The following is a 461,373-nucleotide window of genomic DNA, read 5'->3' on the forward strand; positions in this document are numbered from 1 at the left end:
CGCGCCTGCGGCGCATGCGCTTCGAGCGCTGTTCGCGCGGCCGGGCCGCTGCGCCGCTTCGCGGCGGACCCTCCTCGAGGTCGGGTCGTGCGGGGCTGGGAGTGCGGTCATGGCGGACTGTTGGGAATCCCACCAGGGGCGCGCCTCACTCATGGCCTCCACTTGGCGGGTTTCCGGTGTTCGCGTCAGCTCAATACGCAGGCTCCTGTGTCGACCGAAGCGTTGCTGACGCGGGCGGCTGCCAGCTCCGAGGCGACCTCGTCGAGGGTCAGCACGTAGCCTGTGTCGTCGTCGGTCACGGCGGCGCCGAAGACGACGCCCAGGACCTGGCCATCGGTGTCGACCAGGGGGCCGCCCGAGTTGCCGGCGCGGACCTGGCCGCGAACTGTGTAGACCTCGCGTTCGACAGTTCCGTCGCGATGGATCGTCGGGCCGGTCAGGTCCAAGGTCTCGCGGACGCGGGCCGCGCTGGCGGTGTACGGCCCACCGCCGGGGTAACCGAGCACAATCGCACTCTCGCCGGACGTCGCGGGTGTGGGAGCCAGCGGAATCACCGGCGAAGTCAGGCCGGGAACGGCGAGGACCGCGATGTCCTTGGACGGGTCGAACAGCACAACGTCGGCATCGAGGGGTCCACGTGCGGTGTCGACCGACACGCTCGTGGTGCCGGCGACGACGTGGGCATTCGTCATCACGCGCTCCGGCGCTACGACGAAGCCGGAACCTTCCAGTGCCCGCTGGCAGCTCGGGGCGACACCACGAATGCGCAGCACGCTCGGCTGCAACGACGCGGCGACGGGGCTGGCCAGAACGCTCGGGTCGGGCGGTTCCACAGCGGCGATGGGCGCGCGGCCGAACGGTCCGATGACGTCCGGAAGTCCGGAGGTGTTGAGCAGTTTGGAGAACTCGTTGGGCAGTTTGCGCAGCCAGGCGGGGGCAACCGCATTCACATCGGCGAGCACCCGCGAACCGTTGATGGCGGCAGCCACACCCGGTTGGGAGGCGGTGGCCAAGGGCAATGCCATCAACCAGGCGGCGACGAGCACCGTGAGCGCCTGCAGCACCGCCCCGACACCGCTGTCGACGCTGCGCGCGAACGGATGCCGGATACCGGAGCGGGCGGCCCGGCCGAGGACCATGCCCGCGACCTCACCGACGATCACCAGCAGCACGATCAGCAGGATGCCGCCGAGTACCCGGCTGCGGCCCTCACTGAGGTGCTTGAGGATGTGCGGTGCGATCAGAATGCCCGCGACGGCACCGAGTGCGACGCCGAAGAACGCCAGCGCCGAGGCCACCGCCCCTTGCCGCCACCCCGTGGACGCCGCGACCAGCGCGATCAACACCACCGCGATATCGAGCCAAACCGAGGCGCTCATGCTTGCGCCTCGCAGCCGCTCGGCTCCGACCCGACCGCGATGGCAGCTGTGCCGATGTGCCGCGCGCTCACAGGGTCATTCCGACCGCAGCCAGCGAGCTCTCCAGATCACGCACGTCGCCCCGATCCCAGTCTCGTTCCCACCCAGCAGTTTTGATGACGCCGGCGAGGATACCGCCGGTGAGCCCCCACACCAGCATGCCGTCGACCTGGAAGGCGGGACTCTGGTAGCCGAGACTGCCACGCACCATGAATCTGTGTGCGGGATCGAGCAATTCGCTCAGCGGCACCCGGACCACCCGTTCGGTTTCGCCCTGGTCGACGACCCGCACGTCGCTCGGCTCCCGCCACCAGGCCAGCACGGGGGTGACGTCGAACTTCGACGGTGGAACGAACAGGGTGGGCAGGGTCGCGAAGGGCTGCACACCCGCCGGGTCGAGACCGGTCTCCTCCACGGCTTCGCGCAGCGCGGTGCCGACCGGGCCGTCGTCGCCGGGATCCTCGGCGCCGCCGGGGAAGGCGACCTGGCCGCGGTGCTGACGCATGGTCGAGGCGCGCTGGGTGAGCAGCACCTCGGCATCGGCGGGTGGCGCGCCGGGGCCGCCGTCGGCGGAGCCGCCGAACAGCACGAGTACCGCAGCTCGCCTCGGTTTGCCGGTGATCGACATGGCCCGGCGCAGGGCGCGGGAGGTGGCGAGGGTGTCGTCGGCGTCGGGGCCGCCGTGCCTCGTCGCCGGGTGGAGCCAGGCCGGAATCCCGGAGTCGTCCAGTCTCGCCACACCGTTCACGCTGTCATCCTCTTCGCCTGCCACCACACAACGCTGTCTGTCATACCGTGATACCGAGCTTCGCGGCGACCGTATCGGCGATGTCGGTCACGTCGGCGAAGGTTCGCACCTCCACACTCGCCACGCTGCCGTCGGCCCGCAGCAACACCGAAACCGGGAGTACCGGCGGCGCGCCGACCGCACCACGCACCGCGGCCGCCGGGTCGGAGACGCCGGGCAAGGTGATGCCGAGACCGGCGAGCCGGGCCAGCGCCTTCGCCTCGTCGGGATCACTGTGCACGGTGAGGACGGTGAGCGCCGAACCCGCCCGCTGCGCGAATTCCTGCAGGTGAGGAAGCTCGGTGGCACAGGGACCACACCAGTAGGCCCAGAGATTGAGGAGTGCGGGCTTGCCCGCGAGGGCGGCGGCCAGGTCGGCTCGGGTCCCGTCGGCGAGGCAGCCGACGGTGAGTCCGGCCAGCGGTCCCGAACCCGAAGTACCGGGGGCGGCGGCCGGACAGGCTGTCAAACCGGCGGCGGCACGTTCGGCGGCCGACACGCCCGACTCCTGTTGCGAAGTTTTGCGAGTTTCGGTGGAGCCGGAATCCTCGCGCGGCCACAGCGCGACCGTCGCCGCGACGACGAGAATCAGCGCGGCGAGCACCCAGCGAACTCCGGGACGGGCGAGCGGGGACGCCTCGCTCACAGCCCGGCCATTTCCAGCAGGTGATCGCGCTCGGGCCCCTTCACCAACTCGGCGGCCACGGCGGGATCGGTCGGCCCGGCACCGAAGGACGGGCAGTCGTTGGACAGCACGCACGCGCCACAGGCCGGTTTGCGCGCATGGCACACGCGGCGGCCGTGGAAGATCACCCGGTGCGAGAGCATCGTCCAGTCCTTGCGCTCGAACAGCTCGCCGACCGCGTGTTCGACCTTCACCGGGTCTTCCTCCGCGGTCCACCCCCAGCGGCGCACCAACCTGCCGAAATGGGTGTCGACCGTGATACCCGGCACATCGAAGGCATTGCCGAGGATGACGTTGGCCGTCTTGCGCCCGATGCCGGGCAACTTCACAAGTTGGTCGAGGGTGTGAGGCAATTCACCGTCGTATTGCTCGACCAGCGCCTGGCCCAGACCCATCAGCGCACTGGTCTTGTTGCGGTAGAAGCCGGTGGGCCGGATGAATTCCTCCAGCTCCACGCGGTTGGCCTCGGCATAGTCGCGGGCCGTGCGGTACTTGGCGAACAGCGCGGGAGTGGTGAGGTTCACCCGGACGTCGGTGCACTGGGCCGACAGGATCGTCGCGACCGCCAATTCCAGTGGAGTCGTGAAGTCGAGCTCGCAGTGCGCGTCCGGGAAAGCCTCGGCGAGCGTGCGGTTCATCCGGCGGGCACGACGGACCGTTCCGATCCGCGTTTCCGCAGCTATAGCGCGATTCTTGCGTTTGCGGGCCGCCGTGATCCCGGAGGTCACCGGCACCGGAACGGCGTCGCCTGCGGCGGCGGTTGCGGGGGAAACGGGCACCGCACCACCATACGGAACCGGTCCGACAACATTGCGCGACCGAGTTGGGCACCTGTGTTCCATCTGAGACCTGGACCGTGTTTACTGCCTGTCATGCAAGGACTCGCTGTGGTGCTCTTCCCAGTGCTGTTGATGCTGTTCGCGCTGGGGATGGAGCGGGTCGAGAATCGGCTCCGCAAACTTCTCGAACCCGATGAAGAGGTTCAGCAGTACCTGGACAACGCCAGCAACGCCGAAGTGAAAGAACTGACCAAGCTCGGGCTTCCCGCCGCGGTCGCGCGGGTGCGCAAGCGCCGCGCACGGACCCCGGACATGGATGTCGCCCGGGCCAGCTGAACCATCTCCCGATCCCCTCAGCCACAGTGTCGCGGCTCGCGCAATCCACTCTTTACGTGGTGTCTGTCACTGTGCTGCCGTAATGCCGCGTAGACTGCGCTGTTGGTCGATTCGCTCGACCAGGTTCGCAAGCCATATCCCATAAGGAGCACATTCGTGGACGAGGCCCTCGCCAGAGCAGGCATCTTCCAAGGCGTCGAGCCCACCGCGGTGGCCGCGCTCGCCAAGCAGCTGCAGCCCGTAGATTTTCCGCGCGGCCACGTCATCTTCAACGAGGGCGAACCCGGCGATCGGCTGTACATCATCACGACGGGCAAGGTGAAGATCGGTCGTCGCTCCCCCGACGGCCGGGAAAACCTGCTGACCATCATGGGTCCGTCCGACATGTTCGGTGAACTGTCGATCTTCGACCCGGGTCCGCGTACCTCGACCGCAACCACGGTCACCGAGGTCCGCGCCGTCACGATGGACCGCGACGCACTCAAGTCGTGGATCGATCAGCGCCCCGAGATCGCTGAGCAGCTGCTGCGCGTGCTTGCCCGACGCCTTCGCCGCACCAACAACAACCTCGCCGACCTCATCTTCACCGACGTGCCCGGCCGTGTGGCCAAGGCGCTGCTGCAGCTCGCACAGCGTTTCGGCACGCAGGAGGCCGGTGCGCTGCGCGTGACGCACGACCTGACCCAGGAAGAGATCGCCCAGCTGGTCGGTGCTTCTCGTGAAACCGTGAACAAGGCGCTCGCCGACTTCGCGCATCGCGGGTGGCTGCGGCTCGAGGGCAAGAGCGTGCTGATCTCGGATTCGGAGCGCCTCGCGCGTCGCGCGCGCTGACGTCCGGAGATTCGTCTGCCGTCCCGGTACGGCGGTCCGCTGCGTGTGGCTCATGAGGATGAGGGCCTCGTCCACACCACGGCGGTTCCGTCATGCCGGGACGTCGGCGTTTCCGGGCACGCCTGATCGCCGACACGTGCTGTGCCGGCGATCAGGAAGCGGTCAGCCCTTCTCGGCCCGCAGGTATTCCAGCTGGGCCCGCACCGAGCTACGCGCCGCGGGCCACAGGCGTTTGTCCACGTCGGCGTACACCTTGCGAACTACCGCGAGAGCGCCCGCGTCGGAGCCCAGCTCGACCAGCGCCGCCCGGACCTGATCGAGCCGTTCGCGGCGGTGGTTCAGGTAGTACCGCACCACCGGCTCGGCATCGGGGTGATCGGGACCGTGGGCGGGCAGCAGCGCCTTGCCCGCGCCGCGCTCGAGCAGCAACTCCAGCGACGACAGGAACGCGGCGAGCGCACCGCCCGAGGATTCGAGCACCGTCGTGCCCTGACCGAGCACCGTGTCGCCGGTGACGACCGCGTCGTCGAGCAGGAAACTCACCGAGTCGCCGGTGTGGCCCGGCGTTGCGAGCACGGTGATCCGCAACCCCGCCGCCTCGATGACCTCACCGTCGGCGAGCGGAGTCACGACGCCGCGCAGGTACTTCGGATCCACCGCCCGCACCGGCGTCCCGGTGGCTTTCACCAGGTGATCGATGCCGCCGGTGTGGTCGGGATGGTGATGGGTGATGAGGGTGAGCGCGATGCGCCCACCGGTGGCCGCGACGATGTCGGCGGTGTGCTTCTTGTCCTTCGGGCCAGGATCGACGACCACATAGTCGTCGCTGCCGGGTCCGCGCAGCAGCCAGGTGTTCGTCCCGTCGAGCGTCATCTGGGACGGATTGTCGGCCAGCAGCACCGACGCGGTCGGCGTGACCGGCCTGACCTGGCCGTACGCGGGATGTTCCAGTGCCATGACGGCTACCTATCCGACCTCGACGATCAGTTCCACCTCGACGGGTGTGTTCTTGGGCAACTCCGAGACGCCGACGGCCGAACGCGCGTGCACGCCCGCCTCGCCGAACACCTCACCGAGGAACTCCGAGGCACCGTTGATGACGATCGGCTGATCGGTGAATCCGGGCGCCGAGGCGACGAATCCGACGACCTTCACGATGCGCACCACCTGGTCGAGCCCGACCAGATCGTGCACCGCGGCGAGCGCGTTGAGCGCGCACAACCGCGCGGCCTCCTTGGCCTGCTCCACATCGACCTCGGCGCCGACCTTGCCGACCGCCGACAGTTCACCGTCGACGAAGGGCAGCTGACCGGAGGTGTACACCAGCGAACCGGTGCGGATCGCCGGAATGTAGGCCGCGACGGGAGCGGCGACCGGCGGCAGGGTGACCCCGAGCCGGTCGAGCGCGTCCTTCCACGCGGTGGCCACGACTACTTCCGCCGCTTCAGGTAGGCGACGTGCTGTTCGCCGGTCGGTCCGGGCAGCACCGTGACCAGCTCCCAGCCGTCGGCGCCCCACTGATCGAGGATCTGCTTGGTCGCGTGCGTCAACAGCGGCACGGTCGCGTACTCCCACAGGGTGACTTCACTCATGGTGTGAGTTTAGGGCTCACCCCGACCATCCCCGCGAAACGGGTTATAGGCTCGGCGACGTGGGAGCACCAACAGCAGAGCCGGTTTCCTCGGTTCCGGAGCCGACGACCGGGTGGCCAGAGCGCGCGGTCAAGGCCCGATTGCATTACGTGACAGGCAAGGGCGGCACCGGTAAGTCGACGGTTTCGGCCGCGCTCGCCCTCGCCCTGGCCGCGGGGGGACGCAAGGTGCTGCTGGTGGAGGTCGAGAACCGCCAGTCCATCGCGCAGCTGTTCGACCGGCCGCCGCTGCCGCCCACCGAAACCCAGATCGCCACCGCCGACGGTGGCGGCGAGGTGGTGGCGCTGGCGCTGGACACCGAGTACGCGTTCCTCGAATACCTCGACATGTTCTACAACCTCGGCTTCGCGGGCCGGGCGATGCGCCGGATGGGTGCCATCGAGTTCGTCACCACCATCGCGCCCGGTCTGCGCGATGTGATCCTCACCGGCAAGATCAAGGAATGCGCGGTGCGCGTCGGCAAGGACGGCAAGCCCGCCTACGACGACATCGTCGTCGATTCGCCGCCGACCGGTCGGATCGCGTCGTTCCTCGACGTCACCCAGGCCATGGCCGAGATCGCCAAGGGCGGCCCGATCGCCTCGCAGGCCGAGGGCGTCTCCAAGCTGCTGCATTCGGATCAGACGATGATCCACCTGGTGACGTTGCTCGAGGCGCTGCCGGTGCAGGAGACCGCCGACGCGGTCGCCGAACTCACCGCGAACGATCTGCGCATCGGCACGGTGATCGTCAACCGGGCGGCCGCCGGTCAGCTCGCGCCCGCCGATCGGGTCGCCGCCGTGCGCGGCGAACTCGACACCGCCGCGATCGCCGCCGGTCTCACCAAGGCCGGAATCACCTTGTCCGACAACGATTTCGCCGGGCTGATCACCGAAACGGCCGACCACGCGACGATGCTCACCGCCCAGGACGCGAGTGCCGCCGAACTGGCCGAGGTCGATGTCCCCCAGCTGCACCTGCCCGCGCTGAGCGACGGCATGGATCTCGGCGGGCTCTACGAACTGGCCGAACAGCTATCCGCGCAGGGAGTGCGATGAACGACCGTGTGACCACCCCGCCTCCCCTCGATGTCGCCGAGATCATCGCCGACCCGCAGGCCAAGGTCATCGTGTGCTGCGGTTCCGGCGGAGTCGGCAAGACGACGACGGCCGCGTCGATCGCGTTGCGCGCGGCGGAGTCTGGCCGCAAGGTCGTGGTGCTCACCATCGACCCGGCGCGCAGGCTCGCCCAGTCGCTGGGCGTCGCCGAACTCGACAACTCACCGCAGCGCGTGGAGCTCGGCCCCGAGGTGCCCGGCGAACTGCACGCGATGATGCTGAACATGCGCCGCACCTTCGACGACATGGTGCTCGAGCACACCAGTCCCGAGAAGGCCGAGCAGATCTTCGCCAATCCGATCTATCAGACGGTGGCGTCGTCGTTCGGTGGCACGCAGGAATACATGGCGATGGAGAAGCTGGGGCAGCTGGCCGCGCGCAAGGAGTGGGACCTGATCGTGGTCGACACCCCACCCTCGCGCAACGCGCTCGACTTCCTCGACGCGCCCAAACGGCTCGGCACGTTCCTCAACGGGAAGATGATCCGGCTCATCATGGCGCCGGGTCGCGGTGTCGGCCGGTTCGTCACCGGGGCGATGAGCCTGGCCATGCGCGGGGTGTCGACGATCGTCGGCGGGCAGATGCTCAAGGACGCCTCGACGTTCCTGCAGTCGCTGGAGTCGCTGTTCGGCGGTTTCCAGGACCGCGCCGAACGCACCTTCGCGATGCTGGCCAAGCCGGGCACCCACTTCCTCGTCGTCGCCGCGGCCGAACCGGACGCGCTGCGGGAGGCGTCGTTCTTCGTCGACCGGTTGTCGACCGAGCAGATGCCGCTGGCCGGTCTGGTGCTCAACCGCACGCACCCCGTGCTGACGAGCCTGTCCGGCGATCACGCGCTCACCGCCGCCGATCAGCTCGCCGACACCGACCCGCTCACCGCGTCGGTGTTGCGCATCCATGCCGAGCGGGTGGCTACCGACAAACGGGAGCAACGGCTGCTGCACCGGTTCACCGGGGCGCATCCCAAGGTCCGGATCGTGTCCGTGACCGCGCTGCCGTTCGAGGTCTCCGACCTCACCGCTTTGCGTGCGGTCGGCGATCAGCTGACCGGCAAGTCCGCTTCCTAATCAGACATATCGGCTATCGCTTGCTTCGGCGGTAGTACCCGCCAACGGCGCCGATCCCGCAAACCCAGCGGTCTCGGCGCCGTTGTGGTAACGGGCGGTTTCGCTCTGTCAGATGGCCACTTGGTGCTGGCGCTGAGCCTGGAAGAAGTCGGCCCAGGAGGTCACATCGGGGTGCTGCTTGAGCAACGCTCGCCGCTGGCGTTCGGTCATGCCGCCCCACACGCCGAACTCCACCCGATTGTCGAGAGCATCGGCGCCACACTGCATCAATACCGGGCAATGACGGCAGATCGTGGCCGCCTTACGCTGCGCCGCACCGCGCACGAAGAGCTGATCCGGGTCCACTTCCTTGCATCGCGCCTGGGCAACCCAAGCGATCCTTGCCTCGGCCTGCTCTACATCCAGTCGAGCGATGGGGGTTGTGATGTGCATTTGATGTGCCCCTTTGCAGTCCGAACACCGTTGTGCGGCGCTCCAGAATCGCGAGCGCGGATCACAGCAACCCAACTACCGCTGCGTTCCGCACCACATTCCACTTTGAGTGTTAGCTCTATCACACTGGGTTCTCAATCTAGGTAAAGGTATGGCCGTTACGCAAGACCGGCCGCCGATTTTTTGGTACGGGCGTCCATTCAAATCGCGTGTCGACGCGGCAGCGGCGCTGTTCACCGGCGTGCCCGGCCGCGACACGCCGATGTGATCATTTTGTTGACACGCCCGAGCAACCCCCCTGGCACCGGGCGGACAACTGACGTCGGCCAGCAGACCGTGTCCCTCGACACGCCACCCTTTAGTCTGGACCGGTGCCGATCACTCAAACGCTTGCGAGGCTGGCCGGCAGCTGCGCGCTGGCCGCCGTGCTAGTCGCCGGGCTGTTGTTCCCCTTGGCCGGTGGGTTCGGGTTCATCTCCAACCGAGCCGCCGATGCCGTCGACAACGTGTCAGCCGAGCTGGTGGAGGGCACCGTCCCGGCTGTGTCGACGATGGTCGACGCCAACGGGACACCCATCGCCTGGCTCTACGAGCAGAGACGGTTCGAGGTGCCGAGCGATCGGATCTCGAACAACATGAAGCTGGCGATCGTGTCCATCGAGGACAAGCGCTTCGCCGACCACAAGGGTGTCGACTGGCAGGGCACGCTGCGCGCGTTCCTGACCAACACGTCCTCCGGCGAGGTGCAGCAAGGCGCCTCGACGCTGGATCAGCAGTACGTGAAGAACTTCAACCTGCTCGTCGTCGCCAAGACCGACGCCGAACGGCGCGCCGCCATCGAGACCACCCCCGCGCGCAAGCTGCGCGAGATCCGGATGGCGCTCACCCTCGACCGCGAGCTGTCCAAGGACGAGATCCTCACCCGCTACCTGAACCTGGTGCCCTTCGGCAACGGTTCCTACGGCATCCAGGACGCCGCCCAGACCTACTTCGGTGTCGACGCGGCCGACCTGAACATCACCCAGTCGGCGATGCTGGCGGGCATGGTGCAGTCCAGCTCCAAGCTGAACCCCTACACCAACGTCCAGGGCGTCACCGACCGCCGCAACACCGTGCTCGACACGCTCATCCAGAACATCCCGAGCCGGGCCGAGGAGTTCCGCAAGGCCAAGACCGAACCACTCGGCGTGCTGCCCGAGCCGAAGGGTCTGCCGCGCGGCTGTATCGCCGCCCAGGACAAGGGCTTCTTCTGCGATTACGCCCTGCAGTACCTGGCCGAGTCGGGCATCAGCCGCGAACAGATCGACAAGGGCGGCTACCTGATCAGAACCACTCTCGACCCGGTACTGCAGGAATCGGTGAAGCGGTCGGTCAGCGAGCACGCACCGCCGGATCTCGAGAACATCGCCGAGGTCATGTCGGTGGTCTCCCCCGGTCAGGACGCCCACCATGTGATGGCGATGGCGTCGAGCCGCACCTACGGCCTCAACCGCGACGCCAACGAGACGCTGCTCGGCCAGCCGTACTCGCTGGCCGGTGACGGCGCGGGCTCGATCTTCAAGTTGTTCACCACCGCCGCCGCCATGGAGAAGGGCCTCGGCATCAACGCCCAGGTCGACGTGCCGAGCGTGTACGCGGCCAAGGGCATGGGTTACAGCAACTCGCCCGGCTGCCCCGCCGACTCCTGGTGTGTGAAGAACGCGGGCAACTACCCGGGTTCGATGTCGGTCACCGACGCGCTGGCCACCTCGCCGAACACCACGTTCGTCAAGATGATCCAGGACGTCGGCGTCTCCGCCGCGGTCGACATGGCCGTGCGCCTCGGCATGCGCGCCTACACCCAGCCCGGCACTTCCGGGCACGGCAACACGAGCCTGGCCGACCACATCAAGAACAACAACATGGGTTCGTTCACCCTCGGCCCGTTCGCGATCAACCCGCTCGAGCTGTCGAACGTGGCCGCCACGCTCGCCTCGGGCGGCAAGTGGTGCCCGCCGTCGCCGATCCGCGAGGTGATCGACCGGCAGGGCAAGACCGTGCCGCTCACCCAGCAGGCCTGCGAGCAGGTGGTCGACCCCGGTCTGGCCAACACCCTCGCCAACGCCATGAGCAAGGACGACACCTCCGGTACCGCCGCCGCGGCGGCCCGGGCCAACGGCTGGAACGCGCCGATGTCGGGCAAGACCGGAACCACCGAAAGCCACCGCTCCTCGGCCTTCCTCGGTTTCACCAACTCGCTCGCCTCGTCGGTCTACGTGTACGGCGACAGCCCGACCCCCGGCGAGATCTGCTCGTTCCCGCTGCGCAACTGCGGCGCGAGCGACGCCAACGGCCTGTTCGGTGGTAACGAACCCGCCCGCACCTGGTTCGGCGCGATCAAGCCGGTGATGGACCGGTTCCCGCCGCCCGCCCTGCCGCCGCTGGACGACAAATACGTGCGTGGCGCGAACAACTCCCAGGTGCCGGACGTGGCGGGCAAGTCGCAGGGCGAGGCCACCTCGATCCTGGTCGGCGCCGGTTTCCAGGTGTCGGCGGTGACCAGCCCCGGCTCGCAGCCCAAGGGCACGGTGATGGGTAGCTCGCCGAACGGTTCGGCCATTCCGGGTTCGGTCGTCACGATCTACATCAGTGACGGGTCGGTCCGGGTGCCGGTGCCGACCACGCCGCCGCCCGCCGCACCGCCGCCGGCTATTCCGGGTCTGCCGCAGATTCCGCGTCTGCCACCGATCCCGATCCCGGTGCCGCGTTAGAACACGACAAGGGCCGCCGTCCAATCCGGACGGCGGCCCTTGTCGTCGAGTTCTACAGGCGCGACTTGACCGCCGCCGACAGGCGCGAGCCGTCGGCCCGGCCGTTCGCCAGTACCGTCGCGGCCTTCATGACCTGACCCATCTGCCGCATTCCGGGCCGCTCACCGAGTTCCTCGGCGACCTGGGCGATGGCGGTATCGGCCACTTCGGCCAGCTCCGCCTCCGTCAGCTGCGTCGGCAGGTACTCCTCGATGATCGCTTCCTCGGCGCGCTCGTTCGCGGCCAGCTCACCGCGCCCGTTCTGCTCGTAGACCGTCGCCGACTCGTTGCGCTTCTTGGCTTCCTTCTGCAGGACGGCAACCACATCGGTATCGGACAGTTCGCGCGCCTGCGTTCCGGAGACCTCGGCGTTCTGGATCGCGGCGAGCAGCATCCGCAGGGTCGACAGACGCAGTTTGTCCTTGGCTTTCATCGCGGAAGTCATATCCGCGCGCAGCTGTGCTTTCAGTTCCGACATGGGCTCACGGTAGCCCGATCGCCCGAAAACTCCCATCACATTTCGACGCACACAGAAACATCCGGGTGAAATTCCCGACTCTTGTGCGGAAACACACGCGCGGTTCCGGCAGGGGGTCGCCTATGCTGGGCAAATGCCCGTTATCTCGACGACCGCTGTCCGCCGAACCGCGTTGGGAGCCGCCGGGGCCGCCGTCGCAGGCATCGGTTACGCCACTCTGATCGAACGGAACGCGTTCGTCCTGCGTGAGGCCACGATGCCGGTGCTCGCACCCGGGTCGCCCACGCTGCGCATTCTGCACCTCAGCGACCTGCACATGATGCCGGGTCAGCAACTCAAACAGCAGTGGCTGCGCGAACTCGACCGCCTCGAACCCGACCTGGTCGTGAATACCGGTGACAATCTTTCCCACCCCAAGGCCGTGCCCGCCGTTGTGCAATCCCTCGGTGCGCTGCTGGCCCGTCCCGGCTTGTTCGTGTTCGGTTCCAACGACTATTTCGCGCCGGTTCCGAAGAATCCGCTGAAGTATTTCGACAAGGATCATCGCCGCGTCTACGGCGACCCGCTGCCCTGGCAGGATCTGCGCGCCGCGTTCACCGAGCGCGGCTGGCTCGACCTCACCCACACCCGCCGCGACCTCGAGGTGGCCGGCATCCGCATCGCCACCGCGGGCGTCGACGACCCGCACCTGCAGCGCGACCGCTACGACACCGTGGCCGGAGCGCCGAACCAGCTGGCGCAGTTGAGCATCGGCCTCACCCACTCCCCCGAGCCGCGTGTGCTCGACCGTTTCGCCGAGGACGGCTACGACCTCGTGCTCGCCGGTCACACCCACGGCGGTCAGCTGGTCGTGCCCGGTTACGGCGCGCTGGTCACCAACTGCGGTATCGACAAGTCCCGGGTGAAGGGTCCGTCGCAGTGGGGTGCGCACACCCAGCTGCACGTCTCCGCCGGCATCGGCACCTCCCCCTGGGCGCCCTACCGCTTCTGCTGCCGCCCCGAAGCCACCCTGCTCACGCTGGTCGGCGCGCCCCCGAAGCGGCCGGCCGCCGATGCGGGACACGGCATCTCCACCTCGCAGGCCGTCGCCCGCTAAGGTCGTCCCCCGAAAGATTCTTGTCTCGAGGGGGCGGCCGTGAGTGCATCCGACGATCCGAACCTGTCCGGTGATCCCGGCGCGCAACCGGCCGATCCCACGGCGGTGTGGGCGCCGGGAGGCACGGGTCTTCCGCCGACCCTGCGGTGGGACGGGTCCGGGCCACCGCCCGGGCTGCCGGATCCGACGCCGTGGAATCCTGCTGGGCCGCAGGTTTGGCAGGATCCTGGTGCACATGACGCGACTCAGGTGCGTTCCGCGGATGTGAATCCGGTGGGTCATCCAAGGGTGGCGTCCTCCGTGCCAGGTGGTCAACCTGTTGCCGGACAGTTTCCGAACCCATGGGGGCCACCGATCGGGAACCCCGGACAGACGAACGTTCCCGGACAACCGGCTGCGAACCAGGTAGGGCCTGGTGGGGAACCTCATCAAGGGCAATGGGGTGTGCCCGGCGGCGGCGCAGGACAACCGCTTCCGAACCAGGTGGGGCCGGGCGGGCAACCGAATCCATGGGCAGCGCCCGGCGGGCAGCATTGGGGCGCCGGGCAGCCACCCGCGCAGTCGCAATGGGGCGCACCGGGTTTCGGGGCGCAGCCGAATGTGCAGTGGAATCACGGTGCGGGACAGGCTGGCTCATGGGGTCAGCCCGTGCAGAAGTACGGTGAGGTTCCGCCGCTCGAGCATTACGGAGTGCAGCCCTATGGGCAGCCCCTTCCAGGCGGGCCGAAATCCGGTGGTAAGGCGTGGGTTTGGGCTGCGGTGGGCGTGGCGGCGCTGCTGCTGGGCGGAGTCGCGATCACGGCCGTCGCCTTGTCCGGTGACGAGGCGTCCTCGACGGCAGGCACGAGCACCCCATCGATGGTCAGCGCCCTCACCACCTCGCCGGCTTCGTCGTCGGCCAAGGCGAAAACCACCACCCCCTCGCCGACGGGTGCGGCAGCCGGGAAGACCCCGCTCATCGAGGGCTACCAGGTTGTCGCCGCCCCCGACCGCGGCGCCGCCTACGACGTCCCACCCGGCTGGAAGGTCGCGACCGAAACGACCATCGGCGGCGTCGGCGAACCACCCGGCGACACAGTGATCGGCAAGGGCTACGCCACCGACGGCCGCGACTACTGCCCCGGCTCCACCCGAACCATGTCCCTGCTTACCGGCTCCAAACAGACCGACCACGCCGCCGCAGGCGCCGAACTCGGCACCAAAGCAGCCCGCCTCGCCTACGGCGGAGCCACCGGCACACCCCGCCCCGCCGAACCCTTCACCTCCATCGACGGCACCACCACCGGCATGTTCACCGAAACCACCGGCACCGTCCCCGCCCCAAAACCCGGCTGCGCCCCCACGTTCTCCATCTACACCTACGCCTTCGAAGGCACCAAAGACGGCAGCTTCGTCATGGTGATAATCGCCGACACCGGCGTCCCCGACGCCGTAGACCCCGCGACCGCCAAACGCATCTTCAGCTCCATCCGCGCCCTCTAACCCCACCTGACCAGCCAATTTAACGTTTCCCACCCCCACGTTGTAAGCTACTTCAGGTTCGCCTCACGGGGTGTGGCGCAGCTTGGTAGCGCGCTTCGTTCGGGACGAAGAGGTCGCAGGTTCAAATCCTGTCACCCCGACGTGTTGGTTGAGACACCAAAAAGCCTCTGACCAGGTTTTCCCGGTCAGAGGCTTTTTGCATGTCTGCACCTGGGGCCGATCAGCTCGGGGCATTCACCCGATCGTCTCCCCGACGACCAATCCTGGACCCAAGACGCGTACGACGGCAGCTGCAATCGCCGGGCAAGGGTGGCGACCGCCGCCCAGTTTGTAACCGACCGACACGAATGCCTGCACCGGATGCACGGGCCCACCGCCCGGATCAGCAAGACTGTTGGCGAACAACGGGCGGTGTTGCGGGCGAGCAAGCGCGAAACAAGTCAGCTGGATTCGGTTGTCCTCCACACGGAAGTGGTTCAGCACTTCATCATTGCCGAAGTCGAGCTGGTCGAAGACGATGGCGATGTCCTCCCGCCCATACGGCGCGTCGCTGAGCGCGATCGCGATTTCCGCAGGTTCGGTCCCGGTAGCCAGCACCCGGCCCGATTCCGAAGCCTGCCCCCACGGCGGTATCTGGCTGCCGTCCGATTCATCGGGTTCCGTAGCACACACGCCACCCACAGATAGCGAACCGTCGCGGACTCTCCGTCGGATTTCACCGAGAATCCCGATATAGGGCAGTTCGGCATTGGCAGACAAATCTCCGGCGACCAGCGCCCACGGGGCACGCGCCACCTGATACCGAATCATGCTCGCCGCCAACTCCGCGAAGTCCGCCGCCTCCGGCAGGTATGCCTCGTACGGCGCGAGGAATTGGTCCGTCCAGATACCCATTCCAGTAGCTTGTCAGCATGTCCGTGTCGTGTGACGGGGCCACCTACGTTCAGGGCGTCATGCGAATCCGACCGACCCGGTCATCGGCTCTGGGGCGATAGGGTGTCGGTGTGTCACATAGCATTACCGCGCTGGTGCTGCGGGGTTCGTACAGCGTTGAGGCGGCGGGCAGGTGGGATCTGGTGCCGGTTGGTTTGGCGGGTGAGCTGACGTTGTTTCATGTGACGCACTACTACACGGCCTACTGGCAGGAGTTGCTCGGTGTCACTGGGCATTTCGAGTTCGAGTCGAGGAACGGGCAGCTGTTTCCCACGGAGAACGTTGTCCGGTTGGTGGCGGCCGACCTTGCTGCGCGACCGGATCCGACCTTCGCAGTAGTGGCCACCGACTACTTCGCAGGGATGGGAGAGCAGGGGGCGGTCGTCTGCGTTGGGGGCGGTTCGATCCAGCAGATGGCGAGCATCAACGATGCGCTGCGCGTGCTGGGTGTTAGGGCGGCGGCGGGTCTGGACGAGTTCGACACGGTCCGTCTGGCAGCCCACCGATCGAGGCCGGACTACCTGGATCGTTACGAAGATCTCTGTGATGAGCTCGGCGTTTGAGATGATCGCCGTCCGGCACCCCTGCTGAATACCCGGCTATTTGTCGGTGCCTTCGCGTCGACGGCAGTGCGGCCTTGGCGGTCGGCGGGGGTGGGCCACCAGATGGTGATGGCGGTGATTGCTATCAGGGTCAGGATGAGTGCCAGGATCGCGGTCGAGTTGTTCATGGGCCCTCCTCTGTCGAGAAGGTTGCGCTCGGTGTGTGTCGGTGGGGGTCTGTGGGTGTTGAGGGGTGGTTGAGAAGTGCTCTCGGTGGGGTGGGGCGGGTGGTGAGGTGTGAGGAAGGGATAACGTGGTGCTTACTTTCTGTCACTTGATAGAAATTCGGGGTGCCTAGCGTATACAGGCATGTCGACAAGGGTGGGTACTGCGGGGGAATCGCTGCGTGACGTGGTGTATTCCACCTTGCGTGGGGAGTTGATGAACGGGGATATCCGGTTCGGGGAGCGGCTGACCGAGCCGAAGCTTTCCGCGCGGTTCGGGATGTCGCGGACGCCTGTGCGGGAAGCGTTGACGATGCTCTGCTCGGACGGGTTGCTCCAGCGCGAGGAGTTCGGGTTCAGTCCGGTGCGGCCGAGTGTCGCGCGGATTCGGGATCTGTACGAGCTGCGGCTCACCCTCGAACTCGGCGGGATGACCCGGATCATCGACAACCCGGACCTCACCCACGACGAGGAGGGCTTGCGGGCCGAACAGCAGCGCTGGCTGGCCCTGCGGGCCGACCCGCCCGCCAAGGAGCCGGGGTTCGTGGTGGTCGACGAGGAGTTCCACGTCGCCCTACTGACGGCGGCGGGCAATGCGGAACTCGTGCGCGCGCTGGTGGCGGTGAACTCCCGGATCCGGCATGTGCGGATGTACGACTTCATGATCAACAACCGGATCGAGACGACGATCAGCGAGCATCTGGGCATTCTCGACGCCGTGTTCGCGCGGGACCTCCCCCGCGCACATCGGCTGCTGCACACCCACATCGGTGATTCGCTCGATGTCGTGCTCGAGCGGATCTCGCGGGCGATCGCCGCCATGTCCATGAGCGAATAGAGGAACCGATGCCCGAATCCCCCACCACCCGGGTCGCCGCCGCTTATCAGCGGATCGCCGAGGTCGACAGGCCGGAAGTCTGGATCACATTGCGCCCGCATAGCGAACTCGACGCCGAGGCACGGGAATTGGAGCGAAGGCTCGCCGACGGCGCCGAGCTCCCGTTGGCGGGCCTGCTCCTCGCGGTGAAGGACAACGTCGATGTCGCGGGCCTGCCGACCACCGCCGCGTGCCCCGAGTTCGTCTACATGCCGACCGAAACCGCCTCGGCCGTGCGGCGACTGGCGGACGCGGGCGCACTGATCCTCGGCAAGACCAACCTCGATCAGTTCGCCACCGGCCTGGTCGGCACCCGCAGCCCGTACGGCGCGGTCCGCCATGCCCGGCATCCCGAATTGGTCTCCGGCGGTTCGAGTTCCGGTTCCGCCGTCGCGGTGGCCCTCGGCATCGCCGATATCGCGATCGGCACCGATACGGCCGGTTCGGGCCGTGTCCCGGCCGCCTTCCACGGCATCGTCGGGATCAAAGCGAGTCTCGGCATCATCCCGGCCCACGGCGTGGTCCCGGCCTGCGCCGACTACGACGCCGTCACCGTCTTCGCAAGCACGCTCGACCTCGCCGTCACGGCCGCCGCGATCATGGCAGGCCCGGACGCGCGCGACCCACGCAGCCGCACCTGGCCCGCGGATGTCCCCCTGGCGGGCACCCGAAAACTTGCCATTCCCCACGACCTCAGCCCGCTGAGCACCGAATACCGTGCCGCATTCGCTGAAACAGTTGCGGCCCTGCGCAATCAGGGCGTCCAGGCAACCGAGGTTGACATCACCCCACTACTCGACGCCGCCCGCCTTCTCTACGACGGCGCCATCGTCGCCGAACGCTATGCGGCGGTGGGCGAGTTCATCGACAAGGGCGCTAAGGGCCTCGACAAGACTGTCGCCGGAATCATCAGCGCGGCAAAGCATCTGGATGCCCATGCTTTCGCCACAGACCTCGACACCCTCGCGAACGCCCGCGCACAGGCCAAAGCCCTACTCGCCGACTACGACGGCCTACTCCTGCCGACAACCACCGAACACCCCACCATCGCGGCAGTACAAGCCGATCCGCTGACGATCAACCGCCGCCTCGGCACCTACACCAACTTCTGCAACCTCCTCGACCTCGCCGCCGTCGCCGTCCCCGGCGCCACGACGACCGCCGGCCTCCCGTTCGGCGTGATGGTGGTGGTCCCCACCTTCGCCGATCAGATCGCCGTCGACCTCGCCGCCCTCGTCACCGGCACCACAGCACCCCTCCTGGCGAAAACCGGTGTCCCCCTAGCGGTTTTCGGCGCACACCTGCGCGGCCAACCCCTGCACTGGCAACTCGAGGAACTCGGCGCCCGCTTCGCAGGCGAGATCACCACCAGCGACGCCTACCGCCTCACCGCCCTGGACACCACCCCGCCGAAACCGGGCCTGGTCCGCCACGGCGACGGCCTCGGTGCCCCCATCGCAGGCGAACTGTTCCTGCTCTCCCCGGGCGCACTCGGCCGCTTCCTCGCCGACCTACCCGCACCCATGGCCTTGACGAGCATCGAGTTGTCCGACGGCACAACAGTTGTGGGCTTCGCCTGCACCTACGACGCGGCCGTGGCCGCCACCGACATCACGCGCTATGGATCTTGGCCACGGTATCTGCGGGAACACTGATCCCGAGTTCGGCGAGCAGACCCGTCACGCGACGGCCGATATCGTCACGGATGGGTCGCACCTGCTCCACCTCGAGACCGGCGGGGTCCTCGATGATCCATTCCTCGTAGCGCACGCCGGGAACCAGCGGGCAGGTGTCACCGCAGCCCATGGTGACGATCACGTCGGCGGCGCGGATGATCTCGTCGGTCCACGGCTTGGGGTATTCGCGGGAGATGTCGATCCCCACCTCGGCCATCGCGGCGACCGCCGCCGGATTGAGCTGCCCGCCGGGCACCGAACCGCCCGACCAGGCCACGGCGCGGTTCAGGGCGAGCGCCTCGAAGTAGCCGAGCGCCATCTGGGAACGGCCCGCATTGTGGGTGCACAGGAACAGCACGGTCGGCCGCGGCTTGGCCACCTTGCCTTCGATCTTGGCGACGGCGTTCAGGCGCTGGGCGGCGAACCGCTCGGCCAGCAACGGCAGATACAAGGTCACCGTCGCTCGCGCCGCGAAGTCCTCGTAGGAACTGTGGAGGAACTGGTGGATCGTCGCCGGATCGAACATTGTCGCGAACTCTTCTCGCAACCGTTCTTCGGCACGATCAAGGGCATCGGAGTGCTCGGTTATGTCGACCACTCCTCAACCCTTACCGCACTGTCCACGTAACGCAAACGACCGGGCCGCTCACCCCTCGTCGACCGGCCCGGCCGATATCCTCCTGTGACACCCCATCGGAAGCGGCTTCGGTCGTAGTCTCTCGGTGTGGTTACCGTCGGCAGTTCGTCTTCAGCGTCTGGAAGAGCCACCCTCCGGCTACACCGCCGGGTCCGGCTGATCACCCCTCGAGACCTGCCGGACCCGGTTGCTCCCGGTGCCCGAGAAAAGAATGCGACCTGGGTCTCTAGAGGTTCTTAAGAACAACTTGTCGGTTCTCGGCGAGAATGGAAGGACCGAAGAGATGGAGTACGACGATGGAGACGATGATCGTCTGGTTGCTGGCGAGCCTGCTGTACTGGTTCAGCAACTTCTGACACCGCACAACGGCGCGGAGCCGAACAGCTCCGCGCCCCGACCTGCTCGGGCAGTGAGCAGCGTCACCACCCGGATACCGGAATAGTTCGCGGGGCTCACCGGTTGAACACCACTGTCGGCGTCCGAACAGCCCCGGGCCTCACCCCTTTGTCGCTACGAGCGACCACTCGCCGAGAGGCGCTTGTGGGGCGTCGACACCCTGACCGGATCGCCCCACGCGATCCGTTCGACTCGCGAACGCCGCCAGGTCACCCTCATCGACCTGGCGGCGTTCGTCGTTTCCCGGGTCGCGCCGGTGACCGCGATGCCCGACGATGGTGTCCATGGAGCTGACGCGGGGTCTCGGTCTGCGCGACTGTGTGGTGATCGGGCTCGGCGCCATGATCGGTGCCGGGGTGTTCGCCGCGCTCGGCCCCGCCGCCGGTGCGGCCGGGTCGTGGATGCTGCTCGCCTTGGGCATCGCCGCCGTCGTCGCCTATTGCAATGCCCAGTCCTCGGCCCGGCTGGCCGCGCTCTATCCCGTGTCGGGCGGGACGTATGTGTACGGACGGGAGCGGCTCGGGCCGTTCTGGGGGTATCTGGCCGGCTGGGGGTTCGTGGTCGGGAAGACGGCATCGTGTGCGGCGATGGCATTGACGGTCGGCAGCTACGCGTGGCCCGACCACGCGCACGTGGTCGCGGTGGCGGCGGTGGTCGTCATCACGGGCATCAACTATGTGGGGGTGCAGAAGTCGGCACTGGCCACGCGGGTGATCGTGGGGTCGGTACTCGTCGTGCTCGCGGCTGTCGTGGTGGCCGGGGTCAGTGGAAATCATTCGGCGGCAATTGTTCTCGATGACGAGATCGGCCCGTACGGCGTGCTGCAGGCGGCCGGGCTGCTGTTCTTCGCCTTCGCCGGGTACGCGCGCATCGCGACGCTCGGCGAGGAGGTGCGCGACCCGCAACGCACCATTCCGCGCGCGATCATGCTGGCGCTGGCCGGCGCCCTCGCGGTGTACACGCTGGTGGCGGTGGCCGCCCTGCTGACGCTCGGCTCCGGCGGACTGGCCGCCGCGCACGACCCGCTCGCCCGCGTCGTCGAGGCCGCGGGTGCCGGGTGGCTGGCCCCGGTGGTTCGGGTCGGGGCGGTGCTCGCGGCGGCCGGATCGCTGATGGCGCTGATCCTCGGCGTCTCGCGAACGACACTGGCGATGGCGCGTGACGGGCACCTGCCCGCCACCTTGGCCGCCGTCCATCCGCGCTATTCGGTGCCGCACCACGCCGAACTCGCCGTCGGTGTGGTGGTCGCCGTGCTCGCGGCGACCGTCGATCTGCGCGCCGCCATCGGATTCTCCTCGTTCGCGGTCCTGGCCTACTACCTCGTCGCCAACCTCTCGGCCGCGACGCTGAGCACCGCCGAAATCCGTCCGGCACGGTGGGTTCCGGTGGTCGGTGCGCTCGGCTGTGTGATCGTCGGGTTCTCGCTGCCGCTCGGATCGGTGCTCGCGGGCCTCGCGGTGCTCGCGCTCGGTGCGGCCGTGTACGCGGTGCGGCGGAACATACCCGCGGGTTAGGGGCCTCGCTATACGGGTTACGGTGCCGCAGGCCATCTACCCTCGAACTATGCGAATCAGGGGTGTTCTCGCAGGGGTATTCGTTTCGACACTGGTATCGGCGACGCTGTTCGCCGCCCCGGCCCAGAGCGCACCGCAGGCGAGTTGCGAGGTGACCTCTGCCCGCGACCTGGAACGCGCCGAACCCGAAGCGGTCGGCCTCGATTCGGCGAAACTTACGGAGGCACTACAGTTCGCGGCCACCCGCAACCGGCTCAATGTGCAGGTGTTCCGGCACAACTGCCTCGTCGGCGAGGGCCTGCGCAATCACGAGACGGGCAAGGTGGCGTGGAACATCTGGAGCGTCACCAAATCGGTGACATCCATGCTCGCCGGAATCGCCTCGGACGAAGGCAAACTCGCCATCGACGCACCCATCGACCGCTACCTGCCGCCCGGCCTCGGCGATGCGACGCATCGATCCATCACCGTCGAGCACCTGCTCACCGAGACCTCGGGCATGAAGGTCGGCGTGCTCAGCGAGGGCATCACCGCCGTGGTGCCGGTCGACCCGAACAGCGCCGTGCAGGCGCTGGCCGTCCCGCTGGCCAACCCGCCCGGCGCGGCGTTCAGCTACAGCCAGCGCAATGTCGACTTGCTGTCCTACGTCATCGAATTGGCGGTCGGCGAACCGCTGCAGCAGTTCGCACAGCGCGAGCTGTTCGACCCGCTCGGCATCCCCGCCACCGACTACTACTGGGCGCGTGATCGATCCGGCCACACCTACGGATACGCCCACCTGATGCTGCCGCCCGACGACCTCGCCAAGATCGGCCTGCTCGTCGCCAACGACGGCCGCTGGGGCGCCGAGCAGGTGGTCTCGGCCGACTATCTGCGCAAAGCGCGCACACCGTCGAAGCAGAACCCCTGCTACGGCTACCTGTTCTGGGTGGGCGCCGGCTGCAACGAGTCACCCGAATTCCTGCCGGACAACACCTTTTTCATGTCCGGTCTGGCCCTGCAGAACGTCTTCTTCCTGCCCGAACTGGACATGATGGTGATGTGGACCGGTGCCTTCGGCAACATCACCGCCTACGGCCCGAGCGGCATCCTGGCCCACGCCGAAGAACTCCCCCACGAATTCTTCCGCCGCCTCTTCGCCGCCATCACCGACGCCCCCGTGCCCACCCCCGCGCCGTACGTCGAACCGCCCCTGAACTTCGACCCGAAATCCCTGGTAGACGCCGAAATTCTGTTGGCCGTATTCGGCATCGGCCCCGGTGCCTACCCCGGCTGCACCGTCTTCAACTGCCTCAACCAGCCCCTGGCCGCGCCCTTCGCCAGCATCCCACCGGGCTGCGCCATTCTCGCCTGCGTGGGCAACGATCCCCGAACCCCCGGCATCCGCTGACAAAGCCGGGCCACCTTCGAGGTGACCCGGCTTCGGAAAGTACCCGTCAGCGGTTGTTCAGCAGAACTTCCGCGATCTGAATCGTGTTGAGGGCAGCGCCCTTTCGCAGGTTGTCGCCCGAGATGAACAGGGCGAGACCCCGGCCGTTCGGCACACCCGGATCCTGACGGATACGCCCGACGAGCGAATCGTCCTGGCCCGCGGCAGCCAGCGGAGTCGGCACATCGACCAACCGCACGCCCGGCGCCTTGGCCAGCAACTCCTGCGCCTGCTGCACCGAAATCGGTTCGGCGAATTCGGCATTGATCGACAGCGAGTGACCGGTGAACACCGGTACGCGCACACAGGTGCCGCTCACCAGCAAGTCGGGTAGGCCGAGGATCTTGCGGCTCTCGTTGCGCAGCTTCTGATCTTCGTCGGTCTCGCCCGAGCCGTCGTCCACGAGCGCGCCCGCGAGCGGGATCACGTCGAAGGCGATGGGCGCCACGTACTTGTTCGGGGCGGGGAAGTCGACGGCCGAACCGTCGTGCACCAGCTTCTCGGCGTCGGCGGCCACCGCGCGCACCTGCGAGGCGAGCTCCTCGACACCGGCCAGCCCGGAACCCGACACCGCCTGGTACGACGACACGATCAGACGCTGCAGGCCTGCCACGTCGTGCAGCGGCTTGAGCACCGGCATCGCGGCCATGGTGGTGCAGTTCGGGTTGGCGATGATGCCCTTGGGCAGCGAGCGGGTGGCTTCGGGGTTGACCTCCGAGACCACCAGCGGCACATCGGGATCCTTGCGCCAGGCCGACGAGTTGTCGATGACGGTGACACCGGCGGCCGCGAACCGCGGTGCCTGCACCCGCGACATGGTCGCGCCCGCGGAGAACAGCGCGATGTCGAGACCCGACGGATCGGCGGTCTCGGTGTCTTCGACGACGATCTCGCCGCCGCGCCACGGCAGCGTCTTACCGGCCGAGCGGGCGGAGGCGAAGAAGCGCACTTCGTCGGCCGGGAAGTTGCGCTCCTCGAGTAGCTTGCGCATGACGGCGCCGACCTGACCGGTCGCGCCGACAACACCTACACGTACACCCATGATCAGCGCCCCGTTCCGCCGTGGACGACAGCGTCTTCGTCGCCGCCGAGATCGAAGGCCTTGTGCAGCACCTGCACGGCCTCGTCGAGTTCGGTGTCGCGCACGAGCACCGAGATCCGGATCTCCGAGGTGGAGATCAGATCGATGTTGACGCCCGCGTTGGCCAGCGCCTCACAGAAGGTGGCGGTGACGCCGGGATGCGACTTCATGCCCGCACCGACCAGGGACACCTTGCCGATGTGGTCGTCGTAGAGGACCTGTGCGAAACCGATCTCGTCCTGGCGCTTGGTGAGCATCTCCACCGCGCGGGCGCCGTCGGTCTTGGGCAGGGTGAAGGTGATGTCGGTCTTGCCCGTGTCGACCTTGGAGATGTTCTGCAGCACCATGTCGATGTTGATCTCGGCGTCGGCGACCGCGCGGAACACCTTGGCCGCGTAGCCCGGCTCGTCGGGCAGTGCCACGACGGTCACCTTGGCTTCGCTGCGGTCGTGCGCGACGCCGGTCAGGATTGCCTGCTCCACGGGAATGTCCTCCATCGATCCGAAAACAGTTGTGCCGATCTTGTCGGTGTAGGACGACCGGACATGAACGGGCACGTTGTAGCGGCGCGCGTACTCGACGCAGCGCAACATGAGCACCTTCGAGCCGCAGGCCGCCATCTCGAGCATTTCCTCGTAGGAGATGTTGTCGAGCTTCTGCGCGTCTTTCACGATGCGCGGGTCGGCGCTGAAGATGCCGTCGACGTCGGTGTAGATCTCGCAGACATCGGCCTTCAGCGCCGCGGCCAGGGCGACGGCGGTGGTGTCGGAACCGCCCCGGCCCAGCGTGGTGACGTCTTTGCTGTCCTGGCTCACGCCCTGGAAGCCGGCGACCAGCACGATCTGGCCTTCGTCGAGGGCTTCCTGCAGGCGGCCGGGGGTGACGTCGATGATCTTGGCGTTGCCGTGCGCGCCCGTGGTGATGACACCGGCCTGCGAGCCGGTGAACGAGCGCGCCTCGGCGCCGAGGGTGTGGATGGCCATGGCCACCAACGCGTTCGAGATGCGCTCGCCGGAGGTGAGCAGCATGTCCATCTCGCGAGCAGGTGGCGCGGGGGCCACCTGCTCGGCGAGATCGAGGAGTTCGTCGGTGGTGTCACCCATCGCCGAGCAGACCACGACCACGTCGTGGCCCTGCTTCTTGGTCTCCACGATCCGTTCAGCGACGCGCCGGATCCGCTCGGCGGTAGCCACCGAGGATCCTCCGTACTTCTGAACAACGAGAGCCACAGCAAGGTCCTTCGCGATCGGGTATCAGTTCGGTATCAGGGACCTAGAGTACCGGCCGCCGGTCCCGTGATCTGCCGCTACCTCCCTGACCTGTGCAAAACGACACAGGCTCGTCACCTGTGCACAATCTCGGCGATCAGGCCCGCTCGAACCAGGTGACCTGGGCGCCGTTCCCGTAGACCTCGCGCCGCACGGCGGTGAAACTTGTCGGTTGGAAGACGCCGCCGAAGGCCGGAATGCCGTCGCCCGCGACCACCGGATAGCTCTTGACGATCATCTCGTCGATCTCTTCGAGGAGTTGACTCGCCAGTTTCCCGCCGCCGCACAACCAGATGTCCAGGCCTTCCTGTTGCTTGAGTCCGCGCACGAATTCCGCCGCGTCGCCGGAGACGACCTCGACGTTCGGGTGGTCGACCTCGAGCGTCGAGGAGAAGACGTACTGCTTCAGGTGCGCGAAGGGGTCGACCGCACCGAGGAGCAGCCCCGGTTCATAGGTGCCGCGGCCCATCAGCACCGTGTCCCAGCGCTTGTTCGGCGCATCGACGTCCATGCCGACGTGGGCGCGCAGATGGGTGGGAATGGAATCGGGGAATTCCGCTCCGAGGGCGGCCTCGTACTCCGGGGTGACCGGGTAGAAGTCGACTTCACCGCCGGGACCTGCGATGTAGCCGTCGAGGGTGACGCCGATGTAGTAGACGAGCTTTCGCATGGGTACCGCCTCAGTCGTTGTACTATGAGTGAAGTGGTTAAAACGTAGTACTACAGACGGAGTGGTGTCAAGTGCGAAGTAATCCCGAACGTCGACAAGCCCTGCTCGACGCCGCCATCGAGGTCCTCGCCGCCGAAGGCGCCCGCGGCCTCACCTTCCGCGCCGTCGACAAACAGGCGAGCGTGCCCGCCGGAACCGCCTCCAACTACTTCGCCAACCGCGACGAACTGCTCACCCAGGCGGGCAGCCGCTTCTACGAGGTGGTCCAGCCGACCGAGGAGACACTCGCCCTGGTCAGCGAGGGCCCCAAAACGGTCGAGAACATCACCGCGCTGATGAAAGAGGTCGTCGGCAGGCTCGAATCGCACCGCACCGCCTACCTCGCGCTGCTCGAATTACGCCTCGAAGCGACCCGTCGTCCGGAGCTGCGCAAGGTGCTCACCGAACGGGTCGGCGCGGATCTGGAATTCAATGTCCGCAATCACCTGGCGTCGGGTCAGCCGGGCGACGAAGCCTCCGTACTACTGCTGTACCTGGCGCTGAACTGGCTGATCCTCGAACACCTAACCCTCCCAGGGGTGTTCACCGAGCAACAGAGTTCGCAGCTGATCGAAATCGCCGTCGAGCGGGCAATTCGCGGCTGACCCGGTCGTTTGTCCAGACCATAGACGTGTTGACGATCACTGGTACAACTGTGCACAATCGGGCGCGAGAGACAGCGGGGGTTCGGAGGACAGGCAAGATGCGCTCGAAGATCGACATCCGTTTCACCGTTGAGGCTCATATCGACCAAGTCATGGATGCACTACTTGCCGTCGACCGCATGGCGGAATGGTCGCCGTCCTACAGCGATGTCCGGATGGGGCCGCCCGACGCCGACGGCAGGCCACGACGGGTCTTCGTCGCCGCCCGCATCATGGGAGACATCGACACCCAGGTCCTGGAATATCACTGGGAACCGAACCGGGTGTCCTGGGAGGTCGTCGACAGCAGTCGCGGGTCCAAGGGCGGCGGCTCGTTCGAGCTGTTCGAGGCGGGCGAAGTCACCGAGGTCGATCTGCACGTGGAACTGCGCTACCCGCTGCCCATCCCCGGCATCCTGTTCAACCGCACCTTGCGCAAGGAGAACGAGGAAGCGGTCGCGAATTTCATCGACTTCGCCGAGCGTTTTCCCGAGAACGAGGGCTACGCCGTCGGCTGAGTAGCGCGCCGCCTCGGCTCCGAGGTGACACGATAGGCCAATGATCGGAAAACCACGGGCCAGATTCCAGCCCGTGACCGAGGGCAGCTCGGTCACCCAGCTCGAACTGTTCTTCGACCTGGTGATCGTCTTCGCGTTCACGATGGTCACCGACCTGGCCGCCGACAACACCTCGGCCGTGAACATGCTGCGCGCCCTGCTGGTGCTCGCGCTCATGTGGTGGTTGTGGATCGCCTATTCGTGGCTGGGCAATGTGGTGCGCGCCGACGAGGGCATCGCCCGAGTGGGCATGTTCGTCGCCATGGGCGGTGCGTTCCTGGCGGCACTCACCATCCCCGAGGCGTTCGTCGACCTGCCCGGCGGCTGGTACGGGCCGCTCGTCTTCGCCATCGCATACCTGGTCGTGCGGTTGGTGCATGTCGTCATCTTCTGGACGGTTAGCCGCGACGATCCCAAGCTGCGCGGGCAGTTGCTGCGCTGGGCGCTCGGGTCGATCACGGTCGGCACCGCACTGCTGGTGATCGCCGCGACCACCTCCGGTCTCGCGCAGATTCTGCTCTGGCTCGCCGCGATCGTCGGCGACATGGTCTGGACGGCGGTGGCGGGCACGGATTGGCGGATCAACTCGGCCAAGCATTTCGCCGAACGGTACGGGCTGATCGTCATCGTCGCGCTGGGTGAGTCGATCGTGTCCATCGGCATCGGCGTGGCCGGGTTGCCGATCTCGTGGCCGATCACGGTGGCCTCCATGCTCGGGCTGACGGTGTCGGGTCTGCTGTGGTGGCTGTACTTCGACGTGGCCGCCATCTCGATGGAAGAGGGGCTGGCGAACGCGAAGGGCTCGGCGCAGATCAAGATCGCCCAGTTCAGCTACACCTACGGGCACTTCCCGATGATCGCCGGTGTCATCGCGCTCTCGCTGGGGCTGAAGAAGGTGCTGTACTACGTGGGCGACTCCTCGCACCATCAACTCACCGATCCGCTCTACGGCATTCCGCTCGGCGCGCTCTACGCCGGGCCAGCGGTGTTCCTGCTGGCGGTCGTCGGCGCGAAATACGCTGCGGTGCGGCAGTTCTCGACCGCCCGAGTGCTGGTGGCAGCCCTACTGTTCGCGCTGATCCCGGTCGCCGCGCAACTGCCCGCGCTCGTCTCCCTCGGCCTGCTGTGCGCGATCCTCGCCGCGCCGGTGATCTGGGAGACGGTGCACTATGCGCGCAGGCGCGACGAGATCAGGCACGCTTGATCTGCGAGAGATGATGGCGCACACCGTGTTCGGTGGGTGTGGCGCCGCGCTGTGAGGGCGGCACCCGCACGCCGGCGCGCACGGCCTCGTTGATCTGGTCGAGGTTCTCGCGCAGCATGTCGGCGACCAGTTCGTCGGTGCGCGGATCGTCGAGCAACTGGTTGAGCATGCGGTACACCGTGTCGGCGACGAGCCGGATGATGTCGTCGTGGAACGGCACGTAGCGCAGCTTGCCGGTCTGCGGGTCGTTCTTGATGAGATCGACGATGAGCTGGTCGATCTCGGCGTGGTTCTCCTCGAGCGCGGCGGCGATGTTCTTGGTGTAGTGGCCCGCGCGCAGCACATTGGAGACCTCGTCGAGGATCGCGACGGTCATCGGGCGGCGGATCACGTCGACGATGGTGCCGACGAACCGGTTGACGATCTTGGCCGTCACCCGCTCACCGAACGCCCGGTCGGCCACCCGGCCGAGCCGGATCAGGATCACCACGATCCGCAGCAACCGGAAGCCACGGAAGATCGGGCTGGTCACCGGGATCATGCCGAGCACTTCGTACCAGTAGACGAACGGGAACGTCCACGGCCAGCCCGCTCGCCGCCAGCGCCACAGGAACTCGATCGCGAAGATGCCGCAGATGGTCCAGTCGGCCACCACGATCGCGTGATAGGTCTTGCCCGACACCGGGAAGAAGGTGATCCAGGCGACCAGCACCACCGACACGATCGCCAGGACGAGCATGAAGATGTCCAGGCGCAGCGACGGCGTTGTGGTTCGCACGTCCTGTACCTCGACCGGTTCGATCCCCGGTGACGCCAACTCGACCGCTCCTGTGGTTCCGGCGGCTGACGCCGCTACTCGGCCCGCCCGATCGGCGGCAAGTACTTTGCCCACGCTAATTGGTTGCGGCGCCGTCCGAGTGGGCTTCGGCGCGTGTCAGCCGCGCAGGATCGCCTCGATATTGCGTTCGGCCAGCGCCGTGATGGTCAGTGACGGGTTGACGGTGGCGGTGCTGCCGGGAATCGCGGCACCGTCCATCACGTACAGCCCAGGGTGTCCGTGTACCCGGCCGTAGGCGTCGGTGGCCTTGCCGAGCACGGCGCCGCCCAGCGGGTGCGCGGTGAACTCGGCGTTGGCGTCGTAGCCGAGGGCACCGTATTCGGCCAGCGCGCCGGCCCGGTCGGCGATCCGGCGGTCGACGGTGCGTGCCGCGTGGACCACGGCATCCTGGGTGGCGGTGGGCCAGGTGAGGCCGACACCGCCGGTAGCCGGGTGGTAGCCGAAACGGGCGCGGGTCGGGTCGAGCACCATGCCGAGCGAGGCGAGCGCGCCGGTCTCGAAGGGGATGCCGGGGATGTACCAGTTCTCGAGTGTCAACGGCATCGTCGACTCGTCGTAGATGCGGCTCGCGCTCGGCACACCCTGACCGAAACCGGCCAGACCGCTGGCACCGCGGGCCAGGACCACGTCACCGTTGGTGCCCCAGCCGTCGCCGATGTGCTCGTTGAGATTGGGCAGCGCGCCGGTGGCCTGGGCGCGCACCAGCAGTTCGGAGGTGCCGACGGAACCGGCGCCGAGGAACAACTTGTCACAGGTCAAGGTGCGGGTGCCGAGCTGCGCGCCGGACGGGGCCAGTTTCGTCACGGTGACCACGAACTTGCCGCCGGCTTCCTGGGCGATGCTGTCGACCCGGTGACCGGGGTACACCCGTGAACGGCCGGTCTGCTCGGCGTAGCGCAGGTAGTTCTGGTTCAGGTCGAATTTGGCGCCGTTGGAATTGCCCAGGTTGGACCGGGCGACGGTGGCCGACGGACGCGAGCCGCCTGCCAGCTCGGCGCGCAGCACGTCCCAGGTGAAGATCGAGTCGTTGGGCACCGGCTGGTACCCCGCCGCGCGTACCTGATCGTCCCAGGCGCGGGAGTGCGTGAACGGCTGGGACTGGTAGATGTCACCGGGCATGGGGTCCAGGCGCAGCATCTGGCGGACCCTCGGGAAGTACACCCGCTCCAGTTCCCCGTAGTCGACGACACCGCCGAAGACCTGGTCGAAGAGCCTGCGCTCGGGAGCGACCATCGCGCCGGTGAAGATCACCGAACCGCCGCCGACGGCCGCCGCCCGCCACACGTCGATACCCGCGTACTCGGTGACATCGAGGACACCGCCGAAGGCGCCGAAACTCATCGGCACCTTGGTGACGCCGGTGAAGCTGGTGCGATGCCAGAACCCGCGCCCGTCGGGCAGGTCGTCGCCGGTGAAGATCTCGCGCCACGGGTCGTTGGGCCAGCGCGAACCACGCTCGAGCACGGTGTTGTCGATGCCGGCCTCGGCCAGGCGCAACGCGGTGACGGCCGCGCCGAAACCGGAGCCGATGACGATGGCGCTCGTGTGCGCGGGCGCGTCCGGAACCGGGGCGAAGATCTCGGGAACCCATGATTCGAACATCGCCGAACGCGGGTCGGCGTGCGCGGACGTGCCCGTCAGGGTCGATCCGACAGTCCCGGCGAGCGTCGCCAGTCCCGCCGCCTTGAAGAAGGCACGTCTGTGCACCAGGCCACCTCCCTCATCACGCATGGCCGAGCGCAGAATACCGCGCAACTTCCGAATCGACCCCGCTAGTGGCCGGATTTGTCACCGATCACCAGGAGGCGCCCATGTCAGGTCGTCAACAGGCGGATCACGGCGATGGAACCGACGACGACGATCACCGCGCGCAGCACATTCGGCGGCAACTTGCGGCCGACCTTCGCGCCGAGCTGACCGCCGATGATCGAGCCGACCGCGATCAGCGCCACCGCCTGCCAATTCACATCGGCGATCACGATGAAGATCACCGCCGACACCGCGTTCACGATCAGCGCGAGCACGTTCTTCACCGCGTTGAGCCGCTGGATGTCCTCGTGCACGAACACACCGAGCAGGCCGAGCAGCAGCACGCCCTGCGCCGCGCCGAAGTAGCCGCCGTAGATGCCCGTGCCGAACACCGCGACCAACAGGATCGGGCCGCCGTGCGCGGGTGCGGGCGCGCCCTCCCCACGACGGCGTTTCACCCAGGCCGCCAGCCGCGGCTGCACGATCACCAGGACCAACGCGGCGATGATGAGCACCGGAACGACGGCCTTGAACGCCGATTCGGGCATGGTCAGCAGCAGCACCGCGCCGGTGATACCGCCGAACAGCGATGCGGTGCCGAGCTGCAGCAGTCGCGACCGCTGCCCGACCAGTTCCCGCCGGTACCCGATCACCCCGCTCACCGAGCCGGGGACGAGGCCGATGGTGTTCGAGACGTTGGCGGTGACCGGTGGCAAACCGAACGCCAACAGTGCGGGGAAGGTGATGAGCGTGCCGGACCCGACGATGGTGTTGATGCCACCCGCCGCGATTCCGGCCGCGAAAACGGCCAATTGCTGTAACCAAGTCATACGAATTCCTTTGTGACGTCTCGTCGTGCGCGAAGGCACGTACAAGCGCTGGGATCCCTCGAACCGTACCGGTCGGCCGGTGCGGTGCGGATCCGCACACCTATTTCCGCAGGCCGCTTACCAGCGGGGGCGGGCGCACGGTAAGCTCGGGGCATCATGCAGCGGGCACTTCTTCTCGGCCGCCGCGACGGGTTCTGATACGGACCGGCTCCCGTCGCGGGGTTCCAACGCGCCGGTCGACCCGCTCCCATCAGGGAATCCACCACACCCACGGAGAAACTTGCATGTCCTCGGCTGACGCATTCGTATCCGCTTCGCGCACCATCACGGCCCCCAGCAAACCTGCCCCGGCCGACCAGCCCGGTTGGAACAACCAGAAGAACTCCTCGATGCCGGCCTTCCGGTACCGCCCGTACGCCGAGGAGGTCGAGCCGATCACGCTGCCCGACCGCACCTGGCCGGACAAGATCATCGACCGCGCGCCCGCGTGGTGCGCCGTCGACCTGCGCGACGGCAACCAGGCCCTCATCGACCCGATGAGCCCCGCCCGCAAGCGTCGCATGTTCGACCTGCTGGTCCGGATGGGTTACAAGGAGATCGAGGTCGGCTTCCCGGCCGCCAGCCAGACCGATTTCGATTTCGTCCGCGAGATCATCGAAGACGGCGCCATCCCCGCCGACGTCACCATCCAGGTGCTCACCCAGTGCCGCCCCGAGCTGATCGAGCGCACCTTCGAGGCGTGCAACGGCGCACCGAACGTGATCGTGCACTTCTACAACTCCACTTCGATCCTGCAGCGCCGGGTCGTGTTCCGCGCCGACCGCGACGCGGTGAAGAAGATCGCCACCGACGCCGCCGCGCTGTGCCTGGAGATCGAGAAGCGCTACCCCGACACCGAATGGCGCTACGAGTACAGCCCGGAGTCCTACACCGGCACCGAGCTGGACTACGCGCGCGAGGTGTGCGACGCGGTCTCCGAGATCATCGCGCCCACCCCCACCAAGCCGCTGATCATCAACCTGCCCGCGACCGTCGAGATGGCCACACCGAATGTGTACGCCGACTCGATCGAGTGGATGCACCGCAACCTGGCCCGCCGCGACTCCATCGTGCTGTCGCTGCACCCGCACAACGACCGCGGCACCGCCGTCGCGGCCGCCGAGCTGGGCTACCAGGCCGGTGCCGACCGCATCGAGGGCTGCCTGTTCGGCAACGGTGAGCGCACCGGCAACGTCTGCCTGGTGACCCTGGGCATGAACATGTTCTCCCGTGGCATCGACCCGCAGATCAACTTCTCCGACATCGACGAGATCCGTCGCACGGTGGAGTACTGCAACCAGCTGGCCGTCGCCGAGCGCCACCCCTACGGCGGCGACCTGGTCTACACCGCGTTCTCCGGCAGCCACCAGGACGCCATCAACAAGGGCCTGGACGCGATGAAGGCCACCGCCGACGCGCAGAACGCCGACGTGGCCGACATCGTCTGGGAGGTCCCGTACCTGCCGATCGACCCGAAGGACGTCGGCCGCACCTACGAGGCCGTGATCCGGGTGAACTCGCAGTCCGGCAAGGGCGGCGTTGCCTACATCATGAAGACCGATCACGGGCTGGTGCTGCCGCGCCGCCTGCAGATCGAGTTCTCGCAGGCCATCCAGGCGATCACCGACGGTGAGGGCGGCGAGGTGACGCCCAAGGAGATGTGGGACGTCTTCGCCACGGAGTACCTGAATCCGATTCTGCCGCTGGAACGCATCAAACAGACGGTTACTGCGGCCGAGACCGATGGTGGGGTGGACTCCATCGTCGCGACGGTGAAGGTCGATGGGGTCGAGCAGGAGATCAGCGGGTCGGGTAACGGGCCGTTGGCTGCCTTCGTCGATGCTCTGGCGACTGTTGGTTACGACGTGCGGGTGCTGGATTACAGCGAGCATGCGATGTCGGCTGGTGACGATGCTCAGGCTGCTGCGTATGTCGAGGTGGCTGTGGGTGACAAGGTTGTGTGGGGTGTGGGTATTGCTACCTCTATTACGACTGCGTCGCTGCGCGCGGTCGTCTCGGCTGTGAACCGGGCTGCCAACCGCTGAGAACACCATCGGGGCCGGGCAGCGTACGCGTTGCCCGGCCTTTGGTGTTTTGGCGCTGGAGCTGCCTAGCGCACTGCAGGCCGTGCGGAACCTTCGCTGAGCTGGGCTCATGCACCCTCACTACTGCCCGTCGGCCTGCTGCCACTAGCGCGCGAAGATTAGCCGCGTGCTAGCGTTTTGGTGCACATTCAGCACCGAGCTTCCTGCTCGAACAGATCGAGCAAGTGGGGGAACTGTGACCGACAACGACCATAATCCGACTTCTCCGCCCTGGCTGCAGAGTCCGTCGGCTGATACGGCCGACGCTGCGTCCGGTCCCTCCGGGGTGCAGACGGTGCGCGACGACGACAACGATGCCGTCGAGGCCGCTGCCGAGCCGGCGGCCGAGAGCACCGACAAGCCCGATGAGCAGCCGCCTGCCGAGGCGGAGGTCGGGATCTCCGAGCAGACTGTTTTCCAACCGGGCGGGTTCGTGCCCGGACCTTTTGCGCAGAACACGTTTTCGGTGCCCGACCCGTATCAGAGCGGTGGCGCGCATCCGGTGGCGAACGGGCCGGAGCAGCAGCCGTGGCCAGGTCAGCCGGGTCAGTACCCGACGGGTGAGCAGCCGTATCCCGGTGCGCCGCCGCAGCATCCGGGCCAGGAACCGCAGGCCGGGTTCGAGCAGCCGCAGTTCCCGGGGCAGCAGTTCCCGGGCCAGGAGCAGCCGCAGTTCCCGGGACAGGAACCGGTCGCGCCGCAGGGCCCGCAGTCGGAGCCGATCTACAGCTGGGCCCCGCCGCCCCCGCCGATGTACCAGCCGCCCATGCAGGGTGGGATGCCGCCGGGTCCGCCGCCGGGTGAGTTCGGCCAGCCGGGCCAGATGCCGTCCGGTGAATTCGGGCAGCCGGGCCAGATGCCGGGTCAACCGCAACCTGGCGAGTTCGGTCAGCCGGGCCAACCGCCGCCGGGTGAATTCGGTGGGCAGCCGATGCAGCCGCAGGGGCAGTTCCCCGGTGGCGCGCCGATGGGAGCGCCGGGGCAGCAGTGGGGTGCACCGCAGCAGCAGCCGTTCCAGCCGCAGCACATGACGCAGCCCGGGCAGCCGGGGCATTCGGTCAACGATCTGAATCTGCTTAAGCGGGCGCGTAAGTCGCCGCGCAGCGGGTGGCGCAAGGCCGTGCACAAGGTGTCCGGCGGTGTCATCAATCCGGGTGAGTCGGCGGCCGACGTGGTGCATCGCGATCTCGTCGAGCGCGTGAATCAGCCGGTACGCGGCGACTACCGGATCGCGATCCTCTCGCTCAAGGGTGGTGTCGGCAAGACGACGACCACCGTCGGCCTCGGTTCCACCTTCGCGTCCCAGCGTGGTGACCGCGTGATCGCCATCGACGCCAACCCCGACCTCGGCACCCTCGCCCACCGGGTGCCGCGCCAGACCCGTTCGACGGTGCGCAACCTGCTCGAGGACCAGAGCATCACCCGCTACTCGGATGTGCGTGCGCACACCTCGCAGGCGCCGAGCCGGCTGGAAGTGCTTGCGTCCGAGCAGGACCCGGCCGTGTCGGAGGCGTTCAGCGAGGCCGATTACCGCAAGGCGATCGGCATCCTGCAGTCGTTCTACAACATCATCCTCACCGACTGCGGCACCGGTCTGATGCACTCGGCGATGGCCGGTGTGCTGGACATGGCGAGCTCGCTGGTGCTGGTCACCTCGCCCGCGATCGACGGTGCGCGCAGCGCGTCGGCGACGCTGGACTGGCTCGACCACCACGGTTACTCCAAGCTGGTCGAACGCACGGTCGTGGTGGTGAACGCGTCGCGGCGCGGCGCCTCGACGGTCGACCTGGACCAGCTGCGCAAGCTGTTCCTCGACCGCACCCGCGCGGTGCAGGTCGTCCCGTTCGACGACCACCTGGCCGAGGGCGCCGAGATCGACCTCGAACTGGTGAGCAAGCCGACCCGGCGCGCCCTGCTGGAGCTGGCCGCGATGGTCGCCGACGATTTCGGCTACCACGGTCAGCAGCAGTTCCAGCCGGGTATGCAGGCCCAGTTCCAGACCGGGCAGTTCCAGCCGGGCCAGTACCAGCACGGTCAGTTCTGACGTAGTCGGCCGGCGTGGCCTCGCCACGTCGGCCGTCGCACCGCACAGGCCGGTTCGATGCGCGCCTGTCGAGTCGACCGGCCTCAGCGAGTCAGCACGTCCGCTGCGGCTGCCTCGAAAGCCGCGAGCACCGTGGCGATCGCCGGACGGCGATGCGCCTGCGGCCGGGTGACGATCTCGTACACCCGCGCCGCCCGCACCCCGTCGAGCCGCAGCACCGTCAGGTCCGGGTGGGCGACGGCGAATCGTGGCATCAGCGCGACGCCGTAGCCCGAGGCGACCACGGTCTCGATCACCCGGAACTCGTTGAGCCGCTGGGCGATCCGTGGCCGCACCCCGGTGACGGTGGCGATGGAGTTGAGCACGTCGTCGACCGGGAACCCACCACGCACGCTCACCCAGGTCTCGTCGGCCAGTTCCTCGGGCCGCACCGAATCACGGTTCGCCAGAGGGTGATCCGCCGCGACGACCACATCGATCGGTTCGCGCATGAGTACCCGCGCGGCGAGTCGTGGCCCGGCCAGCGAGGGTGCGCGTTCGTCGCGGTGGGTGAGCACGATGTCGTAGTCGGCGAGCAGCTTCCACGCTTCGCTCGGCGGCAGATCCTCGTCGCCCGCGACGAGTTCCACACCGCTGCCGGCGAGTGCGGTGAGCACCGGCGGCAGCAGCAGGGCGGCACCGGACGGGAACGACGCCACCCGCACCTGACCACGCGGCGACCCGCGATAGTGGGCCATCTCCGCCACGGCCCGGTCCATGGCGGCGAGCACGTCGTCCGCGCGGAGCACGAGAGCCTGCCCGGCGTCGGTGAGCCGCACCCGCCTGCCGTCCGGCTCGAGCAGGGCGACGCCCGCTTCCCGGGCGAGCACCTTCAATTGCTGCGACACCGCCGAGGGTGTCATCGACAACGCCTCGGCCACCGCGGCGACGGTGCCGCGCTCGGCGAGTTCCCGCAGAATCCGCAACCGGTCGACCGAAAACATGAAGTAAATCTACTTCATTCATGCACTTTAATTCGATTGTCCTGATGATTAGCCGACCGCACGATAGACCACGTGACCACCCGTGACCGCCTGCTCGGCCTGACCGTCGTCGTCCTGTGGGGCCTGAACTTCCTGGCCATCCGCATCGGCCTCGACCACTTCCCGCCGTTCTTCTTCGCCGCCCTGCGCTTCGCTGTCATCGCGCTGCCGGTGCTCGTGTTCATCCCCCGCCCGACCGTGCCGACACGCTGGCTGCTGCTCTACGGCGCCGGTTTCGGTATCGCGCAGTTCGCGTTCCTGTTCACCGCCATGCACCTCGGCATGCCGACCGGCCTGGCCTCACTGGTCCTGCAGTCCTCGGCGCCGTTCACCGTCGTGCTCGGCGCGGTACTGCTGCGCGAACGGTTGCGGCCGGTGCAGATCGCGGGCCTGGTGGTGGCCGTGCTCGGGATGACGGTCATCGGCGCCGACCGCATGGCCCATGCCACCCTGCTCCCGGTCCTGCTCACCCTCGCGGGCGGTCTCGGCTGGGCGTTCGGCAATATCGGCGCCCGTAAGGCAGGTGCCGACTCCCCCGGCTTCGACCCGCTGCATCTGACCCTGTGGATGTCGGTGGTGCCGGTGCTGCCGCTGCTCGCCCTGTCGATGGCCGTCGAGGGCCCGACGACCGGTTTCGCGGCGCTCGGCTCGGCCTTCGCCACCGAAACCGGCCCGCCCGCGCTGGTCGCGGTGGCCTACATCGCGATCCTGGCCACCGTCTGCGGTTCCGGACTGTGGACGTACCTGATGAGCCGCTATCCGGCCGGTACCGTGGCCCCGCTGTCGCTGCTCGTCCCGGTCGTCGGCATCGCCGCGGCGTGGCACGTGCTGGACGAACAACCTACGGCCGCAGCACTTTTCGGTGGTGTGATCGTCATCGCGGGAGCCTTCGCGGCGACCACCGCCAAGGCCCTTCCGGCGCCGATCAGCAGTCCGCAACCGCTCCCGGTGGATGCCGCGGTGGGTCAGTCCCTGCGCCCGCCGAGCGCACGCACGATCGGGAACGAGGCGAGATAGCCGAGCACACACAGCACCACCACGACGCCCAGCCCGATCAACGCCACATTCCGCGCGGTGTTGTCGGGGGCGGCCGGGGTCGGTGGCACGGCCAGCTGCACCTGGCGTCCCTCCGCGCTCGACGGCTTCTTCACCAGCGGCGTCGTGGTGTCGACATCGTGGGTGAGCGCGGCGACGGGGTCGATGGTGCCGAACCCGCCGTAGGGGTTCCAGCCCTCCGGGGTGGAGTGGGTGGTCGCTTGGATGCGATGAATCACCTGGGCGGCGGTCAGGTGCGGGAACCGGGCCCGCACCAGCGCGGCCACCCCGGCGACATACGGTGCGGCGAACGAGGTACCCGCGATATTGCTGTCGCCCTGGTTGGTGACGGTCGCGTACGCGAGCCCACCGCTGTTGGGATCCAGCGACACGATCTGCTCACCGGGCGCCGACACCCCGACCCACGGGCCGGGCACGGTGAACGACGAGGGCTGCCCGTTGAGGTCGACCGAACCGACCGACAGCACGTATTCGTCGTACCAGGCGGGGGTCACGGCGGTGGCCAGCGAATCCCACGGGTCCGCGCCGGGTTTGAGCGGGTTGATCCCCGGATTGCCGGTGCAGGCCTTGTTGTCGCTGTTGCCTGCCGAGGCGATGATGACCGCGTCTTTCACCGTCGCCGCGTAAGCGACGGCCGCACCGAGCTTGCGGTCGTTCATCGTCGGTGAGCCGCACGCGACTTCGGAGATGTTGATGACGGTGGCGCCCATATTGGCCGCGTGCACCACGGCCTCCGACAGGCTCGACACATTGCCGACGCCGCCGCCGTTCTTGGGGTCGTTCGGGTCGACCTCGCGGCCCTTGGGCCGGTACGCGCTCGACGACTGCCTGATCCCGATGATCTGCGCCTCCGGTGCGACACCGGAGAAGCCGTCCGTCGAGGACGGTTGACCGGCGATGATGCCCGCCACGAAGGTGCCGTGAGCATCGCAGTCGACGGTGCCGTCGCTGTCGGCGACATAGTCACCGCCGCCGATGATGTTCGGCAACCGCGGATGGCGGGCGACGCCGGTGTCGATCACCGCGACGGTCTGTCCCGCGCCACGGCTGAACTGCCAGGCCGGTTCGAGACCGAGGAATTTCTGGGCCGGTGGGGTGGAGGTCGACGGGCTGGTCCGCGTGCTCGTGCAAGGGTTCGCCGCTTCCACCTCGGTATACGGCTTGGGCGCCCCGTCGCCCGGCAGGGCCGAGGCGTCGATGGCAGGCGGCCGGGCCGCGGCGGCGGTCGGCGTGCCGATACTCACCGAACAGCCGACGATCCCCGCGACGAGAACAACCCGTGTTACTACGTTGTGCGCCCGCCGGCGCCCCCACCAATTCCCACGCACTGCGGCATTGTCGCACATCCGCCACCCACCCGGTTCGCCGGTGAACGGCCGGACCCGATTGCCGAATCGCCGCCGCGACCGGCCGGTGGTCGCTAGCATGTGACCGGTCGGTTTCGAGCTCGGCGAACTGCGCACAGGTCGATATAGCCAGGTCTTCGCCGCGCTCTAGAGTGGTGGCAAATAGCAGGCAATACTCGAGCAAGGCAGCTGAACAGCGTATGGCGGAACAGCGGTGGCCCGTATCGCGCAGGAATTTCCTGCACGGCACGGTCGCAGCGGGGGTGGTAGCGGCGGGGGCCGTGACAGGAGTGCCCGCGAAGGCCGCTCCACCCGGACGCCGTGTCGCGGTGCTCGGCGGCGGTGTAGCCGGGTTGACGGCGGCGCACGAACTCGCCGAGCGCGGTTTCGAGGTGACGGTCTACGAGGCACGGGCACTCGGCGGCAAGGCGCGCAGCATCGCTGTTCCCGGCACCGGGCGCGACGGCCGCCCCGACCTGCCCGGTGAGCACGGCTTCCGTTTCTTCCCCGGCTTCTACCGGAACCTGCCCGACACGATGCGCCGAATCCCGGTGCGCGGCAATGCCGATGGAGTGTGGAACAACCTGATCGCCGTGCCCGAGGCGCGGTTCTCCCGGCGCGGCGGCGACGACATCTCGCTCGCCCTACCCGGCACTGGCCTGCCCGTGACCACCGCCGACGCGGTCCGCGAAACGCTCACCGCGACGATCACCACCACCTCGAAAATGCCCGCCGACGAGGCCGCCTATTTCGCCAACCGGCTGCTGGTGTTCAACAGCAGCTGCCAGGCCCGCCGATTCGGGCAGTGGGAGCACACCTCGTGGCGTGATTTCGTGCAGGGGCACACGCGCTCGCGCGAGTTCCGCGCCATCGTGGCCCGCACGCTCACCAGCATCATGGTGGCCGCCAAGGAAGACCTGGCCAGCACGAGAACCATCGGCAGCATGGGTGAGCAGTTCCTCGGCAACCCGTTGGGCATCGGCAACGACGGCGGGCTCGACCGGGTGCTCAACAATGCGACCAATACCGCCTGGATCGACCCGTGGGTGGCGCATCTGCGCGAGCTGGGTGTGCGTTTCGAGCTGAACGCGCGAGTGGAAGAGCTCGTCGTGCGCGATCGGCGCATCGCCGCGGCGCGGGTGGCGGGGGTCGGCGAGGTCGATGCCGACTACTTCGTTGTCGCGCTGCCCGTCGAACACGCACGGACCCTGTGGTCGGCCGAGGTGCTGGAGCTGGCGCCGCAGTACGCGGCGATGGACCGGCTGCACGTCGACTGGATGAACGGCATACAGATCTATTTCCGCGCGCCGCTGCGCATTTCGCGTGGTCACGCGGCGTACGTGGATTCGCCGTGGTCGCTCACCTCGATCAGCCAGAACCAGTTGTGGACACGCAAGCTGCCCACCTTCGGCGACGGTTCGGTGGCCGACTGCCTGTCGGTCGACATCTCCGATTGGCACACCCCCGGCACCCTCTACGGCAAACCGGCCACCGAGTGCACGCACGAGGAGATCTTCCGCGAGGTGTGCGCGCAGCTGAGCGAACACCTCAACGATCGCGAACAGCTGTTGCGCCCCGCCGAGGTGCATTCGTGGTTCCTCGACCCGGGAATCTCCTGGCAGGGCGGCCGCAATGCCAATGCCGACCCGCTGCTCATCAACACCGCCGGCTCCTGGGACCACCGCCCCGAACCGCACGGTCCCATCGAAAATCTGTTCCTCGCAGGCGATTACGTCCGCACCGATGTGGACCTGGCGACGATGGAGGGCGCCAACGAGTCCGCCCGCGCGGCGGTGAACGCCCTGCTCGACGTGGCCGGTTCGGCGGCGCCGCGCTGCGAGGTGTTCCACCTGCGCCGCACCCCCGGCCTCGAACCGCTGCGCGTGATCGACGCCGACCGCTACGCCAAGGGCCTGCCCAACCTGTTCGACGTGCCCCTGTGAACGCGACTGGACGCAGCTCACACCGCTCCCGAAAGTCAGCCGTAACACCGCGCACATAGACTCGCGTCGTGGCAGACATCTCGGTGCGTGGGCGCCTGGCCTTGCGAGCGGCGGCGGCAGCGTCGTGGGCTTCGCAGAAGGCGGGCCGCGGCAAGGGTTCGATGATCGGCGGCCTGATCGCGCTGAAAATCGATCCGACGATCATGACTCAGCTGGGTCGCGACCGCCGGACGGTGCTCATCACCGGCACCAACGGCAAATCGACGACAACCAGGATGACGACCGCCGCGCTCGGCAGCCTCGGTCAGGTCGCCACCCAGGCCGACGGCGCCAATATGGACGCCGGCATCGTCGCGGCGCTCAGCCAGCACCCCGGGGTGGCGCTCGCCGCGATCGAGGTCGACGAGTTGCATCTGCCGCACGTGTGCGACGCGCTCGACCCCGCCGCCGTCGTGCTGCTGAACCTCAGCCGCGACCAGCTGGACCGGGTCGGCGAGATCAACATGATCGAACGCAAACTGCGCGCCGGGCTGCAACGTCATCCCGATGCCGTGGTGATCGCCAACTGCGACGACGTGCTCGTCGCGTCGATCGCCTACGACCATCCCAATGTGGTGTGGGTCGCCGCGGGCAGCGGCTGGGCCGTCGACGCGACCAGTTGCCCGCGCAGCGGTGAACCCATCGTCTGGGAGGGTGAGAACTGGCGTTCCACCGGCACCGATTTCCATCGCCCGCAACCGGATTGGTGGCTCGACGGCGAACAGCTGTGCGGTCCCGACGGTTTCCGTGCGCCCCTGCACCTGGCCCTGCCCGGCCGGGCCAACCGCGGCAACGCGGCCCAGGCCGTTGCCGCTGCCGTCGCGCTCGGCGCCGACGCGACCAAGGCCACCGATGCCACCGGCACCGTGCGTGAGATCGCCGGCCGCTACCGCACCGTCACCGTCGGCGAACACGACGCGCGGCTGCTGCTCGCCAAGAACCCGGCGGGCTGGCAGGAGGCGCTGTCGATGATCGAGCCGTCCTCGGCCGGGCTGGTGATCGCCGTGAACGGGCAGGTGCCCGACGGCGAGGATCTGTCGTGGCTGTGGGATGTGCGGTTCGAGCACTTCGAAGGGGTGCAGGTGGTCGCCGCCGGTGAGCGGGCCACCGACCTGGCCGTCCGCCTGACCTATGCCGGTGTGGAGCACACGCTGGTGCCCGATCCGGTGCGCGCCATCGCGTCGTGCCCCGCCGGGCATGTCGAGGTGCTGGCCAACTACACCGCGTTCCGCGATCTGAATCGTGATCTGGAGGCCAGGGCATGATCGGTCAGCGCCCGGAGGAGGCAGCTTGCGTAACCACGCAGGGCGCCCGAGCATGCCGAGAGGAAACAGCATGAGCGAGTCCACTGTGCGTATCGGGCTGGTGCTGCCCGATGTGATGGGTACCTACGGCGACGGCGGCAACGCGCTCGTACTGCGTCAGCGGTTGCGGATGCGCGGGTACGACGCCGAGATCGTGGAGATCACCCTCGCCGACCCGGTCCCCGATTCGTTCGACATCTACACCCTCGGTGGTGCGGAGGATTCCGCCCAGCGCCTGGCGACCCGTCACCTCCAGCGCTACCCCGGCCTGCAGCAGGCAGCCGCCAAAGGTGCTCCCGTACTCGCCATTTGCGCCGCCATTCAGGTGCTCGGCAACTGGTACGAGACGTCGGCGGGCGAAAAGGTCGACGGCGTGAGCCTTTTCGACGTCACCACCTCACCTCAGGACACCCGCGCCATCGGCGAGGTGACAACCACGCCTCTGCTCGACGGCCTCTCCGCTCCGCTCACCGGATTCGAAAACCATCGCGGCGGAACAACTCTCGGCCCCGACGCGAAACCCCTCGCCCGCGTCACCCGCGGTGTCGGCAACGGCGTCGGCGACAGCACCGAAGGCGTCGTCCAGGGCTCGGTCCTCGGCACCTACCTGCACGGCCCCGCCCTGGCCCGCAACCCCGAACTCGCCGACTACCTCATCGCCCGAGCCCTCGGCATCTCCCCCACCGACCTCACCCCCCTCGACCTCCCGGTAGTTGACCGCCTCCGCCGCGAACGCCTCCGCGCCTGAATCAACACCGCAGCGCGGACACCTCGTACTGCACTACCGTCAGCCGACCGGGGCGACGTCTACGGAGACGTCGATGGTCGAGGTGGCGGCTTCGGTGTAGATGATTCCGCGGAGGGGGGCCACGTCTTGGTAGTCGCGGCCCCAGGCGAGGGTGGTGTAGCGGTCGTCGGGGAGTTGGTTGTTGGTGGGGTCGAAGGGCAGCCAGGTGGTGGGGGTGGGGAGCCAGACGGCGGTCCAGGCGTGGGTGGCGTCGGCGCCGATCATGCGTTCGCGGCCGGGGGGTGGCTCGGTGGCCAGGTAGCCCGAGACGTAGCGGGCGGCCAGGCCGTGAGAGCGTAGGCAGGCGGCGGCGAGGCGGGCGAAGTCCTGGCAGACGCCTTCGCGGGCGGAGAAGACGTCGGCGACGCTGGTACTCACCGTTGTCGAGCCGGTGCGGTAGTGGAAGTCGTGGTGGATGCGGGCGTTGAGTTCGGTAATCGCGTCCAGGAGTGGGCGGCCCGGGGTGAAGCTCTGCGCGGCATAGGCTTTGACGTCGGGCGTGATTTCGGGTGGGGTCAGGTCGAGGGTGAATTCGACGGCGAGGGGGCCGGTGTTCGCGGTCGGACGGGCCTGTTCCCAGGGGAGATCGGCGTCCGGCGGCGGGGGTTGATCGACTTCGACGAGCGATTCGGCGGTCACCACGAGCTGGCGGTGTTCCTGTGTCACATGGAAATACGTGGTCGCGTTGCCGTAGACGTCAGGGCCTGCCGATCGGTCCGATGGGCCGGGATCGATGTGGATGTCGTGGGCGAGCAACCGCTGGCCGGGAAACTCGCGCGGCGTGAGGTAGGCGCGTCCGTAGGAGCTGCTCACCTCACCGGAGTAGGCGTAGGTGGTGCGGTGCAGCACGCGGTAGGTGCTCATCCGACAGTCCTCGTGATGCCCCACAACGGTTGGAAACCCTGCGGGACAGTGAGTTTGGTTGTCTCGAAGGATTCGGACAGCTTGCGCAACCGCAGGTGCACCCCTTCCAGGAGTTCCACCAGCTCGGTGCGCACACCGTCGTCGGCCTGCTCGAGATCGGCTGGATCCACCCGGCGCACCATGCGTTGCGCGTCGGCGAGCAGTCGTTGTGACCGAGACGTCCCGGAACTGCCCGGCAGCGCCTGGAACCCGGCTTCGAGCCGGTCGAGTTGGTACACCAGCGAGCGGGGGTTGGCCGCGTCGAACAGCAGCAGTCCCGCCAGCGCGGCGATCTGCGGTGCCCCGCGATGCCTGCGCCGGTACATCACCGCCGACTCCGTGGCGGCGAGCACCGCGTCGAATAGCACCTGCTCCGCTTCCGATGAATGTTCCCGCGCGAGAGTCGATTCGAGCAGCGACACCAGCCCGAGACCACGCTCGATCCGCTTGCCGATCTCCATCACCTGCCAACCCGTGTCGCGCACAAGGGATTCCGCCCCGATCCCCGACAGCGCGAGCAGACCCGCGAGCGTCGACGAATGCACCGCCGACATCGCCGTCTCGCCCTCCGCGCCGCGGAACTCGGCCAGCGCCCGATCCACGGCACCGAGAATCATCCAGGTATCCCCCGAAACCTGGTCGCGCACAGCCCTGGCCGCCGCCCCGTAGTGCTCGATCGCATACGCCAACGATCCCGCCCACTGCCGGTCCCCGGTCAATGCCGCCAGATACCCGAACCCCTCCGCCGACGCGCCGACCACGCGCCCACCCGCATCCGGCAAGCGCACACCGACTCCATCGGCAGCTGCCCCGGCCTCCGAGTTCTCACCGGCCGCCGCCTCCCGCGAGTCCGCACCATCGGCGGACGCCTCAGCCGATGGCTCGGCGGACCCGTCTACCTCCGCGAGCACGGGGTGGTCGGTGCCCGTTGTCGTTGCCAATGCCCGGAGCAGAACCGGCAGGGCCGCACCGCCTTCCATCCACGGGCGGTAGCGATAGTCCTGGTAGACATCGTGGGTCGCGGCGAGCAGCCGGACCACCGATTCGGCTCGTTCGCCGTAGCGACCCATCCAGAACAGGTCGTTGAGGACGCGCGGGGAACTCACCGCCTCCACCACCGGCGCAGAGCGGCGCGTGCGGTCCTCGTGCGGGAGATCGGCGGCGGCGGGTGCGGCAGCCGGGGCCGCCCGCACCCAGACATCCTTGGCCGCCACCTTGATCGCGACGTGCCCCGGTTCGCGCCGCAACCACTGCTGACCGAGACCACCGGCCATCGCCGTGTACCCACCGCGCCGCGCCAGCGAGAACAACCGCATCCCCACCGGGGCGGGCGCCAGCCCCGACCGCTCCTGCACCGACGGCGCGACGGAGAATTCGGCGGGTTCCTGACCCACCCACCGCCACGTCTCGGCCTCGATCCGTGCCGCGAGTTCCGCGCGTTCGGCGGCGGCGAGATTCGGCCCGAAGATGGTCGTCCCGTCGACGGCCGAACGAATCACCAGTTCACCGACATGTGAAACCAGATGGGCGCGTTCAGTTTCCACCTCGCCCCAGTACGACTGCACACCGTCGAGCAGCAGCTCCTCACCGAGTACCGTGCGCGCGATCCGTGGCAGGCAGACGCTCAACGCGGGTGATTCGAGCAACCCGCTACCGAGGGTGTTGACCACCGTCACCGCTCCGCGCCGCAACACCTCGACCAACCCCACCACCCCGAGCCGCGAATCGGGACGCAGGTCGAGCGGATCGGCGAACTCCGCGTCGACGCGTCGCAACACCACATCGACCCGTTCGAGACTGCCGAGCGACCGCATCCACAGCGCACCGTCGCGCACGACCAGATCCGCGCTCTCCACCAGGGGGAAACCGAGGGTCTGCGCCAGATAGGCCTGATCGAAGGCGGTTTCGGACTGCGCGCCCGGACTCAGCACGACCACAACGGGTTCCGCGCCGTCGGCCGATTCGGGGGCCGCCTCGGCGAGCATCAACCGCATCGCCCGTGCGAACGGACTCAGCGGACGCGGCCCGGCGTGTTCGAACGACTCCGGAATCGCCGAGGCGACAACGCGGCGGTCGGCCAGCGCGTACCCCGCCCCCGACGGCGCCTGCGCCCAGTCGGCGAGCACCCGGAAGTCACCGTCACCGAACCGGCTGATGTCGCAGCCGTGCAGGAACAGCTGATGCGTGCCGGGCACGGTGATGCCGTGCGCGGCGCGCACATACCCGGCGCTGCCGAAAACCACCTGCGGCGGCAGTACACCGGAGGTGAGCAGCCTGCGCGGCCCGTACACATCGGTGAGCACCTCGTCGAGCACGCGGGAACGCTGCACGAGACCCGCTTCCAGGCGAGTCCAGTCGTCGGCGGAGACCAGCAGCGGGATGGGATCGAGCCGCCACGGTCGAGCACTACCGTCGGGGCCGGTGTAGGTGACGCCGTCATCCTCGATCCGCCTGCGCACCCGGTGATCGATATCGGCCAATCCGGCCACACCGTGCTCGGCGAAGGCCGCCGACAGTTCGGCCCACATCGGGCGAACCCGGTCCTGGCCGTCGACCAGTTCGTCGTAGTAGCCGTGGGTCGGTCCGCCGCATTCGTCGAACGGCGCGTCGGCCCGGCTCGCGGACCGGTACCGGGCGAACTGCTCGGCCACCTGCGCCCGCACGCCCGGCGCGAGTCGCGCCTCATCGAGCTCGGTCACGGGCCCTCCGTATCGTCGCCGGTCGACACCACGCACATCGGCCCCGATTCTCCCCCGCCGCCGCCCCGCGCGGAGTGTTCCCGCCCTCGGTGAGTTCTGTCCGAGCACCTACGTAGGGTTGACCAGGTGAGCTACGACCACATCCTTCTGCCGTCGGGCGCGGCCTCCTCCCTCGACGAGGTCGACGCCTATCTGACCGCGCAGGAAGGTCTGCCCGAGACCGACGCCATCGCCGAGATCGCGGCCGAACTCAACGCCCGCGACAGCGCGCTGCCCGAGGAGGACGGCTTCCTCAGCAGTCCCGTCAGCGGCCCGACCGGCGACACCCTGTTCGTCCCGTCGCCGTACGACGCGATCGGCTTCGTCCGCAATCTGCTGTTCGAGCTGGCCACCCCGCGCGGCTACGCCGTCTACGACCCGCAGCTGTCGTGGCTGATCGACCCCGACGGGCACATCCCGATCGCGGTCACCCACGGCGGCGCGGGCGAATTCCCTTACCTCACCGAGGAATTGGCCCACCGCTGGGTAGCGGACCTGGCCGCGCCGAACCCGTACCTGATCGTCGAACGCGGCGAACAGAGCTACATCCAGACCTACCGCGACCCCGACGGCACCTACACCCTCGAATACCGGGACGGCTCGGCCGACCGGCACTTCGGGACGAAACTCGGCGACGATGCCGAGGTCGCCCGCATCATCTGGGACTGGACCAACGGCAAACCCGTTGCCGACGAAGCGGACTGGGCCCGGGTCGAGCTCTAGAGCGCCCGTCGACCCGACAGCGCGCGACCGAGCGTCAGCTCGTCGGCGAACTCCAGGTCGCCACCCATCGGCAGACCCGACGCCAGCCGGGTCACCGTTAGTCCGGGGAAATCGCGCAGCATGCGCACCAGGTAGGTGGCGGTCGCCTCGCCCTCGGTGTTCGGGTCGGTCGCGATGATGACCTCGCTCACGTCGACACCGTCGTCCTGATTGCCGATGCGGGTCAACAGCTCCCGGATCCGCAACTGGTCGGGCCCGACGCCGCTGAGCGGATCGAGCGCACCACCGAGCACGTGGTAGCGACCACGGAACTCGCGGGTGCGCTCGATCGCCTGCACATCCTTGGGTTCCTCGACCACACAGATCATGGTGCGGTCGCGGCGGGGGTCGGCGCAGATCCGGCACAGCTCACCATCGGCGACGGTGCCGCACGACACGCAGAACTGCACGCCGTCGCGCACCTTCTGCAGCACGGCCTGCAACCGGTCGATCTCCGGCGGCTCCACCTGCAGCAGATGAAAAGCGATGCGCTGCGCGCTTTTCGGACCGACACCGGGCAGCTTGCCCAGCTCGTCGATCAGATCCTGTACCGGCCCCTCATACATCAGAAATCAGGCAGTCCGGGCATCGAACCGCCGAGGCCCTGCGACAGCGGGCCGAGCCGTTCGGCGGCCAACTGCTGCGCGTTGGCCATCGCGTCGTTGATCGCGCCGATCACCAGATCCTGCAGACCGTCGACATCGGACGGGTCCACGACCTTGGGGTCGATGGTGAGCGCGGTGATCTCGCCGCTCACTTTGATAGTCGCCTGCACGAGACCGCCACCGGCCTGACCCTGCACCTCCGATTCGGCGAGCTCGGCCTGGGCCTGCATCACGGCCTGCTGCATCTGCTGGGCCTGGGCAAGCAGCGCTTGCATGTCGAACTGACCATCACCGGGTTGCACGAAGGCTCCTGTGTTGTTGGCGGCTGGCGCCGCGGGTTTTCGGCCCCGTGAGCCGCGGCCGACGACCGGATGGTGCATCGGGTGGGGGCTCGGGCCTTGTCCACGTACCAGCCTAGTCGGGGTGCTCGGAGGGTGGTGCCTGGCCTTCGGCGTTGCGCCCGGCCTAGGATCGAGACAGGTCGGGCTACGGGTCAGCAACCCTAGGAGATCGGATGAATGCCATGCGTGCTCGTCTGGTGACCACATCGGCTCTGTGTGCGAGTCTGCTCGTTCTCACCCCGGTCGGCGCCGCCGCCGATCCACCCACACCCGTCGCCGATTACGGCGCCGGATGCGTGCTCGACCCCGGCAATCGTGCCGCGACCATCGACGCGCTGCGGTTCCGCTGCAGCGTCGGCCAACAGGACCAGATCTACCGCGACGCGAGCGCGGGCGCGGTGCCGATGGGCGTCACGAACGGCTGGGTGGTTCGTCCGGAACGGCTGGACGGCATCGCGCAGTCGGTGTGGATCGGCAAGGTGTTCCGCACCGGACCCGACGGCGGCACGCTCACGAACCGGGTCACCGGTGCCGGACTCGAGGCCTTCCCGGCCGACGTCTACCGGGCACCCTCGATCCTCGACGCCGCCCCGGCCTGGGCCCTGAACTACCCCTCGCCGGTCTACGACGAGATCCGAGAGGTGACGCCCGGCGTCTGGCTCGGCTATTCCTGGTGGCGCGGCGGCGGCCTGATCGCGGCATTCGTGCTGGCCCCGGCCTGATCGTTGACCTTCCCGCTACTGGAGGGTGTTGGCTTGTCTGCATGACAGCCACCGTGACGATCGGCGAGTTCGCCCGCCTCACGCTTCTGAGCGTCAAGACGCTGCGCTACTACCACGAGATCGAGTTGCTCGAGCCGGTCGCGGTGGCGCCCGGTTCCGGGTATCGCCGCTACTCCGTCGACCAGGTCGAGCAGGCGCACCTCATCCGCAGGCTGCGCGATCTGGCCATGCCGTTGCCACGGATCCGTGAGGTGCTCGCCGCCCCCGACCCGACCACGCGTGACGAGACTCTGCGCGCACACCTGAGTGCGATGGAAGCCGAACTGCAGCGCACCAGGGACGTGGTCACCTCGTTGCGCGCGCTGCTCACCGTGCCCGCGCCGATGCTGCGGGTGGAATACCGGATCGAGCCGGCGTGCACCGCGCTCACCCGCACCGATCGGGTCGCCCGCGACGCCATCGGCGAATGGTGCGGGCTCGCCTTCGAGCAGCTTTTCCAGACGGTCCTCACCGCGGGCGTGACACCGGGCGGAATCGCGGGCGCCACCTACTCGACCGAATTCTTCACCGACGAGTCGGGCGAGGTGAGCGCCTACCTGCCACTTCCCACGGGCACGAAACTCACCCCGCCACCCGGCCTCGAACTCACCGACATGCCCGCCAGCCGCTACGCCGTGGCCGTGCACACCGGCGCGTTCGACGACTTCGACCGCACCTACGGCGCCCTCGGCAGCTATGTCGCCGAACACGACGAAGCCCTGCCAGACGAACCGATCCGCGAGCGCTACCTCGTGGGACCGCAGCACACCGACAACCCGGCCGAATACCGCACCGAAGTGTGCTGGCCCATCACCGAAGGAGAAACCCGATGACCCTCGCCATCGCCAATGTCGTCGTCGACTGCCACAACGCGGCCGCCCTCGCCGAGTTCTACGCCCAGCTGCTCGACCTGCCCGTCGAACCGGCGGCCTCGCCGTTCTTCGCCGAGGTCGGCCGGTCGGCAGGCATGTCGCCGGTGCTGATGTTCATCCAGGTGCCCGACCGGACTCCGGGCAAGAACGCCGTGCACCTGGACTTCCACTCGACGCAGTGGGCCGATGCCCTCGAACGCGCGATCAGCCTGGGCGGCAAGCACATCGGCGACTTCGACCAGTACGGCGTGCAGTGGGTGACCGTTGCCGATCCCGAGGGCAACCTCTTCGACATCGGCAAATACTGACTCAGGCCAGTTCGCGCTTCAGGTTCTCCAGCAGCTCGGCCTGGATCTTCTTCAGGCCGAGCGGCGCGAAGATGCCCTCGAAGATGCCCGCGATGCCGCCCGCACCCTTCCAGGTGGTGCGCACGGTGACGCGTGAACCGGTGCCCTCGGGCGTGACGGTCCAGGTGTTGACCATGGTGGAGTTGGCGTCGCGCTCGGTGAGGATCGAGTCGGCGACCGTCACGCTCGCGCGCACATTGCGCACCCGCTTCTCGGTGGCCTGCAGGGTCCACTCCACCACGGTGCCCGCGCCCTTACCGCCCTCGATCACCTTGTAGTCGCGGTAGTGCGAGGAGAGGATGCGCGGACGAACCGTCTCGTAGTCGCCGATCGCCTCGAGGGTGCGCTGCGGATCCGCCGCTACGACGATCGAACTGCTGGCACTGACCTGACCCACCGTTGACTCCTGTGTTTTTTGGAGCGCTGGCGCGCTCGAGTTCGCGGCCCCACCGGTCCCGACGATGGGCGGGGCTGGGTTACATCTTGCCTTGCGCCCCACTGCGTTGCCCGGTCAGGTGGGCCGGGAAGAAACAGCTGAGTGACATTTCACCGTGGCGTGCATCTATCTGGTAGCCGCGCGGGCGGGCGCGTACTAGCGTCGACACAGTGGCAGTGAGTCTTTTGGGTAGGGCCGGCCACGAACCGGCCGCACGCGAGTCTGGATACGCCGCGCACCGCGCGGGTGTGGAGCGACTGCTGGCAAGCTATCGCGCCATCCCACCGGGTGCCGTCGTCCGGTTGGCGAAGAAGACATCGAACCTTTTCCGTGCGAGGGCGGCGACGACCGCGCCCGGGCTCGACGTGTCGGGGCTGGGGCAGGTGATCGCCGTCGACCCGCAGGCCCGAACCGCCGACGTGGCAGGCATGACCACCTACGAGGACCTGGTGGCGGCCACCCTCCCCTACGGGCTCGCCCCGCTGGTGGTTCCGCAGCTCAAGACCATCACCCTCGGTGGCGCCGTCACCGGGCTCGGCATCGAGTCGACCTCGTTCCGCAACGGTCTTCCGCACGAATCCGTGCTGGAAATGGACATCCTGACCGGGTCGGGCGAGATCCTCACCGCGACGCCGACCGGCGAGCACGCCGACCTCTTCCACGGTTTCCCCAACTCCTACGGCACCCTCGGCTACTCCGTTCGCCTGAAAATCGAGCTCGAAGCTGTCAAGCCCTATGTCGCGCTGCGGCACGTGCGGTTCCACGACCTGCGCACCCTGGAAACCGAGCTGGAACGCATCGTCACCGAGCGCTCCTACCAGGGCGAACAGGTCGACTACCTGGACGGCGTCGTGTTCAGTGCCGCCGAGAGCTATCTGACCCTGGGCAGGCAGACCGACGAACCCGGCCCGGTCAGCGACTACACCGGCATGGACATCTACTACCGCTCCCTGCAGCACGACGACGGCGTGAAGACCGACCGGCTCACCATCGCCGACTACCTGTGGCGCTGGGACACCGACTGGTTCTGGTGCTCGCGCGCCTTCGGCACCCAGAACCCGAAGATCCGCCGGTTCTGGCCGAAGTCGTTGCGCCGCAGCAGCTTCTACTGGAAACTCGTCGCGCTCGACCGCAAGTACCACTTCGACGACCGGCGCCGGGCCCGCAAGGGACTCGCGCCGCAGGAGCGGGTGGTGCAGGACATCGAGGTGCCGGTCCACCGCACCGCCGACTTCGCCGAGTGGTTCCTGCGCGAGATCCCGATCGAACCGATCTGGCTGTGCCCCTTGCGTTTGCGCGAGACCGGCGCCGCCGACGGTGCGCGCCCGTGGCCGCTGTACCCCCTCGAACCGCGCCACACCTACGTCAACTTCGGTTTCTGGTCGGCGGTGCCCACCGTGCCCGGCCAGCCGGAGGGGGCGGCCAACCGCGCCATCGAGAAGATCGTCTCCGAATTCGACGGCCACAAGTCCCTGTACTCGGACTCCTACTACGACGAGGCAGAATTCGCGCAGCTCTACGGCGGCGAGACCTATACCGCACTGAAGAACCGTTACGACCCGGACCAACGACTGCTGAATCTGTATTCGAAGGCGGTGCAACGCAAGTGACGACATTCAAGGACAGATCCGAGATCCTCGCCGAGCTGGGGACCCGGCTCAGCATCGCGGAGGTGTTCGAAAGCCTCATCGACGGTGACATCCCTGTCCGGCTGACGGCCTACGACGGCAGCGCGACCGGGCCCGCCGATTCGCCCTACACCCTCGACATCAAGAACCCGCGCGGCATCAACTACCTGGCCACCGCCCCCGGTGACCTGGGCATGGCCCGCGCCTACATCGCAGGTGACATGGTGGCCGAGGGGGTGCACCCCGGTGACCCGTACGACATCTTGAAGGCCATGCAGGACATGAAGTTCCATCGTCCGTCGGCCTTGTCGCTGGTGACCATCGCCCGCTCGCTGGGCTGGGAGCGGCTCAAGCCGATCGCCCCGCCGCCGCAGGAGACCCTGCCGCGCTGGCGCCGTATCGCCCTGGAGGGCTTACGCCACTCCAAGACCCGCGACGCCGAGGCGATCCACCACCACTACGACGTCTCCAACAAGTTCTACGAATACGTGCTGGGCCCGTCGATGACCTACACCTGCGCGGTGTACGGCGACCGCGACTGGACGCTCGAGCAGGCACAGGAGAACAAGTACCGGCTGATCTTCGACAAGCTGCGCCTGAAGGAAGGCGACCGGCTGCTCGACATCGGGTGCGGCTGGGGCGGCATGGTCCGCTACGCCGCCAAGCGTGGCGTGCGCGTCATCGGTGCCACGCTCTCGGCCGAGCAGGCGGCGTGGGCGCAGCAGAAGATCGTCGAGGAAGGCCTCGCCGACCTGGCCGAAGTCCGTCACAGCGACTACCGCGACATCGTCGAGGGCGAGTTCGACGCCGTCTCCTCGATCGGTCTCACCGAACACATCGGGGTGCACAACTACCCCTTCTACTTCGGTTTCATCAAGGACAAACTCCGCGACGGCGGCCTGTTCCTCAACCACTGCATCACCCGCCCCGACAACACCCGAACCACCAAGGCGGGCGATTTCATCGACCGCTACGTCTTCCCCGACGGCGAACTCATCGGCTCGGGCCGCATCATCTCCGAGATCCAGAACCTCGGCCTCGAAGTCCTGCACGAGGAGAACCTGCGCGAGCACTACGCCCTCACCCTGCACGAATGGTGCAAGAACCTGGTCGACAACTGGGACGCCTGCGTCGACGAGGTAGGCGAGGGCACCGCAAAGGTCTGGGGCCTCTACATGGCAGGCTGCCGCCTCGGCTTCCAACGCAACGTCGTCCAACTCCACCACGTCCTCGGCGTGAAACTGGACAAGAACGGAAAGTGGGACGTCCCCCTTCGTCCCTGGTGGCAGCCGTAGTGCGCACCGGTACCGACTCGGACCAGTCCGAGTCGGTACCGGTCAGGATCGGGGTACGGCATCGCCGAAGCACTACGCACTGCCTCACATCTGCCAACACCGAAGTCGACTCCCTCCTGTCCAGCGGGTGGAAGGGCGATCTCGCCACCCAGTTCGGTACCGGCTGGACCGAAACTCATGACGGCGGCGCCACGATCATCGCCGCACTCACAACGATGGCCGAGAAGCTCGGCATCACCGCCGAGAACTACCAACAGCAAGACACCGACCACGCCTATACGTTGAACATGTCCAGCCTCGACCTGCCGGCGGTGTGACATGGGGTCGGAGTTTTCGGTAAACATGGACCAGCTCGATCAAATCGTCGCACGAATAGCCGGACTCGCAGGCTATGTTTCCGACCATCTCGATGACATCGATGACAAGGTGGCCACCCTCAGAGGTAGTACCTGGGAAGGCATAGCCGCTGACGCCTACCAGGTAGCTCATACCCAATGGGTAACCGGGGCAAGAGAGTTCGTGGACGGGTTACGCGACATGAGCACCGCAGCCGCCTAGCCCTCGGCCCACTACTTGCAGCCCTGCAAAACGAATGCGGCGGCATGGCGGGCAACCACGACTCGTGCAATAGCTGGATCACCACCTACGATACCCACGCCGCCGATATCGTCACTCTCGCTGCAATATTGGCCAACGCGCTGCAACGCTACGGCGACGTCCTCAAAGCCAATGGCTACAACTGGTGGTTTTACAACCGGACAACCGCTACCGGCGAGGCACCCGTTCGCCCGACCGAATCGGAGCCGCTGTACGACTCCGGCATGGCCTTGCCCGTCAGTTCCCGTGGAGACAACGGGCCGGGGTTGGACGAAGGCGTTGTGGTCGGCCTACTGGAACGTGTTGGTCGGATCCCCAACGGGGACACCACCAAACTCGTCCTCGCACGTGACGCGTGGAAGACCTTCGCCGAACACGCCACGGTCACCGGCGCAGCGACCCGGATCAACGGGGTCAGCGCGAAATTCGAAGGCAACAGCGATCCGAACATCATCGCTATCGATGAAAAGCTCGCCACCCTCGAACAAGCAGCGAAGCTCCTCGCCGAAGCAGCCAAAGGCATCACCACGCCGCTGACCGAACACAACGACGCGCTGAGCACCATGCGCGAGGATATCGGCAAACAAGTCGCGGCCGCCGCGGTAGAGCTCGACGCCGCCATCGCCTTGACCGCCGTGGTCGTCGGTGTCGCCGCCTTTCTCACCGCCGGAGTCGGTGCTGCTGCAGCCGGTGCTGGTGGAACCGCGATCACCGTAGAAATCGTCCAATCGACGGCGGTGATCATCAAGAAATGGCATATCTGATGAAATATCTCGACAGTCGGTTTGTGAATTTTCGCGACTACAAGTTCGACAGCGACACCGGCCACAAATTTCAATGGATCGATATCAAGAATTTTGCGATCACAGATCATCTGCCGACTGACAGGCTGATTCTTCGTGCACTGGTCGAATCGGTCGAGTACAAGGACGACTACGTCGGCGGCGGGGTGGATCCCGCTGGGACCCGCCATGGTCCTTACTGGCTCTCAGCCATCGGGCCGCAATCCTTCGACCCGATCAACGCTGACGATGCCATCGCCGTTGTCAACGCCTGGCTGGCAAATTGCCGGGGCATACCCGAAGAGCTGCACGCCACCGTCGCAACCGAGGTTATCGAGCCGATTCGAGCAGGCGAGGCGGTTTTCGAATTACGCGACCTGGGCCCCGTTACTAAGAATGACTATGGCGATCTGCACATCGAATTTCACGAACTGGTCGTGATTTCGAGGGAACGAGCGCGGGTAGCGTTGATCGCGCTCACCGACGATTGATCAGTCCGACAGGAGTTCGTCGAGGAAGTGGCCGGGCATTCCGTCGAGGATGGGGTGTTGGGCGGTTTCGTGGGACTGGGTGCGTAGGACGTGTAGGAGGCCGACTATGCCGGGGCCCGCGTCGAGGAGGGGGCGGGTCCAGCCGAGGTCGGCGCAGGTGCGCAGGACCGGCAGGACCAGGTTGGTCGCCTCGCCGATCCAGCCTGCCGCCGCGAGGCATTCGGCGAGCAGCAGGGTGGCGTCCAATTCCGCACGGGGGCGGGACTGTTCGAGGACGCGGGAATAGAGCACACGGGCGTGGCGGGCGGCGCGGTCGTCGGCGCGCAGGCGCTGTTCGGTGAGCAGGGTGCGGATTTCGGCCACCTGCCTCGCCTCGGCGATGAGAGCGGCGGCGCCCGTCTTGCGCCGTCCGCCATTGCCCGACGGGTCGATGACGATCCCGTTGGCGCCGTTGCCCGGCGGCAGGCCGAGGCGGGAACGTTCCGCCCGCACGTTGGCGTCGAGCCTGGCCAGGCTGTTGGCCGCGGCCACGCGCGCGCCCTCCTCGAGCCGGGCCGCGGCGGTGTACTGGTCGCCGAGGGCGGCTTTCACGCGTGCTCCGATGACGAAGGTCGCGACGAGAAAGTCGACGGGACCCACGCGGGTGAGCAATTGGTGGCTCTCGTCGAGCAGCCGGTCGGCCGTGGCCAGGTCACCGCGCCGGTAGGCCACCTCACCCAGCATGGTCGCCGCGACGCGCGCGGCATCCGAACGCGGACCCGCCTTGGTACGCGCCGTCTCGTAGGCCTGCTCGAGACAGGCGGTTGCCGTGGCGATATCGAGTTGTTCGTAGGCCGCGGCGGCGCGGGCGCAGAGCCCGAAGACCGGGCCGAGGGGGTCTTTGGAACGAGCGTGATACTCGGCCGCCCAGTCCTGGGTGGCGGTGGCCTCGGCGAAATCGAACTCGCACAGACGCACGAACGACATCAGGTTGGCCGCCGTCGAGACGATCCAGTCCGGCAGCCCGTCCGGCGCTTCCAGGCAGGTGGCGAGCTGATCGGCCACGCCGTCGGTGTCGTCGTGCGCCACCCGATCCGCAGCTTCGAGAACCGTTGCCGCGCATCGCTGTTCCGCCAGCTCGGGACCGCCGGTGGCGCCTCGGGCCAGCAGGTTGGACAACCTGCCGAGGGCGGTGCGAGCAGTGCCCGACTGCTGCAGGTTCATATTGGCCCGCGCCACCGCCATCAACAGCTTCGACCGCGAACTCACCTGCTGCATCGGCAGTTTCGACACACTGCCGAGCAACGTCGCGAGCCGTGAACCGTCGATGAGGTCCATGCCGCCGCTTTCCAGCAGGTCGGCGGCAAGTTTGAGATCGGTCGCGGCCAGCGCGTGATCCACCGACTTGCGCAGCAACTGATGCTCCGCGTACCAGCGAGCGGCCTTGCGGTGCAGCACTTTCGAGCGCCCGGGATGAGCGCGTTCGAGACGCGCGCGCAGATGCTCGGCGAACAGCGGCTGCATGCGATACCACTCCGGATCGTGCGGGAGCCGATGCAGGAACAGCTCGCGCTGCTCGGCCTGCTCCAGCAGGGCGGCACCGTCGGGCACGTCGGCGAGCAGCGTGGCCAGAGAGCCGTTCACCCGCTCCACCACCGAGATCGCCATCAGGAATTCCAGCAGGTCCGGTTCCAGCGTGCCGAGCACGTTCTCGGCCAGGTACTCCCGCATCCCGTGCCCGCCTTCGGCGAGCTGCACCAGCAGCTGACCGGGATCGGCGGTGCCGCGCAGCGTCAGGCTCACCAGCTGGATGGCGGCGGGCCAACCGTCGGTCGCGGCGTGGATCTGCTCGACCTGTTCGTCGGTGAGCGCGAAACCGTTGCGCTCCACCAGGATCTGGCGGGTTTCCGACTCGGTGAGCCGCAACGCCGCCGCGTCGAGCTCGACCAACTCGTCGCGCACCCGCAGCCTGCTGATCGGCAATCCGGCCTGGTCTCGGCTGGTCACGACGAAACGCACATGGTGGCAACCATTGTCGAGCAGCGTCGCCATCGCCCGGTGCACACCGGGGTCGTGCACGCGGTGCCAGTCGTCGACGATGACGACCACCGGCCGGTCACTGGCATGGATCTCGTCGATCAGCGTGGCGATCACGAACGCCACCGCATCGGACGGGCGTTCCTCCAACACCTGCTCGAGGCCGGCGCCGGCATCGGGACGCACCCGCCGGATCGCCTGGATCAGGTGCGCGAGGAACCAGATCTCGCTGTCGTCGTCGGAGTCGATACCGAGCCAGGCCACCGGAATATCGCGGGCGGCGAGGTCGGCGCGCCACTGGGTGGCGACGGTGCTCTTGCCGAATCCGGCGGGCGCGTGGATCAGCGCGAGCCTGCGCAGACCACCCGAACGCAAGGTGTCGAGCAGTCGTGGGCGGGGGAACGGATCGCGCGCCGGGGTCGGCGGACGGAACTTGGTCGCGGCGGTGGGCGGCAGGGTGCCGGTGGTCGGCTTGTGTACCGGCACCGACGCTCCCGCCGGTTGCAGGGTGAGCGGCCAGCTGCGGCGCGCGGTGACCACTTTGAGGGCTTCCGGAGGCGGCTCGGCGAGCTCGTCGCCGGTGACCAGCAGCGCCATCTCGTCGGGCATCTGACCGTGGGCACGCTGCACGTCGCGCAGGAGTTCGCCGAATTCGTAGGCCGAGGCCGGGCGATCGGCCGGATCCTGGGACATGGCCTTTTCGATGGCGGCGGCCACGTCGGCGGGGAAGTCCTTGGCGCGCAGGTCCGGGACGGCCTGCGTGGTGATGCGCAGGAACTGGGCGACGACCTTCTCCCCCGCCTGCCGCTCGAATGCGGCATGGCCGGTGAGCAGCGCGAACAAAGTGGCACCGAGCCCATAGATATCGGACTGAACGGTCGGTTCATGGCCTCGGAGTACCTCGGGGGCGGTGAACGCGGGCGAACCCGTGATGAGGCTGCTCGAGGTCTGGAACCCGCCGGGAATGCGGGCGATACCGAAGTCGGTGAGCTGCGGTTCGCCGTAGCCACTGATGAGCACGTTGGCGGGCTTCACGTCGCGATGCAGGATGCCCGCCCGGTGCGCCGACTCGATCGCCGCCGCCAGCTTCACGCCGGCACGCAGGGTGTCTTCCCAGGTGAGCGGGCCGCGGTCGTGGATGAGACGCTCCAGCGAGCCGCGCGGGCAGTACGGCATCACGATCAGCGGCAGACCGGTGCCCGTGACGTCGACCTGCAGGATATCGACGATATTCGGGTGTCCCGACAGCCTGCCCATGGCCTGTTCCTCGCGCAGGAACCGCTCGCGGCTCTCCTGATCGATCTCCGAAGACAGCACCTTCACCGCGACGACGCGATCCAGCGCGGGCTGCACCGCCCGGTACACCACGCCGAACCCGCCGCGCCCGATCTCGGTGGCGTCGGTCAATCCCATCGCGTCGAGTTCGGCGACCACGGCCTCGTCGGTCTCGCCCGGCGCGGCGGTCCGTTGCGTATCGGTCCCGACCGGCGACGATCCGGGTCGCCCATCCTGGATGCGCGTCGGCTCCGGTTCCATGTGACCACCTCTCGATTCGAAATGGCGTCACCGGTCTTACATATCCAAGCTAGCGCGATCCGGCATCCAACGGGTGGAGATTCGATGCTGTGGCGGCAACGGATGGCCCGACGGTCAGCGAACGGCGAGAACGATCACCTGGCTGCGCTGGCGCGCGCTGAAGTTGTTGTCCGCGACCAGCACCAAGGTCCGTTCGCCGGAGGACAGCCGAGGTCCCCACGTCATCGCCTCGATGTTGTCGACGGCCGCGACGCCGAGGTCGGTGAGGTCGGCGACGAGACGTTTGGTCACCGGACGCGCACCCGCGACGGGTGCGTCGAGGATATTCGTCGCGTCTGCCGTGCCGATCTCGAAAACGCGGACCCGGTTGCCCGCACCCTCGGCGAACGCGCGCTCGAGCACCAGGAATCGGGTCGGGTCGACGGGATCGACGGCCAGGATCGCGGTGACGCCGTTGCTCGCCCGGCCGGGCTCCGGACGCGAATCGGTGAAGACCGGTTCGAGTGGATACGGGTACTGGGCGAGAAGCGGACCGAACCTGGCCTGCACGGTGATCCGGGTGATCGCGCCGCTCGTCGGCGTCGCCTCGGGACCGTCGCCGAGCAGCGGTCCTTCCAGCGCGGTGACGAACAACGCGCCGCCCGCCGCGAAGGTCGCCGCTTCGAGTGCCTGGTTCTGGCGAGGGCCCGAATCCGACAGCATGCGTTCGTTTTCCGGGATCGGCAATTCGGAGATGAAACTTCCGTCGGATCGGGCGACGCGCACCGAGGGATCGGCAAGCACTCCGGCCCGCTCGCCCTCCTGCGTCCAGAAATAGTCACCGGTCAGCGGGTCGACCCGAATGTCCTCCGGGTCGACCGACTTCGGCGGATACATCGAACCATCGCCGCGACGCAACGGCACGGTTCCGGTGAATTCCACCGCCCCGACACCGGTGTCTCCGAGCGGGACCCGCGCCGTGTACACCCGGGCCGGGCTCTTCTCGGAGCGATCGTCGCTGATCAGCACGAAATCGCCGCTGCCGGGCCGGTAGTCGATGCCCGACAACCCACCGACCACCGTGCCCTGAAAGTCCAGGTCGTGCTCGATCACCTGCTCCCCGAGCACCCGCACCATCGGTTCGGCCGCACCGACCGGCGCCCACACCCCGGTCAGTACCGCACCGAACACCACCGCACCCAGCCGACGTCCCATGACCGGCACGCTAGCCACCCCGGAGTGCCGTCGGGTGAACGCCGTTCGAATACTTCCGCCGATCCGGCCGGGCGGAGCCGATCGGTAAACTCGGGGCAGGCACGGGCGCGATTGCCGTCCGTGGAAGGGGGAGCTGAGATGACTTATCCACCACAGGATCCCGCCCCGTGGGGGCAACCGTCGAAGGAGACGGCGTATCCACCGTTCGCGCAGGAAGTTCCGCCGCTCGCACCGCCACCGCGCAACTCCGGCGGTGCATGGATCGTCATCGCGCTGGTGGTGGTCGCGGGGCTCGTCGGCGGCACGAGTTTGCTGGTGTGGGCGGGCAACAGCGGGGTGGCCGGTTCGGCGGTCGCGGCGTCGGCGACGGATGTGCCGTCGACCCGCAAGCCCACCACGACCAGCACCACGGGGAAACCACCGTCGAAATCCGGTGAGCGCCTGAGTTATACCGACTACGAAGGCCAGTGGGATTTCAAGTTCGACAATGTCGAATTGCACGCGGATTGGGTGGACGGCCGCGATCACACCAGTTGCGCCCCCATCGAGCACGCCGGGAAACTCACCGAACTCGGTTGTCAGTACGCCGCCGAGCTGGTGTTGTCGGCCGAGGGTGGCGGCTTGAAGTTCACCCAGTTCATCCTGGCGATGCCGGACAAAGCCACCGCCGCGGCCGCCGCCGACAAGATCGAGGACAAAGACTTCGAACTTCGCCCCGGCAGCTACATCAAGGATTTCGCGACCGGCAAATGGCGCGCGGGTTCACAAGCCGAGTTCGTGGTGATCACGCTGGCCACCGCCACCTCCGCCGTCGACGCGGCCACCGTCGAGAAATACCTCCGCTACCGCCACACCGACATCATCACCGCGATCCTGTTCCGATAGCGGCCCTACCCTTGCGCACCTCGGCGCAGAGGCGAAGGATGAGATTTCTCGGTGGGCTCGGCCGTGGGCCGTGCCAGGCTCCTACACGGTGGACCACGACATGACCGCTCATCACCCGAGCAGAAGTGAGATGTCATGTCCACGCTCATCCGCATGAACTTCGACGCGCCCGAGGAAACCCGGCCGTTCGAACAGAATAAGGGTCGACTCGACCTGGTCAACACCGAAGCAGGCCCGGTCGGGCGGGCCGTCTTCGAACCCGGCTGGCGCTGGAGCGACCACGTGAAGCCGATCGCGGGCACCGACAGCTGCCAAGCACCCCACATCGGCTACTGCCTCTCGGGCCGCATCGTCGTCGCCATGGACGACGGCGAACAGCAGGAATTCGGCCCCGGCGACGTCATGGTCATCCCCCCGGGCCACGACGCCTGGGTCGTCGGCGACGAACCCTGCGTCATGCTCGACTGGCAGGGCTACGCCGACTACGCCAAGCCCCACTGATACGCCGACAGCCCCGGCTCGCGGTGGCGAGGCGGGGCTGTCGGGTCAGCAGCGCCGGGGTGGGGCGCTGGTGGTTACTACTTGCGCAGCGAGGCCGGGACCTCGAAGCGGGGGCCGAACTTCTTGGCCAGTTCGTCGGCGCGTGCCACGAAGGCCTCCTGGCCACCGGGGTAGCCGACGATGAACTGGTGCGAGCCACCCGACCAGGCCGGGAAGCCGATGCCGAAGATCGAGCCGATGTTCGCGTCGGCGGTGCTGGTGAGCACGCCTTCGTCGAAGCACTTCTGGGTCTCGATGGCCTCGGCGAACATCATCCGGTCCTTGAGGTCCTGGAAGGTGACACCCTCCGGGAGCTCACGCTGGGAGTTGTACAGCGAACGCAGCTCGCTCCACAGGCCGACAGCCTTGCCGTCGACGTAGTCGTAGAAACCGGCGCCGCCCGCCTTGCCCTTGCGGTCGAACTCGCCGACCAGCTTGTCGAGCACCGCGGCGGTGGTCTCCGCGGCAGCGTTCAGCTCGCCACCGGCGGCCTTGATGGCGTCGGCGGTCTCCTTGTAGATCTTCTGCATGGTGGTGAAGTTCAGCTCGTCGCTGAGCTTCAGCGGCGCGGCCGGGTAGCCCGCCTGCAGACCGGCCTGCTCGACCGTCGAGGGGTCGACGCCCTCGGCGACCATGGAGATGGCCTCGTTGATGAAGGTGCCGATCACGCGCGAGGTGAAGAAGCCACGGCTGTCGTTGACGACGATCGGGGTCTTCTTGATGGCGAGGGTGTAGTCGTACACCCGGGCCAGCGCCTCGTCGGAGGTGTTCTCGCCCTTGATGATCTCCACCAGCGGCATCTTGTCCACGGGGGAGAAGAAGTGGATACCGATGAAGTCCTCGGACCGCTTCACACCCTCCGAGAGCAGGGTGATCGGCAGGGTGGAGGTGTTGGAGCCGAGCAGCGCGTCGGGATCGACGATGTCCTCGATCTCCTGGAACACCTTGTTCTTGAGATCGGGGTTCTCGAACACGGCCTCGATCACGAAGTCGACGCCCTTGAAGTCGGCGGCGTCCGCGGTCGGGGTGATGCGGGCCAGCAGCGCGTCGGACTTCTCCTGGGTGGTCTTGCCGCGGGAGAGGGCCTTCTTCTCGATGGCCTCCGAGTACGCCTTGCCCTTCTCGGCGTTGGCGAGCTCGACATCCTTGAGGACGACCTCGTAGCCGGCCTTGGCCGAGACGTAGGCGATGCCCGCGCCCATCATGCCCGCGCCGATGACGCCGATCTTCTTGATCTCGCGCTTGGGCACATCCTTGGGCCGCGAACCGCCACCGTTGATGTGGTTCAGGTCGAAGAAGAACGCCTGGATCATGTTCTTCGCGACCGGGCCGGTCAGCAGGCTGATGAAGTAACGGCCCTCGATGGCGAGCGCGTTGTCGATGTCGACCTGCGCACCCTCGACCGCCGCGGCCATGATGGCGCGCGGGGCGGGCATGTTGGTGCCCTTGATCTGCTTGCGCAGGTTGGCCGGGAACGCGGGCAGGTTCGCCGCGAGCGCCGGGGTCGACGGGGTGCCGCCGGGGATCTTGTAGCCCTTCTTGTCCCACGGCTGGGCAGCCTCGGGGTTGGCCGCGATCCACGCCTTGGCGGCGGGCAGCAGCTCCTCGACAGAGGAGACGACCTCGTCGATCAGGCCGATTTCCTTGGCCTTGGTAACGCGGTGACGCTGGCCCTGCAGCAGCACCTGCATCAGCGCGTTCTGCAGACCGAGCATGCGCACGGTGCGAGTCACACCGCCGCCGCCGGGCAGCAGGCCGAGGGAGACCTCGGGCAGGCCGATGGCCGAACCCTTGACGTCGGCCGCGATGCGGTGGTGGGTGGCCAGCGCGATCTCGAGGCCGCCACCGAGGGCGGCACCGTTGATGGCGGCGACGACCGGCTTGCCGAGCTGCTCGAGGCGACGCAGCGGGGCCTTGACACCGTCGAGCATCTTCGCGACGTCGGCGGCGTTGTCCGGGCCGACCTGCATCATGTTCTTCAGGTCGCCACCGGCGAAGAAGGTCTTCTTGCCGGAGGTGATGACGACACCGGTGATGTCGTCCTTCTCGGCCTCGAGGCGGTCAACGGTCGCGGCCATCGAGGTGATGTACGCGTCGTTCATGGTGTTGGCGCCCTGGCTCGGGTCGTCGATGGTCAGGACGACCACGCCGTCGGCGTCCTTCTCCCAACCGATGATGTTGTCAGTCATAGTTTTTCGTTCTCTCCTATGAGAAGTTCCGGTTGGAAGGTCAGACCCGCTCGATGATGGTGGCAACGCCCATGCCGCCACCGATGCACAGCGTGATCAGGCCGTAGCGAGCGTTGCGGCGCTCCAGCTCGTCGAGCACGGTGCCGGTGATCATCGCGCCGGTGGCACCCAGCGGGTGACCCATCGCGATCGCGCCACCGTTGACGTTCAGCTTCTCGTCCGGGACGTTCAGGTCCTTCTGGAACTTCAGCACCACGGAGGCGAAGGCCTCGTTGATCTCGACGAGGTCCATGTCCTCGATCGTCAGACCGGCCAGGGCCAGCGCCTTCTTGGCGGCCGGAGTGGGGCCGGTGAGCATGATGGTGGAGTCGGCACCGGAGGTGGCGGTGGCCACGACGCGGGCGCGCGGGGTCATACCCGAGTTCTTGCCAGCGTCCTCGGAACCGATCAGCAGCAGGGCGGCGCCGTCGACGATGCCCGAGCTGTTGCCACCGTGGTGGACGTGGTTGATCTTCTCCACGTAGGTGAACTTCTGCAGCGCGACCGCGTCGAAGCCACCCATCTCGCCGATGCCGGCGAAGGCCGGGTTCAGCTTGGCCAGGTCCTCGGCGGTGGTGCCGGGGCGCATGTGCTCGTCGTTGTCGAGCACGACCAGGCCGTTGATGTCCTTGACCGGGACGATCGACTTGGCGAAGTAGCCGCCGGTGGTGGCCTTGGCCGCCAGGTCCTGCGAGCGCACGGCGTAGGCGTCGACGTCATCGCGGGTGAAGCCCTCGATGGTGGCGATCAGGTCGGCCGAGATGCCCTGGGGCACGAAGTAGCCGTCGTAGTTGGTGGCCGGGTCCAGGGCCCAGGCGCCGCCGTCGGAGCCCATCGGCACGCGCGACATCGACTCGACACCACCGGCGATCACGAGCTCGTCGAAGCCCGAGCGCACCTTCTGCGCGGCCAGGTTCACGGCCTCGAGACCGGAGGCACAGAAACGGTTCAGCTGGAAGCCACCGACGGTGTCGGGCAGGCCGGCGATGGTGACCGCGGTGCGGGCGATGTCCATGCCCTGGTCACCGACGGGGGTGACCACGCCGAGGATGATGTCGGAGATCCGATCCTCGTCGAGGTTCGGGAAGCGGCCACGCAGCTCCTGGATCAGACCAACAGTCAGATCGATCGGCTTGACCGAGTGCAGCGAGCCGTTCTTCTTGCCGCGGCCGCGCGGAGTGCGGATGGCCTCGTAGATGTAGGCCTCTGTGGTCATATCGGAGTGTTTCCTTCCTTGGGGTGCGGTGGCCGCACGAACGCCACGACCAATCGTCTTCGACGCCGTACAAATCCGGCAAGCACCAGCGGAGCATAGGACCATGCCCATCCGGAGTTCCCGGCCACCCGTTCATACTACCGTGGTGTGCGAACTCCGGTTAACTTAACGCGGTATGGACGGTGGCTGTCAACCGTCCAGAGACTTTGCGCCGAGCTCGCTGCGCAGCAACGCCAGGGCGACCTCGTCCGGGTCCTGCCGGTCGCCCGGAGCCACCGGAACCGCGGCGGCGGCCAGCATCTCCTGCTCCTCCTCCGGGGTCGGCGGCGCGGGAATGCCGGGCGCGGGACGCGGGGCGCCTGCCGACTCGCCGCCGGAACGCGCCGGATCGACGGCATAACTGTCCTGCGGACCCGGGTCGTCGGGTAAGTCGGGGAAGTCGGGCGGCGGAATGTCGTCGTCAGGCTTGCTGGTGCGCGCCCGCCCACCCTTGGCCTGGCTCGGCCGCGAGAACTGCGGCCGCGCGGCGGGCTTGCTCTCCGCCGGACCCGCCGTGTTCTTGGCCTGCGGCGCCGGGCGTGCCGCGGGCGCACCGGTCTCCCAGCGCACATCCAGTTCCCGCCCGAGCACCGCCCGCACGGCCGCCCGCACCGACTCGATATTGCGCGGATCGGACAACCGCTGTGCCAACGGAGCACTCTGATGCGCGAAAACGATCGTCTGCCCCTCCACCCGCGACACCGCAGCCCCCGACATCAACGCATGCAACGTGAGCCCGAACTCGCGCACCTTCGTCTTGATGTCGGCCCACGCCGCATCGACGAGGCCGAGCAGATCCTCCGCAGGTGCCTGCCCCTGCGGTGCCTCGGGGTTACCGGTCGCAGCCGAGGACGCGCCGGCCTGCGCGGGCGTCGAGGTCGCGTCGTCTCGCCGAGACCCGGCCACAGGGTCCTCTGCCGTACCAGCGCGCGAATCACGCTGCGGCGACGCAACTTCCGGGCCCTCACCGCGGGCGTCCGACACGGCCGGTGCCGATACGGAGGCGGCGGAAGCCGAGTCGACCGAGGACGGCGGAGCCGGATCGACGCCCTGCGTGTCGACGACCGGTTGGGAGGCACCGGACGACCGAGCAGCACGATCTTGTTCGTCGCGCGCCGACGATGCGGCCGTTTCGGTGGCACTCGGCGGCGGCACGGCGGGCGTCGGGTGCGCGACGGACGGATGCTGCGGCGCAGACGAGGCCTGCTCAGCCCGATCAGCGCCGACAGGCTCTTGCGCCGCCGAAGCCTGCGGTCGTGAAACCGCATCGCGCTCGGTACCTCGCATACCGATGGCGCTCTCACTCGCCCGCTGCGAACGTTCCGAAGCCGGATCCTGTCCCGCGAGCGCGTTCGGCGCCGTCGCGGCCGAGTCGGCGGCCGGTGGCGATGCAGCCGAGTCGGCCCCCGGTGCCGATGCAGCCGGGTCGGCGGCCGGTGCAGCCGAGCCCGCGGCCGGTGCCGATGCAGCCGAGCCCGGTGCCGATGCAGCCGAGCCCGCGACCGGTGCCGATGCGGCCGAGCCCGCGGCCGGTGGCGATGTGGCCGAACGGTCGACCGGCGATTGCGTGGTGGCCGAGTTGTCGGTCGTGGCCTCGTGAGCGGCGGGGACGTGCGGCTGTGGTGCGCGATCATCGGCGGCGGGAGCATCGGACTGGCGCGCACCGGCTTCCTCAGCGCCGGAAGCTCCCGACTTGCGCGCGGCGGCTTCCTTTTCCGCCAGGGCGGCGGCGAGGATTTCCGCGCCTCGGCGGCGGCCCTCGGCGCTCGAACCTTGCGCACTCGACGAGGCGGGCGCTTCGGCGGCGGGGCGGGCGGGGATTTCGCCGGTCGGGCGAGCGGAAGGGATTGCCCCACCGGCGAATCCGCGTTCCAGGCGTTCGAGGCGTTGGAGAGTGGCGGATTCGGTGTCGGAGACCGACGGGAGGAGCATGCGGGCGCAGATGACCTCGAGCAGGAGGCGGGGGGCGGTGGCGCCGCGCATCTCGCCGAGGCCCTCGTGGAGGAGTTCGGCGTAGCGGGTGAGGGTGGCGGGGCCGATGCGGGTGGCCTGGTCGCGCATGCGCTCGAGCACGTCGCCGGGGCCCGCGACGAGGCCTCGCTCGGCGGCATCGGGGACCGCGCGCAGCAAGATCAGGTCGCGCAGACGCTCGAGCAGGTCGACGGCGAAGCGGCGCGGATCGTGCCCCGCCTCCATCACCTGGTCGATCGTGCCGAACAGGGCGGCGCCGTCGTCTGTGGCCAGGGCGTCGACAGCGTGGTCGATCAGCGCCACATCGGTGACGCCGAGCAGCGAAACCGCCCGCGGGTAGGTGACACCCTCGGGCCCGGCACCGGCGAGCAATTGGTCGAGCACGCTCAGGCTGTCGCGCGGGGAACCCCCACCGGCCCGGATGACCAGCGGATACACCGCCTCCTCCACCGGCACGTGCTCCTGCTCGCAGATCTTGCCGAGCAGTCCGCGCATGGTCGCGGGCGGCAGCAACCGGAACGGGTAGTGGTGGGTGCGCGACCGGATGGTCGGCAGCACCTTGTCGGGTTCGGTGGTGGCGAAGATGAAGATCAGATGGGCGGGCGGTTCCTCGACGATCTTGAGCAGCGCGTTGAAACCGGCCGTGGTGACCATGTGCGCCTCGTCGACGATGAACACGCGATAGCGCGACTCGGCGGGCGCGTAGAAGGCACGGTCGCGCAGCTCACGGGTGTCGTCGACACCACCGTGACTTGCCGCGTCGAGCTCGATGACGTCGAGGTTCCCCGATCCACCCGGCCCGAGCGCCACACACGACCCGCAGGCGCCACACGGCCGCGAGGTCGGTCCTTCCACGCAGTTGAGCGAGCGGGCGAGGATGCGCGCCGAGGACGTCTTGCCGCAGCCACGCGGCCCGGAGAACAGGTACGCATGGCTGATGCGGCCGGTGTCCAGCGCTGTACTCAGCGGGTCGGTGACGTGCTCCTGACCCACTACCTCAGCGAATGTCGCCGGTCGATATTTCCGGTACAGAGCCACGGCCCAAAGGCTACCGGTGTGGTGTGACATCCCGACTGGCGCCGCAGAGGTGGAGCCGAAAGGCATAGCGGTACAGCGGGTTACATGTGTTGTAGATCACATGGTGGTTAAAGGTTCAACTCATGGCCACATAGCGGGCACGGTGGGTGCAACTGACCGGTTATCGAGTGTTATCGATTCGGCGACTCGAGACAGGACGAGTTCGTCGATCCTGGTTGTCGCCTAATTCCATACCAGCTCCCCGAATATCGACCCGTTTCCAGATGTAACGAAACCGTGAACCGTCGTGACAGCGGCGCAAGCGGCTGGCTACCGTGGTTATCGGCAACTTCGGTGGCCAAACCTTCATCAGGTTGGTGACCCCGGCCGGTCCCTCATCCCGACCGGGGCACAACCTTCGCGCACCGATCGCTCCCCCACCGCATCGACCGGAGGAACGTTTCATCGTGCTGTCGTGTGATGACATCGCAGCCGCCTGGCTGGCCCACACCGAGTTCGCGGGCGACCACGCCGCGGTCGGACTGCTGAGCCGGGCGATCAGCCCGCAGGACTTCGACATCAAGCGCGACTCCTTACCCGTCGCGGCGGCCGCCGACCCGGCCACCGCCGCCGCCATCCTGCAGCTGCTCGAGCGCGGGCAGGTGCCGACGATGGCCGCGATCCGCACCCTCACCGCGCAGAACGAGATGCGCCGCGAGGCCGAACGGATCGAACGGCTCGGCAGGCGGGCACAACGCAGCATCGACGAGTTCGGCCGGATTCTGGCCAGGCTCGCGGCCGCGCACTGGACCGAGCACGGCATCGGCCCCACCCGCCGCGACATCCTCGCCGACCCCCAGATCACCGAACTCATCGCCGATCGGGTCGGTGAGATCGCGCCGACCGCAGTGAAACACCTGTGGCTCATCGAACGCGCTCAGCGCGCCGGCTGGATCGCCTCCAACGCGAACCCGGGTTCGCTGTGCCCCGCCCGCCGTTGGCACACAACGAAATACGGCAACCGGGTGTCGCAGAAACCGGTGAACATGATCGGGAAGATGGTCGCGGGTTTCGTCGCCGAGCACACCGTAGACAAGGGCCGGGCCCCGAGCTGGGCGGCACTGTCGCGCGATCTGCGTGACGACCGCGGCCGCCGCGTGTTCTTCGATGTGGCCGACGCGCACGCCCAGCGCCGCTGGCTGGTCACCGCCGAATGGCTCGCCGACACGGGCGACGACCTGCCAGCCCCGGGCAAACGCGGCCTGCGCGCGCTGGCCAAGGACGCTCGCGGCTGACTCAGCTCACGTCGCCGGCCGCCGCGATGAAGGTATTGCATTGGGGCGTCAGGTTTTCCAGGCCGGCTTCGAACCACTTGCCGCCGTTGTCGGCGGTGCCGTGGTCGCGCATGTCGCCCGGCCGGTCGCCGCGCCCGTAGGAATCGCGGGTGGCGAGGGTGACCTGGTCCGACGACAGCGAACCGCCGCCCTTGGACGCGGCGATGAACATGGCGTCGAAACAGTTGGCCTGCAACTCGACTCGGCGTGACAGCTCGAGTCCCTTGGTCGAGCGCGCTCCCGCGTCGACCCGTTCGCTGTTGGCCTTGCGCAGAATTCCGGACTGCGCCTGGATGTGGTGCCCGTATTCGTGCGCGAACACCGACAGGTACACCACCCAGTTGTCGCGGAACTGATCGGTCTGCAACTGGCTGATCGGCATGTAGATGGTCTTGTTCGCCGCGCAGTAGAAGGCGGCGAAGTTGCTGGTGGAGCCGGTGCACGGGGTGGTGATGCCGTCGGTGGTCGCGGTGATGCTCAGCGTCGGCGACTCGAAGGGCAGCCCGTTGGCGGCCATCAGCGGCTTCCACGCCGCTTCCAGGCAGCCCGCGGCGGACTCGAAGAACTTGCGCGCCTTGTCCACCTGGGTGCCCCACGGCGCGTAGTCGCAGGAGGCGGGCACCAGCGAGCCGTCCGCATCGGTGACCAGCGGGTTGTCACCGGTCTTGGCGGGCGCGCTCCCGGGTTGCGGCGTGTAGGTGGTGGTCGGCCTCGGGCCGAACGCGTCGATGCCGAGATCGACGCCCTTGTTCACGGCGAACTTCACCAGACCACCGACGACGAGGAAAATCACCACCAACATCAGCGAGGTGAAACCGCCGCGTCGCTTGCGTGGCGGCGGAGTCGGCCTGCCCGGCGGACCGTAGGGCATCGGCGGCGGACGGTAGCCCGGCGGCGGTCCGTAGGCCGGACGCTGCTGTGGATACCCTTGCGGCGGTGGGTATCCGGGCGGACCGTAGCCCTGCTGCGGGCGATAACCCGGGGCACGACCATAGCCGGGGGGTGGCGGAACCGGTCGTCCACCAGGCCCGTATGGGCCGTAGCCGTACGGTGGTTGGTTCACGTCCCCCGTACCCCCTCGTCTAGTTCGTCGCCGACAGCCGCTGACGCAGGATAGCAAGCTGTCTAGAGTAGGCAGCCATGCTGACTTTTCGGGGGGGCGCCGCAGGCGCGCTGCTGCTCGCTTCGGCGGGCCTGCTCGCGGCCGCTCCGGTAGCCCACACGCAGCCCGCGGGGGTGTCGATCACCGCCGATCTCACCTTGACCGAGACAGGCGTGCTGCGGGTCGTCGAAACCGTCGCGGTGCCCGCCGACGGGAACTTCACGATGTCGCTGCCGTTGCGCCTGGGCCTGGGCGACGGTGTGGAGCGGGTGTTCAAGGTCACCGATGTGTCCGCGACCGGGGCGGGCACCGCGACCACCGTCGACGACCAGTTCGTCGTCGAGGCCAAGCCCGGTGAATCCAAGTTCACGTATACGGTGCACAACACCGTCGCCGACGCGCCGGGCACGCAGATGTTCCACTGGCTCGGCGTGCTCAATGCCGACATCGCCTCCCTCGATGTGTCGGTGATCAGCCCCAGCTTCCAAATGGGCATCGTCGACTGCAAATTGGGCCCCGCGGGCAGCGCGCGCCCGTGCGCCGAGGTGCACGTCGAACCCGACGGTGTGCTGTATCTGAGCCAGACCGACCTGCGCAAGGGCGACGCGATCGACCTCACCCTGCAGATGCCGCCCGGCACGGTGCCCGCCAATGCCGATGTGCGCGACGGCGATTCGAACAACTTCTTCGCCTTCACCACCCCGGTCCTCGCCGCCTTCGGCGCCCTGCTGCTGGCCCTGGCCGGGATGATCGCCTACGTGCTCACCGCCCGCAAGCGCGGTGCGACGGCCCGCGCCACCAGCGACACGTTCGACCCGCTCGTCACCACCGGTGACCGGATGGAATTCACCTCCCCCGACGGTGTCCTGCCCGGCGAGGCCGGTCTGCTGCTCGACGAGCACGTCGACCCGGTCGACATCGCCGCCACCGTCGTCGACCTGGCGGTGCGCCGTTACCTGTGGATCGCCCCGGTGAACGCGCGCGGCGAGGACGACTGGCGGATCAGCCGCGTGAACGCGCCCGACGACCAACTGCGCGAGTACGAGAGGGTCGTCTACGACATGTTGCTGCCCGAGGGCACCGACACCGTCGCCGTGCGCGAGCTGCGCGCACCCGGGCGCCTGCAACTGGACCCGATCCGCGAGGCCATGCGCCGCGACGCGGTGTCGACCGGCGCGCTGGCCGATCCGAAGCAGCGGATGCTGCCGCGCTGGATCGGCGCCGCGCTGATCGCCGTCGGCGCCGCGACCACCGTCGCCCTGGCGTTGACCGCCGGGCACGCCCTGGTCGGCGTGGCGATCCTGCTGGCCGGGGTGGCCACGGTCGTGCTGCCGAACTACCTGCCGACCCGAACCACGCTGGGTGACACCGTGGTCGGCCGGATCAAGGCGATGGGGCGCGGACTCGATTCGGTGTCACGCGACCGCATCCCGCCGATCGATCAGGAGACGATCTTCTCCCGCGCCCTGCCCTACACGGTGATCAGCGGTCGCGCCGACAACTGGATCCGCACCTTCCGCGATATGGATCCGTCCGCCGATTCCCAGCCCGGCCTGTACTGGTTCGCCGGCTACGACCGCGACCGCAACCTACACCGCTTCGCCTCCCAGTTCCCGTTCTTCATCACCGCTTTGGAAGGCGCGTGCAAGTAGCTACACCCGGCGCAGGGCGGCCAGCGGGTCGGCGTACAACGCGCTGAGCGAGGTGACGACGGCGGCGAATTCCTGGACCTTGCCGCCGAATCCGCTGACCCGGATGTCGGTCGGGGGCAACTGGGTGCTCTGGGTGAACGCGCGGGCCACGTGCCCGAGGGCCGGGCGGTAGCCGGTGAAGGCCTGCCCGCCGAGGACCACCCGGTCCGGGTTGAGCATGTCGCGGACCAGGGCGACGGTCTGGCCGAGCATGGTCGCGCGTTCGGCGAGCAGCTCGCGGGCGCCCTCGGAACCGGACTCGGCGGCCCGGTACAGGTCGGCGATGGTGGTGCCCGCGGTTCCGTTGTGCGCCGGGATGATTCCGCGCCCGACCGCACGCGCTTGCAGCGCCCGATCGCCGACGGTCACTTCCAAGCAGCCACGCCTGCCGCAGGTGCACTGCACGTCCGAACCGGTGGGCAGGTGCGCGATGGAACCCGGGCCGTTGCTCGGGGTGTGCACCCGCCCGTCGAGGGTGACGGCGATGCCCGCCGTCTCGCGGACGTAGAAGTACAGGCTGCTGCCGGGCTGGTCGGCGGGCTGTTCCGGGCCGCGCGCGTCGAAGGTCGGCAGCAGCAGTTCCGAGGCGGCCATCGCTTCCACGTGGGGTGCGACGGAAACCGGGAGCTCGAGCACATCGCCGAGGACCTGGCCGAGCGGTGCGCCCTGCCACGCCAGTTTCGGATGGTCGACCACACCGGTGTGCGTGTCGACCCGTCCGCCGATGGCGACGCCTGCCCACAGCGGGGTGCGCCGGTGCCAGCGCTGCAGGAACGCCTTGGCGCTGCGGGCGACCGTGGTGACGGCGAAGTCCTGCCCGGTCTGCGGTGTCGCGATGGCCAGCCCACCGAGGATGCGGCCACGCAGGTCGGCGGCCACGATCTTCGTCGCCGCGGCGCCGATGTGGATGCCGATGGTGAGGTAGGCGTCGTGGTCGATCTCGAAGGGCACCCGTGGCCGTCCGACCGCACCGGCGGCGGTGAGATCTGCGCGCTCACGCAGCAGACCGGCCGAAAGCAGCGCGGCCACTTGGCGGTTCACCGTCGCGATGCTCAAACCCGTTGCGCGGGCGGCATTGTCGCGGGAGATGGGGCCGCCGACTGCGGTACGCAGCACGGCGGCGGCGGGGTTGTCGCTGCGCCGCAGCTCGGGGGCGACGACGGGACGCGAAACTCGGGGACGACCGGTGACCACCCGCGAAATGGGGCGGTCGAGAATGGGGGCAGACATATGCAGTTCCTTGCCGAAAATCCCGTTTCAACAACGGGTTTGCCTACACGAGGGGTGTGGCAGCTCGCGAACCCGAGGGGCTCAGCTGCAGCGGCAGGAACGACACAGTTCGCGCGTCAACGGCAACCGCAGACCCAGCGCGGCGGTCACGTAGGTGACCCGCAGGGCGGAGTGATGGTTGCCGGACATAACAATCAAATTAACACCGAATCGGCCCCCATCCAAGACCGACCGGCGAATTGTGTGGTGACACACAGCAAATCACCAGGTCAGCGCGGTGCAGTGCAAGGCGTAATGATGCTGTGACACAGCACGAACCCCTCCCGAGGACGCCGGGAGGGGTTCGCGCGCGGACGGCCTACTTGGCCGGTGGCGTGAAGGGCTGGTTGATGGTGGTGAAGTACTGGATCGCGGCGGCGACGGCTACCGGGCCGGTGACGAACAGCTGCCCGGCGATCACGCCGAGGAAGCCGACGGCGGCCGCACCCGCGACGCACCCGCCGAGCGGACCGAGGCCGAACAGGGTGAGCAGCGCACCGGTGGCGACGAGGCCGAGTGCCGCGCCCGCGATGCAACCGGCGGCGGCCCCGCCGAGCCCGCCGACCAGGGTGCCGATGGTCGCACCCATCGAGATCGTCGAGGTCAGGCGCTGCCAGGCGGCCTGCTCACGCTCGTACTCCGTCTTCCAGGGCGCCTTGTCCTCGTACGGCAGGGCGACCGGCTTGTACACGGCCTTGGCCGGGTCGAGCTGCGGGGTGAGGGTGGCGGTGTTACCCGAGATCTCGGCGGCGATCGGCAACTCGAACTCGTCGAGCCGGAACGTCAGCGGGGTGGCCGCGACGGTGGTTCCATCGGCCGCTTTGATCTTGAACGCGCCGTCCTCGGTGACCAGCGATCCGGCATCGGTGGTGACGACGGCCCTCGACTCGTCGACGACCTCGGCGGTGTAGTTGATCGGTGCTGCTTGCTCGGGCGCCGCGTTGACGGTGCCCGCGGTGACCCCGGTCGCCACGGTCAACAGTGCCGCAACCACGGCGAACTTCCTCATCTTCATGCCGGAAAGCTTCCGGTAAACGCGTTTGCCTGACGAGGAATAAACGCACCGAGATCGCAATCGCCGAATTCACTCGGCCGCTTTGGCCGCGGCTTTCGCTTGTTTCTTGAATTCCCTTACTTCGGCGAGGGTTTCGGCATCCACGACGTCGGCGACCGAACGGCGCGAACCCTCGTCGCCGTAGGCACCCGCCGCTTTTCGCCAGCCCGCCGGTTGCACACCGCGTTGTTTGCCGAGCAGGGCGAGGAAGATCTTCGCCTTCTGCGCGCCGAAGCCCGGCAAGTCCTGCAACCGGCGCAGCACTTCCTTGCCGTCGGGGTCGCCCTCGGTCCAGATCTTCGCTGGTACGCCGTCGTAGTGCTCGATGATGTAGTTGGCGAGCGCCTGCGCGCGCCGGGCCATCGAGCGGCCGTACCGGTGGATGGCGGGTGGGGTGGCGGCGAGTTCCTCGAATTCGGCCGGGTCGGCCTCGGCGATACGGCGCAGATCGAATCCGCCCATTCGCCCGGCCAGTTTCTGCGGCCCCCGAAAGGCGTGTTCCATCGGGTACTGCTGATCCAGGAGCATGCCGAGCAGCAAGGCGAAATCGTCGGTGCTGAGTAGTTGATCGGCCTCGGCGTCCTGGGCAAGGCACAGCGTTCGGGTCATATATTCATCGTGACACATTTCACTGCACCCACATCGGCGGTACGAATGACGGATTACACCCCACGCCCGGACCGTTTCGATCAGGCGGGACAACCCCAGCTGATCGATGCCCATGACCTGGAGGTGACTCAGCCCGGCGTGCGCGCCCTCGGCGCCTGGACCCATGAACGACTCTCTTTGCAGCCCGGCGACAGCGCGCTCGACATCGGTTCGGGCACCGGCTCGGAAGTGTTCACCTTCGCCGACGCGGTCGGTCCCCGTGGCACCGCCGTCGGCGTGGAACCCGACCCGGATCTACTCGCCGCCGCCACCCGGCGCGCGACCGAACGCGGCTCCACTGCCACCTTCGTCTCCGGCGACGCCTACGGATTGCCTTTCGGCGACAACACTTTCGACGCCGTTCTGTGCGAACGCGTCTTCCAGCACCTGACCGCCCCCGCCCGCGCCGCGACCGAAATCGCGCGCGTCCTTCGCCCCGGCGGCCGCGCGGTAGTCGTCGACGTCGACTGGGCGACCGCCATCATCCATCCCGGCGTCCCCGAGGTGGCACGCGCGGTGATCGACACCCTGATCTCCTCCACCACCAACCCCCTCTCCGGCCGCAGACTGGCCGGCCTCCTCACCGACGCAGGCCTGACCGTCGACGAGATCGGCTCCCACGCGCTGGTCCAGGACCGAACCATCGGCGCGGGCGCCCTGGTCAACCGCATAGCCGACCTCGCGGTGCTGCGGGGAACCGTCACCCCCGAAGCCCGGGACCAACTCCTCACCGACCTCAAAGAGGCCGCACCCAAGGGCCACACCCACATCTCGGTGACCGTCTTCGCCACCCTGGCCCACAAGAAATAAGCGAAACCCCGCGTATCCCGGCAGGCGGGGTACGCGGGGCCTCGTTCGTGATCAGGCTTCGAGCAGCTTCTCCGTCGCGGCGAGCAACACACACGTCGCCAGCCCGTCCATCGCCTTCTCCAGCTCCGGCAGCTGCGGGAAACTCGGCGCGATCCGGATGTTCTTGTCCTCGGGATCGTTGCGGTACGGGAACGCCGACCCGGCGGCCGTCAGCGCGATCCCCGCGTCCTTGGCCAACGCGATCACCCGTGCCGCAGTCCCCTCGAGCACATCGAGACTGATGAAATACCCGCCCTTGGGTTCGGTCCACGAAGCGACCTTCGACGCCCCGAGCCGATCCTCGAGAATCCGGCGCACCAGCGCGAACTTCGGCTCGAGCAACCGCCGATGCTTCTGCATGTGCTCACGCACGCCTTCGGCGTCGGTGAAGAACCGCAGGTGCCGCAGCTGGTTGAGCTTGTCGGGGCCGATGCTCTTCTTGCCCGCGTGGTCGAGGTACCAGTCGATATTGGCCTTGGACGCACCGAAGAAGCTCACGCCAGCACCGGCGAAGGTGATCTTGGAGGTCGAGGCGAAGACCAGCGGCCGGTTCGGGTGACCGGCGGCCGCCGCCATGCCGAGCACATCGAGCACCGGTGCGGCGGTGTCGGTGAGCGGGTGTACGGCGTAGGCGTTGTCCCAGAAAAGGCGGAAGTCCGGTGCGGCGGCCGGCATCGAAACCAGTTCGCGCACAATCTCTTCGGAGAAGACCACACCGGTGGGGTTGGAGTAGTTCGGCACCGCCCACAGACCCTTGATCTGCGGGTCGTTTGCCAGCAACCGCGCGATGGCATGGGTGTCGGGGCCGTCGTGACGCATCGGGATGGTGATCATCTCGATGCCGAGCGCCTCGGTGATGGCGAAGTGCCGGTCGTAGCCGGGGGCGGGACACAGCCACTTGATCGGCTCGTCGGAGGCCCAGCGGCGCGGGGAGTCGGGGGTGCCGTAGAGCATCGAGAAGACGATGATGTCGTGCATCATCTCGAGGCTGGCGTTGTTGCCCGCCACCAATTGGTCGACGGGGATGCCGAGCAGTTCACCGAAGATCGCGCGCAGTTCGGGCAGGCCGGTGAGGCCACCGTAGTTGCGGCAGTCGGTGCCGGTGCCGTCGCGGAAGTCGCCGTCGCCGGGTAGGGCCAGCAGCGGCGAGGAGAGGTCTAGTTGTTCCGGTGACGGCTTACCTCGGGTGAGATCCAGCGTGAGCTTCTCGGTCTTGAGCGTCGCGTAGTTCGCGGTCTGGGACTCGTGCTCGGACACGAGTTCCGCGTGGCTCATCAAACCGATCTGCGTTTGCCGGGGCATCCTGGGCAGCCTTTCGAAGCAGCAAGGTGGGTGTACCCGCAACGTTACCCGGCGGTTGCCGGGAATCGGCAGGGTATCCAGGGAGGATGGGCTCGCACGCTGCGAAGGTGTGCAGCGGAGTCCGGAAATTTAAGGGGACCCCGCGCACCCGGCAGAGCCCGTTGACCCTTGCTGCCTTCCGGCCCTGGGGGAGTTCACAGGATGCGCGCCGCGCGGGATCCGTCGGCCAGTGTAGCCGCAATCGCGCGTACTAGCGATTTCGGGGTTCGAACAGCAGGTCGGCGGCCCGGATGAGCACCTCGACGCGGGTGCGGCCCTCGTGATCGGCGGCGAGGAAGTGCCCGCCGATCACGGCGCAGAAGGCGAGCAGGGCGCGGGCTTCCACTTCGTCGGGATCATCGCAGAATTCGCCGATCGTCTCGCGCAGCAATGCCATTCGCGCGTTGTCGACGCGACGCAGGCGAGCGGCGACGTCGTCGTCGCGGCGGGCCCAGTCGCGGACGGCCAGATCGATGGGCAGCAGCCGGTGATCGGAGAGGGTGAGGACACCGGCCATGCGCGCCCGGTTCTTGGGGTCGAGGCCGGCGTGGTCGACCTTGGCGAGCACCTCGTCGACCGCCTCGCGCTCCCACGCTTCCAGCATCGCGGTCAGCAGGGCCTCGCGGTCGGCGAAGTAACCGTAGAAACCGCCCTTGGTGACGCCGATGCGTTTGGCGAGCGCTTCCACCCGCACCGCGTCGACACCCGAGCCGGCGAGCACGTGCAGCCCCTCTTCGATCCACCGTTCGCGTGGTGTTCGCGCGACGCCCACGTGTGCTCCGTTTCTGCTCGCCCGACGACGGAACAACCAGTGTACGTAGGCGTATAGATACGTCATCCCCTGCCGAAGCTGGCTACGATCAGTGCGACATCGGCAAGGGGGGTCCCGGTTCCCCATGACTACGAGGGGGTTCCGCGCGTGACCGGCCCGAACCAGCAACCGCCCGGCGGCGACGTACCGCCGTCCGACCCGACTGTGCAGTGGTGGGAACGCCCAGGCCCCGAGTCGGGTCAGCCACCACAGCAGGCCGATCCGACCATCCTGCGCGGCGACATCGGCACGCCCGGCCCCTACACCGCGCCGCCCGCACCGCAGCACAGCGGCGCCAACCCCTACACCGCTCCCCCGGCGGCGACGCCGTATCAGAGCGGTGCCAACCCGCAGCCCTACACCGGCATGCCGTACCAGGCAGGCGCCACCGCACAGCCGTTCGCGGCGCCGCCGCAGTACCCGGCCCAGCAGTGGGGCACGCCGCCGCGCCCGCCGTCGTCGGGCAACAAGGCCGTGTGGTGGATCGTCGGCGGCGCGGTGCTGCTGGTCGGCGTGCTCGTGATCGGCCTCATCGCCTTCGCCGCGAACAAGGCCGACGAGACCAACCCGTTCGGTCCCAACCCGTCCGAATGGGAAGGCGACTACGCCTTCCAGAAGGGCAAGAACGCCTGCGACCTGATCGACCTCACGGTGCTCAACCAGTGGTCCTCGACCAGGGAGACGACCACGCACACCGAGCGTGAGCCCTCGGAGTACGGCGGTGGCGGCTCCTACAACTGCGATGCCAAGAACCAGGACTCCGGCCGCAGCGGCACCGGCGCGAAGATCTCGCTCGAGGTGGCGTTCAAGTCCAGCTACGAGACCGAATCGGACTACTCGCGCTGGAAGGGCTACGACACCAAGACCACCGGCAAGGACTACGACCACGGCCCGCTCAGCGGCCTGGGCACGGAGGCGTACTACGCCTACGAGCAGCGCATCTACGGTTCCATCCCGAACGACTACATCTACGTGGTCGCCGCGCACGACAGCAATATCTCGGTGAAGGTGGAGATCGAGGTGGACAAGATGGGCAGTGTCGACAAGTCGACCCTGCGCTCGGCCGCCGAAACCCAGGTCCGCAAGGTCCTGACCGCACTGAAGAAATAGCAGGTCAACGCGGTGAGATGGGGGCCGGTTTGGCATCGGCCCCCGTCGACCCGCTATGCTGCTCCACGGAGGATTCGCCTAGTGGCCTATGGCGCTCGCCTGGAACGCGGGTTGGGTTAACGCCCTCAGGGGTTCAAATCCCCTATCCTCCGCCACAGCAGGGCCCTGATCGGTTCGCCGGTCAGGGCCCTGTTCGTTTTGATCCGGTGGATCTGTCGGTGGGTATCCGTAGAGTGACCCCCGATGGTGCGGGAGACCCCCACCGCACCCGACCGCCGTCGTCGCCGCGATAAATCGCGCGTGCAGACACAGCGGAACTGGGTATTAAAGGCTTCGTGCCCGTCGAAACCGACGGCGCACACCGGCCGGCGCCGAGAGCGCCGACCGAACACACCAAGAGGAAACTTTCGTGAGTACACCTGACACGACTATCGGTCGCGACACGGCGGGCCCGATCCGGCTGATGCTGCGCGACCGCAAGACGGCACCCGGCCCGATCGACGGCGCCTGGTGGCCGCGCACCGACACGCCGATGACCGAGATGCACCAGCTGGTCACCGCGGTCGGACCGCAGATCGGCAAGCTGGCCCAGCTCGGATTCGACTGGACCGCCGACGAACCCGGCGCCGACGAGGCCGCGCGCATCATGCACCTGGTCGGCAGCAACGGCGCGAGCCTCGCGCTGCTCGTCATCCCCGCCTCCACCGAGGCGGCCGCCGCGCGCAGCCAGATGCGCTGGGCCGCGGGCAAGCCACGGATCCAGGACCCGGCCCCGGCTGACACCGCCGCCGACGGACCGCGCACGCTGATGGGCGCGATCTGAGTCAGCGGTCGCTGGTGTAGGTCGGGTCGAAGTCGCGCGGTGTGCCGCGGCGGCTGAGCAACCGGTCGAACCATTCACCGAGAATGACGCCCGCCGCGAGCGCGCAACCGACACCGAAGGCACCGAGGATCTGCCCGAATCCGAGCAGCGTTTCGTCCTCGAGCAGGGCGTACAGCCCTCGGTACACCTTCAGACCCGGCAGCAGCGGCGTGATGCCCGCGGCCGCGACGACCAGCGGCGGAGTGAGCGCGCGCCGCGCCATCAGACCACCGGCCATGCCGATCAGCGTGGCCGCGGCACCCGAGGCGACGACCGGTCCGAACCCGATGTCCTGGACCACGAGGTAGGCCACGGTGCCGCCCGCGCCGCTGAGAGCTGCCGCGAACAAGGCCCGCCGCTCGGCATAACAGGCCATCGCGAACGCGACAGCCGCAACCGCACCGGCGCTGAGTTTGAGCGCGAGGAACTCGGTATCGCGACCGGCGTTCGCCGCGATCTCGGGCACCTCGATCCCGAGAATGGTCGAAATCCGCAGTGCCAGACCGATGCCCGCGACGATGCCGCCGGTCATCATCACCACTTCGAGCATGCGGGCCGCGGCGGTGACCGGCGCACCGGTGATGGCGTCCTGCACCGAACCGACCAGTTGCAATCCGGAGAGCAGCACGGTGATACCCGCCGCCACGATGAGCGCCGCATCGGCTCGCCATTGGTCACTGAACGCGGCAAGCGCTATCGCCGGCGTCGAGGCGATGACGCCACCGATCATGTTCTGGAAGAACAACGGCAAACCGAGCTGATGCAGCGCCCGGTTCACCAGGTCGATGACGGCGGTCGTCGCGAAACTGATCACCGCGAGTATCACGCCACCGCCGAGCAGCACCGCGATGGCCGCGGCGAGCAGCGACCAGCCCGCCGTCGACACCCAGCGCGGATACGGGTGCCGAGCGGAGACGATCTCGTCGAGCGCGGCGTGCGCGTTCTCCACCGGAACCACCTGGGTGCGGATGCGCCGGGTCAACCGGTCGACGGCGGCGAGGCGGGTGAAGTCGAGCGAGCGGTACTTCACCACCCGCATATCGCTGGCCGGCGGCAGGTACGGGCCGCGGTCGGCCCAGATGCGGATGGCGTCGAAGGTGACGTCGATATCGCATTTGTCCAGACCGTAGGTGGAGGCGATGAAGCGCACCTGCGCGGAGGTGTCGCCGACACCGGTACCGGCGGCGAGCACCACCTCACCCACCCGTACCGCCAGATCGAGCACCTGCGACACCTCGGCGTCGTCGGTGAGGTCGATCGGCCGCAGCGGAGTGGGCGCGGCGACGATGTTGTCCGCGGTCGCGCGTTCGAGCGGACGCCAGAACGGGCGGCGCAGGCGCAGACGCGGGCGCGAACCGAGGCGTCCGAGGGACGAATCGTCGCCGTCCGCCGTGTGCTCCGCTGTCATACTTCGACCGTAACGGCGTTTCGTGCCGGTTCGCCGCCTCGTCACGAGTTCGTCAACGTGTCGTTCGTAACTCCCCGCGACCTGCTCAGATGTCGTCGATCAGACCCGTGCTGTACGCGGTGGCCGCCAGGTGCTGCAAGCAGCGTGGTCCGCACCCGTCGTGCTCGGTCAGCACGAAACGGGCCTGCTGGAGCGAAGAGATGGGAGAATCGGCCACGCAGTCGGCATGTGCGGTGCGCCAGTGATGTTCGATATCGCCGGTGACGACCCGTGGCGGCGGGTCCGGCGCGGATGTGTCGGGCAGGGTGTGACGGTAGGGGCCGGCAATGGAGGCGATGACTGTATGAACACCGGGACGGGGAAGGTGATTCAGGAGCGGCGGCGGTTGCTCGGGCTGTCGCAGCCCGCGCTCGCCACCGCCATCGGGGTGAGTTCGCGGCAGATCACCCGGTACGAATCCGAGGAGCAGTCGCCGACCCTTCCGGTCGCGATCCGGTTGGCCGACGCGTTGCGCATCTCGCTGGCGGAACTGGCCGGGATCGTCGACAACCGGGTCGACCTGGCGGGCCGCTGGTGGGCAGCCTGGCAGAAGGCGGCGAAACACGGCGACGAGGTCGAGGTAGCGGAGGTGACGATCCGGCACGAAGGCGACCACCTGCTGCTCGACACCGCCGAAACCGCTGCGGCCGAGGACGATCCGGGGCCCGGCGTGCGTGGTGAGATGCGGGTATGGGACGGCGACGCGATCACCGGCTGGGTGCGTGGCATGGATGTCGCCTTCCCGGTCGGCACCATCTACTACTCGCTGCACCCCCAGGGCGCTCATGCGGTGGGCTCGTGGACGACGAAGTCCGGCCCCGACGGTGTGGTGCGCGGCTGGAGCGCGCTGGCCAGGGAGAAGTCCGACGCCGAGAAGCTCCTGCTGGAGATGTTGCGCGGCGACGGTGTCGTCGAATCGTGGCCGGGTGCCCGCTCGGACTGAATCCTGCGGCGGATGTCGGCGACGGTCGGACGGCCGGTGACGGTCTCGGCGGGCGGTAGTAACAGCAGGTACCGGGTGAGTGCCCCGAATCCCAAGAGGCCGACGGCAATCCACAGGTAGACGTCCATGCTTTCCCCTCCGAACGTGTCAGTGCTGCACGGGTGGCGCGGTATGGTTCTGGTGAAGCCGCCAGGGGAAAGTATGGTCACTGTCAAGACCTTTTGGACAGCAAAAATCGTCTACAAACGTCTACAGTTCTCTACGACGGCTGCATGTCCAGTCGGGGCGAGCAGGGGAGACTCGTAGGCGCGCGGTTGCGGCGGCTGCGGGAAGAAGCCGGATTGTCCTTGGCGGGGTTGGCCACCCGCGTTCCGTACAGCCGGGCCGCGCTCGGCCACTACGAAACCGGCACGCGCGCCGCGCCTTCCGAGGTGATCGACTGGTACGAGCGGGTGCACGCCCAGGCGGTGCCCGCCCTCCCCCGCGTGCGGCGCGATCCGCGTGCGGCCGACGCGGCACTCGCCACCGCCATCGCGCAGCGGACCGGCCGCCCCCTCATCGAGATCGGCCGCCCGCACCAGGGTGATTCGGGGTACTTCTGCCCGTTCCGGATCGACGGGTTGATCGAGGGCGAGGCTGCGGGCACCGATGCGACCACCGCGCTGCGTTCGGCGCTGCGGGCGATCGGCGACGAACTGGGGCGGGCCGGCAAGCGTTAGCCACGCACGGCGTCCACCGCTTCCGCGAGCAGGGCCAGGTACCGATCGGGATCCGGCACGGCCGCTTTGTCGGAATGCACGGAGAGCGTGATGGTTTCGCCGAGTCCGTGGATGCCGTGGGTCAGGTGCATGACGGTGCCGAGCGCCGGAAATCCGCCGGTGAACAGGACCGGTGCGCCCGCGAAGGTGAGGTCGGCGGCGCCACGGTTCACGCTGGAGACGACGGTGTTGCCGTCGATCGTCCGCGGGGGCGTGTCGAGGTCGGCGCGGGCGACGTCACGCACCGCGAACAGCGCGGGAACGGTTTCACCGACTTGATCCTGCACGGCGAGAAGCGGATTCAGCGCGCGTTCACGACGGGTTCGCAGTTCGTCGGCGATCAGTTCGGCACGGACGCGCAGGTCTGGTTCCTCGATGTGCAGGTCGATGGAAAGACCTCGGTAGTTGTTGTGCGCGTTGCTCGATGCGGGCACGGCCATCGGCAGCGCGGCACCGAGGCGTTCCGGTGCTCGACCGTGCTCGGTGAGGTAGGTGGTGAGTGCGCGCGAAATCGCTGTCAGCGCAAGCACTGTCACTGTGACGTGCGCGCGGCGCAGCGCGTCCGCGGGGACGACGAGCATGCGGACCTGATGATCGAGCGCCGCGACGGGCCGCATCGTGTTGAGCGCACCGGGCGTGAAGCCGGTTGTGGGCGCGGGCACTTCGCCGACGGCGGTGCGCTCGGCGAGTTCCCGTTGGGCACGGCCCGCCGCCAGACCACGGCGGAACGTCGCGATCAGCTGCTGGGGAAAACGTAGTACCCCAGGCACACTCGGATCCATCCATCCACAGAGTTGTCCCCAGTAATCCACAGGCCTCACCGGCGTTTTCACAGGATCTACTCGGTGTTTCACCGAGTTATCCACAGGCGCATCAGGAAGCCTGTGGACAAACAGGGATCTGGTGAGTGCGGCCGCACGGGTGCCGTCGGCGAGAGCATGGGAGATCTGAACCACCGCCACCAGCGACGGCCCGGTCGACATCGGCGCATCACGGACACCACGAAAAACATGCAGCCGCCAGGGCCGTTCGGTGGCGTCGACACCGGTACCCAGAAGTTCGCCGAGCCGGTCGAGCAGAGTGGGCCACGGCAGGCCGTCGGGCCGGTGGGCAATGAATTGCTGGGGAATGAATTCGGCCGGAATCCAGTGCGGATAGTCGAGGTCGCGCGCGGTCTCGCGCAACCGGCGGCACAGATCGGGAATGAGCGCTACGCGTTCGGCAACCGCGGCGCGCAGTTCCTCAGTAGGAGTGGGGGTTTCGGCGAAACAGTAGAGCAAGAACACATCATTGGCGGTGCGGCGCGACAGCCAGAACATCGTCGCGTCGCGCGGGGCCATTCTGGTCACCCGGCCACGATAGGCCACGCCGAGAGAAGGCCCCGAGTCCTATCGACCCGGGGCCCGAACTGCCCGGTTCAGGCGCATCGGCGGTTCAGCCGCGCGCGAACTGTCCTGCGGTGACGTCGGCGAGAAACGCTCGCCACGCTCCTGGTCCGAAGGCCAGCACGGGGCCACGCCCGTGATCCTTGGTGTCGCGGACCGCGATCTCGCCGCCGGTGAGAAAGGCGACTTCCACGCAGTTTCCATCGGGACCGCTGTAGGTGCTCTTGCGCCACACAGCGCCCGTCACATCAACCTCCACAGCACTTGCTCCTTTGCATCAGTGAGAACGGGATAACACCGCCGAATCGGTTCAGCATTTCCGATTTCCGGCGCGACCGACGAGTTACTTCGTGGCACCCACAGCACTGCCACCCGGAACGCGCAACCGATCGGCACGAACCAGCGCATGAGGCGTTTCCGCCTCCGGGGGCTGCCCCCGCGGAAGAAACAGTAGCAGGTCTTCCGCAAGTTTGCGGATGAGAATTTGCTTTCTCATATCCGTTTGCCAAGCTTGCGAAGGTTTGCGTTTGCGGCGGCATTGCCAGGCCCTCCTACCCATTCACCACGGGCTTGACACATGCGGATTTACTTCCATGTGATTGGTTCGTGATACGTCACATTCCTGCTCGCCTCACAGGCCACATCAGCACCATCCGAAGTGGACGTGGATCATGGGGGAATGATCTCCCGTGACCGCGACGCCGCAGGTCGTGCCCGTAACGACCGCCCACGCGACCGACTGGGCCGACCACTGCCGCCCGGCAGTGCCGGAGTCGCCCGAATTCCCGACGATCTCGAGTTGACCCCCCAGCAAACTCTGACCTTCGCCCAGCAACTGCTGGACGACGGATTGGCATTCAACGCACACGAGGTTTTGGAGGCGGCCTGGAAGAACGGGCCGGTTGCCGAGCGGATGCTCTGGCAAGGTCTTGCCCAATATGCCGTCGGCCTGACCCACATCCAGCGTGGCAACGCCAAGGGTGCGACCACGCTGCTGCGGCGCGCCTGCGAGCGGCTCGGCGCCTACCCGGCGAATGCCCAGCAGCACGATGTCGACCGTGCGGGCCTGATCTCCTACGCCGAACAGCTGCTCGACGCCGTCGAAGGCGGCGCCCAGCTCACCGACGAACAGCTGCGGCCGAGGCTGCGCCGCACGACCGACTAGGATCGGACAGGTGTCCAGTTCACCAGGTGCAGGCCGCTACGCCCCGAGCCCCTCGGGCGAGCTCCACCTGGGCAATCTGCGCACCGCCATCCTGGCCTGGCTCTACGCCCGCACCACCGGGCGCGCGTTCCGGATGCGCATCGACGACCTCGACCGCGTCCGCCCGGGCGCGGCACAACGCCAGCTCGACGACCTCGCCGCCATCGGACTCGACTGGGACGGCCCTGTCCTGCGGCAATCCGACCGGCTCGCGGTCTACGAGTCGACGATCGAGGAACTCACCGCGGCCGGGCGCACCTACGAATGTTTCTGCACCAGACGTGAAATCCAGCAGGCCGCCGCCGCACCGCACGGGCCGATGGGGGCCTACCCCGGCACCTGCCGCACCCTCACCGACGCACAGCGTGCCGCTCGCCGGGCCGAAGGCCGTTCGCCCGCAGTGCGATTGCGTGCCGACGTGACCGACTACGAGATCACCGACCTGCGCCACGGCCGCTACCGAGGCGCCGTCGACGATCTGGTGCTGCGCCGGGGTGACGGCATCCCCGCCTACAACCTCACCGTCGTGGTCGACGACGCCGCCCAGTGGGTGGATCAAGTGGTGCGCGGCGACGACCTGCTGCCGTCAACCCCCCGCCAGGCCTATCTCGCCGACCTGCTCGGCCTGCCACTGCCCACCTACGCCCATGTTCCGTTGGTACTCAATACCGAAGGCAGAAGACTCGCCAAACGCGATGGGGCGGTGAGCCTTTCCGACCAGATCGCGCTCGGCAACACGCCCGGCGACGTGCTGGCGGCGATCGCCGATTCACTCGGATATGCCGCTCGCACAACGGCAGAGCTCCGCGCGGTTTTCGACCCGGCGCGCATCCCGGAGAAACCATGGATACTCGAGCCTATCGGGTTGTTCCAACCAGACCGATGTCCGTAACGTACGCAACGACCGATCTACTGATCACGACGAGGACGAATTTATGACCAGCGGTGGTTACGACCCCAATCAGTACCCGCAGGGCGGTCAGCCCGGCGGCTACGGCCAGGACCCCTACGGCCAGCAGCAGCCGGGATACGGACAGCAGCAGCAGCCTTACGGTCAGCCGACTCCCGGATACGGCCAGCCGGTGCCCGGTTACGGGCAGGCCGACCCCTACGGTCAGCAGCAGCCCGCCTACGGCCAGCAGCCGTACGGGCAGCCGCAGCCCGGTTACGGTGCCGACCCGTACAACCAGCAGGGTTTCGGTGGCGCACAGGCAGGTGACCTCGGTACCCGCCTCGGCGCGAGGGTCATCGACGGTTTCATCATCGGTATTCCGCTGGGAATCCTGAACTTCGTCCTCGGTATGGCACTGATGGACAGCCCGTTCCTCGCAGGCATCATCCTGTGGGTGATCATGGGCATCGCTTACGTGGGCTACAACGTGGGCTTCGAAGTGACGCAGGGCACCACCCTCGGCAAGAAGCTGCTCGGCCTGCGGGTCGTCGCCCCCGGTGGCGCGCCGAAGCTCACCCCGGAGGCCTCGCTCAAGCGCAATATCTTCCTTGCGCCCCTGGCCATCTACTGCCTCGGTGGCCTGGTCACCACCGGCCTTTCCATCTACATCGCGGTCACCATCAACAACGACCCGAACAAGCAAGGCTGGCACGACAAGCTCGCGGGCGGAACCCAGGTCGTCAAGGGCTGATTCAGCTCCGACCTGCGAAAACACCAAGGGGCGCTTCCGGATTCCGGAAGCGCCCCTTGTGTTTGTCCGCGAAAGTCAATAGGTGGACGAAGAATCCATCCCGCCGACCACACCGAGGACCACCACGAAAACGATGTAGAGCAGCCAGAGCACCAGGGAGATGGCACCGATCCAGATGCCGGCCTGCGCCATCCCCTTGCCTTCACCCCCGCGTTCCTTGATCTGGTTGATCGCCATCACACCGAGAATGATGCCGACCACCGAACCGACACCGCAGCTGCACAGGCCGATCAGCGACGACACCAGGGCACCGATGGCAAGACCGTTCGTGCCCTGCGGCTGCGGGTACGCACCGTACGGGTTGTAGGCCCCGGCCGCCGGGTACCCGCCGTACTGCGGCTGCTGCGGATACTGCGGAGCGGCAGGCTGCTGATAGTTCGGGTACTGCGGCTGCGACGGCGGCTGCTGCTGCGGGTATTGCGGCGCGGACTGCTGCGGATTGGACGGGTAGCTCGAAGGCTGCGACGGCGGGGCGGTCGGGTACTGCGGCACCGAACCCGGCGCGCCGGACTCCGGTGACACGCCGGAACCGCCGTACTGCTTCCACCACTCGTCGGAATCGCCGGGATTCGTCATTGCTACAGACTATGGCATGCGTGGTTGGAGCGCTGGCGCGCTCGAGCGGGGCCCTTCGGGCGCCTGAGGGAGGATGTAACCCGTGACTGATGCAAACTCGCTCGACAAACCCGCCGAATCTGGGCACCCCGCGCCGGAGCATGCGGCATTCGCCCAGGTAGCGCGGGGGTTCTATCCGGTAATCGTCGCCGTGTTCACCGCGACGCTGATCATTTCCAACATCTGCGCCACCAAGGGCGTGGAGTTCTTCTCCGGCAGTTCGGTCGTGCTCGGCCCGCTGCAGATCCTGCCGATCGCCACCGACGGCGCCTTCTTCCTGTTCCCCCTGGCCTACATCCTGGGTGACGTGCTCAGCGAGGTCTACGGCTTCCGCGCCACTCGCCACGCCATCTACACCGGTTTCGCGGCGCTGCTGCTCACCGTCGGCTGCTTCTTCGTCGCCGTCCGGCTGCCTGCCGCCGGTTTCTACGAGAACCAGGAAGCGTTCCGCACCGTCCTCGGCACCACCCCGCAGCTGGTGCTCGCCGGGCTCGCCGGGTACTTCGTAGGCCAGTTGCTGAACTCGGCGACGCTGGTGTTCATCAAGGAACGCACCAAGGAGAAGCACCTGTGGGCCCGGCTGATCGGGTCGACCGTGGTCGGCGAGTTCGCCGACACCCTGATCTTCTGCTCGATCGCCGCCCCGGCGATCGGCATCGACACCTGGCAGTCGTTCGTCAACTTCGTGATCGTCGGCTTCATCTGGAAGACGGTGTGCGAGGTGCTCGTCCTCCCCATCACGTACCGCGTCATCGCGATCCTCAAGAAGAAGGAGCCGACCTACGCCCCGGCGCAGGTCGACGCCCTCCACGACTAGGCCGCACGCTGACAGCTGGGCACTTGATCACCACGCTCTGGTGGCGTTCGTCTCTCGGCCGATGCCGCCATCAGCGCGTGGTCCAGGTCTACTCCCCCGGCGCTTTGATGCGGCCTTGCCACTGGCCGAGGAATTCCTTTTTGAACTCGTCGAAGTAGCCGCCTTCGATGCTCGCCCGGATCCGGTCGACCAGGCGGACGGTGAACCGCTCGTTGTGGATGGTGCACAGCGTCGCCGAGAGCATCTCCTTGGCCTTGAACAGGTGATGCAGGTAGGCGCGGGTGTAGTTCGCGCAGGTGTAGCAGTCGCAGTTCTCGTCGATGGGGGTGAAATCGCGGCGGAAGCGGCTGGTGTTGATGTTGAACCGGCCTTCGTCGACGTAGATCGCCGCATTGCGCGCCACTCGCGAGGGGTTCACGCAGTCGAAGGTGTCGGCGCCGTTCTCGATGGCGACGAACATGTCCTCGGGCTCGCTGATGCCGAGCATGTGCCTCGGCTTGGCCTCGGGCAGCTCGTCGCAGCACCAGCCGACGATGGTGCCGAGATTGTGTTTCTCCAGCGCACCGCCGATGCCGTACCCGTCGAATTCTGTTCCGCCACTGCCCCGGATCGATTCGAGTTCACGACAGGCCTTGCGGCGCAGGTCTTCGTACTGCGCGCCCTGGATCACCGCGAACAGCGCCTGGTACGGCCGGTGCGTGCGGGCGGCGGTGAGCCGTTCGTGCTCATCGATGCAGCGTTGCGCCCACTCGTGCGTGCGCTGCAGCGACTTCTCCTGGTAGCCACGGGTATTCATCAGGGTGGTGAGTTCGTCGAAGGCGAACATGATGTCGGCGCCGAGCTGGTGCTGGATACCCATCGACACCTCGGGGGTGAACCGGTGCTTCGAGCCGTCGAGGTGGGACCGGAAGGTGACGCCGTCGTCGTCGACAGTGGCGAGGCGCTCCTTGCCCGCCGCGATCACCTGATCGGAGCGCACCCCGACGGCCTCCATCGCGAGCACCTTCTTGAAGCCGACACCCAGCGACATCACCTGGAAGCCACCGCTGTCGGTGAAGGTCGGCCCGGCCCAGTTCATGAACTTACCGAGCCCACCCGCCTCGTCGACGATGTCGGACCCCGGCTGCAGATACAGGTGGTAGGCGTTGGCGAGCAACGCCTGCGCCCCCAGCTCCTTCATCGTCTCCGGCAGCACCGCCTTCACCGACGCCTTGGTCCCCACCGGAATGAAGGCAGGCGTCGCGATCTCCCCGTGCGGGGTACCGATCACTCCGGTACGCCCATGCCGGCCCCCGTCGAGACGGGTGCCTACCGTGAAGGAGAATTCGCTGCTGTCGGCCACCCGCCCATGGTGCCAGCCACGCACATCCCGACCTCGAGGAGGGATCGCCGACTCGAGCGCGCCAGCGCTCAATCCAACACAGCCGCGAACTGGGCGTTGTAGAGGCGGTAGTAGGCGCCGCGTTCCTCGAGCAGGCGTTCGTGGTTGCCGTGTTCGACGATGCGGCCCTTCTCCATCACCACGATCAGGTCGGCGTCGCGAATCGTCGAAAGCCGGTGGGCGATGACGAAACTCGTGCGGTCGCGGCGCAGCGCGGCGGTGGCGTGCTGCACGAGCAGTTCGGTGCGGGTGTCGACCGAGCTGGTCGCCTCGTCGAGGATCAGGATCGACGGCTTGGCCAGGAACGCGCGGGCGATGGTGATGAGCTGCTTCTCACCGGCGCTCACCCCGCCGCCTTCCTCGTCGATCACCGTGTCGTAGCCGTCGGGCAGCGAGTGCACGAACCGGTCGACATAGGCGGCGCGGGCGGCGGCGATGATGTCGTGCTCCGAGGCGTTCGGATTGCCGTAGGCGATGTTCTCGCGGATGGTGCCCTGGAACAGCCAGGTGTCCTGCAACACCATGCCGATGCGCGAACGCAGGTGGTCGCGGGTGATGGTGGTGATGTCGACGTCGTCGATGGAGATGGTGCCCGCGTCGATCTCGTAGAAACGCATCAGCAGGTTCACCAGCGTGGTCTTGCCCGCACCGGTCGGGCCGACGATGGCGATCACATGACCCGGGTCGGCCACCAGCGAAAGCCGTTCGATCACCGGGGTTTCCGGGTCGTAGCCGAAGGACACCGCGTCGAACTCCACCCGGCCGCGGTCGACCGGGCGCGAGTTCTCCACCAGCGGGTCGGGGCTCTGTTCCTCGGCGTCGAGGATCTCGAAGATCCGCTCGGCCGAGGCCACCCCGGACTGCAGCAGGTTGGCCATGGCGCCGATCTGGGTGAGCGGCTGGCTGAACTGGCGCGAGTACTGGATGAAGGCCTGCACCTCACCGAGCGAGAGGTTGCCGGTGGCCACCCGCAGGCCGCCGACCAGCGCGATGAACACGAAGTTCACGTTTCCGAGGAACATGATCGCGGGCATGATCAGGCCGGAGATGAACTGCGCCTTGAAGCTGGCGTTGTAGAGCTTGTCGTTGCGCTCGTCGAACTCCCGGCCCACTTCGCGGCTGCGGCCGAACGCGGTGATGATCTCGTGGCCGGTGTAGGCCTCTTCCACCGAGGAGTTCACCTCACCGGTGTATTTCCACTGGTTCACGAAGTGCGGCTTGGACCGTTTGGCGATCTGCGCGGTGACGACGATGGCCGCGGGCACCGTGAGCAATGCGATCAGCGCCAGCAGCGGCGAGATCCAGAACATCATGATCAGGATGCCGACCACGGTGAACAGCGAGACGAGCAGCTGGCTCATGGTCTGCTGCAGGCTCTGGGAGACATTGTCGACGTCGTTGGTGACGCGGCTGAGCACGTCGCCGCGCGGTGCGGTGTCGAAGTAGCGCAGCGGTAGGCGGTGCAGCTTGTTCTCCACGTCGTCGCGCAGGCGTTTGACCGTGCGGTTGATGACGACGTTGAGAAGATAGCCCTGCAGCCAGCCGAACACCGCCGCGACCACGTACAGCACGAGGACCAGCGTGAGCACCCGGCCGACAGCACCGAAATCGATACCGGTGCCGGGGATCACGTTCATGGCCGAGAGCATGTCGGCGCGGGTGTTCTCCCCGCGCTGACGCAGCATCTCGACGGTTTCGTCCTTGCTCAGCCCCGCCGGTAGTTGCTTGCCGACGAACCCGTCGAACACCAGGTTGGTCGCCTTGCCGAGCAACCACGGGCCGAGCGTGTTGAGCACCACCGAGGTGACGACGAGCGCGATGATGACCGCGACGGAGAACTTCTCCGGCGCGAGTCTGCGCAGCAGCCGCTTCAGCGACGGAACGAACGATTTCGGTTTCGTACCCGGGGCGCCGGGGACGGGTCCACCCGGCCTCATCGAGCCTCCTCCACACTGAGCTGGGACTCGACGATCCCGCGGTACTCCGGGCACCGCTGCATCAGCTCGTCATGGGTGCCGAGGCCTGCCATCGCGCCGTCCTCGAGGACGACGATCTGGTCGGCGTCGCGAATGGTCTGGATCCGCTGGGCCACGATGATCACCGACGCGTCGGCGGTCTCGGGTTTCAGCGCCGCGCGCAACCGGGCGTCGGTCGCCACGTCGAGCGCGGAGAACGAATCGTCGAACAGGTAGATGCGCGGCTTACGCACCAGCGCGCGGGCGATGCACAGGCGCTGACGCTGACCGCCCGACACCGTCGTGCCGCCCTGGGCGACCGGGGTGTCGAGGCCCTGCGGCATCTCGCGCACGAAGTCGGCCGCCTGGGCGACCTCGAGCGCGTGCCAGAGCTCGTCGTCGGTGGCGTCGGGTTTGCCGTAGCGCAGGTTGCTGGCGACGGTTCCGGAGAACAGGTACGCCTTCTGCGGCACCAATCCGATTCCGCCGCGCAGTGTTTCGAGGTCGAGGTGCCGTACGTCGGTGCCGCCCACGTACACCGCGCCGTCGGTGACATCGATCAGGCGCGGGATCAGATTGACGAGCGTGGTCTTGCCCGCACCGGTGGAGCCGACCACGGCCGTTGTCGTTCCGGGCGCCACCTGGAAGCGGATGGCGCGCAGCACCGGCTTCTCCGCACCGGGGAAGGCGAATTCGGCGAACTGCAGGTCGACGGTCGCCGGATCGCCTGCGAAGGGCTGCGGCAGGCGCGGCGGGCGCACCGAGGACTCGGTCTCGAGCACCGCGCCGATCCGGTCGGCCGAGACCGCCGCGCGCGGGGCCATCATCGCCAGGAACGAGGCCATCATCACGGCCATCAGGATCTGCATGATGTAGGACAGCATCGCGGTGAGCGAGCCGATCTGCATGGTGCCGTCGTCGACGTGATGCCCGCCGAACCAGATCACCCCGACGGCGGTGACATTGGAGATGAGCATGACGATCGGGAACATCAGCGCCATCAGCTTGCCCACGCGCAGCGAGGCATCGGTGAGCGAGGTGTTGGCCATCCCGAAGCGCCAGATCTCCTGACGTTCCCGCACGAACGCGCGGATCACCCGGATGCCGGTGATCTGCTCGCGCAGCACCCGGTTGACCCCGTCGATGCGTTCCTGCATCTGCCGGAAGCCGGGCACCATCTTCGCCACGACCAGGCCCATGCTCAGCGCCAGCGCGGGCACCGCGATGAGCAGCAGCCACGAGAGCCCGACGTCTTCGCGCACCGCCATGATGATGCCGCCGACGCACATGATCGGTGCCATCACCAGAATCGTCACCGACATCACGATGAGCAGCTGTACCTGCTGGATGTCGTTGGTGGAGCGGGTGATGAGCGAGGGCGCGCCGAACAGGCCGACCTCGCGCGCGGAGAACGTCTCGACCCGGTGCAGCACCGCGCCGCGCATGTCCCGGCCCGCGCCCATCGCCGCCTGCGCACCGAAGTACACCGACGCCGACGAGGCGATGATCTGCACGCAGCTCACCGCGAGCATCCACAGTCCGGTGGTCCAGATGTAGCCGATATCACCCCTGGTGATGCCGTTGTCGATGAGGTCGGCATTAAGGCTCGGCAGGTAGAGCATCGCGATGACCGAGACCAGCTGGAGCACGAGGACCCCGGCCAGCTGGGCGCGGTACGGGGCCGTGTAGGTCCGCAGCAGGGTGATCAACATGATGGACGCAGGCTACCGCGTGCGGCGAGGCCGCGTCCCCCGGTTATCCAGGCGTTTCACCAGGCCTGTGGATAAACCCGAACCTGTGGACAGATCACGCGTCGGCGGGAGTACGTGGCTCGCGCCGGGCCCAGGCGCCAGGATCCGCGATCAACTCATCGATGAAACCGGGCAGTCGGTCGGCGGCGATATCGGCGATCGACACGTTCTCGAGCACGGCCCGGATGTTCACCCGCAGCGCGATCCACACCCGCTGCAACGGCTCGGCCGCACCGGGGTAGCGCACGTCCTCGGGGCGCTGCCCGCGCACCGAGGCCAGCGGCGATTCCACGCCACGGATCACGTCGGCCACCGAGATCTCCTCGGCGGGCCTGCCGAGGCGGTACCCGCCGTCCGGTCCGCGCCTGCTGCGCACCAGTTCGGCGCGACGCAGCTCGGCGAGCACGGTCTCGAGGACCTTGGGCGGGATCTGCGCCGCGGCGGCGATGGCCTCGGCCTTCACGACCCCGTCGGCCGCGGCGAGCTCGAGCAACGTTCGCACCGCGTAATCGACCCTTGCGGTGATATGCACGGTCTCGAACCTACGCGGTCGCGCCGCCGGCCAGCACGGCGGTCGCCGCGTCGAGCAGCGTCTGCTCGACGAGCGCGTCGGTGGCTCCCGGCGCCAGTTCGGTCGACAGCAGCGCCACCCCGAGCACCTCGATGGCACCGGCCGCGCGCAGCATCGTCTCCGGAGTCGGGTTCGGTCCGGACAACCAGGTCCGCAGCTCGCGAGTGGGTTCCATGAGATCCGGGTAGCGGTCGGCGATGGCGTTGACGATGGCGGCGGTGTCGCGCACGCACAGCGCGCCCGCGTCGCGGTGGCGGATCATGCCGCGCAGATAGGTGCGCAGGACGGCGCGAATGCCCTCGCTGTCGTAGGGGACGGCGTCGATATCGGTGACGATGTCGCGCATGTGATCGATGATCGGGTCGATGATCGCCAGCAGCAGATCGAGCTTCGACGCGTAGTGGTAGTACAGCGACGCCTTTGTGATTCCCACCATATCGGCGACTTCGCGCAGGCTCGTCTGTTCGAAGCCTTTCGCGGCGAACAGCCGGAGCGCGGCATCACGAATCGCCTGTTTAGTGCCTCCACCTGCGGTAACGGTGTCGGCGGTGTCCCGGGCAGCCATGTGGCAATCCTCCCATGAATCGGTTGTGATCTATCCGGCGCCCATAAAATTGAGGTTGCCCCTCCGCTTACGCCGTCGGTAGTCTACCTACCGCACGGTAGACAAATCATTCGCGATGTGGAGGCGGGGACACGTGTCCGTATACCTGTACCGATGGGGAAAGTTCGCTTTCCGCCGTAAATGGATAGTGTTGCCGGTCTGGCTACTGCTGTTCGTGCTGCTCGGCGGGCTCGGCGCCACCCTCAGCAAGCCGATGAGCAACGACTTCAGCATGCCCGAGCTGCCCTCGGCTCGCGCCAACGAAATCCTCGACAAGCACTTCCCCGGCATGTCCGAACAGTTCAAGTTCGACGCCGTGGCAGGCACCTACGTGATCGCCGCGCCGGCAGGCCAGCAGCTCACCGACCCGGCCAACCGTGCCGCGATCGACGCGTTCATCGGCAAGCTCGGTGAACTGCCGATCGTCGACAAGACCAAGCCGCTGACCAACCCGATCGAGATGACCGACAAGATGGGCTGCCTGAGCAACCCTGACCCGTCGACCTGCTCGGGTGCCCCGCTCAACGTGCTCAACGAGTCCGCACCCAAGACCGTCGCCACGCTCACCGTGCCGTTCACCATCAAGAACGTCACCGACGTGACCGACGCCGAGCGCGACGCCGCCTTCGAGGTCGGCGCCGACGCCCGCAATGCGGGCCTGACCGTCGAGCTCAGCGGTTCCATCGCGATGAAGCAGGAACAGCCGAGCGGCAAGTCCGAGCTGATCGGTATGGCCGTCGCCCTGATCGTCATGGTGATCGCCTTCGGCGCCATCGTCGCCGCGGTCGTCCCGATCGTCACCGCCATCGTCGGCCTCGGTGCCGCGACCTCGACGATCATGCTCGGCACCTCCTTCATGGAAGTGCCCGGCTTCACCACCTTCCTCGCCTCGATGATCGGTATCGCGCTGTCGATCGACTACGCGCTGTTCATCGTCTCGCGCTACAAACACGAACTGTCCGTGCGTGATTCGGCCGAGGAAGCCGCCGGTACCGCGCTCGGCACCGCCGGTTCGGCCGTGGTGTTCGCCGGTCTCACCGTCATCATCGCGCTCGGCGCGCTGAGCATCGTCGGCGTGGAGTTCCTGACCTTCATGGGTCTCGGTGGCGCCATCGCCGCCGCGTTCGCGGTGCTCACCGCCGTCACCCTGATGCCCGCGCTGATGGGCGCCTTCGGCAAGTCGCTGTTCAAGCCGAAGCTGCCGCTGGTGGCCCAGCACGATCCCGAGGACGAAAACTCGGTCACCAACGGCCAGCGTTTCGCCCGCCTGATCGGCAAGGCACCGTGGGTCGCCCTGATCCTGTCGGTGGTCGTGCTCGGTGCGCTCGCCGCACCCGCCGCGGGCCTGAACCTCGGCCTGCCCGGCGAGGACAGCCTGCCCAAGACCTCGACCGTGCGTAAGGCCTACGACCTGCGCACCGAGGGCTTCGGTGAGGGCAGCAACGGTGTGCTCATGGTCGTCGCCGACCTGAGCGCCACGCCCGAGGGTCAGCGTGAGGCGGCGCTCGGCGCGCTGCGCGACAAGCTCGCCTCCTACGAGGGCATGGACTACGTCACCGAGCCGCAGTGGAGCGAGGACAAGCAGGGCGCCATGCTCAACGGCGTCCCGGTGTCCGGTCCGAACAACCAGGAAACCAAGGATCTGGTGCAGTCGGCGCGCGGCGCCGAGGCGGAGCTGCAGGCGCAGTACGGCATGCAGTACGGCATCACCGGTACCACCGCGATCTACGCCGATGTCGACCACGCGCTGCTCAGCAAGATCGTGCCGTACCTGGCGATCGTCGCCGGTGCCGCGTTCATCCTGCTGATCCTGGTGTTCCGCTCGATCCTGGTTCCGCTCACCGCGGCCCTCGGGTTCCTGCTGTCGATGGCGGCCACCTTCGGCGCCACCGTGCTGATCTTCCAGGAGGGCACCTTCGGGTTGATCGAGGACCCACAGCCGCTGGTCAGCTTCCTGCCGATCATGTTGATCGGCTTGGTGTTCGGTCTCGCGATGGACTACCAGGTGTTCCTGGTGACCCGCATGCGTGAGGAATTCGTGCACGGCCGTTCGCCGAAGGACGCCATGGTCGCCGGTTACCACCACGGCGCCCGCGTGGTCACCTCGGCCGCGATCATCATGATCTCGGTGTTCGGCTCCTTCATCATGGAAACCGACGTCACCGCGAAGTCGTTCGGTTTCGCGCTGGCCGCCGGTGTCGCCATCGACGCCTTCGTGGTCCGCATGGTGATCGTGCCCGCGCTGCTGGTGATCATGGGCAAGTGGGCCTGGTGGATGCCGAAGTGGCTCGACCGCATCGTCCCCGATATCGACGTCGAGGGCGCCAAGCTCGAGCAGCTGCGCAACTCGGGTACCGAGACGGTGAAGCACCCGGTCGCCGTCGGCTGACCACAGGTTCCCCACACGACCCCGCGATCCACCCCATGGATCGCGGGGTCGTCGCATGTGCGGGCCCGGTTGCTTGATATCGCGGTATCGCGGCACCAGACTCAGGACTAGTTCGACCCGGCTCTACTCCACGCTCTGCATCGAATCACCGAGGAGAAACCCGTGTCCGTCTATCTGTACCGGTGGGGAAGGCTGGCCTTTCGCCGCAAATGGATCGTGCTCCCCGTCTGGTTACTCTGCTTCATGGTGCTCGGCGGACTCGGTGCCCAGCTGCAGAAACCGATGACCGACGACTTCAGCATGCCGAACCTGCCGTCGGAGCGGGCGACCGAAATCCTCGACAAGCATTTCCCCGGTATGTCGGAGGCGTTCGCGTTCGACGCGGTCACCGGCACCTACGTCGTCGGCGCGCCCGCCGGCCAGAAGCTCACCGACCCGGGCAATCGCCAGGCCGTGGCGGCGATGATCGAACGGCTCGAGCAGTTGCCGATCGTCGATCACACCGAACCGATCGTCGACCCGATCACGGCCACCGAGGAAATGGGTTGCCTTACCGCGCAACCTGATCCGTCCACCTGCAGTGGCGCACCGCTCAATGTGCTGAACGAATCGGCGCCCGACACCGTCGCCTACTTCAGCGTGCCGTTCACCATCAAAGAGTTCGCCGACGTGAAACCCGAGGACCGCGAGGCCGCCTACGCCGTCGGCGACGACGCCCGCGCCGCCGGGCTCACGGTGGAGATGAGCGGCAGCCTGCCCATGGAGCAGGAGATGCCGAGCGGCAAGTCCGAGATGATCGGTATGGCCGTCGCGCTGGTGGTGATGATCGTGGCGTTCGGCGCGATCGTCGCGGCCTTCGTGCCGATCATCACCGCCGTCGTCGGCCTCGGTGCCGCGACCTCGCTGATCTTCCTGTCCACCACGGTGCTCGAGATCCCGAGCTTCACCACGTTCCTGGCCTCGATGATCGGTATCGCGCTGTCGATCGACTACGCGCTGTTCATCGTCTCCCGCTACAAACACGAACTGACCGTGCAGGATTCAGCCGAGGAAGCCGCCGGTACCGCGCTCGGCACGGCCGGCTCGGCGGTGGTGTTCGCCGGTCTCACCGTCATCATCGCGCTGGCCGGGCTGGCCATCGTCGGTGTCCGGTTCCTGACGTTCATGGGTCTGGGTGGTGCGGTGGCGGCCGCGTTCGCCGTGCTCACCGCGATCACCCTCATGCCCGCGCTGCTCGGTGCGTTCGGCAAGGCCCTGTTCAAGCCGAAGCTGCCGCTCATCGCCCAGCACGATCCCGAGGACGACAGTGTCGTCACCAACGGCACCCGTGTCGCCCGGGTGATCGCCAAGTTCCCCGCGGTGACGATGATCCTGGCCATCGTGGTGCTCGGTCTGCTCGCCGCGCCCGCGCTGAACCTGAACCTCGGTCTGCCCGGCGAGGACAGCCTGCCCAAGTCGACCACCGTGCGTAAGGCCTACGACCTGCGCACCGAGGGCTTCGGTGAGGGCAGCAACGGTGTGTTGCAGGTGGCCGTCGACCTGGCCGACACCCCCGCCGACCAGCGGCCCGCCGCGCTGAACGCGTTGCGCGACAAGCTCATGTCCTATCCCGACATGGATCTGGTCACCGAACCGCAGATGAGCTCCGACGGTGCGGGCGCCCTCATCAACGGTATTCCCAAGGCCGGTCCCAACGATCAGTCGACCAAGGATCTGGTGCAGTCGGCCCGCGATGCCGAGGCCGCGTTGCACGAGCAGTACCAGATGTCTTACGGCATCACGGGAACCACCGCGATCTACGCCGATATCGACCACGTGTTGCTGAGCAAGATCGTGCCGTACATGGCGATCGTCGCGGGCGCCGCGTTCATCCTGCTGATTCTGGTGTTCCGCTCGATCCTGGTCCCGCTCACGGCCGCGCTCGGGTTCCTGTTGTCGATGGCGGCGACGTTCGGTGCGACGGTGCTGGTCTTCCAGGAGGGCAAGCTCGGGCTGATCTCGGACCCGCATCCGCTGGTGAGCTTCCTGCCGATCATGTTGATCGGCTTGGTATTCGGGCTCGCGATGGACTACCAGGTGTTCCTGGTGACCCGCATGCGCGAGGAGTACGTGCACGGCGCCGAGCCGACCGAGGCGGTGGTGAAGGGTTATCACCACGGCGCGCGCGTGGTCACCTCGGCGGCGATCATCATGATCTCGGTGTTCGGTTCGTTCCTGCTCGAATCCGATGTCACCGCGAAGTCGATGGGCTTCGCACTGGCGGCGGGTGTCGCGCTCGACGCGTTCGTCGTGCGCATGGTGCTCATCCCCGCTCTGCTTGTGCTGCTGGGCAAATGGGCGTGGTGGATGCCCGCCTGGCTGGACAAGATCGTTCCGGATATCGACGTGGAGGGTTCCAAGCTGCGCGAGATCCACCGCAACGACCGCGAGATGGCGGCTGCGGAACTGTGAGACCCGGGCCGGGCACTCGTTCGGGTGCCCGGCCTACTTGCTCGGCTGCGGAACCTCGCATTCGGTGACCCGCGGGTTCAGCCCGATGTAGTTCCCCGGTCCCGCCGCCGCCGTGACGGCGATCGTCGCCCAATCCGAGCACTCCCTCGGGAGTTTCGAGAAATAGTGCCGCTGACCTGCGGCGAGCAGCCCTACGGCCACCCACCCGAGCACGATCAGAACCAAGAGCTTCCCCCCGAGCCCGATCCCGGACTTCGCGGGTGGCGGCACACGCCCGCGCATAATCATCGTTCCTTCCCGGATTTCGGTGTAACTCAGTCTATTACGCGAGTACTACACCGCAGGTCGGACGCAGGTGAATAGCCGTCGACAGCTCTCGATCAGCGCGTTGTGGGTTTCGCGGGTTCGCGACGGGCGGCGGCGGGCGGGCACACACCGTGCCTGATGGCGTTCGCGGCGTGAATGCCGAGTGCGAATTCCTTCAATTTCTTCCACATGAATCCATGGTCGCGAGCCGCGAAGGCCACGAGAAGTGGCGTAGATGACGACTATCGCTAAGATTCAGACATGGGTTCGACCGTGTCGGTGCTGGCCTACGACGGGATGACGGCGTTCGAGGCCGGCATCGTCATCGAGGTGTTCGGCCTCGTGTGGCCCGACATCGATCAGCCCTGGTACGAGCTGAGGATCTGCACCGAGACCCCCGACCCCATCCGGGTGATCGGCGGCGCGACCATGAGCAGCCCCTATGGTCTCGCCGACTTCGCCGCCGCCGACACCGTGGTGGTGCCGAGCGTCGCCGATCCGCGCGCCGCCACCTCACCGGAGCTGATCGAGGCACTGCGGCAGGCACATCGCAACGGGGCACGCATCGTGTCGATCTGCTCGGGGGCTTTCGCACTCGCGGCGGCCGGACTGTTGGACGGTCGCCGGGCCACCACGCACTGGCGATACGCCGACCTGCTGCGCGAGCGGTATCCCGCCGTGGTCGTCGACGCCGAACCGCTCTACACCGACGACGGCGACATCCTCACCAGCGCGGGCTGCGCGGCGGGCCTCGACCTGGCGCTGCACCTGGTGCGCACCGACATGGGCGCGTCCGTCGCGAACGCGGTCGCCCGCAGGCTGGTGATCCAGCCGCACCGCACCGGCGGCCAGGCACAGTACATCGAGTCCCCGATGCCGCCCGAACCCCTCGACGACCCGGTCGGCCGCAGCCTGGCCTGGGCCGCCGAACACATCCACGAGCCGATCGGCGTCGCCGACCTCGCCCGGGTCGCGGGCCTGTCCCAGCGCACCTACCTGCGCCATTTCGTTCGATCCACCGGCACCACCCCGAGCAAATGGCTCACCACTCAACGCATCCAGGCCGCCCTCGCGATGCTCGAAACCAGCGATGCCCCGGTGGAGGAGATCGCCACGGCCGTCGGCTTCGCCACCGCGGTCACCTTCCGCCACCACTTCGCGAAGGCCCTGCACACCTCCCCCTCGGCGTACCGCAACACCTTCCGAACCGAGCAAAGCAAAAGCCCCTCACCTGCCTGAACAGGTAAGGGGCTTGCTGGCGGTGGCGGAGGGATTTGAACCCTCGGACGGGGGTTACCCGTCACACGCTTTCGAGGCGTGCTCCTTAGGCCGCTCGGACACGCCACCGCCGACTACGGTACCGGATAGGGGGCTCGATCACTAAATCGGCTGGTCAGCGCTGGTTGCGGAAGAAGGTGTCGAGGAGGGCGACACATTCGGATTCGAGGATTCCGGCGCGCACCTGAGGGCGGTGGTTCAGGCGGCGGTCGCGGACCACGTCCCACAGGGAACCGATCGCCCCGGTCTTGGGTTCCCAGGCGCCGAAGATCACCTTCTCCACGCGGGCAAGTACCAGCGCGCCCGCACACATCGTGCACGGTTCCAAGGTGACAGCGAGGGTCGCGCCTTCGAGCCGCCAACCGTCGCCGTGGACGGCCGCGGCTTTCCGCAGGGCGAGGACTTCCGCGTGGGCGGTCGGGTCGCCGAGGGCTTCGCGGGCGTTGGCCGCGCGGGCCAGCTCACGGCCCTGCGCATCGAAGACGACGGCGCCGACCGGCACATCGCGCGGATCGGCGTCAGCGGCGGCCGCGAGCGCGGCGCGCAGCATGTCCTCTTCGGTCACTTGTGCAGTTTGTCCAGCACCGCCGCGTATTCGTCGGCGAAACCGAGGCGTTCGGCGATCAGTTTCAGCTGTTCGTCCGGGTAGAGGTCGGTGTCGGCGAGGATCACGCTGAGTACCGGTTCGGGCAGGCCGAGGTCGGCGAGTACGCCGAGGTCGCCCTCTTCCCATGGTTCGATGTCGTCGAGCTCGTCGGGGTCGACGTCGGGGATCTCGACATTGAGTGCGTCGAGGACGTCGGCGGCGATGTCGTAGTCGATCGCGGCGGTCGCGTCGGAGACGAGCAGCCGGGTGCCGCTCGGCGCGGGCCGCAGCACGATGAAGAACTCGTCGTCGACGTCGAGCAGCCCGAACACCGCACCGGAGCTGCGCAATGCCTTCAATTCGGTCTCGGCGGTGGAGAGGTCGACGAGGGCGTCGTGGCTGAGAGGACTGCACCGCCACGTACCTTCTTCGCGGACCACCGCCACGGCGAACCCTTCGACGTCGAAGTCGTCATCCGACGTCGCCCTGTTCGTGCCCGAGCGCTGTGCTGCCATGGACCAAACGGTAGTCTGTCCCGCCCGTAATGATGAACTCGTGTGCCAATCTGTTCCCGTGAGTATCGACGAGCGTGGCGCCGTATGTGTCCTCGGAACGGGTCTGATCGGCGGCTCCGTGCTGCGCGCGGCGGTGGACGCCGGGTACGAGGCGTTCGGGTACAACCGGTCGGCCGACGGCGCGCAGGCCGCCCGCCTCGACGGTTTCGACGTGTCGGGTGACCTGCCCGAGGTGCTGGGCCGGGCCGCTGCCGTCGACGCGCTCGTGGTGCTCGCGGTGCCGATGCCCGCCGTCGCGCCGGTGCTCGCGGAGGTCGCCGCCTATGCGCCGGGATGTGCGCTGACCGATGTGGTCAGCGTGAAGGGGCCGGTGGCCGACGCGGTGCGCAAACAGGGGCTCAAGGCTCGGTACGTGGGCGGTCACCCGATGGCCGGTACATCTGAATCCGGCTGGGCGGCAACCGATCCCGAGCTGTTCCGCGGCGCGGTGTGGGCTGTGGGCGTGGATGAGGGCACCCGGGTGGAGCCGTGGTCGCGGGTGGTTCGGCTGGCTTTGGACTGCGGTTCTCTCGTGGTTCCGGTCGGCGCCGAGGAACACGACCAGGCCGTCGCGCGGATCTCGCATCTGCCGCATGTGCTGGCCGAGGCGTTGGCCGCGGCCGGAGCGGGCGGGGGTGAGCTGGCGCTCGGGTTGGCGGCCGGTTCGTTCCGCGACGGGACCCGGGTAGCCGGTACCGCGCCCGACCTGGTTCGCGCGATCTGTGAACCGAATGCCGGTGCATTGGAACTGGTGCTCGACGAAACCATCGAGGCGCTGATCGCCGCGCGTGACGCTCTTCGCGCCGACGGCACGCTCGGCGAGGTTGTCGAGGCGGGTTACCGGGGGCGGTCGGCGTACGACAGCCGGGCACAATGGGAGATCACGGGGGTGACGCCCGGCGCCGACGGCTGGCTCGACGAGCTGCGGCGTGCTGGTCAGCGCGGTGGGGTGCTGCGGGCGCTGTAGTCGGTCGCGACCGTTCCGGCCGCCGTGCCCGGTCGATCAGGGCATCGGGCGGTCGGCGCCGACAGGTGGCCGCCTGCGAGGGCGGCCGGTGCCGCGGTTCAGACCCGCTCGGCCAGCCCCGGATAGTCGAGGACGAACCCTTCCGGATCCACCTTCAATGTGGCGCTCGAAACCGGGGAGAGCACGTTGATGCCGTCGGCGGCACTCGAATAGGTGAGTTCGGCCTCCTGCACCAGCAGGTCGGGCAGACGCACGTAGACGACCGGCACCTGCACGTCGCCGACGGCGTTCTGCAGGCAGAACCGGCGGATCGGCAGGGTGTTGAAGAACGGGCTGAGCACCACGTCCACATCGAGGGCGCCGGCGAAGGTCGAGCGCACGTGGGTGCCGCCCGCGTCGACGAGCCAGTAGTTCTCCTCGTCCCGCGACACCGAGGCGTGGCGTTCACCGGCGGCGGTCGTGGTGCGCAGCGACAAACGCCTGGTCGCACCCGCTTCGTCGGTGACCAGATCGTAGGAGGCGCTGAACGCCGGGTGCTCGTTGCCTGCGCTGCCGATCATCCGGCCCGCGGCCCTGATCCGGTTGCCGTTCACCGTCACCCGGACCGATTCCATCCGGGAGTTGTCGTGGGCTCGCCAGGTGAGCACCGCCGGCCACCGAGAGGCCGGTCTGTTCTCGGTGGGGCCTGCGGCCGGGCCCGGGGCTGGGGTCGTCACCTCTCTACGGTAAGCGACACCGGCCCCGGCGCTGTACAACACGAGCGCATCACACCAGCGAATCCCGCCAGGCGGCGTGCAGTCCGGCGAAGCGGCCCTGGCCTGCGATCAGCTCGGCCGGTGCGCCGTCCTCCACCACACGGCCGCCGTCGAGCACCAGCACCCGGTCGGCAATGGCGACCGTGGACAGCCGATGCGCGATGATGACGGCCGTCCGGTCCCGCAGCAGCGTCTCCAGCGCACGCTGCACGAGGCGCTCACCGGGGATGTCGAGACTCGACGTGGCCTCGTCGAGCACGATCACCACCGGATCGGCGAGGAACACCCTGGCGAAGGCGACGAGCTGACGCTGACCGGCCGATAATCGCCCACCCCTGGTTCGCACGTCGGTGTCGTATCCGTCCGGCAGCGACCCGACGAACTGGTCGAGCCCGACAGCGCGGGCCGCCGCCCGCACCTCGGCATCGGTGGCCGATGGCCTGCCGAGCCGGATGTTGTCGGCGATCGTGCCGGAGAACAGGTACGCCTCCTGCGTGATCATCACGACGTGCCTGCGCAGCTCGGTGTCGGCCAGTTCGCGCAGGTCGACACCGTCGAGGGTGATGGTGCCGCCGGACGGGTCGTAGAACCGGGTGAGCAGCTTGGCCAGCGTCGACTTGCCGGCCCCTGTGGCACCGACCAGTGCGACGATCTGCCCGGCCGGAATGTCGAGGTCGAATTCGGGCAGCACCGGCGAGGCCGCGTCGTAGCCGAACCACACCTTGTCCATCCGCACCGCACCGGTGGGGTGATCGACCGTCACTGGTTCGACCGGTTCCGCGACCGCCGGTTCCTCCTCGAGCACACCGGAGATCTTCTCCAGTGCGGCCGCGGCCGACTGGTAGGAGTTGAACACCTGGGCCAGCTCGTCCAGCGGGCCGAAGAACTGGTCGAGGTAGAGCAGGTAGGCCGCGAGCACACCGATGGCCAGGTTGCCCTCCATCACCTGCCAGGACCCGACGAGCAGCACGACGACGGTTGTCACCTTGCCGATGAAGTTCGACAGGCCGACGTAGTCGCCGACGCCGCGCATCGCGGTGGTCGTCGCCTTCTGGTACGCCGCGTCCTCGACGCCGAGTACTTCCTGGTTGCGGTGTTCGCGCCGGAACGCCTGTACCGCCCGCATGCCGCTCATCGATTCGACGAACTGCACGATCACCCTGGCGATCGCGCCACGGGTCCGCCGGTAACCAGCCCGCTGCCGCCGCTGCGCCCACCGGGTGACGAACACCAGCGGCACGAACCCGAGCAGCACGATGGCCGCGAGCATCGGGTCGAGCCAGACGAGCAGGACGGCGATGGTCACCACCGAGAGCAGCGCGCTCGCCGCCTGGTTCAGCGCGCCCTCGAGGAGGTCCTGCAGCGCCTCGATATCGCTGGTGAGCCGGGTGACGACCTTGCCCGAGGTGTACTTCTCGTGAAACGACACACTCAACCGCTGGGTGTGCGCGAAGGTGCGCACCCGCAGGTCGAACAGCACCCGCTGGCTCAGCGTTCCGGCCGCGCGCAGGAAGGCGAAGGTGGTGAGACCCGACAGCACCGTCACCGCGACGAACCCGGCGACGGTCGCGATCAACGGCGTCCAGTTCCCTTGGCGCCCTTGCGTGATTCCGTGGTCGAGCCCGTAGGCGATGAACAGCGGCACCGACACCTTCGCCGCGTTGTCCAGCACGATCAGGACGAAGGTGAGGACGGCCAGCTTGCGGTAGGGCCGGACCAGATCGAGCAGCAGCCTGCGGGATCGGCCGGCGAGCACCACGTTTCCGGTGCCGGTGACGGCGTCGTCCTCCTTGGCGATACCGCGCCAGTCGGCCGCCTGATCCTGTTGTGGTTCAACCGTTTCGGTGGTCATCAGGCACCGCCCATCAGTTCGCGGTAGTGGCGGCTGGTGCGAAGCAGTTTGTCGTGGGTGCCCTCGGCGACGATGTGTCCGTCGGCGAGCAGCGCCACCCGGTCGGCCAGTGCGGCGGTGGACGGGCGGTGCGCCACCAGCAGGGTCGTCGCACCGGAGAGCACCGCGCGCAGCCGATCCTGCACGCGCTCCTCGGTTTCCACGTCCAGCGCGGAGAGCGGGTCGTCGAGCACCATGATCCGGCCCTCGGCGGCATCCGCCGCACCGGTGAGCACCGCCCTGGCCAGCGCGAGCCGTTGCCGCTGCCCGCCGGACAGACTCATGCCCTGCTCGCCGATCCTGGTGTCGAGACCCCAGGGCAGCGCGTCGACGAAGTCGGTGGCCTGGGCGATGTCGAGCGCGCGCCGCACGTCGTCGTCGGTGGCGCTCGGGTCGCCGAGGGCCACGTTCTCGCGCACGCTCGCCGAGAACAGCACCGGTTCCTCGAAGGCCACCGTCACCACCCGGCGCAGGTCGGCCAGTCGCAGCGTGGCGATGTCGACACCGTCGATGGTGATGCGGCCGGCGTTCACGTCGTAGAGGCGCGGGATCAGCTCGAGCAGTGCGGTTTTGCCGCTACCGGTCGCGCCGACGAGCGCGACCGTCTCGCCCGGCCTGATCCGCAGCGAGACATCTTCCAGCACAGCGTTTTCCGGACCACCGTCGGCACGCGGGTAACCGAACCGGACGCCCTCGATCACCAGTTCGCCGCGCACCGGCACGGGTAGGCCGACCGGGTCCGGCGGGTCGGCGATGTCGAGCGGGGTGTCGATGATCTCCCAGTACCGGTCGGCGGCGGTACGCGCCTCGAACAGCTCCGACAGCAGGAAGCCGAGCCAGATCACCGGCCACTGCAGGAACGTTTCCAGCGTGACGGCGGCGACCAGGGTGCCGATGGTCATGGAGCCCTGGGCCACCGCGTATCCGCCGACACCGAGCGACAGCGCGATCGCGATGGTCGGCAGGGCGACCAGCGCCGACCACAGCGTGGCGTCCAGATGCACCTTCGTCAGCTCGGTGCGTTGCAGTTCACGCGACAGGGCGGTGAAGCGGGCACCGAAGAACTGGCCACGGCCGAGCGCCTTGAGCACACGCACGCCCTGCGCGGATTCCTGGGCGATGGTCGCCAGGTCTCCCGCCTGGTCCTGGGAGCGGCGCGAGGCCACTTCGAACCGGCGGACGAAACGTGTGCAGTACACGGTGAGCGGCAGGCAGGTCACCGTGAAGATCAGCCCCACTTGCCAATTCAGCACAAACAAGGCGATGAGCCCGACGGGCGCGATCACCGAGTTGACGATGAGGAACGGCCCGGCGAACGCGACGAACCGGCGCAGCGCCGACATGTCGTCGACCGCACGCGAGAGCAGCTGACCGGACTGCCACCCGTCGTGACGGCCGATCGACAACGCCTGCAGCTTCGCGAACAGCTTTGCCCGCATGGTGATTTCGAATGTCGTCGCCGGTTTGGACACCAACCAGCGCCTGCCCCACATGCCGAACGATTCGAGTGCGCCGAGCAGGAACACGAACGCGACGGGCACGAGCAGACCCGCGAAATCACGGCGCGCGATCGGTCCGTCGATGATGCGGGCGATGACCAGCGGTGTCACCACCGCGGTCGCGGCCATCATGATGGCCAACAGGTTCGCCAGGATCAGCGGAACCCGGTACGGCTTCAGGTAGGGCAGGAACCGGCGCAGCGAGCGCATACCCCCGCGCGCTCGCTGTGTGGGCTGCCCCGAACTGTCGGCCTCCGATTCGGTGACCGCCAGTTCTGATGTGACAGACAAAGACTCCCCCTCGGGTCCGGTTGGATGGGTTGGTTACCGGAACGGACTCCCAGACGATGTTCGCATCGGGGTCCGACAAGTAGGCCCTTCCAGAGTCGCACCGGACCCCCGTTCCCGGCCACCGAATTTTCTGCCGGACGAAAGCATCCACAGGTGTGCACAGCCCCGGCTGCTACGCCCTCTGCCGCTGTTCAGCGGCCCGATACAATGCCGCAGGCGCGAGAAGTGGGTGTTTGCGCGTTCCGACAAGCACAGGAGGACTGTTGACGCGGATGGTCGGGTTGTTCGCCGGGATCGGCGGGCTCGAACTCGGCCTCGGCAGACACGGATGGTCCACCGAGTTGCTGTGTGAGATCGATCCGGGTGCGCAGGGCGTGCTCGCCGCGCGTTTTCCCGAAACACCGCTGCACGCCGACATCACCCGGCTGCGTTCGCTGCCCGCGCGCACCGAACTGGTCGCGGCGGGGTTCCCGTGCCAGGACCTCTCGCAGGCCGGGCGCACCGCGGGTATCACCGGTCGCCGTTCCGGGCTGGTCGACGAGGTGTTCCGGCTGGTCCGGCGGCAGCGTGGGCCGCGCTGGCTGCTGATCGAGAACGTGCCGTTCATGCTCCAGCTGGGTCGTGGCGCGGCGATGCGCCACATCACCACCGCCCTGGAGGAACTCGGATACACCTGGGCCTACCGGGTGGTCGACGGTCGCGCGTTCGGCCTGCCGCAACGGCGCCAGCGCGTGCTGATGCTCGCCTCCCGCACCGAGGACCCGCGCCAGGTGCTGTTCGGTGACGACGCGGGCCCGCGCGACTACGGCGACCCCGACCGCGACCCGTGCGGCTTCTACTGGACCGAGGGCGTGCGCGGCCTCGGCTGGGCGGTGAACGCCGTGCCGACCTTGAAGGGCGGTTCCGGGCTCGGCATCGCCAGCCCGCCCGCGGTGCGGCTTCCGGCGGGCGAGATCGTCACCCCCGGCATCATCGATGGGGAACGATTACAGGGTTTCGATGCCGAGTGGACCGCGCCCGCACTGGACGTACCGGGTGTGCGGCAGGGACATCGGTGGAAGCTGGTCGGCAACGCGGTGAGTGTGCGGATGGCGAACTGGGTGGGTGAGCGGCTGGCCGCGCCGCTGGAGCCGCTCACCGTCGGTGCGCCGCTGCGGCCGGGCGCACCGTGGCCGAGTGCGGCGTGGGGGCATGCGGGCGTGGTGCATCAGGTGCCGCTGTCGACGTGGCCGGTCCACGAGCCCTACGAGGATCTGAAGAACTTCCTCACCGAACCGCGACTGCTCTCCCCGCGGGCCACGGCCGGGTTTCTACGACGAACGTCCATGGGCAACTTGCGTTTTCCGCCCGGATTCCTCGACGACGTGCGCGACCATCTCGATCGCATGGGTGGCTGGGCGGCATGACCGGGAGGCGGGACCACGGAGACGATGCGCCGCGGTCGGCACCCCTCACCGACGCGGCGACCAGCGCGCGGATGTCACGCCAACGCCGTGCCCACACCGCTCCCGAACTCGCCTTACGACGCGAGCTGCACCGCGCGGGCCTGCGCTATTTCGTCGACCGGGCACCGATCAAGGGCCAGCGCCGGCGCGCCGATGTGGTGTTCCCACGCCGTCGCGTCGCCGTGTATGTCGACGGCTGCTTCTGGCATCGGTGTCCCGAACACGCGACCGATCCGAAGAACAATGCCGAGTGGTGGGCGCAGAAACTGGCGGGCAATGTGGCACGCGATCGCGCCACCGATGCCGCGTTGATCGAGGCGGGCTGGCAGGTGGTTCGGGTGTGGGAACACGAGGACCCGCGGGTCGTCGCCCAGCAGATCGTCGCGTTGGTTCGCGGAACTGGCTGACCGGGGTTCGGCCCTCGTCCGAGAATGCCCGGTGACCGGGCGCGCTTGGTCAGCGGCGGCGGGGCGAGCGGTCGGCGCGGACGCGGACCAGGGAACGGGGTGCGTTGGCGGCGGCGTAGCCGGATACCACCATCGCCAGGATCGTGGCGAAGCCGGCCAGTGCGATCACGTAGCTCATCTGAGACCTTCCGGTTGGTGACATCGCCCAGCTTGCCCGCCCAACCTGACAACAACCTGTGCGCCCTGTGATGAAACCGCATGTGACCCGGTCACACACCCCGTTCGTCCCGCCTACTTCACGGTGATCTTCACCGTATGACCTCCCACCTTCGCGGGCAGCTTCGTCGTGTCGACCACCAGCACCTCACCGGTGTCCTGTAATCCGTTGGCCAGCGTCTTGGGCTTCAAGCCGAACGGCGGTTGCTCGCCGGTGCTCGCGGCGAGACCGAAGTCGCTGTCATTGGCGATGTAGACGGTCTTGCCGCCGTCGAGCGAGGCGATGCCCTCGATCTTGTCGTGGCCGAAGAACCTGCCCTTGTCGTCGAGTGCGGTGACCAGGGCCGCCAGGTCGAGGTTGCTCTTCTTCTCCACCGGTGTGATGCCCGATTTCTTCAGTGCGGCAATCGCATCGGTGGTCGGGACGGTGCCGATCAGGGTTTCGATCGGCTTGCCGTCGACCAGCAGGCCGCCCTGCTCGGCGTCGTACCGAGCACCCGCGAGGGTGGAGTGGGGACCGACGTCGGTGGCGCCGGCGATATCGATCGTCCAGATCTTCTTGTTCGCCTCGGGCGCCAGGTTCCCGTCACGTTCGGCGACCAGGAAGGTCGTCGCGCTCAGCGCCGTGATCTCGGAAACGGCGACCTTGTTCTGCTTCGGGTTCTCCAGCGGGTACAGGAATTCCTTCTGCGCCTTGGTTTTCAGATCGACGGTGACGATCCGCGCGAACGGAACTTCCTTGGCCGAGCCGTCGAGGCCGGGCGTCTTCAGCGCGCTCTGCACCATGCCGACCAGCGTGCTGCCGTCCGGGGTGACGGTGAGCCCTTCCATGCCCTGGTTGGGGCTGCGCAGCGCGATCTCCTTCGGCAGCCCGCTGCCGGGTGCGAGCCGTTCGATCTCGGTGCCGTCGGCGGCGAAGTGCACCAGGAACGGTCCGTACTCGTCCGATACCCAGAACGTGCCGTCGGCAAGGGCGACAAGTCCTTCCGGGTCGAGGCCGTGGTCGGTGGCCTGCAGCACCGTGCCTGCCAGATCCTTGATCGTCTCGCCGGTACTTGCCGCCGAGTCGACCTGTCCGTTGAACGGGACGCCCGCCCGGTTGCGCAGCTCGATGCTCGACTGCAGCACGGCCTTGCTGCCGACCAGCTTGAACTTGCCGATCTTCGGAACGAACGTCGGTGTGGGCGAGAGCTTCTCGTTCTTTCCCGGACCGTCGACATTGGGGCCACGGTCGGTGAGGCCGTAGAACTCGTCGGTGGTGCCCGGCACCGGGGTCCACGCCGACCCGAAACCGCTGCCCTGCACCGTGGTGCCGCCGAATTCGCCGAGCACCGGGATGTCGGTGGTGTACAGCCGGACCGCGTCGCTGGTGGTCACGGTGAACTGGTCGAGCCCGGTGTAACCGGCGCTCGGTGTGTACATGTAGGACCCGTCGGTCTTGCGGGTGATGTTGCCGTGCTCGGGCTCCATGCTCACGCCGAGCACCGCATCCCCACCCACGCTCGCCACGAGTTCGTCCAGCGAGATCACCAACGACTGGTCCTTCGTGGCGGTGAAGTCGGGATCGGAGCCGGGTGTCGAGCAGGCCGCAGTGACGGCCGCGGCACACAGCGCGGCCGTGAGCGGGAAGAGACGAAGTGCTGGTCGTGCGTTCATCCGCCTTGCGTACCGCGCGCAACCGACCAGCAGACGACCGGGAAATGAATTGTCCTCCCGCAGTCGGTGCCCCATTCTGGCCACTATGACAACAACCCGGTTCAACATTTCCTCCGCGTCCGACTTCGAAGATGTCGTCGGGTATTCGCGTGCCGTGCGGGTGGGCGACCATGTGCTGGTCAGCGGCACCACGGCGGCGCTGCCCGGTGGGGGCGCCGTCGGTGGCGACGATATCGGCGCCCAGACCCGCGAGATCCTCGCGCGGATCGCCACCGCACTCGACCAGGCGGGCGCGAGTGTGCGCGATGTGGTGCGGACCAGGATGTTCGTCACTGATATCTCCCGTTGGCCGGAGGTCGCGGCCGCGCACGCCGAGGTATTCGGCGATATCCGGCCCGCGGCGTCGATGTACGAGGTCACCGCGTTGATCGCGCCGGGGCTGCTGGTGGAGATCGAAGCCGATGCGATCGTCGCCGGCTGATCGTCGCATCACGGGCACTTCGCACCCTGGGCGTCGACGGCGAAAAGTGCACAGTTATCCACAGGTTTCGAGTTATCCACAGGCGGGGTCGAGGGCGTCGTGAACGCCGGTGCCGCGCACGCCGAACTACTACCCTCGATCTCGTGACCAGCGAAATGGCAACGCCCACCGACCTGTTGGCTCAGGTCTCCGCCTCCACCGCGCGTCTCGAGGCCTCGATCGGCGCGCTCGGCGAATCGGCTCTGGCCGAGCCGTCCCAGCTGCCCGGCTGGACCCGCGGCCATGTCGTCGCCCACTTGTCCCGCAATGCGGACAGCTTGCTGAACCTGCTGCTGTGGGCGCACACCGGCATCGAGATCCCGCAGTATCCGAGCGTGGCGGTGCGCGACGCCGACATCGAAACCGGTGCGGGCCGCGCACCCGACGTGCAGCGGGCCGACTTCGCCGCGTCGGCCCATCGCTGGCAGGCCTTGGCCACCACCATGTCCGCCGCCGACTGGGCGGCCGAGGTCCGCAACCGCCAGGGCGGCACCCTCACCGCCGACATCGTCCCGTGGATGCGTCTGCGCGAAACCGAGATCCACCACGTCGACCTCGGCGTCGGCTACTCCCCCGCCGACTGGCCGAAGGAATTCGTCGCCCGCCTGCTCCCCGAAACCGTCGCCGACCTGTCCGCGAAGGTCCACCCCGAAGCCACCCCGACCTTCGACATCCAAGCCACCGACACCGACTTCATCGCCACCATCGGCCCCGACCGCCCCCACCACACCGTCCTCGGCCCCGCCACCTCCCTCCTGGCCTGGCTCCTCGGCCGAACCCCCGGCACCGACCTCACCGGCCCCCTGCCCCCACTCCCCGCCTGGAAGTAATCACACAAAAAAAATCCGCCTCCTACCGGGAGTACCGATAGGAGGCGGATTGTTGTGCGCCCGAAGGGATTCGAACCCCTAACCTCTTGATCCGTAGTCAAGTGCTCTATCCGTTGAGCTACGGGCGCATGGTCTTCAGTTGTACCGGCGAACCGGTGTGGCGGAGGCGAGAGGATTTGAACCTCCGGTCCCCGTGAAGGGACAACTCATTAGCAGTGAGTCCCATTCGGCCGCTCTGGCACGCCTCCTGGAGCCTTCTCTTTCGAGGGCACCGGTCCTTGTCGAACCGCCGGGAATGAAGATTACACGAGCAGTCGTAGGAGTCCAAAACGCCTGGTCAACTAGCGTAAATTGCTGTCGAACCAGTCGAAGATGCGGGTCTGGGAATCGATGCGGATGGCGGTGGCCGCGTCGTCGTCGGGGTCGGGGCGGTCGGCGCGGTGGCGCAGGCCGGGATAGGTGATGGTGAGACTGGCCACATTCGCGCGAGCGGTGGCGTCGCGGAGCTGGTCGACGGCCTCGGGTGGGGTGGCGGGATCGTCGGCGCCGAACAGGCCGAGCCAAGGGGCTTGCAGGCTGGGGGCAACCTCCACCAGCGAGGTGCGCTGGTCGGGGAGCGGGTCGACGATGCCGGCGGCGGCCACGCTCACGGCCGCGCCGATGGGTCGGTTGGTGGCCACGAGGAAGGCGGCCGTGCCCGCGGAGTCGAAACCGAGTACGCCGATGGTGTCGGGGAAGACCCCGCGGCGGGTGAGCCAGTCGAAGCCCGCGTCGAAGTCGACGAACAGCTCGTCGCCGAACACCTCGTGGATGTTGTCGTCCGGGAGACGGTCGAACAGGTGCGGGGCGACGACGAACCAGCCTTCCAGCGCCAGCGAGCGCATGAGCTCGACGAGCTGGGGCGGGAACTCCCGCGATTCGTGCAGGACGACGATGCCGCCGCGCGCCGTTCGTTCCGGCTCGACGACCGTGATCGGCACGGAGGTGCGCGCGCTGGTTTCGGCGCCACCCGGCTCACCGGCGGACTCGACCGGCCGCAGTGGGGCGACATCGTTGTAAGTGCCCGGCATATTCCCAGCGTAGGCGGCAGAACTGGTCTTGGGTAGGGTGGAGCGGTGACAGCGCGTATCCGGCCCGACCTGGCCACCATTCCCGCCTACGTTCCCGGCCGCACCCACCCGGACGCGGTGAAGCTGGCCTCGAACGAGACGACGTTCGGCCCGCTACCGAGCGCGGCGAAGGCGATCGCGGCGGCGGCCGAGCAGGCCAACCGTTACCCCGACAACCAGGTCACCGAGTTGCGGACGGCGCTGGCCGAATTCCTCGGTGTGAGCGTTGCCGACGTGGCAGTGGGCTGCGGCAGCGTGGCGCTGTGTCAGGAACTCGTGCAGATCACCTGCGATGCCACCACCGACGAGGTGGTGTTCGCGTGGCGCTCGTTCGAGGCGTATCCGATCGTCACCCAGGTGGGTAATGCCACCGCGGTGCCGGTACCGCTGACCGCCGATCATCGCCACGACCTGGACGCGATGGCCGACGCGATCACGGAACGAACCAAGCTGATCTTCGTCTGCAACCCGAACAACCCGACGGGCACGGCGCACCCACGCGCCGAGCTGGAGCGTTTCCTCGATCGGGTGCCCCCACACGTGCTGGTGGTGCTCGACGAGGCGTATTTCGAGTATCTGCGGCTGCCGGAGACCGACGGTATCGAGATCGGCCGCACCCGACCCAATGTCGTTGTGCTCCGGACGTTCTCGAAGGCGTACGGCCTGGCCGGGTTGCGCGTGGGTTACGCCGTGGGCGATCCGGAGGTGATCGCCGCGCTGCTGAAGGTGCACATCCCGTTCAGCGTGAACCGGGTGGCGCAGGCGGCCGCGATCGCGTCGTTGGAGGCGCACGGTGAGCTGCTCGACCGCACCGACGTGCTCATCACCCAGCGTGCGCAGGTGCGCGAGGCGCTGCTGGCCGCCGGGTACGAGGTGCCGCCGAGCGAGGCGAATTTCGTCTGGCTGCCGCTCGGTGCGCGCAGCCTGGAATTCGCCGAGGCGAGCGCTGCTGCGGGTGTGCTGGTTCGCCCCTTCGCCGGTGACGGCGTGCGTGTGACCATCGGTGACCCGCACGAGAACGAGCGTTTCCTCGCCTTCGCCACCGCACCGGAGAATGCGGCGCGGTTCAGCTGAACCCTGCGCCACTTGCTGTTTCGGGCCCAAAGATGGACGGCTGACCGATTACGTCGCGTCCTTCGCGGGCCCGATTCCATATCCCCGCCCTCACCTCGGGTTGTTTGGCCCCCTGGGCCCCGGGTATTTGCCGCCACGTAGCTGATCTGGTCAACCCGATCACTGCGTCCCGACTGGTCACCCACAACCCACGCGGACCGTCACCCGGATCCGGGATCGACGGCCTCCGCTCCCGGTAGGAGGGATGAAAAATGAGCAAGGCAACATTGGATTCGCTGATCGGCGCCACCGCCTATGACGAGCGGGGCGAGAAGATCGGCAAGGTCAAGCAGATCTACATCGACAACAACACGGGCTCCCCGACCTGGGCCGCGGTCTCGACCGGCCTGTTCAGCGCCGACTCGCTGGTGCCGCTGGCGGGCGCCGAACACAAGGCCGACGAGGACACGTTGCGTCTGCACGTCGACAAGGAGCAGGTGAAGTCCGCCCCGCATCTCGACGACGGCGGCCGCATCAGCGCCCAGTCCGAGCAGGAACTGTTCCGTCACTACCACGTGGACCCGCGCTCGGCCGGCTGGAACACCTACGGGCGTCAGCAGATTCGCCCCGGAACCGACGAGCCGATGACCCACGGCAATCCGGCGGCCATGAATCGTGGCACCACCGACGATTCGATGATCCGTTCGGAGGAGCAGCTGCGCGTCGACACCGAAAGCGAGGAGGTCGGCACCGCACGGCTGCGCAAGTACGTGGTGACCGAGGAGCAGACCATCAAGGTCCCGACCACCCACGAAGAGGCGCATATCGTCCGTGAGCCCATCACCGGCGAGCGCACCGGTCGCACCGATATCGGTGACGACGAGCGCGAGGTGACGCTGCACGCCGACCAGGTGCACGTCCAGAAGGAAGCGGTCCCGGTGGAACGCGTCCGTCTCGAGGTGGACGAGGTCGCCGACGAACAGACCGTCTCCGACACCGTCCGCAAGGAGCGTGTGGAAACCGAAGGCTTCGACGACGATCGCCGTCGGAACAAGCCGTGACGTAAATGCTGGCCTGAGCCCCGGTGTCGCACCGGGGCTCAGGCGCGTCCGGCGTCAGATCGCCAGGGCGATCCAGGCCACGATCAGGAGCACACAGAACGCCAACGCCACGTAACTGAGTGCCACTCCGGGCGTGGCCTGACGTTCCGCGCCCAGCGCACCCTTCAGATAGATCTGGGCGGGCGCGGAGTAGTGCACCTCGGTGGTATGACCGGGGAAGACCTGCACGGAGGCGTGGTTACTGCGAGAACGGCCCCCTCGAAACAACCCGGTACCGGGCGAAAAGCCCAGCAGTGGCGGAGACGGAGGGATTTGAACCCCCGATGGTGTTACCCATGCTCGCTTTCAAGGCGAGTGCATTCGGCCGCTCTGCCACGTCTCCCTGAGCAGAAATACTAGCGGACCCGACCGCGACAACAGATCTCGCACGAACATGGGTAACTCCCCGGGCACGGGCCGACCCGCGCCCACACGACCCGCAAGACGCCAACACACAGCACCACGCACTTAGTCTGGCCAAAAGACGCGGAGAGGCGGAACAGCATGCGTGCTATCGAGCTGGACGGGTTCGGTGGGCCCGAGGTGATGGAGTGGACCGTGACGGTCGACCCAGAACCCGGCCCGGGCGAGGTGTTGGTCGAAGTTGTTGCCGCAGGGGTGAACCGGGCCGATGTGATGCAGCGGCGCGGCTTCTATCCTCCGCCGCCGGACGCCAGTTCCGTGCCCGGTCTCGAGTGCTCCGGAACCATCGTCGAGCTCGGCCCGGGGGTCACGGATTGGCAGGTCGGTGATCGGGTGTGCGCGCTGCTCGCGGGCGGCGGGTACGCCGAGCTGGCGGCTGTGCCGACCACCCAGCTGTTGCCGGTGCCCGAGGAGATGGACCTGGCTGCCGCCGCGGGCTTGCCCGAGGTGGCGGCGACGGTGTGGTCGAACCTGGTGATGACCGCGGGGATGCGCTCGGGGCAGCTGGTGCTGATCCACGGGGGTGGGGGTGGGATCGGTACGCACGCCATCCAGGTGGCGCGCAGGCGGGGCGCGCGCGTGGCGGTGACGGCCGGGTCGGACGAGAAGCTGGCCAAATGCGCGGGCCTCGGCGCCGAAATCCTCGTCAACTACCGCACCCAGGATTTCGTGACCGAGCTCGCCGACGCCGGTGGCGCCGACATCATTCTCGACAACATGGGCGCCGCCTACCTCGAACGCAATGTGGAGGCGCTCGCCCCGCACGGCCGGTTGGTGGTGATCGGGCTACAAGGGGGCAATACCGGGTCGCTGAATATCGGTGGGCTGCTGCGCAAATGGGGTTCGGTGCACGCCACGAACTTGCGCGCCCGACCACGGGCGGGCGAGGGCAGCAAGGCCGAGGTGATCGCCGCGGTGCGCACGCAGTTGTGGCCGGATGTGGCGGCGGGCGAGATCTTTCCGGTGATCTCGGCGGAACTGCCCATCACCGAAGCGGGCCGTGCCCACGAATTGCTCGACGCACCCGAAACTTTCGGCAAGGTCGTGCTTCGAGTACGCGACTGAGAACTAGAGCGGAACAGCTACAGGCGCGGGCTACTCGAGGGAGCTGAGGGCCCGGCCGAGCTGGTCGATTTCGTAGCGCGTGGTGTACGGGGCCAGGCCGATGGTGACGGCCCCGCCCTCGTCGTTGACCCCGAGGGCGTCGAGTAACCGGCTGCCGCCGTGTACCCCGCTGACCGTGCCGATACGGGCGTCGGCCAGCTTGGCCGCCACCTTCTCGGCCTGCATGCCCGCCATCGTGAAGCTGACGGTGGGGATGCGGGTGGAGGCGCGCCCGATCACGGTCAGGCCCTCGACCTGCTCCAGCACCTGCATGAGGTGGTCGAAGAGCTGGTCGTGGTAGTCCTGCAGCGAGGTGATCGAGATTTCGAGGCGTTCGCGGCGGGTGCCGGTGGCGCGCTCGTCGAGTCCGGCGAGGAAGTCGATCGACTGGGTGAGCCCGGCGAGCAGCGCGTACTGGTGCCCGCCCACCTCGAGGCGTTCAGCCCCCTTGGCGTAGGGGTTGAGCGACATCGACGGGATGCGGTCGAGGAAGGCTGGGTCGCGGAACACCAGCGCGCCGACCTGCGGACCGCCCCACGACGGCGCGCTCAGGGCGACCACGTCGGCATTGAGTTCGTCGATGTCGATCAGCGCGTACGGTGCGGCGCCGAACGCGTCGGCGACAAGCAGACCGCCCACATCGTGGACCCGGTCGGCGGCCACCCGAACGGCGGGCGCGGAACCGACGATCGGCGACGCGGCGGTGAGTGCGACCAGGCGCGCGGTCGGCCCGATCAGCTCCTCGAACTGCCACGACGGCATCTCGCACGTCTCGATCTCCACCTCGGCCCAGCGCACGTGCGCGCCGTAGCGGTTGGCGATGCGCAGCCACGGCGCGACATTGGCCTCGTCGTCGAGACGGGAGAGCACGATGCCCGTGCCGAGACCCAGGCGCGAACTCAGGGACTCGGCAAGCCAGGCGAGCAGAACCGCACGATCGGGACCGAGCACGACGCCGGCCGGATCTCCGCCGACGAGGTCGGCGACCGCCTCCCGGGCGGCGTCGAGGATCGCGCCGCTGCGGGTCGCCGCACCGTGGCGGCCGATGTGGGAAAACGAGGAGGTACGGAAACCCGTTGAGACGGCACGCGATACCGAATCGGGAACCAGCATCCCCGCCTGCGGGTCCAGATGGATCCAGCCGTCGCCCAGGGACGGTATCAGGCCCCGAACCCTCGCGACGTCATAAGTCATGGTGGCCACTTTAAGGGCAGCGGGCGTCACGGTGTAACCGCGTGGGGGTTTTAGCGCGAAGCCGACACACGCGCAATGATGGGGCTATGACGCACTCGGAGGACACCCCTGAATCCATCGTCGTGATCGGTCCCGACGGTCGGCCGGTCACCGTGCCCGCCGACTCCGACGCCGCGGCCGAGTACACCGCGCAGGTGGTCGACGGGGACAAGAAGGCCGACGACGACCGCGACGAGTCGGCCGAGTCGCTGGCCGACATGGTCGAGCAGCCCGCCAAGGTGATGCGGATCGGGACCATGATCAAACAGCTGCTCGAGGAGGTGCGCGCCGCTCCTCTCGACGACGCGAGCCGCTCGCGCCTCAAGGACATCCACAAGTCCTCGGTCCGCGAACTCGAGCAGGGCCTCGCCCCCGAACTGCGCGAGGAACTCGAACGCCTCACCCTCCCCTTCACCGACGAGTCCGTGCCCTCGGATGCCGAACTGCGCATCGCCCAGGCCCAGCTCGTCGGCTGGCTCGAAGGCCTGTTCCACGGCATCCAGACCGCCCTGTTCGCCCAGCAGATGGCCGCCCGCGCCCAGCTCGAACAGATGCGCCAGGGCGCCCTCCCGCCCGGCATGCACGCGGCCGATGGGAAGGCAGGCCATGGCCATGTCGGCGGCGGGCAGTACCTGTAAGGTCGGGGATCGTGCCCGCTGCTGCCGCTCGTTCCGAATCGGTCTCCGACCAGGGTGACGCGCGTACCGAAGAGAGCCCCGTGCATACCGACGAGACACCGACCGAAGCCGAGGTGGCCGCTGCGGCCGCCGCCGAGCAGACCGACGACGCCCCGCTGCTGGTGAAGACGCCGATGGTGTCGGATTCGCAGACGTTCCGGCGCGCGTTCAAAGACATGCGCGACGGGTTCCATCAGCGTGAGCTGTGGTTGTCGCTGGGCTGGCAGGACATCAAGCAGCGCTATCGCCGGTCGGTGCTCGGTCCGTTCTGGATCACCATCGCGACCGGTCTGCAGGCGCTGGCGATGGGCCTGCTGTATTCGACGCTGCTGAATCAGCCGATCAGCGAGTACCTGCCGTATGTGACGGTCGGTTTGATCGTCTGGAACGTGATCCAAGCTTCGATCCTCGAGGGTTCGGATGTGTTCATCGCCAATGAGGGACTGATCAAACAGTTGCCCTCGGCGCTGAGCGTGCACGTGTATCGCCTGGTGTGGCGCCAGTTCCTGTTCTTCATCCACAACGCGGCGATCTACGCGGTGCTGCTGCTCGCGTTCTCCATCTGGCGCGATCTCGACTGGACGTTGTTGCTGGTTGTTCCGGCGATCCTCCTGCTGTTCCTCAATGCCATGTGGGTGTCGATCGTGTTCGGCATCTTCTCCACCCGCTACCGCGACATCGCCCCGATCCTCGGCTCGATGACGCTGATGCTGTTCGTGCTGACCCCGGTGATGTGGTCGACGAAGGCGCTGGAGAACTCGGTCGGCGGCATGAGCGACCGGGCCAAGCTGATCGAGATCATCCCCACCTTCCACTACCTCGAGATCGTGCGCGGCCCGCTGCTCGGCGAGCCGACCGACTGGCATTCCTGGGTCATCGTCGGCGCGATCACGGTGGTCGGCTGGGTGGTCGCGATCCTGGCGCTCAAGCAGTACCGTGCCCGCGTCCCGTACTGGGTTTAGGAGACTGTCGTGAGCCGTGTGAGTATCGAAACCCATGACGCCTGGGTCGAGTTCCCGATCTTCGACGCCAAGTCGCGGTCGCTGAAGAAAGCCTTTCTCGGTAAGGCGGGCGGCGCGATCGGACGCAACAGTTCCGACGTGGTGGTGGTCGAGGCGTTGCGCGAGATCAACCTCTCGCTCAAGGAAGGCGACCGGATCGGGCTCGTCGGGCACAACGGCGCGGGCAAGTCGACGCTGCTTCGCCTGCTCTCGGGCATCTACGAACCCTCGCGCGGCAGTGCGCGCATCCGCGGCCGGGTGGCACCCGTGTTCGACCTGGGTGTTGGCATGGATCCGGAGATCTCCGGCTACGAGAACATCATCATCCGCGGCCTGTTCCTCGGGCAGACCCGCAAGCAGATGCTGGCCAAAATCGACGAGATCGCCGACTTCACCGAGCTCGGCGAGTACCTGTCGATGCCGTTGCGCACCTACTCCACGGGTATGCGCGTGCGCCTGGCGATGGGTGTGGTCACCTCCATCGACCCCGAGATCCTGCTGCTCGACGAGGGCATCGGCGCCGTCGACGCCGAGTTCATGAAGAAGGCGCGTACCCGGCTCCAGTCACTGGTCGCGCGGTCGGGCATCCTCGTTTTCGCCAGCCACTCCAACGAATTCCTCGCCCAGCTGTGCGATACCGCGATGTGGATCGACCACGGTCGCATCCGCGAACAGGGCGGCATCGAAGACGTTGTGCGAGCGTATGAAGGGCCCGAGGCGGGTAACCACGTGGCACAGGTGCTTCGCGAGCTGGAAGCCGAATCCGGCGACAAAGAATTGGAGCAGAACAAGGCATGAGCGGTCAGAGTGAGGACGCTGTCCCGGCCGCCGTGCCCGGTGGGTTCAGCATGGCTGATCGGCTCGAGGCGGGGGTTGCCCCCGTGGAGCCCGCCGCCGTGCTGCCCGTGACCGAGGAGCCCGAGCTGCCCGCAGGCGCCGAACCGGCCGACCTGAGCACCGAGACCGGACCGAACGCGCGGATCATCGCGGTCGTCGTCACCCACAAGCGCCGCGAGCTGCTCGCCGAATCGCTGAAAGTGCTTGCCTCGCAGTCACGTCCGATCGACCATTTGATCGTCGTCGACAATGCCAACGAGGACGAGGTGGCCGAGCTGGTCGCCCAACAGCCCATCGAGGCCACCTACCTCGGCTCACGCCACAACCTCGGCGGCGCGGGCGGTTTCGCGCTCGGCATGCTGCACGCGCTCACCCAGGGCGCGGACTGGGTGTGGCTGGCCGACGACGACGGCCGACCCGACGGCCCGGAAGTCCTCGCCACGCTGATCGATTGCGCGCGCAGGCACAATCTGGTCGAGGTGTCGCCGGTGGTGTGCGATATCGACGAACCCGACCGGCTCGCCTTCCCGCTGCGCCGCGGGGTGGTGTGGCGGCGCACGCGGTCGGAGCTCGGCGACGACGACCTCCTGCCCGGCATCGCGTCGCTGTTCAACGGCGCGCTGATCTCGGCGAAGGCCGTCGACCTGATCGGTGTGCCCGACCTGCGCCTGTTCGTGCGTGGCGACGAGGTGGAGGTGCATCGGCGCCTGGTCCGGTCGGGCCTGCCGTTCGGCACCTGCCTGCAGACCGCCTACCTGCACCCCAACGGTGCCGAGGAGTTCAAGCCGATCCTCGGCGGGCGCATGCACACCCAGTACCCCGACGATCCGGTGAAGCGCTACTTCACCTACCGCAATCGCGGGTACCTGATGTCACAGCCCGGTATGCGGAAGTTGTTGCCGCAGGAGTGGATCAGGTTCTCCTGGTTCTTCCTGGTGACCCGTCGCGATCCGGCTGGGCTCAAGGAGTGGTTCCGGTTGCGCTCGCTAGGCCGCAACGAGCACTTCGGCAAGCCGGACCAGGGCCCGCGGAAATAATCCTCGGTACCCACGCTCGGCAACGGCACCTACCCGTTCCAGGTGATCGCCCCACCGGTCCCGGCCGGTTCCAGCTCACCGTGCGTACCGACCGGCCGAGCCTGCCCGCCTCGACCGAGGTCGTCGTTCCCTGACCTGCGTCGATACCGCCGGGAAGCTGATCGGGCGCTTGCCGGCATAAATCGGTTGTGCGGTGTCGCGGGTATGCGGCACAGTAGGAGCAACGTTGGAGAGGAGGTGGATGTCCGTGAGTACAGACGTGTGGATTGCCGTGCCCCGGGTGCGCGATGGCGCCCCGACAGCTCCGGACATCACCTCTACTCGCTGAGCCCCGACGTCGGGCTCGGCGCCCGACGAAGGACTTCTACCGATGGTCGACTACGACCTGCTCGTCCCTTACGGCTGGACCGAAGCCGTAGCTTCCGAATATCTCCCGCTGCTCGGCGATCTCGTGCCCGCACGCATCGTCCGGATGGATCGCAGCGAATGCGATGTGGTCGCCCCGAGCGGCCCGTCTCGTGCCGCCTGTCCGCGTGACATCACCGGCTTGTGTACCGGCGACTGGGTCGGTCTCGACGCGGAAGGCACTGTGCGCGTGCTGCTTCCGCGCCGCTCGGCAATCATGCGATCGTCGGTGTCCGGGCGCTCGGTCGCCCAGGTGCTCGCCACCAATGTCGACACCGTGCTGATCTGCAGCGCCGCCGACGGTGACGTCGATCTGGGACGGATCGAGCGCATGCTCGCCCTCGCCTGGGAGAGCAATGCCCAACCCGTGGTTGTGCTCACCAAAGCCGATGCGGCGGAACATCTTCCGCTCGACGAGGTGCGTGCGGTCGCGCCGGGGGCGACGGTGCTCGCGGTGAGCGCCGCCGCCGAGACAGGGCTGGATGTGCTCACGGCCGTGCTGCACGGCACCGTCGCCTTGATCGGGCCGTCGGGCGCGGGCAAGTCGACCCTGGCCAACGCCCTGCTCGGCGCGGAAGTGTTCGCCACCAACGCCGTTCGCGCGGTCGACGGCAAGGGCCGCCACACCACCGTCCACCGGGAACTGCGACCGCTCCCCGGCGGCGGCACCCTCATCGACACACCGGGTCTACGCGGCATCGGCCTCTACGACGCCGCCGACGGTATCGGCAAGACCTTCAGCGACATCGAATCCCTCGCCGCTGATTGCCGTTTCGCCGACTGCGCGCACGAGACCGAGCCGGGCTGCGCGGTCCAGGCGGGCATCGCCGACGGCACCATCACCGAGCGTCGCCTCACCAGCTACCGCAAGCTGGCGAAGGAGAACGAGTGGATGGCCGCGCGCACCGACAAGCGCCTGGCCGCCGAACGCGAACGCGCCTGGCGCTCCATCGCCAAGCAACACCGCAAGCAGTACCGCGAACGCGGCTACCGCTGACCTGCTGAGCCGAGCACCACGCCTGGTGGCGGACGTCCCGCCACCAGAGCGTGGTGATCTCGGTCAGCTGGGGTCGATGCCGTAGAGGCGGGCCCAGTTCTCGCGGCTGGTGAGTTCGGGGACCGCCGCGCGGTATTCGGCCTGGAGCCTGGGCAGTTCGCGACGGAGTTTGCGCAGGGTGCGGTAGGTGCGGATGAGCAGGGCACGGGCGCGGGCCTTGTCACGGCGACGCACGCGGACGCCGGACTGGGAGGCGTCGGTGACGACCACATGGTCGAACAGGCCCACATGCCACCAGTGCGCGTCCTCGCGGGTGACACCGATCAGGCCGTGCTGGGTGCGCCCGGTCCACTGCATGATCGCGCGCTTGATGAGCACGAGGGTGATGCGGCTGGGCTCACCGCTTGCCCGGCGCACCTGGATTTCGGCGGAGTTCACCGGCGGGGTCGCGGCGGGGTGCTTGATGGTCTCCGGGTAGTCGTTGCGGGAGGTGCGGGCCGTGGACAACGCCTCGATTCCGCCGTCGCGCAATACCTTCGGACCCTTCATGAAGTCCTCGATGCCCTGCAGGGTGGTGTGCACCAGGCCGTACTGCATGCCGACGAGATGTTCGGCGATGTAGCGGAAGAAGTCCTTGGTGATGGCCTTGCCGTCGAGATCGGTGTGCAGGGCGCCGACGATGAGCGAGTTGCGCGTGGAGAAGTAGCGCGCCCAGTCGTCGTAGTCCTTCCAGTAGAAGTCGGCGTGCCAGACGGCGGCATTGGGCAGGGTGACGGTGACGAAACCGTTCTCGCGGGCCCGGATGCCGTATTCGACATCGTCCCACTGGAAGAAGATCGGGACCGGAAGGCCGATCTTCTTCACGACCTCGGCCGGGATCAGGCAGGTCCACCAGGCGTTGTAGCCGGCATCGACGCGGCGCTCCTGGTTCTTCTTGAGCATTGAGGTGTTGCGCAGCGCCTTGGGCACCTTCTGCCCGTGCTTGAGCTCGCCCAGGCGCACGTCCTCGGCGCCGACATTGAGGTAGTCGGGGTTGAGCAGGAACAGCATCTGCGCGCCCACCAGGGTCGGCTCCACCGTCAGGTTCGCGAAGGCCTGCAGGCGCAGGACGGTCTCGGGCTCGCAGAGGATGTCGTCGTCCATCAGGATGACGTCGGCGTGCTCGTTGGCCGCCGACACCTCGTACAGGCCACGGGTGAAGCCGCCCGCGCCACCGAGATTCGGCTGGCGGATGTAGCGCAGCTTGTCGCCGAAATCGGGGCGGACCTGCTGGAACAGCGGCCGGTTCTCGACCAGGTCGGTGCCCTGGTCCACGACGTAGACAGCGTCGATGGCGGCGAGCACCGTGGGGTCCGAGGCCAGCGCGGCGACGGTGTGGGCGCAGTCCTCGGCCCGGTTGAAGGTGCAGATCGCGATGGCGACGGGGCGAACCGCCTCGGGCGCCTTGGCGGTCCAGGTGAGCTCGGTGATGTCGAGTTCGCCGCCGATCGCGTCGAACTCGAGCCACAGCGCGCCGCCGTCGACGTATTGGTCGAGCGGCGCGGACAGGCTCACGAACCCGCTGCTGGTCGCCACCAGCGAGGCGACGATGCGGCGGTGCCCGGCGATATCGGAGGCGACCAGCCGCACATTGGCCTTGTGCCCCACCCGCAGGTTCGCGGTGGCGGTCACCTCGGTGACGGTGGTCCAGCGCTGCCAGTAGCTGGCGGCGAAGCGGCCGAAGTAGGTATTCGTGTGCGCGGTCGCGCCCTTGGGCAGGTGCAGCGACAGGCGCTCGCGGATGGCAGCACCGCCCTTGACGACGGCGTAGAGCTCGTCGCTCACCCGGGCCGACGGGCCGGTGAAAATGCCCCTGGCCAGGACCAAGCGTTCGGGTGCCGAGTGTTCACCACGCAGTGACGCGGGTGCGGCCTCGTGCCGTTCGTTCGATTCGGTCACGACTCGAGTAGCCGACTGCTCCATGAAGTCCTCGAAATTCTCGGTATCGACTGCGCCGACGCAAGCAGTCACGTAAGGAAAGGGCGGCGCGGCGGGCGGGGTGAGGATATCAATCACCGCCGGGCCGGGCGCCGTCAGTGAGGGGTAACAGCACCCCGCGCGTGTTGCTCACCGGTTGCCTCGGCGCCGGTGAAGACGAATTTGTCGTAGGCCCAATAACGGAATATGACAGCAAGCGTCTGGCCGATGACGGTCGCGGAAATGTTGTCCGACAGCGGCGACGACAGATCGAGCACATAGCGGGAAAAGCCGAGGCAGCCCAGTTGCAGGCCGATCGCCACGACATTCACCAGCGCGTACAACAGGTATTCGCGGCCCGCGCTGCCGGACTTCTTGTGCGCGAAGGTCCACCACTTGTTGCCGAAGTAGGTGACCACCGTCGCCACCACGATCGCGACGACTTTCGCGGTGAGCGGGGAGTGATAGAGCACACCTTCGGACAGCGACAACCCGCCGCCCCAGAACACCAGCAGGTTGTACGTACCGGCGTCGACGAGGAAACCGACCGCGCCGACGACGAGGAACGCCGCCCCCTGCCGCAACGCCGTCGTCACCTTCGTCAGCAGCGAAGCGGGGGCGGGCTCGGATAGATCAGGGTGGGACACGGGCCGACGGTACACCGAAGACCCGCGTGTCCCCGAGTTACGCTCGGCGAACCGGATGAGCGCCGAAGACCTGTGCTGTGTACCCTCCCGGTGACCCTTTTAATGCCTACATCTGAGGATTGACCCGGGTGGACTCCACCGAGCTTCGCATTGCCGCCGTGGTCCCCTGCCACAACGAAGAGGCCGCGGTCGCCAAGGTCGTCGCCGACCTGAAGGCCGCTGTGCCGGGGATCGTCGTCTACGTCTACGACAACCTGAGCACCGACCGCACCGCCGAATGCGCCCGCGAGGCCGGGGCGATCGTGCGCTACGAGAACACCAAGGGCAAGGGCAATGTGGTTCGCCGCGCCTTCGCCGATATCGAGGCCGACGTCTACCTGATGATCGACGGCGACGACACCTACGAGGCGTCGGCCGCACCGCTGATGATCAAGACCCTGCTCGAGGGCCCCTACGATCACGTGCTCGGTGTGCGCAAGCAGGACGAGGACACCAACGCCTACCGGTCCGGGCACGAGACCGGCAACAAGGTGCTCAACGGCGTGGTCGGCAAGGTGTTCGGCGACAACGTCGAAGACATGCTGAGCGGCTTCCGGGTGTTCTCGCGCCGCTTCGTCAAGAGCTTCCCCGCCGTCTCCCGTGAGTTCGAGATCGAGACGGAACTGACCGTGCATTCGCTGCACCTGCGGGTTCCGCAGACCGCGGTGCAGGTGGGTTTCCGTGACCGCCCCGCGGGCAGCGAATCCAAGCTGCGCACCTACCGCGACGGCACCAAGATCCTCGCGCTGATCCTCGGCCTGGCCAGGCACGAACGCCCGGTCGCCTTCTACGGCCTGTTCGGCACGCTGGCCCTGCTGTTCTCGGTGATCCTCACGGTGCCGATCGTGATCGAGTTCTACAACACCCACGAGGTGGCGCGGTTCCCGACGCTGTTCTTCGCGTTCACGCTGATGCTGCTCGGCTGCCTGGCCTGGACCGCGGGGCTGATTCTGGACGGCATCCGCCGGTCGCGTCACGAAGCGGCGCGGCTGGTGTACCTGCGGTATTCGGCCGTCGGCGAGCGTGCGGACATCGCGGCCGGAGACCGTCGGTGACCAGCACCGTCGAACCGGAAACCGTCGCCGCCGAACAGGTACCCGCGACCGAACGCAAAGATCGCCTGCCCGCCCCCGTCCGCTCGCTGACCGGTCGGTTCGGTGCCGCGACGGTGGCGTTCGCCGTGCTCGCGACGGTGTTCGGCGCGCTGTTCGCCGTGCTCACCCCCGCGTTCTGGGGCCACGACGAGATCACCCAGTTCGGCCGTGCCTACCAGGTGGCGCACGGCGGGGTGTTCCCGCAGCGCATCCACGACGATCGCGGCGTCGCCTACGGCGGACAGATCCCGGTGAGCATCGACGAGCTCATGGGCTACGCCTTCCGCGACTACAACGACAACCCCGAGGAACCCGGGGCGATGGTCGCCGACCCCGGCGCCTACGACCGCCTCGCCGGTGCCGACATCTCCTCGGCGACCCGGCCGATGTGGTTCACCAACACCGCCGCCTACTCCCCCGTGCCGTATGTGCCTGCCGCCGTCGGCATCCGGACAGGCGAGGCGCTCGGCCTGAACATCGGCGGGATGTACCTGCTCACCCGGCTGGCCGGGTTGGCGGCCTACCTCGCGGTGGTCGGGTTCGGGCTCTACGCCCTGCGGCAGCGGCGCACCCAGTGGCTGGTGTTCACCGTGGCCGTGCTGCCGATCGCGCTGTTCCAGGCGGGCACCGTCACCGCCGACACGCTCACCAACGCGCTGGCCATTCTCGTGTCGGCGCTGCTGGTGAAGGGGCTGTTCATCGGCGACCGGCTGAGCAAACCCGAGACCGCCGCCCTGCTGGCCGCGACGATCGCGCTGCCGCTGAGCAAACCCGCCTACGTGCTGCTGGCCATGCTGATCGTGGTCGTGCCCGCCGAACGCCTCGGTTTCACCGGCAAGCTGAAAGTGCTGCCGTGGGTGTTCGCGATCACCGGCGGCACGCTGTTCCTGGCCTGGACCAAGATCGCCGCGCCGACCGGCGACGGCATGAGCCTGATGCGCCCGCCGCACCAGTGGGGTCAGGTGCGGCCCGGCGATCAGCTGCGCGGGATCCTCGGCGATCCGCTGCACTTCGTACACACCTTCGGCGAGAGCATCGCGCTGCGCGATCACCGCTGGTTCAACCAGTTCTTCGGTGAACTCGGCTTCGCCTACGTCGACGCGCCCGCGCTGACGATGCTGGCCTGCCTGATCGCGTTCGCGGTGAGCTTCGGCATCGCCGATCTGCTGACCAGCACGCTGCGCCGCACCCTGATCGTCGCGGCGACGGTGCTCGCCAGCGTGGCGATGGTCTACGTGACGCTGTACATGTCGTTCACGCCGGTCGACTACTACATCATCGACGGCGTGCAGGGCAGGTACTTCGTGCCGCTGGCCATCCTCGGTATCGCGGTGGTGATCCGCTGGGTTCCGCTGCGGCTGCGCGATGCCGACGGTGTCGTCCCGACCCGCGGGCCGGGACTCGCCGTGGCCTGCGCGTCGCTGATCGCGCTGATCGCCGCTGCCGCAACGTATTACACCGTCGTCTGGGGCTGACCCCGCAGACGACGGTGTAGTCCGTCAGAGTTTCTGCTCGCCCGCCGCCGCGTAGGCGCGTTCGGTGTCGGCCTTCTTCGGCCGCCACCAGTCCTCGTTCTCGCGGTACCAGGTGATGGTGTCGGCCAGCCCGGACCGGAAGTCGCTGTAGCGCGGTGACCAGCCCAGTTCCGTGCGCAGCAGGCTCGCGTCGATCGCGTAGCGCTGGTCGTGGCCGGGCCGGTCGGTGACGTGGTCGAAATCGGTGGGATCGCGATCGAAAGCTTCCAGAATCAACTGCACGACGGTGAGATTGTCGAGTTCACCATCGGCACCGATGAGATAGGTCTGCCCGATACGGCCGCGCTCGAGAATGTCCCAGACCGCGCGATTGTGATCGTCGACGTGAATCCAGTCGCGCACCTGATGACCGGCGCCGTACAAACGCGGACGCACGCCGTCGATCAAATTGGTGATCTGGCGTGGGATGAATTTCTCCACGTGCTGATACGGGCCGTAATTGTTGGAACAGTTCGACAGTGTGGCGCGCACTCCGAAGGAACGGGTCCAGGCGCGCACGAGCAGATCGCTGCCGGCTTTCGTCGCCGAATACGGGCTCGACGGGTTGTAGGCCGTCGTTTCGGTGAAGGCGGGGTCGTCGGGGGTGAGGTCGCCGTACACCTCGTCGGTGGAAACGTGGTGGTAGCGCACGTCGTGGCGGCGCACGGCCTGTAGCAGGGAGTAGGTGCCGACGATATTGGTCTGCACGAACGGCCACGGTTCGGCGAGCGAGTTGTCGTTGTGCGATTCGGCGGCGAAATGCACAACCGCGTCGACACCGCTGACGAGATTGTCGACGAGGTCGAGATCGGCGATGTCGCCGTGGACGAATTCGATGCGGTCGGCCACCGGATCGAGCGACGCGCGGTTTCCGGCGTAGGTGAGCGCGTCGAGGACGGTCACCGCTACGTCGGGGCGCGTGGCCACCGTCTGCTGGACGAAATTCGCACCGATGAATCCGGCCCCGCCGGTAACGAGCACTCGCACGTCGACAACGATACGTGCTCGCGAACGGGGACAGAAAGCGAACCGACACTCGCCCAGGTAGAAACAGTCACGGTATTTACACCGTGATGTCCGTCACACCGGGCGGGTTCAGGTTACGGCCCGGGGTCTGCTTTCCTGAGAAAAACCCTAGTCGGCACTCAGGTTTCTAGCTGCGCACCGGCCCCGGGGTATCAACGGTGAACAGAATTTGAATAGAAGTACACAGGTGGTTCACCGCTCGTTAGCTGCGGGGGCTTTTGATCATCGGGTCCCCTCCGAACGCTCCAACATCGAGGTTCAACAAAAATGCTGATGAGGAAATTCGCCGCCACTTCGGCGCTGCTGATCGCTGCCATGGGCGTCGCCGCCGGCACCGCGCACGCCGAAGAGGCCCCGGCCGCCGCTGCCCCGATCAACTACACCGCTGAAATCGTCGAGGACTCGAAGGCCGTCGTCACCACCGACGCCGGCTCGATGGTCGTCGAGGACAATGTCCTGAAGATCAAGGCGGCCGACGGCACCGTCGTCGCGGGCACCCCGCTGGCGTTCCGCATCGAAGAGCACGAGCTCCCGATCGTGGCCGAGATCTCCGGCAACACCGCCACCCTGACCCCGGTGATGGACCCGGCCAAGGCCGTCTACAAGCCGGTCGCCCTGCCTTACGAGGCGCAGGCGCCCTGGAAGAGCGAGTACGACCGTGAGGTCGCGGCGTTCAACCGTCTGAAGGACACCATCTCCGTCGGCGCCACCATGGGTGCCCTCGTCGGTGGCCTCGGTGGCGCGGCTGTCGGCTGCATCGCCGGTGCCGGTGCCGGCCTGGTCCTGACCGGTGCCCTCCTCGCCCTGTTCGGCGCGGGCCCGCTGGCCGGCTGCATCGCCGGTGCCGCCGCTGTCGGCTTCCTGGGTGTGCTGGCCGGTCAGCTGTTCATCACCGCGCCGGTCGCCATCGGTGCGGCGATCCAGTACTTCGCCACCGTCACCTCGCCGTTCACCCCGCCGGCCAAGTAATTCCGGTTCGGAACGTGCGATAACCGCACTCGCGTAAGCACATTCGCGAGCAGGTACGCCAGGTGCCCCGCTGCGGCTCGAAAGAGTTGCGGCGGGGCACCTGTCGTTTTCGGCTGGGGTCAGGCGGTGCGGGCGCGTTCGGCGGGCGCCACCGCTTCCCGCACGAACTTGGCGACCCGTCCGAGCGCCGAACGGCTCTCCGGCATGTCCGGCAGGATGCTCATGAAGGCGTGCACCTGCCCCCGCCACAGTTCGAGGGTGTGCGGTACGCCCGCCGCGCCGAGCCGGTGGGCCATGAGTTCGCAGTCGTAGCGCAGTAATTCGTCTTCGGCCGCGATCAGCAGTACCGGTGGCAACCCGGCCAGGTCGGCATTGACCGGCGAGAGCTTCGCGTCGAGCGGACCCGCGTGCTCGGCACCGAGGCGGACCACGGCCTCCAGTCCGGCCAGCGGAATGTAGGCATCCCGGCGCACATTCACGTAGTCCTTCTTCGCCCGGTAGTCCAGATCGAGCAGCGGACTCAAGCCGACGAGACCGGCGGGCAGCGGCAATCCGATGTCGCGGGCGCGCAGCGCGGTGGCGAAGGTGAGGAACCCGCCCGCCGAGTCACCGGCGAAGACGATGCGGCCCGGGTCGGCGCCGTGGCGAAGCAACCAGCGGTAGGCCAGCACGCAGTCGTCGATGGCGGCGTCGATCGAACCCGGCAGCTGACGGTATTCCACATTGAGCACCGGCAACCCGGTCCGCCTGGCCAGCCCGGCGGCGACGGCCCGATGGGTCGACAACCCACAGACCGCGAAGCCACCACCGTGCAGATACAGCAGCGCGCCGTGGCGCAGCGCCCGCGAGGCGCCCGCGGGACGGATCATCTCCATCTTGAATCCGTCGAGCTGGATCTGTTCGCGTTCGATCCCCGTCGGTTCGGGACGCAGTCGCGCGAGCAGGTCGACGGCGATTCCGCCGATCGGGATGGTCCTCCGATTGATGGGGACGGTGCGCAGCAGCGGCCCGATGACGCCGACGCAGGCGCCCATCAACACGCGCGAGGACGTACTGCCCCGTCCGGAGTTGACGACGATGCCCGCCGCTTTCGGACTGGTGGCGCCCCTGGGGGCGGCGGGGACGATCCCGCCCAACACACCGGGCCTGCCGATCTTCGAGGCTTCCATCGCGCACCTACCTCACACTGGCGCGTCGACTCGATGGCCCGGGTGCGAGCCCCGGATCGGATGTCGACGCTGACATCTAACACAGTGATGTTTCACACATCGACGCCCACATAATCAGATGAACGCCGTCGTGTCCCAGTTATCGACCGACACACCCGGTTGCGAAACGTTCGTGATCAATTCGTCCACGTGTCGGAACCTCCCCGACTCCTGCGACGCCGGAACTGGCAGACTTGCCACCTATGCGCGGAATCATCTTGGCGGGCGGCACCGGATCGCGGCTGCACCCGATCACGCGCGGGGTGAGCAAGCAGCTCGTCCCGGTCTACGACAAACCGATGGTCTACTACCCCTTGTCCACCCTCATGTTGGCAGGGATCGACGACATTCTCGTCATCACCACGCCGGAGGATGCCGAGGCGTTCACCCGGTTACTCGGTGACGGCAGCCAGTTCGGGGTGTCGATCAGCTATGTGGTCCAGCCCGAACCCGACGGCCTGGCCAGGGCTTTCGTGCTCGGCGCCGACCACATCGGCACCGAACCCGCCGCGCTCGTACTCGGCGACAACATCTTCCACGGCCCCGGCCTCGGCGCCAGCCTGCACCGCTTCCACGACATCGACGGCGGCGCGGTGTTCGCCTACTGGGTGAGCGACCCCACCGCCTACGGCGTGGTGGAGTTCGTGGACGGTCGCGCGGTCTCCATCGAGGAGAAGCCGAAGGTGCCGCGCTCCAACTACGCCATCCCCGGTCTGTACTTCTACGACAACGACGTGGTCGAGATCGCGCGCGAACTGCGTCCCTCGGCGCGCGGGGAGTACGAGATCACCGATATCAACCGCGCCTATCTCGAGCAGGGCAGGCTCAGCGTCGACGTGCTCGCGCGCGGCACCGCCTGGCTCGATACCGGCACCTTCGACTCGCTGCTCGACGCCGCCAACTACGTGCGGACCATCGAGGAACGCCAGGGCCTCAAGATCGGGGTGCCCGAGGAGGTGGCGTGGCGGCGCGGCCTGATCTCCGACGACCAGCTGTGCGAACTCGCCGAACCGATGGTGCGCTCCGGCTACGGGCGCTACCTGCTCGACCTGATCGACCGCGGAAAAGACTGGTAGCGCATGGAGATCCGTGAACTGGCCATCCCCGGCGCGTGGGTGGTCACTCCCCGCCTGCTCGGCGACGACCGTGGCATGTTCTGCGAGTCGTTCAAGGCCTCGGAGTTCGAGAAGGCCACCGGCCGGCCCTTCGACCTGCACCAGGTGAACACCTCGGTGTCGGCGGCGGGAGTGTTGCGCGGCATCCACTACACCGAGGACCCGCCGGGCCAGGCCAAGTACGTGACATGTGTGCGCGGCGCCTTTCTCGACGTGGTCGTCGACCTGCGACCGGGTTCGCCCACCTACGGCCGCTGGGACAGCGTGCTGCTCGACGACGTGGACCGCCGCTCGGTGTTCCTGTCCGAGGGGCTCGGCCACGCCATCCTGTCGCTGGAGAACTACTCGACGGTGACCTACCTGTGCTCGCTCGAGTACACCCCCGAATTCGACCGTGACCTGGACGCTTTCGACCCCCGGCTGGCCATCGACTGGCCGACCGAGGGCCGCGACGGCCGCCCCCTCACCTTCATCCGCTCCGCCAAGGACCAGGCAGCGCCGCGGTTCGCCTGATACGCCGAAAGGCACCACCGTGCATGGTGGTGCCGTTCAGCGCTTCGGATCAGACCGTCTGGAGCACCTTCTCCTCGACCACCGGCGCGTCGGTGACCCGCTTGCGCGGCCAGAAGACCGTGAGCGCGACCAGTGCGCCGAGCACCGTGACACCGGCGGCGAACTCGAGGCCGGGGCGGTAGGTGTCGAGCATCTGCTGCGGCGAGGTGCCGTGCGCGGTACCGGAGGTGACGATGGCGGTGGTCACCGCGAGAACCACGGCCGCACCGACCTGCATCGAGGTCTGCAGCACGCCCGCCGCGAGACCCTGCTCCTCGTCGTCGATACCGCTGGTGGCCTGCACGTTGATGGCGGGGAAACCCACCCAGCCGATGCCTATCAGCAGCACCGCGGGCAGCAGCACGGTCAGGTAGTCGGGCGCGGTGTCGATCCGCAGGAACAGCAGGTAGCCGACGGCCATCACCGACATCGTCACGGCGATCACCGGTCCGGTGCCGAAGCGGTCGATCAGCTTGTCGGAGAAGAATGCCGAGGCGACGACAAGGATGCCGACCGGAAGCAGCGCCATGGCGAGCTTCAGCGGCGACCAGCCTAGGGTGTCCTGCAGGTACAGCGTGACGATGAACTGCCAGCTGAAGTACGAGCCGGCGACCGCGATGATGGCCAGGCTGGCCCGCACCAGCGACACCTTGCGCAGGATCCCGAGCCGGACCAGCGGGTGGGCGACGCGCTGCTCGGTGACGACGAACGCGGCGAACAGGGCGACCACGGCGATGAACGAGATGACGGTCCGGGCCGAGGCCCAGCCGACCTCGGGCGCGGTGACCACGGTGTAGACCAGCAGCAGCATGCCCGAGGTGGACAGCAGCGCGCCGAGCAGATCGTGGCCGCCTTCCTCGGCCTTACCGTCCTTGGGGATCAGCACGAACGCCGAGATCAGGGCGGCGACGGCGATCGGGACGGGCAGCAGGAACGTCCAGCGCCAGCCGACACCGGTCATCAGGCCGCCGAAGAGCAGGCCCATGGAGTAACCACCTGCGCCGAACACGGTGTAGATGGACAGCGCCTTGTTGCGCGCCTTTCCTTCGGCGAAGGTGGTGGCGATGATCGACAGGCCGGTCGGCGCGGTGAACGCGGCGGCCAGACCCTTGATGAACCGGGTGACGATCAGCAGCGTCGGGTCGCTGACCAGACCGCCGATCAGGGACGCGACCGCGAAGACGGCCAGGGCGATGAGGAACACCTTGCGACGCCCGAGCAGATCGGCCGTGCGACCACCGAGCAGCAGCAGACCGCCGTAGCCGAGGACGTAACCGCCCACGAGCCACTGCAGGGTGGAGGTGGACATATCGAGTTCGGCGCCGATGGACGGCAGGGCGACACCGATCATCGAAACATCGAGACCGTCGAGGAACAGAACAATGCACAGGGTGATCAGCAGGCCCCAGAGGCGAGCGGACCACCGGGTCGGGTCGGTCGCCTCGGCGGCCGAGAGCGTTGCTGGCGAAGTCATGCGGAGGACATTACATGCATGCGCATTTAATGCCAACACATTTAATGCAGTTGCATAGATCCGTCGGGCGCACTAAGATGGCCGCATGTCGAACCCGGCCAACACAGCTCGGCGCAACGAAGCGCCCACCGAGCTGGTCGGCCAGTGGCGCGCATTGCTCGACCGGCACGCCGCCGTGAGCTGCGCACTGGAGAAGGCGCTTCAGAACGAACACCGGATCGGACTCAGCGAGTTCGAGATCCTCGACCGTCTCGTCGACGCGGCCTGCGAGAAGTACCGCATGACCGACCTGTCCGGCGACATCTACCTGAGTCAGAGCGCGCTCTCGCGCGCCGTGGCCCGGCTCGAACGCGACGACCTGGTCGAACGCAGCACCTGCGACGGCGACCGGCGGGCGTGTTTCGTCAAGCTCACGGAAAAGGGCAGGGCGGTCTACGACCAGGCCCTGCCCACGCACCGTTCGGTGCTCACCGACTCCTGGTAGGAGTTACACCGTCGCGCTCGCCGCGGCGGTGATGTCGGTGAAAGCGCTTCGGTAGCGGTCGAATTCGGCCGGCTTGTCGAGATAGACCGAACCGGCGAAGGTCTCCACGTAGACCACCGGCGGTTCCTGCTTGTCGACCGCGTTGTCGCCGTCGAAATCGAGCACGGTGAACCGGCCCGACTCGAGCCCGGCGTGGTAGCCGGAGTCGTCCGGGATCACCCGGATGTCGACGGTGTCGCGTTCGGCCAGCTCGCGCAGCCGCGCACGCTGACCGGCGAGCACCCGGTCGTCACCGATGCGGCGCGCCAGCACCGCCGCGGCGAGCACCACCCGCAGCCGCAACGGCGAGCCCGCCCTGGTGAGCAACGCCTGCCTGGCCGCGCTCACCCGCAGTCGCCGTTCCAGGTCGGCGTCGGTGAGTTCGGGAATGGTCCGTTCGAGCAGCGCCCTGGTGTAGTCCTCGGTCTGCAACAGCGCCGGGACCAGGCCGTCCTCGTAGATCGACAGCTCGGCCGCCGCCTCCTCGAGGCCGATGTAGACCTCGAAGCCCTCCGGAATGACGTCGCCGTAACTCGTCCACCATCCCCGCGCCTTGGTTTCGCGAGCAAGTGCCGCCAGCGGTTCCACTTGATCGGCGGGCGCTCCGTACACCTTGCACATGGCCTCGACATCGAGGCTGCGCAGCGATGTCTGCCCCGTTTCGATCCGCCAGATCTTCGCTTCCGACCACTCGAGTTGCGCCGCCGCGGTTCTGGTGGTCATCCGCGCACGGTTGCGCAGGTCACGTAAGTGCCTGCCCAGCTGCCTGCGCGGCATGGTCGAACCGGTGACGCCCTGCGGTGAAGCCATACTTCCCCCCTGTATCCAAATCCGGCCTCCCCCTTGTTCTCTGGAGGCCGCCGTTCGCAGCTGACGCATCATCAGATCTGCGGACGGATTGTTTCACAACGAATCGGACACCGCGCAAGACCTACTTCTTCTTCCGGAACCGCCAGAACTGAACGGCGCGAACATCTTCGGACAGCTGATTCACCGGTTCGGCCACATCGGACAGTGCTTGGAACAGTCCGTCGGCGAGTTCGCTGATGTGCTCGACCCGGCCCGCGAGCCGGGCTGCGTTGTCGGCGAATTCGAGCATCAACCGCACCGACGCGGCGATGGTGAGCCCGAGCGGAACGGCCACGAGGGCGGCGAGCACGCCGAGCACCGCCGAGGCCTTCCACATCAGCACCGTCAGCGCGATCGGCAGGCCGATCGCGAAGGAGATCACGCACAGGATGTAGGCCAGCGGCAGCAGCGTGCGGGTCGCGGGCCTGCGGAATTGCACGTCGAGCAGGGAGCGCAGCGCCTCGGCGCCCCACTGGGTGGCCGAGCGGGTGCTGCGGAACGGATCGTCGAAGCCCGCGTCGCGCGCGAGCCGCATCTGCTCGGCCTCTTCGGAGTCCTCGGCCTGCTCCCGCGAACGCGACGCCGTACGCTTCACGTCGGCCTCTTTCCAAGAGAGCCAGCGAGATTCGGCCTCGAACTCCTCGGCCTCCGGCTCACCGGCCGGGGTGGTGTTCGGCACGTCGGTCATGGTTCGAATCCTGCCCGCTTTCCGACGACACGCCAACACCACGGGGACCGAACCTGCGATAGCGAAGGTTCGTCGAATGAGACGAAGCAGACACTCTCGATTATTTTTCGGAATCCGCGTAACAACTCGGCCACCTTGCGCCGATACGCCCATGAACGCAGGAACAGAGCTCTTCGGGGAATGGAGAACACAGTGCGCACGACGTTTCCGACCAACACTATGGCCGCCGACAAGGGTGCCGCCGCGCTGGACTACGCCGCGCGGGGTTGGAACGTCGCCGAAACCACCAACGGCCTGTGCCTGGTGACCGACGAGAACGTTTCGGCCATCGAGATCACCGGCGAGATGGCAGGCGAGGTTCGCCGCTTCCTGCGCGCCAACAACCTGTCCGGCCCCGTGATCGAGATCCCCGGCGCCGAGCGCCGCGAGATCCACCTGGTGACCGGCGTCGCCAAGGCCACCATGGCCATCGCCGCGATGCGCGAGGCCGGTGTGCTGGTGCACACCGACGGTGCAAGCATCCCGCTGCCGCCCACCCAGCTGGCCGCCGGTTCGGCGTCGTGGGGCGTCGCCCCGTCCGAGGCCCGCTGGATCCCGCCGGTCGTCGCCCTCGGTGCCGCCGTGCGCGCCGCCGCCACCCGCAAGCGCGCCACCCTGACCGTGGCCTGCTGAGGCAGCTTTTCACAGCCAACCCGCGACCGCGACGGATCCCCACGTCGCCTCGCGGGTTTTCTGCGTTTCCCGGTGCCGAGCGGTCGGGGTGGAGTAGGCATGAACCATGGCTCCGCGTTCGTTGCTTCGCACCTGTCCGCTCTGTGAGGCCGTCTGCGGCCTGAGCATCACCCTCGACGACAACGATCGGGTGCTCTCGGTGCGTGGCGACCGCGACGACCCGTTCAGCAAGGGCTTCATCTGCCCGAAGGGCGCCGGTTTCGGCAAGCTCGACGACGACCCCGACCTGGTCACCACCCCGCTCATCCGCGACGGCGCCGACTTCCGCCCCGCGAGCTGGGGCGAGGCGTTCGACCTGATCGCCCAGCGTTTCGCCGCCGTCCGCGCGGCGCACGGCACCGGCGCCACCGGCATCTATCTCGGCAACCCCAATGCCCACACGATCGCGGGCGCCCTCTACGCGCCCGCGCTGGTCCGCGCGCTGAGCACCCGGCACGTGTACTCGGCGAGCACCGCCGATCAGATGCCCAAGCAGGTGGCCGCCGGGCTGATGTTCGGCGACCCGATGACCGTCCCCGTTCCCGACCTCGACCGCACCGACTACCTGCTGATGCTCGGTGCCAACCCGCTGGAATCGAACGGTTCGCTGTGCACGGCGCCCAACTTCCCCGGCCGGTTGAAGGCGTTGCGGGCGCGCGGCGGCAGGCTCGTCGTGGTGGATCCCCGGGCGACGCGCACGGCGGAACTGGCCGACGAACACCTCTTCATCCGACCCGGCACCGATGCGTATCTGCTGTTCGCGGTGTTGCAAACATTGTTCGCCGAAAATCTGCTCGACGTGCGCGTGGAGGTCGACGGCCTCGACGAACTCCGCGCGGCCGCAGCGGATTTCACTCCCGAGATCGCGACGGAACGCACCGGAATTCCGGCCGAGACCATCCACCGCATCGCGCGCGAACTCGCCGCCGCCCCGACGGCCGCCGTCTATGCCCGGATCGGCACGTGCACCACCGAATTCGGCACGCTCACACAGTGGCTCGTCGATGCGATCAATGTCCTCACCGGCAACCTCGACTCCCCCGGCGGCGCCATGTTCGCCACCCCCGCGGCACTCGGCATCACCCGGACAAAGCCGTTCCGGCCGGGCCGTTGGACCAGCCGGGTGCGCGAATTGCCCGAAACCATGGGCGAACTCCCCGTCGCCACCCTCGCCGACGAACTCGAAACCCCTGGTGAAGGGCAGATCCGCGCGCTGGTGACGGTGGCGGGCAACCCGGTGCTCTCCGCACCGAGCGGTGCGCGGCTGGACGTGGGGCTGGCCGGGCTCGACTTCATGGTGAGCGTCGACCGGTATGTCAACGAGACGACTCGGCACGCGAATGTGATGCTGCCGCCGCCTCGTTCGATCCAGTCGCCGCACTACGACTTCGCGCTGCTGCACTTCGCGGTGCGCAACTACGCGCGCTACTCGCGCCCGCTGGTGCCGCTCGACGGCAGGCCGTCGGAATCGGCGGTGCTCGCCCGGCTCGCCGCAGCCGTGAGCGGGCAGCCGCATCACAGCGACGAGGCCGTCGCGATGATCGACGAGCTGGTCATCGCCGGCATGCTGCACAAGGCGGCCATGAGTGACCGGCGCGACGAGCTCGAGGGCGCCGACACCACCGAACAGCGCGTCGACCTGATGCTCAAACTCGGCCCCTACGGCGCGTGGAACGGCGGCGACCTCGGCCTGCGCACCCTTCTCGACAACCCGCACGGCATCGACCTCGGCCCGCTGCGGCCACGACTGCCGGGGGTGCTGCGGACCGCATCGGGACGCGTCGACCTGGCACCGCAGCCCTTGCTCGCCGATGTGTCGCGGCTACGGGAAGGCCTCGCGGCCAGTGCGCCGCCCATGGTGCTGATCGGGCGCAGACAGCTGCGTTCCAACAACAGCTGGATGCACAACATCGAGGCCCTCGTCGGCGGATCCAACCACTGCACCCTGCACATCCACCCCGACGACGCCGACCGCCTCGGCATCGGCGAGGCGGCCGAGATCACCTCGGCCGCCGGATCACTGACCGTGCAAGTGGAGCTGACAGCGGCGATCATGCCCGGGGTGGTGAGCCTGCCGCACGGGTGGGGACACGCCGCGAGCACCACCCAGTCGGTGGCCCGCGCGCATGCCGGCGTGAATGCCAATGCGCTGACCGACAATTCGATCGTCGACGCGATCACCGGAACCGCCGTCTTCAACGGAGTGCCGGTGACGGTCGGTCCGGCCTGATCGGTCGTCGCCCAGGAAACCCGAAGCAAACCGCCCGTTACGGTCCTTCGCAATACTGGACTCGCCACGCCGCACGCCGAACTCCCCTAGACTCCAATGAGATTGTGGTCACAGCACTTCGGCAGCAGAGGGGCCCCGATGCCTGGAACACAGGTCGGCAGCGACGGAGAGCACGAACTTCAGGAAACGTTGGGCACCACCGAACGCGCCGAACGGTTCTACGACGACCAGGTCATCGACTATCTGAACCCGATGATGATGGAATTCGTCACCCGGATGGACATGGCGTTCATCTCCACCGCCGACGCGCACGGCGAATGCGACGCCAGCTTCCGTGCGGGAACCCCTGGTTTCCTGCACGTGATCGACGATCGCACGATTGCGTACCCCGAATACCGAGGTAACGGGGTGATGGCCAGCCTCGGCAATATCCTCGAGAACCCGCACGTCGGCATCCTGATGATCGACTTCGTCCGCGACCTCATCGGCCTGCACGTGAACGGGAAGGCCCGCATGGTCGCCGACAGCGAGCTACGCGAGACCGTCACCGATCTGCCACCCGCCGAACGGGGCAAAGCGGCGCAGGTGTGGGTGGTCGTCGACGTGGAAGAGGCATACATCCACTGCCGCAAGCACATTCCGCAGATGATCCCCGTCTCCCGCGACCGCCGCGAATGGGGTACCGACAACGTCCGCGCCAAGGGCGGCGACTACTTCGGTGTGAAGGCGGGCCGTCAGCACGCCGAAGTCAAAGCAGGCTGACCTACTTGATCTTGAAGATCACCACACGCTGCACGACGAAGTTGATCACCGTCGCCGTGCCCTGCGCCACGACAAACGCCACCGCCTGACGCCACCACTGGTCGGGCAGCGCGAACGCGAACGCGGCATACATCCCGAGCTGCACGGCGAACGTCACCGCGTACAGCGCGACGACCGCCACGAACCGCTTGCGGCTCGGCTCGGCCTGGAACGTCCAGCGACGATTGATCAGGTAGGCCGTCGTCGTACCGGCGATGAAGCTGATCGCCTTGGCGAGCACCTCAGGCACCCCGAGCACGTTCGACAGCAACAGCAGCAAGCCGAAGTCGACGATCGCCGAGAAACCGCCGGTGAGGGTGAACCGGACAATCTGCGTCTTCAGATCGACATCGGTACCCCCCGGCTCGTCGACCAGCGGAATTTCGGGGGGCAGGGGCAGATGCGGCTGTGCTTGCACGTGAGGAAGGGTACGAGACCGGTCACAGGTTGTGCCATGCCTGTAGCCTCTAAGCCGATGTCTGAGAACATTTCGACCACCAACGACGGGCCGTTCGTGCTTCCTACGCGCACGCGCAGGCTCACCGGTTGGGGTCGCACCGCACCCACCTCCGCCGAAGTGCTCTCGACCGGCGATCCCGAGCTGATCGCCGAGGCCGTGCGCATGGTCGCCGAGGACAACGACAGCAAGCCGGCGCATCTGCGACGCGGCGTGATCGCCCGTGGCCTCGGCCGCTCCTACGGCGACCACGCCCAGAACGCGGGCGGCCTCGTCATCGACATGCCCGCGCTCAACCGCATCCACCGCATCGACCGCGACACCCGCCTGGTCGACGTGGACGGCGGCGTGAGCCTGGACCAGCTGATGAAGGCCGCGCTCCCGTTCGGGCTGTGGGTTCCCGTGCTACCCGGCACCCGCCAGGTGACCATCGGCGGCGCCATCGCCTCCGATATCCACGGCAAGAACCACCACAGCGAGGGCAGCTTCGGCAACCACGTCCGCTCGATCGACCTGCTCGTCGCGGACGGTTCGGTGCGCACGGTGTCACCGGACAACGACGCCGAGCTGTTCTGGGCGACGGTCGGTGGCAACGGGCTCACCGGCATCATCCTGCGCGCGACCATCGAGATGGCGCCGACGGAGACGGCCTACTTCCTCAACGACGGTGTGAAGACCGCGACCCTCGACGAGACGGTCGCCGCGCACAGCGACGGCAGCGAGGCCAACTACACCTACTCGAGCGCCTGGTTCGACGTCATCAGCCCGCTGCCCAAGCTCGGCCGCGCCACCATCACCCGTGGTCGTCTCGCCAAGCTCGACGAGCTGCCCGAGCGGCTGCAGAAGAAGCCGCTGAAGTTCGACGCGCCGCACCTGATGACCGTGCCGGACATCTTCCCGAACTTCACCATGAACAAGCTGACGCTGTCGGCGATCGGTGAGGCGTACTACGCGATGGGCGGGAACTACACCGGCAAGGTGCAGAACCTGACGCAGTTCTACCACCCGCTCGACATGATCTCGGAGTGGAACCGTGGCTACGGTTCCAACGGGTTCCTGCAGTACCAGTTCGTGGTGCCGACCGAGGCGGTCGAGGAGTTCAAGCGGATCATCATCGACATCCAGGCGTCCGGCCACTACTCGGCACTCAACGTCTTCAAGCTGTTCGGCCCGGGCAACGACGCGCCGCTGAGCTTCCCGATGCCGGGCTGGAACATCTGCGTGGACTTCCCGATCAAGCCGGGCCTCAACGAGCTGGTCACCGAGCTGGACCGCCGCGTGATGGAATTCGGCGGCCGTCTCTACACCGCGAAGGACTCGCGCACCAGTGCCGAGACCTTCCACAAGATGTATCCCCGGATCGACGAGTGGATCAAGGTCCGCCGCAGCGTCGACCCGAACGGCGTGTTCATGTCCGATATGGCCAGGAGGCTGGAGCTCCAGTGATCAACGCAGTTGGCAACCCGCAGACCATCCTGCTGTTCGGCGGCACCTCCGAGATCGGTCTCGCGATCTGCGCGGAGTACCTGCGCAAGAGCCCCGCGCGGATCATCCTGGCGAACCTGCCCGGCGACCCGCTGCTCGACGACGCCGTCGCCAAGCTGAAGGGGGCCGGTGCCACGGCCGTCGAGGTCATCGACTTCGACGCGCTCGACACCGACTCGCACCCAAAGGTCGTCGACGCCGCGTTCGCCGGTGGTGACGTGGATGTCGCGATCGTGGCGTTCGGTGTGCTCGGCGACGCCGAGCAGCTGTGGCAGGACCAGCGCAAGGCGGTCATGACCGTCGGCATCAACTACACCGCCGGCGTGTCGGTGGGTGTGCTGGTCGGCGACAAGTTCAAGGCGCAGGGTCACGGCCGGTTCATCGTGATGTCGTCGGTGGCGGGCGAGCGGGTGCGTCGCTCGAACTTCGTGTACGGCTCGACCAAGGCCGGCCTCGACGGCTTCTACCTGGGTCTGGGCGAGGCGCTTCGTCCCTACGGCCCGCGCGTCACCGTCGTCCGGCCGATGCAGGTACGTACCTCGGCGACCAAGGCCCACTGGGAGGCGACCGGCTCCAAGGAAGCGCCGCTCACGGTCGACCCGGAAGACGTCGCCCGCCAGGCCGTCGCCGCCTCGGAGAAGGGCACCGAGATCGTGTGGACCCCGAACGAGGCCCGCTTCGTGATGTCGGCTCTGCGCCACGTGCCGCGCCCGATCTTCCGCAAGCTCCCCATCTGATCGAGAGCCACCGCGACTGCCGCACCGCCACTCCGGCGGTGCGGCAGTTTCTTTGTGCCGGGGGCATCGGCGCGAGCCGACGGAGCCCGAGCCCTCCACTAGGCTGACCCGGACCGTCGAGCAGAGTGGACCCGGAGGAATGCGCGCCGATGACTACCGATGACAACGTGCGGGCGGGGCGCGCGACAGCGACCGGTCTCGCCGAAGGTGCCGCGGCGGCGCTCGTCGCGCTGGTCGTGGCGGTGGTCGGGTTGTTCGCTTTCTCGGCGGTGCAGTGGCCTGCGTTCAACTCCTCCAACGTGACTCGGGCGCTGACCACCGTCGGGCAGGTCGTCTCGGTGGGGCTGCTGGTGGTCTCGGTATTGCTGATCCGGCTGCGGAAGTGGCCTGTGGTCGCGAAACTCGCCTCCTGGGTGGGCGTTTCGGGATTCGTCACGGTGACCCTCGGGATGCCGTTGGCGGCGACGAAGCTGTACCTGTTCGGTGTTTCGGTCGACCAGGAATTCCGCACCGAGTATCTGACGCGGCTCACCGACAGTGCGGCACTGCGGGACATGACCTACGTGGATCTGCCGCCGTTCTATCCGGCCGGGTGGTTCTGGATCGGTGGGCGGGTCGCGAACCTGCTCGGCATGGACGGCTGGGAGGCGTTCAAGCCGTACTCGATCGGGATGCTCGCCGTGGCCGCAACGGTGGCGCTCGTGCTGTGGGCGCAGCTGGTGCGCGCCGACACGGCCGTCGGCGCCGCGGCCGCGGTGACCGCGATGACTTTGGCCTATGCCTCGCCCGAGGCGTACGGGGCTGTGTTGGTCGTGTTCGTTCCGCCGGTGCTCGTGCTGGCGTGGGGTGCGCTGCACCGCCGCTCGGGCGGGTGGGGCGCGGTCCTCGGGACCGGGTTGTTCCTCGGGGTCGCGGCGTGTTTCTACACGTTGTACCTGGCGATCGCGGCGTTCACCGTTGTGCTGATGGCGGTGGTCGCCGCCGCGTGCGCGCTGTATGCACGGCGAGCGAGCGGGCGGGCGATCGGCAGGCGCGACGCTGCGGTCACCACCGAGCCCGCGTGGCGGGTGGTTGTCGTGCCGTTCACGCGACTGGCGGCGATCGGCGTGCTCGCGATCGCGGTATCGCTGGTGGTGTGGACGCCGTATCTGCTGAAGATGCTGTCGGGTGCGAAATTGCCCTCCGGCAATGCTTTCCACTATCTGCCCGAGTCGGGTGCGCAGCTGGCGTTCCCGATGCTCGAGTTCTCCCTGCGTGGGGCGCTGTGTCTGCTCGGGTTGCTGTGGCTGGTCGTGCGGGCGGGATCGTCGCGGCGGGCGCAGGCGCTCGGCATCGGCGTGGTGGCGATCTACCTGTGGACATTGCTGTCGATGGCCGCGACGGCGGCGGGCACCACCCTGCTGTCGTTCCGGCTGGAACCGGTGCTGCTCGCTTTGCTCGCCGCCGCAGGCGTTTTCGGCTTCGTCGAGGGTGGTCGCGCGGTATATCAGGCGCTGAACGAACCCGCGCCGGTGCGTACCGCGGCGGCCGCGCTCGCGGTGCTCGGTGCGATGGCCTTCGCCCAGACGATCCCCACCGTTCTGGTCCACGAGATCGACACCGCCTACACCGACACGGTGCCCACCGAAACACCCGACGCCTACGGCACTTTCGGTGAACGCGGCGACAAGCGCCGCCCCTCCGCGGTGGCCTACTACCACGCCGTCGACGAGGCTCTACTGGCGCAAACCGGCCGTCCCCGTGACGAATCCGTCGTCCTCACGGCCGACACCAGCTTCCTGTCCTTCTACCCCTACTTCGGTTTCCAGGCCCTCACCTCGCACTACGCGAACCCCCTCGCCGACTTCAAGGCCCGCGCCGACACCATCGCCGCCTGGAGCAGGCTCGACTCCCCCCAGGCCCTCCTCGACGCCATGTCGGCCGCCCCCTGGCGCGCCCCCGACGCCTTCCTCTTCCGCCGCGACGGCGACAACTACACCCTCCGCCTCGCCGAAGACGTCTACCCCAACGATCCCAACGTCAAGCGCTACACCGTCACCTTCCCCCGCTCCCTCTTCGCCTCCCCCACCTTCACCACCACCGACATCGGCCCCTTCACCCTCATCACCGTCAACCGCTGATTCGGCGAAAACGAGTTCGCGCAACCCTGTCTTCCGGGCGGGGCGGCGCACTACACTTGGCGGTGCGGAACGGTCGTCGTCGGTGGGGGTCGGCGGATGGCGAAGGTTATCGATCCTGCACGTTGTGGGTCCGGGTGGCCCGTTACCGGAGGAGGACTTCATGTCCGATCCGTTGCACACCAGGGTGTGCCTCACCGGAGTGAATTGCATCTGTCCGAGTATCAGTGTGTTCGTGGTGCCCGAGCCGCTGGTCAGGGGTGGGCAGATGCTGCATCTGCTGGAACAGGCGCCGGTGGCCGAACGTGGGCCCGAACCCGATCCCGATCTGATCGACCTCATCGAGGCGGTGCGCATGCCCTTGAATCTGCCCGGGCTCGCCCGGATGCAGCGCGTGGCGTTCACCGGCCCACGGCACGATCCCACCGCCGCGCGCACAGTTCTGCACGACCATCTGATCGAGGAATCGGCGCCGATCGGCCTCGATATGGACGATCCGGCGGAGCTCACCCGGCTCTCGATGCTGCCCGAACACCGGATCGGACCCCGGCGCATCGACGACTTCCAGGCGCACTCGGTGCGGCAGGCGATGGCGGCGGTGTACCAGTTTTTCGGCGTGGACCAGCGGGTACCCCTCGTCTACCACGGTTTCGCCGACCCCGGCGACGGCTGGTTCGCCCTGCGCGCATCGGCAGCCTGACCGGACATGTGTCCATAGACACCCGGTAGCTACTGGTGTGCGGAGCACCGATAGACAACAATATGTGCGGTTGCAGCGAACAAACCGCACAGTCCGTCGGACGGGGCGAGTACGCTGCGAAATGTTGACAAGTTCGGCCGACCGAAATCAGTTTTGGTAGCGCTGATCGGTACGGATGCAGAGGTATAGCTATGACGCTCAGCAGACCGGAGCGAATCGATTTCCTGATGCGGGAACACCGCCAGGACGCCGAACCTGCGCCACGGGAACAACTGCACTCACTCGGCGATATCGAGAAGTTCGTGGTCGATGCCGCGATCGCCATGCTCTCCCCCGGTCAGAAGTTCGCCTTGCTGTGGTCGCTGCAGGTCGGCGGGCATCTGGTGGCGGGCGTTCAGGTCAAGGAGCGCGACGGGTCGGTCACCAATATGGTGCCGCCGACCGAGGTCGTCGAATACCTGGCCGACCACAAGCGCATGTCCTACGACCCTGCGGTCGGCGCGTGGCTGAGTGCGGAGATCTTCATCGCCGGACCCACCCGTTTCAAGGCCACCTACTCGGCGGGCACCGTCGCCGACTGGATGCCCGAGGTGTCGGTCGACGATCTGCGCGCCGAATTCGTGGCCTACCCGCGTCCGGCCGCGGAGATTCCCGATTGGGCCCGCTCGCAGCTCGATTGGTCGAACAGGATGACCGGATAGGACGCGGCGCCCCCGCACGATCGGGTCGGGTGGCTAGCATCAACCCCCGTGCGACCGGACCGATCTGAACGAGCGTTCACCCGATACCGCCTGATCGCCCTCGTCTGTGGGCTGCTCGGGTTCGTGCTTGCCCTGCTCACACCGCTGTTGCCGGTGCGCCAGGACCGCGCGAGCCTCGACTGGCCGCAGGCGGGTGCGACGAGTGTGCAAGCACCACTCGTGTCGTATGTGCCCCAGCAGGTGAACGCGCAATTGCCGTGCCCGGTGCTGCGCGGACTGCCGGGCGGTGACGTGCGCGGTCCCGAGGGCGAGAACCCCACCCCGCAGCCGACGACCTTGCTCACCACGATCCCGGCCGAATCCGGGCAGATCACCAAGGGGCTGAGCGTCGTCGCGCGCGAGGGCGTGCTCACGGTGCAGGCCCGCGATGTGCCGATGCTGTCGGCGCCGATCGAGGAGATCGCGAACTGCGACCACATCGCGATCGACTCCACCATCGCCGCGACGACTGTCGAGTTCGTCGGGGTGACCCGGGCCGACGGAAGCCCGTTCCGCAACACCGTCACCGTCGACAAGCGCCCACAGATCGTCGGGGTGTACACCGATCTCGACGAGAACCAGCTCACCGGCGCCCGGTTCCACGCCGATATCGACTCCCGCTTCACCTCCACCCCGACACCGCTGAAACTGGCCGTGATGATCGTGGCCGCGCTCGCCACCCTCGCCGCGCTGGTCGCCCTGCACCTGCTCGATCGCGCCGACGGCCGCCGCGCCCGCCACTTCCTGCCCCGGCACTGGTGGCGCATCACACCGACCGACGTGGTCGTGGTGGCGACGCTGCTCGGCTGGCATGTGATCGGCGCCAATACCTCCGACGACGGCTACATCCTGAACATGGCGCGCGCCTCCGGCCCGTCGGGCTACATGGCGAACTACTACCGCTGGTTCGGGGTGCCCGAGGCGCCGTTCGGGTGGTCCTACGAGCTGCTGGCCTGGATGACGAAGATCTCCGACGCCAGCCCGTGGATGCGGCTGCCCGCACTCGCCGCGGGCCTGGTTTGCTGGGCGGTGATCAGCCGGGAGGTGCTGCCCCGCCTCGGTGCCCGGGTGCGCCGCGACAAGGTGGCGCTGTGGACGGCGGGCCTGGTGTTCCTCGCCTTCTGGCTCCCCTACGACAACGGTCTTCGCCCCGAACCGCTCATCGCGGCCGGCGCCCTGCTCACCTGGTGCGCCATCGAACGCGCGATCGCCACCGCCCGCCTGCTCCCCGCCGCCCTCGCGATCCTCATCGCCGCGTTCTCCCTCGCCGCAGGACCGACCGGACTCATCTGCATCGCCGCGCTCATCGCAGGCACGCGACCGGTCATGCAGATCATCATCAAGCGCGCCCAAGGTCTACGTCCTCGCGAAATCGCCGCTGACAGAGACGGACTCGACGCTGCCGCCGAGGACCGCACAGCCGGCGCACCCGCCCCGACAGAAGCGCCGATCACCGATGGCGAGCTCGGGGCCCGGAGCACAGCCGGCGGCGCCCACGCATCGGGTCGACTTTCCTTGGCCGCCAAGATCTTCCGCTACGCCGCCCTCCTGGCACCGGGCATAGCCGCAGGCACCCTGGTCCTCATCGTCGTCTTCGCCGACCAGACCCTGGCGACCGTCATGGAAGCCACCCGCGTGCGCACCCTGGTCGGCCCCAACGCCGCCTGGTTCGACGAACGCACCCGCTGGGATTCGCTGTTCATGCTCTCCCCCGACGGCTCGCTGGCCAGGCGTTTCGGTGTCCTCGTGATGTTGCTGTGCCTGCTGGTGTGCATCCTGCAGGTGTTGCGCAAGGGCCGCATCCCGGGCACCTCGCGCGGCCCGTCGGTGCGCATTCTCGGCATCGTGTTCGGTGCGCTGCTGCTGATGATGTGGACGCCGACCAAGTGGACACACCACTTCGGTGTGTACGCGGGGCTGGCAGGCTCGCTCGCCGCTCTGGCCGCTGTCGCAGTGGGTGCCAACGGTATTCGCGCACCACGTAATCGTGCTCTGTTCACCGCAGCGGTCCTGTTCCTGCTCGCGCTCACGTTCACCGGTTCCAACGGTTGGTGGTACGTGTCGAGCTTCGGGGTGCCGTTCTGGGACAAGGCGCCGATGGTCGCGGGCAAGGGGGTGTCGACGCTGCTGCTCGGGCTCAGCGTGCTCGCCCTGCTCGTCGCCCTGTACTTCCACCTGCGCGACCCGTACCGCAAGCCTTCGCGCCCAGCCCGTTTCGATCGTTTCGCCACCATGCCGTTGACGATCGCGGCCGCGCTGCTCGTGGCATTCGAGGTGGCCTCGATGCTGAAGGGCGCGGTCACGCAGTACCCGGCCTATTCGATCGCCAAGTCGAATATCGAGTCGCTGCAGGGCGATACGTGCGCCCTGGCCAACGACGTACTGGTGGAGACGAATACGGCCGATTCCCTGCTCACTCCCATCACCGGCGCTTCCGCCGACGGACTGAGCACCGAATCGGCGGCCTTCACCCCGAACGGTGTGGCCGCCGACCTCACCGCCGACGCCGACGAGACCGTGGTCGGCGGGGCCAACTCCGTCGACAAGGATTCGGCCAACAAGACGACCAACACCACCGGCGCGGGCACCGGCGGCGGCACGAGCACCGAGGCCGGTATCAACGGCAGCACCGTCGCCCTGCCGTTCGGCCTCGACCCGGCCCGCACGCCGGTACTCGGCTCCTACCAGGACGGCGTGCAGCAGCAGGCGAAGCTGACCTCGCAGTGGTACAGCGCCGATATCGACGCCGTGCGCGACGATCCCGCCTACCAGGCGCTGGTCGTCACCGCCGCGGGCCGTATCCGCTACGTCGACAACGACGGCGTCGTGCACTACGGCCAGGACCTGCTCGTCGAGTACGGCACCCGGGCCGAGGACGGATCAGTCCAGGTCACCGGCTCGATCCAGCCCCTCGACATCGGTCCGTCGCCGTCGTGGCGCAACCTGCGCGTGCCGCTGGACCGCCTGCCCGCGGGCGTGAACGCGGTACGCCTGCTCGCCACCGACAACGACATCACCCAGAAGCAGTGGCTCGCGGTGACCCCGCCGCGCCTGCCGAAACTGGCCTCCCTCGACTCGGTGGTCGGGCACACCGATCCCGTGCTGCTGGACTGGCACGTCGGCCTGGCGTTCCCCTGTCAGCGCCCGTTCGAGCACCACGACGGTGTCGCCGAGGCGCCGAAGTGGCGGATCCTGCCCGACCGGGTGGGTTCGGACGCGGCCAACGCCTGGCAGGACGACATCGGCGGCGGCCCGCTCGGCTGGACAGGTCTGCTGATGAAGGCCGAGACTGTGCCCACCTATCTGGATAGTGATCTCGGTCGCGACTGGGGCTCGCTGGAGCGGTTCACCCCGTACGAACCGGCGCCGGCCGCCGACATCACAGTGCGGGTGGTAGACCAGTCCGGACGGGCGAAGGAGCCGGATATCCGCGCGCGGTAGAGACTGGGGCAGCGCATGGGCAGTGATCGGGCAGTTGCGCTGCTGTTTCACGAAAACCCTAGTGTCACTGGACATTTCGGTTCGGTGAAAGACCCGTTAAGGAGCGGCTCAACTTGGCCCGTTCTCAGGTTTGGGCACGTACCCTGGTGGGTATGACAGGAGCCTTCGATGACATGGACCTGCGGGATCTCGTCGACCTGCTCAGCGACGACGAGAAGAAGGAACTACGACCTGCCGTGATGCGGGTGCTGGAAAGACTGCCCTCCCAGGAGGTATTACGCCGCGATCTCAACCGTCGCTTGCTGAACGTCTGACTACCCGACCACGACATACAAACCGAAGGCGGGGACCACGATGGTGGTCCCCGCCTTCACGCTTTCCCGCCTCAGAACACGCGAAGCGGTCCCGGGCTCCAGAACCCGTCGCGACCGGTCGTCGCGGTCTCGAGCTGAGCCGGTTCGGCCTGGATGTGCTGGTCGTAGCGTTCCAGCGAACCCCAGTCGCGGGCCCAGTCGTCCTTCAGATAGGTGGGGATGGTCACCCGGGCGGCCAGCATCTGCGTGAAGCCGAGCGGGCCACCGAACTCCTGGGCCTGCCAGGTGTCGGTCGAGGAGATGGCCAGCGGGCGGTCGGGCAGGATGCGGTAGTTGGGCACCTCGGCCACGCCGTTCTCGTGCGAGAACGGACGCTGGCACGGGAACTGCAGGCCGACGGCCCAGTCGAGCAGCACCGGCTGGGTGCGGCCGATGAAGCTGTCGAGGCTCTGCAGCTTGGGCACCCGCGGCGGGGTGAACGCCAGCCACTGGTCGCCGATCAGGATCGGGTCGTTGGCCAGGATGCGCACGGCGTCCGCCTCGGGCGCCAGCTCGGCCAGCGGCACCCGCAGGTTGCGCCACGACGGTGCCGGGCCGATATCGCGCGGCTGGTAGGTGCCGAGCGGGGTGACACTGCCGTCGGGGTTGCGCGTGCCGTACTCCACGAGCAGCGACTGACCGTACTTGTCGGCGCCGGTGTCGTCCTTGGAGGCGATGCGACCGGCCGCGCTGATGACGACCAGCGGCGACTCCTCGGTGCGCGCGGGCAGCCCGTACCAGGACGACTCGAGGCGGGCGCGCTGCTGCATGCCCTCCTGGTAGGAGCCGAGCACCGGCGTCTGCGCTGGATCGAGGCCGAACGGCAGGGCGACGGTCGACCCGTTGACACCACGCGCACCCTCACCACCGCCGGTGCCCGCGCTCTCACCTTCGGCGAAGGCGGCGCCGACCGACTGGTTGCTGGTGTTGCCGGTGCCCGGCTTCACCTCGACGGCATCGGCCGACAGGTCGCCCGGCACGCCGTTGGGGCTGAACCCTTCGGCCAGCGTGCCGCGCAGCGGGTCGGCGGGGTCGACGAGCGGGCGCGACGGGTCGACGATCGGATCGAGCCTGCCGCTGTTCGGGTCGGCTTCCACCAGCACGTCGCGGGCCAGGCCGCAGCTCTCGCCACCGAGCGCGTCGATGTTGGAGCGGGCAAGCGAGTACGCCGGGTACTGCTGGGTGGCGCCCTTCACCAGCGAGAGCACCTCGAACGCGACCATCAGCCCGACCACGACGGTGAGCGGAATGGCGGCGAACTTGCGGATCCGCCTGCCGCGCTTGGTCTTCGCCGACGGCTGCGGTTTCACATAGTCCTCGCGCAGCGCGTACCAGCCGACCAGGGCCAACCCGACACCGAACAGGATCAGCATCACGGTGTTGGAGTGCACCCCGCGCAGGGAGATGGTCTTGTCGAACCACGGCACGCCGTAGCTGGACACGTACCAGTACCCGTTGATGCCCGAGAACGACAGCGCGAGCACGAACAGCAGCCCGGCGAGGAAGATCGCCCGGTTCTTGCGCGAACGCAACGCGCTCTGCGACACGGCTACGGCCGTCACCGCGGCCAGCGATCCGGCGATGCCCGCGTACGCGCCGAAGTGGTGGGTCCACTTCGTCGGGTTGAACATCATGAAGAAGATCGTGCCGAACACCACGGCCATCAAACGCCAGGTCGGACCCGACGCGATACCGGGCACCTGACGGCGGCGCAGCAGCACCAGCAGCGTGGTGAACAGGCACAGCAGCATCACCAGGAAGGCGAAGCGGCGGGCCAGCGAGCCGTCGACGGTCTCGACGAACATGTAGTAGTAGCGCAGGTAGTCCTCGTACCAGGCCAGGTTCGGGCCGGTGGCCTGGCGCACCCGGTTGGCCTCCTGGATACCGGCGAAGGTCTGGTCGCTGTAGACCACGGTGAGCACGAGCAGGCCCGCCGAGGCGATCGGCGCGAGCAGCGCGGTCGTGCCGAACTGGCGATGACGACGCACGATGATCCGCACCAGCGGCCGGATACCGGCCAGCAGCGCGGCCACACACATCAGGCCGGTCGGTGCCGCGGCCAGCGTGAACGCGGCGACGAGCACCGCGATCCCGGCGGGCAGCAGCCGGCCGGTGGCGATGGCGCGTTCGATCGAGACCCAGGTGAGCAGCGCGCCGAGGGCAACGATCGGCTCCGAGCGCAGGCCGTTGTCGAAGGGCAGCCAGAAGGCGAGGAACACCAGGCCACCGGTCCACAGCGCCACCTGGCTGCGCTTGACCGCGTTGCCGAGGCGGGGCACCACCTCGCGGCTGATGACCATCCAGCACAGGATCGCGCAGATCAGGGCCGGGACGCGCACCCACGGGCTGGCCGTGGAGACCTCGGCGAACACCTGGATGACGTAGTAGTACCAGCCGAACGGCGCCTCCGGCACGCCGTACCAGCGGAAGTAGTTGGCCATGTAGCCCGCTTCGGGCGCCACCCGGACCATCGAGAGGATGTAGCCGTCGTCGGAGGTGTTGGCGCCGACGAAATGCCAGACGAGCAGCGTGCCGATCACCGCGCCGTCGGCCCAGGTGGGCTTGAGCCAGTTCTTCGGCAGGAACCGGCGGTGCCCACGCCCGTCGCTGCCGTCGAGCTGGGCGAGCGCACCGAGTGCCAGCAGGGTGCACAGCACGGCCGCGATGATCGCGATGAGCTTCACCGCCGACGGGCTCGACGAGAACCTGGTGTCGATGGTCGAGGTAAGCGAGAGACCCTGGGGTACTTCGCCTTCCAGGTCGGAGAACACGCCGACGATCTGCGGGCGCAGGTCGCCACCGAGCTCACCCTCCACCGGGACGAGCACCGTCTCCGTCGCGCCCGGCTGACCGGGGATCGGCCGCTCGATCTCCGTCATCAGGCCGTCGAACGAGGCGCGGGTGCGGTGCTGGTCGGAGGCGATGGTGATGGTCGAGCAGCCGCCCATCTCCGAACGCGGCGCCGAGGCGACCACCGCGTTGCGGTCGACCACGTCGACGGCGGTGTCGGAGACGCGAACGAACAGCGCCTCGAGCGCGGCGCCGTCGCCCTGGGGCGGTGCGGTGGCCAGCAGCATGCCGCCCTGGGCGGGCAACCGGTCGACCGCCGCGCACGGAATGGTGGCGTTCAGGTCGATCGGCACCTGCGACATCAGGGGCGCTTGCAGATTGCCGAGCTTGCCGTTCTGCGGCCAGTTCAGCTGCGCGGTGGTCTGGGTGACCGGCAGGAACGGCGTCGCCACCGCGAACACGGCTCCCAGGAGTCCGGCGATCAGCGCGATCCATCGCGCGATGCGGAAGTCCTTCGCGGAGGCCACCGGTTCTGCGGGTGGCTTGGAGAGAACAGCGGTTGCGGCGTCTGGCACGGTTCGACATGGTATCTGCTGGCTTGACTCAGCGTTGGTGCGCGCGAGTCAGCGGCCGTGAAGTCGTCGGCGTACCAGTGTGAAGTTCAAGTATTTCATTAGGTTTAACCTGGTAGAGCCCGTGCCGCTCCCGCCGGCCCACTTGTTTCGCCATGATGCATATCAGCTATCGATCCAGGTCCGTTCCGCGTGACAGGAAGTGACCGAAGAAGGCACAGGAGTTATCCGATGATATCAGGGCAAGCACTTCGTGTTGATAAAAAGTGCGGTAACTGTTACACGCGGTAACGTCGATGCATTCTAAAGCCGGAATCGGCGCAAATGCACCCTTTTCACGAAAGTTTCCGCACGAAATCGTCGCGATGAATCGAGCGCTGTAAACAATTCCCATTCGTACTCTTGAACGTGACAGCTTTCATCCCGAAAGTCTGTCGGCTTCACCTAGGAGTACGCATGAGCCATACCAATTTCTATACGCGTGCAGCCCTGGCTTCCGTGAGTTGTGCGGCAGCCGCAATTGCCTTCGGAATGGGGCCGGCGCACGCCGCCGGGTCCACCACCGTTTCGCCCGCCGGGGCGAATGTGTCGGCAACCAATTCGGGGACGGTGAAGTTCGTGGCGGGCAGCGTCACGGTGACCTGCACGACCTCGAGCACCACCGGCGCGGTACCCGCCGCGCCGAACAACTCGAACCCGAGCGGGCCGGTGACGGTCCCGATCGCGGCACCGAGCATCACCGGCTGCACCACGAGCATGTGGGGTGTGAGCGCCACCGTCACCACCAGCGGCAGCTGGGCGATCACCGGCCAGAACGGCTCGCCCATCACCGGCAGCCTGGTGATTCCCACCGGTGGGGCGGTGATCAAGACCTCCGGTCTTGCCACCTGCACCGCCGTTGTCGCCCCCACGGCACCGGCGAATGTGGCCGGTTCGTGGACCAACGGGTCACCCTCGACGGTGTCGCTGACCAACGCCTCGGCGCCCATCAAGGTGACCGGTGGATTCGGCTGCCCGACCAGCTCGACCACCGGAACGGTGACGGCCACCTACAAGGTGAACAACACCACCAACCCGTCGGTGCCGATTACCGTCGGCCCCTGATTTCGGGGTTGATATTCCGGTGACGGGTAACGCGACGAAGTCACCGCGAATCAGGTGAAGCACACCGGTGTGCAATAAATAACGGCCCGCATGCGTCCGATGACGCATGCGGGTCCCCGTATTACCGCGGCGAGGAATTGTTTCTCGTACGCGGTTTTGTCATGCTCGGGCCCTGATTCGCCGGTTATCGGCTACGAGATCACCGCTATGGATATCCGATCCGAACAGTCGATTCAGACCACGCCTGGCAAATCCTCGGGGTGTGGAGTTCAACCGTTTTATTGTGTTTAGAACCGGCAACTACCGAATGTGCAACGGTCCAGCTGTTTGTTTCATCACGATGCCGAGTAACTATTACAGCAGGTCAGTGGCGACTTGCCTTCGGCGTCTGCAGCTTGACACAGAGATAGCTGCCATACTACCGGTCAACTGTGCAGCCGTTGATAAGAACGGTGGTAACTGTTATGCCTGGTAACGGCTGGGCATTCTAAGCTAATCGAGCCGTATTCGGACCTCGAACGGCGAGTGATTCCCGATGAAATGGTCGCCACGAAACACACGACATGAACAATGCAAATTCGTACTCTTGCTCCTGACAGCTTTCATTCCGAATGCTTGTCGGCTTCACCTAGGAGTACGCATGATCGAAAATAAATTCTGGACACGCGCCGCCTTGGCAAGCGTGAGTTGTGCGGCATTCGCCGTCACTTTCGGCATCGGACCGGCCAACGCCGCCGGCTCCACCACCATTTCGCCCGCCGGCGCGAATGTGTCGGCGACGAATTCCGGGTCGGTGAAATTCGTTGCGGGCGGTGTCACCGTCACCTGCACCACCTCGAGCACCACCGGCACGGTACCCGCCGCGCCCGGCAACACCAATCCGAGTGGGCCGGTGTCGGTGCCGATCGCGGCGCCGAGCTTCGCCGACTGCACGACGAGCCTCCCCGGCACCAGCGCCACCATCACCACCAGTGGAGATTGGGCGATCACCGGCCAGAACGGCTCGCCCATCACCGGCAGCCTGGCGATCCCCACCGGCGGCATGGTGATCAAGACCAGTGGCATCACGGCCTGCACCGCCGTGGTCGCGCCAACTGCCCCGGCCGATGTGGCAGGTACGTGGACCAACGGGGCGCCCTCCACGGTGGCGCTGTCCGATGCGCCGGCACCGATCAAGGTGACCGGTGGGTTCGGCTGCCCGACCAGCGCGACCAGCGGCACGGTGACCGCCACGTACAAGGTGGACAACACCACTGATCCGTCGGCGCCGATCACGGTCGGCCCCTGATTACAGGGGTGATATTCCGGTGACGGGAATCGCGACGAAGTCACCGCGAATCAGGTGAAGCACACCGGTGTGCAATAAGGCCCGCGTGCGTTCGATGCGCACGCGGGCTTCTGATCGATTATGTCCCCCGACAGGGTATTTCCCGCTCGGGGGCACCCTTCTGCCAGGAGTAGTTTTACCGGCGCGCCGGACCCCGGTCACTTCCTGACCCCTCCCCTCCCTAGACTCGACCGCATGACCAAGGTGAATCTCGTAACAAACTACGGACCGATCGTGCTCGAGTTGGACGACCAGGCCGCGCCGAACACGGTCGCCAACTTCGTGAACTACGTGAACTCCGGGCATTACAACGGCACCGTGTTCCACCGCGTCATCCCCGGTTTCATGGTGCAGGGCGGCGGCTTCGAGCCCGGCCTGAAGCAGAAGCCCACCCAGGATCCCATCCAGAACGAAGCAACCAACGGCCTCAAGAACGACAAGTACACCGTCGCGATGGCCCGCACCAACGACCCCCACTCGGCCACCGCCCAGTTCTTCATCAACGTCTCCGACAACGCCTTCCTCAACCACACGGCCCCCCAGGGCCAGGGCTGGGGCTACGCCGTCTTCGGCAAGGTCACCGAGGGCACCGAGGTGGTCGACAAGATCGCCGCCGTCCCGACCGGCAACGCGGGCCCCCACCAGGACGTCCCCCGCGACGACGTCATCATCGAATCCGCAACCGTCGCCTGATTTCCCGACGCTTGCCCGGGCCGCCACCTTTCTTTTCGGTGGCGGCCCGTTTTGTGGAGCAGTCTCCGGTGGCGCCGGGCACGCCGCACCGCAGGCGATGTGGCTCGGTGATGCTGACCGCCTGTCGGGAGTACCCCTGGTACTCGGAGTACCTCGAGTACACTGAACCGGCGGGATCGGGCCCGCTCAGAGGCGTCCGAGAGGAGCGTGCGTGACTGCCGAGACAGCGCCCGCGTGGATGCATGAGCAGATCACGGCGGAGGTCTACGACTCCTGGTCCGAGGAACAGTGTGCGGGTATCGAGATCGTCGACGGGATGGTTGTAGTGAGCCCGAGCGCCTCCAAGCGCCACAACCGATTGGCTCGTGTACTGGCGAACGCGCTCGATGCCGCCGCAGGCGATGACTGGAACGCCGATACCGACTTCGACGTGCGGCTACAAGACGTCCCACTGACCAACCGTCGGCCGGACGTGGTGGTGTACCGAGCGGAAACCATCGACGTAAACCCCACCCGCCCCGAGCATGTCCTCCTAGTGGTCGAAGTTGTCTCCCCGGGTTCGGAAACAACGGATCGCGTGGTGAAAGTGGATCAATACGCCAAAGCGGGCATCGCGTTCTACTGGCGAATCGAGCAGGCCGCCAACGGCATTCCGCTCATTTACACCTACATTCTCGACCCGGCCACACGGACATATCGAACGGGTGAAATGTACACCGGCACCGTCAAGTCCTCGGTGCCGTTTCCGGTAGAGATCGACCTCGGTCGAATCTAGACTTTCAAGGTTGAGTGGACGTTCGCACTCGTCTGCACAATGGAATTGGTTGCATTGTGCGCGGTGATCGCGCTGGGAATGTGGCGGAGCGGGATAGTGCCGCGCGGGCAGTTTCTCAGGCGACCTAGGCTTTCAGCGGCTCGGTGTCGAGCGTGATGCCGACCGGGTTCGGAATGGGGACCTGCGCACCGAAGGGCTGGATGAGAATTCGTTCGTACTCCCCGTCGACCGGGTTGCTCCGCACAACGACGGAACCTTTCTCGCGGTCGATCAGGAGATACACCGGAATGCCGGTCCTGGCATAGGCGCGCGGCTTCTCGCAACGATCGCGGCGATCGGTGTCCTGATCGTGCGAGGTCACCTCTACGACCATCAAAACCGGCGCAGGGTCAGCCCATTCGGGTTGGCCCGCGAAAACACCTGTCGGAGCGAGCGCACCATCCGGGCGCGCCCGACCGGTCCGATAGGAATCGACCTTCAATCCACGTTCCGGGAACAGCCACAGTTCGGGCCGCAGGACGAGCAGAACAATCGTCGAGCCAGACCGTGCCTTCCGCCGCAGTGCAACGGCCGCCGCAGGAAAGTCGCGACGGCCGTTGGCGGGGACTACAGGGGCAATACGTGGTGTTTGCGGGGGTTGCGCTGGAGCTTCTTGTCCTGGAGGAGTTTCAGGGCTCGGCGGAGTTCCAGGCGGGTGGTGGCGGGTTCGATGACCGCGTCGATGAAGCCGCGTTCGGCGGCTACCCAGGGGGTGGCGATGTTGGCGTTGTAGAAGTCGATCAGGTTTTGGCGGATGGCGGCGCGCTGGTCTTCGGGGGCCGCGGCGATCTGGGCGGCGCCGAGGAGGCTGACGGCGCCCTCGGCGCCCATCACGGCGAGGCGGGCGGTCGGCCAGGCGAGGTTGATGTCGGCGCCGAGCTGCTTGGAGCCCATCACCGCGTAGCCGCCGCCGTAGGACTTGCGGACCACCAGGGTGATCTTGGGAACCGAGGCTTCCACGTAGGAGAACAGGAAGCGGCCGCCGCGCTTGATGACGCCGACCTTCTCCTGTTCCACACCGGGCAGGAAGCCGGGGGTGTCGACGACGAAGATCAGCGGGATCTCGAACGCGTCGCACAGGCGCACGAAGTGCGAGGCCTTGTCGGAGGCGCGCGCGTCCAGGGCGCCGGCCGAGGCCAGCGGCTGGTTGGCGACCACACCGACGCTGCGGCCGTCGACCCTGGCGAAACCGGTGATGATGTTGGGGCCGGTGCCCGCGCTGATCTCCTTGAACTCACCGTCGTCGAAGATGCGCAGCAGGATGTCGTACATGTCGTAACCGGCGTTGTCGGAGTCCGGCATGATCGTGTTCAGCTCACGATCGGAGTCGGTGATCTCGGGCTCGATGCCCGGGTTCACGACCGGCGGGAGCTCCTGGCAGCTGCTCGGCATGTAGGCGAGGTACTCGCGCACCCACTGGAACGCGGCGGCCTCGTCGACGGCAACGTGGTGGATGTTGCCGTACTCGGCCTGCGTCTTCGCACCGCCGAGCTCCTCGAGGCTCACGTCCTCGCCGGTGACCTCCTTGATGATCTTCGGGCCGGTGACGAACATGTGCGCCGACTCGGTCGCCACCACCACATCGGTGCAGATCGGCTGGTACACCGCGCCACCGGCGCAGTTGCCGAGGATCACCGACACCAACGGCACCATGCCCGACAGCGGCTCCACATTGGTCGCCATCCACGCGTACCAGGCCAGCGAGCTGATGGCCTCCTGCACGCGCGCGCCACCGGAATCGTTGATGCCGACCAGCGGGATACCGACCTTGGCGGCGTACTGCATGATCCCGCACAGCTTGCGGCCGAACGCCTCACCGACCGAACCGCCGTACACGGTCTGGTCGTGCGAGAACACCGCGACCGGACGGCCGTCGACCTGTCCGTGCCCGACGACGACACCGTCGCCGTAGAGGGCGGTCGGGTCGCCGGGCTTGCGGACCAGCGCACCGATCTCGACGAAGGTGCCCGGATCCATCAGCATGTTGATCCGGTCGCGGGCACTGGGAATGCCCTTACGCGCCCGCTTCTCGATACCCTTCGCGCCCGCGGGCTCTTTGGCGAGCTCGAGCCGCTGGTTCAGATCGGCAAGCTTTTCGGCGGTCGTGCTCAACTAACTCAATCTCCCTTTGCGGAAATCGCGGCCAGCTTGGCGGCGAGGTCGGCACCGATCTGGCCGATCCGCGGTTCGTCGACGATCTGCAGGTGGTCGCCCGGAATGTGGATGACCTCGAGGTTCGGGATGTATTCATCCCAGCCACCGTTGGGGCGGCGGTTGGCGTAGCGCGGCTCGAGCTCGATCATGCCGTCCTGGTAGGTGTCGGCGAGATAGAGCACCACGTCACCGTCGTAGCGCGAAGGCTTCGTCTTCGCCAGGTGGCGGCCCTCGATCCACGAAGTGCGCTGGTGTTCGAGCACGCCGCCGGGGATCTTGGCGCCGCTGAGCTTCACCAGCGTGGCGACGATCTCGTACTGCTCCTCGTCGTCGGCCTGTGCCAGTTCCTGCAGTTGCTCGTCGGGCAGGTCGCCATCGACGCCGTAGGTCTTCTTCGCGAACTGCTGGTACCGCTGGATCCGGCGCACCCGTTCCTCGGGGCTGTTGTCCTCGTCTTCGACTGGAAGGGCGAGGTCGATCAGGCCGACGACGCGCACATCAGCGCCTTCTTCACGCAGGAACTGCGCGGTCTGCAGCGCGAACACCGCGCCGAGCGACCAGCCGTACAGCACGTACGGACCGTCGCCCTGAATCTTGCGCAGTTCGGCCACGTACTGGCGAGAACGCTCCTGGATATCGCCCTCGACCCGCTCGAATCCGTACATCGGGGTATCGGCCGGAAGACGCTTCAGAAGCGGCTCGTACACGAGCGTGTTGCCGCCAGAGGGGTGAAACACGAAGACCGGCACAGCATCCGAGCCCTCGGGCCGCGGTCGCAGCGGACGAATGAAGCCGTCTACGTCCGCGCCGCTGTCCTGCAGGTTACGAACGATCTCGGCGAGCTGCTCGATGGTCTCGCAGTCGAGCACATCGTCGACCGTGACCTCGGCGCCGACCCGCTCGGTGAGGCGGGCCGCCAGCTTCTCGGCGACCTCCTCTTCCAGGATCGGGAGCGTGTTGAAGACGCCGCCAGGAGACGTGCCGGTGACGACGGCCCAGCTGGCGTAGGTCAGCCGCTCGGCCGCGTCGCGCGGCGGCACGTTGTCCTCGCTGCCTCTGGCGTCACCGAAGTAGTCGACGTCGATGGCCGCCTCATCGGAAACCTGCTCCGAAACAGCATCGGTCGCGGTTTCGGCCCCGCCGATGCCGCCATCGGTAGCGGCACTGTCTTCAGTGGAGCCTGTGTCCGAAATCGCTTCGCTGACAGCGGCTTCCGACGGCAGCTCGGCACCTGCCTGCTTGGCCGCGGCCAACGGGTCGTCACCCTTGGCGATGGCCGCACGGGCAGCCTCGACGAAGTTGGCGTCGACACCGATCTCGACATCCTCGCCCGCAGCCCGAGCGGCAGCCTGCTTCTCCGCCATCGCTGCGACCTCGTCGCGGTGCTCGATGGCGTAGCGCAACACCTTTGACACCTCGTTGAGGCTGGCGTCGCGCACGGCCGACACCTGCAGCTGCGGGATGTCGAATTCGTATTCCACGCGGTTCTTGATGCGCATGGCCATCAGCGAGTCGAGCCCGAGTTCCATCAGCGGGATCTCCATGGGGAGGTCCTCGACGGCGTAACCCATGGACTCGGCGACGATCACGCACAGGCGCTGCTCGACGGTCTCGCTGCCGTTGGGGTCCCAGCGGTCGCTGGTGGCTACGGCGATCTCGGCGGCGGAGGGCTCGGCAGCCGGAACCGCAACGGGCGCAACCGGTTCGGGCAGGGCGGCACCGGAGGTGACGACCGCGTCGAACAGCAGGGTGAACCCGACCGGCGTCTTGGCGTGCACCTGCACCGACGCGCCACCGAGGTGCGGGGTGAGCGTGGTGGTGAGGGTGCCGGTGGTGGGCAGCTCTGCGTGCGGGTGCGTCACTGTGACGGCGACATCGGAAAGCACCTGCGTGGCAGCGGCCTTCACCAGGGCGGTGAGGTCGTTGACCGAGGCCGCCTGGACCTCCCAGGCGTGACGGCCGTCGGGCATCGCGACGTGCGCGCCGGGCACGCGGGTGTTACCCGAACCCGACGACATCGTGACCTTGGGCCAGTACTCCTTGCGCACGAACGCGGTACGCGGGACATCGGCGTAATCACCTTCGGGCAGCAGCGAACTCAGGTTCACCGCATGACCGTGCACGTAGAGCTGGGCGAGCGCGCCGATGACACCGGCCGACTCGTCCTCCTTGCGCTTCAAGGTCGGGATGAGCTGCGCGTCGTGCACACCGGCCGCGAAGGTGGTGCCGAGAACCTGCATCAGCGCAACGGAATTCGGCGCCAGCTCGAGGAACGTGGTGTGCCCGGTGTCGACGGCGGCCTTGACCGCGTTGGTGAAGTACACGCTGTGGCGCATGTTCTTCACCCAGTACGGCTCGTCGTGGATCGGGTCGGTGCCAGGCTTGAAGTACAGGCCCTCGTGCACGGTGGAGTACAGGCCCACCTTCAGCGGCGTGGGCTCGATGCCGGCGAGTTCGGCGGCGAGCTCGCCGAGCAGCGGATCCATCTGGGATGTGTGCCCTGCGCCGCGGGTGGGCAGGATGCGGGCGAACTTGCCCATGCCCTCCACCTCGGCGACGATCTGCTCCACCTGATCGCGCGGACCACCGATCACGGTGTTCGTCGGCGCCGCGTACACCGCGCACTCCACATCGGGGAAGCGCGGCAGCAGTTGGGCCACGTCGTGGGCGCTGAGTTCGACCAGTGCCATATTGCGCACGTCGTCCTCGGTGATCATCTGCTCGCCCTCGCCCATCAGGCGCGAGCGGGCGCAGATCACGCGCACCGCGTCCTCGATCGACAGACCGCCCGCGATGTAGGCGCCGGCGACCTCGCCCATCGAATGACCGACCACCGCAGCGGGTTCCGCGCCATGTGCGCGCAGCACCGCGGCCAGACCGAGCTGGATGGTGAAGATACCGACCTGGCAGGTACCGACGTCGTAGTCCTGCTCGTCGTCGAGGAACATCTCGCGGATCGAGTAACCGGCCTCGTCCTGCACCAGCTCGTCGACCTCGTCGACCGTCTTACGGAAGATCGAGTTCTCGGTGTAGAGCTGCTTGGCCATCTTGCGGTGCTGGGAGCCGAAACCGGCCATCACCCACACCGGACCGTTGGACGCGGGCGAGTCGGCGGTGAACACACCGGCGCCCGGCTTGCCCTCGGCGATCGCGCGCAGACCGGCCACGGCCTCTTCGTGCGTCTTGGCGACGACGACACCGCGCGAACGCTGGTGGCTGCGCTTGGCCAGCGAACGGGCCACGTCGGCCAACGGCACATCTTTGCCCGCGCCCTCGAGCCAATCGGCGAGCCGGGCGGCGGCGCGCTTGCGGCGCGACGGCAGGTAGGCGGACACGGCGAGGATCACCGGCAGCGGCTCCGCGCGGTCGCCGTCCCACTCGAGCGGGGCGGGTTCGACGGCGGCCTCGGTGATCGCGACGGCCTCGGCGACCACATCGGTGGTCTCGGAGCCCTCGACCTGCGCGGCGGCGACCTGCTCGGACGTCACGTCCTCGACGACGGGCTGCGACGGCACGTACTCCTGCAGCACCACGTGCGCGTTGGTGCCACCGAAACCGAAACCGGAGATACCGACGGTGGCGACACCGCTGTAGCGCGGGAACTCGGTCGGCTCGTCGACGACCTTGAGGTTGGCCTGCTCGAACGGGATGTACGGGCTCGGGCCCGCGTAGTTGATGTTCGGCGGAATCACGTTGTGCTGGAACGACATCAGCACCTTGGCCAGGGCAGGCACACCCGCACCGGACTCGAGGTGGCCGAAGTTGGTCTTCACCGAACCGAGCAGGGCGGGCTTGTCGGCCTCGCGACCACGGCCGATGACGCGGGCCAGCGCGTCGGCCTCGATCGGGTCACCGATGGGGGTGCCGGTGCCGTGCGCCTCGATGTAGTCGACCGAGGAGGGGGCGATGCGCGCGTCGCGGTAGGCGGCACGCAGCACGTCGACCTGGGCGTCGGGGTTGGGGGCGAACAGGCCGTTGGAGCGGCCGTCGGAGTTCACGGCGGAACCCTTGATCACGCCGAGGATGTTGTCGCCGTCGCGTTCGGCGTCGACGAGGCGCTTGAGCACCACCAGGCCCGCGCCCTCGGAACGGACCATGCCGTCGGCGTCGGAAGAGAACGCCTTGATGTGCCCGTCCTTGGCGACCGCGCCGTTCTGGTCGAAACCGAGCGTGATCACCGGGGCGAGGATCATGTTCACGCCGCCGGCGAGCGCCACATCGGCCTCGCCGTCACGCAGCGCGCGCACCGCCTGGTGCACCGCGACGATGGTCGAGGAGCAGGCGGTGTCGACGGTGATCGACGGGCCACGGAAATCGAAGAAGTACGAGACACGGTTCGCGATCACACCGGTCGACGCGCCGAGCAGGGCATAACCCTCGGCCGACACCGGCAGATCCGGATCACGATCGCCCAGACCCAGCGAGGCGAGCAGCTGGAAGTCGCTGGTGGAGGAGCCGACGAACACGCCGACCTTGCCGCCCTTGAGGTCACTGGCCGGAATGCGCGCGTGCTCGAGCGCCTCCCAGGTGAGCTCCATCATCAGCCGCTGCTGCGGGTCGACCCGCTCCACCTCGACCGGCGACATCGCGAAGAACTCCGCGTCGAAGCCCTTCACCACGTCCTGGTCCAGGTAACCGCCGAGGGTGTTGCCCGCCTCGATGGCCGCGGCGACCGACGGGTCCGCGCGGAACTCGTCCCAGCGGCCCTCGGGCAGCTCACGGATGGCGTCGCCGCGACCCATGATGAATTCCCAGGTCGACTCGGGGGTGTCGCCCGCGCCCGGCAGCCGCGTCGACAGGCCGACCACGGCGATGTCGTGCGCCTCACCGGGGGTGAAGCTCGCGGTGTACTCGTCGGCCGACTCCTCGACCTCCTCCGGCTCACCGTTGACGATGATCTCGGCCAGCGACGCGATGGTCGGGTGCTGGTAGATCACCGTGGGAGCCAGCGAAACGCCGGTGCGGTCCTCGATGTCGCCGCCGAGGGCCAGCGCGTCGCGCGAGGCCAGCCCGAACTCCTCCATCGGCCGGTCGACGGTGATCGCGTCGATCGACTGGCCGGTCGCGTCGGCGACCCAGCGGCGCAGCCAGTCACGCAGCTCGGCGACCGAGAGTTCGGTCTGCTCCGCGGGGAGGTCAGGGTTCTGGGTGGGCGTGCCCTCGTTGTCAGCCATCAATTCCTCAAGCTACCTGTCTGCGTACAGGGCGCGCCGTGGATTGACGCCCGGTGTGGTCGCACCGGGCGTCAGCTCCGAGCCGGTCGGCCGATTACTCTTCCGGTGCATCGGGGAAAGCCTGCTGGGTGTAACCACCGCGCAGCGTTCCCTCGAGGTAGGCGGCCTTGCAGGCGCGCCGGGCGATCTTGCCGCTGGACGTACGCGGGATGGAACCTGCGGGCACCAGCAGCACGTCACGCGCGGTGACGCCGTGGCGCTGCGAGATCGCCGCACGCACCGCGTCGGCGATCGGGCCCGGGTCGGCCTTACCGGCGCCGGGACCGCGTTCGGCCACGATCACCAGCTGCTCGGACGCGTCGTCGGCGTCGAACTTCAGGCCCGAGTGGCTGTCGGCGGCGAACACTTCGGCGGGCAGCTGGTTGGCGGGCACCGCGAAGGCGGCGACGAAACCGGGGCGCAGCGCCGTCGAGGCCTCCTGGGCGGAGTACTCGAGGTCCTGCGGGTAGTGGTTGCGTCCGTCGACGATCACCAGGTCCTTCACGCGACCGGTGATGTACAGCTCGCCCTCGAAGTACACGCCGTAGTCGCCGGTGCGCATCCAGTCGGCACCGGGCTCGGTGCCCTCGGTGTGACCACCCGGCTGCGCTTCGGCGATCTTGTTGCGGAACGTCTTGGCCGACTCGTCCGGGCGACCCCAGTAGCCGATGCCCATGTTCTTGCCGTGCAACCAGATCTCGCCGACCCGGCCGTCGGGCTGCTCACGGCCGCCCTTGGGATCGTCGATCGACTCGGGGTCGATGATCGCGGCCCACTGCGACAACCCGACGTAACCGCAGGAGACCTGTGCGATGGCGTTCGGTGCGGTCGGCTCGACCCGAACCATCCGGCCCGCGTTCAGCTCGTCGCGGTCGACGTAGATGTACTTGGCTTCGTCCTCGGCCTTGGTCGCCGAGACGAACAGCGTCGCCTCCGCCATGCCGTAGCACGGCTTGATGGCCGTCTTGGGCAGACCGAACGGCGCGAACGCCTCGTTGAACTTCTTCATCGAGGACACGGTCACCGGCTCGGACCCGTTGATCAGGCCGATCACGTTCGACAGGTCGAGCGACTCGCCCGCCTTCGGCACACCACGCGCGGCGGCGTGCTCGAACGCGAAGTTCGGCGCGGCCGCGAACGTGCCCGCACCGTCGGAGACGGCGGCCAGCTCGTTGATCCAGCGCGACGGGCGGCGCACGAACGCGCTCGGCGACATGATGGTGATGAACTTGCCGCCAACGGCGGGCAGGATCACGGTAAGCAGGCCCATGTCGTGGAACAGCGGCAGCCAGGTGACGCCGCGCGAGTTCTCGTTCATGTTCAGCGAGTTGATCATCTGCAGCAGGTTCGTGCCGACCGCGCGGTGCGTGATCTCCACGCCCGCGGGGGTGCGGGTGGAACCCGAGGTGTACTGCAGGTAGGCGATGTCGTCGATCGCGGTGTCGGGCCGGACCCACGAGTCACCGAGGGTGTCGGGGATCGCGTCGACGGCGATGATGCGCGGGCGCTGAGCGGCGGGCAGCGAACGGAAGAACTGGCGCACGCCTGCCGCCGAGGAGGTAGCGGTGAGGATCGCCGACGGCTCGCAGTCGCCGAGCACGGCGTGCAGCCGGTCGGTGTGGCCGGGTTCGTCGGGATCGAACAGCGGCACCGAGATGGTGCCCGCGTAGATCGCGGCGAAGAAGGAGATCACGTAGTCCAGGCCCTGCGGCGCGAGGATCGCGACCCGGTCGCCCGGGTTGGTCACCTGTTGCAGGCGAGCGGCCACCGCGCGCAGCCGAACTCCGAACTCCTGCCAGGTCAGCTCGTGCACCTCGCCGTCGCGTTCCCGCGAATAGTCGATGTAGCGGTACGCGAGCGTGTTCGCATCGTTACGGGTGTGCTTCTCGACGTGATCGACCAGGGTCCGACCCTCGGGAATAACGATGTTCCCGGTCTCGTCCAGGTAGTCGTCGAAAGTCTCTTCCATTCCTTCTTCTCCTCCGAGGCCGAGTCACCGGTGAATTCGTCCAACGCATTTCGACGTTGACGCCGGTGCGGCCACGACTCGCTATCGCCACCGGCCCCCGGAGCACGCCGGAGCGTGCATCCTGACAACCTGCGGATTTTCGAGCGGTCTGCGCGGTAGACCGCTATCGGCTAGATGTTCTCAAACCAGAGTCATGTTACAGAGAACCCCCGCTCAGTCCTCCCGCAGCAGCGGAATGACAGGCGCGAACGCGTCCATCTGGGTGGGAAAGATGCCCACATACGACATCGACGTGAGTTCGCGCACACGCTTGATCTGTTCGGCGATTTCCTCGAACGTGCCGATCGCGACGTAGGGCGAGTTCAGAATATCTTCCACCGATAGTTCCACGTCGACCTCGAGGTCCGGGTGCAGGCCGCGATCGATCGCGCGCAGCGCCATCTCGGCGGTCTTCTCCCGGTCGTCGGTGATGACGATGGCGGTGATGGCCCAGTTCAGTTCGATGTCGGCGAACCGGTCACCGGCAGCGGCCTTGACGATGTTGACCTTCTCGATCGTCTTCTCGAGCGTGATGCCCGAGAGCAGGCCCTTGCCGTTCTTGGTCGTCTGCGGCACCACCGAGACGATGTCGGCGTGCTTGGCCGCCAGGGCGAGCATCTTCGGGCCGCCACCACCGGTACACAGCGGCGGACGCGGGCCCTGCCTCGGGCGCGGCGTGCCCTTGATGCCGCGCACCTGGTAGTGCTTGCCCTCGAAGTTGCATTCCTGGCCGCGCAGCAGCGTGTCGAGAATGGTCAGCGACTCGTCGAGCTTCTCCAGGCGCACGCCCGGACGCTCGTACGGGATGCCCGCGTTCTCGAACTCTTCCTTGATCCAGCCCGCGCCGACGCCGACTTCCAGCCTGCCCTTGGACAGCACGTCGATGGTCGCCAGGTCCTTGGCGAGCACGACGGGATGGCGGAATCCGTTGGCCAGCACCGAGGTGCCCAGCCGGATCTTGCTCGTGGCCTGCGTGAGTGCGCCCAGCGCGGCGATCGGGCCGATCTGGTCACCCAGGTGATCGGGCACGACGAACGTGTCGTAACCCATCTCCTCGGCTTCCTGTGCCGTCTGGACGAACTTGCGCGCGCCACCCTCCTGCTTGTTGCCCTCGCCCGCCGCGGCGAAACGGAACGGACGCAGCGGCGTACCCAGCGCGGTCAACTCACCGACGGGTGCCCCAGCTTCGGTCATGAACTCTTCGCTCCTGGCTCTCCGGTGTGTTCGGGCGCAATCACCAGCGCACTTTACAGCGTGCGAGCGAACAGTACTGCGGATGTCACAGCGAGGCATGAACCACGCCAAACATGGCGCCCCTGTGACTGTGACAACCTCGTCTTGCGAAACTCAGGAATGCGGTGGATGGGGGGCGTTCTGGATGAGTTCGCTCGCCCAGTTCACCGTCCACTGGGTGGCGGTGGTGCCCTGTCCGTCGACGGTATTGCTCGCGTAGAGGGCGTGCACCGGGTTGCCCGCCGAGCGGATCAGCGCCGCGAGGCTGCCCAGCGCGTTCACCGGATTGAGGGCCTCGCGTGGCGCGTCGCAGATCATGTCGCCGGGGGCGCAGATGGAGAACACCTTCGGTGCCAGCTCGCCGAAGCCACCCTCACGCGGGCCGGTCATCGTGATGCCCGGCACGTTCACCCCCCGCAACGCGACTTCGGCACCCTCGCCCGCGGGCGGCGGGTCGCCGATCTCGGTCGGCTGGCCGGGGCCGGTGTTCGCGGTGCGGCGGCCGTCGGCGATCACGGTGACGCCGAGTACCCGGTCGGCGGGGATCGGGCCGTTGCCCGCGCCGATCTGGGCGGCCACGTCACCGGCGATCACCGCGCCCTGGGAGAACCCGGCGATCACGTAGGTGGTGAGCGGGCACTGCTGGTGACGCTGGGCCAGGATGTCGGTGGCCCGCGCGGTGCCCTCGGTGCGGCTGTTGTTGTAGGAGGCCTGACCGTCGGGCGGGATGGCGATGGGGTTCGAGAACTGTGCCACGTAGGGCACGGTGTACACCTCGAGCCGGTTGTCCGGGAACTGGGCGCGCAGCGGGTTGGAGATGCTGAGCATCAGCGAGATCGGGTTGGCCGTCGGGTTGTACGGGTCGTCGTTGCTGGCCGACTCCCAGGTACCGGGAATCGACAGCAACATCACATCGGGACAGTCCGCCGACTGCGACGTCGGTGGCGGGGGCCCGGGCGGCGTCGGCCCCGGCTCACGCAACCGGCCCGCGAGCAGGTACCACAGCAGCACGATGACGATGATCGCCAGGACGAGCAGCGCGAGTACCGTCAGACACCCCGCAGGCCAGAGCCTGCGGGTACGTCGCGTCGGTCGGGGATTCATCAGCAGTAGGTGGAGTTCGCGGCCGCGATGTAGATCTCGGCGGCCTTGTTGACGTCCATCTTGGCCGGGTCGAACGCGGCGTCGGTGCCCGCCATCGCGGCGACGAAGGTGGCGATGTCGGCGTCACTGGCGCCGGTGCTCTTCGCCGAGCAGATGTAGGTGGCGGCGGTGATCGCGCTGGTCTGGTCGGCCGGATGGATGCCGTTCTTGCCGAGCTCGTCGAGGAACGCCTTGTCCTTGCCGGTGGCCGGGGTCTCCTCGACGGTCGGCGCGACCTGCGGCTGCTCGGGAGCCGAGGTCTCGGACTCCGGCGCCGCCGAGGTGGTGTCCTCGGCCGCCGAGGTGGCGGGAGCCTGCGTGGTCGCCGACGCGGCGGCGCTCGCACTCGACGACAGGGTCGGTGTCTGCGAGGCGGTCGAGTCGTTGTCGCCGCAGGCGGACAGCAGGGCGACGGCCGCGAGGGCCGCGACCGATCCGGCTACCTTGCCAGGGATCCGATGCATGAAGATGTCTTTCCTCGATCGTTAGTCAGGGGAGCGGTCGCTGCCAAGGCTAGCCGGACACACGGGTGGTCCGGGCGCCCCGGCACGAACCTCAGCGAGTTCTCAGCCCGAGCTCACACACCGTGCACTTCGGATCTGCCGTCCCGCACCACGATGAACCCGGTCTGAAAGTTCTGCTGCACACCACCCGGAACGGTGAACTCGTCGCTCACCGGATACCCCAGACGACCGTTCTCGAAGCCCTGTGCGGCCCAGGCGTCGGCCAGCGGGCCCGGTCGCACCACGAAGGCACCCGAGAGCGGGCTCCAGTAGATGGTGCCGCCCTCGAACCGGGTGGCCCGGCCGAAGTCCTTCAGCGGCAACTCACCCGACACCGGGAACCCGAGCGGGCTGTTCTCGAATCCGAGCTGGGCGTACTTGTCGAGGATGAAACCCTCCACGCGGTGCGCGCCGGTGGCGGCGCTGTGGAACATGGTGCCGTGCTCGAAGGCCTGCACCGCACCGTCGCGGCTCGGCGTGCGCGCCTCGGCGGCCAACGGGTAGCCCGCGGGCCCACCCTCGAAGCCCTGCCTGCCCCATTCCTCGAGGAAGGCGCCGCGCACCATCTGTGCGCCGGTCTGCGGCGACCAGTAGATCGAGCCGCCCTCGAAGGTCTGCATGCGGCCGCGCCCGTCGGGCAGGCCGTGCTCGTCGCCGGTCGGTAGGCCCAACGGCGAAGCGGCACCGCCGATTCCGGCGTAGGTGCCGCCGATCCGGCCGCCGACGGCGTGGGTGCCGGTCGTGGCCGAATGGAACACCCGGCCGTTCATGAAGTCCTGCACCACCCCGGCACCCGCCGCGTACTCCCCCGTGACGCACCCGCCGAGCCAATTCGCCACCTGCACAACCGAACCGATCGCCCCGCCGGCAGCGCACTGCGCCCCGCCGGGCTCGGTGCCGAGTGCGGCCGCGGCTTGCGGCCACGACTGACGCATTTCGAAATCCCAGTACGGCCACGAATGTGTGCCCGCCGGACGGTAATTCGCCTGCACCGGGATCGCGAGCTTCTCCAGCTTGGTCACGAAGTTCTGCGTCGACAGGCGCGAGAGGATCTCCAGCCCGGTGCCCGCCCAGTTCTCGCTCAGCAGCGGGATCTCGCCCGCCTGATCGTGGCTGCCCGCCAGCCCGCTGCCGCTCGAGACATACATGCTCACGCCTTTGAGCTTCTCGGCGAGCAGGTAGGGATCGTGGGCCGCCCACTCCGGGCTGCCGGGCGGACCCCACATGGCCGAGGACTCGAACCCGCCCGCGTCGCGCACCGCGAATTCGATCGCCTGCGGCATACCGAGCGTCGTGGTGGTGAGCAGGCCCGAGTACGAGGCCACGTACTTCATCAGGCCGGGATTGCGGCCCGCCAGGTTCATCGCGGCCGTGCCACCCATCGAAAGGCCTTGGACCCCACGTACATCCGTCGTGCGCCAATCACGTTCGAGCACCGGCGGAAGCTCCTTGGTGAGGAAGGTCTCCCACTTGTACACATGGCCGTTGTTGGGCTCGAGCCAATCGGAGTAGAAGCTGGACTGACCGCCCACTGGCAGCACCACGTTCACGTTCTTGTCGGCGTAGAAGCCTTCGGCGTCGGCGTCTTTGGTCCAGCCGTTCTCGTCGTCCTGGGCGCGCAGGCCGTCGAGCATCAGCATCATCGGGAACGCGGCGTCGGGCCGGGCGTGCCAGTCGCGGGCCAGCAGCATCTGCACCTGGATGGGGGTGTTCATGGCGGGCGAGAAGACCGTCAAGGCCACCCGTCGGTCCGTCAGCCACTCCACCCGTTGCACCGACGCCACCGCGGCCTGTGCGGGCGTGGGAACGGTGAGCGCCGGACCGAGCAGGGCGGCGGTCATGGCCGCGATTCCGAGGATCCGCCGAATCGGCGCCCGGAGACGATGTTTCTGCAACACGCGCGACCTCCTATCCCCACCCTGGGACACAGCCTCCGTCACGTTGTACCGCAGTACCGGCCGATAACCGGGGAAGACACGCGAAGCGCCCGCACAGCAAAAAGACCGGCCCACCCTGCGGGTGAGCCGGTCTTCTCAGCGTTGCTGTGCGGAAACTACTCAGGCACCGAGCGCGCCGAGGATCTGCGGGCGAGCCTTCCACAGCTGGTCTTCCCAGTACTTCCACGAGTGGGTACCGCTGGCCGGGAAGTCGAAGGTGGCCGGGATACCGAGGCTGGCCAGACGACGCTGGAACGCCAGGGTGCTCACGAACGAGATGGCCTCGATGCCCATCGCGTTGGCGGTGTTGTACACCCCGCCCAGACCGGCCGGACGATCGTGCTGACCGGGCAGGCCGTTGGCCGAGGAGATGAACATCGGCAGACCACGCAGCTCCGGCGCGAACACCATCGGGTCCATCCGCAGCCACGCCGGGCTCCACGGAGCGGCCATGGAGTCGACGTTGAAGCGGCCCGCGTCGAGCATCATCACGCGGATCGCCTCACGCATGCCGGGGGCACCCCAGTTCAGCGGGCCCGACAGCGAGGAAGCGTGCTTGAACTGGTCGCGGTGCAGGGCGGCCAGCCGCAGCGCGGCCGGACCCGACATCGACAGGCCGAGCACCGCGTTGTTGTGGCGGGAAACGCCGTAGCCCTCGAGGAAGGCGGGGAGCTCTTCGGTGAGGAAGGTTTCCCACTTGTAGGTGGTCTTCTGACCGTTGGTGTTGGACGCGGCGGTCCAGTCGGCGTACCAGCTGGACTGGCCACCGACCGGCATCACCAGGGTGACGTTGTCGTTGGCGAACTGCTGCATCGCGTTGGTCTCGAAGGACCAGGCGTTGCGGTCGTCGCGGGCGCGCAGACCGTCGAGCAGGTACAACGCGGCATTGCCGCCGTTGCGGGCCCACTGAACCTGGACCTTCACCGGACCCATCTTCGACGGGACCATCAGTTCTTCGTAGCCACCCGCGGGCGCACGCAGTGCGACACCCGGAACCGGCGCGGCGAACGCAGTCGGGGCCGCCGCACCCGCGGCGATCGGCAGCACGAGGGCTGCTGCGCCGACAGCTAGAATTCGATTACGCCAACCACGAGGTGCTGTGCCCCGGGATGTACCCGGCTGGTCACCCTTCGGCGCGACGGCCTTGCCGAAACGCATGTGAATTCCGCTCTCTTTCTGCTGTTATGGCATGCCAGACACGTCGGTGTCGACAACCGGATCCCGACAGTCCGGTCGTCAGAAGAGATGAAACAACGATCTGGTCACACTTACGCTCGCTGGAGGATATTCGACCGGCGAATTAACTGCAAGGGCAGGGATATTGGCGGCTGGCGCCGCTGGGGTTCTCGGCCCTGCGGGCCTCGCACCCGAAGGGCGATACTGCGCCTGCGGCGTTACGTCTCGCCCTTCGGGTGCGAGGCGGCCGAAAACCCGTTGTTGTCCGGACACACGAAACCGGCGCCGAAATGTTCGGCGCCGGTTCATGTTTTGTCAGCCGATATTGTTCGACAGGTCCGGGATCATGCGCAGGGCCTCGTCGTTCCAGGTGTTCCAGGCGTGGATGCCGAAGGGCGGGAAAGAGTAGGTGACGTTGCGCGCGCCGAGGGTGGCCATGCGGACTTCGAAGGCGCGAGTGTTCGCCAGTGCCAGCGCTTCCAGCGCCATTCCGTTGACGGTGTTGATGTTCGGTCCGTCGGAACTGGTCGGCAAGCCTGAGCCCGCCGCTATCCACAGGCGGGTGTTGTTGCGGACCAGGTTGGGGGCGAACACGAACGGGTCCATCCGGAGCCACTGTGGGCCCCACGGCGGGGCCATGGAGTCCACGTTGTAGCCGCCCGCGTCGATCATGCCGAGGCGGATGGCCTCACGCATACCGGGCGCGGAGATGTTCAGGTAACCGGAGTAGGCGCCCGCGAAGGAGAACTGGTCGGGGTGGTAGGCGGCGAGAGTGAGCGCCGCCGAACCGCCCATCGACAGGCCGAACACGCCGTTGCGGGTGCGGCTGAAGCCGAGCCGGTCGCCGAGCGCGTTGGGCAGTTCCCGGGTGAGGAAGGTTTCCCATTGGTACCGGTAGCTCTTGCCCGGTCCGCCGGCGAACGCGTCGATCGCGCCGGAACCGGTGGCGGGACCGTTGCCGGGCACACCGAAGAAGCTGCTCGGGGAATTCCAGTCGGCGTAGAAACTCGACATTCCACCGACCGGCATCACCACGTTGATATCGGCCCGTGCGAGCGCGTTGGGGATATCGGTCTCGATTTCCCAGCCGTTGAGATGCTCGGGGGCGCGCATACCGTCGAGGACATAGACCACTCGATTGGTGTTGCCGTTGGCCGCGCGCAGAATGCGCGTCTTCACCGGGCCCATGCCGGAATCGACCCAGAAGTCGAACGCGGCCGGGTTGAAGCCCGCGGCGGCCGGCGCGGCGGTGCCACCGACGGCCGTGGCGAGCGGGACGAGCAGAGCCATGGATACGCCCGCGGCCCATCGCCGCACCCACGATCCGCGGGTGGCGGTCTTCACGGGTCCACGCTCGCGGCGCAGTGTTCGCATTCGACTAGACCTTTCTCGGCAGACCGATAGCGCAAACCCCGAGCTACGCAGTCGGATTCCTCATCGGGCGCCGAAATGTGATCGAACCAGGGCAAAACGGACGATTCAACCTCGACGCATGCTCACTGAGTATCAAACGCTTCACGAACGCTTACATGTTGCTGGAAAGTGACCCGCAACACAACTCTCGGTGATCTGTCGCACATGATTCGTCACCGTCTTTGTCTCGGATCGTGACGCGAAAGCACAAAACCGCCCGGGTGCGAATGCACCCGGGCGGTTTCGCGTGAAACCAGCCGACTCAGCCGATATTGGCCGAAAGGTCGGGGATCATGCGGTGGACTTCCGCTTCCCAGTTGCGCCAGTTGTGCACGCCGGTGATCGGGAAGTCGAAGGTGGCGTTGCCGCCGCCGAGGGTCGCCATGCGGACCTGGAACGCGCGGCTGTTCACCATCGCGAGCAGCTCGAGCGGAACGCCCTGCACGATTTCCATCGGGTTGGACACATCGCCGGCACCGGGGATACCGCTGGCGGCCGAGACCCAGACGCGGGTGCCGTTGGCGACCAGGCGCGGGGCGAAGACGAACGGGTCCATCCGCAGCCACTGCGGGCCCCACGGCGGCGCCATCGCGTCGATGTTGAAGGCGCCCGCGGAGATCATGGCGGTGCGCATCGCCTCACGCATGCCCGGCGCGGAGATGTTCAGGTAGCCGGAGAACGAACCGGCGTAGCTGAACTGGTCGGGGTGGTAGGCGGCCAGGGTCAGGGCGGCCGAGCCACCCATCGACAGACCGAAGACACCGTTGTTGTTGGGGTTGAAACCGAGCCTGCTCGACAGCGCGTTACGCAGATGCGTGGTCAGGAAGGTTTCCCACTTGTAAGTGTTCTTCTTGCCCGCCACCTGGGCCGGAGCGATCGACGAACCGGTCATCGACGAGCCGGTGGCCGCCGAACCGGTGGAGCTACCGCCCGAACCGGCGTCGAGGCCGAAGAAGTTGCTCGGCGCGTTCCAGTCGGCGTAGAAGCTGGACTGGCCGCCGACGGGCATCACGACGTTGATGTTGGCGTCCATCAGCGCGCGGGCGACGTTGGTGTCCTTCTCCCAGCCGCTGAGGTCGTCCTGGGCCCGCATGCCGTCGAGCGCGTACACGACCCGGTTGGTGTTGCCGTCGGCCGCACGGAAGATCCGCGACTTGATCGGGCCCATTTCGGAGTCGACCCAGAAATCGAAACCACTGGGATCGAATGCCGCCGTCGCGGTGCCGGTGGGACCTGCCACCGACGCCCCGAGCGGCAGCACGATCGCCAGCGAAACCAGCACCGACCGCTTGAGCCAGCCGGCTCCCCTGGTTCTCAGACGTCCGCCACGCATTCTGTGTTGGGCCTTTCCTCATGCGGTTCACGCGGAACCGCGGTTGCAATGACCGCCGACTGACATCCGGCACACCAGTGCGCCGACGGAAGTTCCTCGTTGACCCTATCGCTACATCGATAGCCTGGCGTTACCAAAAAGTAATTATGTGATCGATTCAGCGCTGTGGCTCGGGGTAGGGGTTGACCAACCCACACCGCTGGATCTCGTACTTCGGGACGCGGTCGATGCGGTACTTCGCGAAGGTCATCGCATTGCGGAGGTTGTGCTTGAACCGATCGAGGGTGAGCGGGTCGCGCACGGAGATCATCAGGGCCTGCGTTTCGGGGCACGACATGGCGGTGCGTGCCTGGGTCACCCACTTCTCGTCCATGAACCACGGCATCCACGGATGGATGTCGACCATGCCCGAATCGACGACCACCCAGTCGGGGTACAGGCTCTTGTCGTGGCCGATGCGGCCGTCGACGAGCCGGTCCGAATGCGCGGCCAGCGGGTAGGCCAGGCCCATCGGGTCGATCACGCGCACGCTCAGCGGCACGTTCATGCTGGTCATGCCGAGGTTGAGGAAGTACACGGTGTGCCCGGAGCCGCCTTCGGGGATGGGCTGCGGCGGCGGGTCGAGGTACCAGAAGGTGAACGACGGCGAGTTCAGCAGCAGGCCGCCGTTGGGGTTGTTCGCGATGTCGTTGACCATGGCCCGCATGCGCGGGTAGTCGAGGTAGTCCTCGGCGCGGATCGGGTGGTCGTGACCGGTGTTGAGCACGTAGTACACGCGCTCGTCGACGATGCCGGAGGCGCTGATCTTGGTTCCGGTGGTGATGGCGGTGGTGCTCGCCGCGTACAGCGACCAGCCCGCCGTGCCGAGCAGCGCGACGAGCAGCACCGCGAACGACCAGTCCCGTGCCGCGAACGCGCGCACCGGGATGGGGACGACGGCCACCGGGAGCAGCAGCAGGAACAGCTGGGTGAGCAGCATCCGGCCGTGCATGAAGTCACCGCCCACGCGCACCGCGTACACGGTGAGCAGCACGCCGCTGAGCAGCACCATCACCACGACCGCGCTGGGCGAACGGAACCACGCGCGAATCGCGGCGATCGACCAGGTGGGCTTCACCCGGAACCCGTGCGCCATGGCGGCGAGCACGCCCGCGACCAGCAGCACCAGCAGCGGGATCCACAGGTAGTAGGGCCCGACCAGATCGGCCAGGTACTTCAGGCCCTGCCCCCACTTGGCACCGCCCGCGTCCTTGGCGACGGCGGTGTTGGGGTAGGGCAGGCCGTAGTAGCCCATGCGCCAGATCTGGTAGGCGACCGGGACCAGCCCGGCGACGAGAACGATCAACGCGCGCAGCACCACCGGCCCGAACCGGAACTGCGGCATCGGCGCGAGGAAGATCATGCCGAGCGCGAGCACCCCGATCAGGGTGGCCTCGGGCCGGACAAGGGGTGCGAGACCGGCAAGGAACACCAGCCCGAGCAAGCCGGGAACCCGCACGACGGCGGCTTGGCTCCACCGGATCATCAGCCACCACAGCAGCCCGACCCAGCAGATCACCAGGCCGCTCTCCAGCCCGGAGGTGGCGTAGTCGCGGGCGGGCGGCAGCGCGATGTAGACGAGCACACCCGCCGGGATCAGCAGCTGACCGGTGCTTCCGCCCCACAGCCGCGCGGTGCCGAGCATGGCGAACACCATCGCGAGCACCGAGACGACCAGGGCGACACCGAGCACCACGTATTCGAGCCTGGCCTGGGTGACCCAGCTGAAGAACCAGACGATGTAGGTCCAGGCGGTGCTGGTATTGGTTTCGACCCGCTCGTCCATGTTGAAGACCGGGCCGTTGCCCGCGAGCAGGTTGCGCACTGTGCGAAGGACGATGAGCCCGTCGTCGGCGATCCAGCGCCGTTGCCAGGCACCGATCGCGAACAGCGCGGCGGTGAGCACGACCCCACCGACGAATGTGGCCCGGGACGCGGCTGCGAAACGCGCGGCCGGGCGCGCCTGTTCGGCGCTGCCCAGCCGTTCGTCTTCAGATGATTCCCGCTCCGCTACCACGATCTCGTCAGGTGAGATAGACAGCGACACCTACCGCTCCGATCCAGGCAATAGCGAGGAACTGCAGGATGCGGTCCCCCAGCGCGATCTCTTCGGGTTCACCGGCCTCGCCACCATCGACGTCGACCGCGTAACGCAGGACTGCGATGGTAAACGGCACCATCGAGATCGCGTACCACTGGGTGTCACGGGCCTCACCCTGCTGGAACGCCCACAGTCCGTAGAACACCACGAGCGCAGTGGCCGCGAGCGTCCAGACGAAGCGCAGGTAGGTCGGGGTGTAGTACTGCAGCGACTTGCGGATCTTGGCGCCCGTGTCGAGCGCGATCTGCAACTCGGCGTAGCGCTTGCCCGCCGCCATGAACAGCGAACCGAACGCCATGATCAGCAGGAACCATTGCGACAGTTCGATATCCGCGGCCGCACCACCGGCGATGGCGCGCAGCAGGAAGCCCGAGGACACGATGCAGATGTCGAGCACGGCCTGGTGCTTGAGCCCGAGGCAGTACGCCAGCTGGATGCCGATGTACACGGCCATCACCACGGCGAGATGCCACGACGCCAGGAACGAACCGGCGATCGAACCGACCAGCAGCACGGCTGCCAGGGCGTAAGCCAGGTTGACAGGAACGACGCCCGCCGCGATCGGCCGGAACCGCTTGGTCGGGTGGGCGCGGTCGGCCTCGACGTCGAGGGAGTCGTTGACCAGGTAGATGCCCGAGGCTGCCATGCAGAACACGACGAACGCGATCGCCACGTGCGCGAGGATCCCCAGGTCGCTGACGGCTTCGGGGCCCGCGGCGAGCGGCGCGGCGAGCACGAGCACGTTCTTGACCCACTGACGTGGGCGAACGGCCTTGACGAGCCCGCCGGCCAGGGTCTTCGGCGGGCCCTTCACAGCAGCCTCGTCCAGGACGGCGGCGGACGGTTCTTCGCTCATCTCAGCCAGAGTTCTTTCGGTAGCGGTCACGGGCGGCGTCTCTTTTCGGCGGCGAGCACGGCGGCGGCCGACGCGGCCCCCAGTGCGGAACCGGCGAGCACATCGGAAGGGTAATGCACCCCGAGCACGACCCGGGACAACAGCATCGGTGGCACGAGCACCGCAGGCAAGGGTAGCCCGGTGAGCCTGCCGAGCAACACCGCCGCCGCCGTTGTGGAGGTGGCGTGCGAGGACGGGAAGCTCAGCTTGCTCGGCGTCGACACGTTGACCTGCACCGACGGATCGTTCGGGCGCGGGCGGCGGACGATGCGCTTGATGACGATCGACGCGGCGTGCGCGCCGACCGCACCGACGGCCACGCCCGCCCACTGACGGCGGCGCGGCTTGTCGACCAGCCAGCCCGCCGCCGCGATGCCGACCCAGCCGAGCGCGTGCTCACCGAAGTGCGACATCGCCCGCGCGGCCGACACGACGGCCGGGTTGGTGCCGATGGTGCCCTGCACGGCGTTGAGGATCGCGACCTCGACGGGCACCTCCACGTACTCGCCACTGCACGCGCAGTCGCCGCCGCAGCCCTCGTCGAGGAGTTCCAGTTCCGGGTTGATCGCGTTCACTTGCTTGTTCCGTTCAGGCCGAAGGTCTTCTCCCACGCCGCCGTGCTTGTCAGCTCGGCGTGCGCGGCCCGGTAGCGCTGCTGCATCTCCGGGAAGCGGGCGGTGAGCTCCTTGCGCAGGCGCAGAGCTTCCTTGAGCAACTCCGCCGCCTTGCGCGGGTCGCGCTTGCGGTACACCACGCCACGGCCGTCGGCGGTCGTCACGGTCACGCCGTCGACCTGCGAGAGCAGAAACCAGCGCGCGTCCAGCGTCGGCACGTTGAGCTGCGGTGTCTCGTGGGCGGCCGGGTCGGCCTGGCGGAAGTTGTGCACCACGCCCTTGGCCAGGCGCGCCACCTTGGCGATGGGATTGCCCGGCTCGCCGACGGCACCGACACCGTGGCGGCTGGCCAGCGGCAGTTCGGTCGAGGACGGAACCACGACGGCGTCCGGGAATTCCTTGCGCATCGCGTGGATCTTGCCCAGCGCGCTCGGCAGCAGGTCGAACAGACCCTCCGGCCCCGCGAGGAAGTCGCGGATCGCCTCGTTCTGGATGGCGACCGTGGAGTATTCGAGGCACAGCAGGTGCTTGAGGGTGGCCTTGACCGTGTTCACGATCATCGGCTTGCCGTCGCCCGGCAGGTGCAGCGAGGCGACGACCAGGCGGTTACGCAGGTGGAAGTAGGCCTGCCAGTCGATGGCGTCGTCCTTGTCGGACCAGGCCATGTGCCACACGGCGGCACCGGGGAGGGTGACCGTGGAGTACCCCGCGTCGCGAGCGCGCAGACCGTATTCGACGTCGTCCCACTTGAGGAACAGCGGCAGCGGCTGACCGATCTGCTCGGCGACCCGGCGCGGGATCACGCAGGTCCACCAGCCGTTGAAGTCGACGTCGATGCGCCGGTGCAGCAGCTTGGAGTTGTCGCGATCCTTGAGCGGATACTTCGAGAAGTCGTGGTCGTATTCGACATTCGGCGCCGAGGACCACATGAAGATCCCGCGATCGACGACCTCACCCATGCTGTGCAGGTGCGAGCGTTCCTGCAGGTTCAGCATCTGCCCGCCGACCAGCAGCGGCGACTTGGCGAACCGGGAGAACGCCAGGGCGCGCAGGATCGAGTCGGGCTCGATCTCGATGTCGTCGTCCATGTAGACGATGAACTCGGCGTCGGTCTTCAGCGCCTCGTACATGACGCGGCTGTAGCCGCCGGACCCGCCGAGGTTGGGCTGGTCGTGGATGCTGAGCCGGTCGCCCAGCGTCGCGGCGGCCTCGGTGAAGCCGGGCTCGTCGACGACCTTGCGGTTGCCCTGGTCGGCCACGATCACCGCGGCGACATTGCCGAGCACCAGCGGGTCCGAGCCGAGGGCCGCCAGGGTCTTCACCAGGTCGGTCGGCCGGTTGAAGGTGGGCATGCCGACGGCGATGCTGCCGGTGCCCGGCGCCTCCTGCGGCGCGTACCAGCCGCCCGCGAGCAGGGTGACCGCTGTGTCGGTGGTGATGTCGAACCAGATCCAGCCGCCGTCCTCGAACGGGCCGAGGTCGGTCTCGAACTCCACCGACACCGAATCCGCACCCTGCGGAACGGCGAACTCCTTGCCCTGCACGTGGATTCGCGAACCGTCGGCCTTGGAGCGGTACACGTCGACGCGACCGTGCCCGGCCAGTTCCAGGCGAAGCACCACCGACTTCAGCACGCTCCACCGACGCCAGTAGCTGGCGGGCAGCGCGTTGAAGTAGGTGCAGAACGACACCTCCGACTCCGCGCCGATCGACAGCGCGGTGCGGCTGGTGGCGTGCGCGCGGCGGGCGTTGGTGGTGGATTCCTCCAGGTAGAGGGTCCGCACGTCCAGCGGCTCACCCGGGCGCGGCAGGATCACGCGCTGCAGCAGGGCCTTGGCGCGCGTCTCGGTGGTCACGTCTTCGAGCATCGGTTGCGCGCTCATGCCTCGTCCACCAGGGGCGCACCCGACTCGAGGTGCGGACGGAGCACGTTCTCGAACATGCTCAGCGCCGAACCGATCGCCATGTGCATGTCCAGGTACTGGTAGGTGCCGAGGCGGCCACCGAAAAGCACCTTGCGCTCGGCGGTTTCACGCTTGGCGCGCTCGCGGTAGGCGAGCAGCTTGGCGCGGTCCTCCGGGGTGTTGATCGGGTAGTACGGTTCGTCGCCGGTCTGGGCGAAGCGCGAGAACTCGCGCATGATGACCGTCTTGTCGGTCGGGTAGTCGCGTTCCGGGTGGAAGTGGCGCGGCTCGATGATGCGGGTGAACGGGACGTCGGCGTCGTTGTAGTTCATGACGCTGGTGCCCTGGTAGTCACCCTGCTCGAGCACCTCGGTCTCGAAATCGATGGTGCGCCAGCCCAATTCGCCTTCGGCGTAGTCGAAGTAGTGGTCCAGCGGGCCGGTGTAGACGACGGGGGCATCCGGGTTGGCGGCGGTGATCTCGTCACGCACGTCGAACCAGTCGGTGTTGAGGCGCACGTCGATGAGCTCGGAGGCGGCCATGTTCTCCAGCCACTTCGTGTACCCCTCCTTGGGCAAGCCCTCGTAGGTGTCGTTGAAGTAGCGGTTGTCGAAGGTGTAGCGCACCGGCAGGCGGGTGATGTTGCCCGCGGGCAGTTCCTTCGGGTCGGTCTGCCACTGCTTGGCGGTGTAGTCGCGCACGAACGCCTCGTAGAGCGGGCGCCCGATCAACGAGATCGCCTTCTCCTCGAGGTTCTGCGCGTCGGCGGTCTTTACCTCGGCGGCCTGCTCGGCGATCAGCTTCTTGGCCTCTTCGGGGGTGAAGTAGCGGCCGAAGAACTGCGAGATGAGACCGAGCCCCATCGGGAACTGGTAGGCCTGACCCTTGTGCATGGCGAACACGCGATGCTGGTAACCGGTGAACTCGGTGAACTGGGTGACGTAGTCCCACACCTTCTTGTTCGAGGTGTGGAACAGGTGCGCGCCGTACTTGTGAATCTCGATTCCGGTTTCCGGATCGGGCTCGGAGTAGGCGTTGCCACCCAGGTGGTAGCGGCGGTCGATCACCAGCACCCGCTTACCCAGCACGTTCGCGGCCCGCTCGGCCACGGTCAGGCCGAAGAAGCCGGACCCGACCACGATCAGGTCGTACTGGTTTGCCTGGCTGGCGGAATCTGCGTTGACGGAGTTACCCGAGGACGATGCGGCGGTCACGGGTGCCCAGCGTATCGGAAGACGCCGGATTGTCCCGGCGGAGTCCATGACCGACTCCTGACCTGCGCTTTTATCAGCCACTACCCGGACAGGACCGAATCGATGCCGATGCGTACGGCAACGTCGGGTGTGAGTCGCTGTTCCGAGGCGGAGTCAGGTGTCAGTAGTGGGGATACGCATTCGGGCGACCGGCGCGGATCCAGCGGCCCGTCGAGGGTGCTGCGGTCAGGATGAGGATGATCAGGGGGAAGAACGAGATCACGAGGGCGCCCGCGATCGCGCCACCGGCCTCCGACGAGGAGGTCTGGCTCAGTGCCATGAGGACCGAGACCCAGGTACCACCCAGGGCGAGGACGGACAGCAGGATCAGGAGCACGCGGCCCGCGGTCTTGCGACGGAACAGCAGGATGGAGCCGAGGAACCACAGCAGGCTGGGGACGGCGGCGATGGCGAGGCCGATGGTCACCTCGGACCGGCCCGCTTCGTCGGTGGCGCTGGTCGGCTCGGTGGCGAAGATGAAGGCCGCGGCGATTCCGAGTCCGCCGAGGGCGGTCAGCGACAGCAGCAGTGAGATGACAGCAGCGGTGATCGCCGTTCCCCCGCCGGGGCGTGGTTGTCCGTAGCCCGGCGGGTACTGGCCGTAAGCCGGTGCGCCGTAACCGTATTCGGCATACGGCTGGGCACCGTAGGGCTGGGCGTAGGGGTCGGGGGCATAGCCCGGTTGTGCGTAACCCTGTGCCGCGTACGGGTCGTAGCCCTGTGGGCCGTGCGGATACCCCATCGTTCCCCCTCCTGACGAGCTGTGTGCCCTGGTGCTGACCAGCTGAAACTATACGGCCGGTCCGACAAGACCTTTCGGGCGTGCGCGCGTGTAGGCCGCCGTCCACGGCAGGAGTGCCATGAGCAGCACGATCGCGCCGAGCCCGGTCGCGGTGGCGGCGGCCGTCCAGTTGTGGTTGACGATCGCCGTCACCGCTCCCGGCACCCCACCGAGACCGACGAAGATCGAACGCAGTACCGATTGGTCGGCGAACCAGTGGATGCCGTACCCCGAGTCGTAGCCGATGAGCGTGGCGAGCAGGGCGAGCAGCCCGAGGCCGAGTTGCGCTGCGGCGGCGACGATCAGCACCCAGCGGCCGGTGTCGTCGCGGCGGGCGAGCAGCAGCGCGCCGTAGCCGAAGGCGAACGCGGCGGCCAGCGCGCCGAGGGTGCTGAAGAGGACGAGCGAATCGTCGAGCAGCTCCGGGTCGCTGAAGAAGGTGCGCAGGACATACGCCGCGCCGAGCAGATTCGCCACGGCGGCGAGCGCGCCGAGGGTCACGGCGACGACGGCCGTCACGTCACCGAGAGTCGTTGTCTTCTCCTGCTCGAGCATGGTCCGACCGTATCCCGTCCGCCGCTATCGCGTCGCGGTCCAGCGTCGCGTCGGCTCGATCACGCTGAACGCCACGATCACCACATTGAGCCCGAGCCAGCAGTCCAGCGGCCCGAACCGCCAGCCGTGACTCGCCCCGTTCAGCACCACGACCAGCCCCGTCGCCCCCGCCATCACCGCCGCCATCGTGAGCAGCACTCGCCTGCCGAGCATCCGGCGCCGCAGCAACAGCACCGCGCCGAGCAGGTACACCACGCCGAGCCCGCCGACGATCCCCGCGCCCACATAGTCGAGATCGATCTGACGCCCGAGCGTTCGCAATACCGCGGTCGCCACCCCGACGACGATCCCCGCAACGCCGACCAGTACCCCCAGCCAACCCGCGATCAGCGCGGTCACCGCGCGCGAAGGCCCCTCCGGCCGCACCTGCTCCACACTGTCCCCGCTACTTGTCGTCGTTCGGAGTCAGTTATACGGGGCTTGCGTGATCTGCGCCGGGGTGTGCTTGGGTTGCGGTCCCAGCTGTACGGAACTACCTCGGTGTTTTGTGCACCACGGAGGTACTGGGCTGTGTTTTGGAGCGCTGGCGCGCTCGAGCGCGGCCCCTGAGGGGCCGCGCGAACAAAAAGAGCCGGCTACCCCACCCCGCAACATCCGCACCCAAGACCGCGCCCGGGCAATATCCACCCGAGCGCGGCCCCGTCACACCCCGTCGCGCGCCGGCCAACCCCTACGCCGGATGCGCGGCGGCATACGCGCGGAACGCATCCCGGATGTACTCGGCCGTGTTCTCGCCGTGCACGTCGTAGTTCTTCCGGAAACGCGGATCGGCGACGTACATCTCGCCGAGACCGACGAGATATTCGTTGGTCACCGGCCGGCCCTGAGTACCGTCACCGAGCCAGGCACGGTGACGTTCGACGATGGCCTGCACCGTGTCGCCTTCCACGGGAAGACCTGCGGCGTGGGCCTTTCCGAAGTCGGCCGCGATGTCGAGCTGGGTCTGCAGGAACTGCTGCTTACCTTCTTCGCTCAGCGAACGCCACCAGCGGTCGCCGCTCTCGTAGGCCTCCTTGCCCCAGCGCTGGGTGACTTCTTCCTTGTACTGGGTGTGGTCGAAACCGTCGAAAACCTCTGCGGCCATGAGCGGTTCACCTCTTTCCGTCTTGTGCAATGTGGTCGACACCGAGTCGATCTGCCGGGCGATCCGATCCTGTTGCTGCCGAAGCAGTTCCAGGTGGGTGCGCAGCGCGTCGGTGGTGTTCTGTTCACCGGCTAGAACCTCGGCGATCACCGGAAGGCCGAGCCCGAGTTCGCGCAGCAGCAGAATGCGCTGCAGGCGGACCAGGGAGTTCTGGTCGTAGTAGCGGTAGCCGTTGGCGCCGATCCGGCTCGGCTCCAGCAGCCCGAGCTGCCCGTAGTGGCGCAGCGTGCGGCTGGTGGTGCCTGCGGCTTTCGCGAGGTCCTGAATGGACCATTCACCCGCCATGACCAGCTCCTTTCCCGTCGATGAGACCAGTCTGCAAGTTGACGCTACGTCAAGGTCAACCTCTAAAGTCAGAACCCGATCTCGACCTCGACGGTGTCGCGTTCGGTGTACATCCGCCAGTACTCGGCGCCGAGTTCGGCGTTGCCGATACGCGGCAGCACCATCCCGGCGGGGATCAGCTCGGGATGCGCGTCGACCTCGTGCTGCACCGCACTGTTCTCGATGAGCGAGCCGATGGCGAGCAGTCCGGCGTAGACGCCGGTGCCGTCGAGTTCGGCGGCCAACTGCCGGACATAGGCCCGCTGCGCGCCGAGCGCTACTCCCATATTGGCCAGGTAGGGCTGTAGGTTCGCCTCGGACGCGCCGGAGGAGAACAGGAGCGCGCCGCGCCCGCGACCGAGCATGCCGGGCAGGAGTTCGCGGCTGAGCTGGATCGACGAGTACACCTTGAGCGCGAACGGCAGCTCCAGCGCGGCCCGGTCGACCTCGCGGGTCGACGCGCTGCGCACCGATATCCCGGCGGCGGCCGCGTGCACCGCTACTTCGATCGGCCCCAGCTTCTCCTCGACCCGCGTGATCACCTCGGTCAGCTGGGCAGGATCGGTGATGTCGGCGGTGAAGGGCTCGGCGTCGATCCCGGCCGCACGCAACCCCGCCACTCGCTCGGCGGCCGCGTCGGGGTCTCGCCCGACAGCCGCGACCCGAAAGCCGTTGCGCCCGAATGCCTGTGCCGTTCCGGCACCGAGGCCTGGTCCATATCCGAAGATCGCGAGTGTGCTCATCCGACTACCTCACTAAGTTGAGCCCTGGTTCAAGTTAACGGCAAACTAGCATCAACTTGAACCAGGGCTCAAGATATTTCGGCGGGTCGATTTGTAGGATCGGCGAATGCCCGAGGACAAGCCGTTGCGCAGCGACGCCAAGCGCAATCGCGACGCCCTGGTCGCCGCGGCCCGCGAACTCTTCGAGGAACGCGGGCTCGACGCGCCGCTCAAGGACATCGCCGCGCGGGCCGGTGTCGCGATCGGCACCCTCTACAACCGCTTTCCCACCCGCGACGACCTCATCGCCGCCGCCGTCGACGACCGGCTCGGTGCGGGCACCCGCATCGCCGAGGAGGCGCTGCGCATCGACGATCCGTGGGAATCGTTCGTCTTCCTGGTCGAGGGCATCTGCGCGCTGCACGCGAACGACCGCATCCTCGGCGAACTGGCCCTGCGCGCTCCGCCGAGCCCGGCGCTGGAGCGGGCCAGGGCGCACGGGCACGACCTGATGCGCCGGATCGTGACCCGCGCGCAGGAAGCCGGTGCGCTGCGCGCGGATTGGATACTCGAGGACATCGCCTTCATCACCTGGTCCCACACCAGTGTTGTCGCCGCGACCGCGCACGTCGCCCCCGACCTCTGGCGCCGCAATCTCGCCCTCATCCTGGACGGTCTGCGCGCGAAAGCCGCACACCCCCTGCCGGTTCCGGCCCTCACCGAGGACCAGTTGATGCAGGCGATGCGCGGCTGACGTCGCAGATCCCGCAGGTGGTTCTATCGACCGGCGACGACCGGTTCCCGCGGCACACTCGCAGCGGGCCCGGTCTTTGCCGGGATCTGCCCGAGGACGGTGCCGGCCAAGGCGATGACGAGGCCGAGGACCTGTAGCGGGGCCAGCGCCTCGCTCAGCGCGATCCAGCCGATCACCGCCGCGGTGACGGGGCTGAGCAGGCCGAGGAACGAGACCGAGGTGGCCGACACCCGGGCGATGCCACGGAACCACAGCCAGTAGGCCAGCGCTGTGCCGATGACGCCGATGTAGAGGTAACCGCCGACGGCTTCGGCGTCGAGGGCGGGCGGGGCGCCTTCCACGAACAGGGCGAGCGGGGTGATGAGCAGGCCCGCCGCGGTGAGCTGCCAGCCGGTGACGGTGAGTGGACCGACGCCGGTCGGGTGGCCCCATTTCTTGGCGAGCACCGTGCCCGCGCCCAGGGAGGCAGCGGCTGCGAGGCCCGCGAGTACGCCGACGGTGTCGAGCTCGACAGTGCCGCGCAGGACGACGAGGCCGACCCCGAAAACTCCGATCAGACCGGCGAGAACCTTACGGCGAGTGGGCGTTTCGGCCAGCAGGACGGCGGCGAAACCGAGCGCGAACATGGGTGCGATCGCGGCGAGCACGCCCGCTACACCGCCGGGGAGCCGGTAGGCGGCGAGAAACAGCAGAGGGAAGAAGACGCCCATGTTGAGCGTGCCGAGCACGGCTGCGCGGCCGATCCAGATGCCGCGCGGGAGGGTGCGGGTGATGGCGAGCAGGACGAGACCCACGGGGAGCGCCCGCATGAGGGCGGTGAACAGCGGCCGGTCGGGCGGGAGGAATTCGGTGGTGACGGCGTAGGTGGAACCCCAGGCGATGGGGGTGAGTGCGGTGAGCGCGAGGGTGCGGGCGTCGCCGTGGGTTGCGGTCGTCATGTTCGCTCCTGATTGATAATCTCAACGTTGAAATATCTACTCCTGGCGATGCCTCAGCGTCAAGTAGATGAATGTTGAGATATTCAACGGAGAGAGGAACTCGCATGTCCGATGCCGTGGACTCGATCGTCGAACACTGGAATCGCGAACGCCCCGACGTCGACGTGTCGCCGATGGCGGTGATCGGCCGCATCACCCGCCTCGGCCGCCTCTTCGATCAGGAACTGCGCACGTTCTTCGCCCAGCACGACCTGGAACGCTGGGAATTCGACGTGCTCGCCACCCTGCGCCGCTCCGGCGGCACCCAGGGCCTCACCGCGGGCGCCCTCAACCGCGCCGCCATGGTCACCTCCGGCGCGATCACCAATCGCATCGACCGACTCGCCGCGAAAGACCTGGTCCGCCGCGTCCCCTGCGCCGACGACCGCCGCTCGATCTTCGTCCAGCTCACCGACAAGGGCACCGAACTGGTCGACCGTCTCCTGCCCCTCCACGTAGCCAACGAGCAACGCCTCCTCGCCTGCCTCACCCCCGAAGACCGCGACAACCTCGTCGACCTGCTGCGCACGCTGTCGATCGGCCTGGGCGACACGTCGATCAGCTGACGGGCCCTGAGCAGGGGAAATACCACTTCGGCGCCCCGACCGGCGCTCGCCCCATACGCAACGAATCTGGACACACGTTCACCACGCTCTGGCGGCGGGAGCTACTCGGCCGATGCCGCCACCACAGCGTGGTGATCAAACATTCAACTGGTGCCCGAGCCGTCGGACGGGGATAGCACCCTCGCCGCGACCTGGACGCACGTCGTGTGGACGCCTGGCGTGCGCTATTCGGTGGGGACCGCGTTCGGCTGCAGCGGTGGCGGGACGGCACCCGGGTCCGGTTCGAGGATCTGTTCCGGCGCGAAGTTCGGGTCGACCCCGCTGCTCATCTCCGGCCCGGGGGCGGCGTCGGTCCCGCTCGCGTCCGGTGTGGCCGCAGCATTCGGATCGGTGCTGACGCCTGGGCCTGTCGCAGCACCCGGACCTGTTGCGGCGCCCGGGTCTGTCGCGGCGTTCGGGTCAGGCGCGGCGTTCGGGTCAGGCGCGGCGTTCGGGTCGGGCGCCGGACCGACATCGGCGAGGCTGGGCAGCTGGGGTGCGCCCTCGACAAGTGGGTCACCCTGCGCCCCACCGGGTTTCGGTCGTGATCCGGCTGACCCGGGAACCTGGTCACCGACCTCGGGCACCAACTGGAGCAGCGTGGAGAAGTCGACCACTTGGGCGCCGAGGGTTTTCGTCGCCACGATGACGCCGTTGGTGTACAGGCGGTAGGTGCCCGCACGTTGGGGCAGCATCATCTCCGGGCCGATGGGTGCACCGATCGAACTGCCGGGACCACCGAGGCGGCGGTATTCGGTGTCGATCACCGACTCCCCCGCGAGTGCTTCGATGGTCGGGCCGGGATCGGCGGGGAGCTCGGGAAGTGCTGGGATGGGCAGGGATTCGACGAGGTCGCCGGGGGCCGGGCCGACGGCGAAGGTTTCGATGTCGGCGGGTCGGCCGCCGTCGGGAGCGGCGGAGTACTCCGAGCGCAGGATCAGGCCGTCGCGCAGCAGCACCGTGCCGACGGTGGCGGCGACGGCGTCGGTGGTTCGCGCGTCTTCCTTGACTGTGCCCGGGTAGACCTGGCAGTCGGTGGTGTCGCAGGTCTGCGCGTACGGGTAGCGGTCTTCGGCGAGGGCGTAGGAGCGGGCGGCGATGGCCTGTGCGCGCAGCGCTTCGAACGCGCCCTGATCGGCCCAGTTGGCCTGCATTTCGGCGGGCAGGACGCCGGCGAGATAGTCCTCGATATCGACCTGGTTCACGGTTCGATACGAGCCGTTCTCCAGTGCGACGCCGAGCGCGCCGCGATAGGCGGTGCCGCCGCAGAGAGTGAGATGTTCGTCGGCGGGGCGCCCCGGCCCGGCACCGATCGGGTAGACGTACGGGTCGTCGGTTGCGCTCTGCCACAACACTTCTCCGTCGCAGCCCGCGGTCACCACCACGCTGGCGCCACCATCGGGCATGGGGGTGAGGTGGGCGGCTTCGCCGGGTCCGATCATCCGGCCCGCGACCTGCGCGCCCGCGGCGGCATAGGTGTCGAGGGTGGCGTCGTCCTGGGCTTGCAGGCGTACACCGATGGTGGTTGCTCCGATTTGGCCGAGTTCCGCCCCGGGGTAGTAGTGGCCGAGGATCTCCTCGGCGTTCCAGCCCGCGCGAGCGTTGTCGAAGGCGCCGACCTGACTCATGCCGCGACCGTGCCCGGCCCCGACTGTCGGCTCGACGTCCGGCAGCAGTTGCCACAGCCCGAGTGCCCCGGTGAGCACGAGCGCCGTACCGCCAACCAGCACCGGAAGGGGTGGCGTCGCGAGTATCGGAACCGCACGGCGGCGGGTGCCGCGACGGGTCTTGCGGGCGATCGAGGTATCCGCTCTCATCCTGCGCTCCCACGGTTCGGGGGTTCTACCGGCGGAGCTCGCGTCGGCATGTCGTCCGCGCCGAGCGGGTTCCGAGGGCTACATTCGAGCAATCACATAACTCTCGAGTTGAGGTTTAGATGTGTGACGTATGTTAACTAGTGTGGTGTGTGAGGCAAGAGGAAGCAAGCATCACTTGCCGGTGATCTGCCGCTAGGGATGACACTGCTCGACCCTGATTGGAGAGGCACGTGCGATACCGAAAGCCGAAACGTTCCTACGTGCTACCGGTGGTCACGACCCTCGCGGTCGCCGCGCCGATCGGCGCGTTCGCGCTCAGCGATTCGACCGATTACCGCAGCGCGAACAATTCCCAGTTCGCGGCGGTGCAGCCGGAGCTGTCGGAGGTCGCGCTCACGTCGGTCCCCGACATCACGATCCCGCTGCGCGATCTCACCGGCCTCGACCTGCCCGACCTGCACCTGTCGGATCTGCGCATGCTCGGGCTGCCGTCGTCGATCCCGATCCCGCCCGGAATCCCCGCACCGCCGGGCGTGGCGCTGCCCACGGAGATCCCCCTCCCCCAGCTCCCGACCAAGGCTCCGACGACGCCGACCAAGCAGGCCGCCCCGTCCGCCACCCCCGGCGCGGCGCCCGCGCCCGGACGGCCCCCGGCGCCGACCACGGCAGTCCCGACCGCTCCCCCGGCCGCCGCGCCACCAGCAGCTCCCGCACCGGCACCCGGCGCGCCCGCGCCTGCCGCGCCACCTGCCGGCGCACCCGCACCTGCCGCGCCACCCGCCGCAGCGCCCGCACCAGCCGCCCCCGCAGCTCCGCAGGGCCAAGCGCCCGCCCCAGCCGAATCAGCTCCGGCGCCGGCCGCGCCGAATGGCCAGGCACCGGCAGCCCCCGCCCAGGCACCGGGCGCCCCGCAAGACCAAGCCGCGCCAGCTCCGCAGGCCCAGGTCCCGGCGGCCCGAAAGCTCCCCGCCGGAGCGAAATTCATCGCCGACCCGGAAAACCTGGAACCCGGCACCACCCCTGACACCCCGGCTCTCGCACCGGGCGCGGTCGACCCGGAACTCGTCGACGAGGTCGGCGCACAGGTCAAGGAGCTCACCCAGGAGACGCCGTTCAGCATGGTCGCGCTCACCGCGCGCGACCTGGTCAACACCACGACCAAGCTGCGCGCCCGCCAACCCGACGGCAGCTGGGGCCCCTGGTACAACGCCGATCCGATCGACACACGCGCCACCGATCAGACCCCGGCCGACGCACCGACCGGCACCGAACCGATCTACGTCGGCGAGACGACCGCCGTGCAGATGCTGGTGACCCGCAAGCCCACCGCGAGCCCGGATCACGACCCGGCGCACCTCACCGAGGCCGCGCTCAAGGCGGTGCTGATCAATCCGGGCCGGGCGGCGATCGATGCCGCGCTCAACGATGTGGCGGCGGCCCTGCCGGGCGGTGGTCCCAAGGTCATCACCCGCGCGCAGTGGGGTGCCGACGAGTCGATCCGCTGCCAGGAACCCACCTACGACGACGGCATCGGCGGCGTCACCGTGCATCACACGGCGGGCCGCAACGACTACAGCCGCGCCGAGTCGGCGGGCATCGTCCGCGCGATCTACGCCTATCACGCCGAGACGCTCGGCTGGTGCGACATGGGCTACAACGCCCTCGTCGACCAGTACGGGCAGATCTTCGAGGGCCGCTACGGCGGCCTCGACCGGGACGTGCAGGGCGCACACGCGGGTGGGTTCAACGAGAACACCGCCGGTGTGGCGCTGATGGGCAACTACGAGAACGAGCAGCCGAGCAACGAGGCGATCACCGCGATCGGCCGTTTCATCGGCTGGCGCACCGGAATTGCCGGTCTCGATCCCGAGGGCGAGACCGTGATGTACTCCGAGGGCACCGAGTTCACCCCGTACGCCCAGGACGAGGCGGTGGAGTTGCCGGTGGTGTTCGCGCACCGCGACGTGGGCAACACCGACTGCCCCGGCGACGCCGCCTACGCCATGATGGACCGCATTCGCGCCATCGCCGCAGGCAATTCGGTCACCAACGACGCGTCGAGCAACCAGCATCGTCCGCCGAGCAATCAGGCCCGAGCTCCACAGGGCAACATGGCCGAGCTGGGCGCGCTGGTGGACAAGTTCCTCGGCCTGTCGAGCGAGAACCCGATCGCCAAGCACTGGGTGAGCCGCGGTGGTGCCGACGGCCCGCTCGGCGCGCCGCAGGCGGACCTGCTCGCGGGTGCGGGTGGGCGTCAGTACGCGAAGTTCGCGAACGGGTTCGTGTACTCGGGCGAGAACGGTCAGGTGTTCGAGGTGGTCGGCGCGATTCTCGACCGCTACCTGAGCCTGGGTGCCGACGCGGGCGTGCTCGGCCCGCCGACGGGCAGTTCGTACCTGGTCCCGGACGGTCTGCGCACGGACTTCCAGAACGGTTCGCTGGTGCTCAACGAGCTCACCGGCATCGTCACCACCTTCTGGAAGACCTACAACGACGCCTACGAGCAGGAGATGAACGGCAGCAAGCCGGAACAGGCGCCGCCGACCACCGCGCCGACGCTCGGCCTGACGGTCCCGGCCGAACCCGGCGCGCCGGAAGCCGCCGCACCGACCGGCCCGCAGTCGTCGACCACAGCGCCACCCGCGGGTTCACCGGCGCCCGCCGGTCCGCAGGCGCCGGCCGTACAGCAGGCCCCTGAACAGGGCGTTCCAGCACAATCGGCGCCCGCCGAGCCTGCCCCCGTCGGCTGATACCGCAGCAACGACAGAGCCGGTGCACTCCTTCGGGAGGGCACCGGCTCTTCGTCATCAGCCCGGAAAATTCACCGGTTCGGTCCCTGGGCGCATCGAGGCCGAGCGCCGACAGCGCGACGGATGCGCCTACGCCCACCACCGCTCGAGCACCATCGCCACACCGTCGTCCACATTCGTCCCGGTCACCTCATCAGCCGCCGCCCGCGCCTCGGGATGCGCGTTCCCCATCGCCACCCCGTGCCCGGCCATCGTCAGCATCGGCACGTCGTTGGGCATGTCCCCGAACGCGACGATCTCGTCCTCGCGCACGCTCATCCGCCGCGCCACCTCGGCCAGCCCGGACGCCTTGGTCACTCCTGGCACGGCGAGTTCGATCAGCCCGTGCTCGGTGGAGTAGGTGATCTCGGCGCGGTCGCCGATCAGCGGGGCCAGCGCCGCGCGCATCTCGGAACTGCGGGCCGTGCTGAGCCGGATCAGCATCTTGATGGCCGGTGCGTCGATCACCTCGGCATGCGAGACGACGGTGTCGTCGGGATTGAGCCAGGCGTGTTCATATGTCGGCGAGCTGACGAACTGCGGCGTCGCCGCGTCGTGCGCGCTCACCCCCACCCGTTCGGCGGCGAGCCCGCATCCGGGTAACGCGCGTTCGGCGATCTCGGCGAGCCAACCGAGGGTCTCGGTGTCGAGGGTGTGGCTGGCGAGCACGCGGTCGGTGGCGCTGTCGTAGACGACGGCGCCGTTTCCGCAGATGGCAAGCGGTGCGTAGCCGAGTTCGCTGACCACCGGGTCGATCCAGCGGGGCGGCCTGCCGGTGGCGAGCACGAAGGTGGCGCCGTCGGCGAGGACAGCGCCGACGGCGGCCTTGGTGCGTGGCGAAATCCGGTCGGCGTCGTCGATGAGGGTGCCGTCGACGTCGGTGGCGACCAGCTTCGGTTTCGGGTGCGTGCTCGTCATCGTTTCCATCCTGCCGCACGTCGGCACGCGGCGACGCGTGACTGTCCTTATGATCAGGGCTTGATTACCCGATCCAGAGGGGACTGATGACCGGCTTCTTGGTGCGGCGCGCGCTGAACTACCTCGTGCTCCTGTTGCTGGCTTCGTTTCTGACGTTCAGCCTCGCCTCACTCACCTTCCGTCCGCTCGACAGTCTCGAGCAGCGCAATCCGCGCCCACCGCAGTCGGTGATCGACGCCAAGGCCGAGCAACTGCATCTCGACGAGCCGATCCCACAGCGCTATCTCACCTGGCTCGGTGGTGTGGCGCAAGGTGATTTCGGGACGACGCTGGCCGGGCAGCCGGTGAGCGAGGAACTGGGCAGGCGGGTCGCGGTGAGTCTGCGGCTGCTGATCCTCGGATCGATCATCGGCACGGTCCTCGGTGTGCTGATCGGTGCGGCGGGGGCGATCAGGCAGTACAAATTCAGCGACTATTTCTCGACGGTGTTGTCGCTGTTGATCTTGTCCACACCGATCTTCCTATTGGCGACCTTGCTGAAATACGGTGCGCTGGAGATCAATACGCTCACCGGCAGCCAGATCTTCCTCTATACGGGTGAAACATCGGCCACCGAGATCACCGGCCTGTGGAATCAGATCGTCGACCGCGTACAGCATCTCGTGCTGCCCACGTTGGCGCTCGCACTCGGCGGCATGGCCGGGTACAGCCGCTATCAGCGCAACGCCATGCTCGATGTCCTGCAGAGCGATTTCATCCGGACCGCGAGAGCCAAAGGCCTGACCCGTAATCGGGCGCTCTACAAACACGGCCTGCGCACCGCGTTGATCCCGATGGCGACGATTTTCGCCTACAGTCTCGGCGGTCTCATCACCGGCGCCACCTTCACCGAGAAGATCTTCGGCTGGCACGGTGTGGGTGAGTGGCTGGTCGATTCGATCAATGCCCAGGATCTGTACGTGGTGGTCACCGTGACCGCGTTCGCCGGGCTGGTGGTGCTCGTGTCGGGCCTGCTGTCCGATATCGTTCTCGCCCTGCTCGACCCGAGGGTGCGTGTGTCATGACCGAGACCGAACTGATCGTCGTCGGCGCGCCGGAGGTGGCGGCGGCCGGTCGCCGCAAATTGGTGTGGCGGCGTTTCCTGCGCAACAAGCCGGCCGTTGCCGGTGCGGTGATTCTGGTGCTGCTGCTGATCGCCAGTTTCGCGCTCCCGCCGCTGTTGCCCTGGGACTACCAGCAGATGGACTACAAGGCGCTGATGAAGCCGCCGAGCCTCGAGCACCCGTTCGGCACCACCCAGATCGGGCAGGACGTGCTCGCCCAAACCCTGCGTGGCCTGCAGAAATCGCTCGTCATCGGGTTCTGTGTCGCCCTGTTCTCCAGCGTGATCGCCGCGGCCGCCGGTGCGGTGGCCGGACTGCTCGGCGGCTGGACCGACCGGGCCATCATGTGGCTGGTCGACCTGCTGCTCGTGGTGCCCAGCTTCATCATCATCGCGCTGTTCGCCCCGCGCACCAAGGGTTCCGGGTCGATCGCGATCCTGATCGTGCTGCTCAGCGTGTTCGGCTGGATGATCGCCGCACGCATCATCCGTGGCCTCACCCTGAGCCTGCGTGATCGCGAATTCGTCCGTGCCGCAAGGTATATGGGCGCGCCGACGCGCAAGATCATCGTGAGCCACATCGTGCCGAACATCGCCTCGATCCTCATCATCGACACCACCCTCGCCGTCGGCGCGGCGATCATGGCCGAAACCGGTTTGAGCTTCCTCGGTTTCGGTGTGCAGCCGCCCGATGTGTCGCTGGGTTCGCTGATCGCCGCGGGCACCAAGTCGGCGCTCACCTATCCGTGGTTGTTCCTGTTCGCCGGTGGGCTGCTCATCACGATCGTGTTGTGCGCCAACCTCGTCGGCGACGGTCTGCGTGACGCGTTCGACCCCGGTGCCCGTGGCGCGCGCAAGTGGCGCAAGGACAGCGCCGAGCGTAAGGACGAGAAGCGATGACCAATTCGACCGCACCGCTGCTGGAAGTCACCGATCTGCGCGTGTCGTTCCCCGGCGAGGAGGGCCGCGTCGAGGCGGTGCGCGGGGTGAACTACACCGTGTCCGACGGTGAGGTCCTCGCGATCGTCGGCGAGTCCGGTTCCGGTAAGTCGGTGTCCTCGCTCGCGGTGATCGGGTTGCTGCCCGAGCAGGCGCGGGTGCAGGGTTCGGTGCGGTTGCGTGGCCGCGAACTGCTCGGCCTGGGCGACAAGCAGATGTCGAAGCTGCGCGGTTCCTCGATCAGCATGGTGTTCCAGGACCCGCTCTCGGCGCTCACGCCGGTGTACCGGGTGGGCGATCAGGTGGCCGAGGCGCTGCTCGCGCACGGCAAGATGAACCGCAAGGAAGCCGGCGAAAAGGCTGTCGAGCTGCTCGAACTCGTCGGCATCCCCGACGCGCGGGTGCGCTCGCGCGCCTTCCCGCACGAGTTCTCCGGCGGTATGCGTCAGCGGGTGGTGATCGCGATGGCCATCGCCAACGATCCCGCCCTCATCATCTGCGACGAGCCGACCACCGCGCTCGACGTCACCGTGCAGGCGCAGATCCTCGACCTGCTGCGCAAGGCGCGTGACATCACCGGTGCCGGCGTCATCATGATCACCCACGACATGGGTATCGCGGCGACGCTCGCCGACCGGGTCGCGGTGATGTACGCCGGGAAGGTCGTCGAAACCGCCCCGGTGACAGAACTTTTCGCGGGTCCGCGCATGCCGTACACGGTCGGCCTGCTCGGTTCCATCCCTCGCATGGACGGCCCCGCCCGCACCCCGCTGATCCCGATCGTCGGCGCCCCGCCCGCCATGCACGCGCTGCCGCCGGGGTGCTCGTTCGCGCCGCGCTGCCCCGTCTCGATCGACGACTGCACCGCCGCCGAACCCCCGCTCGAGCGGGTGAGCCCCGGCCATTCGGCGGCCTGCATCCGCACCGCCGAACTCGGCACACCGGAACTGTTCGACGCCTACCGCGCCGACATCGCGGCCCAACCGCATCCCGACCGCACCGACGACGACGTGGTCCTGCGGGTCACCGACCTGGTGAAGACCTTCCCGCTCACCTCGGGTGTGCTGTTGCGGCGGCGCACCGGCGAGGTGCGGGCCGTCGACGGGATCAGTTTCAGTGTGCGCGCGGGCCGCACCCTGGCGCTGGTCGGCGAGTCCGGTTCCGGTAAGTCGACGACGCTCACCCAGATCATGGATCTGCTTCGGCCCCAATCGGGTTCGATCGAGGTCCTCGGCCACGATGTCGCCACCCTCACCAAGGCGCAGACCCGGGAGATCCGGCGCAAGATGCAGATCGTCTTCCAGGATCCGAGCGCCTCGCTCGACCCGCGCCTGCCGATCTTCGACGTGCTCGCCGAGCCGTTGCGCATCGACGGCCGTTCCCGCGACGAGGTGAACAAGCGGGTGCCGGAGTTGTTGCGGCAGGTCGGGTTGCGGCCCGAGCACGCCGACCGGTACCCGTCGGATTTCTCCGGCGGGCAGAAGCAGCGCATCAGCATCGCGCGGGCGCTCGCGCTCGATCCGTCCTTGCTCGTCCTGGACGAACCGGTGTCGTCGCTGGACGTGTCGATTCAGGCCGGTGTGCTGAATCTGCTGCGCGATCTGCAGGCCGAACGGGGGCTGTCGTATCTGTTCGTGTCGCACGACCTGTCGGTGGTGCGCAATCTCGCCCACGACATCGCGGTGATGTTGCGCGGCAAGATCGTCGAATCCGGTCCGGCGGAGCAGATTTTCGCGAATCCTCAGCACGAGTACACCCGCTCGCTGATCGCGGCCGTGCCCGAACCCGCCGTGAGCGGCTGACCTTGGAGGAGACGCCATGAGAACCCGACGCCTACGCACGCACGGTGCCCGGCTGCGCTGTGCGGCCGTGGTGGTGGCCGCCGGGATGATCGTGGCGGGCTGTAGCGGCGGTGACGACGCGGCCGACGGGTACACCGGCGCGATCGGCAGCTCCATCGACATCAATCCCACCGACGTCGGGGAACTGCGCGAGGGCGGGAATCTGCGCCTGGCCGTCACCTCGTATCCGGCGAACTGGAACACGCTGTCCAACGACGGCAACGACGGGGAGATCGGCGAGATCGTGCGCGCCATGTTGCCGCGCGCGTTCGAAGTGGACGCGTCGGGCCAGCTGACGGTCGACACCGACTTCTTCACCGGCGTGGAGTTGACCAGCACCGATCCGATGCGGGTGACGTACACGATCAACCCCGCGGCGGTGTGGTCCGACGGTACGCCCATCACCTGGGAGGACATCGCCGCCCAGGCCAACGCGCTGAGCGGGCGCGACAAGCGGTACCTGATCGCGATCACCAACGGTTTCGAATTCGTCGAGAAGGTGGAGCGCGGCGTCGACGACCGGCAGGCCGTGCTCACCTTCAACACCCCCTACGCCGACTGGCGCGGACAGTTCGCGGGCAACACCACCCTCTACCCGAAGTCGGTGACCAGCACGCCCGAGGCGTTCAACACCAGCCTCGCCGATGCGATGGGTGTGTCGGCCGGACCGTTCATCGTCACCGGAACCGATCGGGGTCAGGGCCGGATCACGCTGGGCCGCAACCCCCGCTGGTGGGGTGACAGGCCGGTGCTCGACACCATCACCTACTCCGTGCTCGACCATTCGTCGTGGGTGCAGGCATTGCAGAACAACGAACTCGACCTGGTCCGGCTGACCACCCTCGAAGATGTGCAGACCGTGCGCGGCACCGAAGGGCTCGTCGTGCGCCGCGCACCGGGTAACCGCTGGCGCCACATCACTTTCAACGGCGCACCGGGCTCGATCCTGGCTGATCAGGGTGTCCGCGTGGCTATTTCGAAGGCCATCGACCGTCAGCACATCGTCACCGCCCTGCAGAGCGGTCTCGTCGAACAGCCGACCCCGTTGAACAACCACATCTTCCTGCAGGGCCAAAAGGGTTACCAGGACAACAGTCTCGGCTTCGACCCCGACGCCGCCGCCCGCGAACTCGACGCCCTCGGCTGGAAACTCAACGGCGACGTGCGCGAGAAGGACGGCCGCAAACTCGTCATCCGCGACGTGATGTACAACGACCCGACCTGGGTGCAGATCGCCCAGATCATCCAGCAGAACCTGGCCGCGATCGGCGTCGGCCTCACCATCGACACCAAACCGGGCGCGGGCTATTTCACCGACGTGATCCAGCCCGGCGACTTCGACGCCGCCCAATTCATCTTCCAGGGCGACCCGTTCCCCCTGAGCAGCATCCGCCAGATCTACTACTACGACCCCAACGACCTGCAGGGCAACTACGGCCGCATCGGCTCCCCTGAACTCAATGCGCTCATCGAACGCACCCTCACCGAACTCGACCCGGAAAAGTCCATCGAACTCGCCAACCAAGTCGACCGCAAAGTCTTCGAAGAAGGCCATTCCCTGCCACTCATGCAAACCGACGGCAGCGTCGGCGCCCGCTCGACGCTGGCCAATATCGGTTCACCGGGGCTGGCCACCTACGACTACACGAAGATCGGATTCCTGAAATGACCACAGCTACCTATGGTTCCCGGCTGCGTCGCGCCGGATTTCGCGTCGCCGCACCAGTGGCCGCGCTGACGCTGCTGCTCGGTGGTTGTGGTTCCGGTCCCGAGCTGGAGACCGGGTCGAGTTCGATCACGGCGATGAACGACATCAACCCCAAGGAACGCGACGAATTGCGGGACGGCGGCAATCTCCGCCTGCCGCTCACCGGTTTCCCGCCCACCTTCAATGCCAATCACATCGACGGCGACAGCGAGGTGAGCGATGTGGTCGGGTGGACTCTGCCCGGCACCATCAATGCCGACGCGGCAGGCAATATCACGGTGGACCACAACTATTTCACCGACGTGCAGCTCACCAACACCGAGCCGCAGCAGGTGACGTACACGATCAATCCGAAGGCGGTGTGGTCGGACGGTTCGCCCATCACCTGGGAGGATCTGAAGTCGCAGGCACATGCTTTGAGTGGTCGCGATCTCGGTTATCAGGTGTCGGCGACGCAGGGCTACGACCGCGTCGAGAAGGTCGAGCGCGGCGTCGACGACCGGCAGGCGGTCGTCACCTACGCCAAGCACTACGCCGAATGGCAGGGCCTGTTCAATCCGCTGTACCCGAAGCAGAGCACCGCAACGCCCCAGGCCTTCGACGACATGTACCGCAACGAAATGCCGCTGTCGGCGGGGCCGTTCATGGTGACCGGGATCGACCGCGCGCAGCAGCGCATCACCTTGAACCGCAACCCGAAATGGTGGGGTGACACCCCGAAGCTCGACACGGTCACCTACAGCGTTCTCGACTATTCGGCACGTCTGAACGCTCTGCAGAACAACGAACTCGACGCTGCGACGGTTTCGGGCATCGATGAAGTGAAGACCGCGAGCAATTCCCCCGGCATCAAGGTGCGCCGCGCCCCCGCGCCGCGATTCTCGCACTTCACCTTCAACGGCGCGCCCGGTTCCATCCTGGCCGACCCGAAGCTGCGCGTCGCGATCTCCAAGGGCATCGACCGTCAGGCCATCGCCACCGCCACCCAGAACGGCGTTGTCACCGACCCGAAGCCGCTGAACAACCACATCTATCTCGACGGCCAGAAGGGCTATGAGGACAATGCGCAGTCGGTGTCCTACGACCCCGCCGAAGCGGCGCGCATGCTCGACGAACTCGGCTGGAAACTCAACGGTGACGTCCGCGAGAAGGACGGCCGCAAGCTCGAGATCCGCGACGTGATGTACCAGCAGGACAGCTGGGTGCAGATGGCCCAGATCGCGCAGCAGAACCTGGCCCAGATCGGCGTGAAACTGCACATCGAGACCTACCCGGGCAACGGACTGTTCACCGATGTCATCGACCCCGGCAATTTCGATATCGCGCAGTTCACCTGGTCCAAGAGCATTTTCCCGCTCGGTGCGCTCCCGCAGATCTACGCCTACAACCCGGAAAACCCGCTCAGCAACAAGGGCCGCATCGGCTCCCCCGAACTGAACGCCCTGATCGAGGAGATCATCTCCGAGCTCGACCCGGAGAAGGCGATCGAAATGGCCAACAAGGCCGACCGGATCATCTTCGAATCCGGTTTCTCCCTGCCCATCGTGCAGTCGGCGGGCACGGTCGCGGTGCGCGAAACCCTCGCCAATTACGGTGCCTCGGGCTTGGCTTCCTACGACTACACCAAGGTCGGCTTCGTCAAGTGACCTCGGCCCGCTTACGGAAAGGGCGCAACCCCATGCGAATTCGCTCGCTCGGTACCCGATTCGCGGTGCCATGTGTGGCAATCGGCCTGATCCTGTCCGGGTGTTCGGGCGACACCGGCGGTTCATCCGGCACCAACCTCATCGGCAGCAGCAACGACATCAATGCCCGCGATGTGGCCGACCTGCGCGACGGCGGCAATCTGCGGCTGGTGCTCTCCGCGCTGCCGGAGACGTTCAACTACTTGCAGGTCGACGGGACCACCGACAACACCGGCGATGTGATCGAGCCGCTGCTGCCTTCGGCGTACACCAGCAATGCCGCGGGCGAATTGTCCATCAACCACGACTATTTCACCGACATCCAGCTCACCGGTACCAACCCGCAACAGGTGACCTACACGATCAATCCGAAGGCCGTGTGGTCCGACGGGACGCCGATCACCTGGGAGGATCTGCGCTCGCAAGCGGCGGCGCTCAGTGGCCGTGACCCGGCGTATCTGATCTCGGCGACCAGCGGATTCGAGCGTGTGGAGAAGGTGGAGCGCGGTGTCGACGATCGGCAGGCCGTCGTCACCTTCTCGCAGCCGTATGCCGAATGGCAGGGCCAGTTCATTCCGCTGTATCCGAAGGCGAGTACCGAATCGGCCGCGGCGTTCAACGACCGTGACCGCAACGGTCTCGTGGTGAGCGCGGGGCCGTTCCAGATCAGCTCGATCGACCGCACGCAGAACCGGATCGTCCTGTCACGCAATCCGGCCTGGTGGGGCGCGACACCCAAACTCGACACGATCACCTTCAGTGTGCTCGACTCGTCGGCCTGGCTGCCCGCCATCCAGAACAACGAACTCGACGTCGCCTACATGTCCGGCATCGAGAATGTCACCGGCGCCAAGCAGGCGGCAGGCGTGGTGCTGCGGCGCACGCCGGAACCGAGCTGGTCGCACATCACGTTCAACGGCGCGCCCGGTTCGCTGCTCGAGGACCCGCAGTTGCGGATCGCGCTGTCCAAGGCGATCGACCGGCAGGGCATCGTCAATGCCGCGCAGAACGGTGTGGTCGACGATCCGAAGCCGCTGAACAACCACATCTACATGCAGGGCCAGAAGGGGTACCAGGACAACTCCGGACCCATCTCCTTCGACCCCACCGCGGCGGCGAAGATGCTCGACGACCTCGGCTGGAAACTCAACGGTGAGGTCCGCGAGAAGGACGGGCGCAAGCTCGAACTCCGCGATGTGATGTACCAGCAGGACGGCTGGGTACAGACCGCGCAGATCGTGCAGCAGAACTTGGCGCAGATCGGCGTGAAGCTGAACATCCAGACGGTGCCGGGCGCAGGGCTCTTCAAGGACGTCATCGACCCGGGCAATTTCGAACTGGCCCAGTTCAGCTGGGGCGGAAGCGTGCTGCCGCTCGGCGCGTTGCCGCAGATCTACGCCTACGACCCGAACAACCTGAAGTCCAACAAGGCCCGGATCGGGTCGCCGGAGCTGAACGCGCTCATCGAACGCACGATCTCCGAACTCGATCCCGACAAGGCACGCGAACTCGCCAACGAATGCGACAAGCTGATCTTCGCCTCCGGCTATTCGATTCCGCTGCAACAGGCTTCGGGCACCTATGCCGTGCGGGAGAACCTCGCCAACTACGGAGCGTTCGGGCTCGCGTCACCCGACTACACCAAGGTCGGCTTCCTGAAGTGAGCCTGCGCGCCCTCACCTATCCACTGGCGGTCACGTGCGGCACCCTCGTCGTCATCGCGGCGTGGGTGCCGTTCGCCGACCTGGATCAGGTGAGTGCGCTGGCAGTGGTGGCGTTGGGGGTGCTCGGGTACACCGGCTATCAGATGGCGTTAGCGTTCGGGGTTCTGCCGAGTGGGGCGGCGACCCGACTGGCTGAGATCGGCCGGGGCGAGGTCGCGGCGCCGCTGGATGAGACCGGTGGGAGTGGGATCGCCGGGCACCGGAGTGAGTCGGGCGGTGTTGCACCGAATCGTCGGGAAGCGGTTGGGCGGCCGGGTGGCCGCGGGATCGCGACGGGGCGGCGGGTTCGGCAGCAGCATCGGCTGGTGAGCCGGTCGTTCCTGGAGATCAGCGTGGGTGAGCGCACGGTGTGGCAGCCGGTGTTCTACGAACCGGCGCTGTCCACCCTCACTCCCACCGACCTGGACATCACCCCGCGGTCGATTTCCGCGGGCTCGACCCGCTTCTTCCCCTCCGGCCGGGCACGCTCCACCGAACCGCCGGGGAAACTCGTCGACAACCCCACCCGTCCCGCCGACCCACCCGCCTTCACCCCGACCCGCCGCCTGATCCTCGACGCCCAATCCACGGTCGCCGCCCCTTTCGCCGGCCTCCTCTGGGTCTACGTCATGAACGGCGGCCTCCCCGCCTTCATCGCCGCCACCACCGTCGCCGCCGCCACCGCCACCTGGCTTTCCGCCATCCGAGGATCCGACCCCAGCTGAACGGTTGATCACCACGATGTGGTGGCCGCATCGGCCGAGTAGTTTCCGTCACCGGAGCGTGGTGATCGCGCGCCCCCGATTCGTTGAGCGTGGGGCGAGTACCGGTCGGGCGCTGCGACAGTCGCGGCTGTGGTCGCCTTCGAACCGCTACCGCCCAAGCCTGCGCCGAAGCGGGATTTTGCCTGCTCAGACTGATAGCCGTCCCGCCCGAGGTTCCATGCTTCGATCGGGCTGGTCTTACCACTTGACCAGCTGGCCAGACGAGCGCATGCTTGGGTTATGGCGTGGACTCCTGTTGTGAAGCGGTCGGTATCCGGGGACGTGTTCGAGCAGATTGCCGAGCAGGTGCTGGGTGGGGAGCTGGCGGTGGGGAGTTCGTTGCCGAGTGAGCGGCAGCTGGCCGAGGCGCTGGGGGTTTCGCGGCCTGCGGTGCGGGAGGCGTTGCAGCGGTTGGCGGCGGCTGGGTTGGTCTCGGTGCGGCAGGGGGAAGCGACGACCGTGCTGGACTATCGGCGCAGTTCGGGGTTGGAGGTGCTGCCACGGCTGTTGCTTCGGGGGGAATCGATCGATCCGGCGGTCGCGCGGAGCATTCTCGAGGCGCGGTTGCACAACGGGCCCAAGATCGCCGAGCTCGCCGCGCGTCGGGTGCGCAGGGAGGCCGCTCGCGGGGGCGGCACGACCCTGTCGGTCGAGGCCGCAGCGGCGCCCATCGCGGAACCGGAATCGGCGGTGGACAACGAGCTGACACTCCTGCACGACTCGGTCGAAAGGCTTGTCGCCGAGTCGGATCCACTCACCCAGCAGCGGATCGCGCTCGAATTCTGGGATCACGTGCTCGATCTCGCCGACTCGATCGCGTTCCGACTGATGTATTCCATGCTGCGCGCCGCCTACGAACCCGCGTTGGCCGCGCTCGCGCCGATCATGTCCGCCGAGGTGGGCAATGGGGGCGCGTATCGAGACCTGGCCGCCGCGATCGACGCGGGCGAGCCGGAACGGGCCGCCGAACGTGCTCGGGCACTGCTCGAGCCGGCGACCACCGCTCTCATCCATGCCCTCGACGGGGCATGATCCACCCGAGGAAGCACCATGACTACTGACCGTCCGACAACGTCGTCGCACGAAACCACCACGGGCACAGGCGAGAAGGCTCCCGAACGGACCGGCGCAGGCTCCGCCGAGCATGCGCATCGCACGAAGCGAAGCGAATCCGCAGGCAGCTCGGGCCGAATTCGCCGCAGCGTGTCCCTGGGCGCGGCGGCGCGAGAATTCCTTCGGCATCCGTCGCCGTGGATGATCGGCGCGGTACTGATCGCCGCTTTGGTCGCACGCGTCTTGGTCGGGGATTGGCAGCTCACCGACGCACTGGTGCCGATCCTTATCCTGGCGGCATTCCCGCTGATCGAATGGGTCATCCACGTCACCGTGCTGCATTGGCGACCAAGGCACTTCGGCCCGGTGATCCTCGACAGCGAGCTGGCCCGCAAACACCGCGCGCACCACGTCGACCCCCGTGACGTGCCACTGATCTTCATCCCACCGAAGTCGTTGCTGCTCACCATCGTCGCCCTGGTGGCGATCGCGCTGCTTGCGTTCCCGCGCCTCGGCCTCGGCCTCACTTTCCTGCTCACCATCACCGTTCTCGGCCTGCTCTACGAGTGGACGCACTACCTGATCCACACCGACTACAAGCCGAAACATGCCGCGTATCGGGCGATTTGGCGCAATCATCGCCATCACCACTACAAGAACGAGCACTACTGGTTCACGGTCACCACCACCGGCACGGCCGATCGACTGCTCGGCACCGCACCGGACCCGGCAACCACGCCGACCTCACCGACCGCCCGAAACCTGCACGCCCACTGACCCTCCCCTCCCGACGCCCGGCCCGCACCCGCGAGCCGGGCGTTTGCCGTTCGAGCGAATCCACTCTTGACACATTTATACCCTAGGGGGGTAGGGTACCGTCCACGAGACGCACTCCGCTCGAAAGGACGAAAGTCGTGACTACGCAATCGCAATCCACCCGCAGGTGGTGGGCGCTGGCGGTGATCGCCGCCGCGCAATTCATGGTCATCATGGACACCTCGATCATCGGGATCGCGCTGCCCAAGATGCAGGCCGAACTCGGCTTCACCCCCGGGAATCTCACCTGGGTCTTCAATGCCTACGTGATCGCCTTCGGCGGTCTGCTCCTGCTCGGCGGCCGGCTGTCGGACCTGTTCGGCGCCCGGCGGGTGTTCGGGGCGGGCTGGCTGGTGCTGGCCGTCGGCTCGGTGATCGCCGGTGCCGCGGGTTCGGTCGGCGTCGAGCTGGCCGGTCGGGCGATCCAAGGAGCCGGTTCGGCGCTGATCGCACCGTCGGCACTCACGCTGCTGATGATGTTGTTCGGCGGTACGCCACAGGAACTCACCAAGGCACTCGCGGTGTATGGCGCGGCCGCGCCTGCAGGCGGTACGGCGGGCGTGTTCCTGGGTGGCGTCATCACCGAATATGTCAGCTGGCCTTGGGTTTTCTACATCAATATCCCGATCGCCGTGCTCGCGCTGATCGCGGTTCCGCTGTTGATGCCCGCCGCGCCTGCCCGTAAGGGATCCATCGACCTCGCCGGATCCGTCACTGTGACAGCCGGTTTGGCCGCCGCCGTGTACGCCATCGTGCAGGCGCCGGAGGTCGGCTGGGCATCCGGGCAGACCTGGGGCGTGCTCGCCGTCGCCGCCGCCTTGCTCGCCGGTTTCGTCGCCATCCAGTCGCGCCGCTCGGAACCGCTGATGCGGCTGAGCATCTTCCGCGCACCGAACCTGGCCGCCGCCAACTTCGCCCAGTTCGCGCTGGCCGCCGCGTGGGTGCCGATGTGGTTCTTCCTCAACCTGTACCTACAGCAGGTCCTCGGCTACAGCGCGTTCCCCTCGGGCGCGGCGCTGCTGCCGATGACGACGCTCATCATGCTCGGCATGGTCGTGCTCGCCCCCAAGGCGATGCAGCGATTCGGCGCCAAGCCGATGATCGTGACCGGCCTGGTGGTACTCGGTCTCGGCCTGGGCATCATGTCGCTGGTTCGCCCCACCGGCAACTTCTGGGTCGACGTGCTGCCGGCCTCGCTGGTGGCCGCGGGCGGTATGTCGCTGGCGTTCATCCCCTCGCTCGGCACCGCCATCTCGGCGGCACGGCCGGAGGAGGGCGGACTCGCCTCGGGCATCGTCAATGTCAGCTACCAGGTGGGTTCGGCACTCGGCTTGGCCGCGATGACGGCGGTGGCGGCCGCGTTCGGCGCGGGTGAACTCGGCGATGCCACGGCACTCACCGACGGCTACTCCGCCGCCTTCCTCGGCGCGGGCCTGCTGGCCCTGGCCGGCGCGGGCATCGCGGCGGCGACCCTGCGCAACCCCGCCGAGGACAAGTCCCCCGCCCAGGTTTGACAAACTACCCTAGGGGGGTATGGTAATGATGACGACAAAAGAGGAGAACAGCATGAGCACCACCGTGACCGTCACCGGAATGACCTGCGGCTGCTGCACCAACAAGGTGCGCGACAAGGTCGGCGCCCTGCCCGGCGTCACCGGCGTCGAGGTCGACCTGGCCGCAGGCTCGGTGACCATCGACGGCGCCACCCCCGACCGCACCGCCCTCGCCGAAGCCGTCACCGCGGCCGGCTTCCAGCTCGCAGACTGAACCCGAAACGGAGCATCCCGATGAACGCAACAGGCAAGTTCGCCGGATTCACCCTCGGCCTCGCGGCGGTCTTCGGGATCGCTCTGGGTGTCGGCGCCCTGGTCGGTCCGGAGCCCACGCAGGCTCCGGCCGGCCACGGGGAGCACGCGGCGGCGGCACCGGCCGGCGACCTGCCCGGTGGCCTGCTGGTCACCGACCAGGGCTACACACTGGCCCTGGACACGACGGTCGTGAAGAGCGCGGCGCAGACGCCCGTCTCGTTCCGCATCCTCGACGCGACCGGCGCACCGCTCACCGAGTACACGACCAGCCACGACAAAGACCTGCACCTGATCGTGGTCCGCCGCGACATGGCCGCCTTCCAGCACGTCCACCCGGTGCTCGACGCCGCGGGCACCTGGTCGGTGCCACTGAACCTGAGCCGGGCGGGCGACTACCGGGTGTTCGCCGACTTCACCCCGGCGGGCGGGTCGAACCTGACCCTCGGCGCCGACCTGCGCGTGGCAGGCAACTACGACGTGCAGGCGCTGCCCGCCCCGGCGGCCACCGCCAAGGTCGGCGAGTACACCGTCGCGCTGAACGGAACCGTGGCTCCGGGTCAGTCGTCGAAGGTCACGCTGTCGGTGAGCCGCAACGGCACCCCGGTCACCGACCTGCAGCCCTACCTCGGCGCCTACGGCCACCTGGTCGCCCTGCGCGCCGCCGACCTCGCCTACCTGCACGTTCACCCCGAAGGCACACCCGGCGACGGCGTGACACCGGCCGGTCCCGGCATCGACTTCGTGGTGAACGCGCCGAGCGCGGGCGACTACCGCCTGTTCCTCGACTTCCAGCACCAGGGCGTGGTCCGCACCGCCGAGTTCACCCTGCGCGTCGCCCAGTCGGATGCGGGCACTCCCGCCCCGACCAGCGCACCGGCCGACCACGGCACCCCCGGCCACGGCCACTGAGCACCAACCGCAAACCTTCAGCAAGAATCGATATCAGGAAACGATCGGAGCATCCCATGACCGCCGTGACACACCCACCGGGCACCGGCCAGGTAGAACTGGTGATCGGTGGCATGACCTGCGCTTCCTGCGCGAACCGCATCGAGAAGAAGCTCAACAAGCTCGACGGCGTCACCGCGACCGTCAACTACGCCACCGAGAAGGCGCGCGTGGATGTCACCGGTGACGTGTCCCCCGAGGACCTGATCGCCACCGTCGAGCAGGCCGGCTACACCGCGGCACTGCCCGCCCCGAAGCAGCCCGAGACCACCGACGCGCCCACCGAGGACGATCCGACCGCGTCGCTGCGCACCCGCCTGCTGGTGTCGCTGGTCCTGACCGTCCCGGTGATCGCGATGGCGATGATCCCCGCTCTGCAGTTCACCAACTGGCAGTGGCTCTCGCTCACCCTGGCCGCACCGGTCGTGATCTGGGGCGCGCTGCCGTTCCACAAGGCTGCCTGGACCAACCTGAAGCACGGCACCGCGACCATGGACACCCTGGTGTCGATGGGCACGCTCGCCGCGTTCGGGTGGTCGCTGTACGCCCTGTTCTGGGGCACCGCGGGCACACCGGGCATGACGCACCCGTTCGAATTCACCATCGCCCGGATGGACGGCACCGGCAGCATCTACCTCGAGGCCGCCGCGGGCGTCACCACGTTCATCCTGGCCGGACGCTACTTCGAGGCCAGGTCCAAGCGCCGCGCCGGTGCCGCGCTGAAGGCGCTGCTCGAGCTGGGCGCCAAGGACGTGGCCGTGGTGCGTAACGGCGTGGAGACACGAATCCCGGTGGAGCAGTTGGCTGTCGGTGATGTGTTCGTCGTCCGCCCCGGTGAGAAGATCGCCACCGACGGTGTGGTGACCGAGGGCAGTTCCGCTGTCGACGCCGCCATGCTCACCGGCGAATCGGTGCCGGTGGAGGTCGGCGTGGACGACACCGTCACCGGCGCGACCGTCAACGTCGGCGGACGACTCCTGGTGCGCGCCACCAGAATCGGCTCCGACACCCAACTCGCCCAGATGGCGCAGATGGTCGAGGACGCCCAGACCGGCAAGGCGCAGGCCCAGCGACTGGCCGACAAGATCTCGGGCATCTTCGTCCCGATCGTCATCGCGCTGGCCGTCGCGACCCTCGGGTTCTGGCTCGGCACAGGCGGTTCCATCGCCGCCGCGTTCACCGCCGGAGTCGCGGTGCTCATCATCGCCTGCCCGTGCGCCCTCGGCCTGGCCACCCCGACCGCACTGATGGTCGGCACCGGACGCGGCGCCCAGCTCGGCATCCTCATCAAGGGCCCCGAGATGCTGGAATCGACCCGCAAGGTCGACACCATCGTGCTGGACAAGACCGGCACCGTCACCACCGGCAAGATGACCCTGCTCGACGTGATCCCCGCCGAGGGTGAAGAGCGCGCCCGCGTGCTGGAACTGGCCGGTGCGCTGGAGGATTCCTCGGAGCACCCGATCGCCCAGGCGATCGCCAAGGCCGCACGCGATGCCGGAACGTTGCCCGAGGTGGAGGGTTTCGCCAATATCGAGGGTCTCGGCGTGCAGGGTGTCGTCGACGGTCACGCCGTGATCGTGGGCCGGGCCCGGCTGCTGGCCGACTGGTCGCAGCCCCTCGGTGACGACCTCGCCACCGCCATGGCCGACGCCGAATCGACGGGCAAGACCGCCGTGGCGATCGGCTGGGACGGCAAGGCACGCGGCGTACTCGTGGTCGCCGACGCGGTGAAACCGACCTCCGCACAGGCCATCTCGCAGTTCCGCGAGCTCGGCCTCACCCCGATCCTGCTCACCGGCGACAACACCCGCGCGGCGAACGCCATCGCCGCCGAGGTCGGCATCGAACAGGTGATCGCCGAGGTTCTGCCGCAGGACAAGGTGGAAACGGTCAAGCGGTTGCAGGCCGAGGGCAAGGTCGTCGCCATGGTCGGTGACGGTGTGAACGACGCACCCGCCCTGGCCCAGGCCGATCTCGGCCTGTCAATGGGCACCGGCACCGACGTGGCCATCGAGGCCGCCGACCTCACCCTCGTGCGAGGTGACCTGCGGGCCGCGGCCGACGCGATCCGCCTCTCGCGCCGCACCCTGGCCACCATCAAGGGCAACCTGTTCTGGGCCTTCGCCTACAACGTCGCCGCGATCCCGCTGGCCATGGCAGGCCTGCTCAACCCGATGCTGGCCGGTGCCGCGATGGCATTCAGCTCGGTCTTCGTGGTGAGCAACAGCCTGCGGCTGCGACGGTTCAAGTCGACCGCGCAGTAGCAGCGCGAAAAGAGCGGGGCGGCAGATACTTTGCCGCCCCGCTTTTTCGGTGATCCAGATCACTCTTGTGGTTGACCTAAGGTCAGGGTGGAGCCTTGGTCGCAGCGGCAGGAAAGCCGAATACGCGAAGAGGAGCGATCACCATGTCGAACACGAAAACCCTTGCCACCCAAGATCGTCCGGAGCTCCAGGAACTCATCGAGCGCATAGTCGACAGCGGTTTCGTCGGTGCGTCACTGCGGGTGAACGACGAGCGCGGCGAGTGGGCTGGCAGCGCGGGAGCAAGTGAGCTCGGCGTCACCACACCGCCGCCCGTCGACGGTCACGTCCGAATCGGTAGCAACACCAAGACTTTCACCGCCGCCATCGTGCTGCGGCTGGTCGCCGAGGGCCGGATCGAGCTGGACGTCCCGGCGATCCACTACCTGCCCGACTACGCACTCGACGAGCGGGTCACCGTCCGAATGCTGTTGCAGCACACCAGCGGAATCTTCAACATCACCGGCGAGCTGTACGAGGACGGCACCATCGTCCCCGGCGTGCCCTCCACCATCGCGGGCAAGGAGTGGGTCGACAAGCGGTTCGAGACCTACCGACCGGAGGACCTGGCGAACCTCGCCCTCTCGAAGCCTGCACGATTCGAGCCGGGGACCGGCTGGAGCTATTCGAACACCAACTACATCATCGCCCGGTTGCTGGTGGAGCAGGTCACCGGCCGCTCGCTCGCCGAGGAGGCGCAGCGCCTGATCTTCGGCCCGCTCGGCATGACCGACACCGTGCTGCCCGGCGCCTCGACGGATCTGCCCGAACCGCACCCGCACGCCTATTACCGCTACAGCGACGGCGGCGAGCAGCACACCGTCGACGTCACCCTGCACAACCCGTCCTGGGTCTGCACCGGCGGTGACATGATCTCGACCACCGCCGACCTGCACACCTTCATCCGCGCCCTGCTCGACGGCACGCTGCTGCCCGAACCGCTGCTGGCCGAGATGCTGCGAACCCACGACACCGGGATCCCCGGCATGCCCTACGGGCTCGGGGTGTTCGTGCAGGAAACCGCGGGCGGCGCCACCTTGATCACCCACAACGGCGGGATCGCCGGTTACGCGACACTGATGTACAGCACTCCCGACGCGAGCGTGACCATGACCGCGTACCTGACCTTCGTCGATGACGCGGACATGACAATGGCCCCGGCGTTCCAGGTGACGCAGAAATCGCTGATCGACGCTGTGTTCGGCGGCGAACCGGGAAACTCGGTGGCGGACAAGGCAAGCTGAGCGCATGCGGAACGGGGTGACGATCGGGCAGGCGGCGGCGTTCGTCGGTGTCACGGTGAAGACGGTGCGGCACTATCACAAGCTCGGCCTGGTGACCGAGCCCGAACGGGACAGTGCCGGGTACCGACGGTACGGCTCGGCCGAACTGTTGCGCCTGGTCCAGGTGCGGACGCTGGCCGCCGCCGGGGTGCCGCTGGCCGACATCGAACCCCTGCTCGACGCCGACGCCGACCAGTTCGCCACCGCCCTGGCCGACGTCGGACGTCAGCTCACCGAGCGCATCGAGGAGCTCACCGCCCGGCGCGACACGCTGCACCGGCTCAGCGACGGCAATCGAGCCCTGCTGCCCGACCGCGCGGTCGCGATGCTGGAACGGATGCCGAGCCTCGGTTTTCCCGAGGCCGAGGTCGCGGCGACCAGGGAGGGTTGGGTGCTGGCGCGAGCCCTTGTCCCCGACGGGTTCGACGACTACCTCACCGATGTCGAGAACGCCATCGAGGACCCGGATTTCGTCGCCCTGCTGCGGCGCGGTGTCGAGGCCGCGGCCTGGGCACCCGACGATCCGCGCATCGAGGAACTCGCCACCGAGATGATCGAGCACTACCTCGCCAACCCGGCGCACCTGAGAATCGTGACCGGCATGCAGGCTCGCACCGAGGCCGCGACCCGCTACCAGCTCATCGCCCACCACGGCCACGAACCCACCTCGACCGCGGGCGTGCTCGGCGCCCTCGTCGAGACGAAGCTGCGCGCGGCGGGCATCCACATTCCGAGGTAGTGCCGCGGCGCTGCAACACGGCAGCACGAGCTCCGGCGTGTGGCGATGCCGTTCGAGCTCAGAAGGTGTGCTGGTCGTCGGCCGAGATCGCGAAACCGTGGCCGCTCGCCATGCAGCGGACGCCCTGCGAAGAGGAGTCGCAGGTGTAGCCGTTGACCGTGAGGGATTGGCCGTAGTTCAGGACCGCGCCGCCGGCGGGTGAGCCGTCCTGCGGAATACCGACGAAGATGCCCTGGCTGGTGCACAACAGTTCCGACTTGCCCTCGTAGAGGTGCGCGGCGACCTTGCGGTCGGGTGCGTCGGTGCAGTTCGGCAGCTTCGGCGAGATGCGGTTCGTCGAAGCCAGCTGGCAGCCGACGCCGTAGGGAGCGTGGGTGAGGATGCCGCAGTAGATGTTCCCGGTGGGCGACCGGAAGTAGTGGCCGCCGTCGAGCTGATACTTGTTCGCGTCGACGGGGGTGAAGCCGTCCCCGGCGGGCGCGGGCGCGGGCGCGGTGTTGTCCGGGCCGTTTCCCGGCACGATGATCGGCTTGCCCGGCGTCGAGCCGGAGTCCGGTGCGGGCGCCACGGTCGGCGCGGCGGTCTGCCGATCGGGCACGGTCGTGCGCGGTGCGGGTGTGCCGGTTTGCGTGCCCGGGACCGACGTGGTGGCCGATCCCCCACCCTGGTCGGCCGTACTGCCGCAAGCGCTCAGGCTCACGACCGAGGCCACCAGCGCGGCAACCACGAATGCTTTTCGCATGAAATTCTCCCCTTCGGTGCTCCCGACCCTCGCAGGGACAATCGAGGGAGTAGACGAAACCGTTTCTTCGGCGTACGAAACCGTGACCTTTCAGGAGTCGGTCTGTGACACAACACATCTGGTATGCCGCCTACGGATCCAACATGTGTACGGCGCGCTTCGACTTCTATCGACTCGGTGGCACTCCGCCCGGCACGGACCACCTCTACACAGGCTTCCGCGATCCCACCCCACCCATGAAGACGACCGCACTGCCGGTGCCGGGCAGCGTGTATTTCGCCTGGCAGAGTCCGGTGTGGACCGGGGGTGTCGCCTTCTACACCGATCAACCGGCACCCCGCTGGCCGACCGACGCCGTGACCAGGGGCTATCTGCTCACCCTCGACCAGTTCGCCGACCTGCTCGACCAGGAGATGTACCGCACGCCCGGCCGCGGCTTCGACCTGGACCGCGTCGTCGACCAGGGCAGGGTCCGGTTCGGGCCGGGACGCTACGAAACCGTCATCCACCTGGGCGACGAAGACGGCGTACCGATCCTGACGTTCACCGCGCCGTGGTTGCCGGAAAGTGTTGCCCTGCAACGCCCGTCGGCCATATACCTGTCCATGATCGGGGCCGGACTACGCGAAGGTCAGGGGTGGGACACCGACCGGATCGTCGATTACCTGCGGGTGCGGCCCGGTGTCGCCGGACAATGGGACGAGCGCGAACTGCGCGCCGCCCTGTTATCGACGCACGACACCGGGTAATCCACCGGAGGGCAGATCTCCCAGGAGCGAGCGCATGGAGTGGTTCGCGGCACCGGAATACTGGTACGGCAGGCTGATCTTCCAGCGCGGCCTGGCGGTGATCTACGCCGTCGCCTTCCTCACCGCCGCACTCCAGTTCCGGGCGTTGCTCGGCGAGCGCGGCATGCTGCCGATTCCGCGTTTCCTCGAACGCTCGTCGTGGCGGCGGTCGCCGAGCCTGTTCCATCTGCGCTATTCGGATCGGCTGTTCGCCGCCGTGTCGTGGACGGGGGTGGTGCTCGCGGTCGCGGTGGCGGCGGGTCTGGCCGACGCGGTGCCGCTGTGGGCGGGCATGCTGCTGTGGTTCGCACTGTGGGTGCTGTATCTGTCGATCGTCAACGTTGGTCAGCTGTGGTACGGCTTCGGTTGGGAATCATTGCTACTCGAGGCCGGTTTCCTGGCGATATTCCTCGGCAACGACACCGTCGCACCGCCGCTGCTCGTGCTGCTGGCCGCGCGGTGGCTGTTGTTCCGGGTGGAGTTCGGGGCCGGACTGATCAAGTTGCGCGGCGATCCGTGCTGGCGCGACCTGACCTGCCTGTACTACCACCACGAAACCCAGCCGATGCCCGGTCCGCTGAGCTGGTTCTTCCATCACCTGCCCAAACCGCTGCACAAGGTGGAGGTGGCGGCCAATCACTTCGCCCAGCTCATCGTGCCGTTCGGGTTGTTCGCACCGCAGCCGGTGGCGAGTATCGCGGCGGCGATCGTCATCGTCACCCAGCTGTGGCTTGTGCTGTCGGGCAATTTCGCCTGGCTGAACTGGGTGACGTTGCTGCTCGCCGCCACCGCGCTTTCGCTGCCCGGCGGACAGTCCGCACCCGCTGCGCCCGGTTGGTTCGTCGGCGTCTGCATCGCCTACGTGGCCCTCGTGGTGGTGGCCAGCTACCGGCCGGTGCGCAATATGCTCTCGCCGAATCAGCAGATGAATGCCTCCTTCGACCCGTTGCACCTGGTCAACACCTATGGTGCGTTCGGATCCATCGGCCGCACCCGCTACGAGATCGTGCTGGAGGGCACCGAGGACACCCACCTCACCGACGACACCGTGTGGCGCGAATACGCGTTCAAAGGCAAACCGGGCGATCCGCGTCGCATGCCACGCCAGTTCGCGCCCTACCACCTGCGCCTGGACTGGCTGATGTGGTTCGCCGCGATCTCCCCCGCCTACGCCCGCTCGTGGGCGCTGCCGCTGGCCGCGCGGCTACTGCGCAACGACCCCGACACCCTGCGCCTGCTCGGTCCCAATCCGTTCCCCGACGCCCCGCCGCACTATGTGCGGGCCCACCTCTACGAATACGAGTTCAGCGCCCCGGCCGAACTGTTCGGGCAGCGAATCTGGTGGCGGCGCACACTGATCGGCGAGTTCCTGCCGCCACTCACGCGTGACCGCCTGAACCGGTACTGACAGCAGAAAAGCCCGGCATCCAGGCCGGGCTTTCGTTGAGCGGATGACGAGATTCGAACTCGCGACCCTCACCTTGGCAAGGTGATGCGCTACCAGCTGCGCTACATCCGCGTGCACGTCCTCGGCCCGATCCGGGCCTCGTGGTGCGAGAAGGAACTCTAGCGTGTGCTCCCCCGAAACACGAAATCAGGCCCCCTTGACCACCGCTCGGATGGTCTGCCGCTCTGGCGATCGGGCACATCGTTAAGCCCGCAATAAGAATGCGGAAGCCGTTGCGCGGGAGACTTATTCGCAGGTAGGCAACCATTGCCGCCACTCAGGGGAGGTAAGGGATTGAAGACTCTCGGACTGCTCACCGCCGCCGTGGCTGTGACGACCATCATGGTCGCGGGACCCGCGCACGCCGACATCACCGATGCCGTCGGATTCGTCGACACCACCGACAACGGTGGCGAGGAGGGTTTCAGCGACTACGCCATCGACATCAACCACCCCGGTTCCTGCCTGGTGGTGCAGAACCACACCGGCGGCCGGGTTCGCATGCGGTTGGACTACCCCACCAGCCGGGGCTCCTGGTTGTTCGACCACGACGACGTCAAGATCGTCACCCGCGAGGGCAACGCCGTGAAGTCGCCGTCGGGCCGGTGGCATGTGCGGGTGAACCCGCCGATCACCCCCGTCTGGACCTACGACGCCAACCGCAACGCCAGTTGGGGCTGCAACGGCTCGTGGGTACTGAGCATGAACTGATCGGGGGGTGTCGGGCCCGGAGCACAGATCTGCTCCGGGTCCGACGCGCGTCTCAGTTCTCGGGGTTCGCGCGCTGAGCGGTCTTGCGCGCCAAACGTTCCGCGGCCTCGGCGTTGTCGAGGGCGGTGGCCTCCTCCAAGGAGGGAGCGCTGCCGCCGAGGCGCTTGGGGACCCAGTAAGCGCCGGGCTCGTGTTCGTAGTCCTTCTGCAGGTCGGCGAGCATGGCCTGCATGGTTCCGCGCAGCTCGGCGGTCAGGTCGCCGACGGGTTCGTAGGGCTTGATCGGCTTGCCGACGGCGATGGAGATCGGGGTGTTGGTGCGGCCCAGGCGCTTCGGGAAGCCCTTGGTCCACACGCGCTGGGCACCCCAGATGACGATCGGGATGATCGGCACGTCGGCCTCGAGCGCCATGCGGGCCGCGCCGGACTTGAATTCCTTGATCTCGAAGCTGCGGCTGATGGTCGCCTCGGGGTACACGCCGACGAGTTCGCCGTCGCGCAGGTACTTCACCGCCGACTTGTAGGAGTCGGCGCCCGCCGTGCGGTCGACCGGAATGTGTTTGAGGGCGCGCATGATCGGGCCGGAGATCTTGTTGTCGAACACCTCCGCCTTCGCCATGAACCTGATGTAGCGCTTGGGGGTGCGCGCGGGCAGGCCGGCGTAGGTGAAGTCCATGTAACCGGTGTGGTTGATCGCCACCACGGCACCACCTGTCGCGGGGATGTTTTCGGCCCCCTTGACGGTGAACTTCAGACCTTCGAGGAAGAAGACGGTTCGGGCCAGGCCGATGATCGACCGGTAGACGGGTTCCACAATTCAGCTAGCGTAGTCGCAGATCGCCGCTTCCGGCACCCGGCCAAGGAATGAGGAACGTCGAAGTGCAACGCGCTCAGCTGCCCCCGTTTGCTCCGACCCGCCGTGCCAGCGCCCTGGCCGCGGGACTGACCGCCGCCGCGCTGATCGCCGGCTGCGACTCGGTATCGGGCATTCCGGGCGACGGACCGGTGGCCGCGCCTGCCACCAGCACCTCGGCAGCCGCCTCGTCCTCGACCGCCACCGAGGCCGCGACCACACCGGTACCGACCACCGAGCCGGTACCCGCCGACGCACCGCAGGTCGGCGCGGTGGCGGGCAACCCGGATGCCGTGACCGCCGTGCGCCGCTGGGCCGCCGACCTGCGCTCGTCGACCGTCACCGAGCTACAGGCCAAGTGCTGGACCATCCCGCCGCGCACCGTCGCCGACATGTACGTCGACCCGCAGTCGATCCTCGCCGCCCTGAGCAGGCCGGGCACCGCCACCGCCGACACCGTCACCTGGCGCAACGCGACGACGACGATCACCGTGGAACAGCGCGACATCGCCACGGGCTACGCCTGCGGCCGGGTGTTCGCCGCCGGTGTCGAGCCGGGTTACGACGAGGCCGACGCGCGTCACACCGTTCGCCGTTACCTGGCCCGTGCAACGGGCAAACCTCTCAACCCGGACGACACCGAACAGATCCACCCCCTGACCTGCGCGGCGAGCTCGGCCACCTGGGACCCACAGGGCACCGGCAACCCCACAGCACCCCCGCTGGCCACCGACTCGGGCAAAGTAGGCAATGTCACCTCCTTCGCCGACCAAGAGCTATCATCCGAACGAGTTCAGGGGGATTACCTGGCGGTTCAGGTCCCGGTGACCACCTCCCCCGGGGGCACCAGGACGCGCACATTCACCGTCGTCTCGACCCCCGAGGGCTACTGCATCGGTGATGTAACGGTTTAGCCACTACCCTTGTTGGCTGGTGCCGCCGCAGTGGTCAGAGCTCGGCGGCGGCTCGCGTCACCAGGTCGAGCCCGGTGCGTCGGCGAATCAGATCCTGGTAGGAGGACATAGCTCGTGCAGATCACCAGTGTCGGACATGCTGGCTTCCACATCCGAACCGAGGCCGGGACCATCCTGTGCGACCCGTGGGTGAACCCCGCCTACTTCGCGTCGTGGTTCCCGTTCCCGGACAACACCGGCCTGGACTGGGCGGCGCTCGGCGACGTCGACTACCTCTATGTCTCGCACCTGCACCGCGACCACTTCGACGCCGCGCTGCTGCGCGAGCACGTCAACAAGGACGCGACGGTCCTGCTGCCCGACTACCCGGTGCCGGATCTGCGCCGCGAACTCGAGTCGCTCGGCTTCACCAAGTTCTTCGAGACCGAGGATTCGGTCAAGCACACCGTCACCGGACCCAAGGGTTCGCTCGACATCATGATCGTGGCGCTGCGCGCACCCGCCGACGGCCCCATCGGTGACTCGGGCATCCTCGTCTCCGACGGCGAGACCACCTGCTTCAACATGAACGACGCCCGCCCCGTCGACATGGACGTGATCCACGACGCGTTCGGGCACATCGACATTCACCTGCTGCAGTACTCGGGTGCCATCTGGTACCCGGCCGTCTACGACATCCCCGCGCGCACCAAGGCCAACTTCGGCAAGCAGAAGCGTCAGCGCGGCATGGACCGGGCCCGCTCCTACATCGAGCAGGTCGGCGCCACCTGGGTGGTGCCCTCGGCCGGTCCGCCGGTGTTCCTCGACGACGAACTGCGCTACCTCAACGACGACCGCGGCGACGAGGGCAACATCTTCCCCGACCAGATCGTGTTTCTCGAGCAGATGGAGATCCACGGCAACAAGGGCGGGATCCTGATGATCCCCGGGTCCGTCGCCGACGTGCGCGGTTCCTCGTTGGATCTCACGCACCCGTTCGACCCGCAGCGCATCTACGGCGACAAGGCCGCCTACATCGCCGACATGGCCGAACGCTTCGCCCCCGTGCTCGCGGCTGAGAAGGCCACCTGGGAGCACGGCGAGGGTTCGCTGCTCGAGCCGCTGCGCGAGCTGTTCGAGCCGATCATGAAGCAGAGCGCGCTCATCAGCGACGGCATCGGTTACCCCGTGGGCCTGGTGCTCGGCGAGGAAACCATCGTCCTGGACTTCCCGCAGCGCACCGTGCGCGAGCCCATCGAGGGCGAAGGCCGCTACCGCTACGGCTTCCGCATCGCCCCCGAACTGGTACGCACCGTGCTGCGCGACGACGAACCGGACTGGGTGAACACGATCTTCCTGTCCACCCGCTTCCAGGCGTGGCGCATCGGCGGCTACAACGAATTCCTCTACACCTTCTTCAAGTGCCTCACCGACGAGCGAATCGCCTACGCCGACGGCTGGTTCGCCGAGGCGCACGACGACTCGGCCACCATCGAACTCGACGGCTGGGAAGTGCAGCGCCGCTGCCCGCACCTCAAGGCCGACCTGTCGAAATTCGGTGTGGTGGAAGGCAACAACCTCACCTGCAACCTGCACGGGTGGCAGTGGGACCTGGAGTCGGGGCGTTGCAAGACGTCCAAGGGGCACGAACTGCGGTCCCAGAAACTCTGAGGTTCGGATTCGGGACGGGCGGTGCGCTGACGGCACCGCCCGTTTCTCGTTTCCGGCGCGGTTCAGTCGTCTTCGGGCGGGGTGGCGACGTGGCGGGCGTATTCCAGGATGCGCAGAGTTTCCACGGCGTCGCGTGGGTCCACCGGGACCGGTGCCTCGGCGAGTAGCGCGGCGGCCATCTGGGCGTAGAAGGCCGGGTAGTCACCGGGGAGGGTGGGGATCGTCTTCAGGTCCTCGCCTGCGCCGAAGGTGCCCCATTTGTCGGGAGTGACTGTGCCCCAAGGTTTTCCGTCGTCCGGGCGGCGGCCGGCACGCAGGTCGTCTTCCTGGGGATCGAGGCCCGAGACCGTGTAGCCGTTGGTGGAACCGAGCACGCGCATGCGTGGACCCAGTTGGGGCGCAACGGCACTCATCCACAGGTGCGAGCGGACGCCGGAGGCGTGGGTGAGGGCGACGAAGGCGTCGTCGTCGGCCTGCACGTCCGGGCGGCGCTGGTCGAGTTCGGCGTACACCTCGGTGACCGGGCCGAAAAGGGCGAGTGCCTGATCCACCAGGTGACTGCCCAGATCGAACAGGATCCCCGCCCCGTCCTCGGCGGAGCCGACCTCACGCCAGCCGCCTTTCGACACCGGCCGCCACCGCTCGAACCGCGACTCGAACCGGCGGACCTCGCCGAATTCGCCCGCCTCCATCAGCGCTTTGACGGTCAGGAAGTCGTTGTCCCAGCGGCGGTTCTGGAAAACACTCAGCGGCAGCCCCGCCCGCTCCGCCACCGAAACCACCTCTTCGGCATCGGCCGACTTCACCGCGAACGGTTTGTCGACCACCACCGGCAACCCCGCGACCAACGCCTTCACCGCCAGCTCCGCATGCGTCCGGTTCGGTGTCGCGATCACCGCCAGATCCACATCGTCGGCCTCGGCGAACATCTCCTCCGCGCTCTCCCACACCCGCACCCCCGGATGCTGCGCCCGCGCCTGCGCCGCCCGCTCCGCCGACGACGTCACCACCGCCGCCACCCGCATCCTCGGCTCCGCCGCAATCAACGGCGCATGAAACACCGCCCCCGCCAACCCGAACCCGACAACCGCAACCCCGAGCTGATCCATCCCGACCCTTCCGTCGACGATCCCCGCCCGAGTATCCCCTCCTTGTTCACCGCTTCGGTAGTTTCTCCACGGCCTGGCGCAGGAATGTACAGCGCTCGTCGTGACAACGGTTGGTCAGCTGCGGCGATTGTCGGCTGACGAGGTGGTGGCGCGGCTCGCCATGACAACCGCGACCAGAACGAGCGCGCAGCTCAGGACTGCGAGCGGGGCGAGGCGGCCGTCGGCGGCGTCGAGGAGGAGGGCTGCGACCAGTTGGCCGGCTACCGAAGTGAGGCCGAGGAGGAGGACGCCGATCATGCTGACGGTGATCGCGGCGAGGGCGATGAAGGCTACGCCGATCAGGCCACCTAGGTAGAGCCAAGGGGTGGTGGGGAATTGGGTGGGGAGGCCCTTGGTGAGGAGGGTGTAGGTGTCGAAGAGGCAGAGGGCGATGAGGCCGACGGTGAAGTTGACGAGGGTGGCGGGGAAGGGGCCGCCGACTGCGCCGACGCGGCCGTTGACCGCCTGCTGCCAGGCCAGGCCGATGCCTGCGAGGGCAGGTAGGGCGATGAGCAGGTGGTCGGGGACACCGGTGTCGGCGGGGGCGGGGGCGTCGCGGCCGCTCGCCGCGAGGACGACACCGATGATGCCGAGGCCGGCGGCCAGCACCCGCCACCAGGTGATCGGTGTCCGGCCGTTCGGTGCGAGACCTACCCGGTCGACGACGAGGCTGCTGAGGAGCTGGCCGACGACGACGGCGACGGTGAAGGCCGTGACGCCGATGGCGGCGATGGTGAGGCCCTGACTCGCGACGAAGAACGCACCGCACACACCGCCCAGGAGATACCACGGGCGCAGGCTGCCGTCGGTTGTGGCGGTGCGGACCGAGCCGAGGCCCGATCGCAGGGTCGGGCTGACCGCGAAGGCGATCAGCAGGGCCAGCAGGCCGATTCCGAAACTGATCGTGGCGGCTGCGACGCCGTCGCCGAGTTCCGCTCCGAGTGCCCCGTTGATCCGTCCCTGCACCGCGACACCGCCGCCGATGCAGAACCCGAAGATCGCTCCGAGACCGTTGCGCCCGACCACTCCGCCCTTTCCGCCGTCGTAGCTCTCGACACTACCGATGCGCGAACCGACAGCGGCCTGGGTGACGACCCGTACTCCATCGGGTCGTCCACGACTACTTCCGTCCCGGCAACCAACTCGGTGCGACCAGGCCGGCTGCCAGCAACACCACGCCCAAGCCGGCGATCGCCACAGACATCGAAACCCACTGGGTGGCTGCGGCGACGACACCGAAGACGGCCAGCGCGACCACCTCTGACAGCAAGCCGACGACGGAGGTGACCGTTGCCCGTGCGCGCCCTTCGATCGCATCCTGCAGGCGCGCCCCCGCGACGACCTCGGCATTGAAGTCGATCCCGTACGCCACGGCGATCCCGAGGAATCCGATCCACAGCAGTCCGGCGCCGACAGCCAACGCACCGGCGATGAACGAGATCCCCGCGACGAACAGGGCGACTCCGACCAGCCGGGCGGGCGCGGACTCGGTGCGCCCCGCCAACAGCGAACCGGCCAGCGAACCCGCGACGGTCACGCCGACGAGCAACGCGGAGGTGGCGGGCGAGGCGCCGCCGGAAACAGCGAGCAGGCCGAAGTATTCGTCGAAAGCGGTGACGCCGTAGAGCAGCGCGCCGAGCAACACGCCGCGACGCACTCGCCGCACATGCATCGATTCGGCGATCCCGGTCCGGAGCATCGCCACATACCGCTTGCGCACCGGTCGATCCGCCTCGACAACGCCCGCTGGTGCGGCAACACCGGGAGGTGGCGTTGCGTCGTCGTCCAGAGCATCGACTTCCGTCGCCGAAATGGCCACCGGCGCACGGGGCAGTGCCAGCGCGGTGACGGTGTGGACGACACCGACGCCGACACTCACCCAGCCGACCAGGCCATACCCACCCCACGCGAAAAGCGGTGCGGCCGCGACAATCGCGACGAGAACGGTCGTCTCCTGCGCGGCCCGAGCCCAGCCCATGATGCGCGCGTACTGAGCGGTTTCCCCGCGCGCCACCAGGTCGTCGTAGATCAACGCCTCGAACGTGCCCGATTCCAGCGCACCGGCGATCCCCCACACGACGAATCCCACCGCGAACCCGGCGAACGAGGGAGCGACCATCCAGATCGTGAACCCGGTTGCCTGCAGCACCGCGCTGAACACGAGCAGGCCCCGCCGCGACACCGTGTCCGCCCACGCCCCGGAGGGCACCTCGAGCAGGAAAGCCGTGATCGACCACAGCGCGAGCAGCAACGAGATCTGCGCGGTCCCGAGCCCGTGATCAGCGAAAAGCACACCGTAGAGCGCGTAGATGGGCAGCAGATCCCGCGAGCCCTTGAACAGCACCGCGCGGACCCCGAGCCCACGCACACCGCCGGGCGCACGACTCACCGCCGCCACCAGGCGCCTACAGAGCGAGAAAGGTCAACAGCCGTAGATGAGCATCCGCATGCGTCCATCGTTCGCCGCGGGCCATCGCCCGTCAAGCGGTTATTCGTAGTGGTGCCGACAGGACAGGACCCGGATCACACCGTCGTCGACCCGATAGACCAACCGATGTTCCTGCGTGATCCGGCGCGACCACCAGCCCGAGAGGCTGTGCAGCAGTGGCTCCGGCTTGCCGATCCCATCGGCTTGACCATTGCTCGCGATGTCGTCGAACAGGCGGTTGATCTTGCGGGCGGCAGCACGGTCATTGGCGACTGTCCAGACATAGTCCGCCCAAGCTTCGGAGAAGAACTCCAGCTTCACGCGACACCGGCCGAGTCACCATCGGGAACATCGAGGCGCGCCTGCGGAGCGAAGCCACCTGCCGCGAACTCTTCCAGCCCACGTTGCAGGTGCCGTGCATTCGCGGGAGTGCCTAGTAGATGCGCGGTTTCCTTGAGCGCCTCGTACTCCCGTAGCGAAACGACGACTGCCGCGTCGTGCCCCGCGCGGGTGACAACGACCTCTTCGAGGTCATCGGTGGCAGCGTCCAGCACACTCGCCAATGTCGCGCGGGCTTCGGTGTAACTGATCTGCCTCATGAAACAACTGTACAGGAATTCTGTACCGCTCAGCCGAGGGGGATCCAGCCGTTGGCGGCGAGGGAATCGTCGTCGTCGGAGTGGGGGGTGTTGAGGTCGTTGATGAGGTCGGCGACCGGGTGGGAGTCGCTGTAGTGGTAGCCCTGGGCCAGGGCGAAGCCGAGTTCGGTGAGGACGGCGGCCTGGTATTCGGTTTCCACGCCCTCGGCGATCACCTGTAGGTCGAGGGATTTGCTGAGGGCGGCGATGACGCCGAGCAGGGGTGGGGCGGGGGAATCGGAGCGGATGGCGGCGACGAAGGACTGGTCGACCTTCAGGATGTCGCTGGGGATGGTGGCCAGGCGGCTCAGCGAGGAGTAGCCGGTGCCGAAGTCGTCGATGGCGATGCGCACGCCTCGGTCGCGCAGGGTGTGCAGGTTGGCGATGGCCGTCTGGGATTCGGCGGCCAGTTCGCTTTCGGTCACCTCGAGCACGAGCTGGTCGGCGGGCCAACCGGTGTCGTTGAGGATGGTGGCGACCCGTTCGGCGTAGTCGGTTTCGGCCAGTTCCAGGCCGGAGACGTTCACGTTCAGCGTGAGGTTCAGGGAGGCGAAGCTCTCCTGCAGGCGGGCGGCGTCGGCGCAGGCGCGGCGCAACACCAGTTCGTCCAGGTCGGAGATGAGGTCGTATTCCTCGGCGACCCGGATGAGGCCCTCGGTGGTGACCTCGGGCTGCGCGTTGGACGACCAGCGCAGCAACGCTTCGACACCGACGGCCTGGCCGCCGTCTTCGGTGAGGCTGACGATCGGCTGGTAGTGCACGTCGAGGGCGCCGCTGTCGATGGCCTCGCGCAGCTCGACCGCGAGCGGCAACTGCCGCGACGATTCGAGCACCGTGCGGTTGCGTCCGGCCTGCTTGGCCCGGTACAGCCCCACATCGGCACGGCTGATCAGCAGCGAGCCCGACTCGCCCGGCTGCCACGACGTGACACCGGCCGAACAACCCATGGTCACCGCCGCACGCAGCTGTTCGGTGAGCAGGATCGCGGCCTGCTCGGTGGTGCCGGGCAGCAGCAGCGCGAACACGTCGCCGCCGAAGCGGGCGAGCACCTGATCGGGGGCCAGCAGGTCGAGCCAGGTGTCGGCCACGCGCTGCAGAACGGCGTCGCCGGCACGGTGACCGAGGTGGTCGTTGATCTTCTGGAAGCGGTCGAGGTCGACAAGCACCAGCGACAGACCCTGACCACCGCGTCCGGCCGCGTCGATCGCCGGGTTGAGCTGCTTTTCGAAGCCGCGCCGGTTGAGCAGGCCGGTGAGTACGTCGATATCGGCGTCGGACGCCATGCGGGTGAGGATGCCGACCACCACCCCGGCCCCGAAGGTGACCCCGGCGGGGATCAGGCCCGACCACCACGGCAGCCCACGGTCGGGCAGCACCCACAGGCACAGCACCATCGCGAAGCCGATGTGCGCGGCGGCCTGCGGCCAGGCGAAGAACAGTGCCGCGTCGCAGGCGATGAAGACGTAGAACGACGCGAGCGTGATCCCGCCGACGAGGTTCGGGAACGAATGCACCGCGATGGTGACCAGCACGGTCGCGGTCGCCAGGTAGAGGTGGTGCAGCGCGTGCGGCATGCGCGGGCCCCAGGCCAGCAGCGTCAGACCGAGCAGCAGCGCGACCGCGGCGGCGGTGCCGACCAGCAGTCTGTTGCCGTCGTCGCCCGGTGCGACGGCAGTGATGGTCAGGCCGAGGACACCGCCGAGAACGTAGAACGCCCCCGTTGTCCTGGCCATGACTTTTGCCGTCGCCAACGCCGATGCCGCCCGCACCCGGGTTCGGGTATCGCCGCGCGCCCCGATTCCTCGCACGAGCACCAGCCTAGATGTTGTTCGGTTCCGATGTTTGCCACATCACATAAATGCCTGACCAGCAAACAGTGGAAAGCTCTACGGTGTCAAAACGTCGGTGCCGACGAACGGCACCAGCGCCTCGGGCACCCGGACCGAACCGTCGGCCTGCTGGTGGTTCTCCAGGATCGCCACGATCCAGCGGGTGGTCGCGAGCGTGCCGTTCAAGGTCGCCGCGATCTGGGCTTTGCCGTTCTCGTCGCGGTAGCGGACCGAGAGCCTGCGCGCCTGGAAGGTCGTGCAGTTGGAGGTGGAGGTGAGCTCGCGGTAGGTCTGCTGGGTGGGCACCCACGCCTCGCAGTCGAACTTGCGCGCGGCCGAGCTGCCGAGGTCGCCCGCGGCCACGTCGATCACCCGGTAGGGCACGTCGATCGCCGCGAGCATCTCGCGTTCCCAGGCGAGCAAGCGCTGATGCTCGGCCGAGGCCTGCTCGGGAGTGGTGTAGACGAACATCTCCACCTTGTCGAACTGGTGCACCCGGATGATGCCCCTGGTGTCCTTGCCGTAGCTGCCCGCCTCGCGACGGAAGCACGACGACCAGCCCGCGTACCGCTTCGGGCCCGCGCTCAGATCGAGGATCTCGTCGGCGTGGAAGCCCGCCAGCGGCACCTCCGAGGTGCCGACCAGGTACAGGTCGTCCTCGGCGAGGTGATAGACCTCGTCCGAGTGCTGACCGAGGAAACCGGTACCGGCCATGATCTCCGGCCGGACGAGCACCGGCGGGATCATCATGGTGAAACCGTTCGCGACCGCCCGCTGCGCGGCCAGCTGCAACAGACCCAGCTGCAGCAGCGCGCCGTGCCCGGTGAGGAAGTAGAACCGCGAACCCGACACCTTGGCGCCGCGCTCCATGTCCAGCAGCCCGAGCGACTCGCCGAGCTCCAGATGGTCCTTCGGTTCGAAGTCGAACTGCGGTGGGGTGCCGACGGTTTCGAGCACGACGTAGTCGTCCTCGCCGCCGGCGGGCGCACCTTCCTGCACGACATTGGAGATGGCGCGATGCGCGGCGTCGAGATCGGCGTCGGCCGCGCTCTGGGCGTGCTCGGCCTCTTTGACCTTGGCCGACATGTCGGTAGCGGCGGCCAGCAGCGCGGGACGTTCTTCCTTGCTGGCCTTGCCGATCACCTTGCCCATGGCCTTGTGCTCGGCACGCAGGGAGTCGGCCGTGGCGACGGCGGCGCGGCGGGCCGCGTCGGCTTCGAGCAGGGCGTCGACGAGCGCGGGGTCCTCACCGCGGGCCCGCTGCGAGGCACGGACGGCTTCCGGGTTCTCGCGCAGGAATCGGAGGTCGATCATGAGAAAACAGCCTAGTTGTTTACGCGATCCTCAGAATTTCGGCCTATGCCAACATGCCCGGGCGGGGGCATAGTTGCGGGGTGAGTACCACTTTCGACACCGCCGTCATCGATACCGCGCTCGACGATCTCACCGAGGGGGCGAAAACCTGGGCCGCGACCGATCTGCGCCGCCGCCGCGAGCTGCTCGACGAGCTGCACGCGCTCACCGCCCGCGACGCCGAGTCGTGGGTGGCTGCGGCCAGGACGATCAAGAAGCTCGACGCCGACAGCCCCCTGCTGGGCGAGGAGTGGATGTCGGGCCCGATGACGCTGCTGGCAGGCGCCAAGGCGCTGAGCGAGTCGATGGCGGCGCTCGAGCGTGGCGCGAGCCCGATCGACGGCGTCGACCTCGGTACCGCGCCCGGCGGCCGGGTGAGCGTGCCCGCGCTGCCACACGGCTTCTACGACTGGCTGCTGCTCAACGGGTTCAGCGCCGAGGTGTGGTTGCGTCCCGGTGTCGACGCGGCCACCGCGCGGCGCAAAGCCGGTCTGGCCCAGCGTGATCCGAAGCAGACCAACGGTGTCGGCGCGGTACTCGGCGCGGGCAACATCATGTCCATCGCGCCGCTGGACACCCTCTACGAGCTCTACGCCAACAACCGGGTGGTCGCGCTCAAGCTCAACCCGATCACCGATCCGCTGCTGCCGGTGTTCCAGGCGGTGTTCGCCCCGTTCATCGAACTCGGCGTGGTACGCATCCTCACCGGCGGCGCCCCCGAGGGCGGGTACCTGGTGAACCATCCGAAGGTCGACCACGTGCACATGACCGGCGGCGCGCCGACCCACGATGCGATCGTGTGGGGTGTCGGTGAGGACGCGCAGCGCCGCAAGCAGGCCGGCGAGCCCGCGTTGAGCAAGCCGATCACCAGCGAACTCGGCGGCGTCGCGCCGTGCATCATCGTGCCGGGCAAGTGGAGCAAGGCCGACCTGAAGTTCCAGGCCGAGCACGTGGCGACGATGCGCCTGCACAACGGCGGCTACAACTGTGTGGCCGCGCAGACGGTCGTGCTCAGCGCCGATTGGGACCAGAAGGAACAGTTCCTCACCGAACTGCGCGCCGCCATCGACAACGCCCCCGTCCGCACCGCCTACTACCCGGGCAGCGACACCCGCGTCGAGGGCGCGCTGACCAGCTACCCCGACGCCGGGCGGGCAAACGGCCGCGTACTGGTCGAGAACCTGCCGATGACCGGCACACCATTGCTGCGCACCGAGTACTTCTCCCCCGTCCTCGGCGTGGTCGAATTGCCCGGCACCGGCGCGGAATTCCTCGGCGGAGCGGTCGATTTCGCCAACGACGAGTTGATGGGCACGCTCGGCGCCAATCTGCTCGCCCACCCGGCGACCATCAGCGAACTCGGCGACGCCTTCGACACGGCTGTGGCGAACCTGCGCTACGGCACCGTCGCGATCAACTCGTGGACCGGTCTGGCGTTCCTGACGCCACGTGCGAGCTGGGGCGCTTTCCCCGGACACACCATCGACGACATCCAGAGCGGCATCGGCGTCGTCCACAACGCCTTCCTGCTCGACGATGTCGAACGCACGGTGGTGCGCGGACCGTTCCGCCCGGCGCCCCGATCGCTGTTCGCGGGCGAATTCGCCACCACCCCGAAACCGCCGTGGTTCGTCGCCAACAAGACCGCCGCGGCCACCGGTCGCAAGCTCACCGGCTTCTACGGTGACGGCAAGCTGCGCAGACTGCCCGGCATCTTCGTCTCGGCTCTGCGCGGCTGAGCCCGCCCGCCGCGTCGATCGGCTCCCATACAATCGCCGTCGTGTCCGATCATCAGAGCGACCCGGCCGAGAAAACCGCTGAACGCGGCGCCGGTCCGCTGCATCTGTCGGCGACGAAACTGCGGTGGGGACTGCTGATCGGCGCGCTCGGCGCGGTGCTCGCGGCGCTGGTCACGATGACGGTGACCGGTTTCGAATCCGACAAGGTGGAGGCACACCAGCCCGGCGCCGCGCCCGTGGTCAGGGACAAGGAGTTCAGCAGCGCCAACGAGGGCGACTGCCTGACCTGGGGCAAGCCCGACCGCAGCGACCTGCTGAAGGTGAACTGCGCCGACCAGCACCTGTTCGAGGTGGCCGGTGTCGTCGACTTGAAGGCCTACCCGGGTCGCGAGTTCGGCGACGGCACCCGGCACCCGGACTCGTTGCGGATGACCGAGCTGCGCGACGAGCACTGCGTGCCCGCGGTGCAGCGCTACCTCGGCGGGCGGTTCGATCCGCGCGGCAAGTTCATGGTGAACGTGATGTCGCCGAGCCCGGCGGGTTGGCAGCACGGTGACCGCACGCTGCGGTGCGGTCTGCAGGTGGCCGCCACGTCGACCAGTCCGGCCTCGAGCGGTTCGGCGACCCAGGGCGACCAGTCGAAGGTGCACGCCGTCGGCACCTGCCTCGGCATCAACCAGAACCTGCCGACCGATCCGGTGGACTGCGCGCAACCGCACGCGGTCGAGATCGTCGGCAACGTCGACCTGGGGAAGAACTTCACCGGTGGACCGCCCTCGGAGGCCGATCAGGACAAGTTCGTCGAGGCCGAATGCAATCGGTTGTCCACCGAGTACCTCGGCAGCCCCGACGCGATCCGCAACAAGACGCTCACGCTGTTCTTCGATTATCTGGAACCGACCAGTTGGCTCGCGGGCAGCCGCCAACTCGACTGCTGGCTCGGAAAGGGCGCCGACCGTGAGGGTTTCGCGCCGATCGTCGGTTCGGCGCGCGGAGAAATCCTGATCGACGGACAGGCTCCGGTCCCGCCACCCAACACCGGCCGCTCCACACCGGCCCCGCTGCCGGGCGCCGCACCGCTGCCGCCGCAGCCACAACCGCGATGACCGAACGGATGTCGCCCGACCGGTTCGAGGAACTGGTCGGCGACGCGCTCGACCTCATCCCACCCGAGCTCACCGGGGCGATCGACAACGTCGTGGTGCTGGTGGAGGCACGTAATGACGAGGAGCCCTCGCTGCTCGGTCTCTACCACGGCGTCGCCCTCACCGAACGCGACAGTTACTACGCGGGTTCGCTTCCCGATACCGTAACCATCTATCGGGAGGCTATTCTCGACATCTGTAGCAGTGACGACGAGGTGGTCGAGGAAGTCGCGATCACCGTGATCCACGAAATAGCACACTATTTCGGGATTGACGACGACCGGCTACATGAGCTGGGATGGGGCTAGCGAAGTTGGGTGGGGAAATCGATGGAACCGAACGACCCGCTCTCGCGTCCTATCACTCGTAGGGGGAATTCTCGTGGTTCCCGTTAGTCGCCACTAGAAGGAGTCGGGTCATGGTTGGACACGTTCTCGTCACACCGGAAATCATCCTCGCCGCGGCTGCCGAGCTGGATCTGCTGGCCGAGCGGCTCGCGGCAGCGGCCGCCCTTGCCGGGCCGACCACGCACGTGCTGCCTTCGGGCGCCGAAGAGGTCTCGCTGCTGGCGGCGAGTCACTTCAACCGGGCTGCGGGCACGCACGACGGCGCCATCGCCCAGGGCATTCTCGAGCTGCATCACGCGGCCGCGACCCTGCGCTCGCAGCTGGTCACCCACGTCGGCGAGGACATCGCCCGCGCGGCGACGATCAACGCCGTCCAGGTGTAACCCAACCCGCCCGACGATCATTCATTCAGGGGAGTAACAAGCATGACCGCAGGGATCACCGGGGTCTTCTGGCTGCCGCGCATGGCCGAAGTCAACTCGACCACACTCAACGCGGGCGCCCACGCCGTCCCGATCTCGGCCGCCGCCACCTCGTGGGGCACCCTCGCCGCCGCGTGGGGCGACGCCGCCTTCACCGTCACCCGGGTGATCGCCGAGGTCGGCGTCGGCATGCAGGGTGTCAACGGTCTGGCCGTGCTCGGCCGGCTCGCGCCGTTCCTGCACTGGACCGGGCAGCAGAGCGTGATGGCCGCGACCATGAGCGCCAAGGCCGCCGCCAACGCCACCGCCTACACGGTCGCCTCGATCGCCATGCCGAGCCTGCCCGAGATCGCCGCGACCAACGCGGCGGTCGCGGCTTCGGCCAACCCGCCCGGCGTCGTGTCGGGCGCGTTCGAGGTGGCCGAGGTCGCCCGGCACGCGATGGACATCCGCGCAGCCCTGGTGATGGAGACCTACGAGGCCGCCACCACCGCCACCGTCACCACGCCCGGTGAGTTCGCCATGCCGCCCGCCATCGCCAACGGTGCCGGTTCGGCCGCGGCCCAGGGCGACTTCGGCGGCGGCGATCCGCTGCAGACCGCCGTGGCCGCCGCGCAGGCCTTCGTGTCCAACCCCGGCGTCGTCAGCGCGGCCACCCAGGCCGCGAACGTGGCGGGCAGCGTCGTGTCCGGTGGTGTCGGTACGGTCGGCAACATCGGTGCCACCGCGCTGTCGGCGGCCACCTCGACTGTCCCCGCCGCCGCCGGTGTCGCGCCCGCGATGGCCGCCGGAGCCGGAGCCGCCGCCATGGGTGGCATGTCGACCGCGTCGGCGAGCCTCGGTGGGGTGTCGCTCGGTGGCAACGGGCTGAAGCTGCCCGAAGGCTGGGGTGCCCCGTCGTCGAGCGCTCCCGCGGCCGCGCCGGTCGGCGAGACCGTTGTCACCCGCTCGGAGGCCGCGCCCGTGCGCAACTCCCAGCCCGCCGCGAACCCGCTGCTCGGCAACCGCGCCAAGGGCGAGGACGACGAGGAACACGACGCGAACGACTACGGACGCTCCGACGAGGCGTTCACCGATGGCCGCTATGTCGCCGAGGGAGTGATCGGCGCCGATCTCACCGGATCGGCCAAGTGACGGTGCTCGGCGGGGGCGGCGGCGGATCGCTGCTCGAGGCGGTGGTGCTCTCGCTCGACGAGATGCAGTTCCTGCTCGAGCAGCTGCAGTTCGACGAGATGCCCGTGGTGCTCGACGCCATGGGCCGCTACGACCATGTCTCGGCGCACGACGCGGCCATGGAGGCAGCCGAAAAGCTGCTCACCGAACGGGAATTGCTGTTCGGTGACGTGGTGGTACCCGAACTCGCCGAGCGCTTGCGGGTGCTCTACCGGCCGCAGTGGATCATCGCGCTGCGGTGGGTGGTCGCCGGCCAGGTGAACCGGTTCTGTCTGGCGCAGGGCGACGACCGCGCGGTCGTCGCCCTGCGCGGGCCGGACTCCTATGTCATCGACGACGCGGGTCTCGACCTGCCCGGCGCGGTGCTGCAAGCCCTCGGCACCACCGAGGCACTCGAGCTGTACGGCATGAACGCACCGACCGAGCAGCTCGCCCCGATCTTCGGCGACACCGGCGATGCCGCCGCAACCGCCGCGCGGCTCAGCGAGGTGGGCAAGCCGGCCACCGACGCGAAAACTCTCGCCTCCGCGCTGGTCGAAATCCATTCCTACGCCGAGATCGTCGGCGTGGCCTACGGCGACGGCACCCGCGAAGTGCAGGACAACCACATCGCCGTGTTCAACACGCGCGCAGGACGTTTCATCATCACCGCCAGCGTCGCCGACGACGGCGTGAAGTGGTCGTCCATCGCCACCGGAACCAACGCCCGCCTCCGCACAGCGGTAGCCGACCTCATCGAATCCCTCCCGCTCCGAGAGGAATTCAAGGCCACCATCCCCGGCTCCTGACCCCACCGCGCAGAGCCGGGTACGCCCCCGCAACCAACCCCCAGTCGCGCCCTCTCCAAGCACCGACGCCCCCACAACTCAGCCGTGAACCGGAGGCGCCAGCCGGAGCGTTCAACCCATCGGGTCGTCCGGGGTGGGGTCGGCCTTCACGGTGAACGGTGGGGTGAATCGGCCCCAGCGCAGGCATTCCCAGCCGCCGTCCTCGGTGGGGAGCAGCTCGATCGTCTCGGTGTTGTCGAGGTGGTTGTTGGTGGTGAACGGCGGCGCGACGCCTGCCAGTTCCTTGCCGACCAAACGCATTGCGGCGCCGTGGTTCACGACCACCACGTCGCCGTCCTCGTCGTCCTCCAGGTACTGCGCGCGTAGCTGGGCGAGTACCGGGAGGATGCGGTCGAGTACCTCACGGCCGGATTCGCCACCGGGGGTTCGTGTGTCGAGTTCGCCGTGGTGCCAGCCACGGTAGATCCGCTGGAACAGTTCGTGGGAGTCCCGGTCGGAGCGGCCGTGGAGTTCGCCGACCTGCACTTCGTAGAGATCGGGCAGGACCTGGGTGGCGGTGCCGGTGGCGGCCTCGATGTAGCCCGCGGTCTGGCGGGCGCGCAGGGCCTCGGAGGCGACCAGCACGCGGGGCGGGCGAATCAGTGTGTCGCCGAATGCTTTCGCCTGTGCCACACCGCGTTCGGTGAGTGGCAGGCCGGGGACCCGAGTGTCGAGGATGCGGGCCACATTGCCCTCGGTCTCGCCGTGGCGGACCAGGATCAGCTTCGCGCGGTTTGTCATAGGTCCGCGACCCCCTTTCGCAATTGCGTCAACCATTCCGCGGCGGGTTCGTCCGACGGTGGCGGGGTGCCGACCGCCGAACAGGCGGGCCACGAGCCGAGGAAACGGATCCGGGCGGTGCGGTGCAGCGCCTTCAAGGTCTCGGCGACGGCCGGGTCGTCGATATGGCCGACGCAGTCGAGGTAGAACCGGTAGGTGCCCATGCCGGTGCGGGTGGGCCGCGATTCGATGCGGGTGAGATCTACACCGCGCGTGGCGAATTCGGCGAAGGCGCGCATGAGTGAGCCCGGTTCGTTGGGCAGTTCGAGGACGACGGAGGTGCGGTCGGCACCGGTCGCCTGCGGGGCGACACCGGGCAGGCGCACCAGCACGAAACGGGTGATGGCCTGCTCGTGGTCGGCCACGCCTTGCGCGAGGGCGACGAGGCCGAGCCGTTCACCGGCGAGGGCGGTGGAGACGGCCGCGTCGGCGGTGCCCGCGACCACATCCTCGGCGGCGGCGGCGTTGGAGGCCGAGATGAACGGTGTCGCCTCGGGCATGTTCCTGGCCACCCACTCGCGCACCTGCGCGGCCGCCACCGGATAGGCCGCGAGGGTGCGCACGTCGGCGAGGGCGGTGCCGGGCCGGGCGAGGATCGTGAAGGTGACCTCGAGTTCGGTCTCGGCGACGATCTGCAGGCGCGGACCGACAGCCAGCGAGTCGAGGGTGGCGGGGATGGAGCCTTCGACCGAGCTCTCGATCGGGACGACGGCGCCCGTCACCGCACCGGAGCGGATCAGGTCGAGTGCCGCGCCCTGACTGGGCGCGGCGATGCGCTCGACGGGTTCGTCGAACGCCCCCGATTTCTCGAACTGCACCAGCGCCATCTCGGTGAAGGTTCCGGATGGCCCGAAATACGCGATACGCGGCACACAGAAAGATTAGCTGGACCGGCGGTCCGCGCGCCTCGCGTCAGGATTCGAGGACCGACACCGCCGCGCGAACCGACTGCTCATCGCCGGTTTCGATGGCGAGCAGCACGGTTCGGATCGCCTCGATAGCGGCGGGTTTCAGGGCGGTGAGGAAGGGGAGATCGGGTGCGGCGAGGGCGGTGGGGATGTCCTCACCGCAGAGCGCGGCGACCGTGCCCGCGATGACGGCGAGCGCGCGGGGGCCGCTCTCGGTGCGGGCGACGAAGCCGCTGTCGGCGTGGGCCACCTCGACCAGGGCGGCGGTCAGTTCCGGGTCGGGGATGTCGACGTCGACGACGCGCGTGCCGTCGGGTGTGCTGCCGAGCGGGCGGATCAAGCCCGCGACGAGGCTGCGGCGCGGGGCCGACAGGCTGACCAGCACAGGTTCGCCGGGAGAGGTGGTGTCGTCGTGCGCCATTCGACCACGGTAGAGGCACGCTTTCGGCGTGTCGGCGGCGGACCTCTTGCGCGAACCCGCCGCGTAACTTAGCTTAGGGTTACCTTATTCACTGTCGCGGAGGTTGACATGTCGAGCCCCACCACGATTCTCGCGCCCACCACTGCCGAGCGCGTGCGCAGTGCGTGTCTGCGCGCGGAGACCGCGGTGCTCGCACTGCCCGGCATCGACCCCGTGCCGACCACCCTGCATCACCTGCGCCGCTGCGGTGACGCGGTGATCGCCGTTCCCGCCGACTCGCTCGCCGCCGCCCTCGCCGCCACCGCCAACGAGACCTCCGCGGTGCTCGAACTCACCGACCACGCACCCTTGCCGCTGCGCGAGCCCGTGCGCGCGCTGGTGTGGTTGCGCGGCTGGGTGCGTCAGGTGCCGCCGCACGCCCAGCGCGCGCTCGCCGTCGAAATCGCCAAGGACTTCCCGCATCCCGGCCTGCTCGACGTGGGCCACGGCGCGACTCTGCTTCGGGTGGTGGTGAACTCGGCGGTGCTCGCCGACACCTCCGGCGCCGAATCCGTCGACCACGCCGACCTGCGGGCGGCCACCGCCGACCCGTTCTGCGAGATGGAGGGCGCCTGGCTGGCCCACATGGCCGAGGACCACGCCGACCTCATCGCCCAACTCGCGCGCCACCTGCCCGCCCGCCTGCAGGGCGGCCGGGTCCACCCGCTGTCGATCGACCGCTACGGCATGACGCTGCGCGTGGAGAGCATCGACGCCGATCACGATGTGCGCCTACCCTTCTCGTCCCCCGCCGACGACGTCGAGTCGCTCAGCAAGGCCGTCCGCCTCCTGGCCGGCTGCCCCTTCCTGAACGGCCTGCGCCGCATATAGACCGACCGGACACCCAGGCTGGGCGGCAACGGGTCGACTTTCCCTGCCTACACTGCGCGGCATGCGCGTGGAACCTCCCGAGACCCAGCTGAGCGAACGCGAGCGGTTCGGGATCCGGGTCGAGATCGGCGTCGTACTGCTGGTGACGTTCGGGCTCAGCGGGATCAGTGCGGGGCTTTCACTGCTCGATTCCGCGTTGTCACCGGGTGGGGTCGGCGGGCGGACGGTGGCGCTGAACGCGTCGCGCTCGAACAACTCGGTCATCGATCTGTTGTTCCAACTCGTCGGCATCACGCGCCTGCTGGCGTGGGCGGCGCTGGGCCTCTACCTGTTGTGGCGCAGCGGAATCGGGCCGCGTCTGATCGGCTTGGCGCGGTTCGGTCGCACCGACGCGGTCGCGGGTGTGGTGCTCGCGGCGGTGATCGGGATACCGGGCCTGGGCCTGTATCTGCTCGCCCATGCGCTCGGAGTGAGCGTGACCATCGTGCCGAATTCGATCGACGAACACTGGTGGCGGCTGCCGGTGCTCATCGGGTCGGCCTGTGCGAATTCGGTCGCCGAGGAGGTGATCGTTGTCGCCTACCTCATCAGCAGGCTGCGCAAACTCGGTTGGTCGGAGAACGGTTCACTGCTCGCCTCGGCGCTTCTGCGTGGTAGTTATCACCTGTACCAGGGCCTCGGGGGTGGGCTGGGCAATATCGTGATGGGTCTCGTCTTCGGCCGATACTGGCAGCGGACGAACCGGCTGTGGCCGCTGATCCTCGCGCACGCCCTCATCGACGCCGTCGCCTATCTCGGCTACAACGTGCTGCGCGGACGCGTCGGTTGGCTACCGTGACGGCGTGTCACCGCGCGGCGCGCTAACGGCCGGGCCGACCATGGGTATGCAGTAGTGACCGCGCACGCAAACCCAGCCCGCGCCCCCGACGATCAGTAGAGTTCGACAGTGATGAACGGCGACAACCCACGCGATGATCCACGCAGGCGCCGGGTGCCGCCGCCGACCGGCCGCCCCGGCCCGCCGCCCGATGCCCGGCGACCTCCGCCCGTCCCGGGCCGACCCGCGCCCGACGCACGGCGCCCCCCGCCCGTTCCCGGCCGCCCCGCACCCGACGCGCGACGCCCTGTGCCGCCCCCGCCCGGCGCGGGCCGACCCGGCTACCCGGCACCCGACGGTCCGACCGTCCGCCACACACCGCACGACCGCCGCCCCGCCTCGCACATCGAACCCACCCAGGTCCTGCACCGCGACGGCCGCGACAACCAACCGCTCGCGTACTCACAGGCGTCTCAGCCCGCACAGGCGCCCCCGGCTCCGCGCGAACAGAAACCGCGCCGACGCGAACCGGTGCAGCACGCCCCGACGCAACGACCGGTCCCCCATCACGATGCGGTGCCGCCACGCAGACGCACCCCACCGCCCGTAGGCGGGGGCCGCGCACCACGTCTACCGCGTCCCCGTCGCAAGCGTCACCCGTTCCGCTGGTTCACGGTGGTGGTCGTCGCGCTGATCGCGGGCATGATCGCCGGTGTCGTCTACCTGGACAACTCGCTGACCCGCATCCCCGCCCTCGCCTCCTACAGCGACCGGGTGGGCGACACCCCCGGCACGAACTGGCTGCTCGTCGGTTCCGACGGGCGCGGTGACCTGTCCGAGGACCAGGAAGCCGAACTGGCCACCGGTGGTGACACCGGGCCCGAACGCACCGACACAATCATGCTGGTGCACATCCCGTCGTCCGGCCCGACGACCATGGTCAGCCTGCCGCGTGACTCGTATGTGAGCATCCCCGGCCACGGCAAGGACAAGCTCAACGCCTCCTTCGCGCTCGGCGGCGCGCCGCTGCTCGTACAGACCGTCGAGGTGGCTACCGGCGTGCGCATCGACCATTACGCGCAGATCGGTTTCGGTGGTTTCGCCAGTGTCGTCGACGCGCTCGGCGGTATCGAAATGTGCTTGGACCAGCCGATCGTCGACCCGCTGGCCGGTCTCGACCTGCCCGCGGGCTGTCAGGAGCTCAGCGGCCCGCAGGCACTTGGCTTCGTGCGTACCCGGGCGACACCGAACGCCGATGTGGACCGGATGAATCATCAGCGCATGTTCATGTCGGCGCTGCTGAAGAAGGCGACGAGCATGGGCACGCTCGCTAATCCGTTCGCGCTGTGGCCGATGGCGACGGGTGTGGCAGGCTCGCTGAAGGTCGACGACGGCGACCACATCTGGAACCTCGGTGCGCTCGGCTGGGCGATGCGCGGTGACACGGTGACGACCAGCGTGCCGATCGGCGGCTTCACCGATACCGATGTGGGCAATGTGCTGCTCTGGGACAAGGCCAAGGCGCCCGGCTTCTTCGACGCGCTCGCCAAGGATCAGCAGATCCCGGAGGACCTGCTCACCCGGTAACGTCGACTCATGGCCGACTTCACCGAACTCCTGCGTGACCAGATCCGCCACGGACTCACCGCGGCCCAGCAGTACCTGGCCGCCGCCGTCTATTTCGACGCGCAGCGACTCCCCCAGCTCGCCGGACAGACCTACTCACATTCCTCGCGACATCGCGCGCACGCGCTGCGCATGGTGCAGTACCTGCTCGACCGCGATGTCGCCGTGCGCGTCGGCGGGCTCGACGAGGTGCGCCCCGATTTCGATTCCCCGCGCGACGCGATCGCCTTCCTGCTCGCCCGCGAGGAGACCATCACTACCCAGATCAGTACGCTCGCGGCCACCGCCCGCGCGGCGAACGATTATCTGGGCGAACAATTCACCCAGTGGTTCCTGAAGGAGCAGGTCGACGAGATGTCGGCGCTCACCACGCTGCTCGAGGTGCTCGACCGCGACGGGAATTTGTTCGATGTGGAAGAATTCGTCCGCCGCGAACTCGCCGGAGCTGCGAAAACAGCCACAAGGATGCCGAAAATGGCGGGCGAGGGGCACATCTAGTTAGGAAATACTTGGTTAGGGAATACTGCCCTCAATAAGGCTGCACTTGGATGACAAGCCCTCTGACCAGCGCTAATGTTGCCGACATGTCGAGCAATCCGGAAACCCCGCGCAGCAAATTCCACAGCCTGCTCCAAGACCAGATCCGGCATGAGTTCAACGCCGAGCACCAGTACATCGCCATCGCGGTGTGGTTCGACAATGCCGATCTGCCACAGCTGGCCAAGCGCTTCTACGCGCAGTCCGTGGAAGAACGCAATCACGCGATGATGATCGTGCAGTATTTCCTCGACCGCGATATCAGTGTCGAAATCGCGGGTGTCGATGCGGCGAAGTCGCATTTCGACAACCCCCGCGAGCCGATCGCGCTGGCGCTGTCGCAGGAGAAGACTGTCACCGATCAGATCATCCAGCTCGCGAGCACCGCCCGCGAAGAGGGCGACTACCTCGGCGAGCAGTTCATGCAGTGGTTCCTCAAGGAGCAGGTCGAGGAAGTCGCCGCGATGAACACGCTGCTCAATATCGCCGATCGGGCCGGGTCGAACATGTTCGATCTGGAGAACTTCATCGCGCGTGAGATGAGCACTCCGTCGGATGCGTCCGGGGCGCCGTCCGCCGCGGGCGGCAGCCTGTAGGTCCAACAGCGAACGGCTTCGGCTCGCGGGCAGCGAGCCGAAGCCGTTTCGTGTGTCACCAGCCGGAGCCGGAACCGCCCGAGCCGGTGTTGGCGAGGATGGTGCCGATCACCATCTGTGCGAGACCGGCAACAGAGCCGAGAAATTCCATGATGTCCTCCGACTTTCACTGACGCCGAGCGTCGGCGTTGGGGTCAACCTAACCGACCGAACAGTGTGAAAGTGGAATGTTTCATTAATTTCATCCGCACGGAAATGTTCAGCGCAGGGTGACCTGACGCGAACGCAGACCGTCGCGCGACCGCCGCTCCTCGCTCGTCATCGGGGCGTCCGAGGCCAGCGCCTCGGCCAGGCGCGCACCGAATTCCCGTGCCGGCGCCTCCCATTCGGTGGGGTGCCGCTCCGGATCGAGATCGAACACCGGAACGAGCACACCGTGGGTGCGGAAGGAACCGGCGAACCGCGAACCCTCGCCCATGTGCAGGCCGCCACCCGCGTGCACCCGCGCCAGCGCGAGCATCAGGGCGTCCTCGTCTTCCGGACGCACCCAGCGCACGTGCGCCTTCTCGCCCGCGTCGACCCACCACGCCGCGCCGACACCGTCGGCACCGAGATCCAGGCGGGCCGAGGGCATGATCGCCTGCTTGGCCTGCTCGATGGTCGCGGCGACCTGCGGATCGGGGGTCACGCCCTCGGGCACCCACCAGTCGAAGTCCTGGTGCACGGTGAGCTCCAGGTCGGCACCGGGATCGATGACGTCGGCCAGGCGCGGACCGCCCTCGACGGCCTCCGGGGCCGTGAGCGACTCGCCCGGTTCGGCCGACTGCGTCCACAGGATCGCGGCGGCGATATCGGCCGACGGGTCGGCACCCCGGAACTGCATCTGCGTGCCGACGAAGCCGACCGGCTCGTCACCGGCGCGCACCAGCGCGGCGACCGCGCCGGGCAGCACCGTCGCCAGGGTGACCTCGCGCTGCGCGGCCACGCCGGGCGCCAGCTTCAAGGTCGCGGTCGCCGACGGCACGAACTCCCGCAGCGCCACCAGATCACATTCGGCAGCAAGACCTTCGAACGGTCGCGTCACGACCGCCGATGCCTGCTCCTGCGCCGCACGCCGCTCGGCGAGACGCTGAGCCCGATTACTGTCGGGCTTAGGACTGTTCCGCTTGCTTTTACCCACGGCACGGAGTTTATGGCCGCCGATCACGTCGCGGCCCCGCGCCCCCGTTCTCGGCGCGCCTCCGACTCTGGACGAGAACCGCGGCCCCGGCCGCCGATATCACAGCGTGGCGAGCAGCGCTTTGGTTCGGCCGGGGTGGTTGGTCGCCACCCAGCTCACGCCGAGGTCGGCACACAGCTGCACATCCTCGGGATCGTCGACCGTCCAGCAGTAGGTGGCCCGGCCCGCCGCGGCGGCCTTGTCGACGAGTTCCGGGTGCTCACGAAGGGTTTTCACCGACGGACCGACCGCCGTCGCGCCGACCGTCGTCGCCGCGCCGCCGCCGAGGAAGCGCGAAGACTCGCCGAGCAGCACCGTCGGCAGCAGCGGTGCCGCACGACGGATGCGCCAGACGGCGGTGGCGGCGAACGACATCACGACGGCGCGCGAATGATCCGCCGAGGCGGGGGTGGCGATGCCGAAGCGCTGGAGTTCGGCGAGCACCTTGTTCTCCACCAGGGCGCCGTAGCGCACGGGGTGTTTGGTCTCGATGAAGAGTTTGGTCGGGCGGCTGCGCCAGTCGAGGACGAGGCCGATGAGGTCGCTCAGGGCGAGCACGCCCGCCGGTGCGTCCTCGGTGCCGAAGTTCATGTCGCGCAACTCGTCCAGGGTCAGCTCGCTGACCAGGCCCGTCGCGTCGGCGGTGCGGTCGACGGTGCGGTCGTGCACGCACACGAGGTGGCCGTCGCGGGTGAGCCGGACATCGCATTCCACCCCGTCGGCGCCCTCGGTCAGGGCGAGTTCGTAGGCGGCGAGAGTGTGCTCGGGAAGCTCCCCCGACGCACCGCGATGCGCGACGACGAACGGCGCGCGATTGCCCTGACTCACTTGGCCACAACCTCCTTGTGCGGATTCTCGCCCGGCTCGGCGGATTCCGAACGCTCTGTCTCCTCGGCCGTACTCGCACCGCCCGGTTCCACCGGGGCGATGACCTCCTGCGCCGGGTCGGCGGCGATCAGCAGGCGGTGCGCCGAACGGGGATTCCCACGCAGGTCACGTCCCTCGAGCAGGCGAACCGTCCACAGCGTGAGCACCGCGAACCCGGCCGCGCACAGGTCGGTGAACCCGGTGAACGAGACACCGTCGGCCTCGGCTTGCAGGGTAGAGGCATTGCGCCACAGCGTCGCGGCGATGAACAGCACCCCGCTGCTCACCCAGGCCGCCCACCAGATCCGCACCGCGCGCAGTGCGCGTGGATCGGGATGCGCCGCGGCGAGTTCGGTGAGGAAGACGCCGGGCCAGACGAGGTTGACACCCGGGATCACGCAACCGGCGATCAGTGTCCATGACCGGCGCGGGTCGCGGCTGCCGTGCGCCGCGTAGGCGGCACGGCGGGCCTCGATGAGCCACGAGCCCAGCGACAGCGCCGTCAGCAGCGCGAGGATCGGCGCGAGCGTCCCGAACAGCCACACGGTGGCGTCGGAGATCCAGAGCAGCCAGCTCGGGATCAGGCGGGTGCGGTTCTGCAGCAGGATCAGGTAGCGGCCGTATTCGGCGAGGCCGGCGAGCACGAACGCCGCCGCGGTCATGACGAGCAGCCGGTCACGCCGGTCGGCGATGCCGCGCAACGGCCTGCGCAGTGTGCGCGGCTGGGCGGGCGGCGGGTCGAGCAGACCCCAGCGCGGTACCTCGGTGTAGCGGGGAGTCGGGCCGGGGTCGGCACGGACGGTGCGGGAGCTGACGCGGCGGTCGCGATGATCGGGCCTGCGGGCGACCCAGCGGTAGTTGCGTTTCTCCGGCGGCGCGTCGACCTTGCCCGGGGACAGCAGCACGCCACGACAGCGCGGGCACCAGTGCATCGGCGCGCCCTGCACGGCCCACCGCGCGCCACAGCGTGCACATGGTTGCACCACCGAACTCACCCGCGCACCCCGTTCCGGACTAGTAGATCTTGGCTTCGTGGTCGCCGTCGGCGACCACCGGACGGCCGGTCTGTTGCCAGGCGACCATGCCTCCGGACACATGACAGGCCTCGTACCCGATGTGGGTCAGGTACTTGACCACCTCGATCGAGCGCCCGCCCTGCCTGCACACCACGTAGACCTCGGCGTCGATATCGATGTCGTCGAGGCGGGCAGGGACGTCGACCATCGGGATATGGATGGCGCCCGGTGCGTGCCCGAGCTCCCATTCGTCGGGTTCGCGCACGTCGAGCAGCTGGGCGCCGGGGACCGGTTCCGCGCGGTCGAACCCGGCCGGTACCTCGCCCACCGGCACCGTGGGGACATCGGAGCTCGTCACGCCTCGATCCTGCCATGCCCGAAGCGGTGCCGGGCGCCGTGTGCGTGGTCTGTGGACCGATCACGGTTATCCACAGAATCCACAGCTCGATCCACAGGTCTCAGCAATCGATCAGCACACGATCGGGCGTGTCCGCCCGCCGAGCGGGGTTCGGGCTGGTTCGCGCGGCATGGGAACGACCGATCCGGGACTCCCCTCCTGACATCCCGGAGCGGTCGTTCGCCGCTGACGTCGGGATTTCGCGTCCGCACTGATCCCGACATCTACTTGGACGCACGCCGGGCCGTTTCGGTTCCATAAAAACGACATCACTAGTGAAAATCCCATTTCGTGGGATCTGGGCGGGCGGATCGGTAGCCTGAGCGCATGAACCAGAGCAGGGGGCTACTCGACAGTTTCGACCGCAACGGCCTGAATACCGCTTTGTCCGAATCGACCTGTCTCGGTGTGGAGGTGGACGCCGACGCGGGCAAGCTGCAGCTGTGCCTGGCGGTGCTCACCCAGCCCGCCGACGGCGCCGAACCCGGTGAGCGCAAAGTGCTGCTCACCTTCACCGGTGTCACCCGCGTCGCCGCGTCGCTGCGCATCCAGCGCTGGGACGACATCGACGCCCGCGTTCTTCCCCTCACCCTCGACCAGCTCGACGAGGCCATCGAGAGCTTCGGCGGCGGCGGCCTGCACGGCTGGGAGTTCATCGACGTCGACGACAGCGGCTGGACGCTGTGGAGCGAGCTGCTCAGCTTCGACACGGTGCTCGACCAGCGCATCGCCGCGCATGTCATCGAATTCTCCCAGGAGGAGGGCATCGATCCGCGCGAACTCGACGTCCGAGTATGGTTCGACAAGATCACAATTACCGACCTGGACGGCCGCGAGATCCCGATGGCCGAGTTCGTCGAGGGCGGTCGCCGCTGGTGGGCCGCCCACGACTCGGGCGATACCCGCGCATCGAAGGCGGATGTCGCGCCCCCGCTGTAATCGGCTGGGCCATCAGAAATACAGCCCGCGCGTCGTCGGTTGCACGAATCGGGTGTACGAATGATGGTTGGTGTGCTCGATCGGATGGGCGCACACAGCCCGACACAGGAAAGGGACAACGTGGCCGAGTACACGCTGCCGGATCTGGATTACGACTACAGCGCACTGGAGCCCCACATCTCGGGGCAGATCAACGAGATCCACCACTCCAAGCACCATGCCGCCTACGTCGCCGGCGCGAACACCGCGCTGGAGAAGCTGGAAGCCGCGCGCGAAGCGGGCGATCACAGCGCCATCTTCCTGCACGAGAAGAACCTGGCCTTCCACCTGGGTGGTCACGCCAACCACTCGATCTGGTGGAAGAACCTCTCCCCCAACGGTGGTGACAAGCCGGAAGGCGACCTGGCCGCGGCCATCGACGACCAGTTCGGTTCGTTCGACAAGTTCCGCGCGCAGTTCACCGCGGCCGCCAACGGCCTGCAGGGTTCGGGCTGGGCCGTCCTGGGTTACGACACCCTCGGCCAGAAGCTGCTGACCTTCCAGCTGTACGACCAGCAGGCGAACGTGCCGCTCGGCATCATCCCGCTGCTGCAGGTCGACATGTGGGAGCACGCCTTCTACCTGCAGTACAAGAACGTCAAGGCCGACTACGTGACCGCGTTCTGGAACGTCGTCAACTGGGCCGACGTGCAGGACCGCTTCGCCCGCGCCGTCAACCAGGGCAAGGGCCTCATCTTTGGGTGAGTAGTACTTTCCGTGAAGGGCCTCCCGGCGTTCGCCCGGGGGGCCTTTTGCGTGGAATGACCAGTTCCTGGCACTCATTGGTACTTGTGTGCCAATAGGGTTCGGGGCTATTCCTGACTTATCTCGTAAGTCGGGAGGTCGTCATGACTGTTCAGGGGCCGATCGGGTTCACGCCGTTTCAGGCGGATGGTCGTCTGCGGGGGTTCGTGGTGTCGGGGCGGTGGCCGGATACCACCAAGGAGTGGGCGCAAGTACTCGTGCTCGCCGTGCGGGTGGCGTCGCTGCCGGGCCTGCTGCTCACCAGCACCGTGTTCGGGGTACGTGAGGAGCTGCCCGACGATCCGGAACCCGACACCGTCGGTCTCGTCCTCGCCGAGGGCCCGGTGGTGGGCGACCAGGCGATCGAGCCGGGGCGTTTCGCCGAGCATGTGCCGCCCGCCCTGCTGATGCTGCATCCGCCGTCGCAGACCCGGCCGTCGCTGCCCGAGTGCGTGGGCGCCGCGTCCGGGTGCGTGCTGCTGCCTGGTGTGCCGCATCTGGGTTTGGAGCATCGGGCCGCCTGGGCCGAGGCCGAACTCGACGGCACCGTCACCTCCCTGGTGAGCCGGGTCGGCATGGATCTCATCAGCGACCCGGATACCGCCGTCCTGGCAATGCTGTTGGCTGCCTGAAACTTTCACGGCACAGGCCTGGCGAACCACTGGCAACAGGGTTTCCCGATCCGGAATTCAGGGAAACCGAACTATCCGGGCCGCTCAGCCAAACTTATTGTGTCCGTTGCCCTTTCGGTGATGCGATGTTGGCATTCCGGGAGCAACCGCGCTATGGTGGACGACAGCGAAGGGGAGTAGCCCGCAATCGCCCAGTCGACATACTGATCGCCGCCACCACCGGGGCGATCCGGCTGCGCGAACCGGTAGTCACCGGTGGGCGAGACCTTCGGCCACGAAACCGATCATTCGACCGGTGTGGCTGAAGGCATCCCCGTCTCAGCCGCAGGCCGGAAGTTGTTACCTGGGAGCTGAATTCATTGATCGCCACGATCCTGCTGAGCTTCGGCGTGATCTTCCTGGCCGAGCTTGGCGACAAATCGCAGCTGATGGCGCTGACCTTCTCGCTGCGCTACCGCTGGTGGGTCGTCCTGGCCGGTATCAGTGTCGCCAGTGTCGCCGTGAACCTCATCGCCGCCGGTGTCGGCCACTTTCTCGGCACGGCGCTGCCCGCTGGTGCCATCGCGGTGGTGACCGCGCTCACCCTGCTCGCGGTCGGCGTGTGGACCCTGCGCGACGCGCTCGGCTCGGCCGACGACGCCGAGACCGCTCCCGAACCACCGAGCACCCGCAATGCCTTCCTCGTGGTGATCTCCGCCTTCATGCTCGCCGAGCTCGGCGACCGGACCATGTTCGCCGCAGCCGCGCTCGCCTCGAACAACAGCTGGCTCGCGGTGTGGATCGGCTCGGTGGCGGGCATGGTCGCCGCGGGTGGGCTGGCGATTCTGGTCGGCAAGTTCGCGGGTAAGCACCTGCCCGAGCGCGGGATCGCCATCGCCTCGGGTCTGCTGTTCCTGTTCTTCGCCGGGAAAACCCTGCTCGACGCCTTCGTCCCCGGCGTCGACGGCATCGCCGCCGTCGCGCTCGCCCTGCTCGCCCCCGCCCTCACCGGCGCCGGGGTACTGGCTTGGCGGTTCTCCCGGCGTGAGCGCGAGCCGGTGGATCAGCCGGCGAAGGCGTTGCCGTAAACCGTGCCCGAGCGCTGCGCCAACGCGATGAGCTGATCCTTCAGCTCCCACAGGCTGTCGAGGTCGCCGCCGGCGATCTTGCCGGTGACCATCGCGCCGATCGCCGCCGCCAGCGTGGCGCAGGCGAACCGCTGCTCGTCGGTTTCGGCGCCGAGCATCGCCGCCACCACGGTGACGAACCGGTGCTGCAGGTCCATCCGGGCCGCGATCGCTGCCTGTCCCGCCGCGTACACCTCGACGAGGAACAGCCGTGCCGAGGCGGGATCGTCGATCAGATGCTGGAAGTAGGCGGTGAGGATGCGATCCATCCGGGTGGGCGCGTCGGCGTCGGCGAGTTCGGCGATGGTGTCCTGCAACCGATCCGAGAGCAGCTGGGAGGCGCGGTCGAAGGCGGCGCGGAAACAGTCCTCCTTGGAACGGAACTGCTCGTAGAACGTCTCGCGGGACACCCCGGCGCGTTTGAGCACCGCCGCGACCGGCGTGCCGACATAGCCGCTCTCGCACATCGCCTCCCCCATCGCGACGAGGATGCGTTCGCGCTGGGACGCGACCACTTCCGCCCGCGAGAGGCGGTGGCGCCCGCGTGGCAGCTGACGCAGGGTCGATCCGGGTTCCTCACTCATTGCCGTTCCATTCTGCGCGGCCGGGCCGGTTGGTCGGTGGTGAACGGTGCGTCCTCGTCGCGGGCGATCTCGACGGCGCGCGCCACTCTGTTGCCGTGCAGCCGTTGCACGACCAGCTGGGCGAAGGGGCGAAGCGGCCGGGCCATCGCCACCCACCACGGCGCGTACACCGTGGCCTTGCGGCGGGCCACAGCCCGTTCCATGGCGTCGACGGCCGGGCCGATCGGCGAGATCCCCGCCAGGCTCGTGCCGCCGAGGATGGTGTGCGCGGCGGCGGTGTCGAAGCCGCGCACGGTCATGTCGGTGTCGATCCCCGCGAAGTAGGTGACGCCCACTTTGGCTCCCGTGGAGGACAATTCGAAGCGCAGCGTTTCCGCGAGCGCGGCCACCGCGGCCGCCGACGCACTGTAGGCGCCGCCGAGCGGCAGCTGCACGGCACTCGAGATGGACGACATCATCAGGACGTACCCATCCGCGTGCGCGATATACGGGCCCGCCGCCTGCACCGCGTACGCGACACCGAGCACGTTCACCGCAAGCGTCTCCTCGAGCACCGAGGCGTCACCACCGACCATCGCCATCTGCTTGGCGATCCCCGCGTTGGCCACCAGCACATCCAGCCCACCGAGTTCGGCGACCAGCACCGGAATCACCCGCCCCACCTGGGCCGGGTCGGCCACATCGCAGTAGCGCCACGGCACGTCACCGCATTCCGCGGCCACCTCGGCGAGCAGTTCCGGCTCGATCCCGAGCAGCGCGACCCGCGCCCCCTTCGCCGCCAGCCGCCGCGCCAGCGCAGCACCGATCCCGCGCGCGGCACCCGTGATCAGGACCCTGCGCCCGGCCACGCTCGGACCGGCGAACGATCTCATGACGGCACGCTACCACCGGCAAACACCGCTGTTCGCGACGATTTCGGCTACACCGAGGTAGGGGTGCGCCACACCACACCCCGCAACGCTATGGTGCATTATTGGCAGAAGGCCGATAAGGCCGCAAAACCACGACCGGTCTCGGCGCGTCGCCGCCTCTGGACTGACCGAAGGGTGCGACGAAGGAGTGCCCGCAGGGAGGGAAGAGGCGGCGCTTAGCGCCGAGACCCGCGGCGCCAGCCGCCAATAAACACAGGAGAATTTGTGGAGATTTCTGGTTCCGCCGCAATCGTCACCGGAGGCGCGTCCGGTCTCGGTGCCGCTACCGCCAAGCGCCTGGCCGAGGCGGGTGCCACCGTGTTCGGTCTCGACATCCCGCAGTCCATCGAGCGCGCGGGCGGCAACCTGCCCGACGGTGTCACCCTGATCGCCGCCGATGTGACGAGCAACGACGAGGTCGCCGCTGCGGTCGCCCAGGTGGCCGAGGGCCCGGCGCCGCTGCGCATCGTGGTGAACTGTGCCGGTGTCGGCTGGGCGGGTCGCATCCTGTCCAAGAACGGCCCGCACGATCTCGAGCTGTTCCGCACCGTCATCACCGTGAACCTGCTCGGCACCTTCAATGTGATGCGGCTGGCGGCCGACGCCATCGCCAAGACCGAGCCGGTGGACGAGTACGGCCAGCGCGGCGTGGTCGTGAACACCGCGTCGGTGGCGGCGTTCGAGGGTCAGATCGGTCAGATCGCGTACTCGGCGTCCAAGGGTGGCGTGCACGGTATGACCGTGCCCGCCGCGCGTGACCTGGCGCAGTTCGGTATCCGGGTGAACACCATCGCCCCCGGCATCATCGATACCCCGATGCTCGCCGGCGTCACCGAGGACTACCGCAAGAACCTCGAGGCGGGCGTTCCGTTCCCGTCGCGGCTGGGCCGTCCCGACGAGTACGCCCAGCTGGTGGAGTACATCGCCCGCCACGACTACCTCAACGGCGAGACGATCCGCATGGACGGCGCCCTGCGCATGGCGCCCAGGTAAGCAGTTCGAATACCGAACGGCGCCTTCGTTTTCGGAGGCGCCGTTCGGCGTTTCTACAGGACACGCTCGAAGGTGATGAGGGCCCGGCCCGGGCCGTTGTAGTTCGCGACCGGTCCGGTCACCGTGAAGCCGAGGCTGCGGTGGAAGTCGATCGAGGTGTAGTTCGACGGTGAGGTGATGGCCGACACCAGCTTTCGGCCCTCGGCGCGCACGATCGTGAAGAACTCGTCGTAGAGGGTGCGGCCGAGGCCGGATTTGCGGGCGTCGGGGCGCACGGCGACGAAGTGGATGTAGGCGGCGTCGGCGTCGGCGGGTGAGCCGAAACCGATGAGGAATCCGGAGATTCCGGCGTCGTCGGTGGCGATCAGGCTGGTGCGATGGAAGTGGTCGAGGAACATGCGCGGCAGGTTGTGCGTCACGGCCCGCCCCCACCAGTCGTCGACCACCCCGATCAGTTCGTCGTAGTCCTCGGGACGTGCTCGCCGAATCTCGTGCCCACCCATATGTCCATGGTGGACCGAAATCGCTTATTCGGCACGGTGTTCGATCCGGTTCACGCGCCGACGGCCGACCGGTCCACCGGTTCGATGGGCAACCGCAGGGCCGCAGGGGCACCGGCGGGCACAACGGGAGCACGCGGGGGGACCGGCGCGATCCGGCGGTACGGCTCCCCCGTCGGCGGCCGCGGATCGGCCTCACCTCGGTTCGGCCACAGCGCCGCCGCCCGTTCCGCCTGCGCGGCGATGGTCAGCGACGGGTTGACTCCCAGGTTCGCCGAAATGGCCGAGCCGTCGACGATGCTCAGTCCCGGATAACCGTGCACCCGGTGGTAGGGGTCGATCACGCCGGTGGCCGAATCGGCGCCGATGGCGCATCCGCCGATGAAGTGCGCGGTCATCGGAACACCGAAGACATCGGGCCAGGTGGTGCCCGCGGTGGCGCCGAATTTCTCGGCGACCCTTCGGGTCACCTCGTGCCCGGCCGGAATCCAGGACGGATTGGGGTGGCCGTACCCCTGCTTGCTGGTGTAGCGGCGGCCGAACAGCCCACGCTTGGTGTAGGTGGTGATGGAGTTGTCCAGGCTCTGCATCACCAGCAGGATCAGGGTCCGCTCGCTCCAGCGTGTGGTGCGCAGCAGGCGCACGGTGCGGATCGGATGACGGCCCGCGATGCCGAGCACCCGCAGCCAGCGCGGTGTGCGCTGGTCGCCGTCGACGAGGTAGGTGTTCAGCAGGCCCATCGCATTGGAACCCCGGCCGTAGCGCACCGGTTCCACGTGGGTGTCGGGCGTCGGGTGGAACGAGGAGGTGATCGCCACCCCCGTGGTGACCTCGATGTCGGGATTCACGGTGGTTCGGCCCGCGCCGAGGATGGCCTCGGAGTTGGTGCGGGTGAGCACACCGAGGCGCGGCGACAGCGCGGGCAGGATGGCGCGGTCGCGCATACGGAACAGCAGTCGCTGGGTGCCCCAGGTGCCCGCGGCGAGCACCACCCGGTCGGCGGAGAACGTGGTGCGCTGCTTGCGGATCCAGCTGCCGGTGCGCTCGGTGTCGACGAGCCAGGTGCCGTCGGTTTGCGGACGCAGGGCCGTCACGGTGGTCATCGGCAGTACGGTCGCCCCGGCCTGCTCGGCCAGCCCGAGATAGTTTTTGACCAGCGTGTTCTTGGCGCCGTGCCGACAGCCTGTCATGCATTCACCGCACTTCACGCAGCCGGTGCGGGCAGGGCCGACACCGCCGAAGTACGGGTCGGCGTCGGTACGGCCCGGCTCGCCGAAGTACACCGCGACGGGAGTCGGCACGAAGGTGTGCCCGACGCCCATCTCCTCGGCCACCGCCTTGATGACCGTGTCGGCCGGAGTGTGCAGCGGGTTTCGGACCACCCCGAGCATGCGGGTGGCCTGCTCGTAGTGCGGGGACAATTCGGCTTCCCAGTCGGTGATGCCCGCCCACTGCTTGTCAGCGAAGAACGCCTTCCCCGGCTTGTACAGCGTGTTGGCGTAGTTGAGCGACCCGCCGCCGACACCGGCTCCGGCCAGGATGAAACAGTCGCGCAGGCGATGCACGCGCTGAATGCCGTAGCAGCCGAGTCGTGGCGCCCACAGGTAGCGGCGCAGGTCCCAGTTGGTCGCGGCGAAATCGGCGTCGGCGAACCTGCGGCCCGCCTCGAGCACGCCGACCCGGTATCCCTTTTCCACCAGCCGCAGCGCCGTGACGCTGCCGCCGAAACCCGATCCGACGATCAGCACGTCGTAATGGGTGTTCACGTCCACCATTGTCGCGAGCCTAGGAGCAGCGCCCCGCTCCCGAACCGGGCTCGTGCGGCATTGCCACAGGACACAGGGCGGCCCCTCCGGGACTGGTAACCGTCACAACACCGCCGCGCGGCCGATCGGCACAGCCGATCCGTGACCTCGACCGCGAGCCGCCACCGAACCGACCCCGGCGAGACCCGTTGTGCCGCAGCACAACGGTCCCGCCGAGGCGGCGTCGTGTCACACCGTGCGAGTCAGACGCTCGGTGAGCAGGTGGGCGAAGCGGGCCGGATCCTTCAGTTCGCCGCCCTCGGCGAGAACCGCCGTGCCGTACAGCAATTCGGCCGTCTCGGCGAGCTCGGGCACCTTGCCCTCGTCGGCATCGGACTTGCGCGCGTCGTAGGCGTCGCGCAGACCGGTGACCAGCGGATGGGTGGGGTTGAGCTCGAGGATGCGCTTGGACTCCGGCAGCGCCTGACCCGACGCGCGGTACATGCGCTCGAGCATCGGGGTGAAGTCGAAGACGTCGCCGACCAGGCAGGCCGGTGAGGTGGTGAGCCGGTTGGTGAGGCGCACCTCCTTGGCGACCTCGGACAGGGTCTTGCCGAGCCAGGCGAGCAGGTCGGCGAAGTCCTTGTCCTGCTGTTCGCGCAGGGCCTCGGTCTCCTTCTTCTCCTCCTCGGTCTCCAGATCGACCTCGCCCTTGGCGATGGACTGGAACTTCTTGCCGTCGAACTCCGGCACCGAGCCGACCCACATCTCGTCGACCGGGTCGGTGAGCACGAGCACCTCGAGCCCCTTGGCCTTGAAGGCCTCCAGGTGCGGCGAATTCTCCACCTGCGCACGGCTTTCGCCGGTCATGTAGTAGATCGCGTCCTGGCCGTCCTTCATCCGCTCCACGTACTGCGCGAGCGTGGTGAGCTCGGACTCGGAGGCCGTGGAGGCGAAAGACGAAACGGTGAGCAGGGTTTCGCGGTTGTCGGTGTCGGACAGCAAGCCCTCCTTGAGAACCCGGCCGAACTGGGTCCAGAAGGTCTGGTACTTGGTCTGGTCCTCGGCCGACTGCAGATCCTTGACCGTCGAGAGCACCTTCTTCACCAGACGCTTGCGGATCATCTGGATCTGGCGGTCCTGCTGCAGGATCTCGCGCGACACGTTCAGCGACAGATCCTGCGCGTCGACCACACCCTTGACGAAGCGCAGGTACTCCGGCATCAGCTCTTCGCAGTTGTCCATGATGAACACCCGGCGCACGTACAGCTGCACGCCGCGCTTGTGCTCACGGGTGAACAGGTCGAACGGCGCGGTCGAGGGCAGGAACAGCAGCGCCTGGTACTCGAAGGTGCCCTCCGCCTTCATCGGGATGATCTCGAGCGGGTCGTCCCAAGCGTGGCTGACGTGGTGGTAGAACTCCTTGTACTCCTCGTCGGTGACCTCGCCGCGCGGGCGCGTCCACAACGCCTTCTGCGAGTTCAGCGTCTGGTCCTCGACGACGGTCTTCTCGACCTTGTCCTCACCCTCGCCCTCCATCACGGTCCGCTCGACCTGCATGCGGATCGGCCAGGCGATGAAGTCGGAGTACTTGCGGACGATCTCGCGCAGCTTCCATTCCTGCGTGTAATCGAAAAGGTGATCGTCCTCGTCGGGCTTCTTCAGCGCCAGCGTCACCGAGGTGCCCTGCGGTGCGTCGGTGACGGTGTCGATCGTGTAGGTGGAGCTGCCTGCCGCGGCTTCCCAGCGGGTGCCCTCGGTCTCGCCCGCCTTGCGGGTGGTGAGGGTGACCTTGTCGGCGACCATGAAGGTGGAGTAGAAGCCGATGCCGAACTGGCCGATCAGCTCCTCGGCCGCGGCGTCGGACTTGGCTTCGGTGAGTTTGCGGCGCAGCTCGGCGGTGCCGGACTTGGCGAGGGTGCCGATCAGATCGATCACCTCGGCACGGGACATGCCGATGCCGTTGTCGCGCACGGTCAGGACCCGCTCGTCGGAGTCGACATCCAGCTCGATGTGCAGATCGGTGGTGTCGGCGACGAGGTCCTTGTCCTGGAACGTGGCCAGCTTGAGCTTGTCCAGTGCGTCGGAAGCGTTCGAGATCAGCTCCCGCAGGAACGTGTCTTTGTTGGAGTACACCGAGTGGATCATCAGCTCGAGGAGCTGGTGGGTCTCGGCCTGGAACTCGAGTGTTTCGACTGCTTCTGTCACGCCGACAATGGTATTACCGGGCGAAGTCCTTGAGCGAGGGAACCTCAACTACAGCCTTAGTGGTCATCCATTCGCGCAGGACCTGGGTGGCGCGGACATCGTCTTCGTTGTACTCGAGCAGGCGCGTGCGCTGCGACATGTCGCTGTCGGCGTCGTAACCGACCGCGCGGCGGTACCAGCCCATCGACGCCTCACCACCGGCTTCGGGATCACGCCAGCCGAAACCGGCGACGGGCGCGATCTTCTTGAGTCCCTTGCCGTTCGGACAGATGAACTGGTCGGTGACGGCCTGGAACATGTCGACCCACTCGGGTGAGTCGACGAAGGCGCGCACCTCCTCGTGGGTGGGGATGCCCGGCCTGCCCGCGAACCGGCGCGCCGACTCGTAGAGCCACTTGTCCTCGGCGGTACGCGAATAGCAGTAGGCGGCAAAGGTTTTGCCCGCCGCATGCGCCTGCGCGCGCTGTGCCATCAGCCAGGTCCAGAACTCGCCGAAGGAACGGCCCTCGTCGTCGGTGGGCAGCGGGTCCCAGGTGACGAACGGGCGGTACACGTCGTCGAGCAGGGTGCCCCAGAGGTAGGCGCCGTCTTCCTGGTAGCTCTCCAGATCGACGTCGATCTCCACGTCGGCCCGGCGCACGCTGACGGTGTCGAAGCGCCGGACCAGCGGTGCGCCGGCGATCCAGGCGCGTGCGGTGACGACGGTCTCGGTGAACGGGCCGTGCTGCCAGTCCTCGGGTTCCTCGCCGATCCAAGCGGCCAGTTCGTCGATGGTCTGTACGCCGTGCACACGCAGCACCTCGGCCCGCGAGCCGGGCGCGACCAGACTCACGTCCCGCATCGCCGCCAGCGTGCCCTCGCACCCCGGCTGATCGGGCTCCGGCCCGCGCACCCACCAGGGGCACTGCCTGCACTCGGGCACCTTCGACGGCTGGGTGGGCAGTTCGCCGCGCACCACCGCGATGCGGTCGGCGTAGCGCAGGTCGTAGTCGGCGAGCACACCGGTGAGGTCGTGCACGAGGATGCGGTCGAACGCGAGACCGATGGCGCCGCCGACCAGCGCGGGACTGGCCAGGCCGTGGCGCTGCAACATCCGGTACAGGTGGGCCAGGCGCTGCTGGTCGCGCGGCTGGGGACGCAGCTTCACGTGCTTGTCGCGGCGCGGCTCCCAGCGGAACAGGTCCGAGGTGAGCGGGTGGAAATCGGCCGGGTCGGGGCGGCGCGGGTCGGTGACCTTGTGGTTGACGACGATGATCGGGATGTATCCGCCGCGATCGGCATCACGCAGCAGGAACTCGGCGCCACCACGGCGGCCGGTGTCGGGTTCCTGGGGCAGCAGGCCACCCCAGATCCGCGACGCGCCCGCCCGCATCGCGGCCATCGTCGCGGCGGCGCGCGCACCGGCACGCAGCGCCGGATCGATCACAACCCAGTCGTCGGGAGCGGCGCCGACCAGTTCGTCGCGGACCTTGGTGCGGTACGCGGTGGCCGCCTCGCGCCGCTGCTGCACGCCCGGGTCTTCCCTGACCTCGGCGAGCATGCCGGGGTTGGCGGCGTCCAGGCGCAGCCGGTGGCGGCAGCCGATGAGCGAGCGCGCGTCGAGGAAGGCTGCCGGGGAGCCGTCGCGACCGGCCGAAGTGGCCGTTGTGGGCTCGGTTTCGAGCGCAGCGGAAGCCGGGGCCGGGATCGTCACCGGCCCGCTGTCGAAGTTCTCCTCGGCTGCACGCACACCAGCAGTATGGTCCTTACCCCCGACACATTGCCCAATCGCTACCCTGATCCCACTACGCTACGAAGTACGGCAGGCCGGTCCGGACGGCGCTGCCTCGTGACTTGGCGAGCATGACGGAGGGCCTGATCTCATGGGGTTGTTCAGCAAGCGTAAGCGGCGGCCAAGTCGTCGCGCGGAGGCGAAGGCGCTCAAGCACAAAGCCGCCGTCGAGGCGAAACTCAGCGCCAAGAACGAGCGCAAGGCGGCCAAGGCGGGCGAGCGGACCACCCGCCGCGCGCTTAAGGCGCAGACCCGCACCGAGGCAAAGGTGGCCAAGGCGCAGATCGCCGCGCTGCAGGCCGAGGAGAAGGCGGCACAGAAGCTGGCCGCCAAGGCCGATCGGGAACTGTTCAGCGCGGCCCAGATCCGCAAGTACATCGGGGTGGCCCGGGTGCTGATCCCGGTGCTCGCGCCGCTGGCCTACCGTGGCGCCACCCTGGTGCGCGGGCAGCTCGACGCGCGCAAGGCACAGCAGCTCGGCATCGGCCTGGACCAGCTCGGCGAGTTCAGCGGCCACGGCGCTCGTCTGCAGGCCCGCATCACCAACACCGAGAACGCGCTGGACAAGATCGCGGCCGACTCCCCCGACGGCGACACCGAGAAGTTCGTCGAGGCGGCCCGTTCGCGGCTGACCGACCTCACCGTCGCCGTGCGCACCGCCGAGCAGATGCCCGCGGCGCGCCGCAAGGCCGTGCACACCTCCATCTCCACCGAACTGTCGGTGCTGGAGAACGACGCGCTGGCCCGCCTCGGCGTCCGCTGAACCTGTGACGACGCCGCAGCTCACCTCCCGCCTGCGCGGTGGTGGCTGCGGCGTACTCGTCGGCGCGCTCGCCGTCGCCGCGCACGGTATGGCCGGTGGTGGGGTGCCGCGGTCGGCGGAAGTAGCGCTGTTGCTGCTGGTTTCGCTCGCTACGGGCGCGATCGCCGGGGGCCGGGTTCTTCCCACTTTCGCGCGTCGTGCCGATGCCGGGTGGGTGCGGGCAGCGGGAGCACTCGTCGGCGGTCAATGGGCCGGGCACTACGCGCTGAACGGGACCCTCGATCATCACGCCGGCGTTCTCGACGTGCTGCACCTGCCGAGTGCGCCGATGGTCGTGGCGCACCTGCTGGCCGCGTTGGTCTGTGCCGCATTGATTCTCGCCGCCGAGCGCTTGTATCTCGTTGCCTCGGGCGTGATCCGGGCGGTACTCGACGTTCCGCGAATCGACCCCACGCACCGTGCCGCGCGCTGGACGGAAACCGTCGACATCGTCCTCGGCACCCGCCTGGAAGGTGTGCGATGTCCGCGCGCACCGCCGCTGTCCGCCTGATCTCACTCGACATCAGCACTCTTCGGACAGAAGGCATTCCATGCACAACTTCATCACCCGTGGGACGGCAACGGCCGGTCTCGCGGCCGCTCTCGTGCTCGCCGCCTGCGGTTCGGCGGCGGCGCACGTCACCGTCGACGCGCCCGGCGCCGCCAAAGGCAAGTACACCGTTGCCACCTTCAAGGTGCCCAACGAATCCGACACCGCCTCGACCACCTCGGTGAGCGTCACCGTGCCGAACCTGAAAAGCGTTCGCACCGAACCGATGCCGGGCTGGTCCTCGCGCATCGAACGCAACGACAAGGGCGAGGCGGTGGCCGTCGCCTGGACCGCCGAGCCGGGCAACCCCGGTGTCGGACCGGGTCAGTTCCAGCGTTTCGTGCTCTCGCTCGGACCGCTGCCCACACAGGACGAGGTGACCTTCCCCGCGCGGCAGACCTACAGCGACGGCAAGGTCGTCGCCTGGGATCAGCCGAGCACCGGCGGCGCCGAGCCCGAATACCCGGCCCCCATACTGGCACTCAGCGAATCGGGTGGTTCCGACGGCGGTGACCACCACGTCGCCACCGACGAGCCCGCCGAAGCGGAGTCCGACTCGGTGGCTCGCTGGACCGGTGGAATCGGCCTGGCACTCGGCCTGTTCGCCGCCGCGCTCGGTCTCGGGCTCGTCGCGCGGTCGAGGAAGTCGTGATGCAACGCTGCCAGACTCCTGCGGTGTCCGGGCGGTCACGGCAGTCCTCGCCCCAGGCCGTCGTGCCGAACGAGGTCGTGGCCGAGATCAATCGGTCGGCGCGGCGTCGCCTGGCGCGGCGGTTCGCCGTCACCCTGGTGGCCGGCCTGTTCGCCCTGATCTTCGGTGCGACCGGCATCGCGAACGCGCACTCCGGTGCCGTGAGCAGCGTTCCCGAGGACGGTTCGTCGATCGAGGCGGGACCGGCGCGCGCGAGCATCACCTTCAACGAGGAACTGCAGCAGACGTTTCCCTCGCTGACGGTGGTCGGTCCGGACGGGCGGCTGTGGTCCAAGGGCAAGCCGGTGGTCGAGGGCCGCACGGTGAGTGTGGAAGTGGGTGAACTCGGGCCGGTCGGCGAATACACCATGGCGTTCCGGGTGACCTCCGCCGACGGTCATCCCGTCAGCGGGACGAGGACGTTCACCCTCACCAAGGAAGGGACCGGGACACCGGGCGCCAAGCCGGGCGAGGACGAGGGCTCCGACGGCGAGGAGTCCGGTGGCGTGCCCGTGTGGGTGTTCGTCGCCGGTGGTGTCGTGCTGTTCGGCGTCGGTCTCGCGGTGGCGCTGCTCGGCACCGGCCGCAAGAAGTAGCCGCCGATGACGACCGGAGGCCGGTGGCGAGTGCTGGTTCCGGTCGTCGTCGCCGCCCTCGCCGGGGTCGCGCTCGCCTGGATACTGCGCCGGACCGGCGGTTTTCCGGCAGCGGCGTGGGCCCGGGTGATCGCCGACGGTGCGGGCGCGACGGTGCTCGGGCTGGCGGCGCTGCCCCGCCTCGACCACCGGCTCGCGGTGGCGTGGCGGCCGGTCGCGGTGCTGGCCACGATATGGCTCGGCGCCGAGTTCACCGTGCTGGTGTGCGAGGCGGCGGGCATCGTGGGCGTGCCGGTGCACGAACTCGCCGCGGGCGAATTCGGCACGTTCCTCGGCAGGCTCAGCGGCGGGCAGATCGGGATCGCCATCCTGTTCTGCACCGCCGCCGTCGCCTGCTACGCCGCGTGGGCGTTCCGCAGGCCCGACGACGCCTCGGCCGACCTGGTCCTGGTGTTCGCGGCGGTCGCGCTCGCCCTGCGACCCATCACCGGGCACATGTCGCAGCAGGTGCTCGGGTCGGTGCTCGTCGCGGTCCACGCCCTGGCCGCGGCGGCGTGGTTCGGGCTGCTGCTCGCGCTGGCACTCGTCGTGCGCACGCGCGGCGGCTGGGCGAGCGCGCTACCCCGCTACTCGACCGCCGCCGCGCCGCTGGTCGCGGTGATCGCGGTGACCGGGCTGATCGACGGCCTCGTCCGCATCGGCTCGATACCTGCCCTGGTGACCACCGGCTACGGACGGATCATGCTGGCCAAGGTGGTCGTGCTCGCCATGCTCGCCGGGCTCGGCTGGTGGTGGCGGCGCACCTGGGTGGGCCGGGCCGCCGAGCATCGCGTCACCGCCGACGTGTCGGTCCGCAACGCGGCGATCGAGGTGACGCTCATGGCGGTGGCCCTCGGCTTGGCCGCCACACTGGCCGTGACCGCTTAGACGCCATACAAACGCATTACAGTTGCCGGTATGAGCGACGTGAGGATTGTCGAAGACTGCGCAGCGCCCGCCGAGACGGCATTCGCCTTTGTCAACGACTATCGCAACCTGCCGAAATTCTGGTACGGCATCGAGTCCTTCACCCCGGTCACCGACCAGACCGAGGGTGTCGGCGCGAAGTTCGACGGGAAGATGAAGCTCGGCCCCGCCTCGCTCACCTCCCGCATCGAAGTGGTGCGCTGGGAGGAGGGCTCGGTGATCGGCACCAAGTCGATCAAGGGCTTCGAGATCCTCTCGACGTTCGTCTTCACGCCCAAGGGCGCCGACACCAGCACCATCGACGCGCACATCCAGTACTTCGTGCCCGGCGGTATCGCGGGCAAGATGCTCGGCCGGACCATCGAGCCGTTCATCAAGATCGCCGTGAAACACACCACCGAGGCGCTCATCAGCGAGATCGAGAAGGCCCACCGCCCGACCACCTGACACAATCGGCGTCATGACCGAATCAGCGAATGTAGTGGCAACCGCCGATCTGGCCGATGAGATCGGCCCCGAGATCCGCAGCTGCGATACCCAGTTCATCCAGTTCGGTGGCCGTCAAGCGTTCGCCGGGCGGATCACCACGATCCGTTGCTTCCAGGACAATCTGCTGGTCAAGCAGACCCTCGGCGAACCGGGCGAGGGCAAGGTGCTGGTCGTGGACGGCGGGGCGAGCGTGCACACCGCGCTGGTCGGCGACATCATCGCGGGCCGCGGCGTGGACAACGGCTGGGCGGGTGTCGTCGTCAACGGCGCCGTGCGCGACTCGGCCATCCTGCGCACCCTCGACATCGGGGTGAAGGCGCTCGGCACCAACCCGCGCAAGAGCACCCAGACCGGCAGCGGCGAACGCGATGTGCCGGTGGAGTTCGGCGGCATCACCTTCGTCCCCGGCGAGATGCTCTACAGCGATCACGACGGCGTAGTCGTCCGCGCGGAGGACTGAGAACTCGCACAGGGTGCGGGTCAGGCCTCGCCGACCCGCACCTTGTGACCGGCCAGCACGACGATGTCGCCGACCTGCAGTTGCCTGCCACGGCGCAGTTCCACCTCGTCGTTGACCCGGACCAGACCCTGGGCGATCACCGACTTGGCCTCCGAACCGGAATCGATCAGGTTGGCCAGTTTGAGGAATTGCCCGAGCCGGATGACCTCGTCATCGATCGGCACGTCCACTGGTTCCGACATGCGCTAATACTTACCCCGTCGGGAAATCCGGTCGCCCACCGGGCCCCACGGTGACGAACACGCCGTCGGCGACCCCCTGCGGTTCGCACCCGCTGGCACGCACACTGGATCGGTGACTTCCACGCGGGCCGAGCAACACCCCAGCAGCTCCCTCGACCGGGTACCCCATCGCGCGCACGGCAGGTTCTCCGAGGTACCGCACATCACCGGGCTGGTGCTCGGTGTGTTCGCGGTACTGTGCGCGCTCTGGAGCCTGTCACCGGGGTTGCGGCAGCTCACGGAGGTGCCGCGCGATTATGTGGACACCCACTATTTCGACGCGCCCGACACGAGTCTGGTGTGGGCGCTGGTCGTCGGGTTGCTGGCCGGTGCGGCGGCGAGCCGCAAACGGGTGGCGTGGTGGTTGCTCGTCATCTATCTGACGCTGTACTCGATCACCAACATCGTCGACTACACGAGCACGCGGGAGCTGGATCCGCTGGTGGCGTTCGTCGTGCACGGCGTGGTGCTGGCGATCCTGATCGCCGCCCGCGCGGAGTTCTACACCCGGGTGCGGCCGGGCGCGGTGCGTAAGGCGCTCGCGGTGCTGGTCGGCGGCTGTGCGTTCGGGTGCCTGCTCGGTTGGGGTCTGGTCGAGCTGTTCCCCGGTTCGCTGCCGCGTGGTGCGCAGCGACCGCTGTGGGCGGTGTCGCGGGTGACCGCGGCCGTCCTGATCGACAACGAACACTTCGACGGGCACCCGCCGGGCTGGGTGGATTTCGTGCTCGGCCTGCTCGGCGCCCTCGCGCTGATCGCCGCGGTGATCGTGCTGCTGCGGTCGCAACGGGCAGGCAACGCCATGACCGCGCTCGACGAGTCCGCTCTGCGCGGCCTGCTCGCGAGCGGCGATGTGGACGACTCGCTGGGCTATTTCGCCACCCGCCGCGACCGCGCGGTCGTCTTCGCCCCGAACGGCAAGGCGGCCATCACCTATCGCGTGGAGCTCGGCGTCTGCCTGGCGGCCGGTGATCCGATCGGACCGAAACAGGGCTGGCCGCAAGCTGTCCGGGCCTGGCTCGAGCAGGCCGACCGATTCGGCTGGGCACCGGCGGTGATGGGCGCGAGCGAGCAGGGCGCGCTGGTGTATCAGCAGGCGGGCCTGTCGGCGCTGCGCCTCGGCGACGAAGCCGTGCTCGACACCCGCACCTTTTCGCTGGCCGGTCCCGCCATGAAGCCGGTGCGCCAAGCCGCGAACAGATTGCGCAAGAACGGCTTCGGAATCAGGGTCCGCCGGGCCGGCGAGATATCGCCTGCCGAATTCGCCGAGGTGATCGCGCGTGCCGACGCCTGGCGCGACACCGAAACCGAACGCGGCTTCTCGATGGCGCTCGGCCGCCTCGGCGACCCACTCGACGGCGACTGCCTGCTGGTCGAGGCGATCGACCACGACGAACGGGTTCACGCGATGCTCTCGTTCGTGCCGTGGGGACGCACGGGGGTGTCGCTGGAACTGATGCGCCGCGATCCCGCGAGCCCCAACGGCGTGATGGAACTGATGATCTCCCAACTCGCCCTCAACGCCGATCAGTACGGCATCACCAGGATCTCGCTGAACTTCGCGGTGTTCCGCTCGGTCTTCGCCGAGGGCGGACGCATCGGTGCCGGCCCGGTGCTGCGGGCGTGGCGCGGTGTGCTGCTGTTCTTCTCGCGCTGGTGGCAGCTTGAGGCGCTGTACCGCTCGAACGTGAAGTACCACCCGCGCTGGGTGCCACGGTTCTTCCTGTACGAAGACCGCAGGCAGCTGCCTCGGGTGGCGATGGCTAGCGGCCTGGCCGAGGGGTTCCTGCCGCGGCTGGGCCCACAACCCGACCCCGCCGTCCACACCGGGACCACGCCAGCCGTTCCGGCGACGGTCACCGGCCTGCACGCCGACGGCAGCGCCCCCGACATCGACGCCGACGAGGAGTCCGGCCCCCGCCGCCCCGAACAGGTCCGCGTGCGGATGACCACCCTCGACCGCCTCACGGCGAGCGGCGTCGACCCCTACCCCGCCGCCTATCCGCCCACCCACACCATCGCCGACGCACGCCGCTGCCCGCACGGGACAACCGTGCGGGTAGCCGGTCGGATCACCCGCATCCGCGACTACGGCGGGGTGATCTTCGCGGTGGTCCGCGACTGGACCGGTGATATCCAGCTGCTCATCGACCGCGAACGGGTCGGCGCCCGCGCGGGCGAATTCAGCACCGACTTCGACCTCGGTGACCTCATCGAGGCGAGCGGCCGGATCGGCACGAGCCGACGCGGCGAACTGTCGCTGCTGGCCCAGGACTGGCGGATGAACGGCAAGTGCCTGCACCCGCTCCCCGACAAATGGCGTGGCCTCACCGATCCGGAGGCCAAGGTCCGGCGCCGCTACGTCGACATGGCGATCAACGCCGACAGCCGCGAACTGCTCGCCAAACGCAGCGCCGTCCTGCACTCGCTGCGCGAGTCACTGCACGACTGGGGTTTCCTCGAGGTGGAGACGCCGATCCTGCAGCAGGTACACGGCGGCGCCAACGCCACCCCGTTCCGCACCCACATCAACGCCTACGACCTGGACCTCTACCTGCGTATCGCGCCCGAGCTGTACCTCAAACGGCTGTGCGTCGGCGGCATCGAGAAGGTGTTCGAGATCGGGCGGACCTTCCGTAACGAAGGCGTGGACTACAGCCACAATCCGGAATTCACCATGCTCGAGGCGTACGAGGCGCACAGCGACTACCTGCGGATGATGCAGCTGTGCCGTCGGTTGATCCAGGACGCGGCGGTCGCGGCCAACGGCGCCGAGGTGGTGCTGCGCCCCGACGGCACCGAGGTCGACATCTCCGGCGAATGGCGGGTACGCACGGTGCACGGCGCGCTGTCCGAGGCGCTGGGCACCGAGGTGACCGCGGCGACCGACCTCCCCCGCCTGCGCGAATTGTGCGACGGCGCCGGCATCACCTATCAGCGCGGATGGGACGCGGGCCAGGTCGTACTGGAGATGTATGAGCATCTGGTCGAGTCCGAAACCACGGAACCGACTTTCTACCTGGACTTTCCCACCTCGGTCTCACCCCTGACCCGGTCCCACCGCAGTACCGCCGGCGTCACCGAACGCTGGGATCTGGTGGCCTGGGGAGTCGAACTCGGCACCGCCTACAGCGAACTCACCGACCCCGTCGAACAGCGGCGCCGCCTCACCGAACAGTCCATGCTCGCCGCCGGTGGCGACCCCGAGGCGATGGAGCTCGACGAGGACTTCCTGCAGGCGCTCGAGCACGCCATGCCACCGACCGGCGGTCTCGGCATCGGGGTCGACCGGGTGGTCATGTTCATCACCGGACGCGGCATCCGCGAGACGCTGCCTTTTCCGTTGGTGAAACCGCGCTGAAATCGGGTACACCGACCTTGGCTGTAAACGATCTTGCGCGACACAGCGATGAACCACTGCGTCCCGCGAGTTTCCGGACGAAACTCGCAGCGACAGCAGTACTCTCGGATGTTCCGGCACCGGGAGGATGCCGGCACAACACACCATCGGATGGGGAAAAATATGTACCTTGACCTGCTGACATCGGCCGCACTGGTCGACCCACAGGTGCTCGCGGGCAGCATCGACACGCTCGCCGGCTCGGACCTGGTCACCGAACTGGCCGCGAAGAAGAAGGGGAAGAAGAGCAGCAAGGGTCTCATCATCGGCGGCGTGTGCTGCCTGCTGGTCGTCCTCGCCATCGTTGGCCTGGTCTTCATGCTCAAGAACAAGAAGAAGAACGACCAGCCGCCGAACCAGCCGCCCTACGGCGGCGGCCCGGGTCAGGGTGGTCAGCCACCTTACGGCCAGCCGCCGTACGGCCAGCCATGACGTGAACCGGGGGCTCGCGGCACTATCCTCGCCTCATGGCGAGGCACCCCCGCGAGTCCTCGGATCAGCACCTGGTCGCCAAGGGTCTGTCGGCGACCAGTGTGGCGGCGCTGTTTCTGCTGCTGCGGGTCTTCGCGGTGACCGACTACGACTGGAACGCCGCGTTCTCGCTGGCAGGCACCCTCGGTCTCGACGACGTCGTCATCATGGTGCTCGGCACGTTGATGGCCAGTCCGGTGCTAGGTGGGATCGCCCTGGCGATCCTGCTGCCCGAGGCGCTGATTCGTCAGATCCGGCTCGGCCGCCCGCGCTGGACCAATGCGGGCAACCTGATCTGGTTGCTGATCGTCGCGCTTTTCACCGCCGCGCTCCTGTGGACCTATCGGATGTGGTGGGTGCTGGTGGCGTCCGCGCTGCTGGCGGTCGTCCTCTACATCATGTTGCGCGCAGGTAAGCGCGATCCCGAAGGGTCGCGGATGGCGCACTGGTTCGTGTCCAGTTCGGCGCTGATCGTCACGCTCGCCGCACTCGTGCTCGCCGCGACGGTGCAGGTGCCGTGGGTGTCGCTCGAGGAGATCGCGACGAAGAACGGCGTCGTCCGGGGATATGTGGTCGAGAATCCACCCGGATATCTGAAGGTGCTGCTCGAACGGGAACGCGAGATCGTCATCGTCGACACCGCCGACGTCACCGGTCGCACGGAGATCGAGCCCGACCTCTAGGCGACACAATGCCCGGTCATGGGGCACAGTGGGTGACGTGCAGCTGATTCTCGTGCGTCATGCCCAGCCCGACAAGGTCGTCGCAAGTACCTCCGCCGCCGATCCGGGTCTCACCGATATCGGTCGCCGTCAGGCCGAGCGGGTGCCCGCCGCGCTGGCCGCCCACGAGATCACCCGCATCGTGTCGAGCCCTCAGCGCCGGGCCCGCGATACCGCCGCACCGACCGCGCTCGCCCGCGACCTGCCCGTCGACATCATCGACGACCTCGCCGAATACGACCGCGATCTGCCCGCCTACATCCCCATCGAAGACGCCAAGACCGAATTCGCCGACGCCTACACCCGGATCAAGGCCGGTCTGCTGCCGGAGCAGATCGACGGCCCCGCCTTCACCCGTCGCGTGCTGAGCGCCGTCGAACAACTCGTGGCCGCCACCCCGCACACCGAGACGGTCGTCGCCTTCGCTCACGGCGGGGTCGTCAATGTGCTGCTGGCCGACATCCTCGGCCTGGCCCGCCCGCTCACCTTCCCCGTCGACTACTGCTCGATCACCCGGATCCTGTACTCGCGCAGCGGAACGCGCACGGCGGCGACGATCAACGAGTCCGGTCACGTGTGGGACCTGCTGCCACGCAACCTCGCCCGAACGACATAGAAAAGCCGGGTGCGAGAAACTCCCGCACCCGGCTTCACCTGCGAAAACTCAGGCGTGCGAGGCGATCCAGTCGCGCATCCAGGTGATGGCGGTGTGTCCGCCACCCACCGAGTAGCTGCCGTACAGGTGGTGCGCCTGCGACTTGTAGAACTGCTCGAGATCCTTGGCCCGCTTCTGGTTCGCCGCGTCCGAGAGCTGCGCCTGCAGCACCGGCACACCGCCGTGGGCCATCAGATCCTGCATGATCGCGCCCGCCTCGATCTGGTAGCGCCACATGTTCGCCGGGTTGGCATCCGAGCTCTGCGCCAGGAAGCCCGCGAACCGGGTGACGAAATCGTCGGTCGCCGTGGCGCAGTACAGGTCGTCGACCGCGCAGATGGTGCGGGTGCGGTCGCTGAGCCAGCCGAAGCCGCCGGGCCGCGCGCCACCGGCGCCCGCGCCCTGGGCATGCGGGCCGACCTGCACGTCACCGGGTGCCCGACGCGGATCGGAGATCAGGCCGACCGCGGCCACCCGATCGGCCGGAATGGTGCTGAGCCCGGTGCCGATCTCGGCCGCGAGATCACCCGCGGCGTCGGCGCCCTGGCTGTAGCCGACGAGGGCGGCCTTGGTGTTACCGCACTGCGCGAGCTTGGCCGAGATGAGGCCGCGCGCCGAATTCACCGCCTGCTTCTTGGAATTGCCGTAGACATCGCCCTCCCACGGGAAGGCGGTCGCCGCGTAGGTCACATAGTCGACGTCGACATTGCGCGGCAACCCGTTGGTGACGCCGGACAGCATGCCGGGCCCCGGCGGCTTGTCGATGCCGGTCTCCCAAGTGCCGGGAATGGCGACGACATAGAGACTCGGGCAGGCAGGCGCCGCGCTCGCACTCCCGCTGCCGACAACGATTCCGGACAACATCGCCGCGGACGCACCGAGTGCCGCGACAATCTTCTTCACCTGCATACCGCTCCAGTTCCACCTTGCTCGCCGCTGGAGAGCAAACCCCGTTTACGTGTGGCTCCCAGACCTCGCCGCGAATCACAATAGAGGTACCACCACGCCTGTGCCACATGAGTATGACGAGCTTGTCCGATCGTTGTGACAGAATTCATTTCGGCCGAGTGAGCCCCGCGCTCACCCGGCCCGCGCCAGCCTAGACCTCGAGCTCCTCCTCGATGCCCTTGAGCCGGTGGCGGGCAAGGGCGAGGTTGGCGCGGGTGCGGTCCAGTGCCAGGTAGAGGAAAAGGCCCTTGGACTTGCGGCCGGTCATCGGCCGGATCACGTGGTACTGGCCCGAGAGGGTGATGAGCATGTCCTCGATCTCCTCGTTGAGGCCGAGCTGCTCGATGGTCCGCAGCTTCGCGCGCACAACCTCGGTGTTGCCCGCCGCCGCGATCTGCAGGTCCAACGACTTGCTGCTGCTGAGCATTCCGAGGGCCATGCCGCTGCTGTAGTCGACGACCGCGGCGCCGATCGCGCCGTCGATCACCATCATGTCCTTGAGCGCCAGATCCATATTCGACATGTCGTACCTTTCAATCGTGCGCCGCCGCCAGATGAGCGGCGATGGCGCGAGCTACCGGACGCGACTCCAGGTGGAGCCGGCCGACGTTCACATCCGGGCCCGCGAGCACGGTGAGCGCGGTGTACCCGGCGGCGTAGATCACCACCTGCCCGTCGCTGCCGTGCACGACGACCTCGTTGAAACCACCGCCGTGCGCGGTGCTCGCCAACCGGTACGACAGCGACAGCTGCGCGGCGGCCAGGGCCGCCATCCCGGCCGGTTCGATATGGGCGGGTAGGTCGTGTTCGATGAGCAGGCCGTCGCTGGAGGCGACGACTGTGCCGGTGAGGTGGGGGACGCGGTCGCGCAGGGCGGTGAGCTCGGCCTGGACGGCCGGGTAGCTCTGCGGCAGCGGTCGCGTGGTCTGGTCCTGGCCGTACGGGGTGGGCCCCGTGAGCTCCGAACCGGTGGTCTTACGTTCGGGCAGCGGCATTTTGGTCAACTTTCCCCTCCACTCGCCGAGCAGCTTCCTGCGCCCGGTCATGCCAGCTCCGCCAACGCCGTCCTGATGCGGATCAGGAGGGCGCGATCCACCTGCTGCCAGGGTTGGTCGACCGGGGGTGCCCAGGAGTAGGTGTCCGCGCCGCGGGAGTTCCGGTCCGCGGTCCGGGCGGCTGTGCCCGGAGTCGGAGTTGTCGCGGCGGGGGTCCGGGCGGCCGCGCTCGCTTCCTCGACGAGCGCGTGCCTGCCCGAAGTCGGTGGGGCAACCGGCGACGGAACGCGGCGCGGAAGAGGCGGTATCGGTTTCCCGGCCGACGCAACCCGGGCAGACGCGATCGGGGTCGCGGCGTCGGTGCCCGAATTCTCTTGTGCTGCGGCGTAACCGGCGCCGCCCTGGGGTGCCGCGTGGCGTCCGTGCTCGGGCCGGGGTGCCACGGTGAGGTGGCGGGTGCGAGGCTCGGCGTCGGCCGATTCCGGTGCCTCGATCAGCCCGGCTCTGGTCAGGTCGCGGACGGCGACGAGGCAGCCGTAGGTGGTGCGGCCGAGCTCGCGGGCTATGTCGGCGATGGTGCGGTGGTTGTCGGCGGCGGCGAGCACGTCGGCCTGGCCGACCGTGAGAACCGTGCGTTTGCGGCGTGCCCGGTGCGTGGGCGAGACGGGGACCGTGGACACCATCTCGGCCGTCCAGGGACCGGCGTCGGGGCGTCGGCGTCGTGCGCATTCGCTCACCAGTGCGTGCGGCGCGATCCGGCACACCGGAGCGAGCCAGTGCTCTTCCGTCGGCACGAATTCCGCTGCGGCCTCGGTTTCGAGCAGAAAGTAGGCCGCGTCGTAGGCCGAGAGCCTCGCGAGGGTCTCCAGGCGTGGGCGGCGCAGCAGCGCACCCGGCTCGCCCGCGCGGGCACGGCGCAGGTCCTCGTCGGTCGCGACACCGGCCTCGACGGCGAGCCGGTCGAGACCGATGGTGCGCCGGCAACCGACCGAGGCGATAGCCCCACGCGCCAAATGGAATTCGCCGTCGCCCGCCCGCAATATCCCGGTGGAGCCCTGTTCTTCGAGCCGCTGGAGTTCTTCGGCGAGGGCCGCGCTCATCGGCCCGCCATTTCTTCCAGCGCGGCCTTGAGCTGATAGCGCGCCATTCCCAGATTGGCGGCGGCACCGTCGAATACCGCGTGGACGAAAAGTCTGCCCTCGAAATCGCCGTCGAGCAGGTGCAACAGGTGAAAGCCCTTGTCGCGGCGGACGATCAGCTCACGGACATCGTCGTCGGTGGAGCTGCTCGAGAGCGCGGTGCAAGCGAGGACCGTCCGCATGACGTCGGTGGTTCCCGCGGCGTCCTCGTGCTCGTCGACGATGTCGTGCGCGCCGACGGCGGCCACCGCCAGCCCGCTGGCACCGTCCACCAGCGTCACGCCGCACGCACCGGGAATCTCCATGATGCGTTTCAGGCAGCCGTCGAGAGAATTCACCCGCGCCCCCGGTCTGTCCTCGAAAATGTTCGACAGCACGAGACGCTATACCCGCCCGCAAATTTCCGCATCCCGAACGCGGGAAAATTACTGTGCCACCGAAGTTTGCTGGTAGTTGCTGGAAAACCGCTCGGTATCAATACTTTTCGGTAACCAACGGACTCGTTCGCCGACACCACTCGAAGCCGGTGGTCAATCCCGGTTTCCGCCGTGCAGCGACCCGGTGGCGAACTTCCGTTTTAATAGTCTTCGCAGAACTCGCCATAGTGCGAATGCACGTCAGCGCCACTCAGCGGGTACCCCCACTTCGGTGGTAGTCGATGAAAGGACAGAACCCAGTCGAGCGGCTGCGTTCGCGGCAGGCTGGATCAGCCGGCCGCGCGGCGATACCAGGACTCGGCCTCCCGGTGCGCCCCTTCGGATTCGAGCAGAGCCGCGAGATTGGCCATCGCTTTCGGATGACCGAGATCGGCGGCGCGCCGGAAGCAACGCCGGGCCGCCGTGATCGCGCCCCGGCGCCGCAGCAGCAGACCGAGGTTGTTGATCGAGTCGATGTCGCCCGCCGCGGCCGCTTCGTCGTACCACGCTTCGGCGTCGTCGAGCCGGTTGTCGTCCTCGAGCAACCGCGCGAGGTTGTACATCGCGTCCACGTGCCCCGCGAGTGCCGCGTGGTGGTACCAGGTTTCGGCCTCGGCGATATCGCCGCTCTGATACAGCATGGTGGCCAGGTTGTACATGGCGTTGCCGTTGCCGCCCGCCGCCGCCCGCCGATACCAGATCTCGGCCTCGGCCAGCTCCCCGAACTGATCGAGCAACACCGCGAGATTGTTCATCGAGCGCGTATGCCCCGCCGCCGCCGCCCGCCGGAACCAGTACTCCGCACCCTCGTAATCGCTGTGATCGTGGTAGAAGTGGGCGAGGTTGTGCATAGCGGTACCGTCACCGCGCTCTGCTGCGCGGCGCAGATACGCCAACGTTCCCGGCGGCAACGGCACAGCTCCCCCTCGGATCTCCCGTACACCTCGTCACGGAAAGTCTATGTGCTGCAAGGAAGATCGGCCACGTCCATTATCGGCACCCCTAAGTCTTTGAGCGCCATAAGGATTCATACCCGACGCATATCCCTGGCAAACTCCGGCGCCACCTGCGGTGCGACGACGAAGGCGCCCACGGACTGACGAGTCCGTGGGCGCCTTCGGTCGAACTGATTACCGCTGGGCGACAGCGGTCGGGGGGATCGGCGCGGGGAGCGCGGTTTCACCCTCGAGGTACTTGTCGACGGCGGCCGCGGCGGCGCGGCCTTCGGCGATGGCCCAGACGATGAGGGACTGGCCGCGACCCATGTCACCGGCGACGAAGACGCCGGGGATGTTCGTGGCCCAGTTCTTGTCGCGCTGGACGTTGCCGCGGCCGTCGTAGCCGACGCCGAGGTCGGTCAGCAGGCCCGGCTTCTGCGGGCCGACGAAGCCCATGGCCAGCAGCACCAGGTCGGCTTCGAGGGTGAAGTCGGTGCCTTCGACCTTCTCGAAACGGCCGTTGACCATCGTGACCTCGTGGGCCTCGAGGCCGGTGACCTTGCCGTCCTTGCCGACGAAACGCTCGGTGTTCACGGAGAACACGCGCTCGCCGCCCTCCTCGTGCGCCGAGGAGACCCGGTACATGAGGGGGTAGGTCGGCCACGGGGTGGAGCCTGCGCGCTCCTCCGGCGGACGGGGCATGATCTCGAACTGGTGCACCGACTCGGCACCGTGGCGGTGCGAGGTGCCGAGGCAGTCGGCGCCGGTGTCGCCACCACCGATGATGACGACCTTCTTGCCCTTCGCGTGGATGGGCGGCAGGCCTTCTTCGTCGGTGATGTCGTCGCCGAGCTGCACGCGGTTGGCCAACGGCAGGAACTCCATCGCCTGGTGGATGCCGTCGAGCTCGCGGCCCGGGATCGGCAGATCGCGGGCGATGGTGGCGCCACCGGCGAGCACGATCGCGTCGAAACGCTCACGCAGCTGCTCGGCGGTGATATCGACGCCCACGTTCACGCCGGTCTTGAAGATGGTGCCTTCGGCTTCCATCTGCGCCAGACGGCGGTCGATGACCGACTTCTCCATCTTGAATTCCGGGATGCCGTAGCGCATCAGGCCGCCGATGCGGTCGTCGCGCTCGAACACGGTAACGGTGTGACCGGCACGCGTGAGCTGCTGCGCGGCGGCCAGACCCGCCGGGCCCGAACCGACGACGGCGATCTTCTTGCCGGTCAGGCGGGTCGGGTACACGGGGGTGACCCAGCCCTCGTCGAAGGCGTTCTCGATGAGTTCGACCTCGACCTGCTTGATGGTCACCGGCTGCTGGTTGATGCCGAGCACGCACGACGCCTCACACGGCGCCGGGCACAGCCGCCCGGTGAACTCCGGGAAGTTGTTGGTGGCGTGCAGCCGGTCGATGCCCTCGCGCCACGAGTCCTTGTACACCAGGTCGTTCCACTCGGGGATCAGGTTCCCGAGCGGACAACCGTTGTGACAGAAGGGGATACCGCAGTCCATGCAGCGGCTGGCCTGCTTCTGCAGGGTCTCGTGAGAGAACTTGTCCTCGTAGACCTCTTTCCAGTCGAGCAGACGCAGCTCGACCGGTCGACGCGCCGGGAGTTCCCGCGAGGTGTGCTTCAGAAATCCTTGTGGGTCAGCCACGAGCCGCCTCCATAATCGCCTCGTCAACGTCCTTGCCGCTCTTCTCGGCTTCGGAGATGGCGAGCAGAACCTTCTTGTATTCGCGGGGCATGACCTTCACGAAGTGGTTCACCTGCTGGGACCAGTCGCTCAGGATGCGTTCGGCCACAGCCGAACCCGTCTCGTCGCGGTGGGTGCTGATGATGTCGCGCAGCCAGGTGAAGTCGTCACCGGAGAGCTGCTCGATCGCATCGGCCTGATCCGGGTTGACGCGCTCGGCGAGCGTGCCCTCCGGGTCGTAGACGAACGCCACACCACCCGACATTCCGGCGCCGAGGTTGCGGCCGGTGCCACCGAGGATGACCACGCGGCCACCGGTCATGTACTCGAGCGCGTGGTCGCCCACACCCTCGACGACCGCGGTGGCGCCGGAGTTACGCACGCCGAAGCGCTCGCCCGCGACACCGTTGATCAGGATGCGGCCGCTGGTGGCGCCGAACATGATCACGTTGCCCGCGATGATGTTGTCCTCGGCGACGAAGCCGGCGGGTGCGTTGAGCGACGGGCGGACCACGATGTGACCACCCGAGAGACCCTTGCCGACATAGTCGTTGGCGTCACCCTGCACGCGCAGCGTGATACCAGCCGGGACGAACGCACCGAAGCTGTTGCCCGCCGAACCGTTGAAGGTGATGTCGATGGTGTTGTCGGGCAGGCCCGCGCCACCGTAGAGCTTGGTCACCTCGTGGCCGAGCATGGTGCCGACCGTGCGGTTCACGTTGGTGATCTTGGTTTCGATCTTCACGGCCTTGCCACGCTCGAGCGCGGGCGCGGCCTGGGCGATCAGCTCGTTGTCCAGCGCCTTGTCCAGACCGTGGTCCTGGGTGCCGGTGCAACGGGTGTCCTGGTTCATGAACGCCGTCTCCGGCATGTCCAGAATCGGGGACAGGTCGAGCTTGGCGGCCTTGAAGTGCTCCTTGGCCTTGGCGGTGTCGAGCAGGTCGACCCGGCCGATGGCCTCGTCGAGCGTGCGGAAGCCCAGCTCGGCGAGCAGCTCACGCACCTCCTCGGCGATGAAGAGCATGAAGTTCTCGACGAACTCCGGCTTGCCGGTGAAACGCTCACGCAGCACCGGGTTCTGGGTGGCGATACCCACCGGGCAGGTGTCGAGGTGGCACACGCGCATCATCACGCAGCCCGAGACGACCAGCGGAGCGGTCGCGAAACCGAACTCCTCGGCGCCGAGCAGCGCGGCGATCATCACGTCGCGGCCGGTCTTCATCTGACCGTCGACCTGGACCACGATGCGGTCGCGCAGGCCGTTGAGCAGCAGGGTCTGCTGGGTCTCGGCCAGGCCGAGCTCCCAGGGTCCACCCGCGTGCTTGAGCGAGGTGAGCGGCGAAGCACCGGTACCGCCGTCGTGGCCCGAGATGAGCACGACGTCGGCGTGCGCCTTGGACACACCGGTGGCGACGGTGCCGACACCCGGCTCCGCGACAAGTTTCACGTGAATCCGAGCCTGCGGGTTCGCGTTCTTCAGGTCGTGGATCAGCTGCGCCAGATCCTCGATCGAGTAGATGTCGTGGTGCGGCGGCGGCGAGATGAGGCCGACGCCCGGCGTGGAGTGACGCACCTCGGCGACCCACGGGTACACCTTGTGCGCGGGCAGCTGGCCGCCCTCACCCGGCTTGGCACCCTGGGCCATCTTGATCTGGATATCGGTGGCGTTGGTCAGGTAGTGCGCGGTGACACCGAAGCGACCCGACGCGACCTGCTTGATCGCCGACCGACGCCAGTCGCCGTTCTCCTCCACCTCGAAGCGAGCGGGGCTCTCGCCGCCCTCACCGGAGTTGGAGCGGGCACCGAGACGGTTCATCGCGATCGCGAGGGTCTCGTGCGACTCGGCCGAGATCGAGCCGTAGCTCATCGCGCCGGTCGAGAACCGCTTCACGATCTCGCGGGCGGACTCGACCTCGTCGATCGAGATCGGCGCGCGCACGCCCTTCTTGAACTTGAACAGACCACGCAGCGCGGCGAGGCGCTCGGACTGATCGTCGACCAGCTTGGTGTACTCCTTGAAGATCGAGTACTGGCCGGTGCGGGTGGCGTGCTGCAGCTTGAACACCGTGTCCGGGTTGAACAGGTGGTACTCGCCCTCGCGCCGCCACTGGTACTCGCCACCCACCTCGAGCTCGCGGTGGGCGCGCTCGTTGCGGTTCTCCAGGAACGCGGTGCGGTGGCGGATGGCCACCTCTTCGGCGATCTCGTCGAGACCGATACCGCCCAGCGGCGAGCGCAGGCCGGTGAAGTATTCGTCGACCAGGTCCTGGGCCAGGCCGATGACCTGGAACAGCTGGGCGCCGTTGTAGGAGGCGAGGGTGGAGATGCCCATCTTCGACATCACCTTGAGCACGCCGTTGCTGGCCGCGGTGCAGTAGTTCGCGACGGCCTTGCGGTAGTCGGCGGCCAGGTCGCCGGTGCTGGCGGGCAGCGAAAGCGAACCGCGCTCGAGCATGTCCTCGATGGACTCGAAGGCCATGTAGGGGTTGATCGCGGCGGCGCCGAAGCCGACGAGGGCGGCCATGTGGTGCACCTCGCGGGCGTCACCGGCCTCCACGACCAGGCCGACCATGGTGCGGGTGCGTTCGCGCACCAGGTGGTGGTGCACCGAGGAGGTGAGCAGCAGCGACGGGATCGGCGCCAGCTTCTCGTTGGACTCGCGGTCCGACAGCACGATGATGCGCGCGCCGCCGTCGATCGCGGCCGAGACCTGGGTGTTGATGGCCTCGAGCGCCCGGCGCAGACCCTCGCCGCCCTCGGCGACCGGGTACAGACCGCGGACCACGACCGAACGCAGCTCGGGGTGGCTGCCGTCGTCGTTGATGTGGACCAGCTTGGCCAGCTCGTCGTTGTCGAGGATCGGCTGCTCGAGCGCGATCTGCTTACACGACTCCGGGCCGGGGTGCAGCAGGTCGGCCTCGGGGCCGATGTTGCGCTTGAGGCTGGTGACGACCTTCTCGCGGATGGCGTCCAGCGGCGGGTTGGTGACCTGCGCGAACAGCTGCGAGAAGTAGTCGAACAGCAGGCGCGACCGGTTCGACAGCACCGCGATCGGGGTATCGGTACCCATCGAGCCGAGCGCCTCACCGCCGGTCTTGGCCATCGGGGTGATGAGCAGGCTCAGGTCCTCGGTGGTGTACCCGAAGATCTGCTGACGGATGAGCACGCGGTCGTGCGACATGTGCACGTGCGGGCGGTCGGGCAGGTCGGCCAGGCGGCTCACGCCCGCGTCCAGCCATTCCTGGTACGGCTCGGCGGCGGCCAGTTCCGACTTGATCTCGGCGTCGGTGACGATGCGGCCCTGCTCGGTGTCGACCAGGAACATCTTGCCCGGCTGCAGGCGGATCTTCTGGACGACGGTCGAGGGGTCGATGTCGAGCACGCCGACCTCGGACGCCAGCACGACCAGGCCGTCCTCGGTGACCCAGATGCGGCCCGGGCGCAGACCGTTGCGGTCGAGCACGGCGCCGATCTTCTTTCCGTCGGAGAAGCAGACCGAGGCCGGTCCGTCCCACGGCTCCATCAGCATCGAGTGGTACTCGTAGAACGCCCGCAGCGCGGGGTCCATGTTCTCGTTGCGCTCCCACGCCTCGGGGATCATCATCATGATCGCGTGGTGCAGGTCGCGCCCGCCCAGGTGCAGCAGTTCGAGCACCTCGTCGAAGCGGGCGGTGTCGCTCGCGCCGGGGGTACAGACGGGGAAGATCTTGTTCAGGCGGTTGTTGCCCGCCTCGTCCTTGCCGAACACGTCCGAACGCAGCAGCGCCTCACGCGCGCGCATCCAGTTCTCGTTACCGGTGACGGTGTTGATCTCACCGTTGTGGGCGACCCGGCGGAACGGGTGCGCCAGCGGCCACGAGGGGAAGGTGTTGGTGGAGAAGCGCGAGTGCACGATGCCGATGGCCGACTCGACGCGCTCATCCTGTAAGTCCAGGTAGAACGCGCGTAGCTGCGGCGTGGTGAACATGCCCTTGTAGATGAAGGTCTCGCCGGACAGGCTCGGGAAATACACCGACTCCTTGCCGACGGCGCCCTCGCCGGGACCCGCGTTGCCGAGCTCGTGCTCGATGCGCTTGCGGATCACGTAGGCGCGACGTTCCAGGTCCATGCCCGAGAGCTGCTCGGCCGAGTTCTTGGGCGAGCCGATGAACAGCTGACGGAAGGTCGGCATGGCATCGCGGGCCAGCGCGCCGAGCGAGGACTCGTCGATCGGCACCGCGCGCCAGCCGAGTACGGCCATGCCCTCTTCGGCGACGATCTTCTCGACGCCGTAGGCGGCACGCGCGGCTTCGCGGCGGGCCTGCGGGAGGAAGGCGATACCGGTGGCGTAGGAGCCTGCCTCGGGCAACTCGAAGTCCACAACCGCGCGGAAGAACTTGTCCGGGAGCTGGATCAGGATGCCCGCGCCGTCGCCGGAGTTCGGCTCGGCGCCTGCGGCACCTCGGTGCTCCAGGTTCAGCAGTGCCGTGATGGCCTTGTCGACGATGTCTCGACTGCGTCGTCCGTGCATGTCGGCGACGAATGCGACGCCGCAGGCGTCGTGCTCGTATGCCGGATCGTAGAGCCCGGTGACACCGGGTGACCTGTGGCCAGGAAGTTGCGTCATGCCTCTGCCTTCAAGAAAGTCGGCTGTCGATGATCGGCCACCCAGCAAGCTGAGCGTGGACCCTTCGTCGTTTCGCCTCCGTCAAGACTGCGTCCGTACGATCCGAAACCAGCGGCGATGATGGTTTGCGGCGTGCAGTCACGTCTCCAGTTGTCCACCCGCTTCGTTGACGTAGTGGGGGTGCTCAGAGGTAACGGGACGCTTACCTGTCCCTTACCTCCGCGCGGGGTTTCACCCGCTACTCTTGGCCCGGTTTCACCGGACCCCGAGCAGGTGGTTGTGCCGAACAAGGGTGCGTTCGGCGTAAGAGCAAACGATAAGTCAGACCGCAGACCCAACCAACTAAGGTTGGGCTTAGTAACCCTGTCTAGCTGGGGTTTGTAACGCCAGCCCGTATCGTCACGCGCGTCGTCCAGTGTAAAGCAGGGCGGGGGCCGGATCGATCCCGCAGAACCGGCGCCGACCTGCGCGAACACCGTCGACGGGCGAGCCGGAACCGGCCGGAGGTGTGTGACCTTCGACCGAACTCAGCTGCATCGCAGCAGGATTCCCCAGCAAAGCGCAGGTCAAACCTATGGTTTCCCGCTAACCAGGGCCACCGACGGTGAGATATTCCCGACAGCGCCCCGACATGCCCTGGTAGTCAGCCAACCGTACGGTCTGCAAGTGAGACGCTCTTCACAGCACATATCCAGCTAACGCGCGGCAGTGTCGTTCGCCACAGGACGGCCCCGAAGCGGCCACCGATGCGGCTCGCCGGGACCGACACGCCGAGGTCGGCGGCCCGCGCCGCTACCGCCGCGATGCCGGGAGTTCGGATCTGTGAGGCTGACCACAAATACCGCTTCGCCGCTCGGTGTGGCGGCGCCGGGCCTGTCACGCTGACACCACGAATCCATGACAGTTTCGCCACGCGAAAGAACCGGGGAGAAGGTATGACCGGCACACTCGCCTGGCTCGGCGGCGGCCTCGTCACGCCTTCGCGCGACCACAACGGGCCCGACAACGCCGGATATGTCGTCACCGGCGCCGCGGTGGCGCTGTTCGCCGTGGTCGCGGGACTGGTCACCGCCGTCGCGCTCGCCGCGGCCGACGGGATCGGGTTCTTCTTCGTCGCCGTGCTCGCGCTGCTCGCCGCCGTGGCGGCCGGTGCGATCGGGCGGGCGCTTGCCACCAGGAACACCACCGACGACCGGCGCGGCACCGCCGCACGCGTGGGGGTCGGCGTGCTGGCCGGGGTGTTCGTGGCCGAGCTGGCCACCACCGTGCTGCTCGGCGGGACCGTCGACCGCGAGCTTGACGTGCGCGCCCACGCCGACGCCGAACAGGCGCCTGCTGTCGTCACCGCGCGCGCCGAGTACGACCTCGCCGTCGCCGACCGCACCGCGCTCGACGCGTCCATCGCGACCGCGCAGGCCGATATCGACCGCAACCTGGTGATCGCGCGCTGCGAGTTCAATCCGACCCCGCAGTGCCCGCAGACCCGCATCACCGGTGTTCCCGGTCGTGGACCCGAGGCCCAGACCGCCAACGAGATGCTCGACGACGCCCGCAAGCAGCTCGCCGCCGCACAGGCCCGCACCGACGGCCTCGACCAGCGCGTACGCGCCGAAACGGCCGAGCTGGCCGCCGCCCGCGCCGACGCCTTCGCCGAGGGCGATCGCGGGATCGGCGCCCGCTGGCTGGCCATGAACGGCTACACCGCCGATCACCTCGGCGGCGCCGCGCTTCGCCTGCTGATGCTCGTCGCGGGAATCGCGCTGGCGTTGTTGCCGCTGCTGCTGCGCTGGTGGCGTGGGGAGACCGCGCTGGACCGCAAGGTCGCCGCCGACGAGATCGCCGACCGGGCCGAACGCGCCGCCGACGCCGCCATCGCGGTGAAACAAGCCGAGGTGCGCACCGAGACGGCGGTGCTGCGGGCCGACCAGGAACTCGACTCGCAACGGCTGGCCATCGAGGCCGACGGCGTGATCGATCGAGAACGTCAGCGAACCAGGATCATCGCCGCGATCGGCGGTTTCGAGCTCGGGTACACCGAGCCGCATCGAAAGGACGAGTCCGTGGCTCTGGAACCGACTTCGCAGCAGCAGCTGCCCGCCGGATACCTCCCGCACGCCCTGCCGCACGGCCAGGCCGGTGCGCTGGTACCCGCCGAGCAGGCACCGCCGCAGGCGCCGACCGGGGGCGGACTCGAGCTGCCGATCATCGGGACCGTGCCGTTCACCGACACCGCCGCGCGCTGGATCCGGCCACTCGTCCCGTCGTTCGTGGCCAATGCCATCGACTCGGCCACGCATCCGCTGCGGACGGCGCGACAGGCGTTCGAAGAGGTCGAGGAGGTGACCTTCACGCTGCGCCGCAGCCGGAAGGTGACCGTCGATACCCAGGACTCGCAGCAGCAGTTCCAGCACGCACCGCAGCAGCAGTTCCAGCAGGCGCCCGGGCAGCAGGGTTACCTGCCCGCGGGTTATCCACCGCCGCAGTACAACCCGTACGCGCAGCAGATCGCGTCGAATGTGGTGGACGCGCCCGGCCGGAACTACCACCCGGATCCGCGGCAGTACCCTGGGCAGCCGAGCTACACCGCATTGCCCGCAGGACAGGGCACGGCGCTGCCCGCCGCCGGGCAGGGTGAACTGGCCGGGTCGGACGCGCAGGAGCTGCCGGGTGGCCGACAGCGTCAGCTGCCGCCTGCTCGATAGCTCAGTGGACATCTGTTCACTGGGCGTCAGCGGTGATCGATCGCACCGACGACCTCCGGGTGCGCACGACAAAACGCGCGACCATCAGTTGTTATACGTACCGGATTCGCCGGTGACCTAGCTAACAAGGTCGCCTGTTCAGGGTGATTCGGTTTACAGTTCGAGTGTGATCAGCGACGTACGCTCCGGGACGTCTTCGCCCTGGGGTTCGCCCCTGCTCGGTCCCGCCGAGGAGAAGGCGGCCATGCGCCGGGTGCGGGTGCAGTTGCTGCTCACCGCTCCCCTGCTCATCGCCAACCTCATCGGCATCGCGATGACGATCGTGCTCGCGGGATTCGTGCTGCCGGGGCCGAGCATGTTCACCGGGCGGCTGCTGCTGGTGAACGCGGTCTTCACGCCGCTGTGCGCGGTGGCCGCGCTCGCGATCGGCACGGTGTGGGGAACCGTCGCCGGGCTGCGAACCATGCGCTGGGCCACCGACCCCGAGCACGTGCCGACACCGGCCGAACAGCGCGTCACCGTCTCGGCACCGCGCTGGATGGTGCTGCAGCAGGCGATGCTGTGGACCCTGGCGCTCATCGTGCTCACCGTCGTGTACGGCGTGATCGAGCCGGGGCTCATCCCCAAACTCATCCTCGCCATCGGGTCGGCCGCGATCGTGGTGTGCGCCAACAGCTATCTGATCGTCGAATTCGCGCTGCGGCCCGTCACCGCGCGGGTGCTGCAAGCCGATCCGCAACGCCGGCGCGGCATCGGCGTGTTCGGCCGCACCATGCTGTCGTGGCTCGTCGGTGTCGGTGTGCCGGTGGCGCTGGCGATGGTCGTCGCCATCTGGGCACTCGCCGATCCCCAGGTGAGCAAGGCGCGCCTGGCCGTGTGCGTGCTCAGTCTCGGCGGCTCGGCGCTGCTGTTCGGCATGCTGCTGATGGCGCAGGTCGTCGCCGCGACGGTCGCGCCGATCCGTGGCGTACGCCAGGCGTTGCGCCGGGTGGAGAACGGCGACCTCGACGCCGAGATCGCGCTCTACGACGGCACCGAACTCGGTGAGCTGCAGAGCGGGTTCAACCACATGGTCCACGGCCTGCGTGAACGCGCCATGATCGAGGACCTGTTCGGAAAACACGTCGGCCACGATGTCGCCATGGCCGCCATCGCCTCACGCCCCGTCCTCGGCGGGACCGAAACCGAGGCCGCCGCCCTGTTCATCGACATCATCGGCTCCACGACCATGGCCGCCACCCTTCCCGCGCCCGAGATCGTCGGCATCCTCAACCGCTTCTTCGACATCGTCGTCGACGAGGTGGAACGCCACGGCGGTCTGCTCAACAAGTTCGAAGGCGACGCCGCCCTCGCCATCTTCGGCACTCCCGCGCCGCTGGAAGACGCGGCGGGCGAGGCCCTTTCGTGTGCCCGCGCCATCCAGCGCCGCCTGCGCGACACCTCCGACCTGGACGCGGGCATCGGCGTCGCCGCCGGGCGCGTGGTCGCGGGCAATGTGGGCACCCACAACCGCTACGAGTTCACCGTCATCGGCGATGCGGTCAACGAGGCGGCCCGCCTGTGCGAACTGTCCAAGCAGTACGAACAACGCCTGCTCACCTCCGCAACCACCCTCACCAAGTCCGCGCCGACCGAAGCGAACCACTGGACCCTCGGCGAGCAGGTCACGCTGCGTGGCCGCCTCGAACCCACCCACCTCGCCCTTCCGCACACTCCGTGAACCCACTCCCCCGACCCGGCCCCGCTAGACTCGGGCCGTGCGCCCCGCCGTGACCACGGTCGGCGCCGTCGGGGCGGGCATCGATCCGGCACAAACGCCGACGGTCCCGATCCGCCCCCTGCGATTTCGCGAACTGCTCGACGAGCCGTTCGCCCTGATCCAAGCCCATATCCGGCCGCTGGCCGCGCTCGCGGGGGCAACGCTCACCCTCGCCGTACTCGGTGTACTCGGCATCACCGGCGTGGTCTCGCACCTCACCGACGGCTCCGACGCGGGTACCGCGTGGGCGGTGGTGCTGGCAACGGCCGCGTTCGGGTGGTTGTCGCGGTTGGTGTTGCGTGATGTGACCGTTGCCCTCGTGCTGGCCGACTTCTCCGGCGCCCGCATCAACCTGCGGTCCGGCCTTCGGACTGCCGCACACCACGGCGGGCCGCTCGTGCTCGCGCAGATCATGTTCTCGCTCATCGGAATCGGCGTGTTGGCGGTCGGCAGCCTGCTCGTCATCACCTATCCGCTCGCCCTGATCTGGCTGTCGAATCTGCGTGCCCGCCGATTCGTCACCGAACCCGCGATCATCGCCGAGAACGCCGGCTACCGGCAGGCGGTTGCCCGCTCGAAAGACTTGGTGGAGGGCGCGAACTGGAGCATCGGCGGTCTCTGGCTCACCCAGCGGGTGCTGTTCGCCGTGCTCGCGGTGCCCGCCTTCGGCATCCCCTTCTTTCTGTCGGACTTCTCCGGCACCCACCGATGGGCCTTCATCACGCTGGTCGTCGGTGGCCTGCTGCTGGTGGTGACGGTCGCCGAGATCGTCGAATCAACCAGCCGGGTGCTCTGCTATATCGACCGCCGCTGCGTCCGCGAAGGGCTCGACATCCGCATTCCGGGTGAGAACCGATGAACGACAACCAGATCGGTCCCCCGCCCCCGCCCCGGCTCGGCCCGGCCGCCGACCATCGCGCCGAAGCCGAGAACGCCGCGGGCCGCCGCGATTTCGACCGTGCCGTACGGGAACGCTTCCGTGCGGTCCTGCGTGGACTGGAACAGAACGGCAGCCTGCCGGTGCGCCGCTCACGCACCGCGCAGGAAACCGCCGACGACGCGACCCTCACCCTCCCACCCGAACAGTCCGCCGAATTACATCCGGCGGCAAGTACTTTCGACGAGGTCGTCTACGGCGGCCGCCGCGCCACCGAGGACGAATACCGCCACCTCGAATACGCCGACCGCTATTCCCAGCACGCGCCACCGCCTGCCGCCGAGCCGGTCGACATCGAGATCGTCGACACCGAACCCGCACCGCGCCGACAACTTCCACCGCTTCCGGCGATCCTGCGCAACCCACGGTTCTGGGCGGTCCTCGCGGGCATTCTGTTCCTCGGCGTGCTCCTGTACGCGGGCCTGCAATCCTGCGGCGCGCCCAACGCACCGACCCCGCCCGACCCGCCACCGAACATCGACAGCCCACCGGACCGGCCCGACGACCTCCCCGATCCCGCGGGCAGCGACTCGATCTTCAGCACCCTCCCGGGCTGGCTGGCCTACGGCGGCCTGCAACTGCTCATCGCCTTCGCCGTCGTGGTGTGGTGGCGGGCCCGCAGGCGCGGCGCACTCGTCGGCGAACCGCGCCCGGTGGAGGTGGCCGCCAACGAACTGCTCGCCGGCCAGGCCGGGCTGTACCGCCGCTCGGGCGACGTGGCCTACGTCGCCCACATCCTGCGCTCGGCGACCCTGCGCCGAATCCGACCACGCCTCGGCACACCAACCGACGACCAACTCGTCGCGACCGTCGCCACCCGCCTCGGCACCCCAGCCCCCCAGATCGGCACCGTACTGTTCGGCCCGGTGCCCGACGAATCAACCCTCTACCACGTTGCCGCACACCTCGAATGGATCGAGACGGAGCTCGGATGACCGACAACACTGTCCTGCAGAAGACGCCGACCGCGGCCGAGGCCGGGGCGGCGTTGGCCGCCTTGCGTACCGAGATCGGGAAGGCGGTGGTCGGTAACGATCAGGCCGTGCTGTATCTGGTGCTCGCGCTGCTGTGCCGGGGGCATGTGCTGCTGGAAGGTGTGCCGGGCGTGGCCAAGACGCTGCTGGTGCGTGCGCTGGCCACCTCGCTCGACCTCGAGCATGCCCGGGTGCAGTTCACGCCGGACCTGATGCCGGGTGATGTCACCGGGTCGCAGATCTACGACCCGCATTCGGCCGAGTTCACCTTCCGGCAGGGGCCGGTGTTCACCAACCTGCTGCTGGCCGACGAGATCAACCGCACCCCACCGAAAACGCAGTCCTCGCTGCTGGAATCGATGGAGGAGCGCCAGGTTTCGGTCGACGGGCAGCCCCGGCCGCTGCCCGACCCGTTCGTGGTGATCGCCACCCAGAACCCGATCGAGCAGGAAGGCACCTATCCGCTGCCCGAGGCGCAGCTCGACCGGTTCCTGTTCAAGGTCGACATCCGGCTGCCCGAACGCGACGACGAGTTCCGCATCCTGCAGCGCCACGCCAACGGCTTCGACCCACGCGACCTCGGTGCGGCGGGATTGCGCCCGGTCGCCGGGCCCGCGCACATCGCGGCCGCGCGGGCCGCGGTGGGCCAGGTGACGGTGAGTCCCGAGGTACTCGCCTACATCGTCGACCTGTGCCGGGCCACCCGGTCCTCGCCCGCCGTCGCGCACGGTGCGTCGACCCGTGGCGCCACCGCGCTGCTCGCCGCAGCCCGCGCCTTCGCCTGGCTGAACGGACGCGGGTACGTGACCCCCGACGATGTGAAAACCGTTGCGGTTCCGGTGCTTCGGCACCGTCTGCAGTTGCGTCCGGAGGCCGAGTTGGACGGGGTGAGCGCCGAGGGTGTGCTCGCGTCGTTGCTCGGCTCGGTGCCGGTTCCGGTGTAACGGTGGTCGTCACAGGCCGGTTCGCGCTCCTCGCAACGATGGCGGGTGCGCTGGTGATGTTCGCCGTTCCGTCGTTCGGTGGTGTGCTCGGCGCGAGTTCGCTGCTGCTCGTCGTCCTGCTGATCGATGTCGCGCTGGCCGCCCGCCCGAACACACTGACCGTGACGCGCGAACCGTTGACCGTCGTCCGGCTGGGCCGGGAGACGGAAGTCGGACTCGCCGTGACCAATACGGGGACCACCGCGGTTCGCGGGCTGCTCTGGGATGCGTGGCCCGAGAGTGCGCGCGCCGAATACCGTACGCGCCGCCTGGCTTTGGCAGCGAACACCCGGATCCGGTTCCGCACCAAGCTGAATCCGGTATATCGCGGTGACCGGGTGGCGGGTCCGGTGACACTGCGCCTGCTCGGACCACTCGGCATGGCCGGGCGGCAGACTCGCGTCGACGCGCCCGCCCGCGTCCGCGCGCTGCCCGCCTTCCGCAGCGAACGCCTGCTGCGGTCGAAGGTGAAGCGGCTGCATCACCTCGAGGGCCGCAATGTCGCCAATACCCGTGGTCAGGGCACCGAATTCGATTCGTTCCGGGAGTACGTGGCAGGCGACGACGTGCGAAGCATCGACTGGCGGGCCACCGCGCGCGCCACCGATGTGCTCGTGCGCACCTGGCGGCCCGAACGCAACCGGCACATGCTGATGGTGCTCGACACCGGCCGGGTCAGCGCGGGCCGGGTGGGCGACGGCACCAGGCTGGACTGCGCGATCGAGGCCGCCCTGCTGCTCGGCGGGCTGGCCGGCGCGGCGGGCGACACCGTCGACCTGCTGGCCTACGACCGCACGGTGCGTGCGGAGGTGACCGGCGCCGGTGGTGCGGGCCTGCCGATGAAACTTATGCACACCCTTGCCGGGGTCACGCCGCAGCTTGTGGATACCGACACCGACGGCCTGGTTCGCACCGTGCTCGCCCGGGTGCGCAGGCGGGCGCTGATCGTGTGGTTCACCAGTCTGGACGGTCCGACGGTCACCGAACACCTGCTGCCCGCACTGCCGACGCTCACCCGACGGCACCGGGTGCTCATCGTCTCGGTGACCGACCCCGACATCGCCGCCGCCGCTCGCGACCGGGAAACCGCCGATGCCGTCTACACCTCGGCCGCAGCCGAGACCGTGCTGGCCGAGCGCGCGGTGGTGCGGGAATCCTTGCGCAGGCGCGGGGTCGCGGTGGTCACCGCCGCACCGGATCAGCTGCCCGAGGCACTGGCCGACGAGTATCTGGAGCTCAAGCGGTCCGGTTCGCTCTGAGTTGTGGACAGCCGGAGTTTCCACCGGCACTCACAGTTCATGCACCGATTCACCAACAGGTTGTCCACAGGATGGGCCTGTGGACAACTTCTCAGCGCAGCGAAAGCTGCTGGCGCCGAGACAGAATCGCGCCGATCACGTGGTACGGGGGATAACCCGCGGGCACCTGGGTGCGGACCGCCGCGCACATCGACTCGGCCAGCTTCGTCCCCAGGTGGTGCTGGGCGGCCGGTGTCAGGGTGCGCAACCTGGTGAGGTACTGCCGTGCGGCCGTCGCGAGGTCGTCGGACAGGCCGGTCGGGTCGAGCTGCGCGGCCCAGCCGGTGAGCCACGGGGGTGCGGCCGCCAGCGCGGGCCGGGGAAGCTGCTGACGGGTGTGCACAACCACCGTGCCCGCGAGCACGTCACCCACGCGCCTGCCCTCGCGTGAGCACAGCGAGGTGATCACCGCGACCGCGCCGAAGCCACCGAGCATCCAGAAGTCGACGATCGCCCCCGCCAGCCCACGGGTGAGCGCGTGCCGGAAATCGGTCGGGCCCGCATCGGCGCGAACGACCCGCAGCCCGAACGCCATCTTCCCCAGGGAGCGTCCGCGCGTGAGGGTTTCGCTGCACACCGGATAACCGACCAGCACGGTCACGATGGTGACCACCGCGAGCACCGACATCCACGCCTCGTCGGCGGCGCTCCACAACAGCAGCAGCATCCCGGCGTAGAACAGGCAGAAGGCCAGCGTCAGCTGCAGCATCAGGTCGAGCAGGAAAGCGCCCGCACGGCTGGGGATACGCGCGATGGGAAGTTCGAGCGCCACCGCTTCGCCGGTGGTGAATTCGGCCATGTGGCTAGCATTCCCGATATGGACACCGATGCCTACAGCTGGGCGCGTCAACGGTCGTGGTATCGGCTGGATCAGCTGGTCCGTCAGCGCAGGCTCACCGGGGCCGAGGCCGACGAACTGATCGCCCTGTACCGCTCGGCGTCCCAGCAGCTGGCCAAGCTGCAGGGTCATCGGGCCGATCCCGAGGTGCTCGCCGGGCTCAGCGCGCTGCTCGCCCGCGCGCGTGGGCGCGTGCTCGCGGCGCGCTCCCAGCCGTGGCGCGAGATGGGCCGATTCTTCACCAGGGGCTTTCCGGCGACTGTGTACAGAGCGTGGCCGTGGTGGTTGGGGACAACCGCGATCTTCCTGCTCGTCAGCACGGTGATCGCGGTGCTTGTGGACAACTCGGCGGGCGCCCGCGAAGCCCTGGGGATTCCCGAGGGCGATCACTCGATCATCACCGGACCTGGGGGTTCGTTCGAGACCTACTACTCCGAACACCCCAACGACGCCTTCGCCGCCAAGGTGTGGACCCACAATTCCTGGGTCTCGGCGATCGCCTTGTTCACCGGCGTACTGATTCTCCCGGCTGTGTATGCCCTGTTCATGAACGCGCTGAATCTGGGGATAACCGGTGGATTGATGGCCGACGCCGACCGGCTCGACTCGTTCTTCGGTTTCATCCTTCCGCACGGAACGCTCGAGCTCACGGCGCTGTTCGTGGCGGGCGGTGTCGGCTTGAAGCTCGGCTGGACGCTGGTCGATCCCGGTCGGTCGAGCCGGGCCGCCGCGATGGCACGGCAGGGCCGGGCGACTGCCACGGTCGCGCTCGGTCTGGTCGCGGTGCTGCTGGTGTGTGGATTGCTCGAGGGATTCGTGACGCCCAGCGGCCTGCCCGCGCCCGTGCGCATCGCTCTCGGCTTCCTGGCCGAAGGATTGTTCCTCGCCTATGTGTTCGTGGTGGGCCGCCGGGTCGCCGAAGAACAGGACGCCGCTTCCGCGCTCCCCGAGGCCATGCCCGATCCGGCCTTGCGATGGCTGCCGAAGGCTCCCGCGCGGGCGTGATCACGCATCTGCACGTGCATTTGTGCGGCAGGCAACTCCGAGCACACCTCGGCTGTGAGCCCACTGGGCAATCGACAGCTACGTGAGGTTACGAGTTGGTGAACTCCCCCGATTTGAGTTCCGCTGGCCGCAGCGAGTCGAGCTCGAGCTGCGGCCAGCGTTGCCGTTAACTGTACACAATCGTTATGCCCATGCAACCCCCTACGCGCAGGTTAGGGGTATCGAGTGCGGGTCTGCGAAGACCTGTGAAGCGCCCGCTCTCCACAACTACAGCTAACTCCTGGCGCTTCGCCGGGAAGGCAATTGCACACACCGGGAATTCACCTTCGGCAAACCTGGGACCATGAGTCCCATGCGTTCGATGGCGCGGTCAAGGGAATATTGCTACCCATTGCCCACACCCCCGACCACGCCCCGCGCATAGCCGATAACCTGCGACAACAGCAACCGGATTTCGGTTTGCGCGATACGTGGCGCCTTAAAAGAAACCTTAAGTTTGTTTACAAGGCTGCAAACATGATCAACAACTAGCAATCAGGTCGAATCACCTGCCATGCAGCTACTTACTGCGCGGCTGACAAGTTGCGCAGCGGCTCCCGAACGGCTCGAGACGGGCAGTGAAACAGCTGGAAGACAGCCGGATTACCGCGCTGTGATCTTCGCCTCACCGCCCCGGAATAGCGAAGCCCTACGATGACGACATGACCGGGGTCAATGACCGTTTGCTCACCATCGTTGCCGGCCAGCTCGGTAATCCACACGGACCACTCGGCAAGGTGGTGGCCTTGCTCCTCAATCGGGGGAACAAGCGCGCCATCGCGGGCGCCGTCGACGGCGCCGCCCCTGCCGCGGGCGCGGATGTGGCCGATATCGGCTTCGGCGGCGGCGCGGGCTTGGCGATGCTGCTGGAGCGAGTCGGCCCGGACGGCGTGGTGCACGGCATCGAACCCTCGCCCGACATGCTCGCCCGCGCCCGTGGCACCTACGCCATGGAGGTGGCCGAGGATCGGCTCGTGCTCGCCGAGGGCACCCTCGCCGCCTTGCCGCTGCCCGATGCGAGCCTGGACGCGGCGATCACGGTGAACACCGTCTACTTCCTCGACGACCTACCCGCCGCGTGCGCCGAACTCGATCGCGTGCTCCGGCCCGGCGGCACGGCCGTGATCGGCATCGGCGATCCGGACGGTATGGCCCGGATGCCCTTCACCCCTTATGGATTCACGCTGCGCCCGGTGGCCGAGGTGACGGGCGCGCTCACCGGTGCCGGCTTCACGGTCGAACAGCGCACCCTGCCCGGCCCGCCGTTCCCCTTCCACCTACTCGTCGCGCGCAAGGGGTGAGCGTCGCCGGAAACGACAAAAGGCCCGATCCCGAGGGATCGAGCCTTCTGCTCTCTGTGGGCGAAGGGGGACTTGAACCCCCACGTCCTTACGGACACTGGCACCTGAAGCCAGCGCGTCTGCCATTCCGCCACTCGCCCGAGCGACTCGAAAAATCTAACATGCTCGCCACCCGAAAATAAAATCGGGCCCCTGACCTGCGGTGATGTGAACCTGCACAGCTCGGGAACCGGGGCGCTGCGCCGGGAGTTACCTGGTAGGAGGATCGTGGATATCATGCAAGGAACGTGGTCGGGTTCGGACACGCCGTAAAGGGCACTCCGACAGGACGGACACGCGCACCGAAGGGAGGGCTGTGATGGGCATCGTGTCGAGATTCGAACGTCGCTTACAGAGCGCCGTCGGTGACGTGTTCGCGAGGGTGTTCGGCGGCAGCGTCGTTCCCCAGGAGGTAGAGGCCGCGCTGCAGCGCGAAGCCGCAGATCGGATCCAGGATCTGGAGGGCGGGCATCAGCTCGCACCCAACAGTTATGTGATCACGATCAACGAATCAGATTTCGGGAAACTCGACGCAGATCACGACCTGACGACCAAGGCGTTCGCCAAACATCTGCAGGATTACATCCGCGAGCAGGGCTGGCAGACCTACGGCGAAGTGCACGTGGCGTTCGAGGCATCACCTACGCTGCACACCGGAATGTTCAGAGCGAGCGGCCGCGTCGACCCCGACGCCGGTCGCGGGACCGTCCCACCTCGCCCCGGACCGCCACAACGACCCGCACACCCGCAACCAGGAGCTGGCCCCATGACGCACAACTCAGGCTACGAGCCAAGCCGAGAGCCCGCGGAGTCCGATCCACGCAACCGCGGGTACGCACCGCCGCCCGCCGCGCCTGGGGCTCCCTATCCGCCTGCCGACGACTACGGCCGCGGTGGCTACGGCGCGCCCGAGGGTCAGCCCGGCTACGACCCCGCCTACGGCCAGCAGGGCGGCGAGTACCACAACGGGTACGACCAGGCCCCGCAGCCGGGCTACGGTCAGCCCGGGTACGGCCAGCAGGGCTATGCCGAGCCCGGTTACGACCAGCAGGGCGGGTACGGCCAGCAGGCCTACAGCCAGCAGGGTGGTTACGGCCAGCCCGGTTACGCCGAGCCGGGTTACGACCAGCAGGGTGGGTACGGTCAGCAGGGTTACGCCGATCCGCAGCAGGCCTACGGCCAGCAGCCCGGGTACGGCCAGCAGGGTTACGCCGAACCCGGTTACGACCAGCAGGGCGGCTACGGCCAGAACGGTTACGCCGAGCCCGGCTACGGTCAGTCCTCCGGTTACGGCGCCCAGGCGGCCGGTTACGCCGAGCCCGCTTACGAGGAGCCCGCCGGTTACGGCCAGCAGGGTGGGTACGCCCAGCCGCAAGCCGGTTACGGCCAGCCCGCGGGTGGTTACGGTGCCCCGGCCCAGTCCAGCTACTCGGCCACGCTGCAGCTCGACGACGGCAGCGGCCGCACCTACCAGCTGCGTGAGGGTTCCAACATCATCGGCCGCGGCCAGGACGCGCACTTCCGGCTGCCCGACACCGGTGTGTCGCGCCGCCACATCGAGGTCCGCTGGGACGGTCAGACCGCCATGCTCTCCGACCTGGGTTCCACCAACGGCACGCTGGTCAACGGCTCGCCGGTACAGGACTGGCAGCTCGCCGACGGTGACGTCATCCGGGCCGGACATTCCGAGATCCTGATCAGGATCGTCTGATCCCGTAAGCTGCGCGGTGCAGGTCACGTGTCGACGCCGTCGGCCCTATGATGCTGCCATCACACGCACGGCCCCGACCTCGGGGCCCGCAAGCCAGCACGCTGGTGGGGGTCACTTCGTCCCCTGCCGTACCGACGTACCCGGGCGAACAGGAGGTGGAACGCCGTGCAGGGATTGATCCTGCAATTGACCCGCGCGGGGTTCCTGCTGCTGCTCTGGTTGTTCGTCTGGGCCGTTCTGCGGACCTTGCGCAGCGATATCTACGCGGCATCCGGCATCCGGATACAGCCGAGGGCCGCACGCGGAGCGCGTGGTTCCATCGGTCTGCCATCCCTGAGCCGAGGCCAGAAGGGCGCCAAGTATCTAGTGGTGACTCATGGTTCACTAGCCGGCACTCGGATCACACTCGGCACGCAGCCGGTCCTCATCGGCCGCGCCGACGATTCGACGCTGGTACTCACCGACGACTACGCCTCGACCAGGCACGCGCGACTGTCTCAGCGTGGTGACGACTGGTACGTGGAAGACCTCGGTTCCACCAACGGCACGTATCTCGACCGCGCGAAAGTCACCACCGCCGTCCGTGTTCCGCTCGGCACTCCTGTCCGGGTCGGCAAAACAGTGATCGAGCTGCGATCGTGACACTTGTTCTGCGCTACACCGCGCGAAGCGACCGCGGACTCGTCCGGGGCAACAACGAGGATTCGGTCTACGCGGGCGCTCGCCTGCTAGCCCTCGCCGACGGTATGGGTGGACACGCCGCCGGTGAAGTCGCCTCCCAGTTGATGATCGCCGCGCTGGCGCATCTCGACGACGACGAACCCGGCGAGGACATCCTCGGCAAGCTCGACCGCGCCACCCGTTCCGGCAATGCCGCCATCGCCGACCACGTCGAGGCCGAACCCGAACTCGACGGCATGGGCACCACGCTCACCGCCATCCTGTTCGCGGGCCGCAAGCTCGGCATGGTGCACATCGGCGACTCGCGCGCCTACATGCTGCGCGACGGCGAACTCACCCAGATCACCCGCGACGACACCTTCGTGCAGTCGCTGGTCGACGAGGGCCGCATCACGCCCGAGCAGGCGCACACCCACCCGCAGCGTTCGCTCATCATGCGTGCCCTCACCGGCAACGAGATCGAGCCGACGCTGATCATGCGTGAAGCCCGCGCCGGTGACCGGTATCTGCTGTGCTCCGACGGACTTTCGGACGTGGTGAGCGACGAGACCATCGGCAACACCATGCGCGAGGGCAATACCGACGAGTGCGCCGACCGGCTCATCGAATTGGCTCTGCGCTCGGGCGGTCCCGACAACGTCACCGTTGTCGTCGCCGATGTGATCGACCTCGACTACGGGCAGAGTCATCCGATCGTCGCCGGTGCCGCCTCTACCGAGGAGGAGGAAGACGCGCCGCCGCCGAACACCGCGGCCGGCCGCGCCGCCGCCATGCGTCCACCGCGTGCCCAGCCGCGCCGCGCCGCCGCCGCTCCTCCGCCGCCGGAGACCAAGTCGCACAAGCTGCGCTGGCTGCTGCTGTCGGTGGCCTTGATCGTGGCCGTCGCGGTGGGACTCGTGGTGGGCTACAAGATGATTCGCAGCAACTACTACGTGGGCGCCGACAACGATCAGGTGGTCGTGATGCGCGGCCTGCCCGGTTCGATCCTCGGCTACGCCATCCACGACGTGGAGCTCACCGCCTGCGTGAACAGCAAGAACGAGATCACGCTCCTCGAGGTCGGCGCCACCGCCCCCAACGGCTGCAAGAAGCTGATGGTCAGCGATCTCAAGCAGACCGGCCGCGACCAGGTGGAGCGCAGCTTGCCGCCGGATTCGCTGGCCCAGGCCCGCGAGAGCATGCGCCGGCTCACCGGCGAGGTGCTCGACCCGTGCCCCAAGAAGGAATCGGTGCCGCAGCCGGGTGTGCTGCCCACCGAGGTTCCGCCTGCCACCCCGGCGCCCGCGCCCGGCCCGGGTGACCAGCCCGCCACGGCGACACCGACGCCTGCACCGACCACTACGCCCGCCCCGACACCTTCCCCGCAGATCTCAGGGGAGAACTGCCGGGTGACGGACTGATGTCCGCACCGGCACCACCGTCGGCGGGGGCTTTCCCGAGTCCCCCAGGCGGATTCGCGCCCGCACCGCCGCCCTCGACGCGGCGGAACCAGGAGCTGTTGCTGCTGGCGGGCGCGGCGGGTATCACGACGGTGTCGTTGTTCATCGTCGAGGCGAGCCAGGAACAGTCGATCACCTGGGACATCGCCAAGTACGGTGTGGCGTTCCTCGCGCTGTTCGGGGTGGCGCACCTGGCGGTTCGCCGGTTCGCGCCGTTCGCCGACCCACTACTGCTACCGATCGTGGCGCTGCTCAACGGTCTCGGTCTCGTCCTGATTCACCGCCTCGACCTCGCCGACGCGCAGCAGGCGGCATACGACTCGAGCCCCATCCCGTCCCCGGACGCCAACCAGCAGATCATGTGGACCGGCCTGGGCATCGTGGTGTTCATCAGCCTGCTCATCGTGTTGCGTGACTACCGCACGCTGGCGCGCTACACCTACACACTAGGCCTGGTCGGACTGATCGCGTTGGCGATTCCGGCACTGTTGCCGAGCCGGTTCTCCGAAGTCAACGGCGCCAAGATCTGGATCAAACTCCCCGGATTCAGTGTGCAGCCGGGCGAATTCGCCAAGATCCTGCTCATCATCTTCTTCGCGGGTGTGCTCGTCGCCCAGCGCGACCTGTTCACCGCCGCGGGCAAGCACTTCCTGGGCATGGAGTTCCCGCGGCCGCGCGACCTCGGTCCGGTGTTGATCGTGTGGGTCGTGTGCATCGGTGTGCTGGTGCTCGAAAAGGACCTCGGCACCTCGCTGCTGATCTTCGGCACGGTGCTGGTGATGCTCTACATCGCGACCGAACGGGTGGGCTGGTTGCTCATCGGCGGCGGCCTGCTCGCGCTCGGTTTCGTGTTCGCCTACCAGCTTTTCGGGCATGTGCGGGTGCGCGTGGACACCTGGCTGCACCCGTTCGACGACTACCACAACACCGGCTACCAGATCTCGCAGTCGCTGTTCGGTTTCGCCACCGGCGGCCTGGCGGGCACGGGCCTTGGCAGCGGGCGTCCACAGCAGGTGCCCTTCGCCAAGACCGACTTCATCGTCACCACCATCGGTGAGGAACTCGGCCTGATCGGCCTGGCCGCGGTGCTGATGCTGTTCCTGATCTTCATCGTGCGTGGGCTGCGCACCGCGCTCGCCGTGCGCGACAGTTTCGGCAAGCTGCTCGCGGCGGGCCTGTCGTTCACCATCGCCATCCAGATCTTCGTGGTGGTCGGTGGCGTCACCAAGCTGATCCCGCTCACGGGTCTGACCACACCGTTCATCTCCTACGGTGGCTCCTCGCTGCTGGCCAACTACGCGCTGCTCGGGTTGCTGATCAAGATCTCCGACGCCGCCCGCGCGCCCGCGCCGACCCGCAAACGCGCACCGGCGCCGATCGCCGAGGCGTCGACCGAGTTGTTGCGCAGGTCGGAAGGCAGGGCGAGCGCATGAACACTCCACTACGCCGGGTCGCCGTCGCCGTGATGGTGATGGTCGTCGCGCTTCTGGTGAACGCCACCTATCTGCAGGTGGTCAAGGCCGACGACCTGCGCGCCGACCCACGCAACGTGCGCGTACTGCTCGACGAGTACTCGCGCCAGCGGGGCCAGATCTCGGCGGGCGGTACCGTGCTCGCCGGTTCGGTCGCCACCGACGACCGGTACAAGTACCTGCGCCAATACCCCAGCAGCCCACCGGCTTACGCCCCTGTCACCGGGTTCTACTCGATGCAGTACGGCAAAACCGGGATCGAGCTGGCCGAGGACCCGCTGCTCTCGGGCAACGACTCGAGCCTGTTCGGGCGCAGGCTCGTCGACATGTTCTCCGGTCGCGACCCGCGCGGCGCCAATGTGATCACCACCTTGAACCCGGTGATGCAGCAGGTGGCCTACGACGAGATGACCGCCAAGGGCTACACCGGTTCGGTGGTGGCGATCGAGCCGAGCACCGGCAAGATCCTGACGATGGTCTCCACCCCGAGCTACGACCCCAACGAACTGTCGGGCCACGACGGTGCGGCAGGCCGGGCGGCGTGGGACCGGCTCAAGAACGACCCGTCCCAGCCGATGCTCAATCGCGCGGTCTCGCAGACCTATCCGCCCGGTTCCACCTTCAAGGCCGTCGTCACCGCCGCCGCGCTGGCCAACGGCGTGAGTGTGGACGACCAGTTCACCGCCGCCCCCAACATCACCCTGCCCGGCACCAGGACCACGCTGGAGAACTACAACGGCGCCACCTGCGGTGACCAGCCGACCGCCTCGCTCACCGAGGCCTTCCGGCGGTCCTGCAACACCGCGTTCGTCGAGCTGGGGATGAAGGTCGGCGCCGCCGAACTCAAGGACCAGGCCGCGGCCTTCGGGATCGGCCCGCACCGCGGTGTCCCGATCCCGGTCGCCGAGTCGACGGTCGGGCCGATCCCCGACAACGCGGCTCTCGGCCAGAGCAGCATCGGTCAGCGCGATGTCGCGGTGACCCCGCTCGACGTCGCCGTGATCGCCGCGACCATCGCCAACGGCGGCTCCCGGATGCAGCCGTACCTGGTGGACCAGACGCAGGCTCCCGACCTGTCGGAGCTGAGTGTGACCGAGCCCTTCTCGGTGGGCCAGGCCGTGAGTCCACAGGTAGCGTCGAGCCTGGTGAACCTGATGATCGCCTCCGAAGCCAACACCGCGGGCGGCGGCCGGTCGCCGTACCAGATCGCGTCCAAGACCGGCACGGCCGAACACGGCAGCAATCCCCGTAACACCCCGCCGCATGCCTGGTATATGGCCTTCGCGCCCGCGCAGAACCCGAAGATCGCCATCGCGGTGATCGTCGAGAACGGCGGCGACCGGGCGCTGGCGGCGACCGGCGGCTCGGTGGCCGCACCGATCGCCAGGTCGGTACTGGACGCAGGCCTGGCAGGGGGCTGAACGAAATGAGTGTGCGAGTGACAACACGGGGGCCCCGATGCTGAACAACGGCGCCATGATCGCCGACCGCTACCGCCTGCAGCGGCTCATCGCCACCGGCGGTATGGGTCAGGTGTGGGAAGCGATGGACACCCGGCTCGATCGCCGGGTGGCGGTCAAGGTCCTCAAGACCGAGTTCTCCGCCGACCCGACGTTCCGTCAGCGGTTCCGGGTCGAAGCACGCACCACCGCGCAGCTCAACGCGCCGGGGATCGCGGGCATCTACGACTACGGCGAGACCACCGACCCGTCCGGCGGCGAAACCGCCTACCTGGTGATGGAGCTGGTGCAGGGCGAACCGCTCAACGCCGTGCTCAACCGCATGGGCAGGCTGTCGGTGATCCAGGGCCTGGACATGCTCGAGCAGACCGGACGCGCGCTCGAGGTCGCCCACGCCGCGGGTGTGGTGCACCGCGACGTGAAGCCGGGCAACATCCTGGTGACGCCGACCGGTCAGGTGAAGATCACCGACTTCGGCATCGCCAAGGCCGTCGACGCCTCGCCGGTGACCAAGACCGGCATGGTGATGGGCACCGCCCAGTACATCGCCCCCGAACAGGCCGTCGGCGAAGACGCCACCGCCGCCTCCGACGTGTACTCCCTCGGTGTGGTCGGGTACGAGGCGCTGGCAGGCGTGCGCCCGTTCACCGGTGAGGGCGCGATCACCGTCGCCATGAAGCACGTGCGCGACGCACCCCCGCCGCTGCCCGCCGATCTGCCCGCCAACGTGCACGAGCTGATCGCGATCACCATGGCCAAGGATCCGGCGCAGCGCTACCGCAGTGGTGGCGAGTTCGCCGACGCTGTCGCCGCCGTGCGCGCCGGGCACATGCCGCCCGTGCCAGGTGGTGCGGGCGCCTCGATGACCGGGGCGACCCGGGTGCTGCCGCCCGGGCCGACCACCGTGATTCCGGCCGCCGACTACGACGGCGCGACCATGCGTTTCGGCAATCAGCCGCCGACCGGCGGATACGCGGGCCCGGCCACACAGGCCGCCGCGCCCGCCGCCGTCGCCGCGACCAACGATTCCAAGAACAACCAGAAATGGCTGATCGCGCTGGGTGTGGGCGCGCTGCTGCTCGGCGGTGGCGTGATCTGGCTGCTGTTCGGCGGCGAGCCCAACCGCGACACCGGCCCGACCACAACCACCGTGCAGACCACCGCGCCGGTCGCCCCGCCGGTGACGACCACCCGTCCGCTGCCGCCGCCGGTCACCTCCGAGGAACCCGCGCCTACGCAACCCGACCGCCCGACGACGACCACGCCGGAACCGACGACGACCACGGAACCGCCGACCACCACGCCGGAACCGACGACGACCAAACCGGAGCCGACGACCAGCGCTCCCAAGACGACCAAACCCGCGCCGACCACCACGAAACCGGCGGCGGCGACCACCACCCGGGACAAGCCGCGTATCCCCACCTTCGATCTACCATTTCCGAATGAGGACAACAACGCCGTAGGCCCGAACATAGGACAGCAATGACCACCCCGAAGAATCTCTCCTCGCGGTACGAGCTGGGCGAGATCATCGGGTTCGGCGGCATGTCGGAGGTGCACAAGGCCCGCGACGTGCGCCTCTCGCGCGACGTCGCGATCAAGGTGCTGCGCGCCGACCTGGCCCGCGACCCAACGTTCTACCTGCGCTTCAAGCGCGAGGCGCAGAACGCGGCCGCGCTGAACCACCCGGCCATCGTCGCGGTCTACGACACCGGGGAGGCCACCGTCGACGACGGGCCGCTGCCCTACATCGTCATGGAATACGTCGAGGGCGACACCCTGCGCGACATCGTGCGCGGCAAGGGTCCGCTGGCGCCGCGCAAGGCGATGGAGATCGTGGCCGATGTCTGCGCCGCACTCGACTTCAGCCACAAGGCGGGCATCGTCCACCGGGACATGAAGCCCGCCAACATCATGATCAACCGCGCGGGCGCGGTGAAGGTGATGGACTTCGGCATCGCGCGCGCGATCGCCGACAGCTCCAACCCGATGACCCAGACCGCCGCCGTGATCGGTACGGCGCAATACCTTTCCCCCGAGCAGGCGCGCGGCGAGACCGTCGACGCGCGCTCGGACGTGTACTCGGTCGGTTGTGTGCTGTTCGAAATCCTCACCGGCCAGCCGCCTTTCACCGGTGATTCGCCGGTCGCGGTCGCCTATCAGCATGTGAAGGAAGACCCGCCGCTGCCGTCGTCGGTGAATCCGGCGGTCCCGCGCGAGCTCGATTCGGTGATCCTCAAGGCGATGGCCAAGAACCCGGCCAACCGCTACCAGACCGCCGCGGAGATGCGCGCCGATCTGATCCGGGTGCTCGGTGGGCAGAAGCCGAGCGCGCCGATGGTGATGAACGACGAGGACTACGCCGGCTACGACGAGCCCGCGCCGCGCCGGTTCCACGACCGTGACGACACCTCCGAACACCCGGCCGTCGGCCCGCCCGCCGAGCAGGGCAATCGCACCGGTTTGATCGCGCTCGGCGTCGCCGCGGCGCTCGCCGTCGCGTTCGGCATGTTCTGGGTGCTGATCGGTCCGGGCAGCAAGCCCGACCAGGTCGCGGTGCCGGACATGTCCGGCAAGACCGCGCAGCAGGCCGAATCCGAGCTCGTCAAGGCCGGTTTCAGCGTGGCCGTGCAGCAGAAACCGGACGGCAAGGTCGCGCCGGGCAATGTGATCGCCACCCAGCCGCTCGGCGGGTCGCGCATCGACGAGGGCAGCACCGTCACCCTGCAGGTGTCGACCGGACCCGCGCAGGTCGCGGTGCCGCGCATTCTCGGGATGACCCAGGCCGAGGCCGAGCAGGCGCTGAATTCGACCGGGCTGCAGATGGATCCGAACGTGCAGCGCCGCGCGTCGAGTGTCGCCGACACCGACCGGGTGATCGGGCAGGAACCGACCGCGGGCGTGCGCATCGACATCGAGCAGCCGATCGTCATCGTCATCGGCAGCGGGCCCGAACAGGTCCGGGTGCCCGATGTGGTCGGCCAGGACATCTCCGTCGCCGAACCGAACCTCACCGTGAGCGCCGGGTTCAAGGTGGAGGTCAAGGAGGTGCTCTCGCCCCAGCCGAAGGGCCAGGTGCTCTCCACGAGCCCGGCGGGCGGCAGCAACGCGGAGAAGGGCTCGACCATCACCGTGCAGGTGTCCCTCGGCGACCGCATCACCGTTCCTGACCTGACCGGGCTCACCCCCACCCAGGCCCAGGAGAAGTTGCGTGCGCAGGGCTGGACCGGTCAGCTCAGCCAGACGACGGTCATCACTCTCGACGGCAGCGCCTCGGGCAAGGTCGTCGGGCAGAACCCGCCGGCGGGCACCTCGGTGACAATGAGCGGAAATGTGATCCTGCAGGTAGGGGCCTCACCCATTCCACGGTGAGGCTCGCGGGCCTAGACTTGGGCTAGCTCCATCCCACCCAGCACTGCTGAACGAGGAGGTAGCCCATGACCACGGCCAGGGACATCATGAAGCCCGGCGCTCAGTGGATCACCCGCGACGACACCGTGGCCACGGCCGCGGCTGCGATGGCCGATCTCGGTGTCGGCTCGCTCGTCGTCGCCGACGACAACGAACGCATGTGCGGCATCATCACCGACCGCGACATCGTCGTGAAGTGCATCGCGCGCGGCCTGTCGCCGGAACTGACGACCGCGGCCGAACTGTGCGAGGCCACACCGCGCTGGATCAGCGCGGACGCCGATGTGGAAGACGTGCTCGATCAGATGGAAGACCATCGGGTGAAGCGGATGCCGGTGATCGAGAACAAGCGGCTGGTCGGCATGATCAGCGAGGCCGATCTGGCTCGCCACCTGGACGACAATCAACTCGGCGAGTTCGTCACCGCCATCTACGGGCGGCCCTGACTCACCATCAGTTCAGGTCGAGGTGCTCGTTCATCGACCTGGCCGCCTCGGCCAGGTCGGTGAGTTCGACGACCTCCACACCGTTGGTGCGGAGTTTGTCCACACCCTCGCAGGCCGCGACGAACAGGCTCGGTTCGCGCCAGGCGATGACCACCCTGGGGATACCCGCCGCGAGGATGCGGTCGGTGCAGGGCCGCCGGGTCGCGGTGGCGCGCGTCGAGCAGGGCTCAAGCGTGCTGTAGATCGTCGCGCGGGCCAGCCTGGGGTCATCGGCGTCGAGTTTGTTCAGCGCCGATTCCTCGGCGTGCACCTTTTCGTCGGTCTCGCGTGAGTAGCCGGTGGAGATCTCCACACCGTCGACGACGATGACCGCGCCCACCGAGTAGGCCGTCGAACTGGGCGGACACTGCCGGGCCAGCTCGATGGCCCTGTGCATGAAACGGTGATCGAGGCTGTCTGTGTGCACGATTTCCCCTGGGTTCGAAAGTTATCCACAGCCTGTTGCAGTTGTGGAGTCGGTCATGTTCAGGTTGTGCAGTACACCGGTGGATGAACTGTGAACAGCGGTATTTCCCCAGGTCGGCACCGGGAATTCAGTCACAGGGCCGGTGGGTGGATTGGGTCTGTCGGCGCGCCGACCAGATAGTTCACAACAGCGACATCCCCAAGTTGTTCCACACCCGTCAAGTGGAGTCGACGCTGCGGTCCACCAGGGAAGAGGGCCGGGCCGACGAAGCGGGGCGCGGCCGCGTCACCGACCAGGATCGGGGCGACCGCCAAGCGGATCTCGTCGACCAGGTCGGCTGCGAGGAAACCTGTGTGCATCCCGGTGCCGCCTTCGACCATCAGCCTGTGGATACCGCGTGCGGCGAGGTCGTCGAGCAGGGCGGCCAGGTCGAGCCGGTCACCCAGGCACACGACCTCGGCCGTGTCGGCGAGTCGATCACCGAGCCGGACCGCGCCCGCCGTGGTGGTGTAGACGATCTTCGCGCCACCGGTGTGCCAGAAGCGCAGCGCCGGATCCAGCTCGCCCGATGCGGTGACGGTGATCTTCACGGGATACTCCGGTCGCCCCGACGCGACGCGAGTCGCCCGCCGCTCGGCGCTGTTGACCAGCAGCCGTGGATTGTCGATCCGTAAAGTGCCCGCACCGATCAGGATCGCGTCGGACTCGGCGCGCAAACGATCGACCTCGTCGAAGTCAGCGCTGTTGGACAGCAGGAGCCGCTGCGCGCTCGCGTCATCGATGTAGCCGTCGAGACTCGTCGCCACAGACAACAGCACTCGCGGGCGTCTCGGCGGGGCGGCGCTCCCGTCGCCACCGCCGGATGCCGCGGGCACCTCGCTCACGGGGTCACCAGCGCGGCGACCTCCGCCTCGAGCGCCGACACCAGCGCCTCGGCCGGGCGTTCGCCACAGACCTCGAGCCAGTTGGCCAGCATCCGGTGCCCGCCCTGGGTGAGTACCGACTCCGGGTGGAACTGCACGCCGTGGATCGGCAGGCTGCGGTGTCGCATGGCCATCACGATGCCGCTCTCGGTGTGGCCGACCACTTCCAGCTCCGCGGGCATGGTCTCCGGGAGCACGGTGAGCGAGTGGTAGCGGGTGGCGGTGAAGGGGTCGGGCAGACCGGCCAACACGCCCGAGCCGAGGTGGTACACCGAACTGGTCTTGCCGTGCAGCAGTTCGGGCGCCCGGTCGACGGTCCCGCCGAACGCCTCGCCGATGGCCTGATGTCCCAGACACACCCCGAGCAACGGCTTCTCGTACTTGGCCGCGGCGTGCACCAGCCGAATACTGGCACCGGCCCGGTCGGGGCTGCCCGGCCCGGGGCTCACCAGGACACCGTCGAACGCGCCGCCCTCGTCGCCGCGGGTGAGCAGGGTGTCGAGGTCGGCCAGGCGCGGATCGTCGTTACGCCACACGACGGCGTCGGCACCCAGCTGGCCGAGGTATTGCACCAGGTTGAACACGAAGCTGTCGTAGTTGTCGACGACCAGAACACGCATGCAACGAGGGTACGTGCCCGGCCGGTAGGTCGTCGCATCCATTACCTGGTGGGATAGCCTAGGAGACGACCAGTACCGGAGAATACGAGGACGTCATGCCCAAGTCCAAGGTCCGTAAGAAGGCCGATTACACCCCGAGCCCTGCCAGCCGTACCCCGGTGAAGGTCAAAGCGGGTCCGTCGCCTGTCTGGTACGTCGCGATCATGCTCGGGTTCATGCTGGCCGGCCTGCTCTGGCTGCTCGTGTACTACCTGGCTGCCGAGAAGATCAGCTGGATGAACGACCTGAACGCCTGGAACTTCCTGATCGGTTTCGGCCTGATGGTCATCGGGCTCATCATGACCATGCGGTGGCGCTGAACTACACCGGTGTCATTCATGCACACCTGTGGATGAAGCTGTGGACAACTCGAGGATCAATGGGGGAACAAGCCGCGTGAACGCAGGTCGACCCGCCGACAGCAAGTCCTGGACCACGCCGACCGCCGCCCTGATCGCGGTCACCGGCGGTGGCCTCTTGCTGACCGTTGCGGCCGTGCTTGCCCAGGATGGTCCCTCGCGGCTCTTCCTCGGCGTCGCCGCTGTCGCGGTGCTGGCCATGGCCGTGCTCGCCCTGCGTCAGCGCCCTCGGCTCACCATGGTTCCCGGTTCCCCGCCGCGCCTAATCGTCGGCACTCTCACCGGGCGCGACGAATACCCCCTCGACCACATCGACCGGATCCGTGTGACCTCCTACCGGCGCATCGGCCGCAAGAACACCATGCTCGAGGTCGACGTCCGCCACAACGACACCGAGCGCCTGCTGATCTTCGGCCGCTGGGATCTGGGCACCAACCCAGCCGACGTCTTCGACGCGCTCGTCGTCAACGGCTTCGCGAAGGTCGCCACCGACTGACGTTGTTTCACGTGAAGCAAAGAACTCCCCGCCGCGACGATCGCGACGGGGAGTTCTGCTCTCTGAGTCGGCGCCGAGAACCGCGGCGCCGGCCGCTATGTCACAGTGACCGAGGAGATGACGACCGGTTCGGTCGGGCGATCGTTGCGGTCGGTCTCCACCGCCGCGATCGCGTCGACCACCTTGCGTGAATCCGGATCGACCACCTCGCCGAAAATCGTGTGCTTGCGGTTCAGGTGGGGCTGCGGTCCCACGGTGATGAAGAACTGCGATCCGTTGGTACCCGGGCCCGCATTGGCCATGGCCAGCAGGTATCCACGATCGAAACGCAGCTCGGGATGGAACTCGTCGCCGAATTCGTAGCCCGGGCCGCCGCGGCCGGTACCGGTCGGGTCGCCGCCCTGGATCATGAATCCCCGCATCACCCGGTGGAAGACGGCGCCGTCGTAGAACGGGCCAGCTTCCGTGCCACCCGCGTTCGGGGTGGTGTACGAGGCGCTGCCGTCGGCGAGGCCGACGAAATTGCGCACCGTCTTGGGCGCGTGGTTACCGAAAAGCGCGATCTTGATCTCGCCGTGGTTGGTGTGCAGCGTCGCCACGGCCGTCTGATGGGGTGAGGTCACGCAGCAATGGTGCCACGCGCTCACCGCGTCGCCGGGCACCTGGTGGAGCGTGGTTTTCGTGTTTGTGCCGTCGGCGCCGTTCTATGCCACAGTGGTCGCATGAAGCTTCGTAACCCGCTCATCGCCTCCCTCGCGATCGCCGGTGCGGGCGCGCTGGCCTGGATCGCCCGCAGCAAGCGCCCCCAGCTGCCCGAACCCGCCGCCGAACCGCCGCGTCTCGGCTACTCCCGCAACGGCTCCGCGCCGGCCCCCGTCGCGGAGACCGGCGCGAGCTGAACCCTCAGCGGCTCACGGACTTCTTGTACTGCACCTGAGCCAGCGGCACGAAGATCAGCAGGATCAGCCCGATCCAGATCAGCGACGTGGCCACCGGATGCTGCATCGACCAGGCCTCCGAGGTGGGGGCCAGCGGGCTGGTGTTACCGAACAGCTGACGCACCGACTCGGTGACCGCCGACATCGGATTCCACTCGGCGAACACGCGCAGCGGGCCGGGCAGGTCGTTGATCGGGACGAAGGCGTTGGACAGGAACGTCAGCGGGAAGATCACCATGAAGCTGGCGTTGTTGAACACCTCAGGCGCCCGCACGAGCAACCCGACCACGGCCATCATCCACGACAGCGCGTAGGCGAACAGCAGCATCAGCAGGTACGCGAGCACCGCGTCGAGGAACGACCCACGAATACGCCAGCCGACGATCAACCCGGTCAGCGACATGACGACGAGGCTGACCAGGTTGATCACCACATCGCTGATCGTGCGCCCGAACAGCACCGCCGAGGGCGCCATCGGCAGCGACCGGAACCGATCGATGATGCCCTTCTGCATGTCTTCGGCCAGGCCCGCGCCGGTGAACGAGGCACCGAACACCACGGTCTGGACGAAGATGCCCGCGATCAGGAATTCGCGGTAGCCGCCTTCCAGCCCCGGCACCTTGATGGCCGAGCCGAATACGTAGGCGAACATCAGCACGAACATGATCGGCGACATGGTCGTGAAGATCAGCACGTCGGGCACGCGCTTGATCTTGATGACATTGCGCTTGGCGATCGTGAGGCTGTCGCTGACCACCATCGCCAGCCGCTCTTCCAGGCTCGGCCCGGTCACCGGTGGTGTCTTGTCGATCGAGACGCTCATCGGCTCTGTCCTTCCTTGGCGTCCGCCTTCTCGGCATCCCCCGCCACGAGTTCTTCGGCCTCGTGCCCGGTGAGGGAGAGGAATACGTCGTCGAGCGACGGCCTGCGCAGCGCGACGTCGTTGATCTCGACCTTGTGCTCGGTGAGCCTGCCGATGGCGGTGACCAGGTCCTGGGAACCGTCGGCCACGGGCACGGTGATCTTGCGCAGACCCGGTTCGATGTGGATTTCGCCGTCGGCCAGGCCGCTGAGCACCTGTTTGGCGTCGGTGAGCTGGTCGACGGTGGCGACGGTGAGTTCGATGCGGTCGCCGCCGACGAGCGCCTTGAGTTCGTCGGCGGTGCCGCGGGCGATGACGGTGCCGCGGTCGATCACCGCGATGGAGTCGGCCAGGCGGTCGGCCTCCTCCATGTACTGGGTGGTGAGCAGCAGGGTGGTGCCGCCGGAGACGAGTTCCTCGATCACATCCCACAGATCCAGGCGGGCGCGTGGGTCGAGGCCGGTGGTCGGCTCGTCGAGGAACAGCACCGGCGGGTTGGCGACCAGCGCGCCCGCGAGGTCGAGGCGTCTGCGCATGCCGCCGGAGTAGCCCTTCACCGGGCGGTCGGCGGCGTCGGTGAGCCGGAAGCGTTCGAGCAGCTCGCGGGCCCGTTCCTTACTGCGCTGCGTGCCGAGGTGATAGAGCCTGCCGACCATTTCGAGGTTCTCGAAGCCGGTCAGATACTCGTCGACGGCGGCGTACTGGCCCGACGCGCCGATGCGCGAGCGCAGCGCCTGCGGATTGTTGATGACATCGACCCCGGCGACGGTGGCGCGGCCTTCGTCGGGAACGAGCAGAGTGGTGAGTACACGGACAGTCGTGGTCTTTCCCGCGCCGTTCGGGCCGAGAAGTGCGGTGACGGTGCCTTCGGGGACGGAGAGATCCAGCCCGTCCAGTGCGGTGAGCTGTCCGTACCGTTTGACCAGCCCCTCGGCGACGATTGCGTCGGGCATGATTCTCCTGGATGTCGTAGTTCGCGAACCCTTGGTGGCCTCAGTATTGCCCCACCCACCGACAAGTCGCATCCTCACTTCGGGTGGTTCCTGATGTCAGATGTACAAATTTGTTCGACATGCCGATTGCATGCGACACGCGGCGAATCGGACTGATTTTTGGGCGATGCGGCGACGGACCGGCCCGGAATCGGGGTGGCCGCACATCGCCGCCGACGAGAACATGTTCCGCGCGCGCGAGGCGTAAAACCTTGCGTACCAGCGACTTCGGGTGTTCGTAAGAGGTTTGTGATGTCTCACAACCCTGCGGCGACCGCGCTGCGGCTGCGGTCGACGGCCCCATGACGGGCCGCGACACGAAAAATTCTCGGAAACTGATCCGTTGCGCGTACACGATTTCCGCGCGGATCGCGTAGGATCGTTCACGTCGGCCCCTCCCCCCCGGGCCGACCCTACGCGGGCCTCGGCTAACTCCCCCCCTTCGCCGAGGCCCGCTCCCCATTTTCCGGCAAGGTGCAGTTCCATCGCCCGGCAGCCGGGTTCAGGCCACGCGACGCGGCCACGAGAACAGCTAGTGATCCTCGTGGCCGGCGGGCGCTTCGGCCCCCTGTTCGGCCACTGTGCGCCAGGCGGTAGCCAGCCGGGCCGCACGGACCTTCCCGGCGACCCCGAGCAGCGGCGCGTCCCGCTCCCAGCGCTGCCGGATCTCCTGATCCACCCGGTCCCAGTGCGGCTCGAGTTCGGCGAGCAGCGCGGCGCAGCGATCGAAGACGCCGGCGAGCGCGATATGCACGCCCGCCGATGTGGCGGGCTCGGTGCTGAGGCCACGCACGGCCGCAAACAGCGCCAGCAGGGCCGTGAGCGCGTCGGCGGGCCATTGCGCTTGCCGGGCTACCCGCACGAGCTGACCGAGCACAGCGGCGAGCACATGCAGGTCTTCGACGGTGCGGAACGGCTTCAGGTAATCGGCGTACCCGTCACCGGGCAGGGTTTCTCCCGGCGCGTCCGCGAAACCGACGGTGGCGTGCGGGATCTCCGGCGCGAACGGCAACGGCGGCAGCGGGGTCACCTCCGCCCGCGGTCCGGCCGCGACGAGCACGGCACGCAGGTCCGGCTTGCCGTCGGAATGTGTACCCGCACGGGCGATCACGAGGAACCGGGTGGCGAAGGTACCGAGGGTGGCGAACGATTTGGTGCCGGTCACCATCCCGTCGCCGGTGACGGTCGTCGTCATGGCCGAGGGTCGTGCTCCGGTGGCCTCGGTCGCGCACATCGAACTCAACTCGTCGGGGGCGAGCGTGGGCACCAGCGCGTGCAGCGCTTCCTGGTACCCACCGAGGAACGCCGAACCCAATGCGACACTGTCGAATCCGGCGACAGCGGCGCGGTCGACAGAATTGGTGAGATCCGCGCAGCGAGCGCGGTGATGTGCCCAATCCGCCGCGAAATCCGCCGAATCGGCGGCGCCGGGGGCGGCGGTGAGCAGGAAATAGAAAACCGAGGAATTCACAGAAGTGGAGCCTAGGGGAATCGAACCCCTAACCCCTGCCTTGCAAAGGCAGTGCTCTGCCAATTGAGCTAAGGCCCCTTACCGGTGGTGTACCGGCTGGCAACCCGAATCAGCGGGTGGTGACCTCACGCCAGAGATCGGCTTCGTCGCGCTTGCGGAATTTGGTGATACCGATGAGAACCGCGATCACAACACCGACCGTGAGGACAATCTTCATGATTCCCACCCTACTGTGATGTTCGGGAGTGGGCCTAGGAGGACTTGAACCTCCGACCTCTTCGTTATCAGCGAAGCGCTCTAACCGCCTGAGCTATAGGCCCGAACTCGATTCCGATCCCCTGCCGGAGCAGTGAACCGCAACGAGACACGAGGTTACCTTACCCGCCCGCCGATAACCAAAACGGCCGGTCAGAGCCAGTTTCCTGGTCCGACCGGCCGTGCCGGAAAACGCGTGTTCCTAGTCCGGATCGGCCAGGGTCACCTGGATGCCACCGACCAGATCGCAGCACTGGTTGTAGATGAACACACCGACCGTCGCCAGCGCGGTGAACAGCACCACGTTGATGAGCCCGATGACGCCCGCGTACCCGAAGATCGTGCCCGCGTCGATCAGGCCGCCCGAGCTGCCCTCCTGGTTGAACATCTCGCCCAGCGAGTTGTCCAGGTTGTCCCACACACCCATGCCCGCGAGCACGATGTAGAGCAGGCCGACAGCGACCATCCACACGAAGAACAGCGCGACACTGATGACCAGGGTGATCTTCAGCGTCGACCACGGGTCGATGCGACGGATCTGCACCGTCGCGCGCAGCGGCTCACCCGACGCGGCGGCCGCGATGGCCACCGGAACGGCGGGTGACACCGGGCCCGAGGCGGCCGCGGCCCGCGCCGACGGTCCGCTCGGCGGCTGCTGGGGAGCCATCGGCAGCCCGGTGTTGGCCATCGGCAGATCCGACCCCGGATGACGCACATCCGATAGATCGGGCATGTCCTTGACCAGCTCGGGACGCGCGATGCTTCGGGTCGGCCCGTCGATACCGACGGACTTCACCATCGCGGCTTCCTTGCGCGCCGCCTTGGCCGCCAGATCGGCGGTGGTGCGCGCGTTGGACGGACCGCTGCCCTTGAGGCCACCGCCACCCTGACCACCCGAGGACGGGCGGCCCTGGCTCGGCGCCTCACCCGGGCGGTACAGGTTGGACTGCGGTTCCCGCTGCGGCAACTGCGCCCAGCCGTCCTGGTAGGGCGATTTACCCTTGCCGTTGCCCGAGCCGTTGGCAGGCCCGTTCGGCTCGGTACCCATCCGCACGGTGGCCTGGTCGAACGATTCGTCCCCGGCGCCACCGGATTCCGGTGCCTTGGCGCCTTCGGCCGCACCCTGACGTGGGATCGGCCGCGGCTGGATCGGAGACGAGGCGACCCGCTCGGTGACGCCGTTGGTCTGGTTCCGATCGTCGTTCGACTGATTCGGTGTGGTCAATGGAATCCTCAGATCCGTTCGTTGCCGCCGCTGGTTGGGTTATTGCTCCGAGGCCGCGTCGCCGATGAGCTGATCGGGATCGGGCTCGTCGGCGTTGCGCGCGATCGCTAGCAAGGTATCGCCATCCGCGAGGTTCATCAATCGCACGCCCTTGGTCTGGCGTCCGGCTTTGCGGACCTGCTTGGCCGCGGTGCGGATGACGCCACCACTGGAAGTGATCGCGTACAACTCGTCCTCGTCGTCGACGATGAGCGCACCCACCAGGCTGCCACGCTTCGGATCGTATTGGATTGTCAATACGCCTTTTCCGCCGCGACCCTGCGCGGTGTACTCCTCGATCGCCGTACGCTTGGCATACCCACCGGCGGTCGCGACCAACAAATAGGTGTCCGGGCGGACCACATTGAGCGAGAGCAATTCGTCGTCGGTGTTGAACCGCATGCCCTGTACGCCGCTGGTGGCGCGGCCCATCGGGCGCAACGCCTCGTCTGTCGCGGAGAAGCGGATCGACTGGCCGTGCGCCGACACCAGCAGCAGGTCGTCGTCGGAGGAGCACAGCACCGCGCCGACCAGCTCGTCGTCGTCGCGCAGGTTCACCGCGACGATGCCGCCGGAACGGTTGGAGTCGAAATCGGTGAGCTTGGACTTCTTCACCAGGCCCGCGCGGGTCGCCAGCACCAGGTACGGGGCGTCCTCGTAGGTCTTGAGCTGGATGATCTGGGCGATCTTCTCGTCCGGCTGGAACGCCAGCAGGTTGGCCACGTGCTGGCCACGCGCGGTGCGGTTGGCCTCGGGCAGCTCGTAGGCCTTGGCCCGGTACACCCGGCCCTTGTTCGTGAAGAACAGCAGCCAGTCGTGGGTGGAGGAGATGAAGAAGTGCTTGACGATGTCGTCCTGCTTGAGGCCGGCACCCATCACACCCTTGCCGCCGCGCTTCTGCGAGCGGTACAGGTCGGTCTTGGTCCGCTTGGCGTAACCGGTCTCGGTGATCGTGACGACCACGTCCTCGCGGGCGATCAGGTCCTCGTCGGCCACGTCGCCGTCGGCGGCGATGATCCGGGTCCGCCGGTCGTCGCCGTACTTCTCGACGATCTCGGCCAGCTCGTCGCGCACGAGCGCGCGCTGGCGCTCCGGCCGCTCCAGAATGTCTTTGTAGTCGGCGATCTCGAGTTCGATCTTGGCCAGATCGTCGACGATCTTCTGCCGCTCCAGTGCCGAGAGGCGACGCAGCTGCATATCGAGGATGGCGGTCGACTGGATCTCGTCGATGTCGAGTAGCTGCATCAGGCCGGTACGCGCGGTGTCGGTGTTGGCCGAGCGGCGGATCAGGGCGATGACCTCGTCGAGCAGGTCGAGCGCCTTCACCAGGCCGCGCAGGATGTGGGCCCGCTCCTCGGCCTTGCGCAGCAGGTAGCGGGTGCGCCGGACGATGACCTCGAGCTGGTGGTTCACGTAGTGCCGGATCATCTGATCCAGGCGGAGCGTGCGCGGCACACCGTCGACGATCGAGAGCATGTTCGCGCCGAAGCTGGTCTGCAGCTGGGTGTGCTTGTAGAGGTTGTTCAGCACCACCTTGGCCACGGCGTCGCGCTTGACCGTCACCACGATGCGCATGCCGACACGGTCGGAGGACTCGTCGTGGATATCGGAGATACCCGCGATCTTGCCGTCCTTGACCTGCTCGGCGATCGAGTTGACGAAGTTGTCGGTGTTCACCTGGTACGGCAGCTCGGTGATGACGATCGTGGTGCGGCCACGCGCGTCTTCCTCGATCTCGACCACACCGCGCATGCGGATGGAACCGCGACCGGTGGTGTAGGCGTCGTGGATGCCCTGGCTGCCGACGATCAGGCCGTGGGTCGGGAAGTCGGGGCCCTTGACGCGTTCCATGCACGCGGCGAGGGTGGATTCCTCGTCGGCGTCGTAGTTCTCCAGCGACCAGTAGATGGCCTCGGCCAGCTCGTTCAGGTTGTGCGGCGGGATGTTGGTCGCCATACCCACGGCGATACCGTTGCTGCCGTTCATCAACAGCGCGGGCACGCGCGCGGGCAGCACGGTCGGCTCCATCGAGCGACCGTCGTAATTGGGCACGAAATCGACGGTCTCGCTGTCGATATCGCGCAGCATCTCCATCGCCAGCGGGGTGAGACGGCACTCGGTGTAACGCATGGCGGCCGCGCCGTCGTTGCCTCGGGAACCGAAGTTGCCCTGGCCGTCGACCAGCGGGTACCGCAGCGACCACGGCTGGGCCATGCGCACGAGGGTGTCGTAGATCGACGAGTCGCCGTGCGGGTGGTAGTTACCCATGGTCTCGGCGACCGGACGCGCCGACTTCACGTAACCGCGATCGGGGCGGTAGCCGTTGTCATACATGGCGTAGAGCACGCGCCGGTGCACCGGCTTGAGGCCGTCGCGCACATCGGGCAGCGCGCGGCCCACGATCACGCTCATCGCGTAATCGATGTAGCTGCTCTGCATTTCGTTCTGGATGTCGACCGGTTCGATCCGGTCGCCCGCACCGCCGGACGGTGGCAGCGTGGTCTCAGTCATCGAATCTCCTTAGAGGGCTGATGTGTTCGCGGGCGCGCGGTGGCGCAGCACCGTTCACACATCGAGGAAGCGAACGTCCTTGGCGTTACGGGTGATGAAGCTGCGACGTGCTTCCACGTCCTCGCCCATCAGCACGGAGAACAGCTCGTCGGCCGCGGCGGCGTCATCGAGCGTCACCTGACGAAGCACCCGCACCGACGGATCCATGGTGGTTTCCCACAGCTCCTTGGCGTTCATCTCACCCAGACCCTTGTAGCGCTGGATGCCGTCGTCCTTGTTGATCTTCTTGCCCGCGGCCAGACCGGCCTCCACCAGCGCGTCGCGCTCGCGGTCGGAGTAGGCGAACTCCGGCTCCGAACGCATCCACTTGAGCTTGTACAGCGGCGGCTGGGCCAGGAACACGTGGCCCTGCTCCACCAGCGGACGCATGAAGCGGAACAGCAGCGTGAGCAGCAGCGTGGCGATGTGCTGACCGTCGACGTCGGCGTCGGCCATCAGGATGATCTTGTTGTAGCGCAGCTTGGCGATATCGAACTCGTCGTGGATACCGGTGCCGAACGCGGTGATGATCGACTGGACCTCGTTGTTCTTGAGGACGCGGTCGATGCGGGCCTTCTCGACGTTGATGATCTTGCCGCGCAGCGGAAGAATCGCCTGGTACATCGAGTCGCGGCCGGACTTGGCCGAGCCACCGGCGGAGTCACCCTCGACGATGTAGATCTCGCACTTGCCCGGATCCTTGGAGCGGCAGTCGGCCAGCTTGCCGGGCAACCCGCCCAGGTCGGTCGCCGACTTGCGGCGTACCAGCTCACGCGCCTTACGGGCGGCCATCCGGGCCTGCGCCGAGGACACCGCCTTCTGCACGATGGTCTTCGCGTCGGCCGGATTGGCCTCGAACCAGTGCGTGAGGTGCTCGTTGCAGGCGCGCTGCACGAACGACTTCACCTCGGTGTTGCCGAGCTTGGTCTTGGTCTGGCCCTCGAACTGCGGCTCGCCGACCTTCACGCTCACGATGGCGGCCAGGCCCTCGCGGATGTCGTCGCCGGTGAGGTTGCCGTCCTTCTCCTTGAGGAGCTTCTTCTCCTTGGCGTACTTGTTGACCACCGTGGTGAGCGCCGCGCGGAAACCCTCTTCGTGGGTACCGCCCTCATGGGTGTTGATCGTGTTGGCGAAGGTGTGGACCGACTCGGAGTAGCCCGAGTTCCACTGCATCGCGACCTCGAGCTCGTGGCCGGTGCCCTTGCCGGTGAAGCCGACGACCGAGTTGTGGATGGCCGACTTGGTGCGGTTGATGTGGCGGACGAAATCCACCAGACCGCCCGGGTAGTGGTAGGTGCGGGTCTTCACCTTGTGCTCGACCGCCTGGGCGGCGACCTCGTCGGCGTGCTTGGGCGCCTCGGCCGTCTCGCTGACCACCTCGTCGGTGACCTCGGAATCGCTCACCCGCTCGTCGGTCAGGGTGATGGTCAGGCCCTTGTTGAGGAACGCCATCTCCTGCAGACGGCGCGCGACCGTCTCGAAGTTGTAGGTGGTGGTCTCGAAGATCTCCGGATCGGCCCAGAACCGGATGGTGGTGCCGGTGCGGTCGGTCGGCTCGCCCTGGACCAGCTTGCCGGGCTTGGAATCCTTGTAGACCTGGGTCCAGTGGTAGCCGTCGTTGTCGATCTCGGCTTCCAGCTTGCTCGACAGGGCGTTCACCACGGAGATACCGACACCGTGCAGACCACCGGACACCGCGTAGGCGTCGGAGTCGAACTTGCCGCCGGCGTGCAGCTGGGTCATGACGACCTCGACGGTCGGAATGCCCTGCGCGTGCATGGCGGTGGGGATACCTCGGCCGTCGTCGACGACCTCGACACCACCGTCGGCCAGCAGCGTCACGTCGACCCTGGTCGCGTGGCCCGCCATCGCCTCGTCGACCGAGTTGTCCACAACCTCCCAGATCAGGTGGTGCAGACCGCGTTCACCGGTGGAACCGATGTACATGCCAGGGCGCTTGCGCACCGCCTCGAGGCCTTCGAGGACCGTGATGGACGAGGCACCGTAGCCCGAATTGTTGCCCGATGCGTTGGAGTCGTTGGCAGCCACTTGTCGGTAGCTCTCCTTACTTGCTGATCCCTGGCGCGGACAGCTCGCAAGCGGCTGCACAACACGCGCGTCGAGGGTTCGCCGCTGGTTACGTCACCATCCTACTGGTAAGGCCAACTTACAGTGCACCTACGACACCCCTGACGTCGCCGTGAATGCGAGAACTCGAGCTGGCCCGCCTCCCCGCGTATCTCGGCCAGATTCGGAAGCGTGGAGACGCGATGGCGCGGCAAGCTTCGGGAAGTGGGCACGTTGGCCCGTGCCCGGTGAGTTACCCATGTTCTCGCGAGTGCGGTCATCGCCTTTCGAAAGTTATCCACAGGTTTTGTCCACAGGCTGCGAATCTGGGGATCGAAGCGGCGGTGCCGCAACGGAACTCGCACCGGTGACCGCCCGGCTACCCGTAGGTGTCGCGCGGGCCGCGGCCTTTGATGTGGCGTTCGCCCTTGCGCCAGCTCGGCGCCGCCGGACCCGTGATCCGCAGGGAGGTGACCACGCCCTGCCCGACCGCCGCGTTGATCTTGGCGAGAATCTGGCTCTGCAACATCCGCAGCTGGGTGGCCCAGGCCGTGGACTCGGCGGCGATCTTGAGCACGCCGTTCTCGAGGGTCACCGGGGTGGCGTGTGCGGCGATGTCCTCACCGACCACGCTCGGCCAGCGACCGAAGACCATTCCCTCGGCAACCTTGCCTGACCAGCCACGATTCTTCGCGATGGAGCCCGCGAGCGCGGACAACAGCTGGGGATCGCGGGCGTCGGGGCCCGCACCGGACCAGCCGCTGCGGCGGCGTCCGCCCGCGCGCAGCTTGCGCACCGGCGACGCCCGACCCTGCCCGACCGACTTGCCGCTGGCCTTGGCCGCGGCCCGTGCTTCCTCGAGGGCGCGGCGGGCCAGATCGATCCCGCGCAGTTCCGCTTCCGGCTCGTCCTGCACGCGGTCCCACCTTCCGGTCTCGAGGCTCATCGGTCGGTTCGGGAGTCTACGCCGGGTGCCCGACAGAGCCGTCGCGCACCGATGTGGCATATGTCCAGCATGTCCACGGTTTTCCACAGGGCCTGTTGATAACTATGGCTGGCTGTGCATATCTTCGGCCACGATCCGTGAGGTTCGCCGGTCCGCGTCGCCCTCGGTCTGCACCCGCAGCGGCGCGGCGGCCAGTTCGGCGGGTACGTCCTCGGCGACCGCGGCGGTGATGAGTACCTGTTCGGCACCCGCCGCCACCTCCGCGAGGGCGGCCCGGCGGCGCCGGTCCAGTTCGGCGAACACGTCGTCGAGCAGCAACACCGGTTCCGCGCCGGTGTTGCGCAACAGCTCGAACGAGGCCAGCCGCAGCGCCAGCGCGAACGACCACGACTCGCCGTGGCTGGCGAACCCCTTCGCTGGCGCGCTGCCGAGCAGCAGTTCGAGATCGTCTCGATGTGGGCCTACCAGGCACACACCGCGGTCGAGTTCACGGCTGCGCGCGGCGGCCAGTTCGCGCAGCACGATCTCGCGCACCTGGTCCACGTCGTCGGGTTCGGGAGCCCGCGCGGGATCGAGCAGGTCGGGCGGAAGGTATCCGGAGCGGTAAGCGATTGCGGCAGGGCGTGATTCGGGCGCGATCGACCGATATGCCTCTGCCAGATAGGGATACAGGTCGTGCACCAGGCGCAGCCGCTGGGTGAGCAACACCGACGCATGCTCGGCCAGGTGCCCGTCCCACACGTCGAGCGTGCTCAGGTCCGAGCGCGAACGCACCTGGCGCCCAGCGGTTTTCAGCAGCGCCGACCGTTGGCGCAACACCTTGTCGTAGTCGGCGCGCACACCGGCCAGCCTGGGCAGGCGGGCTGTGCACAACTCGTCGAGGAACCGGCGCCGCTCCCCCGGGTCGCCACGGACCAGCGCGAGGTCCTCCGGCGCGAACAACACGGTCTGCAGGATGCCGAGGATCTCACGCGACCGGCGCACCGGCGAACGGTTGATCTGCGCTCGGTTGGCGGCACCCTGCTTGAGCTCCACATCCACCCGCAGCTCGCGGCCTGCGTTCACCACGGTCGCCCCGATCGCGGCCTGGGTGGCGCCCATGCGGATCAGCGGCGCGTCGGCGGAAACCCGGTGCGAGCCGAGCGTCGCCAGATAGCCGACCGCCTCGAGCAGATTGGTCTTCCCGTTGCCGTTCGCCCCGAGCAGGACGGTGCGCCCTGGGGACAACTCCAGCTCGGCGTGTTCCCACGAGCGGAAATCACGAACCGACAGCGCACGGATGAACATGTGCGGTGCGGCCCCGCTCAGCCGGGCAGCCGGACCGGCATCAACAGGTAGATGTACTGGCTCTCCAGCGCCGCGAACGCACCGGACTCGAGCACCTTGGGCTCCTCGTCGGAGGCGGGCAGCAGCACGGCGGGACGGCTCGGCGTGGTGAAGCCGAAGGTGACCCGGTCGGCGTGCAGCGCCGACAGACCCTCGGTGAGGTATCCGGGGTTGAACGCGATGGTCAGCGGCTCACCACGGAAATCGGCCTCGAGCCATTCCTCGGCGCGGCCCGCGTCGTCCCCACCGGCCGACAGCAGTACACCGTCTGTGGAGAACTCCAGGCGCACCTGGGCGCCGCGCTCGGCCACCAGCGCCACACGCTTGATCGCCTCCGACAGCGCCGACACCGGCAGCGTGGCGATGGAGGTGTGCTCCTTGGGGAGCAACTGGCGGAACTTGGGGAATTCCGCGTCGAGCAGGCGGGTGGTGGTTCGCCTGCCCGCGTTGACGATGCCGAGCAGACCGTCGGCGCCGTTGCCGTTGCCGAGCGAGAGCTGCACGGGCGCGGAGGCGGTGCCGAGCGTCTTGGCAGCCTCGGACAGCGTGCGGGCGGGGATGAGCACCGCGGTCTCGATGTCGGGGCGCGTGGGCTGCCACTGCAGGTGGCGCACGGCGAGGCGGAAGCGGTCGGTGGCGGCGAGCACCACGTCGTTGCCCTCGATCTCCACCCGGATACCGGTGAGCATGGGCAGCGTGTCGTCACGGCCGGCGGCGACGGCGACCTGACCGACGGCCTCGGCGAACACGTCGACGGTGAGTTCACCGGTCTGCTGGGGCACCTCGGGCAGTTGGGGATAGTCCTCGACCGGCATGGTCGGCAGGGAGAACTTGGCGCTGCCGCAGGCGATGAGCACACGGGTGCCGTCGACGGATACGTCCACCGGCTTGTTCGACAGTGCCTTGGTGATGTCGGCGAGCAGACGGCCCGAGACCAGGACCTGCCCCGGACCGGCGACCTCGGCCGCGACACGCATCTGCGCGGAGACCTCGTAGTCGAATCCGGAGACCGTCAGGCCGTTCTCGTCGGCCACCAGCAGGACACCACCGAGAACCGGCACGGGAGGCCGGGACGGGAGGCTGCGGGCCACCCAGGCCACCGACTCGGCGAAATCCTCTCGGGCGACCCGAAACTTCATGCTCGCAAGCTCCATCGCCCGATTTGTCCTCTCCGAGTTTCGAATCCGTATGCGGGTGTGTTCAGCGGAGTTGAGGTGCTGCGTCGGCCGCGCACTGAGTCTCGCACAACCTGCCGACAACCAAACGGTACCCGGACAACGCGCGATCTCCGCATCGACCCTCTAGGAGTTCCGCGCGTCCTGATCCCGTCCCTGTTGTCCTTGCCTGCCTGTGAGTGAACCACCGACGGAGCCGAGCCCTCCCGACCGAGTTTCCACACACCCTGTTTTAAAGAGATCTCTCTATGAATGAGAACTGAAGTAGTAGTAGGCACTGTGGAATCTGTGGAGTTCCGCCATTTCCGCAGCTCAGAGGGCTTGGTGGCATGGGGATGGCCGTGGAGTGACTCGAGGATGAATCGGCGGTGTCTGTGGACACCCGAAGTTGTCCCAGATCCATCCTCGAGTAGTCCTCGAGTTGTTCCACCGATTTCACCTACTTGTTCACACCCTGACCAAGGGTGGTGACGAACCGGTGGATTCCTCGAGGAGTCCACAAGAAGTCCTCGAGGAATCCACAGGCCGGATCCGGCGCCGCCGCAGGTCAGTGGCACTCACAGGCTGTTGGTGGAGGAACCTGTGGACGATGTGCACAACTGCCTGTGGGTAGATGCTCCCCAGATCGCTCCCCAGGCCTGTGTGTGAACCGGTGCACAACCGGTGGATTCCTCGAGGAATCCACAGGGATTCCACAGGGCAAAAAAGAACACCGCCCCAGCTCAGGGCGGTGTTCGGGGTTGGGGATGAAATCAGCGGGAGCGCTGTTTGATTCGGGCTGTGAGTTCTTGGACCTGGTCGTACACGCGACGCCGTTCGGTCATCTCCTTGCGCACCTTCTTCTCCGCGTACATGACCGTCGTGTGGTCGCGGCCGAACGCCTGCCCGATCTTGGGCAGCGACAGATCTGTCAGCTCACGGCACAGGTACATCGCGATCTGGCGCGCCTGCGCCAGCGGACGCGCCTTACCCGGCCCGGTGAGCTCCTCCAACGTCGTGTTGAAGTACTCGGCGGTGACCGCCATGATCGTGGCCGCGTTGATCTCGAGCGCGGCGGTGTCGGGCATCAGGTCCCGCAGCACCACCTCGGCCAGCGACAGGTCCAGCGGCTGCCCGTTGAGCGAGGCGAAGGCCGTCACCCGGATCAGCGCGCCCTCCAGTTCGCGGATATTGCGCTCCACCCGGCTCGCGATGAGTTCCAGCACGTCATGGGGCACGTCGAGCCGGTCCATCCTGGCCTTCTTGCGCAGGATGGCGATGCGGGTCTCGAGTTCGGGCGGCTGCACATCGGTGATCAGGCCCCACTCGAACCTGGTCCGCAGCCGCTCCTCGAGGGTTGCCAGCTGCTTGGGCGGACGATCCGAGGACACTACGATCTGCTTGTTCGCGTTGTGCAGGGTGTTGAAGGTGTGGAAGAACTCCTCCTGGATGCCTTCCTTACCCTCGATGAACTGGATGTCGTCGACCAGCAGGATGTCGGTCTCGCGGTAGCGGCGCTTGAACGCCACCTTGCGGTCGTCGCGCAGGCTGTTGATGAAGTCGTTGGTGAATTCCTCGGTCGACACGTACTTCACCCGCATGCCGGGGAACAGCCGTTGCGCGTAGTGACCGGCCGCGTGCAGCAGGTGCGTCTTGCCCAAACCCGAAGCGCCCCAGACGAACAGCGGGTTGTAGGCCCGGGCAGGCGCCTCCGCGATGGCCACCGCGGCGGCATGGGCGAACCGGTTCGACGCGCCGATCACGAACGTCTCGAAGGTGTACTTCGCGTTCAGGCTTGCCGAGGACGACGACTGCGGCGGCGCCTCGGGCGACTTGCTGAAATAGGTCGGCCAGTTGTTACGCGCGTCGACCACCGGCTCGTCGTCGACCGGTTGAGCGCCTGGGGTCCCCGGGCGCGGCGGCTCCGGCGCGGTATCGGCCGGTGTCTCCTCGACACGCGCGGCGGCCGGCTCCTCCTGCGGTTGCGGCCGTCGCGGCGCACGTGCGGGCGGATCGGTACCGAACAGGGTTTCCTGCCCGGAATGATCGCGCCGCGACGATCCCTGCTCGCGCCTGCCCTGGGGCGGTTCGGGGGCGCGCTGTTCGGGACGGGCACCACGGAAGTCGGGGCGGCCGGCGAACTCGCCGTTGAAATCGGGAACGGGATAGACAGCCGTCGGCTCGAAATCGGCGCCGGGGAAATCCTCACCGCTGTACTCGCCTGCCTTGTACTCCTGGGGCTTGGCGTACTCGGGAGCCTGCTGGTACTCCGGTTGCTGCTGGTAGTCGCCCTGCGGCTGGTACTCCGGCTCGGCCGGGTACTCGCGCGGCCCGGCGTATTCGGCGCGCTCGCCGTACTCACCGGCCTGCGCCGGGAACTCGCGGCCGCCGAAGCTGCTGCCGTACTCACCGTCGCGCTGGTAGTCGGGAGCCTGCTGCTGGTAGTCGTTGCCGTACTCGCCGGAGTTGCCGTTGTAGTCGTCGGCGCCGTAACGCGGTCGGCCGTAGTCACCGCGCTGGGGATAGTCGGGCACGCTGAAATCGGGGCCGGGGTAGCCGGCCGGCGGGCGAACCTGCTCACGCGGACGCTCCGGACGGCTCGTCATCCTGGCGTGCCGGGGCGAACTGCCCGTGCGCTCCCCCGCGGCCGGGCTCGGCGCGGCGATGCGCACACCGAGTCCTTCCACCTGCGGCCCGAGTCTGCGACCGAGCGAACGCAGGATCGGCTCGCGCAGATCGCGCTCGATCGCTTCCTGTGCCAGCGACGACGGAACGGACAGCAACGCGAAACCCTGGGCGACGGTGAGCGGTTTCACCAGCTTCAACCAGGCCTGCTGGGCCCGGCTCACCGCGGGAATGGCGCCGTCGGCCGAGCCGGTGGTGAGTTCGGCGACCACCTCCGGCCACACTGTGGCCAGCACGTTCTGCTCGTCGTCCATGCAGCGTCCTCCCCGGACCGGTTTGTTGGGCCAACGGCCGCCGAGCACGCCAGCGCAGCACCTGTGACCAGGTGCGATCGGCGTGATCGAAGCGAACAACCGAAGCCGGTTCGAACGCCGTGCGGTCCCGGGATCGGACTTGGCGAGGGCACCGTCGGCCCTACGAATATGCCACTCCGGCCGTCTTTCCACACAATTATCCACAGATGTGGACAAACCTGGGGATAGAGGAATTCTGCCAGCGTGTGGCAGTGAAAGGAGCTGGACCTGCGGTTCTTCAGCAATCCCCCGGCTACAGAGGCTAGCCGCAAGGCGCCCGCGACGCCAGAGGTGTGGAGGAACTCACGAAAAGTTGCTGTCCGCGTCAGTGACGCCCGGGCGTGTCGCCGCAGGTCGGCTCGCCGACCGTCGGCCACGACCAGCGGGTAATCTGGATCCCGGTACTCGTCCCGACCCTATCCGGCCCGGATGTTTGCCGACCGTTTCGCCCCATGTGGGCCGAATTTGACCCTGTATGGGGCGATCAGTACCCTCATACAGTCACCCCTTGGCGCGGTGGCGGCTGTGCGCTGCACGCTGATCGCCAAGGCACTCTGTGCGTAGACCGCGGTCCGCAGCGCAGAATCCGAATCACCGAAAACTTCGGGTACCTCACCGGTGCCCACCAACTCGAGGAGTGTTGACCGTGGCCAAGGGCAAGCGGACGTTCCAGCCGAACAACCGTCGTCGGGCGCGCGTGCACGGCTTCCGCCTCCGGATGCGGACCCGTGCGGGCCGCGCCATCGTTTCGGCGCGTCGCCGTAAGGGCCGCTCCGAACTGACTGCCTGATCGCGCGTAGTCGGACGCTCGGGTGTTGCCTGAGCCGTATCGGTTGCACCACCGTGCTGATTTCTCCCGCACGGTGCGCCGCGGTCAGCGAATCGGGAGGCGAGATCTCGTCGTACACGCGTTCACGCACACGTACGACGATGTCGCCGACGGCGATTCCCTGGTCCGCGTAGGCGGTCCTCGGTTCGGGCTGATTGTCAGCAAGGCGGTGGGTAACGCGGTGGTTCGCCACCGGGTGGCCCGCCGCCTGCGTCATATGTGCGCCCAGGTGATCGATGACCTGCCCGCCGATACCGATGTCGTGATCCGGGCCCTGCCCGGTGCGGCTACCGCCGACTCCGCCGAGTTGCTGCGCCAGCTGCGCGCCGGACTCCGCAAGCTCGGCTTGCACCGGGTTCCGGCGGCCGCGCTCGGTCGCACCTCGGCCGGTGAACGGTGATGCGCACGCTCGCTCGGTTACCCGCGAACGCGCTGATCTTCCTGATCGAGCTCTACCGCACTTATGTCTCCCCCACCCGGATGCCGATCTGCCGCTTCACCCCCACGTGCAGCGAGTACGCGGTGACCGCCCTGCGGACCCGCGGGCTGGTCGTCGGATCGGTACTGACGGTCGTTCGCCTGGCCAAATGCGCGCCCTGGCACCCTGGGGGGTGGGATCCCGTGCCGGAGCGCGGGTCGAATGCTTTCACCAAGTCATCGCCCGCGCTGATCGGCGATACGAACGACGGGAGTACCTAGAGCCGTGCTCGACATCATCTACTGGCCGGTATCCGCCATCCTATGGTTCTGGCACAAAGCCTTCGGCTTCGTGTTCGGCCCCGACAGCGGGCTCACCTGGAGCCTCGCCGTGGTGTTCCTGGTCTTCACCCTCCGGCTGGTGCTGTACAAGCCGTTCGTGAAGCAGGTCCGCACCACGCGGCAGATGCAGGAGCTGCAGCCCCAGATCAAGGAGCTGCAGAAGAAGTACAAGAACGACCGCGAGACCATGGCGCGGGAGATGCAGAAGCTGCAGAAGGAACACGGCTTCAACCCGCTCATGGGCTGTCTGCCGGTGCTGGTGCAGGTGCCGGTGTTCCTCGGTCTGTTCCATGTGCTCCGCTCGTTCAACCGGACCGGTCACGGCTGGGGTCAGCTCGGTTTGACCGCCGAGGAAAACGCCAACATCGGCAACTACATCTTCAGCGCCACCGACGTCCAGTCGTTCCTGAGCGCCCGCATCTTCGGCGCCCCGATCGCGGCATTCATCACCGCGCCGGTGAGTGAGCTGCAGGCATTCGCGGACTGGGGCGGCACGCCGACCCGGATGAGCATCGCGCTCGTCGCCGTCCCGCTGATGGTGATCGCCGGTGTGGCGACCCACTTCAACGCTCGCGCTTCCGTCGCCCGCCAGACCCCCGAGGCCGCGGCCAACCCGCAGGCCGCCATCATGAACAAGCTGTCGCTGTGGGTCTTCCCGCTCGGCGTGATGGTCGGTGGCCCCTTCCTGATGATCGGCATCCTGCTCTACTGGGTGGCCAACAACATCTGGACCTACGGACAGCAGCACCTGGTGTTCGGCCGGATGGAGAAGGAAGAAGAGGCCAAGAAGCAGAAGAAGCTCGAGCTGCGGGCGCAGAACGCGCCCAAGCCCGGTGCCAAGCCGGTCGACGTCCGCAAGAAGCAGGACGCGCCCGCCGACGAGTCGCCCTCGGCGAACGGCACCGCGGCGAGCAACGGCACCCCGAAGCAGTCGGCCAAGCAGGGCGGCAAGCGTAAGCCCGGCGGGCAGCAGCGGCCGGGAAACCGTGGCCGCGCGAACCAGAAGCGTAAGCGCTGAGACGCGACCGGATAGAGGGAAATCCAATGACTGTTGAGACCCAGACCGACGGAGGGGACGCCACCGTGTCGACGACTGTGGACGTCGTGAACGACGCCGAGGAGGCGTTGATCGAAGAGGGCGAGATCGCGGGCGACTACCTCGAGCAGCTGCTGGACGTGCTCGACTTCGACGGCGACATCGACCTCGACGTAGAGGGCGACCGTGCGGTCGTGAGCATCGACGGCGGCCGCGACCTGACCAAGCTCGTCGGCCGCAATGGTGAAGTTCTCGACGCGCTTCAGGAACTCACCCGCCTGGCCGTGCAGCAGGCGACCGGCGTCCGCAGCCGCCTGATGCTAGACGTGGCCGGCTGGCGCGCCCAGCGCCGTGCCGATCTGAGCGAGCTGGGTGTGGCAGCGGCCAAGCGTGTGCTCGAGTCGGGCAAGCCCGAAGCGCTGTCGGCGATGACTCCGTTCGAACGCAAGATCGTGCACGACGCCGTCGCCGAGATCGATGGCGTGGCGAGCGAGAGCGAAGGTGTCGAGCCGAATCGTCATGTGGTGGTTGTGCCGGAGTAGGCTCACACCGCCGCGACCACGCAGGAAGTAGTAAGGCCTCCGGTCCCGGACCGGGGGCCTTATTCATGCCCCGATCACCACCACTGGAGAAGGATGTTTCACGTGGAACGAGAACTGGGTGCGCTGTCCGCCGAACTGGAACCGCCCGCTGCCGCAGCCCGGTTGTTCGGTGACCGCCTGGACCTCGCCCGCCGCTACTGCGCGGCGCTCGCCACCGCAGGCGTGGAGCGCGGGCTCATCGGTCCGCGCGAAGTCCCCCGGCTCTGGGAGCGGCACATCCTCAACTGCGCGGTGGTCGGTGAACTGATCGACGAAGGCGCGTCCGTGGTCGATGTCGGCAGCGGCGCCGGACTGCCGGGCATCCCGTTGGCCATCGCGCGGCCGGACCTTCGCATCACGCTCGTGGAGCCGCTGCTGCGCCGCACGGTGTTCCTGAGCGAGTTCATCGAGGACGCCGGGCTCGATGTCACCGTCGTGCGCGGGCGTGCCGAACAGTCGGGCGTCATCAAGGAAGCCGGTGGTGCGGATGTCGTCACCTCCCGCGCGGTCGCCCCGCTCGCCAAACTCGCGCACTGGTCGCTTCCCCTCCTCCGCGACCACGGGCGCATGCTCGCGCTCAAAGGAACCAGCGCCGCTGAGGAACTCGAGCGTGACGGTGCCGAACTGATTCGCGACGGCGCGACCGATCTTCGCGTCGTCGGCTGCGGCGCCGGGATCGTCGAAATCCCGACCCTCGTCATCAGCGCCGAACTCCTCCCCCGGGCCGAACGACCGAACCGTCGCGGCGGACGTAAAGCCGCTGGCGCGGAAAAGAAGACGAGAAAGCGCAACAACTCCTGAATTGCCACTCCCCCGCTTTCGAATGCCACTCAACGAGTTTCGTACCGTGACGAAATGGGCCGAGGGTGGTTGGGTGCACCTGATTCAGGTCGAATTTCGCCATAGCGACTGGGACGGCAAGAGGTGGGCGCAGGAGTAGCGGACTGCGGCCATGCCTCGACTGCCGTGATGGATGATCGTCAGCGGAACCGGCTCCAGCGCGGAATCTGGTGGGGGCGACGGCCAATGACTCGTGCGGTGTTTCACGTGGAACGCGATAGCGCGTTGTTTCCCGTGAAACAAGCGTCGGTGAAGTGAATTCTGTGCCGCGTTGTGCGTGTCCCGTGCGGCGTGCCGCGATTCAGCTTTCCTAACGGTCCCGGTGCTGGCAAGCTATTGAGGGTCGGCGCGAGTGAGTCCATCTCCTCGAATTTCGAGTTCTCCACCGACGCAGTTTGTTTGTGATGACACGGCGCCGACGTTCGTCGGGGATACGTGATCTGAAGTTCTCGGGTTAGGAGCAATCTATGTCGAGCGGTCCGGCGAATGTTTCACGGGAAACAACGTCGCGGGTCCCGGGGATGCTGGACTCCAGCAGCTTCGACGCGGAGACGTTCGGGAATACTCCTTTCGGGCACATCTCCCCCGCCGAGACCCCGATCGCGGCGGAAGCGCAACGCGCCAGCCAGATTCTGCATCCAGGAAAGGTCACTGTGCCGAAACCCCGCGAGCAACGGATCATCACCATCGCCAACCAGAAGGGTGGCGTAGGCAAAACGACAACGACGGTGAATCTTGCCGCCGCACTGGCGCATCAGGGGATGACCGTCCTCGTCGTCGATCTAGACCCGCAGGGCAATGCGAGTACGGCGCTGGGCGTCGCCCACCACTCCGGTGTGCCGTCCAGTTACGAGCTGCTGATCGGTGAGGTGTCGGTCACCGACGCCAGTCAGCAGAGCCCGCACAGTGAACGTCTGTTGTGCGTTCCCGCCACGATCGACCTCGCCGGTGCGGAGATCGAACTGGTCTCGATGGTCGCGCGCGAAGGTCGGTTGAAGACCGCGATTCGCGACGCCGCCGTCGCCGGATACGACATCGACTACGTGTTGATCGACTGCCCGCCCTCGCTGGGTCTGCTCACCGTCAACGCGCTCGTCGCGGCCAAAGAGGTGCTGATCCCGATCCAGTGCGAGTACTACGCGCTGGAGGGCGTCGGCCAGTTGCTGCGCAATATCGGGCTGGTGCAATCGCACCTCAACCCGGAGCTGCACGTGTCGACGGTGCTTCTCACCATGTACGACGGCCGCACCAAGCTGGCCGACCAGGTCGCGGAGGAAGTGCGCAATCACTTCGGCGACGTGGTGCTCAAGTCGATGATCCCGCGCAGCGTGAAGGTCTCGGAGGCGCCGGGCTACGGGATGACCGTGCTCGATTATGATCCAGGCTCCCGTGGCGCGATGAGCTACATGGACGCCGGGCGTGAGCTCGCCGGGCGCGCCCAGGTTGTCCAGGGCGCGTCGTAGTGCTGGTGTGTTGGAACGAGGAAGGGATCGGTAGCCGATGAGTCAGGCGAAAAAGGGCGGTCTCGGTCGCGGGTTGGCGGCGTTGATCCCGACGGGGCCCGCCGTGGCGCCCGGGCTCAGCAGTTCCGCGGCGAGCGTGATCGGCATCAACCCGATCGGCCCGCAACCGGCCGAGGCTTTCCTGCATCGCGTTCCCGATGCCGAGCCCGCGGAGCCGGAGGAGGATCTGGTCTCCCCCGGCGACGCGGTGTACCGAGAGATCCCTGCGGATCAGATCGAACCGAACCCAAAGCAGCCGCGCTCGGTGTTCGAGGAAGAGGCGCTCGCCGAGCTGGTGCACTCGATCCGTGAATTCGGGTTGATGCAGCCGATCGTGGTGCGTCGACTCGAGCCGGGTGTCGACAAGTTCCAGTTGGTCATGGGCGAGCGCCGGTGGCGCGCATGCCAAGAAGCGGGCCTGGCTACGATCCCGGCCATCATCCGCGATACCGCGGACAGCTCGATGCTGCGCGACGCGCTGCTGGAGAACATCCATCGCGTGCAGCTGAACCCCCTCGAAGAGGCGGCGGCGTATCAGCAGCTGCTCGAAGAGTTCGATGTCACCCACGAGGAACTGGCCTCGCGTATCGGCCGCTCGCGTCCAGTGGTGACGAACATGATCCGGCTACTGAAGCTGCCGATCCCGGTGCAGCGTCGGGTGGCCGCCGGTGTGTTGTCGGCCGGCCATGCCCGCGCGCTGCTCGGTTTGGACGCGGGCGCCGAGGCGCAGGAAGCGCTGGCGGAACGGATTGTCGCCGAAGGTTTGTCGGTGCGCTCCACCGAGGAAGCGGTGACGCTGGCCAACCGCAATCCGTCGGAGGTCGCTCCCCCGGCGCCGAAGCGCAAGCCGATCCACATGCCGGGTCTACAGGAAGTCGCCGAACGCCTATCGGGTTCCTACGACACCCGCGTGACGGTGAGCCTCGGCAAGCGCAAGGGCAAGATCGTTGTCGAGTTCGGTTCCGTCGAAGATCTCGAGCGCATTGTGGCGCTGATGGAGCAAGCCAGCCCTGAAACGTCACTGTGACAGGGACTTCCCAGCCTTTATACATCTCGGAAAGAGGCGGCATTACTGTGGATAGTGATGTGGCGTGAGCGTGGATGAATCGGACAGCTGGAGGCTGAACAGAGCAGTGTCGACCAGCGTCACAGCATTGACCCTCGACGGACTCGATCGGCTTCCGGCGCATACCCGGCGGTGTGTTTTCTGGGAGCTCGATCCGGCTGTCGCCGCCGACTCCCAGTCCTTCAGCGATCCGGTCTTCGAGAAGGAGGCATGGCTCTCGACGGTCATGCTCGAATGGGGATCATGCGGGCAGGTGGCACAGGTTGACAACAACATCGCCGGCTGCGCGCTGTATTCGCCGCCGAGTTCGGTGCCGCGCTCGACCCTGTTCCCCACCTCCCCCGTGAGCCCGGACGCCATCCTGCTGACGACGCTGCAGGCCGAATTCCCCTATGACGAATCCGATGTAGCCCACCGGCTGGTGCAGGCCGTGGTGGCCGATCTGGTGCGTCGCGGTGTGCGGGCGCTCGAGGCATTCGGCATCCGCAATGGACCGCCGTCGAGCTCGGTCGCCGATCGGGGGCTCGGCTCGTCGATGCGGCTCATGGAACGGATCGCCGCTCCCCTGCGCGATCGGGCCTCGACCACCCAGTGCACGCCGGAAACCTGCATGATCGACGCGGACTTCCTCGAGGACGTCGGCTTCGAAGTGGTGGCCCAGCATCACCGCTTCCCACGCCTGCGTCTCGAACTCGACTCCGATCATGGCTGGAAGGAAGACGTCGAGCGCGCCCTCGACCAGCTTCTGGCCGCCGCCGAGATGGCCCCACCTGCCAGAATCGGCGTGCGCTAGCCGACACAAGAAAGCGGCCCCGCCTGCGCGGGGCCGCTTTTGTGGTTTCGGGAGAACATGGGTAACTCGCCGGGGACGGGCTGGCGTGACCCGCTACCTGGTCTGGCCGCCGACGTAAGCCTCACCGCACCTGGGTCTGGCCTGAAACTCCGGGGAGGCGGACGAGACCGGAATTCTCCGGCAGCCGATCCTGGGCCGCCAGTTCCTCGGCGAGCAGTTCGGCGAAGGTGTAGGTGCCGGTGGGCTGGTCGTCCTGGCCGAGCAGGTACAGCCGCTTCACCGAGATGAGGATCGCCTCGGCGATCACGTCCCGCATGCGCGGGTTGGTGAGGATGGAGGCGTCGTATTCGTTGGTGAGGTAGCCCAGGTCCACCTGGACCGTCGGCATCTTGGTGAGGCGCAGCAGATCCCAGGTGCGCTGATGGGTGCGGCAGTCCTGCAGGGACGTGCGGGCAACCACTTCGCGCTGGATGAACCCCGCGAGTACCTGCCCGATCATCGACACCGAACCGTGGGAATTACCGAAGTAGAACCCGGCGACGCCCTGCGCCGACGGATTGTCGCTCATCGCGCAGCGCAACGAGATCATCAGATCGGCGTCGAAAGCGTTGGAGGTATCGGCGCGTTCGGCATCGGTCGGGTTGGCGCCCCACGGACGTGACAGGAACGTCTCCATGCCGGTGGCGGCCATCCGGCCTTCGAGCCGTGAGGCCAGATCCCACAGGATCTCCGACTCGTATACGTCACCGAACTCCGTCGGCACGGCGAATCCCTTGTCGGGGCCGCCGAATCCGGGGTCGATGACGATGCGCTTGCCGGTGAGCTGCGGTCCCGCCCGGTGCACCACCTCTTCCTCGGCGATGCGATGCGGGTTGCCGCCGGTGACGCGCGCGCCGAGCAGATCGAGCGAGCGCAGTGTGTCGGGACCACAGATGCCGTCGGCCGAGAGACCGATCTCGCGCTGGAAGGCGCTGAGTCCCTCGTGGGTGTGCGGACCGAAGTAGCCGTCGACCCGGTGCACGTAGAAGCCGAGGTCCTGCAGCTTGCGCTGCAAGGTGGCCACGTCGTCGCCGTACAGCGGGGCGGACAGCTGGTAGATCAGTGTGCGGGCACCCAGGCGATAGGAGGCTTCCTTCAGCGCGCGATACGTGGCCGGGCCGACGATCCCGTCGACGAGCAGACCACGCTGCTGCTGGAACGCGCGAACCGCCGAGTCGAGCGAGCGGTCGAAGACCACATCGGTGTCCTGCCAGTCGTGCTGGCGATGCAGGAAACCGAGGCTTGCGAGGGTGCTCCGAACCTCTGCGACGGCCGGTCCTGAATCGCCGTGACGAAGTCGGTGCATGCGTAAGAGCCCTTTCCTTCGGCCGGAGCGTCCGTCGATTGTCTCAGACCCGGGCGGTATTACGGGAATCCCGGGTCCAGGCATCCTACGGCGCGTCGGCCGGTGGGAGGTGTCTTTGTCGGATCGATCGCGGCTCAGATGAGCCCTTCGAGCTCGCGCAGCAGCGCCGCCTTGCCCTTGGCGCCGACGATCTGCTTCACCGGCTTGCCGCCCTGGAACAGGATCATGGTCGGCAACGACAGGATCTGGTAGTCGCGGGCTGCGCCGGGGTTGGCCTCGGTGTCGAGCTTGGCGATGGTGAGCTTGTCGGCATGGGTGCCCGCGATCTCCTCCAGCACGGGGGCGACCATCTTGCACGGGCCGCACCAGTCGGCCCAGAAGTCGACGAGCACGGGCTTCTCGCTGAGCAGCACGTCGTCGGCGAAGGACTGGTCGGTCACGGTGATGGTGTTGGCACTGTCGGCCATGGGTGTTCTCCTAGCTGGGTGGAACGCGAAATCAGTTGGCGGACACCGCGGCCGGGCCATCGGCGTTGTCGAGTGTGTTGGCGGTGATGTCGCCCTGCTCGGCGAGCCAGCGCTCGGCGTCGATGGCGGCGCGGCAGCCGGTGCCCGCGGCGGTGATCGCCTGGCGGTAGGTGTGGTCGACGAGGTCGCCTGCGGCGAACACGCCCGCCACATCGGTGGCGGTGCCCGGATCGGTCACCTGCACATAGCCTTCACCGTCGAGCGCGACCTGGCCCTTGACCAGTTCGCTGCGCGGATCGTGGCCGATGGCGACGAACAGGCCGGTGGCGGCCAGTTCGGATTCCTCGCCGGTCCTGGTGTCGCGCAGGGTGAGGCTGGTGACGCTGTTGTCGCCGTTGACCTTCACGACCTCGGCGTTGAGCCGGAAGTTGATCTTCTCGTTGGCCTTGGCGCGTTCGAGCATGATGCGTGAGGCACGGAACTCCTCGCGGCGGTGCACGATGGTGACGCTGGCGGCGAACTTGGTGAGGAAGGTCGCTTCCTCCATCGCCGAGTCGCCGCCGCCGACCACCACGATGTCCTGGCCCTTGAAGAAGAAGCCGTCGCAGGTGGCGCACGCGCTCACGCCGCGGCCGAGCAGTTCCTGCTCACCGGGGACGTGCAGGTAGCGGGCAGCCGAGCCCATGGCGAGGATGACGGCGTAGGCCTCGAAGGTCTCGTCTCCGACAGTGACCTTCTTCACGGGGCCGGACAGGTCGATCGCGTCGACGTCCTCGGTGCGCAGGTCGGCGCCGAAACGCTTGGCCTGCTCGCGCATCTGCTCCATCAGGTCGGGGCCCATGATGCCCTCGCGGAAACCGGGGAAGTTCTCCACCTCGGTGGTGGTCATCAGGGCACCACCGAACTGGGTGCCCTCGAAAACCAAGGGCGCCAACTCGGCGCGGGCGGCATAGACGGCCGCCGTGTAGCCGGCGGGTCCTGAGCCGACGATGATCAGGTCGCGAACTGGCGTGCTCATGGGGCCCTTCCGAAAAGCAATGCTGGGACGTGTGAGTCAACAACAGCCTAAACGGTGTTGTTCCCGTGTTTGTTTTGCGGCTGGCGCCGCGGTTCTCGGCGCTGAACCCCCGCCTCTTCCCTCCCTGCGGGCACTCCTTCGTCGCACCCTTCGGTCAGTCCAGAGGCGGGGACGCGCCGAGAACGGGTGAGTGTGGGGCCAGAAGGGCAGGTCAGCCGATGTCGCGGACGGCTAATCGGCTGGGGGCGCCGGTGGTGCATCCGGTGCCGACGACCAAAGCGGTGATGGTGGGGGTTTGGGGGCCTTTGACGAGGACGAGTACGGCGTCGTCGCCGCGGAAGGTGATGCTCGACGCACCCAGGACGGCACGGTCGATGCCGTTGGCCTGCACGCAGCGGGTGAGGGCGGCTTCGTCGGCGAGGGGGCCGTGCACGTCGCGTTTGCCGAGGGCGGTGAGGGCGGCGGCCGCGGTGAGGTCGTCGGCCGGGGTGGCCGGTTCGGTGGGTGGGGCCGCAGTCGGTGTGCCGTCGGTGTTGTCGAGGGTGCCGACCACGGCGCCCGCACCCGCGAGGACGGCGATCGTGGCCGCTGCCGCCACCAAGAAACCCAGCCGGCGCCGGGACTTGTACTGCGCCAACGAGATCGGCGTGGACTGGTCTGCGGCGGGGGTGGCGCTGGTCGGGACAGACGTGATCCGTGCGGTCGGGCCGTCGCCCGCGTCGGGTTCGGCGACGGCAGGCACGGAGGTGATTCGTTCGGTCGGTCCCTCGTTGGCGTCGAGTTCGGCGACGAATCGGAACATGCGGTCGGCCACGTCGTCGGGCATGCGGTGCATGACCAGGTCGTCGTCGGCCAGCGTACGGAGGTGGGTGTTCACCTCGTCGAGATCTTTCAGATAGCGCAGCGCGTCCGGGTCGGTGCGGACCTTGGGCCACAGTTGCTCGCGGAGTTCCGGTGCGAGATTGTCGGCGTGCAGATCGGCCAGCAGTTCCGACGGGAACGGAGGCTGCGGCACGGATCGAGCCACCTCGCACCTCCCCTGTTCTGTCGATTTTCGGATCGCAGCATGTACATCGCTGACTTGTTCGTCACTGTTAATGACGCATCCGGGCTAGCTCCGGTTCCCTGGATCCCGGAAAAATTCCAAACGTTCTTGCAAACGTACGCGCGCTCGGGCGCATCTGCTCTTGATCGTGCCTTCCGCCACGCCGAGTGCCAAGGCGGTTTCGGCCACACTCCGCCCCTCCATCTCGGTCATCACCAGGGCGAGCCGCTGTTCGTCAGGGAGGGTGAACAGCGCCTCGCTCACCACGAGGTTCAGCTCGTAGTCGGCGTAGGCATCGCGTGGCTCGACCGCCTCGGGCATGGTGTCGGGGGTGACGGAGATGGCGCGGCGGGTCTTGTTGCGCCGGATCCGGTCGAGGCAGGCGTTCACGACGATGGCGTGCAACCAGCTGCGCACCTCGGACTCGGCGCGGAACGTCTCGGCGGTGCGATGGGCGGAGAACAAGGCGTCCTGCAGGCAGTCGGCGGCGTCCTCACGGCTGTAGGACGTGCGCAGCGCGGTCTGCCAGAGGTGGTCCTTGTGCCTGCGCAGGAGTTCGGAGAAGGCATGCGGTTCGCCGCGTACGTGCGCGGTGAGGAGTTCCTTGTCGCTGCCGTTCTCCAGGAACGAGCGATCGCGGAACGCCGCCTGGCGCGTTGTCCCCCCGCGTACTTGCTCGTTGACTTCCGGCGACAACACCTGACCCCTTGGACAGCGCTCATTACGGCGACTTCATGTCGGCGAACGAGGCCGATCCATCACCTGACTACAACGCGGCGTCCAGGACCGACGTCGACAGATCCTGGGTAGCTCCCTGCCGAGAGCGCGGGGTGATCATATCGCTGATAACAATTGCGCACCAACCGGACCGCGGTTCGATGAACAGTGATGTTCTAGCGCGAAATAGGCATCCACCTGCGCAGATAGCAGGTGGGAAGGACTGCGGCGCGGATTTACGGCGCGGCGTCGAAGCGGACGTCGGCGACGGCGGTCTGGAACTGTCCGCCCGAATTCGCCAGTCCGGTGATCCATACGAGCACGAAGCGAGCAGCCTGATCAGTCTGCACAGCGACCTCGGTGACGCCGTCGCCGAGACGGGCGGAGCCGATCAGCTGAGTCTGGTCGAGCGTGGGCGTCTCGGTGGGCGAGGTCCGGATCTCGACGGTGCTGCCCGCACTGGGCGAGGTGATCGAGACATTGGTGAGTTTGGCGGGCGCGGGCAGCGTGGCCAGCAGTCCCACGCCCTTCTTGAGGGCGGGGAACTGCTGGAAGTACTGGTCGGTGCGCCACACCGTTTCCGGGTTCTGGTCGAGCACCGCGCCCGCCGTCGCGGCGCCGTCGGGGGTGCCCTCCGGGGAGAACACCCTGGCACCGGTGACGGCCACCGGCACACTCGACGGCTGCGCGGGCTGGTCCGCCGTCGGTGCGGCGGCCGCGCTCGGCGGCGCCACACTCGACGTGAGCCCGATATTGATCTGCTGATCCAGCGGCTTGTCCGACGCGCCGGGCGCGAAGATACTCACCATCCACCAGATCAAGATGCCGACCACCAGCGCGGCGAGCACGCCGAGGCCGACCATGATCCACATCATCCGCTTGGAGCGTTCGCGTTCGGCCGCAAGCAGTTCCGGGTCGGCGAGCGAATCGGGGCCGGCCGCGACCGCCCGCTGACCCAGCCGCAGCACGGGGATGAAATCGGTCTTCTGATCGACGACCGAGGCCTGCTCGAGCACGTGCTGCACGGTGGCGGCGGTGCGCACACCCTTGTTCGATTCCAGCGACCGCACGGCGACGGCCGAGATCTCGAACGGCACCTCGGGCCGGATCTGGCGCGGCTCGACCGGAGTTCCGTCGGGCCCGAAGTCGGCCAGCCGCAGCCCGCCGATCGTCGCGGCCGTACCGGTGACACCGCCCACGCGAATCGGCCAGCGCGCGGTGATGAGCGCGTAGAGCATGGCACCGAGGCCACGCACATCGGACTGGGCGTCGGAATCGCCGAGCGTGCCGGGGAAGGCGAGCACGGCGTCGCCGGAAGCGCTGATCCGGATGCGGTCGGGATGGTCGATCGAGAGCGAGCCACCGCCGCGATGGGCCAGTTCGGCCGCCGAGGCGAGTACCCGGATGGCCCGGGCTGCACCGATCGGCGACGGCACGGTCTCGGCCATCTCCCGCAGCGACCGGCCGGGTGTCCACTCCGCGACCACGATGCCGCCGGAACTACCGCGCACCACGTCCAGGACCCTTGCCAAGCCGGGCGAGTTGATGCGGCCCAGACGCAGCGTGCGCGACAGGATCGCCTGCGGACCGTCGTGGCCCGCGTTCTCACCCGACTTCTGATCGGCATCGACGAAGGTCAGCGCGACCTCGCGGTCGAGTTTGATGTCGAGGGCCTGCCAGAACTTGAGCCCGCGCGCGCCGCCGTGGCTGGCGAGCAGGCGATACCGGCCGCCCGCGACCGACGCGCCGGGGATCAGCTTCGGTCCGCGCTGCGGGCGTTGCACGTCCTGCGGCGGTACGGGGATCGGCAGCATGCCGGTGTCGTGGGTCGGATCGTGCGGCGGTGTGGCCGCGCGACGGTCCTCGGTCGGTTCGTTCTTCTCCGGCGACCCGTCTGCCTGCAGGTTCTTGCTGTCGTCGGGCGCGTCGGCGTGTTCGGATCCCGCGGTGTCTGCCCCGTCGGGCCGGACATCGGTGGACCTTCCTCCTGCGGCGCGCGCCGCAGAATCAGCGGCTGGGACGCCGCCCACCGCGTCATCGCTCACCCTCGGTCCTCCTTCGGCCTGATCTCCCGTATCGGTCTGCCGAACAGCGTACGGGAACTGTGCTTGACCGGTGATGTCAACAGCACCGGGCCGGATCACGGGCAACACCATGGTCTGGGTGTCCAGCGACTGCCCGTACGCCGGGAAGGCGTAGGTGTCGGGCCTGCGCAACACGGTGGTCGCGTAGATGTCCTCGGCCGAGGCGTCCTCGTCGAGCGCGAGTTCCGGCGCGGGCGGGGTGATGCCGAGCTTGCGCGAGACGGCGACGGTGATCGCCACCACCTCGGGGATGCCGACCAGACGCATCAGCCCGAACGCCACCGAGAACAGGACGAGCGCGTCGACGGTGACCCGCAGCAGCGAGGCCGGGCCGCCGGTGACGTTCGCGAGGCCGGTCACGGTGTCGATGATGAGCATCACCGCGCCGCCCGCGATCGAAGCGAGCACCACCCGGGTGATGGTGCGGCCGACATTGGACATGCGCAGATCGCCGAGGCTGCGGTGCAGCAGTACCCCGCCGATCACCGCGCCGACGGTGAAGCTGAGGCCGGTGGCGACGCCGAGGATGATGACCACGTCGTCGCTGTCGCGAGCGATCACCGGGGCGAGCGCCGAGCAGGCGATCTTCACCGTGGTGATGCCGAGGATGATCCAGGTCGGCGTCCATGCCTGTTCGCGGGCGTAGAAGACGCGCAGGTGGATCAGCACGAGCGAATACGGGATCAGCGTGAAGGCCGACCAGCTCACCGCGCTGCCGAGGCGGGCGGCGTCACCGGAGAACCGGGCGTATCCGTAGAGGGCCTCGCCGATCGCCGGGCCGGCCAGGGTCATGAAGGCCACGATCGGGATCAGCGCGATCATGGTGAGGCGGGTGGCCGCGGACAGGTCGTCGACCACGGCGGGCGTGTCGTCGGCGGCGGCGTTGCGGCTCAGCCTCGGCATGATCGCGGTGAGCAGCGTGACGCCGATGACGCCGTAGGGCAGCTGCAGCAGCGCCCATGCATTGGCGAAGATCGCCGGGCCCGCCTCGTCGGCCGCGGAGGCGATGTTGTTCGCCACCACCAGGCCGACCTGGCTGATGAGCACGTACAGGATGATCGCGGCGCCCATCTTGCCGAACTGCTTGAGGCGCGCGTCGATGCCCCACAGCGGGCGCAGGTCGATGCCGTGCCTGCGGATGGCGGGCAGCAGACTCAGCGCCTGGGTGGCCACACCGGCGGTGATGCCGAGGCCGAGGACCAGCAGTTTCGGGTCGCTCATCCGCACCGGGTCGAGCGTGATCTCACCGGGTGTGAGCGCGTACACCGCCAGCACGACGAGCGCGACGATGTTGTTCATCACCGGTGCCCACGCGCCCGGTTTGAAGGCCTGTCTGGTGTTGAGGATGGCCGTGAACAGCGCCGACATGCCGTAGAACAGGATCGCCGGTGCGAGCAGATAGGTGAGTGCGGTGGTCAGCGAGGTGTTGACCTTGCCGTCGGAATCGACGAGCACGTGGCTGGCCAGGATGGGCGTCGCGGCGAGCGTGAGGACTGTCGCCACGAAGAGCACGGCGAAGGCGGCGGTCACCAATCTTCGGACGAACTCGGCGCCGTTGTCGGCGTCTTCCTGTTCGGCGCGCACCAGGGTCGGCACGACGATCGCCGTGAGCACCGCGCCGAGGACCAACTCGGCCACCATGTTCGGGATCAGGTTCGCCGAGATGAACGCACTGGCGATGGCAGGACCGAGCACGGTGAGCAGCAACAGCTGCTTGGCGAACCCGGTGATCCGGCTGACGAGCGTCGCCACGGCGATCGACCCGGAATCCTTGAGCAGCTTCTCGTTGGCCGACTGTGGATTCGTGTCACGCGGCGCGGGCTTCTCGGTGCGAATCCGCTCGGGACGCGCGATCACCTGCGTCTGCTCGGCCGCCCGCATCGCGTCACCACCGGGCCGACTCGATGCCGCAGGCATCCCGGGGAAGCTGTCCCGCCCAGGCCCCGGTCGAGCTGCCTCGTACCCACGCGGCGGCGGACCGGCCTGCGGACGCCCAGGATCCACCTCGGGACGTGCCTGCCGAGGGATTGCCCCGGATGCCCCCGCGGCCCGTTGCTGCGGAAACTCCCCCGACCTGGGGCCCGGCCGCTGTGGACCACTCGGCCGCTGGGCGGGACCTTGGGGTGCATCATCGCCGGCCCGACGACCGCGCGGTTGCCCACCGCCAGGCTGACCGACTCCAGGTCGTCCGCCGGCGCCGGGCTGTCCGCCGATGCCGGGCTGACCGCCGACGCCAGGCTGACCGCCGCGACTCCCTTGCTCGCCCGCACCGGGGTGCTCGACGCCACCGCGACCGCCCATGACCGAGGGTCCGGCCGGGCCCGCCGAACCTCGCTGCTGACCTGGCCGGTCGCCCGGCTCGACGCCGGTGGGACCGGGTCGCTGACCTGGCGCGGGCGGGAACTCGCCCCGCTGACCGCCGGGGGCCGAGCCGAAGCCACCCGGGCGTCCCTCGGGGCCGGGTCCCTGTGGTCGGAACTCGCCGGGGCGACCGGGTTCGGGGCGCCGCGGCCCACCAGCGCCGGGCACTCGCGGATCAATCGGCGGTGGTTGCGACGACTCGCCGTAAGGAGCGGCCGATCGCGGATCCGGTGCGGGTCGCTGTGGCCCTGGGCCACCCGGTCGCTGCTGGCGGGGGAACTCCCCCGAACGCCCGTCTGCCGGATAAGACTGAGGAGGCTGTGGACCACCCGGTCGCTGCTGCCGAGGCAACTCCCCGGAACGGCCGTCGGCCGGATACGGCTGGGGTCGCTGCGGACCAGGGCCGCCCGGTCGCTGTTGGATCGGGAATTCGCCGGAAGGTGCGGGCCGACGGTTGCTTTCGCCGGTACGTCCCGGCGTGCGCAGCGCGTCGTCCGCCACGGCACCGTTCGGGTCCCCCGGTCGCGGTGGCTGCCCGCGCAGCGGGTCTGCGGGCCCCGGACGGTGATTCGGCTCGACGGGCGGCATGTGCGGCTGACGAGGAGCACCAGGTGCCCCGGCGTAGTTCGACTCGCCGGGATGAGGTGCGCGCGGGGGTTCACCGGGGCGATGGCGCGGCTCGTCATCGCGCGGATACTGCGCGTGCGGCGGCTCGCCGGGCGATGGACTGAAGTTCGGTTCGCCGGGCCGGGACGCCTGCGGGTACGGCGGCTCACCGGTACGACCGGGGCCGTAGTGCGGCGCGCGAGGGGGCTGGACTCGCGGGATCTCGCCCGAGCTGCCGGGAACGGGTCGTCCTGTCGGCTGGGCGGGTCGCGCACCCTGCTGCGGGCCGGGATCAGCGGGGCGCGGCCGGGCCGGGTCGACGGGGCCCAGGCGCGGCGGGACCGGGCGATCGCCGGGGCGGGCGGGCACCTGCGGCTCGTCGGTGTCGCGGCCGCTCATTCCACGCTCCCATGGCGCGGCGGGGGCCCAGCGGTGGGTCGGCTCGTCGCGTTCGTCGTGGTTGTGCCGATGAGCGGAATCATCGTCGCCCATCATGCCTCCTGTACCCGGCGCAACCCGCGAATCCCGCCTCGTTCTTGCCTGTCATGGTCCCCCGCGCGCCGGTCAGGCGTGGGTGTTCACTGCCGACGCAGTCGTTGCCGGGCGCGTCGCAGCCGTCCGGCCCGTTCCACCGTTTCGGGGGTGAAGCCCTCGTCGGCGGGGTCGGGTCGGCCGCGGAAGCGCCGCCACAGCCGGCGCCCGGCCAACAGCAACAGCAGTATCGCGGCACATGCCGTAATTATGGCCAAGGCCTGACCGTAGGCGTTCGAGCGCACCGAGACCGACGTCGGCTCCCCTAGCGTGATTCCGTCCGGGGTGGTAAGGGCGATGGGAATGACCAGCTTACGGCTGTCACTCACCTCGGTCGGTATCTGAAATGACCGAGTTCCGTTCGGCGGAAGGAGCTGTTCGCCGATATCGGTGATGTTCGTCTCGGAAGGCGCGGAGATCCGGAAGTTCACCCGGATCGCCACCGGCAGATCATTGCGGGCAACCAGCAGCAACGGGCTCTGCTCGGACGCGAGCGTGTACACACCGCCCGGTGGCAACACCGATACCGACGCGAACACGGTGTCGACTTCCCGGGTCACCTGATCGACACGCCGGTCGGCATGCAGGTCGGCGAGAGTGTCGTCCTCGCCACGCCGGTCCGACAGGCTCAACGCCCGCAGCAGATCCTCCCGCGCGGGCGTGAGGAAGGCCAGCGGCGTCAACTCGGCCTCGGGTAGCTCGACGAGCGCCCGCATCATCTCGGTGATCCGCGCACCCTGGTCGCGCACGGGCACGACGAGATGTTCGGGCGCCGCGTCCTGAGCGGCCGAGGGCAGGTATTCGAGGGTGAACGGGCGCGGATCCGGCTCCTGCGCGACGAGCTCCGCGAACGGCCGGGGCTGGGCCAGCTGGTTACGGGTGAGCAGTTCCACCTGTTTGAGCAGCGCCACACCCTCCTCGCGGCTGGCGCCCCACTGCTGCGGCGGCATCAACAGCTGCGAACGCGGCCGGTCCGGCGCCGGATTCAGCGCCGTCCACGCCATCGCGCCGAGCGCGTCCTGCAACCGGGCGGCCCGCGAGTCGTTGGTGACGTCGAAGCGCACCTTCGACGGTGTGAACGAGGGCGTCGGCGGGTTGGAACCCACGGCGGCCAGCGCCGTCGCCGACCAGATGTCGAAGGTCGTCACCCGCAGCGCCGGATCGGTATTCGGCCCGGCCTCGACGCTCACATCCGGCACCCGCACCACGTCCGGCGCGGCCTGCTCCCCGCCGACGACCGTGCCGGGCACGAACGTCGACGGTGTGGAGGTGAGCGCGGTCTCCGGATCCGGCACCGAACCCTCACCCGATACGGCCGACCCGGCGAGCACCGCTGTGCCGTACCCGTACTCACGCAGCAGCTGTCCCGCCGCGTGATCGATGCTGCCGGAATCGGGCAGGCTCACCCCGCGCAGCGACCTGGTGCCCAGGATCGCGTCGACCACATCGGCCGGTGCGTGCAATGCCCGCGCCGACAGACCCGGCTCGTTCACCGCCGCCAACGCCGTCACATCGACCTGCGCGTACGGCAACGCCACCGTGCACATCGACCCGGCGAGCGCGCGCAACCGGTCGAGCCAGGCCTGCGCGTTCGCGGCACCGGTCCCCTCCCGCGTCGCGCCCTCCGGATCCGACGGACTCGCCAGCACCCGGTAGCCGCGCGTCATCGTCTGCGCGGTCGACACCAGATCGGGATCGATGGCGATGCACACCGACCCGGCGACCGCGTTGTCCTTACCCGGTGCGGGTGCGACCGCTTCCAGCGCGGCGACCAACTGCTCGAGCCGCCCGCCCTTGCCGAGCGAGGCGGCGAGCTCGTCGTCGAGCAGTTCCACCTGCCCGTTCACCGACCCCGGTTTGCCCGCGACCATGCGCGGCCGGTCGGCCAGCGGCCAGATCACCGTCGTCGCCACCGGCGTGGCCTCCGGTGGCGCGGCGACCGGGGCCGGGTCGCCGTCGGCCGGCGGCAGTCCGAGCACCGGAAGCAGGAAGCGGGCGTCGTCGAGCCGGGCCTGCGAGCCGTAGGCCGGCTCGCCGTTCACATTCAGCAGCAGCGGATACACGCCGGGATCGGTGATGCCGAGCGACGCGCCGTCGCCGCCGCGCAACGCGATCCGCACCGAGAACTGTTTGCGCTGGCCAGGACTCAGCTGCGGCGTCACATCCTCGAACGGCCCGGTCACGTCGTAGTTCACCTGATCGAGCCGCAGCGAACTGCGCAATCCGCTCGGCGAGAGCACCGGGGCGGCGCGCTGGATGCGCACGCTCACATCGTCGACCACCCGGTCACCGATATTGGTGACCGTCCCCGACACGGTGAGCACCGGATCGCTGTTCGTGGTCACCGTGCCCGGCGCCACCGCGTCCAGGGTGAGTTTGAGGAACTTCGGCGCCGACGCGTCGTCCGGTTGCGCCTGCGCCACCGCGGGCAGCAGCGCCACCGAACCCAAGATGGTCAGGACCGCCGTGATCAGCCGGAACAGTCCACCCGTCATCGCTTGCCGGTCTCCATCCGGTCGATCATCCGATTAGCCACCTCGGCCAGCCGCCGCTCGTCGGCGTAGGCCAATCGGGAATCCAACTCGCTCAACGGAACCCACGCAACCTGGGTGACTTCCACGTCGGCATCGGACAACTCACCGCCCAGACACCGCAGCAGATAGTGGTGCACGGTCTTGTGTACCCGTCTGCCCTCGGTGACGAACCAATAATCGATATTGCCCAGCTCGGCGACCACCTCGCCGATGATGCCGGTCTCCTCGGCGACCTCACGCATGGCGGTCTGCTCGGAGGTCTCGCCCTCCTCGATGTGGCCTTTGGGCAGCGACCACAGCAACCGCCCGCGCCGATCGGTCCGCCCGATCAACGCGGCGCACCGCAGTTCCCTCGGCCCGTCCAAGCCGTCGACAACGAGGCCGCCCGCGGACGTTTCGCGCACCGTGCGCATACGCGGCTTACCGCCGTTACCCGCCCCGCCGCGCCGCCGCGGCTGGCGGCGTCGACTGTTCGCGCGATCGGCCGGAGGAGACACCCAGCCAGCTTAGCGGTGTGTGTAGGACGCAGGGGCGCTCGAGTTGGTGGTCGGGCGGCGGCGGCTGCCGTGCCCGGCACTTTGTGGATTGCGCCCCTGGAGGTACCGGCTGTGTTTTTGGAGCGCTGGCGCGCTCGAGCGCGGCCCCTGAGGGGCCGCGCGAACAGCGCTCGAGACTCGCGCTTCGCGCATGCGCTTCGAGCGCTGTTCGCGCGGCCGGGCCGCTGCGCCGCTTCGCGACGGACCCTCCTCGAGGTCGGGTCGTGCGGGGCTGGGAATGCTGTCATGGCGGACTTGGGTGGTGCGGGGTGGCTGGTAGTGCGGTAGGTGGTGGACTTGAGTGGTGCCGGGGGCTGGGAGCTCGGAAAGTGGTTCGACGGGCTCGGTAAGCTCTGTACTCGTGGTTTCCTCTGATGTTGTCGCGGATCGTCGTGCTCGGCTGCTTGCTGGTGCGGCGGTGACGTTGGGGCAGCTGTCCGAGGTGCTGGTGCCGTTGGGGGCCATGTTCGCCGCGCGGGGGCATTCGCTGTATCTGGTGGGGGGCAGCGTGCGCGACGCGGTGCTCGGGCGGTTGGGCAATGATCTGGATTTCACCACCGACGCGCGGCCGGAGGTCGTGCAGGAGCTGATGCGGGGGTGGGCCGATCAGTTGTGGGACACCGGTGGGCTCGCGTTCGGGACGGTGAGTGCGGCCAAGGGGGATCAGCAGCTCGAGATCACCACGTTCCGGGCCGATACCTACGACCGGGTGTCGCGCAATCCGGAGGTGACCTTCGGTGACACGCTCGAGGGCGACCTGGTCCGGCGCGATTTCACGGTGAACGCGATGGCGGTGAAGATCGCCGAGGACGGTTCGCTCGAGTTCGTCGACCCGCTCGACGGGCTCGATGCCCTGCTGAAAGGCGTGCTCGATACGCCTGCGGCACCGCAGGATTCGTTCGACGACGACCCGTTGCGCATGCTGCGCGCGGCCCGCTTCGTCGCGCAGCTCGGTTTCGAGGTGGCACCTCGGGTGCGCACGGCGATAGTGGAGACGGCCGAGCAGATCGACCGCATCACGGCCGAACGGGTACGCACCGAACTCGACAAGCTGATCGGTGCGGAGCATCCGATCGACGGCATCAACCTCATGTGCGATACCGGTCTCGCCCAGCGGGTGCTGCCGGAGGTGCCCGCGATGAAGCTCGAGATCGACGAGCACCACCAGCACAAGGACGTCTACCAGCATTCGCTGACGGTGCTGTCGCAGGCGATCGACCAGGAGGAGGGCGACCCCGACCTGGTGTTGCGCTGGGCGGCGCTGCTGCACGACATCGGTAAGCCCGACACCAAGCGCAACGAGCCGGGCGGCGGCGTGAGCTTCCACCATCACGAGGTGGTCGGCGCAAAGATGGTGCGTAAACGCATGCGGGCGCTGAAGTACCCGAAGGCGTTCACCGAAGACGTTGCGCGCCTGGTGTTCCTGCATCTGCGCTTCCACGGCTACGGCAAGGGCCAGTGGACCGATTCGGCGGTGCGCCGCTACGTCACCGACGCCGACGACCTGCTCGATCGCCTGCACAAACTGGTCAAGGCCGACTGCACCACCCGCAACAAGCGGCGGGCGGCGGCGTTGCGCGCCACCTACGACGAGCTCGAGCAGCGCATCGCGGCCCTGCGTGAGCAGGAGGATCTGGCGCGGGTGCGTCCGGATCTGGACGGCAACGCGATCATGGAGCTACTCGGCCTCGAGCCGGGCCCGCAGGTGGGCAAGGCGTGGAAATACCTCAAGGACCTGCGCCTGGACCGTGGCCCGATGACCCGCGACGAAGCCGAGGCCGCCCTGCGTGAGTGGTGGGCGACGCAGCAGTCCTAGAACACGATCAGCGTGGTCCCGGCGATGATGGCGTCGCGGATCTGGGTGAGGTCGAACGAACCGGTGGTCTCGGGCAGTTCGATGCGGAATTTCACCACGTCGCCGCGGCGGTGCGCGTAGGAGATGCTCGCCCGGTTGGGCAGGTCGTCGAGCAGCAGCGCGGGCGCCTGCACCACCCGGCGCGGTAGTCGGATGCGGTACCAGCTGGCGCGGCGGATGTCGATGGTGAGCAGGTTGTCGTAGACCTGCGCGTCGACGACGGCGCTCATCTTGCGGGTGCGGTGGGTGGCGACGATCCGGCCCTGCTCGTCGAGCCGGAGCTTCCAGTCCAGGTTCTGCTCGTCCACCCAGTCGATGAGGGCGCCGATGCCGATGCTGCCCTCGATGTCGAGTTGCTGCACGCGAATCTTGGTCGGCACACCGGGAATGAGGCGAACACCGTGCGCGATCACGGTGACGATGTCGAAGGGGTGGGAGTCCCAGACCAGGTCCGACAGCACTGTTTTGCTCTGGAAGTGGGCACCGCGCCTGCGCACCTTGAAGGTGTCGAGGGTGGCGGTGAGGTCGTGGCCGAGCAGGGTGGCCGACACTTCCCGCCCGCCGAAGCGGCTGAAGATGCCCTCGCTGAGCACGGTCATCAGGACGTCGGGCATCAGCGCGGTGACCGTGCCCGAGCCCAGGTCGGCCACCGGGTCGGCCCAGGACGTGGTGAAGCCGAGCCACTGGTCGATCCACGAGGGGTCGAGCAGACGTTTGCCCAGGTCGACAGCGCCCGCCAGTGACCAGGACTTCGGATCGAAATACGTGGCCATGATGGTCCGAGAGTACTTGCCCGCGGCGTCGGCGGCCATGCTCGTCGGCGTGTTGAGCCGATATCACAGCCGGATGTTTCCGCATGTGCGGAAGATTTATCTATGTATCGCCGTATCTGCGGAACTATCCTGGTCGGGTGGCACTACTGCGAATCAAGGAAGCCGCCGATCTGCTCGGTGTCAGCGACGACACCGTGCGCCGGTGGATCGACTCCGGCGCGCTGTCGGCGAGCAAGGACAGCGTCGGCCGGTTGGTCATCGAGGGTCGTGAGCTGGCGGCTCTCGCTGTCGAGCAGGCGCGCCCGCCGCACACCGAGGTGGGCAGTGCCAGTTCGGCCCGGAATCGGTTCCCCGGCTTGGTCACTCGCGTGCTGACCGACACGGTGATGGCACAGGTGGAGATGCAATGCGGTCCGTTCACAGTGGTCTCGTTGATGAGCAGCGAAGCGGTGCGCGAGCTCGGGCTCGAGCCCGGCAGTGTGGCGTTGGCGAGTGTGAAGGCCACGACGGTGGTCGTGGAACGGGCCGCCGGATGAAGCGCGCGCTCGCCCTGGTGGCCGTGCTGACCGTGCTCACCGCCTGTGATTCCGAAACGGATTCGGCGACAGGTGATTCGACGCTCACCGTGTTCGCCGCCGCCTCGTTGAAGAAGGCCTTCACCGATCTGGAGGACGACTTCGAAGCCACGAATCCCGGTGTGGACCTGCGGTTCTCGTTCGCCGGATCGTCGGATCTGGCCGCCCAGTTGCAGGCCGGTGCGCCCGCCGACGTTTTCGCCTCGGCAGACCAGCCGACGATGGACAAGGTGATCGCCGACGGACGCATCACCTCTTCGCGCGCCTTCGCCACGAACGTCCTCACCATCGTGACCGCGCCCGGTAACCCGAAGGGGGTCAACAGTTTCCGCGATCTGACCAAGGATGGCGTGTCCGTCGTGGTGTGTGCGCCGCAGGTGCCGTGTGGCCGGGCGACACAGAAGGTCGCGGGAGCTGCGCAGGTGACATTGCGGCCGGTGAGTGAGGAATCGTCGGTGGCCGATGTGCTGACCAAGGTGACTTCCGGACAGGCGGACGCGGGCCTGGTGTACGTCACGGATGCGGCGAGTGCCGGCGCGAAGGTGAGTACGGTCGCGATCCCCGAGGCTTCGGCGGCGGTGAACACCTATCCCATCGGGGCGGTCGAGGATTCCGCCGCTGCCGGGAAGTTCATCGACCTGGTGACCGGCCCGACGGGTCGGCGGGTGCTGACCGAAGCCGGGTTCGGTGTGCCGTGAGATCCGGCGCCGCAGGGTTTCCCCGCTGGTTGTTGCTGCCCGCGCTGCTCGGGTTCGCCCTTGTCGTCGTGCCGCTCGGCGCCTTGGCCTGGGGCGTGGAATGGGGTCGGTTCGGTGCGCTGGTGACCACCGAGGCCTCGCGCGACGCACTGTGGTTGAGCCTGCGGACGGCGGCCGCGAGCACGCTGCTGTGCGTGCTGCTCGGTGTACCGATGGCCGTGGTCCTGGCCAGGGCGCGATGGCGCGGGCTACCGGTGCTGCGCGCACTTGTGTTGCTGCCCTTGGTATTACCGCCGGTGGTCGGTGGTATCGCCCTGCTGTACACCTTCGGGCGGCGTGGGCTGTTGGGAAGCCACCTCGAAGCCCTCGGTGTGCAGATCGCGTTCAGCACGACGGCCGTGGTGCTGGCGCAAACCTTTGTGGCACTGCCGTTTCTGGTCCTCACGCTCGAGGGCGCGTTGCGGACGGCGGGTCACCGCTACGAGCACATCGCGGCCACCCTCGGTGCCTCGCCGAGCACGGTGTGGTGGCGGATCACCCTGCCGCTGATGCGTCCCGCGCTCATCTCCGGTGCGGTGCTCGCCTTCGCCCGCGCGCTCGGTGAATTCGGCGCCACCCTCACCTTCGCGGGCAGCCTGCAGGGCCGAACCCGCACGCTCCCCTTGGAGATCTACCTGCAACGCGAAGCCGATCCCGATGCGGCCGTTGCGCTTTCGGTGGTGCTCATCATCGTCGCGATCCTGATCGTCCTCCTCGCCTACCGCCGTACGAGCCCGATCCCCGGCACTCAGCTCGGCAGCGCCCGCAGCGGAGGGAGAGCGGAATGAACCCACACGACGAGCCGCGAAGCATGCCGTCGGGCTTCGATCCGGCGAGCGCACACCACGAATCCGTACGGAGCGAGCCGTCGTCCGGTCCGGCGGGGTTGTCCGCGAGCGCACCCGACGAATCGTCAGGGAGGTCGTCGCATCCGGCGGGCCTTTCGGTGGCCGCACGCATCGCGGATCGCGAGCTGGACCTGGCGCTCGAGCTCGCGCCGGGCGAAGTCCTCGCCGTTCTCGGCCCCAACGGCGCGGGAAAGTCCAGCCTGCTCCAGGTGATCGCCGGCTTGCTCGTCCCCGACGAAGGCCACGTGCGCTTGGGCGCCGACACCCTCACCGATACGGCGAAAGCTATCGCGCTGGCACCACATCGACGCGGCATCTCGCTGCTCGCCCAGGAACCGTTGCTGTTTCCGCACCTCACGGTTGCCGAGAACGTCGCTTTCGGCCCACGCAGCCGTGGGAATCGGCAAGCGAAAGCTGTTGCCGCCGAATGGCTCCGAGCCGTCGACGCCACGCACCTGGCCGACCGCCACCCCGCAGCGCTCTCCGGCGGCCAGGCCCAACGCGTCGCCCTGGCCCGTGCCCTCGCCGTCGACCCGAAGCTGCTCCTGCTCGACGAACCCATGTCGGCCCTCGACGTCGATGTCGCCCCCGCCATGCGCTCCCTGCTGCGCCGAGTCCTGCGCGATCCCGCCCATCCGCGCTGCGCGGTCCTGGTCACCCACGACATCATCGACGCCATCACCCTCGCCGACCGCATCGTCATCGTCGAATCCGGCCGCATCGTCGAATCCGGCCAGGTCACCGACGTGATGTCGCACCCACGTAGCCCCTTCGCCGCCCGCATCGCAGGCCTCAACCTCCTCCACGGCACCGCCACCGCGCCGCGCGGGTCCGACCCGGCCTTCGCGGCAGTGCTGGTCGGACCCGGCCGACACAGCGAACCGATCTCGCCAGGTGACAGCGAAGCCCAGCACCGGCCAGCAGCACACCCCGCCGATCGGCCGGCGGACAGCGCCGCTGCCAGTGCCTCGCTCGGCTCCACAGAACGGCCGACAACCAGCGTTGCCGGTGGTGGGTCGGGGTCGAGTTCGGCCGGCGGCGCCCGGCACTCGGCAGCGGTCGCCCCGAGTATCGACGACTACTCGGGGTCGACACCCGATGACGAATCGGCGGTCGATGGTTGCGTCGTCGGCGATTTCACCGCAGGCACCCGCGCGGCGGCTGTCTTCTCCCCTGCCGCCGTGTCGGTTTTCACCCGCCCTCCCGGCGGCAGCCCACGCAATGTCTTCACCGTCGACATCACCGAGATCACCGATCGGGGCGGCATCGTGCGGGTGCGTGGCGACGCACCGAACGCGCCCGGGCTGTGCGCCGATCTCACCCCGGCCGCCGTGGCCCAGCTCGGCCTCGCCGTCGGCGCGCGGGCGTATTTCGCGGTCAAGGCCACGGAGGTGCGGGTGTACGCCTGCTGAAGCGTGGGCCCGGGCTACGGCGCACAATGAGGGCGTTCATGCACGCGCGCAAACCGGAGGGCAGCATGCCGCTGGACCTGAACAGTGATCTCGGCGAGGGCTTCGGCCCGTGGCGGATGGGTGAGGACGCCGCCATGCTCGACATCGTCACCAGCGCCAACATCGCGTGCGGTTTCCATGCGGGCGACCCGACGATCATGCGCCGCACCTGCGAACTGGCCGTGGCCAAGGGCGTGCGGATCGGCGCGCACGTCGGCTACCGCGATCTGGTCGGCTTCGGCCGCCGCGATATCGCCATCGCGCCCGCCGAACTGCGCGACGAGGTGCTGTACCAGATCGGCGCTCTCGCGGCATTCGCGCGCGCGGCGGGCGACCGGGTGCGGTACGTGAAGCCGCACGGCGCCCTCTATCACGCGGCCGCTCGCGATCGTCTGCTCGCCGACGCGGTCGCGACCGCCGTCGCCGAGGCCGAAACCGGTCTCGCCCTGCTCGGCCCCGCCGGAACCGAACTCGAACACGCCGCGAACCGGGCGAAAGTGCGTTTCGTCGGCGAGGGTTTCGCCGACCGCGCCTACACCGCCACCGGCACGTTGGCGCCGCGCGGGGTTGCCGGTGCGGTGCTGACGCCCGACGACGCCGTCGCCCAGGCGGTATCCCTTGCGTTGTCGGGGACCGCGCGTACCGTTGACGGTCCGGGTGCGGTCGCTGTGTCCGTGGCCAGTGTGTGCGTCCATGGTGACTCGCCGGCGGCCGTGGAGATGGCGCGCCGCATCAGGGGGGCATTGGACGAGGCAGGCGTACCTGTCGAACCATTCGGTTGAGGGTGGGAGGCGCGATGGTGACCGACTGGAGCACGCGGATCAGGCCCGCGGGCGACCGTGCCATGCTCATCACCCTCGACGATCCGCAGCCGGTGCAGCGCTTGGCATCGGCGCTGCGGGTGCATGCCATCGCCGGTGTCCAGGACGTGCTGCCCGCGGCGGAGACCGTGCTGGTCACCCTGCATTCGGTGCACTACGGCACGCAGGTGCGCCGCGAATTGCTCGCGCTGCTCGACCGCCTGGATTCCGAATCCGCACAGCCGGATTCGCTCGATGTTTCCCGTGGAACACTGTCCGACCCGGACCGCCCCGACGAGCTGGTCGAGGTGCCGGTGCGCTACGACGGGGTCGACCTGCCCGAGGTCGCCCGACTGCTCGACCTGTCTGTCGCGGAGGTGATCGCGGCCCATACCGGTACCGTCTGGCAGTGCGCCTTCGTAGGTTTCGCACCCGGTTTCGGATATCTCGTCTCGCCCGACGGCAGGCTCACCGTGCCGCGCCGGGCCCAGGCCCGCACCGCCATCCCACCGGGTGCGGTGGCACTGGCCGGTGGGTACTCGGCGGTATATCCGCGTGGCACACCGGGCGGATGGCAACTGATCGGAAGTACCGATCTACGCATGTGGGCGGTCGATCGCGACCCACCCGCGCTGATCCGAGCGGGAACGGCGGTGCGGTTCGTCGACATCGCGCAATAGGCAAGGGCTGCTCAATGGTGCGCCGCCTCGACAGTTAATCGGGGAGAGATCGCATGGTGATCTTCATCGAGCGGGTGGGGCCGCTCGCGACGATCCAGGACCTGGGCAGACCCGGCTGGTTCGATTCCGGCGTGGGCCCGGCCGGCGCCGCCGACCGCGCTTCGCTGCGGCTGGCGAACCGGTTGGTCGGCAATCCGGAGGACCACGCGGGCATCGAGGTACTGCTCGGCGGACTCGTAGTGCGCACCGATGCGCACGTCACCGTCGCGGTCACCGGCGCACCAGCGGCGGCCACGGTGGACAGCACGCCCGTCGGCCATGCGAGCGTTCTCGAACTCGAGGCGGGCCAGACCCTTCGCCTCGGCATGGCAGGCACCGGTTTACGCACCTACATCGGTGTCCGTGGCGGCATAGACGTGCCGAAGGTCCTCGGTTCCCGCAGCCGCGACACCCTCTCCGGCATCGGCCCCGACCCGCTGCGACCGGGCATGCAGCTACCCGTCGGTCCCCCGCCGCGCACCTTCCCGACCGTCGAGTTCGCGCCGGTCCCCGTGCCGCCGGAGGTGCTCGTCGTCCGCGCTCGTCCCGGCCCGCGCGAAGACTGGTTCACCGACCCCGCCGCCCTGTTCCGGGGCTCGTGGCAGGTGAGCAGTGAGACCGACCGCGTGGGTGCCCGCCTGGATCGGGTCGCCGGGCCGCCGCTCACCCGCTCGATCACCCGCGAACTGCCCGCCGAAGGTGTCGCCCTCGGTTCGGTGCAGGTCCCACCGAGCGGTCAACCGGTCGTCTTCCTCGCCGACCATCCGATCACCGGCGGCTACCCGGTCGTCGCGGTCGTGCTCGACGCCGACGTCGACCGCGTCGCCCAACTCCGTCCGGGTGAACGCCTGCGCTTCGCACCCGACGACTGACCGACCGCAACCTGTGCCGCTCACCTCCGCCGGAAACGCGGCACGCTCGGTGCTGCACGGCGACGAACTTCTGCCCGTCGCACCCGGCTCGACACCGCCGAACTGCGCGGTCCCCGCGGAATGATGTGGTCGAGTGCGTGCTCCGCGGAGACCGGACAGGTGCCCGACGACTAGCGCACCCGCCGCGAATTCAGGGCGATCGCGACGATGCCGAGCGCGTACACCCCGGCCCCGACCAGCACCACCGTCAACGAACGGCCGTCGGCAGGGATCACCAGTGCGGTCGCGGCGATGGCCAGCACGAAGGTCATGTTGAACACCGTGTCCTGGAGGGCGAAGACCTGTCCGCGCCGGTCGTCGTCGATCTCGATCTGCATGCTGGCGTCGCCGGTGAGCTTGATCGTCTGCCCGGCGAGCCCGAGCCCGAACGCGCCGATCAGCAGCAGCCGGTGGGCGTGGTCGGTGGCCGATTCCGATGACGCGAGCGCGATCGGCGTCACCAGGGTGAGCTGCACGACGACGGCTGTCGCCAGCCCGACGAGCACGGTCCGCGGCCTGCCGAGCCGGGGAATCAGCACGGGCGCGAGGATCGCGGCGAGCAGCATGCCCGCCGCGGCCGCACCGATCGCGACCCCGAATCCGACCAGCCCGCCGCTCATTTCGCTCTGCCCCTCGGGCTGACGCAGTACCAGCACCATGATGAGCGTGTTCATCCCGAACACGATGCGATGCGCTCCGATGCCGATCATCGCGGTCGTCACCTGCGTCGATCGCCAGACCGCGCGCGCACCCGTGGCCAATCCGGTAGCGATCGCACGGACAGTGCTTTCCGCTCCCGCCGAGCCCTTTTCGGGCCCGAGGATGTGGGGTGTGAAACCGACGGCGAGCAGCGCGCCGACCACCGACCCGACCCCGCTGAGCGCGACCGCCACGGCAGAGGCCGAATCCCCCGCCCCGAGCACCGCGATCACCGCCACCGACGCCGCCGCGCCGACCCCCGCGCACGCCGAGGCCACCGTGGCCAGCACGGAGTTCATCGGAACCAGCCAGCGCTGTTCGAGCACCCTCGGCAGCGCGGCCGATACTCCGGCGAGCACGAATCGGCTGATTCCGACGGTCGCCAGCGCGAGCACGAGGAGCACGCTCTCCCCCGCCCCGGCGAACAGCGCGAGCGCGGCGGCCGCGATCAGCGTCGCCCGCGCGATGCTCGCCACCAGCAGCACACTGCGCCGATCCCAGCGGTCGAGCAGGGCGCCCGCGTAGGGGCCGAGCACCGAATACGGCAGCAGCAGCACCGCGAAACCGGCGGCGATGGCCAGGGGGTCGGTTTCGCGTTCGGGGTTGAACAGGATGGCGCCCGACAGCGCCGCCTGGAACATGCCGTCACCGAATTGGGCGGCCAGGCGCAGCAGCGCCAACCGTGGCATCCGTGGATTGCGCCGCACCACACCGCGGCTTTCGCGCAGCAGATGTCGCAGCGAGATCGGCCGCTCATCCGCCGGATTCGAGCCGTCAGCGCGATGGGTCGACACGTCGTGAGGATAGTGGTGCCAGAATTGAGGTGGCGGTACGGGTGCAGCGCAGGAGGAGGGTCATGTCCACATCGACGACACCGCGCATCGAGGTGCATCGGGGCGGTGACCGGATGAAGACCAGGATCTCCTGGCTCGACTCCAAGCATTCGTTCTCGTTCGGCGAGCACTACGACCCCGACAACACCCATCACGGCCTGCTGCTGGTGAACAACGAGGACGTGGTGCTGCCCGGCGAGGGTTTCGACACCCACCCGCACCGCGACATGGAGATCGTCACCTGGGTGCTCGGCGGCAGTCTGGTGCACCAGGATTCGCTCGGCCACAACGGCGTGATCTATCCCGGTCTGGCCCAGCGGATGAGCGCCGGCACCGGCATCCTGCACTCGGAGAAGAACGACTCCTGGCGCCTCGACGGCAAGCTGCCCGAGCACGACGAGCCGGTGCATTTCGTGCAGATGTGGGTGGTGCCCGACGAACCCGGTGTCGATCCGGGCTATCAGCAGCTCGAGATCGATGACGAACTCGCCCGCGGCGATCTGGTGACGGTGGCCTCGGGCCTACCGCGTTACCGCGACCGCACCGCCATCTCGATCAATTCCTCGCACGCGGCGATGCACGTGGCCCGGTTGACCGCCGACAGCGCGCCCGTGACCCTGCCCGATGCCCCCTACCTGCATGTTTTCGTCGCGCGCGGCGAGGTGGACATGGAAGGTGTCGGCACCTTGGCCCAGGGCGACGCCGTGCGGCTCACCCGCTCGGGTGGTCAGCTGATTCGCCCACACGGGGACGCCGAGGTGCTGGTCTGGGAGATGCACGCCCGGCTGGGCGGCTAGGCCGAGCCGGGTTCGCGCACCAGGGCGGTGGTTCTGGCGTTGGCGCGGGTGGCGGCGACGATCTGCGCGAAGTCGGGGCGGTAGTCGCCGTCGGGTGGTTGCAGCCAGATGCGGTAGCCGCTGCGTTCGTCGGCCGGCGAGGGCAGCACCACGTCGCTGCCGGGCAGGGCGACCGATGCGCACACCCGGAACATCTCGGCGAACAGTTCGGTGTCGAGGTAGGAATTGTCGGTGGGCCCGGTGAGGAAGGTCCAGCGGCCGGACCGGGGGTGCCCGATGATCGGTCCGCAGCGTTGACCACGGCTGAGGAGCTGTCCGCGCACTCGTTCGCCCAGCGTCGAGGGCATCACCACGGCTCCGACGGCCCCGATTTCGAGCACGATGCGCCCGAAGGTGGCTTCGACCACGGCATAGAGACCGTTGTGCTTGCGATAGTGACGACAGCGCGCGAGCGCGTCCTGGGTTTCCGAGTATTCCTCGGCGGCGGCATAGCCGCCCTTGCTGTCAGTGCGCTGGCTCATCACTACCTCGTCTCCGTCGACGGTGTGGAGCTTGCATTCGCTAGATATTTGCCGCTATCTACAGCCTAATGCGACACAACGACGCTGACAATAGTCAGTAGCAGGTGTGTTCACCCGGAGTACGATCAGCGCCCATGGCACCCGTTTCGCCTACCGCCGCGCGCTGGGAACTGGTCCTGCGCCTGCGTGACCTGCGCGAACAGCGTGGTTTCGACTCCGCGGGTTTTGCCAAGCGGGTCGGTTTCACCCCCGCCAACTGGTCCCATGTGGAAAAAGGCCGACGGGTCCTCACACGCACGACTATCGAACCGGTGCTCGATGTTCTCGATGTGCCCGTCGACGAACGGCGGGAATTGCTCGCGCTGCTCGAGGTCAGCAAACAGCGCGGCTGGTGGTCCACTTCGGCCGCGCTGATCGGCCCCGAACTGCAGCGTTTGTACGGAATGGAGGCGGGGGCGCAGAGCATCCGCAGCTACGACAGCCTGATCGTGCCCGGCCTCCTCCAAACGGAGGCATACGCGCGGGCGCTCATCAGTGCCGACGTGATGATCCGCCCGGTGCAGGTAGACCAATTAGTCGCGATACGGTTGCGGCGCCAGCGGCGGCTGCGGGAACCGGAACCGCTGGAACTCACGGCCGTGCTCGGTGAGGCGACGCTGCGTCAGCAGACCGGGGGACCCGAAGTGTTGCGCGGGCAGTTGCGTCACCTGGTGGAGCTGATGCGCGAGCTCGACACCGTCGACGTCCGGGTGATCCCGTTCAGCGCTCCCGAGGGCGCGGTGCTCGGCGGTTCCAGTTTCCATCTGCTCGACTTCGCAAGCGATCAGCTACCGACTTTCGCGTGGGCGGAGAGCGCTGTTTTCGGTGGGCATGTAGACGACGCCGAACAGGTCCGCGATCTCGGCTACGCCTTCCTGCGGGCCAGGGATCAGGCCATGCCGAGATCCGAATCCCTTGCCCTGATCAGCGACTATGCGAGAGTGTAAGATTTGTGTCATGTCGATCACAGCTCGCCGCCGCCCGGCCGATCACGGCTGGTTCACCTCGTCGCGCTCCAACAACGGTAACCAATGTGTCGAGGTTCGCTTCGAAGGTGACGCCGTCCAGATACGAGACAGCAAATTCCGGCGCAACCCGATGAACCGTGGCCTCGACGAGCCGATCATCACCGTCCCCGCCGCCGTGTGGACCGCCTTCCTCGACTGCCTGCTCGCCCAGCGCCCGCACCCCTCCCTCACCACCCAGCACGCAGCCGACGGCACGACAACCCTGCGCCACGGATCGACCGCCCTGCACTACACCCCCGCCGAATGGGACGCCTTCGTAGCCGGCGTCCGCGACGACGAATTCGCCTGCGTGTAACCCGAATCCGCTCCGCACCCGTCGGCGACCGGGCAGTGCGCGTCAGGATGGACGCCGATGCCCGATCGCCGACGTGTCGCGGCGCCTTCCAGCACGCCCCCGGTTCGCGATGATGTTTCGGCATACTGGAGCGCGTGACTTCGGATCTGAGCAGCCCCTCCGGTATCGACCTGTCCTTCCGTGATCAGGATGTGCGGGTGCAGGACGATCTGTTCGCGCATGTCAACGGGCGGTGGTTGGCCGACTACGAGATTCCGGCCGACCGGGCAGTGGACGGTGCGTTCCGGACGTTGTACGACCAGGCCGAGATCGATGTGCAGACCATCATCACCGAGTGCGCCGAGGGTTCGGCCGACAGCGCGGATGCCCGCAAGATCGGTGACCTGTACTCGAGCTTCATGAACACCGAGTTGGTCGCCGCCGCCGGGCTCACCCCGGTGGCCGACGAACTGCACGCCATCGCCACGGTCGCCGACGCGAGCGCGTTCGCCGCGCTGCTCGGCCGCTTGCAGCGCACCGGCGTGCGCGGCGCGCTCGCCTACTACGTCGACACCGACGACAAGGACTCCACCCGCTACCTGCTGCACGCCACCCAGTCGGGCATCGGCCTGCCCGACGAGTCGTACTACCGGTCCGACGAGTTCGCCGAGATCCGCGACGCCTACCGCGCCCACCTCACCAAGATGTTCACCCTCGCCGCGTCCGACCCGGCCCTGGCCGGCCTCGTGCCGACCGATCCGGCCGACGCGGCGAATCGGGTGTTCGAGCTGGAACGCACCCTCGCCGCGGGCCACTGGGACGTGGTGCGCCGACGCGATGCCGAGAAGAGCTACAACCTCACCACTTTCGACGAGCTCGCCACCGCCCACCCCGAATTCGATTGGGCCGCTTGGGCCGACGCCGTCGCCGAGGGTGTCGACCGTGCGGGCACCGAGCTGTTCGCCGAACTCGTGATCCGCCAGCCCGGTTACGTCGGCGCCTTCGCGCGCGCGTGGTCGGATGCGCCGCAGGCGGATTGGCAGGCGTGGGCGGCGTGGCAGGTGCTGCACGCGCGCGCGCCCTACCTCACCGACGAGATCGTCGCCGCGAACTTCGACTTCTACGGCCGCACTCTCACCGGCGCGCAGGAGATCCGGGAACGCTGGAAGCGTGGCGTCGGCCTGGTCCAGGAACTGCTCGGCGAGGCCGTCGGCAAACTGTATGTGGCCAGGCACTTTCCGCCCGAGGCCAAGGCGCGGATGGTGGAGTTGGTCGCCAATCTGCAGGAGGCCTACCGCCGCAATATCGCCGAACTCGAGTGGATGGGCCCCGACACCCGCGCCGCGGCATTGACCAAGCTGGAGAAGTTCACCCCCAAGATCGGCTACCCCGACACCTGGCGCGACTACTCGGCCGTCGAGATCGACGCGGCGGACCTCGTCGGCAACTACCGGCGTGGCTACGCCGCCGACCACGACCGTGACCTGGGCAAACTCGGTGGTCCCGTGGACCGCGGCGAATGGTTCATGACCCCGCAGACGGTGAACGCCTACTACAACCCCGGCATGAACGAGATCGTCTTCCCGGCCGCCATCCTGCAGCCGCCGTTCTTCGACATGAATGCCGACGACGCCGCCAACTACGGCGGGATCGGCGCGGTGATCGGCCACGAGATCGGGCACGGCTTCGACGACCAGGGCGCGAAGTACGACGGCGACGGCAATATGCAGGACTGGTGGACCGACGATGACCGCGCCGAATTCGGCAAGCGGACCAAGGCGCTGATCGACCAGTACAACGTGCTCTCGCCCGCTGATCTGTCCGACGAGCACACCGTGAACGGCGAGTTCACCATCGGCGAGAACATCGGTGATCTCGGTGGCCTGTCGATTGCCCTTGCCGCGTACAAGATCTCGCTCGACGGTGAAGAGCCGCCGGTCATCGACGGGCTCACCGGTCTGCAGCGGGTGTTCTACGGCTGGGCGCAGGTGTGGCGGACCAAGGCGCGGCAGGAGGAGGCGATCCGCCGCCTCGCCGTCGACCCGCATTCGCCGCCGGAGTTCCGCTGCAACGCGGTGGTGCGCAATATCGACAGCTTCTACGAGGCGTTCGAGGTGACGCCCGACGACAAGCTGTACCTGGCACCGGAGGAGCGGGTCACCATCTGGTGATCGGGCGCGACCCTACCGCTGAGCCGGTAGGGTCGAAACCCACTGTCAGGGAGAGGTTTTCCATGCGCTGTCACCAAGTCGCCGACGATGTCTTCACCATCCGTGGCACGGATGTGAACATGGTCCTGCTGCGCGAGGGTCGCGACCTCACCCTCATCGACGCCGGCTGGTACGGCGACGCGAAGATCATCGAATCGGCGATCCGTGCCCTCGGCCACCGCCCCGAAGACGTCGTCGCCGTCCTGCTCACCCACGCCCATCTCGACCACGTCGGCGCCCTGAACCACCTGCACCGCCGTTACGGCACCCCCGCCTACACCAGCCCCACCGAGGTGCCCCACGCCCGCGGCGAGGTCCACGAGTCAGCCACTCCCCTCGACGTGATCAAACGCCTTACCGCCCCGAGCACCGCGGCCTGGGCGCTGCGCATCACCGCCGCGGGCGGCCTCCGCAAGAACCCGGTCCCCCACATCCAGCCCTTCCCCACCGAAGGCCCCCTCGACCTCCCGGGCAACCCCGTCCCCATCTCCTCTCCCGGCCACACCTCCGGCCACACCGCCTTCCACCTCCCCACCCAGGGCGCCATAGCCACCGGCGACGCCCTCATCACCGCCCACCCCACCTCCACCCACCAGGGCCCCCAACTACTCCCCAAGTTCTTCCACCACAACACCGAACAAACCCTGAACGCCCTCGGTGCCCTCGAACCCCTCGACGCCCCCCTCGTCCTCCCCGGCCACGGCCTCCCCTTCCGGAAGGGCATCACCGAAGCCGTAACCCGAGCCCGCGAACACGCAACAATTCAGCTCCGCTGACACAGCGCTGAGAACGACCGGATCTGAAGTCCAGCAGCTGCTGACAACGCCGGGCTGAAATAGGTCAGCGGAGGCGGAGTTCGGTTTCGGCGTCGAAGTAGAAGATTTCTTCGGGTTTGGGGCGGAGGTGGAGGGTTTCGCCGAGGGTGGTGTGGAAGCGGCGGTCTACTCGGACGACGATTTTGCCTGCGCGGGTGGACCAGTCGGTGCCCGCGCCGCGGGTGTAGACGAAGGATTCGGCGCCGAGTTCCTCGAGGAGTTCGGCGACGACGGTGATGCCGTCGGGGTCGGTGGTGACCTCCCAGGATTCGGGACGGATGCCGAGGACCACCCGGGCACCGGTGACGCTGCGCGGCAAGGGGATTCGCAGGCCGTCGAGGACGGCGTGACCGTCGGTGACGGGGGCTTCGAGCAGGTTCATGCCGGGTGAGCCGATGAAACCGGCGACGAAGGTGTTCACCGGGTCGTCGTAGAGTTCGCGCGGTGCGGCGATCTGCTGCAGGGTGCCTTCGCGCAGCACAGCGACGCGGTGGCCCATGGTCATGGCCTCCACCTGGTCGTGGGTGACGTACACCGTTGTGGTGCCGAGGCGCTGCTGCAGGGCGGCGATCTGCGAGCGGGTGCTCACCCGCAGTTTCGCGTCCAGGTTGGACAGAGGTTCGTCCATGCAGAACACCTGTGGGCGGCGCACGATCGCCCGCCCCATCGCCACCCGCTGCCGCTGCCCGCCCGACAGTTTCGCCGGTTTGCGGTCGAGCAGCGGCTCGAGTTCCAGCATGGCTGCGGCTTCGCGCACGCGAACGAGAGTGTCGGACTTCGACATTCCCGCGTTGCGCAGCGCGAAGCCCATGTTCTGCGCCACCGTCATGTTCGGGTACAGCGCGTAACTCTGGAACACCATCGCCACATCGCGCGCCCGGGGCGGCAGTCCGGTCACATCACGATCGCCGATGCGAATCGTGCCGTCCTCCACCGATTCCAGCCCGGCGAGCATGCGCAGGCTGGTCGACTTGCCGCACCCGGACGGTCCGACGAGCACGAGGAATTCGCCGTCGGCGATATCGAGATCGAGTGCGTCGACCGCGGCGGTCTCGCTGCCGGGGTAACGGTGGGTGACACCGTCGAACTGCACTGTCGCCATGGACTTCTCCTCGAAACGCGGGGACTACTTGGGCAGCTTGGGGGTGATCTGCCGGTCGATGATCGCCTGGATGTCACCGGCGACCTTCGCGAGAACCGTTGCCGGATCGGCGTTCTGCAGACCGATCTGCTCGTATCCGGTGCCGATGATCTGGTCGGCGCCGGGCACGAACACCCGCGCGTAGTCCTGCGACTTGGTCACCGCCAGTTGGTCGATGGCAGTTTTGGAGTGCGGGTTCTTCGCGAGGAAGTCCACCTCGGTGGGATCGCTCACCGCCGACTTGCGCACCGGCATGTAACCCGTGTTCTGCGAGAAGTACGCCGTATTGGCCGCATTGGTCGCGAACTCGATGAACTTGAGCGCGTTCACCTTCCGCTCGGCGGAGATGCGCGAGGGCACCGCGAGACCGGCACCACCGGTGGTGACGCCGGGCCCACTGGGATGCGGCAGGAACGCCGTGCCGAGCTCGAACTTGCCGGTCGCGTTCTTCTGGATGCCCTTCAGGTCACCGGTGGAGGCGATGGTCGAGGCGGCGACCCCGGTCCCGAAATCGACGGCGATCTGCGGACGGATCGCCGCGTACTTCTTCACATTGATCGATTCGCGCAGGTAGGTGGCGGCCGCGATCGAACCGGGGTCGGTGAACTTCAGCGCCCACTTGTCGGAGTAGGCGCCGCCGAAGGTCCAGTTCGGGCCCTGGAAGGTCCAGCCGAGGTAGTTCTTGGCATCGCCCCAGGCATGGGCGAACTTGTCGCCGCCGACCACCGACTGGATCTTGGGACCCCACTCGTCGAACTCCTGCCACGAGTTCGGCCCACGATCCGGCAGCCCCGCCTTGGCCCACACATCCTTGTTGTAATAGAACAGCGGCGTCGAGCGCGCGTACGGCAGCGCGTAGTGCTTACCGTCGAACAGGTAGTCCGCGGCCAGCGAGTCGACGTAGTCGTCGAGCTTCACCCCCGCGTCACCGAACAGCCCGTCGAGCGGTTCGATGGCACCGGTCAGCGCGTAGTTGAACCACCAGACATCGGACAGCACAACAACATCGGGCAGGTCACCACCGGTGAGCGCGGCGTTGAACTTCTGCGCCACCTCCTCGTAGTTCTTGCCCGCGTCGACGAGGTTCACCTTCAGCTCGGGGTGCTGTGCCTGGAACCGGTTGATGAGCTCGAGCTCGAGTTCCTTGGAGGTGCCGGGGTGGTTGGACCAGAAGGTGATCGTGTTCGCGTCGCCGCCACCACCGGACCCGCCGCCGGTGCCCGCGCAAGCGGTGAGCGCGAGACCGGCGGCGACACCGCCGGACAGGCCGAGGAAGCCGCGACGGCTCAGCGCCGGAAATCGTGAAGTGGACACGTGGATCTCCTGTTCGAGAATCAACCCTTGACCGCACCGGAGGTGAGGCCTTTGATCATGTGACGTTGCAGCGCGAGGAACACCACGAGAATCGGCAGCATGGTGAGCACCGTGCCCGCCATCACCGGACCCCAGTTGGTGACGCTCGGGTTCTCGGTGTTCTGCAGCAGCGTGAGCCCCACCGGCAGGGTGGCGACATCGGCGGAGTCGGCCATCAGGAACGGCCAGAGGTATTCGTTCCACTCGTTCACCAGCGTGACCACCGCGAACGCCACCATCGTCGGCCCCGACATCGGCAGCACGACATGGGTGAGCAGCCGCCACCAGTTGGCGCCGTCCATGCGGGCGGCCTCGATCACCTCACCGGGTAGCGACAGGAAGTGGTTGCGCATGAGGAAGGTTCCGAAGGCCACGCCGCAGAGCGGGATGATGATGCCCTGGAAGGTGTTGCGCCAACCGAGCTGCGCGATGAGCGCGTAGTTGGAGATGACGGTGATCTGGTTGGGCACCATCAACGCGGCGATGATCGCCAGGAACACGATGTTCTTGCCGGGGAAGCGCAGGAACACCAGGCCGTATGCGCTGAACACCCCGAGCGTGAACTTCACCGCCGACACCACCCCGGTGACGATCAGCGAGTTGCGCAGGAACGTCCAGAACGGGACGGTCGTCGTGGCGTGCCCGTAGTTCTCCGGGTGCCAGCTGTGCGCCCAGTACACCGCGGGCTGGGTGTAGATGTCGGCGCGGTCCTTGAACGAGGTGATGAGGATCCAGAACAGCGGAACCCCGACCATGACGAGCACGCACAGCATCGCCGCGTACCCGAGCAGGGTGATCGCGCGTTCCCGCCTGCGATACGAAACCGTTTCGGGACCAACGTGTTTCATCGTTCACCTCGATCCATCACGCGCACCTGGATCAGGGTCACCACGAGCAGCACGGCGAACATGATCGTCGCGACAGTCGCGCCGTAGCCCGCGCGGAAATTGCGGAACGACTCCTCGTACACCTGGAAGACCATGGTTGTCGTGCCGTTGCCGAGCGGCCCGCCACGTGTCATCACATTGATGATGTCGAATACCTGAAGCGAGTTCAGCAATACCGTGATCGAAAGGAAGAATGTGGTCGGACGGAGTTGCGGCAGAAGTACTTTGGTGAATGTCGTCCACCGGCTCGCGCCATCCATTTCGGCGGCTTCCAACAGTTCGCTCCGCACGCCCTGCAATGCCGCCAGATAGATGACGAAGGTGTATCCGAGATTCTTCCAGATGTAAGTGATCGTCACCATGAACAACGCCCACTGCGGATCCTGGTAGAAATCCGGCACATTCGTCACGCCGAGGCGGTGCAACACATCTTGCACGAGCCCGAAACTGGGGTCGAAGATGAATTGGAACGCCACCCCGATCGCCGCACCGGAGATCACGAACGGCGCGAAGATGGCAGAGCGAACCACATTGCGCCCGAACAACTTCCGGTCGAGCAGCATGGCGAGCGCCAGGCCGAGTGCCATGCTGACGACCACCGCCGCGACGGTGAAGATCACGGTGTTGCCGACGACCTTCCAGGAGTCGTCGCGCTGCCACCATTCCACGTAGTTGGCGAAACCGATGGGCGTGGCGACGGGGTCGGCGATGTTCCAGTCGGTGAACGAGAGCCGGATGTTGTCTGCCAGCGGCCGGTAGACGAACATCCCGAGCAGAACCAAGTTCGGGACTACGAGTAACAGAAACAACGCGTAGTCCTGCCACGGCCGATTTCTCAGGCCACGACCTCGCTGCACGGGAAGAACCCGCTCCGGACTGCTACGCACCGCGGCAGCTTTACGGCGCATGGCGAACCGCTGGTTAACCCTGCCCGCCGATTTCCTGAACATCGGGCGCACAAAGACGAGTACAGCAAAAAGCCGAACAACACGACCTGGTTTGATCGTATTGTTCGGCTTTTGTTCAGTGCGGCAGGTGAATCAGTTCCAGTCGCCCAGGCCGTCGCCGGCGCTCAGGGTGGGGCCCTGGGTGCCGGTGACGATCACCGCATCACCGCGACGCGAGTTCTCCAGGAACCACTTGGCATCCTCGGTGCTCACGTTCAGGCAGCCGTGGCTGGCATTGGAGTAGCCCTGCTGACCCACCGACCACGGCGCGGCGTGGATGAAGATGCCGCTGTTGGACAGGCGGGTGGCGTACTCGACCTCGAGCTTGTAGCCCTCGGGGTCGGTGACCGGCACACCGTAGGTCGACGAGTCCATCGTCATCTTCTCGAGCCGCTCACCGACGATGTAGGTGCCGTTGGGGGTCTCGTAGCCGGGCTTGCCGAGCGAGGTGGGCATCTCGCGCACCACTTCACCGTTGCGGGTGACGGTGATGACCTTAGTCGCGTCGTCCACGGTGGCGACGAAGGCGTCACCGATGTGGAACGAGCTGGTGGTGCCGCCGGCGACGACGGTCACGTCGGTGTTGGCGGGCCAGAACTCGGTGGGCTTCCAGCGCACCTGCTTGTCGCCGGTCCAGTAGAAGTTGCCGGGCACGTTGGCGCTCGAGGTGACCTTGATGGCCCGCTCGGCGGCCGCACGATCCTCGATCGGGTCCTTGAAGGTGATGATGATCGGCTGTGCGACGCCGACCGTCTCGCCGTCGGCGATGTTGATGTTCGGCGGCGCGAACGTCGCCTGCGGCGCGGGCTGCTCGACCACGGGGTTGCTGGAACCCGCGCCGGGAAGCGCGGGCTGAGCCTGCGCGGGAACAGCGATGAGCGCGCCGGTGGCCGCGATCGCCGCCGTCAGCAGCAGACCACGGCGAAGCCGATGGGATTGCTGCCGGTTTGCCTCGTAGTGCATTAGGTTTCCTCGTCTATATCTTCGAATGACGCGGAGTCCGCATGGGGTCTCCACGGGGTAACGACGCCCCGACCCTGACCGCTCATTCCTACCCGTCCGGGGTGACAACGTGCCAGCTCCGTTGCATCGCGATCACGGAACGGCAACGCTGTGCGCTGTGTCACATAACAACCTGTGACTCAGCGGCTTTCGTCAAACGCCACGCTCAGGGCGGCGAGTCGGAAAGGCATCGGCACCACGGTCCGGAAGCACACGCATGTGACTCTCAAACCTGGAGTGAGGGAGATCACGCCGTACGTGTGAAGTGGATCGCCCGGTTCGGCGCGGTCGCGAGATTGTGCGGCACCGTGCGCGGTCGGCGGCCGAGGGCCAGCGCGGGGTCCAGGCGCAACCGGGCACCGGTGAGCAGGGTAGCGAGCACGACGCGCAGTTCGTATTCGGCCAGCGTGGCGCCGATACACCGGCGATGACCGCCGCCGAACGGCGCGTACTCGAACGGGGTGAACTTGCGGCCGAGGAAACGGTCGGGGTGGAACATTCGTGGTGCCGGCCAGATCGACGCCTGGCTGTGCAGTACACCGACCGCCAACCCGATCGTCTGCCCGGCGGCTACCTCCACCCCACGCCAGCGCCACGGTTCGCGCAACTGCCGCAGCACGATGGGCACTGCCGGGTGCAGGCGAAGCGTCTCTTGGCAGACGGCGTCGAGCAGCGGCGCGGTGGCCTGTTCGGCCGGATCGTCGCCCGTCTGCGCCAGCTCGTCGGTGAGCCTGGTGAGTAGGCCGGGTTCGCGATGCAGGTGATACAACGCCCAGGTGAGTGAGGTCGCGGTGGTCTCGTGCCCGGCGACGAGCAGGGTGCGCAACTGTTCGCACAGTTCGGAATCGGTCAACGCGGAGCCGTCCTCGTAACGGGTGGCGAGCAGCAGATCGAGCAGATCGCCCGCGGCCGGGCCCTCGGCGCGACGGCGCGCGATGCCTGCGAGCAGCCGCCGATCGAGCCGGCTCCTGGCCGCGACGAAGCGGTCCCACGGCCCGAAACCGCCGGTGGCACGGCGCAAAACGGGAGCTACGAGTAGCGGCGTAGTGAAGGTCGAGAGGAAATCGTCGACCGCGTCGGCGTATTCACTGTCGGCGCCAGCGCCGAACACTGCCGCGAGGATCGTGCGCAGGGTGATGGATCGTGCCTTCGACAGCACGTCGACCCGGCTGCCGACCGGCCAGGAAACCCCTGTACCACTGTCGGATTCGAGTTCGCGCAGCGTCGATTCCCGGATCACTTCGCCCAGCGCCCGCACCTTCGCGCGGTGGAACGCGGGCGCGAGCATGGCCCGATCCGTGCGATGACGCGGCCCTGAACTGAGGATCAGCGACGCCGTACCGACCATCGGCTCGATCGGGTTCGGCCGCGGCGGGTCGACGAGCTCGACCGGCGCCCGGAACAGTTCGCGCGCGCCCTCGGCGGTCCCGGTGAACAACACCGGCGGAAATCCCGGAAAACCGACCGCGAACGGGTCACCGCTCGCCGCACGTCGACGCAGGTAGCCCTCGAAATCGAGGCCTGCGGCCAAGCCGTGCAGCAGGGCGGGGCGTGGTGGGCGCTGGCCGTTCATGCTGTGTCCGATCGGCATGCTCGGGCGGCCTCCGTGGTTACGCTTCGCTGCCGCCTCCGGCCGCTGACCTCTCATGCCGGGTACTACGGTGTGCGCCCGCGTCCGGTTCGACTACCGCTCGGCGCGGGTGCGCCGCACGGTGCCCTGGGCGATGGCCGCGAGCTTTGCCAGCCGTGCGTCCCCGAGCGCGGTCACCGCGTTGCCGAGGCGGTTGGTGACGAACGCGATCGACATGCCCAGATCGGGATCGGCGTAGGCGCCGGAGCCGCCGACTCCGTAGTGGCCGAAGGCATGTCGTGGTTGCTGCTTGGTCATCAACACGGGCCGGTGGTAGCCGAGGGTGAACCGCAACGGCAATCCGAGCACGTAGTCACGGCTCTCGGTCTGCTGGGTGCGGTTGATCTGCTCGATCGTCTCCGGGCGCAGGAACTGCACCGGCGAATCACCTTCGGCCACAGTATTTTCCGCGTCACCCGTATAAACAACGCCACCGTTGGCCAGCGCGCCGTACATCCGCGCCAGCGCCCGCGCCGAGAACACCCCGTTCCAGCCGGGCATCACCGCGTCGTGCACGCGCGGATCGCGCACCAGTTCGTCGAAACTCTCCGGCATCCCGGCCTCCGCGAGCCCGCGCACGGGCCGCACCCAGGACAACACCGACGATGCGGTGTTCCAGCGGATACCCGGCGGTGCGAGATGCGGGAAAATCTTCGCGATCCGGCGGCGCTGCGCGACGGGCACCTGGAACCAGAACTCGTCGGTTCCCAAGGGCTGGGCCACTTCCCGGCGCAACAGCTCGGTGAAGGATTCGCCGGTCGCGCGCTGCAGGATCTCCGAGACCAGCCAGCCGAAGGTGATGGCGTGGTACCCGGAGGTGCGGATACGGCGCGGGTCGGCCGGGCTCTCGGCCAGGGCCGTCACCACCGCGCCGTAGTCGAGAATCCCCTCGCGGCCCGGAACCAGCCCGCGCACCCGATGCAACCCGGCCCGGTGCGACAGCACATCGCGCACGGTGATGTCGTGCTTGCCGTGCGCGGCGAACTCGGGCCAGTACTCCGCGACCGGCGCCTCGTAGTCGATCAACCCCCGCTCGGCCACCCGGTGCAGCACCGTGGCGGCCACACCCTTACCGGTAGAGAACGTGAGCGCCACGTGCCCGCCGTTCCACCGCTGATCCTTGGCCGCCCACCCCGCCCAGACATCGACGACCGGGCGTCCGTCGAGGTAGATCGCCAGCGCACCGCCCCCGCGGCTCGGCTGCTGGAACATCCCGAAGAAGTGGTCGGCCAGCCGGATGAACCTCGGATCGATGCGCATCTGCCGTGGCGCGGTCGGCGTTCCCGCGTCCGGCTCGCCCGCTGTTGCTGACACCATCGGCCCAACCTCCTGATGCTGCGTAGCGATCCGCCGACCGGATCGGGTCGACGCCGGTGGCTTCGGTGGTGTATTCACAGTAGGTGTTTGCAGATCTGTCCATCCGCCGGTTGGCCGGCGCGCTCGCCATCACGGCGTTCGCGCTCGGTTCGAGCGCGTGCGGCGGCACCATCGACGGCTACGCGCAGCCGGCGATCGACGTGGTCCCCGCCACCAGCAGCGCCGCACCGACCACCAAGAAACCGGGCAAGTCGACGACGAGCAAACCGGCGCCCACCACCAAAAAGGGTGGCACCACCGACTTCCAGGCCAGCGTCGGCGACTGTGTGAATCTCGGCGGTACCGCCGAGGACGCCACCATCGAGAAGGCCTCGTGCGGCAGCCGCTCGGCCAACTACAAGGTGATCGGCAAGGCGCCCAACCGCGACGGTTGTATCGCCGACAGCGACCAGAACTACTTCGAAACCCTCGACGGCGTCGAGACCGGCGCCCTGTGCCTCGACATCGACTGGGTCGTCGGTGGCTGCATGGATGTGGCCGCCGAACAACTCGTCGCACGCCGGATCGACTGCAACGCCTCGGGCAACGAGCCGGTGCGGGTCGTCACCATCAAGAGCGACGCGACCAGCGCCAACGACTGCCCCGACGACGCCGACGTGGGCTATGTCTACGACACCCGCCGCTTCGTCGTCTGCGCGCAGACGCTGTAGACACCGACGACGAGACGGGCCGCACGGTGTGACCGCGCGGCCCGTTGTCTGTTCACTCGCCGATCAGATCGGGTGGAACCCGGATCCGTGGCCGCCGCGCGCGTTCATGTCGTTCATGATCGCGGACATGTTCGTGCCGACCTCGGGGCCGAAGCAGGCCACCGCGAGATAGGCGTTCACCATCCCCACCAGCGTCGAGCCGACCACCACCGGCGCACCGGAATCGCCTTCCACGACGCACATCTGCGACCACGTCTCCACATTGGTCGCGAACACGTCGCCCCAGGTGATGCCGCAGGTGTTGCCGGTGGTCCGGCCCTCCTTGCACACGATGGTCGGGAACTGGGCCGGCCCACCGACGCCGGTGATGGTGACATTGCCGATCCGGTTCACCGGGGTGATCCGGCCGGGAGTGAATTCGATGACGGCGTAGTCGAGTTCGGTATTGCTGTAGACGAACCTGCCGATCTCGCCGTATCCGCGATCGACCTCTGCGGCCACGGGTGCGCCCGCGTCACCGCAGTGCCCGGCGGTGAGGCCGACGAGCCTGCCCGCGCCGTCGTGGCCGACCGTGGTGAGGGTGCATTCGAAGGTGTTGTCGATGACGATCCCGGATCCGCCGCCGATCACCGGTGGGCCGGGTTGTGCCTGCGAGGTGCCCGCGCCGGTGCCGAGTAGAGCCGCACCGAGGGTGAGCGCGAAGGCGGCCGTGGCCACACGCGCGAGTTTGCTGAACATGTCCCTCCAGATGTCGGAAGTTCGCACGATATCAATACGGTCTGTCTATAGCCGCAGTATTCGATCCCGGGCGCGCCAGAGCGAAGCCCTCGGATTGCTGCTTACCAGGCGCCGCGACACCCCGGGCAGTGATAGCGATTCTCTATCGAAATCGTGATGAAGCCGGCCCTGGCGAGTTATACCCGTGATCCGTGCGAGAAATCAGACGTGTCATTCGTTATGTATGACAGTTTTCCGCAATATTCTTTCCGGCAGCCGCAGACGCTGGGAGTCCGTGCTCGGAAACGACATCCGGCGCAAACTCCTAAGCGGGACAATTCAGGGCTGTATGGTCCGTCATGGCAGTGGTCATAAGGGCCGCCGACAGTGATATCCATCTATGACAGCGCTCACATGTCGGTGGTGTGTTCTGCACTACTCCGTAGTAAGGTGCGTCAAGCAAACAAGTCGTCGGGGTGTTGATGGCCTGGCGTCGAGAGGGGTAATAGCAGTGCAGTCGACCAAGAGTCCGCCCGAACGTTCACGGGTCAGTGAAGCTGTGGACTGGACCAAGGGCCTTTGGGAAGACCATCCGAAGAAGTCCCTCGAAACCTTCGGTCGACAGATCACGATGGGTATCGAAGCCATCACGGAACTGATCGTCGCGATCTTCCGTAAACGCTTCCCCTTCGACGAGTTCGTCCGCCAGTGCGCGTTCATGGCCAACGTCGCCGCCGCACCGACGCTGCTCGTGGCCATCCCCATCGCCGTGATCGTGTCCATCCAGGTCGGCGCGGTCGCCGGTCAGGTCGGCGCGACCTCGTTCATCGGCGCCGCCAACGGCCTCGGCATCATTCAGCAGGGCGCGCCCCTGGTCACCTCGATCATGATCGCCGGTGCCGTCGGCTCCGCGGTGTGCGCCGACCTCGGCTCACGAACCATCCGCGAAGAGATCGACGCCATGAAGGTGATGGGTGTCGACCCGCTGCGCAGGCTGGTCGCGCCCCGCCTCGGCGCCGCCATGCTGGTGAGCTTCCTGCTCTGCGGTTTCGTCGTGTTCGTCGGCTTCATCACCGGCTACATGTTCAACATCTTCGCCCAGGCGGGCACGCCCGGTTCCTACATGAGCACCTTCGCCTCGTTCGCGGTGACCCGAGACCTCGCGGTGGCGCTGCTCAAGTCGGTCATCTTCGGCATCATCGCCGCCATCATCGCCTGCGACTCGGGCCTCAACGCCCGTGGCGGCCCCGGCGGTGTCGCCAACGCGGTGAACTCGGCGGTCGTGAGTTCCATGGTCATGCTGCTCGGCGTCAACGTCGCGATCACGCAGATCTACGCCGCTGTCTTCCCCCCACAGGTGGTCTGACCATGTCATCGACTTATGTACCTCCGCTGCTGCGGCCGATACGCCAGCTCAAGGCGGCGGGCAAAGCGCCCGTCGACATGCTCGCCCGCCTCGGCCACCAGGTGTTCTTCTTCCTGCGGTCCGTCGGCTCTATTCCGCTGGCGTTCAAGCAGTATCCGAAGGAGATCTGGCGCCTGCTCTCCGACGTCACGTGGGGAAACGGCAACATCGTCGTCGGTGGTGGAACCATCGGCGTCATCCTCATCATCAGCGCCTTCGGCGGCATGACCGTCGCCATCCAGGGCCACACCTCGCTCGACCTGCTCGGCCTGAGCCCGATCACCGGTGCCATCTCGGCCTTCGCCACCACCCGTGAACTCGGTCCGCTGCTCGCGGCGCTGGCGTTCGCGGCCCAGGCGGGCTGTCGATTCACCGCGCAATTGGGCGCCATGCGCATCTCCGAGGAGATCGACGCGCTCGACTCCATCGCCATCCGCCCGCTGCCCTACCTGGTCAGCACCCGGATGATGGCCGCGGTCATCGCGATCGTTCCGCTGTACTGCATCGGCCTGGTGATGGCCTATCTGTCCTGCGCGGTCACCGTGCAGCTCATCGGTGGCACCGCGGCGGGCACGTACTCGCACTACTTCTACCAATTCCTGGTACCGACGGACGTGCTGTACTCGCTGCTCAAGGCGATCATCTTCGTCATGATCACCACGTTCATCCAGTGCTACTACGGCTTCTTCGCCTCGGGTGGTCCCGAGGGCGTCGGCGTGGCCGCGGGCCGGGCGATCAAGATGTGCATCATCCTGGTCGTGTTCGCCGACCTGTTCATGACATTGGCGATCTGGGGCGTCGACCCCGGCATCAGGATCTCGGGGTAGGGCCAGATGATCATCGATCCCAGTGGGCGCGGCCCCACTATGAAACAGCTGTACGTCGCGGGCCTGTGCGGCCTGGTCGTCTTCGCTGTGATTCTCGCTTTCCTCATGGCCAGGTACCAGGGCTACTTCGTACCCAAGGTGAACGTGGCCGCGAACCTGTCGACCACCGGTGACGGGCTCCCGTCCAACGCCGACGTGAAGTTCCGCGGTGTGCTCGTCGGTACGGTGAAGGACGTCGACATCGTCGACCAGGGCGCCGTACAGAAGGTGAACATCGAGCTCAAGCCCGAGTTCGCCAAGGGCGTCCCGAGCAATGTCACCGCTCGCATCGTGCCGAGCAACCTGTTCGCGGTCACCTCGGTGGAACTGGTCTTCAACGGTGCCTCCGCCGACTACCTCGAAGAGGGTTCGGTCATCCAGGAGGACCGCAGCGAGGGCACCATCGCGCTGCAGGACACCCTCACCACGGTGCGCGACATCCTCAACGAGGTCGACCCGGTGCAGCTGGGTCGTGTGCTCGGCACCCTCACCCAGGCCCTCGACGGCAGCGGCCGCGTGCCCGGTTCGACCATCCAGCGCCTGGACGAGTGGATCACCACCGTCTCCGACGCTGGCCCGAACCTGGCAGGCATGCTCGACGACTTCTCGGCCTCGGCCAACGCGCTGAACCAGTCGGCGCCGGAACTGCTCGACGTGCTGGGCAGCTCGGTGCAGACCGCCAACACCATCGCCACCAAGCGCGATCAGCTGGTGGCGCTGCTGATGGGCGCGAGCGCGACCACCGACCGGGTCAACGACCTGTTCGCCAGCAACCCCGATGTGGGTAAAGAAGTAACCGTGGGCATGAACGCCACCCTCGGGGCCGTCGCGCACGAGCCGAGCTCGATCACCAAGACCTTCCAGGTGTTCGGTCCCTCGCTCGCCGCGCTGAACACCACCTTCCACGGTGGCCCCAGCGGCAAGCAGATGGTCTGGAACGCGGGCCTCACGTTCACCCCGTACCAGCCCAACACCGTCGCGGACTGCCCGCGCTACGGCGATCTGCTCGGTCCGAGCTGCTTCACCGCGCCCGCCGAGGTGAGCCTGCCGCCGCTCCCGGAGAAGCTGCGTCCACGGGCGCTCGACTCCGCCGCGGGTCTGCCGCCGCTGGTGAACATCCCTGGGCTGCCGCAGATTCCGGGCCTCACCATCCCGGCCGCACCGCTGCAGGCCGCCGCCGGAACCGAGATCACGCCGTTCGCCGGTACTCCGCTCGAGGGGCTCGTCCCGTCGTTCCAGATCCCGGGCCTGCCCGGTGCTGCGCCCGCCGCCGCACCCGCGCCTGCGCCCGCACCCGAGCAGGCACCCGCGGTGCCGTCGGGTACGCCCATCTCCTACCAGGGCAACGACGCCATCGTCGAACTCCTCGGCCGCAAACCGACGGTCTCCGAGCTGCTGCTGCTCGGTCCGATCATGAAGGGCGGAACTCTGACCGTGTACGAAAACGAGGGTGGCGTATGAGTATCCGCAAGCCACTGATCGGATTCAGCATCTTCGCGCTCGTCTCGATGCTCGTCATCGTGGTCGTGTGGAATACGCTCGCCCGTTCGGTAGACGGTGACACCCGCAAGTACACCGCCATCTTCACCGACGTCCTCGGGCTGCGCCCCGGCGACGACGTCCGGATGGCCGGTGTGCGTGTGGGCAAGGTCGAGAAGATCGAGCTCGACGGCAAGAACGACGCCAAGGTGTCGTTCATCGTGCAGAGCGACCAGGACGTCTTCGACGACACCAAAGCCCTTGTCCGCTACCAGAACCTGATCGGCCAGCGCTATGTGGCGCTCACCCCCGGCAAGTCGCCGAGCCCGCAGGTGCTGGCCAGCGGTTCGGTGATCCCGCTCGAGCGCACCGAGCCCTCGTTCGATATCTCCGCGCTGCTCAACGGTTTCCAGCCGCTGTTCCAGGCGCTGGAGCCGGCCCAGGTGAACGCGATGTCGGAAACGCTGATCCAGGCGTTGCAGGGTGACGGAGTCTCGTTGTCCTCCTTCATCATCCAGGCCGCACAGCTGGCCACCGACTTCCAGCGACGCGATGCCATCCTGAGCGATGTCATCACCAACCTGTCGGCGGTGATGGCCGGTCTGGCCAAGCGCGGCGACGAACTGGAGACCCTGGTGACCCAGACCCGCGCCCTGATCGGCGGGCTCTACGACCAGGGCCAGTCGCTGCAGAATTCGACGGCGACGCTGGCCGACGCCACCACCTCGCTGGTCGCGATGATGAGCAAGATCCAGCCGCAGCTGGCCGCTACGCAGAACTCCACCACCGCAGCACTGAACCTGTTGCTCGCCAACGGCGCCAAGCTCGACCAGGTGGCCATCGACATGCCGTCGATGCTCGCCGACCTCGGCCGCATGACCTCCGAAGGCACGCACGCCAACGCCTACCTGTGTGGTCTCGATGTCTCGCTGTACGGGGTGCTCTTCCCGCGCGGCCTGTTCAGCCAGATCGGTGGCACGTCGCACTCGGAGGTGTGCCGATGAGCAAGCTCAAGAAAACCTTCCTCGGCAACCGCAACTTCTGGCTCGGTGTCATCGGCTCGCTGGTGGTCGTGCTGTTGCTGGTCGGCTCGAGCATCCTGCAGTTCATCGGAATCGGTAAGCAGACCATCGATGCCGAGTTCGTGCAGGCCGCGGGCATCAGCACGGGCGACAAGGTCGCGGTGTCCGGTGTCCAGGTCGGCACGGTGTCGGGCGCCAAGATCGAGGGCGACCACGTGGTCATCACCCTCGACGTGGACTCGAGCATCAAGTTCGGACCCGACGCGCACGCCTCGATCAAGATGGCGACCCTGCTCGGTGCCCGCTACGTCGACCTGAAGCCGGGCGACGGATCGGGCTTGAAGAACGACACCATCCCGCGCTCCAACACCGATGTCCCCTACGACATCGCCGATGTGGTGCAGGTCGGTACCCCGAAGTTCGAGGCGCTGGACACCAAGAAGCTGGCCGCCTCGCTCAACACCATCAACGGCGAGCTCGGCGATTCGCCCGCGCTGGTCGCGCAGGCGCTCGACAGCGTCGGCGCGCTGGCCAAGGTGATCGATAAGCGCAAGGGCGAGGTCGACAGCCTGCTCAAGGATCTGGACCGCGTCACCCAGCTGCTCGCCGACAACCGCAACAGCGTGCTGCTCGTCATCACCCAGGGCGAGGCCATCGCCAGCCGGGTGATGGAACGGCAGAACCTGCTGCGTCAGCTGCTCGACAACATCGCCACCCTCACCCGTCAGCTCCAGGAGATCGGCGGGGAGAACGGCAACCAGTTCGCGGGCACCATCGGCCAGCTCAACACCATGGCCCAGGGGTTGCAGAAGAACAAGGACAACCTCGACAAGCTGTTGCAGATCGGGGCGCCGACCGCGCGCTACTTCAACAATGCGCTCGGCAACGGAAACTACGGCGATGTCGCGCTGCCGTGGATTCTCCCCGACAACTGGCTGTGCTTCGCACAGGTGATCCAAGGGTGCGCAGGATGAAACTGAACTTCCGTAGCGGAAAGGCGCTCGGCCGGGCTTTGCTGATCGGTGCGACCGCCTTGACCATCGGCAGCTGCTCGCTGCTGCCCAGCCAGGTGGACGACGCCCTCGGCCGCTCGACCAAGATCACCGCGGACTTCGAGAACATCGCGGGTATGTACGAGGGCAACGAGATCATGGTCCTCGGTCTGCCGGTGGGCAAGGTCGACAAGATCGTGCCCAAGGGCACCTTCGTCGAGGTTCACATGACCATCGAGTCGGGGGTGAAGATCCCCAAGGAGGCGATCGCCGCGATCATCTCCCCCTCGATCGTCACCGACCGCCATATCGAGATCACCCCGCCCTACACCGGTGGTGAGGCACTCGAGTCCGGTGACCACCTGCCCAAGGCGCGCACCAGGACCCCGGTCGAGCTGGACACGATGATCAAGACCATCGACCAGTTCGCCGCCGCGCTCAAGCCCGAAGAGGGCCAGGAAGGACTCGGCCCGCTCTCGGGCCGGGTGCTGTACCCGGTACTCAACGGCAACGGCCAGAAGATCCGCGAAACCCTCGATGCCCTGTCCTCGGCCCTGAAGGTCGGTATCGACAACAAGGACGCGATCTCCAACATCATCATCAAGCTCAACGAGCTCACCACGATGCTGGCCGACAACGACCAGTCGGTGCGCGACTTCAGCAACCAGGTCACCCAGATGTCGGGGCTGCTCGCCGAACAGGCCCCCGGCCTGCAGGCCACCCTCGACCAGCTCAACGGGTTCCTGGCCAACACCTCGACGATGTTCGGTGAGCACGCCGACGAGTTGTCGGCGTCGCTGACCGGGCTCACCACCGTCACCAACCAGTTGCGCGCCAACTCCCGTGACATGGTCGAGATCGTCGACGTCGTCCCGCTGCTGATGCAGAACATCGATGGCGCCATGAACAAGGAGAAGGGCTTCGTCCGGCTGCACGGTCTGATCGGCACCACCATGTCCGGCGAGATCGTCAGCCTGTTCTGTGAGCGCATCCAGATGAAGTCCGATGGTTGCCGCACCGGCAAGATGGAGGATTTCGGTCCCGACTACGGGTTCACCGCCGCACTGCTGGGACTCACGAAATGACCGGACCTATGACGAGGAAACTCCGCCGCAGCCTGCTTGCGGCCACCGCGCTCGCCACCGTGACCATCACCACCGGTTGCGGTTTCACCGTGGAAGATCTGCCGCTGCCCAAGCCGGGCGCCGAAGGCGACACCTACACCATCCACGCGGAGTTCGACAACGCGCTCAACCTGCCCGACCAGGCCAAGGTGAAGATCGGTGGTTCCGACGTCGGGGTGGTTTCCTCGATCAAGACCAAGAACTTCACGGCCATCGTCGACCTGCAGATCCGCTCCGACATCGACCTGCCCAAGGGCAGCACCGCCGAGTTGCGTCAGGCGACGCCCCTCGGTGACGTGTTCATCGCCCTGAACAGGCCGAAGAACAACACCGGCACCGGCGGAAACCTGGCCGAGGGTGACACCCTCACCCAGGAGTTCACCTCCGCGGGCGCCACCGTCGAGGAACTGCTGATCTCGGTGTCGATGCTGTTCAACGGCGGCGGTGTGGCCAGCCTCAGCAGGCTCGGCACCGAACTCGGTTCCATCCTCAACGGCCAGGGCGGCAACCTGGCGCACCTCATCACCCAGATGACCGGTGTCGTCGGCGAATTGAACAACAACAGCGCGCGCGTCGACGCGGTGCTCTCGGAGTTCAACACCCTGGCCAACACCATCGAGGCGAACAAGGCCCAGCTCGGTCAGGTGGCCGACACCCTGCCGCAGGCCATCGGCGCGATCGCCGAGAACAACCGGGCCATCGGCGATCTGCTCGCCAAGGTGTCGACGGCCAGCGCCGCGCTCGGTGACTACGCCAACACCACCGGTGACCAGCTCTCCGAACTGCTCACCAACCTCGACAACCTGATGAACGCCCTCGCGGCCTCCGGTGACAGCTTCGGTTACGTGATGGACCAGCTGATCGACATCAAGCCGAAGGTCACCGAGACCTTCCAGGGCAAGTCGCTCGCGCCGTACGCGACGCTGACGAACCTCGATGTGGGCCTGCTGACCGATCCGGCCAACAGCAAGTTCCCCGATATGAAGGACGTGAACGACTTCGTCGGCAGCTTCATCCAGGTGCTGCAGATCGTCCAGGGCCGAGTGGGAGGCCACCGATGAGCAAGGTCAAGAAGTTCTTCAGCAGCAAGATCGTGCTGGCGAACTCGGCGCTCGTCGTCGTGCTGATCATCGGCGCCAGCTACCTGCTGGTCAATGTGATGCGGGTGAACCCGCTGCGCTCGGAGTACGACGTCACTGTGACGCTCGACCGCTCCGGTGGCCTGCAGCCGGGCAACGACGTGACGCTGCGCGGACACCGGATCGGCAAGGTCGACACGGTGGAGCTCATCGACGAGGGCCAGGCCATCGCGGTCAAGGCCGTGATCGACAAGACCTACAAGATCCCTGTCGACACCATGATCCAGGTGGCGGCGCTGTCGGCGGCCGGTGAGCAGTACATCGACTTCCGGCCCAACAGCGACGCGGGCCCGTTCCTGCGTGACGGCGCGGTGATCGAGTACAACCCGGAGCAGATCAAGACGCCGGTCCCGGTGTGGGCCGTGCTCGACGATACGAGTGCGCTGATCGGGCAGGTCAATCCGCAGCAGTTCAAGACCATCCTCGCCGAGCTCGACATCGCGCTCGGTGCGGGTCCGGATCAGCTGCGCGGCCTGATCAACGGTGTGAGTCTGGCGGTGGCCGGCCTGCACAGCCTGCTGCCGCAGACGGTGAATCTCATCGCCAACCTGCGGGTGATCGCCGATACCACGTCGAACGCGCAGCCGGATCTGCAGACGCTCACCAGCAATTCGGGCACCCTGCTCGCGCAGTTCAACAACGCCAACGCCGAGCTGCAGAGCGTGCTCGACAACTCGCCTGCCCAGTTCGAGGCGCTCGGTGCGGTGCTGGACAAGACCGCCGATCCGATCAGCGGTCTGGCGGCGAATTTCGTGGCGATCACCCGGGCGGCGCAGCTGCGTCAGCCCGCCCTGCGGATGCTGTTCCCGACGCTGGCCCAGGGCCTCGGGGCCATCGCGGCGCCCGCGCACGACAACGAATTCCACACCGTCATCGATATCTGGCCGCGGCCGACCTGCTACTACAACACCGAATACCGGCGTAACGAGGAAGTCCAGGACGGGTCGATCCCGAAGTGGAACTACTGCATCAATCCGCCCGCGGACCAGCAGATTCGTGGTTCGGCCAACGCGCCGCGCCCGAATGTGCCGGACAACGGTGCGCAGATGCCGGCGGGTGTGGATCCCAACGAACGCACCCCGATTCCGGCCAAGTGAGACCATGCCCGGTCCTACGCTCCGGCGTGGGACCGGGCATACTCGGCGGGGGACACTGTGGCCCGCCTCACGGGCCAACGAACGAAGTCGGTGCGAGCGTGTGCCGGGAAAGAGCAGGATTGATCTAGATGACCAGCGACGACGCCGAGAGCAAGAAGGACGCTACCCCGGCGGAAAAGCCCGAATCGGCCGCTCCCGAGACCACCGCCGACGAGACGGTGAAGCTCGACAAGGCCGAGTCCGAGACGCCGAAGGCGGCCGAGACCGCCGCCACGGCGGCAGCGGCCCCCGCGGAGCCCGCCGCGTCGTCCGGGGGCAAACGCCCGGTCGGCTGGCTGGTCGCGGCGGGTACGGGTGTTGTCGCTGTCGGCGCGATCACCGCCGCGGTGGTGTTCTTCCTGCAGAGCAACGACCGGGGCGACAAGCTCGACGCCATCGAGGAGTCGACGAAGGCGGCCTGCGCCTACGGCCGGGTGGCCACCAACTACGACTACTCGAACAACATCGACAAGTACTTCGAGGACATGCGCTCGGGCTCCACCGGCGACATCAACCAGCAGTTCACCGAGGCGGGCGACCTGCTGAAGGACATGATGGTCGAGCGCAAGGTGAAGTCGCGTGGTGAGGACATCCAGTGCGCGTACCTCAGCGGCGGTGAGAACCAGGCCAAGGCCATGGTGACGCTGGCGCAGTACAGCTCCAACATCACCGGTGTCGAAGAGCCGCCGATGAACATCGCGATCGAGATGACCCTCGACCGCGAGGGCGACAAGTGGCTGGTGAGCAAGATGGAGTCGCCGGTGCTGAAGAACGGTGGCGGCCTGATGGGTGGCGTGCCGGGCGGAGCTCCGCAGCAGCCCGCACCGGAGACGCCTGCTCCGGCTCCCGCGCCCGGTAACTGATCGGGTAGTACGACAGTGCCTCCGGCGGAATCGATTCCGCCGGAGGCACTGCCGGTTGCGGACGCACTCCGGTCGCGCCGCGTCAGAACAGGGTGAGTGTTCCCGACGCTGTCGGCGCGACCGGCTTCCCCGTGGTCCGCGGCTGGATGGTTCGGCTGGTAACGGGTGTCGCGGCGTGTTCGTGGCCGTGTGCCGCGGCTTCCCTGGCGGCGATGCCCGCCAGCTTGTCGGCTTGCTCGTTGAAGTAGTTGCCCACGTGCCCGCGGACCCAGCGGAATCGCACGGGTCCTTCGCGGGTGGTGATGGCGCGGTCGATCTGCTTGATGATCTCGACGTTCTTCACCGCGCCGCCGGTGGAGGTGCGCCAGCCGTTGCGCCGCCAGCTGCCGATCCATTCCGAGGCGCATTTGATGGCGTATTGGGAGTCGCTCTCGATGAGCATCGGTTCGGTGCCGGGGTGGGCGAGGATGGCTTCGAGGACCGCGCGCAGTTCCGCGATCTGGTTGGTTCCGCTGGCCGCTCCCCCGCTGGCCACCGGTCCTTGATGATTCACCCAGGCCCAGCCGATGGCACCACCGGGATTGCGCAGGCAGGACCCGTCGGTGCTCACGATGATCATGACCGCCACCCTAGGCGATGCGGCCGACAAGATCGGTACCGTGGAATGCCTCTATCTCCCTTCGCAACCGCGATTCTGTGCGGCGCAGTGCCGATCTCGCGGCCGCGTCGACGAGGCCGTGGCACATGCGGCCGAACGCACCGCGTGGTGGTGGATAGCCGGCTTCGGCGGTCAGTACCGACCGTTCGTAGCCGAGTGGGTCGAACCGCAGTGTCACGGTTCCGTATACCCGCCCCCGCAGGGTATACCCGATCACCGCATCGCGCCGGTATTCGGTGATCTCGCAGGTGAGTGTCATCGGGATCACCCCGCCGAGGCGAACTTTCAGCGAACAGCTCGCGCCGAGTCCCTGTGCCGGTGCCGCGCCCTGTGTGGTGACGGAGGTGACGCCTGCCATCCAGTGTGCGAGGTGCTGGAAGTTCTCGGTATAGGCGAAGGCCGCGTCGGTGGGCGCGCCGACGTCGCTCGCGTACCTGATGTGGCCCACAGGCCAAAAATACTACAAGAATCCTATTTATTTGCTGGAAGCTGGATCTGGTCTACCAGGTATCGGGCGATCGGCATGGCCGAGGTGGCGGCGGGCGAGGGCGCGTTGAGGACATGGATGGATCGTGGCGTGCGCTCGATCAGGAAATCGTGCACGAGGGTGCCGTCGCGCAGCACGGCCTGCGCCCGGATGCCCGCGCGATGGGGCAGCAGGTCGGCGGTGCCGAGTTCCGGGCAGTACCGGCGGCATTCGGCCAGGTAGCCGCGTTTGAACACAGAGTTGCGCAGCTCACGCACCCCGGTGCGCAGGTGGGTGCGGGCCACCCGGTGCACGCCGGGGAAGCGCAGCACGTCGAGGGCGTCGCGCCCGTTCACGCTGCCCTTGCGGTAGCCCTCCCTGGCCAGCCCGAGCACCGCGTTGGGGCCGACGGTCAGGTCGCCGTCGATGGTCGGGCTCAGGTGCACGCCGAGGAACGGCAGGGCCGGATCGGGCACCGGATAGATCAGCGTCCGCACCAGTCCGGCGCGTTCGGCGGGCAGGCGGTAGTACTCGCCCCGGAACGGCACGATCCGGAAGTCGTTGCGGATTCCGGCCATTCGAGCCAGGCGATCGGCCTGCAAACCGGCGCAGACTACAAGAGTGTTCGCGACGACCGCACCACTCGGGCCGGAAACCGTGACAGCCGAGTCCGTTTCGACGATCGACTCGACGGTCGTGCCGACCATGATCCGGCCACCCATGTCCTGTACCTGCGCAGCCAGCGCGGCGGTGACCTTCGCGTAGTCGATGATGCCGGTGGCGGGCACGAAAAGTGCTCCGACACCTCGAATTCCGGGTTCCCGGCGGGACAGCTCCGCGGCATCGATGGCCTCCACCTCAACACCGTTGGCGATGGAGCGCTCGTAGAGGTCGAGCATCCGGGCGTGTTCGGTGGAATCGGTTGCCACCAGCAGCTTCCCGCACACCTCGAACGGAATGTCGTTGGCGGCGGCGAACTTCTTGGTCCACTGCGCGCCCGCGCGGCACAACCGGGCCTTGAGGCTGTCGGGCGGGTAGTAGATGCCGGAGTGGATCACGCCGCTGTTGTGCCCGGTCTGATGGGCGCCGAGCGAGTTCTCCTTCTCGATCAGCACCAGGCTCGCGCCGGGGTAGGCGCTCAGCAGGCGATGCGCGGTGGCGACACCGACGATGCCGCCACCGATCACGCAGAAGTCGTACACCCCGTCATGGGTACCGCCGGAAATCACACGCCGACGGTAGTCGGCTCTTCGACGGTTTCGGATCCGGGCTGGTCGCCGGGCGCTTCGATGCGCACGGTGTGCTGTCCGAGCGTGGGGTCCGAGAGCACGAGTTCCACCGCGCCCTTGCGGGTGTCGACCTCGGTGTGCAGCGAGGTGACTCCCACCGGTTCGGTGGTGATGCCGAGATACTTGCCGGCCTTGTTCAGCGCGTTCGTATCGACGGTGAAGCTGACGATGTCGGTGCGCGGCGTGGCGGCCTGGGCGCCGACATAGGTGGTGCCGATGCGCAGTCTGCCCTCGAGCGCCCGGCCGTCAAGTGCCTGGTTGCTCTGCGGTGTCGCGGCAGTGGCGGTCTGGTGCTTGACGGCCGGTGCCCGGCCTGCCTCGGGAACGAAGCGTTCGGTGGTCCAGGCCAGTTCGACCACGTCGTCGGCGACGGCGCGGACCGAGTCGTCGGCCCGCTGGTGTTCCCCCGGATCGGCGATATCGGCGGGGGCGGGGTTGTCGTGCGGCGGCACGAGCTGGGGCATGTTGTTGACGATGTAGGCACCCGCGGCCACGGTGAGGCAGAGGCTGGCGGCCCCGGCGGCCACCGTCGCGGACAGCCGCGCGATCTGTGCAGGTCGTTGTGCGGTCACGATGCAGTCCTCCCGGTGGGTGTGGATCTACCCGAGCGCTGTGCTCGCATCGTTGAAAGCCACGCGCTGATTTCCACGTTACGCCGGTGCTAGCTGGAGTTAGCACCCCTGATGCTGAGATCAGGGTCACATCTGAAACATGCGTGTATCGCACCTGGTGGGCACGCGTGTCGTCGGCGTGGTTGTTTTCCTCACGTCCGACGGGGTATTCCGGGAGTGCAGGCGAGCGTCATTCACGACTGCCACGGGCCTACCCCGGCCAACGTCGTCCGGGGCAGTCAGGAATGGCGCTCACGGACGACGCTCGCCTGTGTCTATTGGAGCGCTGGCGCGCTCGAGCGCGGCCCCTGGGGGGCCGCTACGCCGCTTCGCGGCGGACCCTCCTCGAGGTCGGGTCGTGCGGGGTTGGGAATGCGCTGATGGCGGACTTCACGTGAACTGATTTGGCTCTCGGCCGGGTCCAGGGGGGCCCGCGAAGGCTTGGGCGATGGTGAGCCAGTGGTCGGCGTCGGGGCCGTCGGTGGTCAGGGCGGTGTCTTCGCGGTGGCGGCGCTGGGTGGCTACCAGGCAGAAGTCGAGGGCTGGGCCCGATACTTTTTGGTTCGCGTCTTCGGGGCCCCAGGTCCAGAGGGTGCCGTCGGGGGCGGTGAGTTCTACGCGGAATTCTTCGGCCGGGCCGGATTCGCCGTGGACGGTGTAGGCGTAGTTCCTGGCTCGCACGCTGATGTGGGCGACGGTGCGCAGGCGGTCGGTGGGTGTTCGGGTGACGCCGAGTGCGTCGGCCACGTCCTGACCGTGCGCCCAGGTTTCCATGATGCGGGCCGAGATCATCGAGGCGGCGCTCATGGGCGGGCCGAACCAGGGCAGTTTGGTGCCGGGCGGGACGGCGGCCAGGGCGGCGATGAGCTGTTCGCGGCCCGCACGCCAGCGGGGCAGCAGGTCGGCGGGCGGAGTCTTCGCCAGTTCCTCGGCGGCCTCGTCGACGAAGGTGAACATCTTCGCGGCGGCCTCGGTGAGCAGCTCGGTGAACGCCGCGTTGTCGGTGGCGGCCAGGACGGAGACCTCGTCGGTCCAGGTCAGGTGGGCGATCTGGGTGGCGATGTCCCAGCCGGGAGCCGGTGTGGGGGTCTGCCACTGTTCGGGGGCGAGCGGGGCGACGAGTTTCTCGAGGTCCGCGCATTCGGCGGCGAAATCGTCGAGCAGCGCTGCGAGGTCAGCCATGTGATTCCTTGGGGCGAAGCGTTCGCGCCACCGGTCGGGTGCGCCGTCGTCACCCAGAATCGCAGCGCCACCCCAAAAATGCAAGCACGCGTGCTTGTTATTGCCTACCAGCCGAAGATGAGCAGGTGAATCGCGCCGACGGCGATCCCGAGCGCCCCACCGTGCAGGTACAGCAACCAGGCGTCCTGCTCCACCGACGCGTAGAACATCTCCATGAACTCGCCGGGCGTGAGCGTGCGCAGCTTGCGGGCCGCGAAGTCGTCGATCTTCTTGGCCTGCTCGCGCACGAACTGTTCGTCCTCGACCATGCCCGGCGCCATGCTCAGCCCGGCCCCCGCACCCGAGACGGCGAGGTTCTCGAACTGCTTCTTGCCCATCGCCGCGCGCACCATGAACGCGGTCGGCCCCAGCTGTCGGTGGATCTCCTCCGACACCACCCGCTCGATGAGCTGGCGCGTCTTGTCCCCGTTCGGTCCCTCGAGCAACTCGTTGGACAGGTTCTCCACGGTGAGCACCTGGTAGGCCAGGATGTGGGCCAGATCGGTCGCGGCCTGCGGCTGGCGCTTGGCCAGCAACGCCTGGCGCCACAGGTACTTGTAGCGCGGCTGCGGGTCGCCCGGCTCGAACACCATCTTGATGGCGATGACGTTCACCGTCACGCCGATCATCGCCGAGGCGAACAGCACGATCACCCAGGCCGGAATGGCGCCCCAGTACGGGATCTGCGAGTGCACGTGCAGGTACAGCGCGAGAATCAGGCCGAAGGGCGCGCCGAGCAGACCGATACGCGCCATGAACTTCAGCTCGGGCGCGGCGATGGTGGTGGTGAGGTCCTTGAGGATCTGCGGGTTCTTCTCCAGATACCGGATCACGAAGTTCTTCACGTCGAGCAACTGATCGATATTGTCGCCGAGGCTCTCGAACGCGCGCCGCGACAAGGTGGGCAGCTGCCGGTCCACCCGCTGGTAGACCGCCTGCTTCATCTGCCGGGGCAGCGAGCGCCACAGGTCGGGATTCTCCCGGTACATGATCTCGTCGACGATCGACTGCACCTGTGGACGGGCGTGTTCGGCCAGGTAGTCCCCGATACCGTCGAGGTCGAGTTCGTGGATGAAGTCGCGCGGGCTGCCGATGCGCATCAGCGCCTTGTCCACGCAGATGCTCGCCATCTTCTCGGCGCGCGCGGGAATGAAGCCCTGGAAACCGAGCATCCGCCCGTCGCCGGAGAACGTCGGAAGCACCTGCACCCGGCGGGGCAGGTACGGGTAGAGGATGTGCAGCATCGGCACCCGGAAACCCTTGAAATGCAAGGGCCAGAACAACATGAGCACGCCGGTCCAGTTGGTGAGCCAGCCGGCCAGGGCGCTGAAGATCGGGAAGCTCACGAGATCGACGACGAATTTCGACTGGCCGGTGAGCTCTTCCCAATCGATGAAGAGTCCGGAGGCCAGTGTGGTCATCGAGGAGCCCCCTAGAGCTGACGCGCGAATTTCGTGAAGAACGTGAGAATAAGGCAACCACATTCTGACCGGTCATGACGGGGTGTCAACGAACAGACCACCCGCCGCCAGCGGTGTAGCAACCGTTCGGCAGCCGGTTGGCGATAGGCTTGCCAACACGCTTGACGACGAGTTCTTCCCACCACCACCTGTGTAGAGGGAGTCACCGTGAGTGTTCCGCAGGATCATCTGAATCGTCCGGTCGCCGTGATCGGCGCGGGCACGCTCGGCAGACGGATCGCCCTGATGTTCGCCACCCGGGGCGGCAAGGTCCACATCATCGACCCGACCGCACAGGCCGGTGCCGAGGCGGTGGACTACGTGCGCGAACAATTGCCCACCGTCGCCGCGTCGGTCCCGAGCGGGTCGCCGGGTTCCGTGGAGTACATCCAGGACCAGGCGAGTGCGGTGCGGGGCGCCTGGCTGGTCGTCGAGGCCGTGCCCGAGATCCTCGACCTGAAGAAGAAGGTGTTCGCCCAGCTCGACACGCAGGCCGACGCCGACGCGATCGTCGCCTCGAACTCGTCGTCGTACGCCAGCCGGTTGTTCACCGAGGACTGCGAGACCCGCGACCGCATGCTCAACACCCACTTCTACATGCCGCCCGCGTCCACGGCGCTCGATGTGATGTCGAACGGGCACACCTCGCAAGAGGTGCTCGATTTCGTGCTGCGCACTTTCCCCGAATACGGTCTGCACCCGTTCCTGTGCCGCAAGGAAAGCACCGGTTTCATCTTCAATCGCATCTGGGCCGCGATCAAACGCGAAGCACTCGAGGTGGTCGCCGAGGGCGTCTCGGTGCCCGAGGACATCGATCAGATGTTCGTCCTGAATTTCGGGACCAAGGCGGGACCGTTCCGGATGATGGATCAGGTCGGACTCGATGTGGTGCTCGATATCGAGGAGCATTATCAGAAGGAGAACCCGAATCTGCCCGAGGGCCCGATCACGGTGTTGCACAAGTATGTCGACGCGGGCAAGCTCGGCGTGAAATCCGGGGAGGGCTTCTACGACGACTACCCGAAGCAGGGCTGAGCGGTGACCGACTTGCTGGCCCTCGATCTGGCAGCCGGTGCCGTCCTCGCCGTTGCACTCGACGGCAGCGAGGTCCGCACGCTGGTGGGCGGACTCGATCAGACACCGGACGGCATCGTCGTCGACCAGTTGCGCGGCCATATCTATTGGACCAACATGGGCCGCCCCGATCCCGGCGGTCGGCCGGGGATCGAACCGGAGTTCTTCTCCTGCAACGGTTCTCTCGAACGAGTCGACCTCGACGGCGGCAACCGCACGACCCTCCTCGCGCCCGGCTCGTTCACCACGGGTAAACAGCTCACCGCCGATTTCGAAGCGGGGCGGTTGTATTGGTGTGACCGGGAAGGCATGTCGGTGCTCACCTGCGACCTGAACGGTGACGACCTGCGACCACTCGTCGTCGCGGGCACCGACGCTCAGCTGCAGACGAATTGGTGCGTAGGTATCTGCCTCGACACCGATCGCCGCCTCGTCTACTGGTCGCAGAAAGGCTCTCCCGATGCGGGCGAGGGCCGGATCTTCCGCGCCCCGATCGACCTGCCCGCCGGCATGGACCCGGCCGCCCGCACCGATATCGAGATGCTGTGGACAGGATTGCCGGAGCCGATCGATCTGCACCTGCGCGGCACCCACACCCTGATGTGGACCGATCGCGGCGCCGAACCCGACGGCAACTCGCTCAACGAGGCTCTCGTCCAACCCGATGTGGGCCGGCCGAAGATCTTGTCGCGCGGGTATCGCGAGGCCATCGGGTTGGCCGGGTTCGACGCCCACTTCTATGTGAGCGACCTCGGCGGCTCGATCCGCCTGGTCGACCTGGGCGCGGGCACCGACACCGAACTGGTCCGCATCGGCAACCCGCTCACCGGTCTGGCCCTAGCCGACCTGTAGCGCCGGGCGCAGCACCACCCGGACGGTGATGTCGATCCACCGCCCGATCAGCAGCGACGGCGCGCGCAGGCCGAGTTGGGTGCGGTCGAGGACCGTCGAGGCGGTGACCGTGACGGTCGTGTCGGTGACGTCGAAGGCGTCGACGGTGAAGATCAGCGGCACGGTCCGTCCGCGCGCCGAGGCGACCCCGGCGACGCGCCACCGGCCGTCCTCGGCGGTGATGTCTTCGGCGGTGAAGGTCATCCGTGGATGACGGTCGAGGTCGAGCAGGCGTGGTTTGCGCAGGTCGCGGTCGCGCCGGGCGTAGCCGGTGTCGATCGCGGCGAGGTGGATCACGCCTGTGGCGGTGACCGGTCGGCCGTCGGGTGCCAGTGTGAGCAGGCCGGCCATCACCGGGGCCTCGCCGCGGACGGGATGCCCGAAATGGCCCACCTGGAAGGCGGCGGTGCTGTGTGCGGTGTCGGCCACCCAGTCGGTGGCCGTCATGATCGGGTTCACGACCGTGCTCCTTCGGCGTAGATGGTCGCCCGGTCGCGGTGCACGTGGACCGGGCAGATCTCCACCCGGTCGGGTCCGGGCAGCAGGGCCGGATCCTCACCCGGCAGCAGTTCGGTGGCGAGGACGGCCGCGCGTACGGCGTGGATGGCGGACTCGGTTTCGGCGACGCCGATCACCAGGCCCGATCCGTCGTCGCGGCGCAATTCGTAGAAGTCGAGCAGGCCGGGCACGGCGGCGACGGCGGGCTGGATGCGGTGGGTGGCGGCGAAGTCGGCGGCCGCCAGTTCGGCGGCGCCGCGTGGGCGGTCGAACCAGACGAGGTGTGCGTACATGATGGGCTCCTGACCTGCGATGACGTGGTGATCTCAGGATTGCCGCCTGCGGGCTTGCGCGGATCAGTGCCGGTACGTATTCGCGGTACTGAACTTCGCCCGATACGCGGATACTGGGACGATGCAGACTCCGGTCGTCGGGCGGCACGAGGAGCTCGCCCGGTTGCGGGCCGCGGTGCTGGCCGCGCAGTCGGGTTCGGGTCGATTCGTGCTGGTGAGCGGGCCCGCCGGGATCGGCAAGTCGTGGCTCGCCGACCGGGCAGCCGAGCTCGCCGCCGAAGCGGATATGCCGGTGGCGCGCGGCAATGCCGTCGACGACGCGGGCATGCCGCCGCTGTGGTTGTGGCGGCGCGCGGCCCGTTCCGTGCCCGGTCTGGCCGCCGCGCTGGACACGGTCGCCGAGCCGGGCGCGGCGGCCGAACGCCGGTTCCGGATGTTCGCCGAGGTCGCCGACGTCCTCACCGCCGCGTCCTCGGGGCCCGGCCTGCTGCTGATCGTCGAGGACCTGCACTGGGCAGACCCCACCTCGCTCGCCCTGCTCGGCCACGTCGCCGCCCGGACCGAGCGCACCGGACTACTCATCGTCGCCACCGCCCGCGAACCGGCGGGCGACGACCTCCTCGCCGTCCAGCCCGACTGGCTACGCCTTCCGCACGCCCATTTCCTGTCCGTCCCAACTCTTTCCGAGCCCGAGGTCCGCTACTGGCTCGAATGCCGTCATCTCCCTGCGGAATACGCTTCCCGCGTCCACGCCCGCACCGACGGAAACCCCCTCCTGGTCCGCCTGGTCATCGACTCCGATCCGGCTCGCTCCGGCGACCCCCTGATCGAGGTCCCCGGTTTCCGCCGCCTTGTTCTCACCCGCCTCGATCACCTCTCCCCCGAACAGATCGACATCCTCGGCACCGCGGCCGTCCTCGGTGAACGGATAGACGTGGAGCTCCTTGTCCGCGTGTACGAGTCGATTTGCACGCAGTCGGCACCGCGAGACCGGCTGGATCAGGGCACGAGCGTCGAACAGGACGCCCTGTCTGCCGGCCTGCGCACGAATCGCGGTGCTGCTGGTGGTCGAAACCAACCGGAGGTGGAGGGCGCGCGGGAGCGGGTGCTTCGGGCGCTCGACGCGGCGACGGCGGCGGGAATCGTGCGCCGTTTCGCCGAGGGTGCGACCGGGTTCGCGCACGCGTTGATCCGGGATGCGGTGTATGCCGATCTGCCGCCGTCGCGTCGGGCGGTGCTGCATCGGGCGGCGGCGGTCACCTCGGCCGAGAGCTGCGGGGATGGGCTTGCGGGTCTGATCGCGACGCATTGGCGGCAGGCGAGTGGGTGTGGGGAGTCTCCGTCGTGTCTGTACTGGTCACGGGTGGCGGCGCGGTCGGCTCGGGCGGCGGCAGCGTATGCGGAGGCGATCCGGTTCGGGCAGTGGGCCATCGACGCGGCCGGGTCGGCTGCCGAGGAGCGGGCCGAGTTGCTGATCGACCTCGCGCGCGATGAGTTCGCGGACGGACGGATCACCGACAGTCTCGAGCACTGCGTGCGGGCGAGCGATCTCGCCGAGCGCGCGGGCCGCCCCGATCTGCTCGCCGAAGCGGGTCTCGTCGTCCACGGCGTCACGACGCCGACCGTCATGACACAGCTGGATCACCTGTGTGGCAGAGCTTTACAGCAGTTGGATCCCGCCGAGCACGCCGACCTGATCGCCCGCATACTGGCCCAGCGAGCCCTGTCGGCGGCCGATCGCGGTGCGGGTGCCGAGGCCAGACGTCTGTCGGAGCAGGCCATGCGCGCCGCCGAGGGTTCCACCGATCCCGATGTCGCGCTGGATGTCATCCATGCCCGTCACCTCTCGCTGGCCACCACCGAATACCTCGACGAAAGAACGGTATTGGCCGCCCGGGCGATCGAGATCGCGGTCGATGCCGAACAACCACTGGCGCAGCTCTGGGGATATGTGTGGACAGCCGACGCCGCCCTGCAACGCGGCGACCTCCCCGCCTTCGACAACGCCCTCGACCACATCGAACTCCTGGCCGACCGCCGCAAGCTACCGGTGGCCCGCTGGCACCTGCTGCGCTTGCGCGCCACCCGCGCGGCCCTGGTCGGCGAACTCGACGCAGCGCTCGAATTCGACGCCGCCGCCTATGAATTGGCACTCGGCATCGGTGACTACTCCCTCGCCGGGCTGCACCACGCCTTCCGGGGAATGCATGCGGTGATCGTCGGATACGTCGACCGCACCGTCCTGGACGAAGCCGTCGCCGCGCTGGCCTTCGCCCCGAAAATACCTATCGCACAACTGTTCTCCCCGATGATGCACGCCCTGGCAGGCGATCTCGACGAGGCACGCACCCTGTTCGAGCCGCTCCGCTCGCTGCCCGACACCCTCGAGATCGGCCCACGCTGGAACGGAACGGTGTACTCGGTCGGTTTGGTAGCCGAACTGCTCGACGACGCCGCCACCGCCGACCGGGTCTACCGTGTGCTGGCCGGCCGCGAGCACAACTACGCCGCCGACGGCACGGGTGCCCTGATCTGCGTCGGCTCCCTGGCCCGCGTCCGCGCCGACAACGCCAGGGTGGCAGGCCACCTGAACGCCGCCATCGACCTCTACCGCCTCGGCCTCACCATGGACACCGAAATAGGCGCCCACCCTTTCATCGCCCTCGGCCACCTCGGCCTGGCCCGCACCTACCTGGCCCGCGCTATCCGCGTTCCCAGCGACCCCGACCGGAGCGTCGACGACGAAGCCGACCCTCATGCCGGGCGCGCCACCGGCCCGCGTGCCGATCCCACCGCCGTCTCCTCCGCCGACCTGAGCGGTGGTGGCCGGACCGCCGGCCTGCGTGCCGCCCACACCAGCCCCGGCGGGGACCGCATCACCGACCTCTCCTCGGCTCGCGCAGCCGCCGAACAGGCCGCCAACGCATTCCGCCGTCTCCACATGGCTCACCGCCTGCGGCAAGCCGACGACTTGCTCGCCGCGATCACCACCGCTACCCGCACCGCCGACCCCCTGACGGCCCGCGAGCGGGAGGTACACGACCTCGTCGCGGCGGGCGCGACCAACCGTGAGATCGCCCATCGCCTGGTGCTTTCCGAGCGGACCGTCGAAACGCACGTCCGACATATCCTCGCCAAACTCGGCATCACCACCCGCACCGAGATCCCTCGCCGCCCCGCCGAGCGCCCGCATTCCGGATAACCTCGCGAGGTAGTTCGTTCGAAGGGGGACCTCACGCGATGCAGCCGTTGAACGCCGACGACCCGCGCCGGATCGGGGACTACCGGCTACTCGGTGTCCTCGGCGCGGGCGGGATGGGCAAGGTGTATCTGGGCCGCAATTCCGGTGGACGCACGGTGGCGGTGAAGGTGATCCGGCCGGATCTGCTCGGCGATCCGGAACTGCGCGCGAGGTTCCGGCGGGAGGTCGCGGCCGCTCGACGCGTGGTGGGCGCTTTCACCGCACCCGTCCTCGACGCCGAAGTCGACGCTCACCCGCCCTGGCTGGCAACGGGTTACGTGGCCGGAATCTCCCTGTCGGACGCCGTCACCGAGTACGGCCCGTTCCCCGAACGATCCCTGCTCGCCCTCACGCACGGCCTGGCCGAGGCGCTGGTTGCGGTGCATTCGGTCGGTATCGTGCATCGCGACCTGAAGCCGTCGAACGTGCTGCTCGCCGTCGACGGGCCCAAGGTGATCGACTTCGGTATCGCCCGGGCCGCGGAGGACACGGCGCTCACCACCACCGGAAGAGTCATCGGCTCACCGGGTTTCATGTGTCCCGAACAGATCACCGGCGAACCGCTCGGTCCCGCCTGCGACGTCTTCGCCCTCGGCGGCGTCCTGACCTTCGCCGCCTGCGGGCACGGCCCGTTCGGCACCGCCGACATAGTGCAGCTGCTCTACCGCATCGTCTACGAGCAGCCGAGCCTCGACGCCGTGCCACCGAGCTTCCGGCCACTGATCGAAGCGTGCCTGGCCAAGAACCCCGCCGACCGCCCGACGCCACAACAGGCGCTTGCCGAGTCGAGGAAGATCGGCACCCCCGACGGCGCGGGCTGGCTCCCACCGCTCGTCATGCAGGACGTGAGCATGCGCGCGGTGCGACTGCTCGACCTCGACACCGACCCAGGCGCCCGCCCGACGGCGGTTCCTCCGAGCCACCGCACGGACCCGACTGCCCTCGCGGGCATCACCACGCCCGGCCGACCGCAGACCGTGTCGTACCCGCCCCCGGTCGCACGGACAACGACACAAGGCGGCCCTACCCAGCCGCCGGGCGGCCACGGCTCGACCTCAGGTGTCCACGCCCAGAACCCGGGCGGGCACACCTTCCCACCGGGCGGCCGTACCTCGCCACCGGGCGGCCGTACCTCGCCACCGGGCGGCCATACCAGACCACCAGGCGGGCACACCTCGGCGCCGCATGGGCATGCCCCGTCACCGGGGAACGCCCCTCATCGCACCCGAACCCGCACCCTTCTGATCGCGGCCGTCTCCGTGACAGCGGTCGTCGCCGCCGTCATGGCCTCGTTCATCGGCATACGGCTCGGCGATCAATCGGGCACCGCCACGCTGACGATTCCGCCGGGCACGCCACCGACCGGCACCGAGGCCAGTGCCCAGCCGGTATCGAGCGTCCCGGATTCCTTCATCGGCACCTGGACCGGCCAGGCCGCCGACGGCCTCGTCACCTTCGACATCGTGCTGACCATCGGTCCGGGCGAGGTCGGCCAGGAGCTGGCCACGGCGTCCAATACGGGCCAGATCTCGCAGACGCGTTGCGAACGGGCCGAGACGCTCACCCAGGCAACCGCCGACCGCTTGGTCTTCCGCGCGCGCCTCACGGGTGATACGTACGGCGACTGCGCCGACGACGGCAACACCTCCACCGTCACCCGCCAGCCGGACGGCACGCTTCGGTACAGCACCCCCGGAGTGTTCGGCGGTTCCATCGCGGGCACCCTGCACAAGAAGTAGGTAGAACAGGTTGCTGTTCAATTGCCGGAAGGCCGCCGAATGCGCCCCTAATCGGGCGACTGACCAGTAACCTGAGGCCCTGTCGGACGTCCTCGAATGGCCGATATCGCGATAGTGACAATCTACAAACGCACAGGTGATACCCGTCTCAGAAATTCTGCCGTTGCGACCTGAGTCACTCCTGTGCCAGACTCTCGTCCCACACTGTGAAGCCGTTCGGTCTCACAATGTCCGGAAAGGGAGTTGATTGAGTAGGCGGCAGGCGCACGTATTTGCCACCCTCTCGTCGGCTGCGCGCGAATCAATCGAAATCGACAAGTGCCAAGGCGGCACCGGTCAGCAGATCCACCAGTTCGCTGACCGGCGGCCGGGACTCGCGCAACAGCCACTCGTGGGCGACTCCCGTCACCGCACCGGTGAGCAGGGCGGTGGTGAGTTCGGCGTCGCCACGCAGGCGCACGCCGATGTCCACCAGCGCCGAACCGATCAGTACCGACCACGCGTGCCTGCGCGAGCGGCGGTGGTTCTCCATCCGGTCGCTCACCCCGACCACCTCGATGAGCGCGACCTGGGCCCGGTACGGGTCCGAGCCGAGCGATTCGAGGTACGCGCGGAAACCGGCGTGCAGCGCGAGCTCGGGGTCGGTGGGCGTGGTGAGTTCGGCGAGCGCGGCGGCGACGGCCGCGGCGGCGTCGTCCTGGATGCGGTCGTAGGCCGCCACCAGCACGTCTTCGCGGGTCTCGAACTCCTCGTAGAACTGCCGCTTGGACAGCCCGGCGGCCGCGCACACCTCGGCAAGCGAGCACGTGGCGTACCCGCGTTCGGCGAAGATTCGCGTCGCTGCTTCCAGGAATCGCTGTCGGCGCTCGGCTTTACGCGCGACGACCGTACGACCCCCATACCGTCTGTCCGCTGTAGTCACCTCTCCAAAGTATCTGAAACTCCGGATAACACAGACATTCCTGTGAATTCCGGGTCGCTCCATTTATCCACCGAACGAAGGACGGCCGACCAGTGCTGAGCACCCGAGGATCGCGGACCGCAGTGTCTGCTTTCGTACTAGCGGCGAGTGCTGTACTCGTGGCGCCCACGCCAACCCTGGCCGCACCGCAGCATGCGGCGCAGCAGAGCGTTCCCGCCATCGCGGAGAACGTGCCCTCCGAGACGCTGGCAGCGCTGGCACCGACGATCGTAGGCGCCATCTCCGGCCCCGGCCTCATCGCCGACGGCGGACAGGCCGCGATCCTGGCCCAGGCGCGCCTGCTGCTGGCAACCCCCGGCATCCCCGCGCAGGTCAAGTCGACCCTCGAGCGGATCATCAAGTTCCTCGACGGCAGCGGCGGTGGTGGCCCCGAACTGCCGCCGTCGGACGGCCCGCGCATCGCGCAGTTCCTGTACCCGACCATCGGCAAGGGCTGCATCGGCCCCACCTCCGACTCGGTCGGCACCGCGCTGGCCGTGCCCGGCCCGGCCGAACTGCCCCCGCCGGGACCCGCCGCGGGCCAGACCGGCTTCGTGTTCACCGCGCTCGGCACCAAAACCCCCACCGCCGAGCAGACCCCACCGATGACCGTGCAGTGGGTCAACATCGACAACCGCCGCACCGGCACCCAGGTGCTCACCAACGCGGCGGGCATCAACCCCGACGGGCCCGCCACCCTGTCGGCCATCGCCGACACCGGCGCGGGCCGGGTCGTCGCGGTCGTCACCGGCTCGCTCACCACCGAAACCGCCGACGGTAACCGGACCTGCTCGTTCGCCCCGACCATCGGGTTCTTCTCCGTCGCCTGAACCGGCACAACGCAATTGGAGTTCGATCTATGAAGTTTGCCGTCCCCGGCCTGATCAGCGGGCTGGCCGGCGCGATCCTCGGGGTGATTGCCGTGTTGGGCATCACCGCTGGCGCGCAACAGAATTCGATTCCCGAGCCGGAGACGACCGGTGACCCGGGTTCGTCGCTGCTCGGCAACGTCACGTACGGCAGCCGATGAGCAACGTGCGCAGGATCATCGCCTGCATCCTCGTCGGTCTCGGTGCGCTGCTGCTCGCGTGCGCCGCCATGATTCCCACCTACACCGTCGGCAAGGTGGCCAAGACGCCACTGGACCTGCGGATCACCACCATCGCCAAGAGCGTCCCCGGCGAGGAAAGCCTCGTGCTCGACGCGAAGTCGCTCACCTCGCCCGAGGGTGCGGCGACGGTGCACACCAATGTGCCGCTCTTCTCGCAGCGCTTCCTGACGGTCGAGGAGCCCTCGGACGCCGACCAGATGACCGTCCAGGCCGGTCAGACGCTGCGTCGCGACGACCTCGATCCCCAAAACGGCCTGCTCACCGCCTCGGTCGACCGCGTAACCATCGACCGTGTCTCCGGCGAGCCGATCGACGCCTCGCCCAACGGCTCGATCGCCGTGGCTCAGGATCCCAAGTCGGGCGCCGAGATCCCCACCGAGTTGCAGCGTCGTGGCCTGCAGTACCGCTTCCCGATCGGCACCGAGAAGAAGTCGTACCCGTACTTCGACCTCAACGCCCGCGCCACCTATGACATCGACTTCGTCGAGGAGTCGGAGATCAAGGGCGTGCCGGTTTACCACTTCCGGCAGACCATCCCGGTGACGAACATGTGGGACGTCGTCAAGCACCCCTCGTATCAGCTCGCCCTGCCCGCCGCCAAGTGGGGCCTCGAGGGCACCGAGCCGGTCACCATGACCCGCTACTACACCAACACCCGCGACGTGTGGGTGGAGCCGAGGACCGGCGCCGTTCTCAAGGGCGGCGAGAGCATCCACATGTTCTACGGCCGCAGCGCGGACAAGGTCGACGTCACCGTGCTGAAGTCGCACCTGGTCTTCGACGAGGAGACCATCGACGCCCAGCTCGCCGTCACCCAGGAGAGCCTCGACAAGCTCGACCTCTTCGGCAAGACCCTGCCGGTGATCCTCGGCATCCTCGGCGCGATCTTCGTGATCGCGGGCATCGTCCTCGGTGTGCTGAGCAGCCGTGGCCGCACGATTGATCCGCCGACCGAAAGGCTCCGGCGCAACCTCTAGAACCCTCGAAACACCATCAACGCACGAACGCCCTCGGCTCCCACCTACCCCTCGGGAGCCGGGGGCGTTCGGCGTTTCGTTCGCCGTGAGTGAACGGTTGCCGGGGTCGGAACAAAGTGCGATCTTCTGTAGTTGAGTCAGCAAAGCTCAACTTTTGGAAGGGTCGATATGACTACAGCTCAGAACCTGCCGGTGCTGTTCCTGACCGATCCGATCGTGCTGCCGGGCATGGTCGTGCCCATCGAACTGGACGAGTCCGCGCAGGCCGCCATCGACGCCGCGCAGGCAGGCAAGACCGGCGCCGTGCTCGTGGCGCCGCGTCTGGACGAGGGCTACGCCTCCTACGGCGTGGTCGCCACCATCGAACAGATCGGCCGGATGCGCGGTGGCGCGCCCGCGGCCGTGCTCAAGGCCGAGCGCCGGGCGCGGATCGGACACGGGGTCACCGGGCCGGGTGCTGCGCTGTGGGTCGAGGCCGAACCCGTCGAGGCGCCCGCGCCCGACGAACGGACCACCGAGCTAGCGGCCGAGTACCGCAAGTTGGTGATCGCCGTCCTGCAGCGCCGCGAGGCCTGGCAGATCATCGACATCGTCAACCAGCTCGACAACCCCGAAACCATTTCCGACACCGCCGGTTACGCGCCGTACCTGTCCAACGAGCAGAAGCGCGAACTGCTGGAGACCCCCGATGTCGCGCAGCGGCTGACCAAGCAGATCGAGTGGATCAAGGCCCATATCGCCGAGGTCGAGGTCACCGAGAAGATCAGCGAAGAAGTGCGCGACGGCATGGAGAAGAGCCAGCGCGAATTCCTGCTTCGCCAGCAGCTCAACGCCATTCGCAAAGAACTAGGCGAGGACGAGCCCGACGGCGCCGACGACTACCGCACCCGCGTGGAGAACGCCGACCTGCCCGAGAACGTGCGCGCCGAGGCGCTGCGCGAGGTGGGCAGGCTCGAGCGCGCCAGCGACCAGAGCCCCGAGTCGGGCTGGATCCGCACCTGGCTCGACACCGTCCTGGACCTGCCGTGGACGGTGAAAACCGAAGACAACACCGATGTTTCGGGTGCCCGCGCCATCCTCGACGCCGATCACCACGGGCTCGACGAGGTGAAGGACCGCATGGTCGAGTACCTCGCGGTGCGCTCGCGTCGCGCGTCGCGTGGGCTCGAGGTCGTCGGCGGCCGCGGCTCGGGTGCGGTGATGGTGCTCGTCGGCCCGCCCGGTGTCGGTAAGACCTCGCTCGGCGAGTCGGTCGCGAAGGCCTTGGGCCGCAAGTTCGTTCGCGTCGCCCTCGGCGGCGTGCGCGACGAGGCCGAGATCCGTGGCCACCGCCGTACCTACGTCGGTGCCATGCCGGGCCGCATCGTCCGCGCGGTGAAGGAGGCGGGGTCGATGAATCCCGTTGTCCTGCTGGACGAGATCGACAAGGTCGGTTCCGACTTCCGCGGTGATCCGGCGGCGGCGCTGCTCGAGGTGCTCGACCCCGCGCAGAACCACACCTTCCGCGATCACTACCTGGATCTGGACCTCGACCTGTCCAATGTGCTGTTCATCGCGACCGCCAACGTCATGGACACCATCCCCGGACCGCTGCTCGACCGCATGGAACTCATCACGGTCGACGGCTACACCGAGGCCGACAAGGTGGCCATCGCGCGCGACTTCCTCGTCCCGAGGCAGCTGGAGCGCAATGCGCTGACGGCGGAAGAGGTCTCGATCACCGAAGAGGCGTTGCGGGAGGTCGCGGCGAACTACACCCGGGAGGCCGGGGTTCGCCAGATGGAGCGTTTGGTCGCGAAGGCCTTGCGCAAGGCGGCAACCCGCCTGGTGACCGGTGATGCGGAGCCGAGTAGTGGAGCGTCCACGGACAAGGCAAAGGTCGACGTTGCGACGGACGGCGAGGTTACACTCGGGTACGACCCCGAACTCGGCTACGACAATGTCATCGACATCAGCACCGGTCCGCAGCCGGCGGGCCAGGTGCAGAGCCTGGTGATCGATGTGGACAACTTGACCGACTACCTCGGCCGCCCCCGCTTCACCCCGGACTCGGTGGAACGCACCGCCGTCCCCGGTGTGGCGACGGGCCTCGCGGTGACCGGTGCCGGTGGCGATGTCCTCTACATCGAGGCCAACGCCGCCGAGGGCGAGCGGTCGCTCACCCTCACCGGCCAGCTGGGTGACGTGATGAAGGAGTCGGCGCAGATCGCCCTCACCTACGTGCGTTCGCACCTGGAGGAGATCGGGATCGAGCCGAAGGTGCTCGACCGCAATATCCACATCCACTTCCCGGCGGGCGCGGTCCCCAAGGACGGTCCGTCGGCGGGTGTCACCATGGTCACCGCCCTGGTGTCGCTGGCGCTGGACCGTCAGGTGCGCGCCGATGTGGGTATGACCGGCGAGGTCACTCTCAACGGCCGGGTCCTGCCGATCGGCGGGGTGAAGCAGAAGCTGCTCGCCGCGCAGCGGGCCGGCCTGAAGACGGTCTTCATCCCGGCCCGCAACGAACCGGACCTGGACGAGGTGCCCGCCGAGGTGCTCGAGGCCCTGGACGTGCGCCCCGTCGCCGACGTGGCCGACATCCTGGCCTACGCCATCGAGCCGATCGCCGAACCGGCCGCCGACGGTACGTTCGCCGTCAGCGCCTGATCGAAAAGGGGCCGTGCATTCGTGCGCGGCCCCTTTTCGTGCGCCGGGCTACCGGCTGACGGTCGGCGGTAGTTCGGCCATGTCCGCGGTGACGACGGTGAGCTGGTCGGTCTCGTATTCGTCCTCGTCGTCCTCGAATTCGGTGTCCTCGTCCGTTTCGGCCGTGGGGGTCAGGTCCTTCTCGACGCGGCGGGTCGTGCCCTGGGCCACGGCGCAGTGGATCGGTTCCTCGCCCTCGGTCTCGGCGTAGACGTCGCAGTGGGTGACGGCCTGGCGGCGGGTGGCGCCGAGCACGGTGGCGTGCACGCGCAGCCGCTCCCCCTTGGCCGGGCGCAGGTAGGTGATGGTGAAGCCGCCGGTGAGGACGTTGGGGCCGAGTACGGTTCCGGCGGCGAAGGTGAGTGCGTTGTCGGCTGCGTAGGCGAGCACACCGCCGTGCACGAAGCCGAACTGCTGGCCGTGCTCGGGCTGGATCTCGATCACCAATGTGGCTGCGCCGTCGCCGAATTCGGTCAGTTCGGTACCGACGAGACGAGCGAAGGGTTGCGCGGCGAGTACCTGCCGGGCCAGGTCGAGGTCGAGGGAGGTGGCTTCGGTCGGCATCGGGTGTTCCGTTCTTCGAGTGGCGGTGCTCGGTGACTATTCGGCGCCCTCGACCCGCAGGGTCGCCCAAGCGGCTGCGGCGAGTTCGGGAGCGACATCGGTTGGCGCGGTACGGATATTGCCACCAAGCCATTGGCGGCTGTATTCCTGTGCCGCCCCGAGCCACAGGGCGTAGACGAGGTCGAGTTCGAGGTCGCGCACCGTGCCGTACGCGACATGGGTCCGCCACCAGCGGCGGACCGAGGCGAAGAACTCCAGATTGCGCTCGCTCTCGCGCACACCCGGCGGTCGTGCGGCGGTGAGAACGGTTGCGCGGTACTGGTTTTCCTGCACCCAGCGCAGATGCGCGTGCACGCCCGCGACGACGCCGGTCTCGGCGTCGGCACAGTCGGCGACGGCGTCGTAGAAGTGCTGTTGATAGTCGGTGAGCGCGTTGACCCAGACCTGCCGGTACAGGTCGGCTTTGTCGGGGAAGTGGTGGTAGAGCGCGCCGACGCTGGCTTCGGCGGCGGCGCGGATGTCGTTGAGCGTGGCATCGAGGACACCGTGTTCGGCGAACTGCCGCTCCGCGGCGAGCAGCAACCGATCTCGGATCTTCATAACCAGAATTTAGTTCTGTTTTGCGCCGTGCGCAAGAGGTGGGCGCCGTCGCGGCGGTGATGCGATAGAACGGAACAGTGCCCCAGTGGCTCCTGCATGTCGATCTCGACCAGTTCCAGGCGGCGGTGGAATTCCGGCGTCGCCCCGAGCTGCGCGGACAGCCCGTCATCGTGGGCGGTGAGGGCGACCCATCCCAACCCCGCAAGGTCGTGACCTGCGCTTCCTATCCGGCCAGGGCCTTCGGCGTGCGCGCGGGGATGCCGCTGAAAGCCGCGCAGCGCAAGTGTCCCGACGGCGTGTTCCTGCCGTTGGACATGGCGACCTACGAGGCCGCCTCCGAGGAGATCATGGCCACGCTCGCCCGGGTGGCCGGTGCGGTGGAGGTGTGGGGCATGGACGAGGCCTTCGTCGCCACCGACGGTGATGCCTGGCAGCTCGCCGCCGAAATCCGTAGTGCGGTCACCGAACTCGACCTCACCTGCTCCGTCGGCATCGGGGACAACAAGCTCACCGCCAAATTGGCCACCGGCTTCGCCAAGTCCACCGGCAAAACGTCTGCCGAACCCGAACACGACGCAGGTGCCGCAGGGGGCATTTTCCAGCTCACCGCGGCGAACTGGACCGAACTCATGGGCCACCGCCCCACCGATGCGCTCTGGGGTGTCGGGGCACGCATCGCCAAACGTCTGGCCGAACTCGATATCGCCACCGTCGCCGATCTCATGGCCGCCGACCGGCAGCGCCTCGCCGCCGAATTCGGCCCCAACACCGGCCCGTACCTGTGGGTTCTCGGTCACGGCAAAGGCGACACCGAACTGACCACCACTCCGCGAATCCCGGTGGGCCGCAGCAAGTCCGAGACCTTTCCACACGACCTCACCGACCCCGAGGAGATCCGCCGCGAAGTCGCCCGCATCGCCACCGAGGTCGCCGAGGAGATGCTCGCCCATCACCGCGTGAGCACCCGCGTCTCGGTCACCGTGCGAACCAAAACCTTCTACACCCGCAGCAAGCAGCGCAAACTCCCCCAGCCGACCACCGACATCGCCACCATCGTCGACACGGCCCTTGCCGTCATCGACCGCTTCGACCTCGATCGCCCCGTCCGCCTCCTCGGCGTCCGCCTCGAACTCCTGCCCCTGGACGAGTGATCACCACGCTCTGGTGGCGGCATCGGGCGGGAGGCTCGCGCCACCGGAGCGTGGTGATCGAATGTCCAGGATTTGATTCGTCGCTGGACGGGTGGATGACTCGTATGCTCGGCTCATGAACTTCTCCGCGATGGTGGCCCGTGAGTCGGATGGTGGGATCGTGCTCGGTCGGGAGGAGGTAGGGGACGATTTCCTCGGCACCGGCGATGTGACGATCAAGATCCACTACTCGAGTGCGAACTACAAAGACCTGCTGGCGATCACGCCGCGCGGTGGGGTCGTCCGCAACTACCCGATCGTCCCCGGCATCGACCTCACCGGCGAGGTGACCGCCTCGGAGTCCGAGGACTTCGCCGTCGGTGACCAGGTGATCGCGCACGGCTACGACCTGGGTGTCTCCCGCAACGGCGGCTTCGCCGAATACACCAGGGTGCCCGCCGAATGGGTGGTGAAACTCGACGGCCTCGACACCCGCGACGCCGCGACCATCGGCACCGCGGGCTTCACCGCCGCGATGAGCGTGCAGGCCCTGCTCGACCACGGCCTCACCCCCGACGACGGCGCGGTGCTCGTCACCGGCGCCACCGGTGGTGTCGGCACCGTCGCCATCGACATCCTGTCCGGCCTGGGCTTCGAGGTGATCGCCTCGACCGGCAAGACCGACGCGGGCGATCTGCTTGCCGAACTCGGCGCCAACGAGGTGATCGGTCGGCTGCCGCTCGATCCTGAGGCCAAGCCGCGCCCGCTGAACAAGGCGAACTGGGCAGGTGCTGTCGACAGCGTCGGCGGCAAGTCCCTCGCGTTCGTCCTGAGCTCCATCGGCTACGGCGGAGCGGTCGCCGCCAGCGGTCTCACCGGTGGCACCGAACTTCCCGCCACCGTGCTGCCGTTCATCCTGCGCGGGGTGAGTCTGTTGGGGATCGACTCGGTGTTCCTGCCTATCGAGAAGCGCCGTGCTCTTTGGGCTGCGCTCGGTAAAGAGTTGCGCCCGCAGCATCTTTCGGCGATCGAGTCGTTCGCGTCGATTACCGATGTCGACGCTGTTCTGCAGTCGATCAAGGACGGCAGCCACTCCGGTCGCACGGTCATCGGGGTAGCGAACGAGTTCTGAGATATTCGCGGTCGGCGGTCGGCGGTCGGCGGTCGGTACGGCACAACCTCGGTGTTTTGTGCACCACGGAGGTATTGGGCTGTGTTTATTGGAGCGCTGGCGCGCTCGAGCGCGGCCCCTAGGGACCGCGAGTTAGCCACCGTTGCTCGCGCTTCGCGCATGCGCAACGGCGGCTAACTCGCGGCCCGGCCGCTACGCCGCTTCGCGGCGGACCCTCCTCGAGGTCGGGTCGTGCGGGGCTGGGAGTGCGGTCATGGCGGACTTAAGTGGTGCCGTGTGGCTGGGTGTGCGGTAGGTGGCGGACTCGGGTGGTTTCTGGCCGGGCGGTGCCTGGGTCAGGCGATGGCGGGGGTCATCGGGTCGTCGGCGAACTGGGTGCGGTACAGCTCGGCGTAGCGGCCGTCGGCGTTGAGGAGGTCGGCGTGGGTGCCGCGTTCGATGATGCGGCCGTCTTCCAGGACGAGAATCTGGTCCGCGGCGCGGATGGTCGAGAGGCGGTGGGCGATCACCAGGGCGGTGCGGCCGGTGAGGGCCTCGGTGAGGGCTTCCTGGACGGCGGCTTCGGAGGTGGAGTCCAGGGAGGCGGTTGCCTCGTCGAGGATCACCACGCGCGGCTGCTTGAGCAGCAGGCGGGCGATGGTGAGGCGTTGGCGTTCACCGCCGGAGAGGCGGTAGCCGCGTTCGCCGACGACGGTGTCGAGACCGTCGGTGAGCGAGTCGACCAGGTCGCCGAGGCGGGCGCGTTGCAGCGCGTCCCAGAGTTCGTCTTCGGTGGCTTCGGGGCGCGCGAGCAGCAGGTTGGCGCGGATGGTGTCGTGGAACAGGTGCCCGTCCTGGGTGACCAGGCCGACGGCGCGCTGGATCGATTCGGTGGTGAGCTCACGCACGTCGGTGCCGTTGAGCCGGACCGCGCCGGAATCGACATCGTAGAGGCGCGAAACCAGTTGGGCGATGGTCGATTTTCCCGCACCGGAGGAGCCGACGAGCGCGATCAGCTGGCCGGGTTCAGCGCGCAGCGACACATCGTGGAGCACCTCCACCCCGCCGCGCGTGTCGAGCGTCGCGACGTCCTCGAGCGAGGCGAGCGACACCTTGTCGGCCGACGGGTACCCGAAGTGCACGCCGTCCAGCTCCACCGAGACGGGGCCGTCGGGCACCGCGACGGCGCCGGGCGCGTCCTCGATCAGCGGCTTCAGGTCCAGCACCTCGAACACCCGCTCGAAGCTCACCAGCGCCGACATGATCTCGAGCCGGGCACTCGCCAGCGCGGTGAGCGGGGTGTAGAGCCTGGTCAGCAGCAGCGACAGCGCGACGACCGACCCCGCGTCGAGGCTGCCCGCCAGCGCGTACCAACCGCCGAGGCCGTAGACCAGGGCCAGCGCCAGCGCCGATACCAGCGTGAGCGAGGTGACGAACGTGGTCTGCAGCATCGCCGTACGCACCCCGATATCGCGCACCCGGGTGGCCCGGACCGCGAATTCCGCCGACTCCTGCTGCGGCCTGCCGAACAGCTTCACCAGGGTGGCGCCGGGCGCGGAGAACCGCTCGGTCATCTGGGTGCTCATGGCCGCGTTGAGCTGGGCGGCTTCGCGCTGCATCTCCGCGAGCCGATTACCCGCGCGCCTGGCCGGAATGACGAACACCGGGAGCAGCACGAGCGCCAGCAGCGTGATCTGCCAGGAGATGCTGAGCATCACCGCGAGGGTGAGCAGCAGCGTCACCAGATTGGTGATCACGCCGGACAGGGTGTCGCTGAACGCGCGCTGCGCCCCGATCACATCGGAGTTCAGCCGGCTCACCAGCGCACCGGTCCTGGTCCGGGTGAAGAACGCCACCGGCATCTTCTGCACGTGGTCGAACACGGCGGTCCGCAGATCGAGGATCAGCCCCTCGCCGATCCGCGCCGACAACCATCGGATCACCAGCCCGAGCCCCGCGTCGACGATCGCCAACCCCGCGATGGCGAGCGCCAGAATCACCACCGTGCGCGGCGCCGACCCATTCACGATGTCGTTGACCACCTTGCCCGCCAGCACCGGCGTCGCGACACCGAGCACGGCAGCGACCACGCTGAGCAGCAGGAACGCCGAAATCCGGCGCCGATGTGCCTGCGCGAACAGCAGGATCCGGCGCGCGGTGGCCATGCTGAACGGCCGCTCCTCCTCCGGCGCGTTCATCCGCCGATACATCTGGCTGTAGGCCACGGACTCGATACTCATGTGTGCTCTCCCTCGGCTCCCCGCCCAGTCAACTCCTGCCCACCGACAGTAGAACCTCAAGTTAGGTTGAGAGCAAGCCGAAATTCGGCACCACACACCTGGACCGGAGGTGGCAGTAACTGCATGGTGCCGAGTGCAGGGGCCTGCGGGGGTGACCCGCTGCCCCTTCTGCAGGCTGACCGGCCGGTCCTTGCTGAGGCTGGCCTCCCCGGTCGGCTGCGGCGGCACGGCCGGAGGTGGTCGACCCGAGTAGTGCCGAATGGCCCGGCGTGCGTCCGGGTGGGCGCCCGGGCCGAGGCAACTACCGGGAATAGGCTGGACGAGTGACGAATCGCGTGGATGCGGAGCGGGCGGCCGATGCTTTGCGAGCGCGGGTCGGCTGTGTGGTCGATGTGTCCTCGCGCAGACTGGCCGAGTACTCCTCCGACGCCTCCAACTATCGCGTCCGGCCCACCATGGTCGTGTTCCCGCGCGGCGACGACGATGTGGCGGCGACGCTCGAATTCGCGCGCGATAACGGCCTGTCCGTGACCCCGCGCGGGGCGGGCACTTCCGTCGCCGGAAACGCGATCGGCCCCGGGATCGTCGTCGACTTCAGCCGCCATATGAATGCCGTGCGTGCGGTCGACGTGGAGTCCGCAACCGCACGGGTCCAACCGGGTCTCGTACTCTCCGACCTCCAAGCCCACCTGCGCCCGCACGGCCTGCGTTTCGGTCCCGATCCCTCCACCCAGGACCGCTGCACCCTCGGCGGCATGATCGGCAACAACGCCTGCGGCCCCCACGCCCTGGCCTGGGGCCGAACCTCCGACACGGTGCGTGAACTGCGCATTCTCGACGGAACGGCCACCGAGCGGCGCTTCGGCACCGGCCCTTCCACGCTTGCGCGGTCGCACGCCGACGGCCGATTGCTGGACAGCGGCCTCCGAACATCCGGGCTTTCCGCAATACCGGGCCTGGCCGAATTCACCCGCGACAACCTCGCGGTGCTGCGGACAGAACTCGGCCGGTTCGACAGGCAGGCGTCGGGATACAGCCTGGAACACCTCTTACCGGAACGAGGTTCGTCGATAGCGAAGGCCTTCGTCGGCTCGGAAGGAACGTGCGGCTTGCTGCTCGAGGCCGAAGTCGAGCTGGCCCCCCTGCCGGGCGCGACAGTCCTCACCGTGCTCGGCTACCCCGATATCGCCTCGGCCGCAGACGATATCGCGGCCGTCATGCAGTGCGCACCGATCGCGGTGGAGGGAATCGATGCCGGTCTGGTCGACGTCGTGCGCACCCACCGCGGCACGGTCCCCGACCTCCCACGCGGCCGCGGCTGGCTGTTCGTCGAAACCGCCGGCGCCACACCCGCCGAAGCCCTGGCGGTAGCCCGGCAACTCGTCAGGGAAGCCCACGCCGACGACCACCGCATCGTCACGGATGCTGCTGAGACGAAAGCACTCTGGCGCATCCGGGCCGACGGTGCGGGCCTCGCCGGCCGCTCCCCCGACGGCAAGCCGGCCTGGCCTGGTTGGGAGGACGCCGCTGTCCCGCCGGAGAACCTCGGCACCTATCTGCGCGAATTCGCTTCGCTCACCGACAAATACGGTGTGACAGGTCTCCTCTACGGCCACCTCGGCGACGGCTGCATCCACGTCCGCCTCGACTTCCCCATCACCGACGCCCCACAGCGCTTCCGCTCCTTCCTCTTCGACGCGGCGCATCTGGTTGTGCGCCACGGTGGTTCACTGTCCGGCGAACACGGTGACGGACGCGCCAGATCCGAACTGCTCGAGGTCATGTACTCACCGGCCGTACGCACGGCCTTCGCCAGCTTCAAATCCCTGTTCGACCCGGACGACATCCTGAACCCGGGCGTGCTGGTCGCCCCGCGCCCTGTCGACACCGACCTGCGCGTAGCCGGTCTGAGCCCGGTCCGCGCCCATGGCTTCGCTCTCCACAGCGACAAGGGTGATTTATCCACAGCTGTGCACAGGTGTGTAGGAATCGGCAAGTGCCGAGCCGACACCGGCGCATCGGGCGGCTTCATGTGCCCGTCGTACTTGGCGACCGGCGACGAGAAGGACACCACACGTGGCCGCGCGCGGGTCCTCCAGGAAGTGGTCCGTGGGGAACTGGACTGGCGCGCAAAGGAAGTCGAGGAATCCCTCGACCTGTGCCTATCGTGCAAAGCCTGCTCCTCGGACTGCCCGGCAGGCGTCGACATGGCCACCTACAAGTCCGAGACCCTCTACCGCCGCTACCGCCGCCGCCTTCGCCCTGTGGATCACTATGTGCTCGGCCAACTCCCGCGCTGGCTCGCCCTGGCTCAACGTGCCCCACGCCTGGTCAACACCCTCGCCGCCGCGACCGTCCTGCGCCGAATCGGAATGCGCCTGTCTCGCATAGACACTCGCCGCGAGATGCCGACGCTGGCACCGAAGTCGTTCCGCCGAATATGGTCGACGCTGGGCGGAAACCAGCGCACCGATCCACTGTCGCGCGCGTTCTCCCCCTTCGCGCAGCTCGCGATCGGCCGGGAGCCCGGCACTCAGCCGGGTGAGCGCGGCACCGTCATGCTCTGGATCGACACCTTCACCGACACCTTCGACCCCGAAAACGCCCTCGCCGCAACCGAACTCCTCGAACGGCTCGGCTACCGGGTCGTCGTCCCCGCCACCCGGGTCTGCTGCGGTCTCACCTGGATCAGCACCGGCCAGCTCGACGGCGCCCGCGCCCGCCTGCGCGCCACCGTCGACGCGCTCGCCGCGCACGTGGCCGAGGGCGGCAAGGTGGTCGGGCTGGAACCCTCCTGCACCGCCACCCTGCGCGCCGACCTCCCCGAGCTCCTCCCCGACGACCCACGCGCCGCCCGGGTGGCCGCGTCGGTCCGCACGCTCGCCGAATTCCTCCTCGAGCACCCCGACTGGCGCCCGCCCGCCCGGGCCGACACGGTCGTCGTCCAGCCGCACTGTCACCAGCATGCCGTCGGTGGCTTCACCGCCGAACGGACCATCCTCGCGGCGATGGGCGTGACGGTCCGGGAACTGGCCGGTTGCTGCGGGCTCGCCGGAAACTTCGGCATGCAGCACGGCCACTACGATCTCTCCGTAGCGGTCGCGAACAATGCTCTGCTTCCGGCGCTGGAAACGCTGGCACCGGACGCGATCTTCCTGGCCGACGGCTTCTCCTGCCGCACCCAGGCCGCCCAGCTGGCCCGCAGACCCGGCCTGCATCTGGCCAGGTACCTGCTGGAACGGTGAGCAGGCTCAGCTGCCGAAGGGCAGGGTGCCCGGCGGGATCTGATACCCGGAGCTGCCTGCGAAGATATTGCCCCATGCGGCGAGCAGCCAGTTGAGCGCGTCCGTGATCATCCGTTGCCTCCTGTGACGAGGGGATGCCGACTGTTTGCCGACGAGGGTTTCATCGTCGCGAATGCGGTCGGTATTACGAAATGGCGTCGCCGGGGGAGAAGGGCGCACAATGGGTCGGTGCGTGACCAGACCCTGAACCCGGACCTGGCCGGGCTGTCGCGGACGGTCCGGTCGAGCAGGCCCTTCGACGTGGGGCTCACGGTGGCGCCCCTGCGCCGGGGAATGGGCGATCCCTGCCATCGCACCGACCCGGACGGCTCGCACTGGCATGCCTCGCGCCTACCGAGCGGCCCGGTCACCTACCGGCTCACCCAGGACGGTCGTGACGGCGTGCACGCGCGCGCTTGGGGCCCCGGTGCCGAGGAGTTCCTCAGCGGCCTGGACCGCATGCTGTGCCTCGAGGAGAACGTCGAGGATTTCGCCCCCGAGCATCCCAAGCTGGTCGAGGCGCACCGCCGCGTCCCCGGCCTGCGGATGCTGCGCACCGGCCTGGTGCTCGAATCGCTGATCCCGGCGATTCTCGAACAGAAGGTGCACACCAAGTCCTCGTTCGCGGCGTACCGCACGCTGGTGCGCGAGTTCGGCACCAAGGCCCCCGGGCCGGGTGACCTGATGATCGCGCCGGACGCCGACACCTGGCGGCGGATCCCGTCGTGGAAATTCCATCGCGCCAATGTGGGCCCACAGCGCGCGCAGACGATCGTGCGCGCCGCCCGCGTGGCCGACGCCATCGAACGCACCGCCCGCCTCGACCCGCGGGAAGCGGCGACCCGGCTGCGCAGCATCCCGGGCATCGGCGTGTGGACCGTCGCCGAGACCGCACAGCGCGCGTTCGGTGACGCCGACGCCCTCTCCGTCGGCGACTACCACCTGGCCGCCACGGTCGGCTGGAGCCTGCTCGGGCGCCCCATCGACGACGACGCCATGGTCGCCTACCTGGAACCTCTTCGCCCACACCGGTATCGGGCCGTGCGTCTGCTCATGCTCAGCGGCCAGGCCCACAAACCGAAATTCGGCCCACGCACCCCGATCACCGATCACCGCGACCGCTGATCGATCGGTCCCAATTCACTGCACGGAACCCAAGGGAGAGTGCAGGATTCCCCACAGCGCGAATCGAAGGAGCACGGCTGTGGCCACTGCATCTAACCGAACTCCGGCGGCGTCTACGCTGCCGCGCCGTCAACTCGGCCGCCATCTGCGTGAATGGCGGACCAAGGCGGGCCTGACCATCGCCGAGGCGGCCAAACGCATGGAATGGGGCGCGAGCACCCTGCAACGCCTGGAAAAGGGCCACGCCGACCGCATCCGCACCATCGATATCAACGAACTCTGCCGCATCTACGGCGTCCCGCGCGAGGTGACCGACGGGCTGGCCGGCCTGGCTCAGCAGGCCGCCGTCAAGAGTTGGTGGCACGCGTACGGCGATCTCATTCCCGAGAACTTCGACATCTACATCGGATTGGAGGCCTCCGCCCGCACCCTGCGCACTTATCAATCCGAGCTCGTCCCCGGTCTGCTGCAGACCGCGGACTATGTGCGCACACTGAATCAGCTTGCCTGCCCGAAAGATTCACCCGCCGAACTCGAACGGCGCGTATCGCTGCGCATGCAACGCCAGACCCTGATCGGGCGCGAACACGAACCGGCCGAACTCGATGTCGTTGTGCACGAGTCGGTCTTGCATCGCGTCGTCGGTAATGCCAAAGTGATGGCTGCGCAGTTGCGCCATCTTGCCGATTTCGGTACCCGGGGCAATGTCGCACTGCGTATTCTGCCGTTTGCCGCCGGTGTTCCACTCGGAGTCTCCACCGGACCTTTCACGGTTCTCGAGTTCGGCACCGATGGCAGCGGTAAACCGGTCGAACCACCGGTGGTGTACGCCGAAGGCTTTACCGGCGACCTCTACCTGGAACGACGCACGGATGTCACACGGTACGACCGGGCTCACGAGTGCCTCCGGCGCCATGCGCTGGATTGTCAACCGAGTAGAGACCTGCTCCGGCGGGTCGCGAAGGAGTATGTGGCATGAGTTTCGATCTCGTCGACGCACACTGGTTCAAGAGCACCCGCAGCAGCGCGAACAAAGATTGCGTGGAAGTTGCCTTTCTGTTCGGCGGTCACGTCGGCGTGCGTGACAGCAAGAATCCGGCCGGGCCCGCGCTGGTCTTCGACGGACCGAGCTGGGACGCCTTCACCCGCAGCATCGACACCGGGGTACTGGCGTGAACACCAAGCGCGATATCGATCTCACCGGGGCCACCTGGCAGCGCGCCGGCGACGGTGACGACGCGAGCGTCGAGGTGGCAATGCTCGACGAGGGCAACGTAGCCCTGCGTGACGGCAAGAACCCCGACGGCCCGGTGCTCATCTTCACCCCGAGCGAATGGGCGGCGTTCACGGCGGGCGTGCACGACGGTGAGTTCGACCGCCCGTAACGTTTGCCGAATGCCCCCGGTGGGTAATCCTTCTTCATGGACCGAGGGTTGAAGAAAACTGCACCCCGGTACCGGAGGCTGGCGCCTGAGGACGGGGTGGAACGCCTGATCGTGATCCTGCTTTTCGCGGTATCGGCGATCGGAATCTACACACTCACCGGATCGTTGCTCGCGGCGCTGTTCATCGGATTACTGGTCGGATCGGTAGCGGTAGGGACCGTGGCTGTCTTGTAACGGACAGCCACGGCCTCACCGCCGGAACAATTTATTGCCGAGCCAGACAATCGGATCGTATTTACGGTCGACCACCCGTTCCTTGAGCGGAATCAACGCATTGTCGGTGATCTTGATGTGTTCCGGGCACACCTCGGTGCAGCATTTGGTGATATTGCAATAGCCGAGACCCGCGTCCTCCTGGGCGAGTTCACGCCGGTCGGCGGTGTCGAGCGGATGCATCTCCAGTTCCGCGATGCGCATCAGGTAGCGCGGCCCGGCGAATTCCTGCTTGTTCTCCTCGTGGTCGCGCACCACGTGACAGGTGTTCTGGCACAGGAAACACTCGATGCACTTGCGGAACTCCTGCGAGCGTTCCACGTCGACCTGCTTCATCCGGTACTCGCCCGGCGCGAGGTCCGGCGGCGCGAAAGACGGTATCTCCCTGGCCTTCTCGTAGTTGAACGACACGTCGGTGACGAGATCCTTGACCACCGGGAAGGTGCGCATCGGGGTGACCGTGATGACCTCGTCGGGAGCGAACGTCGACATGCGGGTCATGCACAGCAGCCGTGGCCGCCCGTTCACCTCCGCCGAACACGAACCGCACTTGCCCGCCTTGCAATTCCAGCGCACCGCCAGATCGGGGGTCTGGGTGGCCTGCAGGCGGTGGATGATGTCGAGCACCACCTCGCCCTCGTTCACCGCGACTGTGTAGTCCTGCAGGTCGCCGCCGTCGATGTCACCGCGCCAGACCCGGAAACGAGCGTCGTATCCCATGGTCACGCCTTTCCTTCGGCCGCCGGGTGGGCCGCCAATTCTTGCTCGGTGTAGTACTTTTCGAGCTCGGAGAATTCGAACAGGGCCAGCAGGTCCTCGCGCATGGGAGTCTGTTCCTTGCGGGTGACGGTGACGCCGGGCACCAGTCCGCCCGAGCGCGCCGGATCCAGCGCGCAGACCAGCAGCGAATTGCGCCAGGTCGGATCCATGCCCGGGTGGTCGTCCCGGGTGTGTCCACCTCGGCTCTCGGTACGCAACAGCGCCGCCTGGGCAACGCATTCGCTCACCAGCAGCATGTTGGCCAGGTCGAGCGCCAGGTGCCAGCCGGGATTGAAGTGCCGGTCGCCGACCACGGTGACCCGCGCGTACCGGGCCCGCAGGTCGGCCAGTTTGTCGATGGCCTCGCGCACCTCGTGTTCCTTGCGGATGATGCCGACGAGGTCGTTCATCGTCTCCTGCAGCTCGGCGTGCAGGGTATAGGGGTTTTCGCCTGCGCCGTCCGTCGGCGGATCGAACGGTGCGAGAGCGGTTTTCGACGCGGACTCGATATCGGCGTCGCTCGGTGCGGGGCGCTCGGTCAGCCCGCCGACGTAGGCCGCGGCGCCGAGGCCGGCCCTTCTGCCGAACACCAGCAGATCCGACAGGGAATTCCCGCCCAGCCGATTGGAACCGTGCATGCCGCCGGAACACTCACCGGCAGCGAACAATCCGGGCACCACGGCCGCGCCGGTGTCGGGATCGACCTCGATGCCACCCATCACGTAGTGGCAGGTGGGCCCCACCTCCATCGGTTCGGCGGTGATGTCCACATCGGCCAGCTCCTTGAACTGGTGATGCATCGACGGCAACCGCCGCACGATCTCCTCGGCGGGCATCCGGGACGCGATATCCAGGTACACCCCGCCGTGTTCGGTGCCGCGACCCGCCTTCACCTCCTCGTTGATCGCGCGTGCCACTTCGTCGCGGGGGAGCAGGTCGGGGGTGCGGCGCGCGGAGTCGTTGTCGCGCAACCACTGATCGGCCTCGTCCTCGGTCTCGGCGTACTGGCCCTTGAACACCGGCGGGATGTAGTCGAACATGAACCGCTTGCCCTCGGAGTTCTTCAGCACGCCACCGTCGCCGCGCACCCCCTCGGTGACGAGGATTCCCTTCACACTCGGCGGCCACACCATGCCGGTCGGATGGAATTGCAGGAACTCCATATTGATCAGTGTGGCGCCCGCGCGCAGCGCGAGGGCGTGCCCGTCGCCGGTGTACTCCCAGGAGTTCGAGGTGACCTTGTAGGACTTGCCGATACCGCCGGTCGCGAGCACCACCGCCGGCGCCCGGAACAGCACGAATCGCCCCGACTCACGGTAGTAGCCGAACGCGCCGGCGATCTTTCCGTCCTCGGTGAGCAGCTCGGTGATCGTGCACTCGGCGAAGACCTTGATCCGCGCCTCGTAATCGCCGGTCGCCGTGTAGTCCTCCTGCTGCAGCGACACGATCTTCTGCTGCATGGTCCGGATCAGTTCCAGCCCCGTCCGGTCACCCACATGCGCCAGACGCGGGTAGGTGTGGCCGCCGAAGTTGCGCTGGGAGATGCGTCCGTCGGGCGTTCGATCGAACAGCGCCCCATAGGTTTCCAGCTCCCACACCCGGTCGGCTGCCTCGCGGGCGTGCAGTTCGGCCATCCGCCAGTTGTTGAGGAACTTGCCGCCGCGCATCGTGTCCTTGAAGTGGGTCTGCCAGTTGTCCTTCTCGTTGGCATTGCCCATCGAGGCCGCGCACCCGCCCTCGGCCATCACGGTGTGTGCCTTGCCGAACAGCGACTTACACACCACCGCCACCGAAAAGCCTTGCTCGCGTGCCTCGATCACGGCTCGCAGACCCGCGCCGCCCGCCCCGATCACCACGACGTCGTAGTCGTGCCGTTCCACCTCTGGCATCGAAATGAAGCTCCTCGCGTTGTCGCGGTTCAGTTCACGAACCGCAGATCCGAAATGGTCTGGCTCGCCACCAACATCACGTAGAAGTCGGTGAGGACGAGGGTGCCGAGCGTGGTCCAGGCCAGCGCCATGTGGCGGGTGTTGAGTTTGGACACCTGGGTCCAGAACCAGTACCGCACCGGGTGAGCCGAGAAATGCTTGAGCCTGCCGCCCGCGATGTGCCTGCACGAATGGCACGACAGCGTGTACGCCCACAGCAGGATGACGTTCACCAGCAACACCACATTGCCCAGGCCGAAGCCGAAACCGCCACCACTGCCGTGGAACGCCGACAGCGCGTCGTAGGTGTTGATCAGTGAAACGACCAGCGCCACATAGAAGAAGTAGCGGTGCGCGTTCTGGATGATGAGCGGCAGACGTGTCTCGCCGCTGTAGCGTGCGTGCGGTTCGGCCACCGCGCACGCAGGCGGCGACATCCACATCGACCGGTAGTAGGCCTTGCGGTAGTAGTAGCAGGTGAGCCGGAACCCGAGCAGGAACGGCAGCACCACGAACCCGAGCGGAATCCACATCGGCAGCTCGGGAAACGGCGTACCGAAATGGCTCGAACCCGGCACGCACGAATCGCTGAGGCAGGGGGAGTAGAACGGCGTCAGGTAGTGGTACTCCGGCACCCAATAGGCCGTGCGCACAAACGATCTGACCGTCGCGTAGGCGATGAAGGCGGTCAGGCCGAGGGTGGTGAGCAGCGGCGGCAGCCACCAGCGGTCGGTGCGCAACGTGCGCGCGGCGATACGGGCCCTTGTTCGGCTGAAGACGCCGGTCCCCGCGGCGGGGGTGGTGGTCGGTGCGGCACTCACGGTCGATGCCTCGCTGCTCTGCAGGTGTGCGGCGGCAATCATTCCCCACCGCTGTGGACTGTGATGTGGAGCACCATACGCCTGTGTTCCGGCCGCTCGAGTCGGGTCGCACGCACTCACCTATCTCGCATGGCGGTGATCTCCATCACAGCGTTGCGCCTGTGAAGGCGCGTCATGCCCGTGCAACAAACGTGTGGTGCCCTATGGCCATGAGAAGAGCCGCGATCGTGGCGCCGGTCCGCACCCCGAGCGGGGTGGAGGGCGGGGCGTTGTCGGGAATGCCCGCCGAGTGGCTGGCGACGACGGTCCTTTCGGCGGTGATCGAACGCTCCGGCATCGACCCGCTGCGCATCGAGGACGTCGCCATGGCCTGCGTCGACGGCGGTCTGGCGAACGTGCCCGCCGTCGGCGCGCTGGCCGCCCGGGGCGCCGGACTGCCGTTCGCGGTGCCCGGCTTTCTCACCGACCGGCACGGCGGCAGTGGGCTGCAGGCCGTGATCACCGCCGCCATGATGGTGCAGACCGGCGCCGCCGACGTGGTGGTGGCCGGGGGAGTGGAATGCGTGACCACCCCGGCCGGACTACCCGGTGGCGTCGAGGGCCTGCACAATGCCGAGCGGCTGGCGGGCTACTACGGGATCGATCGCACCGCGGCCGACGAGTTCGCCGTGGCCAGCCATCGCAAAGCCGCGCGCGCCTGGCGCCAGGGCGCGTTCGGTGCGGAGGTGGTTCCGGTGGATGTCGGCCCGGGACACGGTGGGCACCAGATCGGCCGCGACGAAGGCGTGCGCGACGACCTGTCCACGCACACCCTGGCCGGCCTGCGGCCCCTGCTGCCCGACGGCGTGGTGACGGTGGGAAACATGAGCAGCCACCGCCTCGGTGCGTCGGCCTGCCTGGTCGTCGCCGAGGACCGGCTCACCTCGCTCGGCCTGACCCCGATGGCCTTCCTCGCGGGCTGGGCCGCCGCGGGCTGTGACACCTCGGGTCCCGCGCTCGGCGCCGCACCGGCTGTCGCCAAACTGCTCGGCCGCACCGGTCACACACTCGACGATGTCGATCTGCTCGAGATCAACGAGGGCTACGCGGTGGAGGTGCTGGCCCTGGCCACCGCCTGGGAACTCGACCCGCTCGACCGCCTCAATGTGAACGGCTCCGACATCGCCCTCGGTCACCCGGTCGGCGCCACCGGCCTGCGGATCATGACCACCATGCTGCACGAATTGGGCCGCACCGGTGGGCGATTCGGGCTCGAGGCCATCGCCCTCGGCCACGACCACGGCATCGCCGCGCTGTTCGAATCAGCCGAATCCGACGAGCCGGTGGAGACCCCACGCGGCGCCCGCTTCCACGGTGTCCGCGGCACTCGGCGATTGGGTAGACACCGCGCCTGACGGTCGGCCGGGGCCAGTCGCCACCGTGCGAGCGAGCCACAGGCCGCAGGGTGCACCGCGGACAGGGATCGGCGCGGCAACCCGGAGGCTGCCGCGCCGAGGTCGTGCTCCTACTTGGTTCTCGGCCGCGAGTGGAAGCCGAGGCCCTCGTCCTGCGCACCCATCCAGGCCGCCTCGTCGGACTTGCTGTCGGGAACATAGATCGGTTCCGCCCGGCGCGGTACGGCCAGTTCCGGCGGGGGCGCCTGCTCGAAGTCCTCGGCGTCGATGACGAGCCGCTCGAGGTCGTTCTCCAACCGGCGCACGGTGGCCGCGTCGCCGTAGTTGGAGCGCAGTGCGCCGATCGATTGCCGGAGTTGGCCGACCGCGTAGCGCAGTTCCGCGATATCGCTGCGTGTCATCGTTACCTCCTGGGTATATGGCGGGCATACCGACTCGCCGGATCACGGGCACGCCCGAAAAGCTCCCGGGCCGCACTGCACCGAGCCGTGTGACTCACCACACAACGTGATCTCCACCACAGTAACTGATCTTTTCGGTTTACGCCCGAAGTTGCTGGGGATTCGGCGGTTGCCGTCGGATAACTGTTGGATGTCAGCCCGCGATGGCGTAGCGGTTGTGAATGCTCACACCCGAGCGCTCCACCAGCGCGGCGATGGCGTGGGCCACCTCCTCGGCGTGTTCGAGAATCACGCTGTGACCGGCACCTTCGATCCGCACCAGCTCGGCACCGGCCAGTTCCGAGGCCAGCGCGATCGAATGCGTGAACGGCACCATCAGGTCGGCGGACCCGGCGAGCACCAGCGCGGGCAGGTCGCCGAAGCGGCGCAGGGTGTGCGCCTCGTCGAAAGTGAGCAGCGAGTTCAGGAAGCCCGCCATGGTGAGCAGAGCGGTCTCGTTGAGGATCGCCGTGGCGATCGCCGTCGTGCGGGTGCGCTCCCGGCCCTCGCGGATCAGCGGCCCGAACACCCAGCGTGACAGGCGCTTCGAGGCCTGCATCACCCGTGGCGCGTGGACCACCGCACGCTGCAGGGAGGCGACGGCGTGCCGGTTGAGCAGTCTGCCGAGCCCCAGCTCGGTGAGCCCGCCCGCCGCGCCCGCGATGAGGCCGACGCCGGTGACCCGCGTACCGATGGTCTCCGGGTACAGCCGGGCGTAGGCGAGCAGCACCATCGCGCCCATCGAGTGCCCGACCAGCACCACCGGGCCGGCCGGTGCGATCGTGCGCAGCACCGCGTCGAGGTCGGCGGCGAGCTGGTCGATGGTGTAGGTGTCGTGGTGGGCGTGGCCGGATTCGCCGTGGCCGCGGTGGTCGTAGAAGACCATCTTGGTGTCGGAGCTCCAGCGGGTGTGCAGCTGTTCGCGCAGGCGGGCCCACGATTCGGTGTGCAGGCAGTGGCCGTGCACGAAGACGACGGTCATTGGCGCATCGGGGGAGCCGTAGGTGCGGGTGGCGATCGGCGTGCCGTCGTCGGCGACGACGGTGCAGCGGCGGGCCTCGGCCGTTGTGGTGTCCATGGGCTGGGCCTCCTGGTCGACTGCGTGCGCGGGCTGTGGTGGTGTTTCGACCTAGGTAGCCCTGGCGTTAACCGGGCATGCCTCGCGTTATTCAGCCGATGCGCAAAAGACTCCGGCGTGGCCGTTCTTGTGATCGCAGGAAGCTCTAAAGGAATCTAGGGTTTCATCCAGAAACCCGAAGACGAGTGTCGAGAGGGCCTTCGTCAGCAACTTATATCGATATCTAGCAAAATAGCTATAGAGCTGAATACTTCTATACGCTGCGCAGATAGCGCCCGAAATGCGGAACCGTGAAGCCGATCGTCCCGCGCTCGGCGGAGTAGATCAGGCCCTTCTTGATGAGCCCGTCGCGGGCAGGGGAGACCGAGGCGGGCTTACGGCCCAGCTCGGCGGCGACCGCGGCCGTGGCGACCGGGCCGTCGTCCCCGGCCAGATCGGCCATCGCCCGCATGTACTCGCGCTCCGCGGGGGTCGCGCGTTCGTAGCGCGAACCGAAGAAGCCGACGGCGAGTTCCTCCTCGGCGGCGGGGGAGGCCACGGCCACGTCCTCGGCCGTGATCGGGCTCTCGGGCGCCTGGTCCCAGGCCGCCTTCCCGTACGCCTGCACGAAATACGGGTAACCGTCGGCCCTTTGGTACAGCGAATCGAGCGCCTCGGAGGTGAACTTCACCTCCTCACGCTCGGCCGGCGCGATGAGCGCCTGATCCGCCGACTCGCGGTCGAGCCGATCGATGCGGTGATAGCTGAACAGACGCTCGGAATAGCTCTTCGACGCCGACAGCACCGCGGGCAGGTGCGGCAGACCCGCACCGACCACGATCAACGGCGCGGCATCCTGGCTCAATTCATGGCAGGCGCCGCAGATCGCCGACACATCGGCGGGCCCCAGATCTTGCATCTCGTCGATGAATATGCCGATGCCCACGCCGATCGCGGCGGCGAGCGCCGCGGCCTCCTTGAACAACTCGATCAGATCGATCTCGATATCGCCGGAATCGGCCCGGCCGGTCACCGCGGGCACATCGATACCGGGCTGCCAGCGTTCCCGCATGCCCTTGTCGGCGGTGGCGCGCAACGCGAAAGCCTTGAGGATGCCGAGGAAATCGTCGACCTGTTCCGGATTGCGATGCGCCATCGCGACCGCGCGCACCGCCATGTGCAGCGCCGAGGACAGCGGCCTGCGCAGATCCTGATCGGGCCGTGCCTCGATCTTGCCAGTACCCCAACCGCGCGACACCGCGGCCGACCGAAGCTGATTGAGCAGCACGGTTTTTCCCACTCCACGCAGCCCGGTGAGCATCACGCTGCGCTCCGGCCGCCCGCGCGCTACCCGTTCCAGGACGATGTCGAAGGCGGCGAGTTGCTTGTCGCGCCCGGCCAATTCGGGCGGACGCTGACCGGCGCCAGGAGCATAGGGATTGCGCACGGGGTCCATGCCTGGCAACCGTAGCGCGTGTGCACGGCAGAATCTCGGTAACTCTGTGCCGTGTCCTAGATACTGCTAGCGAACCCGAGAAAGAACGGAGCCCGATGTTCGAGGAGCCAAGCTCGGAGCAACCATCGCGAGACGAGGACGCCACGTCACCGGTCTACCTGACGCCCGCCCAGATCGTCGCCGGCTGGCGGGTGCCACCCGGCGCGCACCGAGCCGACACCATCAAGCGTGGCGTGCTGGCCGCCCTCGCGGCGGGAACCGGCGACATGAACCCCGTGGAGGCCGTCGCCCACATCGCCATCGGTCCGGTCGTCGCGGCGCTGGGCCGCCTCGAGGCCGACCTCGCCGATGCCCGCAGCCGCATCGCCGAACTCGAACAGGCGCTGCGTGACCGCGACGGGCAGTGACATCGAGAGACCGCGCGACATCGGGAGACCGGACCGTTATCCCTCTCGACACGCCGTGGCAGCGCGCTGAACAGGGCTTTGGCGGCAGCGGGAAAACAACTTGCGGGCACCGCTGGACACCGTGGATCACAGGCCGTAATCTTCTCGTGACTTAGTGGAGTCTGTCGCTTCGTCAGAGAAGCGGCGCCACGGGTCACCGCCGAATAGTCGTGTTTCCCAAGCGAACACGACAGCGCGGCGGGTGAGCAGCAAGATCGGAGACTCGTCTCGGTGGGTAAACACAGCTTGCAGCGGGATTCTCGTCTGCCGAATTCCGTCAAGGGTGCACTCGTCATGGGTGCGGTGGCCGCCACAACCGGTGCGATGCCAGCGATTTCGCAGGCCGCCACGATCAACATTCCGGGCCTCGGCAATTTCGATCTGCCGCCCGAGCTCGAGCAGCCCGCCCAGCAGGTGGAAAAGCAGCTGCAGTCCATGGTCGCCCCGCAGGGCCAGGCCGCGCCGCAGCTGCCGAGCGTGCAGTTCGACAACCCCTTCGAGCAGCAGCAGCAGTCGGCGGGCAACATCGCCCTCGACGCCGCGCGCAGCAAGCTCGGTGCCTCCTACAACTGGGGCGCCGCGGGCCCGTCGAGCTTCGACTGCTCCGGTCTCGTGCAGTGGGCCTACCGCCAGGCCGGTGTCGAGCTGCCCCGCACCAGCTTCGAGCAGTCCCACGTGGGTGCGCCCGTATCCTTCGACAACCTGCAGGCCGGTGACATCGTCATCACCAACGGTGGCGGCCACGTCGGCATCTACGCGGGCAACGGCCAGCTGTTGAACGCCGTGCAGTCGGGCACCCCGGTGTCCTACACCCAGCTCTCCGCCGACGACGTCGTAACGGCACGCCGTATCGTCTAAGGGGTGTCCCCAGCGGAACAACGATCACCCGACCAGGCCCGCGTCGATGCGTGGACCTGGTCGGTTCGTCTGTTCAAGACCCGGTCGGCGGCGGCCGATGCCTGCCGCGCCGGGCACGTGCGCGTCAACGGGGTGACGGTGAAACCGGCCCAGCCGGTGCGTCGAGGTGACGAGATCAGGATCCGGCATGCCGGGACCGAACGCATCGTCGTGGTCGAGCAGATCATCCACAAGCGCGTCGGCCCACCCGTGGCCGCCCAGTGCCTGATCGACCGCAGTCCACCGCCCCCACCGAAGGAAGTCCTGGCCACCTTGCCGCGCCGCGATCGTGGTGCGGGCAGGCCGACGAAACGCGAACGCCGCGAGACGGACCGGCTGATGGGACGCATCGACTGATAGCCCGGTATTCGCTGGATGTGGATGCGGAATCACTGCGGTGGTCGGTCGTCGCCGCCATCGCCTACGGTGGCACTCATGGGTGAGCACAGAGCTATGTTGACGACGCTTCTCACCTGTGGTGTCGCCGCGATCGCCTCGGGCCCACGGCTGCTGTGGCCGCGCGGCGCCGACACCCGCTTCCTCGCCGCACTCGAGCAGGCGCCGCTGCCACCGGCCCGGCACACCGTCTCGCTCGCCGCGCTCACCCAGGCCGATTTGTCGGCACCGACCGCGGCGGTCGTCGAGGGCACCCGGACGTTGCGCTGCACCCCACTCACCATGTCGGCCTTCCTGATCCGCCACCCCGAGGCCACCTTCCTGGTCGACCCCGCCCTCTGTGCCGGTGTGCACCAGCGGGTGCTGCCCGAACTCGCCTTCCCCATCGCGCACGTGGTCGCCCTCGACGACCCCGTGCGCGGCCTGAGCGAGGCACTCGCCGACCACGGACTCACCGGCGCCGACATCGACTTCGTGCTACCGACCCACCTGCACTGGGATCACGTCTCCGGGCTCTACGAGTTGCCCGGCTGGGTGCCGATCCGCGTGCCGGGAGCCGAATACCGCTGGGCCATGGGCGATTCCGGTGCCCCGTTCGCCGTGGCGCGTGGCCCGCTGCGTGGACGGGTGTTCGACCTGTACGACCTCGACGGCCCACCGGTACTCACCTTCCGTCGCAGCCACGACCTGTTCGGCGACGGTTCGGTCCTCATCGTCGACCTGGTCGGCCACACGCCCGGCAGCGTCGGTGTACTCCTGGCCGTGGACGACGGCAGCCGTGTGCTGCTGGCGGGCGACGCGGTGTGGAGCAGGCGGCAGATCGAACTGATCCGCGAAAAGGCGCCGATCCCCGGCGATTTCGTCGACCACGACCGCACCGCCGCGTTCGAGACCATCCACCGCCTGCACGCCCTGCCGCCGGAGATCGAAGTGATCCCCGCCCACGACCGCGCCGCCGTCAACGCCCGCGTCGCCGCATCCTGACCGCGCGAGCAGGTCAACGGGCCGCGAGTCCTTCGGCGACGCTGGAATACCTGGGCTGCCAACCCAATTCCGCGTGCGCGAGTTCGCTGGATATCCGCATCGACGTATCACCCATCAGCGCGGCGATATAGGGCACACCGAGCCGGATCAGCCACAGCGGCAACCGGATCGGTCGCGGCGCCTGCTTGCTGTGCCGCACCAGACGGAAGAACTCACCCCAGGTGATCGGGGTGTCGTCGGCCAGGTTGTAGGCGCGACCGGCGACCCCGCGTTCCAGCGCGGCCACCGTCGCGGCGGCGGCGTCCTCGGTGTGCAGCCAGCTGTTCACCCCGCCCTCTCCGCGCGGCCCCACCGGCTGATGCTTGCGCATCATGTCGCCGAAGAGGTCGCTGAACGCGCCCGGACCGTAGAACAGCCCGTAGCGCAACGCGATCGCCTCGAGGCCGGGCGCCGCGAACGCCTGCTCCTCCGCCGACACGCACGCCCGCACGACTTCGTCGGCCACGCCGCCGTCGTACACGCCGAACGTGTCGCGTTCGGTGAGCGGAACCGTGCCGTGGTCGCGGTAGCCGTAGCCGAGGATCAGCGACTGGGTGAGAAAGCGCCGCGCGCCGACCAGCTCGGCCGCCTCGAGCAGATGGGCGGAACCGACCGTGCGCAACAGGCCGGTCGGATCGTCGGCGGGGATGCGGCGCTGGGGCTTGGCATCGCGCAGCGCGGTGGCCTGATGGATCACCGCGTCGGCGCGCAGACCGTCCAGCGCGCGCAGCAGTGCGTCGCGGTCGAGGACATCGGCGGTGACGGGCTCGGCACCTAGTTCGCGAACCAGCCCGTGGTTGGCCGGGTTGCGCACGATGGCGGTGACAGCGTGCCCGTGGGCGGTGAGTGCGCGGATCAGAGGGCGCCCGATGGCACCGGTCGCCCCGGCGAGCAGAACCTGCATGATCGTTCCTTCCGGTGAGTTAGTTCCTTGCTTCCTGGACGGGCCGCGGCGTCGTGATGTGACGCTCTGTGACCCGGTTCACGCTGGTCAAAGGCGACTACGAGATTGGGTGATGTCACGGCGGTTCCACGGCGTGTCGGTGTGTATCGTGCGGCTCATGCGAGTCGACGGGCGGGAGATCCCGGTCACGGGGAGTCTCCTGCAGCCGAGGATCAGGCGGACGAGTGACATCGTCCGCGTGGTCGCGGCGTCGTTGGGCGTCGGCGTCGTGGTGGCGGGTTCGCTCATCACCCGGCCCGAATGGCTGGCGCTGGAACGGTCCGTCGCCAAGATCGTCGACTTCCTCAGTCCCGAGCAGTCGACGCTGGTCTATCTGATCTACGGGATGCTCATCCTGGCGTTGCCGTTCGCCATCTTCATCGAACTCGTGGTGCGCCGGCAGTGGAAACTGCTCTTCGGCTACGGCGCGGCGGGATTGCTCGCGGTGCTGGCCCTGTCGATCACCGGGGCGGGCATCTCCACGCCCAAATGGCATCTGCCGGTGCCCGACCGGTTCGACACGTTCCTTTCCCAGTTCCTCGACGATCCGCGCTGGATCGCGATGCTCGCCGCCATGCTCACCGTGTCGAGCCCGTGGTTGCCGGTGCGGCCGAGGCGCTGGATGTGGTTTCTGCTGCTGATGTTCGCGCCGATCCACCTGGTGGTGAGTTCGGTGGTGCCCGCGCGGGCGATGCTCGGTCTGGTCGTCGGCTGGCTGGTCGGCGCCGTGATCGTCTGGCTGGTCGGCACGCCCGCACTCGAGGTGCCCCTCGACGCCGCCGTGCGGGTGCTGGCCGAACGCGGGTACACGGTGAACTCGTTCCGGGTGGTCCGCCCCGCCGGTCGCGGGCCGCTGCTGCTCGCCACCGCCGTCGACGGGCCCGAATCCGAACTCATCGTCGAGCTGTACGGCAAGAACCAGCGCAGTTTCGGTGCCATCCGCCAGCTGTGGCGCTGGCTCACCTTCCGCTCCAGCGAGACCGCGCCACTACACGGCTCGCTGCACCGCGCGGTGGAACATCGAGCGCTGCTCGGTATCGCCATCGGCGATCTCGGTATGGCCTCGGCGCATCAGGTCGCGGTGGCGAGCCTGAACCGTGGCTGGATGCTGTACGCGCACACCGTCCCTCGCGGCACCCCCTTGCGCAAGCTCTCCGCGCAGGTGCTGCCCGGGGTGTGGCGCTCGCTGGTCCGCCTGCACGACAACCAGATCAGCCACGGCGACCTGCGCCCCGACCATGTGCGAATGTGCCAGGGCGACACCCTGTTCAACGGTTTCGCCGCCGCCGAATTCGGGGCGTCGGACTCCCAGCGTCAAACCGATATCGCGCAGCTGCTCGTGTCGACCACCGCGCTGTTCGGCAAGCACGAGGCCGTGTCGGCGGCCGTCGGCGTACTCGGCGAGAGCGCCGTCGTCACCGCCGCGGGCAGGCTCACCAAATCGGCCATGCCGGCGGGCATCCGCAAGACGGTGCCGAAGTGGGCCAAGGTGATGGCCACCGCGCGGGAAGAGGTGCGGGAGCAGACCGGTCACGACCGCATCGGCTCCGAACAGCTCACCCGGTTCACCCGCAATCAGGTGATCCAGCTGGTGCTGCTCGTCGCGCTCGTCTACGTTGCCTACCCGTTCTTCAGCCAGGTGCCCACGTTCTTCAGCCAGCTGCGCACCCTGAATTGGTGGTGGGCGCTGCTCGGTCTGGTCATCACCGCGTTCACCTACGTCGGCGCGGCGGCCGCGCTCGGCGCCTGTGCCGATGGGCTGGTCCGGGTCCGTGACCTGTTCCTCGAACAGTTCGCCAACACCTTCGTCGCCACCACCACCCCGGCCGGTGTCGGCGGACTCGCCCTGAGCGTGCGGTTCCTCGTGCAGGCGGGCATGTCGACCGCGCGGGCCACCGGCGCTGTCGCCCTGCAGCAGTCCATGCAGGTGCTCACCCACCTGGTGCTGCTCGTCGTGTTCAGTGTCGTCGCGGGCACTTCGACCAACCTCGCCCACATCGTGCCCGACGCCACCGTGCTGTACCTGGCCGCGGGGGTGGGCGTCGGGTTGATCGGCGCGTTCATGTTCGTGCCGAAACTGCGCCGCTGGGTGAACCATTCGGTGTGGCCGCAGATCCGGGAGGTGGTGGGCGAGGTCGTCGCGCTCGCTCGCAACCCGATGCGGTTCTCCGTGATCGTCGGCGGGTCGGCGGTGATCACGCTCGGTAAGGCGTTCGTGCTGTGGGTGAGCGTCGAGGCCTTCGGTGGCGGAACCGATTTCGTGGCCGTCACGATCGTCACCATGATCGGCGGCACCCTCGCCTCGGCCGCGCCGACCCCCGGCGGTGTCGGTGCGGTGGAAGCGGCCCTGATCGGTGGTCTGGCCGCCTTCGGGGTGCCCGCCGAGATCGCGGTGCCCGCCGTGCTGCTCTATCGCGTGCTCACCTGCTGGATCCCGGTGGCGCTCGGCTGGCCGATCATGCGCTGGATGGGCGAGAAGAACATGATCTAGTTCGCCCGCAGCGCGATGGTGAGCCCGTCTTTCTCGCAGACCGACGGGACGGCCGGGTCGGGCTGGGCGTGGCAGCTCCAGCCGTCGACCTCGAGCTCGTCGGACGGCTGGATCGTCGTCACGTAGGTGGCGGCGACGTCGATCGCCTCGGTGCAGCCGGGTCGGCCCGCCGGCGAGCCGACGGCGATCACCGTGCGGGTGCCGCCGACAGCGTCGGTGACCGGCCCGCAGTCCACGTCCTCGACGGGCTCGTCGGGGGCCGCGCTCGTGGTCCTCGACGCGGTGGAAGTCGCCCCGGTCGTGCTCGATGCCGCTGCGCGGGTCGACTCGACGATCTCACTCGGCGGGGCGATCACCTGGGCCGATGTGGTCGGCGCGACGGTGCTGCTCGGGTGTGCGGACTGATTGCCGGAGTCCTCACCACAGCCGGACGATCCGGCGATCACGGTGAGCGCGGCGACCGCACACGCGACGAAATGAATCTGCTTCAACGCATCCTCCAGAGTCTGGGGTCCCGCCGATACGTGCGCATTCAATCACGATGTGGCGCAACGCTGTCTGATCCGCGCGCAGCCGAATCGGGAATTCTCGCTGCTCGAATCGTCGGTTGCCTGCCGGTCGCTGAACATGCCGGTCGGTCGGATCGGTTTGCTGATCGGCCGGGGTGGGGAATCACCGCGAGGATTGCCGACCGTGCCAAGCGTCGTGTCCAGCGCCTAAGCTGTCTGGGACGTAGCCGGATCATGACCGAGAGGTGTTTCTTCGATGGGATCCCGGACGGTGGTCGCCGACGTCGCCGACGAGCTGGCCCGCCGTGTCGCCACCGGCGAGTACCGGCCGGGCGAGCTGATGCCCTCGGTGCGCCAGGTCGCGGACGAATTCGGGATGAACCGGGCCACCGCCCAGCTCACCCTCGGCAGGCTCGAGTCCTACGGCTTCGTCGAGGCGCGCCGCGGCAAGGGCTTCACCATTCGCGATGTGCGCTCCGAAGGCGGGATGGACGCCTACCGGCACCTGTTCCGCTTCTCCCTGTCGGCGCCGGAGATCGCGGCGGAGATGTTCGCCGACATCGTCGAGGTGGAACGCGGCATCGTGCTCGAGGCCTTGCTCACCTACACCGGCGCGGCGAAAACGCTCGACCACCGCGAACTCGCCGCAACCGTCGACGAGCTGGAGGCGCTCGCCCGCCACACCGTGCCCGACTATCCGCGCATCATCGCCACCGAGATCGCCCTGATCCGGCGGATACTCGGTGCGCTCGGGATGAGCATGCAGCGCGCGGTGCTCAACACGATCGGCGACATGGTCGCCGAGGTGCCCGAGGCGGTCACCGCCTACTTCGCCGTCGCCGCCGACCTGCACGTGCTCGTCTGGCGTGCGCTGCTCGCGGTGTGGGAGTCGGGCTCCGAGCCGACAGAGGCGCAATCGGCCCTGTTCGTCGACCTTTTCGCGCTGTACCACGAGAAGGTGATCGCCCGGTTCGACGATCTGCTCGGCATCACCGCCCCCGCGGCCGAGGCCGAATCAGCCTGAGCTGTCTGGGTCGCCGTGGCGGCGGGCGTCGGCGGCGTGCCGCGCGTCGGCCGTGTGATGCCACGGCAGGTGCGCTCTCGGCACGATCGAATCGAGGATCGGTCCGACGTGCGGCGGGTAGGAGGCCCGCAGACCCGAACCGACCATCACGCCGAGCGCGATCGACATCACCGACAGCAATGCCGAGGCAATCACTTCCAGTCCGCCGCTCGCGGCACCACCATGGGTGCGCAGCACCAGCTCCGAGATCCCGGTGAGGCTGATGCCGCCGGGCACGAGCATCCAGAACGCGGGCAGGAAAGCCACCTGCGTCGGCGGTGCGTTCTTGCGGTTCCGGATCAGATAGGCCGCGGGCACGGCGACGAGACCGCCGAGAAACGTGCCGGTCAGCGGGCCCGACAGCGCCTTTCCGGCGAACTGCGCGAGATAGGTGATGTAGAGGACGAGCAGCAACCAGCCCACCGAATTCTGCGGCGCGCTCGACCGCCACGAATGCCCGTACCCGATCAGCAGCACCCCGAGCAGTGGTGCCCACCAACCCAATTGGGCCGAACTCACCGGGACCGTTTGTAACTGCCCGAGCAGACTGATACCGACGAACAGCCCGAAAGCCAACAGGAACAGCATGTTGATGCCGTAGACCAGCCGGCTGGCCCCCGCCACCATCGACCCGGTCGACAGCTCGATCGTGCCGTTGGTGAGCATGGCCCCGGGCAGCAGCGTCGCCACGGCGGGGATCAGCAACTGCTGCGGCTGACCACCGGCCAGCGCGCCGGGGAACCCGAACGACAGCATCGCGACCACGGCCGCCGCGACCACCGGTAGCGACGACTTCAACAGCCGGAACCGGTCGGCCAGCTGGGTGAGCAACCCGACGATCAGCCCGAGCACCACGTACCCGACCAGTGCCCGCGCCCCGGGATTGAGCATCATGCCGATACCGACCGTCAGCACCACGTGACCGAGCAGGATCACCAACGGCGGACTGCCCGGTTTCGCCGAAAGGATCTCGTCGAGGTCGGCCGATGCCTCGGCCGGCGGCGGCGCGTCCTGCTCGATCTTGTCGATGAGCTTGTAGAGCCCGGCGATCTGGTCGAGCGGCAGGGTGCCGACCCGCGCGTCGAGCATGTCGACCGCGGATCCCTCGTGCGTGCGAACGCGCACGAACACCGCCGTGGGCAGCACCATGAAATGGATGTTGTCGGTGGCGTATCGCTTGGACAGCCGGTCGAGGATCTGCTGCACACCCTGGGAGGTCTCGCCCGAGCCGACCAGCGCCACGCCGAGGCGGCACAGCAGGTTCAGCAGATCGGCCGGTACCGGTGGGTCGTCCACCGGCGCCGGCCGGCCGGGGTACTGCGCGCGGGTGGTCGCCACTGCCTCGGCGACTCGCTTGCGCGCCGCCGCCCACGTGCTGATCCTGTGTTCGGAAGCCATGTCACCGCCGTCCGCAACCGTTGGGCACTGTGCACCTGGGTGAGATACCGCGAGTCTAGGCGAGCAGTGCCGTCGCGACGGTGTGGCGCCGGCAACCTACCGGCATCCGGACGGTCAGGAGTTCAGGGTGCTGAGCCGATCGCACGCGGTGACGTATTCGTTCACCAGTCGCTCGATCACGTCGGCACTGCGCTCCACCTTGTTCATCATGCCGACCACCTGGCCCACCGGATTGAAGTTCACGTCCTTGGCGGCCTCGGGGTAGCGGTGTCCGCGCTTGACGCCGTCGAGGGCCACCATCATCTGCAGCGGCATCGGCAGCGGGTCGGGAGTGTCGGTCGATTCCCAGGCGTCGGTCCAGTCGTTGCGCAGCATGCGGCACGGCTTGCCCGTCCACGACCGCGAGCGGATGGTGGAGTGGCTGTCGGCCTCGAGGTAGGTCTCCATCTGCGCGGGTGGCACATTGGCCTCCTCGACGGTGAGCCACAGCGAGCCCGTCCACGCACCCGCCGCGCCCATCGCCAGCGCCGCCGCGACCTGCGCGCCGTTGCCGATACCACCGGCCGCCAGCACCGGCGTGTCGCCGATCGCCTCGATCACCTGCGGCCACAGCACCAGCGAGGACACCTCGCCGCAGTGCCCGCCGCCCTCGGTGCCCTGGCACACCACGAAGTCCAGGCCCGCGGCCTTGTGGTTCATCGCGTGCTTCACCGAACCGCACAGCGCGCCGATCACCCGGCCGGAGTCCTGGATGCGCTTGATGACATCGTCGGGCGGGGTGCCGAGTGCGTTGGCGACGAGCTTGGCCTTGGGGTGGTTCAGGATGACGTCGACCTGCGGGCCGGCGGTGGTCGCGGTCCAGCCGAGCAGCTCGTTGTGGTGTTCGCCGTCGGGCAGCGGCGGCACGTTGTGGTCGGAGAGGATCTGCTGGGCGAAGTCGCGATGGCCCTGCGGAACCATCTGCGCCAGTTGCTTTTCCAGCTGCTCGGGGGTCAGGCCGTCGACACCCTTGCCCTCGTACTTCGAGGGGATCACCAGGTCGACGCCGTAGATGCCGTTGACGTGTTCATCGAGCCAAGCCAGCTCCACCTCGAGCTGTTCGGCGGTGAAGCCGACCGCGCCGAGCACCCCGAGTCCGCCCGCATTGCTCACCGCCGCCACGACGTCGCGGCAGTGGGTGAAGGCGAAGATCGGGAATTCGATGCCGAGCTGTTCGCAGAATTCGGTACGCATACCGAACTGTAACACGTTCTAGTTTGGTGGAGAATGCCCAATTTCTAGAGTGCCGCGTCCTCCAGTGCCGACAGCGAATCCTCCAGGTGGTCGAGCAATCGATGCAGGTCGGGCAGGGTGCGACGGCAGCCGACCAGGCCGAAATCGAGGTTGTCGGCATTGGAGGTGAGGGTGATGTTCACGGCCTGGCTGTCCAGTGGGATGGAGAGCGGGAAGACCGCATCCAGCCGCGCGCCGTTCCAGTACATCGATTCGCGCGGACCTGGCACATTGGAGATGACGATGTTGAACGGCGGCGCCGTCATCGACGCGAAGCCCGGGAGCAGCATCGCCGCCATCGGGCTCACCACCGCCCCGGACACGGCGAGCGTCTGCAACGGGCCGAGACCGTGATACACCTGCTTGTTGCGCCGCATCGAATCGCTCACCACCCGAAGGCGTTCGGCCGGGTCCTCGATATCGGTTCCGAGATTGCACAGCAGCGCAGCCACTTTCACGCCCTGCGTGTCGAGGTCGTCCTCGTCGCGCAACGACACCGGAACCATCGCGATCAGCGGCTTGTCCGGTAAGGCGTTGTGCTCCAGCAGGTATGCGCGCAGCGCGCCCGCCGACATCGTGAGCACCACATCGTTGAGGGTGGTGCCGGTCGCCTTCTTCACCTGCTTGAGCCGGTCCATCGACCAGCTGCGCACCGCGCACTTGCGGGCGCCGCCGATCGGCACGTTGAGCAGGGTGCGCGGCGCCTCGAACGGGAGGGTGAGCTGCTGCTCGAGCAGCCCGGTCCGGGTGGCTTTCAGCAGCGCGGCCGCCGATGAACTCGCCGACGACAGCGCGCCGAGCAGTCCCGTCTTCGGCTGCGCGGTCCGCGGCGTGCGCTCCTTGCGCGGCAGGTTCCACGGAACTGTCACCTCGGTGGCGAACGGGTCGGTGGTGAGGGTGCGCTGCATGATCCGCTGGGCGGAGACCCCGTCGATCAACGCGTGGTGCATCTTCGCGTACAACGCGAAGCGGCCGTCGGCCAGACCTTCGATGAAATGCATCTCCCACATCGGGCGGTGCCGGTCGAGCAGCGCGCTGTGCAGGGTCGAGACGTGGTCGAGCAGCTGGTCCATCCCGCCGGGCGCGGGCAGTGCGCTGTGCTGCAGGTGATAGTCCAGGTCGACCTCGTCGTCCTGGGTCCACGCCAGCTGCGGAGCACCCAGCCAGGTGGCGGGCCGCCTGCTGAAGGTGGGCCGAACGGTGTTGTCGGCCAGTAAGGTTTCGCGGAGTTCGCGAAGATAGTCGGGCCCGGCGTCCTCGGGCGGTTCGAACAGTTGCAGTGACCCGACGTGCATCGGGTGTTCCCGAGATTCCGCGAGCAAGAACAGCGCATCCAACGGCGCTATGAGATCCATGCGAGATCGCCCCCTGACGACAGGTGATGGCAAAGATTTCAGATGATCGACCACGCTGTCGGGTACGGCACCCCTGCGTGCCGTATGTATCCACGCTACCCGGTGGTACGGGTGACGTCAGCCGAACGTCGCGACCCTGCCGAACTTCCACAGCGCACCACTGCTTCACCTCGTACTGGGAAACAGCGGTCCGGACGAGCACACCGAGCCGCGAATCAGTGCGCCCGTCGGTCTCGCATGCGAGGACGGATCAGGCCCTGACCGTCTCGGCTTCGCGTGGGTCGGCCGCGTCGCGCGGATCGTTGTCCAGTGCTTCGGTCGGGTGCGGTGATTCCGCGATCGGCTGAGTCTCGGTGACCTGTTCGGGTTGGGCCTGGGGGTCAGCGGATTGCGGTGGCACGGAAGGTTGCTGCTCCTGCTCCACGGATTCGGCTGCGTCGGAATGGGCTGTCGGCGACTGGGTTTCGGCAACCACGCGAGCAGGTGCCGGAGCCGGTTCCGCGCCTACGGTTTTCGAGGCGATCTCGATCCCGAGCTCGATCCGGGTGGTCTCCACCAGCGCCCGCTCCTGCTCGGCCGCATGCCGCATCGCCTTCTGCCACAGCGACGCCATCTCCTCGAGCTCCTCGACCGTCGCCTCCACATCGATGTGGAGCTTCAGGCGCTGCATGGTGATGTGCTGGGCGACGGTGAGCGTGCGCAACAGGTCTTCACACTTGTTGGGGATGCGGCGATGGGCAACCACCCGCAACCGAGTGAGCATCCCGCTCGGGCCACCCCAGATCAGCTTGTGGATCTGCGCGCCCGCATTGTCGATCTCCTCGGTCGTCAGCAGTTCCCAATCGCCACAGCTGGCCAGATCGGCCCGCACCGACGCCGAGGTCTCCAGGATCGAAGCGACCGCGGCGAGCACGGCCTCGCGCCGCCACGCCTCGTGATCGCGTTGGTCACCGACCATGTTCGACAGCTCGACATGGCGTTGCGCGGCGTCGAGCGCCTGCCTGCCACGCTCGTCGGCCGCCGCGAGTGCATCGCGGTGGGTTCGGTTGTTGGCGATCACGCCGACCAGAACTGCGCCGGCGACGGGGAGCGAGCCGAGGAGTGGGAGCCACTGAGTCACCCGCCGATCATTGCACCGAGGCCCGTCACAGTCACCATGATCGGCGCGTCGGACCGCGATGTCGGTGCTTTCCCGGCGGGCGCGGACACGAAAAACCCGGTGCGACACGAGGTCACACCGGGTTCTTCGGCGTCGATCAGTTCGTCGCGGTGGTGGACGGCGCGACAGTGGTGCTCGGCGCGACCGTTGTGGTCGGAGCCACCGTTGTGCTCGGCGCGGGCGCCTGGGTGGTGGTTTCCGGGGCGGCGGCCTGGTTGGTCGCCGGTTCTTCGGTGGTGGTCGGCGGGGCCGTCGTGGTGGACGGTGCGACGGTCGACGATTCGACGGTGGTCGACGGCTTCGACGTGCTGGTCGCCGCCTTCGACGTGGGCTCGGCGGCCTTCGACGTGCTCGGCGCCGCCGAGGTGGTCGTGGTCGCAGGCTTGGTCGGCGCGGCGAGCGCGGCCGTCACATCGGAGTCCTCCGGAGCCGACTTCGCGTCGACCGTCTCGCCCGCCTGCGCCTGCTTGGCCAGGTGTGTCAGCCAGGCGGCGGCGTACTCCGCCGAGGTCAGCGGCTTACCGTTGGCCGCATCGGAATCGCGCCAGTAGTCGAAGTGATGACCGGTGCCGTTGGGGCCGAGGGTGAGCTGGTACGGATCGCTCAGCGCCACCGGGATGGTGTTCTGGTTCGTCACGATCAGCCCGACGATCTCGTTGAACACCTTCTGCGGCAGGTACGCCAGCGGCGAGATCTTCTCGGCCGCAATCGTGTCCGCCTTCGCGGGGGCCTTCGTCTCGCCCGGCTTGTAATCCGGGTCCGACACCTTCAGCAGCACATCGAGGAAGGTTTCGTCGCTGGCCATCCAATTGGGGTTCGCGGCGATATCGGAGAAGGCGGCCATCGCGATCCGGCCCAGGGTGAACGCCATGTCCTGGCCCGTCGCCGGGGTGAGACCGTCGCGCTGCAGATCGTCGACATTGATCTGCCTGCCCACGTTGGCGGCCAGTTGCAGCAGCGAAATGTTCTCCGGCGCGGCGCAAGTCAGGTCGCCCTCGGAGCAGAACGAGGCGATCTTGCCGTTGAGGGCGCCGAAGTCGCCGCCCGTGGTGACGCCCTTGCCCGAGATCGGCTTCGTGCCGTCCTGGTACTTCTGGTCGAAACCGTCCGGGTTGGCGAAGGGGTCCTCGGCGCCGATGAACGGGCCCTCACCCGCCCCGCGGCCGGCATCGGCGAACATCACCACACCGAGCACGTCGTCGGGGTCGACCACTCCGTAGCCGTCCGCCGGGTCGTCGTTGCCGATGCCCTCGGCGACGCGACGGACCACGTCGGCGCCCTCGCTGTAGCCGACGATGGAGAACTTGGTGTCCGGGCACGCCGCGGAGATCTCCCGCATCACCCGCTCGGTGTTGGCGACACCCGCGTTCACCGCGTCCTCGTAGGTCGACATGTCCGCCGGGTACGCGATGTACACCGCCGCGTACTCGCCTTCGGCCAGATCGTCACGTGGCGCGTTCACCACCGGGTCGACCCACACACTGCTGTGGTCGCCCGACAGCGCGGCGGGCAGCGGGTTGCCGTTGGCGTCGAGCAGCATGGCGGTGGTGCCCTCGACCGGGGTGTCGTTGCGACCGGCCACCGAGATGGTCACCATCTCGCGGCACTCGGTCACCGATGTGGTGAGGGTGTATTCGGGGGAGGCGGGCTTCGATGTCACCGCGAACGACGCGGCGACGATGGCCGCGACCCCCAACGCCGCAGGCGCGGCAACAGCAGAAGCGATGCGATGTTTCGCGAGAAACGCACGCAGATTCATATGTTGATCCCGTTCGAACGACCTACAGGTGGGCAGGCCCCCCGACGGGCCGCATGTCACGAACCATGTCGCCCCCACCTGCAAGATCGTTACTGCGGCGTACGGGGACGTATGCCCCTATTTCCGTGGTCATGCGGGCTCGCTATCGCGGTGAGAGTGGTGGCGCGGCCCGGGTGATAGCGTCCGAATGGAACAATTACGACGTGAACCGACCCGTCATCCCCAGGTAGGACTATGACCTCGCACCTCCCGGCCGACACCGTGCACCTCGCGCTGCTGCCCGGCTTCCTCGACCCGGTGAACCTGCTCAACTCCTTCGGCACCTGGATGCTCGCCGGGCTGCTGCTGGTGGTCTTCATCGAGTCCGGTTTGCTGTTCCCGCTGCTGCCCGGCGATTCCCTGCTGTTCACCGCCGGGTTGATCGCGGCGTCGAAGTCGACCGAGATCGAACCGTTCGCGCCGATCGGGGTGCTGCTCGTGCTGATCCCCCTCGCCGCGATCCTCGGCGACCAGGTCGGGTACGTGATCGGTGCGCGCGGTGGGACCGCGTTGTTCAAGAGCAACGACGCCCGGTTCTTCAAGAAGCGCTATATCGACGAATCCCACGAATTCTTCGAAAAGCACGGACCGATCACCATCGTGCTCGCCCGCTTCGTCCCGATCGTGCGCACCTTCGCGCCCGTCGTGGCAGGCGCGTCGGCCATGCGATACCGGACTTTCGCGCTCTACAACGTGATCGGCGGTGTTGCGTGGGGCGCGGGCGTCACCTACCTCGGTTACCTGCTCGGGCAGATCGCCGTGGTCCGTGACAATGTCGACCTGATCTTCCTGCTCATCGTCGCCGTCTCCGTGCTGCCGATCGTCGTCGAGGTGGTCAAGCGGATGCGCCGCAAGGGTTCTCCCGACGACGACCCCACCGAGCGCGTCAACTCCTGACCGGCCCGGCCGGGAAGTATGTCGCTTCCCGGCCCCGCCGGCCTCATCCGGCGATTTCGCGCACCGAATCCGCGATCGCCCGGAAATCCTTCCGCAGGATCGCACCATGATTGCTCGGCACCTTCGCCCCGAGCTCGATGTTCTCGTTGCGGGCGACAGCCGAATCCAACCCCTTGCGGATCTTCTCCTGCTCGTCCTTCTTGCTGCCGAACGACGTTCCCGAAGCGATCACATACCGCACCGGAACTGTGATCGCGTCCAGCACCGGACCCAGCGCACTCTCCCGCGAGAGTTTCCCGAGCTCGATATTGCTCTCGGCCTGCTCGGCCGCTGACAACCGCGGCGTCAACCCCGTCGGCCGCAGCAACGGCATCACCCAGTTCAACCGTTTGAACAGTTTCCGGATCCGCTGCTCCATCGCGTCATCGAGCCAGTCGTAGGGAAACGCGCCGTCCACGAGCACCGCCCCGATGGTCCGCTCCGGATTACGTTGCGCCCAATGTGCTCCCACGACCGCGCCATAGGACCATGCCACGACAATGGCCCGCTCCACACCCCTGGCCGCGAGCACCGCGTCGACATCCCGCACCGCCGCCTCGAACGAGTAGTCCTTCGAAGTCTTGGACTTCCGCCCACGCCCCCGCTCGTCGAAAGTGATGTGCCGGAAACCGTCACCCAGTTCGGCAATGGTCTTCTTCCAGTAACCCTGGGTAGCGAACTGCCCGTTCAGGTAGATCACCGGAATACCGTCGCCACCGGTGTCGGTCACGGCCAACGCGGTGTCGTCCACCTCGACCATGCCGCTCCACGCATTACCCCGATTAGTTCCCTGAGCAGTCATCACTCTTGCCTTCCAGTTCGTTCTCGCCGTTACGAGAACCACTGTCACGCCACCTCCTGACACCGCCCTGACACCCGACCTACACGCCCGCTGACACGGTTGCGTCCGCCGTTTCCAAGTCCGCTCCTAGTGCCTTCCAAACCCCGGCGCGCATTCTCGGACATACGAGAAAGCCCCAGGAAGGGAAGCCGAAAATGCTTGTTGTCACCGGCCAGATCATTGCCACCGTCGCCGTACTCGCCAATGCCGTCGTCTACGGCACCGATGTCTGCGGGGCGGTGATCATGCGGTCGGTCTACCGGAAGCTCGACGACGCGACCGTGACGGTGAGTGCGGGGTGGGGGCATTACTACGGCGACAAACGGATGCCGGTCGTCGGTGCGGGCGGCATCGTCACCGCCGTGCTCACCCTGCTGATCGCGCTGCTCGCCGGCGAACTCGGCGCCGCCGTGGCGGCGGGGCTCGCGGTAGCCGCGCTACTCACCTGGCTCGCCCTCTACGTGCGCATCGCCAAGCCGATCAACTCCCGGCAGACCGCCGCCGCACTGAGCGGCATCATCCCCACCGATGCCCGTGCACTGCAGGACAAGTGGGACAGCATCCTGAAATACCGGGTAACCCTGCAGTTCACCGCCATCGCCGCCCTGTGCACCGCACTGATCCTGTTCTGATCCGCATCCACCCGGGACCGGATCATCTCAGGGGGTGTCGATGGCGACTCCTTGTACCAGTCGCGCAGTCGGGCTGTAGATATCTTCTGGGTAACCGCACCGCCGAAAAGCGCTGCGTCCCTTCGCTCCGAAAGCCCTGTCACCATGAAATTCGTACTACTGCGCGCGCTCGCCTTGCTCACCACCGGCCTACTCGTCGGCGCCTTCGGTTACGGCGCCGCGAACCTGATCCCGACGTTTCACCGGGTCTCGCTGCAGATGCGCCTCGAATTCCACACCGAGCTGATGCGCAACAACAGCATCAGCATGCAACTCACCATGGCCGTTGCCGCACTGAGCTGCCTCGCCCTCGCCGTGGTATCAGCCCATCGTGACCGTCTACTCGCCGCTGCGGCAACGGTGTTCGTCATCAGTTCGTTCCTGATCACCCGCCTCGGCAACGTGCCGATCAACCACCGGATCAACGACTGGGCGCGCAACGGCGTCTCCGCCGACTACGCCACCCTGCTCACCCGCTGGGACATCTTCCACTTCCTGCGCACCGGAACAGCATTGGTTGCGTTCGTGCTGATCATCACGCTGGTGGTGGCAGCGCCGAGGCAGCGGTAGACCGGTGCGCGCAACGACTCCCGCGCACCGATCAGCCGTAAGACTAGGTATCCGCGAGGATTTCGAATCCATCGAGGATGGTGGCGATGTCAGGCCCTAGGTTTTCCAGGTCGGTCACCTTGGTTCGACCGGTCAGTTGGATCGTCATGACACCGCCGCCACAGCTGCATACGATTTGACGTCGGTCTTCCCACCAGTCTTCCGACGAGTTGGTAAAAGTGCCGACGACACGCCGCCCGTTCCGGCCGCAGGGAGCGACGGGCTCATCGACCTGAATCAGTTGGCCAGGGGGGAGATTCGACTTCCTGTTGAGGTTTTCGAGAGCATCCTCCTCGGTCGCTGACGGGCCGGAAATGGAGATGGTGACCATCGCCGTGGGTGCGGCGAAGCTCTTCGGAACCCGATCCCTACGCCAGAGAGACAGGCCGTCGCTCCCCGTATCGGGTACTTCGTTGCGTACCCACCCCGGCAATTCTGGAACCAGCAGTTCGAACCCATGATGAGGCGAGGACCCGACCGCGAACACCCGGCCTGAGGCAGCGTGAGCATCACACGAGTTGTTGGCCTGGGGCGCATGACCTCGTGAGGTCGAGGTGGGTGCGAGCGGTTCATGACTGGTTGGGGGAGCGCAGGCCGCGGCAAATGCCAGAGCGAGCAGACCGACGGATGCCCGGCGCGCGATACGCAGCACATCGCTCGGAGCCTCTTGCAAAAAATCAGCCCCGTGCCATATCCACGAACCGGCTCAGATGCAGCTGGTGCGCGACGGTGATCGTGGCTGTCGGACCGTTACGGTGCTTGCCGACGATGAGGTCGGCCTCGCCGCCGCGTGGGTCGTCACGTTCGAACGCGTCCGGGCGGTGTAGCAGGATGACCATGTCGGCGTCCTGCTCGAGCGAGCCGGACTCGCGGAGGTCGGACACCATGGGGCGCTTGTCGGTTCGCTGTTCCGGACCACGGTTCAGCTGGGAGATCGCGATCACGGGAACTTCGAGTTCCTTCGCGAGCAGCTTGAGGTGACGCGAGAATTCCGAGACTTCCTGCTGCCGGGACTCGACCTTCTTACCCGAGCTCATCAGCTGCAGGTAGTCCACCACAACGAGTTTCAGGTCATGACGCTGCTTGAGCCGCCGCGCCTTCGCCCGGATTTCCATCATGGTCAAGTTCGGCGAATCATCCACGAACAGCGGCGCCTCACTGATCTCACTCATCCGCCGCGCGAGCTTCGTCCAGTCGTCATCACTCATCCGGCCCGAACGCATATCGCCCAGCTTGATCTTCGCCTCGGCCGAGAGCAGACGCATCACAATCTCGGTCCGGCTCATTTCGAGCGAGAAAATAACACTGGCCATGCCGTGCTTGATCGAGCAACTACGCATGAAATCCATGCCGAGCGTCGAGTTGTGCGTCGGAACCATGGAGCGACCGGCCAGGTAGAGGTGGTCGGCATTGTCGACTTCAACGCATCGGACCGGAACAGAATCGATGCGCCGCACACCGACGATATAGCGGGAATTCGAGCGGGCGGTGTTGCGAGCCACACGACGTTCCTTGTGGAGCAATGCTTTCCGATGCAGTCCGAAGACCTCGTCGTCGGTCGCGAACGTGAGGATGAAGCACGTCGACGACTCTTCCGACCGTCCGCGAACACGCCTGGTCGCCACACCACAGCGGTAGCCCAGGCCGACGACGAGTTCCTGCACATCGCGGAACAGTCGCTCACTCGTGACCGCGAATTGCACCGAACCACCATGCGTGACGGTGCCGTCGGTATCGAGCAGACCGGCCAGCAGAGCTCGGCGTTGGCTTTCCGACGCACGCAGATAGGACATCGGAATGTGCTTGTCGCCCAGGACGCCGAGGGTTCGCAGGCGCGCTTGCACACTACCGACGGTATTGCGGCACGACTGGCACAAACGCAGACCGATGGAGGGGCCACCGCAGTTCGCACAGGCGGGCGCCGGAACGGGCGCGGAGATGAAGCGTGCCTTGCCACCGCAGGAGCGTCCGCAGGTGCGAACTTCACTGGTGAACGGGACGAATTCGGTGCCACACACCACGCACTCGCGCGGCGCGACGGGCTCGTCCGCGGGCAACGTCAACTGGAAGCGCCAGCGCGCCGACTGGGACGGCACCGCGACGATGCCCTCGGCTTCGATGCGCGCGACGATTTCGGGGTCGACGCTGGTGATCTGCGCGGCAGCCGCGGTTCCGTCGCCCAACCATGCCCCGAGGGTGTACGGCGGGACGAGCAGGTCTCTCGTGGGGAGCTGCAGGGGTGCGGCGTTGGTGACCGAGTGGTTGATCCGCCGGTCCGCGGTGTCGCAGCGCAGCGTTCGCGCGATGTCGGCCGTGGTGCGGACCGCGGCGAAGGTCCGCTGGGTGCCGCCCCGGGCTGCCTCCTGCGCGGAACGCCGTGAAGCACGGGTCTCGGTGAGCCACTGGTGCTGTTCGTCCGCGACGAGGACGGTGCCGTCGGAGAATTCGACCTCGTAGCAGGGCCGGTCGGTCATGACTTCGGTCGCCGCGACGACGCGTGTCGGATGCCCCTGCGCGTCGAGCAATTCGTCGCCCACGCGGACCTCGCCCATCGTGGTCCACCCGTTGGGCGTCGGCAGCGGGGTGTCGAGCGCGAGCGCCTTACCCACACCGGGTCGCGCGGCGACGATGATCATCTGACCCGGGTGCAAGCCGTTGGTGAGCTCGTCCAGTTCGGTGAAGCCCGTGGGGACGCCGAGGGAGATTCCGCCTCGGGAGGCGATGGAGTCGATTTCGTCCATCGTCGGCTGGAGGAGTTCTTCGAGGGGGGTGAAGTCCTCGGTGGTGCGGCGTTCGGTGACCTCGTAGATCTCGGCCTGGGCGCGGTCGACGACCTCGGCGACGTCCTGGCCGTCGGCGCCCGCGTAGCCGAACTGGACGATGCGGGTGCCCGCTTCGACCAGGCGGCGCAGGATGGCCTTCTCGGCGACGATTTCGGCGTAGAAGCCGGCATTGGCGGCGGTGGGGACGGTCTGGGTGAGGGTGACCAGGTAGGCGGGGCCGCCGATGCGTTTCAGTTCGCCACGACGGTCGAGGCCCGCGGCGACGGTGACGGGGTCGGCGGGTTCGCCGCGGCCGTACAGGTCGAGGATGGTGTCGTAGACGGCCTGGTGGGCGGGGCGGTAGAAGTCGCCGGGACGCAGCACCTCCACCACGTCGGCGATGGCGTCCTTGCTGAGCAGCATGCCGCCGAGGACGGACTGTTCGGCAGCCATGTCGTGCGGGGGCTGACGGCCGAAGTCCTCGCCCGGGGGCTCGGGTGGAAACTCGGTATGCGCGCGGTCACCGGTGGTAGTCACCAGAATCGACCGTCCTCTCTGCCCGCAGAACCGGGGGTTTCACATCGATGTACTCGTTGTACTCCCGGGCACCGACACGAGTGCCAGCAATCGGTTCCCTGCACGATTCCCGGGGTCACGTGCGAGGCGATGCGATGAACCTAGGCGACGTTTTCGAGCCACGCCAAACCGACATGTGCACACAACTGTGGATAACTTGGGGGTAGTTCACCTGTTGTTGTGCAGCCCCTGTGGAAAACGTGGGGAAAACCCAGGTCAGTGCGGTAGAACGCCCTGATAGATCGCCCTTTACCAGACTCCGGCCCTGTGGATTAAAGAAGTTGCGGCGTGTCGTCGAACGTGAACAACCGGGCGTGTTGGGTAAACAGCGGGCGTTCACGTTATGACCGGAGTCACAATTCTGCCGGTCGGTTTCCTCGGTAATCCACAGGCTGAATAACAGGAGGTCAGGCAGTTGCCGACTGTGGGCCGGGTTACCCGACCACAATGAACCCGAATCCCGGCTACTCGCCAGCTATCGGAGAAGATCCCTCGACAAGGGCAGCAGAAACCACCCCCGTGACAACACGGGGGTGGTTTCCGGCGAAACTAGTTCGCAGCGACCTCGAGGTCGAACTTGGCAACCACATCGGGGTGCAGGTGCACCGCGATGCCGTGCTTGCCGGTCGCCTTGATGTGCGACTTGGGCAGCTCGATGCTGCGCTTGTCGACCACGGGGCCACCGGCGGCCTTGATGGCCGAGGCCACGTCGGCGGTGGTGACCGAACCGAACAGCTTGCCGCTGTCGGCGGTCTTCACGGCCAGCGAGACACCGGTCAGGCCCTCGATGGCCTGCTTGAGCTCGTTGGCGTGATCCAGGTCGCGCACCTTGCGGGCGTCCTGGGCGCGGCGGATGCCGTCGACCTGCTTCTGGGCGCCACGGGTGGCCTGGATGGCCAGACCGCGGGGCAGCAGGAAGTTGCGGCCGTAGCCGTCCTTGACCTCGACAAGGTCGCCGGGGGCGCCGAGATTGTCGACATCAGCAGTGAGGATGAGCTTCATCTGTCCGACTCCCTTTCTCAGCGAGCAGTCGACACGTAAGGCAGCAGAGCCACCTCACGCGAGTTCTTGACGGCAACGGCGATGTCACGCTGGTGCTGCACGCAGTTGCCGGTGACGCGGCGGGCGCGGATCTTGCCGCGATCGCTGACGTACTTACGCAGCAGCGTGGTGTCCTTGTAATCGATATTGACGATTCCGGACTTGCTTTCCTTGCAGAAAGCGCAGGCCTTCTTCTTCAGTACCTTTTCGCGCGCGGGCGCTTTAGGCATGGTTTTCTCTCCGTACTATGAGTGCCGTTCGATCAGAACGGCGGTTCGTCATCCATGCGGCCGCCGCCCCCGAAGGAGCCGGCCGCGGGCGCGCTACCCCACGGGTCGTCGTCGCCGGCATTACCTGCCGGGCGTCCGCCGCCACTGTTGGCGTTGTAGCCGCCTGCGCTTGCACCACCACCGGCATTACCGGAACCACCACCGAAGCCACCGCCTCCGCCACCACGACCGGCCTTGGAGACCTTCGCGGTCGCGTACCGCAGCGACGGGCCGACCTCGTCGACCTCGAGCTCGACGACCGTGCGCTTCTCACCCTCGCGGGTTTCGTAGGAGCGCTGCTTGAGCCGTCCGCTCACGATCACGCGAGCGCCTCGGGTCAGGCTTTCGGCGACGTTCTCCGCTGCTTCGCGCCAGATGTTGCAGCGCAGAAACAGTGCCTCGCCGTCTTTCCATTCGTTCGAATTGCGATCGAACACACGGGGAGTCGAAGCGACGGTGAAATTAGCCACCGCTGCGCCCGCGGGCGTGAAACGAAGCTCGGGGTCTGCCGTCAAGTTTCCGATGACGGTGATGACCGTGTCGCCTGCCATGGGGTTCCTCCTGCTCGGGGTGCAGTCCACATCTCGGGATTTGCGCTGAGCCTAAAGCCAGGCTCCGACACAAAAGATGTGAACTACTTGTCGTTGCGCAGAACCTTGGTGCGCAGCACCGTCTCGTTCAGGCCCAGCTGGCGGTCGAGCTCGCTCACGGTGGCCGGGGTCGCGGTCAGGTTGACGATCGCGTAGATGCCTTCGGCCTGCTTGGCGATTTCGTAGGCGAGCCGGCGGCGGCCCCAGATGTCGACCTTGTCGAGCTTGCCGCCCTCGGTCTTCACGACCGAGAACAGAGTATCCAGGGACTGCCCGACGATGCGCTCGTCCAGGCTGGGGTCGAGGATGACCATCACTTCATATTGACGCACGGACCAATCACCTCCTGTGGACTGGTAAACGGCCACGGACTTTCCGTGGCAGGAGGGTTCGTTGCGTCAGCAACCCGACAAGGCTACATGAGCCGCTGAGTGGAATCGAAACCGGTCGGCGCGGCGGGTGATCGCCGGGCTCCGGCGCCGGTTCCGCTTAATGTGGTCGACATGACCACGGCCGTACCGCAGCAGCATTCGGCACGCCGTGCGGCGACAGCCACGGCGCTGACCTTCCTGATCGTGCTGTTGTGCGGGCTCACCCTCGCCCTGGCGTATGCGAACAAGGCCCGGTGCGCGGGCGGCGCGATCGACGAATCGGGCCGCAGCCTGGTCTTCGAGGAGCGCAAGGACACCGCTGTCTGTTATTCGGATATCCAGTTCCTCTGGCTTGGCCGCGATATCGACAATCACGTTTTCCCGTACGTCGACGGTGCCATCACCGACGACGGCGCGCTCACCGGCGGCGCCGTCGAATATCCCGTGCTGAGCGGCCTGCTGATGTGGGCGGGCGCGATCGGCGCGACCAACGACGCCGACTTCCTGTGGCATTCGGCGCTGCTGCTCACTCCGTTCGCCCTGCTCACCGCCTGGATGCTGGCGCGAATGGCAGGTCCGGCCGCGCTGCTGTGGGCGATCGGCCCGCCGCTGGTGCTCTACGCCTTCCACAATTGGGAACTGCCGGTGGTGTGCACGGCGGTGGCGGCGGTCTATGTGACGACGATGCTGACCGGTCTGTCCGTGCGGACAAGGGGAATCATCGCCGGGGTACTGCTCGCGCTCGGTTTCTGCCTCAAGATCTATCCCGGAATCTTCGTGCTGCCCTTGGCCTTCTACGTTCTCACCGAGGGTGCGCCGCGCGACGGGCGCCGGTTGCGCGAACTCGATGTGGCAGGCGCGTCGCAGACATTGCTCGCGGCGATGGCGACGGTGGTCGCGGTGAATCTGCCGTTCGTGGTCGCGGGGGTGGAAGGGTGGCGGGCCTCGATCACCTTCCAGCAGATGCGTCAGGCAGACATCACGACCAATTCGATCTGGTACTGGGGTCATCAGGCGTTGTTCGGCCGGACCGCCGACACCTCGCAGAGCTGGCACACCATGGTCTCGGTGGTCTCACCGCTGCTGATCTTCGCGTCGTTCGCCCTTGCCCTGTGGCTCGGTTACCGGCGCTGGACCCCGGCCTCGGCGTTTCCCTGGGTGGGCGTGAGCGGCGCGATGCTCGCCGGTTTCCTGCTTTTCCACAAGGTGCACTCACCCCAATACACCCTGTGGATAATTCCGTTCCTCGTGCTGCTCGAGGTGCCGTGGACACTCGTCGCGGGCTACCTGATCGCCGACATCGCGGTCGGCGTCGGCGTCTTCCGCTACTTCGCGGCGATGGGCGAGGGGAAGAACGTGCACCTCATGGAAGGCATCGTCCAGTTCGGTGTCTGGACACGGATCGCCCTGCTCATCATCCTGTTCTTCGTGTTCCTGCGGGCCGGCCCACGCCGCACCGACCAGCGCGTCGCCGGACAGCTCCGGCGCGAACTGCAACCGGCCTGAGAAACGACAACGGCGGCGGATCCGTCGAGGATCCGCCGCCGCAGGTCACCACGTCTAGACCGACGCGGGTTCCTTGCTGTCTTCGATCGCGTCCGGCTCCGCCTTGCGGTTGCGGATGATCGAGCTGATCAGCGCCGCGCCGATGAACGCCACACCGATCAGGCCGGTGATGAGCTCGTCGACGTGCACGCCGATCGAGACCAGCAGGATCGTGGCCAGCGCGCCGATCGCCCAGTGGGCGCCGTGCTCGAGGTACACGTAGTCCGACAGGGTGCCCTGGCGGACCAGGTACACCGTGATCGACCGGACGAACATCGCGCCGATCAGGCCGAGGCCCAGCGCGATGATGATCGGGTCGGAGGTGATGGCGAACGCGCCGATCACACCGTCGAACGAGAACGAGGCATCGAGCACCTCGAGGTAGAGGAACAGGAAGAACGCGGCCTTACCGGTCGCCTTGACCAGCGTGGACGGACCCCCCTGCGGGCCTTCCTCGAACTCCTCGGTGTGGAACATCGAACCGAGGCCGTCGACGAGGATGTAGACGATCATGCCGAGCAGACCGGCGACCAGCACGGTCGAGCGGTCGTCGTCCTTGGCGAGGAATTCCGCCACGAGTACCAGGCCGGTGCCGGAGACCACCACGGACAGCATGTCGAGCTTGCCCGCCTTGGCCAGCGGCTTCTCCAGCCAGCTGAGCCAGGTGATCTCGCGCTCTTCGAAGATGAAGTTCAGGAACAGCAGCGCGAGGAACATGCCACCGAACGCCGCGATCTGCGGGTGCGCGTCGGTGAGCAGAGTCTCGTAGCTGGGGCGGCTGGGGTCGTTGTCGAAGTACGGGGCGTCGTTCGGCGGCGGGTTCAGCGCCAGGTCGAACGCCTCGACCGGGTTGAGTCCGGCGGTGACCCACACGATGGCCAGCGGGAACACCAGACGCATACCGAACACGGCGATGAGGACGCCGACGGTCAGGAAGATCCGCTGCCAGAATTCGCTCATCCGTTCCAGCACGGTGGCGTTGATGACGGCGTTGTCGAACGACAGCGACACCTCGAGGATGCCGAGGATCGCACACAGCGCGAGGGCGGTCAGACCACCGTAGAGGTAGGCCACGACCAGCGACACCACCGTGATGACGATGGACAGGCCGAAGATGCGCGTTATCACGCGGAGGGACCTTTCTGTGTCACACGAACAGGGGGCCCCGGAAATCGAGCCCCCTGCTCATGATGGTGACTAGACGTTGACGCCGTAGTCGCGGGCGATACCGGCCAGACCGGAGGCGTAGCCCTGACCGATGGCGCGGAACTTCCATTCGGCACCGTTACGGTACAGCTCACCGAAGACCATAGCCGTCTCGGTGGAAGCGTCCTCGGACAGGTCGTAGCGGGCCAGCTCGGTGCCGTTGGCGCGGTCGACAACGCGGATGTAGGCGTTGCGCACCTGGCCGAACGACTGCTGACGGGTCTCCGCGTCGTAGATCGAGACCGGGAAGAAGATGCTCTCGATGGTCGGCGGGGTGTTGGCCAGGTCGACGTTGATGACCTCGTCGTCGCCCTCGCCCTCACCGGTGGTGTTGTCGCCGGCGTGCTCGATCGCGCCTTCGGGGGACTTCAGGTTGTTGAAGAACACGAAGTGCTTGTCGGACACGACCTTCTTGTCGGCGCCGGTCGCGATGGCGCTGGCGTCGAGGTCGAAGTCGGTGCCGGTGGTGGTGCGCACGTCCCAGCCGAGGCCGACCGCGACCGCGGTCAGGTTCGGGGCCTCTTTGGTCAGCGAGACATTGCCGCCCTTGGACAGACTGACACCCATGCGGGAATCCCTTCGGTTAGTCCGGTGTGTCGTTTCCCAGCATGTCCGAATCGCCGGGTACCGCTACGACAGTAATAGGTTTCGGCGAACTTGCGTAGGAACAGCCGAGAGCCCTGGTAGCGATGGGGAATCTCCTACGATCGGGTCAGCGGGCGGGTGACCGCTGCGTGGTTCGGAAAGGGGATACGCCGGTGACACCTCGCAGACGCGGATGGTTCAGGTCGGGGCCGGACAATGCCTGGATCAGTGGGGCGCGGGCCGCGACGGCCGCCGCCTTCCTCGATATGGATCGCAGGCAGACGGCAGCGGAGGCGGGTGTGGCGGCGAGCGAGCAGGTGTTCCCCGAGCGTCACATCGGCGCGGTATGGGAACCGGTGCGTGCGCGGTGCTATGCCGCGTCGGGCGCCTATCTGAGTTTCACCGACGAACTCGACAGCGCCGAGGCCGCGGGGACCGCCATCGCCGACGGCCCGGCCAGGGCCGACGCGCTGGTCCGCGAACTCGCCGACGCCGCGCGCGGGGTCGACGAGTTCTATCACGCGCACCGGGCCGGACTCGAGCACGCGGTGAGCGTGCGGGCCTCGGTGCCGCAGTTGCTGGCGCAGGTGCGGGGCGAGGCCGAGCAGGAGCTCGCCGCGGCCGAGTCGTCGGAGTACGCCTCCTACCCCTCGGTGACCGCCGGCGTGCGGAAATTGAGTGAGGCACTGGTCACAGCGGCGGGTGTCGATCCGGGTACTGCTGTGGCGGCCGCGCGGGAGGTCGCGACGGAGGTGCGCCAGGCGTGCGTGGAATTGCGGGAAGCGTTGGCGCAGGCACCATCTCGGGCCAATGCCGCGACCAACGCGATCGCCTCGGTGACCACCCGGCTGGCGGCCGTGCGCAACCGCGCCGACGCGCTCGGCCCCGCGTACTCGGCATTGCTGCGCGAATTCAACGCTGCGAGTTCGGCGGATCTGACCAACAATGAACGCGAAAGCCGGCGCGGTATCGAGGCCGCGGACGCGGCGCTGGTACGCGCGCGTGTCGCGGCTGCCGACCGCGACCCGGAGACCGCCCTTGACCTGACAGCGACCGCGCGCGAACACCTCGCCGAGTCCGAACAGCTCGTCGACGCCGTCACCCGGCGGCTCGAACTGTTGCGCCAGGTGCGTGCGGACCCCGAAGCGCAGCTGCGCACCGTACGATTCCGGCTGCGGGACGCGCAGATGCTCGCCGTCGATCGAGGGCTGGTCGGCGAGTGGGGTTCGGTGCTCGACGCGCAAGCCGAACGCCTCGATCGCATGACGGCCGGACTGACGGGTCGTCATCCAGACTATTGGGCGTATGTTTCTGAACTGCGAACCGTCGCGGAGTTCATCGCCGGAGTGGTCGATCGCATGCGAAAAACCGTAGGAACCGACAGCACTTAGGACCGCACACGACATGACACGGGTCGACGAATGAGGTGGGGGGAATGACCGCAGGCTACGCCATCGCACCGGAGGTGAACCTGCGAAAGCAGGTGCCGCTGCGCCACTTCCACAATTTGCAGGGCCCGCGCAGCCGTGAGTTGTTCCTGGTGGAACCGGAACCGATTCCGGGAACCGCCGACCGCGAACTGCTCGCCACCGCGCTCGGCGCCACCCTGTACGTGCCCGCGACCCGTCCCGATCTGGCCGCGACCATCCTGCGTCGCGCCGCGCGCGGGGTGTGCTCGATGGTGATCGACCTCGAGGACGCCGTGGCCGACCATCAGGTCGACGCCGCGAAGGAACACGCGGTCGCCACCCTCGACCTGCTCGCCGGTGTCGCCGACCCGGTGCCGATGCTGTTCGTCCGGGTGCGGGACGTGCAGACCGTGACCGAATTGGCCGACCGGCTCGGCCCGGGCGCCGACATGCTCACCGGTTTCGTCTTCCCCAAGTTCGACGCCGTCACCGGGCCCGCCTACCTGGCCGCGCTCGACGCGGCCGGTGACCGCCTCGGCCGCCCCGTCTACGGCATGCCGGTGCTGGAATCGGCGAACCTCGTGCATCGCCAGACCCGCGACGAACAGCTCTCGCGCATCGCCGAGCTGCTCGCCGAGCATCGGGACCGGTTGCTCGCGGTGCGCATCGGCGCCACCGACATGTGCTCGACCTTCGGTATCCGCCGCGACCGCGATCTCACCATCTACGACGTGCGGGTGATCGCCGACGTGATCGCCGACATCGTCAACTACCTCGGCCGCGCCGACGGCACCGGGTTCATCATCACCGGCCCGGTGTGGGAGTACTTCGCCGACCACGAACGCATGTTCCGCCCGCTGCTGCGCACCGCCCCGTTCGAGGAATCCGACGCGGTGCCGTTCCGTCAGTACCTGGTGAGCCGCGACCTCGACGGGTTGCTGCGCGAGATCACCCTCGACCGCGCCAACGGCATCCAGGGCAAAACGGTGATCCACCCGTCGCACGTGGCCGCCGTGCACGCGCTGTCGGTGGTGACGCACGAGGAATACGCCGACGCGCTGCACATCATGGAGGCCGATGTCGGCGGGGTGGCGGCCTCCGAGTACCGCAACAAGATGAACGAGATGCGTCCCCATCGCAGTTGGGCCCGCCAGACGCTGGTCCGGGCTCGTGCGTTCGGGGTGGCGAACAAGGGAGTGTCCTTCGTGGATCTGCTGACAGCGATGGTTGCCGAATGACCGCGGTGAGCACGATCGAAATACCTTGGGCTACCCGGCATCTCGGGATCCGCCTGCACCACGGGGAGGCTTTCTCCGCCGACGTATCGGATGCGCTGGCCCGCGACCTGTCGATCGGTGAATTGGTGCGTCCAGGGCTGCGCCGGAATCCGCGTCGCGCGCATCTGCTGGTCTCGACCGTGCTCGGCAAACACCTGCCGACCGACCCGCACGTGGTGATCGGGGCGGGCGACCGTCTGGCCGACCTGGTCGCCGACAAGCTCGGCGGGCGGGAGGCCGTGGTCCTCGGATTCGCGGAAACGGCAACAGGTCTCGGGCACTGCGTGGCCGCGCGCCTCGACGCGGGGTGCTACCTGCATTCCACCCGTCGACACGAATCGCGTGCCACCACGCTCACCGGTTTCGAAGAGGGGCATTCCCATGCCACCTCACACCTGCTGCAACCGGCACCGGCCGACATCTTCGCCAACGATCTGCCGCTGGTCCTCGTCGACGACGAGATCTCCACCGGCGATACGGCTATCGACGCCGTGCGGGCCCTGCACGAGTTCGCACCGCGTTCGCACTATGTCCTGGCCTCGCTGGTCGACCTGCGGACCGCCGCCGACCGGGAAAAGTTCGAGAAGTTCGCCGCCGAGCTCGGTGCGCGTATCGATACCGTCTGTCTGGCAACAGGTCTGGTCGATCTGCCCAACGGTCTGGTCGACGCGGTCGTGGCGCTGCCCGAGCCGCGACTCAATCCTGAAGCGGCTGAGCCCGGTTCGTACAGCCGACTCGAACTCACCTGGCCGAACGATGTTCCCGAGGGCGGACGCCATGGTGTCCGGCGCGTCGACGCCCCGGCTTTCGGTGCCGCGCTCGACGATGTCGTCGACGAGGTACGCGCACGGCTGGACGCCGAGTTCGCCGGACGGCCGGTGATCGTGCTCGGCCACGAGGAACTCATGTACATGCCGGTCCGCCTGGCTGCCGGACTGGCCGACGCGGGCATCCCCGCTCGCTTCCAAACCACCACTCGCTCACCGGCTTACGTCCTCGACGAACCCGGCTACCCCCTGCGCAGAGGTTTTCGCTTCACCGCCCCCGAACCCGACCCGACCGCACAGCGCTACCTCTACAACGCGCAGTGGGACGGTGAGAACCCGGTCCTGCTGGTCGTCATCGACCCGCCCGCCGACACCGCGGAACTGGTCGCGCCCGGCGGGTTGGTCGATGTGCTCACGGCGTCGGGTGCCGATGTGCTGGTCGCCGTCGTTCCCGGCGCCGATCCCCGCGTGCTGCACGCCGCGCGCACCGCACAGACGTCGGGTCCGGTCGCATCGGCCACGGATCCTGAGGACTTCTTCCCCGCACCGTTGCACGGCCCCGCCTTCGGCTCGTACGCGCGCGAGGACGTCTCGTGGCTGCTCAAGGACCTGTCCGATGTCGATCTGGAAGCCGATGTGGCCGAAAGAGAGCGGCGCATTCAGGCAGGTAAAGCCCATTACGCCGAGTCGCTGCCGGTGGAGTACCAGCCCGACGCCGCCTACCGCGAACTATTCGATCGGGTGCTCACCGACAGCGCCGAGCGGCTCGCCCTTGCCGTGGCGACAGTGGCGGAACTGGTCGTCGCCGAACGCGGCGAGAACATCGTGCTCGTGTCGCTGGCCCGCGCGGGAACACCGATCGGTGTGCTGATGCGGCGCTGGCTGGCCAGCGGTATCGGCCGCGCGGCTTTGGACGCGCCGCACTACGCCGTATCCATCGTCCGCGACCGCGGCATCGACTCGGTCGCCCTGGATTACCTTGCCCACCACCATGATCCGTCCACCATCGTGTTCGTAGACGGCTGGACCGGCAAGGGTGCCATCACCCACGAACTCACTGCCGCCCTCGACGCCTATCACGCGGCGGGCGGCGCCAGGTTCGACGACGAACTCGTCGTGCTGGCCGACCCGGCCAACTGCGTGCGAACCTTCGGTACCCGTGACGATTTCCTCATCGCCTCGGCCTGCCTGAATTCGACTGTCTCCGGCCTCGTTTCACGCACGGTCCTGAACGAAAAGCTGATCGGCCCGCGTGACTTCCACGGCGCCAAGTTCTATCGCGAACTGGCCGCCGACGACGTGTCGAACAAACTGATCGACACCGTCACCACCGCCTTCGAATCCATTCGCGACAAGGTGCCCGCCGCCGTCGCCGCGATGCGGGATTCCGATCGAACACCCGACTGGTCGGGCTGGGCGTCGGTGGAGAAGGTGCGTGCCGAATACGGCATCAGCACAGTGAATTACGTGAAGCCCGGCGTCGGGGAGACCACCCGGGTGCTGCTGCGCCGCGTACCGTGGCGGGTGCTGGTACGGGAAGCCGACGCACCCGAGCACGCCCACATCCGCCTGCTCGCCGCCGCGCGCAATGTCCCGGTGGAGGTGGTGCCGGATCTGGCCTACTCCTGCATGGGCCTGATCAAGGAGCTATCGCAGTGACCGCCCTGTTCGCCACCGACCTGGATCGCACGATGATCTTCTCGCGCAACGCCTGCCACGGCGCGGACAGTGTCGAGAAGGAATGCGTCGAGTACTACGAGGGCGAACCCCTGTCCTATATGACCACCACCGCGATCGCCCGTTTGCGCGAGCTGGCCGCGAACGCGCCGGTGATCCCGACGACCACCCGCACCATCGAACAGTTCCAGCGCATCGAATTGCCCGGTGCGCCGTGGCGTTTCGCCATCACGAGCAACGGCGGCAATATCCTCGTCGACGGCATTCCCGACCCGGCGTGGCGGTTGTCCATCGACGATCAGGTCAACGCCACCGGCGCGACCTTGGCTGCCGTCGGCGCCGAGTTACGTTCGCGGATCAGCGATTCCTGGGTCACCAAGTATCGCGAGGCCGACGAATTGTTCTGCTACCTGGTCGTCCGCCCCGAGGCGGTCCCGGCGGGCTTCCTCGCCGAATGGGACACCTGGTGCCGCGCCAACGGCTGGTCGGCCTCCCAGCAGGGCCGCAAGATCTACACCATGCCCGACGCGGTCTGCAAGAGCCTCGCCGTCGCCGAAGTCCGTCGCCGCCTCACCGAATCCGGCGAATTACCCGACGGCGCGCGACTGTTCGCCGCGGGCGACGGCGCCCTCGACGCGAAAATGCTCGAATCCGCCGACGCCGCCATCCGCCCCCGCCACGGCGAACTCGAAGAACTCGCCTACACCGCCGCCAACCTCACCGTCACCACCACCGCAGGCATCCTGGCGGGCGTGGAAATCCTCGACTGGTTCCACGCCGCCCTGCCCGTCGCGGATCCGGTCTAGTACTGCTGCTGACCGGCGAGTTTCTGCGTGACGACGGCCTGGATGCGTTGCAGGCCGCCCACGCTCACCCCGCTCTGCAACTGGCCCTCGATGGTGCGGACCAGGGCGTTGTCGCTCATCACCTTCTCCGAGGACTGGATGAGGACGGTGCCCGCGCCGGTGAAGTCGAACTGGCGTTCCTCGCCGGAGGTGGCGCCCATCGCGGCCGCGCCCGCCGACAGGAAACCGGTGATCCAGCCCTGGTCGTAGTGGTGACTCGGGGACGGGCAGTCGGCCCAGCCGACCAGCGCCTCCGGGTCGACACGCAGCGGCGGTTCGGCGAACATCACCGGGCCGTTGGACGAGGCGAGGAACTTACCGGTGCCGATGAGGGTGAGGAAACCGGGCACGATCGATTGTTTCAGCGCCAGGCCCGGCTCGAACGCGAGCAGGTTGGCGCCGCGGATCGTGAGGTTGCCGTCCTCGAGATCGTAGGAATTGATGTCGTAACCCCGGTCGCCGATGATGAGCTTGCCGTGGCCCTCGGCCACCACGTACTCACCGGCGAACAGCGGCGCCGAGAACTGGCTGCTCACCATTTGGGTGAGGTGGCCCTGCAGACCGTGCGTGAGCAGCTGGAAATTGATCTGCCCGTAGTAGGCGATCATGGCGCCCTTGCGCATGAACCACGGCCCGGTCAGATCGATGCAATAGGCGTAGCTGTTGTTCGGAATATTGTCGCTGGCACCGAGATTCGCGGGGGAGAGGATTTCGCTCATGACTCACAACTTCTCTTCGGAGGCCTGCACATACACGACACCCTGACCGTGGCAATGCAATTGCATCGCCTCACCCGATCCGCGACCCACCGCGTCGCGCCAGCTCATCGCCGCCTTCAATTCGGTCTGCACGTTTCCGTACGCCGCGACGAATGCCTGCGGGTCGACGACCACCGGATTCGGCCCGCCCACTTGCAATTCCAGGAATCCGCCGTGCGCCAGTAGCACCGCCGAACCCTGACCGCTCAGTTGCGTGGTGAACATGCCCTGCCCGGTCGCCACACCCGCGGCGGCCCCGCGCAGCGCACCCATCAGGCCGCCACCGCCACCACCACCGGAACTGGCCACCGACACCACCGAGGCCTGCAACCCGGCGGTGTTCGCCAGCAGCCGCGAGGCCTCCACCCGCAACACCGCACCGGGCTGCATCTGCACCACGTGCACCTCGAGCCCGGCGAATCCGTAATGGACGGAACCGTTTCCACGAGCCAGCATCGTTCGTTCGTGTTCGCCCGCCATCATGGCCCCCGCCATGCGCATCAGCCCACCACCGCCGCCCATGCCGCCACCCGCGCCGGGAATCTGGTGCGGGGAGAACTGCACCTGACCGGTGTAGAACAGCATCGCGCCGGTGCGCCCGACCACCCCGCCCGCCTGGGCGACGTCGACCTTGACGACCTTGCTGTTGACCTTCTCGAACATCGTCGCTTCCCTTACCGTTCCGCGGGCTGGATCAGCACAACGCCCTGGCCGTCCCACCGCAGCGAGAACGCCTCGCCCGCGTCCTGGCCGACCATCGTGCGCCAGGAGACGTCGGTGACGAACGACTGGTTGAGATTGCCGCGCGCCGCGACGAACGCATCGGGGTCGACGATCAGCGGGTACTGCGGCGACACCTCGAGGTGGATCAGCGGCCCACCGGCCGACAGCAGCGCCACCTGGCCCTGACCGCTCACCGTTGTGGTGAAAAGGCCACTGCCCGAAGACATCCCGCCGACACCGGCGAACCGCACGTCGGTGCGCAGATTGCCCGCGAAGGCCAGCAACTGCTGCGACTCGACCTGCAACGTGTCGTTGTTCAGGTTCACCACGGTGACGTTCTGGCCGTTGACCGCGAAGAACACCCGGCCGTTGCCGGTGCACTCCATCAACGACAGCTTCTCGCCGGTGGCGCGGCGCTTGAGACCGTTGAGCACGCCTTCGCCGCCGCCGAAACCCGCCGATTTGAACTGCACATTGCCCTCGTAGGCAACCATCGAGCCCGCGATCGCGCGGATACTGGTCCCCGCGAGATGTGCCTCGATCACTTTCTTCGATTGTTCGAACAACTGCGCCATTCCTGGCCCCTTTGTAAGGCGGGTGCGACGCCCCGATCCGAGCGCGACGTCACCCTAACCGATCGGGAGGCTGAACGCCCGGGCCCGGTTTCTCGTACAGTGACAACAAGACCGCACCGACAAGCGAAGGGTCGAACTTGTCTGCAACACTCGCCAAAGGCCAGAACGGTCCATTGGCCGTCAGTGACGTGGTGATCTCACTCCAGCTCACGGCACCGGCCGATCTGTCCGCGCTGCTCGTCACCGAGCAGGGCAAGGTCCGCACCGACGCCGATTTCGTTTTCTACAACCAGCCGAGCGGTCCGGGTGTGGACCTGCGACCCGGTCCGGCCGGGCAGCCCGCCTCGCTCGCGGTGTCGCTGTCCGCCGTGCCCGCCGAGATCGACCAGATCCGCGCGGTCATCACCCTCGACGACGCGACGAGCAATTTCGGTCGTTTCGCCCCGCCGACCGCGATCGTCTCCGACGCCGCGGGCAATCAGCTGTACTCGTATCTCATCGAGGGCCTCAACGCCGAGTCGATCGTGATCGCGTTGGAGCTGTACCGCCGTCAAGGTGGCTGGAAGGTGCGCGCCGTCGGCCAGGGGTACGCCGGCGGGTTCGCCGCGCTGGTCACCGATCACGGTGTGCAGGTGGATGATTCGCCCGCTCAGCCCGCCGCCGCACCCCAGCAGGCCGCACCGCCGCCGCCCGCGCCGAGCTACCAGCAGCCCGCGCCCGCCTACGCGCCGCCCGGTGGGGGATACCCGCCGCCCGCGCCGCCGCAGCAGCCCCCCGCGGGCGGTGGTTACCCGCCGCCGCAGCAGGGTGGTTACCCGCCGCCGCCCGGTGGGGGATATCCGCCCGCCGCCGCACCGGCCGCGCCGCCGCAGCCGACCGGGGAGGTCAGCCTGAGCAAGGACCGGCCGGTCAGCCTGCAGAAGGGGCAGCGGGTCACCCTGCGCAAGGAAGGCACCGCGCTCACCTTCGTGAAGATGGGTCTCGGCTGGGACCCGGTGCGCACCCGAGGCATGTTCGGCAACCGCACCGTAGACATCGACCTCGACGCCTCGGTGTGCCTGTTCGCCGACCAGAACCTGGTCGACGTGGCCTACTACGGTCAGCTCTCGTCCAAGGACGGATCGGTGCGCCACCAGGGTGACAACCTCACCGGTGAGGGCGAAGGCGACGACGAGATGATCCTCGTCGACCTCACCCGCATCCCCGCCCACATCTCCACGCTGCTGTTCATCGTCACCTCCTACAAGGGGCACACCTTCGAGCAGGTGCAGAACGCCTTCTGCCGCCTGATCGACGGCACGACCAACGGCGAACTCGCCCGCTACACCCTCGCCGGCGGCATGCCGTTCACCGCGATGGCGATGGCGAAGGTGTACCGCTCCGGTGGTGACTGGAAGATGCAGGCGCTCGGCGAGGGTTTCCAGGCCAAGCACCCCGGCGAGGCCGTTCCACAGCTCGGCCGTTTCCTCGGCCGCGACTGACCTTCCGCACCACACAGCAAGGCAGACACCGTGATTCACCTGAAGGCAGGGCAGAACACCGCACTGACCGCCGACTCCGTGCGCTTCACCGCGCAGACCACGGGCACCGTCGAACTCGGCGCGCTCGTGGTCGGCGATGACCTGCGGGTGCGCGACGAACACGATCACGTGTGCGCGTCGCGCCCCTCGGCTCCCGGTGTGCGGTTCGGTGGTTCGTCGGTGGAACTCGCCCTGTCCCAGGTGCGTTCGGACGCGCACGCGGTGCTGTTGTTCGTTGCCGCCGGGCACGTGCTCGGGCCGGTGACTGCCTCGTTCGCCCAGAACGGTGTGCCCGCAGCGGAATTCGTCATCTCGCCGACGGCGGGGGAGAGTTCGCTGATCTGTCTCGAAGTGTATCGGCGGGGTCCGGGCTGGAAGTTGCGTGCGCTCGGCCAGGGTTATGCCGGTGGTGTGGCTCAGTTGTTGAGCACACACGGCGTTCCCGGCCAAAGTGCTTCGGGTGCCGCTGCTTTCGGGCACAACGCGGTAAATGGCGTGCCGTCGGCGCCCGGTGGTTTCGGGTCGGGCGCGCAGGGTGATTCGTTCAGCGGTAGTGCCCACGGTGGCGTACCTGGCGGTGCTGCCTTCGGCGGTGTGCCTGGCGGTGCTGCGCACGGCGGTCACGTTCCGGACGGGACGGTGCCGGTGGCGCCGGTTCATGGAGCAGGCGCGTCGGCGGGACCAGCTTCGGGCCATGCTGCTGCCTCGACCGAATCGCTCGCCCAACCGACGCCTGCCCCCGGCATCCCCCTCGAAGTCGACCACGGCCTACAGCGCATGTGGATGATCTTCGAGGACGCCGCACGCTCCGCCGCAGCCCTCATCTCGGCGCGCGACTACGCCGCCAAACGCTTGGATCAGGAACTGTCGGAAGCGGTGTCGAATCCCGCCACCCGCAACACCCCCGCCGCCGAGGTCGCCCGTCAGGCCGCGCAACGCCGCCACGACGAGCTGATCGGCCGCGCCGATACCGACCACCGTCGCGACAGCGACATGCTCGCCCGCGAGATCGCCGAGGCCGATTCCGTGATGCCCGCGGCCCTGGCCTCCTGGCTCGCGCCCGCCTGGACCACCCGCGCCGCCGCCAGCGACGGCATCCGCCTCGGCGAGCTCTACGCACCCGACCGAGGCGACCTCCGTGTCCCGTATTGCGTTCCGGTGCCACTGAACCGGCCGCTGTGGGTCGACACGGAGTCCAGCGCCGCCGCCTCCCGCGTGGTCGGCGCCTTGCTGGCCCGCCTCGTCGCCGCCATCCCCGACCGGCCGACCCGCATCGACCTGATCGACCTCACCGGTGGCCTCCGCAGCCTCGCCACACCCCTGTCCCCACTACTCGCGGGCCCGGTGATCACCGACCACCTCGACATCTCCCCGCGCCTGGCCGAACTGGCCAATGCCGCCGAACTGGCCGAAATCGCCTACCACGCAGGCGAAGTCGCCCCTCCGAAAGAACATCGCATCCTGGTAGCGGCCGACTTCCCCCACGGCTACCAAGCCACCGACGTAGTCCGCCTCGGCCAGCTCATGGTCCGCGGCGACCTCATCGGCCTCTCCCTCCTCATCGTCGGCACCGCCACCCCCGACGCGGCCGACGCCCCCGCCACCCTCCTCTCCCAATCCTGCCGCCACCTCCCCACCCTCCCCGGCACCCCCCTCTTCGACCCCTGGACCGGCAACGCCTGGGAACTCGACCTCGACATGCTCCCCCTCGAACCCGAACTCCAGGCCCGCTACCTGCGGATGTAGGACGGCTCAGAGGATGCGGGGTGGTCCCGCGTCTACTCGGACAGCGTCCGGATGCGCGGCGTCGGTCCAGCTCCGCCGTGGCTGGAGGAAGTGGGGGAGCCAGGGGAGGAGGGGGTCCGGGGCGCGGTCGAGGATGCCGCCGGCGGGGTCGTCTACGTAGTCGCGGCGGACCAGGTCGGCTTCGGGGCGCAGGATTTGGTAGATGATCATGGCGCACAGGCCGACGACGGCCAGGTCACGCAGTACAACCGTGCTGGTGAACCACTGTTCGGGCAGGCCCTTGTTGTCTTCGCCGAGGTAGTAGAACATGCGTGGTACCCAGACGAGGGCGTCGATTGTCATCCAGGCCAACAGGATTCGACGGTGGGGCAGTGCCAGGACGGCGAGGGGGACCAGCCACAGGGAGTACTGCGGGCTCCACACCTTGTTGGTGAGCAGGAACGCGGCGACCACCAGGAAGCACAGCTGGGCGAGGCGGGGACGGCGGTTGGCGGTGAGTGCCAGATAGGCGATGCCCGCGCAGGCCAGCACGAACAGCAGCAGCGAGACCGTGTTCAGGATGGTCGGGGGTTCACCGTGCGACAGCGGACCGTCGAAGCCCTCCCAGCCGGTGAACGAGGAGATCACGTTGTAGATCGAGTCGGGGTCGGCGTGACGGGTGGTGTTGAGGCGGAAGAATTCTCGCCACCCGTTCGGGAACAACACCGCGATCGGCAGGTTCACCGCACCCCACGTGCCGAGTGCCGCCGCCACGGCGAGCGTGGCCGAGCCGAGCGGACGCTGCGCGAAAACCTGTGTCCGCGTCGGTGTTGCGCGCAGCCAGGCGCGGGCCGCGGCGAGGCTGTCGATATCGCGTAATCGCAGGCCGGCCTGGGCGGCGGGCAGACGCCGCATCGGATCGGTGCGCAGACACAGCACAATGATCGGTCCGAGCAGCAGCAGCGGATACAACTTCGCGGCACCACCCAGACCGAGCAGCACCCCCGCGAGCACCGGCCGCCGCCGCGCCCACGCCAGCAGGCCGGTGGCCGCGAAAGCCGTTGCCAGGGCGTCGAAATTGGTGAAGATGTGCACGATCACCAACGGCGACACCGCGATCAACGCGGCATCCCAGACCCGTCGCCCGGCTAGTCGCGACGACGCCCACACCGTGATCAACCACCCGACGGCCAACCCGAGCGCGACCACATTGAAGTACACGACAACCGACAGCGCACCGGGCAGCGGCAGGTGATCCCACACATTGCCGACCTGCATGGCCGCGTACTGGTAGAGCCCCGAAAGCACCGGGTACTCCATGTATCTGACCTCGGTGCCACCGTCGGGGGTCGACTCGAGCCAATACTTCTTGTACGGGAACGCGCCCTCGTTGAGCCGCTCGGCGCCGTAGAGCGGCACCGTGTCGGAGTAGCACATGGCCACGTACTGGCGGCCGTTGTTCCAGTCGAGCATCAGCCCGCCCGCGCCGTCGTCGGTCTGCTGGATGCAGCCGGCCTTCGTCGCCCAGCCCAGCGCGAGGAAGACGACGGTGAAGGCGAACAGCACCCGCAGCGGCGTCCAGAACCGGACCCGCCCGATCAGCGCGTGCTCGCCGACCGGGCCGCCGATCACCGTCGACAGTTGCGAGGTGAGGGAATCGTTGCGGCTCGGGCGGTCTCGCACGTCGATCGAACGCAGGTCCGGTGCCAGTGGTGCGGGCGACACGTACTGCGGCTCGCGGCCGGGCCAGGTGTCATTCGGCGCCGGCTGGTCCGCGAGTTGCTGATCGGTCACGACATCCGAGGCTACCGGTGGCTATCGGGAGCGCGTCGGTGTGGCTCCCGCGCCGCCGCTCTCCTCGTCGTCGTTGCCGCCGCCACCCGGCCTGCCACCACCGTTGCCGTTGCCGGGGGACTCACCGGGAGTCGCGGTCGGCTGACCGGGCAGCGGGCCGGTGGTCGGCTCCGCCTGCTGCGGCTGCTGCACGGCGGGCTGCTGCACACCGGGCACGGGGATGCGGATGCCGGGCAGGATCTCCACCTGCGACGGCACGATCACCGGCGGCGCGATGGTGGGCGCGGTGGTCTCCGGCGCCGTGTAGGGCGCCGACCATTCCGGCACACCGGCCTGGCCCTTGATCGCGGCAGGCTTGGGGAACGTCTCGGTGGGGGTGCCCGCCAGGGCGCCGTCCATCGTGGCCTTCCAGATGTCGGACGGCAGGCCGGAGCCGTAGATGTGCGAGCCGCCGTAGTTCTTCAGCGGGTCACCCTGTTCGGTACCGACCCACACCGCGGTCGACAGCGACGGCGTGTAACCGACCATCCAGGCGTCGCGGTTGTTGCCGGTGTCGCCGAGCTGGTGGGTACCGGTCTTGGCGGCCGATTCCCGGCCACCGGCCAGGTTGTGGTTGTTGGAGTAGGCCGCGATCGGCTTCATCGCCGCGGTGACGTTGTCGGCGACGGCCGCGCTCACCCGCTGCTCACCGGCCGGTTCGCCGCGATCGAGCAGCACCTGCCCGTCGGCGGTGACGACGCGCTGCACGAAATGCGGTGCGTGGTACATGCCGGAGGCGGCCAGCGTGGCGTAGGCCGAGGCCATGTCGAGCGGACGCGACTGGTACTGGCCGAGGATGATGCCGTTGTTGGGGCCCGCACCGTTGGGCTCGGTGAGTGTGGGGCCGACGCCCGGCAGTTCCTTGGCGATACCGAGCTTGTGACCCATGTCGGCGATCTTCTGCGGACCGTTCTGCATGTCGAGCTGCATCCGGTAGAAGCTGGTGTTCAGCGAACGCTTCAGCGACTCGGCGATCGTGCACATACCGCACGACTGGCCCTCGACATTGTTGATCTCGATGCCGTTGACCTTGAGCGGCGAGCTGTCGTACATCTGCGACAGTGGAATGCCCTGCTCGAGGTTGGCGGCAAGACCGATCACCTTGAACGACGAACCGGTCGGCAGCCCCGCGTTGGCGAAGTCGTAGCCCTGGCCGTCCTCACCGCCGTAGTAGGCGCGGACAGCACCGGTGCGCGGGTCGATGGACACCACCGCGGTGCGCAGGTTCTCGGGTTCCCCGTCGAGCTTGTTGCGCGCGGCGTTCACCGCGGCCTCCTGCGCCTTCGGGTCGATGGTCGTGGTGATCTGCAGACCCTCGGTGTTGAGCTGCTGCTCACTGATCCCCGCGGCCGACAGCTCCTCGAGCACCCGGTTCTTCACGTGCCCTTCAGGCCCGGAGTCCAGGCTGTTCTCGCCGAGCGACGCGGCGGGCACCACGGCCGGGTACTGCATCGACTGACGTTCGGCCGCGGCGAGGTTGCCGCCCGAGACCATGCCGTCGAGCACGTAGTTCCAGCGCGACTTCGCGCCGGTGGGGTTCTTCTCCGGGTCGAGCAGCGAGGGCAGCTGGATGGTCGCGGCGAGGACGGCGCCCTCGGACACCGACAGCTCCTGCACCGGCTTGCCGAAGTAGGCCTTGGCGGCGGCGTCGATGCCGTACGCGCCACGACCGAAGTAGATGGTGTTCAGGTAGGCGGCAAGGATTTCCTCCTTGCTCCACTGGCGGGCCATCTTGGCCGAGATCACCAGCTCGTGCATCTTTCGGGTCATCGAGCGCTCGTCACCGACCAGCGCGTTCTTCACGTACTGCTGGGTGATGGTCGAACCACCACCGGCGCTCTCCTTGCCGAGGATGTTGTCGCGGGCGGCGCGGGCGAAGCCCGACACCGAGAAGCCCGGGTTGGTGTAGAAGTCGCGGTCCTCGGCGGCGATCACGGCATTGCGCACATGCGGCGGGATCTGGTCGATGGAGACCTCGGTGCGGTTGCCCTGCGGCGGCACCACCTTGCTGATCACGCTCGTCCCGTCGGAGGCGTAGATCATGGCGACCTGATTGGTCTCGAGGTCTTCCGGCTTGGGCACCGAAACGGTGGTGTAGGCGACGAGGAAAACGGCACTCGGCACGACGATGGCCAAGGCCATCAGGACATACATTGTCCGGCGCACGGCACGCCACGGCGATTTCTTGGTCACCGAACCATCCCTACCCGAGCCGTCGTCGCCCCCGCCACCATCGCGGCGATTGCGTGGCCCGACCGGCGGCGGTGTGCCGCCCGCACCGGTGGCGCGGCGTTCACCGGTGGTCGGTCCGCCCGGGCGGCGACCCGCGCCGGGTCGCGCGGCGACTGGAGTGCCACCGGTCCGCGGACGACCTGCCTCCTCGCGCACGGTCCGCGGCGGATGATTCGCCCGCACCGTCGACTCGTCGACACCGGGACGGGGAAGTTTCTGAGTGGCGCCGGCAGCCCCGGCGGCGGGTGCGGCCGGACGACCCGGCGCGGGCCTGCCTTGCGGCGCACCGGGACGCTGACCCGGCTGACCGGGCTGACCCGGCCGACGCGGCGGCACCCCACCCGGCGGCGGCGCAGGCTGACGGTTCTGCGGCTGCGGACCACGCGCCCCCGGCACAGGCCCACGCCCACCCGGGGCGGGCGGACGCCCATCCGGCGCGGGTGGACGCCCACCGGGACCACCCTGCGGACGCGGCGGACCGGCAGGCGGCGTCGGCCGACGCGGCGGCCCGACAGGACGATCACCGGACTGCGGACCTGGTTGTGCGCCCCGCGACGGGCGGCCGCCGCGCGGATCGTCACCGTAGGGGGAGGGCTCGTAGGGCGAACTCACTGACCAGATCTCCATAACTCGTAAGGTTCAACCGGCACACAACATCCGCGCCGGCGAACCGGCGCGGATATCTTGCACCCCGAACTGCGGCGCATCATGCGGCCGCCGTCATTCGGCGGCAGAGCGACGTCCCGCTCTGGGGCTCGCCCGGCGGCGGGCGGGCGCGGGCGCCGACCCGAGCACGTACGACTGCACCAGGTGGTTCCAGCTGCACGAGCGGCACACCTCGACGACATGCACCGAGAATTCCTCGTTCGACTCTGCCATCCGCGTCAACTCGTCGGGTGTGCGCGCCGACCCGGCCGCCTGGCCGAGCCCGTCGCCGAACACCCACGACACCAACGTCAGCTGCTCTTTTCGGCAGATCGGGCAGGTCACCTCGCTGCCGCGACCGTGGAACTTCGCGGCCCGCAGCAGGTAGGGATTGGCATCGCACACCTCGGCGACGCCGACCCGCCCCGCGTAGACATCGGCGAGCAGCGACCTGCGCCGGAGCGCATAGTCCACCACCTGCCGCTGAATTCGCACGATCACCAGAGTAGCCGGGATTGATTTTCACCGCCGGTGCCACCGCTTGTTGCCCCCTGCGGCCTTAGACTCCCGATACCGGGTACTTTCCGGGTCTTTTCGCAGGTGAGGCGTGGCAAGTAGATGGCAGATCCCCCGCAGGCGCATTCCGCCGCCGATTCCCGGACGAGGGCGCGTGATATCGATCGCGCCGAGGTGTCGACCGTGCTTGACGCGGCCTATGCCGAGGGCCAGCTCGGTGCCCAGGAGTACCACGACCGGGTGAAACGGGCCGGTTCGGCACGCACGCTCGGTGAATTGCGTGGTCTGACCGCCGATCTGCAGTCGCCCGCGGTATTCGGCCCGACCACCGAACGGAAGCGCTTCGGCCGCAGGCATTCCGGCGAGTACCCGACCAGGACCAAGGCGCGCGACGCCGACCGGGCACGCACGATCGCCGCCCTCGACACGGCCCGCGCCGACGGTCAGCTCGACGCCGAGGAGCACACGGCGATGACCGAGCTGGCCGCCGAAGCGCGCACGCTCGGTGAGCTGGCCACCCTCGTCGCCGAGTTGCAGCAGCGCCCGGCGGCGCCGGTGAAGCCCAAGGCGCGCAACACCTTCCGCATCGCGACGATCGCGGCCGTCGTGCTCGCGGCGGTCGGCGGCTTCGCCTGGACGATCCGGGCCGACGAACCGGCCGCGGCGGAAGCCGCCGCATCGATCGACTACGACGCGGCCCCACCCCTGGTGATCCCCACCCCGAACCTCAACACCATCGCCGGATTCGTGCAGTTCCGCGACGACTACCGCACCAAGTTCGGCGATGCCGTCGTCGACGAGGCCGTGCTGCACGACGAGCACGCCTCGGCGGTCCGCCGCGCACCCGACAACGGCGACTGGACGGTGAGCTACACCTATCGTGGCGGGTTCGAACGCTCGAATTCGCAGGTCACCACCCGTGACCGCCAGGCGGTCGACATCGACCTGGCACAGGTGAATACCGATGCTCTCGGCGCGGTGCTGAACACCGCCGCGACCAACCTTGGCGTCCCCGACGGCGTGGTCTCCCACTACCGGATCGCCAACGACAGCTGGGTCGGCAGGCCCTCGATCACGGTCTACGTGCGCAACGAGGTCTCCCAGTCCGCGCATCTCGTCCTCGCGCTCTCGGGCGAAGTGCTGAAGACCTACCCGTACGAAAGATGACGCCATGAAGACCACCTCCCCGGCGAAGAACCTGCGGGCCCGCGACGCCGACCGCGCCGACGTGTGCGCCCTGCTCGACGCCGCCCTGGCCGACGGTCAGCTCACCGAGGCTGAGCACGGCAGACGCACCGCCACCGCCATGCGCGCCGAGACCTTCGGCGACCTCGACCGCCTCGTCGACGACCTACAGATCCCCGACGGCCTGGCCGCCACCCCGGTAGCGCGCGGAATCCCTCGCGCCCCGCGCCGCTGGTGGCTCCCGGTGGGCGCGGTGATCCTCGCCGGCCTGGTCGGCGCGGGTGCCGGTCTGCTCGGGCGCAGTACCGTCCTCGCGCCGCCGCTGCCCGATCTCACGACCGGCAACGGCTTCGCCCATTTCCTCGCCGACTACCGCGCCGAATACGGAAGCGCGCTCGCCGACGAGTTGACGCTCTACCCGGAGTACGCGCTGGTCGAGCGCGATTCCGGGAAGCCGGGCAAGCAGGACGAGCTGCAATATCGTGGCGATTTCGACCGGTGGGGTTCGCCCGGTTCGCGACCGCCCGACACCCGCTCGTTCGACCTGGCCACCGTCGACCTGGCGAAGTACGCGCGGATGATGTCGGGTGCTCCGCAGACCACCCGCGTGCCCGGCGGCTGGGTGTCACACGTACTCGTCCGGTTCCCACCGGCCGGCGGCAAAGATGCCGAACCCGAGATCAGCATCTACGTCAAGAACGAGGCGGAACAGAGCGGATATCTGAAGATCCGGCTCAGCGGTGAACCCATCGCGGTGCACCCGGCAGACGCCTGACCTGCTGATTCGCCCGAACCGGGCAGTCGGTCCCCTGCTCATGTGAGGGATACGACTACGCCCTGATGTATCGCTCCGATATAGTGGGAAGTCGCATCCATCGGTTAGGTCCGTTCGGCCTGTCAGGCCGTCATAGTCAGGGAGTGAGGTCGGCATGCTCGAGTTGGCGATTCTCGGCCTGCTCCTCGACGCGCCCATGCACGGTTACGAGCTGCGCAAGCGGTTGACGGGCCTGCTCGGGGCGTTCCGGGCCTTCTCCTACGGTTCGCTCTACCCGACGCTGCGCCGGATGCAGGCCGACGGGTTGATCGCCGAGGAGATACCGGAGGGCGCGACCGCGCGCCGTGCGCGCCGCGTCTACCGGCTCACGCCGGTCGGGCGGGAACGGTTCAAAGAACTCCTCGCCGATACCGGTCCGCAGAACTACACCGATGACGGCTTCGGTGTTCATCTGGCCTTTTTCAGCCGCACCCCCGCCGAGGCGAGGATGCGGATCCTGGAGGGCAGGCGACGCCAGGTCGAGGAGCGCCGAGAGGGTCTGCGGGAAGCGATCAAGAAGGCCAGCGGCTCGCTGGATCGCTACACCCGCCAGCTCCACCAGCTCGGATTGGAATCAAGCGAGCGCGAAGTGCGCTGGCTCAACGAGTTGATTGCGGCGGAGCAATCGACGAAGGCGGCACCACAGAAAGAGGGAAAGAGCGGCCATGAGTGATGTCAACAAGGTTGGATCCGGCGAAGTACGCGTCGCGATCGTCGGTGTCGGCAACTGCGCATCGTCGCTGGTGCAGGGCGTGCAGTATTACAAGGACGCCGATGAGAACGCGGTCGTTCCG

At 67.7% G+C, this 461,373-nt stretch carries 413 protein-coding genes, 10 tRNA genes, 1 other RNA gene and 1 pseudogene (1 of these 425 only partly in view); 220 read left to right on the forward strand and 205 right to left on the reverse strand.

Translation table 11 applies throughout. The features are described from left to right. Nucleotides 1-185 precede the first annotated feature (185 nt). The 4 genes from AB0F86_RS15445 to nth form a co-directional block, all read right to left on the reverse strand. Nucleotides 186-1,379, reverse strand: a complete 1,194-nt coding sequence (locus AB0F86_RS15445; RefSeq protein ID WP_225281433.1) for a MarP family serine protease — start codon at nt 1,377-1,379, stop codon at nt 186-188. A 67-nt stretch (nt 1,380-1,446) separates the two neighbouring features. Continuing rightward, complete coding sequence (locus tag AB0F86_RS15450) at nt 1,447-2,133, reverse strand: CoA pyrophosphatase (RefSeq protein ID WP_225281485.1); 687 nt, start codon at nt 2,131-2,133, stop codon at nt 1,447-1,449. 73 nt (nt 2,134-2,206) lie between these two features. Then, nucleotides 2,207-2,851: a TlpA disulfide reductase family protein gene (locus tag AB0F86_RS15455; RefSeq protein WP_356984496.1), complete on the reverse strand. Its 645-nt coding sequence runs from the start codon at nt 2,849-2,851 to the stop codon at nt 2,207-2,209. Beyond that, on the reverse strand, nt 2,848-3,528 hold the full coding sequence (gene nth, locus AB0F86_RS15460; protein ID WP_157101786.1) for an endonuclease III: 681 nt from the start codon (nt 3,526-3,528) through the stop codon (nt 2,848-2,850). The genes AB0F86_RS15455 and nth overlap by 4 nt, the downstream gene beginning before the upstream one ends. Nucleotides 3,529-3,762: 234 nt before the next feature. Between nth and AB0F86_RS15465 the strand changes: the two genes are divergently transcribed. Further along, nucleotides 3,763-4,005, forward strand: a complete 243-nt coding sequence (locus AB0F86_RS15465) for a hypothetical protein (protein WP_067640470.1) — start codon at nt 3,763-3,765, stop codon at nt 4,003-4,005. A 156-nt stretch (nt 4,006-4,161) separates the two neighbouring features. Next, nucleotides 4,162-4,836, forward strand: coding sequence for a Crp/Fnr family transcriptional regulator (locus tag AB0F86_RS15470; RefSeq protein WP_040703546.1), 675 nt, complete (start codon nt 4,162-4,164; stop codon nt 4,834-4,836). 162 nt (nt 4,837-4,998) lie between these two features. On the opposite strand, the gene AB0F86_RS15475 is transcribed toward AB0F86_RS15470, so the two are convergent. The 3 genes from AB0F86_RS15475 to AB0F86_RS15485 are packed head-to-tail and all read right to left on the reverse strand — an operon-like array spanning nt 4,999 to nt 6,428. Next, entirely contained in the window at nt 4,999-5,793 is a 795-nt protein-coding gene (locus tag AB0F86_RS15475) for an MBL fold metallo-hydrolase (protein ID WP_356984498.1), read from the reverse strand. A 9-nt stretch (nt 5,794-5,802) separates the two neighbouring features. Continuing rightward, on the reverse strand, nt 5,803-6,264 hold the full coding sequence (locus tag AB0F86_RS15480; protein ID WP_067494498.1) for a RidA family protein: 462 nt from the start codon (nt 6,262-6,264) through the stop codon (nt 5,803-5,805). A gap of 2 nt (nt 6,265-6,266) precedes the next feature. After that, a complete protein-coding gene (locus tag AB0F86_RS15485) occupies nt 6,267-6,428 on the reverse strand; it encodes a DUF4177 domain-containing protein (protein WP_110038224.1) in 162 nt (53 codons plus the stop codon). 59 nt (nt 6,429-6,487) lie between these two features. Between AB0F86_RS15485 and AB0F86_RS15490 the strand changes: the two genes are divergently transcribed. Together AB0F86_RS15490 and AB0F86_RS15495 are read left to right on the forward strand one after the other, a co-directional pair. After that, a complete protein-coding gene (locus tag AB0F86_RS15490; RefSeq protein WP_225281437.1) occupies nt 6,488-7,525 on the forward strand; it encodes an ArsA-related P-loop ATPase in 1,038 nt (345 codons plus the stop codon). Then, nucleotides 7,522-8,652 carry an ArsA family ATPase gene (locus AB0F86_RS15495; RefSeq protein ID WP_356984501.1) on the forward strand — a complete coding sequence of 377 codons (1,131 nt, stop codon included), beginning with the start codon at nt 7,522-7,524 and terminating at the stop codon, nt 8,650-8,652. The genes AB0F86_RS15490 and AB0F86_RS15495 overlap by 4 nt, the downstream gene beginning before the upstream one ends. A 108-nt stretch (nt 8,653-8,760) precedes the next feature. Here AB0F86_RS15495 and AB0F86_RS15500 read toward each other — a convergent pair whose 3' ends face one another. Continuing rightward, nucleotides 8,761-9,084 carry a WhiB family transcriptional regulator gene (locus AB0F86_RS15500; RefSeq protein WP_019044565.1) on the reverse strand — a complete coding sequence of 108 codons (324 nt, stop codon included), beginning with the start codon at nt 9,082-9,084 and terminating at the stop codon, nt 8,761-8,763. Between the two features lie 371 nt (nt 9,085-9,455). Here AB0F86_RS15500 and AB0F86_RS15505 point away from each other — a divergent pair, with 371 nt between their 5' ends. Further along, on the forward strand, nt 9,456-11,834 hold the full coding sequence (locus tag AB0F86_RS15505; protein ID WP_356984504.1) for a transglycosylase domain-containing protein: 2,379 nt from the start codon (nt 9,456-9,458) through the stop codon (nt 11,832-11,834). A 52-nt stretch (nt 11,835-11,886) separates the two neighbouring features. Here AB0F86_RS15505 and AB0F86_RS15510 read toward each other — a convergent pair whose 3' ends face one another. Then, on the reverse strand, nt 11,887-12,351 hold the full coding sequence (locus AB0F86_RS15510) for a GatB/YqeY domain-containing protein (protein WP_225281440.1): 465 nt from the start codon (nt 12,349-12,351) through the stop codon (nt 11,887-11,889). A gap of 133 nt (nt 12,352-12,484) precedes the next feature. Between AB0F86_RS15510 and AB0F86_RS15515 the strand changes: the two genes are divergently transcribed. The 3 genes from AB0F86_RS15515 (at nt 12,485) to AB0F86_RS15525 (ending at nt 15,069) form a co-directional block, all read left to right on the forward strand. After that, a complete protein-coding gene (locus AB0F86_RS15515; RefSeq protein WP_356984506.1) occupies nt 12,485-13,447 on the forward strand; it encodes a metallophosphoesterase in 963 nt (320 codons plus the stop codon). A 648-nt stretch (nt 13,448-14,095) separates the two neighbouring features. Next, nucleotides 14,096-14,929: a hypothetical protein gene (locus AB0F86_RS15520; RefSeq protein WP_356984507.1), complete on the forward strand. Its 834-nt coding sequence runs from the start codon at nt 14,096-14,098 to the stop codon at nt 14,927-14,929. A 66-nt stretch (nt 14,930-14,995) separates the two neighbouring features. Beyond that, nucleotides 14,996-15,069 (forward strand) — tRNA-Pro (locus tag AB0F86_RS15525). 94 nt (nt 15,070-15,163) lie between these two features. Here AB0F86_RS15525 and AB0F86_RS15530 read toward each other — a convergent pair. After that, entirely contained in the window at nt 15,164-15,823 is a 660-nt protein-coding gene (locus tag AB0F86_RS15530) for a hypothetical protein (protein ID WP_356984509.1), read from the reverse strand. A gap of 110 nt (nt 15,824-15,933) precedes the next feature. On the opposite strand from AB0F86_RS15530, the gene AB0F86_RS15535 reads away from it, so the two are divergent. The 3 genes from AB0F86_RS15535 to atzF all read left to right on the forward strand — a co-directional run bounded on the left by AB0F86_RS15535 (nt 15,934) and on the right by atzF (nt 19,160). Then, nucleotides 15,934-16,425: a hypothetical protein gene (locus AB0F86_RS15535; protein WP_356984511.1), complete on the forward strand. Its 492-nt coding sequence runs from the start codon at nt 15,934-15,936 to the stop codon at nt 16,423-16,425. A gap of 348 nt (nt 16,426-16,773) precedes the next feature. Beyond that, nucleotides 16,774-17,466, forward strand: a complete 693-nt coding sequence (locus tag AB0F86_RS15540; protein WP_356984513.1) for a GntR family transcriptional regulator — start codon at nt 16,774-16,776, stop codon at nt 17,464-17,466. An 8-nt stretch (nt 17,467-17,474) separates the two neighbouring features. Next, a complete protein-coding gene (gene atzF, locus AB0F86_RS15545) occupies nt 17,475-19,160 on the forward strand; it encodes an allophanate hydrolase (protein WP_356984514.1) in 1,686 nt (561 codons plus the stop codon). On the opposite strand, the gene AB0F86_RS15550 is transcribed toward atzF, so the two are convergent. Continuing rightward, nucleotides 19,117-19,779 carry an arsenate reductase ArsC gene (locus AB0F86_RS15550; RefSeq protein WP_067640448.1) on the reverse strand — a complete coding sequence of 221 codons (663 nt, stop codon included), beginning with the start codon at nt 19,777-19,779 and terminating at the stop codon, nt 19,117-19,119. The two genes, atzF and AB0F86_RS15550, sit on opposite strands and share 44 nt — an antisense overlap. Nucleotides 19,780-20,489: 710 nt before the next feature. On the opposite strand from AB0F86_RS15550, the gene AB0F86_RS15555 reads away from it, so the two are divergent. Both AB0F86_RS15555 and AB0F86_RS15560 read left to right on the forward strand, forming a co-directional pair. Continuing rightward, nucleotides 20,490-21,728, forward strand: coding sequence for an amino acid permease (locus AB0F86_RS15555; RefSeq protein WP_356984516.1), 1,239 nt, complete (start codon nt 20,490-20,492; stop codon nt 21,726-21,728). Between the two features lie 49 nt (nt 21,729-21,777). Beyond that, nucleotides 21,778-23,118, forward strand: coding sequence for a serine hydrolase (locus AB0F86_RS15560; protein ID WP_356984518.1), 1,341 nt, complete (start codon nt 21,778-21,780; stop codon nt 23,116-23,118). Between the two features lie 46 nt (nt 23,119-23,164). Here the strand turns inward: AB0F86_RS15560 and AB0F86_RS15565 are convergent, their stop codons facing one another. The 3 genes from AB0F86_RS15565 to AB0F86_RS15575 all read right to left on the reverse strand — a co-directional run bounded on the left by AB0F86_RS15565 (nt 23,165) and on the right by AB0F86_RS15575 (nt 26,176). Then, nucleotides 23,165-24,199, reverse strand: coding sequence for an aspartate-semialdehyde dehydrogenase (locus tag AB0F86_RS15565; RefSeq protein ID WP_225281449.1), 1,035 nt, complete (start codon nt 24,197-24,199; stop codon nt 23,165-23,167). A gap of 2 nt (nt 24,200-24,201) precedes the next feature. Continuing rightward, nucleotides 24,202-25,467: an aspartate kinase gene (locus AB0F86_RS15570; RefSeq protein WP_067494539.1), complete on the reverse strand. Its 1,266-nt coding sequence runs from the start codon at nt 25,465-25,467 to the stop codon at nt 24,202-24,204. 136 nt (nt 25,468-25,603) lie between these two features. Beyond that, a complete protein-coding gene (locus AB0F86_RS15575) occupies nt 25,604-26,176 on the reverse strand; it encodes a dihydrofolate reductase family protein (protein WP_356984520.1) in 573 nt (190 codons plus the stop codon). 71 nt (nt 26,177-26,247) lie between these two features. Here AB0F86_RS15575 and AB0F86_RS15580 point away from each other — a divergent pair, with 71 nt between their 5' ends. The 3 genes from AB0F86_RS15580 to AB0F86_RS15590 all read left to right on the forward strand — a co-directional run bounded on the left by AB0F86_RS15580 (nt 26,248) and on the right by AB0F86_RS15590 (nt 28,620). Next, nucleotides 26,248-26,820, forward strand: coding sequence for a TetR family transcriptional regulator (locus tag AB0F86_RS15580; RefSeq protein ID WP_356984522.1), 573 nt, complete (start codon nt 26,248-26,250; stop codon nt 26,818-26,820). Nucleotides 26,821-26,918: 98 nt separating this feature from the next. After that, a complete protein-coding gene (locus AB0F86_RS15585) occupies nt 26,919-27,377 on the forward strand; it encodes an SRPBCC family protein (protein WP_225281452.1) in 459 nt (152 codons plus the stop codon). Nucleotides 27,378-27,417: 40 nt separating this feature from the next. Then, on the forward strand, nt 27,418-28,620 hold the full coding sequence (locus AB0F86_RS15590; RefSeq protein ID WP_356984524.1) for a low temperature requirement protein A: 1,203 nt from the start codon (nt 27,418-27,420) through the stop codon (nt 28,618-28,620). On the opposite strand, the gene AB0F86_RS15595 is transcribed toward AB0F86_RS15590, so the two are convergent. The 3 genes from AB0F86_RS15595 to AB0F86_RS15605 form a co-directional block, all read right to left on the reverse strand. Beyond that, nucleotides 28,607-29,398: an ion transporter gene (locus AB0F86_RS15595; protein WP_225281454.1), complete on the reverse strand. Its 792-nt coding sequence runs from the start codon at nt 29,396-29,398 to the stop codon at nt 28,607-28,609. The genes AB0F86_RS15590 and AB0F86_RS15595 overlap by 14 nt on opposite strands. 156 nt (nt 29,399-29,554) lie before the next feature. Next, nucleotides 29,555-31,165 (reverse strand): GMC oxidoreductase, encoded by a 1,611-nt coding sequence (locus AB0F86_RS15600; protein WP_356984526.1) that lies wholly within the window; start codon nt 31,163-31,165, stop codon nt 29,555-29,557. Between the two features lie 107 nt (nt 31,166-31,272). Beyond that, nucleotides 31,273-32,037 (reverse strand): sulfite exporter TauE/SafE family protein, encoded by a 765-nt coding sequence (locus AB0F86_RS15605; RefSeq protein WP_356984528.1) that lies wholly within the window; start codon nt 32,035-32,037, stop codon nt 31,273-31,275. 284 nt (nt 32,038-32,321) lie between these two features. Between AB0F86_RS15605 and leuA the strand changes: the two genes are divergently transcribed. After that, nucleotides 32,322-34,121 (forward strand): 2-isopropylmalate synthase, encoded by a 1,800-nt coding sequence (gene leuA, locus AB0F86_RS15610; RefSeq protein WP_356984529.1) that lies wholly within the window; start codon nt 32,322-32,324, stop codon nt 34,119-34,121. Between the two features lie 325 nt (nt 34,122-34,446). After that, the gene (locus AB0F86_RS15615; RefSeq protein WP_356984778.1) at nt 34,447-36,204 is read left to right on the forward strand and encodes an AAA family ATPase; all 1,758 of its coding nucleotides are present in this window, start codon (nt 34,447-34,449) and stop codon (nt 36,202-36,204) included. 83 nt (nt 36,205-36,287) lie between these two features. Here AB0F86_RS15615 and AB0F86_RS15620 read toward each other — a convergent pair whose 3' ends face one another. Further along, nucleotides 36,288-37,187: a LysR family transcriptional regulator gene (locus tag AB0F86_RS15620; RefSeq protein WP_356984531.1), complete on the reverse strand. Its 900-nt coding sequence runs from the start codon at nt 37,185-37,187 to the stop codon at nt 36,288-36,290. Between the two features lie 72 nt (nt 37,188-37,259). Between AB0F86_RS15620 and AB0F86_RS15625 the strand changes: the two genes are divergently transcribed. Next, nucleotides 37,260-38,243 (forward strand): EamA family transporter, encoded by a 984-nt coding sequence (locus tag AB0F86_RS15625; protein WP_356984533.1) that lies wholly within the window; start codon nt 37,260-37,262, stop codon nt 38,241-38,243. Here AB0F86_RS15625 and mycP read toward each other — a convergent pair. Continuing rightward, nucleotides 38,192-39,526, reverse strand: coding sequence for a type VII secretion-associated serine protease mycosin (mycP, locus tag AB0F86_RS15630; RefSeq protein WP_225281201.1), 1,335 nt, complete (start codon nt 39,524-39,526; stop codon nt 38,192-38,194). The genes AB0F86_RS15625 and mycP overlap by 52 nt on opposite strands. A gap of 383 nt (nt 39,527-39,909) precedes the next feature. Here mycP and AB0F86_RS15635 point away from each other — a divergent pair, with 383 nt between their 5' ends. The 3 genes from AB0F86_RS15635 to AB0F86_RS15645 all read left to right on the forward strand — a co-directional run bounded on the left by AB0F86_RS15635 (nt 39,910) and on the right by AB0F86_RS15645 (nt 43,662). Beyond that, on the forward strand, nt 39,910-41,571 hold the full coding sequence (locus AB0F86_RS15635) for an FAD-dependent oxidoreductase (RefSeq protein ID WP_356984535.1): 1,662 nt from the start codon (nt 39,910-39,912) through the stop codon (nt 41,569-41,571). A 68-nt stretch (nt 41,572-41,639) separates the two neighbouring features. After that, nucleotides 41,640-42,875: a MurT ligase domain-containing protein gene (locus AB0F86_RS15640; RefSeq protein ID WP_356984537.1), complete on the forward strand. Its 1,236-nt coding sequence runs from the start codon at nt 41,640-41,642 to the stop codon at nt 42,873-42,875. A gap of 70 nt (nt 42,876-42,945) precedes the next feature. Further along, nucleotides 42,946-43,662, forward strand: a complete 717-nt coding sequence (locus AB0F86_RS15645) for a glutamine amidotransferase (RefSeq protein WP_356984539.1) — start codon at nt 42,946-42,948, stop codon at nt 43,660-43,662. A 39-nt stretch (nt 43,663-43,701) separates the two neighbouring features. Here the strand turns inward: AB0F86_RS15645 and AB0F86_RS15650 are convergent, their stop codons facing one another. Beyond that, nucleotides 43,702-44,565: a transglutaminase family protein gene (locus tag AB0F86_RS15650; protein ID WP_356984540.1), complete on the reverse strand. Its 864-nt coding sequence runs from the start codon at nt 44,563-44,565 to the stop codon at nt 43,702-43,704. Beyond that, nucleotides 44,562-47,303 (reverse strand): circularly permuted type 2 ATP-grasp protein, encoded by a 2,742-nt coding sequence (locus AB0F86_RS15655; RefSeq protein WP_356984541.1) that lies wholly within the window; start codon nt 47,301-47,303, stop codon nt 44,562-44,564. Before AB0F86_RS15655 ends, AB0F86_RS15650 begins: the two co-directional genes overlap by 4 nt. Nucleotides 47,304-47,429: 126 nt before the next feature. Here AB0F86_RS15655 and AB0F86_RS15660 point away from each other — a divergent pair, with 126 nt between their 5' ends. Beyond that, on the forward strand, nt 47,430-48,065 hold the full coding sequence (locus tag AB0F86_RS15660; RefSeq protein ID WP_356984543.1) for a hypothetical protein: 636 nt from the start codon (nt 47,430-47,432) through the stop codon (nt 48,063-48,065). Here AB0F86_RS15660 and recR read toward each other — a convergent pair. Together recR and AB0F86_RS15670 are read right to left on the reverse strand one after the other, a co-directional pair. Further along, a complete protein-coding gene (recR, locus tag AB0F86_RS15665; RefSeq protein ID WP_067640390.1) occupies nt 48,062-48,670 on the reverse strand; it encodes a recombination mediator RecR in 609 nt (202 codons plus the stop codon). The genes AB0F86_RS15660 and recR overlap by 4 nt on opposite strands. Then, nucleotides 48,670-49,011, reverse strand: coding sequence for a YbaB/EbfC family nucleoid-associated protein (locus AB0F86_RS15670; RefSeq protein ID WP_067640418.1), 342 nt, complete (start codon nt 49,009-49,011; stop codon nt 48,670-48,672). The genes recR and AB0F86_RS15670 overlap by 1 nt, the downstream gene beginning before the upstream one ends. Before the next feature lie 212 nt (nt 49,012-49,223). Between AB0F86_RS15670 and AB0F86_RS15675 the strand changes: the two genes are divergently transcribed. The 3 genes from AB0F86_RS15675 to AB0F86_RS15685 are packed head-to-tail and all read left to right on the forward strand — an operon-like array spanning nt 49,224 to nt 50,991. Continuing rightward, nucleotides 49,224-49,772, forward strand: a complete 549-nt coding sequence (locus tag AB0F86_RS15675; protein ID WP_356984544.1) for a hypothetical protein — start codon at nt 49,224-49,226, stop codon at nt 49,770-49,772. A 41-nt stretch (nt 49,773-49,813) separates the two neighbouring features. Then, the gene (locus AB0F86_RS15680; RefSeq protein WP_356984546.1) at nt 49,814-50,644 is read left to right on the forward strand and encodes a MerR family transcriptional regulator; all 831 of its coding nucleotides are present in this window, start codon (nt 49,814-49,816) and stop codon (nt 50,642-50,644) included. After that, a complete protein-coding gene (locus AB0F86_RS15685) occupies nt 50,641-50,991 on the forward strand; it encodes a VOC family protein (RefSeq protein WP_356984548.1) in 351 nt (116 codons plus the stop codon). The genes AB0F86_RS15680 and AB0F86_RS15685 overlap by 4 nt, the downstream gene beginning before the upstream one ends. Nucleotide 50,992: 1 nt before the next feature. Here the strand turns inward: AB0F86_RS15685 and AB0F86_RS15690 are convergent, their stop codons facing one another. Then, nucleotides 50,993-51,427 (reverse strand): SRPBCC family protein, encoded by a 435-nt coding sequence (locus AB0F86_RS15690; RefSeq protein ID WP_225281211.1) that lies wholly within the window; start codon nt 51,425-51,427, stop codon nt 50,993-50,995. A 215-nt stretch (nt 51,428-51,642) separates the two neighbouring features. On the opposite strand from AB0F86_RS15690, the gene AB0F86_RS15695 reads away from it, so the two are divergent. The 6 genes from AB0F86_RS15695 to AB0F86_RS15720 are packed head-to-tail and all read left to right on the forward strand — an operon-like array spanning nt 51,643 to nt 56,259. Further along, nucleotides 51,643-53,076, forward strand: coding sequence for an FAD-binding oxidoreductase (locus AB0F86_RS15695; protein WP_356984780.1), 1,434 nt, complete (start codon nt 51,643-51,645; stop codon nt 53,074-53,076). Next, complete coding sequence (locus AB0F86_RS15700; protein ID WP_356984550.1) at nt 53,073-54,389, forward strand: class I SAM-dependent methyltransferase; 1,317 nt, start codon at nt 53,073-53,075, stop codon at nt 54,387-54,389. Before AB0F86_RS15695 ends, AB0F86_RS15700 begins: the two co-directional genes overlap by 4 nt. Further along, nucleotides 54,389-54,706, forward strand: a complete 318-nt coding sequence (locus AB0F86_RS15705; RefSeq protein WP_356984551.1) for a WXG100 family type VII secretion target — start codon at nt 54,389-54,391, stop codon at nt 54,704-54,706. The genes AB0F86_RS15700 and AB0F86_RS15705 overlap by 1 nt, the downstream gene beginning before the upstream one ends. A gap of 25 nt (nt 54,707-54,731) precedes the next feature. Continuing rightward, entirely contained in the window at nt 54,732-54,947 is a 216-nt protein-coding gene (locus AB0F86_RS15710) for a WXG100 family type VII secretion target (RefSeq protein WP_225281213.1), read from the forward strand. A gap of 44 nt (nt 54,948-54,991) precedes the next feature. Next, nucleotides 54,992-55,750, forward strand: a complete 759-nt coding sequence (locus tag AB0F86_RS15715; RefSeq protein WP_356984552.1) for a hypothetical protein — start codon at nt 54,992-54,994, stop codon at nt 55,748-55,750. Continuing rightward, a complete protein-coding gene (locus AB0F86_RS15720) occupies nt 55,738-56,259 on the forward strand; it encodes a hypothetical protein (RefSeq protein ID WP_356984554.1) in 522 nt (173 codons plus the stop codon). Before AB0F86_RS15715 ends, AB0F86_RS15720 begins: the two co-directional genes overlap by 13 nt. Here the strand turns inward: AB0F86_RS15720 and AB0F86_RS15725 are convergent, their stop codons facing one another. After that, nucleotides 56,260-59,811, reverse strand: coding sequence for a protein kinase (locus tag AB0F86_RS15725; protein ID WP_356984556.1), 3,552 nt, complete (start codon nt 59,809-59,811; stop codon nt 56,260-56,262). Between the two features lie 114 nt (nt 59,812-59,925). Further along, nucleotides 59,926-61,005: an esterase-like activity of phytase family protein gene (locus tag AB0F86_RS15730; RefSeq protein ID WP_356984558.1), complete on the reverse strand. Its 1,080-nt coding sequence runs from the start codon at nt 61,003-61,005 to the stop codon at nt 59,926-59,928. A 138-nt stretch (nt 61,006-61,143) separates the two neighbouring features. On the opposite strand from AB0F86_RS15730, the gene AB0F86_RS15735 reads away from it, so the two are divergent. Both AB0F86_RS15735 and AB0F86_RS15740 read left to right on the forward strand, forming a co-directional pair. Next, a complete protein-coding gene (locus tag AB0F86_RS15735) occupies nt 61,144-61,890 on the forward strand; it encodes a hypothetical protein (protein ID WP_356984559.1) in 747 nt (248 codons plus the stop codon). A gap of 135 nt (nt 61,891-62,025) precedes the next feature. After that, nucleotides 62,026-62,391 carry a cupin domain-containing protein gene (locus tag AB0F86_RS15740; protein WP_225281219.1) on the forward strand — a complete coding sequence of 122 codons (366 nt, stop codon included), beginning with the start codon at nt 62,026-62,028 and terminating at the stop codon, nt 62,389-62,391. Between the two features lie 77 nt (nt 62,392-62,468). Here the strand turns inward: AB0F86_RS15740 and AB0F86_RS15745 are convergent, their stop codons facing one another. From AB0F86_RS15745 to AB0F86_RS15755, 3 genes are all read right to left on the reverse strand, one after another. Further along, nucleotides 62,469-64,619, reverse strand: a complete 2,151-nt coding sequence (locus AB0F86_RS15745; protein ID WP_067494616.1) for a 3-hydroxyacyl-CoA dehydrogenase NAD-binding domain-containing protein — start codon at nt 64,617-64,619, stop codon at nt 62,469-62,471. Nucleotides 64,620-64,659: 40 nt separating this feature from the next. Next, nucleotides 64,660-65,874 (reverse strand): acetyl-CoA C-acetyltransferase, encoded by a 1,215-nt coding sequence (locus tag AB0F86_RS15750; RefSeq protein ID WP_067494619.1) that lies wholly within the window; start codon nt 65,872-65,874, stop codon nt 64,660-64,662. 189 nt (nt 65,875-66,063) lie between these two features. Beyond that, nucleotides 66,064-68,922, reverse strand: a complete 2,859-nt coding sequence (locus AB0F86_RS15755) for a DNA polymerase III subunit gamma and tau (RefSeq protein ID WP_356984561.1) — start codon at nt 68,920-68,922, stop codon at nt 66,064-66,066. A gap of 446 nt (nt 68,923-69,368) precedes the next feature. Between AB0F86_RS15755 and AB0F86_RS15760 the strand changes: the two genes are divergently transcribed. Then, entirely contained in the window at nt 69,369-70,196 is an 828-nt protein-coding gene (locus AB0F86_RS15760; RefSeq protein ID WP_067494625.1) for a hypothetical protein, read from the forward strand. Nucleotide 70,197: 1 nt separating this feature from the next. Here AB0F86_RS15760 and AB0F86_RS15765 read toward each other — a convergent pair whose 3' ends face one another. Continuing rightward, nucleotides 70,198-71,106: a neutral zinc metallopeptidase gene (locus AB0F86_RS15765; RefSeq protein WP_356984563.1), complete on the reverse strand. Its 909-nt coding sequence runs from the start codon at nt 71,104-71,106 to the stop codon at nt 70,198-70,200. Between the two features lie 269 nt (nt 71,107-71,375). On the opposite strand from AB0F86_RS15765, the gene AB0F86_RS15770 reads away from it, so the two are divergent. Further along, complete coding sequence (locus AB0F86_RS15770) at nt 71,376-72,989, forward strand: DUF2207 domain-containing protein (RefSeq protein WP_356984565.1); 1,614 nt, start codon at nt 71,376-71,378, stop codon at nt 72,987-72,989. Here the strand turns inward: AB0F86_RS15770 and AB0F86_RS15775 are convergent, their stop codons facing one another. From AB0F86_RS15775 to AB0F86_RS15785, 3 genes are all read right to left on the reverse strand, one after another. Further along, nucleotides 72,990-74,258, reverse strand: a complete 1,269-nt coding sequence (locus AB0F86_RS15775; protein WP_225281224.1) for an ROK family protein — start codon at nt 74,256-74,258, stop codon at nt 72,990-72,992. A 358-nt stretch (nt 74,259-74,616) separates the two neighbouring features. Continuing rightward, entirely contained in the window at nt 74,617-75,312 is a 696-nt protein-coding gene (locus AB0F86_RS15780; RefSeq protein WP_356984567.1) for a hypothetical protein, read from the reverse strand. A gap of 69 nt (nt 75,313-75,381) precedes the next feature. Further along, on the reverse strand, nt 75,382-75,960 hold the full coding sequence (locus tag AB0F86_RS15785; protein ID WP_067640350.1) for an HhH-GPD-type base excision DNA repair protein: 579 nt from the start codon (nt 75,958-75,960) through the stop codon (nt 75,382-75,384). Nucleotides 75,961-76,005: 45 nt separating this feature from the next. On the opposite strand from AB0F86_RS15785, the gene AB0F86_RS15790 reads away from it, so the two are divergent. Then, the gene (locus tag AB0F86_RS15790) at nt 76,006-76,809 is read left to right on the forward strand and encodes a methyltransferase domain-containing protein (protein WP_356984569.1); all 804 of its coding nucleotides are present in this window, start codon (nt 76,006-76,008) and stop codon (nt 76,807-76,809) included. 51 nt (nt 76,810-76,860) lie between these two features. Here AB0F86_RS15790 and AB0F86_RS15795 read toward each other — a convergent pair whose 3' ends face one another. From AB0F86_RS15795 to AB0F86_RS15805, 3 genes are all read right to left on the reverse strand, one after another. Next, a complete protein-coding gene (locus tag AB0F86_RS15795) occupies nt 76,861-78,150 on the reverse strand; it encodes an aminotransferase class I/II-fold pyridoxal phosphate-dependent enzyme (RefSeq protein ID WP_181700432.1) in 1,290 nt (429 codons plus the stop codon). A 129-nt stretch (nt 78,151-78,279) separates the two neighbouring features. Further along, an RNA gene (gene ffs / locus AB0F86_RS15800) (signal recognition particle sRNA small type) lies at nt 78,280-78,374 on the reverse strand. A gap of 26 nt (nt 78,375-78,400) precedes the next feature. Further along, nucleotides 78,401-78,961, reverse strand: coding sequence for a TetR/AcrR family transcriptional regulator (locus tag AB0F86_RS15805; RefSeq protein ID WP_225281227.1), 561 nt, complete (start codon nt 78,959-78,961; stop codon nt 78,401-78,403). Nucleotides 78,962-79,108: 147 nt separating this feature from the next. On the opposite strand from AB0F86_RS15805, the gene AB0F86_RS15810 reads away from it, so the two are divergent. The 3 genes from AB0F86_RS15810 (at nt 79,109) to AB0F86_RS15820 (ending at nt 80,933) form a co-directional block, all read left to right on the forward strand. Next, a complete protein-coding gene (locus AB0F86_RS15810; RefSeq protein WP_181700436.1) occupies nt 79,109-80,110 on the forward strand; it encodes a hypothetical protein in 1,002 nt (333 codons plus the stop codon). 67 nt (nt 80,111-80,177) lie between these two features. Next, nucleotides 80,178-80,265 (forward strand) — tRNA-Ser (locus AB0F86_RS15815). Between the two features lie 254 nt (nt 80,266-80,519). After that, nucleotides 80,520-80,933 (forward strand): DUF5994 family protein, encoded by a 414-nt coding sequence (locus tag AB0F86_RS15820; protein WP_181700438.1) that lies wholly within the window; start codon nt 80,520-80,522, stop codon nt 80,931-80,933. Nucleotide 80,934: 1 nt separating this feature from the next. On the opposite strand, the gene AB0F86_RS15825 is transcribed toward AB0F86_RS15820, so the two are convergent. Next, complete coding sequence (locus AB0F86_RS15825; RefSeq protein ID WP_181700440.1) at nt 80,935-82,380, reverse strand: threonine/serine exporter family protein; 1,446 nt, start codon at nt 82,378-82,380, stop codon at nt 80,935-80,937. 85 nt (nt 82,381-82,465) lie between these two features. Beyond that, nucleotides 82,466-82,597, reverse strand: a complete 132-nt coding sequence (locus AB0F86_RS15830) for a hypothetical protein (RefSeq protein ID WP_255284036.1) — start codon at nt 82,595-82,597, stop codon at nt 82,466-82,468. 126 nt (nt 82,598-82,723) lie between these two features. On the opposite strand from AB0F86_RS15830, the gene AB0F86_RS15835 reads away from it, so the two are divergent. After that, nucleotides 82,724-83,362: a helix-turn-helix transcriptional regulator gene (locus tag AB0F86_RS15835; RefSeq protein WP_166655806.1), complete on the forward strand. Its 639-nt coding sequence runs from the start codon at nt 82,724-82,726 to the stop codon at nt 83,360-83,362. Between the two features lie 272 nt (nt 83,363-83,634). Continuing rightward, the gene (locus AB0F86_RS15840) at nt 83,635-84,081 is read left to right on the forward strand and encodes a helix-turn-helix transcriptional regulator (protein WP_181700442.1); all 447 of its coding nucleotides are present in this window, start codon (nt 83,635-83,637) and stop codon (nt 84,079-84,081) included. Here the strand turns inward: AB0F86_RS15840 and AB0F86_RS15845 are convergent. After that, nucleotides 84,078-85,460 (reverse strand): wax ester/triacylglycerol synthase domain-containing protein, encoded by a 1,383-nt coding sequence (locus AB0F86_RS15845; RefSeq protein WP_356984782.1) that lies wholly within the window; start codon nt 85,458-85,460, stop codon nt 84,078-84,080. The two genes, AB0F86_RS15840 and AB0F86_RS15845, sit on opposite strands and share 4 nt — an antisense overlap. A gap of 94 nt (nt 85,461-85,554) precedes the next feature. Further along, nucleotides 85,555-85,764 carry a DUF397 domain-containing protein gene (locus AB0F86_RS15850; RefSeq protein ID WP_067494664.1) on the reverse strand — a complete coding sequence of 70 codons (210 nt, stop codon included), beginning with the start codon at nt 85,762-85,764 and terminating at the stop codon, nt 85,555-85,557. A 420-nt stretch (nt 85,765-86,184) separates the two neighbouring features. Here AB0F86_RS15850 and AB0F86_RS15855 point away from each other — a divergent pair, with 420 nt between their 5' ends. Genes AB0F86_RS15855 through AB0F86_RS15865 form a run of 3 tightly spaced genes read left to right on the forward strand, consistent with a single transcriptional unit; the run spans nt 86,185 to nt 88,352 of the window. Beyond that, on the forward strand, nt 86,185-86,670 hold the full coding sequence (locus AB0F86_RS15855; protein WP_225281229.1) for a DUF309 domain-containing protein: 486 nt from the start codon (nt 86,185-86,187) through the stop codon (nt 86,668-86,670). Nucleotides 86,671-86,680: 10 nt separating this feature from the next. Continuing rightward, a complete protein-coding gene (gluQRS, locus tag AB0F86_RS15860) occupies nt 86,681-87,601 on the forward strand; it encodes a tRNA glutamyl-Q(34) synthetase GluQRS (RefSeq protein WP_356984573.1) in 921 nt (306 codons plus the stop codon). A 43-nt stretch (nt 87,602-87,644) separates the two neighbouring features. After that, the gene (locus tag AB0F86_RS15865; protein ID WP_181700448.1) at nt 87,645-88,352 is read left to right on the forward strand and encodes an RDD family protein; all 708 of its coding nucleotides are present in this window, start codon (nt 87,645-87,647) and stop codon (nt 88,350-88,352) included. Nucleotides 88,353-88,427: 75 nt separating this feature from the next. On the opposite strand, the gene AB0F86_RS15870 is transcribed toward AB0F86_RS15865, so the two are convergent. Continuing rightward, nucleotides 88,428-88,988, reverse strand: coding sequence for a DUF4190 domain-containing protein (locus AB0F86_RS15870; protein WP_181700450.1), 561 nt, complete (start codon nt 88,986-88,988; stop codon nt 88,428-88,430). Between the two features lie 82 nt (nt 88,989-89,070). Between AB0F86_RS15870 and AB0F86_RS15875 the strand changes: the two genes are divergently transcribed. Further along, nucleotides 89,071-89,844: a queuosine precursor transporter gene (locus tag AB0F86_RS15875; protein WP_356984575.1), complete on the forward strand. Its 774-nt coding sequence runs from the start codon at nt 89,071-89,073 to the stop codon at nt 89,842-89,844. Between the two features lie 88 nt (nt 89,845-89,932). Here the strand turns inward: AB0F86_RS15875 and tgt are convergent, their stop codons facing one another. The 5 genes from tgt to AB0F86_RS15900 form a co-directional block, all read right to left on the reverse strand. Beyond that, entirely contained in the window at nt 89,933-91,186 is a 1,254-nt protein-coding gene (gene tgt / locus AB0F86_RS15880; RefSeq protein WP_356984576.1) for a tRNA guanosine(34) transglycosylase Tgt, read from the reverse strand. Nucleotides 91,187-91,254: 68 nt separating this feature from the next. Next, entirely contained in the window at nt 91,255-93,162 is a 1,908-nt protein-coding gene (locus AB0F86_RS15885) for an ABC transporter ATP-binding protein (RefSeq protein ID WP_356984578.1), read from the reverse strand. Continuing rightward, nucleotides 93,159-94,892 carry an ABC transporter ATP-binding protein gene (locus AB0F86_RS15890; protein WP_356984580.1) on the reverse strand — a complete coding sequence of 578 codons (1,734 nt, stop codon included), beginning with the start codon at nt 94,890-94,892 and terminating at the stop codon, nt 93,159-93,161. The genes AB0F86_RS15885 and AB0F86_RS15890 overlap by 4 nt, the downstream gene beginning before the upstream one ends. A gap of 94 nt (nt 94,893-94,986) precedes the next feature. Next, nucleotides 94,987-95,463, reverse strand: coding sequence for an Rrf2 family transcriptional regulator (locus AB0F86_RS15895; protein ID WP_067494693.1), 477 nt, complete (start codon nt 95,461-95,463; stop codon nt 94,987-94,989). Between the two features lie 10 nt (nt 95,464-95,473). Then, a complete protein-coding gene (locus tag AB0F86_RS15900) occupies nt 95,474-96,067 on the reverse strand; it encodes a TetR/AcrR family transcriptional regulator (RefSeq protein ID WP_181700459.1) in 594 nt (197 codons plus the stop codon). Nucleotides 96,068-96,200: 133 nt separating this feature from the next. Here AB0F86_RS15900 and AB0F86_RS15905 point away from each other — a divergent pair, with 133 nt between their 5' ends. After that, nucleotides 96,201-98,495: an MMPL family transporter gene (locus AB0F86_RS15905; protein WP_356984582.1), complete on the forward strand. Its 2,295-nt coding sequence runs from the start codon at nt 96,201-96,203 to the stop codon at nt 98,493-98,495. Between the two features lie 162 nt (nt 98,496-98,657). Beyond that, on the forward strand, nt 98,658-100,946 hold the full coding sequence (locus AB0F86_RS15910) for an MMPL family transporter (protein ID WP_356984584.1): 2,289 nt from the start codon (nt 98,658-98,660) through the stop codon (nt 100,944-100,946). Between the two features lie 33 nt (nt 100,947-100,979). On the opposite strand, the gene AB0F86_RS15915 is transcribed toward AB0F86_RS15910, so the two are convergent. Beyond that, on the reverse strand, nt 100,980-101,228 hold the full coding sequence (locus tag AB0F86_RS15915) for a hypothetical protein (RefSeq protein ID WP_067494949.1): 249 nt from the start codon (nt 101,226-101,228) through the stop codon (nt 100,980-100,982). 285 nt (nt 101,229-101,513) lie between these two features. Between AB0F86_RS15915 and AB0F86_RS15920 the strand changes: the two genes are divergently transcribed. Continuing rightward, complete coding sequence (locus tag AB0F86_RS15920) at nt 101,514-102,491, forward strand: helix-turn-helix domain-containing protein (protein WP_356984586.1); 978 nt, start codon at nt 101,514-101,516, stop codon at nt 102,489-102,491. A 17-nt stretch (nt 102,492-102,508) separates the two neighbouring features. Here AB0F86_RS15920 and AB0F86_RS15925 read toward each other — a convergent pair. The 3 genes from AB0F86_RS15925 to AB0F86_RS15935 all read right to left on the reverse strand — a co-directional run bounded on the left by AB0F86_RS15925 (nt 102,509) and on the right by AB0F86_RS15935 (nt 103,631). After that, a tRNA-Ser gene (locus AB0F86_RS15925) sits at nt 102,509-102,599 on the reverse strand. Nucleotides 102,600-102,645: 46 nt separating this feature from the next. Next, nucleotides 102,646-103,080, reverse strand: a complete 435-nt coding sequence (locus tag AB0F86_RS15930; protein ID WP_356984784.1) for a nucleoside deaminase — start codon at nt 103,078-103,080, stop codon at nt 102,646-102,648. Nucleotides 103,081-103,091: 11 nt separating this feature from the next. Beyond that, entirely contained in the window at nt 103,092-103,631 is a 540-nt protein-coding gene (locus AB0F86_RS15935; protein ID WP_356984588.1) for a tRNA adenosine deaminase-associated protein, read from the reverse strand. Nucleotides 103,632-103,689: 58 nt separating this feature from the next. Between AB0F86_RS15935 and AB0F86_RS15940 the strand changes: the two genes are divergently transcribed. Next, the gene (locus AB0F86_RS15940; protein ID WP_356984590.1) at nt 103,690-104,637 is read left to right on the forward strand and encodes a prephenate dehydrogenase; all 948 of its coding nucleotides are present in this window, start codon (nt 103,690-103,692) and stop codon (nt 104,635-104,637) included. A gap of 98 nt (nt 104,638-104,735) precedes the next feature. Here the strand turns inward: AB0F86_RS15940 and AB0F86_RS15945 are convergent, their stop codons facing one another. From AB0F86_RS15945 to AB0F86_RS15955, 3 genes are read right to left on the reverse strand one after another with little or no spacing between them, the layout of a single operon-like run. Beyond that, complete coding sequence (locus AB0F86_RS15945; protein WP_181700468.1) at nt 104,736-105,353, reverse strand: putative glycolipid-binding domain-containing protein; 618 nt, start codon at nt 105,351-105,353, stop codon at nt 104,736-104,738. 49 nt (nt 105,354-105,402) lie between these two features. Next, nucleotides 105,403-107,244: an ABC transporter ATP-binding protein gene (locus AB0F86_RS15950; protein ID WP_356984591.1), complete on the reverse strand. Its 1,842-nt coding sequence runs from the start codon at nt 107,242-107,244 to the stop codon at nt 105,403-105,405. Next, the gene (locus tag AB0F86_RS15955) at nt 107,244-109,073 is read right to left on the reverse strand and encodes an ABC transporter ATP-binding protein (protein WP_356984593.1); all 1,830 of its coding nucleotides are present in this window, start codon (nt 109,071-109,073) and stop codon (nt 107,244-107,246) included. The genes AB0F86_RS15950 and AB0F86_RS15955 overlap by 1 nt, the downstream gene beginning before the upstream one ends. Before the next feature lie 272 nt (nt 109,074-109,345). Here AB0F86_RS15955 and dcm point away from each other — a divergent pair, with 272 nt between their 5' ends. Next, complete coding sequence (gene dcm / locus AB0F86_RS15960) at nt 109,346-110,479, forward strand: DNA (cytosine-5-)-methyltransferase (RefSeq protein WP_181700483.1); 1,134 nt, start codon at nt 109,346-109,348, stop codon at nt 110,477-110,479. Next, nucleotides 110,476-110,925 carry a very short patch repair endonuclease gene (locus AB0F86_RS15965; protein WP_356984595.1) on the forward strand — a complete coding sequence of 150 codons (450 nt, stop codon included), beginning with the start codon at nt 110,476-110,478 and terminating at the stop codon, nt 110,923-110,925. Before dcm ends, AB0F86_RS15965 begins: the two co-directional genes overlap by 4 nt. Before the next feature lie 49 nt (nt 110,926-110,974). On the opposite strand, the gene AB0F86_RS15970 is transcribed toward AB0F86_RS15965, so the two are convergent. Next, nucleotides 110,975-111,103 (reverse strand): hypothetical protein, encoded by a 129-nt coding sequence (locus AB0F86_RS15970; RefSeq protein ID WP_255495604.1) that lies wholly within the window; start codon nt 111,101-111,103, stop codon nt 110,975-110,977. A gap of 113 nt (nt 111,104-111,216) precedes the next feature. Further along, nucleotides 111,217-112,797: an esterase-like activity of phytase family protein gene (locus AB0F86_RS15975; protein WP_356984596.1), complete on the reverse strand. Its 1,581-nt coding sequence runs from the start codon at nt 112,795-112,797 to the stop codon at nt 111,217-111,219. A gap of 85 nt (nt 112,798-112,882) precedes the next feature. Here AB0F86_RS15975 and AB0F86_RS15980 point away from each other — a divergent pair, with 85 nt between their 5' ends. Then, complete coding sequence (locus AB0F86_RS15980; RefSeq protein WP_067494731.1) at nt 112,883-113,278, forward strand: RidA family protein; 396 nt, start codon at nt 112,883-112,885, stop codon at nt 113,276-113,278. Nucleotides 113,279-113,421: 143 nt separating this feature from the next. Further along, nucleotides 113,422-114,147 (forward strand): maleylpyruvate isomerase family mycothiol-dependent enzyme, encoded by a 726-nt coding sequence (locus AB0F86_RS15985; protein ID WP_356984598.1) that lies wholly within the window; start codon nt 113,422-113,424, stop codon nt 114,145-114,147. Between the two features lie 55 nt (nt 114,148-114,202). Here AB0F86_RS15985 and AB0F86_RS15990 read toward each other — a convergent pair. The 3 genes from AB0F86_RS15990 to AB0F86_RS16000 all read right to left on the reverse strand — a co-directional run bounded on the left by AB0F86_RS15990 (nt 114,203) and on the right by AB0F86_RS16000 (nt 115,217). Beyond that, nucleotides 114,203-114,275, reverse strand: a tRNA-Arg gene (locus tag AB0F86_RS15990). Nucleotides 114,276-114,305: 30 nt separating this feature from the next. After that, nucleotides 114,306-114,395: transfer RNA gene (locus AB0F86_RS15995), tRNA-Ser, on the reverse strand. A 93-nt stretch (nt 114,396-114,488) separates the two neighbouring features. After that, a complete protein-coding gene (locus tag AB0F86_RS16000; protein WP_181700738.1) occupies nt 114,489-115,217 on the reverse strand; it encodes a dienelactone hydrolase family protein in 729 nt (242 codons plus the stop codon). A 45-nt stretch (nt 115,218-115,262) separates the two neighbouring features. Here AB0F86_RS16000 and hisC point away from each other — a divergent pair, with 45 nt between their 5' ends. After that, nucleotides 115,263-116,330 carry a histidinol-phosphate transaminase gene (hisC, locus tag AB0F86_RS16005; RefSeq protein ID WP_225281246.1) on the forward strand — a complete coding sequence of 356 codons (1,068 nt, stop codon included), beginning with the start codon at nt 115,263-115,265 and terminating at the stop codon, nt 116,328-116,330. Nucleotides 116,331-116,581: 251 nt separating this feature from the next. Then, on the forward strand, nt 116,582-117,370 hold the full coding sequence (locus AB0F86_RS16010) for a PRC and DUF2382 domain-containing protein (RefSeq protein ID WP_181700742.1): 789 nt from the start codon (nt 116,582-116,584) through the stop codon (nt 117,368-117,370). Between the two features lie 54 nt (nt 117,371-117,424). Here AB0F86_RS16010 and AB0F86_RS16015 read toward each other — a convergent pair whose 3' ends face one another. Then, nucleotides 117,425-117,598: a hypothetical protein gene (locus AB0F86_RS16015; RefSeq protein WP_225281247.1), complete on the reverse strand. Its 174-nt coding sequence runs from the start codon at nt 117,596-117,598 to the stop codon at nt 117,425-117,427. Nucleotides 117,599-117,664: 66 nt separating this feature from the next. After that, nucleotides 117,665-117,752 (reverse strand) — tRNA-Ser (locus AB0F86_RS16020). 161 nt (nt 117,753-117,913) lie between these two features. On the opposite strand from AB0F86_RS16020, the gene AB0F86_RS16025 reads away from it, so the two are divergent. Then, the gene (locus tag AB0F86_RS16025) at nt 117,914-118,897 is read left to right on the forward strand and encodes an NAD(P)H-quinone oxidoreductase (RefSeq protein ID WP_356984600.1); all 984 of its coding nucleotides are present in this window, start codon (nt 117,914-117,916) and stop codon (nt 118,895-118,897) included. Between the two features lie 30 nt (nt 118,898-118,927). Here the strand turns inward: AB0F86_RS16025 and AB0F86_RS16030 are convergent, their stop codons facing one another. Further along, nucleotides 118,928-120,130, reverse strand: coding sequence for a cysteine desulfurase-like protein (locus AB0F86_RS16030; RefSeq protein ID WP_067494785.1), 1,203 nt, complete (start codon nt 120,128-120,130; stop codon nt 118,928-118,930). Nucleotides 120,131-120,216: 86 nt separating this feature from the next. Between AB0F86_RS16030 and AB0F86_RS16035 the strand changes: the two genes are divergently transcribed. The 5 genes from AB0F86_RS16035 to rsgA all read left to right on the forward strand — a co-directional run bounded on the left by AB0F86_RS16035 (nt 120,217) and on the right by rsgA (nt 125,123). Further along, complete coding sequence (locus AB0F86_RS16035; RefSeq protein ID WP_067640291.1) at nt 120,217-120,807, forward strand: bacterial proteasome activator family protein; 591 nt, start codon at nt 120,217-120,219, stop codon at nt 120,805-120,807. A 173-nt stretch (nt 120,808-120,980) separates the two neighbouring features. Then, nucleotides 120,981-121,808 (forward strand): ABC transporter permease, encoded by an 828-nt coding sequence (locus AB0F86_RS16040; protein WP_356984786.1) that lies wholly within the window; start codon nt 120,981-120,983, stop codon nt 121,806-121,808. Nucleotides 121,809-121,826: 18 nt separating this feature from the next. After that, on the forward strand, nt 121,827-122,645 hold the full coding sequence (locus AB0F86_RS16045) for an ABC transporter ATP-binding protein (RefSeq protein WP_225281465.1): 819 nt from the start codon (nt 121,827-121,829) through the stop codon (nt 122,643-122,645). Further along, nucleotides 122,642-123,721 (forward strand): glycosyltransferase family 2 protein, encoded by a 1,080-nt coding sequence (locus AB0F86_RS16050; protein WP_356984602.1) that lies wholly within the window; start codon nt 122,642-122,644, stop codon nt 123,719-123,721. Before AB0F86_RS16045 ends, AB0F86_RS16050 begins: the two co-directional genes overlap by 4 nt. Before the next feature lie 370 nt (nt 123,722-124,091). Next, nucleotides 124,092-125,123 (forward strand): ribosome small subunit-dependent GTPase A, encoded by a 1,032-nt coding sequence (gene rsgA, locus AB0F86_RS16055; RefSeq protein ID WP_356984604.1) that lies wholly within the window; start codon nt 124,092-124,094, stop codon nt 125,121-125,123. A gap of 63 nt (nt 125,124-125,186) precedes the next feature. Here the strand turns inward: rsgA and AB0F86_RS16060 are convergent, their stop codons facing one another. Both AB0F86_RS16060 and AB0F86_RS16065 read right to left on the reverse strand, forming a co-directional pair. Further along, nucleotides 125,187-127,085: a glycosyltransferase gene (locus AB0F86_RS16060; protein ID WP_356984606.1), complete on the reverse strand. Its 1,899-nt coding sequence runs from the start codon at nt 127,083-127,085 to the stop codon at nt 125,187-125,189. A 110-nt stretch (nt 127,086-127,195) separates the two neighbouring features. After that, nucleotides 127,196-127,726: a GtrA family protein gene (locus AB0F86_RS16065; RefSeq protein ID WP_067640283.1), complete on the reverse strand. Its 531-nt coding sequence runs from the start codon at nt 127,724-127,726 to the stop codon at nt 127,196-127,198. A 128-nt stretch (nt 127,727-127,854) separates the two neighbouring features. Here AB0F86_RS16065 and AB0F86_RS16070 point away from each other — a divergent pair, with 128 nt between their 5' ends. Both AB0F86_RS16070 and AB0F86_RS16075 read left to right on the forward strand, forming a co-directional pair. Next, nucleotides 127,855-128,820 carry a glycosyltransferase gene (locus AB0F86_RS16070; RefSeq protein WP_181700753.1) on the forward strand — a complete coding sequence of 322 codons (966 nt, stop codon included), beginning with the start codon at nt 127,855-127,857 and terminating at the stop codon, nt 128,818-128,820. Continuing rightward, entirely contained in the window at nt 128,817-130,334 is a 1,518-nt protein-coding gene (locus tag AB0F86_RS16075; RefSeq protein ID WP_356984608.1) for a DUF2142 domain-containing protein, read from the forward strand. The genes AB0F86_RS16070 and AB0F86_RS16075 overlap by 4 nt, the downstream gene beginning before the upstream one ends. A gap of 24 nt (nt 130,335-130,358) precedes the next feature. Here AB0F86_RS16075 and rfbB read toward each other — a convergent pair whose 3' ends face one another. Next, a complete protein-coding gene (rfbB, locus tag AB0F86_RS16080; protein ID WP_356984610.1) occupies nt 130,359-131,360 on the reverse strand; it encodes a dTDP-glucose 4,6-dehydratase in 1,002 nt (333 codons plus the stop codon). 306 nt (nt 131,361-131,666) lie between these two features. Between rfbB and AB0F86_RS16085 the strand changes: the two genes are divergently transcribed. After that, entirely contained in the window at nt 131,667-132,368 is a 702-nt protein-coding gene (locus AB0F86_RS16085) for a hypothetical protein (protein ID WP_181700760.1), read from the forward strand. Nucleotides 132,369-132,487: 119 nt separating this feature from the next. On the opposite strand, the gene AB0F86_RS16090 is transcribed toward AB0F86_RS16085, so the two are convergent. Beyond that, complete coding sequence (locus tag AB0F86_RS16090) at nt 132,488-133,537, reverse strand: alpha/beta hydrolase (RefSeq protein ID WP_181700761.1); 1,050 nt, start codon at nt 133,535-133,537, stop codon at nt 132,488-132,490. A 242-nt stretch (nt 133,538-133,779) separates the two neighbouring features. Between AB0F86_RS16090 and rfbA the strand changes: the two genes are divergently transcribed. Both rfbA and rfbC read left to right on the forward strand, forming a co-directional pair. After that, nucleotides 133,780-134,652, forward strand: coding sequence for a glucose-1-phosphate thymidylyltransferase RfbA (rfbA, locus tag AB0F86_RS16095; protein ID WP_067494815.1), 873 nt, complete (start codon nt 133,780-133,782; stop codon nt 134,650-134,652). A gap of 3 nt (nt 134,653-134,655) precedes the next feature. Next, nucleotides 134,656-135,204 (forward strand): dTDP-4-dehydrorhamnose 3,5-epimerase, encoded by a 549-nt coding sequence (rfbC, locus tag AB0F86_RS16100; RefSeq protein ID WP_356984613.1) that lies wholly within the window; start codon nt 134,656-134,658, stop codon nt 135,202-135,204. Nucleotides 135,205-135,253: 49 nt separating this feature from the next. Here the strand turns inward: rfbC and AB0F86_RS16105 are convergent, their stop codons facing one another. Then, nucleotides 135,254-136,717, reverse strand: a complete 1,464-nt coding sequence (locus AB0F86_RS16105; protein ID WP_220139718.1) for an MFS transporter — start codon at nt 136,715-136,717, stop codon at nt 135,254-135,256. 85 nt (nt 136,718-136,802) lie between these two features. On the opposite strand from AB0F86_RS16105, the gene AB0F86_RS16110 reads away from it, so the two are divergent. Further along, nucleotides 136,803-137,201: a MarR family transcriptional regulator gene (locus tag AB0F86_RS16110; protein ID WP_181700763.1), complete on the forward strand. Its 399-nt coding sequence runs from the start codon at nt 136,803-136,805 to the stop codon at nt 137,199-137,201. Nucleotides 137,202-137,204: 3 nt separating this feature from the next. Here the strand turns inward: AB0F86_RS16110 and AB0F86_RS16115 are convergent, their stop codons facing one another. Both AB0F86_RS16115 and AB0F86_RS16120 read right to left on the reverse strand, forming a co-directional pair. Then, complete coding sequence (locus AB0F86_RS16115) at nt 137,205-138,050, reverse strand: helix-turn-helix transcriptional regulator (RefSeq protein WP_356984614.1); 846 nt, start codon at nt 138,048-138,050, stop codon at nt 137,205-137,207. Between the two features lie 121 nt (nt 138,051-138,171). Continuing rightward, nucleotides 138,172-138,777 (reverse strand): DUF4282 domain-containing protein, encoded by a 606-nt coding sequence (locus tag AB0F86_RS16120; protein WP_356984616.1) that lies wholly within the window; start codon nt 138,775-138,777, stop codon nt 138,172-138,174. 180 nt (nt 138,778-138,957) lie between these two features. Between AB0F86_RS16120 and AB0F86_RS16125 the strand changes: the two genes are divergently transcribed. From AB0F86_RS16125 to AB0F86_RS16135, 3 genes are all read left to right on the forward strand, one after another. Then, complete coding sequence (locus AB0F86_RS16125) at nt 138,958-139,449, forward strand: hypothetical protein (RefSeq protein WP_174552230.1); 492 nt, start codon at nt 138,958-138,960, stop codon at nt 139,447-139,449. A gap of 106 nt (nt 139,450-139,555) precedes the next feature. Next, complete coding sequence (locus AB0F86_RS16130) at nt 139,556-141,718, forward strand: molybdopterin-dependent oxidoreductase (RefSeq protein ID WP_356984618.1); 2,163 nt, start codon at nt 139,556-139,558, stop codon at nt 141,716-141,718. 138 nt (nt 141,719-141,856) lie between these two features. Then, a complete protein-coding gene (locus AB0F86_RS16135) occupies nt 141,857-142,480 on the forward strand; it encodes a pyridoxamine 5'-phosphate oxidase family protein (RefSeq protein ID WP_225281260.1) in 624 nt (207 codons plus the stop codon). Between the two features lies 1 nt (nt 142,481). On the opposite strand, the gene AB0F86_RS16140 is transcribed toward AB0F86_RS16135, so the two are convergent. Next, complete coding sequence (locus AB0F86_RS16140) at nt 142,482-142,937, reverse strand: GtrA family protein (RefSeq protein WP_084457194.1); 456 nt, start codon at nt 142,935-142,937, stop codon at nt 142,482-142,484. A 57-nt stretch (nt 142,938-142,994) separates the two neighbouring features. On the opposite strand from AB0F86_RS16140, the gene AB0F86_RS16145 reads away from it, so the two are divergent. The 7 genes from AB0F86_RS16145 to AB0F86_RS16175 all read left to right on the forward strand — a co-directional run bounded on the left by AB0F86_RS16145 (nt 142,995) and on the right by AB0F86_RS16175 (nt 152,510). Continuing rightward, a complete protein-coding gene (locus AB0F86_RS16145; protein WP_356984620.1) occupies nt 142,995-144,422 on the forward strand; it encodes an FAD-binding oxidoreductase in 1,428 nt (475 codons plus the stop codon). Then, the gene (locus AB0F86_RS16150; RefSeq protein ID WP_181700776.1) at nt 144,419-145,198 is read left to right on the forward strand and encodes a decaprenylphospho-beta-D-erythro-pentofuranosid-2-ulose 2-reductase; all 780 of its coding nucleotides are present in this window, start codon (nt 144,419-144,421) and stop codon (nt 145,196-145,198) included. Before AB0F86_RS16145 ends, AB0F86_RS16150 begins: the two co-directional genes overlap by 4 nt. Before the next feature lie 149 nt (nt 145,199-145,347). Further along, nucleotides 145,348-147,318, forward strand: a complete 1,971-nt coding sequence (locus tag AB0F86_RS16155; RefSeq protein ID WP_356984622.1) for an arabinofuranosyltransferase — start codon at nt 145,348-145,350, stop codon at nt 147,316-147,318. Between the two features lie 160 nt (nt 147,319-147,478). Further along, nucleotides 147,479-148,015 (forward strand): hypothetical protein, encoded by a 537-nt coding sequence (locus tag AB0F86_RS16160; protein ID WP_225281263.1) that lies wholly within the window; start codon nt 147,479-147,481, stop codon nt 148,013-148,015. A 191-nt stretch (nt 148,016-148,206) separates the two neighbouring features. After that, the gene (locus AB0F86_RS16165) at nt 148,207-148,716 is read left to right on the forward strand and encodes a hypothetical protein (protein ID WP_181700530.1); all 510 of its coding nucleotides are present in this window, start codon (nt 148,207-148,209) and stop codon (nt 148,714-148,716) included. A 48-nt stretch (nt 148,717-148,764) separates the two neighbouring features. Next, entirely contained in the window at nt 148,765-152,196 is a 3,432-nt protein-coding gene (locus tag AB0F86_RS16170; protein ID WP_356984624.1) for an arabinosyltransferase domain-containing protein, read from the forward strand. 152 nt (nt 152,197-152,348) lie between these two features. Then, nucleotides 152,349-152,510, forward strand: coding sequence for a hypothetical protein (locus AB0F86_RS16175; protein ID WP_157101793.1), 162 nt, complete (start codon nt 152,349-152,351; stop codon nt 152,508-152,510). A 71-nt stretch (nt 152,511-152,581) separates the two neighbouring features. Here AB0F86_RS16175 and AB0F86_RS16180 read toward each other — a convergent pair whose 3' ends face one another. Both AB0F86_RS16180 and AB0F86_RS16185 read right to left on the reverse strand, forming a co-directional pair. Continuing rightward, nucleotides 152,582-155,866, reverse strand: a complete 3,285-nt coding sequence (locus AB0F86_RS16180) for an arabinosyltransferase domain-containing protein (RefSeq protein ID WP_356984788.1) — start codon at nt 155,864-155,866, stop codon at nt 152,582-152,584. 518 nt (nt 155,867-156,384) lie between these two features. Next, nucleotides 156,385-156,687 (reverse strand): hypothetical protein, encoded by a 303-nt coding sequence (locus tag AB0F86_RS16185; RefSeq protein ID WP_225281265.1) that lies wholly within the window; start codon nt 156,685-156,687, stop codon nt 156,385-156,387. On the opposite strand from AB0F86_RS16185, the gene AB0F86_RS16190 reads away from it, so the two are divergent. From AB0F86_RS16190 to AB0F86_RS16205, 4 genes are all read left to right on the forward strand, one after another. Next, a complete protein-coding gene (locus tag AB0F86_RS16190; RefSeq protein WP_225281266.1) occupies nt 156,677-157,015 on the forward strand; it encodes a hypothetical protein in 339 nt (112 codons plus the stop codon). The two genes, AB0F86_RS16185 and AB0F86_RS16190, sit on opposite strands and share 11 nt — an antisense overlap. Before the next feature lie 640 nt (nt 157,016-157,655). Then, complete coding sequence (locus tag AB0F86_RS16195; protein WP_356984626.1) at nt 157,656-158,303, forward strand: hypothetical protein; 648 nt, start codon at nt 157,656-157,658, stop codon at nt 158,301-158,303. Nucleotides 158,304-158,537: 234 nt separating this feature from the next. Further along, a complete protein-coding gene (locus AB0F86_RS16200) occupies nt 158,538-159,035 on the forward strand; it encodes a peptidylprolyl isomerase (RefSeq protein ID WP_356984627.1) in 498 nt (165 codons plus the stop codon). Nucleotides 159,036-159,273: 238 nt separating this feature from the next. Then, entirely contained in the window at nt 159,274-159,810 is a 537-nt protein-coding gene (locus tag AB0F86_RS16205) for a Uma2 family endonuclease (RefSeq protein ID WP_255495613.1), read from the forward strand. Between the two features lie 124 nt (nt 159,811-159,934). Here AB0F86_RS16205 and AB0F86_RS16210 read toward each other — a convergent pair whose 3' ends face one another. From AB0F86_RS16210 to AB0F86_RS16310, 21 genes are all read right to left on the reverse strand, one after another. Then, nucleotides 159,935-160,291 carry a Uma2 family endonuclease gene (locus AB0F86_RS16210; RefSeq protein WP_356984629.1) on the reverse strand — a complete coding sequence of 119 codons (357 nt, stop codon included), beginning with the start codon at nt 160,289-160,291 and terminating at the stop codon, nt 159,935-159,937. Nucleotides 160,292-160,416: 125 nt separating this feature from the next. Further along, the gene (locus AB0F86_RS16215; protein WP_067494870.1) at nt 160,417-161,961 is read right to left on the reverse strand and encodes an acyl-CoA carboxylase subunit beta; all 1,545 of its coding nucleotides are present in this window, start codon (nt 161,959-161,961) and stop codon (nt 160,417-160,419) included. A gap of 5 nt (nt 161,962-161,966) precedes the next feature. After that, the gene (gene pks13 / locus AB0F86_RS16220; protein WP_356984631.1) at nt 161,967-167,177 is read right to left on the reverse strand and encodes a polyketide synthase Pks13; all 5,211 of its coding nucleotides are present in this window, start codon (nt 167,175-167,177) and stop codon (nt 161,967-161,969) included. A 94-nt stretch (nt 167,178-167,271) separates the two neighbouring features. Next, nucleotides 167,272-169,185, reverse strand: coding sequence for a long-chain-fatty-acid--AMP ligase FadD32 (fadD32, locus tag AB0F86_RS16225; protein ID WP_181700514.1), 1,914 nt, complete (start codon nt 169,183-169,185; stop codon nt 167,272-167,274). 213 nt (nt 169,186-169,398) lie between these two features. Further along, on the reverse strand, nt 169,399-170,418 hold the full coding sequence (locus tag AB0F86_RS16230) for an LLM class F420-dependent oxidoreductase (protein WP_067494879.1): 1,020 nt from the start codon (nt 170,416-170,418) through the stop codon (nt 169,399-169,401). Nucleotides 170,419-170,571: 153 nt separating this feature from the next. Then, complete coding sequence (locus AB0F86_RS16235) at nt 170,572-171,561, reverse strand: cutinase family protein (protein ID WP_181700512.1); 990 nt, start codon at nt 171,559-171,561, stop codon at nt 170,572-170,574. Continuing rightward, the gene (locus AB0F86_RS16240; protein WP_067494883.1) at nt 171,561-172,064 is read right to left on the reverse strand and encodes a DUF732 domain-containing protein; all 504 of its coding nucleotides are present in this window, start codon (nt 172,062-172,064) and stop codon (nt 171,561-171,563) included. The genes AB0F86_RS16235 and AB0F86_RS16240 overlap by 1 nt, the downstream gene beginning before the upstream one ends. Nucleotides 172,065-172,177: 113 nt before the next feature. Further along, nucleotides 172,178-173,944: an alpha/beta hydrolase-fold protein gene (locus AB0F86_RS16245; RefSeq protein ID WP_356984790.1), complete on the reverse strand. Its 1,767-nt coding sequence runs from the start codon at nt 173,942-173,944 to the stop codon at nt 172,178-172,180. A gap of 216 nt (nt 173,945-174,160) precedes the next feature. Then, the gene (locus AB0F86_RS16250) at nt 174,161-175,198 is read right to left on the reverse strand and encodes an alpha/beta hydrolase family protein (protein ID WP_255495612.1); all 1,038 of its coding nucleotides are present in this window, start codon (nt 175,196-175,198) and stop codon (nt 174,161-174,163) included. 333 nt (nt 175,199-175,531) lie between these two features. Beyond that, nucleotides 175,532-176,590, reverse strand: coding sequence for an alpha/beta hydrolase family protein (locus AB0F86_RS16255; RefSeq protein ID WP_181700510.1), 1,059 nt, complete (start codon nt 176,588-176,590; stop codon nt 175,532-175,534). Nucleotides 176,591-176,891: 301 nt separating this feature from the next. Then, entirely contained in the window at nt 176,892-177,962 is a 1,071-nt protein-coding gene (locus tag AB0F86_RS16260) for an alpha/beta hydrolase family protein (RefSeq protein WP_181700508.1), read from the reverse strand. Nucleotides 177,963-178,119: 157 nt separating this feature from the next. Beyond that, a complete protein-coding gene (zomB, locus tag AB0F86_RS16265; protein WP_356984792.1) occupies nt 178,120-179,982 on the reverse strand; it encodes a flagellar motor control protein ZomB in 1,863 nt (620 codons plus the stop codon). 43 nt (nt 179,983-180,025) lie between these two features. Continuing rightward, the gene (locus tag AB0F86_RS16270) at nt 180,026-180,958 is read right to left on the reverse strand and encodes a decaprenyl-phosphate phosphoribosyltransferase (protein ID WP_067494894.1); all 933 of its coding nucleotides are present in this window, start codon (nt 180,956-180,958) and stop codon (nt 180,026-180,028) included. A 26-nt stretch (nt 180,959-180,984) separates the two neighbouring features. Next, nucleotides 180,985-181,497: a phosphatase PAP2 family protein gene (locus AB0F86_RS16275; protein WP_067494988.1), complete on the reverse strand. Its 513-nt coding sequence runs from the start codon at nt 181,495-181,497 to the stop codon at nt 180,985-180,987. Nucleotides 181,498-181,568: 71 nt separating this feature from the next. After that, the gene (locus tag AB0F86_RS16280; protein WP_356984634.1) at nt 181,569-183,494 is read right to left on the reverse strand and encodes a glycosyltransferase; all 1,926 of its coding nucleotides are present in this window, start codon (nt 183,492-183,494) and stop codon (nt 181,569-181,571) included. Beyond that, nucleotides 183,491-184,729 carry a UDP-galactopyranose mutase gene (gene glf / locus AB0F86_RS16285; protein WP_356984636.1) on the reverse strand — a complete coding sequence of 413 codons (1,239 nt, stop codon included), beginning with the start codon at nt 184,727-184,729 and terminating at the stop codon, nt 183,491-183,493. The genes AB0F86_RS16280 and glf overlap by 4 nt, the downstream gene beginning before the upstream one ends. 160 nt (nt 184,730-184,889) lie before the next feature. Next, nucleotides 184,890-185,510, reverse strand: a complete 621-nt coding sequence (locus AB0F86_RS16290; protein WP_356984637.1) for a hypothetical protein — start codon at nt 185,508-185,510, stop codon at nt 184,890-184,892. A 48-nt stretch (nt 185,511-185,558) separates the two neighbouring features. Further along, nucleotides 185,559-186,104 carry a hypothetical protein gene (locus tag AB0F86_RS16295; RefSeq protein ID WP_356984639.1) on the reverse strand — a complete coding sequence of 182 codons (546 nt, stop codon included), beginning with the start codon at nt 186,102-186,104 and terminating at the stop codon, nt 185,559-185,561. Between the two features lie 24 nt (nt 186,105-186,128). Beyond that, entirely contained in the window at nt 186,129-186,539 is a 411-nt protein-coding gene (locus AB0F86_RS16300; protein WP_181700496.1) for a hypothetical protein, read from the reverse strand. Nucleotides 186,540-186,834: 295 nt separating this feature from the next. Further along, nucleotides 186,835-187,593, reverse strand: a complete 759-nt coding sequence (locus AB0F86_RS16305) for a MerR family transcriptional regulator (RefSeq protein ID WP_356984641.1) — start codon at nt 187,591-187,593, stop codon at nt 186,835-186,837. A gap of 68 nt (nt 187,594-187,661) precedes the next feature. Then, complete coding sequence (locus AB0F86_RS16310) at nt 187,662-188,375, reverse strand: SDR family oxidoreductase (RefSeq protein WP_356984643.1); 714 nt, start codon at nt 188,373-188,375, stop codon at nt 187,662-187,664. A 106-nt stretch (nt 188,376-188,481) separates the two neighbouring features. Here AB0F86_RS16310 and AB0F86_RS16315 point away from each other — a divergent pair, with 106 nt between their 5' ends. After that, entirely contained in the window at nt 188,482-189,108 is a 627-nt protein-coding gene (locus tag AB0F86_RS16315) for a helix-turn-helix domain-containing protein (RefSeq protein WP_356984645.1), read from the forward strand. A gap of 23 nt (nt 189,109-189,131) precedes the next feature. Here the strand turns inward: AB0F86_RS16315 and AB0F86_RS16320 are convergent, their stop codons facing one another. Then, on the reverse strand, nt 189,132-190,046 hold the full coding sequence (locus tag AB0F86_RS16320) for an EamA family transporter (RefSeq protein WP_356984647.1): 915 nt from the start codon (nt 190,044-190,046) through the stop codon (nt 189,132-189,134). Between the two features lie 104 nt (nt 190,047-190,150). On the opposite strand from AB0F86_RS16320, the gene AB0F86_RS16325 reads away from it, so the two are divergent. Beyond that, entirely contained in the window at nt 190,151-190,651 is a 501-nt protein-coding gene (locus AB0F86_RS16325) for a MarR family transcriptional regulator (protein ID WP_225281707.1), read from the forward strand. A 224-nt stretch (nt 190,652-190,875) separates the two neighbouring features. Here AB0F86_RS16325 and AB0F86_RS16330 read toward each other — a convergent pair whose 3' ends face one another. Further along, on the reverse strand, nt 190,876-192,507 hold the full coding sequence (locus AB0F86_RS16330; RefSeq protein ID WP_356984648.1) for a SpoIID/LytB domain-containing protein: 1,632 nt from the start codon (nt 192,505-192,507) through the stop codon (nt 190,876-190,878). Nucleotides 192,508-192,776: 269 nt separating this feature from the next. Here AB0F86_RS16330 and AB0F86_RS16335 point away from each other — a divergent pair, with 269 nt between their 5' ends. Next, nucleotides 192,777-195,257 carry an N-acetylmuramoyl-L-alanine amidase gene (locus tag AB0F86_RS16335; protein WP_356984650.1) on the forward strand — a complete coding sequence of 827 codons (2,481 nt, stop codon included), beginning with the start codon at nt 192,777-192,779 and terminating at the stop codon, nt 195,255-195,257. A 129-nt stretch (nt 195,258-195,386) separates the two neighbouring features. Here the strand turns inward: AB0F86_RS16335 and AB0F86_RS16340 are convergent, their stop codons facing one another. After that, a complete protein-coding gene (locus tag AB0F86_RS16340) occupies nt 195,387-196,214 on the reverse strand; it encodes an HAD family hydrolase (RefSeq protein WP_356984652.1) in 828 nt (275 codons plus the stop codon). Nucleotides 196,215-196,300: 86 nt separating this feature from the next. On the opposite strand from AB0F86_RS16340, the gene AB0F86_RS16345 reads away from it, so the two are divergent. The 15 genes from AB0F86_RS16345 (at nt 196,301) to AB0F86_RS16415 (ending at nt 214,909) form a co-directional block, all read left to right on the forward strand. Further along, a complete protein-coding gene (locus AB0F86_RS16345) occupies nt 196,301-197,278 on the forward strand; it encodes an ABC transporter permease (RefSeq protein WP_181700240.1) in 978 nt (325 codons plus the stop codon). Beyond that, a complete protein-coding gene (locus AB0F86_RS16350; protein WP_181700238.1) occupies nt 197,275-198,216 on the forward strand; it encodes an ABC transporter permease in 942 nt (313 codons plus the stop codon). The genes AB0F86_RS16345 and AB0F86_RS16350 overlap by 4 nt, the downstream gene beginning before the upstream one ends. Further along, complete coding sequence (locus tag AB0F86_RS16355; protein ID WP_225281704.1) at nt 198,213-200,057, forward strand: ABC transporter ATP-binding protein; 1,845 nt, start codon at nt 198,213-198,215, stop codon at nt 200,055-200,057. The genes AB0F86_RS16350 and AB0F86_RS16355 overlap by 4 nt, the downstream gene beginning before the upstream one ends. 16 nt (nt 200,058-200,073) lie before the next feature. Next, nucleotides 200,074-201,765, forward strand: a complete 1,692-nt coding sequence (locus AB0F86_RS16360; RefSeq protein WP_356984654.1) for an ABC transporter family substrate-binding protein — start codon at nt 200,074-200,076, stop codon at nt 201,763-201,765. Further along, nucleotides 201,762-203,450, forward strand: coding sequence for an ABC transporter family substrate-binding protein (locus AB0F86_RS16365; RefSeq protein WP_181700232.1), 1,689 nt, complete (start codon nt 201,762-201,764; stop codon nt 203,448-203,450). The genes AB0F86_RS16360 and AB0F86_RS16365 overlap by 4 nt, the downstream gene beginning before the upstream one ends. Before the next feature lie 32 nt (nt 203,451-203,482). Continuing rightward, the gene (locus tag AB0F86_RS16370; RefSeq protein ID WP_356984656.1) at nt 203,483-205,153 is read left to right on the forward strand and encodes an ABC transporter family substrate-binding protein; all 1,671 of its coding nucleotides are present in this window, start codon (nt 203,483-203,485) and stop codon (nt 205,151-205,153) included. Further along, the gene (locus AB0F86_RS16375) at nt 205,150-205,917 is read left to right on the forward strand and encodes a hypothetical protein (RefSeq protein ID WP_356984657.1); all 768 of its coding nucleotides are present in this window, start codon (nt 205,150-205,152) and stop codon (nt 205,915-205,917) included. Before AB0F86_RS16370 ends, AB0F86_RS16375 begins: the two co-directional genes overlap by 4 nt. Nucleotides 205,918-206,196: 279 nt before the next feature. Next, complete coding sequence (locus AB0F86_RS16380) at nt 206,197-206,988, forward strand: GntR family transcriptional regulator (RefSeq protein ID WP_356984659.1); 792 nt, start codon at nt 206,197-206,199, stop codon at nt 206,986-206,988. An 18-nt stretch (nt 206,989-207,006) separates the two neighbouring features. Further along, complete coding sequence (locus AB0F86_RS16385) at nt 207,007-207,786, forward strand: sterol desaturase family protein (protein WP_356984661.1); 780 nt, start codon at nt 207,007-207,009, stop codon at nt 207,784-207,786. A gap of 137 nt (nt 207,787-207,923) precedes the next feature. Next, nucleotides 207,924-209,339: an MFS transporter gene (locus AB0F86_RS16390; protein ID WP_356984664.1), complete on the forward strand. Its 1,416-nt coding sequence runs from the start codon at nt 207,924-207,926 to the stop codon at nt 209,337-209,339. 52 nt (nt 209,340-209,391) lie between these two features. Then, the gene (locus tag AB0F86_RS16395; protein ID WP_356984665.1) at nt 209,392-209,592 is read left to right on the forward strand and encodes a heavy metal-associated domain-containing protein; all 201 of its coding nucleotides are present in this window, start codon (nt 209,392-209,394) and stop codon (nt 209,590-209,592) included. Between the two features lie 20 nt (nt 209,593-209,612). After that, nucleotides 209,613-210,542, forward strand: a complete 930-nt coding sequence (locus AB0F86_RS16400; RefSeq protein ID WP_356984667.1) for a hypothetical protein — start codon at nt 209,613-209,615, stop codon at nt 210,540-210,542. A 56-nt stretch (nt 210,543-210,598) separates the two neighbouring features. After that, a complete protein-coding gene (locus AB0F86_RS16405) occupies nt 210,599-212,848 on the forward strand; it encodes a heavy metal translocating P-type ATPase (protein WP_356984668.1) in 2,250 nt (749 codons plus the stop codon). Between the two features lie 143 nt (nt 212,849-212,991). Then, entirely contained in the window at nt 212,992-214,131 is a 1,140-nt protein-coding gene (locus AB0F86_RS16410) for a serine hydrolase domain-containing protein (RefSeq protein ID WP_356984670.1), read from the forward strand. Nucleotides 214,132-214,135: 4 nt separating this feature from the next. Beyond that, nucleotides 214,136-214,909, forward strand: a complete 774-nt coding sequence (locus AB0F86_RS16415; RefSeq protein ID WP_356984672.1) for a MerR family transcriptional regulator — start codon at nt 214,136-214,138, stop codon at nt 214,907-214,909. A gap of 58 nt (nt 214,910-214,967) precedes the next feature. Here AB0F86_RS16415 and AB0F86_RS16420 read toward each other — a convergent pair whose 3' ends face one another. Beyond that, complete coding sequence (locus AB0F86_RS16420) at nt 214,968-215,651, reverse strand: DUF6636 domain-containing protein (RefSeq protein WP_356984674.1); 684 nt, start codon at nt 215,649-215,651, stop codon at nt 214,968-214,970. Between the two features lie 104 nt (nt 215,652-215,755). On the opposite strand from AB0F86_RS16420, the gene AB0F86_RS16425 reads away from it, so the two are divergent. After that, complete coding sequence (locus AB0F86_RS16425) at nt 215,756-216,400, forward strand: histone deacetylase (protein ID WP_356984676.1); 645 nt, start codon at nt 215,756-215,758, stop codon at nt 216,398-216,400. Nucleotides 216,401-216,434: 34 nt separating this feature from the next. Beyond that, nucleotides 216,435-217,847, forward strand: a complete 1,413-nt coding sequence (locus AB0F86_RS16430; RefSeq protein ID WP_356984678.1) for a lipase maturation factor family protein — start codon at nt 216,435-216,437, stop codon at nt 217,845-217,847. 38 nt (nt 217,848-217,885) lie between these two features. Here AB0F86_RS16430 and AB0F86_RS16435 read toward each other — a convergent pair. Next, a tRNA-Gly gene (locus AB0F86_RS16435) sits at nt 217,886-217,958 on the reverse strand. Nucleotides 217,959-218,180: 222 nt separating this feature from the next. Between AB0F86_RS16435 and AB0F86_RS16440 the strand changes: the two genes are divergently transcribed. After that, entirely contained in the window at nt 218,181-218,597 is a 417-nt protein-coding gene (locus AB0F86_RS16440; protein WP_225281692.1) for a hypothetical protein, read from the forward strand. 52 nt (nt 218,598-218,649) lie between these two features. Here the strand turns inward: AB0F86_RS16440 and AB0F86_RS16445 are convergent, their stop codons facing one another. Further along, on the reverse strand, nt 218,650-219,411 hold the full coding sequence (locus AB0F86_RS16445; protein ID WP_225281691.1) for a lysophospholipid acyltransferase family protein: 762 nt from the start codon (nt 219,409-219,411) through the stop codon (nt 218,650-218,652). A 65-nt stretch (nt 219,412-219,476) separates the two neighbouring features. On the opposite strand from AB0F86_RS16445, the gene AB0F86_RS16450 reads away from it, so the two are divergent. Together AB0F86_RS16450 and AB0F86_RS16455 are read left to right on the forward strand one after the other, a co-directional pair. Continuing rightward, on the forward strand, nt 219,477-220,364 hold the full coding sequence (locus tag AB0F86_RS16450) for a hypothetical protein (protein WP_356984680.1): 888 nt from the start codon (nt 219,477-219,479) through the stop codon (nt 220,362-220,364). A gap of 114 nt (nt 220,365-220,478) precedes the next feature. Then, a complete protein-coding gene (locus AB0F86_RS16455; protein ID WP_356984682.1) occupies nt 220,479-222,014 on the forward strand; it encodes a Rieske 2Fe-2S domain-containing protein in 1,536 nt (511 codons plus the stop codon). Nucleotides 222,015-222,076: 62 nt separating this feature from the next. Here the strand turns inward: AB0F86_RS16455 and AB0F86_RS16460 are convergent, their stop codons facing one another. The 7 genes from AB0F86_RS16460 to serS all read right to left on the reverse strand — a co-directional run bounded on the left by AB0F86_RS16460 (nt 222,077) and on the right by serS (nt 229,371). Next, nucleotides 222,077-223,123: a Gfo/Idh/MocA family oxidoreductase gene (locus AB0F86_RS16460; protein ID WP_225281688.1), complete on the reverse strand. Its 1,047-nt coding sequence runs from the start codon at nt 223,121-223,123 to the stop codon at nt 222,077-222,079. A gap of 114 nt (nt 223,124-223,237) precedes the next feature. After that, nucleotides 223,238-224,188, reverse strand: a complete 951-nt coding sequence (locus AB0F86_RS16465; RefSeq protein WP_356984684.1) for a DMT family transporter — start codon at nt 224,186-224,188, stop codon at nt 223,238-223,240. Between the two features lie 94 nt (nt 224,189-224,282). Further along, nucleotides 224,283-225,551, reverse strand: a complete 1,269-nt coding sequence (locus AB0F86_RS16470; protein ID WP_356984686.1) for an MFS transporter — start codon at nt 225,549-225,551, stop codon at nt 224,283-224,285. 99 nt (nt 225,552-225,650) lie between these two features. After that, nucleotides 225,651-225,911, reverse strand: a complete 261-nt coding sequence (locus AB0F86_RS16475; protein WP_356984688.1) for a Txe/YoeB family addiction module toxin — start codon at nt 225,909-225,911, stop codon at nt 225,651-225,653. Beyond that, on the reverse strand, nt 225,908-226,189 hold the full coding sequence (locus AB0F86_RS16480; protein WP_356984689.1) for a type II toxin-antitoxin system prevent-host-death family antitoxin: 282 nt from the start codon (nt 226,187-226,189) through the stop codon (nt 225,908-225,910). Before AB0F86_RS16480 ends, AB0F86_RS16475 begins: the two co-directional genes overlap by 4 nt. A gap of 29 nt (nt 226,190-226,218) precedes the next feature. Next, on the reverse strand, nt 226,219-228,036 hold the full coding sequence (locus tag AB0F86_RS16485) for a bifunctional diguanylate cyclase/phosphodiesterase (protein ID WP_225281685.1): 1,818 nt from the start codon (nt 228,034-228,036) through the stop codon (nt 226,219-226,221). Between the two features lie 78 nt (nt 228,037-228,114). Further along, nucleotides 228,115-229,371, reverse strand: a complete 1,257-nt coding sequence (gene serS / locus AB0F86_RS16490) for a serine--tRNA ligase (RefSeq protein ID WP_181700185.1) — start codon at nt 229,369-229,371, stop codon at nt 228,115-228,117. Between the two features lie 53 nt (nt 229,372-229,424). Here serS and AB0F86_RS16495 point away from each other — a divergent pair, with 53 nt between their 5' ends. The 6 genes from AB0F86_RS16495 to AB0F86_RS16520 all read left to right on the forward strand — a co-directional run bounded on the left by AB0F86_RS16495 (nt 229,425) and on the right by AB0F86_RS16520 (nt 235,024). Beyond that, nucleotides 229,425-231,149 (forward strand): aldehyde dehydrogenase family protein, encoded by a 1,725-nt coding sequence (locus AB0F86_RS16495; RefSeq protein ID WP_356984691.1) that lies wholly within the window; start codon nt 229,425-229,427, stop codon nt 231,147-231,149. A 41-nt stretch (nt 231,150-231,190) separates the two neighbouring features. Continuing rightward, the gene (locus AB0F86_RS16500) at nt 231,191-232,255 is read left to right on the forward strand and encodes a septum formation family protein (protein ID WP_356984692.1); all 1,065 of its coding nucleotides are present in this window, start codon (nt 231,191-231,193) and stop codon (nt 232,253-232,255) included. Further along, nucleotides 232,252-232,602, forward strand: coding sequence for a metallopeptidase family protein (locus AB0F86_RS16505; RefSeq protein WP_067495311.1), 351 nt, complete (start codon nt 232,252-232,254; stop codon nt 232,600-232,602). Before AB0F86_RS16500 ends, AB0F86_RS16505 begins: the two co-directional genes overlap by 4 nt. Nucleotides 232,603-232,712: 110 nt before the next feature. Next, a complete protein-coding gene (locus AB0F86_RS16510; protein ID WP_356984694.1) occupies nt 232,713-233,024 on the forward strand; it encodes a PE family protein in 312 nt (103 codons plus the stop codon). A gap of 42 nt (nt 233,025-233,066) precedes the next feature. Beyond that, nucleotides 233,067-234,197: a PPE domain-containing protein gene (locus tag AB0F86_RS16515; protein ID WP_356984696.1), complete on the forward strand. Its 1,131-nt coding sequence runs from the start codon at nt 233,067-233,069 to the stop codon at nt 234,195-234,197. Beyond that, nucleotides 234,194-235,024 (forward strand): ESX secretion-associated protein EspG, encoded by an 831-nt coding sequence (locus AB0F86_RS16520; RefSeq protein ID WP_181700175.1) that lies wholly within the window; start codon nt 234,194-234,196, stop codon nt 235,022-235,024. Before AB0F86_RS16515 ends, AB0F86_RS16520 begins: the two co-directional genes overlap by 4 nt. A gap of 111 nt (nt 235,025-235,135) precedes the next feature. Here the strand turns inward: AB0F86_RS16520 and AB0F86_RS16525 are convergent, their stop codons facing one another. Genes AB0F86_RS16525 through AB0F86_RS16535 form a run of 3 tightly spaced genes read right to left on the reverse strand, consistent with a single transcriptional unit; the run spans nt 235,136 to nt 237,172 of the window. Next, the gene (locus AB0F86_RS16525) at nt 235,136-235,804 is read right to left on the reverse strand and encodes a histidine phosphatase family protein (RefSeq protein ID WP_356984698.1); all 669 of its coding nucleotides are present in this window, start codon (nt 235,802-235,804) and stop codon (nt 235,136-235,138) included. Continuing rightward, a complete protein-coding gene (gene pheA / locus AB0F86_RS16530; protein WP_181700171.1) occupies nt 235,801-236,715 on the reverse strand; it encodes a prephenate dehydratase in 915 nt (304 codons plus the stop codon). The genes AB0F86_RS16525 and pheA overlap by 4 nt, the downstream gene beginning before the upstream one ends. A gap of 40 nt (nt 236,716-236,755) precedes the next feature. After that, nucleotides 236,756-237,172 (reverse strand): hypothetical protein, encoded by a 417-nt coding sequence (locus AB0F86_RS16535; protein ID WP_356984701.1) that lies wholly within the window; start codon nt 237,170-237,172, stop codon nt 236,756-236,758. A 108-nt stretch (nt 237,173-237,280) separates the two neighbouring features. Between AB0F86_RS16535 and AB0F86_RS16540 the strand changes: the two genes are divergently transcribed. From AB0F86_RS16540 to AB0F86_RS16560, 5 genes are all read left to right on the forward strand, one after another. Continuing rightward, a complete protein-coding gene (locus AB0F86_RS16540; protein ID WP_181700167.1) occupies nt 237,281-238,042 on the forward strand; it encodes a DUF2470 domain-containing protein in 762 nt (253 codons plus the stop codon). A gap of 61 nt (nt 238,043-238,103) precedes the next feature. Next, nucleotides 238,104-238,880, forward strand: a complete 777-nt coding sequence (locus tag AB0F86_RS16545) for a CPBP family intramembrane glutamic endopeptidase (protein ID WP_356984703.1) — start codon at nt 238,104-238,106, stop codon at nt 238,878-238,880. A gap of 111 nt (nt 238,881-238,991) precedes the next feature. After that, nucleotides 238,992-240,446, forward strand: coding sequence for an LCP family protein (locus AB0F86_RS16550; protein ID WP_356984704.1), 1,455 nt, complete (start codon nt 238,992-238,994; stop codon nt 240,444-240,446). 9 nt (nt 240,447-240,455) lie between these two features. Continuing rightward, nucleotides 240,456-240,983, forward strand: coding sequence for a ferritin-like domain-containing protein (locus AB0F86_RS16555; protein ID WP_225281675.1), 528 nt, complete (start codon nt 240,456-240,458; stop codon nt 240,981-240,983). Nucleotides 240,984-241,069: 86 nt separating this feature from the next. Next, entirely contained in the window at nt 241,070-241,618 is a 549-nt protein-coding gene (locus tag AB0F86_RS16560; RefSeq protein WP_181698155.1) for a ferritin, read from the forward strand. Nucleotides 241,619-241,877: 259 nt separating this feature from the next. Here AB0F86_RS16560 and AB0F86_RS16565 read toward each other — a convergent pair whose 3' ends face one another. The 4 genes from AB0F86_RS16565 to AB0F86_RS16580 form a co-directional block, all read right to left on the reverse strand. Continuing rightward, nucleotides 241,878-242,798 (reverse strand): DUF5926 family protein, encoded by a 921-nt coding sequence (locus AB0F86_RS16565; RefSeq protein ID WP_067644351.1) that lies wholly within the window; start codon nt 242,796-242,798, stop codon nt 241,878-241,880. A 99-nt stretch (nt 242,799-242,897) separates the two neighbouring features. Next, nucleotides 242,898-243,665, reverse strand: coding sequence for a glycerophosphodiester phosphodiesterase (locus tag AB0F86_RS16570; protein ID WP_067495278.1), 768 nt, complete (start codon nt 243,663-243,665; stop codon nt 242,898-242,900). Further along, nucleotides 243,662-244,609 carry a DUF4328 domain-containing protein gene (locus tag AB0F86_RS16575; RefSeq protein WP_356984707.1) on the reverse strand — a complete coding sequence of 316 codons (948 nt, stop codon included), beginning with the start codon at nt 244,607-244,609 and terminating at the stop codon, nt 243,662-243,664. Before AB0F86_RS16575 ends, AB0F86_RS16570 begins: the two co-directional genes overlap by 4 nt. 109 nt (nt 244,610-244,718) lie before the next feature. Further along, on the reverse strand, nt 244,719-245,078 hold the full coding sequence (locus AB0F86_RS16580; protein WP_181698157.1) for a rhodanese-like domain-containing protein: 360 nt from the start codon (nt 245,076-245,078) through the stop codon (nt 244,719-244,721). A gap of 366 nt (nt 245,079-245,444) precedes the next feature. Here AB0F86_RS16580 and AB0F86_RS16585 point away from each other — a divergent pair, with 366 nt between their 5' ends. From AB0F86_RS16585 to AB0F86_RS16600, 4 genes are all read left to right on the forward strand, one after another. Continuing rightward, entirely contained in the window at nt 245,445-246,056 is a 612-nt protein-coding gene (locus tag AB0F86_RS16585; protein ID WP_181698158.1) for a hypothetical protein, read from the forward strand. A 120-nt stretch (nt 246,057-246,176) separates the two neighbouring features. After that, nucleotides 246,177-246,800, forward strand: a complete 624-nt coding sequence (locus tag AB0F86_RS16590; RefSeq protein ID WP_067495485.1) for a superoxide dismutase — start codon at nt 246,177-246,179, stop codon at nt 246,798-246,800. Nucleotides 246,801-246,943: 143 nt separating this feature from the next. Further along, nucleotides 246,944-247,471, forward strand: a complete 528-nt coding sequence (locus tag AB0F86_RS16595) for a peptidase (protein WP_067495270.1) — start codon at nt 246,944-246,946, stop codon at nt 247,469-247,471. A gap of 359 nt (nt 247,472-247,830) precedes the next feature. Next, nucleotides 247,831-248,538, forward strand: coding sequence for a TMEM165/GDT1 family protein (locus AB0F86_RS16600; RefSeq protein ID WP_356984709.1), 708 nt, complete (start codon nt 247,831-247,833; stop codon nt 248,536-248,538). Here the strand turns inward: AB0F86_RS16600 and AB0F86_RS16605 are convergent. Both AB0F86_RS16605 and AB0F86_RS16610 read right to left on the reverse strand, forming a co-directional pair. Then, complete coding sequence (locus tag AB0F86_RS16605) at nt 248,514-249,161, reverse strand: TetR/AcrR family transcriptional regulator (protein WP_181698160.1); 648 nt, start codon at nt 249,159-249,161, stop codon at nt 248,514-248,516. The two genes, AB0F86_RS16600 and AB0F86_RS16605, sit on opposite strands and share 25 nt — an antisense overlap. Then, complete coding sequence (locus AB0F86_RS16610) at nt 249,158-250,033, reverse strand: SDR family NAD(P)-dependent oxidoreductase (RefSeq protein WP_181698161.1); 876 nt, start codon at nt 250,031-250,033, stop codon at nt 249,158-249,160. Before AB0F86_RS16610 ends, AB0F86_RS16605 begins: the two co-directional genes overlap by 4 nt. A gap of 264 nt (nt 250,034-250,297) precedes the next feature. Here AB0F86_RS16610 and AB0F86_RS16615 point away from each other — a divergent pair, with 264 nt between their 5' ends. Beyond that, the gene (locus AB0F86_RS16615; protein ID WP_356984711.1) at nt 250,298-251,065 is read left to right on the forward strand and encodes an SDR family NAD(P)-dependent oxidoreductase; all 768 of its coding nucleotides are present in this window, start codon (nt 250,298-250,300) and stop codon (nt 251,063-251,065) included. A gap of 53 nt (nt 251,066-251,118) precedes the next feature. On the opposite strand, the gene AB0F86_RS16620 is transcribed toward AB0F86_RS16615, so the two are convergent. From AB0F86_RS16620 to AB0F86_RS16635, 4 genes are all read right to left on the reverse strand, one after another. Continuing rightward, nucleotides 251,119-251,568, reverse strand: coding sequence for a GNAT family N-acetyltransferase (locus tag AB0F86_RS16620; protein ID WP_181698163.1), 450 nt, complete (start codon nt 251,566-251,568; stop codon nt 251,119-251,121). A 50-nt stretch (nt 251,569-251,618) separates the two neighbouring features. Beyond that, nucleotides 251,619-253,340, reverse strand: a complete 1,722-nt coding sequence (locus AB0F86_RS16625) for a GMC family oxidoreductase (protein ID WP_356984712.1) — start codon at nt 253,338-253,340, stop codon at nt 251,619-251,621. Nucleotides 253,341-253,559: 219 nt separating this feature from the next. After that, nucleotides 253,560-255,518, reverse strand: coding sequence for a molecular chaperone HtpG (htpG, locus tag AB0F86_RS16630; protein WP_356984714.1), 1,959 nt, complete (start codon nt 255,516-255,518; stop codon nt 253,560-253,562). A 13-nt stretch (nt 255,519-255,531) separates the two neighbouring features. Next, on the reverse strand, nt 255,532-257,247 hold the full coding sequence (locus AB0F86_RS16635; protein ID WP_308017158.1) for a TM0106 family RecB-like putative nuclease: 1,716 nt from the start codon (nt 257,245-257,247) through the stop codon (nt 255,532-255,534). A gap of 133 nt (nt 257,248-257,380) precedes the next feature. On the opposite strand from AB0F86_RS16635, the gene AB0F86_RS16640 reads away from it, so the two are divergent. From AB0F86_RS16640 to rraA, 7 genes are all read left to right on the forward strand, one after another. Continuing rightward, complete coding sequence (locus tag AB0F86_RS16640) at nt 257,381-258,052, forward strand: DUF6474 family protein (RefSeq protein ID WP_356984716.1); 672 nt, start codon at nt 257,381-257,383, stop codon at nt 258,050-258,052. 4 nt (nt 258,053-258,056) lie between these two features. Continuing rightward, nucleotides 258,057-258,602 carry a hypothetical protein gene (locus tag AB0F86_RS16645; RefSeq protein WP_356984718.1) on the forward strand — a complete coding sequence of 182 codons (546 nt, stop codon included), beginning with the start codon at nt 258,057-258,059 and terminating at the stop codon, nt 258,600-258,602. A gap of 40 nt (nt 258,603-258,642) precedes the next feature. After that, complete coding sequence (locus AB0F86_RS16650) at nt 258,643-259,293, forward strand: YcnI family protein (protein ID WP_356984720.1); 651 nt, start codon at nt 258,643-258,645, stop codon at nt 259,291-259,293. A gap of 134 nt (nt 259,294-259,427) precedes the next feature. Next, entirely contained in the window at nt 259,428-259,928 is a 501-nt protein-coding gene (locus tag AB0F86_RS16655) for a copper resistance CopC family protein (protein WP_356984794.1), read from the forward strand. Nucleotides 259,929-259,934: 6 nt separating this feature from the next. Further along, nucleotides 259,935-260,855, forward strand: a complete 921-nt coding sequence (locus AB0F86_RS16660; RefSeq protein ID WP_356984721.1) for a CopD family protein — start codon at nt 259,935-259,937, stop codon at nt 260,853-260,855. A 30-nt stretch (nt 260,856-260,885) separates the two neighbouring features. Further along, nucleotides 260,886-261,341, forward strand: coding sequence for an SRPBCC family protein (locus tag AB0F86_RS16665; RefSeq protein ID WP_225281666.1), 456 nt, complete (start codon nt 260,886-260,888; stop codon nt 261,339-261,341). A gap of 13 nt (nt 261,342-261,354) precedes the next feature. Further along, the gene (gene rraA, locus AB0F86_RS16670; RefSeq protein WP_067495230.1) at nt 261,355-261,843 is read left to right on the forward strand and encodes a ribonuclease E activity regulator RraA; all 489 of its coding nucleotides are present in this window, start codon (nt 261,355-261,357) and stop codon (nt 261,841-261,843) included. Nucleotides 261,844-261,863: 20 nt separating this feature from the next. On the opposite strand, the gene AB0F86_RS16675 is transcribed toward rraA, so the two are convergent. Further along, nucleotides 261,864-262,085 (reverse strand): RNA-binding S4 domain-containing protein, encoded by a 222-nt coding sequence (locus AB0F86_RS16675; RefSeq protein WP_181698170.1) that lies wholly within the window; start codon nt 262,083-262,085, stop codon nt 261,864-261,866. A 112-nt stretch (nt 262,086-262,197) separates the two neighbouring features. Between AB0F86_RS16675 and lysX the strand changes: the two genes are divergently transcribed. The 4 genes from lysX (at nt 262,198) to AB0F86_RS16695 (ending at nt 267,330) form a co-directional block, all read left to right on the forward strand. Continuing rightward, nucleotides 262,198-265,482: a bifunctional lysylphosphatidylglycerol synthetase/lysine--tRNA ligase LysX gene (gene lysX, locus AB0F86_RS16680; protein WP_356984724.1), complete on the forward strand. Its 3,285-nt coding sequence runs from the start codon at nt 262,198-262,200 to the stop codon at nt 265,480-265,482. Between the two features lie 162 nt (nt 265,483-265,644). Then, a complete protein-coding gene (locus AB0F86_RS16685) occupies nt 265,645-265,953 on the forward strand; it encodes a hypothetical protein (RefSeq protein WP_067495222.1) in 309 nt (102 codons plus the stop codon). 35 nt (nt 265,954-265,988) lie between these two features. Then, the gene (locus tag AB0F86_RS16690) at nt 265,989-266,675 is read left to right on the forward strand and encodes a hypothetical protein (RefSeq protein ID WP_356984725.1); all 687 of its coding nucleotides are present in this window, start codon (nt 265,989-265,991) and stop codon (nt 266,673-266,675) included. A gap of 37 nt (nt 266,676-266,712) precedes the next feature. Next, complete coding sequence (locus tag AB0F86_RS16695; protein ID WP_181698173.1) at nt 266,713-267,330, forward strand: histidine phosphatase family protein; 618 nt, start codon at nt 266,713-266,715, stop codon at nt 267,328-267,330. Between the two features lie 48 nt (nt 267,331-267,378). On the opposite strand, the gene AB0F86_RS16700 is transcribed toward AB0F86_RS16695, so the two are convergent. The 8 genes from AB0F86_RS16700 to gltB all read right to left on the reverse strand — a co-directional run bounded on the left by AB0F86_RS16700 (nt 267,379) and on the right by gltB (nt 278,112). After that, complete coding sequence (locus AB0F86_RS16700; RefSeq protein WP_181698174.1) at nt 267,379-268,278, reverse strand: cutinase family protein; 900 nt, start codon at nt 268,276-268,278, stop codon at nt 267,379-267,381. Between the two features lie 190 nt (nt 268,279-268,468). Further along, complete coding sequence (locus AB0F86_RS16705; protein ID WP_225281662.1) at nt 268,469-268,840, reverse strand: hypothetical protein; 372 nt, start codon at nt 268,838-268,840, stop codon at nt 268,469-268,471. A 10-nt stretch (nt 268,841-268,850) separates the two neighbouring features. Then, nucleotides 268,851-269,363, reverse strand: a complete 513-nt coding sequence (locus AB0F86_RS16710) for a roadblock/LC7 domain-containing protein (protein ID WP_225281661.1) — start codon at nt 269,361-269,363, stop codon at nt 268,851-268,853. Continuing rightward, nucleotides 269,360-270,412 (reverse strand): hypothetical protein, encoded by a 1,053-nt coding sequence (locus AB0F86_RS16715; RefSeq protein WP_356984727.1) that lies wholly within the window; start codon nt 270,410-270,412, stop codon nt 269,360-269,362. The genes AB0F86_RS16710 and AB0F86_RS16715 overlap by 4 nt, the downstream gene beginning before the upstream one ends. After that, the gene (locus AB0F86_RS16720) at nt 270,409-270,789 is read right to left on the reverse strand and encodes a hypothetical protein (RefSeq protein WP_356984728.1); all 381 of its coding nucleotides are present in this window, start codon (nt 270,787-270,789) and stop codon (nt 270,409-270,411) included. Before AB0F86_RS16720 ends, AB0F86_RS16715 begins: the two co-directional genes overlap by 4 nt. Nucleotides 270,790-271,157: 368 nt before the next feature. Beyond that, nucleotides 271,158-271,718, reverse strand: a complete 561-nt coding sequence (locus AB0F86_RS16725; protein WP_181698177.1) for a tetratricopeptide repeat protein — start codon at nt 271,716-271,718, stop codon at nt 271,158-271,160. Between the two features lie 279 nt (nt 271,719-271,997). Beyond that, on the reverse strand, nt 271,998-273,467 hold the full coding sequence (locus AB0F86_RS16730; protein ID WP_181698180.1) for a glutamate synthase subunit beta: 1,470 nt from the start codon (nt 273,465-273,467) through the stop codon (nt 271,998-272,000). Further along, complete coding sequence (gene gltB, locus AB0F86_RS16735; RefSeq protein WP_181698181.1) at nt 273,460-278,112, reverse strand: glutamate synthase large subunit; 4,653 nt, start codon at nt 278,110-278,112, stop codon at nt 273,460-273,462. Before gltB ends, AB0F86_RS16730 begins: the two co-directional genes overlap by 8 nt. A 935-nt stretch (nt 278,113-279,047) precedes the next feature. Between gltB and AB0F86_RS16740 the strand changes: the two genes are divergently transcribed. From AB0F86_RS16740 to AB0F86_RS16765, 6 genes are all read left to right on the forward strand, one after another. After that, complete coding sequence (locus AB0F86_RS16740) at nt 279,048-280,814, forward strand: DUF4407 domain-containing protein (protein ID WP_356984731.1); 1,767 nt, start codon at nt 279,048-279,050, stop codon at nt 280,812-280,814. Nucleotides 280,815-280,980: 166 nt separating this feature from the next. Further along, nucleotides 280,981-282,534, forward strand: coding sequence for an adenylate/guanylate cyclase domain-containing protein (locus AB0F86_RS16745; protein WP_356984733.1), 1,554 nt, complete (start codon nt 280,981-280,983; stop codon nt 282,532-282,534). Nucleotides 282,535-282,571: 37 nt separating this feature from the next. Beyond that, nucleotides 282,572-283,432 carry a hypothetical protein gene (locus AB0F86_RS16750; RefSeq protein ID WP_356984734.1) on the forward strand — a complete coding sequence of 287 codons (861 nt, stop codon included), beginning with the start codon at nt 282,572-282,574 and terminating at the stop codon, nt 283,430-283,432. After that, nucleotides 283,429-284,445 carry a DUF4129 domain-containing protein gene (locus AB0F86_RS16755; protein ID WP_225281656.1) on the forward strand — a complete coding sequence of 339 codons (1,017 nt, stop codon included), beginning with the start codon at nt 283,429-283,431 and terminating at the stop codon, nt 284,443-284,445. The genes AB0F86_RS16750 and AB0F86_RS16755 overlap by 4 nt, the downstream gene beginning before the upstream one ends. Further along, complete coding sequence (locus tag AB0F86_RS16760; protein WP_067644085.1) at nt 284,442-285,428, forward strand: AAA family ATPase; 987 nt, start codon at nt 284,442-284,444, stop codon at nt 285,426-285,428. The genes AB0F86_RS16755 and AB0F86_RS16760 overlap by 4 nt, the downstream gene beginning before the upstream one ends. Before the next feature lie 2 nt (nt 285,429-285,430). Beyond that, nucleotides 285,431-286,726 (forward strand): DUF58 domain-containing protein, encoded by a 1,296-nt coding sequence (locus AB0F86_RS16765; RefSeq protein WP_356984737.1) that lies wholly within the window; start codon nt 285,431-285,433, stop codon nt 286,724-286,726. Between the two features lie 91 nt (nt 286,727-286,817). Here AB0F86_RS16765 and AB0F86_RS16770 read toward each other — a convergent pair whose 3' ends face one another. Further along, nucleotides 286,818-287,564 carry an RDD family protein gene (locus AB0F86_RS16770; RefSeq protein WP_356984738.1) on the reverse strand — a complete coding sequence of 249 codons (747 nt, stop codon included), beginning with the start codon at nt 287,562-287,564 and terminating at the stop codon, nt 286,818-286,820. 18 nt (nt 287,565-287,582) lie between these two features. Here AB0F86_RS16770 and AB0F86_RS16775 point away from each other — a divergent pair, with 18 nt between their 5' ends. Both AB0F86_RS16775 and AB0F86_RS16780 read left to right on the forward strand, forming a co-directional pair. Continuing rightward, entirely contained in the window at nt 287,583-288,608 is a 1,026-nt protein-coding gene (locus AB0F86_RS16775; RefSeq protein ID WP_356984740.1) for a stage II sporulation protein M, read from the forward strand. A 701-nt stretch (nt 288,609-289,309) separates the two neighbouring features. Continuing rightward, the gene (locus AB0F86_RS16780) at nt 289,310-289,948 is read left to right on the forward strand and encodes a methyltransferase domain-containing protein (RefSeq protein ID WP_356984742.1); all 639 of its coding nucleotides are present in this window, start codon (nt 289,310-289,312) and stop codon (nt 289,946-289,948) included. Between the two features lie 57 nt (nt 289,949-290,005). Here the strand turns inward: AB0F86_RS16780 and AB0F86_RS16785 are convergent. Then, nucleotides 290,006-290,088 (reverse strand) — tRNA-Leu (locus AB0F86_RS16785). Nucleotides 290,089-290,306: 218 nt separating this feature from the next. On the opposite strand from AB0F86_RS16785, the gene AB0F86_RS16790 reads away from it, so the two are divergent. The 8 genes from AB0F86_RS16790 to AB0F86_RS16825 all read left to right on the forward strand — a co-directional run bounded on the left by AB0F86_RS16790 (nt 290,307) and on the right by AB0F86_RS16825 (nt 300,610). Beyond that, the gene (locus AB0F86_RS16790) at nt 290,307-291,698 is read left to right on the forward strand and encodes a DUF3662 and FHA domain-containing protein (RefSeq protein WP_181698189.1); all 1,392 of its coding nucleotides are present in this window, start codon (nt 290,307-290,309) and stop codon (nt 291,696-291,698) included. A 165-nt stretch (nt 291,699-291,863) separates the two neighbouring features. Then, complete coding sequence (locus AB0F86_RS16795; protein ID WP_067495180.1) at nt 291,864-292,340, forward strand: FHA domain-containing protein; 477 nt, start codon at nt 291,864-291,866, stop codon at nt 292,338-292,340. Continuing rightward, nucleotides 292,337-293,779, forward strand: a complete 1,443-nt coding sequence (locus tag AB0F86_RS16800; RefSeq protein ID WP_067495178.1) for a PP2C family serine/threonine-protein phosphatase — start codon at nt 292,337-292,339, stop codon at nt 293,777-293,779. The genes AB0F86_RS16795 and AB0F86_RS16800 overlap by 4 nt, the downstream gene beginning before the upstream one ends. Further along, nucleotides 293,779-295,251 (forward strand): FtsW/RodA/SpoVE family cell cycle protein, encoded by a 1,473-nt coding sequence (locus tag AB0F86_RS16805; RefSeq protein ID WP_067495175.1) that lies wholly within the window; start codon nt 293,779-293,781, stop codon nt 295,249-295,251. The genes AB0F86_RS16800 and AB0F86_RS16805 overlap by 1 nt, the downstream gene beginning before the upstream one ends. Further along, the gene (locus tag AB0F86_RS16810) at nt 295,248-296,711 is read left to right on the forward strand and encodes a penicillin-binding protein 2 (RefSeq protein WP_067495172.1); all 1,464 of its coding nucleotides are present in this window, start codon (nt 295,248-295,250) and stop codon (nt 296,709-296,711) included. Before AB0F86_RS16805 ends, AB0F86_RS16810 begins: the two co-directional genes overlap by 4 nt. Nucleotides 296,712-296,748: 37 nt before the next feature. Further along, on the forward strand, nt 296,749-298,239 hold the full coding sequence (locus AB0F86_RS16815; protein ID WP_356984745.1) for a serine/threonine-protein kinase: 1,491 nt from the start codon (nt 296,749-296,751) through the stop codon (nt 298,237-298,239). Further along, nucleotides 298,236-300,125 (forward strand): Stk1 family PASTA domain-containing Ser/Thr kinase, encoded by a 1,890-nt coding sequence (gene pknB, locus AB0F86_RS16820; RefSeq protein ID WP_181698192.1) that lies wholly within the window; start codon nt 298,236-298,238, stop codon nt 300,123-300,125. The genes AB0F86_RS16815 and pknB overlap by 4 nt, the downstream gene beginning before the upstream one ends. A gap of 65 nt (nt 300,126-300,190) precedes the next feature. Then, nucleotides 300,191-300,610 carry a CBS domain-containing protein gene (locus AB0F86_RS16825; protein WP_067495164.1) on the forward strand — a complete coding sequence of 140 codons (420 nt, stop codon included), beginning with the start codon at nt 300,191-300,193 and terminating at the stop codon, nt 300,608-300,610. Nucleotides 300,611-300,617: 7 nt separating this feature from the next. Here AB0F86_RS16825 and AB0F86_RS16830 read toward each other — a convergent pair whose 3' ends face one another. The 3 genes from AB0F86_RS16830 to AB0F86_RS16840 form a co-directional block, all read right to left on the reverse strand. Continuing rightward, nucleotides 300,618-301,076, reverse strand: a complete 459-nt coding sequence (locus AB0F86_RS16830) for a deaminase (protein ID WP_356984747.1) — start codon at nt 301,074-301,076, stop codon at nt 300,618-300,620. Between the two features lie 131 nt (nt 301,077-301,207). Continuing rightward, nucleotides 301,208-301,960: a dihydrofolate reductase family protein gene (locus AB0F86_RS16835; RefSeq protein WP_356984749.1), complete on the reverse strand. Its 753-nt coding sequence runs from the start codon at nt 301,958-301,960 to the stop codon at nt 301,208-301,210. Continuing rightward, a complete protein-coding gene (locus tag AB0F86_RS16840; protein ID WP_181698193.1) occupies nt 301,957-302,619 on the reverse strand; it encodes an aminodeoxychorismate/anthranilate synthase component II in 663 nt (220 codons plus the stop codon). The genes AB0F86_RS16835 and AB0F86_RS16840 overlap by 4 nt, the downstream gene beginning before the upstream one ends. A 95-nt stretch (nt 302,620-302,714) precedes the next feature. Here AB0F86_RS16840 and crgA point away from each other — a divergent pair, with 95 nt between their 5' ends. Together crgA and AB0F86_RS16850 are read left to right on the forward strand one after the other, a co-directional pair. Further along, entirely contained in the window at nt 302,715-302,978 is a 264-nt protein-coding gene (gene crgA, locus AB0F86_RS16845) for a cell division protein CrgA (RefSeq protein ID WP_067495154.1), read from the forward strand. A 76-nt stretch (nt 302,979-303,054) separates the two neighbouring features. Continuing rightward, nucleotides 303,055-303,513 (forward strand): PH domain-containing protein, encoded by a 459-nt coding sequence (locus AB0F86_RS16850; protein WP_181698194.1) that lies wholly within the window; start codon nt 303,055-303,057, stop codon nt 303,511-303,513. 95 nt (nt 303,514-303,608) lie between these two features. Here the strand turns inward: AB0F86_RS16850 and AB0F86_RS16855 are convergent, their stop codons facing one another. Then, on the reverse strand, nt 303,609-304,136 hold the full coding sequence (locus tag AB0F86_RS16855) for a peptidylprolyl isomerase (protein ID WP_181698195.1): 528 nt from the start codon (nt 304,134-304,136) through the stop codon (nt 303,609-303,611). Between the two features lie 99 nt (nt 304,137-304,235). Between AB0F86_RS16855 and AB0F86_RS16860 the strand changes: the two genes are divergently transcribed. After that, nucleotides 304,236-304,412 (forward strand): hypothetical protein, encoded by a 177-nt coding sequence (locus AB0F86_RS16860; RefSeq protein WP_166655808.1) that lies wholly within the window; start codon nt 304,236-304,238, stop codon nt 304,410-304,412. Nucleotides 304,413-304,416: 4 nt separating this feature from the next. Here AB0F86_RS16860 and AB0F86_RS16865 read toward each other — a convergent pair whose 3' ends face one another. From AB0F86_RS16865 to dnaA, 13 genes are all read right to left on the reverse strand, one after another. After that, on the reverse strand, nt 304,417-305,211 hold the full coding sequence (locus AB0F86_RS16865) for an ABC transporter permease (RefSeq protein WP_356984796.1): 795 nt from the start codon (nt 305,209-305,211) through the stop codon (nt 304,417-304,419). A 59-nt stretch (nt 305,212-305,270) separates the two neighbouring features. After that, complete coding sequence (locus AB0F86_RS16870; protein WP_181698197.1) at nt 305,271-306,266, reverse strand: ATP-binding cassette domain-containing protein; 996 nt, start codon at nt 306,264-306,266, stop codon at nt 305,271-305,273. Nucleotides 306,267-306,837: 571 nt separating this feature from the next. Continuing rightward, nucleotides 306,838-307,776: an acyl-CoA dehydrogenase family protein gene (locus AB0F86_RS16875; RefSeq protein ID WP_356984752.1), complete on the reverse strand. Its 939-nt coding sequence runs from the start codon at nt 307,774-307,776 to the stop codon at nt 306,838-306,840. Between the two features lie 5 nt (nt 307,777-307,781). Continuing rightward, nucleotides 307,782-307,854 (reverse strand) — tRNA-Ala (locus tag AB0F86_RS16880). A 31-nt stretch (nt 307,855-307,885) separates the two neighbouring features. Then, the gene (locus AB0F86_RS16885) at nt 307,886-307,993 is read right to left on the reverse strand and encodes a DLW-39 family protein (RefSeq protein ID WP_210740150.1); all 108 of its coding nucleotides are present in this window, start codon (nt 307,991-307,993) and stop codon (nt 307,886-307,888) included. A 29-nt stretch (nt 307,994-308,022) separates the two neighbouring features. Then, nucleotides 308,023-308,096, reverse strand: a tRNA-Ile gene (locus AB0F86_RS16890). Nucleotides 308,097-308,233: 137 nt separating this feature from the next. Beyond that, entirely contained in the window at nt 308,234-309,256 is a 1,023-nt protein-coding gene (locus AB0F86_RS16895) for a DUF3566 domain-containing protein (protein WP_181698199.1), read from the reverse strand. 39 nt (nt 309,257-309,295) lie between these two features. Next, nucleotides 309,296-311,806: a DNA gyrase subunit A gene (gyrA, locus tag AB0F86_RS16900; RefSeq protein ID WP_181698200.1), complete on the reverse strand. Its 2,511-nt coding sequence runs from the start codon at nt 311,804-311,806 to the stop codon at nt 309,296-309,298. Nucleotides 311,807-311,860: 54 nt separating this feature from the next. After that, on the reverse strand, nt 311,861-313,894 hold the full coding sequence (gyrB, locus tag AB0F86_RS16905; protein WP_067495136.1) for a DNA topoisomerase (ATP-hydrolyzing) subunit B: 2,034 nt from the start codon (nt 313,892-313,894) through the stop codon (nt 311,861-311,863). Between the two features lie 397 nt (nt 313,895-314,291). Further along, entirely contained in the window at nt 314,292-314,858 is a 567-nt protein-coding gene (locus AB0F86_RS16910) for a DUF721 family protein (protein ID WP_067495133.1), read from the reverse strand. Between the two features lie 102 nt (nt 314,859-314,960). After that, nucleotides 314,961-316,145: a DNA replication/repair protein RecF gene (recF, locus tag AB0F86_RS16915; protein WP_356984755.1), complete on the reverse strand. Its 1,185-nt coding sequence runs from the start codon at nt 316,143-316,145 to the stop codon at nt 314,961-314,963. Nucleotides 316,146-316,162: 17 nt separating this feature from the next. Beyond that, nucleotides 316,163-317,338, reverse strand: coding sequence for a DNA polymerase III subunit beta (gene dnaN, locus AB0F86_RS16920; RefSeq protein WP_067495127.1), 1,176 nt, complete (start codon nt 317,336-317,338; stop codon nt 316,163-316,165). A 773-nt stretch (nt 317,339-318,111) separates the two neighbouring features. Continuing rightward, complete coding sequence (gene dnaA / locus AB0F86_RS16925; RefSeq protein WP_356984757.1) at nt 318,112-320,277, reverse strand: chromosomal replication initiator protein DnaA; 2,166 nt, start codon at nt 320,275-320,277, stop codon at nt 318,112-318,114. Nucleotides 320,278-320,962: 685 nt separating this feature from the next. On the opposite strand from dnaA, the gene rpmH reads away from it, so the two are divergent. The 9 genes from rpmH (at nt 320,963) to AB0F86_RS16970 (ending at nt 327,722) form a co-directional block, all read left to right on the forward strand. Next, complete coding sequence (rpmH, locus tag AB0F86_RS16930; RefSeq protein ID WP_071932098.1) at nt 320,963-321,106, forward strand: 50S ribosomal protein L34; 144 nt, start codon at nt 320,963-320,965, stop codon at nt 321,104-321,106. Between the two features lie 22 nt (nt 321,107-321,128). Then, entirely contained in the window at nt 321,129-321,545 is a 417-nt protein-coding gene (gene rnpA / locus AB0F86_RS16935; protein ID WP_181698204.1) for a ribonuclease P protein component, read from the forward strand. Continuing rightward, nucleotides 321,545-321,844 carry a membrane protein insertion efficiency factor YidD gene (gene yidD / locus AB0F86_RS16940; RefSeq protein ID WP_067495118.1) on the forward strand — a complete coding sequence of 100 codons (300 nt, stop codon included), beginning with the start codon at nt 321,545-321,547 and terminating at the stop codon, nt 321,842-321,844. The genes rnpA and yidD overlap by 1 nt, the downstream gene beginning before the upstream one ends. A gap of 4 nt (nt 321,845-321,848) precedes the next feature. Continuing rightward, nucleotides 321,849-322,922: a membrane protein insertase YidC gene (yidC, locus tag AB0F86_RS16945; protein ID WP_181698206.1), complete on the forward strand. Its 1,074-nt coding sequence runs from the start codon at nt 321,849-321,851 to the stop codon at nt 322,920-322,922. A 26-nt stretch (nt 322,923-322,948) separates the two neighbouring features. Continuing rightward, nucleotides 322,949-323,482 carry a protein jag gene (locus AB0F86_RS16950; RefSeq protein ID WP_067495109.1) on the forward strand — a complete coding sequence of 178 codons (534 nt, stop codon included), beginning with the start codon at nt 322,949-322,951 and terminating at the stop codon, nt 323,480-323,482. Between the two features lie 93 nt (nt 323,483-323,575). Next, the gene (gene rsmG / locus AB0F86_RS16955) at nt 323,576-324,322 is read left to right on the forward strand and encodes a 16S rRNA (guanine(527)-N(7))-methyltransferase RsmG (protein ID WP_356984759.1); all 747 of its coding nucleotides are present in this window, start codon (nt 323,576-323,578) and stop codon (nt 324,320-324,322) included. A 506-nt stretch (nt 324,323-324,828) separates the two neighbouring features. Beyond that, nucleotides 324,829-325,824, forward strand: coding sequence for a ParA family protein (locus AB0F86_RS16960; protein ID WP_356984762.1), 996 nt, complete (start codon nt 324,829-324,831; stop codon nt 325,822-325,824). Between the two features lie 37 nt (nt 325,825-325,861). Beyond that, the gene (locus tag AB0F86_RS16965) at nt 325,862-326,890 is read left to right on the forward strand and encodes a ParB/RepB/Spo0J family partition protein (RefSeq protein WP_067644027.1); all 1,029 of its coding nucleotides are present in this window, start codon (nt 325,862-325,864) and stop codon (nt 326,888-326,890) included. A gap of 106 nt (nt 326,891-326,996) precedes the next feature. Then, nucleotides 326,997-327,722: a GNAT family N-acetyltransferase gene (locus AB0F86_RS16970; RefSeq protein ID WP_181698208.1), complete on the forward strand. Its 726-nt coding sequence runs from the start codon at nt 326,997-326,999 to the stop codon at nt 327,720-327,722. Nucleotides 327,723-327,843: 121 nt separating this feature from the next. Here the strand turns inward: AB0F86_RS16970 and AB0F86_RS16975 are convergent, their stop codons facing one another. From AB0F86_RS16975 to AB0F86_RS17010, 8 genes are all read right to left on the reverse strand, one after another. Continuing rightward, on the reverse strand, nt 327,844-329,067 hold the full coding sequence (locus AB0F86_RS16975) for an N-acetylmuramoyl-L-alanine amidase (protein WP_181698209.1): 1,224 nt from the start codon (nt 329,065-329,067) through the stop codon (nt 327,844-327,846). 134 nt (nt 329,068-329,201) lie between these two features. Then, complete coding sequence (gene trxA / locus AB0F86_RS16980; RefSeq protein ID WP_067495091.1) at nt 329,202-329,534, reverse strand: thioredoxin; 333 nt, start codon at nt 329,532-329,534, stop codon at nt 329,202-329,204. A gap of 31 nt (nt 329,535-329,565) precedes the next feature. Then, the gene (gene trxB / locus AB0F86_RS16985; protein WP_181698210.1) at nt 329,566-330,552 is read right to left on the reverse strand and encodes a thioredoxin-disulfide reductase; all 987 of its coding nucleotides are present in this window, start codon (nt 330,550-330,552) and stop codon (nt 329,566-329,568) included. Between the two features lie 211 nt (nt 330,553-330,763). Then, nucleotides 330,764-331,567, reverse strand: a complete 804-nt coding sequence (locus AB0F86_RS16990) for a hypothetical protein (protein WP_356984764.1) — start codon at nt 331,565-331,567, stop codon at nt 330,764-330,766. Nucleotides 331,568-331,663: 96 nt separating this feature from the next. Then, nucleotides 331,664-332,221, reverse strand: a complete 558-nt coding sequence (gene sigM, locus AB0F86_RS16995) for an RNA polymerase sigma factor SigM (RefSeq protein ID WP_356984798.1) — start codon at nt 332,219-332,221, stop codon at nt 331,664-331,666. Between the two features lie 329 nt (nt 332,222-332,550). Then, on the reverse strand, nt 332,551-336,315 hold the full coding sequence (locus AB0F86_RS17000; protein ID WP_356984766.1) for a murein biosynthesis integral membrane protein MurJ: 3,765 nt from the start codon (nt 336,313-336,315) through the stop codon (nt 332,551-332,553). A gap of 1,628 nt (nt 336,316-337,943) precedes the next feature. After that, nucleotides 337,944-340,391: a DUF6049 family protein gene (locus AB0F86_RS17005; RefSeq protein ID WP_225281639.1), complete on the reverse strand. Its 2,448-nt coding sequence runs from the start codon at nt 340,389-340,391 to the stop codon at nt 337,944-337,946. Next, nucleotides 340,388-340,843, reverse strand: a complete 456-nt coding sequence (locus AB0F86_RS17010) for an NUDIX hydrolase (RefSeq protein WP_067495077.1) — start codon at nt 340,841-340,843, stop codon at nt 340,388-340,390. Before AB0F86_RS17010 ends, AB0F86_RS17005 begins: the two co-directional genes overlap by 4 nt. A 484-nt stretch (nt 340,844-341,327) precedes the next feature. On the opposite strand from AB0F86_RS17010, the gene AB0F86_RS17015 reads away from it, so the two are divergent. Next, nucleotides 341,328-342,782, forward strand: a complete 1,455-nt coding sequence (locus AB0F86_RS17015; RefSeq protein WP_356985398.1) for a CCA tRNA nucleotidyltransferase — start codon at nt 341,328-341,330, stop codon at nt 342,780-342,782. Here the strand turns inward: AB0F86_RS17015 and AB0F86_RS17020 are convergent. Then, the gene (locus AB0F86_RS17020; RefSeq protein ID WP_225281638.1) at nt 342,779-343,633 is read right to left on the reverse strand and encodes a hypothetical protein; all 855 of its coding nucleotides are present in this window, start codon (nt 343,631-343,633) and stop codon (nt 342,779-342,781) included. The two genes, AB0F86_RS17015 and AB0F86_RS17020, sit on opposite strands and share 4 nt — an antisense overlap. Nucleotides 343,634-343,731: 98 nt before the next feature. On the opposite strand from AB0F86_RS17020, the gene AB0F86_RS17025 reads away from it, so the two are divergent. The 7 genes from AB0F86_RS17025 to AB0F86_RS17055 all read left to right on the forward strand — a co-directional run bounded on the left by AB0F86_RS17025 (nt 343,732) and on the right by AB0F86_RS17055 (nt 349,596). Beyond that, nucleotides 343,732-344,130 (forward strand): helix-turn-helix transcriptional regulator, encoded by a 399-nt coding sequence (locus AB0F86_RS17025; protein WP_356985399.1) that lies wholly within the window; start codon nt 343,732-343,734, stop codon nt 344,128-344,130. Then, nucleotides 344,127-344,867 (forward strand): molybdate ABC transporter substrate-binding protein, encoded by a 741-nt coding sequence (modA, locus tag AB0F86_RS17030; protein ID WP_356985400.1) that lies wholly within the window; start codon nt 344,127-344,129, stop codon nt 344,865-344,867. Before AB0F86_RS17025 ends, modA begins: the two co-directional genes overlap by 4 nt. Beyond that, complete coding sequence (locus tag AB0F86_RS17035) at nt 344,864-345,694, forward strand: ABC transporter permease (RefSeq protein WP_356985401.1); 831 nt, start codon at nt 344,864-344,866, stop codon at nt 345,692-345,694. The genes modA and AB0F86_RS17035 overlap by 4 nt, the downstream gene beginning before the upstream one ends. Then, the gene (locus AB0F86_RS17040) at nt 345,691-347,166 is read left to right on the forward strand and encodes an ATP-binding cassette domain-containing protein (protein WP_356985402.1); all 1,476 of its coding nucleotides are present in this window, start codon (nt 345,691-345,693) and stop codon (nt 347,164-347,166) included. The genes AB0F86_RS17035 and AB0F86_RS17040 overlap by 4 nt, the downstream gene beginning before the upstream one ends. A gap of 65 nt (nt 347,167-347,231) precedes the next feature. Further along, nucleotides 347,232-347,987: a 5-oxoprolinase subunit PxpA gene (locus tag AB0F86_RS17045; protein WP_067644304.1), complete on the forward strand. Its 756-nt coding sequence runs from the start codon at nt 347,232-347,234 to the stop codon at nt 347,985-347,987. A 14-nt stretch (nt 347,988-348,001) separates the two neighbouring features. After that, nucleotides 348,002-348,685 carry an allophanate hydrolase subunit 1 gene (locus AB0F86_RS17050; protein ID WP_356985403.1) on the forward strand — a complete coding sequence of 228 codons (684 nt, stop codon included), beginning with the start codon at nt 348,002-348,004 and terminating at the stop codon, nt 348,683-348,685. Between the two features lie 53 nt (nt 348,686-348,738). Then, a complete protein-coding gene (locus tag AB0F86_RS17055) occupies nt 348,739-349,596 on the forward strand; it encodes a biotin-dependent carboxyltransferase family protein (protein WP_225281633.1) in 858 nt (285 codons plus the stop codon). Nucleotides 349,597-349,766: 170 nt separating this feature from the next. Here AB0F86_RS17055 and AB0F86_RS17060 read toward each other — a convergent pair whose 3' ends face one another. Next, nucleotides 349,767-351,023 carry an MFS transporter gene (locus tag AB0F86_RS17060; RefSeq protein WP_356985545.1) on the reverse strand — a complete coding sequence of 419 codons (1,257 nt, stop codon included), beginning with the start codon at nt 351,021-351,023 and terminating at the stop codon, nt 349,767-349,769. 167 nt (nt 351,024-351,190) lie between these two features. Between AB0F86_RS17060 and AB0F86_RS17065 the strand changes: the two genes are divergently transcribed. Further along, nucleotides 351,191-351,964, forward strand: coding sequence for a pirin-like bicupin family protein (locus tag AB0F86_RS17065; RefSeq protein WP_181698220.1), 774 nt, complete (start codon nt 351,191-351,193; stop codon nt 351,962-351,964). Here the strand turns inward: AB0F86_RS17065 and AB0F86_RS17070 are convergent. Next, a complete protein-coding gene (locus AB0F86_RS17070; RefSeq protein ID WP_220139377.1) occupies nt 351,961-352,485 on the reverse strand; it encodes a hypothetical protein in 525 nt (174 codons plus the stop codon). The genes AB0F86_RS17065 and AB0F86_RS17070 overlap by 4 nt on opposite strands. 134 nt (nt 352,486-352,619) lie before the next feature. On the opposite strand from AB0F86_RS17070, the gene AB0F86_RS17075 reads away from it, so the two are divergent. From AB0F86_RS17075 to AB0F86_RS17090, 4 genes are all read left to right on the forward strand, one after another. Beyond that, complete coding sequence (locus AB0F86_RS17075; RefSeq protein ID WP_356985404.1) at nt 352,620-353,471, forward strand: helix-turn-helix transcriptional regulator; 852 nt, start codon at nt 352,620-352,622, stop codon at nt 353,469-353,471. A 10-nt stretch (nt 353,472-353,481) separates the two neighbouring features. Beyond that, a complete protein-coding gene (locus tag AB0F86_RS17080; RefSeq protein ID WP_225281630.1) occupies nt 353,482-353,847 on the forward strand; it encodes a DUF397 domain-containing protein in 366 nt (121 codons plus the stop codon). Between the two features lie 134 nt (nt 353,848-353,981). Continuing rightward, nucleotides 353,982-355,997: a M13-type metalloendopeptidase gene (locus AB0F86_RS17085; RefSeq protein ID WP_356985405.1), complete on the forward strand. Its 2,016-nt coding sequence runs from the start codon at nt 353,982-353,984 to the stop codon at nt 355,995-355,997. 62 nt (nt 355,998-356,059) lie between these two features. Continuing rightward, on the forward strand, nt 356,060-356,812 hold the full coding sequence (locus AB0F86_RS17090; RefSeq protein ID WP_356985406.1) for an MBL fold metallo-hydrolase: 753 nt from the start codon (nt 356,060-356,062) through the stop codon (nt 356,810-356,812). A gap of 64 nt (nt 356,813-356,876) precedes the next feature. On the opposite strand, the gene ugpC is transcribed toward AB0F86_RS17090, so the two are convergent. The 7 genes from ugpC to AB0F86_RS17125 form a co-directional block, all read right to left on the reverse strand. Beyond that, nucleotides 356,877-357,953 carry a sn-glycerol-3-phosphate ABC transporter ATP-binding protein UgpC gene (gene ugpC / locus AB0F86_RS17095; RefSeq protein WP_356985407.1) on the reverse strand — a complete coding sequence of 359 codons (1,077 nt, stop codon included), beginning with the start codon at nt 357,951-357,953 and terminating at the stop codon, nt 356,877-356,879. A 24-nt stretch (nt 357,954-357,977) separates the two neighbouring features. Next, nucleotides 357,978-359,306 carry an ABC transporter substrate-binding protein gene (locus AB0F86_RS17100; RefSeq protein ID WP_181698546.1) on the reverse strand — a complete coding sequence of 443 codons (1,329 nt, stop codon included), beginning with the start codon at nt 359,304-359,306 and terminating at the stop codon, nt 357,978-357,980. A gap of 20 nt (nt 359,307-359,326) precedes the next feature. After that, the gene (locus AB0F86_RS17105) at nt 359,327-360,193 is read right to left on the reverse strand and encodes a carbohydrate ABC transporter permease (protein ID WP_356985408.1); all 867 of its coding nucleotides are present in this window, start codon (nt 360,191-360,193) and stop codon (nt 359,327-359,329) included. Further along, complete coding sequence (locus tag AB0F86_RS17110) at nt 360,190-361,119, reverse strand: sugar ABC transporter permease (RefSeq protein WP_356985409.1); 930 nt, start codon at nt 361,117-361,119, stop codon at nt 360,190-360,192. The genes AB0F86_RS17105 and AB0F86_RS17110 overlap by 4 nt, the downstream gene beginning before the upstream one ends. Nucleotides 361,120-361,272: 153 nt before the next feature. After that, nucleotides 361,273-362,142: a L,D-transpeptidase gene (locus tag AB0F86_RS17115; RefSeq protein ID WP_225281624.1), complete on the reverse strand. Its 870-nt coding sequence runs from the start codon at nt 362,140-362,142 to the stop codon at nt 361,273-361,275. A gap of 286 nt (nt 362,143-362,428) precedes the next feature. Then, complete coding sequence (locus AB0F86_RS17120; RefSeq protein ID WP_356985410.1) at nt 362,429-363,772, reverse strand: cytochrome P450; 1,344 nt, start codon at nt 363,770-363,772, stop codon at nt 362,429-362,431. 93 nt (nt 363,773-363,865) lie between these two features. After that, a complete protein-coding gene (locus AB0F86_RS17125; RefSeq protein WP_356985411.1) occupies nt 363,866-365,128 on the reverse strand; it encodes a serine hydrolase domain-containing protein in 1,263 nt (420 codons plus the stop codon). A gap of 83 nt (nt 365,129-365,211) precedes the next feature. Here AB0F86_RS17125 and AB0F86_RS17130 point away from each other — a divergent pair, with 83 nt between their 5' ends. Beyond that, nucleotides 365,212-365,838, forward strand: a complete 627-nt coding sequence (locus AB0F86_RS17130) for a hypothetical protein (protein ID WP_181698549.1) — start codon at nt 365,212-365,214, stop codon at nt 365,836-365,838. 63 nt (nt 365,839-365,901) lie between these two features. Here AB0F86_RS17130 and AB0F86_RS17135 read toward each other — a convergent pair whose 3' ends face one another. Beyond that, nucleotides 365,902-366,576 carry a S1 family peptidase gene (locus AB0F86_RS17135; RefSeq protein WP_181698550.1) on the reverse strand — a complete coding sequence of 225 codons (675 nt, stop codon included), beginning with the start codon at nt 366,574-366,576 and terminating at the stop codon, nt 365,902-365,904. Nucleotides 366,577-367,114: 538 nt separating this feature from the next. Between AB0F86_RS17135 and AB0F86_RS17140 the strand changes: the two genes are divergently transcribed. The 9 genes from AB0F86_RS17140 to AB0F86_RS17180 all read left to right on the forward strand — a co-directional run bounded on the left by AB0F86_RS17140 (nt 367,115) and on the right by AB0F86_RS17180 (nt 376,581). Beyond that, nucleotides 367,115-367,921, forward strand: a complete 807-nt coding sequence (locus AB0F86_RS17140; RefSeq protein ID WP_308017157.1) for an ABC transporter permease — start codon at nt 367,115-367,117, stop codon at nt 367,919-367,921. Nucleotides 367,922-367,923: 2 nt separating this feature from the next. After that, nucleotides 367,924-368,787, forward strand: a complete 864-nt coding sequence (locus AB0F86_RS17145) for an ABC transporter permease (RefSeq protein ID WP_181698552.1) — start codon at nt 367,924-367,926, stop codon at nt 368,785-368,787. A 6-nt stretch (nt 368,788-368,793) separates the two neighbouring features. After that, nucleotides 368,794-370,287, forward strand: coding sequence for an MCE family protein (locus tag AB0F86_RS17150; protein WP_225281621.1), 1,494 nt, complete (start codon nt 368,794-368,796; stop codon nt 370,285-370,287). Continuing rightward, nucleotides 370,284-371,309: an MCE family protein gene (locus tag AB0F86_RS17155; RefSeq protein WP_181698553.1), complete on the forward strand. Its 1,026-nt coding sequence runs from the start codon at nt 370,284-370,286 to the stop codon at nt 371,307-371,309. Before AB0F86_RS17150 ends, AB0F86_RS17155 begins: the two co-directional genes overlap by 4 nt. Continuing rightward, a complete protein-coding gene (locus tag AB0F86_RS17160; RefSeq protein WP_356985412.1) occupies nt 371,306-372,301 on the forward strand; it encodes an MCE family protein in 996 nt (331 codons plus the stop codon). The genes AB0F86_RS17155 and AB0F86_RS17160 overlap by 4 nt, the downstream gene beginning before the upstream one ends. After that, a complete protein-coding gene (locus AB0F86_RS17165; RefSeq protein ID WP_356985413.1) occupies nt 372,298-373,404 on the forward strand; it encodes an MlaD family protein in 1,107 nt (368 codons plus the stop codon). The genes AB0F86_RS17160 and AB0F86_RS17165 overlap by 4 nt, the downstream gene beginning before the upstream one ends. 8 nt (nt 373,405-373,412) lie before the next feature. Continuing rightward, nucleotides 373,413-374,504 carry an MCE family protein gene (locus tag AB0F86_RS17170; RefSeq protein WP_356985414.1) on the forward strand — a complete coding sequence of 364 codons (1,092 nt, stop codon included), beginning with the start codon at nt 373,413-373,415 and terminating at the stop codon, nt 374,502-374,504. After that, on the forward strand, nt 374,501-375,679 hold the full coding sequence (locus tag AB0F86_RS17175; protein WP_356985415.1) for an MlaD family protein: 1,179 nt from the start codon (nt 374,501-374,503) through the stop codon (nt 375,677-375,679). The genes AB0F86_RS17170 and AB0F86_RS17175 overlap by 4 nt, the downstream gene beginning before the upstream one ends. A gap of 128 nt (nt 375,680-375,807) precedes the next feature. Next, nucleotides 375,808-376,581 (forward strand): hypothetical protein, encoded by a 774-nt coding sequence (locus tag AB0F86_RS17180; protein ID WP_356985416.1) that lies wholly within the window; start codon nt 375,808-375,810, stop codon nt 376,579-376,581. 82 nt (nt 376,582-376,663) lie between these two features. Here the strand turns inward: AB0F86_RS17180 and AB0F86_RS17185 are convergent, their stop codons facing one another. The 6 genes from AB0F86_RS17185 to AB0F86_RS17210 all read right to left on the reverse strand — a co-directional run bounded on the left by AB0F86_RS17185 (nt 376,664) and on the right by AB0F86_RS17210 (nt 382,247). Continuing rightward, the gene (locus tag AB0F86_RS17185; protein WP_356985417.1) at nt 376,664-377,200 is read right to left on the reverse strand and encodes a ribonuclease H; all 537 of its coding nucleotides are present in this window, start codon (nt 377,198-377,200) and stop codon (nt 376,664-376,666) included. A 10-nt stretch (nt 377,201-377,210) separates the two neighbouring features. After that, complete coding sequence (locus AB0F86_RS17190) at nt 377,211-377,687, reverse strand: SRPBCC family protein (RefSeq protein WP_181698560.1); 477 nt, start codon at nt 377,685-377,687, stop codon at nt 377,211-377,213. 23 nt (nt 377,688-377,710) lie between these two features. Continuing rightward, complete coding sequence (gene lhgO / locus AB0F86_RS17195) at nt 377,711-378,934, reverse strand: L-2-hydroxyglutarate oxidase (protein WP_356985418.1); 1,224 nt, start codon at nt 378,932-378,934, stop codon at nt 377,711-377,713. After that, on the reverse strand, nt 378,931-379,566 hold the full coding sequence (locus AB0F86_RS17200) for a hypothetical protein (protein WP_356985419.1): 636 nt from the start codon (nt 379,564-379,566) through the stop codon (nt 378,931-378,933). The genes lhgO and AB0F86_RS17200 overlap by 4 nt, the downstream gene beginning before the upstream one ends. 429 nt (nt 379,567-379,995) lie before the next feature. Continuing rightward, nucleotides 379,996-380,787, reverse strand: coding sequence for a TIGR03084 family metal-binding protein (locus AB0F86_RS17205; RefSeq protein WP_225281615.1), 792 nt, complete (start codon nt 380,785-380,787; stop codon nt 379,996-379,998). 104 nt (nt 380,788-380,891) lie between these two features. Beyond that, nucleotides 380,892-382,247 (reverse strand): hypothetical protein, encoded by a 1,356-nt coding sequence (locus AB0F86_RS17210; protein ID WP_067643933.1) that lies wholly within the window; start codon nt 382,245-382,247, stop codon nt 380,892-380,894. Between the two features lie 207 nt (nt 382,248-382,454). Here AB0F86_RS17210 and AB0F86_RS17215 point away from each other — a divergent pair, with 207 nt between their 5' ends. Next, nucleotides 382,455-383,321: a 3-hydroxyacyl-CoA dehydrogenase family protein gene (locus tag AB0F86_RS17215; RefSeq protein WP_356985420.1), complete on the forward strand. Its 867-nt coding sequence runs from the start codon at nt 382,455-382,457 to the stop codon at nt 383,319-383,321. A 3-nt stretch (nt 383,322-383,324) separates the two neighbouring features. Further along, nucleotides 383,325-384,212 carry a hypothetical protein gene (locus AB0F86_RS17220; protein ID WP_356985421.1) on the forward strand — a complete coding sequence of 296 codons (888 nt, stop codon included), beginning with the start codon at nt 383,325-383,327 and terminating at the stop codon, nt 384,210-384,212. Here AB0F86_RS17220 and AB0F86_RS17225 read toward each other — a convergent pair. Both AB0F86_RS17225 and AB0F86_RS17230 read right to left on the reverse strand, forming a co-directional pair. Then, nucleotides 384,198-384,710 (reverse strand): YceI family protein, encoded by a 513-nt coding sequence (locus tag AB0F86_RS17225; protein ID WP_356985422.1) that lies wholly within the window; start codon nt 384,708-384,710, stop codon nt 384,198-384,200. The two genes, AB0F86_RS17220 and AB0F86_RS17225, sit on opposite strands and share 15 nt — an antisense overlap. Next, complete coding sequence (locus AB0F86_RS17230; protein WP_356985423.1) at nt 384,707-385,042, reverse strand: hypothetical protein; 336 nt, start codon at nt 385,040-385,042, stop codon at nt 384,707-384,709. Before AB0F86_RS17230 ends, AB0F86_RS17225 begins: the two co-directional genes overlap by 4 nt. A gap of 121 nt (nt 385,043-385,163) precedes the next feature. Here AB0F86_RS17230 and AB0F86_RS17235 point away from each other — a divergent pair, with 121 nt between their 5' ends. Beyond that, the gene (locus AB0F86_RS17235) at nt 385,164-388,244 is read left to right on the forward strand and encodes an AAA family ATPase (RefSeq protein WP_356985424.1); all 3,081 of its coding nucleotides are present in this window, start codon (nt 385,164-385,166) and stop codon (nt 388,242-388,244) included. A 38-nt stretch (nt 388,245-388,282) separates the two neighbouring features. Beyond that, on the forward strand, nt 388,283-390,022 hold the full coding sequence (locus AB0F86_RS17240) for a protein kinase (protein ID WP_356985425.1): 1,740 nt from the start codon (nt 388,283-388,285) through the stop codon (nt 390,020-390,022). A gap of 301 nt (nt 390,023-390,323) precedes the next feature. Here the strand turns inward: AB0F86_RS17240 and AB0F86_RS17245 are convergent, their stop codons facing one another. Beyond that, nucleotides 390,324-390,944, reverse strand: coding sequence for a TetR/AcrR family transcriptional regulator (locus AB0F86_RS17245; RefSeq protein WP_067643913.1), 621 nt, complete (start codon nt 390,942-390,944; stop codon nt 390,324-390,326). A gap of 92 nt (nt 390,945-391,036) precedes the next feature. Between AB0F86_RS17245 and AB0F86_RS17250 the strand changes: the two genes are divergently transcribed. The 4 genes from AB0F86_RS17250 to lon all read left to right on the forward strand — a co-directional run bounded on the left by AB0F86_RS17250 (nt 391,037) and on the right by lon (nt 395,720). Beyond that, a complete protein-coding gene (locus AB0F86_RS17250; RefSeq protein ID WP_181698569.1) occupies nt 391,037-391,813 on the forward strand; it encodes a hypothetical protein in 777 nt (258 codons plus the stop codon). A gap of 29 nt (nt 391,814-391,842) precedes the next feature. Continuing rightward, nucleotides 391,843-392,013, forward strand: a complete 171-nt coding sequence (locus AB0F86_RS17255) for a DUF2613 domain-containing protein (protein WP_084457534.1) — start codon at nt 391,843-391,845, stop codon at nt 392,011-392,013. Then, nucleotides 392,010-393,071 (forward strand): DUF3068 domain-containing protein, encoded by a 1,062-nt coding sequence (locus AB0F86_RS17260; protein ID WP_181698570.1) that lies wholly within the window; start codon nt 392,010-392,012, stop codon nt 393,069-393,071. The genes AB0F86_RS17255 and AB0F86_RS17260 overlap by 4 nt, the downstream gene beginning before the upstream one ends. A 168-nt stretch (nt 393,072-393,239) precedes the next feature. Continuing rightward, entirely contained in the window at nt 393,240-395,720 is a 2,481-nt protein-coding gene (gene lon / locus AB0F86_RS17265; protein WP_356985426.1) for an endopeptidase La, read from the forward strand. A 195-nt stretch (nt 395,721-395,915) separates the two neighbouring features. Here lon and AB0F86_RS17270 read toward each other — a convergent pair. After that, nucleotides 395,916-396,323 (reverse strand): annotated as a pseudogene (locus AB0F86_RS17270) (PaaI family thioesterase); the annotation flags it as partial. 36 nt (nt 396,324-396,359) lie between these two features. After that, complete coding sequence (locus AB0F86_RS17275; protein ID WP_181698572.1) at nt 396,360-396,923, reverse strand: TetR/AcrR family transcriptional regulator; 564 nt, start codon at nt 396,921-396,923, stop codon at nt 396,360-396,362. Between the two features lie 77 nt (nt 396,924-397,000). Here AB0F86_RS17275 and AB0F86_RS17280 point away from each other — a divergent pair, with 77 nt between their 5' ends. Next, nucleotides 397,001-398,074 (forward strand): DNA polymerase IV, encoded by a 1,074-nt coding sequence (locus AB0F86_RS17280; RefSeq protein WP_356985427.1) that lies wholly within the window; start codon nt 397,001-397,003, stop codon nt 398,072-398,074. 115 nt (nt 398,075-398,189) lie between these two features. Then, nucleotides 398,190-399,185 carry an acryloyl-CoA reductase gene (locus tag AB0F86_RS17285; protein ID WP_356985428.1) on the forward strand — a complete coding sequence of 332 codons (996 nt, stop codon included), beginning with the start codon at nt 398,190-398,192 and terminating at the stop codon, nt 399,183-399,185. A gap of 335 nt (nt 399,186-399,520) precedes the next feature. Here the strand turns inward: AB0F86_RS17285 and AB0F86_RS17290 are convergent, their stop codons facing one another. Then, nucleotides 399,521-401,404, reverse strand: coding sequence for an ABC transporter ATP-binding protein (locus AB0F86_RS17290; RefSeq protein ID WP_356985429.1), 1,884 nt, complete (start codon nt 401,402-401,404; stop codon nt 399,521-399,523). Nucleotides 401,405-401,727: 323 nt separating this feature from the next. Between AB0F86_RS17290 and AB0F86_RS17295 the strand changes: the two genes are divergently transcribed. The 6 genes from AB0F86_RS17295 to AB0F86_RS17320 all read left to right on the forward strand — a co-directional run bounded on the left by AB0F86_RS17295 (nt 401,728) and on the right by AB0F86_RS17320 (nt 407,432). Then, nucleotides 401,728-404,649 (forward strand): FAD-binding and (Fe-S)-binding domain-containing protein, encoded by a 2,922-nt coding sequence (locus tag AB0F86_RS17295; RefSeq protein ID WP_356985430.1) that lies wholly within the window; start codon nt 401,728-401,730, stop codon nt 404,647-404,649. A 228-nt stretch (nt 404,650-404,877) separates the two neighbouring features. Beyond that, nucleotides 404,878-405,813: a DNA-3-methyladenine glycosylase 2 family protein gene (locus tag AB0F86_RS17300; RefSeq protein WP_181698577.1), complete on the forward strand. Its 936-nt coding sequence runs from the start codon at nt 404,878-404,880 to the stop codon at nt 405,811-405,813. 79 nt (nt 405,814-405,892) lie between these two features. Further along, complete coding sequence (locus AB0F86_RS17305; protein WP_356985431.1) at nt 405,893-406,792, forward strand: helix-turn-helix transcriptional regulator; 900 nt, start codon at nt 405,893-405,895, stop codon at nt 406,790-406,792. Next, nucleotides 406,789-406,989, forward strand: coding sequence for a DUF397 domain-containing protein (locus AB0F86_RS17310; RefSeq protein ID WP_067497279.1), 201 nt, complete (start codon nt 406,789-406,791; stop codon nt 406,987-406,989). Before AB0F86_RS17305 ends, AB0F86_RS17310 begins: the two co-directional genes overlap by 4 nt. Next, entirely contained in the window at nt 406,986-407,198 is a 213-nt protein-coding gene (locus tag AB0F86_RS17315; RefSeq protein ID WP_067497277.1) for a DUF397 domain-containing protein, read from the forward strand. Before AB0F86_RS17310 ends, AB0F86_RS17315 begins: the two co-directional genes overlap by 4 nt. Before the next feature lie 96 nt (nt 407,199-407,294). Continuing rightward, on the forward strand, nt 407,295-407,432 hold the full coding sequence (locus tag AB0F86_RS17320; RefSeq protein WP_243749793.1) for a hypothetical protein: 138 nt from the start codon (nt 407,295-407,297) through the stop codon (nt 407,430-407,432). Nucleotides 407,433-407,447: 15 nt separating this feature from the next. Here the strand turns inward: AB0F86_RS17320 and AB0F86_RS17325 are convergent, their stop codons facing one another. Genes AB0F86_RS17325 through AB0F86_RS17335 form a run of 3 tightly spaced genes read right to left on the reverse strand, consistent with a single transcriptional unit; the run spans nt 407,448 to nt 410,979 of the window. Further along, on the reverse strand, nt 407,448-408,191 hold the full coding sequence (locus AB0F86_RS17325) for a succinate dehydrogenase/fumarate reductase iron-sulfur subunit (RefSeq protein ID WP_181698580.1): 744 nt from the start codon (nt 408,189-408,191) through the stop codon (nt 407,448-407,450). 2 nt (nt 408,192-408,193) lie between these two features. Beyond that, nucleotides 408,194-410,119: a fumarate reductase/succinate dehydrogenase flavoprotein subunit gene (locus tag AB0F86_RS17330; RefSeq protein ID WP_356985432.1), complete on the reverse strand. Its 1,926-nt coding sequence runs from the start codon at nt 410,117-410,119 to the stop codon at nt 408,194-408,196. Nucleotides 410,120-410,148: 29 nt separating this feature from the next. Next, a complete protein-coding gene (locus AB0F86_RS17335) occupies nt 410,149-410,979 on the reverse strand; it encodes a hypothetical protein (protein ID WP_356985547.1) in 831 nt (276 codons plus the stop codon). 209 nt (nt 410,980-411,188) lie between these two features. Here AB0F86_RS17335 and AB0F86_RS17340 point away from each other — a divergent pair, with 209 nt between their 5' ends. Next, nucleotides 411,189-412,373, forward strand: a complete 1,185-nt coding sequence (locus tag AB0F86_RS17340) for an acetyl-CoA acetyltransferase (protein WP_356985433.1) — start codon at nt 411,189-411,191, stop codon at nt 412,371-412,373. A 110-nt stretch (nt 412,374-412,483) separates the two neighbouring features. Here the strand turns inward: AB0F86_RS17340 and AB0F86_RS17345 are convergent, their stop codons facing one another. From AB0F86_RS17345 to AB0F86_RS17355, 3 genes are all read right to left on the reverse strand, one after another. Then, on the reverse strand, nt 412,484-412,774 hold the full coding sequence (locus AB0F86_RS17345; protein ID WP_067497270.1) for a hypothetical protein: 291 nt from the start codon (nt 412,772-412,774) through the stop codon (nt 412,484-412,486). Nucleotides 412,775-412,967: 193 nt separating this feature from the next. Then, nucleotides 412,968-413,891, reverse strand: a complete 924-nt coding sequence (locus AB0F86_RS17350) for an alpha/beta hydrolase (RefSeq protein ID WP_181698583.1) — start codon at nt 413,889-413,891, stop codon at nt 412,968-412,970. A gap of 253 nt (nt 413,892-414,144) precedes the next feature. Beyond that, nucleotides 414,145-415,326 (reverse strand): AAA family ATPase, encoded by a 1,182-nt coding sequence (locus AB0F86_RS17355; protein WP_067497266.1) that lies wholly within the window; start codon nt 415,324-415,326, stop codon nt 414,145-414,147. A 95-nt stretch (nt 415,327-415,421) separates the two neighbouring features. Here AB0F86_RS17355 and AB0F86_RS17360 point away from each other — a divergent pair, with 95 nt between their 5' ends. The 4 genes from AB0F86_RS17360 to AB0F86_RS17375 all read left to right on the forward strand — a co-directional run bounded on the left by AB0F86_RS17360 (nt 415,422) and on the right by AB0F86_RS17375 (nt 418,049). Next, nucleotides 415,422-415,733 (forward strand): hypothetical protein, encoded by a 312-nt coding sequence (locus AB0F86_RS17360; RefSeq protein ID WP_225281597.1) that lies wholly within the window; start codon nt 415,422-415,424, stop codon nt 415,731-415,733. A 333-nt stretch (nt 415,734-416,066) separates the two neighbouring features. After that, nucleotides 416,067-416,630: a C40 family peptidase gene (locus AB0F86_RS17365; RefSeq protein WP_067497265.1), complete on the forward strand. Its 564-nt coding sequence runs from the start codon at nt 416,067-416,069 to the stop codon at nt 416,628-416,630. A gap of 3 nt (nt 416,631-416,633) precedes the next feature. Next, nucleotides 416,634-417,026 carry an RNA-binding S4 domain-containing protein gene (locus AB0F86_RS17370; RefSeq protein ID WP_225281596.1) on the forward strand — a complete coding sequence of 131 codons (393 nt, stop codon included), beginning with the start codon at nt 416,634-416,636 and terminating at the stop codon, nt 417,024-417,026. A 96-nt stretch (nt 417,027-417,122) separates the two neighbouring features. Then, nucleotides 417,123-418,049 (forward strand): MBL fold metallo-hydrolase, encoded by a 927-nt coding sequence (locus AB0F86_RS17375; protein WP_356985434.1) that lies wholly within the window; start codon nt 417,123-417,125, stop codon nt 418,047-418,049. Nucleotides 418,050-418,062: 13 nt separating this feature from the next. Here the strand turns inward: AB0F86_RS17375 and AB0F86_RS17380 are convergent, their stop codons facing one another. Next, on the reverse strand, nt 418,063-418,992 hold the full coding sequence (locus AB0F86_RS17380; RefSeq protein ID WP_225281594.1) for an NAD(P)-dependent oxidoreductase: 930 nt from the start codon (nt 418,990-418,992) through the stop codon (nt 418,063-418,065). Between the two features lie 157 nt (nt 418,993-419,149). Between AB0F86_RS17380 and AB0F86_RS17385 the strand changes: the two genes are divergently transcribed. Next, complete coding sequence (locus AB0F86_RS17385; protein ID WP_356985435.1) at nt 419,150-421,522, forward strand: lysylphosphatidylglycerol synthase transmembrane domain-containing protein; 2,373 nt, start codon at nt 419,150-419,152, stop codon at nt 421,520-421,522. Here AB0F86_RS17385 and AB0F86_RS17390 read toward each other — a convergent pair. Continuing rightward, a complete protein-coding gene (locus AB0F86_RS17390; protein WP_356985436.1) occupies nt 421,519-422,013 on the reverse strand; it encodes a hypothetical protein in 495 nt (164 codons plus the stop codon). The genes AB0F86_RS17385 and AB0F86_RS17390 overlap by 4 nt on opposite strands. A gap of 274 nt (nt 422,014-422,287) precedes the next feature. On the opposite strand from AB0F86_RS17390, the gene AB0F86_RS17395 reads away from it, so the two are divergent. Beyond that, nucleotides 422,288-423,055: a GntR family transcriptional regulator gene (locus tag AB0F86_RS17395; RefSeq protein ID WP_225281592.1), complete on the forward strand. Its 768-nt coding sequence runs from the start codon at nt 422,288-422,290 to the stop codon at nt 423,053-423,055. Here AB0F86_RS17395 and AB0F86_RS17400 read toward each other — a convergent pair. The 5 genes from AB0F86_RS17400 to AB0F86_RS17420 form a co-directional block, all read right to left on the reverse strand. Continuing rightward, nucleotides 423,047-424,492 (reverse strand): threonine/serine exporter family protein, encoded by a 1,446-nt coding sequence (locus tag AB0F86_RS17400; protein ID WP_225281591.1) that lies wholly within the window; start codon nt 424,490-424,492, stop codon nt 423,047-423,049. The genes AB0F86_RS17395 and AB0F86_RS17400 overlap by 9 nt on opposite strands. Nucleotides 424,493-424,606: 114 nt before the next feature. Next, nucleotides 424,607-425,725 carry a nitronate monooxygenase family protein gene (locus tag AB0F86_RS17405; RefSeq protein ID WP_067497251.1) on the reverse strand — a complete coding sequence of 373 codons (1,119 nt, stop codon included), beginning with the start codon at nt 425,723-425,725 and terminating at the stop codon, nt 424,607-424,609. Nucleotides 425,726-425,769: 44 nt separating this feature from the next. Next, entirely contained in the window at nt 425,770-427,119 is a 1,350-nt protein-coding gene (locus AB0F86_RS17410; protein WP_356985437.1) for a wax ester/triacylglycerol synthase family O-acyltransferase, read from the reverse strand. Between the two features lie 250 nt (nt 427,120-427,369). Beyond that, nucleotides 427,370-428,239 carry a hypothetical protein gene (locus AB0F86_RS17415; protein WP_225281589.1) on the reverse strand — a complete coding sequence of 290 codons (870 nt, stop codon included), beginning with the start codon at nt 428,237-428,239 and terminating at the stop codon, nt 427,370-427,372. A 136-nt stretch (nt 428,240-428,375) separates the two neighbouring features. Next, the gene (locus tag AB0F86_RS17420; RefSeq protein ID WP_356985438.1) at nt 428,376-430,037 is read right to left on the reverse strand and encodes a cutinase family protein; all 1,662 of its coding nucleotides are present in this window, start codon (nt 430,035-430,037) and stop codon (nt 428,376-428,378) included. Nucleotides 430,038-430,271: 234 nt separating this feature from the next. Between AB0F86_RS17420 and AB0F86_RS17425 the strand changes: the two genes are divergently transcribed. Then, on the forward strand, nt 430,272-430,973 hold the full coding sequence (locus AB0F86_RS17425; protein WP_356985439.1) for a VTT domain-containing protein: 702 nt from the start codon (nt 430,272-430,274) through the stop codon (nt 430,971-430,973). Between the two features lie 43 nt (nt 430,974-431,016). On the opposite strand, the gene AB0F86_RS17430 is transcribed toward AB0F86_RS17425, so the two are convergent. Next, a complete protein-coding gene (locus tag AB0F86_RS17430) occupies nt 431,017-431,772 on the reverse strand; it encodes an alpha/beta hydrolase (protein WP_225281587.1) in 756 nt (251 codons plus the stop codon). A 236-nt stretch (nt 431,773-432,008) separates the two neighbouring features. Between AB0F86_RS17430 and AB0F86_RS17435 the strand changes: the two genes are divergently transcribed. Together AB0F86_RS17435 and AB0F86_RS17440 are read left to right on the forward strand one after the other, a co-directional pair. After that, the gene (locus AB0F86_RS17435) at nt 432,009-432,485 is read left to right on the forward strand and encodes a DUF1772 domain-containing protein (protein ID WP_356985440.1); all 477 of its coding nucleotides are present in this window, start codon (nt 432,009-432,011) and stop codon (nt 432,483-432,485) included. A 144-nt stretch (nt 432,486-432,629) separates the two neighbouring features. Further along, nucleotides 432,630-433,094, forward strand: coding sequence for a DUF1772 domain-containing protein (locus AB0F86_RS17440; RefSeq protein ID WP_356985441.1), 465 nt, complete (start codon nt 432,630-432,632; stop codon nt 433,092-433,094). 43 nt (nt 433,095-433,137) lie between these two features. Here the strand turns inward: AB0F86_RS17440 and AB0F86_RS17445 are convergent, their stop codons facing one another. The 6 genes from AB0F86_RS17445 to rpsF all read right to left on the reverse strand — a co-directional run bounded on the left by AB0F86_RS17445 (nt 433,138) and on the right by rpsF (nt 438,703). Beyond that, complete coding sequence (locus AB0F86_RS17445) at nt 433,138-433,464, reverse strand: hypothetical protein (protein WP_356985442.1); 327 nt, start codon at nt 433,462-433,464, stop codon at nt 433,138-433,140. A 346-nt stretch (nt 433,465-433,810) separates the two neighbouring features. Continuing rightward, nucleotides 433,811-436,432, reverse strand: coding sequence for a replicative DNA helicase (gene dnaB, locus AB0F86_RS17450; protein ID WP_356985443.1), 2,622 nt, complete (start codon nt 436,430-436,432; stop codon nt 433,811-433,813). A gap of 588 nt (nt 436,433-437,020) precedes the next feature. Then, the gene (rplI, locus tag AB0F86_RS17455; RefSeq protein WP_181698597.1) at nt 437,021-437,473 is read right to left on the reverse strand and encodes a 50S ribosomal protein L9; all 453 of its coding nucleotides are present in this window, start codon (nt 437,471-437,473) and stop codon (nt 437,021-437,023) included. Between the two features lie 17 nt (nt 437,474-437,490). Continuing rightward, entirely contained in the window at nt 437,491-437,742 is a 252-nt protein-coding gene (gene rpsR, locus AB0F86_RS17460) for a 30S ribosomal protein S18 (RefSeq protein ID WP_067497238.1), read from the reverse strand. 32 nt (nt 437,743-437,774) lie between these two features. After that, nucleotides 437,775-438,332, reverse strand: a complete 558-nt coding sequence (locus AB0F86_RS17465; protein WP_067497236.1) for a single-stranded DNA-binding protein — start codon at nt 438,330-438,332, stop codon at nt 437,775-437,777. An 83-nt stretch (nt 438,333-438,415) separates the two neighbouring features. Further along, on the reverse strand, nt 438,416-438,703 hold the full coding sequence (gene rpsF / locus AB0F86_RS17470; protein WP_181698616.1) for a 30S ribosomal protein S6: 288 nt from the start codon (nt 438,701-438,703) through the stop codon (nt 438,416-438,418). Between the two features lie 171 nt (nt 438,704-438,874). Between rpsF and AB0F86_RS17475 the strand changes: the two genes are divergently transcribed. After that, entirely contained in the window at nt 438,875-440,248 is a 1,374-nt protein-coding gene (locus AB0F86_RS17475) for a hypothetical protein (RefSeq protein WP_356985444.1), read from the forward strand. 54 nt (nt 440,249-440,302) lie between these two features. Here the strand turns inward: AB0F86_RS17475 and AB0F86_RS17480 are convergent, their stop codons facing one another. Together AB0F86_RS17480 and AB0F86_RS17485 are read right to left on the reverse strand one after the other, a co-directional pair. Then, nucleotides 440,303-441,415, reverse strand: coding sequence for a DUF475 domain-containing protein (locus AB0F86_RS17480; protein WP_356985445.1), 1,113 nt, complete (start codon nt 441,413-441,415; stop codon nt 440,303-440,305). A 69-nt stretch (nt 441,416-441,484) separates the two neighbouring features. Then, a complete protein-coding gene (locus AB0F86_RS17485) occupies nt 441,485-442,060 on the reverse strand; it encodes a TerD family protein (RefSeq protein ID WP_067497229.1) in 576 nt (191 codons plus the stop codon). 191 nt (nt 442,061-442,251) lie between these two features. On the opposite strand from AB0F86_RS17485, the gene AB0F86_RS17490 reads away from it, so the two are divergent. The 4 genes from AB0F86_RS17490 to AB0F86_RS17505 are packed head-to-tail and all read left to right on the forward strand — an operon-like array spanning nt 442,252 to nt 448,014. Then, nucleotides 442,252-443,469 (forward strand): hypothetical protein, encoded by a 1,218-nt coding sequence (locus AB0F86_RS17490; protein ID WP_356985446.1) that lies wholly within the window; start codon nt 442,252-442,254, stop codon nt 443,467-443,469. Between the two features lie 44 nt (nt 443,470-443,513). Further along, nucleotides 443,514-444,725, forward strand: coding sequence for an HpcH/HpaI aldolase/citrate lyase family protein (locus AB0F86_RS17495; protein ID WP_181698600.1), 1,212 nt, complete (start codon nt 443,514-443,516; stop codon nt 444,723-444,725). Beyond that, on the forward strand, nt 444,722-447,190 hold the full coding sequence (locus AB0F86_RS17500) for a phosphoribosyltransferase (RefSeq protein WP_356985447.1): 2,469 nt from the start codon (nt 444,722-444,724) through the stop codon (nt 447,188-447,190). Before AB0F86_RS17495 ends, AB0F86_RS17500 begins: the two co-directional genes overlap by 4 nt. 32 nt (nt 447,191-447,222) lie before the next feature. Continuing rightward, nucleotides 447,223-448,014, forward strand: a complete 792-nt coding sequence (locus AB0F86_RS17505) for an HAD family hydrolase (RefSeq protein WP_356985549.1) — start codon at nt 447,223-447,225, stop codon at nt 448,012-448,014. Here AB0F86_RS17505 and AB0F86_RS17510 read toward each other — a convergent pair. Genes AB0F86_RS17510 through AB0F86_RS17520 form a run of 3 tightly spaced genes read right to left on the reverse strand, consistent with a single transcriptional unit; the run spans nt 448,011 to nt 450,109 of the window. Next, complete coding sequence (locus AB0F86_RS17510; RefSeq protein ID WP_181698602.1) at nt 448,011-448,772, reverse strand: AIM24 family protein; 762 nt, start codon at nt 448,770-448,772, stop codon at nt 448,011-448,013. The genes AB0F86_RS17505 and AB0F86_RS17510 overlap by 4 nt on opposite strands. A 3-nt stretch (nt 448,773-448,775) precedes the next feature. After that, nucleotides 448,776-449,474 (reverse strand): AIM24 family protein, encoded by a 699-nt coding sequence (locus tag AB0F86_RS17515; RefSeq protein ID WP_067643395.1) that lies wholly within the window; start codon nt 449,472-449,474, stop codon nt 448,776-448,778. 11 nt (nt 449,475-449,485) lie between these two features. Then, complete coding sequence (locus tag AB0F86_RS17520; RefSeq protein WP_067497217.1) at nt 449,486-450,109, reverse strand: AIM24 family protein; 624 nt, start codon at nt 450,107-450,109, stop codon at nt 449,486-449,488. Nucleotides 450,110-450,246: 137 nt separating this feature from the next. Between AB0F86_RS17520 and AB0F86_RS17525 the strand changes: the two genes are divergently transcribed. Further along, nucleotides 450,247-451,590 (forward strand): TerD family protein, encoded by a 1,344-nt coding sequence (locus AB0F86_RS17525; RefSeq protein ID WP_356985448.1) that lies wholly within the window; start codon nt 450,247-450,249, stop codon nt 451,588-451,590. 30 nt (nt 451,591-451,620) lie between these two features. Further along, the gene (locus tag AB0F86_RS17530) at nt 451,621-453,375 is read left to right on the forward strand and encodes a TerD family protein (RefSeq protein WP_356985449.1); all 1,755 of its coding nucleotides are present in this window, start codon (nt 451,621-451,623) and stop codon (nt 453,373-453,375) included. 6 nt (nt 453,376-453,381) lie between these two features. Here AB0F86_RS17530 and AB0F86_RS17535 read toward each other — a convergent pair whose 3' ends face one another. The 3 genes from AB0F86_RS17535 to AB0F86_RS17545 form a co-directional block, all read right to left on the reverse strand. Continuing rightward, nucleotides 453,382-455,079, reverse strand: coding sequence for a glycosyltransferase 87 family protein (locus tag AB0F86_RS17535; protein ID WP_356985551.1), 1,698 nt, complete (start codon nt 455,077-455,079; stop codon nt 453,382-453,384). Nucleotides 455,080-455,169: 90 nt separating this feature from the next. Further along, the gene (locus tag AB0F86_RS17540) at nt 455,170-457,341 is read right to left on the reverse strand and encodes a transglycosylase domain-containing protein (protein WP_356985553.1); all 2,172 of its coding nucleotides are present in this window, start codon (nt 457,339-457,341) and stop codon (nt 455,170-455,172) included. A gap of 798 nt (nt 457,342-458,139) precedes the next feature. Then, complete coding sequence (locus AB0F86_RS17545; RefSeq protein ID WP_181699749.1) at nt 458,140-458,559, reverse strand: DUF5318 domain-containing protein; 420 nt, start codon at nt 458,557-458,559, stop codon at nt 458,140-458,142. Between the two features lie 123 nt (nt 458,560-458,682). Here AB0F86_RS17545 and AB0F86_RS17550 point away from each other — a divergent pair, with 123 nt between their 5' ends. The 4 genes from AB0F86_RS17550 to AB0F86_RS17565 form a co-directional block, all read left to right on the forward strand. Continuing rightward, nucleotides 458,683-459,747: a DUF1707 domain-containing protein gene (locus AB0F86_RS17550; RefSeq protein WP_356985450.1), complete on the forward strand. Its 1,065-nt coding sequence runs from the start codon at nt 458,683-458,685 to the stop codon at nt 459,745-459,747. A 4-nt stretch (nt 459,748-459,751) separates the two neighbouring features. Next, nucleotides 459,752-460,540, forward strand: a complete 789-nt coding sequence (locus AB0F86_RS17555) for a DUF1707 domain-containing protein (protein ID WP_181699754.1) — start codon at nt 459,752-459,754, stop codon at nt 460,538-460,540. Nucleotides 460,541-460,694: 154 nt separating this feature from the next. Further along, a complete protein-coding gene (locus AB0F86_RS17560) occupies nt 460,695-461,252 on the forward strand; it encodes a PadR family transcriptional regulator (protein ID WP_067497596.1) in 558 nt (185 codons plus the stop codon). Continuing rightward, nucleotides 461,245-461,373 carry the start of an inositol-3-phosphate synthase gene (locus AB0F86_RS17565; RefSeq protein WP_181699757.1) on the forward strand. 981 nt of this gene lie beyond the right edge of the window, so only the first 129 of its 1,110 coding nucleotides appear in the window; its start codon is at nt 461,245-461,247; its stop codon lies beyond the right edge, outside the window. Before AB0F86_RS17560 ends, AB0F86_RS17565 begins: the two co-directional genes overlap by 8 nt.

The sequence above is a fragment of the Nocardia sp. NPDC023733 genome, from assembly GCF_040639775.1.
Taxonomy (GTDB): Bacteria; Actinomycetota; Actinomycetes; order Mycobacteriales; family Mycobacteriaceae; genus Nocardia; species Nocardia rosealba.

Coding starts and splice junctions, on each gene's coding strand:
- AB0F86_RS15445 (WP_225281433.1), bottom strand. CDS start 1,379: ATGAGCGCCTCGGTTTGGCTCGATATCGCGGTGGTGTTGATCGCGCTG.
- nth (WP_157101786.1), bottom strand. CDS start 3,528: ATGAACCGCACGCTCGCCGAGGCTTTCCCGGACGCGCACTGCGAGCTC.
- AB0F86_RS15465 (WP_067640470.1), top strand. CDS start 3,763: ATGCAAGGACTCGCTGTGGTGCTCTTCCCAGTGCTGTTGATGCTGTTC.
- AB0F86_RS15475 (WP_356984498.1), bottom strand. CDS start 5,793: ATGGCACTGGAACATCCCGCGTACGGCCAGGTCAGGCCGGTCACGCCG.
- AB0F86_RS15485 (WP_110038224.1), bottom strand. CDS start 6,428: ATGAGTGAAGTCACCCTGTGGGAGTACGCGACCGTGCCGCTGTTGACG.
- AB0F86_RS15495 (WP_356984501.1), top strand. CDS start 7,522: ATGAACGACCGTGTGACCACCCCGCCTCCCCTCGATGTCGCCGAGATC.
- AB0F86_RS15500 (WP_019044565.1), bottom strand. CDS start 9,084: ATGCACATCACAACCCCCATCGCTCGACTGGATGTAGAGCAGGCCGAG.
- AB0F86_RS15510 (WP_225281440.1), bottom strand. CDS start 12,351: ATGTCGGAACTGAAAGCACAGCTGCGCGCGGATATGACTTCCGCGATG.
- AB0F86_RS15515 (WP_356984506.1), top strand. CDS start 12,485: ATGCCCGTTATCTCGACGACCGCTGTCCGCCGAACCGCGTTGGGAGCC.
- AB0F86_RS15530 (WP_356984509.1), bottom strand. CDS start 15,823: ATGGGTATCTGGACGGACCAATTCCTCGCGCCGTACGAGGCATACCTG.
- AB0F86_RS15540 (WP_356984513.1), top strand. CDS start 16,774: ATGTCGACAAGGGTGGGTACTGCGGGGGAATCGCTGCGTGACGTGGTG.
- atzF (WP_356984514.1), top strand. CDS start 17,475: ATGCCCGAATCCCCCACCACCCGGGTCGCCGCCGCTTATCAGCGGATC.
- AB0F86_RS15555 (WP_356984516.1), top strand. CDS start 20,490: ATGGTGTCCATGGAGCTGACGCGGGGTCTCGGTCTGCGCGACTGTGTG.
- AB0F86_RS15560 (WP_356984518.1), top strand. CDS start 21,778: ATGCGAATCAGGGGTGTTCTCGCAGGGGTATTCGTTTCGACACTGGTA.
- AB0F86_RS15565 (WP_225281449.1), bottom strand. CDS start 24,199: ATGGGTGTACGTGTAGGTGTTGTCGGCGCGACCGGTCAGGTCGGCGCC.
- AB0F86_RS15575 (WP_356984520.1), bottom strand. CDS start 26,176: ATGCGAAAGCTCGTCTACTACATCGGCGTCACCCTCGACGGCTACATC.
- AB0F86_RS15585 (WP_225281452.1), top strand. CDS start 26,919: ATGCGCTCGAAGATCGACATCCGTTTCACCGTTGAGGCTCATATCGAC.
- AB0F86_RS15590 (WP_356984524.1), top strand. CDS start 27,418: ATGATCGGAAAACCACGGGCCAGATTCCAGCCCGTGACCGAGGGCAGC.
- AB0F86_RS15605 (WP_356984528.1), bottom strand. CDS start 32,037: ATGACTTGGTTACAGCAATTGGCCGTTTTCGCGGCCGGAATCGCGGCG.
- leuA (WP_356984529.1), top strand. CDS start 32,322: ATGTCCTCGGCTGACGCATTCGTATCCGCTTCGCGCACCATCACGGCC.
- AB0F86_RS15620 (WP_356984531.1), bottom strand. CDS start 37,187: ATGTTTTCGGTCGACCGGTTGCGGATTCTGCGGGAACTCGCCGAGCGC.
- AB0F86_RS15645 (WP_356984539.1), top strand. CDS start 42,946: ATGAGCGAGTCCACTGTGCGTATCGGGCTGGTGCTGCCCGATGTGATG.
- AB0F86_RS15650 (WP_356984540.1), bottom strand. CDS start 44,565: ATGAGCACCTACCGCGTGCTGCACCGCACCACCTACGCCTACTCCGGT.
- recR (WP_067640390.1), bottom strand. CDS start 48,670: ATGTATGAGGGGCCGGTACAGGATCTGATCGACGAGCTGGGCAAGCTG.
- AB0F86_RS15675 (WP_356984544.1), top strand. CDS start 49,224: ATGAATGCCATGCGTGCTCGTCTGGTGACCACATCGGCTCTGTGTGCG.
- AB0F86_RS15680 (WP_356984546.1), top strand. CDS start 49,814: ATGACAGCCACCGTGACGATCGGCGAGTTCGCCCGCCTCACGCTTCTG.
- AB0F86_RS15685 (WP_356984548.1), top strand. CDS start 50,641: ATGACCCTCGCCATCGCCAATGTCGTCGTCGACTGCCACAACGCGGCC.
- AB0F86_RS15710 (WP_225281213.1), top strand. CDS start 54,732: ATGGACCAGCTCGATCAAATCGTCGCACGAATAGCCGGACTCGCAGGC.
- AB0F86_RS15715 (WP_356984552.1), top strand. CDS start 54,992: ATGGCGGGCAACCACGACTCGTGCAATAGCTGGATCACCACCTACGAT.
- AB0F86_RS15720 (WP_356984554.1), top strand. CDS start 55,738: ATGGCATATCTGATGAAATATCTCGACAGTCGGTTTGTGAATTTTCGC.
- AB0F86_RS15725 (WP_356984556.1), bottom strand. CDS start 59,811: ATGGAACCGGAGCCGACGCGCATCCAGGATGGGCGACCCGGATCGTCG.
- AB0F86_RS15730 (WP_356984558.1), bottom strand. CDS start 61,005: ATGGGACGTCGGCTGGGTGCGGTGGTGTTCGGTGCGGTACTGACCGGG.
- AB0F86_RS15735 (WP_356984559.1), top strand. CDS start 61,144: ATGACTTATCCACCACAGGATCCCGCCCCGTGGGGGCAACCGTCGAAG.
- AB0F86_RS15740 (WP_225281219.1), top strand. CDS start 62,026: ATGTCCACGCTCATCCGCATGAACTTCGACGCGCCCGAGGAAACCCGG.
- AB0F86_RS15745 (WP_067494616.1), bottom strand. CDS start 64,619: ATGACTGACAACATCATCGGTTGGGAGAAGGACGCCGACGGCGTGGTC.
- AB0F86_RS15750 (WP_067494619.1), bottom strand. CDS start 65,874: ATGACCACAGAGGCCTACATCTACGAGGCCATCCGCACTCCGCGCGGC.
- AB0F86_RS15765 (WP_356984563.1), bottom strand. CDS start 71,106: ATGCCCTACGGTCCGCCGGGCAGGCCGACTCCGCCGCCACGCAAGCGA.
- AB0F86_RS15770 (WP_356984565.1), top strand. CDS start 71,376: ATGCTGACTTTTCGGGGGGGCGCCGCAGGCGCGCTGCTGCTCGCTTCG.
- AB0F86_RS15775 (WP_225281224.1), bottom strand. CDS start 74,258: ATGTCTGCCCCCATTCTCGACCGCCCCATTTCGCGGGTGGTCACCGGT.
- AB0F86_RS15780 (WP_356984567.1), bottom strand. CDS start 75,312: ATGAAGATGAGGAAGTTCGCCGTGGTTGCGGCACTGTTGACCGTGGCG.
- AB0F86_RS15785 (WP_067640350.1), bottom strand. CDS start 75,960: ATGACCCGAACGCTGTGCCTTGCCCAGGACGCCGAGGCCGATCAACTA.
- AB0F86_RS15790 (WP_356984569.1), top strand. CDS start 76,006: ATGACGGATTACACCCCACGCCCGGACCGTTTCGATCAGGCGGGACAA.
- AB0F86_RS15795 (WP_181700432.1), bottom strand. CDS start 78,150: ATGCCCCGGCAAACGCAGATCGGTTTGATGAGCCACGCGGAACTCGTG.
- AB0F86_RS15825 (WP_181700440.1), bottom strand. CDS start 82,380: ATGACAGCGGAGCACACGGCGGACGGCGACGATTCGTCCCTCGGACGC.
- AB0F86_RS15835 (WP_166655806.1), top strand. CDS start 82,724: ATGAACACCGGGACGGGGAAGGTGATTCAGGAGCGGCGGCGGTTGCTC.
- AB0F86_RS15840 (WP_181700442.1), top strand. CDS start 83,635: ATGTCCAGTCGGGGCGAGCAGGGGAGACTCGTAGGCGCGCGGTTGCGG.
- AB0F86_RS15845 (WP_356984782.1), bottom strand. CDS start 85,460: ATGGCCCCGCGCGACGCGACGATGTTCTGGCTGTCGCGCCGCACCGCC.
- AB0F86_RS15855 (WP_225281229.1), top strand. CDS start 86,185: ATGATCTCCCGTGACCGCGACGCCGCAGGTCGTGCCCGTAACGACCGC.
- AB0F86_RS15865 (WP_181700448.1), top strand. CDS start 87,645: ATGACCAGCGGTGGTTACGACCCCAATCAGTACCCGCAGGGCGGTCAG.
- AB0F86_RS15870 (WP_181700450.1), bottom strand. CDS start 88,988: ATGACGAATCCCGGCGATTCCGACGAGTGGTGGAAGCAGTACGGCGGT.
- AB0F86_RS15885 (WP_356984578.1), bottom strand. CDS start 93,162: ATGAGGCCGGGTGGACCCGTCCCCGGCGCCCCGGGTACGAAACCGAAA.
- AB0F86_RS15890 (WP_356984580.1), bottom strand. CDS start 94,892: ATGTTGATCACCCTGCTGCGGACCTACACGGCCCCGTACCGCGCCCAG.
- AB0F86_RS15900 (WP_181700459.1), bottom strand. CDS start 96,067: ATGGCTGCCCGGGACACCGCCGACACCGTTACCGCAGGTGGAGGCACT.
- AB0F86_RS15915 (WP_067494949.1), bottom strand. CDS start 101,228: ATGCGCGGGCGTGTGCCGCCACCCGCGAAGTCCGGGATCGGGCTCGGG.
- AB0F86_RS15920 (WP_356984586.1), top strand. CDS start 101,514: ATGGGTTCGACCGTGTCGGTGCTGGCCTACGACGGGATGACGGCGTTC.
- AB0F86_RS15930 (WP_356984784.1), bottom strand. CDS start 103,080: ATGCTGCGCGCCGCGCTCGCGGCCGCCGCTGACGCCGATCCGCGCGAT.
- AB0F86_RS15935 (WP_356984588.1), bottom strand. CDS start 103,631: ATGGCAGCACAGCGCTCGGGCACGAACAGGGCGACGTCGGATGACGAC.
- AB0F86_RS15950 (WP_356984591.1), bottom strand. CDS start 107,244: ATGACCACCGAAACGGTTGAACCACAACAGGATCAGGCGGCCGACTGG.
- dcm (WP_181700483.1), top strand. CDS start 109,346: ATGGTCGGGTTGTTCGCCGGGATCGGCGGGCTCGAACTCGGCCTCGGC.
- AB0F86_RS15965 (WP_356984595.1), top strand. CDS start 110,476: ATGACCGGGAGGCGGGACCACGGAGACGATGCGCCGCGGTCGGCACCC.
- AB0F86_RS15970 (WP_255495604.1), bottom strand. CDS start 111,103: ATGAGCTACGTGATCGCACTGGCCGGCTTCGCCACGATCCTGGCGATG.
- AB0F86_RS15975 (WP_356984596.1), bottom strand. CDS start 112,797: ATGAACGCACGACCAGCACTTCGTCTCTTCCCGCTCACGGCCGCGCTG.
- AB0F86_RS15980 (WP_067494731.1), top strand. CDS start 112,883: ATGACAACAACCCGGTTCAACATTTCCTCCGCGTCCGACTTCGAAGAT.
- AB0F86_RS16000 (WP_181700738.1), bottom strand. CDS start 115,217: ATGCCGGGCACTTACAACGATGTCGCCCCACTGCGGCCGGTCGAGTCC.
- AB0F86_RS16010 (WP_181700742.1), top strand. CDS start 116,582: ATGAGCAAGGCAACATTGGATTCGCTGATCGGCGCCACCGCCTATGAC.
- AB0F86_RS16025 (WP_356984600.1), top strand. CDS start 117,914: ATGCGTGCTATCGAGCTGGACGGGTTCGGTGGGCCCGAGGTGATGGAG.
- AB0F86_RS16030 (WP_067494785.1), bottom strand. CDS start 120,130: ATGACTTATGACGTCGCGAGGGTTCGGGGCCTGATACCGTCCCTGGGC.
- AB0F86_RS16035 (WP_067640291.1), top strand. CDS start 120,217: ATGACGCACTCGGAGGACACCCCTGAATCCATCGTCGTGATCGGTCCC.
- AB0F86_RS16040 (WP_356984786.1), top strand. CDS start 120,981: ATGGTGTCGGATTCGCAGACGTTCCGGCGCGCGTTCAAAGACATGCGC.
- AB0F86_RS16050 (WP_356984602.1), top strand. CDS start 122,642: ATGAGCGGTCAGAGTGAGGACGCTGTCCCGGCCGCCGTGCCCGGTGGG.
- rsgA (WP_356984604.1), top strand. CDS start 124,092: ATGGTCGACTACGACCTGCTCGTCCCTTACGGCTGGACCGAAGCCGTA.
- AB0F86_RS16060 (WP_356984606.1), bottom strand. CDS start 127,085: ATGGAGCAGTCGGCTACTCGAGTCGTGACCGAATCGAACGAACGGCAC.
- AB0F86_RS16085 (WP_181700760.1), top strand. CDS start 131,667: ATGCTGATGAGGAAATTCGCCGCCACTTCGGCGCTGCTGATCGCTGCC.
- AB0F86_RS16090 (WP_181700761.1), bottom strand. CDS start 133,537: ATGGAAGCCTCGAAGATCGGCAGGCCCGGTGTGTTGGGCGGGATCGTC.
- rfbA (WP_067494815.1), top strand. CDS start 133,780: ATGCGCGGAATCATCTTGGCGGGCGGCACCGGATCGCGGCTGCACCCG.
- rfbC (WP_356984613.1), top strand. CDS start 134,656: ATGGAGATCCGTGAACTGGCCATCCCCGGCGCGTGGGTGGTCACTCCC.
- AB0F86_RS16105 (WP_220139718.1), bottom strand. CDS start 136,717: ATGACTTCGCCAGCAACGCTCTCGGCCGCCGAGGCGACCGACCCGACC.
- AB0F86_RS16110 (WP_181700763.1), top strand. CDS start 136,803: ATGTCGAACCCGGCCAACACAGCTCGGCGCAACGAAGCGCCCACCGAG.
- AB0F86_RS16115 (WP_356984614.1), bottom strand. CDS start 138,050: ATGGCTTCACCGCAGGGCGTCACCGGTTCGACCATGCCGCGCAGGCAG.
- AB0F86_RS16120 (WP_356984616.1), bottom strand. CDS start 138,777: ATGACCGACGTGCCGAACACCACCCCGGCCGGTGAGCCGGAGGCCGAG.
- AB0F86_RS16125 (WP_174552230.1), top strand. CDS start 138,958: ATGGAGAACACAGTGCGCACGACGTTTCCGACCAACACTATGGCCGCC.
- AB0F86_RS16130 (WP_356984618.1), top strand. CDS start 139,556: ATGGCTCCGCGTTCGTTGCTTCGCACCTGTCCGCTCTGTGAGGCCGTC.
- AB0F86_RS16135 (WP_225281260.1), top strand. CDS start 141,857: ATGCCTGGAACACAGGTCGGCAGCGACGGAGAGCACGAACTTCAGGAA.
- AB0F86_RS16145 (WP_356984620.1), top strand. CDS start 142,995: ATGTCTGAGAACATTTCGACCACCAACGACGGGCCGTTCGTGCTTCCT.
- AB0F86_RS16155 (WP_356984622.1), top strand. CDS start 145,348: ATGACTACCGATGACAACGTGCGGGCGGGGCGCGCGACAGCGACCGGT.
- AB0F86_RS16160 (WP_225281263.1), top strand. CDS start 147,479: ATGTCCGATCCGTTGCACACCAGGGTGTGCCTCACCGGAGTGAATTGC.
- AB0F86_RS16165 (WP_181700530.1), top strand. CDS start 148,207: ATGACGCTCAGCAGACCGGAGCGAATCGATTTCCTGATGCGGGAACAC.
- AB0F86_RS16175 (WP_157101793.1), top strand. CDS start 152,349: ATGACAGGAGCCTTCGATGACATGGACCTGCGGGATCTCGTCGACCTG.
- AB0F86_RS16195 (WP_356984626.1), top strand. CDS start 157,656: ATGATCGAAAATAAATTCTGGACACGCGCCGCCTTGGCAAGCGTGAGT.
- AB0F86_RS16200 (WP_356984627.1), top strand. CDS start 158,538: ATGACCAAGGTGAATCTCGTAACAAACTACGGACCGATCGTGCTCGAG.
- AB0F86_RS16205 (WP_255495613.1), top strand. CDS start 159,274: ATGCATGAGCAGATCACGGCGGAGGTCTACGACTCCTGGTCCGAGGAA.
- pks13 (WP_356984631.1), bottom strand. CDS start 167,177: ATGGCTGACAACGAGGGCACGCCCACCCAGAACCCTGACCTCCCCGCG.
- fadD32 (WP_181700514.1), bottom strand. CDS start 169,185: ATGGAAGAGACTTTCGACGACTACCTGGACGAGACCGGGAACATCGTT.
- AB0F86_RS16230 (WP_067494879.1), bottom strand. CDS start 170,418: ATGACCGAAGCTGGGGCACCCGTCGGTGAGTTGACCGCGCTGGGTACG.
- AB0F86_RS16235 (WP_181700512.1), bottom strand. CDS start 171,561: ATGAATCCCCGACCGACGCGACGTACCCGCAGGCTCTGGCCTGCGGGG.
- AB0F86_RS16240 (WP_067494883.1), bottom strand. CDS start 172,064: ATGCATCGGATCCCTGGCAAGGTAGCCGGATCGGTCGCGGCCCTCGCG.
- AB0F86_RS16245 (WP_356984790.1), bottom strand. CDS start 173,944: ATGACCGCCGCCCTGCTCGGTCCGGCGCTCACCGTTCCCACGCCCGCA.
- AB0F86_RS16250 (WP_255495612.1), bottom strand. CDS start 175,198: ATGCGTTTCGGCAAGGCCGTCGCGCCGAAGGGTGACCAGCCGGGTACA.
- AB0F86_RS16255 (WP_181700510.1), bottom strand. CDS start 176,590: ATGCGAACACTGCGCCGCGAGCGTGGACCCGTGAAGACCGCCACCCGC.
- AB0F86_RS16260 (WP_181700508.1), bottom strand. CDS start 177,962: ATGCGTGGCGGACGTCTGAGAACCAGGGGAGCCGGCTGGCTCAAGCGG.
- AB0F86_RS16270 (WP_067494894.1), bottom strand. CDS start 180,958: ATGAGCGAAGAACCGTCCGCCGCCGTCCTGGACGAGGCTGCTGTGAAG.
- AB0F86_RS16280 (WP_356984634.1), bottom strand. CDS start 183,494: ATGAGCGCGCAACCGATGCTCGAAGACGTGACCACCGAGACGCGCGCC.
- AB0F86_RS16290 (WP_356984637.1), bottom strand. CDS start 185,510: ATGGGGTATCCGCACGGCCCACAGGGCTACGACCCGTACGCGGCACAG.
- AB0F86_RS16295 (WP_356984639.1), bottom strand. CDS start 186,104: ATGCTCGAGCAGGAGAAGACAACGACTCTCGGTGACGTGACGGCCGTC.
- AB0F86_RS16305 (WP_356984641.1), bottom strand. CDS start 187,593: ATGGCGGGTGAATGGTCCATTCAGGACCTCGCGAAAGCCGCAGGCACC.
- AB0F86_RS16310 (WP_356984643.1), bottom strand. CDS start 188,375: ATGAGCACACTCGCGATCTTCGGATATGGACCAGGCCTCGGTGCCGGA.
- AB0F86_RS16315 (WP_356984645.1), top strand. CDS start 188,482: ATGCCCGAGGACAAGCCGTTGCGCAGCGACGCCAAGCGCAATCGCGAC.
- AB0F86_RS16320 (WP_356984647.1), bottom strand. CDS start 190,046: ATGACGACCGCAACCCACGGCGACGCCCGCACCCTCGCGCTCACCGCA.
- AB0F86_RS16325 (WP_225281707.1), top strand. CDS start 190,151: ATGTCCGATGCCGTGGACTCGATCGTCGAACACTGGAATCGCGAACGC.
- AB0F86_RS16330 (WP_356984648.1), bottom strand. CDS start 192,507: ATGAGAGCGGATACCTCGATCGCCCGCAAGACCCGTCGCGGCACCCGC.
- AB0F86_RS16340 (WP_356984652.1), bottom strand. CDS start 196,214: ATGACGAGCACGCACCCGAAACCGAAGCTGGTCGCCACCGACGTCGAC.
- AB0F86_RS16345 (WP_181700240.1), top strand. CDS start 196,301: ATGACCGGCTTCTTGGTGCGGCGCGCGCTGAACTACCTCGTGCTCCTG.
- AB0F86_RS16350 (WP_181700238.1), top strand. CDS start 197,275: ATGACCGAGACCGAACTGATCGTCGTCGGCGCGCCGGAGGTGGCGGCG.
- AB0F86_RS16355 (WP_225281704.1), top strand. CDS start 198,213: ATGACCAATTCGACCGCACCGCTGCTGGAAGTCACCGATCTGCGCGTG.
- AB0F86_RS16360 (WP_356984654.1), top strand. CDS start 200,074: ATGAGAACCCGACGCCTACGCACGCACGGTGCCCGGCTGCGCTGTGCG.
- AB0F86_RS16365 (WP_181700232.1), top strand. CDS start 201,762: ATGACCACAGCTACCTATGGTTCCCGGCTGCGTCGCGCCGGATTTCGC.
- AB0F86_RS16370 (WP_356984656.1), top strand. CDS start 203,483: ATGCGAATTCGCTCGCTCGGTACCCGATTCGCGGTGCCATGTGTGGCA.
- AB0F86_RS16380 (WP_356984659.1), top strand. CDS start 206,197: ATGGCGTGGACTCCTGTTGTGAAGCGGTCGGTATCCGGGGACGTGTTC.
- AB0F86_RS16385 (WP_356984661.1), top strand. CDS start 207,007: ATGACTACTGACCGTCCGACAACGTCGTCGCACGAAACCACCACGGGC.
- AB0F86_RS16395 (WP_356984665.1), top strand. CDS start 209,392: ATGAGCACCACCGTGACCGTCACCGGAATGACCTGCGGCTGCTGCACC.
- AB0F86_RS16400 (WP_356984667.1), top strand. CDS start 209,613: ATGAACGCAACAGGCAAGTTCGCCGGATTCACCCTCGGCCTCGCGGCG.
- AB0F86_RS16405 (WP_356984668.1), top strand. CDS start 210,599: ATGACCGCCGTGACACACCCACCGGGCACCGGCCAGGTAGAACTGGTG.
- AB0F86_RS16410 (WP_356984670.1), top strand. CDS start 212,992: ATGTCGAACACGAAAACCCTTGCCACCCAAGATCGTCCGGAGCTCCAG.
- AB0F86_RS16415 (WP_356984672.1), top strand. CDS start 214,136: ATGCGGAACGGGGTGACGATCGGGCAGGCGGCGGCGTTCGTCGGTGTC.
- AB0F86_RS16420 (WP_356984674.1), bottom strand. CDS start 215,651: ATGCGAAAAGCATTCGTGGTTGCCGCGCTGGTGGCCTCGGTCGTGAGC.
- AB0F86_RS16430 (WP_356984678.1), top strand. CDS start 216,435: ATGGAGTGGTTCGCGGCACCGGAATACTGGTACGGCAGGCTGATCTTC.
- AB0F86_RS16460 (WP_225281688.1), bottom strand. CDS start 223,123: ATGGATCAGCTCGGGGTTGCGGTTGTCGGGTTCGGGTTGGCGGGGGCG.
- AB0F86_RS16480 (WP_356984689.1), bottom strand. CDS start 226,189: ATGAGGCAGATCAGTTACACCGAAGCCCGCGCGACATTGGCGAGTGTG.
- serS (WP_181700185.1), bottom strand. CDS start 229,371: ATGATCGACCTCCGATTCCTGCGCGAGAACCCGGAAGCCGTCCGTGCC.
- AB0F86_RS16495 (WP_356984691.1), top strand. CDS start 229,425: ATGCCCGGGCGGGGGCATAGTTGCGGGGTGAGTACCACTTTCGACACC.
- AB0F86_RS16505 (WP_067495311.1), top strand. CDS start 232,252: ATGACCGAACGGATGTCGCCCGACCGGTTCGAGGAACTGGTCGGCGAC.
- AB0F86_RS16510 (WP_356984694.1), top strand. CDS start 232,713: ATGGTTGGACACGTTCTCGTCACACCGGAAATCATCCTCGCCGCGGCT.
- AB0F86_RS16515 (WP_356984696.1), top strand. CDS start 233,067: ATGACCGCAGGGATCACCGGGGTCTTCTGGCTGCCGCGCATGGCCGAA.
- AB0F86_RS16525 (WP_356984698.1), bottom strand. CDS start 235,804: ATGACAAACCGCGCGAAGCTGATCCTGGTCCGCCACGGCGAGACCGAG.
- AB0F86_RS16535 (WP_356984701.1), bottom strand. CDS start 237,172: ATGGCGCACGACGACACCACCTCTCCCGGCGAACCTGTGCTGGTCAGC.
- AB0F86_RS16540 (WP_181700167.1), top strand. CDS start 237,281: ATGTCGAGCCCCACCACGATTCTCGCGCCCACCACTGCCGAGCGCGTG.
- AB0F86_RS16545 (WP_356984703.1), top strand. CDS start 238,104: ATGCGCGTGGAACCTCCCGAGACCCAGCTGAGCGAACGCGAGCGGTTC.
- AB0F86_RS16550 (WP_356984704.1), top strand. CDS start 238,992: ATGAACGGCGACAACCCACGCGATGATCCACGCAGGCGCCGGGTGCCG.
- AB0F86_RS16555 (WP_225281675.1), top strand. CDS start 240,456: ATGGCCGACTTCACCGAACTCCTGCGTGACCAGATCCGCCACGGACTC.
- AB0F86_RS16560 (WP_181698155.1), top strand. CDS start 241,070: ATGTCGAGCAATCCGGAAACCCCGCGCAGCAAATTCCACAGCCTGCTC.
- AB0F86_RS16585 (WP_181698158.1), top strand. CDS start 245,445: ATGAACCAGAGCAGGGGGCTACTCGACAGTTTCGACCGCAACGGCCTG.
- AB0F86_RS16595 (WP_067495270.1), top strand. CDS start 246,944: ATGACTGTTCAGGGGCCGATCGGGTTCACGCCGTTTCAGGCGGATGGT.
- AB0F86_RS16605 (WP_181698160.1), bottom strand. CDS start 249,161: ATGAGTGAGGAACCCGGATCGACCCTGCGTCAGCTGCCACGCGGGCGC.
- AB0F86_RS16610 (WP_181698161.1), bottom strand. CDS start 250,033: ATGAGATCGTTCGCCGGTCCGAGCGTGGCCGGGCGCAGGGTCCTGATC.
- AB0F86_RS16620 (WP_181698163.1), bottom strand. CDS start 251,568: ATGGGTGGGCACGAGATTCGGCGAGCACGTCCCGAGGACTACGACGAA.
- AB0F86_RS16625 (WP_356984712.1), bottom strand. CDS start 253,340: ATGGTGGACGTGAACACCCATTACGACGTGCTGATCGTCGGATCGGGT.
- AB0F86_RS16640 (WP_356984716.1), top strand. CDS start 257,381: ATGGGGTTGTTCAGCAAGCGTAAGCGGCGGCCAAGTCGTCGCGCGGAG.
- AB0F86_RS16650 (WP_356984720.1), top strand. CDS start 258,643: ATGCACAACTTCATCACCCGTGGGACGGCAACGGCCGGTCTCGCGGCC.
- AB0F86_RS16660 (WP_356984721.1), top strand. CDS start 259,935: ATGACGACCGGAGGCCGGTGGCGAGTGCTGGTTCCGGTCGTCGTCGCC.
- AB0F86_RS16665 (WP_225281666.1), top strand. CDS start 260,886: ATGAGCGACGTGAGGATTGTCGAAGACTGCGCAGCGCCCGCCGAGACG.
- rraA (WP_067495230.1), top strand. CDS start 261,355: ATGACCGAATCAGCGAATGTAGTGGCAACCGCCGATCTGGCCGATGAG.
- AB0F86_RS16675 (WP_181698170.1), bottom strand. CDS start 262,085: ATGTCGGAACCAGTGGACGTGCCGATCGATGACGAGGTCATCCGGCTC.
- AB0F86_RS16685 (WP_067495222.1), top strand. CDS start 265,645: ATGTACCTTGACCTGCTGACATCGGCCGCACTGGTCGACCCACAGGTG.
- AB0F86_RS16690 (WP_356984725.1), top strand. CDS start 265,989: ATGGCGAGGCACCCCCGCGAGTCCTCGGATCAGCACCTGGTCGCCAAG.
- AB0F86_RS16700 (WP_181698174.1), bottom strand. CDS start 268,278: ATGCAGGTGAAGAAGATTGTCGCGGCACTCGGTGCGTCCGCGGCGATG.
- AB0F86_RS16705 (WP_225281662.1), bottom strand. CDS start 268,840: ATGTCGAATATGGATCTGGCGCTCAAGGACATGATGGTGATCGACGGC.
- AB0F86_RS16710 (WP_225281661.1), bottom strand. CDS start 269,363: ATGACCGGGCGCAGGAAGCTGCTCGGCGAGTGGAGGGGAAAGTTGACC.
- AB0F86_RS16715 (WP_356984727.1), bottom strand. CDS start 270,412: ATGAGCGCGGCCCTCGCCGAAGAACTCCAGCGGCTCGAAGAACAGGGC.
- AB0F86_RS16725 (WP_181698177.1), bottom strand. CDS start 271,718: ATGCACAACCTCGCCCACTTCTACCACGATCACAGCGATTACGAGGGT.
- gltB (WP_181698181.1), bottom strand. CDS start 278,112: ATGACGCAACTTCCTGGCCACAGGTCACCCGGTGTCACCGGGCTCTAC.
- AB0F86_RS16740 (WP_356984731.1), top strand. CDS start 279,048: ATGACCGGCACACTCGCCTGGCTCGGCGGCGGCCTCGTCACGCCTTCG.
- AB0F86_RS16755 (WP_225281656.1), top strand. CDS start 283,429: ATGAACGACAACCAGATCGGTCCCCCGCCCCCGCCCCGGCTCGGCCCG.
- AB0F86_RS16760 (WP_067644085.1), top strand. CDS start 284,442: ATGACCGACAACACTGTCCTGCAGAAGACGCCGACCGCGGCCGAGGCC.
- AB0F86_RS16770 (WP_356984738.1), bottom strand. CDS start 287,564: ATGGCCGAATTCACCACCGGCGAAGCGGTGGCGCTCGAACTTCCCATC.
- AB0F86_RS16775 (WP_356984740.1), top strand. CDS start 287,583: ATGGACACCGATGCCTACAGCTGGGCGCGTCAACGGTCGTGGTATCGG.
- AB0F86_RS16780 (WP_356984742.1), top strand. CDS start 289,310: ATGACCGGGGTCAATGACCGTTTGCTCACCATCGTTGCCGGCCAGCTC.
- AB0F86_RS16790 (WP_181698189.1), top strand. CDS start 290,307: ATGGGCATCGTGTCGAGATTCGAACGTCGCTTACAGAGCGCCGTCGGT.
- AB0F86_RS16805 (WP_067495175.1), top strand. CDS start 293,779: ATGTCCGCACCGGCACCACCGTCGGCGGGGGCTTTCCCGAGTCCCCCA.
- AB0F86_RS16810 (WP_067495172.1), top strand. CDS start 295,248: ATGAACACTCCACTACGCCGGGTCGCCGTCGCCGTGATGGTGATGGTC.
- AB0F86_RS16815 (WP_356984745.1), top strand. CDS start 296,749: ATGCTGAACAACGGCGCCATGATCGCCGACCGCTACCGCCTGCAGCGG.
- pknB (WP_181698192.1), top strand. CDS start 298,236: ATGACCACCCCGAAGAATCTCTCCTCGCGGTACGAGCTGGGCGAGATC.
- AB0F86_RS16825 (WP_067495164.1), top strand. CDS start 300,191: ATGACCACGGCCAGGGACATCATGAAGCCCGGCGCTCAGTGGATCACC.
- AB0F86_RS16840 (WP_181698193.1), bottom strand. CDS start 302,619: ATGCGTGTTCTGGTCGTCGACAACTACGACAGCTTCGTGTTCAACCTG.
- crgA (WP_067495154.1), top strand. CDS start 302,715: ATGCCCAAGTCCAAGGTCCGTAAGAAGGCCGATTACACCCCGAGCCCT.
- AB0F86_RS16860 (WP_166655808.1), top strand. CDS start 304,236: ATGAAGCTTCGTAACCCGCTCATCGCCTCCCTCGCGATCGCCGGTGCG.
- AB0F86_RS16865 (WP_356984796.1), bottom strand. CDS start 305,211: ATGGTGGTCAGCGACAGCCTCACGATCGCCAAGCGCAATGTCATCAAG.
- AB0F86_RS16870 (WP_181698197.1), bottom strand. CDS start 306,266: ATGCCCGACGCAATCGTCGCCGAGGGGCTGGTCAAACGGTACGGACAG.
- AB0F86_RS16885 (WP_210740150.1), bottom strand. CDS start 307,993: ATGAAGATTGTCCTCACGGTCGGTGTTGTGATCGCGGTTCTCATCGGT.
- gyrA (WP_181698200.1), bottom strand. CDS start 311,806: ATGACTGAGACCACGCTGCCACCGTCCGGCGGTGCGGGCGACCGGATC.
- AB0F86_RS16910 (WP_067495133.1), bottom strand. CDS start 314,858: ATGAGCCTCGAGACCGGAAGGTGGGACCGCGTGCAGGACGAGCCGGAA.
- recF (WP_356984755.1), bottom strand. CDS start 316,145: ATGTTCATCCGTGCGCTGTCGGTTCGTGATTTCCGCTCGTGGGAACAC.
- dnaN (WP_067495127.1), bottom strand. CDS start 317,338: ATGGAGCTTGCGAGCATGAAGTTTCGGGTCGCCCGAGAGGATTTCGCC.
- dnaA (WP_356984757.1), bottom strand. CDS start 320,277: ATGGACGACGAGCAGAACGTGCTGGCCACAGTGTGGCCGGAGGTGGTC.
- yidD (WP_067495118.1), top strand. CDS start 321,545: ATGCGCACGCTCGCTCGGTTACCCGCGAACGCGCTGATCTTCCTGATC.
- AB0F86_RS16950 (WP_067495109.1), top strand. CDS start 322,949: ATGACTGTTGAGACCCAGACCGACGGAGGGGACGCCACCGTGTCGACG.
- rsmG (WP_356984759.1), top strand. CDS start 323,576: ATGTTTCACGTGGAACGAGAACTGGGTGCGCTGTCCGCCGAACTGGAA.
- AB0F86_RS16960 (WP_356984762.1), top strand. CDS start 324,829: ATGTCGAGCGGTCCGGCGAATGTTTCACGGGAAACAACGTCGCGGGTC.
- AB0F86_RS16965 (WP_067644027.1), top strand. CDS start 325,862: ATGAGTCAGGCGAAAAAGGGCGGTCTCGGTCGCGGGTTGGCGGCGTTG.
- AB0F86_RS16975 (WP_181698209.1), bottom strand. CDS start 329,067: ATGCACCGACTTCGTCACGGCGATTCAGGACCGGCCGTCGCAGAGGTT.
- trxA (WP_067495091.1), bottom strand. CDS start 329,534: ATGGCCGACAGTGCCAACACCATCACCGTGACCGACCAGTCCTTCGCC.
- trxB (WP_181698210.1), bottom strand. CDS start 330,552: ATGAGCACGCCAGTTCGCGACCTGATCATCGTCGGCTCAGGACCCGCC.
- AB0F86_RS17000 (WP_356984766.1), bottom strand. CDS start 336,315: ATGCCTGCGGCATCGAGTCGGCCCGGTGGTGACGCGATGCGGGCGGCC.
- AB0F86_RS17005 (WP_225281639.1), bottom strand. CDS start 340,391: ATGACGGGTGGACTGTTCCGGCTGATCACGGCGGTCCTGACCATCTTG.
- AB0F86_RS17010 (WP_067495077.1), bottom strand. CDS start 340,843: ATGCGCACGGTGCGCGAAACGTCCGCGGGCGGCCTCGTTGTCGACGGC.
- AB0F86_RS17020 (WP_225281638.1), bottom strand. CDS start 343,633: ATGGCCGCCGACGCCGCGGGCAAGTACTCTCGGACCATCATGGCCACG.
- modA (WP_356985400.1), top strand. CDS start 344,127: ATGAAGCGCGCGCTCGCCCTGGTGGCCGTGCTGACCGTGCTCACCGCC.
- AB0F86_RS17040 (WP_356985402.1), top strand. CDS start 345,691: ATGAACCCACACGACGAGCCGCGAAGCATGCCGTCGGGCTTCGATCCG.
- AB0F86_RS17045 (WP_067644304.1), top strand. CDS start 347,232: ATGCCGCTGGACCTGAACAGTGATCTCGGCGAGGGCTTCGGCCCGTGG.
- AB0F86_RS17050 (WP_356985403.1), top strand. CDS start 348,002: ATGGTGACCGACTGGAGCACGCGGATCAGGCCCGCGGGCGACCGTGCC.
- AB0F86_RS17055 (WP_225281633.1), top strand. CDS start 348,739: ATGGTGATCTTCATCGAGCGGGTGGGGCCGCTCGCGACGATCCAGGAC.
- AB0F86_RS17060 (WP_356985545.1), bottom strand. CDS start 351,023: ATGCCACGGTTGGCGCTGCTGCGCCTGGCCGCCCAATTCGGTGACGGC.
- AB0F86_RS17065 (WP_181698220.1), top strand. CDS start 351,191: ATGTCCACATCGACGACACCGCGCATCGAGGTGCATCGGGGCGGTGAC.
- AB0F86_RS17070 (WP_220139377.1), bottom strand. CDS start 352,485: ATGAGCCAGCGCACTGACAGCAAGGGCGGCTATGCCGCCGCCGAGGAA.
- AB0F86_RS17075 (WP_356985404.1), top strand. CDS start 352,620: ATGGCACCCGTTTCGCCTACCGCCGCGCGCTGGGAACTGGTCCTGCGC.
- AB0F86_RS17080 (WP_225281630.1), top strand. CDS start 353,482: ATGTCGATCACAGCTCGCCGCCGCCCGGCCGATCACGGCTGGTTCACC.
- AB0F86_RS17090 (WP_356985406.1), top strand. CDS start 356,060: ATGCGCTGTCACCAAGTCGCCGACGATGTCTTCACCATCCGTGGCACG.
- ugpC (WP_356985407.1), bottom strand. CDS start 357,953: ATGGCGACAGTGCAGTTCGACGGTGTCACCCACCGTTACCCCGGCAGC.
- AB0F86_RS17105 (WP_356985408.1), bottom strand. CDS start 360,193: ATGAAACACGTTGGTCCCGAAACGGTTTCGTATCGCAGGCGGGAACGC.
- AB0F86_RS17115 (WP_225281624.1), bottom strand. CDS start 362,142: ATGCACTACGAGGCAAACCGGCAGCAATCCCATCGGCTTCGCCGTGGT.
- AB0F86_RS17120 (WP_356985410.1), bottom strand. CDS start 363,772: ATGCCGATCGGACACAGCATGAACGGCCAGCGCCCACCACGCCCCGCC.
- AB0F86_RS17125 (WP_356985411.1), bottom strand. CDS start 365,128: ATGGTGTCAGCAACAGCGGGCGAGCCGGACGCGGGAACGCCGACCGCG.
- AB0F86_RS17135 (WP_181698550.1), bottom strand. CDS start 366,576: ATGTTCAGCAAACTCGCGCGTGTGGCCACGGCCGCCTTCGCGCTCACC.
- AB0F86_RS17145 (WP_181698552.1), top strand. CDS start 367,924: ATGTCATCGACTTATGTACCTCCGCTGCTGCGGCCGATACGCCAGCTC.
- AB0F86_RS17150 (WP_225281621.1), top strand. CDS start 368,794: ATGATCATCGATCCCAGTGGGCGCGGCCCCACTATGAAACAGCTGTAC.
- AB0F86_RS17155 (WP_181698553.1), top strand. CDS start 370,284: ATGAGTATCCGCAAGCCACTGATCGGATTCAGCATCTTCGCGCTCGTC.
- AB0F86_RS17160 (WP_356985412.1), top strand. CDS start 371,306: ATGAGCAAGCTCAAGAAAACCTTCCTCGGCAACCGCAACTTCTGGCTC.
- AB0F86_RS17165 (WP_356985413.1), top strand. CDS start 372,298: ATGAAACTGAACTTCCGTAGCGGAAAGGCGCTCGGCCGGGCTTTGCTG.
- AB0F86_RS17170 (WP_356985414.1), top strand. CDS start 373,413: ATGACGAGGAAACTCCGCCGCAGCCTGCTTGCGGCCACCGCGCTCGCC.
- AB0F86_RS17175 (WP_356985415.1), top strand. CDS start 374,501: ATGAGCAAGGTCAAGAAGTTCTTCAGCAGCAAGATCGTGCTGGCGAAC.
- AB0F86_RS17180 (WP_356985416.1), top strand. CDS start 375,808: ATGACCAGCGACGACGCCGAGAGCAAGAAGGACGCTACCCCGGCGGAA.
- AB0F86_RS17185 (WP_356985417.1), bottom strand. CDS start 377,200: ATGATCATCGTGAGCACCGACGGGTCCTGCCTGCGCAATCCCGGTGGT.
- AB0F86_RS17205 (WP_225281615.1), bottom strand. CDS start 380,787: ATGGCTGACCTCGCAGCGCTGCTCGACGATTTCGCCGCCGAATGCGCG.
- AB0F86_RS17210 (WP_067643933.1), bottom strand. CDS start 382,247: ATGACCACACTGGCCTCCGGACTCTTCATCGATTGGGAAGAGCTCACC.
- AB0F86_RS17230 (WP_356985423.1), bottom strand. CDS start 385,042: ATGTACGCACACCTCGTCTGGTTCGACCGCCCACGCGGCGCCGCCGAA.
- AB0F86_RS17235 (WP_356985424.1), top strand. CDS start 385,164: ATGCAGACTCCGGTCGTCGGGCGGCACGAGGAGCTCGCCCGGTTGCGG.
- AB0F86_RS17240 (WP_356985425.1), top strand. CDS start 388,283: ATGCAGCCGTTGAACGCCGACGACCCGCGCCGGATCGGGGACTACCGG.
- AB0F86_RS17255 (WP_084457534.1), top strand. CDS start 391,843: ATGAAGTTTGCCGTCCCCGGCCTGATCAGCGGGCTGGCCGGCGCGATC.
- AB0F86_RS17260 (WP_181698570.1), top strand. CDS start 392,010: ATGAGCAACGTGCGCAGGATCATCGCCTGCATCCTCGTCGGTCTCGGT.
- lon (WP_356985426.1), top strand. CDS start 393,240: ATGACTACAGCTCAGAACCTGCCGGTGCTGTTCCTGACCGATCCGATC.
- AB0F86_RS17275 (WP_181698572.1), bottom strand. CDS start 396,923: ATGAAGATCCGAGATCGGTTGCTGCTCGCCGCGGAGCGGCAGTTCGCC.
- AB0F86_RS17285 (WP_356985428.1), top strand. CDS start 398,190: ATGAACTTCTCCGCGATGGTGGCCCGTGAGTCGGATGGTGGGATCGTG.
- AB0F86_RS17290 (WP_356985429.1), bottom strand. CDS start 401,404: ATGAGTATCGAGTCCGTGGCCTACAGCCAGATGTATCGGCGGATGAAC.
- AB0F86_RS17310 (WP_067497279.1), top strand. CDS start 406,789: ATGAGTTTCGATCTCGTCGACGCACACTGGTTCAAGAGCACCCGCAGC.
- AB0F86_RS17325 (WP_181698580.1), bottom strand. CDS start 408,191: ATGGGATACGACGCTCGTTTCCGGGTCTGGCGCGGTGACATCGACGGC.
- AB0F86_RS17330 (WP_356985432.1), bottom strand. CDS start 410,119: ATGCCAGAGGTGGAACGGCACGACTACGACGTCGTGGTGATCGGGGCG.
- AB0F86_RS17340 (WP_356985433.1), top strand. CDS start 411,189: ATGAGAAGAGCCGCGATCGTGGCGCCGGTCCGCACCCCGAGCGGGGTG.
- AB0F86_RS17345 (WP_067497270.1), bottom strand. CDS start 412,774: ATGACACGCAGCGATATCGCGGAACTGCGCTACGCGGTCGGCCAACTC.
- AB0F86_RS17350 (WP_181698583.1), bottom strand. CDS start 413,891: ATGGACACCACAACGGCCGAGGCCCGCCGCTGCACCGTCGTCGCCGAC.
- AB0F86_RS17355 (WP_067497266.1), bottom strand. CDS start 415,326: ATGGACCCCGTGCGCAATCCCTATGCTCCTGGCGCCGGTCAGCGTCCG.
- AB0F86_RS17360 (WP_225281597.1), top strand. CDS start 415,422: ATGTTCGAGGAGCCAAGCTCGGAGCAACCATCGCGAGACGAGGACGCC.
- AB0F86_RS17365 (WP_067497265.1), top strand. CDS start 416,067: ATGGGTGCGGTGGCCGCCACAACCGGTGCGATGCCAGCGATTTCGCAG.
- AB0F86_RS17375 (WP_356985434.1), top strand. CDS start 417,123: ATGTTGACGACGCTTCTCACCTGTGGTGTCGCCGCGATCGCCTCGGGC.
- AB0F86_RS17380 (WP_225281594.1), bottom strand. CDS start 418,992: ATGCAGGTTCTGCTCGCCGGGGCGACCGGTGCCATCGGGCGCCCTCTG.
- AB0F86_RS17385 (WP_356985435.1), top strand. CDS start 419,150: ATGCGAGTCGACGGGCGGGAGATCCCGGTCACGGGGAGTCTCCTGCAG.
- AB0F86_RS17395 (WP_225281592.1), top strand. CDS start 422,288: ATGGGATCCCGGACGGTGGTCGCCGACGTCGCCGACGAGCTGGCCCGC.
- AB0F86_RS17400 (WP_225281591.1), bottom strand. CDS start 424,492: ATGGCTTCCGAACACAGGATCAGCACGTGGGCGGCGGCGCGCAAGCGA.
- AB0F86_RS17405 (WP_067497251.1), bottom strand. CDS start 425,725: ATGCGTACCGAATTCTGCGAACAGCTCGGCATCGAATTCCCGATCTTC.
- AB0F86_RS17410 (WP_356985437.1), bottom strand. CDS start 427,119: ATGGATCTCATAGCGCCGTTGGATGCGCTGTTCTTGCTCGCGGAATCT.
- AB0F86_RS17420 (WP_356985438.1), bottom strand. CDS start 430,037: ATGAATCTGCGTGCGTTTCTCGCGAAACATCGCATCGCTTCTGCTGTT.
- AB0F86_RS17425 (WP_356985439.1), top strand. CDS start 430,272: ATGACCTCGCACCTCCCGGCCGACACCGTGCACCTCGCGCTGCTGCCC.
- AB0F86_RS17430 (WP_225281587.1), bottom strand. CDS start 431,772: ATGGTCGAGGTGGACGACACCGCGTTGGCCGTGACCGACACCGGTGGC.
- AB0F86_RS17435 (WP_356985440.1), top strand. CDS start 432,009: ATGCTTGTTGTCACCGGCCAGATCATTGCCACCGTCGCCGTACTCGCC.
- AB0F86_RS17440 (WP_356985441.1), top strand. CDS start 432,630: ATGAAATTCGTACTACTGCGCGCGCTCGCCTTGCTCACCACCGGCCTA.
- AB0F86_RS17445 (WP_356985442.1), bottom strand. CDS start 433,464: ATGGTCACCATCTCCATTTCCGGCCCGTCAGCGACCGAGGAGGATGCT.
- rplI (WP_181698597.1), bottom strand. CDS start 437,473: ATGAAGCTCATCCTCACTGCTGATGTCGACAATCTCGGCGCCCCCGGC.
- rpsR (WP_067497238.1), bottom strand. CDS start 437,742: ATGCCTAAAGCGCCCGCGCGCGAAAAGGTACTGAAGAAGAAGGCCTGC.
- AB0F86_RS17465 (WP_067497236.1), bottom strand. CDS start 438,332: ATGGCAGGCGACACGGTCATCACCGTCATCGGAAACTTGACGGCAGAC.
- AB0F86_RS17475 (WP_356985444.1), top strand. CDS start 438,875: ATGACCACGGCCGTACCGCAGCAGCATTCGGCACGCCGTGCGGCGACA.
- AB0F86_RS17485 (WP_067497229.1), bottom strand. CDS start 442,060: ATGGGTGTCAGTCTGTCCAAGGGCGGCAATGTCTCGCTGACCAAAGAG.
- AB0F86_RS17495 (WP_181698600.1), top strand. CDS start 443,514: ATGACCGCAGGCTACGCCATCGCACCGGAGGTGAACCTGCGAAAGCAG.
- AB0F86_RS17500 (WP_356985447.1), top strand. CDS start 444,722: ATGACCGCGGTGAGCACGATCGAAATACCTTGGGCTACCCGGCATCTC.
- AB0F86_RS17505 (WP_356985549.1), top strand. CDS start 447,223: ATGATCTTCTCGCGCAACGCCTGCCACGGCGCGGACAGTGTCGAGAAG.
- AB0F86_RS17510 (WP_181698602.1), bottom strand. CDS start 448,772: ATGAGCGAAATCCTCTCCCCCGCGAATCTCGGTGCCAGCGACAATATT.
- AB0F86_RS17515 (WP_067643395.1), bottom strand. CDS start 449,474: ATGTTCGAGAAGGTCAACAGCAAGGTCGTCAAGGTCGACGTCGCCCAG.
- AB0F86_RS17520 (WP_067497217.1), bottom strand. CDS start 450,109: ATGGCGCAGTTGTTCGAACAATCGAAGAAAGTGATCGAGGCACATCTC.
- AB0F86_RS17540 (WP_356985553.1), bottom strand. CDS start 457,341: ATGTATGTCCTGATGGCCTTGGCCATCGTCGTGCCGAGTGCCGTTTTC.
- AB0F86_RS17550 (WP_356985450.1), top strand. CDS start 458,683: ATGGCAGATCCCCCGCAGGCGCATTCCGCCGCCGATTCCCGGACGAGG.
- AB0F86_RS17555 (WP_181699754.1), top strand. CDS start 459,752: ATGAAGACCACCTCCCCGGCGAAGAACCTGCGGGCCCGCGACGCCGAC.
- AB0F86_RS17560 (WP_067497596.1), top strand. CDS start 460,695: ATGCTCGAGTTGGCGATTCTCGGCCTGCTCCTCGACGCGCCCATGCAC.